The sequence below is a fragment of the Baekduia sp. genome, assembly GCF_035685985.1.
In the GTDB taxonomy this organism is placed as follows: Bacteria; Actinomycetota; Thermoleophilia; order Solirubrobacterales; family Solirubrobacteraceae; genus Baekduia.
On sequence record NZ_DASRZV010000028.1, the window covers coordinates 1 to 326,329 of the forward strand.

Sequence of the window (326,329 nt, forward strand, 5' to 3'; positions counted from 1 at the left end):
GCACACGACCCGCGCCGACGCGACGCCTCGGGCGCCTCGGGCGACGCTAGGCGGCCCGGCGGCCGGTGCGTGCCAGGTAGGCGGCCGGCATCGCCAGCTCGCCGCTGGAGGGCGCGAGGTCCTCGGCCGACCACACGTCGCGCAGGCCCTCCACGCCCCGCGCCGCCACGACGGCGTCGCAGAACACGCGGCCCTGCTGGTACTGCTTGAGCTTGAGGTCGAAGCCGAGCAGCCGGTCGAGGATGCGCAGCAGCGGCGCGCGGTCCTCGCGGCGGCGGTCCATCGCGGCGCGCAGCGCGTCGACGTCCTCGAGCACCTCGCCGCCGGCCTGGTCCATCGCCCACTCCGCGTGGCCCTCGACGAGCCCCATCGTGCCCTGCACGCGATCGAGGATCGCCTTGCGCTCGGCGCCCATCACCGCGCCGAGCAGGCCGCCCTCGCGGACCGAGTCGGCCAGCGCCTTGACGTCGTCCATGCGGAGGTCCAGCAGCTTGCGGGGATCCATCTTGACGTCCAAGGCCCCCAGCAACTGCCGCAGCGCGCCGCCCAGCCGCGGCCGCAGCCACTCCACCGAGCCGAACTGCACCGCGTGCGTGACCTCGTGCAGCGTCACCCACGTCACCAGCTCCTCGCGGTCGGCGCCCAGCTCGCCCGCCGCGCGGTCGAGGTTCGGGCCGACCAGCAGCAGCCGCGGCGGCGCGTCGGGGTCGACCAGCGACAGCTCGTACTGGCCCAGCACGCGCCGCGCGAACAGCCCCAGCAGCGCGCCGACCTCCGCCGCGACGACCGCGCCGCCGGCGTTCTGCAGCGAGCCCAGCGGGCCGGTGGACGGCACGCTCGTCGTCGCGTCCTCGAGCACCGGCCCGAGCGTCGCGCGCATCGTCGCGAGGTTCGCGTCGATCCACGCGCCGCGCGAGACCCACTCGGCGGCGGGCAGCGTGTCGCGCGGCGTCAGCAGCGTCGCGGCGACCACCTGCTCGCGCGCGGCGGCCGCGGTCTCGTCCAGCCCGTCGGGCCGCGCGCTCGGCGGATCCTCCTTCGCCGCGCTGCGCGCGATCCGCCCCGCCAGCTCCCAGTCGACCTGCATGGCTCAGCAGACCGCCGGCAGCTGCTGGAGGTCGGCCAGCGACTCGGGCGTGCGCGCCGCGACGACCGGATGGTGGGGCTGCAGGTCCAGCGGCGCGCTCAGCGGCCCGTCCGGCGCGCCGAGGAACGCGACCTCCCCGCCGGACTCGCGGACGATCAGCTGCGCGGCCGCGGCGTCCACCGCGCGCGTGCGCGCCAGCGAGGCCATCGCGTCCACGCGCGTGGCCGCGACCTGGCACATCGACACCGCGATCGATCCCATCGCGCGGATCCGGCGCGTCGCCGCGACGAGGTCGTCGGACGCCTTGGCCAGCCAGCGCGGGTCGGCGGACTCGACGGCGATCAGCTCCAGGCGGCCGTCGGGCGTGCGGCGCTCGGGCGGCGGGGCGTCGATGCGGCGGTCGTTCAGATAGGCGCCCTCGCCGATCGCCGCGCGCCACTCCTCGCCCGGGCCGAGGTCGTAGACGAAGCCGAAGACGACGTCGGCCATCGTCGCGCCGGTGGCGACGGCGACGCTCAGCGCGTGGTGCGGCAGCCCGCGCTTGGCGTTCAGCGAGCCGTCGATCGGGTCGACGACGACGAGGATCTCCGGCGAGCCGAGGTCGACGATCCCGCGCTCCTCGGAGATGACCGTGAAGCGCGCGCCGGCGTCGTGCAGCCGCTGCAGCTCGTCGAAGACGCGGTCCTCGGCCTCGGCGTCGATGACGAGCGTCTTGTCGCCCCCACCGCCGGTCTCGCCGGTCTCGACCACGCGCTCGATGCTCGTCGGATGCGCGCGCAGGACGGCCTGCAGCCCCTCGGCCGCCGCCCGACATGCGCCGAGCCAGTCGTGGTCGAGGGCGGGATGCGCGGTCATCAGGGCCATATCCTAGGGTCGTGCCCGCTTCCCCCGGCGCCATCACACGCGCTTCGCCTTCGCCGGAGGCAGCGGTCGCCGCCCATCGCGGCGGGCCGCTGCTCGTCCTGGGCGGCGCGGGCAGCGGGCGGACGCGGACGCTGGTCGCGCGGTTCGCCGCGCTGGTGGCCGCGGGCGCCGCGCCCGAGGAGATCCTGCTGCTGACCCGCGGAGCCGCCGCCGCGGAGGCCCTGCGCGCGCGGGTCGAGGACGCGCTGGGCGACCGGCCGTTCGAGGAGCTGGCGGTCCTGCCGATCCACGCCATGTGCGCGCGGCTGCTGCGCGACGAGGCGCTGGAGGCGGGCGTCGACCCGTTCGCGGTGACCGCCACGCCGGCCGACCGGCTGGCGCTGCTGCTCGACCGCGTCGACGAGCTGACGCTGCGCCACCACGACCTGCGGGGCCGCCCCGCCGCCGTGCTCGGCGCGGTGATCGCGCGGATCGACCGGCTCAAGGACGCGGGCATCCGGCCGGCGCGCTTCAGCGAGTGGGCGGGCGCGCTGCCGGCCGAGGACGTCAGCGACCGCGCCGAGCGCGAGCGCGAGTTCGCGCGGCTGTTCGAGGCCCACGACCGGCTGCTGCTGGAGCAGGGGCTGCTGGACTTCGGCGAGCTGGTGCTGCGCGTCTGCGAGCTGCTGGAGCAGCGCCCGCACGTGCGGGCGCGGGTCGGCGGGCGCTGGCGCCACGTGCTTGTCGATGACGTCGAGGATCTGACGCCGGCGCAGCTGCGGGTGGTCGACCTGCTGGCCGCCGAGCACGGCAGCGTCGTCTGCGCCGCCGACGACGACCAGGCCGTCGAGGAGCCGCGCGGCGCCGCGGCGCGGCTGGAGGCGCTGCTGGCCGACGGCCTCGGCGGGCGCCCGGTCGACGTCGTCCGCCTCGAACGCTCCTGGCGCTGCCCGGATCGCGTGGTGACGGCGGCCGAGGCGGTCGTCGCGCCGATCGCCGAGCGGCTGGCCGAGGCGCCGGAGCGGGTCGGGTCGGGCGTTGTTGGCGATGTTCGCTTCTGGCGCTGCGCGGGCGAGCGCGCGCAGGCCCAGGGCGTCGCGACGGCGATCGAGCGGCTGGTGCGCGAGGGCGTCGCGCCCGGGCGGATCGGCGTGCTCGTGCGGTCGGTGCGCTCCGAGGGCCAGGAGCTGGCGGTCGCCATGGAGGAGCGCGCGCTGCCGTATCGCCTGGCGGGCGCGGCGGCGTTCTTCGGCCAGGCCGAGGTGCGCGACGTGCTCGCGTGGCTGCGGCTGCTGGTCAACCCCAACGACGCGGGCGCCGTCGTGCGGGCGCTGGCCCGGCCGCCGATCGAGCTGCACTCGGTGGACTTGGCGCGCTGCATCCAGATCGCCAAGCGCCGCAAGCTGGACATGGTGAGCGGGCTCGTCGCGGCGACCGAGTCGCCGCAGCTGCCTCCGGAGGCCCGCGAGCGCGTGCTGGCGTTCCTGAAGCTGCACCGGCAGGCGGCGTCGGCGCTGGACACCACGCGCCCGGACCTGTTCGTCCATCGGTTGATCGAGCGCCTCGGGCTGCGGCGCTCGCAGGTCTTCGCGGCGCAGGCCGACGTCGTCGAGCGGTTGGTGTCCCTGGCCCATGTAGGGGAACTTGCCGCGTCCTACGTCCGGCGCGCGCCGCAGGCCACGCCGCGCGAGTTCGCGCGCTGGCTGGCGGCGGTGGCCGAGGCGGGCGGCGGCGTCGGCGACCCGGAGGACTCCGCCGACGACGACGGCGCGCCCCCGCGCGGCGACGCGGTCGCGGTGCTGCCGATGCACGCGGCCAAGGGCCTGGAGTTCGACCACGTGTTCGTCTGCGGGCTGCAGTCGTCGCGGATGCCGGGCGCGCGCCGCGTGCTGGTCGAGCCGATCCCGAGCGAGCTGTCGGTGGTGGCGCCGGACACGCGCGCGTCGCACGTCGCCGAGATGCGGCGCGTGCTGCACGTCGCGATGACGCGGGCGCGCGAGGGACTCGTGCTGGCCTACGCGGGCTCGTCGGAGCGCGGCGCGCCGCAGCATCCGTCGCCGTTCGCCGAGGAGGCGCGCGAGGCGCTGGGCGAGGAGTGGGAGGACGTCGACGAGCAGCTCTTCGGGCCCGACGAGGCGCTGCACGCGGCGATCGGGCAGCTGCGCGACGAGCTGCTGAGCGACGTCCAGCAGATCGGCGCGCGGATCGGCGAGCTGCGGCTGGACACCGACCTCGACGTCGCCCACGGCGTGACGCGCTACCTGGAGCTGCTGAAGCTCGCGGCGCTGCACGCGCGACCGGCCGGGCAGGAGGTGGCCGACGCGCTGCCGGGGATCAACGCCGCGATCCTGCACGCGGCGACCGCGCAGCAGCGGGAGATCCTCCAGACCTCGACGCTGGACGACGTGCTGCTGGAGGGCGAGCGCGACGCGCGCGTGCGGGCCAAGGCGACCGCGGCGCGCCACGAGCCGTCGCTGCTGCCGTTCCTGCCGCGGCGCGGCGAGGGGCTGGCGCTGAGCGCGTCCGACATCGAGACCTACCGGACGTGCCCGTTGAAGTACAAGTTCGCGCGCGTGTTCCGCGTGCCGCAGGAGCCGACGATCAACCAACGCTTCGGCATCGTCGTCCACCAGGTGCTGGAGCGCTACCACCAGAGCGGCGGGTCGAGCGTCGACGAGCTGTTGGGGTTGTTGGAGGCGGGCTGGCGGCGGTCGGGCTTCGGGCCGACCGACGAGGAGCGCCAGCTGCACGCCAAGGCCGAGAACGCGCTGCGCAAGTACCACGAGCGCTTCCAGGCCGACGACGCCGAGCCGATGTGGTTCGAGAAGTCCTTCAACTTCAAGATCGGCGAGCACACGCTGCGCGGTCGCGTCGACCGCGTCGACCGCTTGGCCGACGGCCGCTACGAGCTGATCGACTACAAGACCGGCCGCCCGAAGGCGGCGGCGCAGCTGCGCGACGACGTGCAGCTGGCGCTGTACGCGGTCGCCGCCGGGCGCGCGTGGTCGCTGGAGTCCTCGGTGCAGTCCTACCTGTACGTGTTGGACGACCAGAAGGTCCCGCTGCCCGACGACGCCAACGACGCGGAGTGGATCGAGGAGACCGTCCGCGAGGTCGCCGACGGGATCCTCGGGCAGGGCTTCGAGCCGACGCCGTCCTACGCGGCGTGCTCGATCTGCGACTACCGGATCGCCTGCCCGGCGGCCGAGCGGTAGGGCTCCGGCCGGCGGCGCCGGTCAGCTCAGGAAGCCGAGCAGCAGGCCCAGCAGGACGACGATGAAGAGCGCGAGCGCGACGACCGCGAGGTAGGCGCCGGGGCTGCGGTGGGCCGGCGGGCGGGGCAGCGCGCCGCGTTCCAGCGGCCGCAGCGGCTCGCCGGAGGCGTCGTGCTCGTCGCGGGTGGTGAAGGGCTGGGTGTCGTCGGCCCCGGCGTGGCCGTCGCCGTCGGCCGGCACCGGGGTCAGCACGCGCGTCTCGTCCTCGCCGGCGATCGGGGTGACGACCCGCGTCTCGTCGGCCTCGGGGTCGTGCGCGTGCGTGGACCACAGGGCCCCGCGCGCCCCGGGCTCCCGGCGCTCATGGGCGCCGGCGTCGGCCTCCGCGGCGCGCCGCAGGGCCCCGACGCGCGCCTGGGCGGCCTCGAGCTGCTGCTCGAGATCGGCGACCCGGGCGGCCGCGGCCTTGTCGGGATCGTCGGCCTCGGCGGCGTGGCGCAGCGCGTCGAGCCGGTTGGCCGTGCTCGCCAGCTCCTGCTCGAGGTCGGCGATCCGCGCCTGCGACCGCTCGCGCTCCTCGGCCAGCTCGGCGCGCAGGACCGCGATGCCCTCCTCGGCGGCCAGCGCCCGCGCCTGGGCATCCGCCGCGCGTCGGCGCTCGGCGACGAGACCGGGACCAGCGCCCGCGACAGGATGCTCGGCGGTGTCGGCGGGACGATCGGTCGCGTCGGCGATCCGCGCGCGCCCGGGGATCGACGCTTCCGCCTCGCCCGCGCGCTTCTCGGCGGCCTCGGCGCGCACCTCCGCTTCCTCGATCCGCGCCAGCAACCGCTCCTCGACCGCCGCCTCCGCGCGCGCATTGGCCTCCGCCAACTCGGAGGCATGACGCTCCTCCGCCGCATCCGCGCGCACGTTGGCCTCCGCCAACTCGACGGCATGACGCTCCTCCACGGCGTCCGCGCGCGCGTTGGCCTCGGCCAGCTCGGAGGCATGACGCTCCTGCGCCGCGTCCACACGCGCGTTGGCCTCGGCCAGCTCGGCTGCGTGGCGCTCCGCGGCCTCGGCCGCCACGTGGTCGCGCTCGTCCCGCTGGTCGGCGAGCGCGGCCTCGTGAGCCGTGCGAGCCGCGGCAGCGTCGGAGGCCGCGAGGCGGTGGGCCTCCACGACCTCGCGCTCGAGGTCGGCGATGCGCTCGGCGGTCTCGGCCAGCGCCTCGTCGCGGGCGGCCGAGACGGCGGCGCCGAGCTCGCCGGCGGCGGCGCTCGCCTCGGCGCGGGCGGTCGCGACGTCAGCCTCGGCGGCCTCCAGCTCGCGACGCAGCGCGTTGGCCTCGCGGGCCAGCAGCGTGAGGCGCTCGGCGTCGGCGGGCTCGTCGGGCGCGGGCAGGTCGAGCAGCGTCCCGCGCAGCCCCAGCGCGAAGCGCGCCGCGTCGTAGGCCTCGGCGGGGATCGCGTAGGCCGCGCGCCACCGGTCGCCGTCGAGCGCCGCGCGCGACGGCGCCAGCTCCAAGCGCGGCCGGTCGACGGCGGCGTCGGCCTCCACGACGAGCACGGGCCGACGCGCGAAGCGCCCGGACGCGGCGGCGACGCGGCCCTCGATCTCCACGACGACCAACGCGCCGGGCACCGGCGTCGCGGTGAAGCGCAGCAGCTCGAAGGGCGAGCGGCCGCGGCGGGCGCCGCGCGCGGGCGTTGCGTCCGCGTCCGCCGTCACGTGCGCTCCGAGCCGTCCTCGTCGTCCGGCAGCCCGGACAACGGCTGGGTGCGTTCCAGGTCGGCCGCCTCGGGACGCCCCGGCGCGGGCGTGCCGGACGCCGGCGCGGCGGGCGTGCGGGACGCAGGCGTGCCGGAGGCCGGCGTGGCCGACGCCGGCGCGGCGGCGGGCCGAGCGGCGGTGGCCGCCGTCTCCTCCTCGGTGCCGCGCGGCCGGAAGCGCCCGGTGCGGCGCGGCGGCTCGTCGGCGGCGCCGGTCGCCCCCATCCCGACGTCGGCGTCGGTGGCCGCGCCGCTCAGGTCGGTCGCGAACAGCGAGCCCGACGGCGCGTCAGCGTCGAGGTCCTCGGCAGCCTCGGCGTCGACGTCCTCGTTGCGCCGGTCGACGGCCGCGACACGACGGCGGACGTCCCGCTCGCGGACGTGCACGGTCACCGAGATCGCCGACAGCGACAGCGCCGACCCCGCGCCCATCAGGAGCGACCCGGCCAGCGCGAGCCACGCGCCGCCGGCCGGGCTCGTGTTCGCCGCCGCCGGCGGGTCGTTGAGCAGCTGCACGACGACGATGAGCAACGCCGCCCCCGGCAGCGCGATGCCCGACCACGGCGGCAGCAGGTCCGGACGCATCGACGCGACCATCCCACCGACGGCCAGCGCGGCGAGCACCAGGTCCAAGGTCTCGAAGACCTCCCAGCCGGTCAGGCCGTTGTCGTACCACCGGAGGAACAGGGAGATCAGCAGCAGCGCGGAGCCGGCGAAGAGCACGGCGCGACCAAGGTCCATCGGACGAGGCATGGACGTGCTTTTCCCCGCGGTCCGCCGGATGACACCTGATTTCCCGTCAGAGCATCGCCCGCGCCAGTCCCCCGGCGCGGCCGATCGCGCGACGGCGCCGCCTCCCACGACGGGCCCGACGCCCATGACCAGCACGACCGGCCCCGACCCCGGCGGTTGCGTCGCCGCGCCACAACGCCCGGGCCGACGCCACGCCCAAGCCTCCGGCACTCCCACACCCCGCCACGCCAGCGCCCGCACCCGGCACCCGGCACCCGGCACCCGCCCAGCAGGTCGCATACGGGGCCATCGAGCCATCAGAACGCCACCTTATTAACTTAGTGATACTGATCATTAACGGTGCCATAGGGCAGTGCCGGCGGTGACTGGATCCGGCGGGACGACCCTTCTGACGTGCACGGGTACGAGCGGGGACTGGCACGGTCCCCTCCGGCGCGTTCAACATCGTGTCGGGCACGATGACCTACAGCCCCTGCTCGCTCTCGGGCACGGGGTATGAGATCGGTTGCACGTACTCGATGGTTCCGGCGACGACCCCGGCGATCATCTCGGGCTCGGCGAGCATGGCTTGCACGTACAGGCTCGCCACGACCGGGACGCGCTCTGCCACATTGCCGGCTCACTCTGACTGCGCCGGGAACGCTGGTCATGTCGCCCGAGACGGGCACCGGTGGAGGCTCCTGCTCGTTGTACCTCGGCACCTCCGCCTCCGCCTTCGCCCACATGTCGGAGCAGTCGCTCAACCTGAGCAGCGGCGGCCCCATCTTCTCGCGTGACGCGTGAGTTGACCGACCGCTAGAGCGAGGCGCCCGTCGCCCGGGCGCGAGCCGCACGCTTTCGGCCCGCCCGACCAGGCGGGCCGAAACGCGTTCGGAGACCGTGCCTAGGCGCCCGCGCCGATCGCTCGGCGCAGGTCCGCCACGAGATCCTCGGGCGCCTCGACGCCGCAGGACAGGCGGACGAGGTCGGCGGGCACGGCCGCGTCGGAGCCCTCGACGGATTGGTGGGTCATCGCCTGCGGGACCTCGATCAGCGATTCGACGCCGCCCAGCGACTCGGCCAGCGTGAAGAGCCGCGTGCGCTGCGCGATGCCGATCGCGTCGGGGTGGCGGAAGGAGACCATGCCCGAGAAGCCCGGCCAGCGGACGTCCTCGACGGCCGGCGCGGACTTCAGGAAGCCGACGACCGCCTCGGCCGAGGCGGCGTGCGCGGCCATCCGCAGGTGCAGGGTCCGCAGCCCGCGGTGGACGAGGAAGCAGTCGAACGGGCCGGGCACCGCGCCGACCGAGTTCTGGATGAACCGGACCTGCTCGTGGACGGCCGGGTCCTTGACGATCACCGCGCCGCCAACCGTGTCGGAGTGCCCGCCCAGGTACTTGGTCACCGAGTGCACGACGGCGTCGGCCCCCAACTCCAGCGGCCGCTGGTTGACCGGCGTGGCGAACGTGTTGTCGACCGCCACGAACGCGCGACCGCCGACGGTCGCGATCTCCTCGCGCAGGTCGACGACGTTCAACAAGGGGTTGGTCGGCGACTCGATCCACACCAGCCGCGTCTTCTCGGTCAGGGCCGCGACGATCGCGCCCGGATCCGCCTGGTCGACCAACGTGTAGGTCAAGCCGAACCGCGTCAGCACCTTGTCGACCAGCCGGTAGGTCCCGCCGTAGAGGTCGTTGGGCAACACGAGGTGGTCGCCCGCCGCGCAGACCGCGCTCAGCAGCGCGTGCGTGGCCGCCATGCCCGACGAGAACGACGACGCCAACCCACCCTCCAGCTCGCCCAGCGCAGACTCGAGCGCCGCGCGCGTCGGGTTGGCGCTGCGCGCGTAGTCGAAGTCCTCCACGAACTCGCCGACCGCGGGCTGCGCGAACGTCGACGTCTGGTGGATGGCGGGGATGACCGAGCGGAAGGTCGGATCGGGCTCCAACCCCGCGTGCACCGCACGTGTCGCGAAGTTCATCGTGCCGCACCATGAGCCGCGAGCACGTCGCGGCGGAAGCTCTCTCTCATCGTGCCAGCGATTCCAGCAGGTCCGCCCGCGACACGATGCCCACGGGACGTCCGTTCTCCATCACCAGCAGCGCCTGCCGGTCGCCGACAAGCAGCTCGACGGCCTCGCGCACCGGGTCGTCGGCCGACACCGCGTACAGCGGCGGCTCCATCACCGCGACGATCTCGGCGCCCAGCAGCGCCGGCTCGTCGATCGCGCGCGCGAGCAGCCCGCGCTCGCCGACCGACCCGACGACCACGCCGGGGTCCGTCGCGCTCACGACCGGCAGCTGCGAAACGCCGTGCTCGTGCAGCAGCGCGACGGCGTCGCGGACCTTCTGGTGCGTCTGCACCGTCACCAGCGACGGCATCCCCGCCGCGCCGTCGGCCTTGCGCCGCAGCACGTCACCGACCGCCAGGTCACCGGCGCGCTCCAGGAACCCGTACTGGGTCATCCACGCGTCGTTGAAGATCTTGGACAGGTAGGACCGTCCGCCGTCCGGCAGCACGACGACCATCAGCGCGTTGGGGTCGTCGATCGTCTTGGCCGCCTCCAGCGCCGCCCACATCGCCGTGCCGCACGAGCCGCCCGCCAGGATGCCCTCCTCCATCGCCAGCCGGCGCGTGGTGAGAAACGAGTCGCGGTCGCTCACGCGGATCCACCGATCGACGATCGTCTTGTCGAACGTCTCGGGCCAGAAGTCCTCGCCGACGCCCTCCACCAGGTAGCCCTTGACCTCGTCGTCGGTCGCCGCGCTGTAGATCGACCCCACCGGGTCGGCGCCGATGATCTGGATGTCCGGGTTGCGCTCCTTGAGGTAGCGCCCGATCCCGCTGATCGTCCCGCCCGTGCCGACGCCCGCGACCAGGTGCGTGATCTTGCCGCCGGTCTGCTCCCAGATCTCCGGGCCCGTGGACGCGTAGTGCGCCGCGGGGTTGTTCGGGTTGAAGTACTGGTTGGGCTTGAACGCCCCCGGGATCTCGGCCGCCAGCCGGTCGGAGACCGAGTAGTAGGACTCGGGCGATTCGGGCTCGACGTTGGTCGGGCAGACCACGACCTCGGCGCCGTAGGCGCGCAGGAGGTCGATCTTCTCCTTGGACATCTTGTCGGGCATGACCGCGATGACGTGGTAGCCCTTCAGCCGCGCGGCCATCGCCAGGCCGGTGCCGGTGTTGCCCGAGGTCGGCTCGACGAGCGTCCCGCCCGGGCGCAGCAGCCCGTCGCGCTCGGCGGCCTCGATCATCGCCAGCGCCGCTCGGTCCTTGATCGACCCGCCCGGGTTCAGCGCCTCGACCTTGGCCACAATCTGGGGCGTCAGCCCCGCGCCCAGACGCGAGAGCCGCACCAGCGGCGTGTCGCCGACGGTGTCGAGGATCGAGTCGCGGATGTCGACGCGCATGTCCACGGAAGCGGGTTCCATGCCGTCCAGTGAAGCACTCGTGCGACTTAACCGCTAGGACTCCGCAGGATCGTTGCAATTTTGATGCAGAATCGAAGATCCTTCGGCAACTTCTGTCACCATCGTGGCCATGCCGAACGACCTGCGCCTCGACGACACCGACCGCGCGATCCTCGAAGCGCTGTCGGCCGACGCGCGCATCTCCAACGCGCGTCTGGCCGAGCGGGTCGGGGTCGCGCCGTCGACCGCGCTGCAGCGCGTCCGCCAGCTCCGGGCCTCCGGCGTGCTGCGCGGCTTCCACGCCGAGATCGACCTGGCCGCGCTCGGCCGCCCGCTGCAGGCGATGGTCGCCGTGCGGCTGACCGTGCACAACCGCGAGCAGATCGACACGTTCACGAGCAATGTCCGGCGGCTGCCCGGCGTGCTGACGGTCTTCCACCTCGCGGGCGCCACCGACTACCTCGTCTGGCTCGCCACCGCCGACGCCCAGGACCTGCGCGAGTTCGTCGTCGAGCACCTGGCCTCCGACCCCGCGGTCGCCCACGCCGAGACGTCGCTGATCTACGAGCACCGGCGTGGGCCGGGCATCTGGGGGACGGCGGACCCCAGCTAGGCGCGCAGCGCGGCGAGCGACGCGCGCTGCGCACCCGACGCGTCGAAGTTCGCCGGGTCCAGCCACGCCTCGAATCCCGCGCGCACGCGCGACCACTCGCCGTCGACGATCGAGAACCACGCTGTGTCCCGGTTGCGCCCCTTGACGATCAGGTGTTGACGGAACGTGCCCTCGTAGGTGAAGCCGAAGCGCTCCGCCGCGGCGCGCGACCGCACGTTGGCCGCGTCGCACTTCCATTCCAGGCGCCGCACGCCCAGGACGTCGAACGCGTGACGCGCGAGCAGGTACACCGTCTCGGTCGCCGCCGGCGTGCGCTGCAGCGCGGCGCCGAACCAGATGTGGCCGATCTCGATGACGCCGTTGGCCGCGTCCCCGCGCAGGAACGAGACGACGCCGGCGGCGGCGCCATCCACGACGACGGCGTAGAACCACGGGTCCTCCGCAACGGCTTGCGCGCGAAGGTGCGCGGAAAGCGCGGAGACGTCCGCGAACGGCCCATACGGCAGGTAGGACCACAGGCGTGGATCACCAGCGGACTGAGCAGCGAAGAGGTCGTCGGCGTGCGCGACCGGGTCAAGACGACGAAGCTCGACGAGACGCCCGAGGAGCGGTGCGTCGTCGGGCAGACGAGCGCCGGCGTACGACGACAGGTCGGTCACCGCTTCGTGGCCTCGATCCCGCGCACGTCGCCGTCCTCGTCGCGCAGCACCTGCACGTCCTCGTAGCCCGCGTACTCCAGGTCGTCGGCGATCAGCGCGGCCTCGTCGCCGCCCAGCTCCAACAGCAGGGCGCCGCCCGACCGCAGCACGCGCGCCGCGCCGCTGAGCGCCCGCCGCAGGATCGCGCAGCCGTCCGGGCCGCCGTCGTAGGACAGCGGGGTCTCGAAGGTGAAGGTGTCGCGCTGCAACAACGACAACTCGCCGGTCGGGACGTAGGGGACGACGCCGACGACGACGTCCGCGACGATGCCGTCGGGCAGCGGGGCGAAGAGGTCGCCCGCGTAGGCGTCGACGCCGTTGGCCCGCGCACACGCGACCGCCTCGGGCGAGACGTCGGTCGCGTACACCCGCCCGGCGCGCTCGGCGAGCGCCATCGCCAGCGCGCCGCTGCCGGTGCAGACGTCGATCGCGACGCCGCCCTCCGGCAGCCGCTCCAGCGCACGCCGCGCCAGCAGCTCGGTCTGCCAACGCGGGACGTAGACGCCCGGGGTGACCGCGACGCGACGGCTGAGGAACGGTGCCCAGCCCGTGATCCAGGCCAGCGGCTCGCCGGTCAAGCGGCGCTCGACCAGCGCCTCCAACGCCGCGCCGTCTCCGTGTGCGGCCTCCAGCAGCTCCTCGGCCTCCTCGTCGGCGGCCACGAACCCGCCCGCGGCCAGGCGGGCGGTCAGCGCCTCAGCGTCCACCGGCGATGTCGGGGCCCTCCGGCCCGCGCTGACGGAGGAAGCGCTGGAACTCGCGCGCGATGACGTCGCCCGACGGCAGCTCGGTCGGGTCGGTCTCCTCTTCCTCCTCGGCGGCCGTGCGCTCCAGGCGCTCGACGAACGCCTGGACGTCCGGGTCGCTCTGGACCGCCAGCGACACCTGGCGCTCGTAGTCGGCCGAGGCGACCTCCAGCTCCTCGGCGTCGACGCTCACGCCGACCAAGGACTCCAACTTCCGTACCAATGCCAACGCCGCCTTCGGGTTGGGCGCAGCCGCGACGTAGTGCGGGACCGAAGCCCACAGCGACGCCGACGGGATGCCGGCGTCCGAGCAGGCCGCCTGCAGGATGCCGACGATGCCCGTCGGCCCCTCGTAGGTCGTCGGCGCCAGCTCGTGGCCCTCGATCAGCGTCGGGTCGCTCGACAGGCCGGTGATCCCGACGGGGCGCGAGTGCGGGACGTCGGCCAGCAGCGCGCCGAGCGAGACGACCATCTGGGTGCCGAGCGCCTCGGCGAGATCGACGATCAGCCGCGTGAACGTGCGCCAGCGAAACGACGGCTCCGGCCCCGAGAGCAGGACGAGGTCGCGGGGTGCGCGCGGGATGCGGGCCTCGTAGATCTCCACCGATGGCCACTGGATCTCGCGGGTCTCGCCGTCGACCATCTCGACGCGGGGCCGCGTGGCCTGGAAGTCGAAGAACTCCTCGGGGTCGATCTGCGCGAAGCGGGTGGCGCCGAGCGACGCGCCGAAGAAGCGCAGCGCCGCCGAGGCCGCGTCCCCGGCGTCGTTCCAGCCGGTGAACGCGCACACGAGCGCCGGAGCCCGGAGGCCGTCGGGCCTGCTCTCCCAGATGAGCGGCTGCATCAGCAGGACGGTAGCGTCCTCGGCGCCGCCACCGTGATGGACTCCGTCTCCGACACCCCAACCACGATCGCGACGCTGCGCGCGGGCGACGAGGTCGACGCCGTTTTCGCCTGCACCCGCAAGGAACGGCTGATGTCGCGCGCCGGCACGCCCTACCTGGCGGTGGAGCTGCGCGACCGCACCGGCGCGATCCCGGCGCGGGTGTTCCGGGACGCCGACGTCGCGACGGCGCGCTTCGAGCGCGGCGACCTGGTCAAGGTCGCGGGCCGCGTCGAGCGCTTCCGCGAGGAGCTGCAGCTGGACCTGCGCTCGATCGCCAAGGCCCCCGAGGGCGAGGCCGACCCGGCGACGTTCCTACCGGTCGCCTACCGCGACCTCGACGAGCTGGACGGCTTCCTGGAGCACCTGGCGGGCGAGGTCCATGACGCCGACTACGCGAGGCTGCTCGGCGCGTTCCTGGGCGACACGACGTTCCGCGCCGCCTTCCGCCGCGCCCCCTGCACGCGAGCCGGCCATCACGCCTATCTCGGCGGTCTGCTGGAGCACACGGTCGCGGTCGGCACGCTCGCGCTGGAGGCCTGCCAGCTGCACCCGCGGCTGAACTCCGACCTGCTGCTGACCGCCGCGATCCTGCACGACGTCGGCAAGATCCAGGAGTTCACCTACGGCGCGGAGATCGGGCTGTCGGAGCCCGGCCGACTGCTCGGCCACGTCGAGCTGGGGCTGCGGCTGATCGACGCGCGCTCCGGTGCGCTGGACGTCGAGCACCGGCTGGCGCTGAGCCACTGCGTGCTCACCCACCACGGGCCGGACGCCGCGCCGCAACGGCGCTTCGGGTCGGCGGAGGCACTCGCGCTCTACCGCCTCAACGCGCTCGACGCCACCGTCAAGGGCGCGCTCGAGCACGGCCTGGACTGACCGCACCGCACCCCGCCGTCGCGCACGCCGCGGGGACGCACGCGAGCACGGACTGGCCTGACCGCACCGCACCCCGCCGTCGCGCACGCCGAGGGAACGCGCGGGGGCGCGGGGGCGCACACAGCCCCAACCGACACGCCGCGCCGGCGCCTGCCGCTCAGAACGACGCCTCCGCCAGCGCCGCGCGCGAGCTGATCCCGAGTTTGCGGTAGACGCGGCCCAGGTGCCACTCGACGGTCTTGCGCGTCAAGAACAGCTCGGCGGCGATCTCGGGGTTGGAGCGGCCGGCGGCGGCCAGCGCCGCGACGCGGCGCTCGCCGGCGGTGAGCGTGTCGGCGTCGGGACGGGCGCGGGGGCCGCGCCGGCCGCCGGCGGCCCGCAGCTCGCCGTGGGCACGCCGGGCGAGCGGGTCCGCCCCGCGCGCCTCGGCCACCGCCAGCGCCTCGCGCAGCGGCGCCCGCGCGTCGCGCGGGCGACCCGCGCGCCGCAGCGCCGCGCCGAGGTCGGCCAGCGCGTAGGCGCGCTCCAGCTCCAGCCCGCTGCCGTCCAGCAGCGCGACCGCCTCCTCCAGCGGCGCGATCGCCTGCGTGACCGCCGCCCGCGCGCGCAGCCCGAGCGCCCAGGCCCGGCGCGCGCCTGCGGCCCGCGCGATCGCCACCGCCGCCTCGGCCAGCGCGGCCGCGCGCTCGCGGTCGCCGGCGCGCACGAGCGCCAGCGCCGCCTTGGCCTGCCACGGCACCGCGCCCGGCGCGCCGATCGCCAGCGCCTCCAGCTCGGCGCCCGCCTCCAGGTAGCGCGCCGCCGCCGCGGCCGGGTCGGACTCGGCCATCGCGAGGTCGCCGCGCGCCTCCAGGAGGAACGGGCGGTCGAGGCCGGGGTCGTCGTCGGCCAGCTCCAACGCCGCCCGCGCGCCGGCCAGGTCGCCGCGCTCGACGTGCGCGCGCCCCAGCCGCGCGGCCGACCACTGCAGCGTCATCTCCCACCCGCGCGCGCTCAGCTCCAGCGCGGGCTGCATCTCGTCGATCGCCTCCTGCGGCCGGCCCTGGCGCAGCAGCAGGTGCGCGCGCAGGTACGACGCCGCCCCCGCGGCGGTGAGCGACCCGACCCGCTGCGCGACCGGCTGGACCGCGTCGAGCATCGCCTCGGCCGCGTCCAGCTCGTCGACCCACAGCAGGGCGACGACCGCGAAGGACAACACGATCGTCGCCGACAGCAGGTCGTCGGGCAGCGTTGTCAACGCGATTGGGTCGATGAGCGAGCGGACGTCGGCGGGCGTGCGGCCGAGCACCGCCGCCTCGCAGGCCAGGATCCCGCGCTGGACGGCGCTGAACGGCGGACCGGCCTCGGCCAGCTCGCGGACGTCCGCGCGGCCCTCGGGGAAGTGCACGCGCGCCGCGAGCCGGAGGTCCTCCAGCCGCGCGCGGACGTGGGGCGCCGCGTCGGGCTCGGCCAGGCCCGCACCGATCGCGCGCAGCGCGCCGTCGATGTCGGTCCGCAGATACGCGCGGTAGGCCAGCGCCAGCTGCGCCTCGGCGCGCTGCGCGCCGCCGACCGCCGCCAGCAGCCGCTCCAGCGCCGGGTCGTCGGGCACGGTCCCGCTGGCGGTCGCCGCGAAGGCCAGCGCGATCTGCGCCGCGTCGCGGTCGGCGTCGGCCAGCGGCTCGTCCAGCGCGCGGGCCAGCAGCCGCGTCGCCGTGCCGGGGTCGCCGTGGGCGATCGCCGCGTCCGAGGCCTTCAACAACGTCCGACCCGCGCCCGGCGCGGCGCCCGGCGGCGCCTCGACCAGCTGCGCCGCCACCGCCTGGTCCGGCGCGCCGTCGGCGGCCAGCAGCGCGGCGGCGCGCGCGTGCATCCGGGCGCGCGTGTGCGCGCCGATCGTCTCCCGCAGCGCGGCGCCGACGAGCGGGTGGACCAACGCCACCGGCTCGCCGTCGGCCAGCAGGTGCGCGGCGGCCAGCGCGTCGGCGGCCGCCGCGGCGCGCGGCGCGTCCAGCGACGCCAGGCCCGCGACCGTCGTCAGCGGCGCGTCGTGGCCGATGATCGCCGCGGCGCGCGCGAGCGCCAGCTGGTCGTCCGGGAGCGACCGCACCCGCGCCGCCAGCGCGCGCAGCACGGTCGCGGGCACCAGCCCGCCGATCCGCGCCGCGGTCGCCGCGCTGGGCGCCGCGCCGTCGACGGCCAGCTCGGCCAACAGCTCGGCGAGCAGGAACGGGTTGCCGCCCGTCGCCTCCGCGCACGCGGCCACGAACGCGGCGTCGGGCTCGCCGCCGAGGCGCTCGGCCGCCAGCGCGCGGACCGCGCCACCGCCCAACGGCGCGGGCACGACCACCCGCGCGCCCGCCACCGCGCGCACGCGGTCCAGCAGCTCCTCGGGCGCGTCCGGCTCCCCGGCGCGCGCCGCGGCGATCAGCAGCGCCGGCCGCTCGATCCCCTCGGCCAGCGTCGCCAGCCAGGCCAGCGACGGCGTGTCGGCCCAGTGCAGGTCGTCGACCACCAGCACCAGCGGCGCGCCCGCCTCGGCGGCCGCCTCGGCCAGCAGCGCGCGCAGCGCGTGGGCGATCGCCAGCCGGCGGTCGTCGCCCAGCGCGACGCCGCCCGCCCAGCGCCGGTCGTCCCAACGCCGCGCCAGCGGCGCCACGAGCTGCCGCGCCACCCCGAACGTGAACGCGCGCTCCAGCTCCAGCGCCCGCGCGCGCAGCACCACGCGCCCGGCCCCGGCGTCAGCCCCCGCGTCGGCCCCGGCGGCGGCCCGCGCCGCGTGGTCCAGCAGCCGCGACTTCCCGCAGCCCGCAGGACCCTCGATCAGGACGACGCCCGGCTCGCCCGCCCCGATCGCGTCGTCCAGCAACGACGTCTCCCGCTCCCGCTCCAGCAGCGTGCCCGCACGCACGCGGGCCAGTATGGCGTCACTGCACCACGCACTGCCCCTTGCCCGGCCAGTTGATCGTCGTGCCGCCCGGGCCGAACTCGACGGTCTGGTGGGCGATCCGCGTGGTCTTCAGCGACCCCAGGATGTCGAGCGCGAACCCCAGCGGCTGCATCAGCGGCCGGCCGATCTCGGTGTCGACGCTGTTGAACATGTCGTCGGTCAGGCTCTGCCCCGGGAACGTCGGCGCCGGGCGGTCGTCGCCCAGCGGCCGCAGGATCCGGTTGGTGCCGTCGTCGGCGTTCTGCGGATAGGCCTTGGCGAAGACCCAGTTCTCGCTGACCGGCCCGGCGGTCGTGGTCACGCCGAAGCCCCCGCCGTTGGCCATTCCCGAGAACAGCGAGAACGCGGTCGACCCCTGGTTGCACGGGTACTGGCGCGGGTCGGTCGGCAGGTCCGCGCCGAGCGTCCCGGTCTGGCGGATGAGCCCGTCGAACTGGAGGGGGAAGAGCGCCTCGTAGGCCCGGATCGACACCGCCCGGTCGCTGATCGCCTGGATCGTCGCGACGGTGTCCTGGTCGCCGACGTCCCAGGCCCAGCTCAGCTGCGCCCGTCCGGCGACCGCGTCGAGCTTGCCCCAGTCGTCGAGCAGGATGTCCTCCATCGTGCCCAGGCCCTGCGCCTCGGCGCCGAGCTGGGTCTTGATCTGGTTGCCGAGCTGGTCGGCGGTGGAGGTGACCGACGCCTCGGTCTGCTTCTCGCCGTCCTCGTCGGTGAGCGTGTCGGACGCCAGCCCGATCATCGACGCGAGCAGGTCCATGCCCTTGAGCGCGCCGGCGATCGCCGCCTCCTCGGGCAGCACCTCGGGCATCGCGCCGAGCGTCAGGAACGTGTCCTCGGCGTAGTCGAGGATGTGGTCGTCGGGGACGTCGTAGCGCGGGGCGTTGACGTCGCTCTCGATGGCGTCGGTGATCGACGAGATCCGGTCGAAGACGTTCTGGCGCTCGGAGGAGATCGGGTACTCGAGGCGGTCGAACAGCGCCAGGACGAGCGGCACGTCGGTCCACTCCTTGTGCAGCTGGACCTTGGCGGCGTGGAGGTCGTCGGCGGTGAACCTCGACGGGTCGCACGCGTCGTAGGACGACACCGGGTAGTCCTGCGCGAGCGAGTCATAGTCCATGTCGGCCATCGTGGCCGAGAAGCTGCCCCACGCCAGCTTGTCGGCGCCCGAGGCGTAGTTGGCCTCGACCGGCAGCCGCTTCAGGCCGACCGCCTCGCCGACGCAGTCGATCGCCGCCGCCGGGCCGGGCTGGTTGCGCAGCGGCCACGGCGTCGCCTGCTGGTAGACGATCGCGGGCAGCTCGTCGCTGGTGACGGTGGAGGCGCCGGCGTACTTGGCGTAGTACTGCGACGCGCTGTTGCGCGCCAGCGTGCCGCGCAGCAGGCCCGGGCTGTCGCTCGCCGCGCGGCTGGCCACGCGCGCCCACGGCGCCAGCGGGCGCCCCTCCTGGTCGCCATAGCCCTCGGGCGCGACGAGCGCGTAGTTGGGCAGCAGGTCGTCGTTGACGTCCTTGGCCAGCGGGTCGTCGCCGAGCGCGTCGAACAGCAGCGCGTGCCCGCCGAGCTGCTGCTGGTCGTTGGCCGCGATGTTCCACCAGTACGGCAGGTCGCCGCGGCCCTCGTAGGCGTCCCAGCGGTTGATCTGGCCGATCGACTGCACGATGACCAGCGCGGACGGGTCGTTGGCGTAGGTCGACAGGAGCTGGTGCATCCGCACCAGGTCGGTGACGATCGTGTCGACCGAACCGCCGCGCGTGGTGAACGTGTCCTGGGCGCGCGGGTAGAGCGAGCCGGCGTCGAGGACGAGGACGAACACGCCCGCCCGCGGCGCCACCAGCGCGTTCGACGTGTAGGTCTGGCCGCCGACCGTGACGACCGCCTGGGTCGGCGTCGTGCCGGGCGCGTCGGTGTCGAAGGGCACCGCGTCGTCGTCGGCGTAGGCGTAGTTGTCGTGGACGTCCTGGCGCAGGTAGCCGTGGATCGACCCGGCGGGCAGGCCGTTGCCGGGCGCCAGCCCGGGGTTGACCGTGCCCTGGCCGACCGGCAGGCCCGGGATGCCGATCGCCGAGAAGCCCGAGCAGGCGCCCGCGAGCGTGATGTCGCAGGCGACGGTCGCCAGCGGGTCGTTCGCGAGCGGCGAGGCGCCGATCGACGCCAGCGCCGCGTCGATGTGCGACACCGCGGTCGCGTCGGCCGCGGGCGCGGTCCGGCCCAGGCCGGGCGTGGCGACGATCACGAGGTCGGCGCTGGTCAGCGCCGCGAGGTCGACCTGCAGCTGCTGGGTGGCCGCGTCGCTCGACCCGTAGCCCTTGTTGGAGCGCGGCTCGAGCGTCGCGCGATCGAGGACGACCACTTGGATCGCCGCGCCCGCCGGCGCCGGGTACACCGTGGTGCCGACGGTGACGCCCGGCGCGCTGCGCGTCGCCGCGATCGTCGTGACCGGCAGGCCGATCGCCGGCGTCGAGGGCGCGACGCGCAAGGTCATGGTGTCGGCGTCGGCGTCGGCGTCGGCGTCGGCGATCGCGTCGGCCGCGTGCGCCGCGGCGCCGCGACGCGTCTCGGTCACGCGCAGCCGGACGCGGTAGGTGCCGGGACGGTCGGGCTTGAGCCGCGGGCGCATCGCGGTGGCGGTCGCCAGCTTCGCCTTCGATCCGCGCGGCGCGCGCACGACCTCCCAGCGGTAGCGCAGCGCCGAGCCGCGGTGCGCGGCCCGAGCGCGGGCGGCGCTCAGCACTGCGGTGCCGCCGAGCGTCGCGCGGCGGTCCCGACCCGCCGCCGCGATCGGCGCCGTGCGGGCGATCGCGATCGCGCGCGTCTCGACGTCGTACTCGCCGTGGTCGGCGTCGACGGTCTCCAACCGCAGGTGGTTGACGCCGTGGCGCAGCCCGTCGTCGGCCGACAGCGTCAGCGTGCGCTCGCGGGACCCGGTCCGCACCGCGTCGACCGCGTGCCCGTTCAGGCGCGCGGTGACCGCGACCTCCGGCCGGCGCACGCGCAGGCGCACGGTCGTGGTCCCGGCGTCGCGGCGCTGGGCGGTCGCGGTCAGCAGCGAGGCGCTGCGGCGCACGACCGCGATCACGCGCGTGTCGACGTCGCGCACGCCCTTCGCCGTGCGGGTGTGGACCTTCACGCTCACGTCTCCGGGCACCAGCCCGGAGACCGGGAGCACCGCCGTCCGGGTGCGGCCGGCGGCGGTGAAGCGCTGGGTGACGTCCCGGCCGCCGAGCGTGGCCTCGAAGTGGCCGGCGTCGGCCCGCAGGCGCACGACGACGCGGACGCTGGTGCCGCGCACGACCGCGTGGTCGGCCGGCGCGACGAAGCGCGCGAGCCCGGGGTCGGGCGTCGTGGCGGCGCCGGCGGCGGCGGCCGCCGGCGCGAGGAGGAGGACGGCGAGGGCGGGGGCGGCGAGCGCCCGCGCGCGGCGCGATGACATCGGGTGGGTCTCCATCGGGGCGACGAGCCGCGGGCGTGCGTGCCCGCGGCGACGCTCCATCTTGGGGTCTTTCGACCCGTTTCTCGCCGGAGAGCACCCCGGACTTCAACGCCCGCCTCCCCGGACATCAACGCGCCGCGCCCGCCGGCCGCTTCAATGCGTCGCCGCATGCTCGGACGCCTGATCGCCGCCGTCCCGTTCGTGGGCGTCGCGGGCACCGCGGTCGCCACGCTGGTCGACGCGCTGCTGCCCGGCGGCGACCTCGGGCGCGACCTGTTGGCCAACGCGCTCCTGTGGATGGTCGGCGTCCAGGGCTGGATGACCGGCAGCGGCCATCTCTTCTTCGGCGCGCCGATCGCCGCCTCGATCGGCTGGCCGGCCGACACGCCGTGGCAGTGGGAGGTCGGGCTGGCGAGCCTGGCGACCGGCGTCCTCGGCGTGCTCGCGTCGTCGTTCGACCGCGACTTCGCCGTGGCGACGATCATCGCGTTCTCGGTGTTCTACCTCGGCGCCGCCGTCGGCCACGTCCGCGAGCTGGTCGTCGCCGGCAACCGCTCGCCGGGCAACTGGGGGCCGATGCTCGTCTTCGACGTCGCCGCGCCGCTGTTCTTGATCGCCTTGCTCGTGACGGTCGGCTGACCCGCGTCGCTCAGTCGATCGCGCGCTTCTCGAAGCCGCGCACGCCGATGAACCCGAAGACGATCGTCCACCCGACGAGGCCGAGCGCGATCCACCCGGTGCCGAGGTGCGGGGACGCCGTCAACGCCGCGCGCAGGCCCTCCGACACGTAGGTCAACGGGTTGATGAGCGTGATGATCTGAAACCAGCGCAGCGAGTCCAGCTCGGCCCACGGGTAGAACGTCGCGCCGGTGAACAGCAGCGGGGTCAGGACGACCGCGAAGACCACGTTGATCTGCCGCGCCTCGACCGCGGTGCCGAGGACCAGCCCGACCGCCGCGCCGGCCAGCGGGCCGATGAGCAGCACGGCGACGAAGCCCAGCCACGAGATGTCGGAGAACTGGACGCCGCCGGGCAGGATGATCGCCGCGAAGGGCAGGATGATGATCGCGCCGACGATCCCGCGGACGGCGGCGACGACGAGCTTCTGGACGCCGACCGCCCACGCCGGCAGCGGCGCGAGCAGGCGGTCCTCGATCTCCTTGGTGAAGGAGAACTCGATCACCAGCGGCAGCGCGGTGTTCTGCAAGGCGGTGAAGAACAGCGTGAGCGCGATGACGCCCGGCAGCAGCTGGGTGCCGTAGGACCGACCCGCGGCGCCGATCTCCGGCAGCACGCGGCCGAAGATGAACAGGTAGAAGACCGGCTGCAGCAGCGTCTGGGCCAGGAAGCCGCCGAGCTGGCGGCGGAAGGCCACCCAGAAGTCGCGCTCGCACAGCGCGAGGAACGCGCGCATCGGGGTCGCGGTCGGCGCGTTCATCGCAGGTCCCTTCCGGTCAGGTGGACGAAGACGTCCTCCAACGTGCCCTCGATGCGCGTGAAGTCGACCAGGCGGGCGCCGGCCTGCTCGGCGGCGGCGATCGCCGTGCTGGGCGCGACGTCGGAGCCGTAGATGCGCACCTTCCACTCGCCGTCGTCGCCGGCGGGCTCCGAGGTGTGCGACGTGCCCAGCCCGGACAGCGCCTCGCCCGGGTCGACGGCGGCCGCCAGCCGCAGCTCCAGGCCCTCGGCCTCGGGCAGCACGTGGCGCAGCCCGCGCGGCGTGTCGGAGGCAATCACCTTGCCATGGTCGACGATCGCGATCCGGTCGCAGAGGCGGTCGGCCTCGGCCATGTCGTGCGTGGTCAGCAGCAGCGTGACGCCGCGAGCCTTCAGGGCCTCCATCTGGTCCCAGAGGAACAGGCGCGACTGCGGGTCCAGGCCGGTCGTCGGCTCGTCGAGGAACAGCACGCGCGGGTCGTGCATCAGCGCGCGGGCGATGATGAGCCGCTGCGCCATGCCGCCGGAGTAGTTGTCCACGCGGTCGCCGCCGCGGCCCTCCAGCCCGAACTGGGCGAGCATCTCCTCCGCGCGCCGCTTGCGCTCGCGCCGCGAGTACCCGAAGTACGCGCCGTGGAAGGTGAGGTTCTCCAGCGCGCTGAGCGAGCGGTCGAGGTTCGGGCGCTGCGGGACGACCGCGATCACGCGCTTGGCGGCGACCGGGTCGGCGACGACGTCCACGCCGTCGACGACCACGCGGCCGCTGGTCGGCTTCACGCGCGTGGTCATCGACCCGATGGTGGTGGTCTTGCCGGCGCCGTTGGGGCCCAGCAGCCCGAAGACCTCGCCCTCCTCCACGGAGAAGCTGACGCCGGCGACCGCCTCGCTCTTGGCCCCGGGGTACCGCTTGCGCAGGTCGACGACGTCGATGATCGGGGGCACGACGGCCCAGCTTAATCCGCGGGCGCGCGCAACGCGTCGCGCGCCATGCGCGACGCGACGTAGAGCATCAACAACGCGAAGAGCACTTGGACGACCCGCTCGGGGATCGCGTTGACGATCGCCACGCCGCCGATCGCGCCCGGGATCGCCAGCGCGCCGAGCAGGATCGCGTCGCGCGGGCGGAAGTTGCCGTAGCGGTTCTGGTTCCAGGCGCCGACCAAGGCCACCGGGATGATCGCCAGCAGCGACGTCGCCTCCGCGTCGACCTGCGCGAGGTTCAGGAACAGCACGAGTCCGGGCACGAACAGGATGCCGCCGCCGACGCCGAGCATCCCGGCGACGATGCCCGCGGCGAAGCCCACGGCGATGGCCCCCGCGCTCATGCCGGCCACCCCCGGTCGGGGGTGCGCGCGAAGGTTGGGCGGCCGAGCGCCGAGCTCATGGGATCAGCAGCGTGATCGCGACCACCACCATCAACGCCGCGAACAGCAGCGAGACCCAGCGCGGGTCGACGCGCTGCTGCAGCCACGTCCCGGCCAGCACGCCGCCGACCGCGGGGATCCCGACCAGCAGCCCGTCGTCGACGTGCAGGTTCCCGTAGGCGCCCTGGGTCAGCATCGCGGCGGCCGCGATCAGGACGATCGCGCCCAGCGACGTGCCGGTCGCCTCGCGGGTCCCGTAGCCCAGCCACAGGACCAGCAGCGGCACGATCACCGTCCCGCCCCCGACCCCGAAGAGGCCGCTGAACAGGCCGGCTCCGGTGCCGATCACGGCGAGGCGCAAGGTCCGTTGCGCCCCGCCGGCCAGCTGGGCGTCAGGGCGCGGCATGCTGCGATCATAGGTGTCGTGCCCCCCGCCGCGACCCTCGACGACGTCCTCGCGCCGCTGCTCGCCGACCCCGCACGCGCCGCCGTCCTGCTCGACATCGACGGCACGCTCGCGCCGATCGTCCGCCACGCCGACGACGCCCACGTGCCGGAGCCCACGCGCGCGCCGCTGATCCAGATCGCCAAGCGCTACGGGTTGGTCGCCTGCGTCAGCGGACGCCAGGCGACGACCGCGCGACGGATCGTGTCGTTGGGGTCGATCACCTACGTCGGCAACCACGGCGCGGAGATCCTGCGCGGCGGCTCCACGACGCCGGAGATCGCGCCCGAGATCGCCGACTGGGCGCGCAAGGTCCGGGGCTTCGCCGACGGCGAGCTGCGCGGCGAGGAGCTGCACCGCCTGCGCGTGCGCGGCGAGGACAAGGACGTGATCTTCGGCTTCCACTGGCGCGGCGCGCCCGACGAGGAGGCGGCCGAGGAGGCCGTGCGGGCGCTGGCGCAGCGCGCCGAGGCCGCGGGCTTCGTCACGCACTGGGGCCGCAAGATCCTGGAGGTCCGCCCGCCGCTGGAGCTGAACAAGGGCATCGGGATCAAGACGCTGCTGGACGAGACGCCGTCGATCGAGGTCGCGATGTACGTCGGCGACGACCGCACGGACCTCGACGCGTTCGCCGCGCTGCGCGACGCGGTCGCCGAGGGCACGCTGCGCGAGGCGGTCTGCCTCGGCGTGTCGTCCGGCGACGAGACGCCGCGCGAGCTGGAGGAGGCCGCCGACCTGCTCGTCGACGGGCCGCTCGGCGTCCGGTCGGTCCTCGAGGTGCTCGCGAGCGGCGCGTAGGGCAGCGGGGGTGCGGTTCGTCGACTTCCTGCGCGCCACGGTCCTGCTCAGCGGGGGCGCGGCGACGACGCTGGCGGTGCTCACGCTGATCGCGGCGACGCGCGACCAGGACGACACGGTCGCGATGGCCGCCACGGTCTGGTGGGTCGTGGCGACGCTGGTCGGCGCCTGGGTCGGGCGGCGCAACGAGGTCAACCCGCCGATCGCGCGGCTGCTGGCCGACGCCCGGGCGGGCACGATGATGCCCGACATCCGGCCCGGATCGACGATGGTCAACCGGCTGTGGCCGCTGCTGGTGGCGGCGATCGCCGCCGCGGCGATGACCTGGGTCGGCCCGCAGATCCCGGGCATCGCGGCCGGGTTCACGATCATCTGGGCGCTGGCCTGGCGGCGCCAGGAGCACGCCGTGCAGGCGATCGAGGAGCGCGACGGCGTCACGTTCTTCGTCGAGCGGACGTCGCCCGTGCGCCCGATGCGGCTGCTGCGGCTGCCCGGGTTCCGGCGCGAGCGGCCGACGATGAACGGCTCCGTGTAGTTGTCCTAGAAGATCCCGATCGGGATCGCGCCGGCGCCCGACGAGCGTTCCGATCGCGGACGTGCGGGAGAATGCCGGGCCCATGACCACCCTCGACGTCCTCATCGTGGGCCTCGGCGCGACGCACGGCCTGCGCGCCGCCGAGGACGAGCTGGCCGGATCGCTGCTGCGGGCGGGCGCCGAGGCGATGCTGGTCCGCGCCGAGCGACCGCGCGAGGTCCGCACGCTCGCGCTCACCGACCTGGTGTGGGCGCGCGCGGCGCGCCGGGCCGCGGTCGAGGCCCTGAGCGAGTCCGATCCGCGCGCGATCGTCTACGCGACGACGACCGCCGCACTGATGTGGCCGCAGCCGGGCGCGATCCGCTTCGACGCCCCGGCGGCCGGCAACCGGCCGGGGCGCCACGGGGTCTGGCAGCGGCCGGTCGAGGCCCGGCGGCTGCGCCAGGCGCCGCTGCTCGTGCCCCAGGACCCGGGGGCGCTGGCCGAGGCCGGATCACCGGACACGCCGTCGGTGATCGTGCCGATCCCGGTCGAGCCGTCGGAGGCGCGGCCCGGCGAGACGCGCGACATCGCGGCCATGACCTACGCGACCAACCCCTACAAGAAGGGGCTGGACCGCGTGCTGGCCGCGTGGGAGGTCGCGCGCAACGCCGGCGAGGAGCTGGTCGTCGCGGGCCTCCGCGGGCCCGACCGCGACGGCGTGCGCTACGCCGGGACGCTGTCGACCGACGCGTACCGCGCGCTGCTGCGGCGCACGCGGGTCTACGTCACCGCGCCGCGCCGGGAGGACTACGGGCTCGCGCAGCTGGAGGCGCTGGCCGACGGGGCGCGCGTGGTCACGACGGCGGCGCCCGGGCCCTACGCCGCGCTGCCGCTCCTGCGCGAGGGCGGCCTGGGCTGGGTCGTCGAGCCGGACGCCGCGGCGCTGGGCCGGGCGATCCGGGCGGCGCTGGAGGACGAGCGCGACGACGCCGTCTACGCGGAGCACGCGCTGGTGGCGATCGCGCCGTTCCGGCGGGCGTCGGTCGACGCGGTGGTCCGCGAGCAGCTGCTGCCCCGGTTGGTGCACGGCGCTGAGCGGGAGTAGGGTCGCGCCATGAGCGCACCCGTCGTCGTGATCACCGGGGCCACGCGCGGCATCGGCGCCGCGGCCGCCGTCGAGCTGGCTCGGCGCGGGGCGGAGGTGGCGATCGTCGGCCGCGAGGCCGAGCGCGTGCGCGCGGTCGCCGAGGAGGCACGGGCCGCCGGGAGCGCGCCGGTCCACGAGCACGTGGCGGACCTGCTGCGCGTGAGCGAGGTCCGGCGCTTGGCGGCCGAGCTGCTGGAGACGCATCCGCGGATCGACGTGCTGGCCAACAACGCGGGCGCGATGTTCACCTCGCGCCAGGTGACCGAGGACGGCTTCGAGCGCACGTTCGCGCTCAACCACATGGCGCCGTTCCTGCTCACCGACCTGCTGCGGGAGCGGCTGGCCGGCGGCCGCGTGGTGACGACCGCCTCCGACGCCCACGCCTCGGGGCAGCTGGACCTCGACGACCTCCAGTTCGAGCGCCGCCCGTTCCGGGCGATGCGCGTGTACGGCACGTCGAAGTTGATGAACATCCTCTTCACGCGGGAGCTGGCCCAGCGCGCGCCGGAGCTGTCGGCGTCCTGCTTCCACCCCGGCGTCGTGCGCACCGGCTTCGGCAAGAACGACGGGTTGATGTACAAGATCGGCCTGACCGTCGCCGGCCCCTTCCTGCGCACGCCGGCCAAGGGCGCTCGTTCGCTGGTCTGGCTCGCGCTGGACGCCGACCCCGCGCAGGTCGACGGCGCCTACGTCGAGGACGAGAAGGTCGCCACGCCGTCGGCCGCCGCCCGCGACGACGTCCTCGCCGCCGGGCTGTGGGAGCGCACCACGGAGCGGCTGGGCGCCCGCGACAGCGGGCGCTAGCAGCGCGCGCTCAGCGCGCGCGGCCGTGCTTGCGCAGCTCGGAGAACTCCGCCCAGGGCAGCGTGTTGGCGACGTCGGCCTTGGTGAAGCCCGCGCGGCGCGCGGTCGCGATGCCCCAGATCGAGTTGCCCTGGGTGTTCACGCCGTGGGCGTCGGTGTTGATGACGATCGTGACGCCGAGCGCGCGGGCGGCGCGGGCGTGGACGTCGTTGAGGTCGCGGCGGTCGGGCGCGGAGTTGATCTCCAGCATCGTGCCGGTGCGCGCGGCGGCCGCGAAGACCGCGTCGACGTCCAGGTCGTAGGGCTTGCGCTTCTCGATCTTGCGCCCGGTCAGGTGGCCGATGCAGTCGACCCACGGATGCTCGATCGCGGCGATCACCCGCTTGGTCATGTCGGCGCCCGACATCCCGAAGGAGGTGTGGACGGAGCCGACCACCCAGTCCAGCTCCTCCAACAGCTCGTCGTCGTAGTCGGGTGAGCCGTCGGGCAGGATGTTGGTCTCGGTCCCGACGAGCACCTCGATGCCGTCGAGCTGCTCGTCGATGCCGCGCACCAGCTCGATCTGGCGCTTGAGCGCGTCCGGCGAGACGTCGTTGCCGAAGCCGTGCGTCGCGCTGTGGTCGGTGATCGCCACGTAGGCCAGCCCGCGCTCCAGCGCGCCGCGCGCCATCTCCAGCGCGGTGTTGCGTCCGTCGGACGCCACGGTGTGGCAGTGCAGGTCGCCCTTGAGGTCGGCCTGCTCGATCAGGTCCGGCACGACGAAGCCGGGGTCCAGCTCGCCGCGGTCCTCGCGCAGCTCCGGCGGGATCCACGGCAGCCCGAGCTTCTTGTACACCTCGGTCTCGTCCGCGCAGGCCAGCGTGTCGCCGGTCGCGTCGTCGAGGATCCCGTACTCGCTGACGTGCAGCCCCTTGCGGACCGCGCGCTCGCGGATCCTCACGTTGTGGGCCTTGGACCCCGTGAAGTGTTGCAGCAGGTTGCCGAACTGCTCGGGCCGCACCACGCGCAGGTCCAGCGACACGCCGTTGTGGGTCCGGGCGCGCGCGGCGTTCTCGCCCGACGAGGCCGCCGACTCCACGAGGTCCAGCTCCGCCAGCGCCGCCGCCAGCGCCGGCGGGTCGTCGGAGGCCGCGACGATGTCGAGGTCCTTGACGCTGTCGGCCAGCCGGCGCACGCCGCCCGCGACCTCGACGCGGACCGCGGCCGGATGGCGGCGCAGCTCGTCGACGATCGCCTCGGCCAGCTCGATCGCGCGATGCAGCAGCAGCCGCGGCGCCGCCTTCTCGGCCACGCCGGAGGCGAACGCGGCCAGGACCGACTCCTCGAACTTGGGCCCGAAGCCCTTCACGCCGCGCAGCTTCTGCTGCTCGGCCGCGGACTTCAGCGCGTCCAGCGAGTCGATGCCCAGCTCGTCGAAGAGCTTGCGCGCCCGCTTGGGCCCCAGCCCGGGCAGGCGCGTGAGGTCGATCAGCCCGGGCGGGAACTTCGCGCGCAGCTTCTCGGCGGCCGGGATCGTCCCGGTCTCCAGCAGCGCCTTGAGCTTCTCCTCCAGCGTCTTGCCGATGCCGGGCAGCCGCGTGACCGTGCCCTCGCGCGTCAGCGCGCTCACCGACGTCGACGCGTCGCGGACCGCCTTGGCGGCGTTGCGGTACGCCAGCACGCGGTGCACCACCGCGCCGTCCAGCTCGTAGAGGTCGCCGAGCTCTTCGAAGGCCTCGGCGATCGTGGCGTTGGAGGGGTCGGACATCGTGGGGAGGAGCCTATGGCCCGGGGCCACCATCTAGGCTACGCGGCCTCAGTGCGCGGTCTTCCCTGGCTCATCCTGCCCACCTTCAACGAGGCGGAGAACATCGCGCTGATCGTCGCGGCGGCGCGCGACGTGCTGGGCGAGGCCTCGCCCGACGGCTTCCGGATCCTCGTCGTCGACGACGACTCGCCCGACGGCACGGGCCGCATCGCCGACCGGCTCGCCGCCGAGCACCCCGGCGAGGTCGAGGTCCTGCACCGGTCGGTGCGCGAGGGCCTGGGCCCGGCCTACATCGCGGGCTTCCAGCACGCGCTGGCCGGCGGCGCGGGCTACGTGTTCGAGATGGACTCCGACTTCTCCCACGACCCCAAGGACCTCGCGCGGCTGCTGCACGCGGTGCGCGACGGCGACGCGGACCTCGCGCTCGGCTCGCGCTACGTCGCGGGCGGCGCGGTGCTCGACTGGGGGCTGCTGCGCCGGATCGTCTCGCGCGGCGGCTCGATGTACGCCGCGGTGATCCTCGGGCTGACCGTCCGCGACCTCACCGGCGGCTTCAAGTGCTTCCGCGCCGAGGTGCTGGAGTCGATCGACCTCCCGACGGTCCGCGCGCAGGGCTACGCGTTCCAGGTCGAGCTGACCAACCGCACGATCCGGCGCGGCTTCCGCGTGGTCGAGGTCCCGATCACGTTCCGCGACCGGCTGCGGGGCACGTCGAAGATGAGCACGAAGATCGCGATCGAGGCGATGTTCCTCGTGCCGCGCCTGCGGCGGTTCAAGAGCACGCGCTAGACGGCCGATCTTCCGGGGTGATGGCTCCGGAGCTCGTCGTCGTCCAAGGGCTGCGCGACACGCGCGGCACGCTCGCGCGCTGGAACGCGCGCCCGCTGGCGACCGTCGGCCCGTGGTTCGTCTCGGCGGCCGGGATCTGCGCGGCGCTGCTGGCCGCGGTGCTCGTCGTCGGCCACTTCTCGACGCCGGATCCCACCGGCTACGTCCAGCCGGGCGTCACGCGCGACCCGCGGCTGAGCGACGTCGGCGACATCCTGTTCCGCAACTCGCTGGTGCTGACGCTGCACGCGATGGCGTGCGTGGCGGGCTTCATCGCGGGCTCGTCGCTGCCGCTGGAGGCCGAGCGCTACGGCGGGCTCTGGCGCTGGGTCCACGACAAGGCCGGGCCGCTGGCGATCGCGTTCGTGATCGCGGCGACCGGCTTCTCGCTGCTGACCCAGGCCTACATCCTGGGCGGTGAGGCCCGGACGCTGTCGGTCCAGTACGACATGCCGCTGGGCGTGTTCGTCCTCGGCCTGCTCCCCCACGCCGTGCCGGAGCTGATCGGGCTCTTCCTGCCGCTGGCCGCGTGGACGAGCGCGAGCCGCCGCGGCGCCTGGAGCGAGCTGCTCGCCGCGACGTTCGTGACGGTCGCCTTCGCGGTCCCGATGGTCGTCGCCGCGGCGTTCGTCGAGGTGTACGTCTCGCCGCACCTGATCCTCGCGCTGCGCGGGTAGGGTTGACGGCAGACGTAACGACGCGGCCGCCCCGCGAGACTGCACTTCACTTTGTATAGTGCAGGTCCTACCCCTCTGAAGGAGCCCGAAATGGCCGGATCCCTCTCCGACGTCACCGACAGCAGCTTCCAGTCCGAGGTCCTCGAGGCCGACGGCCCCGTCCTCGTCGACTTCTGGGCGCCGTGGTGCGGCCCGTGCCGCGTCGTCGCGCCGGTGCTCGAGGAGATCGCCGCCGAGCGCTCGGACCTCAAGATCGTCAAGCTCAACGTGGACGAGAACCAGCAGACCGCCGCGCAGTTCGAGGTGCTCAGCATCCCGACGCTGATCCTCTTCAAGCACGGCCAGGTCGCCAAGAAGGTCATCGGCGCCTACCCCAAGCGCAAGCTCGAGGCCGAGCTGGAGCCGGCGCTGGCCTAGGGGCCGCCCGACCCACGCAGCAGCTTCACGAAGGCCCGGCGCATCCGCCGGGCCTTCGTCGCGAGAGGGGTGGTGACAGGGCCACCCGGACCGGACCTCCCGGGTCCTACGGTGGGAGAGGCGGCCGCGCACCACGTGCCCGACCCGTCCTCGCTTCCCGACCCCTAGGAGAGATCGATCCTCATGGAGCACCGCACCCTGGGCCGCACCGGCGTCTCGGTCAGCAAGCTCTGCCTCGGCGCGATGATGTTCGGCGCGTGGGGCAACCCCGACCACGACGACTCGATCCGCATCGTCCACGCCGCGCTGGACGCGGGCATCAACTTCATCGACACCGCCGACGTCTACTCGGCCGGCGAGTCGGAGGAGATCGTCGGCAAGGCGCTCAAGGACCGCCGCGACCAGGTCGTCCTGGCGACCAAGGCCTACATGCCGGTCGGCGAGGACGACGACCCCAACCACCGCGGGACGTCGCGCCGCTGGCTGGTCGAGGAGGTCGAGAACTCGCTGCGCCGCCTGGGCACCGACTACATCGACCTCTACCAGGTCCACCGGCCCTCGCCGGAGACCGCGATCGAGGAGACGCTGGGCGCGCTGACCGACCTCGTCCGCGCGGGCAAGATCCGCTACTTCGGCCACTCGACCTACCCGGCGTCGCTGATCGTCGAGGCGCAGTGGATCGCGCGCGACCGCCACCTCATGCGCCCGCACAGCGAGCAGCCGCCGTACAGCATGCTCACGCGCGGGATCGAGAACGAGGTGCTGCCGGTCTGCCGGCAGTACGGCCTCGGCGTGCTGTCGTGGAGCCCCTTGCAGGGCGGCTGGCTGTCGGGCCGCTACCGCAAGGACGCCGAGATCGTCGACCCGCGGTCGTCGGCCCGCCGCCGCCTGAAGGCGCGCTACGACCTGTCGCTGCCCGCCAACCAGCGCAAGCTCGACGCCGCCGACGCGCTGGCCCAGCTCGCCGACGAGGCCGGCGTGTCGCTGATCGAGCTGGCCATCGCGTTCGTCGTCAACCACCCGGGCGTGACCTCGGCGATCATCGGCCCGCGGACGATGGAGCAGCTGGAGTCCCAGCTGCCCGCCGCCGACCGCGTGCTGACCGCCGACATCCTGGACCGCGTCGACGAGATCGTCCCGCCCGGCGTCAACCTCAACCCCGCCGACGGGGGCTGGGCGAGCCCGGCGCTGGAGCCGGCGGCGCGGCGGCGGTAGCCGGGCGGCCGACGACGCCCTGGGCCGCGACCGGCGCGGCCTCGAAGGACATCCACTTGAAGACGATCGGCGGCGCGACGCTCACGCGACCGGGGCCAGGTCGGCGGGCCTGAGGCGCGCGTCGGCGTCGGCGCGATCGCCCGCGAAGGCGACGCCCTCGTCCTCCAGCAGACGGCGGATCGCCGAGGGCGGAGCCGGAGATCGTGCCGTCGGCCTTGAGGACGCGATGGGCGCCGGGGCAGGCCAGGCGCACGAGGCGCGCGTTGACGCCGAGGACCTGGCGGGGGCCGCCGTCGCCCGCGGCGACCACGTCGCCGTAGCTCATCCAGTGGCCCGGCGGGATGGCCGCGACGATCGCGGCGAGCTTCTCGCTGGTCAGGGTGATGGGGTCGTGGCTCATGCCGCCCAGGGGCGGCGGCGCCGACATTCGCCCCCGGGTGGGCGACGCTCGGTCCGATGACGGACGTGGACCAGCGGCGCGGCGCGGACGAGCTACGCCCGCGCCACCCCGACCCGCAGCTCGTGCCCGTCCACCTGCGCGGTGAAGGGCGCGTCCTCGGCGCCGTTGAACGTCACGCTCGTCGCGAGGACCTCGTCGGCCACCAGGGACTGGAACTCCTGCGCGACCGAGACCAGCTCGGGCGCGCCGCCGAGCGTCAGCGCGATGCGGTCGGAGACGTCCAGGCCGGCGTCCTTGCGGGCGTTCTGGACCGTGCGGATGACCTCGCGGGCCCAGCCCTCGCGACGCAGGTCGTCGGACAGCGTCAGGTCCAGCGCCACGGCGTGGCCGCCCTCGCGCTCGACCTGGAAGCCCTCCAGCGGCTGCAGGCCGACGAGCAGGTCCTCCTCGGCGAGCGTGTGGTCCTTGCCCTCGACGTTGATGCCGATCGTCCCGCCGTCGCGCAGCGTCCGGGCGACGTGGTCGCCGTCCAGCGCGGCCACGGCCGCGGCGACCTGCGGCATCGCCTTGCCGAAGCGCGGGCCGAGCGAGCGGTAGTTGGGCTTGAGGTCGTAGGACCCCAACTCGTCGGCCTCGTCGACGAAGCGCAGGCGCTTGACGTTCAGCTCGTCGCGGACGACGTCGGCCATCGCCTCCAGCGCCTCGCGCTCGCGGCCGGCGGCGACGACCACGGCCTCGCCCAGCGGGCGGCGCAGGCCGACCTTCGCGCCGGCGCGGGCGCGCAGGCCCAGCGCGACGGCCTCGCGCGCGGTCGCCATCGCCTCCTCCAGCGCGACGTCGCGCGGGCCGGCCTCCGGCCAGTCGGTGAGGTGCACCGAGCCCAGCGACCCGTCCAGGTTGTCGTAGATCTCGTCGGCGACGAACGGCGTGAACGGCGCCAGCAGCTGGGCGACCGTCACCAGGCACTCGCGCAGCGTCGCGAACGCGCGCGCGTCGCCGTCCCAGAAGCGGCGGCGGTTGCGGCGGACGTACCAGTTGGAGAGGTCGTCGACGAACGTGATGATCTCGCGCGCGCCGCCGGTGGCGTCGAAGGCGTCGAGGCGCTCGGTGACCGTGGACACCGTGGCGCTCAGCCGCGACAGCACCCAGCGGTCGAGGTCGGTGGGCTCGCTCAGCGGCGCGTCGTCGTCCAGCCCCGCCGCGTTCTCGTACAACACCAAGAAGCCGTAGGTGTTCCACAACGTGTTGAGGAACAGCCGGACGCCCTCGGCGATCGTCTCCTCCGAGAAGCGGTAGCCGTCCCACGGCTGCTTGGACGAGAAGAAGTACCAGCGCAGCGCGTCGGCGCCGAACCGGTCCAGGACGCTGAACGGATCGACGACGTTGCCCTTGGACTTGGACATCTTCTGCCCGTCCTCGTCGAGGATCAGCCCGAGGCAGACGACCGACTTGTAGGGCGACTCGTCGTAGAGCAGGACGCTGATCGCCAGCAGCGAGTAGAACCACCCGCGGGTCTGGTCCAGCGCCTCGCAGACGAAGTCCGCGGGCCACGACTGCTCGAAGCGCTCCTCGTTCTCGAACGGCGCGTGCCACTGGGCGAACTGCATCGCGCCCGAGTCGAACCACACGTCGATGACCTCGGGCACGCGCCGCAGCACGTTGCCGGTCTTGGGCGAGACGAAGGTGATGTCGTCGACGTAGGGGCGGTGCGGGTCGTCGACCTTGACGCCGCTCAGCTCCTCCAGCTCGGCGAACGAGCCGATGACGTGGAACTCGGTCTTGTCCTCCGAGCGCCACACCGGCAGCGGCGTGCCCCAGTAGCGCTCGCGCGAGAGCGCCCAGTCGACGTTGTTCTCCAGCCAGCGCCCGAAGCGCCCGTCCTTGACGTGCTCGGGATGCCAGTCGACGGTCGCGTTGGCGGCCAGCAGGCGCTCGCGCAGCCGCGACGTGGCGATGTACCAGGACGGCTTGGCGTAGTAGAGCAGCGCCGTGCCGCAGCGCCAGCAGTGCGGGTAGGAGTGCTCGTAGTCCTCGGCGCGGAACAGGCGGCCGCTCTTGCGGAGGTCCTCGACGAGGTCGGGGTTGGCGTCGCGGACCGACCGCCCCTCGTAGCCCTTGATGCGCTCGTCGTACTTGCCCTCGAGCGTGACCGGGTTGACCACCGTCAGCCCGTACTGGGCGCCGAGGCGGAAGTCGTCCTCGCCGAAGGCGATCGCGGTGTGCACCAGGCCGGTGCCGTCCTCGGCCGTGACGAAGTCCCCCAACAACACGGTGTGGCCGCGCTCGCCGTACTCCGAGCCCTTGATGTAGGGGAACGGCGGCTCGTAGCGCACGCCGTCCAGCGCGGCGCCGGGGAACTTGGCGAGGACCTGCGCGCCTTCGCCGAGCACGCGCTCGACCAAGGCCTCCGCCAACACCACCGGCGCCTCCAGCGCGCCGGTCTTCGCCCGCACGTAGGTCAGCTCCGGGTCGACCGCGACCGCCGCGTTGGACACCAGCGTCCAGGGCGTCGTCGTCCACACCAGCAGCTCGTCGCCGGCCTGCAGCGGGCCGCCGTCCTCGGCGACCGGGAAGCGCACGTAGACGGAGGGGTCGACGACGTCCTTGTAGCCCAGCGCCAGCTCGTGCGAGGACAGCGCGGTCCCGCAGCGCGGGCAGTAGGGCACCACCTTGTGGCCCTCGTAGAGCAGGTCCTTGTCGGCGATCTGCTTCAGCGCCCACCAGACCGACTCGACGTAGCCCGGGTCGAGCGTCCGGTAGGCATTCTCCAGGTCCACCCAGAACCCGATGCGCTCGGTCAGGCGGTCCCAGTCCTGCAGGTACTCGAAGACCGACTCGCGGCAGCGCTTGTTGAACTCCGCGATGCCGTAGGCCTCGATCTCGTGCTTGTTGTGCAGGCCGAGCTGCTGCTCGACGGCGATCTCGACCGGCAGGCCGTGCGTGTCCCAACCGCCCTTGCGCTGCACCAGGTGGCCGCGCATGGTCTTGAAGCGCGGGTAGATGTCCTTGAACGCGCGCGAGAGGACGTGGTGGACGCCCGGCTTGCCGTTGGCCGTCGGCGGGCCCTCCCAGAACACCCACCGCTCGGCGCCCTCGCGCCGGCGCAGGGACTCGGCGAAGACATCGCGCTCGCGCCACCGCGCGAGCACCTGCTCCTCGAGCTGGGGGAAGGACTGGTTGGAGTCGACGGGACGGCGGGCCATGTGAGCGGCCCAGGATAGTGGCGGCGACTATTGCAGTGACCGCGCCCGTAGCGCGGACGACCGTAGTGACCGCTTACGCCGCGGCCAGCTTGCGGCAGATGTCAGCCAGCGCCTGCTTCTCGGCCTCGTCGAGCACCGAGAACGCGTCGGTGACCCGTCGCGTGTGCTCCGGCACGAGCCGGTCGATCAGCTCGCGGCCCTGCGTCGTCAGCCGCACCGACGCCGCGCGCCGGTCGTGCGCCAGCCGGAAGCGCTGGACCATGCCGCGCGTCTCGAGCGTCGTGACGACCTCGGTCGCGTTGGCCTTGGAGGTGTTGAGCTTGGCGCGCAGCGCGCGCAGCTCCAGCTCGCCGCCGTGCGACGACAGCACCATCAGCACCGAGAACCCCGAGGACGACAGCCCCTCGCGCTCGAGGTCGGCCGCCAGCCGTCGCCGGACGCTCGACTCAGCGGCGATCAGGGACTCGAGCGCGTCGTGCGCGAGCGCTTCGGCAGGATCGATGGCGGTCATCGGGCGGCATCATGCCGTCCCGGTCGGACGGCACCGAACAAGCGGCACGCTCGTCCAGAGGGCGAGGTGCCGGGCGGCAGCTCGCCTGGCGGCTCGCTCCCGCGGCGGACGCCTGCCGCTAGTAGCCGATGGCCGTGCTCGGCCCGCGGGCGAAGCGCCCGGACGACCCGCGCGTGTCCAACCGGCCCAGCAGCGCCTCGCGGGCGGCCAGCGGCGAGTCCGGCAGCGCCTCGACGGTCGAGGACCCCGTGTTGGGGATCGCGCCGCGGTAGTCGAGGATCGCGACGTCCTCGCCGGCCACGCGGCGGGCGGTGAAGACCAGACGGCCCAGCGCGTCCAGCGACGCGCCATGGCCGGTCAGGACGACCGCGCGCGGCTCCAGCGCCGTGATCGCCGAGCCCAGCCGCGACGGGTCGGAGTCCGCGGTCAGCGTCAGCGTGCGCAGGCCCGCGCGCCGCAGCACGAGCTCCAGCGCCTGCGCCTGCAGCGCCTCGGCTTCCGGCGGCCGCGACGCGTCGAAGACCAGGACGCCCTCGGGCCGCGAGGCCGGCGGCGCGATCCGCTGCGTGGCGGCCAGCCAGCCGGTGGCGAAGCGCCACGCGAAGCCGTACTCGGGGGTCTGCGGGGCGTTGTGGGCGGCCGCCATCGCCTCGACCGACGGCAGGAGCACCTCCTCGACCGTGCGCTCGACCGAGCGCACCGTCAGCGACTCCTCCATCAACCGGTTGGCGCCGTCCTCGTCGAAGCGGCTGAACGCGGACTGCAGCCGCGCCGGGGACGCCGGGCCGGCGCCGCGCTCGCGCGCCACGCTGACCGCGGAGGAGATGTTCTGCGTCTCCTCGAAGGCGGCGCGCAGCGCCTCGATCTCCGCGAGGTCGAACTGCCGATGGCCGCCGGCGGTGCGCTTGGGCTCGGGGAACCCGAACCGGCGCTCCCAGGAGCGCAGCGTGTTCGGGCTGACGCCCAGCATCGCCGCCGCGGCATTGGTGCGAATGGATCCGCCCATGATGTCCCGATTCTTCGCCCTTTGGTGAGGTTGGGGCAACTTGCGCAAGGCCCGGTGCACGGTGGGACGTGCATTGCACCGGGAGGAGCGAGTGCGCCGATGGCGACGCCTAGACGCTCCCCAGCACGATCAAGGCGCCTTCCGGCGGCCCGCAGGCCCCGACGCGCGCCGCGTAGCGCACGCCGTACTCGCCGGTCGGCCGGACCACGATCGAGGTCGGCGCGCCGAACCCCGAGGTGGACGTCGCGACGATGTTCTGCAGCAGCTCGTCGCCGCGGCCCGCCTCCGCGTCGGCGGGCTCCAGGAAGTCCCCGACGTGGCGGTGGATCGCGTCGGGCTCGTCGGTGCCCAGCAGGCGCTCGGCCCCGCGCGACAGCGCGCAGAGCTTCATCTGCCGGTCGACGATCACGAAGGCCTCGTTCTGCTTGGGGGCCAGGTCGGCGGACGCCGAGATCACGACGCCCAGGCCGCACAGCGCGCAGACGCGCGAGCGGGCCGCCATCGGCGTCGGCGGCGCCTGGCCGCAGTGCCCGCAGAAGCTGACGACGGGAACCGGCTCCGACGGCGGATCCGGGACGAGGCGGAGAAGCGGACGGACGGAGCTCAAGCGGGACTCTCCTCAGGCCTTAGGCGGACATCCGGCGCGGTGCCGGTGCCTGGTGGGCGTGGTCGTCGTACTCCGCGGCGTCCTCTCCGCCGGAGACCTCCCGGCTGCTGCCCTCGACAAGGTCCAGCAGCTGGCTCGCGGCGAGCGTGGGCGCGGCCGCGAGATGACGAGCGCCGGTCGTGCGCGTGCGATCGCCGCGACCGGAGCGGTGGAACAGCAGCACGGGCAGCGCGCCGGCGGCGGCCCGCACGCGGTAGGCCCAGCGCGCGACGTGGTCGTCGTTCTCCTCGCCGCCCGCGATCACGACGACCCGCGGCGCGTAGGCGCCGAGGACGTCGCCGAGCCCGGCCAGGCCGGTGACCGGCAGCGTGACCGTGCGCAGCCCGACGCGCGTCGTGCACAGCTCCAGCGCGCGCAGCGCCAGGGCGTCGGGATCGAGCTGGTCGCGCGTGGCGTCGCCGAGCAGCACCGAGGGCCGTGACGACGCGGGCGGCGACAGGCGCTGGGCGCGCAGCAGCCACTCGCCCGCCCAACGGGCGGCCAGGGCCCACGGCGCGGACTCCGTGCCGTGCCGGTCGCCGATCTCCTCCAGCGACGGCAGCAGGACCTCCTCGACCGAGCGCTCCACGGAGCGCAGCGCCAGCGCGCCCTCCATGGCCGCGTCGGCCCGCTCCAGCTCGTAGGCCGCGAGCGCCCCGACGAGCACGTGCGTGTCCGCCGCGACCGACTCGCGCGCCCGCGAGATGGCCGACGAGATCGACAGCCCCTCCTGGAGCGCGTCGCGCAGCGCGGCGATCTCGCCGTGCGTGTAGAGGCGGTGCTTCCCCGGCGAGCGCTGGGGCTTGGGGTAGCCGAAACGACGCTCCCACGCGCGGAGCGTGTTGGGGCTGACGTTGAGCACGGCAGCCGCTTCGGAGGTCTTCAGCGTGCGCACGGGCGTTCAACGGGATCACGGCGTACAGCTTTAGTCCCGCCTGATGGCCAAAGTGCATCGATTTTGCGCAACTTCCCGTGCAGAGCCACAAAGTCAGCTTACGCTCGCCGCCCGTCATTCGTCCACAAACTTCATCGGGAGGCATTGCCATGAACAACCTGAAGCTCCGCGTCCTGCCCTACGCCGGCGTCCTCACCGTCATCGCGTCGCTCGCCGGGTACTACGGCGGCCGCTAGAGCCCCGGCTCCGCTCCCGCGTTCGTCCCGCGCGGGAGCGTTCTGTAGCGTCTGGCCCGTGACCGAGTCGCAAGCGGCTGGTCGTCCACAGCTGGCCGCCGCCATCGCATGGGTCGGGATCGCCGTGAGCCTCGGCTTCGCGGTGGCCGACCCGGGGAAGCTGGACGATCCGCTGTGGATCGCCCTGCTCGCCTGCGCCATCGGTTCTCGATTGGTCGCGGTCGACCTCCGGTCGACGATCTTCATCTCGGGCGCGTTTCTCTGCGGCATCCTCGCCGCAGGCTTCCTCGGCCCGGCCGGCGCGTTCGTGTTGCCGGTGGCCGCGGAACTCGTCGGATGGTCGGTCGAGCGCTACCGGCCGCTGCCGCTGCTGATCAACGTCGCGGGCACGACGCTGCCGACCGTGCTCGCCGCGGTGGCGTTCCGCGCGCTGGACCTCGACCACGAGTCGGCGGGCTTCGCGATCGCGCTGGCGGTCGCCTCGTGCGCGGTCCTGCTGGTCAACATCGTCTCGGTCGACCTCGATCGCGCGATCGCCTACGCCACGCCGCTGAGCGAGGCCTTCAAGCCGCCCGTGCACCTCTTCCCGGCCTTCGCCCTGAACATCGCGCTGGTGACCGGCATCGGCTCGCTGTACGCCCAGACCGGCTTCGCCGTGATCGCGCTCGTCCTGGTCGCGCTGGTCGCCTTCACCTACATGACGCGGCTGGTGATGGCCGCGCGGGAGCGCACGCGCGAGTACGCGAACCTGTCGTGGGGCGTGCTGAGCGGGCTGATCCGGACGCTCGACGCCCGCGACCACCGCGCGGCGCGCCACTGCGCCGCCGTCGCCCGCTTCGCGCGGGACATCGCCGCGCACGTCGGGATGTCGGAGCGCGACCAGGAGCTGGCGCACACGGCCGGGCTGCTGCACGACATCGGGCGGTTCGCGCTGAGCGACCGCGTGATGGAGCGCGGCGTGGTGCTGACCGAGGACGACTGGACGGCGATCCGCCGCCACCCCGAGCTGGGCGCGGACATGCTGCGCGACATCGGCGTCTACGGGCCGATCAGCGAGATCATCGTCGCCCACCACGAGCGGCCCGACGGCAAGGGCTATCCGCACCGCCTCACGGCGGACGAGATCCCGGAGATCGCGAAGATCATCGCGGTCGCCGAGGTGTACGACACGCTCACGGCGCCCGACACCTACCGGACGCGGCTGTCCTCGTTCGAGGCGCTGACCGAGCTGCGCCGGGTCGCGGGCAAGCAGCTGGACGCCGGCTACGTCGAGGCGCTCGCGGAGCTGCTGGCCGGCCAGGGCACGGACTACCGCCATGCCGACGCGGCGGACTACGACGAAGAGCTCGCGATCGAGCGCCGTATGAACGAGGCCGCCGGCGGGTAGGCCGCGGCCCCGGTTTTCCCCCTTGTAACTGGTGCCCTACTCGTCGGCGGTGAGCGGCAGCTCGTCCTCCGCCGGGACGTCGCGCGCGAAGCGGCCCGTGCCGCTCGTGCGCTCCTCCAGCGACGACACGAACTCGTCCAGCTCCTGGACCGGGAAGCGGCGCTGGCCGCCCGGGGTCCGATAGCCGCGCAGGTAGCCCATGTCGGACCACCGGCGGACGGTCGAGAGAGAGACACCTAGGTGTCGCGCCGCCTCGGAGGTCGTGAGACCAAGGCGACTCGTATGCGTGGACCGCGTCATGAACAGCAGTGTTGTGCCGCGAAAGGCCAACTGAACGCGGTCGCACGGCTTTGCGCAGGTTTCGGCCGTTCACGCGGTAGATACCGCACCGTCTGAGAGCATGATGGCGCGATGGGCAGGCTCGACGACCTCGATCTCACCAAGAAGCTCAAGCGCCACGAGCAGGACGAGCGGCTGATGCTCGGCGGTCGTCGCCTGGCCCAGCTGCGGCTCGCGCTGGGTGGCAGGCTCCACGAGGGCGACGCGCTCGGGCCGCCGCTGATCCTCGTCTTCGAGGGCTGGGACGCGTCGGGCAAGGGCGGCGCGATCAACCGTCTGGTCGGGCCCTTGGACGCGCGCCACGTGCGGGTCGCGGCCTACTCCGCGCCGACGCCCGACGAGAAGCGCCACCACTACCTCCGGCGCTTCTGGCCCGCGCTGCCCGGACGCGGAGGCATGACGATCTTCGACCGCTCCTGGTACGGCCGCGTGCTGGTCGAGCGCGTCGAGGGCTTCGCGCACGAGGAGGAGTGGCGGCGCGCCTACGGCGAGATCGCGGAGTTCGAGCGCCAGCTGGTCGCCGACGGCGCGATCGTCGTGAAGTTCTGGCTGCACGTCTCGCCCGACGAGCAGCTGCACCGCTTCAAGCGCCGTCAGGAGGACCCGCTGAAGCGCTGGAAGATCACCGCGGAGGACTGGCGCAACCGCGAGAAGCGCCCGCAGTACGTCGACGCGGTCGAGGAGATGCTCGACCGCACCGACCTGCCCGAGGCGCCGTGGATCCTCGTCGAGGGCGAGTCCAAGCGCTTCGCGCGCGTGAAGGTGATGGAGTCTGTGATCGAGCAGATCGAGCGCGGGTGCGCCGCGCGCGGATTCGAGCTGCCGGAACCCCTCGGACCGGAGAACTAGAGCCGTATGAGCTTCACCCACATCGAGAAGGTCCGCTTCGGCGACCTCGACGCCATGCGCCACCTCAACAACGTGGTGTTCCTGCGGTACTTCGAGACCGCGCGCATCGCGTACCTGCGCGAGCTGGTGCCGTCGCACGACCCGGCCCGCCCGGAGGGCGACGCGTTCGGGCTGATCTTCGCCGAGTGCCACATCAACTACCGCTCGCCGGTGCACTTCGACGAGGAGGTCGCGGTGAAGTGCTCGATCGGCAACGTCAAGCGCTCCTCGTTCCGGGTCGAGTTCGAGATGCGCGTCGGCACGCGCCTGGCCGCCGAGGGCTACGGCGTCCTGGTCGGCTTCGACTACGAGTCCCAGCAGGCCGCGCAGCTGCCGGACTCGCTGCGCGAGACGCTCGAGGCCGAGGCGGAGGCCAGCGTCGCCGCCGCGAGCGACCGCGGGTAGGCCCTCAGCGCGCCGCGAGCGCGGTCGCGCCGGTGACGACCCAGCGGCGGTTGCGGTAGCGCGCGCCGATCGTCGCCAGGCGCGCGACCATCAGCGCGTCGATGCCGGCCCAGACGCCGGTGACGCCCCAGTCGAAGCGCGCGGTCAGCAGCGCGATCGGGAGGAAGACGCCGATCGCGCTGAAGGCCATCGCGTAGGCGAGGTAGCGGGTGTCGCCGGCGCCGAGCAGGATGCCGTCCAGCGCGAAGACCAGCGCGCCGACGGGCAGCATGAGCGCGAACAGCGGCCAGAGGGTGGCGGCCTCGTGGAGGACCTGGTCGTCGTCGGTGAAGGCGTTGGGCAGGACGTGCGTGGTGGCCAGCAGCGCGGCGGCCATGACGAGGCCGCCCACCACCGACCACCGGCACATGCGGTTGGCGGCGTGGATCGCGCGCGGCGCGTCGCCCGCGCCGAGCAGGCGGCCGACGAGGACCTGGCCCGCGATCGCGATCGCGTCGAGGACCAGGGCCAGGAAGATGAAGACCTGGAAGGCGATCTGGTGGGCGCCGAGGGCGTCGTCGCTCTCGCGGGCCAGGACCGCCCCGGCGACCAGGAACGCGAGCAGCAGCGAGCCGGTCCGGACCACGATGTGGCCGCCCATGTGCGCCAGCGAGCGCAGCTGGGCGGCGTGGGGGCGGCGGCTCGTGGCGGGCGCTTTGAGCAACATGATGGTGAACGCCGCGCCCATCGCCGCCTGCGCGACGACGGTGCCCAGCGCGCTGCCGTCCAGGCCCCAGCGCAAGGCGTACACGAACAGCAGCTCGAGGACGATGTTGAGGGCGTTGGCCGCCACGACGACGACCAGCGGCGACCGGAGGTCCCCGACGCCGCGCAGGTAGCCCTGGCCGGCCAGCGCGATCAGCGCGGCGGGCAGCCCGAGCGCGGAGAGCCGGAGGTAGCGCGCGGCGAGGTCGGCGGTCGCGCCCGAGCCGCCGACCAGCGCCATCAGCGGGTCGGCCAGCGCGACGACCAGCGCGGTCGCCGCCACGCCGATGCCGACCGCCAGCCACAGCGACTGCGCGGCGATCTCGCCGGCGCGGCGGTCCTGCCCGGCGCCGTGCAGGCGCGCGACCTGGGCGGTCGTGCCGTAGGTGAGGAAGTTGCACAGCGTGACGACGGCGCTGAGGATCGACGCCGCGAGCGCGAGCGCCGCGAGCCGGCGCGTGCCGAGGTGGCCGACGATCGCGGTGTCGGCGAGCAGGTACAGCGGCTCGGCGGCCAGCGCGCCCAGCGCGGGGACGGCGAGCCGGAGGATCTCGCGGTCGACGCCGCGGCCTCGCGACGGTTCGCTCCCGGACGGCACCCTCGCCACTCTACGATGGGCCGATGAGGCGCACCGCCGCCCTCGCCGCCGTGAGCCTCGCGCTCTGCTCCTGGGCCTGCGGGTCGCCCGAGCCCCCGATGCCGCGCGCCTGCGTCGACACCTCCCGCGCCGACTACGAGCGCGCGCTGACGGCGGCGCCCGGCACGGTGCGGCTGCCCGGCGACGTGCCGATCTCGGCGTGCACGCGCCACGTGAAGACCGACGCGGACCTGCAGAACCTCGGCGTCCTCGTCCACACGGTCGCCGAGCGCCTGGCGACGCGGGCGCGGGCGGGCGACGCGCGCGCGGCGCTGCAGCTCGGGTACCTGTCGGGCGCGATCGGCGCGGGCGCGGATCGCTCCAACGGCGTCGCGGCCGAGCTGGCGCGGCGCGTGGAGACCACGAGCGCCGTGCTGGTGGACGGGCCGGCGACGGTGACCGCCGCGCTGGCGCGCGGCGCGGCGGCGGGACGGGCGGGCGGGTGAGGCTCCGGCTCTGGCACGCGGCCGACGGCGCGCGCATCGCCTACCGCGAGATCGGCACCGGGCCGCCGCTGGTGCTCGTGCACTCGGTCGCGCTCAGCCACCGCGAGTTCGAGCCGGCGGTCGCCGACCTCGAGCACCGCTTCCGGCTGATCCTCCCCGACCTGCCCGCGCACGGCGACTCCGAGGACCGCCCGCGCCACCCCTACACCTTCGACTGGCTGGCGGCGGTGCTGGCCGACTTCTGCACCGACGTCGCGGGACGGCGGCCGCTGGTCGGCGGCCACGGGCTGGGCGCCGACCTGCTCGTGCGCGCGATCGAGCTCGGCCGCCTGCGCCCGGGGCGCCTGGTCCTGATGCCGTGCCGACTGCACCGCCCGCCGGAGCGCGAGAAGGCGCAGGCCGCGTGGCGCGGCGCGGCGCGGGTGGCCGGGCTGCCGGGGCTCGATCGCGTGGCGGGCCACGCGGCGCGGCTGGCCTTCCGCCCCGAGCGCGGGACCGCGCTGACCGCGCGCGGCGTCCCCGAGGCCGCCGACCTCGTGCGCCACGCGATGGCCGACGTCGGCGGCAACGCGAACCTCGCGCGGTCGTGGGCGCGGCTGGCCCGCGCGCTGCCGCGCGGGGCGCGGCGCGAGGTGCTGGACCTCCTGCCGCGCCTGGACTTCCCGGTGCTGCTGCTGTGGGCCGACGACGACCACCACCATCCGCTGCGCGGCGCCGAGGAGGCGCTGGACCTGCTGCCCGACGCGATGCTGCGCGTGCTGCCGGGGACCGGGTACCTGATCGCCTACGACGATCCTGTAGGGGTCGCCCGCGAGCTCTTGGCGTTCCTGGCCTAGCCGATCGGGGATGATGGACAGCGATGCGGAAGCTGTTGTTGTTGATGGTGTTGGCGCTCGTGGCGGGGCCGGCGGCGGGCGCGCGGGCCTCCGGGCTCGAGCTCGTCTCCTCGACCGCGCTGGACGACCGGCTGACCGAGCTGACGTTCACGTCGCCGTCGCTGGCCGACCCGGTGAAGGTGCGCGTGCTGCTCCCGCGCGCGGCCGCGGCCGATCCGAGCGCGCGCTACCCCAGCCTCTACCTGCTGCACGGCAGCGACGCCGACGCCTCCAACTGGACCGACCAGCTCGACGCCGAGGAGCTGACCGAGGGCATGGGGTTGGTCGTCGTCATGCCCGACGGCGGCAGCGAGGGCTGGTACACGAACTGGCCCAAGGGCGCCAAGCCGCGTTGGGAGGACTTCCACGTCAAGGAGCTGATCCCGTGGATCGACGCCCACGAGCCGGTGCTCGCGGCGCGGTCCCAGCGCGCGATCGCGGGGCTGTCGATGGGCGGCTTCGGCGCGATGAGCTACGCGGCGCGCCACCCCGACCTGTTCGCGGCCGCGGCGTCCTTCAGCGGCGCCGACGACCTCGGCGTGCCCAAGGGCGCCGCGCCGTCGCTGGTCGGCGCCGAGCCGTGGGGCTCCTGGGACGGCCCGCAGATCGCCTGGCGCGGACACAATCCCTATGACTTGGCCGCGAACCTGCGCGGCGTCGCGCTGTCGATCTACACCGGCGAGGGCGAGGGCGGCGGTGGCGAGGACATCGAGCCGGTGATCTTCCAGGAGAGCGCGTCGCTGGCCGCGCGGCTGCGGGCGCTCGGGATCCCGCGCACCTACGTCGACTACGGCCGCGGCGGCCATGACCCCGAGCTGTGGTCGCGCGACCTCAAGCAGACGCTGCCGTGGCTGTCCGCGACGTTCGCCCATCCGGCCACCGCCCTGGCGAAGTGGTCGTTCCGGGCGACCGAGCGGACGTGGACGGTGCGCGGGTACACGGTGCGCGCCGCGCGCGACCGGCTGTCGTGGCGATCGCTGACCGACGTGACCGCGCGGTCGCTGCGGGTGAGCACCGACAGCGCGACGACGATCCGCACGTCCACGCGCTACGCGCACCGCACGCGCTACCGCGTGACGCTGCGCCTGAAGTCCGGCGCGACCCGGCGCTCGACGGTCCGCAGCGCCGGCGACGGCAGCCTGACGATCGCGGTGCCGGGCTCGGCGCGGATCGGGATCACGCGCGCGGCGCCCGCGTCAGGCAAGTCGTAGGCTGCAAGGCCATGCCTCCTGTGAAGAAGAAGACGCTGTACGGCGGCGAGACCAAGAAGGCCGTCGACAACTTCCCGATCTCCGGCGAGACCGTCCCGCTGTCGGTCATCCACTGGCTCGGGCGGATCAAGGGCACCGCCGCCCTGGTCAACGCCGACCTCGGCAACCTCGACAAGAAGCTCGCGGCCGAGATCGCCGCCGCCGGCGAGGCCATCGCCAACGGCGAGCACGACACGCAGTTCCCGATCGACGTGTTCCAGACCGGCTCCGGCACGTCGTCGAACATGAACACCAACGAGGTCATCAGCGCGCTGACCGAGGGTCGCGCGCATCCCAATGACCATGTGAACTTCGGCCAGTCCTCCAACGACGTGTTCCCGAGCGCCGTGCACCTCGCCGCGCTCGACCAGGCCACCAACACGCTGCTGCCGGCGCTGAAGCAGCTCGAGCGCTCGTTCGACCGCAAGGCCAAGAAGTTCAAGGACGTGGTGAAGTCCGGCCGCACGCACCTGATGGACGCCGTGCCGGTGACGCTCGGCGCGGAGTTCGCCGGCTACGCGGCGCAGATCCGGCTGGGGCAGGAGCGGATCGCGAGCGCGCTGGTGCACGTCGGCCAGATCCCGCTCGGCGGCACCGCCACGGGCACGGGCCTCAACACGCACCCGAAGTTCGCCGCCGAGGTCCGCAAGCGCCTGGCGCGCGAGTCGAAGTTGAAGTTGATCGCGCCGCCGGCCGATCCGTTCGAGGCGCAGGCCAACCGCGATGCCTTGGTCGAGCTGTCGGGCGCGCTGAAGGTCGTCGCCGTGTCGCTGACCAAGATCGCGCAGGACATCGCGCTGATGGGCTCGGGCCCGCGCGCGGGCATCGGCGAGATCTTCCTGCCCGAGCTGCAGAAGGGCTCGTCGATCATGCCGGGCAAGGTCAACCCGGTGCTGCCGGAGGTCGTCCTGCAGGTGTCCGCGCAGGTCATCGGCAACGACACCGCGATCACCATCGGCGGCATGCAGGGCCAGTTCGAGCTGAACGTGCGCATCCCGCTGATCGCGCGCAACCTGCTGCAGTCGATCCACCTGCTGTCGACGACGTCGGTCGCCTTCGCCGAGAAGTGCGTCGACGGGATCACGGTCAACAAGAACGGCACGAAGGCCTCCGCCGAGGCGACGCTGGCCGCCGCGACGGCGCTCAACGGCGCCATCGGCTACGACGCCGCCGCGGCCATCGTCAAGACCGCCGCCGACTCCGGCCGCCCCCTCCGCGAGGTCGCCCTGGAGGCCGGCGTCGACGCCAAGCTCTACGACGAGACCATCAACCTGCGCAAGATCGCCGCGGGCAACCAGGCGGTCTAGGGCGCGCGCCCGCCCGCCTCGCGGTCCGGGTCACTCCCGACGTCACATCGACGTTGGCAGTGACCCGGATCCGTGGATGAGGGCCCGGAGGCGCCGCGCGACCTCCGCGGGCGCCCGCATGACCTGCTGGTAGGTCACGCGGACCACGCGGTAGCCGGCGATCACGAGGCGTTGGTCGCGCTCGCGGTCGCGCTCGAAGGCGGACCGCGTGGCGTGGAAGGCGTAGCCGTCGGTCTCGACCACGAGGGCCGCGTCCGGCCAGAAGAAGTCCACCAACAAGCCTGCGACGCGGCCGTTGACCAGCGGGACGGGCAGGCCGTGGTCGTCGCAGAGCTGGAGGAAGCGCGCCTCGAGCACGCTGCGGAGGTCGGCTGCGCCGACGCCGTGGAGGTCGTCGAGGAGGCGACGGAGCTTCGGCGCTCCGGGCGTGCGCCGATGGTCGTCCAGGCAGCCGCGGACCGCGACGAGGTCGAAGTGGCCGAGGCGATCCATACGCCCGATGAGGTCTTCGAGCGCGCGCGATCGCAGGTGAGGGGCCAGGTCGAGCAGGGTTCGTGCGGTGGTCGTCACCGGGATCCCGTCCGTCACGGTGATCTCCCAGGGGCGAAGCGTGCCGACGCGGTGCAGGACCACACGCTCGGCGTTCGGGATGCGACCCGATCGCGAGGGCGTCGTCACGTGGATGCGCGAGCCGCGTGACGGCAGGAGATCCCACAGCGCCGCGGCCTGCCAGTGGCTCAGCGCGGCGCGGCGACCGCTGCCCCACACCGCCGCAAGCCATTCGGCTTCTCGCCTGAGCCGGCGGTGGCCCACGCTGTAGACCCCTCGATACAGCACGCGCAGCCTGCCCCGCCCGACGCGATCGGCGATGGCGGTGCGCGAGAGGCCGCACGCGAGCAGGTCGTGACGGGTCACGACGCCGAGTTGCCGGTCGGCGAGCACGGCAAGCCGACGGTCCGGGTCACTTTCGACGTTCATGTGACGTCGTAGGTGACCCGGATCGGAGGTGGGCCTGGACGGAGGGCTAGGGCTAGGGCCGGCGCTGGGGCTGGAGGCCGGTGCCGAGCTTGGCGAAGGCGTGGGCGACGGCGCGGGCGGCGGGCTTGGGGTGGCCGGCGTAGTCGTAGAGGCCCTTGGTGTTGAGGCCGCGGGTGATCGAGATGGTGGGGATGAGCTTCTTGATCGAGCCGCCGGCGAAGGTGGGCGCGACGCCGAAGTCGCGGAGGTTCCACACCAACATGCCGGAGAGCTGGGGGAGCGCGCGGTAGGTGGCGATGTGGCGGCGCAGCAGCCAGGACTGGTAGCCGTAGCCGCCGGGCGCGGCGGTGGGGTTCGCGGCGTTGGCCTCGGCGCCGAACTCCGAGACGAGCGTGACCTTGCGCGGGAACAGCCGGGTGAAGCCGAGAACGGTGTCGTGCAGGCGCGAGGCGATCTGCGAGCGCGTCTCGTCGGCGCCCTGGTACCACCCGATGTAGTTGGTCAACGAGACCGCGTCGACGTTCTTGTAGATCTCGCCCGGGTCCTTGGGCGGGTGCGAGCCCCAGACGTCGACGGCGACCAGGCGGCCGGGATCCTCGCGGTGCAGCTCCCGGGCCATGTCGCTGACGAACGCGACCTGCGAGGGGTCGTGGCCGTTGCCGGCGATCTCGTTGGCCAGGTTCCAGGCGATGATCGACGGGTGCAGCTGCAGCTGGTGGACCGACGCGCGCACGCGCTGGCGGGCGGCGTGGGCCAGCTCCGGCGTCGAGGACGTCCAGGCGCCGGGCGCGTCGACCGGGCCGATCTCCTGCCAGACGAGGATCCCGGCGCGGTCCAGGCGCTCCAGCAGCGCCGGGTCGAGCGCGTGCTGGGCCCGCGTCGCGTTGGCGCCGATCGCCTTCAGCTCGCCGACGATGCGGTCCATCTCGCCCGGCGTGAGGCCGTCGCCGTCGCCCTCGGCGTCCTCGTGGATCGACGCGCCGTGCAGGCGCAGGCGCTCGCCGTTGAGCAGCAGCGTGCGCCCCTCTCGCCGGATCTCCCGTAGGCCTACGTCTTGGGTCCAGCCGCCGCCGTCGGGCGTCGCGAGACGCAAGGTGTACAACGACGGCGACCCGGGCTGCCAGAGCGCGGGCGAGCCCACGACCACGCGGGTCGACACGCGGCGGGTCTCCCCCGGCCCCAGGTGCACGGGCGGGAACCGGAAGCGGATGACGCGACCGGCGCGGGTGAGGCTGCCGCGGGCCTGGAGGTCGCGTGACCCACCGCTGTCGCGGTTGCGGACGCTCGCGGAGACGTCGACGATCGCGGCCCCGCGCGAGAGGCGCGTCCGCAGGGCCGGCGTCTCGATCGCGACGGGCGCCAGCGGCCGCAGCGTCACCTCGCGGTTGAGGCCGCCGTAGTTGAACCACGTGCGGTGCCATCCGGTGCGCTTCTGGCGCGTCGGGTAGCGGTAGTCGGCGCGCACGACCAGGCGGTGCTCGATCCCGGCGCGCAGGCGCAGCGACACCTCGAAGGGCAGGTAGGCGCCGGTGTGCGTGGCGATCTGGCGCCCGTCCAGCCACACGGTCGCGATGTGGTGCACGGACTCGAAGCGCAGCGCGTAGGAGCCGGTGCGCGGCGCGGTCAGCGTCGTGCGGTACCAGGTGATCCCGCCGCGCCAGTTGGCGAAGCCCGTCGCGCCGGTGACCGTCGCGGCGTTGGCCACGCGCGGCACGGTCGTCAGCTGCCCGGGGAACCCGCCCTGCGGCCACCCGTCGCGCTCGCCGACGTCGGACGGGTCGTCGGCCATCACCCACGGCCCGGCGACCGCCAGGCGCCCGTCCGGACCGCCCTCGATCGCCGGCGGCACCAGCGCCTCGCCGGTCGGACGTTGCGCCCCGGCGCCGAGCACGACCGCCGCGCCGACCCCGCCGAGGAGCGCCGCCGCGACCGCGGCGAGCGCCACGACGAGCCTGGACTTCGTTCCCATCTAGGAGGGGATGATGCCAACCGCGCGCGCCGGGGCCGCCGATCCGCCGACGAGGCGCAGCGGGAACACCGACACGAGGAAGCCGGTCGGCGGCAGCTCGCGCAGGTTGGCCAGGCGCTCGATCTGGCAGTACTCCAGATCCGCCTGGTGCGCCGCCCAGAAGATCCCGGCCTCGCCCCGCTCCTTGGCCTCGGCGGCCTGGAGGTGCAGCGGCGCGTCCCAGCCCCAGGCGTCGATGCCCATCACGCGCACCCCCTGCTCGTGCAGCCACCGGGTCGCCTCCACGGTCACTCCCGGTCCACGCGCCATGTAGTCGAGGGCGTCGAGGAACTGGTCGCGGTCGGTGCGCACCAACACGATGTCGCCGGCCCGGAGGTCGTGGCCGGCGGCATCGATCGCGCGCTGCGCCTCCGCCACCGTCATCGCGTCGCCGTCGGCCTTGTGCGACATGTCAAGCACCACGCCCGGCGCGTAGAACCACTCCAAGGGCAGCTGGTCGATCGTCTTGGCGGGCTCGCCGCTGATCGTCGAGTTGTAGTGGTAGGGCGCGTCCACGTGCGTGGAGTTGTGCGTGCCCAGCCGCGTGAACGTCTCCACCGCCCAGCCCTCGCCGTCGCGCAGCAGCTCGGGCCCGACGCCCAGCATCGCCTCGATCGTCCTCGCGCCCTCCGCGTGGTCGCTGAACTCCACGTCGGTGCGCAGGATGTCCGGCAGCTCGGCCGGCGATGGCGTGATCGGAGCGGTGAGATCCACGAAGCGGGGCATCGGCGCCGCCCTTCGGCGCCGATGCCCACAGTCCTTCGACTACAGCTTGGTGGCGCCCACGCCGGTGTTCATGGCGACGTACTTGGTCTCCAGGTACTCGTCCAGGCCCTCGGGGCCGCCCTCGCGGCCGAAGCCGGACTGCTTGACGCCGCCGAACGGCGCGCCCGCGTTGGAGACCATGCCCTGGTTGAAGCCGATCATGCCGGTCTCCAGCCGCTCGATCACGCGGAAGGCGCGGTCGACGTCCTGGGTGAAGACGTAGGACACCAGGCCGTACTCGGTGGTGTTGGCCTTGGCGATCGCCTCGTCGTCGGACGCGAACGTCGTGATCGGCGCGACCGGGCCGAAGATCTCCTCGGCCAGCAGCTGCGCGTCGTCGGTCACGTCGGCCAGGACCGTCGGCTCGAAGAAGTAGCCCGCGCCGTCGACCCGCGCGCCGCCGGTGAGCACCCGCGCGCCCTTGCCGACCGCGTCGTCGACCAGCTCGGCGACCTTGGAGCGCTGCGCCTCGTCGATCAGCGGCCCGACCTGGACGCCGTCCTCGGTGCCGCGTCCGACCTTCAGCGCGCCGATCTTCGCGGCCAGCTTCTCGGAGAACGCGGCGGCCACGCTCTCGTGGACGTGGAAGCGGTTGGCGCTGGTGCACGCCTCGCCGCCGTTGCGCATCTTGGCCAGCAGCGCGCCCTCGACCGCGGCGTCGAGATCGGCGTCCTCGAAGACCAGGAACGGCGCGTTGCCGCCCAGCTCCATGGACACCTTCAGCACCTGCTCGGCGGACTGCCGGATGAGCGTCTTGCCGACCTCGGTCGAGCCCGTGAACGACATCTTGCGCACGCGCGGGTCCTCGATCAGCGGCTGCATGATCGACCCGCTCGACGACGCCGTCAGGACGTTCACCACGCCGCCGGGCAGCCCGGCCTCCTCGAGGATCTGCGCGAGCGCCAGCATCGACAGCGGCGTCTGCTTGGCGGGCTTGACCACGCACGTGCAGCCCGTCGCCAGCGCGGGGCCGATCTTGCGCGTGCCCATCGCCAGCGGGAAGTTCCACGGCGTGATGAACAGGCACGGGCCGATCGGCTGGCGCATCGTCAGCACGCGCCCGTTGCCGGCCTCGTTGGTCGTGAAGCGGCCGTTGATGCGCACGGCCTCCTCGGAGTACCAGCGCAGGAAGTTGTTGGCGTAGGCGATCTCGCCCTTGGACTCGGCGATCGGCTTGCCCATCTCCAGGGTCATCAACAAGGCGAGCTCGTCGGTGCGCTCGTCGATGAGGTCGTAGGCGCGCCGCAGGATGTCGGCGCGCTCGCGCGGCGCGACCCAGCGCCAGGTCTCGAACGCCTCGGTCGCCGCGGCCAGCGCCGCGTCGGCGTCGTCGTTGGTGGCGTCGGCGACCGTCGCGATCGTCTCGCCCGTCGCGGGATCCTCGACGTCGAGCGTGCCGCCGCCCGACGCGTCGCGCCACTGCCCCCCGATGTACAGCTGCGTCTTGACCCACTCGATGACGCGGGTCTCGTCCGCCGTCGCGGCCATGCTCACGATCCTTCCTGCAGTCGTCTCTGGTCCCGCCGAGGATACGACTGCCCGGGCCGCCGCAGCGGCCAAACGGGACCGCTACTCCGCGCCGCGCAGCACTGCCCCGACCGTGCGGCCGAGGATGCGCATGTCGAGGCCCAGCGACCACGAGTCGATGTACTCGTTGTCGAGCTGGGCGCGGGTCGCCATGCACGAGCCGGCGCCGCGGGCGCCCGCGACCTGGGCCAGGCCGGTGAGGCCGACGCGGACGCGGTGGCGGGCCGCGTAACCGGGGATCTCGCCGGAGAAGCGGTCGACGTGCTCGGGGCGCTCGGGGCGCGGGCCGACCAGGCACATGTCGCCGCGCACGACGTTCCACAGCTGCGGCAGCTCGTCCAGCGACGTGCGGCGGATGAAGCGGCCGACGGCCGTGCGGCGGTCGACGCCCTCGACGCCGCCCGGCGCGGCGCCGGCGACCGGCACGAAGGCGGCCGCGGCGTCGTCGACGCGCATCGAGCGGAACTTCAGCATCGCGAACGTCTCGCCGCCCTCGCCGACGCGCATCTGGCGGAACAGGACCGGGCCGCGGGAGGTGATGACGACGGCGAGCGCGATCGACATCAGCAGCGGGGTGGCGATCATCAGCGCGCTCAGCGCGACGAGGCGCCCGATCACGTACTTGGCCTCGAGGGCCAGCGTGTGGGCCGGGGCGACGGCCGCCAGCAGCGCGGCGGACATCGGGACCGCGAGGGCGAGGAAGAGGAGGAGCGAGACGATCGGGGACACGCTGTCCCGGATCGGAGATCGGTCCAGCGCGCCTCATCCCCACTTCCCGGTAGATGTCAGGCGGGAGACCGCATATCTGGCGCGACGGCGCTCGATCGGACCGCGTTTCGGGCCGCTTCGCGCCGAACACCCGTCCAGGCACGGGGATGCCACCTCAAGCGCTCGGGCACCAGCGGCCAGCCGTGGCGCAGCGGCGCGAGCAGCCCGCGCAGCGCGACCTCGTCGGCCTTCGACCACGACAGCCCGAGCTTCTCGCGCGCCGCCGCGGGCAGCGTGCCGCGCCCCACGAACGTCGGCACGCGCGCGAAGAGCGGCCGCAGCGTCATCCACGGCAGCCCCTCCAGCAGCGGGTAGGGCGCGGGCAGCCGCATCTCGCCCGTGAACGTCCCAAGCGCGACCTCGGTGGCCTCCAGGCCGTCGGCCAGCATGTCGGCCCAGTAGCGCTCGAAGGCCGCGTAGTCGGGCGGCACCGGGCGCATCGTCAACCCGTACATCTCGTACCAGCCGATCGACTCGTCGTAGAGCCGCTCCTGGTCCAGGCGCGAGAGCGGGTTGCCCAGGTGGGCCTGGACCGAGATGATGGACTCGAAGAACGTCGCGTGCGCCCAGTAGTAGGCCTCGGGGCTGAGCGCGTGGTACGGACGGCCCGACGCGTCCTTGCCCTTGATCGACCGGTGCTGGTCGCGCACCCAGCCGGCGGTCTGCTCGGCCGTGGCGGGCCCGTCGTAGACGACGCCGAGGATCGGTCCCGACGAGCGCAGCAGCCGGTTCCAGGGGTTCTCGAAGAAGTCGGAGTGCTGGCGCAGCGCCGCGTCGATCGCCGGGTGCATCGCCTGCAGGACCCCGGGGCGGATGACGAACAGCAGCCCGCGGGCGTCGCCGAAGTGGCGCCAGGTCAGCGTGTCGGGGCCGAGCATGGCGGGCATGCTGGCAGTGACAACGTGCGTTGTCAATCAGGATGCCGCGTGCCCGGACCGGATCTCGGCCGCGGCGAGGACCAGCGCGGTGGCGTGCGCGTTCAGCCGCGCCGCCGGGATCGACGGGTCGTCCTGGAGCCACGTGAGGTAGAGCGTGCGCAGCGCGCCGAGCAGCGCGACCGCGGTCAGCTGGGCGTCGACGTCGTCGGGCGGGTCGGGCAGCGCGCGGATCTGGGTCACCAGCAGCGCCGCGAACGCCGGGATCAGCTCGAGGTCGTGCTGGGCGAGGACGCTGTCGGTGAACGACTCGCTGAGCAGCACGCGGCCGCGGCGCGGGTCGGCCTCCAGGAAGGCCGTGAAGGCCGCCACCGCGGCCTGGGCGACGCGCTCCGGCGTGTGCGGCGCCGCCGACGCGACGGCCGCGACGATCGTCTCGCGGGCGGCCTCGGCCACCTGCGCGTGGACCGCGCGCAGCAGCGCGTCGCGCGAGTCGAAGGACTCGTAGAAGTAGCGCTCGGTCAGCTTCGCGCCGCGGCAGACGGCGCGCACCGTCACCCCGGCGGCGCCGACGGTCCCCAGCAGCTCGACGCCGGCCTCGATCAGCGCGGCGCGCCGGGCGGCGGCGCGGTCCTGGAGCGTCGAGGCCATGGCCTACGTGTTGGCGACCGTCTCGTCGCCCAGGGCCTGGGCGAAGGCGACGTCGTAGGAGTAGTCGATGGGCAGCACGATCAGCGACGGCAGGTCCAGCGTCAGCGCGCGCTGGAGGTGGCGGCCGAAGTCCTCGGGCGCCTCGCAGCGCCAGGCGGGCATCCCGAAGGCCTCGGCGAGCTTGACGAAGTCCGGGTTGGTGAAGTCGACGCCGAAGTGCTCGCCGAACTTCTTGTCCTGCTTCCAGACGATCGAGCCGAACTGGCGGTTCTCCCAGACCACGTTGACGAACGGCGTCTTCAGCCGCATCGCGGTCTCCAGCTCCTGGAAGTTCATCAGGATGCCGCCGTCGCCGTTGACGGTGACCACGCGCTTGTCGGGATGCACGAGCTTGGCGGCGACCGCGCAGGGCACCGCGAAGCCCATGCCTGCAAGACCGTTTGCGATCATCACCGTGTTGGGCTCATGGGCGGGGAACATCCGGCCGATCCACAGCTTGTGGAGTCCCACGTCCGAGATGAGGATGTCGTCGCGACGCAGCGCCTGGCGGATCTCGTGGAGCGCCCGCGGCGGCTGCATCGGGAAGCTCTGGTCGTCGGCGGCGCGCTCCAGCGCGCCCTCGACGAGCGTCCGCAGCCGCGGCGAGCCGCCGGAGTGCGGGACGTCCCGGCACTCCTCCGCCAGCCGGGTGAGCACGTGGTAGATGTCGCCGACCAGCTCGACCTCGGGCGTGAAGAACTCGTCGATCTCGGCGGGCTCGGAGTCCACGACGACGATCTTCTTGTCGCGCCGCGGGTTCCAGTGCTTGGGTGCGTGCTCGACGAGGTCGTAGCCGATCGCGATGACCACGTCGGCGTCCTCGAAGCCCGCCAGCGCGTAGTCGCGCGCCTGCAGCCCGACGGTGCCCAGCGCCTTGGGGTCCTCGTAGTCGAGCAGGCCCTTGCCCATGAACGTCTCGGCGACCGCGATGCCGGTCGCGCGGCAGAACTCGCGCAGCGCGGGCGCCGCGCCCGCGCGGACCGCGCCGTTGCCGGCGATCGCGACCGGGTTGATCGCGTTGCGGATCAGGTCGGCGGCCTTGAGCAGCTCGCGCGCGGCGGGCTCGGGCCGGACCGGGCGGCGACGCGGCAGCGGACGGCCCTCGACCTGGGCGGCCATGACGTCCTCGGGCAGCTCCAGGTGCGTGGCGCCGGGCTTCTCGGACTCGGCGACCTTGAAGGCCTTGCGGACGACCTCGGGGACGATGTCCGGGCTCGTGACCCGCGCGTTCCACTTGGTGATGGGCTTGAAGAGCTCGACCAGGTCGATGAACTGGTGGCTCTCCTTGTGCATCCGCTCCAGGTCGGCCTGACCGGTGAGCGCGACCAGCGGCGCGCGGTCCAGGAACGCGTCGCCGATGGCGGTGACGAGGTTCATCGCGCCCGGGCCCAGCGTGCCCAGGCAGACGCCCGCGCGTCCGGTGAGCCGCCCGTACATGTCGGCCATGTAGGCCCCGCCCTGCTCGTGTCGAACGGGGATGAAGGAGACCGACGATCGCGACAGCGACTGGTTGAGGTCCAGCGTCTCCTCGCCCGGGATGCCGAACACGTACTTGACGCCTTCGGCCTCCAGGCACTCGACGAAGAGGTCGGACGCGCGCCGCTTGGACATTCCGTTTCCCTACCCTGCCTCGATTGAACGCTTCAGACCGATGCCAGCCGAACCTAGCACCGCAACTCCCTCTGCCTGCCCGCGTTCCGTGAACGGCATGCGCCGGATCGCCACCGTCTCGCTCACCGCGCTGACCGCCGCCCTCGCCGTGGCGCCGGGCGCGCACGCCGCCGCGCGGCTGGTGGTCAAGGGCCACGGCTTCGGCCACGGCATCGGGATGAGCCAGTACGGCGCGATGGGCTACGCCCAGCACGGCGCCGGCTACCGCGACATCCTCGGCCACTACTACGAGGACACCGCCGTGGTGAAGCTGGCCGACCCGCCGGACGCGGTGCGCGTGCTGCTGCAGAGCGGGCGCAGCGTGGGGGTGACCGGCGTCGTCGCGGCGGGCCCCAAGAAGCTGAGCGCGCGGTCGTCCTACAGCGCGCGGGTCAGCGGCGGGCGCGTCGCGCTCTACGGCGCGACCGGGCGCCGGATCGGCACCTACGCCTCGCCGCTGCGGCTGGCGGCGCCCGCCGGCGGCGCGTTCACGCTGAAGGGCGGCGCCGCCAACGGGCTGGCCAATGGCCGCTACCGCGGCGCGCTGGAGGTCCGGGCCAACGGGTCCTCGGTGCAGGCGATCAACGCGGTCGGCCTGGAGGACTACGTGCGCGGCGTCGTCAGCGCCGAGTCGCCGCCGTCCTGGCCGGCCGAGGCGCTGAAGGCGCAGGCCGTCGCGGCGCGCTCCTACGCGGTGACCACCGACGCGGGCAGCGCGACCGACGGCTTCACGCAGTACGCCGACACGCGCTCGCAGATGTACAAGGGCGTGGCGGCGGAGCTCCCGTCGACCGACGCGGCGGTCGCGGCCACCGACGACGAGGTCGTCGCGCAGAACGGCAAGGCCGTCACCACCTACTTCTTCTCGACCTCCGGCGGCCACACCGAGAACGTCGAGGACTCGTTCATCGGCGCGCTGCCGCGGACGTGGCTGCGCGGCGTCGACGACCCCTACGACTCGGTCTCGCCGCGCCACGACTGGGGCCCGTTCACGTACTCGCAGTCCAAGGTGCAGGCCAAGCTGAAGGGGTTGGTCCGCGGGTCGTTCCGCGGGATCACGGTGCTGCAGCGCGGCGCGTCGCCGCGGATCGTGCGCGCCGAGGTCAACGGCACGGGCGGGGTCACGCAGGTCACCGGACCGCAGCTGCGCCAGCGCTTCGGCCTCTACGACACGTGGGCGACGTTCACCTACATCTCGTCCAACAGCAAGGTCACGTCGTCGGACGACGACGGCAGCGGCGGCAGCGGGACGAAGACCAAGAGCACGACGACCGCGCCGGCCTCCACGACCGTGCCGGCGTCCACCGGCAACGGCGGCGCGACGGCCGGCACCGGGATCGACGCCACCGGCGGCCAGGCCGCGGCGATCGCCCGCGTGCCCGCGCCGCGGCTGACCGGCACGTTCACGGTCGAGCGCGGCAAGCGGCTGAGCGTGCAGCGCCGCGACGGCCGCGGCTGGCGCACGGTCGGCCACGCCCGCGTGGGACGCGCCGGGCGCTACGCCGCGACGCTGCCGGGCCCCGGGACCTACCGCGTGACGCTCGGCGACCTCGTCGGTCCTTCGGTCAACGTCCGCTGAGCTTGCGCGTTCGGGGCTCAAGCCCCGCCGCGAGCCGTCGATGGCCGTCCTATGACCGGCCTGACCGTGGTGCTCGTCCTGCTCGTGCTCGCCGCGCTGTGGCTGACGACCGCGTGGCGCGGCCTGGCCGCCGCCCGCGGCGCCGCCGACGCGACGTGGGTCGCCATCGACCTCCATCTCCGCGAGCGCCAGGGGCTCGTGGCCCTGCTGATCGCCACCGTGCAGGCGGAGGCCGCGGCCGACGACGCGGCGCTCGCGCGCCTGGTGGCCGCCCGCGAGCACGTGCTCGCGGTGACGACGCCGTGGGAGCGCGCGGCCGCCGAGCGCCAGCTCGTCGCCGCCATCGCGCCCGTCGCCGACGCGGCCGCCCGTCACCCGCGCCTCGGCCGCTCGTCCGTCCTGGCCGACGTCGAGGCGCGCCTGACCGCCATCGAGGGCGCGCTGCAGTCCTGCCGGCGCATCTACAACGCCGACGTCCGGCTCTACCGCACGCGCCGTGGCCACCTCCCGGGCTCGCTGCTGCGCCGGTTCGGGGACTTCGCCGACCGTCCGTACTTCGAGCTGGACCACACGCAGCGCGAGCGGACCGTGCCCACGCTCGCGCCGCCGCTGGCGCGCGCCGCGTAGCCGGGCGGCGCGCCCCCGCGCCCCGCGCGTCCGTCGCTCAGCGCGGCCGCGGGTCGGCGGTCAGGAACGCCACCGTCAGCGCGACCAGCTCGTCGGACACCGGGCCGATGCCGTCGATGCCGTCGCGCAGCAGCGTGATCGAGACGATCTCGTTGACCGCGGAGATCGCCGCGGTGGCCTGCAGCGTGGTCAGCGACGGCAGGCCGAGGTCCGGCCGCGCCTGACGCGACTCCTCGCGCCACTGGACCAGCACGTTGGCCAGCGACTCGACCCAGGCCGTCCAGCGCTGGGCCAGCTGCGGGCCGCCGGCGCGCATGTGCGTCAGGAACAGGCGCGTGAACTCGGGGTGGGCGACGAGCGCCTCGAGGTAGGCGCGGGCGCCGCGGGCGATCCGCAGCACCGGGTCGGGCTCGGCCGCGACGGTGTCCACCACCGTGCCGACCATCAGCTCGGAGGCGACCTCGAAGGCCTGCAGGAAGCAGTCGTCCTTGTCGCGGAAGTGCTCGTAGAACGTGCGCTTGGCGGTGCCCGCCTCGCGGACGATGTCGCTGATCGTCACGGCCGCGACGCCGCGGTCGGCCGCGAGCTTGACGAACGCGCTCAGCAGGCGCCCGCGCTGCGAGGCCAGCACGACGTCGCGCGCCAGGCCGTGCGGCCCGCGCGGGAGGACCAGCGGCGCGCCGTCGGGCGCGAACGGTGAGGTCGGCTCCGCGCTCACCCGCCGTACACCCGGGAGACCGACTCGGCCACGCAGACCGGCTTGTCGCCGCCCTCGCGCTCGAACGTCTGGGTGACGGTCAGCTGCACGCCGCCGGGGATGTCGTCCACGGCGGTCAGCGTCGCGCGCATGCGGACCTTCGACCCGACCGGCAGCGGCGCCGGGTAGCGGACCTTGTTGTAGCCGTAGTTGAGGCCGAAGGCGACGCCGGTGACCTCGAACAGGCTGTAGGAGAACTGGGGGCCGAGGCTCAGCGTGTAGAGCCCGTGCGCGATCGTGCCGCCGAACGGCGTCTCCTTCGCGCGCTCCGGGTCGACGTGGATCCACTGGTGGTCGCCGGTCGCGTCGGCGAACGCGTCGATCGCCTCCTGCGTGACCTCCAGCCAGTCGCTGACGCCCAGCTCCTGGCCGGCCCGGCGCTTGAGGTCGTCCAGCCCGTTGATGACCGTAGCTCCCATGCGACGGATTCTATGGACGTCGCGTGCTCGCGAGCCAGTCGGCCTCGGCGCGACCCAGCTCGGTCGACGGCGGCTCGTCGGCGATGTACTCCAACGCGAGCGTCCCCCAGTCGGCGCCCGCGCGCAGCTCGCCCAGGACGCTGAACAGCAGGCCCTCCATGCGGCGCAGCAGCAGCGCCTGGGGCGGGATCGTCTGGCGGCGCATCTCCTCGAAGTACTCCGAGGCCGGCGAGCCGCCCTTCTCCATCGACTCGCGCACGTACTCGGGGTCCAGGCGCCGGAAGCCGCGGTTGAAGTACCACTCGCCAGCCGCCGCCAGCTGGCCCAGCACGCGCCGCGGATCGAACGCCGCCGGGTCGGGCAGGTAGCCCAGCTCGGAGAGGTGGCGGTGGACCGCGTCGGCGTCGCCGTCGATCACCGCCTGGGCCAGCTCGCGCTCCTGCTCGAGGTAGTCGGCGTCCATGCGGCGGACGAGGCCGAAGTCCAGGAAGCAGACGCGGCCGTCGTCGGCCAGCAGGTAGTTGCCGGGATGCGGGTCGCCGGCGGCGATCCGCTCGCGGCGCAGCAACCCGTAGAAGAACCGGAAGCAGATCTCGGCGAAGCGGTCGCGCTCGGGCTCGGGGAGCCGCTTGACCGCCTCGAAGCCGCGGCCGGAGACGAACTCGGTGATCAGCACGCGCCGCGTCGACATCGACGTCACGACGCCGGGGACGAGGATGAACGGGTGGTCCTTGAAGGCCCGGGCCACGCGCCGGTGGTGCTGGGCCTCCAGCTCGTAGTCCAGCTCCTCGCCGATGCGGTCGCGCAGCTCGTTGAGGATCGCCTTGGCGTCGAGGCCGGGCGCGAGGCGCTTGACCAGCGGGAGCAGCACCGCGGCGTTGCGCAGGTCGGTCTCGACCGCCTCGGCCACGCCCGGGTACTGGACCTTGACCGCGACGTCGCGCCCGTCGTGCAGCTGGGCGCGGTAGACCTGGCCGATCGACGCGGCGGCGATCGGCGTGGCGTCGAAGCGCGCGAAGTGCTCGTCCAGCGAGCCGCCGAGGTCGTCGACGACGACCTTGCGCATCCGCTCGAAGGGCACCTGCGGCGCGTCGTCGCGCAGCGCGGCGAGCTTGGCCTTGAAGGTCTCGCGCTCGCCCTCGGGCACCAGCTCCCAGTCGACGGTCGAGAGGACCTGGCCGAGCTTCATCGCCGCGCCCTTCATCTGGCCGAGCTGGGTGACCAGCTCGTCGGCCAGCGCGAGCGCGCGCTTGGCCTCGGCCTGCTCGGCCTCCTCGTCGGTGCGCAGGCGGTTGGCCACCCGCGTCCCGGCCCAGCGCGCGGACTGGCCGGCGACGAGGCCGCCGAACTTCGCGGTGCGGGCGAGGCGTGAGGTCGGGATCTTCGGCATCGGGGGCTCGTGTCAGAGTAGGCGGCCGCATGCCGCCGCTTCTCGTCGTCGACGCGCCGTCGCTCCTGTATCGGGCGTTCTACGGCCTGCCCAAGTCGATCACCGGCGCCGACGGACGACCGGTCAACGCGCTGCTCGGGTTCGCCAACCAGGTCCTGTGGGCCGTCGAGCGCCACGCGCCGCGCGCGGTGATCCTCTGCACGGGCGCCGAGGCCGCGTCCTACCGCGTCGCCGCGCTGCCCCGCTACCACGCCGACCGCCCGCCGGTGCCCGACGAGCTGGCGCCGCAGTGGGCCGACGCGCCGGCGTTCTTCGGCGCGTTCGGGTGGTCCTGGGAGGACGCGGGCGACCTGGAGGCCGACGACCTGCTCGGCGCCTACGCCCGCCGCGAGGTCGACGCCGGCGGCACCGTGCTGATCTTCAGCGGCGACCGCGACATGTTCCAGTGCGTGGGCGAGCGGGTCGCCGTGCTGTTCCCGCGCGGCGGCAAGGACGGGCCGGAGCTGGTGGACGTCCAGGGCGTCAAGGCGAAGTACGGGATCCGGCCCGACCAGGTCCCGGACTTCATCGCGCTGCGCGGCGACCCGTCCGACGGCATCCCGGGCGCCAAGGGCATCGGCGAGAAGACCGCCGGCGAGATCCTGCGCGTGCACGGCGACCTGGAGACCGCGATCGCCCACGCGGACGCCGAGCGCCCGAAGGTGGCCCAGACGCTCCGGAATCAGGCCGACGAGCTGCGCGAGTTCCGCAAGATCGCGACGCTCCAGCCGATCGAAGTGGCATGTCCTCCCGACGCGCCGACGGACTTCGGGACGGCCGCGCAGGCCGCGACCGCGCGCGGGATGAACCGGCTTTCGGCGCGTTTGGAAGCCTTGGCGAGGAAGGGCTAAGCGGTGCGCGGGCGAACCCCGCGCTGTTGACCACCGTCGCTCCTGCCGATGCACCAGCGATGATCCCGCGCCTGGTGCGACGTCTCGCCGCCTTCGTGGCCGTTGCCGCGCTGCTTGTCGGTGCGACGACGGCGACGCCCGTGGCGAGCGCCGCGAGCGCGCCGCCGCGCGCCGTCGACCTCGACAGCGCGGGCTGGCAGTACGCGCCCGACCACCGCACGTGGTCGGCGGTCGACCTGCCGCACGTCTTCGACGCCAAGCCCACGGCCCAGGACTTCTCCGGGCAGACCGGCTGGTACCGGATCGCGCTCCGGCAGCCCGACGGCACGCCGCCGGGCTACACGTGGGGCATCCACTTCGAGCAGGTGCGGCGCGTGGCCGACGTCCTGCTCGACGGCCGCCCGCTGGTCCGCCACACCGACCCGTACGCGCCGTTCACGGTCGCGCTCCCGCAGCTGGCCGACGGCGCGCCCCACGAGCTGACCGTCCGCGTGGACAACCACAAGGGCAAGGAGCCGCGCGAGGGCTGGTGGAACTGGGGCGGGATCACGCGCCCGGCGCGGCTCGTCCCGCTCGGGCAGGTCGTCACGCGCGACGCGGGCTTCCTGCCGCGCCGGGCCGCCGACGGCTCCTGGAGCGTGCTGGTCGACGCGACGGTCGAGAACCGCGGGAGCGCGACGGTCGCGCCGCGCCTCAGCGCGCGGCTGACGAACCCCGACGGCGACGCCGCGGGCAGCGGGAGCGCGATGTCGCGCCCGCTGGCGCCCGGCGAGCGCGCGCGGGTGCGCTTCAGCGTGCCGGTGAGCGGCCGCGCCCAGCTCTGGGGCCCGGGCCACCCGGCGCTCTACGGCGCGGCGCTGGACACGTCCGCCGACGGGACCACGTGGCAGCACGACGGCGCCCGGATCGGGCTGCGCACGGTGACCGTCGAGGACGGCCTGCTGCGGCTCAACGGCAAGCCGATCGAGCTGCGCGGCGCGTCGATCCAGGAGGACGTCGACGGCCACGGCCCGGCGCTCACCGACGCCGACGTGCACAACATCGTCGCCCAGCTCAAGGCCATCGGCGCCAACGTCACCCGCGCCCACTACGCGCTGGACCAGCGCCTGCAGGACAAGCTCGACGAGGCCGGGATCATGGTCTGGACCCAGGCCCCGATCTACCACCGCGACAAGCTGCTGCGCACCGAGGCCCAGCGCGACGCCGCGCTGGCCACCGTCCGCGCCGCGGTCCTGCAGACGCGCAACCACCCGTCCGCGCTGACCCACAGCGTCGCCAACGAGCTGTCGGTCGTCCCCGACCAGGTGCCCGGCACGGCCGCGTTCCTGCGCGATGCCCGCGCGCTGACGCTCGACCTGGACCCGACGCTGCCGACCGCGGTCGACACGCTCAGCTACCCCGGCTACCCGCGCCAGAACGCCTACGCGGCCTTCCAGCTGCTGGGCGTCAACTCCTACTTCGGCTGGTACCCGGGCAAGCCCGGCCACGCGACCGGCGACCTCCGCGCGCTCGGCCCGTACCTCGACCGCATGCGGGCCATGTACCCCAACTCGGGCCTCGTGCTGACCGAGTTCGGCGCCGAGGCCACGCTGACCGGCCCGGCGACCGACAAGCAGACCTACGCCTTCCAGGAGGTCTACACGCGCGACGTGCTCGGCGCCGTCCGCGCGGCGCCGACGCTCAGCGGCGCGATCTACTGGACGCTGCAGGAGTTCGCGGTCAAGCCCGCCTGGGACGGCGGCGCCGACATCCCGGGCGCCGACCGCGACGCGATCCACCACAAGGGCCTGATCACCTACGACGGGCGCCGCAAGCCCGCCTACGACGTGCTCAAGCGCGACATCGCCGACACGCCGCTGGTGCGCTCGGACGCCGACGTCGCCTACGCGCTGGACACGCGCGTGCCCGACGGCCACCGCGGCCGCGTCGGGCTGGCCGTCGCCGCGGCGATCCTGCTCGCCACGCTGGCGCTGCTGGCCGTCGACCTCTGGGCGTTCCTCGGCTGGCGCTCCGCGATCCTGGCCGACGACCGCGACACCCGCGCCCGCCGCCGCGCCGGGTTCCGCGCCGCGGCGATCGCGCTCAGAAGCGCGTCTGCCGCGGATCGCGACGGGTCGACCACAGCGTCTGACCTCGCGACCGTCGGATCAGGTACACGATGAGCGTCGCGACCAGGACGCTTCCGACGAAGCCGCCGGCGTCCGGGTTGCCGAGCAGCGCGTAGGCCAGCAGGCCGGCGATCAGCGACGACAGGATGCCGATGCCGACCGTCGCCCAGATCGACATCGGATCGGGACCGGGCAGCGCCAGGCGGCCCAGGCCGCCGACGATCAGGCCCGAGCAGAACAGCAGGATCAGGTAGAGGAGCAGGCCCACGGGTTCACGGTACCCCCGCGGGCCGCCGCGCGCCAGGGCTAATGCGCGGTCGTGCCCTGGCGCCCGTAGTGGTCGGACAGGCGCACGACGTCGTCCAGCTCGGGCGTGGAGACCTCGAGCACGTCGGCCGTCTCGATCGCCTCGATCGTGTGGATCTCGCCGGGACGGTTGCGCCAGGTGTGCCCCGGCTCGATGACGATCTCGGTGAGGTCGTCCTCGCCGGTGCCCTTGGTGAGCTTCAGCCGGCCCGACAGCAGGTAGTTGGTCTCGTCCTTGACCTCGTGGTACTGCAGCGACAGCCGATGGCCCGCCTCCACGTGGAGGACCTTGCCGGCGTAGCGATCCGTGAGCGCGTACCAGAGCTCATGACCCCAGGGCTTGTCGACCTGTCGCGGAAGTTCCATCGCCCTTCAGCCTAGTCAATCATCTAGGGCGTGAACTTGACGTTGATGACGTCGCCGTCGCGCATCACGTAGTCGCGGCCCTCCAGCCGCAGCGTCCCGCGCTCGCGCGCGCCCGCGAAGCCGCCGGCGTCCAGCAGCGCGTCCCAGCCGATGACCTCGGCGCGCACGAAGCCCTTCTGGATGTCGGTGTGGATCGCGCCCGCGGCGTGCCAGGCGCTCAGCCCGTCCTTCATGTGCCAGGTCTGGGCGATCGTGCCCTCGCCGGCGGTGAAGAACGTGATCTGGTCCAGCAGCTCGAACGCGCCGCGCGAGACGCGGTCCAGGCCGGACTCGCTGACGCCGAGGTCGGCGCGCATCTCGGCGGCCTCCTCCTCGTCCATCTCCGACAGCTCGGCCTCCAGCCGCGAGGAGACGGCGACGGCCTTGGCGCCGATCGCGTCGGCGTGGGCCTGGATCTCCGGCGGGACCTCGTCCGAGCCCTCGTCGACGTTGGCGACGAACAGCACGGGCTTGATCGTCAGCGGCGCGAGGTCGCGCAGCGCGTTGGGCGCGAGGTCGGGCACCGGATGCTCGACGACCGCGGCGCGGACGGACTTGCCCGCCTGCAGCTCGGCGATGATCGCCTCCAGCCACCGCTGCTCGGCGGTCAGCTCCTTGTCGCCGCCGCGCGCGCCCTTCAGGACGCGCTCGTGGCGGCGCTCGGCCTGCTCGAGGTCGGCGTAGATCAGCTCGGTCTCGATCGTCTCGACGTCGCGCGCCGGGTCGACCGAGCCCTCGGAGTGCAGGATGCCCTCGTCGTGGTGGGCGCGGACGACGTGGACGATCGCGTCGGTCTCGCGGATGTTGGCCAGGAACTTGTTGCCCAGGCCCTCGCCCTCCGACGCGCCGCGGACGAGGCCCGCGATGTCGTGGAAGGCGATCGTGTCCCAGACGACCTCCTTGGACTGGAGCAGCTCGGAGAGCTTGACCATGCGGTCGTCGTGGACGGGCACGATCGCCACGTTGGGCTCGATCGTGGTGAACGGGTAGTTCGCCGCCTCCGCCCCGGCCTTGGTCAGGGCGTTGAACAGCGAGGACTTGCCGGCGTTGGGCATGCCGACGATGCCGACCTTCATCGCGCGCGGTCTCCTACGAACGTGCCGAGGAGCGCCCCGGCGAGGATGTCAGAGGGGTAGTGGACGCCGAGATACACGCGCGAGCCCGCCATCGCCAGAGCCAGCGGGTACAGGACCCTGCCGCCGTGGCCTCCGGCCAGCAGCGGCGCGTAGGCCCGGGCGCCCGCGAACGACGACGACGCGTGCGCCGACGGGAAGCTCAGCTGCGTCGGCGTCGCCATCAGCGGCGGGAGGTCGTCGAGCGCCGGGCGGCGCCGCCGCACGACCTGCTTGATCGCCGTGTTGAGCACGTAGGCCCCGGCCACCGCGCGCACGCCGCGCTTCCAGCGGTCGCGCCGCGGGCGGTCGACGGCGATGCCGAGCCCGCCGATCGCCAGCCACAGGGCGGCGTGCTCACCGGTCCGGGAGAAGGCCCGGACGGCCCGCTCGGCCGACGGGCCGTGGCCGCGCGTGCGCGCGGCGCGGAACAGCGCGAGGTCGGCAGACAGGAGCGATCCGGCGTCCATTGGACGGGCAACGGTAGTCGTCGCCCGCCCGCGGCGCGGTCAGGCCGACCGGCGCAGCGTCTCCCCGAGCTCGACGGCGCGCAGCAGCTCGCACTCGTCGGACTCGGCGTCCGCGGCGGCGATGCCGCGGTCGTGGGTCGCGATGACCTCGAAGTTGTCGTCGAGCAGGGTCACGCGCCGCATTCGTCCTTGGACGCGCTCGACGAACACCCAGTCGGGTTCGGCCATCCCGTGGCCCTTTCCTCGTCGTGGAAGTCCCCGCACGGACCTCCTGATGTGGGACACGCTAGCTCAGCTTCATTTGCCCGCTCGGGGGATTTGGCTGCCCCAGCGGGTGAGACGTCCGAACCCTGACCGATGGACTAGACCACCCACGCGGTCCCTGAGCGTGGGTGGCTTCTCGCTCGCGCGCACGACCGGGACCTCGTCGCCGTCGAGCACGAGCGCCAGCTGGTCGGCCGTCGTGTCGGCGGTCACCGTCCAGCGCGCGATCGCGTAGGGGTCGTCGCCGGCGTGCGAGAGCGCGCCCTTGGCGGCCGCCGCGTGCTCGAAGCCGGCGGCGACGACCGCGGCGCGGCTGCGCGCGTCGTGGGCGCCGTAGGGGTAGGCGAAGCCCTCGACGGCGTGGCCGAGCAGCTCCTCGAGGTAGGCCTTGGAGCCCGCGACCTCGCGCTCCAGCGGGATGCCCGTCAATCCGTCCAGGCGCGCGTGGTCGACGCTGTGCGCGCCGACCTCGGCCGCCTCGCCGAGCGCGTCCAGCGCGCGGACGCCGGCGCGGTCCAGCCGGTCGTCCTCGCCCAGGCGCCCGGTCTGGACGTAGGTCGTCGACGCGATCCCGCGCGCGGCCAGCCGCTCGACCGCGGGGCGCGTGTCGGCCCAGCCGTCGTCGAAGGTGATCGCCATCGGCGCCTCGGGCAGCGGCGCGGCGCCCTTCAGCGCGGCGGCCAGCGCCGACATCGTCAGCGGCGTGCGGCCGGAGGCGGCGATCGCCGCGACGTGCGCGCCGAACGCCGCGGGCGTCACGGTCCACCGCTCCAGGCCGGGTACCGGCCGGTCGCGCACGCCGTGGTAGAGCAGCACCGGCACGTGCGCCAAGGACATCAACATGCGCGCGCCGCCCGGGGGCCGGCGCGCGCCTGGCGCGCGCGCCTCGCTCAGGAGCCGATGCCGAAGCCGACGCGCTGCTCGTCCTTCTCGACCCGGAGCCACAGGACGTGCTCCAGGTTGAGCCGGATCGAGCCGTCCTCGGCCTCGACGTCGTGCCAGCCCTCGCCGCCCAGCGCGTTCTGGAGCTTCGCCAGCTCGTCGTCCGAGACGCGGGTCGCCAGCGGGGGGCTGGCCTGGAAGCCGATGGAGATGCGCTGAGCCATGGGCCCGATCCTACTGGCCGTCAGTGGGCGGCCGGCTCGACGATCTCGGTCAGCACGCCGCCGCTGGCCGCGGGGTGCAGGAACGCCACGCGCGAGTTGCGGATGCCGATCCGCGGCGTCGCGTCGATCAGCCGCAGGCCCTGCTCCTTGAGCGTCGCCAGCGTCGCGTCGATGTCGGTCACCTGGTAGGCGACGTGGTGCAGGCCCGGGCCCTTCTTGGCCAGGAACTTGCCCACCGGCGTGTCGGGGCCCAACGGCGCCAGCAGCTCGACGTGGTTCTCGCCGACGTCCAGCAGGACGGCCTCGACGCCCTGCTCGGTGACGGTCTCGCGGTGGACGAGCTCCATCGCGTAGGTCTTCTCGTACAGGGCGATGGCGGCGTCGAGGTCCTCGACCGCGACGCCGACGTGGTCGATGCGCGCGAACATGGCGCGCGACCTTAGTGACTCGACGCGCTACGCGGCGCTGTCGTCGCCGGGCCCGGCGGTCCCGGGCTGGGGCAGCGGCGTGACCGCGGCGATGCGCGGGCGCTCGGGCGATTCGGCCCCGGCCGGCCCCGTCGCCGGGAGCGGGCCCGGGGCGTCGGGCCCCTGGGGGGCGTCCGGCACCGCGTAGGGCGGGCGCCGGCGGACCACCGGCGGCGTGCCGGCCATGATCGTGTCGATCTCGGCGCGCTCCAGCGTCTCCTTGGCCAGGAGCGCCTGGGCGATCTCCTCGAGCTTGTCGCGGTACCGCGTGATCAGGTCGTAGGCCGCCTTCTGGGCCTCGAAGGCCAGCTCCTGCTGCTCCTCGTCGCGGATGCGGCGGGTGAGGTCGGAGACGATGTCGGCGTCGGTCACCGCGCGCACCGAGGCGGTCGCGGTCCCCATGCCGTACTCGTGGACCATCGCGTGCGTGATCTCCGCGACGCGGTGCAGGTCGTTGGCGGCGCCGGTGGTCACCGCGCCGAAGACGATCGCCTCGGCGACGCGGCCGCCGAGCAGGACCGTCATCTGGTCGACGAGCTCCTCGCGCGTCTTCAGGTAGGAGTCCTCGTCGGGCAGGTTCATGACGAACCCGAGCGCGGAGCCGCGCGGGACGATCGAGATCTTGTGCGTGCGCTCGGTCGAGGCCAGCAGCTCGCGCGTGAGCGCGTGGCCGGCCTCGTGGTAGGCGACGACGCGGCGCTCGTGCTCGTTGAGCGTGGTGTTGGTCTGGACGCCCGCGACGACGCGCTCGAGCGCGTCGTCGAAGTCCTCGCGGCCGACGGTCTGGCCGCCGCGGCGCGCGGCGAAGATCGCGGCCTCGTTGCAGATGTTGGCCAGCTCGGCGCCGCTGAGGCCGCTGGTCTGCTGCGCGACGACGTGCAGGTCGACGTCCTGGCGCAGCGGCTTGTTCTTGGTGTGGACGCCGAGGATGCGCTTGCGGCCCTCGACGTCGGGCGGCGAGACGAACACCTGGCGGTCGAAGCGGCCGGGGCGCAGCAGGGCCGGGTCGAGCTTCTCCAACAGGTTGGACGCGGCCATGACGACGATCCGGCCCGAGGACGAGAAGCCGTCCATCTCGACCAGCAGCTGGTTGAGCGTCTGCTCGCGCTCGGAGTTGTTGTCCGAGCCGCGCTTGGCGCCGACGGCGTCCAGCTCGTCGATGAAGATGATCGCCGGCTCGTTCTTGGCCGCCTCGCGGAACAGGCGGCGGATGCGCGCGGCGCCGAGGCCGGCGAACATCTCGACGAACGACGACGCCGACTGCGCGTAGAACGTCGCGCCGGACTCCTTGGCCACGGCCTTGGCCAGCAGCGTCTTGCCGGTGCCGGGCGGTCCGTGCAGCAGCACGCCCGCGGGCACGCGCGCGCCGAGCCGCTTGAAGCGTTTGGGGTCCTTGAGGAAGTCGACGACCTCCTGCAGCTCCTTCTTGGCCTCGTCGACGCCCGCGATGTCGTCCCAGCCGACCTCGACGTTGGCGTCGGGCTTGATCTCCTGCGGCTTGGTCTTGGGCATCGTCTTGAGCATCCGCCACATGACGACGGCGAACAGGACGATGAACAGCAGCGAGGCGACGCCCTGCCAGTCGGTGCCGAACTGCTGGACCTTCTCGGCGAACGACTGCTTGGGCACGGCGATCTTCGTGGTGACGCCCTGGTTGGTGTCGCCCTCGATCTTGGTCGTGGACGTCTTGGACGCCTTGACCCCGGAGGCCGTGGTCTTCGTCGAGGTGGACGCAGGGGACGTCGAAGAGCCGGACACCCTCTCTCCATCGGCCGAAACCGTCAGCTCCTTGACGGTTGCGCGCGCGCCGTGGAAAAGCGGACCACGGTCCGCTATAGTCTCTCCACGTAAGCGGACTGCGGTCCACCTCTCACTCCCAGGAGACCACGCACACCATGAGCGCCACCACCTCCCTCCCCGCGGGCACCTACGCCCTCGACACCGTCCACTCCACGATCGGCTTCGCGGTCAAGTACAACGGGATCGCCAAGTACCGCTCGACGTTCGAGAAGTACGACGCGGCTCTTGCCGACGGCGTCCTGACCGGCTCCGCCGACGTCTCCTCGATCGCCGTGGACGAGCCCAACTTCAAGGGCCACCTCCTCACCGCCGACTTCTTCGACGCCGAGAACGCCCCGACGATCACGTTCAAGTCGACCTCCGTCACGGTCGGCGAGGACGGCGCGGGCGAGGTCACCGGCGACCTGACGATCCGCGGCGTCACCAAGACGGTCACCGCCACGGGCGACGTCGGCGTCGGCGCCGACGCGTTCGGCAACGACCGCGCCGCGTTCCAGGTCTCGACGACGGTCGACCGCCGCGAGTTCGGCATCAACTGGCAGAACCAGCTGCCCAACGGCAACGACGCGCTGGACTGGAACGTGACCATCTCGGTCGACCTCCAGTTCGTCAAGCAGGCGTAAGGCGAGCCCGATGGCTGCGATCCGCATCCTCGGCCTCTCCGGAAGCCTGCGAAGCGGGTCCCACAACACGGCCCTGCTCCGGGCGGCGGCGATGTCGCTGCCGTCCGGGGTCGAGCTGGAGGTCTACGACGGCCTCCGGGACCTGCCGGCCTACGACGCCGACCTCGACACGCCCGAGACCGAGCCCGACAGCGTCGCGCGCCTGCGCGAGGCGCTCGAGCAGGCCGACGGCGTCCTGATCTCGACCCCGGAGTTCAACGGGTCGATCCCGGGCGCGCTGAAGAACGCGCTCGACTGGGCCTCGCGCCCGTTCCCCGAGAACGCGCTGCGGGGCAAGCCGGTCGCCGTGGTCGGCGCCTCGACGGGCCTGTTCGGCGCCGTGTGGGCGCAGGCCGAGACCCGCAAGGTGCTGGGCATCATCGGCGCCGACGTGCTGGAGGGCGAGCTGCCCGTCGGCCAGGCGTCGGGAGCCTTCGGCGACGACGGCCACCTGTCCGACCCGGATCTGCGCTCCGCGCTCGACGAGCTGCTGGGCGTCCTGTCCGCGCGGGTGGGGGCCAGGGACTCCCAGGCGGTTTAACGTGCTCCATGTGGTTCCCCAGTTCGAGCTTCCGATGTCGGCCCCGGACGGCCACGCGCCGGCCGAGCGCGAGCGCGCCGACGCCCGCCGCAACCGCGAGCGGATCCTGTGCGCGGCCGCGCGGCTGATCGACGAGAAGGGCATCGACTGCATGTCGATGGACGACGTCGCCCACGCGGCGGGCGTCGGCAAGGGCACGCTGTACCGCCGCTTCGGCGACCGCGCCGCGCTGCTGCGCGCGCTGATCTCCGAGCCCGAGCAGGAGTTCCAGGACAACCTGATCCGCGGCCTGCCGCCGCTGGGCCCCGGCGCGCCCGCCGGCGAGCGCCTGCACGCCTTCGGCGAGCACCTGCTGCGCTTCCTCGACGGCCACGCGATCTACGTCAAGGCCGGCGAGCTGCTGGGCGGCGGCAAGCGCTACGCCCACCCGGTCTACGCCTTCTACCAGACCCACGTCTCGCTGCTGCTGCGCGAGGCCTGCGGCACGGACGCGATCAACCCCTACATGGTGGACGCGCTGCTGGCCCCGCTCGCGGCCGAGCCGTTCCTCTACCAGCGCGACGTGCGCGGGATGGCCCTCGACGAGATCGTCGCGGGCTGGCACTCGCTCTGCGACTGCGTGCTCAGCGGGCTGGGCGCGTCCGCGGCGGACGCGCCCGACGCGAGCGCCGCCTGACTAGCGGCAGGACTTCCGCGGCTTGGTCTCGCCCAGCGGGACGCAGAGGCGGGTGGAGCGGCCGTTGGCGACGCGCAGCGCGACGCCGTCGTAGGTGGGCGCGGTCGCGGTGATCGTGAAGGTGCGCGCGGTCGTGCGCAGCCGGATGGTCTTGGCGGACGTCGTCGAGGACTTCAGCAGCGTGCGCGAGCCGAGCGCGATCGTCGAGCCCTTCGGCAGGCCGCGCGCGTGCAGGACGCCGGCGCGGACGGTCAACGTGGTGGGGTTGGCCCTGCCCAGCTCGTGCAGGCCCCACGGCGGGTTGGCGTTGACGATGCGGCCGGGGGCGCAGGTGGCGACGAAGGACGCGAAGCGGGTCGAGGCGTGGTGGGCGGTGATCGTGTAGGTGCCGGTCGGCACGACCGGCCAGATCACGCCGCCGTCCTTGGAGGACCTGGGCTGCGAGCGGTCGGGGATGACGTCCTTGTTGAAGTACACCGGCGCGGGCAGCGCGGGCGAGGCCGTCGCGGTGGCGCCGGCGACGCCGTGCGCGCCGTAGGCGGTGAAGTCGTCGAAGGCCAGCGTGCGCACGTTGCGGGTGCTGAACGTCGAGACGATCGCGCACTGCGCCGGGTTGCCCGACGCGTCGACCGGCACCTGCAGCAGGGCGGCCAGCGCGCCGTAGATGGCGTCCGACGGCACCTGGAAGTTCACGTGGGCGAGGTCCTGCCCGTCGGTCGTGAACGTCTGCAGGTAGATCGTGTGGTGGCCGGCGGCGATGATGTAGGGGGTGATCTTGCGGCGGTCGGGCACCTTCAGGTCGTAGGACCCGTCCTGGCGCGCGGTCGCGCCGAGCGTCGGGTCCTCGGCGACGCGCACCTGCGCGCCCGCCAGGCGGACCGAGGTGTTGTTGAACTCGTAGGCGGTGCCGGTGAGGTGGACGCTCTTGGCGCCGGCGGAGGCGGGCACGGCGGCGGCGGCGATCGCGCAGGCGAGCAGGACGGACGACGGGACGGTTCGTACGCGCATGAGGCGGCGCATCATGACGGCGCGCCGCACCGCCCGTCGCGCCGCGTCAGCGGTCAAACGTCCCCGGACCCCAGCAGCTCCAGCGCGATCGACCGGTAGGCGCGTGCCGCGAAGCCGACGTCGGCCGCCGCGATCCGCTCGTCCTTGCCGTGGACCAGCGGCCACATCTCGCCCAGCGTCATCTCGCGCTGCGGGAAGAAGCCGTAGGCCACGCACTCGGGGAACGCGTCGCGGAACGCGCGCGAGTCGGTGTAGGCGGGCAGCATCATCGGGACCACGCGCGCGCCCGGATCCTCGGCCTCGACGAACCTCGCGATCGCGTCCATCAGCGGCGAGGCGGCCGGCGACCCGTTGCCCACGACCTCCTCCAGCCACGCCACGTCGTAGGCCTGGCCGCGGCCGGCGTCGCCCAACACCTCCAACAACCGCTGCTCCGCGGTCTCGCGGCCGTGGCCGGGCGGGACGCGGCAGTCGACCTTCAGCTCGGCGCGCGACGGGATCACGTTGATCTTCTCCCCCGCGCTGATGATCGTCGGCGCGAACGTCACCGACGCCATCGGCTCGAAGAACGCGGCCAGCGCCGGGTTGGCGGCGCGCAGGGCCTCGACGTCCTCGAAGCCCAAGGCGGACAACAACGTCCGCGGCGCCTCGGTGAGGTCCGGCGACGGGCGGCGCGTGGCCAAGGCCTCCAACAACGGCGCCAGCTTGGGCAGCGCGTTGTCGGCGACGTTGGGCATCGACGCGTGGCCGGCCGCGCCGTGCGTGGTCAGCGCGAGGCGGAAGACGCCCTTCTCGGCGATGCACACGCCGTAGAGCCGCTCGCTGCCGTGCGGGATGACCGTGCCCGCGCCCTCGTTGAGCAGGTAGTCGCAGCGCACGAGCGCGGGGTGGTTCTCGGTCAGCCAGATCGCTCCGTCCGCGCCGCCGGTCTCCTCGTCGACGACGACGATCACCAGCAGGTCCCCGCGCTCCGGGCGCCAGCCGGACGCCGCGAGATCGAGCGCGGCCGCGCACTCGGCCGCGGTCTGCGACTTCATGTCCTGCGCGCCGCGGCCCCAGACCTCGCCGTCGACCAGGTCGCCGCTCCACGGGTCGCGCTGCCACTCCGACGGGTCGGCGAGCACGGTGTCGACGTGCGACAGCAGGCCGAGCACCGGCCCGTCCTGGACGCCGCGCAGGCGCGCGACGAGGTTCGGGCGCTCGGGCGTGCGGCCCAGGAGCGACACCTCGAACCCGGCGGTCGTGAACGCCGCGGCCAGCTCCTCCTGCAGCGCGCGCTCGTCGCCGGGCGGGTTGACGGTCCGGTGGCGGATCAGCTGCTGCAGCAGCCCGACGGCGCGATCCTCGAGGGCCATGGAGCACAACCTAACGCTCGGCGGGCTCATCCTCGGCGCGCCGGCCGCGGTTCCGGCCGAGAGGATGGCGCCGCCGGCGTAGTCTGGCGGTCGGTGACGGACCAGCTGTTCTCGTTCGGCGGAGAAGAACCCAAGCCTCAGCCAGGCGGGGCGTCCGGGTCCGACGCGGGCCCGGGCGCCCCGTTGCCCGCGCGCATGCGGCCGCGCACGCTCGACGAGCTGGTCGGCCAGGAGCACGTGCTCGGCGAGGGTTCGTCGCTGCGCGTGGCGATCGAGCGCGGGCGCCCGTTCTCGATGATCCTGCACGGCCCGCCCGGGACCGGGAAGACGACGCTGGCGCGGATCGTCGCCACCAGCGCCGAGGCGGCGTTCGAGGAGCTGAGCGCGGTCCAGGTCGGCAAGGCCGAGGTCACGCAGGTGATCGCGCGCGCCCGCGAGCGCCGGCGCGGCGGGCGGCCGACCGTCCTGTTCCTGGACGAGATCCACCGCTTCAACAAGGCCCAGCAGGACGCGCTGCTGCCCGCGGTCGAGGACGGGACGCTGACGCTGATCGGCGCGACGACCGAGAACCCGTACTTCTCGGTCAACTCCGCGTTGCTGTCGCGGTCGCAGGTGCTGGAGCTGCGCGCGCTGACCGCCGAGCACGTCGAGACGCTGCTGCGCCGCGCGATCGACCGCGGCGAGCTGGGCGACGTCACGATCGACGACGAGGCTGTCGCGTTCCTGGGGACGCGGTCCGGGGGCGACGCGCGGTCCGCGCTCGGCGCGCTGGAGCTGGCGGCCGAGACCGCGGGGGTGGGTGGGACGGGTCACGTCGCGTTGGCCGGCGCCGAGAGCGCGCTGCAGCAGAAGGCCGTCCGCTACGACCGCGCCGGCGACCAGCACTACGACCTCATCAGCTCGTGGATCAAGTCCACGCGCGCGTCCGACGTCGACGCGTCGCTGTACTACCTGGCGGTGATGCTCGAGGGCGGCGAGGACCCGCGCTTCATCGTCCGGCGCATGGTGATCCTGGCCTCCGAGGACATCGGCAACGCCGACCCGCGCGCGCTGCAGGTCGCGACGGCGACCGCGGCGGCGATCGAGTTGGTGGGGTTGCCCGAGGGCGCCCACGCGCTGGCGCAGTGCGCGGTGTACCTGGCGCTGGCGCCGAAGTCCAACGCCGCCTACAAGGCGCTCGGCGCGGCGCGGGCCTACGTGCGCGAGCACGGCGCGGCCGCGCCGCCCGGCTACCTGCGCTCGGGTCCGCTGGCCGACGAGGGCTACGACTACCCGCACGACCGGCCCAACCACGTGTCCTCGCAGAGCGTGATGCCGCCGGGCCTGGAGGGCGTGCGCTTCTACGCGCCCGACGGCCAGGAGGCGCCGTTCGCCGAGCGCTGGGCGGCGCTGCGCAAGCTGCGCGGGCTGGACTGACGGCGACCCACGCCCGCCCGGCCGCGCCGCCGGGCGTGGGAAGATCGCGGGCGTGGCCGAGGACGAACCGCACCCGACGCTGAGCTGCGTCGCCCCGGCGACCGGCGCCCTGCTGGGCACGGTCCCCGTCGCCGGGCCGGACGAGGTGCGCGCGGCGGTCGACGAGGCCGCGGCCGTCCAGGGCCTGTGGGCGCAGCTGCGGCTGACCGACCGCGCGCGCTACATGGCGCGCGCCGCCCAGGCGGTGATCGACGAGGCCGACGAGCTGGCCGCGCTGATCGGCGCCGAGCAGGGCCGCCCGCGCGTCGAGGTCGAGCTGGGCGAGCTGCTGCCCGCCGTCGAGACGCTCCAGTGGCTGGCCGAGCACGGCCCGCGGATCCTGTCCGGCGAGCGCGTCGCGGTGCAGCGCGCGCTGCGGCCGCTGACCCGGGCGCGCTGGAGCTACGAGCCGCTCGGCGTCGTCGCCGTCCTGGGCCCGGCCGCCGAGCCGTTCGCCACGCCGCTGGGCGACGTCGCGGTCGCGCTGATGGCCGGCAACGGCGTCGTGCTCAAGCCCTCGCCGCACGCCGCGCTCAGCGGCGCGCGGATCGCCCGGGTCTTCGCGCGCGCCGGCCTGGCGCCCGGGCTGCTGCAGGTCGTCCAGGGCCATGGGGCCACCGGCGCGGCGCTGGTCGAGGCGCCGGTCGCGCAGGTGCGCTTCACCGGCTCGACGCTCGCCGGGACGAAGGTCCTGGAGGCCTGCGCGCGCGGCGTCAAGCGCGTGGTCGCCGACCTCGGCGGCGCGGACGCCGCGATCGTCTGCGCCGACGCCGACGTGCCGCGCGCCGCGGCGGGGATCGCGTGGGGCGCGTTCGCCAACGCGGGCCAGTCCGGCGGGTCGATCGAGCGCGTGTTCGTCGTCTCCGCGGTGGCCGACGAGCTGTTGGAGGCCGTGGTCGCGCGGGCCCGCGCGCTGCGCGTCGGCGACCCGTCGGACCCGGCGACCGAGGTCGGCCCGCTGGTCGGCGGCGAGCGCCTGGGGCGCGTCGTCGAGCTGCTGGAGGACGCGACCGCGCGGGGCGCGACGCGCCACTGCGGCGGGCCGGTCGAGGTCGCCGGCCTGGCGGGCGCGTTCTGCGCGCCGACCGTGCTGACCGGCGTGCCCGCCGACGCGCGGATCGCCCGCGAGGAGGTCCCCGGCCCGGTCGTCGCGGTCACGGTCGTGCCCGACGAGGCCGCCGCGATCGCCGGCGCCAACGCCTCGCCGCTCGGGCTCGGCGCGTCGGTCTGGACGGCCGATCGCTACAAGGGCGCGCGCATCGCCCGCGAGCTGCGCGTCGGCATGGTGTGGATGAACGACCACCACGTGGCGCGCTCGGCGCCGCAGCTGCCGTGGGGCGGCGTGCGCGGGTCGGGCATCGGCCGGGCCCGCGGCGCGGTCGCGCTGCGCACCTGCGCCGAGCCGAAGGTCGTCACCTGGGACCCGCGCGTCGGCGAGGCGTTCTGGTGGTTCCCCTACGACCGCGCGCTGGCGCGCACGGGCCGGGCGATCGCGCGGCTGCGCTCGACCCGCGACGCGGACCGGGAGCGCGGGCTGAGGGACGGTGCCCGGCCCGCGCTCACGGTCGCGGCACGCACGCTTCGCTCGCTGCGACGCTGACACCACCGCGCCGGAGCCGAAGGTCCGGGAATCTCGGCGCCTCCCGCCGCTCGCTCCGTGGACGAGGCGCAACCTAGGGCTGTACGGCGCACAGGGCGAGCGTTAGGTCACAAAGTGCATCGCTTTGGGCCGCGAAAGCGCAGCGCGAGCGGTCAGGTCAGGGCGCGCAGGAGCGCCGCGGTGCCGGCCGCGACGACGATCACCACGAGCACGGGCGCGCGCAGCAGGATCGCGACCAGCGCCGCGCCGAGGCCGGCGGCGCGGGGATCGAGCACGACGTGGCGGCCGGTCGCGAACGTGTTGGTGACGATCAGCGCCGCCAGCACCGCCGGGGCCAGCAGCGCCATCGCGCCCGCCACGCGCGCCGGCAGCGCGCGGCCGCCGAGCAGCGCGGGCGCCAGGCCCTTGATGACCAGCGTCCCGGCCGAGGCGCCGAGCACGACGACCCAGGTCGTCGTCATCGCGTGCGCAGCCCCGCCAGGCAGACGGCCGAGGCCGCGACGATCGGGACGCCCGGGGGCACGAGCGGGACCATCGCCAGCGCGATCGCGCCACCGGCGATCGCGGCCACCAGCAGCCGCCGGTCCCGGATCTGGCCGGCCAGGAGCGCGAGGAACAGCGCCGGGAACGCGGCGTCCAGCCCGAACGTCTCGGGGTCGCCGAGCGCCGATCCGGCCGCGACGCCCGCGACCGAGCAGACCACCCACGCCGCGTAGATCGTCAGGCCCGCGCCGACCAGCAGCCGCGGGTCGTAGCGCCCGCCGCCGCGGTGGCTGACCGCCCACGCCTCGTCGACCGCGACCTGCCCCTGCGCGGCGCGGGCGGCGGCGCGGCCCGGCAGGTAGGGCGCGACCGACAGGCCGATCGGCAGGTAGCGCGCGTTGAGCAGCAGCGCGGCGGCGATCGCGGCCACCGCGGTCCCGCCGTCGGCGACGATCGAGACCGCCGCGAGCTGCGCCGACCCGGCGAAGGTCAGGATCGAGAAGACGACGACCGAGGCCGACGAGAACCCGGCCTGGCGCGCGAGCACGCCGTAGGTCAGCCCGAAGCCGCCGACGGCCACCGCCAGCGGCCAGGCGCGCCGGGCGCCCTCCGCGTACGTCGTTCGCTCCATTAGCATGCATGTTCGCTATGCCGAACGAAATCGTCAAGGTCGTGGGCGACAACCTCAAGCGCCTGCGCGCCGAGCGCACCCTGTCCCTGTCGGATCTGGCGCGCGCGTCCGGGGTCGCCAAGGCCACGCTCAGCGCGCTGGAGGGCGGGCGCGGGAACCCGACGCTGGAGACGCTCAGCGCGCTGGCCGCCGCGCTCCAGGTCCCGATGGGCGACCTCATCACCTCCGCCGACCCCGAGCCGGTCACCGTGGTGCGCGCCGACGAGGGCACCGACATCCCGGGGACGGCGAACGACCTGCGCCTGGTCGCGCGCTTCACGCCGGGCGGGACGGTCGAGGTCTACGAGGCGGTCTGGCCGAAGCGCTCGACGCGCAACGCCGGCGGCCACGGGCCGGGCACGCGCGAGCACGTCTTCGTCACGCGCGGCGGGCTGAAGGTCGGGCCGGTCGGGCGCGAGGTCGGCCTGGCCGGCGGCGACTACGCGACGTTCGCCGCCGACGACCCGCACCTCTACGAGGCCCGCGCCGGGACGCGCGCGCTGCTGCTGATGCAATGGGCGCCGGGCGCTCAGGCCGCGGCGACGCCGGGCACGTAGCGCAACGACCCGGGCAGCAGCGGGACGAGCACGCGCTTGGCGTACTCCGCGCCGCCGCGGACGGCCAGCGCGCGGGCCGGGTCCCACGAGAAGCCGTAGCCGCGACGGATCCCGCGCGGGAGCAGGCCCACCGTGATGAAGTTCGCCAGCTCGACCAGCGGGCGGGCCCTCAGCGGCACCGGCGGGCGCAGGACGACGTCGATGCCGACCGCCCGCGCGGTCGGCGTGACGTGCAGGTCGCCGGAGCGCAGCATGTCCTTCATGTAGGTCTGGAACTCCGCGTGCGACGCGGGCATGTCGGCGTCGCGCAGGCCGAACAGGCGGCCGACCACGCGGTAGTCGGCCCAGTAGGCGTCGCGCTCACGCGCGCTCAGCGACGTGACGTAGCGCTCGTAGACCAGCAGCGCGCTGTCGACCAGGCAGGCGACGATCCACAGCAGCAGCTCCGGGTCGTCGGCCGCCCATGGCGTCCCGGCGGCGAAGCGCCCGGCGTCGCGGGGCAGGACGCCGCGGGCGCGGGCGTGCATCGTGCGCACGCGCCGGGTGGCGCGGTCGGCCTCGTCCTTGGTCCGCCAGGCGATCGCGTCCATCACCTCCGCGGTCCGGCGCAGGCGCGTGTAGGGGTCGTCCAGCGCGCCGGTGGCCATGAAGAAGCCCTCGAACGCCACCGGGTGCGCGGCCATCATCAACAGCGCGCGCGGGCCGCTCAGCGCGACCACCTTCTCGCGGTGGACGCGCCGCAGCAGCGCGTCGTCGGTGAAGTACATCGCTTGCGGCATGTGCCCTACGACACGGTACGGGCGTCTACGCTGTGTGGGATGCCTGCTGCCGCTTATGAAGGGAAGGAGTGCGTCTGCCAGTTCAAGCGCGGGGTCTGCGACCAGACCTGCGTGCGGGACATGCTGGACACGCCCTTCTACATCGCCTGCCTGAAGCTGCGCGGGCGCAGGTGCCTGGTGATCGGGGGCGGCGAGCTGGGGCTGGAGAAGACCGAGGGCCTGCTGGCCTGCGACGGCGACGTCACGGTCATCTCGCCCGACGTCGGGCCCGAGCTGGAGGAGCTGGCGCGCGAGGGCTCGATCCGCTGGGAGCGGCGCGAGTACGCCGGCGCCGAGGACCTCGAGGGCGTCTTCATGGTGATCGCGTGCACCGACAGCACCGACACCAACATCCGGATCTACGACGACGCCGAGCGCCGCGCGATGTTGGTGAACATCGTCGACGTGCCGCCGCTGTGCAACTTCATCCTCCCGGCGATCGTCCGCACCGGCCCGCTGGCCATCGCGATCTCCACCGCCGGCGCCTCGCCCGCGCTGGCCAAGCGCATGAAGCGCGAGATCTCCGCGCAGTTCGGCGAGGACTACGCCCGCCTGGCGATCATGCTCAACGACGTCCGCGGCTGGGCCAAGGGCACGCTGCCCACCTACCAGGACCGCAAGGAGTTCTTCGAGTCGATCGTCAACGGCTCGCCGGACCCGATCCAGCTGATCCGCGACGGCGACGAGGCGCAGCTGCTCGACATCATCGCCCGCGCCAAGGACCAGTTCGCGCCGGCGACGGCGTAGCGCCCTCCACGCGCCACGACATTTCCGCGGCGCTCGGAACGCCGCCGCTCGACGTGGTCACGCTCCTGGCGCGGATCGAGCACGGGCGGGGTCGTGAGGGCCTCTACCGGACGCAATCGCCGCAGGTGCTCGCGCGCCTGGCCGCGAAGACGCGGGTCGACTCGATCACGGCCTCCAGCGCGATCGAGAACGTCTTCGTCGACGACGAGCGCGCGCTGAAGATCCTGCGCGATCCGGACGGTTCCGGGGCGTATCGCGAGACGAGCAGACGGGGCAGCCGTGCGTCGGTCAGCGCCTGCTCGTAGCGCGCCGCCAGTGGCCACCCTCGTGCTCGACTTCCTCGCGATCCACCCGTTCCGGGACGGCAACGGCCGGATCGCGCGGCTCCTGACGACCAACGAGCTGCTGCGCGGCGGTTGGGGCGTCGCCCGCCACGTGAGCCTGGAGCAGCGGATCTTCGAGACCAAGAACACCTACTACCTGGCGCTCCGCACCAGCCGGCGCGCGTGGCACGACGGCACGCACGACGTGTGGCCGTGGATCCGGTACCTGCTCACGGTGATCGCCGACGCCTACGACGACTTCGAGCGGAAGGTCGCGGCCGGCACGGAGCTGATCGGCACGACGAAGCACGAGCAGGCGCGCGACCACATCCTGTCCCAGGCGCCGCACGCGTTCCGGCTGGCGCAGATCTTCGATGCCCTGCCCGACATCTCCGACGCGACGATCCGCGACGCCGCGGACGCGCTGAGGGACGAGGGCGTGCTGACCGTCGGCCGGGGCCGCGGTGCGACCTGGCGCCGCGTGGACGGCGCGAAGGGCGTCTAGTGTCCACGGTGATGACCGACCGCCTCACGCACCTCGACGAGCAGGGCGATGCGCGGATGGTCGACGTCGGCGGCAAGCCGGTCACCGAGCGGCGGGCGGTCGCGCGGGCGGTCGTGCGGATGAGCCCGGAGACGGCGAAGGTCGTGCGGGCCGGCGACGCGCCGAAGGGCGACGTGCTGGGCACGGCGCGGCTGGCGGGCGTGATGGCGGCCAAGAAGACCGGCGACCTGATCCCGCTGTGCCATCCGATCGGCCTCGATCACGTCGACGTCGAGGCGGCCATCGACGAAGACCGCGGGATCGTCACGCTGACCGCCACCGCGAGCGTCACCGCGCGCACGGGCGTCGAGATGGAGGCGATGACCGCGGCGTCGGTCGCGGCGCTCACGGTCTACGACATGGTCAAGGGCGTCGAGCGCGGCGTCGCCATCGAGGAGGTCGTCCTGCTCGAGAAGACCGGCGGCCGCGGCGGCGCCTGGCGGCGCTGACCCCTAAGCTCGAACGCGCATGCGCACCTGCGTATTGACCGTCTCGACCTCCGTCTCACGCCGTCTCAGCGAGGACGAGTCGGGCCCGCTGCTCGCCCATCTCGCCGAGGAGGCGGGCGCGGACGTCGAGGCGATGGAGGTCGTCCCCGACGACTACGGCCTCGTCGAGGACCGGCTGCACCACTACGTCGACGACGACTTCGCGCTGATCCTGACCACCGGCGGCACGGGCTTCACGCCCGACGACATCACGCCCGAGGCCACGCGCGCGGTGGTCGAGCGCGACGCGCCCGGGATCGCCGAGGCGATGCGCGCCGAGTCGCTGAAGCACACGCCGCACGGCATGCTCTCGCGCGCGGTCAGCGGCATCGCGCACCGCACGATCATCATCAACTTCCCGGGCAGTCCGAAGGCCGTCGCGCAGCTCTTCCCGGTCGTGGCACCGGTGCTCGCGCACGCCGTGCGTACGTTGCAGCGCCAGCAGGGTGACGGACCCAGCCATTGAGCTCGACGGCCTGACGCGGCGCCACGGCGAGCGCGAGGCGCTCTCCGGCGTCTCGTTCGCGCTCGACCCCGGCGCGTCGCTCGTCGTCTTCGGCCCCAACGGCGCCGGCAAGACCACGCTGCTGCGCGTCCTGGCCACGCTGCTGCGCCCCCACGGCGGCCGCGCGAAGGTCCTCGGCAAGGCGCTGCCCGACGAGGGCTGGGCGGTGCGCGGCCGCGTCGGCTTCCTCGGGCACGCCTCGCTGCTCTACCGCGACCTCACCGCGCGCGAGAACCTGCGCTTCCACGCGCGCCTGCACGGCGTCGAGCGCGACCGCGTCGAGGACGTCCTGGACCAGGTCGGCCTCAGGAGCCGCGCCGACGACCCCGTGCACACCTACTCGCGCGGGATGGTCCAGCGCGCCGCGGTCGCGCGCGCGGTCCTGCACGACCCCGAGCTGCTGCTGCTCGACGAGCCGACCGCGAACCTCGACCCGCACGCCGTCGAGGTCGTCGAGCCGCTGATCGGCGCCGCCTCCGGGCGCACGCGCGTGATCACCAGCCACGATCCGGTCGGCGGGCTGAAGGACGCCGACCTCGCGCTCGGCCTGCGCGGCGGGAAGGCCGAGCTGCTGGCGCCGACCACCGCGGTCACGGCGGCCATGATCGGGGAGCTGTACCGCTGATGTGGCCCGCCGTCTCGGCCCTGCTGCGCAAGGAGCTGCGCCTGGAGCTGCGCACGTTCCAGGTCATCCCCGCGATGGCGCTGTTCTCGATCTCGACGCTGATCGTCTTCCACTTCAGCCTCCAGCAGAACACCGTCGAGGGCCCGCTGGCCGCGGGCGTGCTGACCGTGACGCTGCTGTTCAGCGCGATCCTCGGGATCAACCGCCTGTTCGTCGCCGACCACGAGGAGGACGGCTTCGACGGCTTCCTGCTGGCGCCCGTGGACCGCACCGCGCTGCTGGTCGCCAAGGCGATCGCGCTGTTCGGCTTCCTGGTGGTGCTGGAGGTCGTCGCGGTCCCCGCGTTCGACCTGATGCTGCTGGACCCGAACCTCGCCAACGGCCCGGCGCTCGGCCAGACGGCCCTGACGCTGCTGCTCGCCGACCTCGCGCTGGCGATCGTCGGCACGCTGGTCGGCGCGCTGGCGATCCAGACCCGCGCGCGCGACCTGATCGTCCCGCTGATCGCGCTCCCGCTGCTGCTGCCGGTCGTCATCGGGACCGCCAAGCTCCTCGCGCCGACCTTCGCCGTGGCGGGCGCGCAGGCGTTACCCGGACGCTGGCTGGCGATCCTCGCGCTCTATGATCTGATCTTCGGGCTTCTCTCCTACGCCGTCTTCGACTTCCTGATCGAAGACTGAGGCCCGCCGAAAGAGATGTCCGGTACCCGCCTTCGCACGCTGTCCGTCCTCACGGTGATCACCCTGATCGGCGGGTTCGCGCTGGCGGCGTTCTACGCCCCGATGGACGCCGACCAGGGCTTCATCCAGAAGATCTTCTACCTGCACGTGCCGATGGCGATCGTCGCGCTCGTCGGGTTCGTCCTGGGCGGGATCTTCGCCATCGCGCAGCTGCGCACCGGCGACTCCAAGTGGGACCTGCGCTCCTACGTCGCGATCCACATCTCGGTCATCCTCGGCGTCGGCGTGCTGCTGACCGGGGCGATCTGGGCCAAGGCGTCGTGGGGCCACTGGTGGGTCTGGGACGAGCCGACGCTCGTCTCGTTCCTGATCGTCTTCCTGCTCTACGCGACCTACACGCCGCTGCGCTTCAGCATCGAGGACCGCGAGAAGCAGGCGCGCTACGCCTCGGTCTTCGCGATCACCGCCGGCGCGTTCGTGCCCCTGAACTTCGCCGCCGTGCGTGCCGCCACGGCGACCGTCCACCCGCGCACCTTCGACCGCGCCGGCAACCTGCCGGGCCACATGGCCACCGCGTTCCTGGTGTGCATCGTCGGCATGGCGTTCCTCTACTGGTTCCTGTTCGAGTACGAGATCGCCCACAAGACCACCGTCGCCCGCCTCCGCTCGCTCAAGCGCAAGCTGGCCGACGACGACGGCGCCCGTGCCCGCCGCTCCGCGGCCCCTGAACTGCAGGTTCCCTAGATGCTCGCCTCGACCACCCTCCCCGACAACGCCGGCTACGTCGCGGCCGCCTACCTCGTGTTCCTGGCGATCGTGCTGATCTACGTCGGGATCATGGCCTACAAGCTGATCAACATCCAGCGCGAGGTCGTCGAGATCGACGAGCTGGCCGACCGCGCGGCGGCGGCGGCGCCGGCGGCGGCGGGCCAACGGGATCGCGAGGAGACGCCGGCGTGAGCGGCAGCGGCGAGCTTCTCTGCCTCGGCATCTCGCACAAGACCGCGCCGGTCGCCGTCCGCGAGCGCCTCGCCCTGACCGTCAAGGAGCAGCAGCAGCTCTGCCGGGACCTCGTCGCCACCGAGGCGGTCCGCGAGGCCGTCGCGATCTCGACCTGCAACCGCACCGAGATCTACCTGGTCGGCGACCCGGTCGCCGCCGAGACCGAGCTGCTCGGCCGCCTGGCCCAGCGCGCCGGAACGCGCCCGACCGAGCTGGCCGACGCGCTCTACGCGCCGCGCAACTGCGACGCCGCGCGCCAGCTCTACCGCGTCGTCTCCGGCCTGGAGTCGATGATCGTCGGCGAGGCCGAGATCCAGGGCCAGGCCAAGCGCGCCTACGAGGCCGCGCTGGAGGCCGGGACGACCGGCCCGCTGACCAACCGCCTCTTCACCGCCGCGCTGCAGACCGGCAAGCGCGTGCGCAGCGAGACCGCGATCGGCGAGGGCCGCGCGAGCGTCTCGTCCGTCGCCGTCAAGCTCGCGACCGACATCATGGGCCCCGACCTGGCCCGGCGCGACGTCGTGATCATCGGCGCCGGCGAGACCTCCGAGCTGACCGCCCAGGCGCTGGCCGACGAGGGCGTGCGCACGATCTTCGTCGCCAACCGCCACGCCGACCGCGCCCGCTCGATCGCCGAGCGCTTCGGCGGCTCGGTCTCCTCGCTGCACGACCTGCCCCAGCGCCTGGTGGAGGCCGACATCGTCGTCTCCTCCACCGCCTCGCCGCACCCGATCATCGGCGTCGACGAGCTGGCGGTCGTGATGCGCGAGCGCGACGGCGCGCCGCTGCTGCTGGTCGACATCGCCGTGCCGCGCGACGTCGACCCGGCCTGCGCGGAGCTCGACGGCGTCACGCTGTACGACATCGACGACCTGCAGAACGTCGTCGACCGCACGCGCGAGGTCCGCGAGGCCGAGCGCGTCCAGGCCGAGGGCGTCGTGGAGGACGAGATCCAGCGCTTCGCCCGCTGGATGGGCCAGCTCGACGTCATGCCGACGATCGCCGCCCTGCGCGAGCACGGCGACGGGATCGTCGAGCAGGTGCTGGCCGAGAACGCCGGCCGCTGGGAGTCCGCCTCCCCGCGCGACCGCGCCCGCATCGAGGCGCTCGCCAAGTCGGTCATGCAGCGGCTGCTGCACGAGCCGACGATCCGGTTGAAGTCCGTCGAGCGCGACGGCGGCCACGGCCGCGTCCAGTTCGCGCGCGAGCTGTTCGGGCTGGCCGAGGGCGTGCCGGAGGTGCCGCGGGCCGCCGACGATGCGTCCGCGGCAGATGTGCGTCCCCTGCGCCGTCGCGGCGCGTCCTCTCGGTGAGGCTCGGGACCCGCGGCAGCGCGCTGGCGCTCGTGCAGGCGCGCGCGGTCCGCGACGCGCTGGGCGGCGAGGCCGCGGCCGAGATCGTCGAGATCACCACGTCGGGAGACCGCGGAATTCGGACCCACCCACCCGACAAGGCGCGCTGGATCGACACGATCGAGGACGCGCTGGAGCGTGGCGAGATCGACCTGGCGGTGCACTCGGCCAAGGACGTCCCGGCCGCGTCGCTGCTGCGCGACGGCATGAAGCTGGCCGCCGTGCTGGGCCGCGAGGACGCGCGCGACGCGCTGATCGGCGCGGGCTCGCTGGACGAGCTGCCCGAGGGCGCGCGCGTCGGCACGGCGTCGCTGCGCCGCCGCGCGCAGCTGCTGGCCGTCCGCGGCGATCTCGAGGTGGTGGTCTTGCGCGGCAACGTCGACACGCGCCTGCGCAAGCTGCGCGAGGGCGCGTGCGACGCCTTGATCCTGGCCGCCGCCGGGCTGCGACGCCTCGGCCGCGAGGAGGAGATCGGCGCGCTGCTGGACGCGAGCGTCTTCGTCCCCGCGCCCGGGCAGGGCGCGCTGGCCGTCGAGGGGCGCGCGATCCCGTCGGGGATCGTGGACGCCGACACCGACGCCGCGCTGCGCGCCGAGCGGTTCGTGGTCGAGGCGTTGGAGGCGACGTGCGACACGCCGGTCGGCGTCCATCACGACGGCCTCGCCCTGCACGCGTTCGTCGGGATGCCGGACGGCTCGGCCTGGCTGCGCGACAGCGTGACCGTCAGCGGACCGGGCGACGAGGCCGCGCGGCTGATCGTCGAGCGGCTGGTCTCGATGGGCGCGCGCGACCTGCTCGCCCGCGCGGCCGAGCAGGCCGGGGAGCCCTCTTCATGAGCGTGAACGCCACCACCGGCCGGGTGATCCTCGTGGGCGCGGGCCCGGGCGACCCGGGCCTGATGACCGTCCGCGCGCTGGAGGCCATCGCGGCCGCCGACGTCATCCTGTACGACAAGCTCATCCCGGCCACCGCGCTGGACGGCGCGCGCGCGGACGCGCTCAAGCTCGACGTCGGCAAGGTCGGCGGCGGCGAGCAGGTGCCCCAGGAGGAGACGCAGCGCCTGCTGACCCGCCACGCGCAGGAGGGCAAGCTGGTCGTCCGCGTCAAGGGCGGCGACCCGTTCGTCTTCGGGCGCGGCGGCGAGGAGGCCCAGGTCTGCCGCGAGCACGGCATCCCCTTCGAGGTCGTCCCCGGCGTCACCGCGGGCATCGCCGGCCCCGCCTACGCGGGCATCCCGGTCACGCAGCGCGGGATGTCGGCGGCGGTCGCGTTCGTCACCGGGCACGAGGACCCGAGCAAGCCGGACACGCAGATCGACTGGCCCGCGCTCGCGGCCTTCCCGGGCACGTTGGTGTTCTACATGGGCGTCCGCGCGCTGCCGCGGATCGCGGAGCAGCTCGTCGCCGGCGACCGCTCGCCCGACGAGCCGGTCGCGATCGTCGAGCGCGGCACGCTGCCCGACCAGCGCTCGGTCTCCGGCACGCTGGCCACGATCGCCGAGCTGGCGGCGGCCGCCGAGGTCAAGCCGCCGTCGGTGACGATCGTCGGCCCGGTCGCCGCGCTGGGCGAGGACCTCGCCTGGCTGGGCCGCGGCCCGCTGGGGAACGTCAGCGTCACCGTCACGCGCCCGCGCGCGCAGGCCTCCGGGCTGGCGCGTTCGCTGCGCGACCTCGGCGCGCGCGTCGTCGAGGCCGCCGTGATCGTCCCGCAGGCGCTGGCCTTCGCGGTCCCGGACCTCGGCGAGGTCGACCTCCTGGTCTTCTCGTCGCCCAACGGCGCGCACCGCTTCTTCGCCGAGCTGAAGGCCACCCACCGCGACGCCCGCGCGCTGCACGGGATCGCGGTCGCGGTGATCGGGCCGGGCACCGCCGACGCGGTCCGCGCCCACGGCGTCGAGCCGGACTTCATCCCCAAGAAGGCGGTCGGCGAGTCGCTGGCCGAGCTGGTCGCGGGCTTCGAGGTCGAGCACGCGCTGGTCGTCCGCGCCCGCGGCGGCCGCGACGTGATCCGCGCCACGCTGACCGACCGCGGCACCGACGTGACGGTGATCGAGCCCTACGTGACGGTCGCCGAGCAGCTCGACCCGCGCACGCGCGACCGCGCGCTGAGCGCCGACTGGGCGACGTTCACCAGCGCGTCCTCGGCCCGCTTCTTCTGCGCCGCGGCGGGCGGCGCGGCGGCCGTTCGCGAGAGCGGCATCAAGCTCGCCTCGATCGGCCCGATCACGACCGAGGCCCTGCGCGAGCAGGGCCTCGAGCCGGACGTCGAGGCCACCGAGCACACGCCCGCCGGCCTCGTGGACGCCCTCGTGGCGGCCGCGGCGGCTACGCCTCCGGCAGCGTGAACTCGCCGACCAGGCGGGTCAGCTCGCTCGCCGTGTCGGCCAGCGTGCCCGCCGAGCCCACGATCGCCTGAGCGGCGTGGGAGGTCTCGGTCGTCGAGGCCGACACCTGCTGCGTGGCGGCGGAGGTCTGCTCGGAGACCGCGGCGACCTCGCCGATCTCGGCGTCCATCCGCGCCGAGGTCTCCGACAGCTGCTCGACGGCGGTCGCGATCTCGTTGACGCGCGCGCCCATCTCCTCGACCTGGCCGTTGATGCGCTCGAACGCGTCGCGCGCCTGCTGGACCGTCCGGGTGCCCTCGTCGGTGCGGGCGCCGCCCGCCTCGACGACCTCGACGGCGCGGCCGGTCTCGGACTGGATCTGGCCGATCAGCTCGGCGATCGACGCGGCGGCCGACTGCGACTCCTCGGCCAGCTTGCGGACCTCTTCGGCCACGACGGCGAAGCCGCGACCCTGCTCGCCGGCGCGGGCCGCCTCGATGGCGGCGTTCAAGGCCAACAGGTTGGTCTGCTCGGCGATGCCGGTGATCGCGACGACGATCCCGCCGATCCGCTCGGACTTGGCGCCCAGCTCGCGGATCGCGCCCGTGGCCTGCGCGGAGGCCTCGCGGACGGCGACCATGGCGTCGGTGGCCTGGGCCACGGCGGCGGCGCCCTCGGAGGCGACCGCGCGGGCGGCGTCGGCGGCCTGCGTCGTCTGGCCGGCCGTGATCGCCGACGAGCGGGCGACCTCGACCATCTCGCCGGTCATGCGCCGGGCGCCGTCGACGGCCTGGACCTGGCGCTCGGCGCCGGAGGCGACGTCGTCGACCGCCGAGGCGATCTCCGAGACGGCGCGGCCGGCGTCCTTGGACGAGCCCGCGAGGTGCTCGGAGGCGTCGCTCAGCGTCCGGGCCGACGCCGAGACGCGGCCGATCATCCCGGTCAGCGCGGCGCGCGAGTCGTTGTAGGAGTTGACCGAGGCGACCGTGTTCTCGCGCAGGGCCTCGGCGACGCGGGCGAGGTCGCCGATCTCGTCGGTGCCGAGGTCGTGCAGCGCCGGCGTCGACGGCTGGACGTCCTGGGTCAGGTCGCCCTGGGCGAAGCGGTTGAGGCCCTCGCGCAGCTCGGTGGCGCAGCGGTCGCGCAGCATCGCGAGGCGCTCGACGACGATCCCGATGCGCTTGGCCATGCGGTTGGCGACCAGGAACGAGATCAGGACGCCGGCCAGGACCGCGATCAACAGCGTGACGAGGATGGCGGCGCGACCCGACGCGTAGGTGTCGTCGATGTGGTTCTCGGAGTCCTGGGCGAACTTGTCGGAGGCCTGCGTGAACCGCCCGGCGACCAGCTCGAGCCGGTGCGCGGCGAGCGGGATCTTGGCGATGACCTTGGCCTGCTCGGCCGGCGGCAGCTTCGTGGTCTCCTTGGACCCGGCGGCCGCCAGCGCGGCGTTGTAGTCCTTGACCGCGGCCTTGACCTGGGCGACCGTCTTGCGCTCGGAGGCGGGCGCGCCGTCGAGCAGCTTGACCGCGCCGGCCAGCGCCTTCTGGTCGGCGGCGGTGGCGGCCAGGAGCGTCTTGAACTCCTTGGTCTTGGCGGCCTCCACGGGACCGACCTCGGCGACCACGCGCCGATAGGTCATGTGCTGGAGCTGGAGGTCCTTGGCCAGCGCCATGACGTAGATCGAGTTGACCGTCGGCGTGTAGGCCTCGTCGTGCAGCGCCTTGCCCGACGTCTTGACGTCGCCGAGGTGCCCGATCGCGACGAGCGAGCCGATCGCGCACAGCGCGATGACGGTCAGCGAGCTGAGGATCAGCTTGCCGCGGATGGAGAGCTTCATGGCCCGAGAGGTCGGCCGCGCGTCCGGCGGCGCCCATCCCCCGGGCGGGGGAGTTCCGCGCGATCGGTCCGCGCGCGTCCGGGCGCACGCCGACGCGCGCATGCCGGATAGCCTCAGGGGCGCATGGCGCGACCGATCACGTTCCTGTCCGACTACGGCCTCGAAGACGACTTCGTCGGCGTCTGCCACGCGGTGATGGCGCGGATCGCGCCCGGCGCGCGCATCGTCGACCTCACCCACGGGCTGGACCGCCACGACGTGCGCACCGCCGCGATGGTGCTGCGCCGCGCGCTCCCGTTCAGCGCGCCGGGCGTGCACCTGGCGGTCGTCGACCCGGGCGTCGGGACCGCGCGGCGCGGGATCGCGCTGAAGACCACCGAGGAGGACCGGATCCTCGTCGGGCCCGACAACGGCCTGCTGTCGCTGGCCGCGCAGCGCTTCGGCGGGATCGCCGAGGTCGTCGACGTGGCGCGGTCGCCGCACCGGCTGGAGCCGGTCAGCGCGACGTTCCACGGGCGCGACATCTTCGCGCCGGTCGCCGCGCACCTGGCGGCGGGCGCCGAGCTGGCCGACGCGGGCGACCCGATCGACGCCGACGAGATCGTCCGGCTCGACATGCCGCTGGCGTTCCTGGACGAGGACGGCGAGCTGTACGCGCACGCGGTCGGCTTCGACCGCTTCGGCAACATCATGTTGGACGTCGAGCACGCGGAGCTGACCGGCTCGGGCTTCCGGCTCGGGCACGGCGTCGAGGTCAACGGGCGGCCGGGCGTCTACGCGACGACGTTCGCCGACGTGCCCGCCGGCGAGCTGATCCTCTACGAGGACGCCTACCGGACGCTGGCGCTGGCGGTCAACCGCGGGTCCGCGCGGGAGCTGCTGGGCGTCGCGCGCGACGACGAGCTGCGGATCCGGCCGCGATGATCGGCGTGCCGCGCCTGCACCTGGCGTCGGCCGGGTCGACGAGCGACGTCGCGCGCGAGCGGGCGCTGGCGGGCGCGCCGCACGGGGCGCTGGTGACCGCCGCCGAGCAGACCGCGGGGCGCGGCCGGCAGGGCCGCGTGTGGACCACGCAGCCGGGCACGGCGCTGGCCATGTCGATGGTCGTGCGCGAGGGCCTGTCGTCCGGCCTGGTGACGCTGGCCGCCGCGGTGGCCGTCGCCCGCGCGTGCGGGAGCGAGGCCATGATCAAGTGGCCCAACGACGTGGTGTTGGACGGGCGCAAGGTCGCGGGGATCCTGGCCGAGGGCCGGCCGCACGAGGGCTGGGCCGTGCTCGGCATCGGCGTCAACGTGGCCGTGGCGGTCGAGGACCTGCCGGAGGAGCTGCGCGACCGGGCCGGGACGCTGGGGCGCGGGGTGGGCGACGTCGAGCCGTTCTTGATGGCCTTGCTCGCGCACCTGGACGTCGCGCTAGGGGCGCCGGACGCGGAGGTCCTGACCGCGTGGCGGGCGCGCGACGCGCTGCTCGGCGAGCCGGTGGCGTGGGGCGAGGGCCGAGGCGCGGGCTCCGGCGTGGCGCGCGGCGTGGACGACGCGGGCCACCTCGTGGTCGAGCGGCCCGACGGGACGACGACCGCGCTGCACGCGGGCGAGGTCCACCTGGCGCGGAGGCCGTAACGCGAAGGCCCGCGGGCTCGTTCGGTGTTCATCATGGCCCGTCTCCCGCTTCTCGCCGCCACCGCCGCCGCCGCGCTCGTCCTCCCCGCCGCGGCCGCCGCCACGAGCGCTCCGCCGCCCGCCGACTGCCCGCTGTGGGCGCCGCACGCGCGCGTCGAGCACCCGATCCCGGGTACGAAGCTCGTCGCGCGCGATCCCTACGGCGGGCTGCTGGCGCGCAACCGCTTGTTCTTCTCGTTCAGCGTCCGCGGGCCGCGCGCCGACCTGGCCAACGTCGCGTCGGTCACCTGGGCGTTGGACGGCGTCGTGAAGCGCACCGACGACCGCGCGCCGTTTCAGTGGTCGGCGCAGTCGGGCTCGTCGAAGCGGATGCCGGCCGGCGACCACACGATCACCGTGAGCGTCACGCCGCGGGGCGGCGGCGCGCCGGCGACCACGAGCTTCGCGCTGACCGCCACCGACTGCCAGCCGGCGGGCTTCTTCCCCGACGTGCCGAAGGCCCGCGGGGCGTCGCTCTTCAACTTCCAGTCGGCGATCGAGCGCGGCGGCGGCCCCGACCTCACGAAGGTCGCGGTGACGAGCAGCAGCAACGTGAAGGCCTCGCTCCCACGCGCGCTGCGTGGACGGCGGATCGGCGCGTTGGTGCTGTTGGGCGACAACGGCCGGCGGATCAAGACCTACACCCTGAAGGGCTACGCCGCCGCGCTGGCCCGGGATGGCATCCGCGTCCAGCTGACGCCCGGCGCCCGCGCCTTCCTGCGCGTCACCGGCCTGCCGACCGGCGTCAAGCAGGTGCAGGTCCGCCTCGTCTCCGGCATCGCCGCGCTGCGCACGCCGCGCAAGGCCTTCCGCGTCACCGGCACCGTCTACGCGGGCCACGCCCACGCGAGCGTGACCGGCGGCGGGTCGTACGCCTGACCTCCGGCGCCGGCGCCGGGGCGTGCGCGAGGAGCGAAGGCCGAGGTCGGGTTTCCTGGAGGCTGCCCCGGTGGGAAGGCGGAGGGCCGTCCTGGGGCGTGCCCCGTAGTTGATGGGGTCGATCGTTGCGACCGTTCCGGCCATGCCGATCCTCCCCCTCGTCGACGCCACGCCCGTCGCCCACCTGACCCGTCCCGCGACCGCCGAGCTGCTGCGCAAGGCCGACTTCCCGACGCCGCGCCCGCGCCGCGGCGTGCTCGCCTACCGCCTGCGGTACGCGACCGTCACGGCGGCCGGGACGCCGACGACGGCGTCCGCGCTGCTCGTCCTCCCGCGCGACCACCGCCGCCGGCTGCGCACCCTCGCCTACGAGCACGGCACGCTCGTCCGCCGGTCCGACGCGCCGTCGAGCGGGTTGGACAACTACGCCGCCCAGGCCGCGATGCTGTTCGCCGGCGCGGGCTACGCGGTGGTCGCGCCGGACTACCTCGGGCTCGGCTCGGGCGCGGGGTCGACGACCTACCTGCACGCGGCGACCGAGGCCAGCGCGTCGCTGGACGCCGTGCGCGCCGCCCGGGTGTTCGCACGCTCCCGGGGCCGCACGCTGGACGGGCGCCTGGACGTCGTCGGGTTCTCCCAGGGCGGCCACGCGGCGCTCGCGCTGGACCGCGCGATCGAGCAGGGCGCCGACCCCGCGCTCGGCGTCCGGGCCGTCGCCTCGATCTCCGGTCCGCTGGCGCTCGAGCAGGTCGAGCTGCCGGCGATCCTCGACGGCCGTCTCGACGGGCGCATCTCCGGGCTGAACGTCGCCAACCTGCTGTTCGCGTGGGGGCGCGTGTACCCGGGCCTCCAGCCGGCGCCCGCCACCGCGTTCGCGCCGCCCTACGCGGCCCGGCTGGCGCGACTCTTCGACGGCCGCCACGCCGACGGGGCGATCCTCGGCGCGATGCCGTCGCGCGTCACCCGGCTGCTGACGCCGACGGCGCTCGCGCGGCTGCGCGCCCCGAGCGGCCCGCTGCTGACCGCGCTGCGCGACGCCGACGCGGTCTGCGATTGGGCGCCGCGCGCCCGGATGGCGCTCTTCGCGGCCCGCGCCGACTCGGCCGTCGCCTACAACGACTCGACCGCCTGCGCCGACGCCCTCGCCGCGCACGGGGCGCGCCCGCGCGTCGTCGACCTCGGCCACCTCGACCACTTCCCCTCCATGTTCGCCGGCGTGCCGCGCGCGCTGGCGTGGCTGCAGCGGACCTCGCGGTGATCGCGGCGGCCGACGGCGCCTGAGGGGATGACCCGGGGCGGGCGCGGCCGCGCCGCCAGCGCGAGACCTACAACTCGTCGAACGCCCGCCGCGCCGGCGGGCGTTCGAGGTGGCGCACGTGCACGCGGGTGCCGCGCGCCACCGTGACGGCCAGCGTCGCCAGGCCCGCGTGGCGTTGGAAGGGCGTGCGGCTGAGGGCGTGGGATTGGAGGCGGCGACGGCGGGCGATGAGGGTCACGCGGGAGCCGAGACGGCGGGTGCGCAGGACGACGCGGGGGCCGTCGACGCGGAGGCCAGCCAGGTTGTAGGCGTCGATCCCGAAGACGATGGCGATGGCGATCAGGGCCGGCGCGGCGGGCCAGGCGGAGGGGGCGAGGGCGACGAGGACGGCCGAGAGCGCGAGGGCGATCGCGACGCGGGCGGTGAGGAAGCGGCGCAGGGCGCGGCGGGGTGGGCGCTCGGTGGTCGTCAGTGGTCCGGCGAGCTCCGGCGCGACCCGCGCGAGGAACGGGCCGACCTCGTCCTGGCGCATCAGCGGGAAGAGCGTGCGGCCGACGGCCTCGCGCTCTCCCAGCGAGGTCGCCTCCAGGCGCAGGGCGACCAGGCCGAAGGGGCGACGCAGCGGGCTGGAGACGATCTGGACGCCGTCGATGCGCGCCAGCGGGACCGACACCGCGCGGCGCTCCCAGAAGCCGCGGCGGATGCGCAGGCGATCGTCGACCATGCGGACCTCGAAGCCCGAGAAGGCGATCAGCGCGCCGAGGAAGGACACCAGGAACGCGGCCGCGAGGAGGAGCGCGAGCGCGACGAGCACCTGGTGCCAGGTGTCGATGTCGCGCAGCAGGCGCACGCCCTCCGCCATGCTCGAGCTCTGCAGCAGCCCGAAGGCACCGCCGACGACCGGCAGCAGGACGCCGAGCTGCGGCGAGGTCAGCGCGGCGGCCACCAGGCGGCCGGCGGTCAGGCGGACGTGCAGGCCCGCCGTGCCCGTGTCGGGGTGCCCGAGCGCGGCGCGCAGGCGCGCGGCGGCGCGGCGCGACAGCGCGGGGAGGACGACGTCGCCGTCCTCTCCGCCGCCCGGCGTCTGCACGTGCAGGCCGCTGACGCCGAAGAGCCGCTGAACCGGGCCGGTGACCGTGTCGACGGCCTGGATGCGTTGGAGCGGGACGACGGTCTCGTCGGGCGAGAAGACCCCGGACTTGAAGTGCAGGGCACGGTCGGTGACCGCGTAGGACGTCGCCTGCCAGCGGATCGTGCCGATGACCGCGGCGCCGAGCGCGCCGGCGAGGCCGATCAGGATCGCGCTGGTGGAGCTGCCGGTGCCGCGGACGACGAGGCCGATCAGCAGCGGGACCGCGACGTCGCGCAGCGCGCCGAGCGCCTCGCCGACCGCGGCGGCGAAGTGCAGGCGCCGCGGGCCGATCGCGAGCGGCAGAGGCGACGGCGGTGGCGCGGCGTCACTCGTCATCGGGCGTGCGGATCAGCCCGGCGAGCCGGTCGCGGACCCGCGCCGCGTCGTGCTCGGTGAGCGCCGGAAGCTCGGTCTTGCCCGCCGCCGTGTGGACCACGACGGAGGCCACGCCGGCCATCTGCGCCCAGAGCGTGCGGCGGACGTCGACGTGCTGGATGCGGGCGACCGGCACGATCGTCCGGACGTCGGTGAGCAGGCCGTGGCGCAGGTCCAGCTCCTCGTCGTCCAGGCGCCAGCGCCAGCGTCGGGCCCACAGCGTGGGCACCGCGAGCGTGAGGACGACCGCGGCCGCGAGCGCCGCCCACGGGACGATCGCCCCGAGCGTGTGCCAGACGCCGTCCTGATCGCGCAGTGCCGCCCCGACGAGGAACGCGGCGACCGTGGCGGCCGCGCCCGACGCGCCGATCTCCAGGGTCCAGAACCACCGCGCCGCCGGAGCCAGGCGCTCCGCCGGCTCGGGCCTGGAGCCCTGCTCAGGCGGCGTCGTCGAGCTGATCGTCGTCGGCCTTCCGCCGCGACCGCCGCGCCTTGGGCGCTTCCGCCGCCGCCTCGTCGAGCGTCAACTGCTCCGGCGCGGCCGCCTTGACCGGCGCGCGCCGGGTCCGCTTGGGCTTCTCGGCGGCGTCGTCGGCGGCGGGAGCGTCGGCCTTCTTGGTGGTGCGGCGCCGCGTGGGCTTGGGAGCCTCGTCGGCGGCGTCCTCGGCCTTCTTGGCCGTCGTGCGACGGCGCGTCGGCTTGGGCGCCTCGTCCTCCGCAGTGGCGTCGGCGTCGGCGGCCTTCTTGGCCGTGCGGCGACGCGCGGGCTTGGGCGCCTCCTCCGCAACCGCCTCGGTGTCGGCGGCCTTCTTGGCCGTCCGGCGACGCACCGGCTTCGGCGCCTCCTCCGCAACCACCTCGGCCTCCGGCACGGCCGCCTCGGCATCAGCGGCCTTCTTGGCCGTGCGACGACGCGCCGGCTTCGGCGCCTCCTCCTCCGCGGCCGCCTCGGCATCAGCGGCCTTCTTGGCCGTCCGGCGACGCGCCGGCTTGGGCGCCTCCTCCGCAACCACCTCGGCCTCCGGCGCGACCGCCTCGGCATCGGCGGCCTTCTTGGTCGTCCGGCGACGCGCCGGCTTCGGCGCCTCCTCCGCAACCGCCTCGGCCTCCGGCGCGACCTCCTCAGCGTCGGTGGCCTTCTTGGTCGTCCGGCGACGCGCCGGCTTCGGCGCCTCCTCCGCGACAGCCTCGGCCTCCGGCGCGGCCTTCGCCGTGCGGCGACGCGCGGGCTTCTTCGGCGCCTCGTCCTCCGCGGCCGCCGGCTCCGGCGTGACGGCGGGCTCCTCGACGACCGGCGCCTTCGTCGGCGTGCGGCGACGCCGCGCGGGCTTGGGCGCCTCGTCGGCGACGGGCTCGGACGCGACGGCCTCCTCGGCGACGGCCTCGGCCTTCGCCGGCGTCCGGCGGCGGCGCGCGGGCTTGGGCGCCTCCTCCTCCGGACCGGCGTCGGCGGCCTCGCGCGGCGGCGCGACCGGCATGCCCCGCCCCGCCAGCAGCGCGGCGGCGGCTTCGATGCCGCGGGCCGCCTCCTCGTCGTCGACCGGCGGCCGACCCGCGGCCGCCGCGTCGGACGACCCGTCGCCCTCGGCGCTCGCGGCGGCCTCCACGCTCCCGGCAGCCTCGGCGTTCCCCGCGACCTCCGCGTTCCCCGCGGCCTCCGCCGCGCGCGCGGCAGCCGACTTGCGGCGCGACCGGCGGCGCTTCTTCCGCGGCTGCTGCTCGCCCGTCGACCCGTCGGCGGCCGCAGCACCGGCGGCGACGGCCGCGCCCTCCGCCTGCTCGACCGCGCCCTCGCCGTCCACCGTGGCGGCGGCGACGGCGGCCTCGACCCGCGGCGTCTCGACCTGCCCGTCGCCCTTCTTGCCGCGCCGGCGGCGCGAGCGGTTCTTGCGCTTCGGGAAGTTCCTCAACAACTCGCGCGACAGCGCGGACGGCTTGCGCGCCATCCGCGTCCGGGCGCCGCGCACCACTTCCATCGCCTCCGGCGTGTGCGCGACCGCGGCGGCCAGCAGCGCGGCGCTCAACCGCCGGTCCTGCTTGCGCGCCGCGTGGACGAGCCGCCGCGCGTTGCGCGCGTGGGCGCCGCCGGACGAGTTGACCAACAGCCCCAACAACCGCTTCGTCTCGGGCCAGCGCTGGACCGCGTACTCCTCGTGGACCTCGCGCGTCATGTCCGCGAGATCCCAGATCCAGTGCGAGGCCTGGTCGCGGCGGCCGATGCGGCGCTCGGCCAAGGCCTGCAACAACACCTTGACGCCCTCGCGGCGCTCGTCGCGCGACCACAGCCGCACGACGTCCACCGCGCGCTCGAACGCGTCGGCGTCGCGCGACTGCGCGATCTCCTGCAGCGCGCGCAGCCGCAGCTGCGAGTTCTTGTTGCGCTCGACGGCGGTGAGCAGGAACGAGCGCTTCAGCTCGCCGCTCTTGTCGAAGTGCAACATCGCCCGGGCCCGCCGCCAGCCCGACGGCGCGACCCGCGCGCCCGCCAGCGCCGCCCACTGCACCTGCTCGCCGTAGTCCAGGAACTCGACGGCGATGCGCCACAGCTCGCGCTCGAAGACCTCGATCCGCCGATCCGGATCCGCGGTGACCGGGATCACGCGCCGCTCCACGCGCACGCGGCGCCCGCGGCCGCGCCGCACCGGCCCGACGACGATCGCGCCGCCGCGGTAGACGTCACGATCGAGCAGCGAGTGCAGCGTCACGACCGGGTCGTCGTGGCGCGTCGCCGGGTGGACGAAGTCCACGACGATCCCGGACTCCTTGCCCGGGTGCCGACGCGTCACGCGGCCCACGCGCTGCTGGTAGATGCGCTTGGACGCGGTCGGCGCCAAGTGCATGCAGATGGTCGCGCGCGGCGAGTTCCAGCCCTCGGCCAGCAGCTGCGCGTTGACCAGCACGTCGATCTCGCCGCGCTCGTACTTGGCCAGGATCTCGGCCAGCTCGCGCTTCGGGGTCTCCCCCGACACGCCCATCGCCTTGATGCCGACCTCGCGGAACGCCTCCGCGACGTTCATCGCGTGGCGCACGCCCGCGGCGTAGACCACGCCCGGCACGCCGTTGAAGCGCGTCTTGTAGAGGTCGGCGATCGCCAGGTTGAACGGCAGCTGGTCCAGCAGCTCGGCCAGCATCTCCTGGTCGAACTCGACGTCGACCTCGCCCTTGCGCAACGGCACCTTGGCGATCGTGCGCACGCCCGGCCCCGGCGGGATCCGGATCGACCGCAGCGGCGCGATCACGCCGCGCCGCGCCGCCTGCGCCAGGTCGAAGCGCGAGGTCTGGGTCGGGAAGAGGTCCGTGACGTGCCGCGCGATCAGCGCGCCCGTCGCGGTCATGCCGACGAAGATCGGGCCCGTCCAGGCGCGGATCGCCGCCGACGTCTTGTCGCCCAGCGCCGTGTGCGCCTCGTCGCAGATGACGATCGTGTAGGCGTCGGAGATCCGGCCCGCGTTGCGGACGAACCACTGATAGGTCTCGACCGTCACCGGGCCGTCGGTGCGGCCCGTGCCCTCGCCGTCCAGCAGCGGCGGGCTCTCGCGCTTGCCGTAGCCGCGCGTGTGCAGCTCGCCGAGGAACTGGTCGACCAGGTTGCGCCGGTGGGTGAGGATCAGGACGCCGCCGGTGCGCGACGCCTCCACGAAGCCCATCGCGGCGACCGTCTTGCCAGCGCCGGTCGCGTGCTCGAACCAGAAGCGCTTGCCCGCGTTGGGGTCGTCGGCCGCGCCCTCCTCGATGTCCTCGTCGACGTCCTCTTCGGCCTCGTCGTCGTAGGACTCCTCCTCCGACGGCGGCTCCTCCTCGTCCTCGTCGTCGTCCTCGAGGCCCTCGATCTCGACGTCGACCGGCGTGCGGTCCTCGGGCTCGTCGTCCTCGTCGTCCTCGAGGTCCGGCTCGTCGTGGTCGGGCTCGGCCGACGCCTCGGCGGCGGGGTCGGGCTCCGGCGCGGGCGCCTCCTCGACGGCGAGCACCGGCGCGGCGGCCTCGGCCTCGGCGCCGCTCGCGTCCAGCGCGCGCTGCGTGCGGGCCAGCAGCGCGACCAGCGTGCCCGAGAGCGCGTCGACCTGGTGCGGGTTGAGGTGCGTCCCGTCGGCCAGGACCGGCTCGTCCTCCGACAGCACGCGCTCCAGGCCCAGCAGCAGCGCGTAGCGGCGCCGCCACTTCGTCGAGGGCACCTTCTCGCCCCGTTCGATCTCGGCCAGCGCCGCGTCGAACGCGCGTCGCCGCGCGCTGCCGGGGGCCAGCGCGGAGGCCGCGTCCTCGCCCTCGTGGACGAAGCGCTCACGGGTGAACGCCTCCGCCTTCGCGACGAGGGTGGGATCGGGAACGGGTGCGGCCTCGACGGCCGTCGTGGGCTCAGCCATAGATTGGCTACTCGCTCTACTGAGAAGCGTCCGCGATCAGACCAAAGCGGCGGACGTGCGCTAGGCGGTCCTCACCAGGGGACCGTGGGGAGGAAGCGAGGGAACCTCCCTGTCACCAGCAGCTGACCCTCGCCTCGTGAGGCAAGGATACCGGATCGGACGGCCGACACCCAGAAACCTGCCACCCTGTCGGGTATGGACCGACGCCGCCTCTCCTGGATCGTGGGCGCGCTGGCGGTGGTGGCGTTCGTGGCGATCGGCCTCACGCAGACGAAGGGCGACAACAAGGCGCCGAAGGCCAACCACTTCGACCTCGCGGCCGCCCAGCGCCGATTGGCCGGCGCGCCGGCGCCCCTGGCCGCCCTGCATGCCAAGGCGAGCACGCTGGTGCCCGACGCCCAGAAGACCTTCTCCGACCAGATCGACGCGCTGAAGGGCCATCCGATCGTGGTCAACAAGTGGGCGTCGTGGTGCGGCCCGTGTCGCGCGGAGTTCCCGGTGCTGCAGGAGACCTCGACCAAGCTCGGCAAGCAGGTCGCCTTCGTCGGCCTGGACGCCAGCGACGACGACGCCACCGCGCGCACGTTCCTGTCGCAGTTCCCGGTGCCCTATCCCAGCTACGTGGACCGCAACGCGCACGTGGCCCAGAAGCTGGGCATCGGCCAGAGCTTCCCGACGACGCTCTACTACGACGCCAAGGGCAAGGTCGCCTACGTCCACCAGGGGTCGTACGCGACGGCCGGCGCGTTCGAGCGCGACATCCGGCGCTACGCGATGCGCACCGCCTCGTGATCCTGCGCACCGCGACCGGCGACGAGGACCGCGCCGCGGCGATGGCGATCCGCCGCGCGGTGTTCGTGGAGGAGCAGGAGATCCCGCCGGTGGAGGAGTTCGACGCCCGCGACGCCGAGGCCGAGCACCTGCTGGTCCTCGAGGACGACGGCACGCCGGTGGCGACCTGTCGCGTGTTCGCCGACGACGGCGCGGGCGACGGGACCGCGCGCCTCGGGCGCCTCGCCGTGCTCCCGTCCGCCCGCCGCCGCGGCCTGGCGTCCCGGATGATCGCGGCCTGCGAGGAGCGCGCCCGCACGGACGGCGCGACGCGGATGGTCCTCGACGCGCAGGTCACCGCGATGCCGCTGTACGAGCGGTCCGGCTATGCCGCGGTCGGCGAGGACTTCGACGACGGCAGCGGGATCCTGCACCGCACGATGGTGAAGGCCCTTGTCTGAGGTCCGCGTCGACCCGCTCACCGGCCTGAAGACGATCATCGCCACGGGCCGCGCCGGGCGTCCCGGCGGATGGCCGATCGCGGCCGGCGACGCGGCGCCGATCGATCCCGAGAGCGACCCGTTCGCGCCGGGCCACGAGGACCGCACGCCGCCCGAGGTCTTCGCCCTGCGCGACGAGGGCGCCGGCACGAGCGCCTGGCGCGTGCGCGTCGTGCCCAACCTCTACCCCGCGCTGGACGACGCCTCGCCGGACCCCGAGCGCTCGCACGCGCCCGACCTCTTCACCGCGACCGCCGCGCGCGGCGTGCACGAGGTGGTGGTCAACGCGCCCGACGCGGTGACGTCGCTGGCCGACCTGACGCCCGCCCAGGTCGCCGAGGCGATGGAGGTCTGGCGGCAGCGCTCGCGGACCCACCACGACGACGGGGCCGCCTACGTCCACGTGATCGTCAACGAGCGCGCCGAGGGCGGCGCCTCGCTGCCCCACACCCACGCGCAGGTGTACGCCTTGGACTTCGTCCCGGCGCAGGTCGCCCGCGAGCGCGAGCGCTTCACCGCCCACGCGACGCGCACGATGGGCGGCAACCTGCTGCAGGACCTCGTCGGCGAGGAGGTGCGCCAGCGCGCGCGGATGGTCGCCATCGACGACGAGGCGATCCTCCTCAGCCCGTACGCGGCGCGCGTGCCCTACCAGCTCATGCTCGCGCCCCGGCGGCCGCGGGCGCGCTTCGACGACGACGGCCCGCTCGGCGCCGCGCTGCTGCACCGCGCGCTCAAGGCCTACAACGCGCTTCTGGGCTTCCAGCCGCCGCTGAACCTCTGGGTCCGCACCGCGCCCGCGGGCGCCGAGCGCTTCTGCTGGCGGATCGACGTCCTGCCCCGCCTGACGCACCTCGCCGGCCTGGAGCTGGGCGTCGGCGTGGGGCTGAACATCGTCTCGCCCGAGGACGCCGCCGCGCAGCTGCGCGAGCACCTGACGTGATCCTGGTCGCGCTGGCGATCCTGGCCTCCACCGTGGTCGGCGTGGCGGCCGAGCACCGCTGGCGGGCGGGCGCGGTCGCGTTCTCCAAGCGGCTGATCGAGGTGATGGTCTGGTGCCTGCTGCCGTTCATCACGCTCTTCGTCGTCGCGCGGCTGCACCTCGGCGGCGGCGTCGGGTTCGGCATCGTGCTCGGGTACGCCGAGCTGGCGATCGTCGGCGCCCTGGCCTACGTCCTGGGCACGAAGGTGCTGCGGCTGCCGCGCCCGTCGACCGGCGCGCTGATCCTCACGGTCATCCTCGCCAACACGGGGTACTTGGGGATCCCGCTGAACGCCGCGCTGCTCGGCCACGACGCGCTCGCGCCCGCGATCGCCTGGGACACGCTGGTCAGCCAGGTGATGCTCTACCTCGTGGGCTTCGCGGTCGGCGCCACGTTCGGGACCGAGGCGGGCGGGTCGCCGCGCGAGCGCTTGCGCACGTTCCTGACCCGCAACCCGGTGCTCTGGGCGTTGTTGGTGGGGTTGGCCCTGCCTGACCGCGCCGTCCCGGACGCGCTCTACGACACCGCCAAGTTCGCCGCCGCCTACGCGCTGCTGCCGCTCGGCTTCTTCATCCTCGGCGTCAACCTGATGGGCGAGCGCGAGCAGGGGACGCTGCGCTTCCCGCCGCCGCTCACGCCCGCCGTCGGGACCTCGCTCGTGCTGCGCATGGCCGCCGCGCCCGCGCTGATGGCGGGCCTCAGCGCCCTGACGACGTCCGTGCCCGACGCCTACCTCGTGCAGGCCGCGATGGCCTCCGGGATCAACTCGCTGGTCGTCGGCCACCTCTACGGCCTGGACCTCCGCCTCGCCGCCGCCGCGATCGCGTGGTCGACGACGCTCGTCGTGGTCGCGGCGCTGGCGCTGGCACCCTTCGTCTGATGCGAGCCCTCGTCCAGCGCGTGTCCCGCGCCTCGGTCACCGTCGAGAGCCGGACCATCGGCGCGATCGGCCCGGGCCTGCTCGTCCTGCTCGGCGTCACGCACGCCGACGACGAGGCGGTCGCCGACCGCCTGGCCGACAAGGTCGCCGCGCTGCGGATCTTCGAGGACGCCGAGGGCAAGATGAACGAGTCGCTGCGCGACCGCGAGATCCTGGTCGTCTCGCAGTTCACGCTCTACGGCGACGCCCGCAAGGGCAACCGCCCCGCCTTCGTCGCCGCCGCCCGCCCCGAGCGGGCCGAGCCGCTCTACGAGCGCTTCCGCGCGCGCCTGGGCGCGCAGGGCGGAGCGTTCGGGGCGCACATGGAGGTCGAGCTGGTCAACGACGGTCCGGTGACGCTGATGCTGGAGATCGAGGCGACCGCGTAACGGCATTCCGAGAGACCTTCTAAGGTCCCCGCCATGCCGCCCGAGGATCGGTTCGTCCCCCGCTTCGCCGCCGAGCCCCCGCAGGAGCTGCTGCCCTACGGCCGGTGGGCCGACCAGCTGCGCGAGGAGTTCCTGGCCGCGTGCCTGCGGATCGAGGACGAGGTCGGCGATCCCGGCGACATCGTGTGGTTCCCGGACCGGACCTGGGGCGGGCGGACGTACGTGCCCGCGACCTGCCGCACGTCCAGCGGGCTGGAGCTGTACGGCGTGGTCTCGTTCGCGCCCGCGGTCGAGGACGGCCAGGAGCCCGACCACTTCGCCGCCACCGCGGACTGGACCGAGGAGACCGCGGAGAACAACCCGGACTGGAAGATCGACGTCTGCGACGAGGTCGTCGGCGGCTGGCGCGGCGAGCAGGGCAACCTCGCGGCGATGACGCTGGTCTGGGGCACGCCGGTCGTCGACCGCGTCGCGATCGCCACCGCCGAGCTGGCGGGCCTGACCGTCGACCAGTGCGTGTTGATCGAGAACCGCTTCACCTTGCTGGCGCCCGACGACTACCGCGGCGACACGCTGGAGGTCGCGGTCTTCACCGGCGGCGGCAAGGAGCTGGCGCGCGAGTCGCTGTACGACGACGACGGCGAGGACGAGGACGACGGCGAGACGCCTGAGCCGTGATGGACGTCGAGACCGCGATCCGCACGCGTCGCACGCACAAGGCCTATGGGTCGGAGCCGGTCGACCGCGAGACGCTGGACGCGCTGCTGGACCTCGGGCGCTGGGCGCCCAACCACCACCTGACCAACCCCTGGCGCTTCTACGTCGTCGGTCCGGCCGCGCTCCAGCGCCTGAAGGACGCCGTCGGGCCGGAGGGCGCCGCCAAGCTCGACCGCGCGCCGACCCTCGTCGCGGTCGCCTACGTCGCCACGCCCGACGACCCGGTCGCCGACGAGGAGGACCTGCTGGCCGCCGGCGCGGCGGCCTACGCGATCCTGCTCGGCGCCCACGCGCGCGGCCTGGCCGCGTACTGGCGCACGCCCGCGATCCTGCGCGAGCCCGCCGGCCGGGCCGCGCTGCGGATCCCGGACGGCGAGCGCTGCATCGCGCTGCTGCACCTCGGCCCGCGGCGCCAGGAGCAGCGCGTCCCCGAGCGCGCACCGCTTTCCGATGTCCGCATCGTCCTCGACTGAGCACGCGCCCGGCGACGGGCACGACCACCGCCGCGAGGCCCTCCACGCCGGCGGCGCCGCCGCGCTGACGCTCGGCGCGCTGGGCGTCGTCTTCGGCGACATCGGCACGTCGCCGCTGTACGCGCTGCAGAGCGTCTTCTCCGCCGACCACCACGCCGTCCACCCGACCCACAACACGGTCTACGGCGTCATCAGCCTCGTCTTCTGGACGATCACGATCATCGTCTCGCTCAAGTACGTGATCTTGATCATGCGCGCCGACAACGAGGGCGAGGGCGGGATCATGGCGTTGATCGCCAAGATCCAGGCGGTCGCGATGGGCAAGGGCAAGCGCAAGCACGTGCTGATCCTGCTCGGCATCTTCGGGGCGGCGCTGTTCTACGGCGACGGCATGATCACGCCCGCGATCTCGGTCCTCTCGGCCGTCGAGGGCATGGAGATCGTCTCGCCGTCCTTCGAGGGCTGGGTCGTCCCGATCACGCTGGCGATCCTCACCGCGCTGTTCACGATCCAGCGCTTCGGCACCGGCGCGGTCGGCCGCGCGTTCGGGCCGGTGATGGCGCTGTGGTTCTCGGTGCTGGCGATCTCCGGGCTGGTCGAGACCGTCCAGCATCCCGGGATCGTCCGCGCGCTCTCGCCGACCTACGCCCTCGCGTTCCTGGGCGAGCACGGCGGCACCGCGTTCATCGCGCTGGGCAGCGTCGTGCTGACCGTCACGGGCGCCGAGGCGCTGTACGCCGACATGGGGCACTTCGGCCGCGCGCCGATCCGCCGCGCGTGGTTCGCGCTCGTCTTCCCCGCGCTGCTGCTGCAGTACATGGGCCAGGGCGCGCTGCTGCTGCGCGACCCGGGCGCGATCGAGAGCCCGTTCTTCCTGCTGATGCCCCACTGGGCGCGGATCCCGGTCGTGATCCTCGCGACGTTCGCGACGGTCATCGCCTCGCAGGCCGTGATCTCCGGCGCGTTCAGCGTCACGCGCCAGGCCGTCCGGCTCGGCTTCCTGCCGCGCGTGACGATCCGCCACACCTCTCGCGAGGAGGTCGGCCAGGTCTACGCGCCCGCGATCAACTGGGGGATCTTCGTCGCGGTCGTCGCGCTCGTGCTCGGCTTCCAGTCCTCCGAGCACCTCGCCTCCGCCTACGGGATCGCGGTGACCGGCACGCTGGCGATCGACACCGTGCTGTTCTTCGTCGTCGTCCACGTCGCGTTCGGCCGCTCGCTGCGCGTCGCGATCACGGGCGCGGTCCTGTTCCTGCTCGTCGACCTGACGTACTTCGCGGCCAACCTGCCCAAGGTCGTCCACGGCGGCTGGTTCCCGCTGCTGATCGCCGCCGGGTTCTTCATCGTGTTGAGCACCTGGCAGCGCGGGCGCCAGATCATCACCAAGAACCGCACCGAGCTGGAGGGCCCGCTGCGCGCGTTCGTCGAGGAGGTGCACGCGGCGCAGCCACCGGTCTACCGCGCGCCGCGCACCGGCGTCTTCCTGAACGCCAACCGCGAGACGACGCCGCTGGCGCTGCGCGCGAACCTCGAGCACAACCACGTCGTGCACGAGAGCGTGGTCATCGTCTCGGTCGTCGTCGAGCGCGTCCCGCACGTCCGCGAGGTCCAGCGCGCGTCGGTCGACGACCTCGGCTACGCCGACGACGGCATCGTCCACGTGACCGCGCACTACGGGTTCATGGACGACATCGACATCCCGCGGATGCTGCGCCGGACGGCCAAGGACATGGAGGGCGACGTCGACCTCCACGACGTCTCCTACTTCATCTCTCGGATCACGATCCTGCCGACCAAGGCGCCGGGCATGGCCCGCTGGCGCAAGCGCCTGTTCATGGTGCTGGCGCGCAACACGTCCAACCCGGTGGCCTACTTCGGGCTGCCCGACGACCGCACGGTCGTCATGGGCTCCCACGTCGAGGTGTAGGGCTACTCCGAGGCGCGGACCCGCACGCGCGCCGGCGTCCCGCCGGTGCGCCGCAGCAGCTCGATCGGCGACATCGGGAAGACCCGCTCCGGGCGGCCCGCGCCCGACCAGACCACGTCGTGGGTCATGAGGTCCTCGTCGACGAGCGTCTCCAGCGGCGCCGGATGGCCGTAGGGCGCGACGCCGCCGATCGGCTGCCCGGTCGCCTCGCGCACGACCTTCGCGCTCGCGCGCTCCAGGCCCAGCGCGTCGGCGTCCACCATGTTCGCGCCGCTGCAGAGCACCAGCACCGGCACGTCGCCGCGCAGGAACACCAGCGACTTGACGATCGCCCCCACCTCGACGCCGATCGCCGCCGCCGCCTCCTGCGCGGTGTGCGCGGAGTCCGGCAGCGTGACCGCGTCGGGGTAGTCGGACAACCGGTGGGCCTACGCCGCCGCGGTCGGGACGCGACGAGCGATCTCGTCGTCGGTCAGCGGGAAGTGGCAGGCCGCCAGGTTCCCGCCGTCCTTGAGCTCCAGCGGCGGGTCGTTCACGTCGCACGTGCCCTCGACGAACTTCGGGCAGCGGGTGTGGAAGCGGCACGCGCTCGGCGGGTTGGTCGGCGACGGCACGTCCCCGCCCAGCACCTGCCGGTGCTTGTCGCGCGACAGCCGCGGGTCCGGCACCGGGACCGCGCTCAGCAGCGCGCCCGTGTACGGGTGGCGCGGGTGCGCGTACAGCTCGTCGGACGTCGCCTGCTCGACGATCCGCCCGAGGTACATCACCGCGACGCGATCGCACGTGTGGCGGACCACGGAGAGGTCGTGCGCGATGAAGATGATGGTGAGCCCCAGCTCCTTCTGCAGGTCGCGCAGCAGGTTGAGGATCTGGGCCTGGATCGAGACGTCCAGCGCGGAGACCGGCTCGTCGGCGACGATCAGCTTCGGCTTGAGCGCGATCGCGCGCGCCACGCCGATGCGCTGGCGCTGGCCGCCGGAGAACTGGTGCGGCAGGCGGTTGTAGTGCTCGGGGTTGAGCCCGACCTGCTCCATCAGCTCCTGGACCATCCGCTTGCGCTTGCGCTCGTCGGTCTCGACGCCGTGGATGATGAACGGCTCGCCGATGATCGTGCCGACCGTCTTGCGCGGGTTCAGCGACGAGTACGGGTCCTGGAAGATCATCTGCATCTCGCGGCGCAGGGGCTTGAGCTCCTTGCGCGAGAGCGTCGCGATGTCCCGGCCCTCCCACGTGATCGACCCACCGGTCGGATCCAGCAGGCGGGTCACCAGGCGCGCGGTCGTCGACTTGCCGCAGCCCGACTCGCCGACCAGGCCGAGCGTCTCGCCGCGGTAGACGTCGAAGTCGACGCCGTCGACGGCCTTGACCGCCCCGACCTGGCGCTGGAGCAGCCCGGCGCGGATCGGGAAGTGCTTGTACAGGTCGCGGACCTGCAGCAGCGTGTCCTGCGAGGCGCTCACGCGCTCGTCACCTCCTCGCCCTCCTTCGGGGCGGACTCCGAGAGCGTCTCGGGGATGTTGACCGCCTCCTTGGCCTCCTCGGGCGACGCGCCGGCGCGCAGTCGGCTCCAGAGCGCGCGTCGGGTCTGCGAGGGCAGCAGGCAGGCGACGGTGTGGTCGGCGCCCTCGGCGGACGCGAGCACCGGGTCGACGCGCCGGTGCGCCTCGCGCACGTACGGGCAGCGCGGGGCGAACGAGCACCCGGGCGGGCGCGTGATCAGCGACGGCGGACGGCCCGGGATCGGCACGAGCTCCTGGTCGCGCGGCGTGTCCAGGCGCGGGATCGAGTTGAGCAGGCCCCACGTGTAGGGGTGCTCGGGCTCGGCGAAGATCGTGTCCGCGTGGCCCTTCTCGACGATCCGGCCCGCGTACATGACCGCGATCTCCTCGGCGACCTCGGCGACCACGCCGAGGTCGTGGGTGATCATGACCACCGCGGTGTCCAGCTCGTGCTGGAGCTTCTGGATCAGCTCGAGGATCTGGGCCTGGACGGTCACGTCCAGCGCCGTCGTCGGCTCGTCGGCGATCAGCAGCTTGGGGTCGTTGATGAGCGCCATGGCGGTCATCACGCGCTGGCGCATGCCGCCCGAGAACTCGTGCGGGTAGCTGTCGACGCGGCGGCGCGGGTCCGGGATGCCGACGAGGCTGAGCATCTCGATCGCGCGGTCGCGCGCCTGCGCCTTGGACTCGTCGTGGTGGACGCGACGCGCCTCGACCAGCTGGTCGCCGACCCGGTAGAAGGGATGCAGCGAGGACAGCGGGTCCTGGAAGATCATCGCGATCTGCCCGCCGCGGACCGCGCGCATCTCGTCGTCCGACGCGGCCAGGAGGTCCTTGCCGTCGAACAGGATGCGCCCGGTGATGTGGGCGTTGGACGCGCGGGTCAGGCCCATCACGGTCATGCTCGAGACGGACTTGCCCGAGCCGGACTCGCCCACGATCCCGAGCGCCTTGCCGGCGTCGACGGTGTAGGAGACGCCGTCGACGGCCTTGACGACGCCGTCCTCGGTCTCGAAGTGGACGCGAAGGTCCTCGACCTGCAGAAGCGGTTCGGCCATCTCAGCTCAGCCTAGTACCGCACACGCGGGTCGAGGAACGCGTACAGGACGTCGACCACGAGGCTCATGATCGCGACCGCCAGCGCCAGCACCAGCGTGGTGCCCTGGATGGTGGACACGTCGCCGCGCTGGATCGCGTCATAGGACAGACGGCCGATGCCGTCGATGTTGAACACGGTCTCGGTGAGGATCGCGCCGCCCATCAGGATGCCGATGTCGAGGCCGAGCACGGTGATGACCGGCGTGATCGCCGACCGCACGCCGTGGCGCAGGATCACCCGCTTCTCGCGCAGGCCCTTGGCCCGCGCGGTGCGGATGTAGTCCTCGCTCATCGTCTCCAGCAGGTTGGAGCGCAGCAGCCGCGCGTAGATCGCGGCGAACGCGGCCGACAGGACCAGCCACGGCATGACCAGCGTCCAGGCCTTGTGGAAGAACCCGTGCGCGTCCTGGTAGGCGCCGGCACCGGGGAAGACGTGCCACACGCCGATGTCGTTGGCGAACAGGTACAGCGCGACGAGGCCCAGCCAGTACACCGGCGCGGAGATCGCGACCAGCGCCCCGCCCATCAGGAAGCGGTCCCAGAAGGAGCCGCGGGCGACGGCGGAGACGATGCCGATGAAGACGCCGGCAACGAACCAGATGATGGCCGCGCCGAACACCAGGAACATGGTGTTGGGCAGGCGGTCGAACATCAGCGTCTTGACCGGCTGGTCGTTGACGTAGGAGTTGCCGAAGTCGAAGTGCAGGACCAGCTTCTTGATGTACTCCCAGTACTGGACCGGCAAGGACTTGTCCAACCCGAGCGAGTGACGGATCGCGGCGATCGTCTCAGGGCTCGGAGAGCGGCCCGCGCGCAGCTTGGCGGGGTCGCCCGAGGGCAGGACGTAGAAGATGACGAAGGTGACCGCCGTGATCACCAGCAGGAGCAGGACGGTCCAGAGAAGTCTGCGAAGGATGTACGCGGCCATGGCTCAGTGGAAGGTGACGCCCCCGGCCGCGCGTGCCGCGACCGGGGGCATCGATGGTGATGCGGTTGCTGAGACCTACTTCAGCGACGTCCAGGCGAAGTCCCAGGCCGTGTAGTAGCCGTTGGCGACGCCGTTGACGTTCTTGGAGCGGATCAGCGTGGTCTTGTCCCAGACGAACGGGATGGCGGGCGCGTCACCGGTGATCATCTTGTCGATCTCACCCCACGCCTTCAGGCGCTCGTCGCCGTCCAGCAGCGCGGCCTTCTTCATCGCGGCGTCGACCTTCGGGTCGCGCAGCTGAGCCATGTTGTTGTTCAACGCGTCCGGGTTCTTCGGGATCGTGTAGCCCGCGAAGACCGGCTCGAGCATCGACTGCGGATCGGCGAAGTCCTTGAACCAGCCGGCGCCGCCACAGACGGCCACCTTCTTGGAGCGGACCTGGCACCAGTCGTTGTAGACCGAGTCCTGCGGGACCAGGCGGAGGCGGATGTGGAAGCCGAGCTTCTCGAACTGCGCCTTGGCCACCTCGGCCTGCGCCTTGTTCGGGTCGACGTTGGCCGACACCATCAGGAACTCCTGGTTCCCGGTGAACTTGCCCGACGGGTAGCCCGCCTTCTTCATGTACTCGGCGGCCAGGGCCATGTCGCCGCTCTCGTTCTTGGTCGAGAGGAAGTCATAGCCGGGGCCGTCGTACCCGCCCGCCTCGTCGAAGCCGGGGAAGTCCGGCGGGAGGAAGTGGGTCGGGATGTCCGCCGTGAACTTGCCACCGCGCGCCAGGCGGGCCGCGTTGCGGTCGAAGGCGGCCAGGACCGCGCGACGGACGTTGATGTTGTCGAACGGCTTGATCGTGGTGTTGATCGGGAAGTAGCGGTAGCCGCCGGACGGGATCTGGACGTACTGGTCCTTGATCTGCGTCGCGACCTCCTTGATGATGTTCGCCGGCGGGTTGGCGTCGAACAGCATCGACTGGCCGTCGAGGACCTGCTTGGAGGCGACGTTCGCATCCGACGAGTTCGTGCGGATGTTGACGGCGTCCAGGTAGGCCGGGCGGTAGTCGGTCTTCGGATCCCAGTTCGGGTTGCGGACCAGGGCGATGGACTTGCCGGCCTTGTACCCGATGGCGTTGCCCTTGGCGTCGTTCTTGACCATGTACGGGCCGGTCGCGACGAGGTGGGTGTTGTACGTCGACGGGTTCTTGGCGTCGAACTTCTTGGCGTAGTCCTCGGGGACCGGCGCCGTGATCGGCATCACCAGGGCGGCGGCGACCGGAACGGCCGAGGCGTCCTTGAGGTGGAAGACGATCGTGTGGTCATCCGGCGTCTCGATGCCGGAGATCGGCTTGACGCCCTTCGTCGGCGAGGACGGCGCGCCCACGATCGACGAGAAGTACGCGCCGTACTGGCCGCCGACGTTCTCCGAGAAGAAGCGCTCGAAGGAGTACTTGACGTCCTTGGAGGTGACCTCGCGGTTGACCGGCGGCGAGAACTTCACGCCGCTGCGGAGCTTGACCGTGATCGTCTTCTTGTCGGCCGAGATCTCCGGATCGCTCTCGGCGAGGTCCGGGACCGGCTTGGCCGAGTCCTGCGGCTTGAACGAGTACAGCGTCCGCTGGGTCGGGTAGATCACCATGTAGCCCTGCGTGAAGTACGAGCGGCCCGGGTCGAGGAAGTCGACGTCGGAGCCGGCGAGCATGGTGATCGTGCCGCCCTTCTTGCCTTGGACGTTGGCGGCCTTCGTGTTGTCCGTCCCCGCGCTGCCGCCCGAGCTGGACTTCGACGACGAGGTCGACGAGCCGCCGGAGGACGAGGAGTCGTTGTCGCTGCCACCACAGGCGGCCACGACCAGGGCGAGCACACCCAGCATGCTCACCACCAAGAATCGGAGATGGCTCCGACGCATGTGCGGTCCTTTCTGATGTGTCGGCCGGTCGTCCTCAACGACCGGCTCTTGCGATGAACCGCGGCGCACGTGCACCTACTTGGACGTCCGCGGGTTGAGGGCATCCTGCAAGCCGTCGCCGACGATGTTGAAGGCGAGAACGGTGATCAGGAGGGCCAGTCCGGGGAACACCATGAACCACCACGCGTCCTGGAAGATCGACGTGGCGTCCGAGATCATCGCGCCCCAGCTGGGCTTGTCGGGATCGACCCCGACGCCCAGGAACGAGAGCGACGCCTCGTAGATGATGTTCTGCGGGATCAAGACGGTGGCGTAGACGATGATCGGCGCCACCAGGTTCGGGAGGATCTCCCGGAAGATGATGCGGCGGTCGGAGGCGCCCAGCGATCGGGCGGCCTCCACGAACTCGCGCTCGCGCAATGACAGGACCTGACCGCGCACGATGCGCGCCATGTAGGGCCATGTCGTCAGCACGATCACGAAGATCACGACCGGCAGGCCCGGCTGGATCGCGCCGCCGAGGCAGCCGTCGGCGCACGCGACGCCGAGGCCCACGGCCAGCACGAGCACCGGGAACGCGAGGAAGAGGTCCATCACGCGGCTGATGAAGGTGTCGACGCGGCCGCGGAAGTAGCCGGTGATCAGGCCGGCGGTCACGCCGATGATCACGATCAGCGCGCAGGACAGCAGCGCCGCCTCCAGCGAGACGCGGGTGCCGTAGAGCACGCGCGACAGCACGTCGCGTCCGCGCTCGTCCACGCCGAACGGGTGCGCCCACGACGGGCCCGTGGGCGAGCCGAAGTCGTCGAGCAGGTTGTCGTTCTGCGTGTTGGGGTTCGGCAGGCCGAGGACCTTCACGATCAGCGGCGCGAAGATCCCGATGAAGATCATGATGCCGACGATGGTCAGCGCCGTGAGCGCGACCTTGTCCCGCCGGAGCCGTCGCCAGAACAGCTCCAGGGGCGAGCGGGCAGCGATCTCCGCCGCCGACTCCTCGGTCAGGTCGACACCGCCGCCCTCGAGGAGCGTCTCCGAGGCACCGGTGCTCACGCTCCGGCCCCCGCCGTGATCTCGTGCTGCTTGATGGGTCCCTCTCCCAGAAAGCCGTTGAGTGCTCACCCATTCCCAGATGCGGGGTTCCTGCACCTCCTCAATGGGAGGAACCCCGGAGCGAGCCGCGCGCAGGCTACTCCTCTGAGGGGCGATATGTCAGGTGACTTGACCACACACAATCTCAGCTTCACGCAAGCTGTGGAGCCAAACGACTCCACTTTGGATAATTCGACGCCGAGACGGTGTGCCCTTCCGGCGGCGGCGTTTCGCGGTCCTATCGGCCTATACGAGTGGCCAGGTGTCCGGCGGGCGCCGCGAGGGGCGCGGAGGCCGATGTCAGCCTGCTGTCCACCGGCACATGCGCGGTTAACGTGCGACGGGCCGCCCCGGAGGGACGACCCGTCGCGTCGCGTGGTGCTGTCCCCGCGGGCTACCGGAGCGTGACCCGGTAGACCGTCGTGGCCCTGTGCTTGCCCGCGCCGCTGGTGACGCGCAGCGAGTAGCCGCCGCGGACGAGCTTGCGGGTGGTGGTCAGGTGACCGACCTTGCCCTTGGCGTAGGTGCGGCCGTTGCGGGTCAGGCTCGCCGTGCCCGCCTTGATCGCGCTGGTCGCCTTGGCCTTCGCCGAGCGGGACTTGGCCGAGGTGCCGACGTAGGTCACCGAGCAGGAGATGCCTTGGGTGGGCGAGCCCGACTTCCCGGCCGTGGTCTTGATCTTGCAGGTGATCTCGGCGTCGCGGCCGGGATCGCCCTTGGCCCCCTTGGCGCCGGTGGCCCCGACCGGGCCGACCGCGCCCGTGGCCCCGGTGGCTCCGGTGGCTCCGGTGGCCCCGGTGGCCCCGGTGGCCCCGGTGTCGCCCTTGACGCCCGCGACGCCCGCCGCGCCGTCGGCCCCGTTGGCGCCCGCGTCACCCTGCGGCCCCTGCGGGCCGACCGGGCCGATCTCGCCCTGCGGGCCGACGTCGCCCTGGTCGCCCTTCTCGCCGATCGCCGGCGAGGGGACGCTCGTGCCGGTGAGGTCGACGACGTGGGCCTTGTCGGCCGTGTCGTCGGAGATCACCAGGCGCTCGTGCGAGGTGGCCTTCTCACGCGCGGGGGCGAAGCGGACCAGGACCGCGCAGGACGCGCCCGGCGCGATCGCGCCGCTCGTGCAGGCCTCGTCGGCCAGCACGAAGTCCCCGGCCGAGGCGCCGTCGGCGTCCTCGATCTTCAGCGCCGAGACGTGCAGCGGCCGATCGCCGGTGTTCTTGACGACGATCCGCTGCGGCGCGCTGATCGTCCCCACGATCTGGTCGGGGAAGACCGGCGTGGCGACGTCGACGCGCGGGCCCGAGCCCGTGAAGGGCACGACCTGGATCGTCTTCTGCGTCGTGACCGGGGCCGTCGACGCGTCGTCGGTGTACTGGCGCATCGAGTCGTTGGTCACGACGACCGCGACCTTGCCGGCGCGCAGGCCGGTCAGCTGCTGGGTCCTCGGATCGAGGATCGCGACCTTGCCCGCCTGACGCGCGGCGTCGATCGCGGCCTGGCCGGAGCCGATCGCCAGCCCGTCGTCGCCGGACCAGTGGACCGACATCGGGTAGCGCAGCGGCACGACGCGCGTGCCGTTGGCCACGCCCTCGGGCTGGACGATCGAGCCGGAGAGCGACGCGCTCTGGCTGACCTCGACGGTGGCCGGGGCGTTCAGCGTGATCGACTGCGCGAAGGCGCGGACGTCCGCGGTCAGCCACTGGCCGTCGGCGTTCTTGGCGGGGTCGACCGCCCACCGCATCCAGCCGGTGAAGCCGCCGCGGTCCGGGGTGCCGTACGGGTCCTTGCCGCTGGAGGGCAGCACGACGTACGGGACGCCCTGGATGCGATGCACGTCGGCGATCTGCGCGTGGGAGCCGACCATCGCGGCGCCCTTGCCGCTCTTACCGCGGAAGTCCGACAGGAGCTTCTCGATCAGCGCGACCTCGTCACGCTCGCCGAGCTGCGAGGACTTCGTGTCGGCCGGGTCGTCCACCGGGTGGTGGGCGAAGACCATCACGTTGTCGATCGACGGGTCGCTCGCGGCGCCGTTCAGCGCCTCCTGCAGCATCGGCAGCTGGTTGTAGTCCGTGCCGCGCAGCGAGCCGAGCGCGCTGGCCAGCAGGACGAACCGGGTGCCCTTGTGGTCGAAGGTGCGGTAGGGCTTGCCGAACTCGTTGATGAAGTTCGTCAGGTCCGACTGCACGTTGTTGACGCCGTAGGACTCGTGGTTGCCCGGCACGTAGTAGCAGGGCAGCTTGCCGTCGGGGTCGGGCGTCGAGTCCGCCGCCGGCTCCTCGCCGGGCTTGACGACGTCGCAGCCGGCCTCCTCGAGGACCTGACGCGCGAGCGTCATGTCCTGCGGCAGGCCGCGGTCGGTCACGTCGCCGTTGAGCACCAGCAGGTCCGGGTGGGTCTTGCGGATGCGCTGGATCGCCGCGATGCCGGCCTGGGCCAGCGTCGGGTTGTCGGCGGTGAACTGGATGTCGGACAGCGTCGCGAAGTTCCAGTCCTTGCCCCCGCTGGGGAGGGTCCCGTCGGCGCTGACCAGGCGGTCGGCCTTCAGGTCGTCCTGCGCGGGCTGGTCGACCGGGCTCGGGATGTCCGCCGAGACCGACCCGACGACCATGCGGCCGTCCTTCTGCAGGGCCGCCGTGGTCTCGATCCCCTGGAACGTGTCGAACGAGATCGGGAACTTGGTCGAGGCCGGGATGTCGAAGTCGACGTCCTGCCAGCCGGTGGCCTTCAGCGGCGTGCTGTAGAGGCCGGTGTAGGTCCCACCGCCGTTGAGCACCGACAGGTAGGTCAACGACATCGCGACGTTGGAGTACACGTGGACGCGCACCTTCAGCGGCTGGCCGGGCAGCGGCACCTGGACCGTCGGGCCCGAGCCGTTGGCGGTGATGCCGACGTTGCGCGCCGCGCTGAAGTCGACCTGGAGGCCGTCGGCGGTGTCCGCGAGGACCGGGTTGGCGGTCGCGGTGCCGGTGAACTTCCAGCGCTTGTTGGCGTAGCCCGGCTCCGAGCCGAAGTCATAGGCGTCGACGGTCTGGACGCCCACGGAGATCGCGAGCCGCTCGGTCTGGCCGCCGGCCTCGAGCGTCAGCACCGTGCCGCCCGCCTTCAGCGGGACGACCTTCAGGGCCGAGCCGCTGGGCTGGATCTTGACGACGCTGTGGTCGTAGTCGAGGTCGAGGTCCTCGGACTCGATCGGGGCGGTGTAGCCCTGGTCGTCGCGGCCGGTGACCTTCAGGGTCTGGGCCAGGTCGTCGCCCGCCGCCGCGAACGACAGGCGCGCGGAGGACAGCTCGAGCCGGCTCAGCGGGCGCAGGACGCGGACCTTCGTGTCCTGCTGGGCGGTGTCGCTGGTGGCGCGGACCGTGATCGAGCCCGAGGCGTCCTTGGGCGCCGCGAGCAGGCCGTTGGCGACCGTGGCGTCGCCGGAGGCGTTCCAGCGGACGTCGCCGCGGGCGATCTTGACCGGCGTCTGGTGGTCGTCGACCGCGCTCGCGGTCAGCGTCCGGTGCAGGCCCGGGAAGACGCGCGGCCGGTCGAGGTCGGCGTCGGCGGCCTGGTCGGAGCCCTCGACGACGAGGTCGTGGACCTGGCCGTCGCCGGGGGCGACGAAGAGGCCGACGCCGTCGGGGTCGTTGCGCTCGTGGCCGTCGGACGGCGTGTTGCGGACCGTGGCGGCGAAGTCGCCGAGCGGACGCGCGACCATCGTGGTCGAGCCGCCGCCGTCGAGGTTCATCGCGGTCTCGGCGCCGAGGTCCTTGAGGATCCGCGCCCACTGGGTGAGCGTCGGGCCCGGGACCGTGCTCTGGCGGCCGTCGGCGGTGACCAACAACATGGTCTTGCCGCCGTCCTTGAAGCCGATCGCGGTCCGCGGCGCGTTGGACGCGTCGGCGTTGGTGAGCGCCTGGCCGTCCTTGACGAGCTGGACGTTGGAGCCCAGCGCGAACTTCATGTTCTTGGCGACGTCGTCCTTCAAGGCGTAGGACAAGGTGGCCTTGTCGTCGACCTGGAAGGCCTTGATGGCGTCGGCCTGGGTGCCGGTGCCCACGAGCACGAAGGCGCCCTCGGGGATCGCGCCGTCGCCGGCGCCGTTGGGGTTGACCGAGACGACCTTGCCGTCCTTGATCAGCGCCTCGGCGACCTTGGTGGCGCCGCCGGTGCCGATCTGGCGCGTGTAGGTGCCCCAGTTGGAGGTGAACGCGACCATCGAGTTGGCGGCCAGCGAGGAGTTGGCGGCGTTGATGGTGGCGACCTTGTAGGTGACGCCGTGGACCGTGGCGGTCGCGTCGAGCGTCGCGTCGATCAGGCGGCCGAGGCCGTCCTGGCCGACGCCGACCGCCGGCCAACCGGAGGCCTGCGGCGACTTGAGCAGGTTGCCGCCCTGGATCGCGACGCCCAGCGGCGCCTGCGAGTTGTCGATGTCGAAGAAGTCGCCGTTGACGGCGGCGACCGCGCCGGCCTTGTTGGCCGCCGTGCTGATCGGGCCGCCCTGGGCGACCGGGCCGGCGGTGAGGAGGTCGGACGAGACCGCCGGGTCGGAGAGGTCGGCGGTCAGCACCTGCTCGTCCAGCCAGCCGGAGGCCGACAGGGTCTTGAGGTGCTGCAGCGTGATGCCGGGGCCGATCGTCTCGGTCTTGTCGGTGAGCGAGAGCTGATCGGCCGCGTGCGCGGCGGTGGGGAGCGCCGCGAGGCCGGCCGTGGCGACCAGCGTCGCGGACAGCCGCGACCGGCGCCGCGCGCGCGGCGAGAGGGGACTGGACAACAGGGTCCTTCCGGTTCAGGGGACGGGGGACGCGACGGCGATACGTGCCGTCGCGATTCAGAGTTCTCTCAGCAGCGACCCTGTCGACCTGTTTCCGGGTGGTCACCCAAGTGTGACCAACTGGTATACGTTGGACGGGAAGATGATGTCCAACCGCGAACCGCTCGTCCTGCTGCACGGGTTCACGGACACGCCGCGGACGTGGGACTTGGTGACGGATTCGCTGCGACGCCGCTTCGACGTCGTCGCGCCCGCGCTGGCGGGGCACTTCGGCGGACCCCGGATCGACGGCCCGGTGTCGTCCGCCGCGCTGCCCGACGCGGTCGAGCGCGCGCTGGACGCGGCCGGGCTCGAGACGGCGCACCTGGTGGGTAACTCGCTCGGCGGCTACGTGGCGCTGCAGCTCGCCGCGCGCGGGCGCCGCAACGCCACGCTCCACACGATCATCGACGGCGCTGGATGAACTCGATGCCGGTGACCTTGTCGAGGTCGACGCGGCCGAGCACCATGGCCGTCGAGAAGCCCTCGGCGCCGATCTCGCCGCTGCGCGCGCCGGTGACGATCGCGCGGAGCGCCTCGAAGCGCTCCTCGTCGCCGACGGCCTTGCGGCCGGAGTCCAGGACGACCAGATGGGCGCCGGCGCGCCGGTCGGCGAGCGCGGCCAGGCCGGAGCGCAGCTCGGCGGAGAGCTCGCCGGTCTCGATCACCGTCGCCTGACCCTCGGCCTGACGCTCGGCGATGCGCTTGCCGACCAGGCGCAGGGTGACCTCGCCGACCTGCTCGGACGGCACCTTCTCGGCGACGGCGCGGGCGAGCACGTCGTAGGAGATCAGCGCGGGACGCGGGAGCAGGCGCGCGACCAGGCGGTGGATGGCCGGCGCGTCGGCGCCGGTGAAGACCACGACGCCGCCGGACGGGAAGGTCAACGTGTCCGACGCCGGGACCGGCAGGGCGCGTCCCGCCGGCCGCGGCGGGCGTCCGGACCCGGAGCTCGCGCGCCGCGGACGCTCAGAGGACCAGCCGGTCCGCTCGTCAGCGCCGATCTTGACCGATCGAACACCATCACTGGGAGCCATGCCCGCAAGGTAGTGGGCGCGGCGGCGGCCCGCGTTGCGGTCCGAGCGCCCCGAGCTGGATTCGAACCAGCGGCCTTCCCCTTAGGAGGGGGACGCTCTATCCGGCTGAGCTATCGGGGCGGGGAGGCGAAGCCTCGAAGGGGAAGTCTAAGAGGGGAGGCGAACGACGGAGACGAAGAAGTCGTCGATCTGCCTGACGATCGACACGAAACGCTCGAAGTCGACGGGCTTGGTGACGTAGGCGTTGGCGTGCAGCTGGTAGCTCTTGAGCACGTCCTCCTCGGCCTCGGAGGTCGTCAGGACGACGATCGGGATCGTGCGCAGGTCGGCGTCCTGCTTGACCTCGGCGAGGACCTCGCGGCCGTCCTTGCGGGGCAGGTTGAGGTCGAGCAGCACGAGGTCCGGGCGGGCGGCGTCGGCGTGCTCGCCCTGGCGGCGCAGGTAGTCCAGGGCCTGCTCGCCGTCGGTGACGACGTTGAGGTTGTTGTGGACCTTGTTGTACTCGAAGGCCTCGCGGATGAGCAGCACGTCGCCGGGGTCGTCCTCGACGAGGAGGACCTCGATCGGCTGGCCGGCGGGTCGGGGCGTCATGGGGTCGGGTCGCTTTCGTCGTCGTCGGGGATCGGGAGGGTGAAGCGGAAGGTGGAGCCGTGGCCGGTGGCGTCGTCGACCTCGGAGGCGGACTCGTCGCGATCCAGCCAGATCTGGCCGCCGTGGAACTCGACGATCTTCCGGCCCATGGCCAGGCCGATGCCGGTGCCGGTGAACTCCTCCTTGGGATGCAACCGCTGGAAGATCACGAAGATGCGCTCGGCGTGGCGCGGCGCGATGCCGATGCCGTTGTCGCTGACCGTGAAGACGTAGTCCTTCTCGCCGCGGACGGCGCGGACCCGGATCTCGGGCGTCATGCCGTCGGACCGGAACTTGATGGCGTTGCCGATCAGGTTCTGCAGCAGCGCGCCCAGCAGCGAGCGGTCGCCGCGCACGACCGGCAGGTCGGCGACGTCCACGTGCGCGCCGGACTCCTCGATCGCCGCCGCGAGGTTCTTCAGCGCGTCGGCGGCCGCGTCGTCCATCGACACCAGCGCGCGCTCGGCGCCGAGCCGCCCGACGCGCGAGAACGCCAGCAGGTCGTTGATCAGCACCTGCATGCGCTTGGCGCCGTCGACCGCGAACTCGATGTACTGGTCGGCGCGCTCGTCGAGCTGGCCCTGGTAGCGGTGCTGCAGCATCCCCGTGAAGCTCGCGACCTTGCGTAGCGGCTCCTGGAGGTCGTGCGAGGCGACGTAGGCGAACTGCTCCAGCTCGGCGTTGGAGCGCTGCAGGTCGCGCGTCTGCTCCTCGAGCTGCGCCCGGGCGTCGTTGACGACCTCCAGCTCGGCGAGGATCCGCCGCCGCATCGACTCCACGTCGGTGCTCAGCCCCTGGATGTCGCGCGGGCCGGTGATCGCGACCGGATGCTCGAACTCGCCGCGGGCCACGCGCCGCGCGTCGCGCGCCAGGCGCGACAGCGGGTTGGCGATCGTCCGACGCAGCACGAGCGCCGCGACGGCGGCGGCCGCCAGGATCAGCAGCGCGGTGAGGAGCCCCGACCACGTGGCCGCGGTCGCCGCGTGGCGCAGCTTGGTGCGCGCCGACGCGCGCTCGGCCACGAGGTCGGCCTGCAGCTGCCCGAACGCGCCGCGGACCTGGTCGAACAGCCCCTTGCCCTGGTCCAGGCTCGGCACGTTCTTGGAGTCCTTGCCCTCGCGCCCGACGATCAGGATCACCGGGTCGGCGTAGAGCAGGTGCCAGGTCGTGGACGCCAGCCCGACCGCCTGCAGGTTCTCGGCCAGGCGCGGGACCTTGCCGCTGGCGACGACCGCGTCCAGCCGGGCCCGCGCGGTCACCGCGTCCTTGCTTCCCTGCCGGTAGGGAGCGAGGAAGTCGTCGGTGCCGCCGCTGGCGTAGCCGCGCACGCCGGTCTCCTCGTTGACCAGCGCGGTGATGTAGACCTGCGCGGCCACGCGCGCCGGGTCGACGCGGTCGACGACCTGCACGCGCGCGTCCCCGAGCCGTTGCAGCATCAGCAGCGTGATCGCGATGCCGACCAGCGCGGCCAGCACCAGGCCGCCCGCCGTCAGCGCCAGCCACTGGCCGCTGCGCAGCCGACTCATGGCCGCGCGGTCACGGCCAGGACGGCCACGTCGTCGGTCAGGTCGCCGCCGTTGAGGCGCTCGGCCGTGCCGATCAGGCGGTCGATCAGCGCGCGCCCGGACTCCTCGTGGCCCGAGCCGGCGCCGACCAGCTCGACCAGCCGCCGGACGCCGAGGCGCTCCGGGCCCGCGCCCGTGCGGCCCTCGATCAGCCCGTCGGTGTAGAGGACCAGGCGCCAGGCGGCAGGCAGCGCGACGGCCACCGGCTCCCAGCCCAGCCCGGCGCCGATCCCCAGCGGCGGGCGCCGCGGTGGACCGGGCAGCTCGCGGGCGCCGGCCGCGTCGCCGTCGCCGTCGCCGTCGCCGGGCACCAGGATCGGCAGCGGGTGGCCCGCGACGCGCGCGATCGCGCGCTGCCGGTCGGGCGTGACGCTGACCATGCACGCGGTCGCGAAGATCTCCTCGGACACGCGCTCGTGGACGAGCACCTCCTCCAAGGTGGAGAACAACGTGTCGCCCGCCGGGCCGCCGAGCACGAGCGTCCGCCACGCGATCCGCAGGCAGACGCCGAGCGCGGCCGCGTCGGGGTCGTGGCCGCAGACGTCGCCGACGAGCATGTGCAGCGTGCCGTCGGAGGCCTCGACCACGTCGTAGAAGTCGCCGCCCAGCAGCGCGCGCTCGCGCCCCGGCCGGTAGCCGGTGGCGACCGAGACGCGCGCGTCGGAGACCAGCGGCCGCGGCAGCAGCCCGCGCTCCAGGCGCGCGTTCTCCTCCGCGGCCAGCGACGCGGCGGTCAGCTGTGCCTGGACGGACTCCGCGCGCTGGCGCTCGACCGCGTAGCGGATCGATCGCGCCAGCAGCTCGCCGTCGACGCGGCCCTTGACGAGGTAGTCCTGCGCGCCCGCGGCGACCGCCTCCAGCCCGCGCGCGGTGTCCGACAGGCCGGTGAGCACGAGCATCGGGACGCCGGGCGCGGCCTCGCGCAGGCGGTGCAGCGCCGCCAGGCCGTCGGCGTCGGGCAGGCCGAGGTCGAGCACCACGCAGGCGACGTCGCCCGGCAGCCGCGCCTCGGCCGCGGTGACCGTGCGCTCGCGCGCGACCGCGACGTCGAGGTCGGACATCGACAGCAACTCCTCGAAGAGGAACGCGTCGCCGTCGTCGTCCTCGACCAGCAGGACGCGCAGCGTCGCGGCGGAGATCACCTCCGTTCGGCCGGGTCCGGCGGGATGCACCGCGCCAACCTACACGCGTACGAACGCGCGTTCAGCTTCGATCCGGGCGATCGGGGTACACCTGGTCGATCGTGGCGCACGGGTAGAACGGCGCGCCGGCCTCCACCTCGATGCGCTCCGCGCCGCCCGCCAGCCGATCGAGCACCGCGACGACGCCGACGATCTCGTGCCCCGCCTCGCGGACGGCCTCGATCGCCTGGATCGTCGAGCCGCCCGTCGTGACGACGTCCTCGACGATCAGGCAGCGCTCGTCGGCGTCCAGCGTCGGACCTTCGATCCGCCGCTGGAGCCCGTGCTGCTTGGTCTCCTTGCGCACGAAGAACGCCTTGCCGTCGAAGCCGCCGGCCAGCGCGGCGCAGGCGACGGGGTCGGCGCCCATCGTCAGGCCGCCCGCGGCGGTGGCGCCCCACTCGGCGGCCTTGGCGGCGACGATCTCGCCGAGCGCGGCGAAGCCGGCCGGGCGCAGGATCGCGCGCTTGGCGTCGACGTAGTACTGCGCGGTCAGGCCGCTGGTCAGCACGACCTCGCCGAGGACGAGGGCGTGGGTCCGTAGTTCGTCCACCAGGCGTTGGGTCGCGTCCATGTGCCGCCGTACTCTATTGGGCGTGATCGAACGGGCTCTGCGCTTTGCCGCTGTCGCGTGCAGCCTGTTGGTCATCGCCGGATGGGGCTGGTTCGCCATCGACCAGACGAGCGCCGCGTCGGCCAACACGCAGGCCGAGATCGCCGGTCAGGCGGCGTCGCGGACCGTGAGCCCGGATCCCGACACCGAGCGGGAGCGCGAGAAGGTCAACTCCAAGCTCCACGAGACGATCGACGACGCCAACGACGTGCTGCTGCGCCCGTTCGCGTCGGTGACGGAGGACAGCGGCAGCAAGTGGATGCGGCGCTCGATCCCGGCGCTGCTCGCGCTCATCGTGTACGGCTTCGGCCTGGGGATCCTGGCGCGCGTGGCCGCCGGCCGCTGGTGAGCGGCGCCTTCGGGCGCGCCTTCGCCCTCGGGGTGGAGGAGGAGCTGCTGGTCGTCGACCCGGCGACGCGCGCGCTGCGCCACACGGCCGCCGACGTGCTCGCGGGGATGCGGGTTCCGGCGGGCGCGGGCTCCGCGCACCCGGACACGTTCGCGGCGCTGGTGGAGCTCGCCTCGCCGGTGGCCGCCACGCCCGAGGACGGCGTGCGCGCGATCGCGGCGCTGCGCGCGCGGGCGCTCGCCGTGCCCGGCACCGGCCTGATCGGCGCGGGCGTCCACCCCGACGGCGCGTTCGGCGACGTCGTCCACGTCGACGAGCCGCGCTACCACGAGATCCACGCCCAGCTGCGCGGGCTGCTGCGCCGGACGCCGACCAGCGCGCTGCACGTCCACGTCGGGATGCCGGACGCCGAGACCGCCGTCCACGTGGGCAACGGCCTGCGCGAGTGGCTGCCGCTGCTGCAGGCGCTGGCCGGCAACTCCCCGTTCTGGCACGGCGTCGACAGCGGCCTGGCGACCGCGCGCGCCCAGCTCTTCCGCGGCTATCCGCGCGGCGACATCCCGCCGGCGTTCTCGTCCTTCGACCACTTCGAGGAGACCGTCGCCGCCGTGGTCGCCGCCGGCGACGCGCCCGACTACACGTTCCTGTGGTGGGACATCCGCCCGCACCCGCGCCTGGGGACCGTCGAGGTCCGGGCGATGGACGCCCAGTCCTCGCTGCGCACGGTCCACGGGCTGGTCGCGCTCGTCGCGGGGCTGGCCCGCGCGGCGGCCGAGGCACCCGTGCCCGCCCGCGGCTGGTCCCCGCGCGAGGCACTGGAGGAGTCCTCGTTCCGCGCCGCCCGCGACGGCGTCCACGCCACGCTGCTGCACGACGGCGCCCTGCGGCCGGTCGCCGAGATCGCCGCCGACGCGCTCGCCCTCGCCGGCACCGACCCCGCCCTGGAGGAGATCACGCGCCTGCTCCACGACGGCGCGGGCGCCGACCGCCAGCGTACGGCGTTCGCGCGCGGCGGGATGAACGCGGTGCTGGAGCTGCTGGCCGCGGAGACGGCCGACCTCAACCCGTACGTGTAGGCACCGCCACGGCCGTAGGTCGCGGGCGATCCAGCGCCGGCCGGGGCGCGAGCACGGCCGCGCTCGCGCCGTGCCGGCCGCCCGCGACCTACTACAGATAGACGTCCACGGTGTCGCCGTAGGAGATCCAGTTGAAGATCGAGACGGCGTCCGGCACCGGCGTGCGTAGGCAGCCGTGGGACGCGGCGTAGACCGGGACCTCGACGTAGCCGTGGATGCCGTAGCCGCCGTGGAAGTACGACGTGAACACCATGCCCTTGGCGTTGGTGCCCGGGGTCTTGGAGTACACCTTGAACGTGCCCAGGACGGTCGGCGTCGAGGGCTTGCCCGAGGAGATCGGGTAGATGCGCTCGACCTTGGAGCCGCGGATCAAGGCCATCACCTGCAGCGACAGGTCGGCCTCGACGTGCTTGCCCTGGTTGGGGAAGCGCACCGGGTAGTGGCCGGCGCCCTTGGCCAGCTTGCGGAAGACGTCCTCGGAGGCGATCTGCGTGCGCGCCATGCCGGTGACCTTGCGGAAGGCCAGGACCGCGCGGGCGGTGCGCGCGTCATAGACGCCCTTCTGGCCGATCACGTAGCCCAAGGCCTTCAACTTGGTCTGCAGGACGCGGACGGCCAGGCCCTTGGAGCCCGGCGAGGCGCGCAGCGGCAGGACGTCGACGCCGCGGCCCTTGGCGACGAGCGTCGCGAGCTGGTCCGTCGCGCGGTGGCTGGCGCGGACCGTGATGTGCCCGGGCCGCTTGGCCGTGTAGCCCAGGACGAACGAGCCGCTGCCGCCCTTGGTCGACAGCACCGTCACCTGCTTGGAGGCGAGTTTCCTCTCGCCGCGGTAGAAGCGCACCACGACCTTCTGGCCGGGCACGTAGGGCTTGACCGTCCCGCGCACGCGGAAGCGGTCGCCGGCCAGGATCGACGCCGACCTGCCGTTGACCTTCTCCAGCGTGAGGCCGAGCGTCCCCTTCGCCGGCTGCGGCGCGGGCGGCGTCGTGGTCGGCGGGACCGTGGTGGTGGCGGGCGGCGCGGTCGTGCTCGCCGGCGCGGTCGTCGACTGCGCGACGGCGCTCCCCGCGGCGCCGAGCGCGGCCGCGGTCGTGATGGACAGGACGGCGGCGACGGCGATGCGGCGGTGCATAGGCGCGCCGAATCGTACCCGGCGCGGCTACGAGGGCACCGGATTGGCGCGCAAAGACTCGTCCCACGGCCAGGACCGCACGCCGAGCCACACCAATCCACCGATCAGCGCCAACGACGCGACGAGCGCGACCGGGATCTGCCAGCCCCAGTGCTGGTTGGAGCCGAGCGCGAACGTGTTGTTGACGCAGTGCAGCGCCATGCCCGGATACAGCGACCGCGTCTTCTCGCGGATGAAGCAGAGCCCGGCGCCGAGCACGGCCAGCGGCAGGATGAACGCGATCGGCGAGCCGAGCACGTGGACGAGCCCGAACATCAGGCCGGTCAGGATCGCCGCCGTCCAGAAGCCGTTGGAGCGCAGCGCGCCGAAGATGTAGCCGCGGAACAGGAACTCCTCGGCCAGCGGCGCGCAGACGCAGACGATGAACGTCACGCCGAGCAGCGCGAGCGTCGAGTCCGCCGCGCCGAGGTCCTCGACGATCGTGTCCTTGGTGCTGGTCTGGCCGATGATCGCCAGCCAGGCCGCGCTGACCGCGATGAACGCGACGTAGCCGCCGACCACGTACGCGAGCGCCACCTTGATCCGCGGCGGCAGCCGCAGGCCGAACTGCTCCTTGCGCGGCGGCGCGACCATGTTGGCGAACAACAGGGCGGCGGCGACGAAGCAGACGTCCTGCGCGATCGTCGAGAGGATCGAGACCGACGCGGGCGCGTCGTCCAGGCTCGCGCCGAACGGCGCGGCGACCAGCCCGATGACCAACGCGCACACCAGCGCGGCCGCGAACGCGGCCAGCAGCGCGGCGGGCGCGCTCCAAGAGGGCCACGGCGGGATGCGGTCGGTGTCCGGAACGCCGCTGGGGCGCTCCGGACGATCGGGCGGCGCGGGGTGGCCGAGGGGCGCCGGAACGGACGTCATCGCCACGAAGCGTAGGTCACCGCTCTCAAGACAGGATCAGCGCCGGCAGCCCGCGCAGATCGGGCAGGACCGGGACGCCGTCGCGCCGAGCCGGAGCGCGTTCGGCGCCGTCGCGGCCGACGAGCACGGGCGCGACGCCCGCCGCCCGCGCGCCCTCCACATCGACGGCCTCGTCGCCGACGTGGACGGCGTCGCCCGGCGTCACGCCGTCGCCCGCCAGCGCGAGCGCCCGCGCGAAGATCGCCGGGTCGGGCTTGGCGGCGCCGACCTCGGCCGAGGAGATCGCGCCGTCGACCAGGCGCGCCAGACCGGTCGCCGCCAACGCCTCGTGCAGCGACACGTCCCAGTTGGAGACGACGACCAGCCGCACGCCGCCGGCCCGCAGCGCGCGCAGCGCGTCCGGCACCTCGGGGTAGGGCGTGAAGCGCAGGCTCGCCAGCAGCGCGGCGCGCAGGTCGGGCACGGGCTCGGGGAGATGGCGCTGCAGGACGGCGGCGCAGCGGTCGCGCAGGTCGGCCAGCGCGGCCACGTCGCGCGCCTCGTGGTGATGGGCGCGGTAGTAGGCGATCTCCTCGCGCAGCGCGCCCGCCGCCACCTGCTCGGAGACCGTCACGCCCCGTCGCGCCAACGCGGCGACCAGCCGCGGCGCCGGCGGCTCGAGCGCCAGCAGCGTGCCGAGCGCGTCGAGGAAGACCGCGCGAGGCCGCCTCGTGTCGCCCGCCGCAGCGCGAGCGAGCCCCTGGGCGAGCTCGCGCCCGGACGCGAGCCCTCTGGGCGAGTCGTCGGCGCTCACGCCACCCAGTGCCACGTGGAGAACAGCGCCGCGCAGAAGGCCAGGCCCGCGCCGAAGACGCCGAGCACCAGCGCGCGCCGGACCGCGCCGCCGCGGGCCAGCCACCAGCCCAGCCAGATGAACAGCGGGTAGAGCACCGCCTCGAAGCGCGGCAGCGACATCAGCGGCTGGGGCGTCACCGGATAGGACAGCGGCAGCAGCAGCGCGCACAGCGCGTAGGCCCCGTGCGCGAGCGGCAGGCGCCGCAGCGCCCCGATCAGCGCCGGGACCGCGATCACCAGGCAGACGAACAACAGCAGGTTGTGGCGGCCGATCGCCATCGCGTCGCCGGCGGCCTTGTCGAAGTACAACGGCGGCGGCGGGCCGTGCACGAGCTGGCGCAGGCCGTCCCACGCGGCGGTCGCGCCGTCCCAGACGCCGGTCCACGGCCCCTTCAGCGCGCGGTGCCACGTGTCCTGCGCCGAGAACGGCGCGTCGGCGGGCTCGCCGGTCGCCGCCAGGTAGCCGACGTAGGCGGCCAACCCCAGCGGGACGACGCCGACCCACGCCAGCGACGGCCACCGCACCGCGGGCGTCGTGGGCGAGGGGTGGGATCGGCTCTCCCGGCGCGCGTCCCACCACAGCAGCGCCAGCGGCACCACCAGCAGCAGCCCGGCGCTGCGCGTCGCGGCGCCCAGCGCGCCGAGCACGCCGGCCAGCGCCCAATGGCGCGTGCGCGCCGCCAGCACCGCGCCGACCGACACCATCAGGAACAGCGACTCGCTGTAGGCCGCCGAGAACCACAGCGACCCCGGGAACAGCGCCAGCGCGTACACCGTCCAGCGCGCGGCGTCCGGCCCGACCTCGATGACCGCCAGCCGGTGCAGCGCGGCCATCCCCACCAGGAACGCCGCCATCGACAGCGCGATCGCGGCGATCAGCGCCGAGCCGCAGACCCATCCCAGGACCTTGACCAGCGCCGGGTAGAGCGGGAAGAACGCGGCGCGGTCCCCCGAGCCGCCGTAGCCGTCGCGCGCGATCTCCAGGAACCAGACGCTGTCCCAGCGCGCGGCGGGCGCGACGAGGTGGTCGCCCAGCGGGCCGAACGGCCGCGTCAGCCCCGCCGGGTCGAACGCGTGGGCGTGGGCCTCGTGGATCCCCCAGATCGCGATCGCGCCCAGGCCGGCGGCCCAGACCAGCAGCCGCGACGTCCAGAACGCGCGCCACGCGACCGCGAGGTCGTCCCGCCACGCGGCCCGCGACGGCGCTCGGCGCTCTTGTACGGTCACGCCCACGTGCCCCACATGCTCGCAGCCGCCGGCGATCAGTCGTTCTGGGATCGGTACAGCAACCTCTTCACCGCGATCGGCACGCTCCTCCTCGGGGCCGCGCTGATCCTGTTCGTCGACCGCTTCCTCGTCCACCGCGCGACCCGCCTGGCCAGCGCCGTCACCGGCGGCGAGGGCCTGTCCCGCGACACCGCGACGCGCCTGCGCTTCGCCCGCCGCGCGGTCGAGGCGGTGCTGGCGATCATCGTCATCGCCAGCGCGCTGTCGGAGTTCGGCTCGCTGGACCGGGTCGGCCGGACGATCCTCGCCTCGGGCGCGATCACCGCCGCGGTCGTCGGCTTCGCGGCCCGCCAGACGCTGGCCAACGCGATCGCGGGGATCATGATGGCGATCGTGCAGCCGGTCCGGATCGGCGACCTCGTGACCTTCGAGGACGAGACCGGCACCGTCGAGGACGTCGGCCTCACCTACACGTGGCTGCGCAACGGCGCCGACGCGCGGCTGGCGATCCCCAACGAGCGGCTGGCCGGCGGGATCATCCGCAACGACTCGATCCGCTCGGCGACGGTCGCGATCGAGATCTCGGTCTGGCTGGCGGCGGCCGCCGACGAGCGCCGCGCGCTGGAGGCGCTGCGGGCGCTGGACGGCGTCCGCGCCCGGATCGCCGACACCACGGCCGAGGGCCTGCGGCTGCTGGTGATGGGCGACCCCGGGCCGCCGTCCGAGCGGCTGGCGCGCGAGGCCGCGCTGCGCGAGCTGGCGCTGGGCACGTTGAGAGACGCGGGCGTCCGGTAGCGGGCGCCCGCCGGTTCGCCGGCGAAGGAAACGCGGGGCACGGCTAGAATGGTCTCCTCGCGAGGCGCGAGGGGCCCACCCCAGCCCCGGCCGGCGCCCGCTCCATGGACATGTCCCGCCGCGAACGACAGCGCCGACGGCGTCGCAACAAAGGTGGCCCCGCGCGGCCGCTGTTCCTTGCCTTCGGCGTGATCATCACGGTCGCCGCCGTCGGCGTGCTCGGCGCGGTCGGCTGGGTCGTCTCGGTCGCCAACTCCGCGCCCGACTTCGACACGATCAAGCCCCAGGACCAGGGCGCCGCGTCGGTGATCTTCGCCGCCAACGGCGACCGCCTCGGCTTCATCAGCTCCGACGTCCTGCGCACGCCGGTCACCGGCGGCCAGATCCCGCAGGTCGTCCGCAACGCGACCGTCGCGATCGAGGACCGCCGCTTCTTCGAGCACAAGGGCGTCGACTTCGAGGGCATCGTCCGCGCCGGCGTCAAGAACCTGGAGTCCAAGAAGGACATCCAGGGCGGCTCGACGCTGACGATGCAGCTGATCCGCAACCTGTACACCAAGGACACGGTGCGGACCGGCGTCGAGGGCTTCAAGCGCAAGATCCGCGAGGCCAAGCTGGCCGAGGAGCTGGAGAACAAGCACCCGGGCGTGCGCGGCAAGCGCTACATCCTGGACCAGTACCTCAACAACGTGCCCTACGGCACGGTCGGCGGCAAGACCGCGGTCGGCATCCAGGCCGCCGCGCGCATCTTCTTCGACAAGCCCGCCGACAAGCTGTCGCTCTCCCAGGCCGCGCTGCTGGCCGGCCTTCCCCAGGCGCCGTCGCTCTACAACCCGTTCCTGAGCGCCGCCCGGGCCAAGTCCCGCCGCAACGACGTCCTGCGCGCGATGGCCGACCAGGGCTACATCAGCCCCGCCCAGGCGAGCGCCGCGATCGCCAAGGGCCTCGGCGTCAAGCCCAACGGCTACTACTCCAAGCGGCGCGAGAGCTACTTCTACGACTACGTCAAGCAGCAGCTCGTCGACGAGTACGGGGCCAAGCGCGTGCAGGCCGGCGGCATGCACATCTACACGACGCTGGACCTGAAGATGCAGACCGCGGCGCGCAACGCGCTCGACAAGGCGGTCGCCGGGACCGACCGGTCCGGCGCGATCGTGTCGATCGACCCGCGCAACGGCGACATCAAGGCGATGGCGTCGACCGCGCAGTACGGCGAGCTGAACTTCAACCTGGCCACCCAGGGCGGCTACGCCGCGGGCTCGACGTTCAAGGTGATGGTGTTGATGGCCGCCCTGCGCAAGGGCGTCGACCCCAACAGCACCAGCTACACGTCGATGCCGCTGAAGTTCAACGACCCCAAGTACGGGCCGATCGACGTCCACACCTACTCCAACAGCTACATCGGGCGCGCGAACCTGGTCAAGGCGACGCTGACGTCCGACAACTCGATCTACGAGCAGCTCGACCTCGACGTCGGCCCCGACAACGTCACGCGCACCGCGCGCGACATGGGCATCAAGTCGCCGATGGAGAGCGTCCCGGCCGAGGGCCTGGGCGGCCTCAAGCACGGCGTCTCGCCGCTGGAGATGGCCAACGCCTACGCGACGATCGCCTCCAACGGCTGGCGCAACAAGGTCAGCGCCGTCACCAAGGTCTGCTTCCCCAAGAAGGCCGGCGGCTTCGACTGCAAGACCGAGAAGGCGCACCGCCACCGGGCCTTCGAGGACGGCGTCACCGCCGAGGCCACCAAGATCCTCAAGCAGAACGTCGAGGCGGGCACGGGCACCAAGGCCCAGTTCGGCTGCCCCGCCGCCGGCAAGACCGGCACGGTCGACGACTTCACCGACGCGTGGTTCGTCGGCTACACCCCGCGGCTGGCGTCGTCGGTCTGGATCGGCCACGCCAAGACGCGCACGACGCTGGGCAACGGCGCCGCGGGCGGCGAGGTCGCCGCGCCGATCTGGGGCGAGTACATGAAGACCGCCCACGGCAAGTTCTGCGGTGACTTCGCCAAGCCCAAGCACGCGTTCGTGTCCTCGCCGTTCTTCGGCAAGTACTCCAAGACCGGCGTCGAGGGCAACGACGTCGATCCGGGCAGCTACTCGACCGACCAGTCGGGCGCGACCGACCTGGAGACCGGCAAGAACAAGGGCAAGTCCACCAACGGCTCCACCTCGTACCCCAACGACCAGTACCAGGGCGCGCCGCAGACCAACCCGGCCGGCGGCACGGGGACGGGCACCGGCGGAACGGGGGCCGGGACCGGCGGCGGCACCGGCACGGGCGGCGGAACGGGCGCGGGCACCGGGACGGGCGGCGGCACCGGCGCCGGGACCGGAGCGGGCACCGGCGGGACGACCGGCGCCGGCGGCGGCACGGGCGCGCCCCCGCCGTAGCCACGGCCGCCCGGCCGGGTGGCCAGGCTTCACCAAAACCCTCCCATCGGCCCGCCCGGGTCCGGTACGGTCCGCGCGATGCCCAAGGAGGACAAGGTCGAGTTCGAGGGCGAGGTGGTGGAAGCGCTCCCGAACGCGATGTTCAAGGTGCAGCTCGACAACGGCCACGAAGTCCTCGGGCACGTCGCGGGCAAGATGCGCCGCTTCCGCATCCGGATCCTCCCCGGCGACCGCGTCCGGGTCGAGCTGAGCCCCTACGACCTCAACCGCGCGCGGATCATCTACCGCCACCGCTGAAGGGCGAAGACCCGCCGGCGGCTCCTTCCCGCCGCCTCCGGTACCGTCGCGACACGTGGGGGAACTGGACGTCATCGCCGCCTTCCAGCGGCTGCTCACCAACCGCTCTGAGCGCGTCGTGCGCTGGTCGGGCGACGACTGCGCGGTCGTGCGCGCGCGGCCGGCGCAGGCGGTGTCGATCGACGCGATGGTCGACGGCGTCCACTTCCGGCTCGACCTCGACGACGTCACCCCCGCCGACGTCGGCCGGCGGGCGCTGGCGGGCGCGCTGAGCGACCTGGCCGCGATGGGCGCCGATCCGGGCGAGGCCTACGTCGCGCTCGGGCTGCCCGACGGCTTCGGCGCCGACGCGACGCTCGCGCTGGCGACCGGGATGGAGGAGCTGGCCGCGGCGACCGGCACGACGATCGCCGGCGGCGACGTCACGCGCGCGCCCGCGCTGACGATCTCGATCACGGTCGTCGGCTGGGCCGACGACGCCGACGCGCTGGTCGGCCGCGACGGCGCGCGCCCGGGCGACGCGGTCGTCGTGACCGGTGCGCTGGGCGCCAGCGGCGCCGGGCTGGCGCTGCTGCTCGGCGACGCGCGGGTCACCGACCCCGCGACCCGCGCCGCGCTGCTGCGCGCGCACCTGCGCCCCGAGCCGCGCCTGGAGGCCGGGCGCGCGCTGGCGGCCGGCGGCGCGCACGCGCTGATCGACCTCTCCGACGGTGTGGCCACCGACGCGGCGCACGTGGCGCGGGCGAGCGGCGTCCGGCTCGACGTGGACCTCGACGCGCTGCCGGTGGCGCCCGGCGTCGCGGAGGTCGCGGCCCAGCTGGGCCGGCCGCCCGGCGTGCTGGCGGCGACGGCGGGCGAGGACTACGAGCTGCTGGCGTGCGTCGCGCCCGAGGCGGTCGACGCGCTGGCGGCGGCGCTCGCGCCGCTGCCGCTCACCGTGGTCGGCCGCGTCGTCGCGGCCGGGAGCGACGGGCCGGGCCTCAGCCTTGCGGGCGCCGGCTCGGCGCCGACGCTGCGCGGTCACGAGCACCGCGTCGGTTGACCGCCGGCGCGTCGGCGCGCCGGGCGGCCGCGTGGCGCAGCATCGCCTCCGCGACCAGGTGCGCGTCGATCACGTAGGTGTCGTGCTCGAGGCGCTCCTTGAGCTCTTTGACATACATCTTGCGTTCCGTCCCTTCGGCCCCTTGGAGGTTTTGCATCGGTTCGGGAGGGCCGCGTGGTGAAGTTCGGTGACGCCAACTCCGACGTTCGTCCTCACCGAGCGAGGCCGAGCGGGTCGACCTTGGTCAGACGACTGACAACGACGATCCGCTGGGCCGCGCTGAACAGCGGATGGCAGGCCGAGAGCACCAGCCGGTCGTAGCCGACGTCGCGCAGCACCTTGATCGCGTCGGGCGACACGATCCGCGTGCGCTGGACGCGGTAGGTGAACGTCGCGTAGGGCATCTTCACCGTGATCCGGTCGCCGGGCTTCAGGTCGTCGACGTGCCGGAACGGCGCCAGATAGGTCGTGCGGTGCCCGGCGATCGCCGACGTCCCGCCGACGCCGGGCAGCGGTGTGTCGTCGAACGTGCCCGGGCCCTTGCGCAGGTCCGCCGGGTCGGAGCCCTTGACCATCACGAAGTCGGCGCCGAGCTTGGGGATCACCAGGCGGCCGATCGCGTCGCCGGGCGCGGTGCGCCGCTGCAGCGAGCGGGCCAGGAACGCGATCCGGCGCCGCTGGTCGTCGATGCCCGACAGCACGCGCCGCTCGATCGGCGACGGGCCGGTCGCCTCCAGCTTCTTGAGGTCCTTGGCCAGGCCGTGCTGGCGGACCTTGGTCTGGAGCGCGGTCAGCGGCTCCTGCCACAGCAGCGTCGCCGCCGCGTCGGCGAGCACCAGCACGCCGACGGCGATCAACACGGTGGACAACCCGTGCAGGAGCCGACGGCGACGCTCGCCGCGGCCCGGCTTCGCCGTCACGACCGCCATCGCCTAGCGCCGGGGCGTCGTCGACGACGTCCCGCCCAGCGACCCGGGCCCGGCGTAGGTGACCGGCCCGCGGACCGTGATCCGGTCGGGGTCCTCGTCCCGCGGACGGCGCTTGCGGATCGCCACCAGCGCGGCGGCCACCACGCAGCCCCAGAACAGCGACCACAGCACCCACGCGCCGACCGGGACGTGGCCGCCGGCGACCAGCAGCGTCCAGAACCAGACCCCGTGGAGGGGGTCGAGGTCGAACGCGCGCGCGTCGACCCACCAGGTCAGCGCCAGCGGGAACAGCGCGAGGACCACCATCGCCAGCGCGGCCGGCCGCGGCCAGCGCAGGTCGGGCGTGAGCGACCACGGCCACAGGTGCACGGCGGGGACGACGAGCATCGCCGCGTAGGGGTTGTTGAACCAGATCGCCGCGGCGACGACCGTCGACAGCAGCGTGATCGCGACGGTCGCGCCCGGGCCGTCGGGCTCGCTCCGGCGCAGGCGCGCGGCGCCCGAGGCGTGCAGCAGCGCGGCGCGCGCGACCAGCCAGCCGAGCGCGAAGACCAGGACGATCGACAGCAGCGCCGCGATCGCGCCGACGCCGAGGTCGAGGTTGGCGCCGGGCACCGGCGCGCCGGGCGCGTGGATCAGCCCGGCCGTCGCCAGCACGCGCGCGAAGATGCACGCCAGCACGAACGGGATCCCGCCCGCCAGCGCCCAGACGCCCCACGGCCCCATCGGCTCGTGGCGGCGGCGCAGGCGCGCGAGCGCGTCGATGCCCATCAGCAGCGGCGGCAGCAGCAGCGTGCCGACGAGCAGGCGCACCGCCCAGCCGGGCAGGACCTTGCCGCGGATGACGAGGTCGTCGCGCGGCGGCTTGGCGTAGTCGCGGAAGTTGTCCAGCGCGTAGAGGACGCGCAGCGTCGTGCGGCCCAGGCGCGTCATCCGGCGCTCGTCCAGCGGCGCGTCGCGAGCGGCCGGCCGCTCGCCGGTCGGCGACAGCAGCACCGCGGGCTTGCCCGCGCGCAGGAACGGCCCCTGCTCGCCGATCGTCGCGGGGACCGCCATCCGCAGCCACTGCACCGCCGCGCGCGGCGCGCCGGGCTCGGCGCCGAGCTCGGTGTCCACCGCGCGCTGCACGGTCGCCTGGAGCTGCACCGGCGCCTGGCCGTGGCCGTTGGAGAACGGCACGACGAACGGGCGGCGCGTCGTGGCGGCCGCGACCGGGCCGAGCACGATGACCGCGTCGGCGGTCTCGGTCAGGCGCTTGGCCTCCTCGGAGGCGCCGGTCGCGCCGACACCGCCGCCGGAGGTCGAGATGAACGTGATCGTCCGGCGCAGGCGCCCGTCGGCGGCCACGCGCGCCAGCTCCAGCAGCGCGGCGGTGGCCGACAGCTCGGCGCGCGCCGGGTGCGCCTTGTCGCTCTGGGCCGCGTCGCGGTGCGCGACGACGACCACGCCCGGGCCCGGGACGCCGGGCCGCGTGGCGATCACGTCGACGAGGTCGCGCTTGCCGTCGACCGTCGTCGCGCGGTAGTGGTGCTCGGACACCTCGCCCGGCACGGACTGGCGCAGCTGCCGCGCGACGTAGGTCGCCAGCGCGTCGTCGCCCGGCGAGCCGGCCCGCCGCGCCGGGAACTGGTCGGCGAGCGTGTCGAGCGTCTGGCCGGCCCGGATGCCGTCGAACGCCTCGGTCGAGAGCGTCGTCCCGATCGCCCGAGGACGGTCCTGGAGGGAGAACGCGGCGACCAGCAGCGCGAGGATCACGGGCACGAACGCGACGCGATAGAGGCGCGGGTCGAGCATCCACCTACAGTGTGTCTCATCGCGATGGCCGAGCGTGCACCGAGAATCCTGCTGGCCGACGACGAGCAGTCGATCCAGACCCTGCTCTCGTTCCCACTGCGCAAGGACGGCTACGAGGTCACGACGGCCTCCGACGGCCGCGAGGCGCTGGCGCGCTTCAACGAGGGCAAGTTCGACCTCGTGGTGCTCGACGTGATGATGCCCCGCATGGACGGGCTGGAGGTCTGCCGCCGCATCCGCGCGCGCAACACGGTCCCCATCATCATGCTGACGGCCAAGGCCGAGGAGATCGACAAGGTCCTCGGGCTGGAGCTCGGCGCCGACGACTACATCACCAAGCCGTTCTCGCTGCGGGAGTTCCGCTCGCGCGTGCGCGCGGCCCTGCGCCGCGCGGGGATGCAGACGCAGGCCGAGCCCGACTCCGAGGACCAGCCGCTGGCCGTCCACGAGCTGGAGATCGACCCGGCCAAGCGCGCGGTGCGCGTGCGCGACGGGGGCGTCGACCTCACGTTCGTCGAGTTCGAGATCCTCAACGCGCTGGCGCGCAACCCGGGCCGGGTCTTCACGCGCGACATGCTGCTGACGCGGATCTGGGGCGACAGCGCCTACCGGGACCCGCGCACGATCGACGTCCACATCCGCCACCTGCGCGAGAAGCTCGAGAAGGACGCCAAGGACCCTGAGTACCTCTTCACGGTGCGCGGGGTCGGCTACCGCTTCCGTGACGAAGCCGCGCGATAGACCGCGATCGCGGGCGCGCAGCCCGCTCGCGCGGTTGTAGGAGACTTCGCCGTCGTTGAGATCGCTGCGCACCCGCCTCGCGCTGTCGCTGTTCGTGATCGTCCTCGGGGCGGTCGCGATCGTCGGGCTGACCGTGCTGCGCGGTCTGAGCGACGCGCTGCGCGACGAGGCGCTGCACAACCTCCAGAACCAGGCGATCCGCTACTCGCGCGGGATCGACGTCGCGATCGACCGCGGCGACACCGCGCGGCGGATCGACCTGCTCGTCCGCGACGCGGCCGACAACGCGACCGCGCGCGTGACGCTGCTCGGGCTCTACACCTCCCAGGGCGACCTGCGCACCTACCCCAAGTCGGACTCCACGCGGCAGGTGGAGATCCGCGACCTGTCGTTCGACGTCGCGATCGACTCGGCGCAGTCGCGCAAGCCGCGGACGGCGATCGAGGCCGGCGACGCGGGCCGCGTCGGCGAGGCCGCGATCCCGTTGATCTACAAGGACCCGCGCACGAAGAAGCGCACGGTCGGGTCGGTCGTCGTGTTCTCGCGGCCGCTGACCGACGTCGACGACGACGTGCGCGTCGTGCGCGAGCGCGTGCTGCTCGGCTCGCTCGTCGCGCTGGTCGTCGCCGCGCTGGGCGCCTGGATGATCGCGCGCGGCGTCGCGCTGCGCGTGCGGCGGCTGGAGGTCGTCGCCGACCGCGTCGCCGACGGCGACCTGACCGCGCGCTTCCCGGTCGAGTCCTCCGACGAGCTCGGGCAGCTGGCCCAGACGCTGGAGCAGATGCGCCGCCAGCTGGCCGAGCTGGACGACGCGCGCAAGCGCTTCATCGCGACCGCCTCGCACGAGCTGCGCACGCCGCTGTTCTCGCTCGGCGGGTTCCTGGAGCTGCTGGAGGAGGAGGACCTCGACGAGGAGGACCGGGCCCGGTTCGTGTCGCAGCTGCGAGGGCAGGTCCGGCGCATGCAGGACCTCGCGACCGGCCTGCTGGACCTGTCCAAGCTGGAGGCCGGGTCGCTGGAGCTGCGGCGCGAGCGCACCGACCTCGGCGAGGTCGCGCGGACGGTCGCCGACGAGTTCGCGCCGGCGCTCGTCGCCCACGAGTCGCACCTGGAGCTGCGGCTGCCGCCGGTGCCCGTGGTGGTCGGCGACGGCGACCCCGAGCGCATCGCGCAGGTGCTGCGCATCCTGATCGACAACGCGCTCACGCACACGCCTCCGGGGACCGATCTGGTGGTGTCCGCATCGCGGCGCGGGGAACGAGCGCGTCTGGGAGTGGGGGACTTCGGACCGGGTATCCACCGGACCATGCTCCCGCGGATCTTCGAGCCGTTCGTGACCTCCGACGACGCGCAGGGCTCGGGCCTCGGCCTGGCGATCGCGCGTGAGCTGGCCGAGCGCATGGACGGGCGCCTGGCGGTCGACTCCCAGCCGGGGCGCACGACGTTCACGCTGGAGCTGCGGGCATGACACGCCCGTGGCGGGGCGCGGTGACCGCGCTGGCGGCGTGCGCGGTGCTCGCGGCCGCGGGCTGCGGCGGCTCCTCGTCCAAGGACGACGGCGGCACCACGGCGACCGCGGCCCCCGGACGCACGCAGGTCGTCGCCGGCGACGGCGCCGCGGCCGCCTTCGACCCGCAGGCGGTGTACAAGAACGACTCCGAGGGCGTGGTCACGATCCTGGCGGCCGAGTCCGGCGGCCAGGGCGGCCTGGGCTCGGGCTTCGTGATCTCCGACACCGGCGAGATCGCCACCAACGCGCACGTCGTGACGACCGGCGAGGGCGCGTCGATCCACAAGGCCTCGGAGGTCTTCGTGCGCTTCGGCGACGGCAACCAGGTGTCGGGCACGATCGTCGGCTTCGACCCGTTCAGCGACGTCGCGCTGGTGCGCGTCGCCCCCCAGGGGCTGACGCTGAGGCCGCTGACGCTGGGGTCGATCGACGACGTCACGGTCGGCGAGCCGGTCGCGGCGATCGGGTCGCCGTTCGGCGAGGAGCAGTCGCTGTCGGTCGGGGTGATCAGCGCCACCGATCGGTCGATCGAGTCGCTGACCGGCTTCGCCACGGTCGGCGCGCTGCAGACCGACGCCGCGATCAACAGCGGCAACTCCGGCGGTCCGCTGCTGGACGGCCGCGGGCGCGTCCTCGGGATCAACTCGCAGATCCGCTCCTCCAGCGGCTCGGGCAGCGGCGTCGGGTTCGCGGTGCCGGTCGACGTCGTGAAGCGGTCGCTGGACCAGCTGCGCGAGACCGGGACCGTGGAGTACCCCTACCTCGGCGTCTCGACCTCCGAGGTCTATCCGCAGCTCAACGCCTACTACCACCTGGGGACCGACCACGGCGCCTGGATCCAGGTCGTCGTCCCGGGCGGTCCCGGCGACAAGGCGGGGCTGCGGGCGGGCACGACGCGCTCGACCTTCCAGGAGCAGCCCTGGCGCGAGGGCGGGGACATCATCACCAAGGTCGGCGACCAGGACGTCCGGACCGACACCGATCTGGCGCGAGCGCTGGAGGACAAGGCCCCGGGCGACGAGGTGCGGATGACGATCGTGCGCGGCGGCAAGACCGAGGTCGTGCCCGTGACGCTCGGCACACGACCGCTCCAGTCGCCGCGCGGCTGAGTAAGGTCGTCTCGTGCTCCAGCCGGTCACCCTGGGGTCCAAGACCCTCGCCGACTACACCCACATCTTCGGCCGAGATGAGATCGCGGAGATCCGCGAGCTGGCCGAGCCGCTGCGCGGCGCGCGCGTGGTCCACGTCAGCGCCACGGCGTTCGGCGGCGGCGTGGCGGAGATCCTCTACACGCTGGTGCCGCTGATGAAGGACGTCGGCATCGACGTCGAGTGGCAGATCATCTACGGGCGCGAGGAGTTCTTCAACGCGACCAAGCTGATGCACAACGCGCTGCAGGGCGCTCCGGAGGGCCTGACCGACGAGCAGTGGGACGTCTGGCGCCGGTACAACGAGATGAACGCGGCCGAGCTGCCCGGCGGCTGGGACGTCGCGATCGTCCACGACCCGCAGCCCGCCGCGCTGTTCCCGCTCGTCCCTGAGAAGGCGCGCGGCTGGGTATGGCGGTGTCACATCGACCTGTCGACGCCGCACGAGGACACGATCGCCCGGCTGCTGCCCTACATCCAGGACTACCCGCAGACGCTGTTCCACATGGAGCAGTACGTGCCCGCGGGCCTGAACGGGAAGGTGAACGTCGTCCCGCCGGCGATCGACCCGCTCGCGCCCAAGAACATGGCCTTGTCGCCCGACGACGCCGCCTACGTGTGCTCGCAGTTCGGCATCGACGTCGACCGGCCGCTGATGGTGCAGGTGTCGCGCTTCGACCCGTGGAAGGATCCGCTGGGCGTCATCGACGCCTACAGGTTGGTCAAGGAGACGGTGCCCGGCGTCCAGCTGGCGCTGGTCGGCTCGATGGCCTCGGACGACCCCGAGGGCTGGGACTTCTACAACGCGACCGTCGCGCACGCCGACGGGGATCCGGACATCTTCATTCTCAACAACTTCAACAACGTGGGCGCCATCGAGGTCAACGCCTTCCAGTCGCAGGCCGACGTCGTCGTGCAGAAGTCGATCCGCGAGGGCTTCGGGCTGACGGTGTCCGAGGCGCTGTGGAAGGGCCGCCCGTTCGTGGGCGGGGACGTCGGCGGCATCCCGCTCCAGGTCGAGCAGGGCGTCAGCGGCTACCTGGTGAGGTCGCCCGAGCAGTGCGCGGCGCGCTGCGAGGACATCCTGCTGGATCCCGCGCTGGGCAAGGCGCTGGGGCGGCGTGGCAAGGCGCACGTGCGCAAGCACTTCCTGACGCCGCGGTACCTGCGCGACTACCTGAAGATCTTCACGGAGCTGTTGGAGGCGGGCGACGGCGCCGCCGGAGCGGGCGCGGCATCGGTCTCCGACGAGGAGGACGCGGCATGAGCGGCAGCAGCGATCGCCCGCTGATCCTGGTCAGCAACCGCGGCCCGGTCACGTTCGACGAGGAGGGCGGCTTCAAGCGCGGGACCGGCGGCCTGGTGACCGCGCTGACCGGCCTGGCGTCGCACCGCGAGGTCGTCTGGATCGCCTCGGCGCTGACCGACGGCGACCAGAAGCGGGTCGAGGAGGCCGAGGGGCGGTCCTTCGAGGTCGACACGGCCGGCGAGGGGACCTTCCAGGTCCGCATGGTCGTCAGCGACGACGAGGCCTACGACCGCTTCTACAACATCTTCGCCAACCCGATGTTGTGGTTCATCCAGCACTACCTCTGGGACCTGAGCAACGCCCCGGACGTGCGCCGCCACGAGATCGAGGCCTTCGAGTTCGGCTACAACGTGGTCAACGAGGACCTGGCCAAGGCGGTCGTCGAGGAGATCGAGGGCGTCGAGGAGCCGGTCGTGATGGTCCACGACTACCACCTCTACACGCTGCCCGGGCTGATCCGGAAGGCGCGGCCCGACGCGTTCCTGCATCACTTCGTCCACATCCCGTGGACCCAGCCCGACGCCTGGCGCGTGCTGCCCCGCGGCGTGCGCCGCGAGATCTACGAGGGCCTGCTGGCCAACGACATCATCGGCTTCCACACGCGGTCCTACCGCTGGAACTTCCTGCAGTGCTGCCGCGACCTGATGGAGTTGGACGTCGACTTCGAGAACGGCGTCGTGCGCTTCGAGGACCGCGAGGTCTGGGTGCGCGCCTACCCGCTGCCGATCGACTCCCAGGCGATCCAGCGCAACGCGACCGGCAACGAGCGCGTCGCGGAGTTCGAGGCCGAGATCCTGCGCCGACGCCGCGAGCACCTGGTGCTGCGCGTCGACCGCGCCGACCTGTCCAAGAACGTCCTGCGCGGCTTCACCGCGTTCGACCTGTTCCTCGAGCAGCACCCCGAGTTCCGCGAGAACGTGACGTTCGTGGCCCAGCTGATGCCGTCGCGAACCGACGTGCCGGAGTACGCGGAGTACCTGGAGCGCATCGAGGCGATCGTCGCGGTGGTCAACCACCGCCACGGCACGCCGGACTGGATGCCGATCCAGCTCAAGCTCAAGGACGACCTCGACGACGCCATCGCCGCCTACAAGCACTACGACGTGCTGCTGGTCAACGCGATGTTCGACGGGATGAACCTCGTGGCGAAGGAGGGCCCGATGGTCAACGAGCGCCACGGGGTCTCGATCCTCAGCGAGAACACCGGCGCCCACGAGGAGCTGGGCGAGTTCGCGCTGAGCGTCAACCCCTTCGACATCCAGGAGCTGGCGGACTCCATCCACGCCGCGCTGACGATGGCCCCCGGCGAGCGCGAGCGCCGCGCCAAGGGCCTGCAGGCCATCATCACCTCGCGCGATCCGGGCGACTGGATCGACGAGCAGATCAAGGACATCCGCAAGAAGCGCGGCGTCGAGGCGTAGGGCGCCGTCCGGGCTCAGGGGCGGAACTCCGCGGCCGGCGAGGCGCGCGGGGTGGGCCGCCAGGTGGGGACGGCGCCGGCGCCGGGCGCTGCGCCGGCGGGGGCGCCGGTGGTGGTCGCGGCGGCCGTGGTCCTCGGCGCGGTGGCACGGCGCCGCCGCGCCGCGGTCCGGCGCCGCCGCTGCGCGCGCGTGGCGGTCGCGTGCCTGGCGGCGCGACGCAGCGCGGCCTTGCGCCGGGTGGTCTCGTGCCGGGCCTTGGCGGCCCTGCTCACCGTGCGCGCGGGAGCCGCGGCGGGCGCGTCGTCGTCGCCGCGCTGCCCCTCCGCCGCGCCCGGCGGGGACGGGTCCTCCTGCCGGCCGGCAGCGTCGTCCGCGTCGCCTCCGGCCACCGTCGCCGGCTCGGTCAGCGCGGGCGGCAGCGCGTCGTCGTGGGCCTTCAGGCGCGGCCAGGCCAGCGCGAGGACGGCAGCGAGCAGGAGCGCCGCGGCGCGCGCGACGTTGGCCCAGCGGATGCGGTGAACGAGGTCGGACATAGGGACGGTCAGGTCCGAGCGTCTGCAAGTTCGCCCCCCAGAGGTCCTTGGCCGAACGGTTGGCGCTATAGTCCTCCGTCGCCCCCGGGGCCTTTTTCTCATGCCTGCACAGAACCCCACCTACGACTTGATGCTGCTGCTCGACACCTCGGCCGACGAGGACCAGCGCAGCAAGGTGCTCGCCGAAGCCGAGCGCATCCTCGAGACCAACGACGCGTCCGTCGTCAGCAAGCACGACTGGGGCGTCCGTCGCACGGCGTTCGAGATCCGGCACAAGAACGACGCCGAGTACCACCTGCTCCAGTTCGAGGGTGGCCCGCAGGTCCCCGCCGCGCTGGACCGCTACCTCCGGATCGCCGACGGCGTCGTGCGCTTCCGCGTCATCAAGCTCCGCGGCGGCGCCGGCAACGTGCCGGACCTGACCGCGTCGGCCTCCGAGCCCGTCGCCTCCGAGGCGCCGGCCGAGGCCGCGCCCGCCGAGCGCCTCTAAGCGCGGACACCGCAACCTTCGTCTCGCTCTCGCAGCGTCGCCGTCCGGCGGCGCTGCTGTCGTTCTGGGGACCGGATCGCGGCACCGCCCGCGCGATCTCTCACGGTCCCGCGCACAAACGCCCCCAGCTTGCGGGAAGAACGACGTTGGCGTCGGGACCGGCCCCTAGACTCGCCGCCAGACTTCAAGTTCGCCCCCGAAAGGAGCCCGTCGTGGCCGCCTCCAACATCAACCGGGTCGTCCTGACCGGCAACCTGACCTTCGATCCCGAGCTGCGCTCGCTCCCCAGCGGCACCTCCGTCTGCCGTCTGCGCATCGCCGTCAACACGCGCCGCAAGAACGGCGCGACCGGCGAGTGGGAGGACAAGCCCAACTACTTCGACGTCACCGTCTGGGGCGCTCAGGGCGAGAACTGCGCGCGCTACCTCGCCAAGGGCCGCCCGGTCGCCATCGACGGCCGCCTGGAGTGGCGCGAGTGGCAGGACAAGGAGACCGGCAAGAACCGCTCGTCGGTCGACATCATCGCCGAGACCGTCCAGTTCCTCGGCGGCCGCGACGACAACGCGGGCGGCGGTGGCGGCGGCTTCACCCCGCGCTCCGACGTCCCCGTCGACACGTCCGACTTCGGCGCCCCCGCCGCCGCGCCGCAGCCGGTCTCGACGCCCGTCTCCGCGCCGGCCGACGACGACATCCCCTTCTAGGTCTCCTGCCGCGGGCCCGTCCCCGCACGCTTCCGCAGGATCTCCGAGCCCCCGGCACCTCGTGTGCCGGGGGCTCGTGTCGTCTCAGGGCGCCTCGGCCGCCGCGGGCTCGTCGGCCGGCGCGTAGAGCGCGATCAACACCGGCCCGGCGATGAGGACGAGCAGCCCGGGGATCGTGCTCGCGGCGAGCACCGTGGCCGCGACCTCGATCCACCGCACGTGGCTGGCGATCGCCAGCAGGGCGAAGACCTCGGCCAGCGCGGGGCCGGCGACGAGGAGCACGAACCCCGCCCGCATCACGAACTGCTCGTCGCCGGCCGAACCGCCGCCCACCGGGAAGAACCGACGCTCGAAGATCACGGCGAGCAGCAGGACCGGGATGATCTGCGCGACCTGGCCGTAGAGCTCCGGGCGCGTGGACAGGTCGGCGCCGAGCTGGCCGGCGAAGAAGATCCAGGGCACCAGCGCCATCGCGAGCATGCCCGCGATGGCGTGGACGACGGTCGGCGCGAGCGCGGGATCGGACGGATCGAGTGGAGGTTCGGCGTCGTGGACGACCATCCCGGCGATGAAGACCGTCGCGACGACGTCCAGGCCGACCTTGACGGCCGGCGGGAGGTCCTGGCCGTGGACGTACGCGACCACCACCGCGAGGCCACCGGCCATGAAGGCGACGACCAACGACCAACGGACGAGGACCGAGGCGCGCCGGACCGGCGAAAGCTGTCGCCAGGCCTCCCGCCACAGGCGATCGGTGGTCCGGCGATCCTCGGTCGTGCTCATCGGTCAGCGAGGTTCGACGCGGCGCTCCGTTCTCCCGCCTCTGGCGCGTGGCAGGATGGTCGGGATGCCCGCCCGCCGTGCGTTCGACGATCCCACCCCGCGGGCGCCGGTGGCGCCGCGTGGCGTGGAGGACCTCCGTGGTGAGGACCTGCTGCGGCTGGTGGTCGAGGACGAGACGAGGATCGAGGGGCTCGAGCTGCACGGGACGTTGCCGCCCGGGGTCGTCGCGCGGAACGTCACGATCGAGGAGACGCGGGTCCGGGGATCGCTGGCGGGCGCCAAGCTGCACGACCTCCACCTGCACGACGCCGAGCTGGTGGGCGCGGACCTCGCCAACGTGGACCTCGCCAAGGGGCACGTCGATCGCGTCGTCCTCCAGGACTGCCGGCTGACCGGCGCCCAGCTGATCGAGACGACGATCAAGGACGCGACGTTCACCGGCTGCCGGATCGACTTCGCGGTGCTCGCCGCCGCCCGGCTGGACCGCGTCCTCTTCCGCGGCTGCGACCTGCGCGAGGTCTCGCTGGAGCAGGCGCAGCTGCGCGACGTCCGGTTCGAGTCCTGCGACCTCAGCCGCGCCACGCTGGACCAGAGCCGTCACCAGCGCGTGCTGCTGGAGGGCTGCCGGCTGGAGGGCGTCCGCTCGCTGCAGGATCTGCGCGGCATCGCGATGCCGTGGCCGGACATCGTCGACCAGGCGGGCGCGCTGGCCGCGGCGCTGGGCATCGCGGTCGCGCGGGATCCCGACGAGGACGAGGAGTCGCTACCCTGAGTCGCCGACACCGGCCCCGATCCATCCGGATCGTCCGGTAGGTGCCGCGCGTCGCCCTGGGCGCGCGCGTGTCACACTGTCCGTTCGCGCGTCCAGCTAGGCGCGCGTTCGCACGTCAAGACTTCATTCGCAACACCCAAGCAGAAGGAACCCACCGTGGCCAAGCAGCGCAAGAGCGCGACGAAGCCGTCCCGTCGCCGGGACAAGAAGGGCGGCCCGGGCAGCGGGCGCCGCAAGCCCTGCCCGTACTGCAAGGACAAGATCGAGCTCGTCGACTACAAGGACGTCACGGGCCTGCGCCGCTTCGTGTCCGAGCGCGGCAAGATCCGCTCGCGCCGCATCACCGGCGCGTGCCGTCGTCACCAGAACCAGATCTCGACGGCCGTCAAGCGCGCCCGTGAGCTGGCGCTGCTGCCCTACGCCGCCGAGCCCGCGTCCGAGTCCGCCGGCGGCCGCCGCGGCGGTCGCGACCGCGATCGGGACCGGGACTAGCGCCATGCCCGAGGCCATTCTGCTCAAGGACGTCGACGGCATCGGCACCCGCGGTGCCGTCGTGGACGTCTCCAAGGGCTACCTGCGCAACTTCCTGATCCCGCGCAAGCTCGCCGCCCCGGCGACCAAGGGCCTGCTCCGCGAGGCCGAGCGCAACCAGGACGCCTACAACAAGGCTGCCGCCACCCGCCTCGCCGAGGCGCAGGAGCAGGCCGAGCAGCTGAACAAGACGGTCCTGACGATCGCCCAGCAGGCCGGCGAGGACGGCCGCCTGTTCGGCTCGGTCACCAACCAGGACATCGCCGAGGCCATCAAGGAGGCGCGCGGCATCGACGTCGACCGCCGCAAGATCCGCCTCGACGACCCCATCAAGAACGTGGGGACCTACCAGGTCGAGCTGGAGGTCGCCGACGGCGTCACCGCCTCGATCAAGGTGATGGTGTCGGAGGCCTAGCGGCCGCCCGCCCACCAACCGCACCGCTTTCGCCGAGGGGCGCCGGAGACGGCGCCCCTCGGTCGTTCCGCGCGCGACGTGCGCGGGCGCGCCGCGCACGATGTGTGCGGAAAGTGCGGAGACTTCGCGCGCGATGCCGCCGCGGGGAGCGGTACCGTCGGTCGTTCTCCGGTGACAGCGTACGACTACAACTACGACGAGGACACCGACTACGGCGGCGCGCCGTCGTCGCCGATGGGCCAGGCGGCGCTGACGCCGCCGCACTCGCTGGAGGCCGAGCAGTCGGTCCTCGGCGCCGTGCTGCTGTCGGACAAGGTCCACTACGCGTACGTCATCGAGGAGGGGCTCAAGCCGGAGGACTTCTACCGGGAGCGCCACCAGCTCATCTACGGGTCGATGCTCGCGCTCTACGAGGAGAGCGAGCCGATCGACGTCGTCACGGTCACCGAGCACCTGCGGGCGCGCGGCGAGTTGGAGCAGGCCGGCGGCCCGGCGGAGATCGACGCGCTGACGGCGGCGGTGCCCGCGGTCGGCAACCTGCGCCGCTACGGCCAGATCGTCCGCGAGATGTCGCTGCTGCGCAAGCTGCTCAGCGCGACCTACGAGATCCAGGCGTCGGTCCACAACCACGAGCTGACGCCGCGCGACGCGGTCGAGCAGGCCGAGAAGGCGATGCTCGAGGTCGGGCGCGACGATCGCCAGAAGGACTTCCGCCGCGTCGGCGAGGTCCTGGACGAGGAGCTGGACCGCTGGCACCAGCTGTCCACCGAGGGCGTCTCGATGACCGGCACGCCGTCGGGCTTCAGCGAGCTGGACGAGATGACCGGCGGCTTCCAGCCCGGCAACATGATCATCGTCGCCGCGCGTCCTTCGATGGGCAAGTCGGCGCTGGTCACGAACTTCGCCGAGAACGTCGCGCTGCACCCGGACCGCCCGCGGCCGGTCGCGCTGTTCAGCCTGGAGATGAGCGAGTCCGAGCTGGCCCAGCGCTTCATCGCGTCGCAGGCGTCGATCAAGGGCGACGACCTGCGCAAGGGCCGGCTGAAGGACGAGCGCAAGTGGAAGCGCGTCCTGGAGACCGCCGCGCGCTACGACAAGTCGCCGCTGTTCGTCGACGACTCGTCGGACATCGGCATCCTCGAGGTCCGCGCCAAGGCCCGCCGCCTGCACCAGCAGACGATGGGCGAGTACGGCGGGCTGGGCCTGATCATCGTCGACTACCTCCAGCTGCTGCGCACCGACGCGCGGACCGACAACCGCGTCCAGGCGATCGGCGAGATCTCGCGCGGGCTGAAGATCCTCGCCCGTGAGCTGGAGGTCCCGGTGATCGCGCTGTCGCAGCTGTCCCGCGGCGTCGAGTCCCGCACCGACAAGCGCCCGATGCTCTCCGACCTGCGTGAGTCCGGCCAGATCGAGCAGGACGCCGACCTCGTCATGTTCATCTACCGCGACGAGTACTACAACGAGAACACCGACCGCCCGGGCGAGGCCGACCTGATCGTCGCCAAGCATCGAAACGGCGGCCTCGGCGACGTGCCGCTCACCTTCCAGGGCGAGTACCCGCGCTTCCTGGGCCTGCAGCGCGCCGCCTAGTCAGGCGTTTGCGGCCGCGTCGCGCCGGTCGGCGCGAGCGAGTTCCCTACACTTTCAAAAGAAATGCCAGGAACCGTGATCGTCGGCGCCCAGTGGGGCGATGAGGGCAAGGGCAAGGTCATCGACCTCCTTGCCGAGCACGCAGATGTCGTTGTCCGCTTCCAGGGCGGCAACAACGCGGGCCACACGATCATCCACGCGGGTGAGACGTGGAAGTTCCACCTCATCCCGTCCGGCATCCTCTACCCGGGCCGGACGTGCGTGATCGGCAACGGCGTCGTGGTGGACCCGGCGGTCCTCACGAGCGAGATCGACGACCTGCGCGCGCGCGGCGTCGACGTCTCCGGGCTGAAGCTCAGCGCCAACGCGCACCTGATCATGCCCTACCACCTCCTGCTGGACATGGAGGGCGAGCAGAAGCTCGGCAAGAACCTGATCGGCACGACCAAGCGCGGCATCGGCCCCGCCTACGCCGACAAGGCCGCGCGCCTGGGCATCCGCGTCCAGGACATGCTCGACGAGCGGATCCTGAAGAAGAAGATCGCCGCCGCGCTGGAGCCCAAGCGCCAGCAGCTGCGCCCCTTCAGCCGCGAGATCGACCTGCAGGCGATGACCGAGGAGTACGTGACCTACGGCCACCGCCTCGAGCAGCACATCGCCGACACGTCCGCGCTGGCCTGGCGTGCGCTGGACGACGACAAGCACATCCTCTTCGAGGGCGCCCAGGGCGCGCTGCTGGACATCGACCACGGCACCTATCCGTTCGTGACGTCGTCCAACCCGGTCGCGGCCGCCGCGGCGACCGGCAGCGGCGTCGGCCCGCGCGACATCGCCGAGGTCTGGGGCGTCACCAAGGCCTACGCCACGCGCGTCGGCGCCGGCCCGTTCCCGTCCGAGCTGCACGACGACGTCGGCGAGGAGATCCGCCAGAAGGGCGGCGAGTTCGGCACCACGACCGGCCGCGCCCGCCGCACCGGCTGGCTGGACGTCGTCGCGCTGCGCTACGCCGCGCGCCTGAACTCGCTGAGCGCGCTGGCCGTCACCAAGCTCGACGTGCTCAGCGGCTTCGAGACGCTGAAGGTCTGCACGCAGTACCGCGGGACCAAGGACGAGGACTTCGTCACCGACACGTTCCCGTACCACCAGTCGGTGCTGCACCACGCCGAGGGCGTCTACACCGAGCTGCCGGGCTGGTCGGAGGACATCTCCGAGCTGCGCACCTACGACGAGCTGCCCGAGAACGCGAAGGCCTACCTCCGCTTCCTCGAGGAGGCCGTCGGCGTGCCGGTCGTGATCGTCGGCGTCGGTCCGGGCCGCGAGCAGATCATCTGGACCGCGGCCGCCAAGGACTCGGCGCTGGCCGCCGACGCGATGCGCGCGTCCTCGGCCGCGTAGGCTTCCTCGCGTGGCACCACCGCAGCCCCCGCGCGGCGCGGTCGTCGGCCTGGGGATGATGGGCCGCCACCACGCGCGCATCCTGCAGTCCAACCCGAAGATGCGCTTCGCGGGCGCCGTCGACCCCGGCGGCGACCGCTTCGGCGCCGTGCGCGACGGTGCGTTGTTGTACGCGTCGGTGGACGAGCTGCTGAGCGCCCCTGGCGGCGCGCCGGACTTCGCCGTGATCGCGGTGCCGACCGAGGAGCACGTGCCGACCGCGCGCGCCCTCGCGGAGGCGGGCGTGCACGTGCTGGTCGAGAAGCCGCTGGCCGCGACCGTCGAGGAGGCGCGCGTCGTGATCGACGCGGTGCGCGCGGCCGGCGTGCACGGCGCGGTCGGCCACGTCGAGCGCTGCAACCCGGCGCTGCGCGCGCTGCGCGAGCGCGTGCAGGACGGGCAGATCGGCGAGGTGTACCTGGTGGCCACCGAGCGCGTCGGGCCGTTCCCGGATCGCATCCGCGACGTCGGCGTCGTCAAGGACCTGGCGACGCACGACCTCGACCTCGTCCGCTGGCTCGGCGGCGCGCCGATCGAGCGCGTGGCCGCGCAGACCCAGCACCGCATGGGCCGCGAGCACGAGGACCTCGTGCTCGTCACCGGCCGGCTGGGCAACGGGCGCGCGTTCAACGCGATGGTCGACTGGCTGACGCCGACCAAGGTGCGCCGCACGCGCGTGCTCGGCGAGGGCGGCATGTTGGTGGCCGACACGCTGAACGCCGACCTGTACTTCTACGCCAACGCCCACGTCCCGACGGTGGGCTGGCCCGAGGCGGCGGCGCGCCGCGGCGTCGCCGAGGGCGACATGACGCGCTACGCGCTGGAGCGTCGCGAGCCGCTGGCCGTCGAGTTGGAGGCCTTCTGCGCGCTGATCGCCGGCGAGGACGGCGCGACCGGCGGCGTCGTCTCGTTGGACGAGGGGTTGGAGACCGTGGCGGTCGCGGAGGCCGTGCTGGAGAGCGCGCGGTCGGGTGAGACGTGCGCGTTGTAGTCGTCGCCCTCGGCAAGGTCGGCCTGCCGCTGGCCGCGCGGATCGCGCTGGCCGGGCACGAAGTCGTCGGCGCCGACATCGACCCGCGCGTGGTCGCGACGGTCAACCGCGGCGAGGCGCCGTTCCCCAACGAGGCCGGGCTGCCGGAGGCGCTGGCCGAGACGGTCGCCGACGGCCGGCTGCGCGCGGTGACCGACACCGCGGCGGCGGTCGCCGAGGGTCCCGACCTGGTGATCGCGGTGCCGCCGCTGATGGTCGACGCGAGCGCCCGGCCGGACTGGGCGATCCTCGACGCGGTCGTGGGCGACATCGGGCGCGGGCTGCGGGCCGGGACCACGGTGTCGATCGAGACGACCATGCCGGTGGGCACCACGCGCGGGCGCGTCGCGCCGGCGCTGGCCGCGGCGAGCGGCCTGGTCGAGGGTCAGGACTTCCACGTGGTCTTCTCGCCGGAGCGGATCTTCAGCGGGCGCGCGATCGAGGACCTCGACAAGTACCCCAAGCTGGTCGGCGGGCTGAGCGCCCCGGGCGAGGCGCGCGGGATCGAGCTGTACGCGTCGTTCCTGGACGCCGAGGTGCGCGGCCTGGGCAGCGCCGAGGCGGCCGAGCTGAGCAAGCTCGCCGAGACGACCTACCGCGACATCAACATCGCCTTCGCCAACGAGCTGGCGCGCTACAGCGACGAGCTGGGCATCGACGTCCTGGCCGTGATCGACGCCGCCAACTCCCAGCCCTACTCGCACGTGCACCGGCCCGGGATCGCCGTCGGCGGCCACTGCATCCCGGTGTACCCGCGGTTCCTGCTGGCGGGCGACGCGGACGCGCGCCTGCCGCTGGCCGCCCGCGAGATCAACGAGGGGATGCCCGCGTACGCGGCGGACCTGCTCGGCGACGTCGACGGCAAGCGCGTGCTGATCCTCGGGATCGCCTACCGCGGCGGCGTGAAGGAGACGGCCTTCAGCGGCGCCTTCGCGCTGCGCGACGCGCTGGAGGGGCGCGGCGCGGAGGTCGTCGCGGAGGACCCGCTGTTCTCCGCGGACGAGCTGCGCGCGCACGGCTTCGTCCCGTGGGACGGCGGCGACGTGCACGGCGTCGTCGTCCAGGCCGACCACCGCGAGTACGAGCGCCTGGAACGGGAGGACCTTCCCGGCGTGCAGGCGATCGTCGATGGTCGCGGCGTCCTCGACGCGGCGCGCTTCGCCCCGGTGCCCGTGCGGCGGATCGGCCGCCCGGCCGGCACCGGGGCCGACCCCGGCTCGGCGATCGCTCCGCGCTCTTAGGGCGCCAACTCGTCGATCGCGCCGCGCTATCGACGCCCGCCCGGCCCACGGAGACCCGACGCCAACTCGTCGATCGCACCGACGACCCGCTCCCCCGCCCGCCCATCCCCGTACAGCTCCGGGTGCACGGCGGGCGGCTCCCGCCGCAGCTCCTCCAGCGCGCGGTCCGCATCGAGGTCCACGAGCACGTTCCATCCGACCTCGACCGTCTCCACCCACTCGGTGGTGTCGCGCAGCGTCACGCACGGCACCGACGCGAAGTAGGCCTCCTTCTGCACCCCGCCGGAGTCGGTCAGCATGCGCCGCGCGTTGGTCAGCAGCGAGGTGAAGGCCATGTACCCGAGCGGCGGGGTCAGCCGGACGTGGGGCGCCGCCGCCAGCTCGTCGAGCCAGCCGGCGGCGTCCAGGCGCGCGCCGGTGCGCGGGTGCAGCGGGAACACGACCGGCTCGTCCAGCGCCAGGAGCAGGTCCACCAACTTGCGCAGCCGCTCCGGGACGTCCACGTTGCCCGCGCGGTGCGACGTGCACAACACATAGCCATCAACTTCGACGCCCGCCTCGCGCAGCGGCTTGAGGTCCGCCTTCGCGCGCGGCTGGAACATCATCGACACGTCGACCATCACGTCGCCGACGTTCACGACGCGCCCCGCGACGGCCTCGCGCGCCAGGTTCTGCTCGGCGGTCGCCGAGGGCACCAACAACAGCGAGGACAGGTGGTCGGTCAGGACGCGGTTCAGCTCCTCGGGCATCGCGCGGTCGAACGACCGCATGCCCGCCTCGACGTGCACGACCGGGACGGTGCGCTGCGCCGCCGCCAGGCCGCCGGCCAGCGTCGAGTTCGTGTCGCCGTAGACGAGCACGACGTCCGGCGCCTCCTCGTCGATCAGCGGCCCGAGCGCGGCGAGCATCCGCGCGGTCTGGTCGGTGTTCGTCCCGCCGGCGATGTGCAGCTGGCGCGCCGGGCGCGGGATCGCCAGCTCCTCGAAGAAGATCGCGCTCAGCTCGTCGTCGTGGTGCTGTCCGGTGTGGACGAGCACCTCGTCGTGGTGCTCGCGCAGCAGCCGCGAGACCGCCGCCGCCTTGACGAACTGCGGGCGGTTGCCGATGACCGTGAGGACCTTCATGCCGAGGCGATCTCGTCCCGGACGTGCGCGGAGAACGCGCGCGCCGCCGCCTCCGTCAACGGGCCGGGCGCGACCGGCAGGACGACGTCGTCGACGCGCGCGATCGCCTGGACCTCGCGCGTCGTCGACGCCAGGAACGCCTCGCGCGCGCGGCCGAGCGAGTCCGCGGTGACGACCTCCTCGCGCGCATCCGGCAACAGCGACAACAACCGGCGGCGCGTGATCGAGTCCAGGACGCGGTCGCTCAGCGGCGGCGTGACGAGCGTCTCGCCGTCGAAGGACACGAAGAACGAGGACGTCGGCGCCTCCAGCACGCGGCCGTGCGGCGTGACCAGCAGCGCCTCGTCGGCGCCGCGCTCCTTGGCGACCCGCTGCGCCAGCATGTTCCCGGCGTAGGACAGGGACTTGACGCCGTCGAGGATCCGCGGCGGCACGTACTCCACGCGCGCGAGCGCGAGCGGCGGATGGGCCGCCGGCGTCGCCTCGACCAGCCCGATCCGCCGGCCGCCGCGCGAGACCAGGAACCGCACGGCACCGCTGACCGGTCCCGCCTCCGTCAGCAGCGCGTCGACGTCGGCGCGCACGGCGTTGAGGTCGATCTCCAGGCGCAGGTTCTTCGCGGAGGTCGCCATCCGGCGCAGGTGGTCGTCGAGCGCGAACGGGCGGCCGTCGTAGATCTTGATGACCTCGAAGACGCCGTCGCCGCGCAGCAGGCCGAGATCCGTGACCCCGATCGTCGCCTCGTCGGCGGGCAGGACCGTGCCGTCGAGGACGGCGAGCGCGGAGAGCGACATGGGCCCGGATCTTAGAAGCTCGTCAAGCCGTGACGGCCTCGACCGGCACGGCCGGGAGCGTCAGCCGAGCGATCGTGCCGCCGCCGGGCGCGACCTGCAGCGCGACGCGGCCGCCGTGGGCCTCGGCGACCTGCTTGACGATCGCCAGGCCGAGGCCGGAGCCCGGACGGCCGCGGGCGTTGGCGCCGCGGTGGAAGCGATCGAACACGTGCGGGAGGTCCCGCGGGTCGATGCCGGGACCGTGGTCGCGGACGGTCAGCACGCCGTCGCGCAGGACGACCTGCACCGCCGCGCCGTCCGGCGAGTGCTTGGCGGCGTTGTCCAGGAGGTTGTTGATCGCGCGCGCGAGGCGCTCCGGCGCGCCCTCGACCACGCAGGGCTCGGCGTCGAGCCGGAAGTCCAGCCGCGGCGCGTGGCGGCGCGCGCGCTGGACGGCCTCGTAGGCCAGCGCGTCGAGGCGGACGTCCTCGACCGCCGGGTCGGGCACGTCGCCGCGCGCGAGGTCGATGAGGTCGCCGATCAGCGCGGTCAGCTCCTCGGCCTGGTCGACGACCTCGCCGGCGATCAGGCGGCGCTCGTCGTCGGGGACGTGCGAGGCGTCGCGCAGCATCTCGGCGTTCGTGCGCACCGAGGTCACCGGCGTGCGCAGCTCGTGCGAGGCGTCGGCGACGAGCTGGCGCTGGGCGGCCAGCGAGTCGGCCAGCGCGCCCTGGGAGATCGCCAGCTCCTGCTCGGTCGGCGCGGCGACGGGCCGGCTGAAGATGCGCGCCAGCAGCGCCGCGAAGCCGGTGCCGAAGACGGTCAGCAGCGCGAGGACGATCTTCAGGCGCGCGAGCGCGCGGTCCACCGAGGCCAGCGAGCGCGCCAGCTGCAGCGCGCCGCGGCCGGGCAGGCCGACGGTGAGCAGGCGGACGTGGACGTCGTCGGCGGTGGTGTCGGTCCACGCGCGGCCGCGCTGGGCGGCGGCGATCGCCCTCGTCTGCGCGGTGATCGGCAGCATCGGCTCGGTCGTCCCGGGCGGGCGCGGGCTCGTCCCGTCCGGCGAGACGAACTGGAAGTAGGCCTGCGAGGCGCCGGTGCGGCGCTGCGGCTGCGGGACCCGCTGCGGGAAGTCGCCGCCGTTGGTCGGGCCGAAGCGCGGGGCGCGGGTGACCTGCGTGGCCTGCTCGCGCAGCGAGTCGTCGATCTGGCCGCGCAGCTCGCCGCGCATGACGAGGTAGCAGACGCCCGACGCGAGCACGAGCGTGGCCCCGACCACCAGCGCGGACATCAGCGTCACGCGCCGGCGCAGCGTCATGCGGGCTCCTCGCGCAGGATGTAGCCGACGCCGCGCACGGTGTGCAGCAGGCGCGACTCGCCGCCGGCCTCGGTCTTGCGACGCAGGTAGCCCATGTAGACGCCCAGGACGTTGGAGGTCGCGCCGAAGTCGTAGCCCCAGACCTGCTCGAAGACCACGCTGCGCTCGAGGACCTGTCGCGGATGGCGCAGGAACAGCTCCAGCAGCGCGTACTCGGTGCGGCTCAGCTCCAGGCGTCGGTCGCCGCGCCAGACGTCGCGGGTGGCGGGCTCCAGGCGCAGGTCGCCGAAGCGCAGCTCGTCGGCCGGGCCGTCGACGCGGCGGAGCAGGGCTCTCAGCCGCGCCTGCAGCTCCCGCAGCGCGAACGGCTTGACGAGGTAGTCGTCGGCGCCGGCGTCCAGGCCGGCGACGCGGTCGTCGACGGCGTCGCGCGCGGTGAGCATGAGGACGGGGGTGCGGTCGCCTGCCGAGCGCAGGCGGCGGCAGGCCTCCAGGCCGTCGAGCTGCGGCATCGAGACGTCGAGCACGATCGCGTCGTAGCGGGTGGCGCTGACGCGCTCCAGGGCCTCGCGGCCGTCCTCGGCGAGGTCGACCTCGTAGCGATCGAGGTTCAGCGCACGGCTCAGGGACGTGCGAACCGCCAGCTCATCATCGACCACCAGGACGCGCATGGAGAGCAGGGTGCCGATCGTTCCTGGGAAGTCTCTGAGAAGCCGCGGGGGACGGCCGCGCCAGCTGGTTCGATCGACGTCGTACCATTGTGGGGGATGCCTGAAGCCCGTGTCCCGCTGTCCGTGTTGGATCTGGCCCCGATCCGCGAGGGGTCCGGCGCCGACGAGGCGCTGCGGCAGTCCCTGGAGCTGGCGCCGATCGTGGAGCGCCTGGGCTACTCGCGCATCTGGGTCGCCGAGCACCACAACATCCCGGGCGTGGCGTCGTCGGCGACGTCGGTGTTGATCGGCGCGCTGGCGTCGGTGACGGCGGCGATCCGGGTCGGCAGCGGCGGGATCATGCTGCCCAACCACGCGCCGCTGGTGATCGCCGAGCAGTTCGGGACGCTGGAGGCGCTGTATCCGGGGCGGATCGACCTCGGCCTGGGCCGCGCGCCGGGGACCGACCACGTGACGGGCTGGGCGCTGCGCCGCAACCCCAACGGCGGCGTGCAGTTCGACGCCGAGGTCGAGGAGCTGCGGTCGTTCCTGGCGCCGGAGACCGGTCCCACCCGCCCGCGCGTGCGCGCCGTTCCGGGCGCCGGGTCGGGCGTGCCGGTGTGGATCCTGGGGTCGTCGCTGTACGGCGCCGAGCTGGCGGCCCGGTTGGGCCTGCCGTACGCGTTCGCCTCGCACTTCGCGCCGCGGTTCCTGGACGAGGCGGCCGCGCTGTACCGGGAACGGTTCGTCCCCAGCGAGGCTCTGGACCGGCCCTACTTCATGATGGGCGTGTCGCTGCTGGCGGCCGACGACGACGCGGCCGCGAGGTGGGCGTTCAGCTCGACGCTGCAGAAGTTCGCGTGGCTGACGCGCGGCGCGCCGAAGGGCACGCTGCCGCCGCTGGACGACGCGGCGATGGAGCGGTTCTGGACCAGCGACGGCGAGCGCGCCGCGATCGAGGCGCAGATGGCGCTGGCGGTCGTGGGCGGTCCCTCGACGGTGGCGTCGAAGTTGTCGTCGTTGGTCGAGCGGGTGGGCGCCGACGAGGTGATCGTCGCGAGCGACGCCTATGACTTCGGCGCGCGCGTGCGGTCCTACGAGGTGCTCGCGGAAACCTGGGGGCTGGCTCAGCGCGACGGCTCGCGCAGCGACTCCAGCCCCGCGGCGACGGTCGTCGCCGAGAACTCCATGACGTCGTAGGCCGCGACCCCTTCGAGGGTGAAGGGGTCGGAGGCGATGACGTCGTCCAGCTCGTCGCGCGGCATGGCCCGGGCGAGGATGACGCCGCCGGTGCGCGGGACCTTCGGACCGGACGCGATGAAGCGGTCCGCCTCGTACTGCTCGGCGATCCAGGCCATGTGCGCGTCGCGGACGCGGTCGACCTCGTCGAGCGGAGCGATGTAGGACAGCTGGAGGAGGAACACGCCGCGGAGGTTACGCGTCGGCGTGCGGCGGATCGGTGGCGAGGTACGCGCGCAGGTTGTCGGGGTGGTAGCCGGGCAGCTCGCGCATGCGCCGCCAGGAGGAGTCCGAGGCCGCGCCGCCCTCGGTGCCGACGAGCTTGCGCGGGCGGGGCTTGGTGAGCCGGTAGAACGACCTGTAGGACTCGTGCTGGGGCGCGAGCGCGTCGGGCTGCGCGGACGGCTGGACGTCGAGGCCGGCCTCGTTGGCGTGATGGCTCATCCAGCGCAGCGCGAGGTCGCCGAGGCGGTGGTCGGGGTAACCGCCGCCGACGTCGGAGTGCACGCCGGAGAACCAGACCTGGTGGAGCTGCTGGGTGGGCGGCGCCTGGAGCTGGCGCTGCCAGAGCGTCGGGAGGAACGGGCCGCGGCGCTCGTCGATGGCCAGCGCCTGGACCGCGGTCGCGACGTGGGCGCCGAGCCGGACGTCGTGGAAGGACCAGCGCTTGGTCAGCGCCGCGATCCGCAGCGGGATGCCGAGCGCGCCGACCGTGTCGAAGACGCCGATGAAGCGGATCGGCGTGACGTCGGAGTAGGCGTAGGCCTTGCGGAAGGCGGTCGCGGTGACGCCGGAGGGCTTCTTGGTGGGGTCGCCGCGGTCCTGGTAGATCTTGTAGGCCTCGTCGAGGCGGTTGCGGTGCTCGGGGCGGACGATCCCGGAGTTCCCGATCAGCCCGCCGAGCGACCGGGCGGTGAACGCGCCGCGGGAGAAGCCGAAGAGGTACAGCTCGTCGCCCGGGTCGTAGTGGTCGGTCAGGAAGGCGTGGCAGGCGCGGACGTTGCGCGAGAGGCCGAAGCCGAACATGCCGCCGCTGAGGCGATCGAAGCGGCCGGTGCCGACGCCCCGCTCGTAGAACGGGAGCTGGGTGACGCCGTCGGCGGCGGTCGACGGGAGCGCGCGGTGCAGGCGGACGACGTTGGTCGGGCACGCGACGCCGTCGTGGACCTGGTCGGGCCGGTTCCACGTGCCGTCGCAGAGGATGGCGATGCGCTTCATGGGCGCCGTCGAAGGAGGCGCTTGACCCATTCGGTGACGGGGACGAAGAGCGTGCCGAGCGTCGTGGTGAAGGGACGCTTGGGCGCGTGGTCGCCCGGGTCGAGCGTGCGGCGGACGGTGACGGACGGCAGGGTCTCGCCGGCGGGGGTGCGGATGTCCATCGAGAGCCGGATGTCGTAGGTCTTGGCCGAGTCGACGGGGACGTCGGTGGCGATCGAGCCGCGCTTGGCGCCGGTCGGGACGTCGAAGGCGAACGTCTTGGGCGGCACGCCCGGCTCCTGAGTGGAGTTGACGTTGACCACGACGGTCTTCGGCGTGCCGGTCAGGCGGATCAGGTTGTAGGTGATGAGGAGGCGACCGTCGTGGCGTCCGACGCCGAAGTCCGGGCCGGCGAGCGGGTGCTTGGCGGGGCGCTCCTCCTCGTAGGCGTGGTCGAACGCGTGCGCGGGGTTGTCCCACTCCTTCTTGCGACCCGGCCCGGTCGGGCTGTCGGACTCGGTCGCGTTGCGCGGCCTGGTGTCACCCCAGCGCCCGGGCCACCGCGCCCAGGGCGTGCCGTCGTCGATGACCAGCAGTCGCGCCGGCGGGCCCTTGCGGCCGCCATCGCACACGTCGGCCCAGACCTCGGTGGGGTGGACGCCGGGTTCGAAGTACGACGCATGCGACCCGCGCGCGACGTAGACGATCGCCGTATCCGGGTTGTCGGGGTCCTTCTCCACGCGATCCCACGGCCGCCGCTGCGCCCTCTTGTGCTGGTTGTAGATCGCGTAGTCCGGCGTGCCGTCGTCGCCGAGCCGGAGCTGCACCATCTCCCAGTCGCCTTCGTGCAGGCCGACGTCGGCGGTGAGGCGGTAGTCGTTGTAGAAGTACCAGAGCCAGTACTGGAGCCAGACGACTCCGTGGTCGTCCGTCCTGGCCCTTGCGACCATCATGTTGTTGAATTCCGGATGGGCGAGGCGCAGCGCCCCGTACTGCTTCGCGTAGTCCCTGCCCTTGATCGACAGGACATCGTTCGCGAGCGCGCCACCGTCGGGCTTGAGGACGTCCAGCGTCAGCGTCCCGTCGTCCACCCGCGCCAGCACCTCGTCGCCCCGCCGCAGCTCGTTGCCCGGGTTGACGACCATCTGCCCCGGATGGTCGGCGAAGTACGCCTCCAGCGAGTCGTAGACCAGCTGAGGTCGGAACCGGCGCAGCAGGTCTACGTGCTCGGCGGCCATCGCGAGCGCCAGCCTGCCACTTCACGGCGCTCAGCGCCAGCACGAGAGGGGCCGGGAGCAGCGGAAGTGCCGTCAAGACGCGAGAGAGCGCTTCAGGACCGACGACCATCTCACCGGCTTGCGCAGCATCTGCAGCGGACCGTTCAGACGCGTTCGCGGCCGTCGGCGTGTGCAGCTACGTTGGCGCGATGCGTCCCGTGCGCTCACCCAAGCTCGTCGTCGCGCTCGTCGGCCTCTTCGCCGCGCTGCTCGTCGCCGCGGTGCTGCTGCCGGTCGTGCTGATCCACAACGACGCCGCGCTGAGCCGCGACCAGACGCTGAAGGCGCGCAACGACCTCCGTGGCTCGCTCATCCAGACGCTCGCCGCCGTGGCCGTGGTGGCCGGCGCGACGGCCACGTGGCGCGGGCTGCAGGCCACGCGCGACGGGCAGGCCCAGGACCGGCTCAGCAACGCGCTCCTGCGCCTGGAGTCCGAGAAGCCCGAGGCGCGGATGGCGGCGATCCACGACCTGACGACGCTGGCCACGCGGGAGCCGGACCGCGCGCAGGGCACGCTCGACGTGCTCGTGACCTACCTGCACCACACGCTGCCCCGGACCGACGCGCCACAGCCGCCGGGCAGCGCGGGGGAGCGCCGAGCCGCGGCGAAGGCCCTGCGCACCCTGGCCAACGCCGCGCTGTGCGCCGACCTCGACCTGAGCGTCCTCGACCTGCGCGAGATGGACCTCAGCAGCGCCGACTTCCGCGGCGCGAACTTCGCCCGCAGCGACCTCCGCGGCGCCGTCCTGCGCGGCTCGCGGCTCCAACACGCCCATCTGGCCAAGGCGCGGCTCGAGGGCGCTCGGGCCGAGCGCGCGAACTTCGAGGGCGCGAACCTGACGCTCGCACGGGTCGCCGACCTGCACCTCGCGGGCGCGCGGTTCGACCAGCGCACGAAGCTCACCGGCGCGAACATCGCGGACGCCGACGCGTCCGGCGCGTACGGGCTCGTGCCGCCCGACAGCTTCCCGTCCGGGCAGGCTTAGCCCGGCAGCCGGTCCACGAGCGCGTGGAGGCGCACGACGTCCACGACACGCGAGCCGCTCTCGTACCGATGCGGATCAGCGCCAACCAGCGCCGAGCCCTCCGCGCCGACCTGCCGTGCGCCGACCAGCAACGCCACGGCCAGCACGCGGTAGCGCGCGTCGTGCGGGCCGACCGGTCGGCCGGCGTGGGTGACGACCACGGTCAGGGGCTCCCCGACCACGTCGCTCTGCGCGTGCACCACGGCGACGGCCGCTCCGGCTTCGCCCCACGGCAGCAGCCGGTCGTGCTCGTGCGCGTGCAGGTCCGAGAGAAGATCGATGACTTCTTTGAGAAGCTCAGGATTGGTGACCAGGTACCACGGCGGGGCACCGAGCCCCAGGGCGCGCAGCTCCTTCAGCCGCGCCTCCCGCTCGGTCTGACGGTCCCGGAACGCCTCGACACCGCCCGCGACGGCGTCCTCCATCGACGCCCGGGCCGGCGGGGAAGCGTCCTCGGCGGTCCCTTCGAGCTCCGCATCGAGGTCGAAGGCGCCCTCGGCGTCGGGCCGGAACTCCTCCGGCGTCAGGCGCTCCGGGGTTGTCCATCGAGCTTCGCGAACGCGCGGGATGTCGTGTTCCAGCCACCCCGCCTCGAGCCACAGGAGGAATCGGTGGAGGGCGTCGTCCCGGTCGGCGTAGAGGAGCACCGCGAGGGCTTGCGCATCCAGCGCAAGGGGCTGCGGAGCCAAGGTCGTCGGCGCCATTGAGACACCAACATACCCATGTTCGTTCGAGGAAGCTGACCGTCTAAGCGGAAGGAGCGCTCAATGCGCGACCGGCGCCGCCGCCTCGGCCGCGGCGGCGGCCTCCTTGCGGAACTGCTTCGCCAGGTCGTAGTTCCCGCCGAGCACGCTCAGCAGCGCCAGCCGCGGAATCCGGTACTGCGCCCGTCGCTCGCCCCCCGGGAGCTTGACGTACGGGATGCGATCGCCCTTGATCCAGTTGAGGATCGTACGGCGATCCACGTTGAGCAGCTGCGCGGCCTCCTCGGTCGTGAGCAGGCGGTCCGGATCTGAGATGGGCATCGACATGGGGCTTCTTCGAACGACGTGCGATCCTTGGACGGGCCCAAGTTCGCTGTTTTCCTTGCGTCGTCCCAATGTGGCCTGGGCTGCACGTGACGGCAAACGCCTGGAGGGCCGGGTCGGCCGATGGAGGGCCATCATGGGCCTTGGAGGACAGGGGAGGCGATTGGGAGGGCCGGTTGAGGGCGAGCTTGTCGCGGCGGCGGAGGGCGGAGCCGTCGAGGTGGCCGCCGTGGTCGCCGGGGAAGACGAGGGCGTCGTCGGTGACGGCCGTCCCGAGGCGGGCGAGGGTCTCGGCGACCTGGGGTGCCATGGGGTCGGAGCGGAGCTTGCCGCTCTTCGGCGTGGTGAGGGCGCCGGCGGCGTCTTGCCCGGACTCGGCGGCGCGGACGAGGGCCATGACCTCTTCGGGCTGGACACGTCGAGGTTGACGTGTCGTGGTTCGCGCATGCGCTTCTTCTGGACCTGCCGACCGTCCGGCAGGCGGAACTTCGCGTACCAGACGGGACCGGCGGCCCGGTCCACGCGGAACACGTGCCCGCTGATCGAACGGGCTCGACGCAACTGGAAGTTCGACACCAACAACCATCCCTCTCGGGACACATCCGGGACACGTCCGCTGCTTCAGGGATGGCGCGAGAACGACAAAAGCCCGGCACACGCCGGGCTTCTCGTCCATGCCCCCACTAGGAATCGAACCTAGAACCTTCGGATTAAGAGTCCGCTGCTCTGCCAGTTGAGCTATAGGGGCGAGGCGGGAAAGGATAGCGAGGAGGCGGTGGTGGGCGCCTCCTCGTTCGGGTCAGGACGAAGGGGTCGTGGAGGAGGGTGAGGCGGTGGCGGAGGCGGCGGTGCGGGCCGCGTCGAGCTGGGCCTTGATCTGCTCCTTGTCGTCCTTGGAGGCCAGCGAGAGGGCCTTCTTGGACGAGAGCTCGGCCTTGCGGGTCTGGCCGGCCTGGTAGGCCAGCGCGGCGAGCTGGACGTAGAGCTGGGATGTCGGCTGGCGGTTGTCGACGATGATCTCCATCGCGTTGACCGCCTTGTCGGGCTGGTTGAGCCCGTACTGGCCGTAGGCCTGCACCATCAGCGACGCGACGGTGTCGTCGGGCTTGTCGGTGAGCGTCTGGTACTTCTCCCAGGCCTGGGAGGCCGCCTGCAGCTCCTCCTTGCCCTTGTCGGTGAAGACGCCGTTGACCTGGTCGAAGCCGTCGCCGACCGACGCCTGCTGGAAGCGCACGCGGGTCAGCTCGGCCCACGCCTTGGGATCCTGCGGCCGGGCCTGGACGGCCTTCTCCGCCACGTCGACACGCTTCTTGAACGTGTCCGACACGCTCTGGCTGCCGGAGTCGTTCTTGAACGCGTCCAGAAGACCGCCGCTCGTGGCGCCACCGACGCCGAACAGCACCAGGCCGCCACCCATCAGGATGGCCAGGCCGAGGTAGATCCCCTGAACGAAGCGGCGGCGTCCCCGGCCGCGGAGGTCGAACAGCATGCTGCTCAGTCTAGATCGTTCGGGACGTGCGTAACCGCACCGGACGAACGGCCTGCCGCCTCGTCATCGGTGTCGCCCCGCTCGTCGTCGGAATCCTCGTCGTCGTCATCGTCCCCGAACTCGAGGAATCCGAAGCGCGGCTCGCCCTTGGGCTCGAAGATCCGGCCCAGGATCAGCGAGATCTCGTACAGCACCACCAGCGGCGCCATGGCGATCAGCATCGTGAACGGATCCGGCGTCGGGGTCACCACGGCGGCGATCACGGCGAACAGGATCAGCGCGTAGCCGCGCCACGCCCGCAGCTGCTTGATCGTCACGATCCGCAGGCGCACGATCGCCAGCACGCCGACCGGGATCTGGAACAGGACGCCCATCCCCGCCAGCAGCAGCGTGCTGAAGCGGTAGTAGTCCTTCGCCTGGACGAGGATGTCGAAGGCGCCGTCGTTGTAGTTCTGCAGGAAGTTGACGGCCCGGGGCAGCGCCAGGAAGTAGCCGAAGACCACGCCCGCGATGAACAGGAACGGCACGAGCGCCATCAGCGGCAGCGCGACCCGCTTCTCCGCCGCCGAGAACGCGGGCAGGATGAACGCGTACAGCTGCCAGAGGATGAACGGCAGCGCCACCAGCAGCGCCGCGTAGGCGCTGACGGTGATCGTCGTCAGGAACGGCTCGGTCACGCCGAGCGTCACCGGCTGGCGACCGGTCGACGCCTTCGGCGTCAGCTTCGCGGCCTGCGCCGCCGACAGCGCCTGCGCGCGCGTCGACTTCGCCGCGGCGGCCGCCTGGGCCCGGGCCGACGCCGAGAGGCCCTTCTCCTGGGAGAGGCGGTCCAGCGTCCGGGCCGACGTCGCCAGCGACGGCACCGACTGCTTCAGGTACTTGCCGACGGCCTCGTCGAAGCATCCCGACCGCTCCAGCGCGTCGTCGGCCTTCTTGCCGCCCTGGCAGTCGACGCGATGCGCCTTGTCCAGCGGCTTGTTGACGATGTGGAGGACCCGGTCGTTCTGCCAATAGCAGACGCTGAACGCGACGACGAACGCGAGCAGCGAGAAGATGATCCGGGTGCGCAGCTCGTCGAGGTGCTCGACGAGGCTCAGCCGATCATCGTGTCCGACGGGCCGAAAGGCGGGCAAGTACTACCCGCCGGGGCGCGTGGCGGGCTCGTCCCGCTCGCCGACCGGCGCGCGCGTGGCGTCGGGCGTCGGGTCGAGCACGTCGGCCTGCTGCGCACGGGTCAGCTCGGGCTTGCGAGCGGCGGTGGCGTCGTCGTCGCCGCCGTCCTCGTCGCCTCCCTTGCCCTGGATGGAGTCCTTGAACTCCCGCATGCCGCCGCCGAGCTGTCGTCCGAGCTGAGGCAGGCGCTTGGGCCCGAAGACGAGCAGGATGATGACGAGGATGATGAGCAGTTCTGGGACGCCGAGTCCGGCCATCGAGGAGCCTCCGTGGGTGGGGGTGACAGGGTAACGCGACAAGGCCCGAACCGGCTCACCCGAGGGCGGTATCCGCACGCGGACGAATGGTCTATCGGAGGTTCAAGCCGAACCGGCCGGTGACCGATCACCGGACTGTCAGCGCCACCCCCTTTCGAGACGATGAGCCTCCACGACCCACGCCACTACGTCCGCCGCGTCGTCCTCCCCTCGGGCAAGACGATCGAGGTCGTCTACTTCGAGGACCAGAACGCCCCCACGGCCGAGGCCACCTCGGCCCTGGCCCCCGCCCCGGCGGCGGCGCCCCCGCACCACGACGAGGCGGCCACCGACCTCCACGTCTGCGGCTCCTGCGACTCCAACCTGGTCTACCCGACCGAGTGGGAGGAGGCCGGCGCGACCCATTGGGAGGTCACGCTGCGCTGCCCGAACTGCGAGTGGGCCGGAACCGGCATCTTCGAGCAGGAGCTGGTCGAGCGCTTCGACGAGGAGCTCGACCGCGGCACCGAGGCGCTCGTCCGCGACCTCAAGCGCCTGGCGCACGCCAACATGGAGGACGAGATCGAGCGGTTCACCACCGCGCTGCTCGAGGACCACATCGTCCCCGAGGACTTCTAGGGCTCTCCAGCCTGTCACGCGGTATGTCCGTGATGCAGGGCGACGGGCCGGCTGGAAAGCCGGCCCGTTGTCGTTGAGCGCGCGTTACGAGTAGCGCGCGACGACGCCGTCGGCGACGAGCGTCAGCGCCGCCCGCTCGCGCTCGGCCAGGCCGGCCGGGATGACGGCCTTGGCGGCGGCGACGTGCTCCAGCGCGATCGCGCGCGCCGCGTCCAGCGCGCCGGTCGCCGCGATCCGGTCGCAGATCGCCTCGGCCTTCGGCGGCGTGTCGATCGCGCGCGGGTCGATCGCGCCGAGCCGCGGGTCGCGCTCCCGCGCCAGGATGAACGGCAGCGTGACGGTCCCGTCGAGCAGATCGGTGCCGCGGTGCTTGCCGGTCCGCTCGGCGGGCCCGGCGACGTCGAGGACGTCGTCGAGGATCTGGAACGCCAGGCCGATGCGCCGGCCGAACTCGCGCAGGGCCTCGGCGGGGTGGGTCGGTCCGTCTCCGTCGCCGCCCTCCAGCGCGCCGAGGATGCACGCGGCCTCGAACAGCCGCGCGGTCTTCAGCTCGCAGCGGCGCAGGTAGCGCTCCAGCGGGATCGTCGCGTCCCACGCGTCGGCGCGCTGCAGCAGCTCGCCGCCCGCCAGCGCGCTGCCGGCGTCGCTGAGCGCCCGCACCTGCTCCGCGGACCCGTTGCGGGCCAGCAGCGCGAACGCGCGCGCGAACAGCAGGTCGCCGGTCTGCGTGGCGGCCTCGCGGCCGGCGCTCGCGAAGACCGTCGGGCGGCCGCGGCGCAGCGGGGCGAGATCCAGGACGTCGTCGTGGACGAGCGTCGCGGAGTGCACGAGCTCGACGGCGGCCGCCGCCCGCACCAGGCCCTCGCCGTCGCCGCTCGGATGCCCGCCGGCGGCGAGGATCACCAGCAGCGGGCGCAGGCGCTTGCCGCCCGCGGCGATCGTCGCCCCCGCGTGCTCGGTGAGCACGGGCCCATGGCCCGACGCGACCTCGCGCAGCAGGTCCTCGACCCGCCCCAGCAGCGGCAGCACGTGCGCGCCGCCGGCGTGGACGAGAGCCGTGACCGGCCCACCACCCCCCGCGGTCTCCTCGGCGGCGCTCATCGGGCGCAGGCTAGTGGGCCGCGACCGCTAGTGCGGGCGCGAGCCGTTGGACGACGTCACGACCGGCCCCGCCGGCTTGGTGCCGACGTGCAGGGCGATGATCCCGCCCGCGGTGAGGATCCAGCGGATGTCCTGGAGGCCCGCGCGCGCCATCGACGCCGCCAGGCCGGGCGGCTCCGGGAACCGCTTGACGCTGTTGGGCAGGTAGTCGTAGGCCTGCGAGTCGCCCGCGAGCTTGCCGATCACCGGCACGATCCGGTCGAACCAGAGGCGGAAGAACGTCGACAGCGGCGGCTTCTGCGGCGTGGTGATCTCCAGGATCACGACGCGCCCGCCGGGCTTGACGACGCGCGCCATCTCGGCGATGCCGCGATCCAGGTCCGAGAAGTTCCGTGCCCCGAAGCCGACCGTCGACGCCGCGAACTCGCCGTCGGCGTAGGGCAGCTCGAGCGCGTTGCCCCACTCGAAGCGCAGCGCCGGCGCCTTGCGGCGCGCCAACTGCAGCATCTCCTCGGAGAAGTCGCTGCCGACGACCTCGCCGGCGGGCGCCACGCGCTCGGCCAGCTCGATCGCCAGGTCGCCCGTGCCCGTCGCCACGTCCAGGACGCGGTCGCCCGGGCCGACGTTGGCGAGGTCGGCCGCCCGCCTGCGCCACTGGTGGTGCAGGCCGGCCGTCATGACCGTGTTGATGAGGTCGTAGACCCGCGCGATGCGATCGAACATCGCGCGGACCTCCGGCTCGGGCAGCGTGCCGCGGTCGGCCGCGGGAGCCGGCCGGGACGCCGCGCTCCCGCCTCCGCTGCCGCTCATGTCGCTAGCCCCCGGACTTCAGCCGCCCGAGGAACGCCACGAGCGCCTGGAACTTCTCGGGCTCGTCCGCCTGCAGGCTCTTGAAGGACGGCATCGGCGCCGTCGGGTTGATCAGCGTGCGCTGGATGCCCGCGGCCGGGAGCCGGTCGGCGATGTCGGTCAGGTTCGGGCCTGGACCGGCGTTGCCGTTCTCTCCGACCTTGTGGCACGCCAGGCAGCCGGACTGGGCCATCACCTGCTTGCCCTGCTCGTACTGCTTGAGCACCGCTGGGCCCTCGGCCTTCACCGACGCCGGCGTCGCCATGTCGATCTCGGTCGGCGCGCCCGTGTGGGCGCCCTCGTAGGTGAGGTAGGCCATGGCGCCGATGATCAGCACCGCCGTGATCGTCGCGACGGGACGGCGCTCGGGCCGGCGCTCCGGGCTGCGGTCGTAGAACGGCAGCAGGAACAGCAGGATCATGCAGACCGTCGGGATGCCGATCGTCGCCAGGGCGACGAACTCCGGCGGCTTGACGACGCGCAGCAGCTCGAAGAGGAAGAAGAAGTACCACTCCGGACGCGGCGTGTACGTCGTCGTCGTCGGGTCGGCCTTCGGGCCCAGCTCGGCGCCGAGGACGATCGACAGCAGGATGATGACCGCGAGGACGACGCACGCCATGGCGCCGTCCTTGGCGACCGCATAGGGGAAGAACGGCTTCCCCTGGGCCTTGAGGATGGAGTACTCGCGGAGGTACTCCTCCTTCTCGCGCCGGTTCACGCCTTCTCCTCCACCAGCTCTTCGGGGACCTTCACCTTCTGCCACGGCGGCGCGGTCGTGCCGAGCCGCGCGACGAGGTAGAGGTGGGCGCCGATCAGGGCGCCGATGATGCCGGGCACCAACATCATGTGGATCGCGTAGAACCGCGACAGCGTCGTGGCGTTGAAGTCGGCGCCGCCGTTGAGGAAGTCGCCGAGGTACGGACCCACGATCGGGCCGGACGCCGTGATGTTGTTCGCCACGATCGTGGCCCAGAAGGACCGCTGGTCGAACGGCAGCAGGTAGCCCGTCAGCGCCATCACGAACGTGAGGATCAGCAGCGCCACGCCGATGACCCAGTTCAGCTCGCGCGGGTACTTGTAGGCGCCGAAGAAGAACGTCCTGGCCATGTGCAGGAAGATCAGGATGACCATCACCGACGAGCCCCACTTGTGCATGCCGTGCACGAACTCGCCGAGGAAGACGTCGTCGTTGATGTGGCGCACCGACTCGTAGGCCCCGCCGGCCGCGTCGGGCCGGTAGTACATGGCCAGGAAGACGCCGGTGATCGCCTGCGACAGGAAGGCGAACATCGTCGCCGAGCCCAGGGTGTAGAACCAGTTGGTGCCCTTCGGCACCTTGCGGAACAGCATCCAGCGAAGGCCGCCGGACAGCGAGGTCCGCTCGTCGATCCAGTCGACCGTGTACATGCCGGCCTCGGCGGCCTTGTCCAGCGGGCCCTGCTTGGGCGCGCCCGGACGCGGCGGCGCTGGGCGCAGCGACGGCGGGATCGGAGGGGCGGGGAGCTTGAGCTTCGGCATGAGTCCTAGTCCTGCGGGAGCGAGTCGAGCTTCCGGATCGTCGGCCGCGACGGGTAGAGGAGCGGGCCGATGCCGTCGAGCGGCTCACCCGGGTTGCGCGGCGAGAAGCGCTTGAGCTCGCGGTTGACCGAGAAGCGCGGGCCGATCTCGACCTGCCCGTTGCGCACGCGGTTGTAGAAGCGGTCCAGCGGCCGGACGGGCGGGCCGCCGTCGACCTTGCCCTGGAAGTCGTAGACCCCGCCGTGGCACGGGCAGATGAAGCGCTGCGCGGCGTCGGTGTAGCGCACCGGGCAGCCGAGGTGCATGCAGCGCGTGGAGATCGCCACGAACTGCTCGCTCTCGAACCCCTTGGGGAGCTTGTCGGTGTCGAGCTCCGGGTTGCGCTTGCGGATGTAGACCGTGCTCTTGCCGGCCTGGCCGATGCCGTCGACGAGCGTGATCACCTTGGGCACGTAGGTGTCGTCCGGGAACTCGTCGGGGGACCCGACGGGCTGCCAACGCATCTTGTGCTCTTCGAAGAGCGGGCCGAGCGCGAACCCGAGCGAGGGCAGCAGGATCGCGGAGGTGGCGATGGCGCCCGTGGCGTGCGCCGTCCCGACCATGAAGCGGCGCCGGGTGACGGTCTCGCCTTCGAACGCCCCGGGGATGCCCCGGTCGGCGGTGTACTTGCTTTTGGCTTGCTTCTTGGGCACTGGTGTTGTCCTGTCCGAGGGACGCGCGATCCTGTTGGACGGCATCCGGCTCCGGAAATCTATCGCGAGGTCCCCGTCGGGGCGGTGCCCCTCGGGAGGGTGGTCAGCTCAAAGGGCGGGCGCGAGGTCGCCGGCGACCTGGCGGGCCGCCGCGACGAGGCGCTCGGCCGCGTCGTTCTCGCCTGCAACGGCGCCGTTTTTGGCGGCCTGAAGCGCGTCGCTGGGCCCCCAGCCGACCTCCGCGCAACCGGCCGCCCAGACCGCGTCGGCGAGCGCCGGGTCCCGGCTCGACTGCGCCTGCGCGGAGAGCGCGATGAGGTCCGAGAGAGCGGCCACGGCGACGAGGTCGCCGGCGGCCGCGAGGCGCTCCAGGCCCAGCGCGTAGAGCCGGTCGCCGGCCAGCAGCGCGAGGTCGTCGTCGTCCCGCGACATCAGTCGTGGCGCGCCGTAATGCAGCAGGTAGCCCTCGCGGACGGCCTCGAGGACCAGCGGCAGGTCGGCGGGGTGGCCGTCGGCGCGCGGGCCGCGCGCGACCGCGTCCCCGTAGGGCGTCCGAAGCCGGTCCCACCCGCCGTCGGCGTGCAGCGCGTCGGCGAGCAGGCCGCCGTCCTGACGGACGAGGTCCGCCAGGCGTTCGAGGACCGACACTCAGCCGACCTCGCCGAAGGCGGCGGCAGCGGCGTCCAGCGTGCGGTCCAGGTGCTCGGAGGTGTGCGCCAGCGACGGGAACCACGCCTCGTACTGCGACGGCGGCGGGTAGACGCCGCGCGCCAGCAGCGCGCGGCACCAGGCCGCGTAGGCGTCGTGGTCGCACCGCTGCGCGGTGGCATAGTCGCGCGGCGCGGTCTCCGCGAAGAAGACCGTCAGCAGCCCCGGGACCGACGTGACGCTGACCGGCACGCCCGCCGCGGCGGCCGCGTCGCGCAGGCCGGCGGCCAGCGTCTCGGTCGTCGCGCGCAGGCGCATGTAGGCGGCCTCGTCGAGCATCCGCAGCGTCGTCAGCCCGGCGGCGACCGCCAGCGGGTTCCCGCTCAGCGTGCCCGCCTGGTAGACGTCGCCGGCCGGCGCGACGCGCTCCATCAGCGCCCGCGAGCCGCCGTAGGCCGCGGCCGGCAGCCCGCCGCCGACGACCTTGCCCATGACCGTGAGGTCGGGCGTGACGCCCTCGCGCTCCTGGGCGCCGCCCGGCGCCACGCGGAAGCCCGTGATGACCTCGTCGAAGATCAGCAGCGCGCCGGTCTCGTCGGCCTTGTTGCGCAGCAGCTGGAGGAAGTTCTCCACCGGCGGGACCAGACCCATGTTGGCCGGGTAGGGCTCGGCGATGACCGCGGCCAGCTCGTGCTCGGCGAACGCGCGGGCGACGGCCTCGCCGTCGTTCCACGGGACGATCACGGTCTCGTGCGTGGCGGACTCGGGGACGCCCGGCGAGGCCGGGATGCCCTGCGTGGCCAGGCCGCTGCCCGCCTGCGCGAGCAGCCCGTCGACGTGGCCGTGGTAGGCGCCGGCGAACTTCAGCAGCGTCGTGCGGCCGGTCGCGGCGCGCGCCAGGCGCAGCGCGCTCATCGACGCCTCGGTGCCCGAGGACGTCATCCGCACCATCTCGACCGACGGGATCCGCCGCGCGATCTCCTCGGCGATCTCGACCTCGCCGGCCGTCGGCGCGCCGAACGTCGTGCCGCGCTGGGCGGCCTCGAAGACGGCGGCGAGGATCTCGGGGTGCGCGTGGCCGTGGATCAGCGGGCCCCACGAGCAGACGTAGTCGACGTAGCGGTTGCCGTCGACGTCGACGATCTCGGCGCCCTCGGCGCGGTCGATGAAGATCGGGTCGCGCCCGATCGCCCGCATCGCGCGCACCGGCGAGTTGACCCCGCCGGGCAGGCGCTGCAGCGCGCGCTGGTACAGCTCGGCGGATTTCGCGTCGGTCAGGGAGACGGACATCAGACGCCCGCGTGCTCCCGCTCCCAGTTCTTGAAGTCCTCCGTGAAGTACAGGAGGCGCACCTTCTTGAACTCGGTCGAGGAGTAGAGCGTGGCCCGCTGCTCGATGCAGCCGATCTCGGCCTCGATCGCGTCGAGGATCGCGTCGCACTCCTCCTTGGAGCGCCCGTGGGCCATCGTGAACAGCTGGTAGGGCCAGTCGGCGTAGGTCGGGCGCTCGTAGCAGTGGCTGATGCCGCGGAAGGCGGCCATCCGCGACCCGGCCTCCAGGACGCGGTCCTCGGGCACCTTCCACACGCCCATGCCGTTGGCGCTGAAGCCGGCGCGGCGGTGGAAGAGGATCGCGGCGACGCGGCGCAGCAGGCGCCGCTCGACCATGCCCTCGAGGTGCGCGACGAGCTTCTCAACCGGCATGCCCAGCTCGCGGGCGGCGTCGGCGTAGGGCTCGGAGACGATCGGCAGGTCGCCCTGCGTGGCGCGGACGACGGCCCGATCCAGCTCGTCGTAGGGCTGGCGCTCGGTCTCGGCGGGCTCCACGGCCTCGGCGGCCTTGGCCAGCGCCTCGGTGCCGCCCGCCATGTCCAGGTCCATGCGGATCTTGAACAGCTTGAGCGTCGGCAGCATGCGGACGGACTCCGCGCCGGTCTGCTCCTTGAGGACCTCCAGCGTGCCCTCCAGGCCGAGCTTGGAGTCCGGCTCGGTGGCGACCGTGAACCACATGTTGAACTCGTGGTTGCGCAGGTAGTTGTGCGACACGCCCGGGTGCGCGTTGATGATCTTGGCCGGGCGCCACGGGTGCTCGGCGTCGACCTTGGCCGCGACGAGCATCGACTCGTAGCCGAACGCGCGCGTGTCGTAGATCGGCGTGACCTGGCGGATGATGCGCTGCTGGACGAGCTCGGCGACGCGCTTGAGGACCACGTCCTCCCGCACGCCCAGCGCCGTGGCGACCTCGGCGTACGGGCGCGGCACGATCGGGAACGCGCCCTGCATCGCGTTGAGGAGCTTCTTGTCGAACTCGTCCAGCGGGACGGCGGCGCCGTCCTTGCGCGAGCGGATCTTGGGGGTCACTGCAGCCACTGAGCGGCGTCCTTCGCGTAATAGGTGATGATGACGTCGGCGCCGGCACGGCGGATCGACGTGAGCGTCTCCAGCACGGCGGTCCGCTCGTCGAGATGACCAGTGGCCGCGGCCGCCTTGAGCATGACGTACTCGCCGCCCACGTGGTATGCGACGAGCGGCATGCGCGTCGTCTCCTTGACGCGCCAGAGCACGTCCAGGTAGGGGACGGCGGGCTTGACCATGACCATGTCGGCGCCCTCCTCGACGTCCAGCGCGACCTCGCGCAGCGCCTCGTCGGCGTTGCCCGGATCCATCTGGTAGCTCTTGCGATCGCCGAAGCTCGGGGTCGAGCCCGCGGCCTCGCGGAACGGGCCGTAGAAGGCGGAGGCGTACTTGGCGCTGTAGGCGACGATCGGCGTGTCGGAGAAGCCCTCGGCGTCCAGCGCGGAGCGGATGGCCCCGACGCGGCCGTCCATCATGTCGCTGGGCGCGACGGCGTCCGCGCCCGCGCGCGCGTGGGAGATCGCGGTGCGGGCCAGCAGCTCCAGCGACGCGTCGTTGTCGACGACGCCCTCGGGCGTCAGGCGCCCGCAGTGGCCGTGGTCGGTGTACTCGCAGAGGCAGACGTCGGTGAGCACGACCATGTCGGGGTGCGCGGCCTTGATCGCGCGCGTGGCCAGCTGCACGGCGCCCTCGTCGTCCCAGGCGCCGGTGCCGTCGGCGTCCTTCTCGGCCGGAATGCCGAACAGGATCACGGCCGGGACGCCGAGCGCCAGCGCGCTTGCGGCCTCCTCGACGGCCGACGCGATCCCGTGGCGGTCGACGCCCGGCATCGAGGCGATCGGCGACCGGCCCTCCAGGCCCTCCTCCACGAAGATCGGCAGGATCAGGTCCGACGGCTGCAGCGTGGTCTCGCGCACGAGGTCGCGCAGCGCGCCGGTGCGGCGCAGGCGGCGCAGGCGCAGAGCGGGAAAGGCAGCGGGCATGTCGATCCAAAGCGTAGCCCGCGGGCGATGTCAGCTCAGGTGGCGCGGCGCCTTCCGGCCGGTCGGGCGTGGGCTCCGGCGCCTCAGCGGTCTCCGCGGGCGGCCTCCCAGTCCTCCAGCGTCATGGCGAAGATCTCGTGGTCCTCCCAGACGCCGTTGATGTTGAGGTACTTCAGCGCGCGGCCCTCGCGCCGGAAGCCGGACTTCTCGACGACGCGGATCGATCGGACGTTGCGCGGGATGACCGCGGGCTGGACGCGGTGCAGCCCGGCGTGGTCGAAGGCGAACTCGCAGATCAGCCGGACCGCCGAGGTGGCGTGCCCGCGCCCGCCGGCCGCGGCCGACACCCAGTAGCCGAGCGTCGCGTTGCGCCAGGCGCCGCGGACGACGTTGCCCAGCGCCATGCGTCCGATGATCGCGTCGCCCGCGCCGCGATCGAGCACCGCGAACGCGTAGCCGGTCCCCAGCTCCCAGGCCTCGACGTCGCGCTGCAGCGTCTCCAGCTGGCCCGCGCGCGTGTAGTGCGCCTCGGCGTGGATCGGCTCCCACGGCGACGTGTGCGGCCGGTTGGCGATCACCGCCTCGGCGAACTCCGTGGCGTCGGACGGCGTCAGCGGCCGGATCGCCGTGTGCTCGGCGTCGAGGCGGATGCGAGGGGGGACGTGGGCGAGCACCGAGGATGCGAACGTAGCACCCCGGTCAGCGTGTCAACGTGATGGTCTTGGTCTGGGTGAGCGCGGCGCCGGTCGGCGGCGTGACCGTGACCCGCACCGTCACCTTCAGCGTCCTCTGGCGCTTCTGCGCGGCGAGCCCGTGCTTCTTGTCCAACTTGATCGTGAACGACCGCTTGCCCGCCTTGACCTTCTTGATGGTCAACGTCCCGATCGCGATCGGCTTGGCCTTCTTGGCCTTCCCGGGGATCGTGAGCGTGAGCGTCAGCTTGGAGCGCGCGTGGGCGACCTTCAGCGAGCCCTTGACCGCCTTGCCCTTCTGCTTGGCCTTGATCGACAGCGCGCTGAACGCCTTCGACAGCGTGTGGGGCTGCGGCTGCGGCTGGGGCTGGGGCTGCTGCGCAGCGGGCGGCTCCTGGGAGGCCGGCGGTTGCGGGACGGGCGGCGGGGCGCAGCAGGCCGAATCCGACACGACGATCGTCGCCGTGGCCTCCGCGCCGGTGCCGCCGAAGACGCTCGATGCCCGGTAGGTGAAGCCGTCGTTGCCCGTGAAGCCGCGCTCCGGCGTGTAGGTCGCGACGCCGTCGGACGACACCCGGATCGACCCGTGGGCGGGCCCCGAGACGATCTCGTAGTCCAGCGGGCCGCCCGTCCCGTCCTCGCAGACGAGCGCGAAGGACCTCGCGACGTCGGGCGACGTCGCGGCGACGATCCCCGACGCGCACGACGGCGCCGGGACCACCTCGACCGCCCCCGCGTCGCAGCTCACGCCGACCGGGCGCGGCGCGCCGCGCTGGTCGGTGGCCGGGCAGACGCCGGAGTCGGCCGCGTCGATCGCCGGGCTGCCCGCGGCGGGCAGCAGCGTCTCGGTCGGCCCGCCGTGGTCGGCCAACGCGCCGAGCCGCGGGTCGGCGACCACCGGCCCGCAGGTGCTGTCGCCGGAGATCGCCGCGCGGGTGGCGTCGGCCACGCCGGAGCACTGCGCGCCGCCCGCGTTGTCGGCGACGATCGACCCGCGGAGGTCGGCCACGCCGACGGTCCCGCCGACCCCGCTCCCCGTCGCCACGTTCCCGGCGACGGTGACGTGGTGCAGCGCGATGCTCGCGCCGCCGCCGACCCGCGCGACGCCGGCGCCCTGGCCGCCCGCGGCGACGTGGTTGCCGGTCAGCGTCACGTTCGTCGCGGTCACGGTGCCGTCGGCGACGGCCAGCGCACCGCCATGGCCGCCGGAGCCGGAGGACCCGGCGACGGCTCCGGTGCCGCCCGCGCCGCCGGAGCCCGCGTCGTTGTCGGCGACCAGGCTGTCGGAGAGCGTCAGCGCGCCGTCGATCTGGAAGATCGCGCCGCCGCCGAGGATGACCGCGCCTCCGGCCCCGCCGGGGGCGGAGTCCGAGCCGGCGCCGCCCCGACCCCCGTTGCCGGCCGGGCCGACCGTGTTGTCGCGGATCGTCGCGCGGGCGATCGAGACCGTGTCCTGGGTCACGATCGCCCCGCCGCCGATCGCGCTGCCGCCGAACCCGCCCACGCCACCGGCACCCGCGCCGTCGCCGGCGCCGCCCAGCCCACCGGCGCCGCCCGTTCCGGTGCCGCCGTCGCCGATGGTCAGGTCGGAGACCGTCGCCCCGGCGAGCAGCAGCGCGCCCGCGTAGCCGGACGAGCCGCCCGCCCCGCCGACGCCGCCGTCCTGGCCGCTGCCGCCGGCGCCGGGCCCTCCCGCGCCGCCCGCGCCGCCGTTGCCGCCCGACGCCCGCGCGATGTGCGTGCCCGTGAGCGTGTCCGACGCCGACCCGAGCGCGAGCGCCCCGGCGAAGCCGCCCGCCCCGCCGGCCCCGCCGACGCCCCCGGGTTCGCCGGCGCCACCGGCACCGCCCGCGCCGCCGTTGCCCGCCGTGGCGTCGCCGATCGTCAGGTCGATGGCGTGCACCGAGCCCGACCCCGCGCTCCAGATCGCGCCGCCGCCACCGCCCGCACCGCCACCACCGCCGACACCACCGGGCGTGGCGCCCGCCGAGGACGCGCCGGCGGCGCCGCCGCGCCCGTTGCCCGCGTGCACGTCGGACAGCGTGACGCCGACGAGCGTGAGCCGACCGAGGTTGAAGATGCCGCCACCGTCCCCGCCGTCCCCGCCCGGCGCGGTCCCCGCGCCCGCGCGCGCGTCGGTGATCGTCACGCTCGCGAGCGTCAGCTGCCCCGCGTTGCGGATCGCGCCGCCGTCCTCGCCGTCGGGCGCCCGGCCGCCGGTGAGCTTCAGGTTCGAGAGGCCGACGCGCGCGCCGGCCACGACGTCGAGCAGGCGGTCGTCGGGGTTGGGCCCGATCGTCGTCGCGCCCTGGCCGGCACCGGTGAGCAGGACGTCGGCGTCGGCGTCCAGCACCTCGAGGTCGGTGCCGGTCAGCGCGTAGTGGCCCGCCGGCAGCGTGACCTTGACGGTCCCCGAGGCGGTCGCACCCGGGCAGTCGGGCGCGGAGGGATCGTGCGCGGCGGCGGCCGCGAGCGCCTCGCGCAGCGAGCAGTGCCCGTCAGCGCTGACGTCGTCGGCCTCGGTGGTGACCGCGACGTCCGCCTGCGCCGCGGGGACCGCAATGGCGAGGAGGACCAACATGCTCGGGAACGTGGCGCGGATTCGCATCGCGCGCCAGCCTATCGGCGCATCCCGCGCGCGAATCACGACACTAGGCGAAGCGTCGCAGGCTGACACGCGCGATCGCGCACCAGCCGACCACGAGCGCCGCGAGGTGCGCCAGCGCGGCGCCGAGCCCGCCGGCGTCGTTGAGCGCCGCGTCGACCGCGTCGAGCGCGGCGCGGTACGGGAACAGCGCCGAGACCACGCGGATCGCGTCGTAGAGGCCGTCGGCGACCGCGCCCGAGGGCACGAGCGCCAGGAACGCGATCGGCAGCGCGAGCAGGATCGCCAGCAGCGACGCGGCGCGGACCTCGCGCGCCATCGCGCCCAACGCGACGCCGAACGCCCCGAACGCGAGGCCGCCGCCCACGAGCGCGACGATCCACAGCGCCACGCGCGACCAGTCGAGCGTCACGAAGATCGACACGCCCGCGGCCATGACGAACGTGACCGCCGCGGCGCACACCGCGGCCAGCAGCACCTTCTCGGCGATCAGCCCGGTGCGCGACACGAGCCCGCGGACGAGCCGCGCGAACGCGTGCTCCTCACGCTCCAGCGCCAGCATCCCCGCCGCCAGCAGCACGCAGACCAACATCAAGGACATGGTCACCGCGACCGTCACCGCGTAGGCGTCCAGCGGCGTGCGCCGTCCCGAGACGATCTTCTGGTCGACCCGGACCGGCGCGGTCAAGGACGACAACACGGTGTCGGAGAGGTCGAGGTTGTCGATGGCCAGCTGCGCGAAGCGCGAGACGCGGCCCAGCGCCTCGTGGTCGGACGACGATTGCGGCGCGCGCGTGAGCACCGAGTCGATCAAGGCCTTGGACTTGGTCAGCCCGAGCACCTCGAACTTCGTGCCGAGGATCGAGAAGTCCCCGCCCTTGAGCAGGATGTCCAGGTAGCGCGTCGCGATCTGCGTCAGCTTCGTCGCGACCGCCTTGTTGAGGTCCCCGACGCGCGCGTCGATCGTCGACTGCACGAACTGCTGCTTGACCGGGTCCTCGGCGTTGTACATCACCTCGACCGCCGGCTTGGCCGACCGGCCGCTCAGCGAGATCGTCGACCGCAGGCGCTGGATCAGGTCCTTGGGCACGACGATCGCCGCCAGCACGTCGCCGTCGCGCACCTTCCGCTCGGCCTCGGCGCGGCTGTGGACGGTCACCGGCGTGATCGACTCGAACAACTTGCCCGCGTAGTCGTTGGGGTCGACGGTCGTGCCCGCGATCGCGACCTCGCCCGACTGCTGGGGCAGCTCGTTGAGGATCGCCACGCGCGGCTTGTCCGGCCCCTTGGACAGCGCCAGGCCGATCAACACCGCGATCACGACCGGGTAGACGACCAGCAACGTCACCAACAACGGCGAGCGCCGCAGGATGCGCAGGTCCTTGCCCAGCAGGAAGGCGACGCCGCGCACGGGCTAGTGGCCCCGCTCCCGCAGGAACGCGACGAACGCCGCCTCGAAGTCATAGGCGTTGCTGCCGACCGCCTCGTGCAGCGCGCTCGGCGTCCCCTCGAACAGCAGCTCGCCGTCGGCCAGCACGAGCACGCGGTCGGCGTAGCGCTCGGCCTCCGAGACGTTGTGCGTGGTGAATACGACGGCGGCCCCGCTCGCCGTCAGGCCGCCCACGAACGACCACAGGCGCTCGCGCTGGCGCGGGTCCAGCGACGACGACGGCTCGTCGAGCAGCAGCACGGCCGGGTCGCCGAGCAGGCCGACCGCGATGTTCACGCGCTGGCGGTTGCCGCCCGACAGCGTCCCCAGCTCGTCGCCGGCGCGCTCGCGCAATCCGGTCTGGTCGAGCATCCGGTCCACGACCGCGCGCGGGTCGGCGACGCCCTCCAGCCGCGCGAACAGCGCGAGGTTCTCCGCGACCGTCAGCTTCGCGTAGACCGCCGGCTGCTGGGGCACCCAGCCGACCGCGCGCGGGTCGCGGCTGACCGTCCCCGCCGTCGGCGCGAGCACGCCGCCGAGGATCGACAGCAGCGTGGTCTTGCCCGCGCCGTTGGGCCCGATGATCGCCAGCGTCTCGCCCGGCGCGACCGCCAGCGACACCCCGCGCAGGGCCTCTCTCGCGCCGAAGCGCCGGATCACGTCCCGGGCCTCGAGCGCCGCCACGGCGTCGGTCACCGGCGAGAGGCTACTTCCGTGGACGTCAGCGGGGCGCCGCACGCGCGGCAGAACGTGTCGCCGCGCGACGCCGCCGCCCCGCACTCCGGGCAGTGCCGCGCCGGCGGTGGTCCGGCCAGGCCGAGCACGCTGCTCGTCCCCCACGGCTCCAGCACCAGATGGCGGCGCAGGTAGACCACCGTCTCGCGCACCATCGCCGCGATCGGCAGCGACAGCAGCGCGCCGAGGAACCCGTAGGCCTCGCCGCCCAGCAGCAGCGCGAAGATCACCAACAACGGGTTGATCCGCAGCGTGTGGCCGAAGATGTAGGGGGCGACGACATGGCCCTCCAGCTGCTGCAGGGCCGTGAAGAAGATCCCGAGCCAGACCGCGGTCAGCGGGTCCTGGAAGAGCGCGATCAGCAGCGGCGGCAGCGCGCCGAGGAACGGGCCGACGAACGGCACCAGCTCCATCAGGCCGAACCACGCGCCGAACGCGAAGGCATAGGTCTTGCCGTCGGGGAAGACGCCGGCGATGCCGAACACGTACATGCCCAGCCCCGCGCCGGTGCCCATCGCCACGCTGAACAGCAGCTGGCCGCGGACGTAGCCGGCGACGGCGCGCTGGATCCGCAGCGGGAAGTCGTCGGCGGCCGTGCCGTCCCCGGGCGGCATCACCGATCGGACCATCTCGCCGATCCGCTCGCCGTAGATGAGCATGTACACCGACAGCACGACGACCAGGATCAGCCCGAGGCCGGCGGTCACGGCGGTCTTCAGGATCTGGCCGCCGAAGTCCACGATGTCGCTCGTGCCGCCGACGACCTTCTCCTGCAGGGTCTGCAGCGCGGTCTCGCCCTGGCGCTTGACCTCGATGTTGATGCCCTTGTCGTCGAAGTAGCTCTGGAGGTCGGCCAGGCGGTCGTTGGCGTCCTTGACGATCGAGGGCACGTCGTTGCCGAACTTCTGGGCCTGGTCGGCGACCGGGTTGGCCAGCAGGACGCCGACGAGCCCGAGCACGCCGATCAGCCCGAGGTAGACGATCACGATCGCGACCCCGCGCGGCAGCCGGCGCCGCTGCAGGAACGACACCATCGGGTTGAGGATCAGCGCGACGACCGCGGCGACCGTGAACGCGATGAGGACGATCCCCGCCGCCTTGGCGACGAGGTAGAGCGCGATGACGCACAGCGGCAGCGCGACGAGCTGGATCCAGCGCGGGACGACGACCTTCGGGATCGACGAGCTCCCGACGCCCGCCTCGGGGGGCGGCTGCGCATCGAGCGGGTCGTGGCCCGCCCAGTCCTCGTCCTCTGTCGATCGCTCGCCGCTCATCTCCTCCGTCCGCCAGAGTATGCGACGTGCCCGCCGCCCCGACCATCCTGTTCGCCGGAGACCTCGTCGGTGGCCTCGGCCGACGGACCCTGTTGGGTCTGCTGCCCGAGCTCCGCGAGCGCTATGCGCCGACCTTCGTCGTCGTCAACGGCGAGAACGTCGCCGGCGGGCTGGGCATCACGCCCAAGCTCGCCGACGACCTCTTCGCGGGCGGCGTGGACGCGATCACGCTCGGCAACCACACCTACCGCCGCGCGGAGATCAACGGCTACCTGGACTCCGGCAAGCCGATCGTGCGGCCCGCCAACTACCTGTCGACCCAGCCGGGCCGCGGGTGGACGGTCGTGGAGAAGGACGGCGTGCGCCTGGGCGTGGTGAACCTGTCCGGCAACGTGCACCTGCGCGCGGGGCGCGTCGCGTTCCTGGAGATCGACAACGTCCTGCGCGAGCTGGAGGGCAAGGTCGACCACGTCCTGGTCGACATGCACGCCGAGCTGACCAGCGAGAAGGTCGCGATGGGCTGGTACCTGGACGGCCGCGTGACGGCGGTCGTCGGCACCCACACCCACGTGCCGACCGCGGACGCGCGCGTGCTGCCCGGCGGGACCGCGTACATCACCGACGTCGGCATGACCGGCCCGCGCGGCGGGGTGCTCGGCGTCAAGAAGGAGCAGTCGATCCAGTCGCTGCGCACCCACATGAACGTCCGCTACGAGACCTCCGACGAGGACCCGTGGATCAACGCGGTGGTCATCCGCTGCGCGGAGTCGCCACGGCGGGCCCAGGCGATCGAGCAAGTGCTCGCGCCGTGGCGGCCAGGGCCGCCAGCAGCAGGACGTTCCTGACGCCGACGGCGGTGACCGCCCAGGCGTGCTGGTAGACGACGTCGAAGTAGCGCGCCGGGAACCACAGCTGGGTGGTCAGCGACGCGAGGGCCACCAGCGCCGGGCCGAGGCGGGCGCCGCGCCCGAAGGCGACGGCCGCCAGCGGCAGCAGCCACACCATGTACTGCGGCGACAGCACCTTGCTGAAGGCCACGAAGGCCAGCGTGATCGCCAGCGCCGCGAACACCAGCGCGTCGGCGGTCGGCCGTCGCCGGGCCAGCCACAGGACGGCCAGGCCGGCGACGACGAGCGCGAGCGAGCTGAGCGCCTGCACGAGGTCGGCCGCGCCGCCGTCCAACCCGTTGGACTTGAACGCGTCGTGGCGGATCGGGTCGCCGGTGACCGACGAGCCGCCGACGACCTCCAGCACGGTCGCCGCCGTCGACTCGATCTGCACCGGCCGGTCGAGGTGGAAGCGGACCATCGTGGACGGGAAGCCGCCGAGCGCCGCGAACGGGATCCCGGTGACGAGGACCACGACGACGAAGGCGGCCGTCGCGCGCAGCGCCAGGCGCGTCTCGCCGCGCCCGACCAGCCAGGCGACCGCCACCGCCGCGATCGCCGCCGGCCACAGCTTGGTCATCGTGCCGAGCGCGAGCAGGACCAGCCCGGCCTCGACGGCGCCGCGCCGCGGCCGCGTGACGACCAGCGCCAGGCCGCCGAGCGCGAGCGCGACCGGGAAGAGGTCGAAGTGCGTGCGCACCAGCGCGCCCGCGACCGGCGGCAGCGCCACCATCGCCCAGCCCGCCCGGGCGCCGCCGATCGCCCACGCCGCGCCCTGGGTCGCCAGCGCGCAGGCGAGCATCAGCAGCGACATCCCGATCGCGTGGCCGCCCGCGATCCACAGCGGCAGCAGCGCGCCCGGCGGGTACTCGAAGTCGAAGTCCCGGAACGGCACGAGGCCGTCCCGCAGCAGGTGCTGGTACTGCCCGTAGAGGTAGAGGTCGCTGACCTGCGCGCCGCTGAACGGCCCGTGGTCGACCGACACCAGCCAGACGGCGATCAGCGCGACCGCCGAGAGGGCTAGGCCGGGTCGGGGATCCTGTAGCGCGCGAAGAGCGCGACGGCCGCGAACGGGAAGAACCACACCAGGTAGAGGTAGAACCAGTAGTTGAGGCTCAGCTGCACGCCGATGACCACGGCGGCGGCGACGGCGGCCAGGCCGATGACGTCGCGGCGGCGCGGCAGGAACGCGGAGACGACCGCGAAGAAGACGGCCCCCAGCTCCCACAGGTGCTCGCCCACGGTCCAGCCGTGCAGGCCCCACATCGAGAACGGGGCGTCGCGATCGGCCTGGAAGGCGATCGTGCGGTCGTAGATCGTGTGCAGCGACTCACCGCGCAGGATGATCGGCAGCGAGACGATCAGCGCGGTCAGCAAGAACGCGGCCGCGAACGACATGATGGTCTTGAAGAGCTTGCCGCGCGGCGCGTCGTGGGTGGCCAACAGCGGCACGAGCGCCAGCGAGCCGAACTTCGACAGGCCCGCGAGCGCGGCGACCATCCCGCGCGCGGCGGGCTTGGCGGCGACGTAGAGCGTGGCGGCGGCCAGCGCGGCGACGAGGCCGTCGTTGCTGTTGCAGTTCAACACGTACAGGCTGAACGGCCACGCGGCCCACGAGTAGGCGAGCACGACGCCCAGGCCGGGGCCGCGGATCCGGCGCCCCGCCAAGAACAGGAACAACAGCGTCAGCAGGTCGAAGGCGATCGCGGCCGCGTGCGCGGCGGGCAGGTCGTCCCAGCGGCCGCTCCACGGGAACGCCTGCTCGAACGGGACGTAGGCCTCGTAGGCGACCGGGCCGTAGGTGTCGCCGTGCTCGTCGTCCTTGGGGAAGTTCCCGTAGATCTTGGTCCCGTCGACGAGGTGGTCGGCGCCGATGACACCCGAGTACCCCACGTCGATCACGTTGGAGGCGTTGAGGTTCAGGCCGATCCGGAAGCCGACCAGGAACACGAGCGCGACCGCCAGCCAGACCGGCGGGATCCACATCCGCAGCGGCTCGGTCGGCGGCGCGCCGTCGACGTCGGCGCGGCGCCACACGCGGCGGTAGCCGAGCGCCAGCATGCGGATCAGCAGGTACAGCAACAGCACGCTGCTGATCGGCACCGACGCGCTGATGTTGGCGTCGTTGAAGAACGCCACCGAGATCCCGAACGCCGCCAGCGCGCCGAGGTCGAACCACAGCCAGCGCGGTCGGCCGCGCAGGAACGGCGCGAGGAACAGCACGGTCAGCGGGATCCAGACCCACGGCGAGTTGACCTTGCGCCCGAACGCGCCCGGGTAGCCGCGCGCCATCGTCCACGCGACCTGCGGGCCGTTCCACGCCTCCTGGATCGTCGCCGAGCGGTCGTTGATCCGGACCTGCGCGACCTCCTTGCGGGCGTCGCCGGTGCCGGGCGTGAACCAGCTCACCTGCCAGTCGTTGGGGCCCTTGAGGAAGACCTCCGGCTTGGCCTTCGGGTACGTCTTCAGCGCCTGCTTGACCTTCTTGCTGCCCGCGGCGATCGTCAGCGCCTGCTGACCGACGAGCCGGTGGCCGGGCGGCGTGGCGGCGAGGTTGTCCACGCGCGTGAGCGCGTTGGGGTCGGCGGGCGCGGTCGGGACCGGCGGCGCGATCCCCGAGGTGGTGACGGTCGTCGTCTGCGCCACCACGGCGCCGGGCAGCGCGAGCGCGCCGGCGAGCACCACCAGCAGGAGGAGCAGGCGGTGCGTCACTCCGTGAACGTCCAGAGCTTGTTGCCGAGGAAGTTGCACGGCGTCGCGGTCGCGACCGCGATCGCCTGGGCGACGACCTCCTTCAGCCCGACGCCCGTGACCAGCAGCTCCAGCACCACGAAGTTCACGGCGAAGGCGGCGATGCTGACGACCAGGAAGCGGAACGCCTGGTGGCCGGCGTGGCCGCCGCGCGCCGACCCGAACGTCCAGTGGCGGTTCCACCAGAAGTTGTTGGTCACCGCGACCAGGAACGCGATCACGGCGGCGATCCGGAAGTCGAGGTCGAGCGCGTGCACGCACAGCGCGAACGTCACGAGGTTGACGACGTAGCCGCTGGCGCCCACCGCCGTGAAGCGAGCCAGCTGCCACCAGTTGTCGGCCTTGCGCACGCCGTGGCGAACACGGTCGCGGTGGCGCAGCGTGTCAAGCGCTTCGGGCACTGGCGGGCAAGGCTACTCACCCGTCCTTAAGGGCGAGCTACGCCGCGCCGAAGTGGGCGCGCACCATCGGGGCGACGTCGGTGATCGACCACTGCTCGTGCCCGGGATCCTCCAGGCCGCAGAAGACCAGCGCGCCGAGCGAGTCGCTGTGGTGCAGCGAGCCGTGGCTGCCGCCGCCGAGGTGGGCGGCGCCGCCCCAGTCCGGGAACTCGTACCCGGGCGCCGCGGACAGCAGGACGTCTCCGGAGGTCGCGCAGGTCAGCGCGGCCCACACGCGCCGCAGCGCGTCCGGATAGTCGGGCGCGTCGAAGCGCCCGTCGGAGGTCTGGGCGCTCAGCGCGGCGAGGTCGCCGGCGACCGTCCAGGCGTTGCCGCGCGCGTCGCGGACGGCGCCGGGGCCGCCGCCGTCGCCGCCGGTCGCGGGCGCGAAGCGCAGCGTGCCGCGGGCCGGGGACTCGATGACGCCCTGCTCGCCGTCGCGGTAGGCGAGCACGTCGACGCCGTCGATCTCACGCGCGGTGGCGAGCACGCGCGGGACGACCGCGGCGCGCCCGTGCTCGACCAAGGCGTACACCATCGCGGCACGCTGGTTGGGGCACAACGCCAGCTCGGCGTCCTCGCCCGCCACCCCGCTCTCGCCCGCGACCTCCCACTCCGCGAAGGCGCCGCGCAGGTCGATCCGCTGCTCGACCGCCGCGTGGGAGTGGTCGGCGCAGACGACCACCGCGTGGGTGTCGAGGAACGTCTGCAGCCCGCCGGCGGCCTCGGCGACGCGCATGATCTGGGCGTCGGCGGCCGCGATCGAGACCGGCTGGGCGTGCGGCCCGTTCTTGTGGGAGTGCGTGTCGTTGTCGGGCAGCGACAGCAGCAGGAAGTCGTACAGGTCGCGCGCCGCGAGCCACGCGCCGACGCAGCCCGAGTGCTGGTCGCGGATCCCCGGCAGGCCCATCTGGCCGCGGCATCCGGTCTCGCGGCTGGCGAAGATGTCGGCGTAGAACAGCTCGCGCGGGCCGAGCACCGGCTTGCGGAAGAGCTGGCCGGCCAGGCGGGTCAGCGCGGTCTCGCGCGAGACCCGGTGCTCGTGGCGGCCGCGATAGACGAGGTAGGTCGTCCCCGCCGTCCGGATCCCGGCGTCGTCCAGCGACTCGTAGATCGTCGGCGCGTCCTCCGCCAGGTGGCTGCCGTTGAGGTTGTACACCGTGTCGGTCAGCTGGCGGGCGATGCCGAGCTTGCGCGCCGCGCGAAACGACGAGCCGTACTCGACGTAGCGGCGCTCGTCGCGCTTCCACCAGTTCATCGCCGCGATCCGGTGGCGGTCCTGCAGGACGCCGGTGGCGATCGACGTCGCGCAGACCGGCGTCACGCTCGGGAACGCGGCGCACAGCGAGCTGACCTGCGTGCCGCGCTCGCGGATCGCCCGCAACGCGGGCGCGTCGCCCTGCTCGATCGCCCGATCGAGCATGGACGGCTTGCACCCGTCGATGACCGCGAGCAGCAGGCGGCGCATGCCCTGTGGTTCTAGCGCAGGATCCGCAGGCCCGCGTACTTCTGGTCGCTGCGGCGGCGCCCGGTGACGAAGAGCGCGACGAGGAAGCCGATGGCGACGATCGCCAGCGGCGGGAACAGGACGCTGGCGCCCGCGACGACCAGGCCGGCGGCCTCTCCGTACCAGGGCAGAGCCGCTGCCGCCTGGCTGTCCCCGGCGGCGGTGAAGCGCGCGCGGACGCGGTTGAAGAGGCTGCGCGAGACCGTCGAGGCCAGCAGCGCGGCGATGGCGCCGATGATCAGGCCGTACCACCACACGGCGTGGCGATCGTCGATCGAGGCGGCGCACAGCAGCGCGCCGAGGCCGATCCCGATGCCCGCCAGCGCGGCCTCGCCGGGCGGCGTTTCCAGGACTTTCCGGGCGAACAGCGTCGCGACGAGCGCGAGCGCGAGGACCAGCAGCCAGACCGGCGACTCGAGGAACGCGAACGCGGTCCCGTCGAAGTCGAGGCCGACGTTGCCGGCGGCGAGGGCGCCCGCCAGGAGCGCCGGGAGGAACGGCCGCAGGCCCACCGCTGACGCGAGGCCCAGGCCCTGGAGGATGTCGAGAACGAGCTTCATCGGTACCGTGACTCGGGACCATGACAGACCGAAGGTCCGGAGGTCCCGACGGCGAAGGACGGAGCGGCATGACGCCCCGCTCCCGACGCCCCCAGCGCGCCGCCGCCCACGAGCTGGAGCGGTACGCCGGGCTGTTCGCGTCCCGCACGCGCGGGATGAAGTCCTCGGCGATGCGCGACCTGATGGCGATCACCGAGCGCCCCGAGGTCATCTCGCTGGCCGGCGGGCTGCCGGACACGAGCACCTTCCCCGCGGAGAACTTCGCGGCGATCATGGCCAAGGTGGCGGCGACGTCGACCGCCGCGGCGCTGCAGTACGGGCCGACCGAGGGGCTGTCGATCGTCAAGGACGCGATCCGGCACGTGATGGCCGCGGAGGGCGCCGAGGTCGACCCCGAGGACATCATGGTCACCACCGGCGGCCAGCAGGTCATCGACCTCGTCTGCCGCACGCTGATCGACCCGGGCGACGTGATCGTCGCCGAGGCGCCGACCTACCCGGGCGCGATCCCGTCGTTCGCGTCGTTCCAGGCCGACGTCGTGCAGATCGAGATGGACGCCGACGGCATGCCGATCGACGTGCTCGAGGAGACGCTGGACCGGCTGGAGCGCGAGGGCCGGCGCCCGAAGTTCATCTACACGATCCCGAACTTCCAGAACCCGGGCGGCGTGACGATGTCGCTGCCGCGGCGCAAGCGCCTGGTCGAGGTCGCCGCCGAGCGCGAGCTGCTGGTGTTGGAAGACAACCCCTATGGGTTGCTGCGCTACGAGGGCGACCCGCTCCCGACGCTGCTGGAGCTGAGCGGCGGCGACTTCATCATCTACCTCGGGACGTTCTCGAAGATCCTCTCGGCCGGCCTGCGCCTCGGGTGGGCGGTCGCGCCCGCGCCGGTGCTGGCGAAGATGAACCTCGGCAAGCAGGGCGCCGACCTCTGCACGTCGTCGATGACCCAGCACTTCGTGGCGCAGTACTTCCGCGAGGGCCAGTGGGAGCCGTACCTGGAGGACCTCAAGGGCCTGTACCGCGGACGGCGCGACACGTTGTTGGGGGCCTTGGCCGAGCACTTCCCGGCGGAGGCGACCTGGACGCGGCCCGAGGGCGGCCTGTTCGTCTGGGCGACGCTGCCGACCGAGATCGACACGACCGACCTGCTGGCGCGCGCGCTGCAGCGCAACGTGGCGTTCGTGCCGGGTCGCGGCGCCTACCTCGACGGGCGCGGCGCGGCGTCGATGCGGTTGAACTTCAGCGGCGTCGGCGACGCCGACATCCGCGAGGGCGTGCGGCGCATCGGCGAGGTCGTCGGCGAGCAGCTGGAGCTGTTCGGCGCGCTGACCGGCTCGCGGCCCGCGCCGGCCGCCCCCGAGCGCGAGGCGACGGCGGCCGAGCCCGACCCGGACCTGGCCGACGTCCTGCACCTGCCGCGCAAGCAGGCGGGCGAGCGCCGCTGGCGCGGCGCGCGATGAGGCCCCTCGCCACGAATCGCGGTGGACGGACCCGCCGCCATGGGAGCGAGCGGTGAGGCCCCTCGCGACGGATCGCGGTGGGCGGATCCGCCGCCCTGGGAGCGAGCGGTGAGGCCCCTCGCGACGAATCGCGGTGGACGGACCCGCCGCCATGGGAGCGAGCGGTGAGCCGCGTCGCGGTCCTGAAGGGCGGCCGCTCGCTGGAGCGCGAGGTGTCGCTGCGCTCGGGCGCGCGCGTCGAGGACGCGCTGAAGCGGCGCGGGCACGAGGCGATCGGCATCGACGTCGACCACGACCTCGTCCGACGGCTGCGCGAGCTGGCGCCCGACGTCGTGTTCCTGGCGCTGCACGGCCGCGACGGCGAGGACGGAACGGTCCAGGAGCTGCTGGAGATCCTCGGCCTGCCGTACACCGGCTCGGGCGTGAGCGCGTGCATCCGCTGCGCCGACAAGGTGCTGGCCAAGCACCACATGATCGACGCGGGGCTGCCGACGCCGGACTTCGTCGCGTTCACCGAGACCGCGTTCAAGCAGCTGGGCGCCGCCGAGGCGCTGGGCGAGATCGCCGACCGGATCGGGTTCCCGATGGTCGTCAAGCCCGCCGACCAGGGCAGCGCGCTGGGGCTGCGGATCGCCCGCGACGCGAGCGAGGTCCCGGGGGCGCTGGTCGCGGCGCTGTCGTACTCCGGCAAGGTCCTGCTGGAACGGCACGTGGCCGGGCGAGATCTGGCCGTCTCGGTCCTTGACGGACAGCCGCTGCCGATCGTGGAGGCGGTGCCCGAGGAGGGCGCCTACGACTTCGACGCGCGCTACGAGATCGGTCGCACGGCGTTCGTGTGCCCGGCGCGGCTGCCCGACGAGATCACTGCCCGCGCCCAGGAGCTGGCGGTCGCGGTCCACGAGCTGCTGGGCTGCCGCGACGTCTCGCGCGTCGACCTACTGCTCGACGACGAGGGCGAGCTGCACGTGCTGGAGGCCAACGTGATCCCGGGCCTGACCGAGACCTCGCTGCTCCCGCAGGCCGCCGACGCCGCGGGGATCGCGTTCGACGACCTCATCGTCCGGCTGCTGGACCGCGCGCTGGCGCGGGCCGGGGCGACGGCCTGAGCCGCCGGGCCTAGCTGTCGCCCGCGAAGTCCTCCGGCGACACCTGGTCCAGGAACTCCTTGAAGCGGTCGACGACCTCCTCGGTGTCCTCGACCTCGTGCTCGAACTCGATCGCCGACTCGGCGATGACCTCCTCGGCCGCGAAGATCGGCGCGCCGGAGCGCACGGCGATCGCCAGCGCGTCGGACGGGCGGGAGTCGATCTCGAGGTCGCGTCCGTTGACGTTCAGCGTGATCGCGGCGAAGAACGTGTTGTCGCGCAGCTCGGTCACGGCCACCTGCGTGCACTTGACCTCGAGCTCGCCGAGCATGTCGCACAGCAGGTCGTGCGTCATCGGGCGCGGCGTGGTCGCGCCCTGCAGCTTCATGAGGATCGCCGCCGCCTCCGGATGCCCGATCCAGATGGGCAGGAACTTGTTGGAGTCGACCGTCTTCAGCAGCACGATCGGCTGCTTTCCGACCATGTCGAACGAGACGCCGTAGATGACCATTTCCTGCACGAGAGATGAGCTCCTCGGTGGTGTCCGGCCAGTATAGGCGCGGTCCGAGCGCGCCCCGGCGCCCAGGGTTCAAAGCGCGTTCGCGCCCGAGAACGACAAAGGCCCCGGACTCCGGGGCCTTTCGAGTGGGCGATCCAGGATTCGAACCTGGGACCTCTTCCTTATCAGAGAAGCGCTCTAACCGACTGAGCTAATCGCCCGCAGTGCGGAGCGGAAGTGTAGCGCGGGGTCAGCCCCCGGCGCGGACACGCTGGGCCAGCGCGAGGGCCTCGTCGAGGGAGCCCAGCGCGAGCTCGACCTTGTATCCGGTGCCGCGCGGCTTGACCTTGACCTCGGTGCCCAGGGCGCCGCCGAGCGCGTCGGCGATCTCCGTCGCGGCCGCGGCCTGATCGGGGTGGATCGCCTTCCCGGAGGCCCGCGACGAGCCGCCGGCGTCGTTGGCCGCGCGGGCCTGCTCCTCGGTGACGCGGACCGACCAGGCGCCGTCGGCCGCCGCGCGCGCCAGGCGCCGGCGGTCGGCGTGGCCCTCGGCCAGCAGCAGCGCCCGGCCGTGGCCCTCGGTCAGCGTGCCGTCCGCCAGCAGCGCGAGCGCGTCGTCGGGCAGGTCGAGGATCCGCAGCAAGTTGGAGATCGCGACGCGGCTGCGCCCGACGCGCTTGCCGACCTCCTCGCGCGTGAGCCCCAGCTCCTCGACGAGGCCCGCCACCGCGCGCGCCTCCTCGACCGGGTTGAGGTCCTCGCGCGCCATGTTCTCGACCAGCGCGACCTCGAGCGTCGTCGCGTCGTCGCGGTCCTGGACGATCGCGGGCACGGCGTCGAGCCCGGCCAGCTGGGCGGCGCGCCACCGGCGCTCGCCGGCGACGATCTCGTACGTCCCGCCCGCGCGCGGGCGCACGAGGACCGGCTGCAGCACGCCGCGCTCGGAGACCGAGTCGGCCAGCGCCTGCAGCGACGCCTCGTCGAACTGGCGGCGCGGCTGGTCCTTGTTGGGCCGGACGAGCGCGATCGGCAGGTCGCGCAGCTCGGTGCGCGCCGCGGTGCCGGTCGACGGATCGCCCTCGGTGCCGGGCTCGGGCTGGGAGACCGAGAGGATCGCCGCCAGCCCGCGCCCCATGCCGCGCTCAGCCACGGGCCGCGACCTCCTTGGCCAGCTCGAAGTAGGCGTCCGAGCCGACGCAGTGCGGGTCGTGGTGGATGACCGGGCGGCCGTAGGACGGCGCCTCGCCGATGCGCACGTTGCGCGGGATGACCGTGTCGAAGACCAGCTCGGGGAAGTGCTCGCGGACCTCGCGCTCGACGTCGCGCGCCAGGCGCGTGCGGCCGTCGTGCATCGTCAGCAGCATCCCGGCGATCGTCAGGCGCGGGTTCAGCTCGCGCTGGATCAGCGCGAGCGTGTCGAGCAGACCCGCCAGGCCCTCCAGCGCGAAGTACTCGGTCTGGACCGGCACGATCACGCGGTCCGCCGCGACCAGCGCGTTGACGGTCAGCGGGCCCAGCGATGGCGGGCAGTCGAGGATGATGAAGGCGAACCGCTCGCGCAGCGGGTCCAGCGCCTCGCGCAGCCGCTGCTCGGAGCCCGCCTGGCGCGGCAGCTCCACGTTCGCGCCCGCGAGGTCCGCCGACGACGGCAGGACGTGGAGCCGCTCGATCGAGGAGGGCTTCAGCGCGGCCTCGGCGGTCGCGTCCCCGGCCAGGACGTCGTAGACGTTCGGGACCGCGTCCTTGGGGAGCCCGAGGCCGACGGTGGCGTTGGCTTGCGGGTCGATGTCGACGAGGAGCGTGTCGTAGCCGGCCTCGGCGATGCACGCCGCGACGTTCACCGCGGTGGTGGTCTTGCCCACCCCGCCCTTCTGGTTCGCGATCGCGTACACGGTGCCCATTCGACGGGTCACGGTAGCGGCGAACGCGGTCGGACGGCAGCCGGTTTCGGCTGTTGCACGCGAACTATCAGCCTCTGATCGAGGCCTGAAGTGGCCGTTTGCGGGCCATTCCCTCTCGGCGAGGGAACTCGTCCGGCGTATCCCGAACCTTCAGGTAGACGTAGAGGTGTCGGGCGTCGGCCCCGTGGATGGACGTCTCCACGGGGATCGGGTCCGAGTCGGCGGGCTCGAGGCCCACGATGTCGGCGGCCGCTACTCCATCAGCCTCGGCGGACGGATCCCTGCGACCCTTCCACGCGACGAACGTCCCACCCTCAACCAGCAGCGGCGCCGCGTACTCGACGATGACGTTCAGCGGCGCGAGCGCCCGGGCCGTGACGACGTCCTGTGTGCCGAGCCCGCCCTGCCACGCCTCCGCGCGCGCGTTGACGACGTCCACGTTGCGCAGCTCCAGAGTCTCCGCGGCGCGCTGGAGGAACTTGCACTTCTTGCCGACGCTCTCGACCAGCGTGACGCGGGTCTCGGGCAGCACCGCGGCCAGCACGAGGCCGGGGAACCCGCCGCCGCTGCCGAGGTCGGCGATGCTGCAGGCCTCGCAGACCGCGGGCACCGCCAGGCCGGCCAGCGAGTCCGCGATGTGGAGGTCGACCCCGCGCTCCGGGTCGCGGACGGTCGTGATCGAGGTCGGCTCGGCCTGGACGAGATCCAACAGCGCCCGCAAGGTGGCGGGCGCTCGCGGCGGCAGCGCGTACAGCTGCGCCAGCTCTTCGAGGCGGAGGTCGACGAAGCTCATGCGGCATGCAATGTAGTGGTCGTTCCACGTGAAACGCGTCAGGGTCGTGCGGCGTTTCATGTGAAACGCTGCGGGACGTGCTCCCTCCGATCGTCGACATCGCCTGGCTGGCCGCCCACCGCGACGACGTGGTGCTCGCCGACGTCCGGTTCTACCTCGACGGCCGCTCGCCGCGCGCGGCCTACGACGCCGGCCATCTGCCCGGCGCGGTCCACGTCGACCTCGAGCGATGGCTCGCCGCGCCCGGGTCCCCCGCCGAGGGCCGCCATCCGCTCCCGTCTCCCGAGACGTTCGCCGAGGGGCTGTCGGCCCGCGGCATCGGCGACGACACGATCGTCGTGGCCTACGACGACGTCGGCGGGGTGATCGCGGCCCGTCTGGTCTGGATGCTCCGCGCGCTGGGCCACGACGCGGCGCTGTTGGACGGCGGCCTGGCCGCCTGGAACGGACCGCTGGAGACGCTGGAGGCACCGGTGGTCCCCGCGCGCTTCACCCCGAAGCCGTGGCCGGCGGATCGGCTGGCCTCCGCCGACGCCGCGGCCGCGCCCGAGAACGTCACGATCGACGCCCGCCAGCGCGACCGCTTCGACGGCGAGCCCGACGGCATCGACCCGCGCGCGGGCCACATCCCCGGCGCGCGGTCCCTGCCCTGCCGCGAGCACCTGGACGCCGACGGCCGTCTGCTGCCGGGCCCCACGCTCCGGGAGCGCCTGGCGGCCGTGGGCATCGACGGCGAGGCGCCAGTCGTCTCCTACTGCGGCTCCGGCGTCACGGCGTGCCACAACCTGCTGGTGATCGAGCACGCCGGGCTCGGCCAGGGTCGGCTCTACCCGGGCTCCTGGTCGCAGTGGGCGCACGACGCGACGCGGGCGGTCGAGACGACGCCCGACCGCTGACGGAGAGCGGTCGGTTCGCACCCCGGGCCCGGGCGCCGCGGAGGGACGGCGCCGTTGGCGCCACGGCGCGGCCTCCTCGCTCCGCTCCGGTGGTGAAGACGGAGACGTCCCCGGCGGAGGTCCCTGCCCCGAACGCCGCGCGTCCGCTGCCATCCCCGGGTCCGGCCGTGGCAGTCGCAGCGGACGCGTTCGCCGCGTTTCATGTGAAACGCCCCGATCTCCCCGACGTCGCCCGCGCGCCGTCCGTTTCATGTGAAACGCCCCCGCAACGAAGAACGCCCGCCGGATCGGCGGGCGTTTCACGTGAAAACCGGGTCTGCGGCGAGCGGAAGCGCTAGCGCCCCATCGGCGACACCACGAGGTGCCGCTCGGGCTCGTCGCCCTCGGAGTGGGTGTCCACGCCGCCGCGCTCGCGCAGGTACTCGTGGACGTGCTTGCGCTCGCTGGCGGTCATCGCGTCCAGCGCCACCGGGCGGCCGAACTTCTCGGCCTCGATCGCGGCCTGGTCGGCCTGCTTCTCCAGCGCCTCGCGCCGGCGGGCGCGATAGCCCTCGGCGTCGACGACGATCCGGCGGCGCTCGGTCTCCGGGTTGGCCAGCAGGATCCGCTGGGCCAGGTGCTGCACGGCGTCGATCGTCTGGCCGTGGCGGCCGATGAAGATCCCCAGCTCCTCGCCGTGGAGCGTGCCGATCAGCGCCTCCTCGTTGGACTCGATCTCGATCGTCGCCTCCAGCCCGAGCCCGTCGCGGACGTGCTCCAGCAGGTCGCGCAGGATCTCCTCCTGCGTCCGCTCCTCCACCGCCATGGCCTACCGCCTCCGTCCGGAACGCTTCTTCTTGCGGGATCGCGGCGGCGGTGGCGGGGCCTTGGTGACCCGCGACTCGTCCTGCCCGCCGTTGCCCGACGCCGATCCGTTGGTGGCACCGCCACCGCCCTGCGCGGCGCCCTGCAGGCGCGCGAGGAAGCCGCCCCCGCCGGCGCCCTGGGCCGCCGGTGTGGCCGTGGCGGTTCCGCCCTTCTTCCCACCGCCGCCGGTCGCCTCCGGCAACGGCGGCGGCTCCGGGGCGTTGCGACCGATCACGCGGCGCAGGAACTGCTGCTGGCCGATCGTCCAGATGTTCGTCGTGATCCAGTACAGGATCAGGCCGGCCGGGAAGCGGAAGACGAACGCCACGAAGAAGAACGGCAGCAGCAGCATGATCGTCTTCTGGTTCTTGTCGGCGGTCGCCGTCATCATCAGCAGCGACGAGACCAGCTGCGATCCCACGTACAGCACGATCAGGATCACGAGCACGGAGCCCGTGGCCTTGTCGGTGATGTCGTGGATGAACCAGAACTCCGAGTCCGGCGAGTGACCGCAGGGCTTGGGGTTGGCCACCGACTCCGGGTTGATGGCCGGGCAGATGTCGTGGCGCAGGTCCTTGCGCAACATGTAGAACAAGGACAGGAACACCGGCAGCTGGGCCACCAGCGGCAGGCACGAGGCAAACGGGTTGACCTTGTGCTCCTGGTAGAACTTCATCGTCTCCTGCTGGAGACGCTGCTTGTCGTCCTTGTACTTCTCCTGCAGGACCTTCAGATGCGGCGCGATGCGCTGCAGCGCCTGCATCGACCGGAACTGCTTGACCGCCAGCGGCAGCAGCAGCGCGCGGACGACGATCGTCAGCAGGATGATCGACAGGCCCCAGCTCGCGCCGACCGTGTCATGAAAGAACTTCAGGACGGTCTCGAAGACGTCGACGAGGGGCTGCAGGATGTTCGCGGTGATGGGGACCATGGCTCAGGCTGAGGGGGATTCGGACCCGCCCGCCCCGTGAGACGAGGGGCGCGGGGCGAAGAGGCGCTGATCCTCGACGGGGTCGAAACCGCCGTGACTCCAGGGGTTGCAGCGCAGCAACCGCCACCCGGCCAGGACCAGGCCCCGGAGTATGCCGTAGCGCGAGATCGCCTGCGCGGCGTAGGCCGAGCACGTCGGCTCGTACTTGCAGCGGCGAGGCAGCAGCGGCGAGATCAGCTTCTGGTAGGCCACGATCGGTGCGACCGCGGCGCGGCGCGCCAACCGACTGGCGGAGGTCACGGCGCCGGCGCGGTGGGCTTGTCGCCCACCGAGCGGCCGATCAGCTCGCCCAGGGCGGCGCGAACGCCGTCCAGGCCCTCGCGCTCGGCGAGGTCGCGCGCCTCGGGACGGGCGACGACGACGGCGTCGGTGTCGGGCGGCAGGCGCTGCCCTTCGACGGCGAACGCCTCGCGCAGCAGCCGCTTGACGCGGTTGCGCTCCACGGCGCCGCCGACCTTGCGGGACACCGAGAGGCCCAAGCGCGGCCCGGCGGTCAGCTCCTGGGTCCCGGAAGCGGCAACCGGCACGCCACTCGGCGCGCTGCCCCGCGGGAAGACGTAGAGGACCAGGTGCCGGTTCCCGATGGACCGGCCCTGGCGGTAGACGCGCTCGAACTCGGCACTGCGCGACAGCCGGCCCTTCTTGGGCCGTTTGGTGCTGCCGCCGGCGCGGGCGGGCGCGTCCACGATCAGACGGTGAGCCGCTTGCGACCCTTGTCGCGGCGGCGCTTCAGCGTGAGGCGGCCGGCACGGCTCGCCATGCGGTTGCGGAAGCCGTGCGCGCGGGCGCGCTTGCGTCGCTTGGGCTGGTAGGTGCGCTTCATGAAGATCGATGCTCCGAGTAGGGGCGTGCAAGGTCGCGACGCGACCGGCGGATGATTGTATCGAGCCCCGCGCCGTGCCGCTGTCCACACCGTCCACCACGACTGCTAACACGCATGCACAGGCGCGATCGCGTGGAATTGAACGGCATTTGCGGGCTCCTGCCACGGCGGTTCTCCACAGGCCCCGACGCCCGGAATCCACCTGCTACGTTTCCTCCCCCGCCGCCGCGGCGCCACCCGCCGCCGACGGCTCCTCGCCCACTTTCGCAACGTCGCTCCCAAGGAGCCGATCACCGCTGCCGTGACGCCGGACCCGCCGCACCCCACCTGGACCCGCCTGCAGGCGGAGCTGCGCCAACGGGTTCCGGAGTCGACCTTCGACGTCTGGCTGGCTCCGCTGCGCTGCGGCGGGGTCGACGGCGCGTCGGTCGTGGTCCTCGCGCCGTCGGAGGTCCACAACTGGGTGGAGCAGCGGTTCGCCTCGGTGCTGCGGGACGCCGCGCGCGCGGTGCTCGGCCCGAGCGCGACGGTCGCGCTGCGCGCGGCGGGCGACCAGACCGCCGCCGGCGATGGCGCCCACCCGGGCCCGGGCGCGACCCGCGGCGCCGCGCCCGCCGTCCCCGCCGACGACCCCCGCGCCGCACTCTTCGCCGACACCGAGGCCTCGCCGCTGAACCCGAAGTTCACCTTCGAGCAGTTCGTCATCGGCGACGCCAACCGCTTCGCCCACGCCGCCGCGCTGGCCGTCGCCGAGAACCCGGGCAACGCCTACAACCCGCTGTTCGTCGTCGGCCCGCCCGGCGTCGGCAAGACCCACCTGCTGCACTCGATCGGCAACTACGTCCGCGCCTACGGCGGCGGCCTCACCGTCCGCTACACGACGGTCGAGCGCTTCACCAACGAGTTCCTGGAGGCCTTGAAGACGCGCGACGTCGACGCCTTCAAGCACCGCTACCGCCGCAACGACGTCCTGCTCATCGACGACGTGCAGTTCCTCGAGTCCAAGGTCAAGACCGAGGAGGAGTTCTTCCACACCTTCAACGCGCTGCACGAGACCGGCAGCCAGCTCGTGCTGACCTCCGACCGCCCGCCGCGCGACATCGAGAAGCTCGACGAGCGCCTGCGCCAGCGGTTCGGCAGCGGCCTGGTCGTCGACATCCGCCAACCCGACCCGGCGACGCGCGTGACCGTCCTGCGCAAGCGGGCGCACCACGACGGGATCGACGTCGGCGACGACGGCGTCCTGGAGCTGATCGCCGAGCGCGTCACCGACAACGTCCGCGGCCTCGAGGCGGCGCTGATCCGCGTCGTGGCCTACGCGTCGCTGACCGGCCGCGCGATCGACCGCGCGCTGGCCGACGACGTCCTGACCCAGCTCTACGGGCGCGCGGCCGCCCGGGCCGCCGCCGGGCCGCCGACCGTGGAGCGCATCCAGGAGCTGGTCGCCGAGACCTTCGACGTCACCCGCGAGGAGCTGCTGGGCGCGGGCCGCACGGCGCGCGTCGCCTGGCCGCGGCAGGTCGCGATGTACCTCGCGCGCGAGCACACGCACGAGACGCTGCCGGCGATCGGGCGGCATTTCGGCGGTCGCGACCACTCGACCGTCCTCCACGCGTGCAAACGTGCCGCGGACCGGATCGGCACCGACCCCGACGCCTTCGACGCGGTGGCCTCGATCACCGCGCGGTTGACCGAGCCTGCGGTTTGACCGGCGGTGTTGACAGACTCCGTCGGCTGCTGTGCGCGAAAACCCCGCAACATCCGGTCGTCTCGGCGGCTGTCCACAAGTCAACAGCCCCTATGACTCCTGATTCTCTTCTCTTGAGGTCTTCATCGTGAAGCTTTCAGCCGCGAGCGCCGACTTGCTCGCCCAGTTGCAGTCCGTCTCCCGCGTCGCCTCGACGCGCTCCGCCGTCCAGGCGTTGTCCGGCGTGCAGCTCGCCGTGACGTCCGCCGGCGTCGAGCTGCGCGCGACCGACATGGAGATCGCCCTCCGCGTCCCGCTGACCGCCGAGGTCGAGCGCGAGGGCACGGTCGTCCTGCCCGCGCGCCTGCTGCTGGATGTCGCGCGCTCGCTGCCCAAGAACGCCGACCGCGTCTCGCTCGAGCTGCGCGCCGAGCAGCAGGACGTCGAGGTCGTGGCGGGCAGCGCGAAGTTCCACCTGCGCACGCTGCGCGCCGAGGACTTCCCGCCGCTGCCCGAGACCGGCGGCGACACCGTCGTCGACGTCCCCGCGCACGCGTTCGTGGAGACGATCGAGATGGTGTCCAAGTCGGCGTCGCGCGACGAGACGCGGCCGATCCTGACCGGCATCCTCGTCAGCGCCTCCGGCTCGGAGCTGCGGATGGTCGCCACCGACTCCTACCGCCTCAGCGTCAAGGAGACCGCGCTGGAGGTCCCGCTGGACCCTGGCTTCGAGGCCAACGTCCCGGCCCGCGCGCTGGACGAGCTGCGGTCGGTCGTCGCCAACACCGGCGCCGACGTCATCCGCATCGGCGTGCGCTCCAACCAGGTCGTCTTCGAGGTCGGCGGCGCGGTGCTGTCGTCGCGGCTGATCGACGGCCAGTTCCCCAACTACCGCCAGCTGATCCCGGACGGCTACGAGCACCAGCTGCGGATCAGCGGCGAGGAGCTGGGCGACGTCGTCAAGCGCATCTCGCTGATGGCCCAGAAGAACGCGCCGCTGCGGCTGGCGTTCACCGACGGCGAGCTGACGGTGTCCGCGCAGACGCCGGACGTCGGCGAGGCCTCCGAGCCGCTGCCGGTGCCGTTCGCCGGCGAGGCGTTCGAGATCGGGTTCAACCCGGAGTTCCTGCGCGACGGCCTCGACTCGGTCGGCTCCGACGACCTGATCCTGAAGCTCATCTCGCCGCTGCGGCCGGGGCTGATCGAGGGCGCGGACGAGTCCGGGTTCCTGTACCTGATCATGCCGATCCGGCTGAACGTCTGAGGTAGTTGTGGTCCAGGTCCGGCGGCTGCGCGTGCGGGACTTCCGCACCTACGCCGCGGCCGACGTGCCGGTCGGCGCGGGCCTGACGGTCTTGCACGGTCCCAACGGGGCCGGCAAGACCAACGTGTTGGAGGCCTTGTACTTCGGATGCACGGCGCGGTCGTGCCGGACGGCCAACGAGCGCGAGGTCGTGCGGTTCGACGCCCCGGCCGCGCGGGTCGAGGTCGACACGACCGACGGCGAGGGCGACCGGCACACGCTCGCGGTGGGCTTCGCGCCGGGCGAGCCGAAGCGGATCCGCGTGGACGGCGCGCCGGTCGAGCGGCTCACCGACTCGCCCGCGCGGCCGTTGGTGAGCGTCTTCCTCCCGGACCGGCTGGAGCTGGTCAAGGGCGCGCCGACCGGCAGGCGGGCGCACCTCGACCAGCTCGTCGCCGCGCTGTGGCCGTCGCGGGCGGCCAACCGGGCGCAGTACTCGCGGGCGATCGCCCAGCGCAACGCGCTGCTGTCGCGGGTGCGCTCCGGGCGCGCGAGCCCGGCCTCGCTCGACGCCTGGGACCTGGAGCTGGCGCGCTGGGGCATCGCGCTGCGCGACGACCGCGCGGCCGCGGTGGAGCGGGTCGGCGCGATGTTCCCGGCGATCGCGGGCGAGTTGGGGCTGAACGGGGCCGCCGAGCTGCGCTACCGGCCGCGCTCGCGCGCGGAGACGGCGGGCGAGCTGGCCGCCGAGCTGGCCGAGCGCCGCGCCGGCGATCTGGACCGCGGCTTCACCCAGCACGGCCCGCACCGCGACGACCTGCTGTTCCAGCGCGACGGGCGCGACCTGAAGGCCTTCGGCTCCCAGGGGGAGCAGCGCCTCGCGTTGTTGTCGCTGTTGCTGGCCGAGCGCGCGGTGTTGGCCCAGGAGCGCGGCGCCGCCCCGCTGATGCTGCTCGACGACGTGATGTCCGAGCTGGACGCCGACCGCCGCGCGCTCCTGATCGCCCGCCTGGACGATGGTGGCCAGGCGGTGCTCACGACGACCGACCTCGCGCACGTGCCGGGCGGCGAGGCCGCCGGCGTGGTGCGGCTGGCGGTGACGCCGGGCGTGGTCTCGGTGGAGGATGCGGCCGGGTCGTCGCCTCCGGCCGAGGCCTCCAGCGCGTCTCCCCCGGCGCCGACCGATCCCACCATGCTCTCGGCCGCCGAGGCCGCCTGATGCGCCGCCGCGCGCCGCGTCCGCTGTCGGCCGCGCTGGCCGGGCTGACCGATCAGCTGGCGCCGCGCACGACGCTCGGCGACGTGCAGCGGATCTGGCCGTCGATCGTCGGTCCGGTGGTCGCCAAGGAGGCCACGCCGACCACGGAGCGCGGTGGATCACTGACGATCGCGTGCCGGTCTTCGGTGTGGGCGCAGGAGCTGGATCTGATGGCGCCCGAGCTGGTCGAGCGCCTCAACGCGCAGCTCGGCGAAGGGCGCATAACCGCGCTCCGGTGCGTCGCCTCGCCGCCACGCTCGTGGGCGGCGTCCGACGCGCCGTAGTTTTGTGCGTATTTGCAGGAGTTTTATGACGCCCTGAACGGCGGTTCCACAGGGTGCTTGTGCTATCCTGTGGATAACTTCAAGTGCGCCCCGGACGGGCTCGACCGAGCCTGAGCAGCGGGGCGTTCCTGCGTCAGGAACGCAGTCTTCAATGGCGAACGAGAACGGCAGCGACAACCGCCAGGGCTCGGCCGCCTACGGAGCCCAGGACATCACCGTCCTCGAGGGCCTCGAGGCGGTCCGCAAGCGTCCCGGCATGTACATCGGGTCGACGGGCATCCGCGGACTCCACCACCTCGTCTACGAGGTCGTGGACAACTCCGTGGACGAGGCCCTGGCGGGCTTCGGCGGGCGGGTCGACGTCACGATCCACCCCGACAACTCCGTGACGGTCCGCGACGAGGGCCGCGGCATCCCCGTCGGCATCGTCGAGAAGGAGGGTCGCCCGGCCGTCGAGGTCGTGCTGACCGTCCTGCACGCGGGCGGCAAGTTCGGCGACGGCGGCGGCTATAAGGTGTCCGGCGGCCTGCACGGCGTCGGCGTCTCGGTCGTCAACGCGCTGTCGGAGACCGTCAAGGTCGAGGTCCGCGTCGACGGCTACCACTGGGTCCAGGAGTACGACCGCGGCAAGCCGCGCTACGACCTCAAGAAGGCCGAGCCGATGGCCAAGGGCGAGCCGACGGGTACGACGATCACCTATCTGCCCGACCACGACGTCTTCGAGACGCTGGACCACGAGTTCAGCGTCCTCGAGCAGCGCCTGCGCGAGACCGCCTACCTCACGCGCGGCCTGCGCATCACGCTCACCGACGAGCGCGCCGGCGGCAAGAAGGTGGAGTTCCACTTCGAGGGCGGCATCGAGGACTTCGTCTCGTACATGAACGAGAACAAGGAGCCGCTCGGCAAGAAGGTGATCTTCTTCGAGGGCGAGTCCGACGAGGGCTACGTCGAGATCGCCATGCAGTGGAACGGCTCCTACCAGGAGTCGGTGTTCTCCTTCGCCAACAACATCAACACGCACGAGGGCGGCTCGCACCTGTCGGGCTTCCGCTCGGCGCTCACGCGCACGTTGAACAAGTACGCGCGTGAGAAGGGCATCCTCAAGGAGAAGGACGACAACCTGAGCGGCGAGGACGTCCGCGAGGGGCTCACCGCCGTCATCTCCGCCAAGCTCTCCGACCCGCAGTTCGAGGGCCAGACGAAGACCAAGCTCGGCAACCCGGGCATGGAGGGCTTCGTCGCCTCGGTGGTCAACTCCAAGCTGGCGGAGTTCCTGGAGGAGAACCCCTCCGAGGGCAACGCGATCATCCGCAAGGCCGTCCAGGCCGCGCAGGCGCGCAGCGCCGCCCGGAAGGCGCGCGACCTCACGCGCCGCAAGAGCGCGCTGGAGAACTCGCCGCTGCCGGGCAAGCTCGCCGACTGCTCGGTCAAGGACCCGTCCTTGACCGAGATCTTCGTGGTCGAGGGCGACTCCGCGGGCGGCTCGGCCAAGCAGGGTCGCGACCGCAACACGCAGGCCGTCCTGCCGCTGCGCGGCAAGATCCTCAACGTGGAGAAGGCGCGGATCGACCGCGTCCTCAAGAACAACGAGATCCAGGCGCTGATCACCGCGCTGGGCACCGGCATCCGCGACGAGTTCGACATCGAGAAGGCGCGCTACCACAAGGTCGTGCTGATGACGGACGCCGACGTCGACGGCGCGCACATCCGCACGCTCGTGCTGACGCTGCTGTTCCGCGAGATGCCCGAGCTGATCGAGGCCGGCTACATCTACATCGCCAAGCCGCCGCTGTACAAGCTCAAGCAGGGTCGCAACGAGCGCTACATCGAGAAGGAGTCCGAGCTGGAGGAGGTCCTCCTCTCCGACAAGCTCGAGAAGATCCGCGTGCACGACCGCACCGGGCAGGAGTTCAAGCTCACCGAGGCGCGCTGGCAGCGCTACACGCGCCTGCTGAAGCAGTTCGAGGGCTGGTCGTCGGCGCTGCGCGCCGAGCACGGCCACGAGGCCGTCCGGTTCCTCGGCGAGGCGGGCTTGCTGGACGACCAGGCGGCGGACCTCGCCGCGGTGGTCGCGTCGCTGGAGAAGAAGGACGAGTCGCGCCCGCACGAGACGCACGTGGTCGAGCAGGGCGAGGACGTCCTGGTCATCAAGGCGGTCGAGCGCAAGACGGGCCTGGCGCAGACCCACCGCCTCGCGCGCTCGCTGTTCGACTCCAACGACTACAAGCAGTTCATCAAGGTCAACGCGCAGCTCGTCGAGCTGGCCGGCGCGCCGCCGTTCAGCGTCGCGCTCGCCGACAAGGCCGAGGAGGCCTACTCGTTCGAGGCGCTGCGCACCTCGGTCCTCGAGGTCTCGCGCCGTGGCATCAACGTCCAGCGCTTCAAGGGCCTGGGCGAGATGAACGCCGACCAGCTGCGTGAGACGACGATGGACCCGGCCACGCGGACGCTGCAGCAGGTCTCCGTAGAGGACGCCGCCGAGGCCGACCGCCTGTTCACCATGTTGATGGGCGACGTCGTCGAGCCGCGGCGTGAGTTCATCGAGCAGAACGCGCGCGCCGTCGTGAACCTCGACGTCTGATGGCGCCCACCCCGAAGCAGAACACCACCGAAGGAGTTGAGGCCTGATGGCGACCGACGTCATCGGCGGCGGCAACATCGAGCCGCGCGCCCTCGAAGACGAGATGCGGACGGCGTACCTGGACTACGCCATGTCCGTCATCGTCGGGCGCGCGCTGCCTGACGTCCGCGACGGCCTGAAGCCCGTCCACCGCCGCGTGTTGTTCTCCATGAACGAGAACGGCCTCGGCCCGACGCGCCCGTACGTCAAGTGCGCGCGCATCGTCGGCGACGTCATGGGCCTTTACCACCCCCACGGCGACTCGGCGATCTACGACACGCTCGTCCGCCTGGCGCAGGACTTCTCGATGCGCCACCCGCTGGTGGACGGCCAGGGCAACTTCGGCTCGGTCGACGACGACCCGGCTGCGGCCATGCGGTACACGGAGGCGCGGATGACGCGCCTCGCCATGGAGATGCTGCGCGACATCGACATGGACACGGTGGACTTCGTCCCCAACTACGACGGCTCCAAGCAGGAACCGGTCGTCCTCCCGTCGCGCTTCCCGAACCTGCTGGTCAACGGTGGCACGGGCATCGCGGTCGGCATGGCCACCAACATCCCGCCGCACAACCTCAAGGAGGTGATCGACGCGACGGTCGCCTTCATCGACGACCCGCAGATCGACCTCGACGGGTTGATGAAGCACATGAAGGGCCCGGACTTCCCGACGGGCGGGATCATCATGGGCACCGCGGGCATCCGCGACGCCTACGAGACCGGCCGCGGCCGCGTGCGCGTGCGCGCCAAGGCGCACATCGAGGAGATCCACCAGGGCAAGGAGGCGATCATCGTCACCGAGCTGCCCTACGCGGTGAAGAAGGGCGGCGACACCGGCCTCATCACCAAGATCGCCGAGCTGGTGCGCGAGAAGAAGATCCCCGAGATCTCCGACCTGCGCGACGAGACCGATCGGCGCGGCATGCGCCTGGTGATCGAGCTCAAGCGCGCGGTCAACCCCAAGGTGGTGCTGAACAAGCTCTACAAGCACACGCCGATGCAGTCGACGTTCGGGGTCAACATGGTGGCCCTGGTCGACGGTGTGCCGCGCACGCTCGCGCTGCGCGAGGTGCTGGGCGCCTACATCGCCCACCAGCGCGAGGTCGTGGTCCGCCGCGCGAAGTACGAGCTGGCGCAGAAGGAAGCCCGCGCGCACGTGTTGGAGGGCTTGCTGATCGCCCTCGACAACCTGGACGCGGTCATCGAGGTCATCCGCCGGTCGGCCAACCGCGAGGCCGCCCGCGAGGAGCTGGTCGCGCAGTTCAAGCTGTCGCAGATCCAGGCGTCGGCGATCCTCGACCTGCGCCTGTCGCAGCTGACCGCGCTCGAGAGCGACGCGATCAAGCAGGAGCACGCCGACGTCATGGAGCGCATCAGCGAGCTGCGCACGCTGCTCGGCGACGAGGCCAACGTCCTGGCGCTGATCAAGGAGGAGATGCTGGACATCTCCGAGCGCTTCCAGGACGAGCGCCGCACGACGATCGCGCCGTCGGAGGACGAGCTCGACATCGAGGACCTGATCGCCGACCAGCAGATGGTCATCACGATCACGAAGTCCGGCTACATCAAGCGCGTGCCGTTGGCGACCTACCGCCAGCAGCGTCGCGGCGGCGTCGGGATCAACGCCATGGACATGAAGGACGGTGACTACATCGAGCACCTCTTCGTCTCCTCGACGCACGACTTCCTGTTGTTCTTCACCAACCGTGGCAAGGTCTACCGGTCCAAGGTGTACGAGCTGCCGGAGGGCCAGCGGACGGCGAAGGGCCGCGCGCTGATCAACATCCTTCCGCTGCGCGAGAACGAGCGCGTGCAGTCGGTGCTCTCGACGCGCGACTTCTCCGAGTCGCCGTTCCTGGCCTTCGCGACGCGCAAGGGCGTCGTGAAGAAGACCAAGTTCCAGGCCTACAACACGCCGATCAAGGCCGACGGCATCATCGCCATCAAGATCCGCGACGACGACGAGCTGATCGCCGTGCGCCGCGTCGACGAGGGCGACGAGATCATGATGGTGTCCAAGGCGGGCCTGGCGGTCCGCTTCGAGGAGGCCGAGGCCCGCGACATGGGCCGCGACACCGGCGGCGTGCGCGGGATGAACGTGGGCGACGACGGCGAGGTCATCGCCATGGACGTCGCGCGCGACGACATGGAGCTGCTGGTCGTGACCGAGGCCGGCTACGGCAAGCGGACGAAGATCGACCAGTACCGCAAGACGTCGCGCGGAGCCAAGGGCGTGCTGACGATCAAGCTGACCGAGGCCAAGGGCGGCCTCGCCGGCGCGCTGGTCGTCCGGCCGCACCAGGAGCTGGTGTTCATCTCGCAGAACGGGCTGATCCAGCGCACGGGCGTCAAGGGCATCTCGCAGCAGGGCCGGTCGGCCACCGGCGTGCGGGTCATGAACCCGCGCGACGGCGACCAGGTGTCGGCGGTCGCGCTGATCGTCGAGTCCGAGGACGAGGAGGGCACGCCGACGCTCGACGTCGAGGGCGCCGAGGTCTCCGCGGAGGCCCAGCCCGGCGACGAGGTCGCCGCGGAGCTGACCGAGGAGGCGCTGGCCGAGGCGGAGGAGCCCGGGTCCGAGGAGGGCTCGGGCGAGTAGCTCCGAGCCGCGCGGCCGGTGCCGCGTGCTCCCTTTCAGCAGGTTTCGCGGGCCCGGCTCCCATGCCGGGCCCGCGGCGTCTCGGGGCCCGGGTGGCGGCGACGTCGTCAGCGTCGCGACGCCCCCTGCCGACAGGCATTCGAGGTCGTCGTAGACGGGTGCTACATTGCGCCGTACCAGAGAAAGGAGGTGGTCCGAATATCTAGTTCTAGTACTTGCGGGACCCTGGAGGTGGCCGGCCGCTAGATCGGTCGGGCTGGAGTAACGATCCAGCGAATCCACGCCGGGCCACCCCCTCGCGCCGATGCCGGAAGTCGTCCCTCCGGCCGCTCAGATCGTCGGTGTGAGGGCAAGTCCAGTCCAGTGGTTGCACGGAGGGCGTCGCGAAAGCGGCGTCCTTCGTCGTTTAAGGGGGCTCGGGCCGGTGCGGTGGGTTGGGGTTCGGTGCGGCGGGCGGGCGGGCGGGCGGGCGGGCGGGTTCGGGTGCGGGCCGGGAGTGGTGGGTCGGCGAGGCTGATGACACCGTCTTCCCCGGCGCCCGCTCGCGCTTGCGTGGCGGTGGCGCGGGTGGGGTGGGTTGGTATCGCTGGCGCGGGGGCGCGGGCGTTGGTGGCATCGGAGTCGCGCTTTGTCGCGGGCGCCGGAGGAAGAGGTGTCACATCCTCGCTTCGCCGGCAGAAGGCGCAGGGACGGTGGCGCGTCGGCCGTCGTGTGTCGTGCCTCGTGCCTCGTGCCTCGTGCCTCGTGCCTCGTGCGTGGAGCGTGGAGCGCCGGGCGTCGTCCGTCGGGCGTCATGCGTCGAGCGTCGAGCGTCCGTTCTCCGCGGCGTGTTCCGAGCGGTGGCGGCGGCGCCGCGGGGTGGCTAGGCGGCTTCGGGCAGCCACTGTCGCCAGGCTGCCGGGATGGTTGGCGTGGCGACGTGGATGAAGACGTGGGGCTGGGGCATCGAGGGTGTCCGACGTGGGTGCATGTTCGCCTTGTCGGGCAGGTGGTCGGCCTTGCGGCGGTTGCAGGGGGCGCAGGAGGCGACGATGTTGTCCCAGGTCGACTCGCCGCCCTTGGAGCGTGGGATGACGTGGTCGACGGTGAGGTTGGACCGGGACCCGCAGTACTGACAGGTCCAGTTGTCCCGGGCGAAGACCGCGCGGCGGGTGATCTTGCGGCGGTGAGTGTCGCGCGGGACCACGATGTAGGTCATCAGCCGGATCACGACCGGTCGCGACATCGTGGCGCGCTCGGAGCGCAGCTCCCACGTCGCGTGGTCGACGACCTCGGCCTTGGACTTCAACAGCAGGACGACAGCGCGTCGGACCGTGCAGACGTTGATCGGCTCGTAGGACGCGTTGAGCACGAGCACCCGACCACCGTCACGTCCACGTCGCCGGTGCTCGTCGGGCGACGTGGACCGCGTCATGTGTGGTGGTACGAGCTGGGAGGTCGTCATAAGCCGGGGCTCCGTGGCGGAACGGTAGCACCCGAACAGACGGAATCAGCCTGGTTCGAACCCAGCTGGCCCAGCCGAAGGGAACGAGCCGAGCACGCGGACCACCTCGCAATGGGCGTGCAGGCGCTCGATCGCCTCGGCGACGTTCGCGTCCGCGACGCTGCCCTCGAGGTCGGTGAGGAACAGGTAGTGCCCCAACTGCCGCTTGAGCGGGCGCGACTCGATCCGGTTCAGGTTGATCCCGCGGCCGGCGAACTCGTCGAGACACCGCACCAGCCAGCCCGGCGACGCGTCGCCCGCGCCGTGGAAGACGATCGACGTCTTCGCCGGGCGATCCGGGCGCGGCGCGAACGGCGCGGTGCCGCGCGCGGCGACCCAGACGAAGCGCGTCTGGTTGCCGTGCTCGTCCTCGATCCCCGCGGCGAGCACGTCGCACTCATACAGCTCGGCGGCGGTCGTCGTGCCGATTGCGGCGAGGCGCTCGTTCGACGTCGCGGCGGTCCGGACGGCCTCGGCCGTCGAGGTCGCGGCGATGATCCGCCGGCCGGGCAGGTGCTCGGCGATGAAGCGCCGGCACTGCGCCAGCGCCTGCGGATGCGAGGTGACGGCGACGACGTCGTCGAGCGTGAGCGAGCGCCGCACGGCCAGTGCGTGGGAGACCGGCAGCACCTCCTCCCCCACGATCTCGGCGTCCTCGACCTCCAGCGCCAGAGCGTCGAGCGTCGCGTTGACGCCGCCCTCGATCGAGTTCTCGATCGGCACCATCGCCGCGGCCACCTCGCCGCGCGCCGCCGCCAGGATCGTCTCGCGCTCGGTCGCGTACGGGACCGCCTCGCCGAACGCGTGGCCGGAGGCCAGCAGCGCCGCGTGCGTGAACGTCCCCGCCGGGCCGAAGTAGCCGAGCCGGACGTCGCTCATGGGAGCCTCGGCGGCTCGGGCGGCGGCTCGCCCGCGAGCGCGACGCGGACCGCCTCGATCTCCTCGGGCGACAGCGGGTACTCAGGTTCCCCGCGCACGACGTGCTTGACGTACAGCCGCGCCTGGTCGCGGTGGTGGATCGACGACAGCACCAGCCCGGACTGCTCGGCGTCCAGCAGCGCGATCGCCACCGACTGCTGGCCGGACATCTCGTTGTAGGCGTCGAACCGGACCAGCCCGCGGAACGCGATCGCCTGGTCGAGCCGGTCCTCGGCGGTGCCGACGCGGCCGTCCAGCCGCCCGGCCACCTCGCCGACGTAGGCGTGCAGCGACCGGAACTCCTGCTCGATGCGCGCGGCGTGCTCGACGAGGTCCTCGGGGTTGGCGCCGCCGAGGAGCACGCGCTGGTCGGCGCGCAGCCGGCGCAGCCGGACGAACGCGACGGACGCCACCGCCAACGCGGCCAGCGCGACGGCGCAGCCGGCGACGGCGACGATCCCCGCGGTCGAGCTATCCACGGCCCCGACGCTACTGAACGCGCCGGTCAGGCCTCGCGGCGGCGGACGCGCGGGGCCTAGTTGAACAGGATCGTGTAGCTCGACCCGTTGTTGTCGGTCTTCTGCTCGCCGCGCACCGGGGCGATGCGGACGGTCATCGTCGACGACGTGCCCTTCGGCGGCACCGACGACAGCTGGATCGGGACCGTGCCCTGCGTCCCGGCCTTGGTCTGGTTGATCGTCTTGGTCGACTCGATCGTCTTGCTGCCCGACGAGGTGACCTTGACCGTGACCTTGACGTTGCTCTCGTCGTTCTCGCCCTGGTTGGCGTAGGTCACGTTGACGGTCAGCGGCGCCTTGGCCTCGACCCGGTTGACCCCGCTCGGCTGCAGCGTCACGCCGCCGGCGGCGGTGCTCACCAGCCCGTGGCCGTGCGTGCCCGGCTTGATGTCGCCGGTCGAGTTGGGCGACGACGTGTCGGCGTTGGGGTTGAGCTTGTCGCCGACCTGGTTGGGATCCAGCCAGCCGATCGACGGCAGGAACTTGGAGGCCACGACGGTCTGGTCGCCGAGGCCGTTGTCGTCCAGCGCCTGGCGGAGCAGCGGCCGCACGCGCTGGGAGTAGACGACGTCGGAGGCCAAAAACGACTGCATCTCCCCGGCGACGCGCTGGATCGCGGTGGTCGCCGTCGGCGAGGTGCTCAGCGCCTTGGCGAGCTGGTTGCCGATCGCGGTGACGCCCGACTGGCGCAGGTTCATCACCAGCTCGAGGTTGGTCTGCGCCGACGAGACGTCGCTGGGCGCGCTCAGGCCCCGCGCGCGCTTGGCGTCGTCCTCGGCCACGACCCGCACCTGGTTGACCGCGGCGGACACGTCCTGCGTCGAGCCGCCCTTCTCCAGGATGTCGAAGAGCTGGCGCGAGACGTTGCGATCGGAGTCCTGCACGATCGACGTGACGTCGCGGTTGTAGTCCTTCAGCGCGTTCTTGTGCCGCGTGCCCGCGCAGCCGCGCGCGAGCAGGATGATGAAGATGATGATGATCGCCAGGCCCGCGAAGAGCACGAACTGACGCCGCCGCGCGACGTCGGCCGGGGGCGCGCCCGCCGTGGCGGCGGTCGAGGCGCGACGCGGGCGCGCTGGGCGGGTGACTCGGGTGGGCTCGTCGGGCTCGTCGTCGAAAAAGGACACGCCACGCTCCGGGCGGGGGCGGATGGGCCAGTATTACGTGCGCCCCGGGCAGTACACCGGGACATAACTTCGCTGCAACTTCGCCGTCGCACGCAGGGCACCTTCTTCCCGCGCGGAAGATGCAACGCGGTGGAGACCGCCGAGCATCCCACGACGACGTCCACGCGAGGCGGCGGCGGCAGCGACGTCGTCGTCCTCGACCGCTATCGCCTGGTCCGCCGGCTGGGCAGCGGCGGCTTCGGTGCGGTGTGGCTGGCGCATGACCTGAAACTGGACCGGACCGTGGCGGTCAAGCGGATCCCGGTGCCGGACGCCGACGCGGCGAAGCGGGCGCAACGGGAGGGCGTCGCCGCCGCGCGCCTGCAGCACGCGGCGATCGTCGCGCTGCACGAGGCGGGGGCCGACGAGGACCACGTCTACCTGGTGTCCGAGTACGTACGGGGCGACACCTACGCGCGGCTGCTGGAGATCGGCGCGCTCAGCGACCGCGACGTGGTCGAGATCGGCGTCGCGCTGTGCGACGCGCTCACCCACGCCCACAAGCGCGGGATCATCCACCGCGACGTCAAGCCGCTGAACGTCCTGGTCCCCGACGGCGGCGACGGCCCGCCCGCGAAGCTGACGGACTTCGGGGTGGCGCGGATCGCCGGCGACGACGCGCTCACGCGCACGGGCGACGTCGTCGGCACGCTGGCCTACATGGCGCCCGAGCAGGCCGAGGGGCGGGAGGTCGGCGAGGAGGCCGACCTGTACGCGCTCGGGCTCTGCGTCTACGAGGGCCTCAGCGGCGTCAACCCGGTCCGGGCGCGGGGCGCCGCCTCGACCGCGCGGCGCGTCGGACAGCGGCTGCCACCGCTGGGCCGCCTGCGGCGCGACCTGCCGCTGGACCTCTGCGAGGCGATCGACGTCGCGGTCTGGCCGCACGCGCAGGAACGCGGGACGATCGCCGAGCTGCGGGCGTCGCTGGCGGCCGCGCTGGCCGGCGAGGAGGTCGACGACGAGCCGGGCACGATCGCCGGCGGGCCGCTGGAGCCGCTCGCGCCGGTCGCCCCGCCGCGGCGCCACGGGCTGCCGGCACGGGCGGCGGCCGCGGCCGCCGCCGCGGCGCTCGCGGGCGCCGCGCTGCGTTGGGGGGCCGACGCGCCGCCGGTCGCGCCGCTCAGCGCGGCGCTCGGCGTGGCGATCGCGACGCTGCTGCTGCCGCGCCTGGCGTGGATCGCGACCTGCGCGGCCGTGATCGGCTGGCTGGCCGGCGAGAGCGCCGACCGCGCCTGGCTGCTGGCCGCCGCGGCGCTGCCGGTCCCGCCGCTGCTGCGCCGCGCGACGCCGGTCACCTGGTCGCTGCCCGCGGCGGCGCCCGCGCTGGGCCTGGTCACGCTCGCGGGCGGCTTCCCGGCGCTCGCGGCGCGGGCGGGACGCCTGGAGCACCGCGCCGCGCTCGGCGCGCTGGGCGCCTGGTGGCTGCTGCTCGGCGAGGCGGCGTTCGGAGAACGACTGGTCCTCGGGCCGCCGCATGACACCGGCCTGGACGCGATCGCGGCGGTCGCGACGTCGCCGGCGGTCGCGCTCGTGCCGATCTGGGCGGCGGCCGCGCTGGTCCTGCCGTACCTCGTGCGGGGGCGCCTGATCACGGTCGATCTCGTCGCCGCCGCGGTCTGGGCCGCCGCGCTGGCGGGCGGCACCCAGTACGCGCTCGGGACCGCGCCGCGCGGCCTGGTCGCCGGCGCCGTCGTGGCGGGCGCGCTGGCGCTCGCGCCCGGTCTGCGCAACCTGAGGTCCCCAGAGCGCGTTGACCTCGCGTAACCTCTGAGTCAGGCCGCTCCCCGCGGGGAACCGGCCCCTCTACACGGCATGAGCGTCCTCCGCAGCCTCGAAGAGAAGATCGCCGGCCTCGTCGAGGGGACGTTCGGCCGCGTCTTCAAGTCGGAGGTCCGGCCCGTCGAGCTGGCGCGCAAGCTCGCCAAGGAGATGGACGAGCACCGCACCGTCTCGGTCTCGCGGACCTACGTGCCCAACGAGTACGTGGTCTGGCTGAGCCCGCAGGACCGGCAGCGCTACGAGGGCGTGGAGCAGTCGGTCATCGACGAGCTCGGCGCCTACCTGCTCGAGCACGCGCGCCGCGAGCGCCTGGCGCTGGTGTCCACGCCGCAGATCGAGTTCCGCACCGACGAGCGCCTGGCGCTGGGGGAGTTCGGGATCCAGGCGCGGCTGGTCGAGCCGCACCACCCGGCCCAGCCCGAGCAGCCGGCGGCGCGCCCGGCCGACTACGGCCACACGATGGTCTACTCGACCTCCGACCGCCACCAGTCCGCGCTCAGCGAGGTCGGCGGCGGCGCGGAGAACGTCCGTCGCCGCGCGGTCGTCGTCGCCAACGGCAAGCGCCTGCGCGTCCCGCCCAACGGCGCGCTGATCGGCCGCAGCCGCGACGCCGACATCGTCCTGGACGACTCCAACGTCTCCCGCCGCCACGCCGAGATCTCGCCGTCGGGCCAGAGCTGGCTGATCCGCGACCTCGGCTCGACCAACGGCGTGCGCGTCAACGGGCGCGCCGTCGACGGCCCGCATCCGCTGGAGGACGGCGACCGGATCGAGCTGGGCACCGTCAGCGTCGGCTTCGAGGTCGAGTAGCGATGGTCGATCCCGTCTCCGTCGCGCTGAAGTTCGGCTTCCTGGCCGTCCTGTACCTGTTCCTGCTGTGGATCTCGCGCAACGCGCTGAAGGACCTGCGGCGCACGACGATCCAGACGACGTCGGCCGCCGGCTACGTCCCGCCCGCGCCCGAGGCCACCGGCATCCAGCCGCTGGCCGGCGCCGACGCCGCGCCGCCGGATCCGCGCCTGGTGGTCGAGCGCGCGCCCGGGCACGTGCCGGGCATGGAGTACGAGGTCGGCGAGGGCGCGATCCTCGGTCGCGGCGACCAGGCCGAGATCCGGCTGGAGGACCCGTTCGCCTCCTCCAGGCACGCGCGGCTGACGCGCCAGGGCGCGGTGATCGTGCTCGAGGACCTCGGCTCCACGAACGGGACCTACCTCAACGAGGAGCTCGTGGACGGTCCCCGACCGCTGCACCCCGGCGACCGCGTGCGGATCGGCGACAGCGAGTTCACCTACCTGGACCGCTGATGCTGCGCGTCGCCGACCACGCCGCCCGGACCGACACGGGCCGCGCCCGCCAAGCCAACGAGGACTCCTACTGGGTCCGCTCGCCGCTGTTCGTGCTGGCCGACGGCATGGGCGGCGCGCAGGCCGGCGAGGTCGCCTCCAAGACCGCGGTCGACGTCTTCGCCGAGCAGGGCGGGCTCCCCGACGGGCCCGGGACCTACGAGGAGCGCCTGGCCGCGCTGGTCGAGCGCGCCAACGTCCAGGTCCACGAGCGGGCGCTCTCCGACGAGCAGTTCGCCGGGATGGGCACGACGCTGACCGTCGCCTACGTCGGCGAGGACGACCTGGCGATCGCGCACGTCGGCGACTCGCGCTTCTACGTGCTGCGCGAGGGCAAGCTGTCGCAGCTGACCGACGACCACTCGCTGGTCGGCGAGCTGGTGCGCCGCGGGCAGATCTCCGCCGAGGAGGCCGAGGACCACCCGCAGCGCTCGATCATCACCCGCGCGCTGGGCATCGAGGACGAGGTCGTCGTCGACCACTTCTCCTGGCCGGTGCGCGACGGCGACGTCTTCCTGCTGTGCTCCGACGGCCTGACCGGCATGGTCCCGGACGCGCGCGTGGCCGAGATCGTCGCCGGCGCGCCCGACCTCTCCAACGCCGCCACGCGCCTGGTCGCCGCCGCCAACGAGGCGGGCGGGCGCGACAACATCACGGTGATCCTCTTCCGCGTCGAGGACGTGACGCCGGGCGACGGCGCGGTCGTCGGCGGGCCGACGTTGGCGGGCGCGACGGCGCCCAGCGCCGAGGACGTCCGCGACGCGACCGCGACGGGGCCGGCCGCCCAGCCGTCGGGAGCGCCCGCCGACCCGCGCCAGGTGGTCGGCGCGAGCGCCGGCGTCCAGCCGCGCACGCCGCGGCCGCCGCGCGCCGGAGGCCCCGGGTCCGGAGCCGCGCCGAAGCGGCGCCGCCGCTGGACCGGCCTCGCCAAGGGCTTCACGGCCCTCGCGGTCGTCCTCGTCCTGATCGCCTCCGGCGGCTGGATCGCGACGCGGTCGGTCTACTTCGTCGGCACCGACGACGACGGCTTCGTGACGCTCTACACGGGGCTGCCGTACTCGCTGCCGGGCATCAACCTGTACTCCACGGAGTTCACCAGCGGCGTTCCGGTCCAGGAGCTGTCGCCCCAGGTCCAACGCACGGTCACCGAGCACAAGCTGCGCTCGCACGACGACGCCGTCGACCTCATCCGCCAGCTCGAGCAGGGCGAGTTGGCGGGGCAGAACCCCTCCTGATGAGCGCCCGTCAAGACTTCGTCTCGATCGAGACGAACACGGCATGAGCGCCCGCAACCGCGAGCTGTTCGCGCTCATCCCGGCGGCGCTGCTGGTCTCGGCGGGCTTCGCCGCGGTCTTCCTGAGCCGCGACGACCTGCTCGGCGGGCTGAGCGGGACCAACGAGGTCTCCAACGTCAGCCTGACCTACGGCGCGATCTTCCTGGGCCTCTGCGTCGCCGCGCACCTCGTGCTGCGCTTCACGCTGCCCAACGCGGACCCGTACCTGTTCCCGCTGGCCGCGCTGCTGGCGTCGTTCGGGCTGGTGGAGATCTACCGGATCGACGACGGGCTGGCGCGCCAGCAGGCGCAGTGGTTCGTGATCGGCCTCGGGCTGTTCGCGGCGACGATCGTCCTGCTGCGCGACTACCGCAAGCTGGAGCGCTACCGCTACCTGATCGCCATCGGCGGCATCTTCCTGCTGCTGCTGCCGCGCGCGTTCACGCCGACCAACGGCGCGTACCTGTCGATCCAGCTCGGCTCGCTGTCGGTGCAGCCGGCGGAGTTCGCCAAGATCGCGATCGTCGTCTTCCTGGCGTCCTACCTGCGCGACACGCGCCAGCTGCTGGTCACCGCGGGCCGCCGCGTCGCCGGCGTCACGATCCCGCCGCTGAAGCACTTCGGCCCGATGCTGGTCATCTGGGGCACGTCGATGATGTTGTTGTTCTACATCCGCGACATCGGCTCGTCGGTGATGTTCTTCGGCGCGTTCCTGGCGATGATCTACGTGGCCACCGACCGTTTGTCGTTCGTGGTCGTCGGTCTGATCACCTTCGGTCTGGGCGCGTACTTCGTCGCGGGGCACATCGGCCACATCGCCGACCGCATCGACGCCTGGCAGGACCCGTTCAGCCCCGACCTCCTGGACCGCGTCTCGGGCGGCAGCTACCAGCTCGCCCAGGGCCTCTGGGCGCAGGCCGACGGCGGCGTGCTCGGCCGCGGCTTCGGCCAGGCGGTGCTGCGGATCCCGGGCTCGACGGATTGCTCGGCGACGATCAACTGCTCGCTGCTGCCCGCCCCGCACACCGACTTCATCTACGCGGTGATCGTCAACGAGCTGGGGCTGGTCGGCGCGGCGGGCCTGTTGTGCGTGTACCTGCTCTTCGTCCAGCGCGGGTTCAAGATCGCGATGCTCGCGCGCGACTCGTTCAGCAAGCTGCTGGCCGCGGGCCTGACGAGCGTCTTCGCGATCCAGGTCTTCGTGATCGTCGGCGGCGTCACCAAGCTGATCCCGCTGACCGGCGTCACGTTGCCGTTCGTCTCCTACGGCGGCTCGTCGGTGCTGGCGAACTTCGTCCTGCTGGCGCTGCTGCTGCTCGTGTCGGACCGCGCGCGCCGCGAGGCCGACGAGGGCGTGCGATGAACAAGCCGATCGGACGCCTCTTCGTCGTCGCGCTGCTGATGTTCGGCGCGCTGCTGGTCTCCACGTCGTGGTGGACGGTCCTGCGCGCCCAGAAGCTCGACGACAACCCGCGCAACGCGCGCGACACGATCCGCGACCAGAAGATCCGGCGCGGCACGATCTACGCCGCCGACGGCTCGGTGATCGCGCGCTCCACGCGCGACGACGAGGGCGTCTACCACCGCTCCTACCCGCAGGGCAAGCGCTTCGGCCATCCGGTCGGGTACGCCTACAGCTCGCCGCCGATCGGCCAGACCGAGCTGGAGCGCTACCGCAACGACGAGCTGACCGGCCAGAAGAACGGGATCACCACCACCTTCGACCAGCTGATCGGCAAGCAGCGCGAGGGCGACGACCTCCGCACGTCGCTGGACCCCAAGGCCCAGCAGACGGCGCTGGACGAGATCGCCCAGGTCGGCTCCTCCGGCGCGGCGGTCGCGCTGGATCCGCGCACCGGCGCGGTCAAGGTGATGGCCTCGACGCCGACCTACAACCCCAACACGATCGCCGAGAAGGGCCAGCTCAGCGCGGCCAACACCGACGAGAAGAACAAGCCGCTGGTCAACCGCGCGGTGCAGTTCGGCGGCGCGCCGGGCTCGACGTTCAAGGTCGTCACCTCGACGGCGGCGATCGACACCGGCGCGTTCTCGCCCGGCTCCACGGTCGACGGCGACAGCGGGCAGAAGTTCTCCGGCGTCCCGCTGGCCAACGACTTCAACGAGGACTTCGGCCAGATCGACCTCAAGACCGCGCTGGCGAAGTCGGTCAACACCGCGTTCGCCAACGTCGGCGAGAAGCTCGGCAAGGCCACCATGAAGAAGTACATGGAGCGCTTCGGCTTCGACGCCAAGCCGCAGCTCGACTACCCCGACGACTCCATGTCGGCCTCCGTGGTGGCCCCCAACCCGCCCGGCCGCGCCGTCCCGCCGACGTCGCGCTACGTCGACGTCGGCCGCATGTCGATCGGCCAGGGCGGGCTGCAGGCCACGCCGCTGCAGATGGCCCAGGTCGCCGCCGCCGTCGCCAACGGCGGCAAGCTGATGCGGCCGCACCTGACCACGCGCGTGATCGACCGCGACGGCCGGACCGTCGACACGATCGAGCCCAAGGTGCAGTCCACCGTCATGAAGCCGTCGACGGCGGCCGCCGTGACCGACATGATGGTGGGCGTGGTGCAGAGCGGCACCGGCACGAAGGCCCAGATCCCGGGCATCCAGGTCGCGGGCAAGACCGGCACGGCCGAGACCGAGTTCGGGACCAAGATCAACGACGTCTGGTTCATCGGCTTCGCCCCGGCGGACAACCCGCGGATCGCGGTGGCCGTGACCGTCAAGGCCGTCACCGGCTTCGGCGGGGACTTCGCCGCGCCGATCGCACGCGACATCATGGAAGAGCTGCTGAAGTGACCGACGTACCGGAAACCTCCACGATCATCGACGGCCGCTACCGGGTCCTGCACCGGGTCGGCTCCGGCGGGATGGCCGACGTCGTCTGCGCGGAGGACCTCCAGCTGGGCCGCAAGGTCGCGATCAAGCTCCTGCACCGGCGCTTCGCCCAGGACGAGGAGTTCGTCGAGCGCTTCCGGCGCGAGGCGTCGTCGGCCGCCGGCCTCCAGCACCCGCACGTCGTCGCCGTCTACGACCGCGGCGCGTGGGACGACACGTACTACATCGCGATGGAGTACCTGGAGGGGCGCACGCTCAAGAAGCTCGTCCAGGACGAGGCGCCGCTGGCGCCGGCGCGCGCGATCGACTTCACGATCCAGATCCTGCGCGCGGCGCGCTTCGCGCACAAGCGCGGGATCATCCACCGCGACCTCAAGCCGCACAACGTCATCGTCGACGGCGAGGGCCGCGCGAAGGTCACCGACTTCGGGATCGCCAAGGCGGGCGCGTCGGACATGACGCAGACCGGCTCGATCATGGGCACCGCGCAGTACCTCTCGCCGGAGCAGGCGCAGGGGCACGCGGTCAGCGCGCCGAGCGACCTGTACTCGATCGGGATCATCCTGTACGAGATGCTCACCGGCCGCGTGCCGTTCGACGGCGAGAGCGCGGTGACGATCGCGCTCAAGCAGGTCGGCGAGGCGCCGGTGCCGCCGTCGCACCTGAACCCGGCGGTTCCGCCGGCGCTGGAGGCGGTCGTGCTCAAGGCGCTGGAGAAGGACCCGGCGCGGCGCTTCGCCGACGCCGACGAGTTCATCGCCGCGCTGGAGGAGGCCGCCCGCGGGATCGTCCCGGCGTCGGCGTTCGGCGCCACCGGCGAGGCCACGCGCGTCCTGCAGGCGACCGGGCCGATGATGCCGTTGCCGCCGCCCGACGCGGCCTACGCGGCCGAGCGCGTGGACCAGCGGTACTACGGCCCGCCGCCGGCGCCCGGCGAGGACGTCGAGCATCCCGAGGACGGCGACGGCCCCGGCAAGTGGTGGATCGCGTTGTTGGTGGGGTTGGTCGTCGCCGGCGCGATCGTCGCCGGGCTGCTGCTGACCGGCAAGGACAAGGTCGGCGTCGTCAACGTGGTCGGCAAGCCGCAGGCGGAGTCCGAGCTGGTGCTCAAGCGCGCCGGGCTGCAGACGTCGGTGACGATGAAGGACTCCGACACGGCGCCCGAGGGCACGGTCACCGGGCAGGATCCGGCGGGCGGCTCGCGCGTGCCGAAGGGCTCGACGGTCACGCTGACCGTCAGCTCCGGCCCCGGCACCGCGCGCGTGCCGGACCTCACGGGCCAGGCGCGCAGCGCGGCGCGCAAGCAGCTCACCGACCTCGGCTTCAAGATCGCCGAGGAGGAGGAGGCCAGCGAGACCGTCACGGAGAACCACGTGATCGGCACGCGGCCCGACGTCGGCACCTTGCTCGACAAGGGCACGCAGGTGACGCTCGTGCTCTCCTCGGGCAAGCAGCGCGTGACGGTCCCGGACGTCGGCGGCCTCTCCGAGGACGAGGCGCGCTCGACGCTCGAGGCGCTCGGCTTCGCCGTCGCCAAGGACGAGCGGGAGACCGACGACGACCAGCAGGTCGGCCGCGTGCTCGAGCAGAGCCCGGCGGCCAAGACGTCGCTGGCCAAGGGCGGCACGGTCACGCTGACGATCGGCAAGGCGCCCGCGGAGATCGACGTCCCGAACGTGGTCGGCCAGGGCCGCCTGGCGGCGTCCGCGGCGCTGAAGAAGGCGGGCTTCAAGGTCCAGACGGTCGCGCAGCCGACGTCCGACCGCTCGCAGGACCTCCATGTGATCAGCCAGAGCCCGGCGTCGGGCAAGGCGAAGAAGGGCGACACGGTGACGATCACCTACGGGCAGTACCAGGCGAGCGGCGGCGGCGGTGGTGGTGGCGGCGGCTCGACGACCGCGCCGGGCAGCACCGCGACCCCGGGCAACACGGAGACCACCGGATGAGGGTCGCGGTCCTCGGCGGGGGGCGCTCCAGCGAGCACGAGGTCTCGCTGACGTCGGCCGCGACGGTGGCCCAGGGCCTGCGCGACGCCGGCCACGACGTGCTGGCGGTCACGCTGGAGCGCGACGGGACGTGGTGGCACGACGGCGAGCAGCTGGCGCTGCACCCGGGCCAGGGCTTCCTGGACGCCGACGTCGTCTTCCCGATCCTGCACGGGCCGTTCGGCGAGGACGGCACGGTCCAGGGGCTGTTGGAGCTGCTGGACGTGCCCTACGTCGGCAGCGGCGTCATGGCCAGCGCGGTCTGCATGGACAAGGTGGTGTTCAAGGACCTGATGGCGCAGGCCGGGATCCCGCAGGTCGCCTACGCGCTGGTCGAGAGAGCCGGCCCCGCCGACCCGCGCCCGTCGCTGGAGCACCTCGGCTACCCGCAGTGGGTCAAGCCCGCGCGGCTGGGGTCGTCGGTCGGGATCGTCCGGGTGGAGCGCCCCGAGGACCTCGACGCCGCGCTGGACGAGGCGTTCTCCCACGACGACCGCGTGATCGTCGAGGCCAACTCCACCGGCTCGGAGATCGAGTCCTCCGTGTTGGGCGACACCCACGCGCCGAAGGTCTCCCAGCCCGGCGAGATCGTCCTGCTGCGCGACGGCTGGTACGACTACGAGGCCAAGTACTCCGAGGGCGGCATGCGCCTCCAGTTCCCGGCGCGCATCTCACCGACCGCCGTCGAGACCCTGCGCGCCACCGCCGCGCGCGCGTTCACCGCCGCCGGCTGCTGCGGCCTGGCCCGCGCCGACTTCTTCGTCGAGGGCGAGACGGTGCTGCTCAACGAGCTGAACACGCTGCCCGGCCAGACGCCGACCTCGGTCTACGGCGTCCTCTGGGAGAACAGCGGGCTGCCCTACCCGGACCTCGTCGACGAGCTGTGCCGCATCGCGGTCGCGCGCTTCGAGCGCGAGCGCGCGCTGCGCCACTAGGCGCCGCGGCGCGACGACGAAGGCGGCGCGACGACGAAGGCGGCGCGACCGAGGTCGCGCGTCGCGCGTCGTCCTCGGCCTGGAGGCGACGGGCGAGGTTGAGCTTGGCGTCGGCCTCGGCGACGAGGTCGGCGTCGGAGGGGTTGTTGTCGTGCTTGCGGCGCAGGGAGGCCAGCGAGGGGAGAGCCGGGAGGGAGGCCATGCCACGGTGATCGGTTGGCCAGCGGGACCCGCGGAGCGTGGGCGTTAGGAGGACGACGCTGGGGTCCCCTCAGCGGGGGAGGGCCCCGGCCGCGCCGGCGATCTCGGCCCACGGGTCGCCGCCGAGGTCGTCCAGCCGCGCGCCGATCGTGCGCAGCGTCCAGCCGTCGGGACGCAGGCCGTCGTCGTCCAGCTCCTCCCAGCGCAGCGGCGTGGCCACCGGCGCGTGGGCGCGCGGGCGCGGCGCGTAGGGCGGGACGACGGTCTGCGCGGGGCCGTTGCGGGCGACGTCCAGGTAGATCCGGTCGTCGCGCTTGTTCTTGTAGAACTCGGTCGTCAGCGCGTCGTCGTGGCGCTCGGCCAACCGCGCCGCGAACGCCCGGGCCCACGCGTGGACGTCCTCGGTCGACCGGGTCCGCCTGATCGGCGTCACGACGTGGATCCCGCGCGACCCGGTCACCATCGCGAACGGCTCCAGGCCCGCGTCGCGCAGCGCCTCGCCGCACAGCCGCGCCGCTGTCCGCACCGCGGCGAAGTCCTCGGTCGACGGGTCGAGGTCGATGACGACCCGGTCGGGGCGGTCCAGCCTGTCGGCGCGCTCGGTGAACACGTGCGGCGTCACGCAGCCCTGCTGGGCCAGCCACTGCAGCGTGCGCCGGTCGTTGGCCAGCACGTGGCGGACGACCCCGTCGCGCTTGGGCACCTCGACCGTCCGCACCCAATCCGGCGCGCCCTTGGGCACCTGCTTCTGGAAGAACCCGCCCTCGTCCACGCTCCCGCGGAAGCGCTGCAGCGACACCGGCCGGTCGCGCACGTGCACGAGCATCACGTCGGCGATCGCGCCCATGTAGTCATACAGGTCGCGCTTGGTGATCCCGTCGTCGGGCCACAGCACCCGCTCGGGGTGCGTCAGCTTCAGCCCCGCGGCTGGAATAGGACGATCTCCGAGATGCCGACCTGCCCGGACGGCGGCAGCTTGTCGATCCAGATCAGGTAATAGCGGAACTTCTGCCCGGCGGTGTCCAGCGGGACCGCGATCGACTTCGAGGTGGCGTCGATGTTCGCGCCGATGTCCTGCCAGCCGTCCAGGTTGGTGGCGTTGGGGTCGACCGAGTTGGCGACGTAGATCTTGCCGGTCCACCCGGTGGTCGTCGTGCGGATCTCGATGCGCTTGCCGACCACGCCCGGCTTGGCGTCGATGTAGATCCCGACGCCGGGCTTGGTGCCGAAGCCGCCGCGGTAGGTCTCGGTCGTCCACGCCGTGCCGGGGTCGCCGTCGAGCACGCGCCCGACGTCGCGGGAGTGCTCGTGGTGGTCGTTGCCGTAGGGGTCGAAGTCGTGCGCGCGCGACTGGCCCAGCGACACCGACTTCACGCCCTGGGCCGGCGCGGAGTTGACCACCGGCCGCTGCTGGGTGCCGCGGTGGGTGTTGTCGGCCAGCAGCAGCACGACCGCGACGACCACCGCCGCGATCACCACCAGCGCCGCGATCAGCCGGACCGGGTGGATCACGCGGGTCGGCAGCCGGCGCTGCGCGCTGGCCGGGAGCGTGCGCAGGACCGCGGTCGCCTCGCCGGTCGACTGCCCGGACCGCTGCGTCTCGATCGCCAGGACCTCCTCGAGGGCGGCGATCAGCGCGCGGTCGTCCGGGTAGCGCTGCTCGGTCTCCTTGGCCGTCGCGCGCTCCAGCACCGCGGCCAGCGCGCTGCTGACCTCCGGCCGCCGGATCCGCACGTCGGGCAGCTGCTCGCGGACGTGCTTCATCGCCACCGCGACCTGGTTGTCGCCCTTGAACGGGACGTCGCCCGTCAGCATCTCGAACAGGACGATGCCCAAGGAGTACAGGTCGCTCTGGCCGGTGACCGGATGGCCCAGCGCCTGCTCGGGCGAGACGTAGTCGGTCGTGCCCAGGACGCGGCCGTCGGCGGTCAGGCCCTCCTGGTCGAGCGTGCGCGCGATCCCGAAGTCGGTGACCTTCGCCGAGCCCTCCTCGTCGACCAGCACGTTCTGGGGCTTGACGTCGCGGTGGACGATCCCGCGGTCGTGCGCGACGCCGAGCGCGCGGGCGATCTCGATCGCGTAGGCGATCGACTCCTGGATCGGCAGCCGCCCGTAGCGCCGGATGCGGTCCTTCAGCGTCTCGCCCTCGACGTACTCGAAGACGATGTACGGCATGTTGTCGTCCTCGCCCGCGTCGATGACCGTGACGATGTGCGGGTGGTTGAGCTGCGCGACCGCTCGCGCCTCGCGCCGGAAGCGCTCCAGCTGGTCGCTGTCGGAGGCGATCTCGCGGTGCATCAGCTTGATCGCCACCTGCCGCTCCAGGACCGTGTCGAAGGCGCGATAGACCGTCGACATCCCTCCCGTTCCGATCTGGGCGTCCAGCCGATACCGGCCGTTGAGCAGCGTGCCGACCTGCGAGCTCACAATTCCTATTGTCCCCGTTCGCCCTAAGTCCGGGATCACCTTTAACGACCCGCGGACCGCTCCCCCACGAGGGAGCGGCCCAGGGCCGGACAGTGAAACGAACGAGCCGCCGCTACTGGAGCAGCTTCAGGACGTTCTGCGGGGCCTGGTTGGCCTGCGAGAGCATCGCGGTGCCGGCCTGCTGCAGGACCTGCATCTTCGTGAGGTTGACCATCTCCTCGGCCATGTCGACGTCGCGGATGCGCGACTCGGCGGAGGTCAGGTTCTCCTGGTAGGCCGCGGAGACCGAGAGCGTGTGGTCGAGGCGGTTCTGGACGGCACCCATCTCGGCGCGGGCGTTGGAGACGGCGGTGATCGCCGTGTCGATCTCCGAGATGTCGGTGTTGTTGCCCGTCGTCAGCGTCGAGTAGGACGTGCCGATGCCGCTGGCGAGGTTCAGGAACGTGATCCCGATCTGCTCGCCATCGTTGGCGCCGACCTGGAAGGACACCGTGGCGCCACCGTTGAGCAGGTGGATGCCGTTGAACTGCGCCTGGGCGCCGATGCGGTCGATCTCGGAGGCCAGCTGGTTGACCTCGTTCTGGATCGAGGTGCGCGCGTTGTCGTCCAGCGAGCCGTTCTTGTACTGCACGGCCAGCTCGCGGATGCGCTGCAGCATGGAGTGGACCTCGTCGAGGTTGCCCTCGGCGGTCTGCACCATGGACACGCCGTCCTGGATGTTCTTCTGGGCCTGTCCGAGGCCGCGGATCTGGGCGCGCATGGACTCGGAGATGCCGAGGCCGGCGGCGTCGTCGGCCGCGCGGTTGATGCGGTAGCCGGAGCTCAAGCGTTCCATCGACTGCGAGATCTTGGCCGTGTTGGCCTGCAGATTCCGCGTGGCGTTCATCGCCTCGATGTTGTGGGTGATGCGAAGGGACATCCTTTGTCGTCCTTTCCTGTCCTTGGAGGGAGTGGTGCGTTGGAGGGAGTTGCGTCTTAGCCGGCGGCTATGACTTCTTGGAGGGCGCCGGGACGTCGTCGGGAAGCTCCGCGACGTCAGACGCTGCGGCGGCACGGTTCTCCGCCTGAACGGCCGCCCAGATCTCCTCCCGGTAGACCGGGATGGACTTCGGGGCGGCGATGCCGATGCGAACGCTCGAACCGGACACCTCGATCACCTCGACCACGACGTCGTCGCCGACCATGATCTTCTCGCCGGGACGGCGGGTGATGATGAGCATCTTTCAGATTCCTCCTTGGATTCCGAGGCTGGGGGTTCGAGCGTAGAGCGGGCTACGCGGCCTTCGTCGAAGGCTCCTCCTGGAGCCCGGCGAAGAGGGGGGCACGGACCGGGGCGTCCGGCACCTGGTTGATCACCTGGTGGCCGGTGTTGCCCACGACGAGGATCGGCGCGCGGAGGTTGGCGCAGAAGTCCTCGAGTGCGGCGGCGGACCGGACGGTCACGTAGACCATCGCGTCCTCGGGGCCGCTGACCCCGAGCCGCTCGGCCTCGTCGTCGGACAGCTCGAGCTCGTAGTCCTCGAAGAACCGCCAGGGGTTCGTCACGGGGACCGCCAGCTCGGGGTCGTCCATCGAGTGCAGCCAGACGAACGCGGACTCCTCGCTGCGGGCGAGGAGGGCGAAGCGCCGGCCGCCGAGGCCGATGAGCCCATTGGGAAATTCGAGCACTGCCTCGGCGGGGATCTGAAGCTCCCCGAAGCGGCTCGACTGGAGCGTTACTGCCATGTGGGAGTCGCCTCCGTGGTTGGGGGTGTTCAGTCCGCCGCTCATGACAGGAATTGCAGGAGGGACGGCTGGATGATCTGCGCGCCGACCTTCAAGGAGGCCTCGTAGGCGGCAGATTGCGTCGTGTAGTTCGAGATGGCCTGGGCGAGATCGAGGCCGGTGAGGTCGTCGATCTTCTGCTTGGTCCCGCTCTCGAGGTCGTCGAGGCGGGACGCGGCCGCCGTGGCCCGGTTGCTCATCGCCCCGATCGCCGAGACGGCGGAGGAGATGGCGGTCTGGTTGGCCTGGATCGCCTTCAGGTCGGTCGTGCCGATCGCCTGGAGGTCCGCGGCCGTGCCCCCGCGCAGATGCGCGGAGAGCTGGGTCAGCGCGTCGAGGATCTTGCCGTCCCCCGTGGCGCTGCCGCTGCCCAAGAGCGCTCCCGCGGTCAAGGGCGTGCTGGTCCCGTCCGTTCCGATGAACGACGGGTTGGTGGAAAGCTGGGTGCCGGCGCCGCCGTCGCGGACGGTCGCGTTGGCGTCGCCCTGGTAGGCGTCGCCGGTCGCGGTCGTGTACGGCGCCTTGTCGGTCGCCGTGCCGGAGAAGACGTAGTCGCCGTCGACCTTCGCGTTGACCGAGTCCTTGACGGACTTGATCAGCTGGTCGATCTCGTCGGCCATCGCGTTGCGGTCGGTCTGGCTGTAGGAGCCGTTGGCGCCGGTCAGCGCGAGCTCGTTGGCGCGCGACAGGACCGAGCGGATCGACTCCAGCGAGGACTCCATCGACGTCAGCCGCGTCTGCACGGCGGCGACGCTGGTCTTGCTCGACTGGATGCCCGACAGCTCCGACTGGCGCAGGCGCTCCTGCGCCGCGGCGACCGGGTTGTCGGACGGCGCGTTGACCGAGCGGCCGGTGGAGATCTGGGTCTGGCTGTCGGCCAGCGACTGGTACCGGGTCTGCAGGTCGTACAGGACCCGGTTGCTGACCATGTTGTTGGTGACGCGCATGGACATGGCCTACATCCCCACCCGTCCGGTCGAGTTGATCAGCGTGTTGAGGATGTCGTCCATCGTCGTCAGCGCTCGCGCCGCGGCCTGGTAGCCGCGCTGGAACTTGATGAGGTTGGACATCTCCTCGTCCATCGAGACGCCGGACACCGACTGGCGCTGCGCGTCGATCGAGGCCAGGACGCTCGTCGCCGTGGCGTTGGCGTTGGTGGCGTTCTTGACGTCGGAGCCGACCGAGCGGACCAGGCCCGCGTAGGCCTGGTCGACCGCGCCGCCGCGCAGGGCGGCGATCGCCGCGGCGACCGAGTTGTCGCCCGCCGCGCCGCCCGCCGTGGTGGCGGTGACCGTCGCGCCGGTGGCGACCGTCGTCATGTCGCTCGCGCCGGTGCCGGAGAAGATCGGGTTGGTGGCCAGCGAGTTGACGCTCGTGATCAGCGACGAGGCCATCGACGACAGCGTCGTGCGGTAGCCGTCGATCTTGCTGACGACGTCCTGCAGGCCGCCGAGCTGGCCGCCGGGCGAGGCGCCCAGCGTCGCCGTCGTCGGCATCGAGACCGTCGACTGCGAGACCAGCGGGGTCGTCGCGCCCGCGAACGACACCTGGATCATGCCCGGGTAGGCCTTGTTGCCGGCGGCGTCGAGCGTCGGGTCGGCGGTGACCGAGACCTGGCCGTACTGCGACAGCTGGTCGAGCAGCTGGTCGCGGCGGTCGAGCAGGTCGTTGGGCTCGGTGCCGGACTGGACGGCGCGGTTGATCTGGTCGTTGAGCTTGGCCAGCTCGGTGGCGATCGGCTTGATCGGGCCGTCGTCCGACAGCATGTCGGAGATCGCCTCGGTGGCCTGCTGGCCGGAGGTCGCCAGGTCGCTGTCGAGCTGCTTGAAGCGCGCGCTCAGCTGGCCCGCCGCGTTGGCGACGGCGTCCTTGTTGACCTGCGAGCTGGGGTTGGCGGCCAGCCCGTCCCACGCGGTCCAGAAGTTGTCGAGCAGCTTGCCGAGGTCGTTGGCCGTGTTGGTGCCGAGCAGGTTCTGCACCGTGGTCAGCCGCTGGGCGGTGACCTGCGACTGCGACGCGGCCATGTTCTGCGCGCGGTACTGGAGATCCAGGAAGCTCTCGCGGATGCGGCGGTAGCTGAGGACGTCGACGCCCTGGCCCAGCTGCGCGCCGGTCCCGTCCTGCTTGGCTCCGGCGTCGATCAGCAGCGACGCCGAGGCGCCGAAGATGACCTGCTGGCGCGTGTAGCCGGCGGTGTTGACGTTGGAGATGTTGTGGGACGTGACGTCGAGCGCGGCCTGGTGGGCCTGGACGCCGCGCAGCGCCGTGTTGAGTCCGCTGAAGGCCGGGATCGTCATGGCCTAGGCCTCGAGGTCCAGGGCGCGGCGGATCCGCACCGGCTGGGCCGCCGGGTCGAGGGTGGCGCGCATCGTGGCGCCCGGCTCGCTGGGCGGCCGGTAGCCGACGTCCTCGCCGTCCACGCCGAGCTGGCGGGTCAGGTGCGACAGGAACGCGAGCTCCTGGCGCATGAGGGCGCGGTTGACGAGGTGCTCGCGCTGGATCTCGGCGAGGAGGCCGCGGAGCTCGGCGCTGCGGCCCTTGGCCGCGAGCGCCTCGTTGGCGTGCAAGAGCTGGGCGAGCGCCTCGAGCGTCACCTGGTGGGCCGGGATGCCGAGGCCGCCGCCGGCCTGCGTGAGCAGGCGGACGCGGTCGCGCTCCAGGCCCGAGCGGCGCTCCATCTCGGCCTGCATCTCGCCGAGGCGGGCGAGGACGGCGTCGACGTCGCGGTTGCGGATCGCGGCGCCCTGGCGCAGGACGGCGTCCAGCAGCCGGCGGGCGGAGGCGATCTGCGTGTCGAGGTGGCGCAGGACGTCGGTGCCGAACGCGGTCGGCGCCTGCGGGGCGAGGGTCGTGGCGCTCACGAGGTCTGCCCCTTGAGGTTCTGGGCGATGGTGCGCGCGAGGCCGAGGCCGCCGGCGCCCATCACCGCGTCGGCCATGACGCCGGGCAGCATCTGCTTGTAGGAGTCGGTGGTCGCGTCCGAGGACTGGTCGTCGTCGCTGCCGCCCGCCGTGGCCGCCTTGGTGGTGTCGGCCATCGTCTGGGTGAGCTGCTCGACGAGCTGGCGCTCGAACTGCAGGCCCGCCTTGTAGTTGTCCTGATCGGTCTTGCTGCCGTTGCGCACGTCGGCGGGCAGCATCGAGTCGTCGATCGGGGAGAGGCCGGAGAGGGTGGACATCACTTCTTCACCTGGTTGGCGATTTCCTGGACCTGGTCCTGGGTGGTGATGGCCTTGGAGGCGAGCTGGAACGCGCGCTGGGCCTCGATCATGTCGGTCATGGCCTGCGCCTCGTCCACGTTGGAGGCCTCCAACGTGCGCTGCGTCAACGTGGTGGACGTGCTCGCCGCGCGGATCGCGCCCGAGCCCTTCGTCGCCACGAAGGTGTTGTCCGGGCCGCCCTTGAGGGCCGCCGGAGCGGGGACATCCACGATCTTGATCTGGCCGAGCGCCTTGCCGGCGAGCGAGACCGTCCCGTCGGTGCGAATGTCGATCGCATCCGTGTTGGCGCCCTGCGGGACCTTGATGGCCGGCTCGAGCAGCTGGCCGCTGTGCAGGGCGAGGCGTCCGTCGGCGGTGACCTGGAGGTTGCCATCGCGCGTCAGCGCCTTCGTGCCGTCGCTCAACTTGACCTGGATGAAGCCCTGGCCGTTGAGCGCGACGTCCAAGGAGCGCCCGGTGCTCTTCATCGCGCCCTGCGCGGAGGAGCGTCCGATGGAGGTCGCGGCCGACCCCGCACCGATCTCGACGCTCTTGTCGGCGCCGAAGCCCTGCGCGCTGTCGTACACGAGGTCGCGGAACGCGACACGGGCCGACTTGTAGCCGGTGGTGTCGACGTTGGCGAGATCCGCCGAGACGGCGTCGAGCCGCGTCTGCTGGGCCGCCATGCCGGCGGCCGCCGTGTACATGCCTTCGAGCACTGTTTACCGGGTCTCCTGGGAAGGAGGGAAATCAGGATCTCCGGCTTCCACCAACGGGTGGTCCAGCCATTCGGTGATCCTCTGTCTCCCCGGTGATCGGCAAGGGCCGAACCGACTTGAGAAGTGGTGGAACATCCGTCCGCTGGAGGACGTCCCGGCCGCCGTCAAACCGCGGCGAGTGCAGGCGTTAGCCCGGGAGGTTGCCGACCTGGCCCGACGCCAGCTGCAGCGTCGAGTCGATCGTCTGGATGGCCTTCTGGCCCGCCTCGTAGGCGCGCAGGGAAGCCATCATGTCGACCATCGTGCGTCCGGCGTCGACGCCGGAGCCCTCGAGGTAGCCCGACTGGACCTCGCCCTTGCCGGCGCCGGCGGTGGCGCCCGTGAAGTACGAGTCACCGGCCTTCTTGACGCCGGTCAGCGCGAAGTTGCCGACCTTGGCGGTGTCGACGGTGCCGTCGGCCTTGACCTGGACCGGGCGGCGATCGGTGCCGAGCACCTTGTTGCCGAGCTGGTCGGTCAGCGTGCCGTCCGCGCCGGCCTTGAACGAGCCGTTGCGGGTGTAGCGGACGCCCTGGGCGGTCTGCACCGCGAAGTAGCCGGGCCCGGCGATGGCCAGGTCCAGCGGCTCGCCGGTGGACTTCAGGGCCTCGGGCGTGAGGTCGGTGACCGTCTTGGTGATGAGCGGGCCGGCGCCCAAGGTGCCGACGACCTCGCCGGTCTTGGTGTTCTCCAACAGCATGTCCTTGAAGGAGTGCTGCTGGGCCTGGTCGGACTTGTAGCCGGGGGTGGCGGCGTTGGCGAGATCGTTGGAGATCTGATCCTGCCGCACCATCTCGGCGACCATGCCGGCGGCGGCGATGTAAAGCCCGCGTTCCATGCCTCCTGGGATGTCGGCGGCGAGACGGCCGACTTGAGGCGCCCGCGCACGTGCGAACCTGTCGGTGGACATGGAAGCGATCCCGATCAGCGCGGTCCTGCTGCGCGGGCTGCTGCCCGACGTCAAGCTCACGCCGGGGACGTTCGTCACGGGGCGCGTGCTGGACCCCAAGACGCTGAACCTGGCGGGCGTCAAGCTCGCCGCGCGGCTGCCCGACGGCGTCGTCCCCGGCCAGGTGCTGCGGATGCAGGTCCAGGAGGCGACCAGCGAGCGCATCCACCTCAAGGTGCTCGAGCCGGGCTCGTCCCTGGCGCGGGCCGCGCAGGCGGCGGAGGCCCCGCAGGTCCCCGCCGACGCCTACCAGGTGGCGCTCCCGGGCGGGATCCTCGCCCAGATCCACGTGCAGGAGCGCGAGCGGGCCGCCGGCCGGAAGGGCGGAGCGCCGGCGACGTCGGTCGTCGTGCGCTACGACTCGCCGACGCTGGGCCGGCTCGACGTCCGCCTGGACGACCGGTCCGCCGCGGTCCACGTCGCGGCCGGCGAGCCGGCGGCGACGGTCGCCGACGCGGCCGCGGCGCTGAGCGACGCCCTGGCGCGCGCGACCGGCAACCCGACGCGGGTCACCGTCCATCCCCGGGGCTTCGACCGCCGTGCCTGAGCCGCCGCGACGATCGGGCCAGCGGCCCAAGCGCGCGACCGCGCTGCGCTACGAGCGCGACCAGGCGGCCGCGCCGCGGGTGATCGCGACGGGGTCGGGCCTGATCGCGGAGCGGATCGTGGAGATCGCGCGCGAGCAGGGCCTGCCGGTGCGCGAGGACCCGGCGCTCGCCGAGGCCCTGGCGCGCCTGGAGCTGGAGCAGGAGATCCCGCCCGAGCTGTTCGTCGCGGTGGCCGAGGTCCTCGTGTGGGCCTACGGCCTGGAGCGCCGCGGGCGCTAGGCCCGCGGCGCGCAGCGCGTCAGCAGCGTCTCGAGCGCGCCCGCGTCCAGCGGGTGGCCGACGTGGTAGCCCTGGCCGTACTCGCAGCCCAGGTCGGTCAGCGCCCGGCGCTGCTCGGGGGTCTCGATCCCCTCGCCGACGACGCGCAGGCCGAGGTTGTGCGCCAGCCCGACGATCGCGCGCACGATCGTGAGGCTCTCGGGCCGGTCGAGCATCGTGGCCACGAACGAGCGGTCGATCTTCAGCGTGTCGCCCGGGAAGTCGTGCAGGACGGTCAGCGACGAGTAGCCGGTGCCGAAGTCGTCGAGCTGGAGGCCGACGCCGAGCGCGAGCAGCTCGGCCAGCACGGCGCGGACCCGCTCGGGGTTCTCGATCAGCGTGCTCTCGGTGATCTCCAGCACGAGGCCGCTCGGCTCCAGGCCCGCCTCGGCGAGCGCCTCGCGGACGACGGTGGCGAAGCCCGCGTCGTCGGTCTGGCGGATCGACACGTTGACGCTGACCGTCACGTCGTCGTCGACGACCCCGCGCGCCCGCCAGTCGGCCAGCGTGTGGCACGCGCGGCGCAGGACCAGCTCGCCGAGCGGCCCGATCAGGCCGGACTCCTCGGCGACAGGGATGAAGTCGCGCGGCGGCACCGGGTCCTCGCCCTCCGGCCAGCGCGCGAGCACCTCCAGGCCGCGCAGGCGCCCGTCGGCGAGGTCCACGATCGGCTGGAACGCCGTGCCGACGCTGCCCGCGTCGATCGCCCGGCGCAGCTTGGCCTCCAGCGACACGCGCTCGACCACGCGCCGGTGCATGCTCGCGTCGAAGACGCGGAAGCGGTCGCCGCCCTCGCCCTTGGCCGCGTACATCGCGATGTCGGCGTTGCGCACCAGCTCCTCGGGCTCGACGGCGTCGGCGAGGTCGTGGGCGATGCCGATGCTCGCCGTGACCGACAGGTCCCGGCGCTCGAGGCGGACCGGGCGGCCGATCGCGGCGGCCACGCGGCGGGCGACGCCCTTGGGCTCCGCCGGGCTGCCGACGCCGTCGAGCAGGACGCAGAACTCGTCGCCGCCGAGGCGCGCGAGCGTGTCGCCCGGGCGGAGCACCGCGTCCACGCGCCGCGCCAGCTCGACCAGCAGGCGGTCGCCGGCGGAGTGGCTGAGGCTGTCGTTGACGAGCTTGAAGCGGTCGAGGTCGAAGTACAGCAGCGCGCAGCCGTAGCCCGGATGGCGGTCGCGGTGGCGCACGCACTGCGCGAGGCGGTCCATGAAGAGCGCGCGGTTGGGCAGCCCGGTCAGGCTGTCGTGCAGCGCGTCGTGGACCAGCCGCTGCTCGGCGACGCGGCGGTCGGTGACGTCCGACAGCGAGCCGGTCATCCGGCGCGCGCCGCCGTCGGGCCCGCGCGTCGTGAGCCCGCGGGCCAGGACCCAGCGCCAGTCGCCGTCGGCGTGGCGGACGCGGTGCTCGTGCTCGAAGTGCGCGTCGTCGCCGGCGAGGTGGTGCCGCAGCTCGCGCTGCAGCTGCCCGGCGTCGTCGGGGTGGACGAGGTCGAACCACGCGGCCGGCCGGCGCGTCGCGAACGTCTCGGCGCCGTAGCCGAGCAGGGTCGTCCAGCGCTCGGAGAAGTGCAGGAGGTCGTCGTCGAGATCCCAGTCCCAGATCGCGTCGTTGGTCGCCCGCACCGCGACGGCGTAGCGCTCCTCGCTGAGACGCAGGTCCTCCATGACGCGGTGGTGGCGGATCGCGTAGCGGATCGTCCGCTCCAGGCTGGGGCCGTCGAGCGTCCCCTTGACGAGGTAGTCGGTGACGCCCAGCTCGGTGGCGCGGAGGTCGACCTCGTAGTCGTCCTGGCCGGTGAGGATGATCACCGGCGCCGACGGCTCGCGCATCCAGGCGTCGCGGACGAGGTCCAGGCCGGTCCGCTCGCCGAGGCGGTAGTCGACGAGGTAGAGGTCGTGCCGGCCGCGGCGGATCGTGTCCAGCGCGGGGCGGTAGTCGCGCTCCCAGTCGAGCTGGAAGGGGAGCTGGCCCGGCTGCTCGAGCAGCGCGCGCGTCAGGACGAAGTCGTCCTCGTCGTCCTCGACCAGGAGGATCCGCAGCGGGTCACTCGGCATCGTCACCGTCCTCGGGCAGCTCGACCAGCTCGAACCAGTAGCGGGCGAGCGTCGTCATCACCTTCGCCAGCTCCTCGAAGGTCACCGGCTTGCTCACGAACGAGTTCACGCCGAGGTCGTAGGTGCGGAAGATGTCCTCCTCGGCCTTGGACGTCGTCAGCACGACCACGGGGATGCGGCGCAGGTCGGGATCGCCCTTGATCTCGGCCAGCGCCTCGCGCCCGTCCTTCTTGGGCATGTTGAGGTCGAGCAGGATCAGGCCGGGGCGCGGCGCCTCCACGCCGCCGGGCGCGTAGACGCCCTCGCCGCGCAGGTACTGCATGAGGTCGTCGCCGTCGACGACGAACCGCATGTCGTTGACGAGCCGCGACCGCCGCAGCGCGTCGGCGGTGAGGACGCGGTCGTCCTCGTCGTCGTCGGCCATGAGGATCGTGATCGACTGCCGCTCGGCGGCCGGATCAGGCGAGGGCATGCGGGACCTCCGGGTGGTCGTCGTTGGGGAAGAGCTGGGTCGGGGCGGGGGCGCCGTCGTCCGGTTGGCGGACCGGGAGTCGGACCGTGAACGTCGCGCCCTCGTTCTCGGCGCCGTCGGCGGTGATCGTGCCGTGGTGGCGCTCGACGATCTTGCGGCAGAGCGCCAGGCCGATCCCGGTGCCGGGGTAGGAGCCGGCGCCGTGCAGGCGCTCGAAGGCGCGGAAGATGCGCGTCGCGAAGCGCGGGTCGAAGCCGAGGCCGTTGTCGGCGACCGTCAGCTCGGCGATGCCGTCGGCCACGTGCGCGTCCACGCGCACGACGGGCGTCACGCCCTCGCGCCGGAACTTCAGCGCGTTGCCGATCAGGTTCAGCAGCAGCTGGCGCATCTGGACCGCGTCGGCCTCGACCTCGGGCAGCGCGCCGACCGTGACCCGCGCGTCGCTCTCGGCGATCGCGATCTCGAGGTCCGACAGCGCCTGGGCGGCGACGTCGTCGAGCGCCACCGGCGCGAACGGGCGGCCCTTGGTCGAGACGCGCGAGAACGCGAGCAGGTCGTCGATCAGCGCGCGCATGCGCCCGGCCGCGTCGCTCATGCGCCGCAGGAAGTCCTGGCCCTGCTCGCTGAGCCGGTCGGCCTCGGTGGCGTTGATCTGCGCGGCGAACGTCTGGACCTTGCGCAGCGGCTCCTGCAGGTCGTGCGAGGCGATCGACGCGAACTGCTCCAGCTCGGCGTTGGAGCGCGCCAACTCGGCCGCGTGGCGCAGCAGCGCGTTGGCGCTCTCCAGCTGCGCGTTGCTCTCCGCGAGCCGGTCGTTGGCCGCCCGCAGCTGCGCGGCCGCACGCATCGCGCGGCGCAGCACCGCGACGAAGCCCAGGGCGGTCAGCCCGAGCGCCGCGAGGATCAGCCACGGCAGCCACTTGCGCCAGCCGGTCACCGAGCTGAACAGCGCCGTGTCGCTGGTGGTCAGCACGACGCGCCACGTGGTGCCGGGCACCGGCGCGGCGACGTAGTGGCGGCCGCCGGCGTAGCCGCCGTCGCGCGCGCCGCCGGCGGCGGCGGCCAGGCCGCGCCCGGGGACGGTCCGTCCCATCGCGGTCGCCGGGTCGCGCGCGCCGACCACGCGGCCGTGCGCGTCGAGCACGTAGGCCGTGCCCGACCGCGTCGGGATGCGCGCCAGGTAGGCGTTCAGGAACGTGGAGAGCGCGCTGATCGGCGCGACCTCGACCAGCACGCGGCGGCCGTGGGGCGTGGCGAAGCCGGCCGCGAGGTCGACCAGCGGCGCGGCGGCCGGGCCGTCGGCGACGTCGCCGAAGGCCACCGGCGCGCCGCCCAGCGCCGCGCGGACCGCGGACGAGCCGCGCAGCCGCGCGCGGTCGGCGTCCGTCAGCCCCGATGACGCGGCCAGCACGGCGCCGTGCGCGTCCAGCAGCGCGGCGGCGGCCACGTGGCCGCGGGCGGCGGTGCGGTCCAGCGTGGCGTCGTCGACGCGCGCGCCGCCGTACTGGCGCGCGTTCTCCGCGGGGGCGCCCGCCGAGGCGACGACCGCCTGCATCAGGGCCGAGACGATCTCGGCGCGCTCCTGGAAGCGCGCGACCGACCGCGACCGCGAGTTGGTCTGCGTCGCGTGCAACTGCATGGCGAACAGGACCAGGATCGCGACGACCGCGATGCCTGCCCCGGTGCTGATGACGTCGATGCGACGGCCGTCCAGGCCGGACCGCCGCTCTGATGCTGCTTTCCCAGACATTTCTGCCCCCCTTGTTGGGCAAAGCCGATCTGCTCGGCGTTCCCAATCGGCAGAAAAGGCGGCCACCTTGAGCAGGTTGACCGCCTTTTGCAGGAATAGGGAGCTTCAGGGGGGCGTCCCACCCCCTGATCGGACGGCCCCCCGCAGAGCCGGCGATCGGGTGGCGGCGCGTGCGCCGCGGGGCTAGGCGACGGCCTGGAAGAGCGGCGCGTCGTCGTCCAGCACGGAGCGCAGCGTCTTCTTGAGCTGGCCGTGGATCTGGCAGACGCGGGACTCGCTGACGCCGAGGATCTCGCCGATCTCGGCCAGCGTCATGTTCTTGACGTAGAGCAGGACCGCGACCTCGCGCTCACGCTGCGGCAGGCGGGAGAAGGCCTCGCGGAACTTGTCCTTGGCCTGCTCCTTGGCGGCGGCGTGCAGCGGGTCGGCCGACACGTCGGTCGAGGCGATCGTGTCGATGCGCTCGATCGTCGTCTCGTCGTCGGAGAGCACCAGCGTGTTCAGCGACGTGAGGTCCGACTGCGTGATCTCGTCGCGGCGCTTGCGCAGCTCGGCGACCGTGGTGCCCATCGACTCCGCCAGCTCGGGCTGGGTCGGGCGACGGCCGTGCAGCGTGGTGAACTCGTCGGCGGCGCGCTCGATGTCGCGCTCCCAACGGCGGACGGAGCGCGGGGCCCAGTCCTGGCGGCGCAGCTCGTCGAGCACGGCGCCGTGGATGCGCGTCCAGGCGTACTGCTCCAGCGTGGCGCCCTTGGCCGGGTCGTAGCGCTCGATCGACTGGATCAGCGCCTCCAGGCCGCAGGAGATGAAGTCCTCGACCTCGCAGCGGGCCGGCATCTCGCGGACCTTCTTGTAGACGATGTACTTGACCAGGGGGGCGAAGGTCAGCACGAGACGATCGCGGACGGCGCGATCGTTGGTCCGGCGGTACTCCTTCCACAGCGCGAGCGTGTCCTCGGAGGAGAGGCGGCGCTTGGAGGTTTGTGCGGTGGCGAGGCTCATGACGACGGGGCTCCTTGGTGCGGGGGGACGCTGGAGTTATCGGGACGGCCCCGAACGTTCCGTATCCCCACTGTCTGGTATCGGGCCGGTGGACATGCGGCCAGACACGACCTCCCCAGAACTGGGTAGGCGGCCGGTCGAACCTGCATCGAGCGCGTTCAAACCTGTGCATGGGTGACGATCGGGCTTGACACGCGCCCGCACGTACGCGTGAGGGCCGACCGCCGGCGGACACGGCGCGCTCGCGGCCGGACGTCGCCCTCAACTCGAATCGTCGGTGGCCGAACGTACGGAGTGGCGACTCCCTCCCGTCGCCCTCCGCCCCCTCCAAGGAGCCCTCAGCACCCATGGCGCTTCGCCTTGTCGCGCCGGTCGACGGACCGGCACCCCAGTCTTCCGCTCCGAGCACGGGCGCGGCCGCCGTCGCGCAGGTCACCAACCGCGCGGCGTCGCTGCTGGCCGCCCACGACCTCGCGGGCTGGCGCGCGCTGACCACGGCCGCCGCGCGGCTGAGCGAGCACAACGACCGCTACCTGGCGCGGCGCCTGCTGATCGAGTCGATCCTGCGCCACCGCGCGGCCTCCGACACCAAGAACGCCGAGCAGCTGGCCGCCGGCGCGCTGGCCGGCGTCGAGATGCTCGAGGACGAGCCCCGCGAGCCGGTGCTGCTGAACCTGACCGGCGTCCTGCTCTACGAGCTCGGCGCGCTCGTCGGCGCCGAGGCGCTCTTCCGCGCCGCCCAGCGCCTGGACGGCGAGCTGCCCGACGTCCACAACAACCTCAAGGCGTGCAAGGCCCGGCGCAAGGCCGGCCTGACCACGCCGCAGGGCCTGCCGCCGCAGGTGCTGCGCCTGCTGCGCACGCTCGGCCCGCGCGCCCAGAAGGCCGCGCAGAAGGCCGTGCCCGCCACCGACCAGACGGTGTCGCTGTGCATGATCGTCAAGGACGAGGAGGCGATGCTCCCGCGCTGCCTGGCGGCCGTCGCCGAGCACGTCGACGAGCTGATCGTCGTGGACACCGGCTCGACCGATCGCACGGTCGCGATCGCCGAGTCCTTCGGCGCGACGATCCTCCACCACGAGTGGGACGGCGACTTCAGCGCCGCGCGCAACGTCGGCCTCGACGCCGCGACCTGCGACTGGCTGATGTACCTGGACGCCGACGAGGTGCTGGTCGAGGGCGAGGGCCCGCGCCTGCGCGAGCTGCTCGGCCACACCTGGCGCGAGGGCATCTTCCTCACCGAGTCCAACCACGTCGGCGAGCTGCAGGACGGCGTGGCCGTCCAGCACGCCGCGCTGCGCCTCTTCAAGAACCGCCCCGACTACCGCTTCGAGGGCCGCGTCCACGAGCAGTTCGCGCACCGGCTGCCCGCGCTGGCCGAGCGCGTCGAGTACACGCAGGTCCGCGTCGAGCACTTCGGCTACCTGGGCGCCGTCCGCGACGCCAAGGAGAAGTCGCGCCGCAACCTCGAGCTGCTCGAGCGCCAGATCGCCGAGGGCGTCGACACGCCGTTCCTGCACTTCAACCTCGGCTCCGAGCGCGCCGCCGCCGGCGACGTCGCCGGCTCGCTGACCCACCTCCAGCGCGCCTGGGACAAGGTCGCCGACGACCCCGAGCGCCTGGAGCTCGGCTACTTCCCGTCGCTGTGCTCGCGCCTGGTCAAGGCGCTGAACGCCAACGGCCGCCACGACGAGGCGGTCGCCAAGGCCGACGAGGTCCTGGGCCTGCTGCCCGGCTTCACCGACGTCGTCCTGGAGCAGGCGCTGGCCGCCCGCGCGACCGGCGACCGCGAGACCGCGCTGGCCCGCTTCGAGCGGTGCGTCGAGATGGGCGACGCTCCCGCGCGCTACAGCGCGACGGTCGGCGCCGGCACCTACCACGCCCGCAACCTGATGGCCGAGACGCTGATCGCCGCCGGCCGCCTGGACGAGGCCGAGGCGCAGCTGCGCCACGTCCTGGAGCACCACCCGGCGTTCGTCGGCGCGGTCGAGCCCTACGCCCGCGTCCTGCTGCGCGGCGGCACGCCCGCGGCGGACGTCGCCGTGCGCGTCGCCGAGCTGGTGCCCGAGCCGACGCCGGCGCAGCGCTTCCTGCTCGCCGTCCCGTTCTACGAGGCCGCCGCGCTGGACGAGGCCGAGGCGCAGCTGCGCCTCGTGCTCGACGCCCAGCCCGGCGCGCACGCCGCGCGCGTCGCGCTCGCCGAGGCCCGCCTCTCGCGCGGCGACTTCGCGGGCGCCGTCGAGCAGGCCGCCGCGGTGCCCGTCGACGCGCCGCACGCGCCGTCCGCCGCCCAGACGCTGACCTTCGCCCGCCTGGCCGGCGGTGCCGCCGACGCCGACCTCGACGCCGCCTTCGCCTACGCGAGCCAGGCCGGCCTCGGCCCGGCCCAGCTCGCCGCGCTGAGCGCGTGGCGTGGGGGTCCGACGGCTCCGGCCGTCGTGCCCGCCGGCGCCGCGCCGCTGGTCGCCGTCATGCTCGAGGCGCTCGCCCGCCTGGAGCGCTTCGACGAGTTCGAGGCGCTGGCCGGCGTGGTCGAGCGGCTCGACCTGCCGTGGCGCGAGCAGCGCGAGCTGCTGGCCGGCGTCTACCACCGCCGCGGCTTCCTGGAGTCCGCCGCCCGCGAGTGGATCGGCGTCGCCGAGCGCCTCGGCGCGCCGGACGAGCGCGCGCTGCGCGGCCTCGCCGACCTCGCCGACGCCCAGGGCCTGCACGACGACGCGCGGCTGATGCGCGCCGAGGCCGAGAACCTCGCCGCCCTGGCCGCGGCCTGACCCGACGCGTCCGATGGGCTGTCCCGCCACACGTCCGCTCGACGATCCGACGATCGGCCGAACGTCCATGCCGCACCTCAAGGCCCTTTCCGGCACACCGATGACCGGAGGGACGAGAGCAGGCGGCTCAGGGACGAGCCGGCCGGACAGCGAAAGGACGCACATGGACATCGACGCGACACGACGGATCGGCATCTCCGCCGTTCCCCAGCCGAGCACGGCCCAGGAGGCCGCGCCGGCTGGCGAGTTCGCGCGGGTGTTCGACCTCGCGGAGGCCCGGCGCCGTCGCATGACCGGGCCCGAGCGCATCCCGGACGAGGTCTGGGACGACATCACGCGCGCCGCGCAGCTCGCCGACGACCTGTCGGACCGCGGCCAGAGCGTGCGCTTCGACACGCATCGCCTCACCAACCGTGTGGTGGCCTCGCTCGTCGACGACGACGGCCGCGTGCTGCGGCCCGTCTCGCTCGGCGAGCTCCTGGGCACCGAACCCGACCCGGCGCCAGCCGCGTAGGAGGGGACGCATGGCCGGAATCCAGATGAGCGGGCTCGTCTCGGGCATCGACACCGCCTCGATCATCGATCAGCTGATGACGATCGAGAAGATCCCGCGGACGAAGATCACCAACGACCAGGCCGCGACGACCAAGAAGCAGAGCCTGCTTCAGGACATCTCGACCAAGCTGACGTCGCTGCGCTTCGCCAACGACGACCTCAAGTCGGCGCTGACGTGGCTCGACACCCAGTCGGTCGAGTCCGCGGACACCTCGAAGTTCACGGTCACCCGCACCGGCGGCGCCGCGCCCGGCGGCTACGACGTGTCGGTCAACCAGCTGGCCACGGCCGAGCGCCAGACCTACGGCTTCGTCTCGCCGACCGCCGACGGCACGCTGGACATCGCCAACGCCGACGGCACCGCGCGCGTCAGCGTCAACGTCAAGGCGGGCGCCGACCTCGACACGGTCGTCGGGGCGATCAACTCCAACTCGAAGTCCGGCCTCTACGCGGTCAACGTCAACGGCAGCCTGGTCCTCAGCTCCAAGACCACCGGCGACAGCAGCGGCTTCGCGGTCAGCGGTGCCGGCGTGGGCGACCAGACCGAGCGCGTCGCGGGCCTGAACGCCAAGGTCACGATCAACGGCAAGACCTACGAGCGCCAGACCAACACGATCACCGACGCCATGCCCGGCGTCACGATCACGCTGAAGGGCAAGACCAGCGGCACCGACACCGTCGGCCTGACCGTCGGCTCGCCCGGTCCCGACAAGGACGCGATCGTCAGCAAGGTCAAGGCGTTCATCACCGCCTACAACGACGTCGTCACCGCGACGCGCGCCGACCTCACCGACGCGCGGGTCGTCAACGCCTCGACGTCCGACGACGTCCAGAAGGGCACGCTGTTCGGCGACTCGGGCCTGTCGACGATGCTGTCGCAGTTCCGCACGACGCTGTCGACCGCGCTCGACGGGCTGGCGAAGCCGTACCAGTCGATGACCGACATCGGCGTCACCACCGGCGCGGCGTCGGCGACGCTCAACCAGGACTCGCTGGACGGCAAGCTCACGCTCGACGAGGACAAGCTGCGCGCGGCGCTGGACGCCGACCCGCAGTCGGTCCGGACGCTGCTGGGCGGCACGTCGGGCACCAACGGCTTCTCGCAGGCCTTCGCCTCGATCCTCTCCAACTACCAGGGGTCGAACGGCCTGATCCAGGCCCGGATCGCCTCGGCGACGACCGACCTCACCGACCTGAAGACCAAGCTCACGAACTTCGACGCGCGGATGGACGCCAAGCAGGCGCTCCTGCAGAAGCAGTTCACCGCGATGGAGACGGCGCTGCAGTCGTCGAACTCCGCGGGGTCGAGCCTGGCGTCGTACCTCAACTCCTCTTCGTCCTAGCCGCACGTCCCTCCTCGAGACCTGGAAGTCCCCCACCATGAACCCCTACGCCAGCCCTCAGGCCTACCGTGACGCCGCGGTGCTCACCGCGTCGCCCGAGCAGCTCGTCGTGATGCTGTACGACGGCGCCGTGCGCTTCCTCCGCCAGGCGGAGCTCGCCATGAAGGAGGGCGCATTCCTGCACAGCTTCGAGAAGCTCGGCCGCGGCGAGGCGATCATCGACGAGCTGCTGGCCACGCTGAACATGGACGTCGGGGAGATGTCCGAGCGGCTGCAGGCGATCTACGTCTTCTGCAAGAAGACGCTCATCGAGGGCCGCATCCAGCGCAACCCCGAGAAGATCGGCCAGGTCGTGGCGCTGCTGACCTCGCTGCGCGAGGCGTGGGCCAAGCTCGCCGAGCAGGCCGCCGCCGCGCCCGCCTCGGCATGAGCGTCTTCGCGGCCCTCGTGGCTCTCTTCCGCGAGGAGCTGGCGCTCGTCACCGACGGCCGCTGGGAGGACCTCGCCGAGCTCGACGCGCGCCGCGCGCGCCTGCTCGCCGCGTTGCCGCCCACCGCGCCGCCCGAGGCGCGGGACGAGATCCGCGAGGCCCTGCGCCTGCAGGCGCTGTCGGCCACCGCGCTGCGCGAGGGCCTGGCCGAGACGGCCGCCCAGCTCGGCCGCCTCGGCACCGGCCGCACCGCGGCCGCCGGCTACGCGGCCGGCACCGGGATGGCCATGAGCCGTCCCGCGTTCAACGGCCTGGGCTGACCGCGCCGACGCCGTGGGCGTCGGCCGCTGGACGCTTGGAGGACGACGGCCTCAAGCGGGCGACCGTTCGGCCGAGAACCGTGGAGAGCCGCCATGGTGGGCGGCTGACCCAGAGCCCATGGACGGGCCATCGACTCCGCACGTCCATGGAACTGTTCGACACCACCCAGATCGGCCTCGAGCGCGCGCTCTCCGGGAGCTCCCTGCGACAGCAGGCGATCGCGCAGAACATCGCCAACGTCAACACGCCGGGCTACCGGCGCCAGGACGTGGACTTCGCCTCCGCGCTGCACCAGGCCTGGAACGAGGGCGAGCGCGGCGTCGAGGCCGTCCAGCCGCAGACCATCACCGACACCTCGACGGTGATGCGCGCCGACGGCAGCTCGGTCGACATCGACACCGAGGCCGCCGAGCAGGCCAAGAACGGCCTGACCTACGAGGCGGTCTCGCAGATCATGAAGACGCGCACCGCCATCATCAAGTCCGCGATCGGGACCGTCTGATGGGCCTCTTCGACGCGATCGGCTCCTCGGCCTCCGGCATGCAGGCGGAGCGCGTCCGGATGGACGTCGTCTCCGAGAACCTCGCCAACGCCGAGACGACCAAGGCGGCCAACGGCCAGCCGTACCGCCGCAAGGAAGTGGTCTTCCAGGAGGCCGGCGACCAGGGCACGACGTTCGCGTCGATCCTCGCCGGCGTCTCCGGCAGCGCGCCGACGCACGGCGTGAAGGTCGCGGGCATCGTCGAGGACTCCTCGCCGCTGAAGCGCATCTACGACCCGGGCCATCCCGACGCCGACAAGAACGGCTACGTGACGATGCCCAACGTCAACACGGTCACGGAGATGACCGACCTCATCTCCTCCTCGCGCTCCTACGAGGCCAACGTCACGGCGATGCAGACCGCCAAGACGATGTTCACCAAGACCTTGGACCTGCTGCGCTGATGCCGATCGATCCCTCCATGGCGATCAAGGCCATCGCGCCCACCCCCGGCGAGTGGAACGTCGGCGGGGTCGGCTCGCTCGACGGCACGCCGACCACCGGCGCGGGCGCCGCCTCCGGCACCTCGGGCAACTTCGGGCAGCTGCTCACCGACCAGCTCGGGTCGCTCGAGAAGTCCCAGACCGACGCCGCGTCGGCCTCGCGTGCGATGGCCGACGGTACGGCGACGGACCCGACCGCCGCGATCGTCGCGGTCGAGCGCGCCCAGCTGTCGATGCAGTTGGCGGCGCAGCTGCGCACCAAGGGCGTCGAGGCCCTCCAAGAAATCTTCCGCACGCAGGTCTAGCCACACACCCTCCAACTGGAGCCCCTCCCTCCAATGGCTCTCTTCAACTCCATGTCCTTGCGCGGCAAGCTCACGCTTGCCGGTTGCGTGCTCGCCTTCCTGGCGGCGTCCCTGTTCATCGTCAAGATGGCGGGCAAGCCGTCGTACACGACGGTGATGACCGGCGTCGACCCGGCCAAGACGTCGCAGATCACCGCGGCGCTGACGTCCGCGGGCGTCGGCTACGAGCTGCAGAACGGCGGCACCGCCGTCGCGGTCAAGAAGGGCCAGGAGACCCAGGCCAACGTCGCGCTGGCCACCAAGGGCCTGAACACGACGTCGACCCAGCCCGGCTTCGAGATCCTCGACAAGCAGAAGCTCGGCGCCTCCAGCCAGCAGCAGCAGGTCGCCTACCAGCGCGGCCTGGAGGGCGAGATCGCCAGCACGATCGGCCAGATCCAGGGCGCCGAGGGCGCGCGCGTGAACCTGACGCTGGGCCAGGACAACCTCTTCGCCGACGAGAGCCAGCCCGCCACCGCCGCGGTGCTGCTGCCCAGCGACGCCTCGGGCATGGACCCCGCGTCGGTCAAGGGCATCGCCAACCTCGTCGCCTCCGCCGTGCCCAACCTGAAGGCCGCCAACGTGACGATCACCGACGGCAGCGGCACGATGCTGTGGCCGATGGGCGACGGCGCCGGCGGCGACGGCTCGGGCGGCACGCTGCCGTCCAAGACCGCGGCCGAGGCTCGCTTCAACGCGGTCAAGACCGCGAGCCTGCAGGCGCTGCTGGACCGCACGCTGGGCCCGAACAAGGCGCAGGTCGTCGTCAACTCCGACCTCAACGTCGACCAGACCGACCTGCAGTCGGTCACCTACGGCAACAAGAAGAACGTCGTCCCGCTGGCCGAGAAGACGCAGACCGAGACGCTCAAGGGCACGGGCGCCGTCAGCGGCGGCACGACCGGCGCGTCGTCCAACCTGCCCAACCAGGTCGCGGCCGGCGGCGGCACCAGCGGCGGCAAGAACGACTACAAGAACAAGTCGACCGAGGTCACCAACGGCGTCGACAAGACGATCACCAAGACGCAGAAGGCGCCCGGCGCGGTCAACCGCATGGACGTCGCGATCATGACCGACAAGTCGCTGACGCTGTCGGCCACGCAGCTGAGCCAGCTCAAGAACACGATCTCCTCGGCGGCCGGCCTGCAGACCTCGCGCGGCGACACGCTGAACATCACGCAGGGCCTGAGCTTCGCGCCGACGCCCAAGGCGACGAGCTCCAGCCCGATCCCGGCCGCCTTCTCCGGCATCCTCAAGGGCGCGGGCATCGGCCTCGGCGCGCTGCTGTTCCTGTTCTTCGTCACCCGCCACCTGCGGCGCCGCGAGCGCGGCGAGCTGATCGACGAGCCGGCCTGGCTGAAGTCGCTGGAGGCCGCCCAGCCCCAGCCCGAGCTGATGCCGATGCCGACGTTCGACCCGGCGGCCGCGGCCAGCGAGGTCTCGATCGCCACGGCCGACCCGCGCCGTCAGCAGTTGGACAACATCATCCACGACGAGCCCGAGCGCGTCGCCGCGCACCTCCGCCAGTGGGTCACGGAGGACAACAAGTGAGCGTCGTGACGCGCAGCGGCGCGTCGGCCCTGACCGGCCGCCAGAAGGCCGCCGTCTTCCTGATCACGATCGGCACCACGCGCGCCGCCGAGATCCTGAAGTTCCTCTCCGAGCGCGAGATCGAGGCGATCTCGGCCGAGATGGCGTCGCTGTGGCGCGTCAAGGCCGAGACCGCGGACGCGGTCGTCCAGGAGCTGGCCGAGCGCTTCGAGGCCCAGGACGAGTTCGCGATGGGCGGCCCGCAGTTCGCCCGCGAGGTCCTGGTCCACCTGCTCGGCGAGACCCGCGCGGAGGAGATCCTCGGCCAGATCACCGCCCAGGCGGAGCTGCGCCCGTTCGACTTCCTGCGCCGCACGCCGCCGGAGCAGATCGCGACGTTCCTCGCCGACGAGGCGCCGCAGACGATCGCGCTGGTGGTGGCGTCGCTGCACACGACGCTGGGCGCCAAGGTGCTCGGCTGCCTGACGCCCGAGATCCAGGCCAACGTCGCGATGCGCATCGCGACGATGGAGGACACCAACCCGGGCGTGATCGAGGACGTCGAGCGCGGTCTGCGCCTCAAGCTGTCCAACGTGCTCACCCAGGAGTTCTCCCAGGCGGGCGGCGTCGACTCGCTGGCCGAGCTGCTCAACCGCGCCGGCCGCTCCACAGAGCGCACGGTGCTGGAGGCGATCGCCGAGACCGACGGCGAGCTGGCCGACGAGATCCGCCAGAAGCTCTTCACCTTCGACGACATCGTCGTCCTCAACGACCGCGACATCCAGCTGCTGCTGCGCGAGGTCGACCAGAAGGACCTCGGGCTGGCGCTGCGCGGCGTCAACGACGAGGTCAAGGACACCATCTTCCGCAACATGTCCACGCGCGGCGCCGAGATGCTCCAGGAGGACCTGGACACCGGCAAGCCGCAGCGGCGCTCCGTGGTCGAGGAGGCGCAGTCGCGCATCGTCGGCGCGATCCGCCGCCTGGAGGACGCGGGCGCGATCACGATCGGTCGTGGCGGCGAGGACGGCGAGGCGTCCGAGGACGACATCATCTGATGCAGGACTTCGCGTTCCCCACGTTGGAGGCGCTGCCCGAGGCGCCGACGTTCGTCGCCCCGGAGGCCGTCGCGCCGGAGCCCGAGATCGACCTGGCCGCCGAGGCCGAGGCCGCGCGCGCGGCCGGGCACGAGGCCGGCTTCCAGGCCGGGCTGATCGAGGCCCAGGCGCAGATGGCGTCGGGCGTCGCCGCCCTGCAGGCCGCCGTCGCGGCGGTCGCCGCCGAGCGCGAGCGCGTCGTCGCCGCGGTCGAGCCCGCCGCCGTCGACCTCGCGCTGCGGATCGCCGAGCAGGCGATCGGCGCCGCGGTCGCCGCCCAGCCGGAGGTCGTCGTCGACGTCGTGCGCGGCGCGCTGCGGCGCCTGGCCGAGCGCGACCGCGTGACGATCCTCGTCAACCCCGAGGACCTCGAGCTGGTGCGCACCGCGTCCGAGACGCTGGTCGCCGAGCTGGGCGGCATCGAGCACTGCGACGTGCAGGCCGAGCGCCGCGTCGGGCGCGGCGGCGCGGTCGTGCGCACGACCGAGGGCGAGGTCGACGCGACGCTCGCCACCAAGCTGGCCTCCGCGCGCAAGGTCCTCGAGGACGAGCTGCGTGTCGGCTGAAGCCCTGATCGTCGACCGCCTGGAGGAGCTGGGGCGCGCGATCTCGCGCGCGGATCTGCACCGCCGCCACGGGCGCGTCATGGACCTGATCGGCCTGACGATCGAGGCGACCGGCCTGGAAGCCGAGATCGGAGAAGTCTGCGACGTGCGCACCGGTCGCGACGCGCAGACCGGCGCCTACACCACGATCCCCGCGGAGGTCGTCGGCTTCCGCTCGGGACGGACCTTGTTGATGCCCTTGGGTGAGATGCACGGCATCGGCCCGGGCGACGTCGTCACCGCCACCGGCCGTCAGGTCTCGGTGCCGATCGGCGACCACCTGCTCGGCCGCGTGCTCGACGGCCTCGGCAACCCGATGGACGACCGCGGCTCGCTGGACGACCTCCCGCAGCGCCCGATCTCCGGGGCGCCGCCGTCGCCGCTGTCGCGCCCGCGGATCACCGAGCGCGTGACGCTCGGCGTGCGCGCGCTCGACGCGCTCGTGCCCTGCGGCCGCGGCCAGCGCCTGGGCATCTTCGCCGGCTCCGGCGTGGGCAAGTCCTCGTTGTTGGGGATGATCGCCCGCTCGACGTCGGCCGACATCAACGTCATCTGCCTGGTCGGCGAGCGCGGCCGCGAGGTCGTGGAGTTCATCGAGCGCGACCTGGGCCCGGCGATCGAGCGCTCGGTCGTGATCGTCGCGACCTCCGACCAGCCCGCGCTCGTGCGCATCAAGGCGGCGCTGACGGCGACGGCCGTCGCGGAGCACTTCCGCGACCAGGGCCACGACGTCATGTTGATGATGGACTCGGTCACGCGCTTCGCGATGGCCCAGCGCGAGGTCGGCCTGGCGATCGGCGAGCCGCCCGCCACGCGCGGCTACACGCCGTCGGTCTTCGCGCTGCTGCCCAAGCTGCTGGAGCGCTCCGGCACGAGCCCGCACGGGTCGATCACCGCATTGTACACCGTGTTGGTCGACGGCGACGACATGAACGAGCCGATCGCCGACGCGGTCCGCTCGATCCTCGACGGCCACATCGTCCTGACGCGCCAGCTCGCGCACGCCGGCCACTACCCGGCGATCGACGTGCTGCAGTCGGTGTCCCGGCTGGAGGGCGAGATCATGACGCCCGACGTCCGCGAGGGCGCGACGCGCCTGCGCTCGCTGCTGGCCGCCTACCGCGACAAGAAGGACCTGATCGCGATCGGCGCCTACGAGCGCGGCAGCGACCCGGTCACCGACATGGCGATCGACCTGAAGGACTCGATCGACGGCTTCCTCAAGCAGCGTCCCGACGAGGCCGTCCCCGGCCCCGACGCCGACGACCTGCTGCTGCGCACGGTCGGCATCACCGAGGTGTCGGTCGGCGACCTGGCGGCGTCCATGCAGGAGCCCTCGGCGGTCGCGCAGCCCGCGGCCGCGGCCACCGGCCCGTCCGCCATCCCCCCGCTGAACCTGGCCGTCTAGATGCGCTGGTCCCTCAGCAGTCGCGAGTTTCGCCGCCAGGCGAAATCTCGCAAGGGAGCACGAGCCGTCAGGCGAGTGCTCCCCGCTGTCCGACAGTCGTCCAACGCCCTTCATCAAGCCCCGAACCGACCGACCACCCAGAACGAGATGTCCGCTCCCTTCCGATTCGGCCTTCAGCGTGTGCGCGAGATCCGCGCGCACGACGAGGACCAGGCGAAGGAGCGCTTCGCGGCCAGCCTCAGCGCGAGGGTGCGCGGCGAGGCGGTCCTGCGCGCCGCGGAGTCGCGGCTGCGCGACGCCCAGTCGGGCGTGCTCTCGCCGGGTCTCGGCCCGCTGACCGGCGCGTCGCTCGTCGCCCGCCAGGCGTGGGTCGAGCGGCTCGAGCACGATCGCGTCGACGCCCAGCTGCGGATGCGCAACTACGAGACCGAGCTGCAGACCCGCCGCTCCGAGCTGGCCAAGGCCAGCCAGGCCCGCGAGGTCCTCGACAAGCTCGAGGAGCGCCAGCGCGAGGAGCATCGCCTGGAGTCCGAGCGCGTCGAGTCCGAGCGCCTGGACGAGATGGCGCTGCAGATGCACGCCCGGAGGATGGCGGCGTGAGCATCGAGCTGATCGGCCAGCGCATGGCCGCCATCCAGGCGCAGATCGCGTCGCTGGAAGGCTCCGGGTCGACCGACGCCGCGGCGTCCGCGTCCACGTCGTCGACGAGCTTCGCCGACCAGCTGGCCGCCGCGCAGGGCACCACCGCGTCCACCGCCACGGCGGCGACGAGCGCCACGCCCACGGCGCTGGGCGGCGGCACGCCGACGCAGTACGACGGCCAGATCACCGCCGCGGCGACCAAGTACGGCATCGACCCCGCGTTGTTGAAGGGGTTGATCCGCCAGGAGTCCAACTTCAACCCGAGCGCGCGCTCGCCGGTCGGGGCCCAGGGCCTCACGCAGCTGATGCCGGGCACCGCCGCGTCGCTGGGCGTCACCGACCCGACCGATCCCGCGCAGGCGATCGAGGGCGGCGCCAAGTACCTCAAGCAGCAGCTGGATCGCTTCGGCGGCGACGCCTCCAAGGCGCTGGCGGCCTACAACGCCGGCCCGGGCGCGGTCGCCAAGTTCGGCGGGATCCCGCCCTACGCCGAGACCCAGAACTACGTCAAGAACATCCTCGGCTACGCCGCCGAGTATCGCGGCACCGGCGCGACGACGGCCGCGACCGCCGGCGCGGTGCCCCCGACGACGACCCCGCTCTCGGCCGCCGGCCTGCTCAGCGCCACCGGCACCGGCGGCGACACCTCCTCTTCCACGTCCGGCTCCCTCGACTACAGCACGATCTAGATGTCCTCCCTCCCCATCTCGCCGCCGACGGCGAGGGCAGGCACGGCGCTTCCCAAGAGCGTCGGCGCCTCCCCACCGACCGGCGCGGGCGGCGACTTCGCCGCTCTCCTCACCCAGAGCACGGCCCGGACCGCACATGCGGAAGGCCCCAAGACCCGGCCCCAGGACACGCGCCGCGACACGGCGTCGCGTCCGGACCGCGACGACGACCAGGTCAAGGACGCGACGGCGTCCAAGCCCGAGGCCGACGACGCCGCGCCGACCAAGACGTCGTCGCCCGATGAGCGGCAGCCCGCGGCCGACGCGCGGGACCAGGCGTCGGCGACGCCGACGGCCGATCCCAACGCGGCCGCCCAGGCCCAGCAGCCGCTCGCGCCCACGACGCCCACGACGCCGGCCACCGGCGGCGGCGCCGGGGCGACCGCGGGGCCGTCCGGGCTCGGCCCCGACGGCCTGCCGCTGGATCCGCAGGCCGTCCTGGCCCAGCAGGCGCCGGGCGCCGACGGGCCGGGCGCCGCGGGCGCCGCCGACGGCAAGCTCCAGCTCCCGCCCGAGCTGCTCGACGCCAAGGGCCAGGCCCACGCGGGCGGCCACCCCGGCAAGGACTCCAACCAGCACGGCGGCGCCCAGCAGGGCCTGCCGCCCGCCCCGACGCTGCCGCCGACCGCCGACGCGGCGGCGGCCGCCTCGTCGAACGCGCCGGCCGGCGCCGACGCGCCGACCGCCGCCGCGCCCCCGGCGCAGCCCGCGCCGACCGTCGCCCAGGCCCAGCCCGCCGCCACCGCGCTCACGCAGGTGCCGACGGCGTCCGGCGCCCAGCAGCTGACCAGGGCCTCGGTCGTGCAGACCGCCGAGCGCGTCCAGGAGCTGGTCCGCATCGCGGCCACCCGCTCCGGCCAGGCGCGCGCCACGCTGCAGCTCAAGCCCGAGGCGCTGGGCCAGGTCGACGTGCACCTGCGCACCACGCGCGACGGCCTCGTCGCGACGATCGCCGCCCACGACCAGGCCGGCCTCGACGCCCTCCAGCAGGCGGGCAACGAGCTGCGCCGCCTGCTCGAGGACCGCGGCGTGCAGCTGCAGAGCCTCGACCTCCAGCTCGGCGCCGGCCAGGACGGCGGCTTCGCCAACCAGGGCGACGCCGGCCAGGCGCGGAGCGGCTCCTCCGGGGCCGCGTCTTCCTACGGGCTCTCCGACGACGACGACGAGGTCGTCGCGCAGGACGAGCTGACCATCACCGACGCCCCGCTGACCGCGACGAGCACGCTCGTCGACGTCACGGCGTAGACCTCCACGGCGAGAGGACGGACCCTCATGAGCAGCGCAAGCGCCATCGGCAACATGTACACCAACCCGGCGTACAACCAGTCCCAGACCGGGCCCAGCGACACGCTGGACAAGAACGGGTTCCTGAAGATGCTCACCGCGCAGCTGAGCAACCAGGACCCCAACTCCGGCCAGGACCCCAACCAGTACTTCCAGACCATCTCGATGATGACCCAGGTCGAGCAGATCACCAACATGGTCATCGCGCAGTCCAAGTCCAACGCCACGCAGATGATCGGCAAGGACGTGACGTTCGTCGAGGGCAACACCGCCTACTCGGGCACGGTCGACAGCGTGCAGATGTCCGGCTCCACCGTCCGGCTGACGGTCGGCGGCATGACCGGCGTCGACCCCGACACGGTCGTCTCGGTCCGGCCGCACAGCGACACCACCGGCACCGGCACGGGCACCGACCCGACCACCGGCGGCACGGGCGACACCGGCACCGGCACGGACGCCTCGGGCACCGACGCGTCGGGCACGACGACCCCGTAGCGCGCCATGTCCGGCACCCCCTTCAACCCGGCGCTCGTCCCGCCCGGCATCTCGGCCGGTCCGGATGGGGCCGGGGCCGTGCGCGCCCGGACCCAGCCGGTCCGGCCATCCGTCCAGACGCCTCAAGGTCCGGCGTTCGCGGACGTTCTCAGGGACACGGCGGGCACGAAGCCCGTCACGTTCAGCAAGCACGCCGTCCAGCGCCTGGAGCGCCGCCAGCTCACCGTCGACCCGTCGACGATGCAGCGGCTCCAGGACGGGGTCGATCGTGCCGCGGGCAAGGGCGCCCGCGACGCGGTGGTCCTCGTGGACGACAAGGCCTTCGTGGTCTCGGTCACCAACCGCACGGTCGTCACGGCCGTCGGCAAGGACCAGATGAAGGACCACGTGTTCACGAACATCGACAGCGCCGTCATCGCCTAGGGCGAAGCGGCAAGGACGCCAACCCCCACCACCCCGGCTGGACCCCTCCCTAGGGGAAGCCGGAGGACTCGAAAGAGGAACCTCCCCCAATGATCCGCGGCATGTACTCGGCCATCTCCGGCCTGCAGACCCACCAGACGATGCTGGACGTGGTCTCCAACAACCTCGCGAACGTCAACACGGTCGGCTACAAGTCGTCGCGCGTGACGTTCAAGGACCAGCTGCAGCAGACGCTCTACGGCGGCTCCGCCGAGGGCCCCAACACCGGCGGCACGAACTCGGCGCAGGTCGGCCTCGGCGTGCAGCTGGGCTCGATCGACTCGGTCATGAGCGACGGCTCGATGCAGAACACGGGCAAGCCGCTGGACGTCGCGATCCAGGGCGACGGGTTCTTCCGCGTCGGCCTCGGCGACCCGTCGACGACGCCGGCCACGATGCCGAACGAGCTGAACTACACGCGCGCCGGCAACTTCATCACCAACGACCAGGGCTACCTGACCACGCCCGAGGGCTACTACGTGATGGGCCGCGACACGACCACGACGCCGGCCTCCGACACCTTCATCCAGATCCCGCAGGGCGCCACCTCGATCGCGGTCGGCACCAACGGCGAGGTCACCTACATCCCCGACGGCGGCGGCACCCGCACGACCGCGGGCGTCCTCTCGCTGGCCAAGTTCCCCAACGACGAGGGCCTGATGCGCCTGTCCGGCAACCGCTGGGCCGCGGCCCCCGCGGCGGGCACGGAGCTGGTCGGCACGCCGGACGGCAAGACGTTCGGGCAGACGATCGGCGGCACGCTGGAGATGTCCAACGTGGACCTCGCCAGCGAGTTCACGAACCTGATCGTCGCCCAGCGCGGCTTCCAGGCCAACTCGAAGGTCATCACGACGGCCGACGAGATGCTGGAGCAGCTGGTCAACCTCAAGCGCTAGCGCGCCTGAAGCTCACGAGACCGCGGCGTGGCCGCCCGTGCGGATGCGGAGGGCATCCGCGCGGGCGGGCGCGCCGCGGTCTCGATACGTCGTTGACGACCCTCACCATCTCTTCCATGATCGAGCTGCACAAGCTGTCCACCTCCCGCGAGCCGTTCCAGCTCAACGTCGACCTGATCGAGCGCATCGACGCCTCGCCGGACTGCCACGTCACGCTCACGACCGGTCAGCGGATCGCCGTGACCGAGTCGGTCGACGAGGTCGTCCGCAAGATCCGCGACTGGCGCGTCGACGTGATGGCGCGCGCGCTCCGCCTCGCGCGCTGACAGGAGCCTCCCCCCGCCGGGGGATGTGTCCGCGAGGCGTCTCAAGCGCCCTCCGGGACGGTCGATCACCGGGCAGACAGACCTTCCCACTTGGAGCTTTCATGCCTGAAGAGACCCTCTCACGCCAGCTCGTGGTCTTCTCGCTCGGCGAGGAGGAGTACGCGCTTCCCATCACGCAGGTCCACGAGATCATCCGCTTCACCGAGCCGCGCTCGGTGGCCTCCTCGGACCCCAGCGTCCGTGGCGTGATCTCGCTGCGCGGCAAGATCCTGCCGGTCTACGACCTGGCCACGCGCCTGGGCGTCGAGCACGCCGACGTCAGCGAGGCCAAGATCGTGATCGTCGAGACCGCCGAGGACATGGCGGGCGTCGTCGTCGACGACGTCGAGGAGGTCATCACGATCGACGGCGAGCAGCTCGACGAGGCCCCCACGGCCGGCGGCCGCGGCATCGACGGCATCGCCAAGATCGGCGACCGCCTGGTGGTCCTGCTCGATCCCGAGGGGATCGTCGGAGCGGCCACCGACGCGCTGAACGTCGAGGCCGCCGAGGTCGTCGACGACGTGCGCGTCGCCGCCTAGCCGAGAGCCGGTCCAGTCGTGCTCGCCGCCGCCCGCACCGCCAAGCCGTCCCGGATCCTCGTCGCCGACGACTCCACGTTCATGCGGCGCCTGCTCACGCAGGCGCTGCGCGACGCGGGGTTCGAGGTCGTCGGGGAGGCCGCCGACGGCGACGAGGCGCTCTCGCTCTACCGCGAGCTGCGCCCCGACGCCATGACCCTCGATCTCGCCATGCCCGGCATGGACGGGATCGGCGTTCTGCGCGCGCTGCGCGGCGAGCGCTCCTCGCTGCCGGTCGTCGTGGTCTCGGCCTTCTCGCCCGCCCACGGCGCCCGTGCCGTCGACGCGCTCGCCGAGGGCGCGTTCGACCTCGTCGCCAAGCCCGCCTTCGGCGAGCCGCTGGAGTCCTTCGTCAGCGCGCTGCGCGAGAAGGTCACCGCGGCGGCGTCCTCCGCGGCCCCCAAGGCCGTCCTGGCCGCCGCCCCGGCCCGCGCGCCGCGCCCCCGCCGCGCGTCGGCCCGGACCAAGAAGGTGGTCCTGATCGCCACCTCGACCGGCGGCCCGCGCGCGCTGGCCGAGCTGATCCCGGACCTGCCGTCGCCCCTGGGCGCCGGCGGCATGATCGTCCAGCACATGCCCGCGGGCTTCACCGCCTCGCTGGCCCAGCGGCTGGACCGCGGCGGCAAGCTGTCGGTGGTCGAGGCCGCCGGCGGCGAGGCGCTGCGGCCCGACACGCTGATCCTCGCCCCGGGCGGCTCGCACCTGCGCCTCGGCGACGACGGCGTCGCCCGCCTCTCCGACGAGGCGGCGATCGGCGGCCTGCGCCCGCGCGCGGACCTGACGATCGCCGACGCCGCGCGGATCTACGGCGAGCGCCTGGTGCTGGTCGTCATGACCGGCATGGGCAAGGACGGCCTCGAGGGCGCCCGCGAGGTGCGGGCCCGCGGCGGCCGGATCATCGCCGAGGCCGAGTCCTCCTGCACCGTCTACGGCATGCCGCGCGCGATCGTCGAGGCGCGGCTGGCCGACGTCGTCGTGCCGCTGGGGCAGCTGGCGGCCGCGATCGCCGACGAGGTTGCCGCATGACTCGCCCAGCGGCTCGCAAGCGGGGGGCCTGATGTCCCTGGCCACCACCACCCCGGCCGCCCGCGCCGGCGCCCAGGACGAGTACGAGCAGTTCTGCCTGGCCTTCCGCCGCGTCTGCGGGATCGACCTGCTGCAGTACAAGCGCGGCCAGATGGAGCGGCGCATCCGCTCGTTCGTCTCCACGCGCCACGGCGACACCACGCTGCCCGCCTACGCGGAGCTGCTGAAGGCCGACAAGGACGAGCTGAGCCGCTTCCTGGACCGCGTGACGATCAACGTCTCGCAGCTCTGGCGCAACCCGGAGCAGTGGGAGGTCCTGGAGGACAAGATCCTCCCCGACCTCGCCGCGAGCGGCTCCAACCGCGTCCGCGCCTGGAGCGCCGGCAGCTCCTACGGCGCCGAGGCCTACACCCTGGCGGCCATCGCCCGCCGCGCGATCCCGCGCGCGCAGGTGACGATCCTGGGCACCGACATCGACGGCCGCATGGTCGAGCGCGCCCGCACCGGCGTGTTCACCACCGAGGACGCGCGCGACGCGCCCACGGCGACGCTGGCCTCGCACTTCGCGATGGAGGACGGCCGGTGGCACGCGTCGGCCGAGCTGAAGCGGATGGTCCGCTTCGAGCAGGGCGACCTGCTGCGGGTCCAGCCCGCCAAGGAGTCCTTCGACCTCGTGCTGTGCCGCAACACCGTCATCTACTTCAACGAGGACGTGCGCGACGCGCTCCACGGCCGGCTCGCCGAGAGCCTGCGCGCGGGCGGCCGCCTCGTCGTCGGCGCGACCGAGCGCGTCTCGGAGCCCGCCAAGCACGCCCTCGAGCCCGAGTCCCCCTTCGTCTACCGGAAGATCTGATGGACACCTCCGAGTACCTCCCCATGTTCCTGGCCGAGTGCCGGGAGAACCTCCAGGAGCTGAACCTGGCCGTGGTGCGCCTCGAGGAGGCGCCCGACGACCGCGAGACGGTCGACGCCATCTTCCGCATCGCCCACTCCCTGAAGGGGATGGCGGCGACGATGGGCTTCGAGGGCATGGCGACCCTGACGCACAAGATGGAGGACGTGCTCGAGCTGCTGCGCCAGCGCGGCGGCAAGCTGTCCCGCGAGGTCGTCGACGTCCTGCTGGCCTGCCTGGACGCGCTGTCGGGCGCGGTCGACGCCATCGACACCGACGGCGCCGAGAACCTCGACCCGGCCGAGCTGGTCGAGCGCCTGCAGTCGCTCGTCCGCGAGAAGGACGACCCCGAGCACGTCGAGGAGGTCGCGGAGGAGGCTCCGGCGGGTGGGCGGGGGCCGGTTCTCGCTCCGATCACCGAGGGCCAGACGGTCCTGGAGGTCGCCGCGGTGCTCGCCGAGGACGCCCAGATGCCGGCCGTCCGCGCCTTCCAGGTGCTGGCCGCCGCCGGCGAGCACGGCGAGGTCCTGCGCTCGCGGCCCGCCGAGGGCGAGGTCGACGGCTTCGACGGCCGCCTCGTCGAGCTGCTGCTGGCCACCGAGAACGAGGTCGACGACATCGCCGCCGCGATCCGCGCGGTGCCGGACGTCGGCGACGTGCGCGTCGCCGAGCACACGCCCGAGCCGGTCGCCGAGGCCGCCCCGCTGGCCGCCGTCGACGAGTCCGGCGCGCCGGAGGCCGCCGCTCCCACCGCTTCGACGCCGGCCGCGCACAAGAAGGGCGGCCACCAGACCGTCCGCGTCGACGCCGACCGCCTCGACCAGCTCATGCACCTGATGGGCGAGCTGGTCGTCCAGCGCACGCACGTCGAGGCGCTGAGCGCCGAGGCCGACGTCCCGGGCCTGTCGCAGGCGATGCAGGAGCTGACCCGCTCCTCGCACGCCCTGCAGGCGATGGTCATGCAGATCCGCATGATCCCGATCGAGGCCGTCTTCATGCGCTTCCCGCGCCTCGTGCGCGACGTCGCCTCCAAGCTCGACAAGCAGGTCGAGCTCGACCTCGTCGGCAAGGAGACCGAGCTGGACCGCACGGTCGTCGACGCGATCGGCGACCCGCTCGTCCACCTGATTCGCAACTCGCTGGACCACGGCCTGGAGTCCCCCGAGGACCGCGTCGCGGCCGGCAAGGCGCCGACCGGCAAGCTCACGATCGCCGCGCGCCACGCGGGCGGCAGCATCATCATCACGGTCAAGGACGACGGCCACGGGATCAACCCGGCCAAGGTCGCCGCCGTCGCCGTGGACCGCGGGCTGATCACCCGCGAGCAGGCGCAGCTGATCGACATGCGCGGCGCGATCGAGCTGCTGTTCGCGCCGGGCTTCAGCACCGCCGCCGAGGTCGGGGCCCTCTCGGGCCGCGGCGTCGGGATGGACGCGGTGCGCGAGAAGATCCGCGAGCTGGGCGGGGAGGTGACGGTCACCTCGGTTCAGGGCGAGGGCACCGTCAACGAGATCCGCCTCCCGCTGACGCTCGCGATCATGTCCGCGCTGCTCGTGGAGGCCGGCGACAAGCCGTTCGGCATCCCGCTGCAGCGCGTCGAGCGCACGATGCGCCTCGACGACAACCCCGTCCGCTCGGTCGCCGGCCGCAAGATGCTCGTCCTCAAGGACGAGGCCTTGCCGCTGCGCCGCGCGGTCGACGTGTTCGGCGGTGCCGCGGCGGGGGCCGCGGACCTGCAGGACACGCATGTGGTGATCGTTCGCGGCCAGGAGGGCTCGATCGCCCTCTCGGTCTCGAAGCTGATCGGCCAGCGCGAGCTGGTGACGCGGCCGCTGCCGCAGAACGTCGCTCAGGAGGCGGCGGTCTCGGGCGCGGCGGTCCTGTCCAACGGCGACATCGTGCTGTTGGCGGACTGCGACGCCCTGACCCTGAACACCCACCCGGCGCTGTCCGCGTCCGACCGCCCCGTTGCGGTTCCGGCCGCCGTCTGACGATTGCAGTAGGAGCCATGACCACGTTCTCTGACATGCAGCTCGACGCCTTGCGCGAGCTGGCCAACATCGGATCCGGCAACGCCGGCACCGCGCTGGGCTCGATGCTCGGCAAGTCCGTCGACATCTCGGTGCCGACGGCCGCCGCGCTGCCGCTCGCCGAGGCCGTCGCGATCGCGGGCGAGCCCGACGAGCTGCGCTACGGCGTCGTCGTGCCGATCGTCGGCGACTTCGAGGCGATCGTCGTGCTCCTCTTCCCCGAGGCCGACGCGCAGAAGCTGTGCGGGATCTACGGCATCGAGCCGTCGACGCCCGACGGCTGCTCGATGCTCGGCGAGGTCGGCAACATCCTCGGCACCAACTACATCAACGTGCTGGCCCAGATGGTCGGCATGGAGCTGGAGCCCGAGCCGCCGCAGGTCGTCGAGGACATGCTCGGCTCGATCCTCTCCTCGGTCCTGATCGGCCGCGGCGACGACGTCGAGGAGGCGCTCATCCTGGACTCCGACCTCCTGGTCGAGGACGAGAACTGCTCGCTGTCGTTCCTCCTGCTGCCCAACCACGGCGGGATCAAGGAGCTGCTGGGGCGGCTCGGCCTCTAAGCCATGGAGACCGTCGTCCGCATGGGCGAGGCGTCCGCCTCTCGCACGGCCGGGGACACCCTGGCGTGCATCGGCCTGGGGTCGTGCATCGGCCTGGCCCTCGTCGACCGCGCCAAGGGCGTGGCCGCGCTGGCCCATGTGATGCTGCCCGAGACCACCCAGCCCGACCCTCCGCAGCCGCACAAGTTCGCGGACCTCGCGGTGCCGTCGCTGATCGCCATGGCCGTCGCCCAGGGCGCCTCGCGCGTCCGGCTGGAGGCCTGCCTGGTCGGCGGGGCCGCGATGTTCTCGTTCGGCGGCAGCGGCCAGGACATCGGGCAGCGCAACGACCACGCGGTCACCAAGCTCCTCGACGAGCACCGCATCCCCGTGCGCGCGACCGCGACCGGCGGCTCCAAGGGCCGCACGATCCGCGTGTCGGTCGGCGCCGACATCACCATCACCGTCCGTGAGGCCGGCGGGATCGAGGAGCACCTCCTCGGCGCCGTGGCGGCCGGAAAGGCAGCGCTGGTCTGAGTGAGCGGCTTCCTGGACGCCAACGAGATCGAGAAGCTCTTCGCTCGGGCGAGCGAGGGCAACATGCCGATGGAGTCGGAGGAGCGCCAAGGCCGTCGCGCCCGCTGGCTGCGCACCGTCGACTTCACCCGCCCGACGAAGTTCACGACCGATCAGGAGCGGCGGATCCGCCGCGCCATGGACACCTTCACCGAGCGCGCGGCGACGCGCCTGGCCGCCGAGCACCGGACGCCGATCGAGATGGAGGTCATCGACGTCGGGCAGTTCACGTGGGCCAACGCGTTCGCGCAGATCCCCGACCACAGCGCCTACATCCAGATCGACACCGCGCCGCACGAGGGCCGCATGCTGATGTGCGCCGAGCTGCCGGTCGTGCTGATCGCGCTGGAGCGCATGCTGGGCGGCCGTCCCGAGACCGCGTCGCGCGACCGCGACCTGACCGACATCGACCTGATGGTCGTGCAGCGCCTGTTCGGCACGATCGTCGAGGCGCTCTCGTCGGTCTGGTTCGACGTGTCGGAGATGACGCTCGACATCGCGATGGTCGACACGCAGCCGGAGACCGTACAGGTCGCCGCCGGCTCGGAGCCGACGCTGGCGCTGACGCTCGAGGCGCGCCTGGACGGCCTCTCCTCGACGATGGCGCTGATGATCCCCTACGCGGCGATCGCGCCCGTCGCCTCGGCGTTCTCGCGCCACGACGAGGAGGTCAAGGTCCGCGACGAGCACATCGCCGCCGCGGTCAACCAGGGCCTCAGCCACGTCGAGGTCTCGATGCGCGCCGAGGTCGCCGACACGCAGCTCACGCTCGACGAGATCCTGCGCCTGAAGCCCGGCGACGTGATCAAGCTCGACGCCAAGGCCGACACCGAGATCACGCTCTTCGCCGACCGCACGCCGGTCCACCGCGCCCGCGGCGGCCGCAGCGGCAAGCACCGTGCCGTGCAGATCCTCGGACCCGTGGAGAACGAGGCGTGATGAACGCGGAACAGGCATTGCTGCGCCTCGGCGCCTCCACCTCGGAGGCCGTGCAGGGCGTGCTCCAGATGTTCAGCCCCGACGGCGTCGTCCCCGGCGCGGTCCGGGTCGTCCCGCCCGAGCAGTCGCCGTTCGCCGACGCGACGTTCCCCGCGATCGCGGCCGACGTCTCCTACGTCGACGGCGTGACCGGCGGCAACGTCATGGTCATCGGCCTGGAGGGCGCGCGGCGCCTGGCCGCGGCGATGATGGGCATGGACCCCATGTCGGTCGAGGCCGGCGGCGAGCTCTCCGAGCTGGAGTTCTCCGCGGTCGGCGAGGCGATGAACCAGATGATGTCGGCCGCCGCGATGGCGACGTCCAAGGTGCTCGACGAAGAGGTCGAGATCGCGCCGCCGGACGTCCGCCAGCTGGCCGACGCCAACGAGGGCGGCGACCGCTGGGAGCACCCCGGCCACGCCACCGCCGTCACGTTCAGCTTCTGCGGGGCCCCGTGCCTGCTGGTGCAGCTGGTCCCCAACGCGTTCATCGTGCGCATGACGCGCGCGCTGGACGAGATGACCGAGAGCCACGACGACGCGCCGCTCGGCGACGCCCTGCGCGACATCTCGGTCCGCGTCTGGGCCGAGCTCGGGCGCACGCGGATGCCGTCGGGCCGGATCGTCGCGCTGCCCACCGGCGCCGTGGTCGAGCTCGACCGCGCCGTCGAGGCGCCGATCGACCTCTACGCCGACGGCATGCGCTTCGCCACCGGCCGGCTGGTGATCGCCGACGACGGCGGCCTGGCCGTGCGCGTCGAGACGATCCTCGGCGCCTCATCCCCTGCTTCCACCCACTCCCCCGAACCCACCCCTACGGAGGTTTCAGTCTGATGGCTCGCGTTCTCGTCGTCGATGACGCCGCGTTCATGCGCAAGATGGTCACCGACGCCCTGAGCGGCGGCGGTCACGAGATCGTTGGCGAGGCCGCCAACGGCGCCGAGGCGGTGCAGCGCTTCCAGGAGCTGCGGCCCGACGTGATGACCCTGGACATCACGATGCCCGAGAAGGACGGCCTGGCCGCCCTCAAGGAGATCATCGCCGTCGATCCCGGCGCGAAGGTCGTGATGTGCTCGGCCCTGGGCCAGGAGTCCAAGGTCCTGGAGTCGATCAAGCTCGGCGCCAAGGACTTCGTCGTCAAGCCGTTCCAGGCCGACCGCGTCCTGTCCGCGATCGAGAAGGCGCTGGGCTAAGTCCCCGCGCCAACAGTCCGAACTGAAGTCCGCCCGGTCGCGGTCGACCAACTAGAGAAGACCCATGAAGGCCGCCAGCGCAATCGGAATCGGAATCGCCGTCGTCTGCATCATCATGGCGGGCATCATGGAGGGCGTCGCGCCCCCCATGTTGTTGAACATCAACGCCTTGATCATCGTGCTCGGCGGCACGGCGGGCGCGATCCTCGGCGGCGTCGGGATGAAGCGCTTCATGCTCATCCCCAAGCTGTACATGAAGGCGATCCTGTCCGATCACCCGGACCTGGGCGCGCGCGTCAAGACGTTGGTGTCCTTCGCCGAGCGGGCCCGCAAGGACGGCCTGCTCGCGCTGGAGGAGGAGATCGAGGCCATCGAGGAGCCGTTCATGCGCAAGGGCATGCAGCTCATCGTCGACGGCACCGACCCCGACCTCCTGCGCGAGATCCTCGACTCCGAGATCGACGCGATGGCCGCGCGCCACAAGCAGGGCTCCTCGGTCTTCGAGAAGGCCGGCGGCCTGGCGCCGACGATCGGCGTGCTCGGCACCGTCATCTCGCTGGTGCACGTGCTCTCCAACCTGAGCGCCCCCGAGACGCTCGGGCCGGCCATCTCCGCCGCGTTCATCGCGACGCTGTACGGCGTGGGCTCGGCCAACGTCGTGTACCTGCCCATCTGCTACACGCTGCAGATGCTGAGCCAGAAGGAGGTCGAGGAGCGCTCGCTCGTGCTCGAAGGCATCCTGGCGATCCAGGCGGGCGACAACCCGCGCATGGTCCAGCAGAAGCTGCTCAGCTACCTCGCCCCGGCCGACCGCGTGGCGGTCGAGAGCGGCGACGGCAAGGCCGACCTCAAGGCCGTCGACGCGCAGGCCGCGTAGGCCTGCGGCCCACCAGGCACCATGTCCGGGCACGGCGGAAAGAAGAAGCGCGGGGACGACCACGGCGAGCACGTCGACGAGCGTTGGCTCATCACGTACGCCGACCTGATGACGCTGCTCGTGGCGTTGTTCATGGTGTTGTTCTCGATCTCCTCGGTCAACAAGTCCAAGCTGGAGTCGCTGCAGCACTCGCTGCAGGACGCCTTCTCCGGCAAGGTGCTGCCCGGCGGGCAGTCGATCAAGGAGTCGGGCGGCGTCCAGAACATCAAGACGCCCGCGGCTTCGCCCAAGGAGTCCTCGCTGCAGCCCTACGTCGGCTCGCCCAAGAACGACGACTCGGTCTCCCAGGACAAGAGCGGGGCCCAGGGCAACGCCGAGGAGCAGGCCTTCGAGAAGCTCAAGAAGCAGCTCGACAAGGTCGCCGCCCAGCAGGGGCTGTCGGGCAAGATCAAGGTGTCGGTCACCGACGACGGCCTGCTGATCCGGCTGCTCACCGACAAGCTGCTGTTCGACAGCGGCTCGGCGGTCCCGCGGCAGCAGGCGCTGCCGCTGCTCAACGACGTGGCGGGCCTGCTGTCGACGACGCAGAAGACCCACCAGCTGATCATCTCGGGCAACACCGACGACCAGCCGATCCACTCGGCGCAGTTCCACGACAACATGGAGCTGTCGACCGAGCGCGCGCTGGCGATCTTCCGCACCTTCGACGGCGACGGCATCTCGCCGCTGCGCATGACGGCGGCCGGTCGCGGCGCCTATGCGCCGATCGCCTCCAACAAGTCTTACGCCGGGCGCTCGTTGAACCGGCGCGTCGAGATCCTCGTGCCGCGCATCAGCAAGGTCACCGCCGCCAACGCCTCGACCGCCTCGGCCACCGAGGGCACGGGCGACCCGTCCACCACGGCCAAGATCCCGTCGATCAAGCCCACCTTCGCCAACTCCAAGTAACCCCCCTGGTCATGAAGAACCCAAAGGTCCTGATCCCCGTCCTGCTGCTGATCGTCGGCGGCGTCTACAAGTTCATGCTCGCGCCCAAGACGCCGGCGCCCAAGCCCAAGATCGCGGGCTCGGTCTACGTCATGCCCAAGGACTTCCTGATCAACCTGGCGGGCGGCAAGTTCGCCAAGCTCAACGCCGCGCTGGTCCTCAAGGAGGGCTACCTCGAGGAGGCCATCAAGGCCGCCGGCGGCGGCGAGGCCACCACGCCGCCCGACGGCTACGGGACGCTGCCCCAGGAGGCCGCGGTGCGCGCGATCATCACCGACAGCCTCACCGGCATCAACGCCAACCGCCTGATCAAGGAGAAGTCGCGGCTGAGGCTGCAGGCCTCCGTGCTCAAGCGGATCAAGAAGGAGACCGACGTCGAGGCCGAGGACATCATGTTCACGGACCTCGCGGTCCAGTAAGGAGCCTTGCGATGACCGACGTGGAGTTCACCCCGCTGGACGACGGCACCCCCGGCGGCCTGCCCCTGGGCGAGGCCGACCTGTCGCGCCTGACCGACGTCACCGTCGAGCTGACCGTCGAGGTCGGCCGCACGCACATGTCGCTGGGCGAGACGATGTCGCTGGGCCAGGGCTCGGTCGTCACGCTCGACCGCCTCGCCGACAAGCCCGTCGACCTGCTGGTCAACGGCCGGCCGATCGCCCGCGGCGAGGTCGTGGTCATCGACGAGCAGTTCGGCCTGCGCATCACCGAGGTCAACGGCGCCGAGCGCAAGCCGGCCGCCGAGCCCGCCGCGTTCGAGCCCGCGACGGCCGAGCTGCCGCCGGGCGACGGCCTGCCGCCGGGCCTCCCCGAAGCCGCGTAGGCGGGTCGTGAGGGGCGGCCACGCACATCGCGCGGTACGCCCTCGAACGATCGTCCAATCGCGTCTCTCAAGTTCGTTGCGCACAGGCCGATCCATGGACTGGCTGGTCGTCCCTCCCGACCTACCGAGTCCCTCCAGTGAAGCCATTCCGTGCCCTCACGGCCGCCTGCGCGGCCGCACTCCTCTGCGTCCTCCTGGCGGCGCCGGCCCTCGCCCTCGCGGCGGGCACGGCGACGACGGGCAAGGACCCCTACGGCGAGAACACCGCGCTGAACCTGCCCTCCGACGGCGGCTCGGCCGCCCACGCGGACGTGGGTGGCAGCGGCGGTGGCCTGGCCCGCACGTTCATCGGCCTGGCGGTCGTCGTGGCCGTCATCTACGGCCTGACGTGGGTGCTGCGCCAGATGAAGAAGTCGTCCTCGACGTCCGACGCCTCCGGCGCCGGCCTGTCGACCGAGGCGACGCTGCCGCTGGGCCCCAACCGCTCGGTGCACCTGATCCGCGCCGGCCGCGAGCTGGTGCTGGTCGGCTCGGCCGAGCACGGCATCGTCCCGATCCGGACCTACACCGAGGAGGAGGCGCTCGACCTCGGCCTCATCGAGCACCCGCAGCTGCGTGTCGGCGACGTCGTCGACGGTGAGGCGACGGTGCTGGGTGGGCGGGGATCGGATGCGGGCGCCAAGGCCAAGCTGTTGATGGCGGGCACGCTGGACAAGCTCCGCGAGCGCACGGCGCGATGACCGCCGCGATCCTCGCCCAGACCGCCGTCGCGGCGAAGTCGACCACCGAGGACGGCTCCAACGCCGTCCAGCTGCTGATCCTCGTCGGCGCGATCTCGCTGATCCCGGCGCTGCTGTTCTGCGTCACGGGCTTCACGCGGATCCTGATCGTCCTCGGCTTCATCCGCACCGGCCTGGGCACGCCGACCGCGCCGCCCAACCAGGTGCTCACCGGCATCGCGCTGTTCCTGACGATCTTCGTGATGATGCCGACGCTCTCGGCGGTCAAGAAGGACGCGATCGACCCGCTGACGGCGCACAAGATCTCCCAGAAGGAAGCGCTGGACCGCGGGCAGAAGCCGCTGCGCGAGTTCATGTTCAAGCAGACGCGCACGAAGGACCTCGCGCTGTTCGTGAACCTCGCCCACGAGAAGCGCCCCAAGACGCGCGCCGACGTCCCGACCTACGTCCTGATCCCCGCGTTCATCATCTCGGAGCTCAAGACGGCGTTCCAGATCGGCTTCCTCATCTTCCTGCCGTTCCTGGTGATCGACCTGGTGGTCAGCTCCACCCTCATGTCCATGGGCATGATGATGCTGCCGCCCGCGTTCATCAGCCTGCCCTTCAAGATCCTGCTCTTCGTCCTGGTGGACGGGTGGGACTTGGTCATCCGCTCGCTCGTGGAGTCGTTCCACTGATGGACACCGACGTCGTCATCTCGCTCGCGACCCAGGCGATGAGCCTGGCGCTGAAGATCTCGATCCCGCTGCTGGGCGTCGGCCTGGTCATCGGCGTGCTGATCTCGGTGATCCAGGCGGTCACCTCGATCCAGGAGCAGACGCTCTCGTTCATCCCGAAGGTCCTGGCGATGGCCATCGTGCTCGTCGTCGGCGGCCCGTGGATGCTCAACCAGCTGCTCTCCTACACGACCGAGCTGTGGTCGTCGATCCCGAACATGGTCGGGTAGGTGGGCGGGCGGGTGGGCTCTCAGCTCCAACAGTCCGCGCAGACGCTGGTCACCGAGTTCGGTGAGCAGCGGGTCCTGGCGTTCTTCCTGGTCCTGGCGCGCATCTCGCCGCTGTTCCTGCTCGCGCCGCTGTTCTCGTCCAAGATGGTGCAGCCGCGTGTGAAGTCCGTGCTGGCGGTGGGCCTGGCGGTCGGCATCTCGCCGATCGTCGCGGCCGACACGCGCCTGCCGACCGACGTCCTGGCCATCGCGGGCCTGCTCGGCAAGGAGCTGCTGGTCGGCTCGGCGTTCGCCTACACCCTGGCCGCGACCTTCGCGGCGATCTCGGTCGCCGGGTCGTTCCTGGACACGACGATCGGCTTCTCCTACGGGTCGCTCGTGGACCCGGTCAACGGCAACCAGGCCGCGGTCCTCAGCACCGCCTACTCGATGATCGGCCTGCTCGTGTTCATCGCGATCGGCGGCGACGCGTGGGTCATCAAGGGCCTGGCCAAGACCTACGACGTGGTCGGGCTGGTCCAGTACCCGTCGCTCAACCACGTCGTCACGGGCGCGACCGCGGCGTTCACCGGCATCTTCACCGCCGCCCTGCAGGTCGCGGGCCCCGTCCTGCTCGCCCTGATCCTGACCGACGCCGCCTTCGGCATGGTCACCCGCGTCGTCCCGACGCTCAACGCCTTCCAGGTCGCCGTCCCGGCGAAGGTCGTGCTCGGCCTGCTGCTCGTCGGCGCGTCGATGCCGTTCGTCGCCAACTGGCTCGGCGCCTCGCTGCAGGAGGACGTCCGCTCCGCCCTCGAGACCCTCCGCATCGGCTAGGGAGGTGATGGCGCGTGGCCGATCCTGACAAGACAGAGAAGGCGACACCCAAGCGCCGCGAGGAGGCGCGCAAGCAGGGCAACGTCGCCAAGTCCTCGGACCTCAGCGGGTCGGTCGTCATGCTCGCCGGCCTGCTCGCGCTGGGCCTCGCCGGGCCGTCGATGGTCCAGCGGATGGCCGGCGGGATCCGCGACACGCTCGCGCTCGGCGGCTCCACCGACCCGGTCACGAAGTCGTCGATCGGCGAGCTGCTGATGCGCAGCGGGATGAACGTCGCGATCTGCCTGGCGCCGATCGTCGGCGTCTGCGCGCTGGCCGCGATCGTCGTCAACGTGGCCCAGGTCGGCCTGCGCCCCAAGACCAAGGCCCTGAAGCCCAGCTTCCAGCGGTTGAACCCCAAGAACGGGATCAAGCGCATCGTCGGCAAGCAGGGCCTGGTCGAGCTGGCCAAGAACATCGTCAAGCTCGCGGTCGTCTGCTGGATCGTGCTCGGCTCGTTCCTGCCGCACATGACCGACTACGCCGCGATGGTCGGCGTCTCCCCCTGGCAGCTCGGCTCCGCGATCGCCGCCAAGGTCAAGGGCATCGCCTTCCGCGCCGCCTTCGCGTACCTCCTCATCGGCGTCGTCGACTACTTCTGGCAGCGCCGCACGCGCGAAGAGGGCCTGAAGATGAAGAAGGAGGAGGTCAAGGAGGAGGGCAAGGGCCAGGACCTCCCCGCCGAGGTCAAGGGCGCGATCCGCCGCCGCCAGCGCGAGACCGCCCGCGCCCGCATGATGGCCGACGTCCCGACCGCCGACGTCGTCGTCACCAACCCCACCCACTTCTCCGTCGCCCTCAAGTACGACGGCAAGTCGGCCGCGCCGATCGTGGTCGCCAAGGGCCAGGACCTCCTGGCGCTGCGCATCCGCGAGATCGCCGCCGAGGCCGGCGTCGCGATCGTCCCCGACCCGCCGCTGGCCCGCTCGCTGCACGGCAGCGTCGAGGTCGGCCACCAGATCCCCGAAGAGCTGTTCCAGGCCGTGGCCCAGATCCTGGCCTACGTCTACCGCGTCGCCGGCCGCCGCCGGCTCGGCACCGCCTAGAGGAAGCACCGAGAGCCATGACCAACATGTTGAACAAGGTGGGCAAGTACACCGACCTGATCGGCGCCGGCGTCGTCGTCCTGGTCGTCGTGATGCTCATCATCCCGCTGCCGCCGATGCTGCTGGACCTGATGATCACGCTGAACATCAGCTGCGCGCTGGCGATCGTGGTCACGACGCTCTACGTCAAGCGGGCGATCGAGTTCTCCGTCTTCCCGTCGCTGCTGCTGATCACGACGCTCTTCCGCCTGGCCATCAACATCTCGGTCACGCGCCTGGTGCTGCTGCACGGGGACGCCGGCCACGTCGTCGAGGCGTTCGGCCGCTTCGTCATCGGCGGCAACATCGTCGTCGGCCTCGTGATCTTCCTGATCCTGGTCATCATCCAGTTCATGGTCGTCACCGCCGGTGCCGGCCGTGTCGCCGAGGTCGGCGCCCGCTTCACGTTGGACGCCATGCCGGGCAAGCAGATGGCGATCGACGCCGACCTCAACGCCGGGCAGATCACCGAGGAGGAGGCGCGCAAGCGCCGCAAGGAGATCGCCGAGGAGGCGGACTTCTACGGCGCGATGGACGGCGCCTCGAAGTTCGTCAAGGGCGACGCGATGGCCGGCGTGGTCATCACGCTCATCAACCTGCTCGGCGGCATCGTCATCGGCGTGATGATGCAGCACCGCCCGTTCGGCGACGCCATCCAGCACTTCTCGCTGCTGAGCGTCGGCGACGGCCTCTGCGCCCAGATCCCGGCGCTGCTGATCTCGGTCGCCACCGGCATCATCGTCACGCGCTCCGGCGACGACAAGGACCTCGGCAACCAGGTCGTCGGCCAGGTCTCCAAGCAGCAGCGCGCCCCGCTGGTCGCGGGCGTCGTCATCTGCTTCTTCGCGCTGATCCCGGGCCTGCCGAAGCTCCCGTTCGTCATCATCGGCGGCCTCTTCATCTTCGCCGGGCGCCGGCTGGCCAAGAGCGCCGCGCAGGAGCAGGTCGCCGCCGCGGCCGCCGCGCAGGAGGCGGCGGCGCTGCCGCCCGCGCCGACCTCGCCGCGCGACCAGGTCGCCGAGGCGCTCAACCTCGACCCGCTGGAGCTGTGCATCGGCTTCGGGCTGGTGCCGCTGGTCGACGGCTCGGCGGGCGGCTCGCTGCTGCAGCGCGTCAGCGCCGTGCGCCGGCAGATCGCGGCCGAGGTCGGGACGATCATCCCGTCGGTCCGCATCCACGACGAGCTGTCGCTGCAGAGCCACGAGTACGCGGTCAAGGTGCGCGGCACCGAGGTCGCGCGCGGGCAGATCATGGCCGGCCACCAGCTGGCGCTGGACCCGGGCGACGCGTTCGGCAACCTCGACGGCATCCCGACGACCGACCCGGCCTACGGCATGGCCGCCGTCTGGATCACGGACGGCCAGCGCGCGGAGGCCGAGGCGCTCGGGTACACCGTGGTCGACGCCGAGAGCGTCGTCGTCACCCACCTGACCGAGACGATCCGCCGCCACACGGCGGACCTGCTCACCCGTCAGGACGTGCGCACGTTGGTCGACAGCCTCAAGGAGCACAACGCCGCCGTCGTCGAGGAGGTCATCCCGGACCTGCTGTCGGTCGGCGAGCTGCAGCGCGTCCTGCAAGCGCTCTTGCGCGAGGGCGTCTCGATCCGCGACCTCGGCGCGATCGTCGAGGCCGCCGGCGACCGCGCCCGCGTCACGCGCGATCCGGAGCTGCTGGCCGAGTACGCCCGCCAGGCGCTGGGCCGCACGATCGTCTCGCCCTACCTCGACGCGGAGCGCACGCTGCGCGCGATCACGCTGGACCCGGGCCTCGAGCAGGAGGTGTCGGACTCGATCGCCCAGACGCCCGACGGGGAGTACCTGGCGATGGATCCGTCGCGCGCGCAGGCTTTGGTGCACCAGTTGTCGAACCATGTCGAGCAGGCCGTCTCGCGCGGTCGCCGTCCGGTGCTGATCTGCTCGTCGCGTTGCCGACGGCACCTGCGGCGGCTGGTCGAGCAGGCCCTGCCGCAGCTCTCGGTGTGCGCCTATAACGAGATCGCACCCGGGATCGGCGTCGAGACCATCGGAGTCGTGAGCGCCTGATGACACCTGAGGACCAGCAGCAGACCTACACCTATCGCGGACGCTCGCTGGAGGAGCTCGTCCCGCGCATCCGCCAGGAGCTCGGCGACGACGCGGTCATCGTCGCGCGTCGCGAGACGACCAGCGGCGGCGTCGGCGGCTTCTTCGCCAAGCGCGAGATCGAGGTCGAGGTGCGCCCGGGCCCGAATGCGATCACGCCCGCCCCGGAGGTCGCCGCGCGGTTCGCGAGCCAGCTCGCCGAGGCGCAGGAGCGCCAGCAGAAGGCCGGAGGGGCCGACCTGCTGGACGCGCCCGGCGTGCGGCCGGCCACCGCGCCGGAGATCGACGCGCTGCCCGGCTCGACGAACGTGACGGTGGACGACCTGTTCCCCGCCGCGCCGCCGCCGCAGGCCCAGAACCTGGCGGCGATGTTCAACGCCGGGCTGCCGCCGGTGGAGGAGCCGCCGGTGGCCGCCGAGCCGCCCGTGGCGGCCGAGCCGCCGGCGCCCGCGCCCGAGCCGGTCGTGGAGCGCTCGCACGCCGAGGTGCTCGACGACGACGAGTGGGAGGAGGTCTACGGCGGCGAGGAGGACGAGCCCGCCCCGGTGGCCGAGGCGCCCACGCCGGATCCCGACGAGGAGACCGGCATGTTCGACTACCTCGGCACGGCCGCGGCGCTGCCGACGCCGGGCGTCGCCGCGCCGCCGCCCGCCGACGGCGCGCCCGCCATGGAGCCCTTCGCGCCCGCGGTCGAGCCGATCGACGAGCTGCTCGCGACCCCCGCGGTCGAGGAGCCGGCGCCGCTGGTCGAGCCCGTGGGCGACGCGCCGCCGCCGGTGTCCGAGTCGGCCTGGTCGCCGCCGGTCGCCGAGCCGCCCGCCGCGGCGGAGCCGGTCGCGGCCCCGGAGCCCGTCGTCGTGCCCGAGCCCGAGCCGGTCGCCGTCCCCGCGCCCGCCGTCGCCCCGGCGGCGCTGCCGCCCGCCGCGCTGGTCGCCGCCGAGCGGCTGGTCGCCCGCGGCCTGCGCCCGGGCCTGGCCGACGCGATCGCCGAGGAGGCGATCGGCGGCCTGGCGCCGCTGCTGCCCGAGGCCGACCCCAAGGACCTGGTCGTCGACGCGCTCGCGCGTCGCATCCCGACCGCGCCGCTGCGGCGCGGGGCGGGCGTGGTCGGCTTCGTCGGGCCCGGCGGCGCGGGCAAGACCCGCTGCGTCGCGCGGCTGGCCGCCGCGCAGGCGCGCCACGGGCTCGTCCCGGTCGCGGTGCTCGCGCTGCGCTCGCCCGACGGCGGCGCCGAGCTGCGCCGCCTGCTCGCGCCCTACGGCGTCGAGCTGCTGGCGGTCGAGAGCGGCGCGGAGGGCGCCGGTCGGATCGCCGCGCTGCGCGCCGACCACCTCGTGATCATCGACACGCCCGGCGTCTCGCCGCGGTCGACCGGCGAGCTGCACGCGCTGGGCACCGAGCTGGACGCGCTCGCGCCCGACGAGCTGCACCTGGCCGTCCCCGCGACGATCGGCCCGGCCGCCGCGCAGGAGCTGGTCGGCGGCGTGCGCGAGCTGGGCGTCGGCGCGCTCGTGCTCACGCACACCGACGAGACCGAGATGCTCGGCACCGGCATCGGCCTGGCGATCGACTCCGGGCTGCCGCTGTCCTACCTGGCCCGCGGCCAGGCCGTCGAGGCCGGCCTGAAGCCCGCCTCGTCCTCCGAGCTGGCCCACGACCTGGTCCCATGAGCCGGCTGCTGCCCGACGTCGGCGACGAGCTCCTGCTCTCGGTCCCCCAGGCCGAGCAGGTCCTCGTGCGCGTGACCGACGCCGGGCCTGGCTTCTTCGACCTGCGCCTGCTGGAGCAGCCCACGACGCCCGCGCCGCGCCTGGAGCGCTCCGCGCTGATGATCGAGTTCATCAACGACGACGGCATCGCGCGCATGCACGGCCGCCTCGACGTCCCCGCCTACCGCGGCGGCACGCGCCACGACACCGTGCGCTTCGCCCACCGCGGCTCGCCGCAGCTGCTCAAGCGCCGCGAGTTCGTGCGTGCGACGGTGGACCTGCCGCTCACGCTCACCGGCCCGCGCGCCGATGACGAGCCTGTGAGCACCCAGGCGCACGCGATCGACCTCTCCGGCGGCGGCATGCTCGTCGACGGCCTCGACGTCAGCCCGCGCCGCGACGACGTCCTGACCTTCGCGCTGGACCTCGGCGAGGCAGCGGGCGGGTCCGTGTCCGGCCGCGGCCGCGTCGTGCGCCTGGAGACCGCCAGCCGCGCCGGGCTCCAGTTCACCGAGCTGGACCAGGCCGACCGCATCCGCCTGATGCACCTCGCCTTCGAGATGTCGCGCGAGCAGCGCAGGAGGTTCGCCTGATGGCCGCCGAGGCCACCGACGCCCCGACCGAGGTCCTGCCGCAGGCCGGCGCGTCGCCGCGGCCCGACGGCCACGGCATCCGCCTGTCCGAGCACCCGCGCGCCCGGCGCCACATCGGGATCGCCAAGGGCTGGGGCGGCATGATCGCCTTCCTGCTGGTCCTCAAGCTCTCGCGCGGCGCCGGCCTGCCGTGGTCGGACGCGCTGGAGCGCGCGCTGGTCGGCGGCATCGTCGGCTACCTGGTGCTGTGGATGATCGCCCAGACGGTCTGGCGCCACATCGCGCTGGCCGAGCTGGAGGACCTGCGCAAGCGCCTGGTCGCCAAGGCCGAGGAGCAGCAGGCCCAGCGCGAACGCGAGGTCGCCGAGGCCGAGGCCGCCGCCCAGGCCGCCAAGGCCGAGGCCGAAGCCGCCCATCAGGCCGCGATCGCGGCCTCCGCCCAGACGTAGGGAAGGAGCTGAGCCGTGCCGCTGGATCCCATCAACCCGATCGGTCCGCGGCCCGCCGCCCGTCCCGGTCAGATCCCCGGCGTCCGCCGGGTCGATCCCGCGACCGACCGCCGCGAGGGCGACGGCCCGCCGTCGCGGCAGCGCAAGCGCAAGCCGCCGACGCCGCAGCTCCCGCCGCCGCCCGACGACGGGCGCCCGCACATCGACGTCCGCGTGTAGACCGACAGGCGTCCATCGGACACTGGACGCTCCTCAAGACGGTCTGACGGGCCGCCGACTACCGGCCTAGAAGCAAGCAGCGACAAGGAGTCGCTGTGGGACCCCAAACAACGTCATCAAGGAGATCGACGCATGTCCCTTCGCATCACCCACAACGTCGAGGCCATGAACAGCTACAACGCGCTGTCCAAGACCTCGTCGGCCATCTCGAAGTCGATGCAGCGCCTGTCCTCGGGCTACCGCATCAACAGCGCCTCCGACGACGCGGCGGGCCTGGGCATCTCCGAGTCGATGCGCTCGCAGATCCGCGGCCTGGCGCAGGCGCAGAAGAACATCCAGGACGGCTCCTCCATGATCCAGACGGCGGAGGGCAACCTGGACGAGGTCCACTCGATGTTGCAGCGTGTCCGTGAGCTGGCCGTGCAGTACAAGAACGGCTCGCTCGACGACAACGCCCGCACGTCGATCCAGAACGAGGTCAACCAGCTGGCGTCCGAGATCAGCCGCATCGGCGACTCGGCGTCCTTCAACGGCATCAACCTGCTGAACACCACGAACACGGTGTCCTTCCAGGTCGGCGCCAACGACGGCCAGACGATCGCCGTCAGCCTCGTGAACCTCGCCACCGAGGTCGGCACGTCGTACTCGTCGCTGTCGACGAGCGGCACCTCCGACATCTCGGAGATCGACACGGCGATCCAGAACGTGTCGACCGCCCGTGCGACGTTCGGTGCCGTGCAGAACCGCCTCGACCACTCGCTGTCGGTCGCTTCGTCCTACGCGGAGAACCTGACGGCGGCCGAGTCCCGGATCCGCGACGTGGACATGGCGGACGAGATGGTGGCCCTGACCAAGAACCAGATCCTCTCGCAGGCCGGCACCGCGATGTTGTCGCAGGCCAACCAGGCCCCGCAGAGCGTTCTGCGCCTTCTGGGCTAACGCACCTAGCTCCGCGAAGAACATTCGTTGGGTCCCTTGATCTGACGCACGAACGGAGGGGCGGTCCACACGGGCCGCCCCTTCGTCGTTCGTCTCGTCAGGCTCCCGACGGGCCGCGTTGAAGGAAACGCGAAGCCCGCCGATCACGGTGGGGAATGAGCGTCGAGAACGTCATGGCGAGGATCGCCGAGCTGCACCAGGGTCTGGTGCCGCCGTCGACGCTCGCCCCGACGACCACCGGCGGCACGCAGTTCGCCTCGCTGCTCAGCGACCAGACCGCGTCGGCGACCGCCACGCTGGATCCGTCGGCGACCGCGGCCACGGCGACGACCGCCGCCACCGGCGCCACCGCCGCGACCGGCACGGCGCAGACCGCCGGGCAGCGCGCGCTCGCGTTCGCCGAGCAGGAGGTCGGGCAGGCCGAGCAGCCGCCGGGCTCCAACGACTCGCCGCGCATCGCCGAGTACCGGACCGCCACCGCCGGCTCGGGCATCGGGCCGTGGTGCGCGTACTTCGTCTCGTGGGCGGCCAAGCAGGCCGGCGCGCCGCTGGGCGAGGCCGGCCAGGGCTTCGGCTCGGTGTCGGCCGTCGCGTCCTGGGCGCAGCGCACCGGCCGCTGGAACCCCGCCGCCTCCGGGCAGCCGCCGCAGGCCGGCGACCTCATCGTCTGGGGCGGTCAGCACATCGGGATCGTCGAGTCCGTCGACGCCGACGGCAAGATCCACACCGTGGAGGGCAACTCCTCCAACATGGTGACCCGCCGCACGCACGACGCCTCCGGCGATGGCGCGACCGGCTACGTCCGCCTGGGCTAGCCGACCTCAAGTCGCTACGACATCCGTCGATCCAACGGGATGGAATGTCTCCCTCCCCCCGCGTGACGCTGGGTGTCGCGACGTACGCGCGCGACACGTACCTCCACGAGGCCGTCGCCTCCTGCCTGGCCCAGGACTACGAGGACCTCGAGGTCCTGGTCGTCGTCGACGGGTCGGTCAACCCCCGGATCGACGAGGTCCTGGCGACGTTCGACGACCCGCGCCTGCGCGTCGTGCGCCACGAGGTCAACCGCGGCATCGCCGAGGCCTACAACACGATCGTGCGCGAGGGGCGCGGCGAGCTGATCGCCATGCTCGGCGACGACGACGTCTGCTGCCCGGACCGCATCTCGCGCTCGGTGGCGGTCTTCGACGCGCACCCCGACACGGGCGTCGTGCACGGCGGGGCGACGATCATCGACGGCGACGGCCGCGAGCACGGGCAGCTCGGCGCGCCCGCCCTCTCCGGCAGCGCGCTGTTCTCGATGCTGTGGCGCGATCACAACTACCTGCTCGACCCCACGCGCATGGTCCATCGCCGCGTCTACGACGCGTGCGGCGGCTACCACCGCGACTGGACGCTCGCGCAGGACTTCCACTTCTGGGTGCGCGCGGCCGCGCGCTTCCCGTTCCGCGCCGTCGAGGGCGCGCCGCTGATCCGGCTGCGCCGCCACGAGGAGAACTTCTCCCACGCCGACAACCATCACCTGGAGGTCGACCAGGTCGAGGGCGCGCTGTGGGAGTCGCTGGAGCGCGAGCCGCTGGCGGCGATCGTCCCCGAGGTCGACTGGGACCTGCTGCATCCGCTGGAGGCCGAGCGCCAGGCGCTGGAGCTGCTGGCGGGGATCCTGGAGCGCCGCACGCTGCCGCTGCCGGGGATGGCCGCGCGCGTCCGCGCCCGCGCCGCCGCGCTGGCGCCCGCGCCGGAGCCCGCGCGGACCAAGGGCAAGCTCCTGATGACGGCCTTCGGCTGGAACGACTCCGGCGGCGGCACGATGCTCCCGCGCTTCGCGGCGCGCGAGCTGGTCAACCGCGGCTGGGACGTCACGGTCTTCTACGCGGCGGTCGAGCCCGACCCGTCCGGCGTGCCGTACGCGATCAGCGAGCGCGACGACGCGGGCGTCCGGCTGATCGGCGTCCACAACCGCCCGCACGGCCTGCTCGACCACGGCCACCCCGAGCGCGAGCTGGACGACGCGCCGATCACCGCGGCGTTCGCCGACGTGATGGACCGGGTCCGGCCCGACGTCGTGCACTTCCACAACCTGCACAACCTCGGCGCGGCGCTGCTGGACGTGGCGGCCGCGCGGGGCGTGCCGTCGTACTTCACCACCCACAACTACTGGTTGGTCTGCCCGCGCGCCTACCTGCTGCGCGGCGACAACTCGCTGTGCGGCGGCCCCGGCGACGCCGGGGCGGACTGCGCGACGTGCCTCGGCGGCGCGGCCGCGGGGCAGGGCGACGCCTACGCCGCGCGGCTGGCGTCGATCCGCGACAGCTTCTCGCGCTCGATCACCGCCTGCCTGGCGGTGAGCCACGGCGTGCGCCGCACGCTCGTCGACCAGGGCTACCCGGCCGACGCGCTCGACGTCGTCCGCCAGTCGGTGCCCGCCGAGGAGCGCGCGTGGGAGCTGGTCGGCCGCGACCGCGTTCCGGGTCGTGTGCGTTCCGACGCGCTGACCGTCGGCTTCTTCGGGTCGGTCTACGCGCACAAGGGCGCCCAGCTGCTGGTCGCCGCCGCGCAGCGGGCCGACGCGCCGGTGCGGATCCAGATCCACGGCGAGGTGTCGCCCGCGATGGCGCGCAACCTCCGCGCGCTGGACCGGCGCGGCGTGGTGGAGGTCGTCGGGAGGTTCGCGCCCTCCGAGCTGCCGGACCGCCTGGCGCGGGTCGACGTGGCCGCGCTGCCGTCGCTGTGGTGGGACTGCGCGCCGCTGATGGCCGCCGAGTGCCTGGCGGGCCGCGTCCCGCTGCTGGCTCCGCGGATGGGCGGGCTGGCCGAGGCGATCCGCGAGGGCGTCGACGGCCTCGGGTTCGACGGCGGCGACGCCGACGGCCTGGCACGGGCGATCGAGCGGCTGGCCCACGAGGACGGGTTGTTGGAGTCCCTGCAGGCGGGGATCGAGGCGCCGCGCGGCTTCGGGTCCTACGTCGACGAGCTGGAGCGGTACTACGGCGGCGAGCGCCCGTCGCGCGTCGGCGAGGAGCCCGCGGCCGCGGTCGCCTGGGTCGGCGAGCACGACGCGCCGACGTCGCTGGCGCGGATCAACCGCCGCGTGGTCGGGGAGCTGGCCGCCGACGCGTCGGTCGTCGCGCACGCCGTCGCCACCGACCGCCCGGACCGCGCGCCGGTGCCGCTGCCGCACGCCGCCGACGTCGAGGTGCGCCACCAGTGGCCGCCGGACTTCACGCCGCCGCGCTCGGGCCACCTCGCGCTGATCCAGCCGTGGGAGTTCGGGTCGGTGCCCACCGCCTGGGTGGACCCGCTGAACACCGTGGTCGACGAGCTGTGGGTGCCCTCGGCGTTCGTGCGCGACATGTACGTGTCGAACGGCGTGGACGCCGACCGCGTGCACGTCGTGCCCAACGGCGTCGACCTGGAGGCCTACGCGCCCGCGGGGCCGACGCTCGCCGACCTGCCCGCGGCGCGCGGCACGCGCTTCCTGTTCGTCGGCGGCGCGATCGGCCGCAAGGGCATCGACGTGCTGCTGTCGGCCTGGCGCGAGGCGTTCCCGGCGGGCCGCGAGGACGTCGAGCTGGTCGTCAAGGACTTCGGCGCCGACGGCGTCTACCGCGGTGGCGACCGCTCCGAGCTGGAGCGCCTGGCCGCCGAGGACGGGCGCGTCACGCACCTCACGCGCACGCTGACCGATGACGAGGTCGCGGCGCTCTACCGCGCCGCGGACGTGCTCGTGCACCCCTACCGCGGCGAGGGCTTCGCGATGCCGGTGCTGGAGGCGATGGCCTGCGGCCGGCCGGCGATCGTCACCGCGGGCGGGCCGACCGACGAGTTCTGCCCCGAGGAGGCGGGCTGGCGGATCCCGTCGCGCCGGGCCCTGATCCCGGGGCGCGAGATCAGCGGGATGCCGCTGGCGGGCGACGGCTGGATGCTCGAGCCCGACCGCGACGCGCTGGTCGCCCTGCTGCGCGCGGCCGCCGACGCGGGCCCGGACGAGCGCGCCCGGCGCGGCGCGGCCGCCCGCGCGGCCGCCGAGCGCCACGGGTGGGACGCGGTCGCCGCGGCCTACGCGCGCCGGATCGCGGCCGTGCGGGAGCGCGCGCCGCGGATCGCCCGGACGCCGGCGGTCGACGTCGGCCTCGGCGAGCGCGTGACCGGCAAGCGCCTGCTGGCGATCCCGGCCTACCGCGGCAGCGACCGCCTCGCCGACCTGCTCGCCGCCTGGGCGACCGCCGCGCCGAGCGGCACGCCCGGGACGCTCGTGCTCGTCGCCGACCCCGCCCGCGACGGCGCGCCCGAGGACGTCGAGGGCCACATCGTCGCCGCGGCCGCCGCGGCGGGCGTCGACCTCGACGCCTGCGCCGACATCGAGGTCCGCTTCCTGCACGCCACGCCGGGCCGCGACGCCGCGCTGCACGCCGCCGTCGACGGCTTCGCGACGCTCCACGGCGCCTCGGCCGGCCACGCCCGCCGCGCCCGCGCCGCGGGCAAGCCGGTCGTCGAGCCCGACGCGGCGTCGGTCGCCGCGTTCCTGTCGGCGACCGACCGCTCCCACGCGCTCGCGACCGCCTAGGCCTCAGGGACCTTTTCTGTCCTTCGAGTCGCGCTGCAGGGCGGCCAGGCGCTGGGCGATCGCGGCCCAGCCCGGCGACCGCGCGGCGACCGCTCCGGTGTCGTAGTCGATCGTCACCAGCCCGGCGGCGTCGAGCACGTGCAGGTGCTCCATCAGCTCCGGCTCGGCGACGCCCAGCGCGGCGGCGAGGTCGGCGGGCTCGCGCTTGCCGGCCTCCAGCGCGACCAGCGCGGCGAGGCGCAGCGGATGCGCGAGAGCGTGCAGGACCTCGGCGGAGAGCGGCTCGTCCACGAGAGGCGACTGTAAAGGATCTGCTGAACAGTTACGACAGATCTTTCGCGTTCGAGCGCCGGAGGCCGTATGGTCGGACCTCCTGCGCATGCTCGAAGAGACCTTCCTTCTCGCCGCCGTCGGCCATCCCGTCCGCCTCCAGGCGCTCGTCCTGTTCGAGCGCACGCCGTCCTCGGCGCGCGAGCTCGGAGAGCTCGTCGGGCTGTCGCCGAGCGCCGCGCTCTACCACGTCCGCAAGCTCGCCGACGCCGGTCTGGTCGAGCCGCACGAGATCCGCCGCCGGCGCGCGTTCGAGGAACGCGTGTGGCGGACGACCACGAACGGATGGGGGAAGCTGGAGCGCCTGCTGCGCGCCGCCGTGCCACCCGGACAGCGGGTCTGAATCGGCCGATATCCCGCCGATTCGGCGCAGAGGTGACCAGGGCGGCGATCCTGTCGGCCTCCGGCCGATTCTGTCCTCTCTACGGTCGCGTGCTCGGTGCTCGAGCAGGCGGAGATCCGGCGGCGCATCCGGGCGGCGATGGCCCTCGCGGACATCAGCTCATGGGACGAGCTGGCGCGCCGCGTGCCGCTCAGCCGCTCCACGGTCAAGGACCTCGGAACGTCCCGCGGCCGCGCCGAGGAGACCCACCTGCGCGTGATCGCCGCGGCCTGCGACGTGCCCTACGCGTGGTTCACCGTGCCCGACCTGCGCGCCGCCGTCGCGCGCGAGGACGACGAGCCGTCGCTGGCCGAGCGCGTCGAGGCCCTGGAGGGGCGCGTCGACGCGATGACCAAGCAGCTCAGCGCACAGGGAAGCTGAGGCCCAGGCTCGGGACCGTCGCGGTCCCGGTGTCGGTCGTCGTGCCGATCCGCCGCGCGCCCGGGTGGCGGGCGGCGAGGATCGCGGTCGCGGCGTCCGCGTCGGCCTCGGGCACGACGGCGACGAAGCCGCAGCCCATGTTGAAGACCTCCCACATCTCGGCCACGGAGACCTCGCCGAGCTTCTGGATCAGCCCGAAGACCGGCGGAACCGGCAGCGGGTCGGAGATCTCGAAGCCGGCGCCCAGGCGCAGGAGGTTGTTCAGGCCGCCGCCGGTGACGTGCGCCAGGCCGCGGACGTCGACCTCGGAGCGCAGCAGGTCGAGCACCGCGCGGACGTAGATGACCGTCGGCTCCAGGAGCGCGTCGGCGACCGAGGCGCCCTGAAGCTCGGCGGGCTTGGCGTCCAGGCCCAGCGGCTCCAGCACGCGGCGGGCCAGCGTGTAGCCGTTGGAGTGCAGGCCCGAGGACGGCACGCCGATGACCGCGTCGCCGGGCGCGATACGGTCGCCGAGGACGAGGTCCTTGATCGCGACCGTGCCGATCGCGGTCGCGCAGAGGTCGAAGCCGTGCGGCGACGGGTGGCCCTTGATGAGCTCGGGCAGCACGGCCAGCTCGCCGCCGGGGACCTCGCAGCCCGAGGCCTCGGCGCCGACCTTCAGCCCGACGGCGATGCGCGCCAGGCGCCCGGCGTCGACCTCCTCGACCGCGAGGTAGTCGACCAGCGCGATCGGCTCGGCGCCGACGCAGATCAGGTCGTTGACGTTCATCGCCACGCAGTCGATGCCGACGGTCTCCAGCCGGTCGGCCCGCTCGGCGACGACGAGCTTGGAGCCGACGCCGTCGGTGGCGATCGCGATCCCGAGGTCGTCGGTGACGCGCAGCACCGACGCGTAGTGGCCGCTGGGCACGACCGACCGCGACGGGCTGCCGGTCTCGATCGTCCTCAGGACCGAGACCAGCGCGCCGACGCCCTCGTCGGCCTGGTCGGTGTCCACGCCCGCGGCGGCGTATGCGTCACTCATCGCGCTGATCGTCGCACAGCCAGACCGGCCAGCACGATCCGCTCGGCCGCCCACGGCGCCAGCGCCGTGACGCGGCGCAGCGGCGCGGCGGCGAGCGTGGAGGCGAACGCCGCGGCGACGCCGGCGGCGAACGGCGCGCGCAGCGCGGGCGGGGGAGGGGACTGGGCGAGGCGGACGCCCTTGAGCAGCGTCGCTCCGGCGACGACCGGCAGGCCGGCGGTGCGCGCGAGCGCGAAGGACGCGTCGCGCGAGAAGCCGCGCGTGCGGGCGGCCGCGAGCGTCAGGCCGAGGCGGGAGACGCCGGGCCACAGCGCGCACGCCTGCGCGACGCCGAGCGCCAGCGCGTCGCGCGTCGTGGCGGACTCGGCCGGCCGCGACCCGCGGTCGCGCCGGTCGGCGACGAGCATCGCCAACGAGCCGGCGACCAGCCCGGCCGCCGTCGCGCGGGTCCCGCCGAGCCGCCGCTCGATCGGCCGCTCCAGCGTCAGCCCGACCACGGCGCCGGGCAGAGTCGTCGCGAGCGCGAAGCGCGGCGACGGCCACGGCACGATCAGCGCCAGCCCGCCCAGCGTGCCCGCGTGCAGCATCACCTCGAAGGCCTTCTCCAGCTCGGGCGGCAGCGTCCGCCATCCGAGCAGCCGGGGGACGAGCGCGACGTGCGCCGACGAGGACACCGGCAGCAGCTCGGCCGGCCCGTGCAGGGCCCCGAGCGCCACCGCCTGGACGAGGCTCAGCTCACGCGACATCGGTCGCGGCGACCCGCCGCGCCCGGCGGCGCTGCCACCACTTGGCGCCGAAGTAGCCGATCGCCAGGACGATGATCGCCGCCACGCCGTAGTCGACGTAGTGCAGGCGGTCCTTCCACTCGGTCCAGTTGTCGCGCGCGGCCTTGCCGACGAGCGTCAGCATCAGGATCCACGGCACGCAGCCGGCGAACGTCGCGGCGCTGAAGCGCCAGAACGGCATCCGCGCCGCGCCCGCGGGCAGCGAGATGAACGTGCGCACGATCGGCAGCATGCGGCTGAAGAACACGGCCCAGATGCCCCAGCGCTCGAACCAGCGCTCGGTCAGCGCCAGCTGCTCGGGCTTGACGTGGAAGATCTTGTGGCGCTCCAGCAGCTCGGTGCGCCCGTAGTAGCCGATCGCGTAGGCGATCCAGGACCCGATCAGGTTGGCCACCGAGCCGACCAGGACCGCCGCCACGAGCGAGTACTTGCCCTCGCTGACGTTGAAGCCCGCGAACAGCATCGTGGCCTCGGACGGGATCGGGATGCAGGCGCTCTCGGGCACCATCAGCAGGAAGATCCCGGGCAGGCCGAGGTCGCCGACGACGTTCGTGGCGAACTCGGCGAGCTTGTCGGTGACCGAGGCCAGGATCAGGGCGGCGATGAGCATGCGACGGCAGAGGCTAGAGGACCGGCCTTACGATGACCTGAACGCTCAAGCCGCCCGTCACAGGGCCGATCACGAGGGCGTGGACGCTCCCTCTCCGGCCCTCGCGGCCGCGCGTCGGCTCGCCCGTCGCGCGGCGTGCCCCATCGTGCCCGTGGACGACGCGCTGCCCGCCGGGCACGACGGCGCCGTCCTGCTCGTCGACGCCGAGCCGTCCGACGACCTCCTGGCCGCGCTGGCCGACGCGCTCCCGCGCGTCGAGGCGCTCGTGCTCTGGGTCCCCGGCTGGGACGTGGCGACCGCCGCCGACGCGCTCGCCCGCCACGGCTTCGAGCACGGCTCGGTCAGCGGCGTCGACATGCCCACGCCCGGCGTCCTGTCGGTCCTGACGACCGCCGAGGCGCGGGCGGAGGCCCACGCCGCGGCGCTGGCCGAGCGCGAGCGCGACTTCCGCGCGCTGGCGATCATGCCCGCCTACAACGAGGGCGACGTGATCGGCGCCGCGATCGGCGCGCTGGTCGCCGAGGGCGTCGACGTCTACCTCCTGGACCATCGCTCCACCGACGACACGGTCGCGGCCGCCCGGCCGTGGCTGGGCCGCGGCCTGGTCCGCGTCGAGCGCTTCCCCGACGAGTCGGGCCCCGGCTTCGACGAGCGCAACGCCCACGAGATGGTCTGGCGCGACATCCTGCGCCGCGTCGAGCAGGTCAGCGGCGAGGTCGAGGCCGACTGGTACCTGTTCGTCAACGCCGACGAGTTCCGCGAGGCCCCGTGGCCCGGCGTCACGCTCGGCGACGGGCTGCGCGAGGTCGACGAGCTCGGCTACAGCGCGGTGAACTTTGAGCTGGTCAACTTCCGCCCGACGGCCGAGGATCGCTTCGTGCCCGGCACCGACGTGCGCGACGCGCTGCGCTTCTACGAGGAGCCCGGCGCCTACGACCTGCTGCAGGTCAAGGCCTGGAAGCGCCATCCCGGCGGCCCGGTCAACCTCGCCCACCACGGCGGCCACGACGTCCTCTTCGAGGGCAAGCGCGTCTTCCCGGTGCCGTTCCTCCTGCGCCACTACCCGATCCGCTCCGCCGAGCACGGCCGCCGCAAGGTCATCGCCGAGCGCCTCGGGCGCTTTGCCGCCGAGGAGCGCGCCGGCGGCTGGCACGTCCAGTACGACCACTACGGCGACGACAGCGACTACCTGCACGACCGCGCGGACCTGACCGAGTGGAACGGCGACGCCTTCCGCGCCGCGGTCCTCGCGCGCACCACCCGCCAGCTGACCCTCCTGGCGACCGCCGCCGGTCGCGACCTGGGCGCCGACGAGGCGACCGTCGAGGGCCTGGGCGGCTGGCTGGAGCGCCGCGGCCACGGCCCGACCGGCGGGCCGGAGATCGCGCGCCTGCAGCAGCACATGCTCTCCCGCGTCCCGGGCGGCCCCGACCTGGAGGCCGCCGCGAGCGACCTCGGCCGGGTCGTCGAGGCCCAGGCCCGCGTGCGCGGCCAGATGGAGGCCGTCCGCACGCTCGGCGAGGCCTCCGACGCGCGCCGCGCCGCCGCCTAGGGACCACGTCCGATGCCGACCGCGACCGACCTCGCCGCCGAGCTGGACGCCGTCGAGGCGGCGTTCGGCGCCGAGCCGCTGCCGGAGACCGCGCGGCGCCTCCAGGCGCTCGCGCCGCGCATGGAGGACGCCGACGGCCCGATGCGGGCGCGGTGGCTGGTGGACCTGGGCGTGGTGGCGCACGGCAGCGGGGAGCCCGCCTCGGCGTTGAGCCACATGGAGGCGGCGCTCGTCGCCGATCCGACCTGCCTGGACGCGATCGAGAACCTCGCGGAGATCGCGGGCGCCCACGGCGACCCGCGCCAGGCGCTCGGGGCGCGCCTCCGGGCCGCGGGCCTGCGGCGCGACGACGCCGACCGCTGGCTCGCCGTGGCCGTCGCCGCCAACGCGTGCGGCGAGTGGCCGCTGGCGCGCCGGGCCGCCGACCGCGTGCGCGCCGTCGACCCGGAGCGCGCCGGCCTGGCGGTGCTGGACGTCGAGCTGGCGATGCGGCCGAGCGAGCGGCCCGTCCCGCGGCGTCGCGGTCGGCTGATGATCGCCGTCGAGCACTTCTTCCCGTCCAGCGGCGGCTCCGAGCGCCTGGCCGAGGACGCGGGCGTCGCGCTGCGCGAGCTCGGCTGGGAGGTGGCCGTCGTGACCGGGCGCCATCCCGACCGCGTGTCCTGCCGGCACCGCGGCCTCGCGATCCTCGAGGTCGGCCACAAGCGCGAGGCGACGGACTTCGCGGCGCTCGTCGAGCAGCACGCGCCGGACGCGATCCTCTCGTTCGCCGGCCCGCTGGCCTGGCCGATCATGGCGCCGCTGGTGCTCCCGCACCCGCGGCCGCGCGCGGTCGTCGTCCCGTGCGTCAACCGCGACTGGGACGCGACGCTGCGGCGGACGCCGATGCTCCTGCGCCGCTACCACGCGCTGCTCGCCGGCGCCGGCGCGGTCGGGCACTCCTCGCTGCACAGCTACGACGCCCGCATGGCGGCCGAGCTGGACCTGCCGCCCACCTACGTGCCCAACGCGGTCATCGCCGCCGACCCCGACCCGTCGGTCCTGGGCCGCGTCGGCCTCGCGCCGGGCGATCCGTTCCTGCTCGTCGTCGGCAACATGTGGCCCGAGAAGAACCACGTCGGCCTGCTCGAGCACCTCGCGCGCCACGACGACGACGTCCCGCTCGTCCACGTCGGCACGCCGTCGCTGCTGCACCCGGGGCTGGCGGAGGAGATCTCCGCCGCCGCCGGGCGCGACCCGCGCGTGCGCCTCTTCGGCGCCGGCTCGCGGGAGGAGGTCGCCGGCCTGATGCGCGGCGCGAGCGCGCTGCTGCTGCCCTCGCTGGCCGAGGCGACGCCGCTGGTCGTGCTGGAGGCCATGAGCCATGGCCTGCCGTGGATCGCGACCCCGCACTGCGGCGCCGTGCACGAGCACGCCGGCGGTCGCATCGTCGACCTCGACGCCTTCCTGCCGACCGTCCGCGAGCTGCTGGCCGACGAGCCGGCGCGCCGCGCGCTCGGCGAGGCCGGCCGCGCGCACTGGTCGGCCTGCTACACGTGGGACGCGATCGCGCCGCGCTACGACGCGCTGCTGCGCGGCGAGTCCGAGCTGCCGCCGCTGGTCGCGCCCGAGCCGGCGACGCCGGCCGTCGCCGCCGCCTGAGCCGTCAGGCCGCCGCGCGCAGCAGCGGCCGGGCGCCCGCCCGGAAGCGCGTCAGCTCGTCGGCGACGTGCTCCAGGTGCGCCTCGCCGAGGCCCGGGTAGCAGCCGACCCAGAACGTGTTCGCCGCGACCAGGTCGGTGCGGTCCAGCGTCCCGACGACGCGGTGCTCGACGTCGGCGTAGGCCGGCTGGCGCAGCAGGTTGCCGGCGAACAGCAGGCGCGTGGCGATGCCCGCGGCCTCGAGGTGGTCGACCAGCGCCCGGCGGCCGAAGCCCGCGTCGGGCCGGACGGTGACCGCGAAGCCGAACCAGGACGGATCCGAGCCGGGCGTCGGCTCGGGCAGGATCAGGACGTCCTCGAGGTCGGCCAGCGCGTCGCGCAGGTACGCGTGGTTGGCGCGACGGGCGGCGACGAACTCGTCCAGGCGCGCCAGCTGCGCGTGGCCCACGGCCGCCTGCATGTCGGTGGCCTTGAGGTTGTAGCCCAGGTGCGAGTAGACGTACTTGTGGTCGTAGCCCTCGGGCAGCGAGCCGAAGCGCTGCGAGAAGCGCTTGCCGCACGTGTTGTCGCAGCCCGGGTCGCACCAGCAGTCGCGGCCCCAGTCGCGGACGATCTCGACGATCCGCTTCATGATCCCGCGGTTGGCGAGCACCGCGCCGCCCTCGCCCGTGGTGATGTGGTGGGCGGGGTAGAACGACAGCGTCGCCAGCTCGCCGAACGTCCCGACCGGCCGGCCGTCGTAGGTCGCTCCGAGCGCGTCGCAGCAGTCCTCGATGAGCATCAGGCCGTGCCGGCGGCAGAGGTCGGTGACCGCGCCGAGGTCGAACGGGTTGCCGAGCGTGTGGGCGATGACGACCGCGCGGGTCCTGTCGGAGACCGCGGCCTCCAGCAGCGCCGGGTCGATGTTGTAGGTCGGCAGCTCCACGTCGACGAAGACCGGGACCAGCCCGTTCTGGACCAGCGGGTTGACGGTCGTCGGGAAGCCCGCGGCGACCGTGATGACCTCGTCGCCCGGCTGCAGCGCGCGCTCGCCGAGCATCGGCGAGGTCAGCGCGGTCACCGCCGCGAGGTTGGCCGACGAGCCGGAGTTGACCATCAGCGCGTGGCGCAGCCCGGCCTTGCGGGCCAGCTCGCGCTCGAAGCGCTTGGTCTCCGGACCGGACGTCAGCCAGAAGTCGAGGCTCGTGCGGACCAGCTCGACGACCTCCTCGGGCCCGAAGACCTTGCCGGAGACCGGGACCGACGGGTTCGCGGGGTCGAACGCCGGTCGCTGGTGGCGCTCGGCGGCGTACTCGGCCACGAGCGCGAGGATCTGATCGGCGGAGGGAGCCATACCCACGCAATCGGTCCCGCGCGTGAGGGACTTGAGGCGCGGGCGGCGGCCTGACACGGGGTAAAGGCCGGTGGACGATCGTCCGATCACCGGAGCGATGACCCCTTCACGCGGCCCCAAGGTCGTGCTGCTGTGCGGCGGCCTGGGCACACGCATGCGCGAGGAGACCGAGTACCGCCCCAAGCCGATGGTCGAGGTGGGCGGTCGGCCCCTGCTGTGGCACATCATGAAGCTCTACGGGGCCCACGGGCTGACCGACTTCGTCTGCTGCCTGGGCTACCGCGGCTCGACGATCAAGCAGTACTTCCTCGACTACCACGCGATGCGCAGCGACCTCACGGTCTCGCTGGCCTCCGGCGAGGTCGAGTACGCCACGCGCGAGGTGGAGGACTGGAACGTCTCGCTGGTCGACACCGGCGAGCAGGCGATGACCGGCGCTCGCGTCAAGCGCGTCGCCCACCACCTCCAGGACGACGACGTGTTCCTCTGCACCTACGGCGACGGCCTCGCCGACGTCGACCTCCAGGCGCTGCTGGCCTTCCACCGCTCGCACGGCCGCCTGGCGACGGTCACCGGGGTGCAGCCGCCGTCGCGCTTCGGCGAGCTGGCGCTCGACGGCACGTCGGTCTCCCGCTTCGCCGAGAAGCCGACGGGCCAGGGCCTGATCTCCGGCGGCTTCTTCGTCTTCGACCGCGCCGTGCTCGACCGCCTGTCGGCCGACGACGGCTGCGTCCTGGAGCGCGACCCCCTGGAGTCGCTGGCCGCCGACGGCGAGCTGCAGGTCTACCGCCACGACGGCTTCTGGCAGTGCGCCGACACGGTCCGCGACGTCGAGGGCCTGCGCGCCCTCTGGGACGCCGGTGACGCGCCGTGGCGCGTCTGGGAGGACCGCGCCGACGACGTCGCGCCCGCGCCGGCACCGCGGCGCCGCGCCGGCGACGCCGTCGACGCGCTGCTGCGGTCCGCGGCGCGATGACGCCCGCGTCCGCCCCCGCCCGGGTCTGCGTGGCGCTGCCGGTCCGCGACGGCCGCGCCTACTTCGCCCAGGCGATCGAGAGCGTGCTGGCGCAGGCCGACGTCGACGTCGAGGTGCGGGTGCTCGACAACGGCTCGACCGACGGCTCGCTGGAGCTCGCGCGCGAGTACGCGGCCCGCGACCCGCGGGTGATCGCCGCCGCCAACCCCTTCGACCTGACCTACTACGGCAGCCTGAACCGCGCCCTGGCCGAGACCGGGTGCGAGTTCTTCGTGCCGTTCGCGTCCGACGACGTCATGTACCCGGGCAACCTGGCCTGCAAGGTGCACGCGCTGCGGGCGACCGGCGCCGCCCTGGCCAGCTCGACCGCCGACCAGATCGCCCCGGACGGCACGCCGCTGGGCACGGTCTGCCCCGACCACTCCACGACCGCGCGCCTGACGCTGGCGCCGGGCTTCTTCCGCCGGCTGATCCCCGCGAACTTCATCTCCTGCCAGTCGGTCGTCGTCCGCACCGACGCGCTGCGCGCCGTCGGCGGCTTCGACGTCCGCTCCTACTACGCCGCCGACTGGCTGGCGTGGCTGCGCCTGTCGCTGCGCCACGCCTTCGCCACGCTGCCCGAGCCGCTGATCGCCAACCGCATGCACGCGGCGACGATCACCCACTCGGGGTCGATGGCCGGGCTCAACGGGCGCGACGTGCCCGCGACGCTGGAGCACGCCTTCGGCGACGAGCGCCTCCCCGACGCGTGGCGCCCGCTGCGCGACACGATGGTGTCGATCTCCTACCAGATCGTCGCCACGTCGCTGCACGAGGCGGGCATCCGCCGCGTCGCCGACGGCTGGGCCTCCTACACCGCGCTGCTGCGCGCGCTGGCCCGCACGCCGGGGGACCACGGCCTGCGCGAACGCCTGCAGGCCCTCATGGCCGAGTCCGGCCTGGCGCCGGCGAGCGTCCCGCTGGAGGTCGTGGGCGACGCGCCGCGCGACGCCGGCGAGGCCGCGGCGCTGGCCGCGGCGCTGGCGGAGCTGCGCCCGCTGACCGGCCGCGTGCTGCTGGCCGTGGACGACGACGACGCGCGGGAGGCCGCGAACCTCCTGGAGCCGTGGCGCGGCGACGCGCTGCCCGAGGTCGTCCTGGCGACCGGCGAGACCACCGCGGCGCTGCTGCGCCCGGGCCGACTGGCGCTGGCGCGCTGGGGCGACGAGCTGGTCGCGCGCGCCGAGGACGCGGGCGTGCCGGTCTTCCCCTACGCGATGCCCGATCCCTTCGCCGCGGCGCCCGACCCGGCGCGCTTCGAGACGCTGGACCCGGCCGCCGCCCTGGCCGCCTAGCGCGCAGGAGGTCGGCGGCGCGCCGCCGAAGAGCACGCCGTGGCCGACGAGAGACGGGTCCTGCTGATCACCGGCGCCGGGAGCGGCATCGGCGCGGCGACGGCGCGTCGCGCGGTCGCCGACGGGCTGCGCGTGGTCCTGGCGGGGCGCACGGCGAGCACGCTGGAGGCGCTGGCCGACGAGCTGGGCGGTCCCGAGCGCGCGGCGACGGTCGTCGCCGACGTGCGCGAGTGGGAGGGCAACGTCGCGGCGGTCGACGCGGCGGTGAGCCGCTTCGGACGGCTGGACGTCGCGTTCGCCAACGCGGGCGTGCACGGCGCGCCGGGCTGGACGGCCGACACGCCCGAGCATTGGCGCGACATGGTCCTCACCAACGTGCTCGGCCCGGCGCTGACGCTGCGCGCGGCGCTGCCCGCGCTGATCGAGGCGCGCGGTCACGCGGTCGTCATGTCCTCGGCGGCCGGGCGCCGCGTCCTGCCGAGCCTCTACTCGGTCACGCGCTGGGCGACCGCGGCGATGGGGGAGGCCGTGCGCCAGGACGTCGGCGGCAGCGGCGTGCGGGTGACGGTCGTCGAGCCCGGCGGCGTCAACACGCCGCTGTGGGACGAGGTCAACCCGGGACGCCTGGAGGCCGACGACGTCGCGCGGGCCGTGATGTACGCGATCTCCCAGCCGCCGCACGTCGACGTCAACGAGGTGCTGATCCGCCCGGCGGGCGCGCCGTAGCGCTCAGAGCGACGCGCGCCGCGCCGCGAGGCACGCGGTGGCGTCCGCGGCGGCGACCGCGTCCCGGGTGGCGTCGCCGCAGAGCGTGATCCACAGCTCCGACGGCTCGCCCTGGGCCTCCTCGCGGCTCTTGGCCAGCAGGACCGGCGGCTCCGCGTCGGGCGCGACCGCGCGCAGCAGCGCGGCGATGAAGCCGCCGACCGCCTGCTCGTAGCCGGGATCGGTGGCGAAGACCAGCTCGGCCGGGTCGTCCGGGCCGAACAGGCGGCAGAACGTGGCCAGCACGGGGAGGATGGCGCCGTGCGTCGCGGCATCGGACCAGTCGCCGTCGAGCACCGCGCGGTAGACGGCGGGCGCGGCCACGGGCGACGGGTGCGGCGAGGACACCATGACCCTTGAGTCGGCGCCGGGCGGGCGGCCTTGAGCGGGCTAGGCTCTGGCCCGATGCCGGTTCCCCTCTTCGACCCCGTCTCGCCCCGGGCGCCGCTGCGCGCCGACCTCCGCGCCGCGGTCCACCGCGTGCTCGACGGCGGGGCGTTCGTGCTGGGGCCGGAGGTCGAGGCCTTCGAGACCGAGTTCGCCGCCTACCTGGGCGCCGGGCACGCGGTCGGCGTCGCCAACGGGACCGAGGCGATCACGATCGCGCTGCGCGCGCTGGGCGTCGGTCCGGGCGACGAGGTCGTCGTGCCGTCGTTCACGTTCTGGGCCTCGGCCGAGGCGATCCCGCCGACCGGCGCGACGCCGGTCTTCTGCGACGTCGACCCGGACACGATGTGCGTCACCGCCGAGACCGTGCAGGCCGCGCTGACGCCGAAGACCAAGGCGGTCGTCGTCGTCCACCTGTTCGGCAACGTCGCGCCGGTGAAGGAGATCGAGGCGCTCGGCGTGCCGGTGCTGGAGGACGCCGCGCAGGCGGCGGGCTCGGTCGGCGCCGACGGCCGCCCCGGCGCGGTGGGCACGATCGCGACGTTCAGCTTCTACCCCTCCAAGAACCTCGGCGCGTTCGGCGACGGCGGCGCGATCACCACCGGCGACGCCGCGCTGGCCGAGCGCGTCCGCACGCTGCGCTTCCACGGCTCGGCCGACAAGGTCGACTACGTCGACATCGGCTACAACAGCCGGCTCGACGAGCTGCAGGCCGCGATCCTGCGCGTGCAGCTCCCGCGCCTCGACGCCTGGGCCGCCGCCCGCGCCGCCGCCGGCGACCGCTACGCCGCCGCGCTGGACGGCGTCGTCGACCTGCCGCGCGCCACGCCCGGCACCCGCGCCGCCTGGCACCTCTACGTGATCCGTCACGCCGCCGCCGACCGCCTGCACACGGCGCTGGAGGCGGCCGGCATCGGCGCGCGCCCCTACTACCGCACGCCGGTCCACGAGCAGCCGCCGATGCGCCAGTGGGCCCCCTCGCGCCCGCTGCCCGGGACCGCCGAGGCCGCCCGCACGCACCTCGCGATCCCGATCGGCGCGGCGCTGACCGCGGCGCAGACCGACGAGGTCTCGACCGCGATCCAGCGCGCGCTGGTCGCGGCCTAGTGTCGTGATTCATTCATTCGGTCGCAGCATTCCGGGATGCTCGGCCCCGTCAGCCGAACGCGGCGATCTGCGACCGCGTCAGCGCGAGCACGTCGTCGCCCGCGCGGTGCGCGCGGTACCAGTCGGCGGTCGCGCGCAGGCCCTCGGCGAGGCCCCAGGCGGGCGACCAGCCCAGCGTCGTGCGCGCCAGCGACGAGTCGAGCTTCAGCCAGTGCGCCTCGTGGGGGTGGGGGCCGTCGTCGATCTCGCTGTGGACGGCGAGCTGCTCCACCAGCCACCCGACCGGGCGGACGTCGTCGTCGGCCGGACCGAAGTTGTAGGCCTTGGCCAGCGCGCGGTCGGCCCAGATGCGCTCGGCGAGGACCAGGTACCCCGACAACGGGTTGAGCACGTGCTGCCAGGGGCGGATCGCGTGCGGGTTGCGGATGCGGACCGCCTCGCCCGCGGCGACCGCGCGGTAGATGTCGGGCACCAGGCGGTCCTCGCCCCAGTCGCCGCCGCCGATCACGTTGCCCGCGCGGGCGCTGGCGATCGCCGCCGTGCCGTCCGCGGAGAAGAACGACGAGCGGTAGGCCGCGGTGGCCAGCTCCGCCGCGCCCTTGGACGACGAGTACGGGTCGTGGCCGCCCAGCGGCTCGTCCTCGCGGTAGCCCCACGGCCACTCGCGGTTGTCATACACCTTGTCGGTCGTGACGACCACGCCCGCGCGCACCGACCCGGCGCGGCGGATCGCGTCCAGCACGTGGACCGTCCCCATCACGTTGGTCGCGTAGGTCTCGGCCGGCTCCAGGTACGAGCGCCGCACCATCGGCTGCGCGGCGAGGTGGAAGACGACCTCGGGCTCCGCGGCCTCCACGACCTCGGCCACCCGCGCCGCGTCGCGCACGTCGCCCCCGTGGTGCTCGATCAGCGCGCCCACCCCGGCGGCCTCCCACAGCGACGGCTCGGTCGGCACGCCGTTCGCCAAGCCGCTCACCCGCGCGCCCAGCTCCACCAGCCACAGCGCCAGCCACGCGCCCTTGAAGCCGGTGTCGCCGGTCACCAGCACGCGCCGGCCGGACCAGAAGGCGGGATCGGGAAGAGCGCTCATCAGCGCGCGACGCTAGCGTCCCCGGCCGGTGCGCGCCTGGTTCGACCTCACCAACTCCCCGCACGTCCTCGTGCTGCGCCCGCTGATCGAGGCGCTGCGGGCCGACGGCCACGAGGTGGCGGTCACCGCGCGCGACTTCGCGCAGACCGTCGCGCTCGCGCGGCGCCATGGCCTCGACGCCGAGGTCATCGGCCGCCACCGCGGCGCCAAGCTCGGCGCCAAGGCGATCGGCCTGGCCGACCGCAGCGCGGCGCTGGTCAAGTACGCGCGCGGGCGGAGGTTCGACGTCGCCATCGGCCACGGCTCCAACGACGTCACGGTCGCCGCCGCGCTGCTGCGGATCCCGCGCAGCACGATGTTCGACTACGAGTTCGCGACCGTCCAGCACACGGTCAACTGCCGGCTGGGCAACGCGGTCGTCGTCCCCGACGCGATCCCGCCGGAGCGCCTCTACCGCTACGGCGCCAAGGGCAAGATCCAGGCCTACGCGGGGCTCAAGGAGGAGTACTACCTCTCCGACTTCGCGCCCGATCCCGAGGTCCTCGACGAGCTCGGGCTCGACCCCGCCCAGCCGATCGCGGTCGTCCGCACGCCGCCGAGCGTCAGCCTCTACCACCGCTTCGAGAACGACCTCTTCGGCGCGGTCCTGCTGCGCCTGCGCGAGCAGGCCCAGACCGTCGTCCTGCCGCGCGTGGCCGACCAGCGCGCCGAGCTTCAGCGCGCGGGCGGCTTCATCGTCCCCGAGCGCGCGATCGACGCGCAGTCGCTGATCGCCCACGCCGACCTCGTGGTCTCCGCCGGCGGCACGATGAACCGCGAGGCCGTCGCGCTCGGCACGCCGGTCCACACGACCTTCGAGGGCCGCCTCGGCGCCGTCGACGAGCGCCTCATCCGCGAGGGCCGCCTGCACAAGCTGACCTCCGCCGACGAGGTCGTCGTCACCAAGCGCACGAGCGCCGACGGCACGGTCGCCGACGACCGGATCCGACGCGACCCGCGCGACCTGCTCGCGCTGGCGCTGTCGCCGCTGGGCGCCCCGCGCTAGGCGGCCTGCGGCCCGCGCCGCATCGCCGGGCGCTGCGCGATCAGCTCGACGCGCTTGGCGATCGCCAGCGCCGCCTCCTGGACGGCGATGGCCTGGCCGATGCCGACCTCGGGCGCGGTCCGGCGCTCGGCGTAGCGCAGGAACGCGGCGGCCTGGGCGACCGCGGCGTCGACGTAGGGCAGCTCGATGCGCTGGACGACCGCCTCGTGGCGGCCGGTCGTCGAGGTCGTGCGCTGCGCCTCGATCGTGCGCGTGCCCAGGTCGGCGGTGATCTCGGCCTGGGTGGTCGTCACCCACAGGCGCCGGACGTGCCCGCCGCCGGCGCGCGAGGCGACCAGCGAGGCGACGAGGTCGTCCTCCATCACCAGCAGCGCCTGCGCGTGGTCGATCGGCCCGCCGCGGCGCATGCGGCGCCCGGCGGCCTGGGTGGCGGCGATCGGCTCGCCGCTCAGCGCCAGGACGAACTGCAGGTCCTGGGCCATCAGCGCGTGGACGACGTCCAGCTCCGGCGCCGGCCCGCCGCTGACCGCGGGGTCCAGCCGGTCGGCGTGGACGCTGACCAGCGCCTGGTCGGCGACCAGCGCGCGCAGCTCGCGGATCGTCGGGTCGAAGTGCTCGTCGAAGGCGACCATCGCGACCGGGCGCCGCGGGGCGCGGACGATCGCGCTCAGCAGCCCGTGCGCCAGCTCGACCGTGGCGGCCAGCGGCGGCTCGATCAGCACGTCCAGGCCCGCCTCCAGCGCGGCGCGGGCCAGGCGCGGGCGGTACTCGACCGCGCCGGCGACGATCGCGACGTGCGCCTCCTGGAACGCCGGCTCCAGCGCCTCCTGCCACGGGATCCCCAGCGTCATCGCCAGCTGCTTGGCGGCGTCGGGGTCGGGGTCGTAGACGCCCGCGAGCAGGCAGCGATCGGCCAACGCGCGGAATGCCCGCGCGTGACGCTCGCCGGCCGGGCCGGCACCGAGCACGATCGCTCTCACCATCTCCCCTCGGTGATCGGAACGAGTTCCTGCGGCTTGAGGCCGGGATGGCGCCTACAATGCCCCGGATGCGCCGGCGCCTTCGCTCGGCTGCGCTTCCGCTGCACCGCCATTCTCTGCCTCAGCTCGGCATCGACGCGGTGCTGGCTGCGCTGGCCTACCTCCTCGCCTACCGTCTCCGCTTCGACGCCGGGATCCCGACGGACTACGGCGACCTGCTGTCGGCCACGCTGCCCTACGTCGTCGCGGCGAGCCTGCTGGTCTTCACGCTCTTCGGGCTCTACGACAAGTTCTGGCGCTACGCCGGTCAGCGCGACTACGTCTCGATCGTCCAGGCCGTCATCGTCGCGACGCTGTTCGTCCCGGCGTTCAACGCGCTCTTTCACCCGGTCTCCGTCCCGTCCGGCCGCGGCGAGACGACGCTCAGCGTCCCGACCGGCGTGCTCGTCACGTTCTTCCTGCTCACGCTGGTCTTCGTGGGTGGCTCGCGCTTCATCGCCCGCACGGTCTACGAGCGCCCGCTGAGCGGCTTCAAGCCGCGCCCGGGCGCCCGCCGCGTGCTGATCGTCGGCGCCGGCGACGGCGGCCGCCTCGTGCTGCGCGAGATCGTCCGCAACCCGGACCTCGGCCTCAGCCCGGTCGGCTTCGTCGACGACGACCCGACCAAGCACCGCATGCGGATCGACGGCGTCCGCGTCCTGGGCCGGACCGACGAGCTGACGCGGATCCTCGACGAGGCCGAGCCCGACGAGGTCACGATCGCGATCCCCTCGGCGCCGGGCTCGCTGCGCGGCCGCGTCGTCTCGGCCTGCCGCGCGCGCGGGATCGCGGTCCGCACGCTGCCGACGGTCTTCGAGCTGCTGCAGACCGGCGGCGCGGTCGGCAGCTTCGTGCGCCAGGCGCGCCCGGTGGAGATCGAGGACATCCTCGGCCGCGAGCCGGTCCGGATGGAGCTGGACCGCGTCGGGCGCTACCTCGAGGGCGAGGTCGTCCTGGTGACCGGCGCCGGCGGGTCGATCGGCTCCGAGCTCTGCCGCCAGATCTCACGCGTCGCGCCGCGCAAGCTGATCCTGCTCGACCACGCCGAGGACAACCTCTTCCGCATCCAGCGCGAGCTGGAGGACGAGCGCCACGTGCACCCGTCCGCGATGGCCGTCGTGCTCGCCGACTGCAAGGAGGGCGAGCGGATGCGCGAGGTGTTCGCCGAGCACCGCCCGACGGTCGTCTTCCACGCCGCCGCCTACAAGCACGTGGGCCTGATGGAGCTGAACCCGGTCGAGGCTGTGCGCAACAACGCGATCGCGACGCGGCTGATGGCGCGCGTGGCGGGCGAGCACGGCGTCGCGCGCTTCGTGCTGGTCTCCACCGACAAGGCCGTGACGCCCGCGACCGTGATGGGCGCGTCCAAGGCGCTGGCCGAGTACGCCGTCGAGGCCGCGCAGGACCGCTGGCCCAAGACGCGCTTCGCGATCGTCCGCTTCGGCAACGTCCTGGGCTCCAGCGGCTCGGTCGTCCCGATCTTCCGCCGGCAGATCGCGCTCGGCGGCCCGCTGACCGTCACCGACCGGCGCATGACGCGCTACTTCATGACGATCCCGGAGGCCGTCCAGCTCGTCATCCGCGCGGGCTCGCTGGGCACCGGCGGCGAGATCTTCGTGCTGGAGATGGGCGAGCCGGTCTCGATCTGGAACCTGGCCGAGACGATGATCGAGCTGTCGGGCCTGCGTCCCGGCGAGGACATCGTCATCGAGGAGGTCGGGCGCCGCCCGGGCGAGAAGCTCGACGAGGAGCTGTTCAACCCCTACGAGCTCACGCAGCCCACGCCCGCCGAGAAGATCCTGCGCGCCGAGCGCGATCGCCTGGATCCCCGAACGGTCGAGACCATGTTCGACGAGGTCGCGCTGCTCGTGCTGGAGGGCGACGCGGCGGCGCTCGCGGCCAAGGTGTCCGCGCTGTCCGAGCTGCGGGGAATCGACTCCCACCCACCCAGCGGCGGATCGGGCCAGGTCGTTCTCTAGCATGGCGCCCTGCATGTCGTCGATCCTGGCCTTCTCGGTCTCCGACAAGATCGAGCAGTACGGGGCGTACGCCGGCTTCGCGTCGGTGCTCGGCCTCGCTGTTCTCTCCCTCCTCTACTTCGCCCAGGCACGCGAGGTCAAGCGCCTGCGCGAGTGGGCGGGACGGTCGCCCGAGCGCGCGGCCGAGCAGCAGGAGCGCGCGGTCGCGGCCGCGCAGCAGCAGCGCGTGGTCGCCCAGCCGCAGCGCCCGGGCCAGCCCGTGCCGGGCCAGCCGGGCCAGCCGGTGCGCCCCGCCGCCGCGACGCCCGCCGGCCAGGCCGCCGCCGCTCCTGCCGCCGCCGCTGCCGCCACCGCCGCGGGCGCGGCCGGCGCCGCCGCGGCCGCCGGGGCGACCGCCACGCAGCCGCCGCCCGCCGCCGGCGGCCAGCCGACGACCGCGATGCCCGCCGCCAACGGCGCCGCGGCCGCCGCGACGCCGCCCGCCGCGCGTCCCGGCCAGCCGCTGCGCGTCCCGGCGGGAGGCCCCGGGGGCGGCGCGCCCGGCTCCGGCGCCGCGCGCCTGCAGGAGCCCGAGGACGACGAGCCGCGCTCGCGCACGGGCCTGTTCGCCGCCGTCGGCGCGATCCTCGTCGTGCTGGTCGTCGGCGTCGTGCTGGTCACCGGCGTGCTCGGCGGCAGCGACGACAAGGGCACGCAGCCGACGACCACGGTCGGCGAGAACGGCGCGGCCTCCGGCGGCGCGTCCAAGTCGTCCACCAACAAGAAGAAGACGACGCCCGCGCCGTCGGCGCCCAAGCCCGGCACCTACGAGGTCGCCGTGCTCAACGGCACCACCGTCCCCGGCCTGGCCCGCGGCGTCGCCAACCGCCTGCAGAACAACAAGTACAAGATCGGCAACGTCACCAACGCGGCCACGCAGGACCGCTCGGCGACGCTCGTCGAGTTCGCTCCCGGCCATCGCGCCGACGCCGACCAGGTCGCCAAGGCGATCGACGTCGGCGCGGACGCGATCCAGCCGCTGTCGGCCGGCTCCAAGACGATCGCCGGCGACACCGCGACCGTGGTCGTGACCGTGGGGTCCGACCAGAACGTCTCGCCGCAGAGCAACGGCACGGCGACCGGCACGACCGGCACCACCGGCTGAGGCCGTCGCACCCCTTCGACGTGGCCGGGTTCCTCGACCTTCCCGAGCGCAGCCCCAAGCCCCGCGAGCGCGGGCTGACGCACGTCCTGGACAAGGGCCTGTCGTGCGCCGAGGTCGACGGGCTGATGGAGGTCGCCGGCGACGCCGTCGACATCGTCAAGCTCGGCTGGGGCACCGCGCTGGTCACCGCCAACCTCGAGGCCAAGCTCGCGCGCTACGCGGCGCACGACGTGCCGGTCGTCCTCGGCGGCACGCTGACCGAGCTCGCGATCCGCGACGCCCGCCTCGACGGGCTGATCGCCTGGTGCAAGGACCTCGGCATCTCGCACGTCGAGGTCTCCGACGGCACGATCGCCCTGGAGGCCGAGCGCAAGCGCGAGATCGTGGCGCGACTCGCGCGGGAGTTCACGGTCTTCTCCGAGGTGGGCTCCAAGGACGACGAGAAGATCATGGCCCCGTACCGCTGGGTCGAGGAGATCGAGGCCGAGCTGGCCGCGGGCGCCTGGAAGGTGATCGCCGAGGCGCGCGAGTCCGGGAACGTCGGGATCTTCCGCGGCGACGGCGAGGTCCGCATGGGGCTGATCGACGAGATCGTCCACGCGATCGACCCGGCGCACCTGATCTTCGAGGCGCCGCGCAAGGAGCAGCAGGTGTGGTTCCTCAAGCGCTTCGGGCGCGAGGTCAACCTCGGCAACATCGCGCCGACCGACGTCCTGTCGCTGGAGACGCTGCGCCTCGGCCTGCGCTCCGACACCGTGCAAGCCACCCAACCCCCGACGCCATGACCTTCGTCTCGCTCGCCCGCCACGGCCAGACCGAGTACAACGCCGTCCGCCGCTTCCAGGGCCACCTGGCGGTCCCGCTGGACGACGTCGGGCGCGAGCAGGCGCGCGAGCTGGCGCGGGCCGCCGCCGAGCGCCAGTGGTCGGCGCTGCTGTGCTCGCCGCTGCGCCGCGCGCGCGAGACCGCCGAGATCGTCGGCGCCGCGATCGGCCACTACCCGGTCTCCGACGCGCGCTTCGCCGAGACCGACTGCGGCGACTGGACCGACCGGACGTTCGACGAGGTCCAGGCCGCCGAGCCCGAGCTGTTCCAGGCCTACGTCGAGGCCGACCCGTTCTTCGCGTTCCCCGGCGGCGAGTCGTTCGCCCAGCAGCAGCTGCGCGTGCTGGAAGGCATCGACGCGGCGCGCACCGGCCCGCTGCCGGTGCTGATCGTCTGCCACCGCGGCTCGATCCGGCTCGCGCTGGCCGCGATCCACGGCGACGACGCCTACCGGTCGGCCGACATCCCCAACGCGTCCTTGATCGACCTGCCTTGAGACGCGCGCCGGTCGTCATCTTCGCGGTGCTGGTCGCCGCGACCTTCGCGGCGTTCTTCGTGGCCCAGCGCCTGAAGAACTCGCCGTCGGTCGTGCAGCGGCTGATGGTCAACTACACGTTCTCGCCCAACGGGGACGGGCGCCTGGACGCCTCGCACATCACGTTCCGGATCAAGCAGTCCGACGACGTGACCGTCGAGATCCTCGACGCCGAGGGCGACCCCGTCCGGACGTTGATGGACGACAAGCACCTCGACGCCTACAAGCCGATCCAGCCGTCGCTGAAGTGGGACGGCCGCGACGACCACGGCCAGCTCGTGCCCGACGGGCGCTACCGGATCCGGATCACGCTGCGCCACCTCGGGCGGTCCGTGATCCCGCAGCGCTCGATCGTCAAGGACACGACGCCGCCGCGGCCGAAGGTGCGCTCGATCGGGCCCGAGAAGGCCTACGGCCCCGAGCTGCTGCCCGAGCTCGACGGCCGGCCCGCGAAGATCCACTTCTCGCCGGTCGGCTTCCGCGGCAAGCTGATGATCTTCAAGACCGCGCCGGGCACGCCCCGCCAGGTCTACGAGCACCCCCTGCCCAAGGGCTCGACGACGTTCTCGTGGAACGGGACCGACGACGCCGGCAAGCGCGTGTCGGCCGGGACCTACCTCGTCGTCCTGCAGTGGCGCGACTTCGCGGGCAACATCGGCAACTCGGTCCCGCTGGACCGCGCGACCGGCCTGCCGATCCTCGACCGCGGCAAGCTGCCGGGCCACGGCGGCATCACGGTGCGCTACCTCGCCGCGCAGACGCCGGTGACCGCGGTCAAGGCGCGCGACACCGTCGACATCAAGGTCGACGCGCGCGGCCGGCGCTACCGGTGGGACGTGCGGGCGCTGGGGACCTCGGCGGTGCGCGCGCGCTCCACCAACCCCAAGACGACGCCCAACGTGCGCTTCGCGGCGCCCGGCGGCAAGTCCCGGATGTACGTCTTCACCGCGCACACCGCGTCGCGCTCGACGCGGGTCGTCTTCCCGGTCCAGGCGCGCGCGTCGGTCGCGGGCACCGCGGCCAAGCCGCACGGCGTGCTGGTGGTGCTGCCCTACACGACCTGGCAGGGCCGCAACCCGGTCGACGACGACGGCGACGGCGCGCCCAACACGCTCGACCTCGGCGTGCCGGCGCGCGCGGTGCGCTTCTGGGCGGGCGACGGGCTGCCACAGGGCTTCGGCGACCAGGAGGCCGAGGTGTTCCGCTGGCTGGACCGCCAGGGCAAGCGCTATGACCTCACGACCGACCTGGCGCTGCTGGGCGGCACCGGGCCCCAGCTCGCCGGCCACGCCGGCGTGCTGATCCCCGGCGACGCGCGCTGGCTGCCGTCCAAGGTGCGCGCGGCGCTGCGCGCGTTCGCCAAGGCGGGCGGGACGGTCGTCTCGCTGGGCACCGACTCGCTGCGGCGCACGGTGGGCTTCGACCCGAAGACCGGGCGCTTCGTCCAGCCCTCGCCGCGCAAGGCCACCGACCTGTTCGGGATGCGGATCGGCAACCTGGTCACCAAGACCACCAACCTGACGAACTTCACCAACGACCCCAAGCTTGACCTCTTCAAGGGCGCCGACGGCGTCTTCCACGACGTGGAGTCGTGGGAGCCGACCGAGCGCGCCGGCGACGAGGCGCAGTTGCTCTCCAACACGGTCACCGATGACTCCGCCGACCCCAAGACCGTGGTGATCGCGGCGCGCTTCGGGAAGGGCCTGGTCATCCGGCCCGGCTTCCCGTCGTTCGCGCGCCGCGCCGCCGACGACACCGACCCGGCGTCCAGCGCGCTGATGGTGAGGATGTGGACGCTCCTCTCCCGCTGATCGTCACGGCCCTGTTGGCCGCCGGCGCCGTGCTGCTGCCCGGCGCGCGCGCCCGAGCGTGGTCGACGCTCGGGGCGCTCGTGCTCGCCCCGGTGCTCCTGGTCGCCGACATCTGGGACACCGAGCAGATCCGCCCGCTGCGCGACCACCCGGCGCTGGCGCTCGTGGCCGTCCTCGTCGGGCTGGCCGCGCTCGGCGCGCTGGCCGTGCTCTTCGACCGCCGGCCGTGGGCGTTCCCGCTGGCGGCGGCGTTCGCGATCCCGTTCCGGGTGCCGATCGCGTCCGGCGGGTCGACCTCGAACCTGCTCGTGCCGCTGTACGTCGTGGTCGGCGCGGGCGCGCTGGCCTACGTCGTCCCGCGCATCTGGGGCGAGAAGGGCGACGAGCGCGAGCGCAAGGCCACCATGTTGGAGTGGCTGCTGGCGCTGACCGTCGTGGTGTACGCCATCCAGGCGTCCTACTCCGACGACTTCGACAAGGCCCTGGAGAACGTCGTCTTCTTCTACGTGCCGTTCGCGCTGCTGTTCGCGCTGCTGGCGCGGATCGAGTGGTCGCGCGAGCTGGCCGTGCGCGTGCTCGCGGTGCTCGTCGGGCTGGCGATCGTCTTCGCGTGCATCGGCTTCGTCGAGTACGAGACGCGGCACCTGCTCCTCAACCCCAAGGTCATCGCCTCCAACCAGTTCGAGGACTACTTCCGCGTCAACTCGTTGTTCTTCGACCCCAACATCTACGGGCGCTTCCTGGCGATCGTGATGCTCGGGGTGGCGACCGTGCTGATCTGGTCGCGCACGCCGCGCAACGTGTACGGGTCGGCCGCCGTCCTGGTCGTGCTCTGGGCGGGCCTGGTGCTGACGCTGTCGCAGTCGTCGTTCGCGGCGCTGCTGCTCGGCCTGCTGGTCCTCGCCGGCGCGCGCTGGTCGCCGCGCTGGGCGCTGGGCGTCGGCGCGGCCGCGCTGGTGATCGGCGCGCTGTTCGTCGTCGTCGCGCCGTCGTCGGTGCGGCTGGACCTCAACTCCTCCAAGTCGGCCGACACCGCGACGTCGGGCCGCTACGACCTGGTCAAGGGCGGCCTGGACCTGTTCGCCGACAAGCCGCTGGCCGGCTACGGGTCGGGCGGGTTCTCGCGCGCCTACCGGCGCCAGGAGAAGGGCTCGGCCGAGAAGGCCGTCTCGGCGTCGCACACGATCCCGGTCACCGTCGCCGCCGAGCAGGGGATCATCGGCCTGTCGCTCTACCTGATGCTGTTGGTCGTCGCGTTCACCGCGCTGTTCCGCGGCGTGCGCGAGGACCCGGTGCGCGCGGGGCTCGCCGCGGCGTTCGCGGCGCTGGTGCTGCACACGTGGAGCTACGCGTCGTTCCTCGAGGACCCGCTGACGTGGGCGCTGCTGGGCGCGGGCCTGGCCTTCTCGCTGATCCCGCGCCACCGCAAGCGCCCGGACGTCGCCGCCGTCGCGTCATGACCCGGCGCACCGAGCTGCTGGTCGTCGGCGCCGTCGCGCTGGGCGCGATCCTCTTCTGGGCGCTCGTCCCGACCTATCCGAACTACGACGCCTACTACCACCTGGTCTGGGGCCGCGAGATCGCCGCCGGCCACCTGCCGACGTTCGAGGCCTACCAGGCGCCGACCGAGCACCCGCTGTACATCGCGATCTGCTGGTTCATGCAGCTCTTCGGGGCGCACGGCGACCGGCTGCTGGTGCTGTTCACCTGCCTCTGCCACGTCGCGTTCACCTACGCGGTCTACCGGCTGGGCACCGCGATCTGGGACCGCAGGGCCGGGCTCATGGCCGCGCTGCTGGCGGGCTCGTCGTTCGCGCTGCTGCTGTACGCGGCGCGCGCCTACGTCGACGAGCCGTTCCTGGCGCTCGTGCTGTGGGCGGCGGCGCTGGAGGCCGAGCGCTCCGCCCCGCGCGGCCGTCGCGCGGTCTGGATCCTGCTCGTCCTCGCCGGACTGCTGCGGCCCGAGGCGTGGCTGCTGGGCGGCGCCTACTGGCTGTGGCTGTCCTACCGCGCGCGCACGCCGCTGTGGTCGCTGCTGGCGATCCCGTTCGTCGCGCCGGCGATCTGGTGCGGGGTGGACGCGGTCGTCACCGGCGACCCGCTGTTCTCGCTGCACTCGACGTCCGACCTCGCCGACGAGCTCAACCGCAGCCGCTCGTTCTCGGAGGTCCCCGGCGACTTCGTGTCGTTCCTGGTCGACACGGCGCGGCTGCCGGTCGCGCTGGCCGCCCTGGCGGGCGCGATCTGGTCGTGGCGGCGGCGCGACGCGCGCGCGGCGTACGTCCCGCTGGCGCTGTTCCTCGCCGGGTCGTTCACGTTCTTCGCCACGTCGGCGGCGGGGCTCAGCGTGCTCCCGCGCTACCTCACGGTCCCGGCCGTCGCGCTGTGCCTGCCCGCGGGGTACCTCGTCACGCGGACGCGCGCGCTGTTCGCCGTGGCGGTCGTCGCCGGCCTCGCGTTCGTGGTCGTGCGCGCCGACGCGTTCGACAAGCTCGCCACCGAGCTGCGCTTCATCCGCTCCACGCACACCGACCTCGTCGCGGTGCTGCACACGCCGACGGTCGTCCAGGGCCGCGCGTGCGGGCCGGTGACGCTGCCCAACTACCGGCTGGTGCCCGACACGCGCTGGATCCTCGACGCGTCGCAGAAGCAGGTCGGCTCCCGCAGCGCCGTGCAGCGCAAGCACGGCGTCGCGCTGCTGCTGCTCGGCGAGAAGCTCCTGCGCCGCTACGGCTTCGCCGACGGGGCGTCGCCGCGGACCAACGCGCCGCCGGACGGGTTCCTCCGCGGCGACCGCGCCGGGAGCTTCAGGGCGTACCTCGGGTGTCCCGAAGGACCGTGAACGTCGGGACCAGGCCCTCGCGCTCGTAGAAGCGCAGGGCGTCCCGGTTGGCGGAGACGACGGTCAGCGTGAGGCGGTCGTAGCCGCGCCGGGCGACCTCCTCGCGCAGCACGGCCAGCAGCCGCGCGCCGACGCCCGCGCCGCGCGCCTCCGGCGCGACGACGAGCGTCTCGACGTCGAGCACGACCCGCTCGCCGTCCCACGTCGGCGAGCTGGAGTCGGCGACGCGGGCGAACGCGTAGCCGATCGCGCGCCCGCCGCCCCCGCGGCGGGCGACCAGCACGAAGTTGCGCGGGTCGTTCGTCAGCCACTCCTCGTACTGCGCGCGCCGCAGGCGCCACGTCTCCTCGTCGCCGCGGACGGGGCCGAGGTCCGGCGCGACCTGGTGATGGTGCGTGCGCAGCGCCAGCCACAGCGGGCGCAGGTCGTCGAGGCCGTCGACCGCACCGCGGACGATCTCGACGGCATCGCCCATCAGGCGATCCCCAGCTCCCGCAGCCGTCGCCACAGCGGTGCGTTCTGCCGGTCGGCGGTCTGGTCCAGCGCCCACGCGCGCAGCTCGAGGTGCGGCCGCAGGCGCGTTCCGGCCTGCTCGACCAGCGCGGCCGCGAACGCCTCGGCGTCGGGCGCCGTCGTCACCGCGTCGGCCCACGTCCTGACGCCCGCCAGCTCCGGCGTGACCGTGCGGCGGCCGAGGCGGGCGTACTTGAGGATCCGGTAGGGGAGGCCGGCGTCGTTGAACGGCTCGACCTTGAACGGGACGATCCCGACGTCGGCGCACAGGATCAGGCGCGCGGCCTCCGCGTCGGAGCGCGGGCCGAGCCAGACGAAGCCGGGGTGCGCGCGGCACCACGCGTAGTCGTCGTCGCCCTTGGACTCGTCGTCGTGCCAGGCGCCGATCAGCAGCAGCGTCAGGTTCGGCAGGCGCTCGCCGACCGCGCGCAGCAGCGCCCAGTCGGTCCGCCAGCCCAGGTGGCCGAGCGAGACCGCGATCACCGTGTCGGTGGGGTCGGGCGCGGGGAAGCCGTCGGCGCTGAGCGGGACGAGCACGGCGTCGCGGTCGGCCTCGTGCTCCAGGCGCGCCAGCTCGTCGGAGGCGACGAACGTCAGCGACGACAGCTGCGCGGCGGCCTCGTGCATCTCGGCCAGGCGCTCGCGCAGGTGCGGGCCCGCGTCGTAGGCGTGCTCGTAGCGGTCCCAGCGGCCGTACCAGAGCTCGCAGTCCGGGACCCGCTCCAGGATCGCGCGGGCCAGCAGCACCTGCACGGGATGGAAGATCACGATGGCCTTCGGCCGGTCCCCGTTGCGGCGCAGCGCCTTGACGAGGCGGCGCGCGACGCCCTGGGCCAGGACGTCGCCGACGCGGCCGGGCAGGCGCGCCAGCGCGCCGTAGGGGACGCGCGGCGGGTCCACCGCGACGACGCCCTCGGCCCGCAACAGGTCCTCCGCCTGGTCGCGCAGGATGAAGCCCTCCAACGGGCGCGGGAGGAGCAGCAGGCAGAGGGGGCGCAGCTCGGGCACGAGCGCTGGAGCGTAGCCGAGCGATAGCGTGGCCCCCGCTCCATGGCCGCCCTGTTTCGCCGGTTGTTGGCCGGCACGTTCGCCTACCAGGCGCCCAGCGTCCTCTCGGCGCTGCTGGCGCTCGTCACCCTGCGTCTGTACACGGGGCACCTGAGCACGGCCGACTACGGCTACGCCGAGAACCTGCTGACGGCGATCATCTTCACGTCGATCCTGCTGCGCTTCGGGATCGGCGAGGCGTTCGTGCGCTACTGGTTCGACGACGAGGACCACCTGCGCCGCCTGCACCTCGCCCGCACCGCGACGGCGTGGACGCTCTACGCGTCGACGGTCGTCACGCTCGTCGGGCTCGCGTTCGCCGGGCCGCTCTCGCGGCTGATCCTCGCCCACGAGGACGCGACGCTGATGTCGACCGGGCTGTTCGGGCTCTGGGTGTTCACGAACCTCGAGATGGCCAACGCGCTGCTGCGCGTCGAGGAGCGCTTCAAGCTGTACGTGACGGCCTCGATGGCCAACATCCTGCTCACGGTCGCGCTGACCGTGTCGCTGGTGGTCATCGCCGACGGCGGCGCGCGCGGGTACGTGCTGGGCAACTACGGCGCGTCGGCGATCGTGCTCGTCGCGCTCTGGGCGCTGCACCGCGACCGCGTGTCGTTCCGCCCGCCGCGCGGCACGCGCGTGCTGCTGCGCTTCGGCGGCCCGACCGTGCCCGCCGACGCGGCCGCGTTCGCGCTGAACGTCGTCGACCGGACCTACCTCCTGCACGCCCAGTCGGCCGACGCGGCCGGGCGCTACGGCTTCGCGGCGAAGCTGAGCACGGTCGTGATCGTCGCCGTCCGCGGCTTCCAGGCCGCGTGGCCGCCGCTGGCCTACAGCGTGACCGACGAGGAGCAGGCGGCCCGGCTGTACGCCCGCGTGACGACCGCCTACGTGGCGGTGACCGGGACCGTCGTCTGCGGCGTGCTGCTCGTCGGCCGCTGGGCCGTGCACGGGCTCGCCGACAACCCCTCGTACTACGGGGCGTCGGAGGCGCTGCCGTGGGTCGCGCTCGGATGGGCGCTCTACGGGCTCGTGCTCGTGCTGATCACGGTCGCGGGCCGCGCGAAGGTGACGACCCGCAACTTCCCCGCGACCGCCGCCGGCCTCGTGGTCAACGTGGTGCTGTTGGTCACGCTCGTCGACCCGCTCGGGATCGCCGGCGCCGGCATCGCGCTCTGCGGCGCCTACGTCGTGATCCTGATCGTCCTCCACACGCTGACGCGCCAGCTCTTCGTCGTGCCGTTCGAATGGGGCCGGCTGACCCGCGCGGTCCTCGTCCTGACCGTCGTCGGCGTCGGCGGCGAGCTGCTCTTGCCGACCCACGGCGCCATCGGCCTGCTGACGCGCTTCGCGCTGCTCTGCGCGGTCCCGTTCGCGCTGCTGGCCGCGAACGTCGTGCGCCTGAAGGACCTGAAAGCGGTGCTCCCCGCAAACCGCTGACAGCGGATTCCGATTCCCCCTTTTTCGGTTCGGCCCCGGACAAATGTCCGATCGAAAGCCCGCGCCGACCGGGCGTATCGTCGCCCACGACGCCGCGGATGGGGATCGGCACGCACGCTGGGTCTCTTGGGGATGACGGATCCCGCGGCGCCGCCGCTGGACCCCTGACCCGTGGCGTTTCGTGGCCGAGACGCCACGGGCCTGGGCCGGCCCGTCATTTGCGCGGCGTCTCGACGCCGCTCACGGCACGCGCTGGTCCTTGACGTGCTGGCGCACGCCTACGGACAGCCCGCACCGTGAGCGACGACGATCCGCGCCGCAAATGACGGGCCGAGAGGTACCGGTACTTCGGGTTCGCCGCCTGCCGCGTCGCCGTCCCCTCGCGCCACCGCTTCACCGCGCCGTCGCCCGCCGCGCCCCCGGCTCCATCGCGCCCCCGTTCGCCTCGCTTGCCGTCGCCGCGCGCTGGTGGCAACATACGTGCATGCATGTACGTAACTCACACCATGGCGACCGCGAGCGGCCGGGGGGTCGGCTGCCTGATGAGGCCTATGCCGGCGTTCCGTGGCGGGTTCGGGAGGTCGTGGGGGAGTTCGAGTTGGAGGATGTGTGGGAGTTGCCGGGGGAGGGGACGAGGGGGGAGTTTGGGAAGTTGGTGGAGTTGATTTGCGCGATGGATCCGGGGGAGCGGGGGTCGGTGGTGTCGCGGGCGTTGTGGGCGGTGCGGTGGAAGGTGGGGGAGTTGTTGGGATGGGATGAGGAGGAGGGTGGGTTGGGCGCGCGGGTCGAGAGCGTCGGGCGGCGGTTGCCCGAGGACCTGCGGGATACCGATCCGCCGGCGTTCGCGCGGCTGCCGTTCGTGTCGCTGTACATCACCGAGGACGAGTTCGCGGCGGAGGCCGCCAACGAGACGATGCACGGGGTGATGCACCTGGGCGCGGTGCCGAGCCCGACGGACCCGGAGCGGATCCGCGTGCGGATGGCGGTCCTGGTCAAGCCGAATGGGTTGAAGGGCAAGGCCTACATGCTGGCGATCCGGCCGTTTCGCCACCTCATCGTCTACCCGGCGATGATGCGCCAGGGCCGGCGGATGTGGGAGCGTGTCGCCGCGTGACCGCCTCGCCGACCCGTCGCACCCAGGCCGACCGGCGCGCCCGCTCGCGCGCGGCGCTGCTGGAGGCCACCGCGCGCGGGATCTCGCGGGTCGGCTACGGGCACCTCGTGCTCAGCGAGGTCGCCGCGGAGGCCGGGTACACGCGCGGCGCGCTCTACCACCAGTTCGCCGACAAGGACGCGCTGGTCCTGGCGACGCTCGAATGGGTGCGGGAGACGTGGTACGCCGAGGTCGGCACGGTCTTCGACGAGGACCTCGCGCCCGCGGACGCGATCGCCGAGCTGGCCCGCCGCCACGCGATCTACTGCCGGCGCGACATCGCCGGGGTGATGACCGCGATCCGCGTCGAGCTCGGCGCGCGCGACCATCCGATCCGCGACGCCCTGCACGCCCAGCAGCGCGAGCTCGTCGCCCGCGTCCGCGCGCTGGTCCTCGCGGGCCGGCGCGACGGGACGATCCCGCCCGGTCCGCCCGCCGCCGCGCTGGCCGCCGCGACGCTCGCCGCGATCGAGGCCGCCGTCATCACGCTCTCAGGCCGGGCCGACGTCGACGTGGACGTCGCGCAGCGCATCGCGCGCGGCCTGATCGCCGGTCCTACAGCGTCGGCCCGCCGCGGTTGAACTCGTGCGCGGCCTCGCGCAGGCCCTCGCCGCGCGACGGCTGCAGCGTCGCGGTCACGTGCTTCCAGTAGCGCTTGGGGTCGTGCCCCGGCGCGGCCACCGCGACCATCGCCCGCACCGCGTAGGTCCACGCGGTCAGCACGCGCACCACGAACGCCGCGCCGGACGAGTGGTGCTTGCGCATGTAGCGGTCGCGGTTGCGCGACAGCTCGACGATCCGCCGCTCCGGGACCGACCCGGTGGACAACTGCTCGTGGTGGATCGCCTCGGCCGCCGGCACCCACAGCGTCGGGTGGCCGGCGTCGGCCAGCCGACGGCAGAAGTCGACCTCGTCGGAGTACACGAAGAACTGCGGGTCGAACCACCCGATCTCGCGCGCGTGCTCGCGGCGCACCAGCAGCGCCGCCGACTGCGCCCAGTCGACCCGCCGCGCCTTGCGCCCGCGCGACTGCACGGTGAAGCGCTTGTGCAGGAACACCGCGCCGACCAGCGCGGTCGCCGGCGTCGGGAAGCGCCACGCGGACGGCTGCACGCGCCCGTCGGGGCGCAGGAGCTTCGCGCCCGCGGCGCCCGCCTCGGGCCGCGCGGTCAGCGCCGCGTGCAGCGCGGCGGTCGCGCCCGGCCGCAGCTCGGAGTCCTCGTTGAGCAGCAGCCCGAACGTCCCGCGGGCCCGCTGCAACAGCGCGCTGTCGTTCTCGCCCTTGCCGCGCCGCTGGTCCAGCGCGACGACCTCGGTGACCGTCGGATGCCTGCGCGCCGCGCCCGCCGAGCCGTCGTTCGACGCGTTGTCGAGGACCAGCACCTCGGTCTCGAACGGCAGCGCCTCGCGCTCGGCCGCGATCGCGTCGAGGCAGCGCACGAGCAGCTCGCGCTGGTTGGTGTTGACGACGCAGAAGGAGACCTCGACGCCCAAGGCAGCGTCAGGCTGCCACATCCGACGCGCTGACCGATCGCTCACCGATGAGGTTGAGCGCCGTGACCCGCGCGCCGCTCGGGTCGCCCTCCACCCGCACCCGCCGCTCGACGCCCGGCAGCAGCACGAACGCGTCGTCGTCGGCGACCAGGCCGTCGCCCTCGACCCGCACGCCCCACGCCAGGCGGTCGGCGCGCAGGACCACCGCGTCGCCGTCGACCGCGACGTCCAGCGCGAACGCCGCGCGCTCCACCGGCGGCCCGACCGGGAAGTGCGCGGCGACCAGATCGCCGATCCGCGCGACGACCGCGTCGTGCGCCGGCGGCCCGAAGCGATACGCGTAGGCCGCGTCCGCGAAGCGCCCCAACAGGCTCTCGACGTTGCGCACCAGCGACCCGCGCGCCGGCACGACCAGCTCCTCGCGCGCCTGCGCGATCGCGTGCGTCCCGTCGGCCAGCAGCAGGACCTCCAGCTCGACCGCCCAGGCCTCGGGCCGGTCGTTGGCGACGTGGACGTCGACGCCGCCCAGGCCCTCGTCGACCAGCCACAGCGCGCGCGGCGCCCACGCCCGGCGCAGGTGCGCCAGCGCGACCTTCGGACGACCACCCACGTCGAGCAGCCCCCAGCCCGAGCCGGCCTGGAGGTCGCGCGCCCAGAGCACGATCCCGCCCGCGCACGGCGACGCCGCCCGGCGCCACTCGCCGAACACGCGCGCCATGACCTCGCCGCTGACCTGCCGCGCGAGCGCGGCCGAGCCCGACGCCGCCGCCGCGTCGCCGTACAGCTCGCGCGCGTAGTGCGCGCGGACGTCCGCGAAGTCCCAGTCGGCGCCGACGTCGCACGGGACGAAGCCCGCGTCGGGCTCCGCGCCGTCGGGCACGTTGGCGATCGCCAGGCACTCGGACGCGAACTTGACCTCCGCGGCCCGCGCGTCGCCCAGCGGGCGCCGGTAGCCGCCGACGCCGAAGTAGTTGGCCACGCCGTGGGCCGGATGGAACGGCAGCGCGCCGCCGCTCGGCGCGCTCGGCACGTACGGGACGTCGGCGCCGACGTCGCGCGCCAGCGCCGGCAGCACCTCGCCGAAGAACGCCCCGCGCCCCAGCGCCGGATCGACCCCGAACATCGCGGCCTGCTGCTCGACCTCGCTGTTGCCGCACAGGACCGCCAACGACGCGCGCCCAGAGATCGACGACAACAACGCGCGCGCCTCGTCCTCGGCGGCGGCGCGGAAGCCCTCGTCCGCGAACGGGTAGTCCATGTTGGCGTACAGGAAGTCCTGCCACACCATCAACCCCAACTCGTCGCACGCGTCCCAGAACTCCGGCGTCTCGGGCACGCCGATGCCCGGGATTCGCACGAGGTTGGCGCCCGCGTCGCGCAGCGCGACCAGCGTCGCGCGCACCTCGTCCTCGGCCACCGGCGTCCACACCGCGCCGCGCGTGAAGACCGGCACGCCGTTGACCACCAGCCCGAAGGCGTCCGGATCGGGCGACGCGACCGCGCGGAAGCCCACGTGTCCCACCCCGACCGTCGCGCCGTCGACGATCAACGACAGCTCGTACAGCCGCGGCGTCCCGTGCGTGTGCGGCCACCACGGCTCGACCGCGCCCACGCGCGCCACGCCGTCGACCACCGCGAAGCGCGTGTCGTCCAGGACCACCGCCTCGGCCTCGGCGTCGTCGATGACGACCACGCCCTGGACGCCCTCCAGCCGCGGCAGGACCAGCCGCGTCACCGGCGTGCCGCGCACCAGCCACGCCGGCCGCCACGCGCCCTCGAACGCCGGCGCCGGCGCGAAGCCCGGCGCGCGCCCGATCACCGCCGTCCGGAACCACCGCAGCGTCCCGGCGTCCTCGACGACCTTCGTGCGCCAGCGCTGGCGCGGCCGGCGCGGCACCTCCGGCCAGCCGACGGCGCGGATCTCCACCACGTTGCCCTGGGCGCGCAGCCGCCCGCGCACGTCGACCGCGTGCGACGCGAACATCGACGTGCCGCGCAGCACCACGTCGCCGTTGACGACGACCTCGTACGCGCCGCCGCCGATCCCGTCGAAGACCAGCGCGTCCCAGTCGTCGCCGTCGAAGGACGCGCGCCGCCCGCTCGCGTCGAACGCGAGCCGCTCGCGGCGCAGGTCGCGCTGCTCAGGCCAGCGCGGCATCCAACCCGCCCGTCGCACGCTCCCACGCGCGGGCGAGGTCGGCGATCCGCGGCGCGGTCTCGAAGGCCCGGCGGCGCGCGAGCTTCAAGGACAACAGCTTGCAGCCGCCGACGATCTCGCGCATCGCCGCGACCGCCTCGCCGGCCGGCCCCGCGGGCGCGTCGCCGTCGCCGTCGCCGCCGCCGCCGAACAGCCACTCGACCTCCGAGGCCAGCAGCTCGAAGCCCGAGCCCGCCATCCGGACGGTCGCGAAGGCATAGGCGTGATAGGTCGCCGGATCGCCCTCGAGCAGCGCGGGCAGGTCGCGCTCCAGCCCGAACCCGAAGCGCTCGAACGGGTTCGTCCGCGGCCGTCGCGCCAGGTGCCAGGCCAGGCGCTCGCGCGCGGCGTCGCGCAGCGCGTCGCCCTCCAGCCGCGGCCCCGCGTCGAACCGGATCAGCTCGCAGTAGGGCGGCAGCGCGCCCGGCGCGAAGACCTCGCGGTAGTCCTCGCCCGACAGCTCGTGCAGCCCCGCGTTGTGGAAGTAGCGGAAGACCTCGCCGGCGCGGTCGATGCCCTCGGCGATCACCGTCGTCTTGACGTGCTCGCGCCGGTAGGACGTCGCCGCCGTGTCCGGCAGCCACCACGCGTCCAACTCCATCGACATGGTCCGTCCGGTCGCCAGCTGCGCCTCGACCTGCTCGGGCAGCGGCCGGTAGGGCTGCATCTCGTGGACGTCGACCCCGTACAGCAGCTCCAGGTCGTGGGGGTCGGGCTTGAAGAACGACCACTGGTCGCCCTCGAAGTCCAGCCGCACGTTGGAGCCGACCGCGCCCAGCGCCTCGTCGCCGCGCGCGTGCAGCAGCTCGACGACGACGTCGGTGTAGCAGTTGGTCTCGACGTAGGTCCGGTCGGCGGCCCGGTGCACCGGGTGCGGCACGTACGACGCCGGGTCGGCGTCCAGCAGCGCCGTCAGACCCACAGGTGCGAGCGCACGTCCGCCGGCCACGAGGCCACGTCCAGTCCGTGGGTCTTCAGCAGCGCCAGCACGATCCGCTCGTGGCCGAAGCCCAGGCACGCGGTGTGGGCGCGGCCGCCGTCGGCGGTGTCGATCCCGTAGATCGCCGTGAAGTGGTCCTGGTGGTAGTTGAAGGACGCGATCGCGGTCGGCTCGTCGCCGGCGATCTGCACGAGGATCTCGAACTTCAGCGACTGCTCGCGCTGCGAGGCGGCCATCATCCGGCCCGAGCGCCCGAAGAACGGGTCGTTGGCGACGTCGAAGTCGGCGTCGAGGCCGAGGTGGCGCAGCAGCTGCAGCGCGCGGTCGCGCCACTGGTCGCGCCAGGACTGCACGACCTCGGGCTCGGCGATCCGCACCAGCTCGCGCATGTGGAACATCTGCAGGCGCGCCGGGTCGCCCGACGGCTCGTGGCGGAACGCGTAGGACCCGCCCGGGTCGATCGTCACGCCGCCCGCGGGCAGCGTGCCGCGCCGGGCGATCGCCGGGTAGACCGGGTAGCAGACGGCGGGCGTCAGGCAGAGGTCGGTCTGGTGCAGATGGCCGCTCCAGTCGCCGTGCGCGCCGGCCGTCTCGGCCATCGCGCGGGCGTCGAGCTCCTTGCCCTCGAAGGCGAAGACCGAGCCCGCCAGGTGCGGGAAGTTCTCCAGGTAGCCGAGGTCCTCGATCTGCTGGCGCGGCAGGACCGGCGGGAAGCGCAGGACCTCGGGGCGCTCGCCGGCCTCGGCCGCCACGCGCGTGACGTAGGCGTCGAAGCGATGGCGGACGTCCTCGTAGTCGTGCCCGCGCCCGTAGACGCCGGGAACGCCGGACGGGACCAGGTGGCCCGCCTCGATCAGCGCTTCGAGCAGCGCGTCCTGGTCCGGGGTGCCCGGACGGAAGTCGGCCACGGTGCCTCAGACCTCCTTGGCGATCAGCAGCAGGCCGGCGTTGGTCTGGTGGATCCGGTCGTTGGCCACCATCAACGCCGCCGACATCGAGTCGCGCAGGTGGCGCCCGACGCTGAACGGGGTGTCGTTCTTGAAGCCGACGATGCCCGAGACGGCCATGGCCGACTGGCAGACGCGCGGCGCCTGCTCGGAGGCCGCCAGCTTGAGGTTGTTGAACTGGAGCGCGATGGCCATCGTCGACAGGCACTCGGGGTCCTCGTCGGCGGCCAGGAACGCGTCCAGCGCGCTGTGCACGGTCGCGCGCAGCAGCGACAGCTCGGTCAGCGTGTGGCTGAGCTTGACCGCCTGCGGGACCGGCGCGCCGGGCGCGCGGCGCGCGGCGGCGCGCACGAACGCGCGGGCGCGGTCGAACGCGTCGGTGGCGATCCCGAGCCAGACGTGCGCCCACAGCAGGTGGGAGATCGGCACCATCGTCTCGGTGGCGATCGTCGAGAACGGCGTCGGCAGCGCCTGCTCGGCGTCGACCTCGGCGCGCACGACGAAGCCGGGCGAGCACGTGCCGCGCATGCCCAGCGGGTCCCACGTGCCGGTCGGCTCGAGCGTCGTCTCGGCGGCGGCGTGCAGCACCGCGACCTGCTCGCCGGGCTGGGCGTCGGGGTGGGCGCGCAGCGTGGTCAGCAGGTCGTCGGCGTGGCCGCCGTAGGAGACGGTCGGGCCCTGCTTCTCGAACGAGCGGCGGTCCGGCGCGCCGTCGACCGGCGTCAGCGCGGCGACCGACTTGGACATGTCGCCGCCGGTGCCGACCTCGGAGGTCGCGGAGGCGATCAGGCGCTGCTCGGAGACCAGGCGGCGCAGGTAGTCCTCGAAGTGGTCGGAGTCCCCGAGGTGGCGGACGATCGTCGCCACCTGGATCTGGTGCATGGCGAAGACCATGGCGGTCGCGCCGCAGCGGCGGCCGAGCGTGAAGCACGCCTCGGCGATCGCGCGCAGCGAGACGCCGGCGCCGCCGAGCGACTCGGGGACGAAGGCGGAGAGCGCCTGCCGCTCGCGCAGGGCGTCGACGGCCTCGACGGGGAAGCGGGCCTGGCGGTCGACGTCGTCGGCGTGGACGGCGGCGATCGCGTCCGCGACCTCGCCGATGCCGGCGAGGAACGCGGCGTCGCGGTCGGCCGCGACGGTCATGCGGCCTGGGCCTCCAGCCGCGCGAGCGCCTCGGTGATCGAGGCGACCGACTCGAAGACGCTGCGCTTGAGCATCTCGTCGGGGAACTCGACGTCGAAGGCGTCCTCCAGCGCGAGCATGACGTTGACGCTGGCGTGCGACGTCATCCCGGCCTCGTAGAGGCTGTCGCCGTCGTTCAGCGACCCGACGTCGGCCGACAGACGACCGTGTTCGGCAACGATCTCTCGAACAGTGGAAGAAGACACAACCCTGATTATCGGTGCTCCGTGCCGAGATCTTGACGATTGGACGCGCTATGTCCCCACGACGACCGCCGCGGCGTACTCCTCCTCGTGGGTGAAGCTCAGCGCGAGGTCGGTCAGGCCGGCCGCGCGCGCCAGCTCGGCGGCCGGGCCGTGCAGGCGCAGCGTCGGCGGGCCGGGGGCGTTGCGCACGACCTCGATCGACGGCCACGGCACGGCCGTGTCCGGCGCCGGCCGAAGGACCTTCATCGCCGCCTCCTTGGCGGCGAAGCGCGCGGCGAGCCGCAGCGGGTCGGCCCGGCAGTCGGCGACCTCCTGGGGCGTGTACACGCGCCGCAGGTACGCGTCGCCGTGCTCGGCGATGGACGCGGCGACGGTGGCCGCGCGGACGAGGTCGATCCCGACGCGCAGGGGCATCGGCAGCGATCCTCGCAGACTAGAGTCCGTCGCCTGTCGCGCTCCGTCGCCCTCACCCCGTGGTCGCTCGACGACCACGACCTGCTCCACGCGCTCAACAGCGACCCGGTCCAGATGGCGCACGTCGGCGGAACCGAGACCGACGCGAAGATCGCCGACCGCAACGCCAGGTACGCCCAGGACCCGCACCAGCTGCGGATCGCCGTCGACGGGCAGCCCGCCGGCTGGGTCGGCTTCTGGGAGCGCGAGTGGGACGGCGAGCGGGTCTACGAGTTCGGCTGGTCGGTGCTGCGCGCCTTCCAGGGGCGCGGCGTGGCGCGGCAGGCGACGCTGCTGGCGCTCGACGTCGCCCGCCAGGCCGACGGCCCGCGCCGCGTCCACGCGTTCCCCGACACCGACAACGCGCCCTCCAACGCGCTCTGCGCGCGCGTCGGCTTCCGCCTCGTCGGCGAGGCCCGCTTCGAGTACCCGCCGGGCACGTTCATCACGGTCAACGACTGGCGGATCGACCTGTAGGCCATGAGGATCGACCTCGTCGACCCCTCGGCGTTCACGCCGCCCTACGACCACGCGCTCGCGTCGGCGCTGGCCCGCGCCGGCGAGGACGTCAGGTTGGTCACCAGCCGCTTCGCCTACGGCGACGTCCCGCCGGCGGCCGGGTACGCGGTCGACGAGCGCTTCTACCGGCTCGCCGTCGGCGCGCCGGGCTCGCGGGCCCGGCGGGCCGCCAAGCTCGCCGAGCACGTCCCCGAGATGGTGGCCTACGCCCGCGCCGCGCCCCGCCGCGCCGACGTCGTGCACTTCCAGTGGCTGACCGTCCAGCCGCTGGACGTCCACCTCCTGCCGCGCGGCGTGCCGACCGTGCTGACCGCCCACGACGTCCTGCCGCGCGAGCCCCGGCCGGGCCAGCTGAAGGCGCAGCGGCGGCTGTACGAGCGCGTCGACCACGTGGTCGTCCACAGCGCGCACGGCGCCGCGCGGCTGGCCGCCTTCGGCCTGGACCCGGCGAAGGTCACGGTGATCCCGCACGGCGCGTTCACCCACCTGGAGCCGGGCGCGCTGCCGCCCGAGCTGGGGGAGACCGACCCCGCGACGCCCGTCGTCGCGCTCCCCGGCCTGCTGCGCCCCTACAAGGGCCTCGACGTCCTGCTGGACGCCTGGCACGACCTGCCCGGAGAGCTGTGGATCGTCGGCATGCCGCGGATGCCGCTGCCGACGACGCTGCCGCCCGGCGTCAGGCTCGTCCCCCGCTTCGTCAGCGACGGCGAGCTGGCCGCGGTCCTGGCGCGCGCCGACCTCGTCACGCTGCCCTACCGCGAGATCGACCAGTCCGGCGTCCTCTACGCCGCGCTCGGCCTCGGCCGCCCGCTGCTGCTGTCCGCCGTCGGCGGCTTCCCCGAGGTCGCCGCGACCGGCGCGGCCGAGCTGGTCGCGCCCGGCGACCCCGCCGCGCTGCACGACGCGCTGGCGCGCCTGCTCGCCGACCCCGCCCGCCGCGCGGCGATGGCCGCGGCGGCGGTGGGGGCCGCCCGCGAGACCTACTCCTGGGACGCCGTCGCCGCCGCCCATCGGGCCGTGTACGCGCGGCTGCTCGGCCGCGCCTGACCGCGTCGCCCGCCCGGCCGAGCTGGCCGCCGCCCCGCGGCGCGTCGCGTAGGTTGTGCTACCGATGGATTCGCAACGCCCACGGCCGCGCCGCGCGTGAAGCGCCTCGTCTTCTGGACGAGCGCGGCGCTGCTGGCCTGGGCGCAGGCGGGCTACGGCCTCGCGCTCGCGGCCCTGCGCCCGCGCGTGCGCCAGGCCTTCGCGTCCCCGGACGCCGCCGACGCCGACGCCGCGCTGCCCACGGTCTCGCTGATCGTCGCCGCGCACGCCGAGCGCGACGTCATCGCCGCCAAGGTCGCCAACGCGCTGGCGCTCGACTACCCGCGCGAGAAGCTCGAGGTCGTCGTGGCCTGCGACGGCTCGCCCGACGGCACGCCCGAGCTGGCGCGCGCGGCGGGCGCCGACGTCGTCCTCGACCTCCCGCGCGGCGGCAAGGTCCGCGCCCAGGACACCGCGGTCCGCCGCGCGACCGCCGCGATCGTCGCCTTCTCCGACGCCAACGCGCTCTGGGAGCCCGACGCGCTGCGCGCGCTCGTCGCGCCGTTCGCGACCGACCCGAGGATCGGCTACGTCTGCGGCGAGGTCTCGTTCGTCAACCCGGACGGCGGCACCAACCAGGAGGGCGTCTACTGGCGCTACGAGATGTTCCTGCGCGCCCGCGAGTCCGACCTCGCCTCGGTCACCGCCGGCAACGGCGCGATCTACGCCACGCGCCGTGACGCCTACGTCGAGGTCGACCCGGTGATGGGCCACGACCTCAAGTTCCCCTTCACCTTGGTCCGCCACGGCTGGCGCTGCGTCTTCCAGCCGACCGCGCGCGCGACCGAGCGGATGGTCCCCGACGTCGAGGGCGAGGCGGCCCGCAAGCGCCGCATGATGTCCCACGCGTGGGCGATCGTCCTGCGCGGCGGCCTGCTGGACCCGCGCGGCTGGCCCACCACGTACACCATGATGATCGTCAGCCACCGCTGGCTGCGCTACTTCGGGCCGTTCCTGCACCTCGTCGCGCTGGCCACCGCGCCGAGGTGGCTGCGCCGCGCGCAGCTCGTGGGCCTCGCCGCCGCGCTGGCGCCGATCGGCGCGGGCGGCCGCGCGCGCCTCCTCGCCAAGTACTACATCCTGACCCAGGGCTCGATCGCCCTCGGCCTGGCCGACCACCTGCGCCACGGCACCGAGGCCGGCTGGGACCCGCCGGAGGGCACCCGCTAGACCATGCGCGAACCGCTGCGCCGCATCTTCGACCTCCTCGTCAGCGGGACCGTCCTGCTGCTCAGCACCCCGGTCCTGCTCGGGGCGATGTTGGCGATCCGGCTGGAGTCGCGCGGCGGCGCGATCTACCGCCAGCGCCGCGTCGGCCAGGACGGCGCGCCGTTCGACGTGCTCAAGTTGAGGACGATGGTCTCCGGTGCCGAGAAGATGGGCGCGGGCCTGGCCGTCGACGACGGCGACACGCGGATCACGAACGTCGGCGCGTTCCTGCGCCGCACGTCGATCGACGAGCTGCCCAACCTCGTCAACGTGCTCAAGGGCGAGATGTCGATCATCGGCCCGCGCCCGACGGTCCCGATCCAGGTCGAGCAGTACACCGACCGCCAGCGCGGGCGCCTGGCGCTCAAGCCCGGCATCACCGGCTGGGCCCAGGTCAACGGCCGCGCGTCGCTGCCGTGGCCCGAGCGCATCGAGCTGGACCTCTGGTACGCCGAGCACAAGTCCTTCAGGTTGGACGTCCGGATCCTCTGGCTGACCGCCCGCATGCTGGTCACGGGCCACGGCCTCTACAAAGGCGAGACCGGCGGATGGGTCGACCCGTCATGATCGCCGGCGTGTCCTCGACGATCCTGCGACGGGAAGACCGGGTCGACTCGCAGTGACCGCACGCAAGGCCGTCATGTTGACCGGCACCGGCAAGCGCTATGACATCGTCAGCGCCTTCGCCCAGCACACGCGCGTGATCGCGTGCGACCCCAACCCGCTGTCGCCCGCCCAGTACGCCGCGACCGTCCGCACGAGCGTGCCGATGATCAAGGACCCCGACTATGTCCCCGCGCTGCGGCGGCTGGTCGAGGAGCACGACGTCGGCGCGATCGTGCCGCTGACCGACCTCGACATCGACGTCCTCGCGCACGCCCGCGCCGACGGCCGCCTGCCGCAGGCGCTCGTGCCCGACCCGGTGATCGCCGAGTCCACCTACGACAAGCACGCCTGCCACCTGCTGCTGGAGGAGCACGGGCTGCCGTCGCCGCCGACCGTTCGCAGCGACCGGCTCGACGACGTCGCGTCCTATCCGGTGATGGTCAAGCCGATCCACGGCTCCGGCGCGCGCAACATCTTCCCGGCGCAGACCCGCGCGCAGGCCGAGTTCTTCATCGACTACATCGACGAGCCGGTCATGTTGCAGCGGTTGATGGACGGCCCGGAGTTCTCGATCGACTGCCTCAGCGACCGCGACGGCCGCTGCCTGAACGCGATCCCGCGCACGATGCTCGAGTCGCGCGGCGGCGAGTCGATCAAGGGCACGGTGATCGCCGACCAGGAGCTGATCGACCTCGGCCGCCGCGTCGTGGAGGCCTTCGGCGTCCGCGGGCCCGCGACCGTCCAGGTCTTCCGCGACGCCGAGATCGGCTACGGCATCACCGACGTCAACACGCGCTTCGGCGGCGCGTTCCCGGCGCCGGTCTACGCCGCGCGCGCCGGGCAGACGTACCCGGAGCTGATCGCCAGGATGGCCGACGGCGAGGCGGTCGAGCCGCACGTCGGGGACTTCCTCGCCGGGCGCACGTTCACGCGCTACTTCTGGCAGGTCGAGCTGGACGAGGACCTGCGGCCGACCGGGCGGGACATCGTCTCGCCGCCCGGTCCGCCGGCGCCGCGCTGAGGGCGGCGCCGCCGTCTACGGGAGCAGCTCGGGGCCCTTGTCGAGGAAGCGGTCGCGGAAGGCGCGCAGCGCGTCCCACGTCTTGTCGTTGACCGTCTTGCAGCCGAGCAGCTGCGTCCAGGCGGTCGCCGCGACCTCGTAGGGCATGTTCGTGTTGTTCTGGAACAACAGCATGTGGTAGGCCTTGCCGCCGCGGTTCTCTTCGTTGAAGAGGGTGTTCATCTGGTCCTTGACCTGCTGCGACGCGGTGGGCGCGTACTGAAGCTCGATGCGGCCGTGCTCCAGCGTGTGGACGTAGTTCTCCTTGTCCGGCGTGTTGGCCGGCGCGTAGACCCCGTCGTCGGCCGGCGTCGGGCGGTGGTTGCCCGAGGTCGGCGGGTTGGTCTTGTACTTGTCGAAAGTGACCGTGTCGGACGGCAGGTGCGTCCGGCCCTCGCTCGGGTAGTTCTTGTAGAAGCACCCGGCGGCCTTGACGGCCGCGTCGAAGTTCGTGGTCTTGCGGGCGGGGATCGCGGCCGAGCCGTAGGCCTTCTCGCTGGCGGCCGAGTCGTGGCTGCCGCCGGACGAGACGAGCGCGGCGATCACCGCGGCGATGGCGACGATGCCGAGCACACCGCCGCCCACGAGCTGCAGCCGGCGCGTGTTCGCGGCCTTGCTGGCCTCGGCCTTTTGACGTTCCTCGCGCTCCTGGCGGAGGCGCTCCTTCTCTTCCTTGCGGCTCGCCACGCGCGGCACTGTACCGGTGTGCGCATGAACGTGGCGTAAACCACCTGCCGAAACGGCGGGACGCGTTTCTGAAGCCGTCAGGCGGCGCGGGCGGCGGGACGCGGCGCCCAGCAGGCGTCGAGGAAGCCCGCGATCTCGCCGGTCAGCCGGGCGGGCGTCATGCGCAGCTCCAGCAGCGAGTCGGCGCGGATCAGGCGCGCGTCGGGCAGCTCGTGCACCAGCGCGTCGGAGTCGCTGAACGGGTGCACCGGGTCGCGGTCATGGCCGATGACCAGCGCGGGCACGTCGATCGTCCGGCGCACGTCGCGGTGCGGCGCGACGCGCCCGAAGAACAGGCCCTGGAGGACCGCGGCGGACGGCCCGGGCTGCTGGCGGACGGTGTCCAGCAGGATGTCGGCGCCCCAGAGCCGGCCGGTCGGGACCTTGCGCGTGACCCACGAGACGCCCTTCATCACCGGCTCGCCGAACGTCAGCGCGCACATCAGCGGCGTGAACGCGATCGCGCAGCCCAGCAGCGCGTTGTCGAGCACCGGCATCTCCAGGACCATCCCGCGCACGCGCTCGGGGTGGACGGCGGCGGCCTCCAGCGACGTGTTGGCGCCCAGCGACGTGCCGGCCAGCACGGCCTCGTCGACCTCGAGGTGGTCCAGCAGCGCGACGACCTGCTCGCCGAAGAACGGCATCGAGTAGGCGGTCATGTCGCGCGGTCGATCCGACCGCCCGTGCCCCAGCAGGTCCATCGTCACCACGCGATGCCCCGCGGCGGCCAGCGCCTTGGCCAGCGGCCGGTGCATCTTCTGGGACAGCAGCAGGCCGTGCAGCAGGACGGTCGTGCGCGGGCCCTCGCCGAAGACCGTGTAGGCGAGCCGACGACCGTCGTGCTCGAAGGACGTGGACATGGCCGAACGCTAACGGCCGTGGCGGCGTTCAGGCCCCCGACGACCGGTCAGGCCGTGCCGGGCGGCAGCACCACGCGTGGCTACGCCGCGTCCTCGCCGCGCTCGGCGACGCCGTCGAGTCGCGCCAGGGCCCAGTCGGCCCACTCCGCGCGCGCCTGCGCCCAGCGCAGGCCGGCCTCCAGCGCGATCCGCTGGGAGCGCTCGGCGGCCGTCGCGGGGCGGCGGGCGGCGGCGGTGGCGCGCAGCGAGCGCAGCGTGTCGTTGGCGGCGTCGCGCTCGCGCGCGACGTGCGCGCGCGCCGCGTCGGGCTCCATCAACCACAGGAAGTAGGTCCGCAGCGCGGCCTCGTCGCGCACCGTGCGGTCCGGGTCGGTCTCCGACAGCCACGCGCGCACGGCGGCGACGCCGGCGTCGGTGATGGCATAGGTCTTGCGCCCGCGCGGGCCGGGCTCGCCGGCCTCGATCAGCCCCTCGTCGGCCAGGCGGTTGAGCTCGGGGTAGATCTGCGAGTGGCCGGCCGTCCACGTCGAGCCGACCGAGGCCTCGAAGCGCTGGTCCAGCTCGTAGCCGCTCATCGGGCGTTCGGCCAGCAGGCCGAGCAGGGCGTGGCGCAGCACCTGGCGCTTGGGCGGCGAGGCCGGAATGTCTGGAGGATGACATGTCCAGGCCGACCGGTCATGAAGGTCACGTAAAGATCGACGGCCTGCGTCACGCCGCTGACGCCGTCGTCACGACGCCGCGGCGATCGCCTCCGCGGTCCGGTGCGCCAGCGCCATCGTCGTCAGCATCGGGTTGGTCCCCGACGCCGTCGGGAACGCCGACGCGTCGCCGATCCAGACGCCGGGCGTGTCGTGCAGCTCGCCCCACGGGTCGGCGACCGACGTCTTGGGGTCGTTGCCCATCCGCGCCGAGCCCATGTGGTGCAGCGAGAACGTCGCGTGCTCGAAGGGCGACAGCGGCGCGTCGTGCACGCGCTGGGCGTAGGCCTCCAGCGCCTCGTCGCCGTCGCGGACCCAGCGCGTGCGCTTGCGGTGCAGGGTGATGATCTCGCGCGCGCCGGCCGCCTCGTGCAGGCGCGCCATCGTCTTCAGCCCGTGGCGGAAGTGCGCGAGGTCCAGCGCGTCGGCGAAGGGGTAGGTGTGGACCGGCCGGCCGGCGGCGTCGGTCGTCACGCGCCCGTGGCCGCGGTCGCGGATCAGGAACACGAGCGCGCTGGAGACCGGCCCGCGCGCCATGTCGGCCTTGTGCTGCTCGCCGGTCTCCCACGGCACCGACGTGCCGGTCACGCCCGGCGAGGCGTGCGAGGTCTCCACGAGGTAGCCGTAGCCGTCGGTGAGGTCGTTGTACTCCATGCTCAGCGCGGTCTGGGGCGCGCCCCACCACGCCTTCTGAGCCTCGTCGTAGATGCCGATCACCGCGGTCGCCGGGTGCAGGCGCAGGTAGTCGCCGACCGCCGGGCCGCCGATGCCCGACCGCGACAGCAACGCGGGCGTGTCCAGCGCGCCGGCGGCCACGACGACCCGCGGCGTGCGCACGACGACGCGCGCGACGGCGCCCGTCGCCGGGTCCACGTAGGTCGCCTCGACGCCCGCGGCGCGGCCGCCCTCCACGAGCACGCGATCGGCCCGGCAGTCGACGACGAACCGCGCGCCCGCGTCGGCGGCGTCCTGCAGGTAGGTCTTCAGCGTGCCGAGCTTGGCGCCGGTCACGTCGCCGAAGCCCATCAGGCCCGCCAGGTCCGCGTCGTACTTCGCGGGGTCCGCGTTGCGGGTGATGACCCGGCCGTCGATGCCGAGCGCGGCGGCGCCGTCGAGCAGCCGCTGGTTGGGGCCGTTGGGGTCGCTGCAGGCGTCGGTCACGCCGATGCGCGCGCTGACGGCGTCGAGGTGGCGGTCGTACTCGGCGCCCGCCAGGCCCTCCAGGCCGTGGTCGCGCTCCCACTCCTCGCGGACCCAGTCGTAGGTGCGGAGGCAGTTGGTCCAGTTGACCGTCGAGCCGCCGCCGAGGTTGGCGCCGGTCATCAGCGCGACCTGCCCGTCGGCGGTCTGCGCGAGGCCGCCCGCGCGGTAGAGGTTCTGGTAGGCCCACAGCTCCAGCTGGTTGAAGTCGGCCTCGTTGTAGTAGCCGCCGGCCTCCAGCACGACGACGTCCTGGCCCGCGCCGGCCAGCTTCCCCGCGATCACGCCGCCGCCGCTGCCGGAGCCGACGACCACCACGTCCGCGGTCAGCTGGAGCGTGTCGGTGGAGGGCCGCGTGATCGCGATCGTCTTGGGCGCCTCCGCGGCGCTCGGCGGCGCCGCGCGCGGCCCCGGGTAGCCGATCGCCTCCCAGTTGGGGTTGCGGCCATTGGCGGGATCCGGGATGGCGTAGAACAACAGGAACGTCAGCGCGCGCAGGCCGCTCAGGCCCGCCAGCGCGCCCGGGTCGCTGTCCATGAACCCGTGCACGATCGCCTCGCGCGCGGGCTGCGGCGCCTCGTCGAAGCCCTGCGCGCGCAGGGCGTCCAGCAGCTGTCGGATGCCCTCGACCTGGTCCTCGGGCACGGCGCCGGAGGAGAGCTGCTGCGCGATCGCGACGTCGACGCCGAGATCCGAGCCGCGCCGCGCCCAGAAGCCGGTCCCGTCGTCGTCGCGCTCCACCTCCGGGACGAACGTGTCGACGAGCTGCTTCAGCGTCGCCTGCTGGACTTCGGACAGGAGCACCGCGACCGGGGTTGACACCGTGTCAGCCTACCTCGCGCGGTCAAGCGCGGTCTGTTACGGTGACGCCTCCGTCATCTTTGTCTGGAGGCTCTGTCCCAATGGCCAAGCAGCACCGCATCCTCACCGGTCAGGTCGCCGCGATCACCGGCGCCGCGCGCGGCATCGGCCGCGCCACCGCCCAGGCGTTCCTGCGCGAGGGGATGAAGGTGGCGATCGGCGACCTCGACCACGCGACCGCGCAGGAGACCGCCAAGGAGCTGGGCCACGGGACCGTCGCCTTCGAGCTGGACGTCACGCGGCGCGAGTCGGTCAAGGCCTTCCTCGACGGCGTCGAGGAGCAGCTGGGCCCGATCGACATCCTGGTCAACAACGCCGGGATCATGCAGGTCGGCCACGTGATCTGGGAGGAGGACGACGCCACCACCCAGCGCATGATCGACATCAACGTCAACGGCGTCATGCACGGCGTCAAGGAGGTCGTCCCGCGCTTCCTGGCGCGCGGCCGCGGCCACGTCGTCAACGTCGCGTCGACCGCCGGCAAGGGCGGGTTCCCCGGCGGCGGCACCTACTGCGGGACCAAGCACTACGTGGTGGGGTTGAGCGAGGCGCTGCGCGCCGAGCTGCGCGGCACCGGCGTCGAGGTCTCCTGCGTCATGCCGGTCGTGGTCAACACCGAGCTGGCGTCGGGCCTGACCGAGACGCGCGGCGTCAAGACCGTGCAGCCCGAGGACGTCGCCGCCGAGATCGTCAGCGCCCTGCAGGAGGCGCGCTTCGACGTCTTCGTGCCGCGCTCGGTCGCCGGCATCACCAAGGTGATGAACCTGCTCCCGCGCGGCGGCCGCGAGGGCCTCAGCCGCGCGCTGAAGGCCGATCAGGTGCTGATGCAGATCGACGAGGGCAAGCGCGCCGCCTACGAGCTGCGGGCGTCGCAGTCGGACCCCGCGCTGGAGGCGGGCGACCCGACCAGGCAGTTGACGCCGTGACCAGGCGGTCGATGACCCCGTAGTCCGGCTTCCGGCGGGGTAGGTTGTGGTGCATGGAAGCCGCCACCACCTCAACCTCGGTCGACCAGCTCGGCGTCGACACCATCCGGACGCTGTCGATGGACGCCGTCCAGAAGGCCAACAGCGGCCACCCCGGACTTCCGATGGGCATGGCTCCTGCCGCGTACGTCCTGTACGCGAAGGTCATGCGGCACAACCCGAAGGACCCGGACTGGCCCGATCGCGACCGCTTCGTGCTGTCCGCCGGGCACGGCTCGATGCTGCTCTACAGCGTCCTGCACCTCTCGGGCTACGACCTGCCGCTGGACGAGCTGAAGAAGTTCCGCCAGTGGGGCTCGCTCACCCCGGGCCACCCGGAGCGCGACCGCGTGCACGTCACCCCGGGCGTCGAGGTCACCACGGGCCCGCTGGGCCAGGGCTTCGCCAACGGCGTCGGCATGGCGCTGGCCGAGCGCTTCCTGCGCGAGAAGTACGGGTCCGACGTCATGGACCACTTCATCTACGCGATCGTCTCCGACGGCGACCTGATGGAGGGCGTCGCCGCCGAGGCCGCGTCGCTGGCCGGCCAGTACGGCCTGGGCAAGCTCGTCTACCTGTACGACGACAACTCGATCTCGCTGGACGGCCCGACGTCGCTGTCCTTCGACGTCGAGGACGTCACCAAGCGCTTCGAGGCCTACGGCTGGCACGTGCTGGAGGTCCACGACGCGCAGGACCTGGTCGCGATCCAGTCCGCGATCGAGGAGGGCCGGCGGCACACCGACAAGCCGTCGCTCATCCACATCAAGTCGATCATCGGCTACCCGTCGCCCAACAAGCAGGGCACGTCCAAGGCGCACGGCTCCGCGCTGGGCGAGGACGAGGTCCGCGCGACGAAGGAGGTCATGGGATGGGATCCCGACCAGCACTTCGTCGTGCCCGACGACGTCTACGCCGAGTTCGCCAAGAACGCCGAGCGCGGCGCGGCGGCGCAGGCCGAGTGGCAGGCGCGCGTGGACGCGTGGAAGTCCTCCAACCCGGACGCCGCCGAGGCGTGGGACCTGGCGTGGGAGGGCGGCTCCTACGGCGGGCGCCCGCTGCCCGGCCTGAAGGACGCGCTGCGCTCCGTCGACTGGGGCGGCAAGGAGAAGATCGCGACGCGCTCGGCGGGCCAGAAGGCGATGGCCGTGATGGCGCCGTTCGTCCCGACGCTCGTCGGCGGCGCGGCGGACCTGAGCGAGTCCACCAAGACGGAGTTCCCGCCGCTGGACGAGGAGCGCTACTCGCGCGCCCACGTCGGGCGCAACGTCTACTTCGGCGTGCGCGAGCACGGCATGGGCGGCGCGGTCAACGGCATGGCCGCCCACGGCGGCATCCTGCGGCCCTACGGCTCGACGTTCCTGCAGTTCGCCGACTACATGCGCGGCTCGATCCGGTTGAGCGCGCTCACCGGCCTGCGCACCGCGTGGGTGTTCACGCACGACTCGGTCGCGCTGGGCGAGGACGGCCCGACGCACCAGCCGGTCGAGCACCTCGCCGCGCTGCGCGCGATCCCGAACCTCACGGTGATCCGCCCCGCCGACGCCAACGAGACCGCCGAGGCGTGGCGCGTCGTGTTGGAGGACCTGGAGGGCCCGGCGGTCTTCGCGTTCTCCCGCCAGGACCTGCCGATCCTCGACATCGACTTCGACGGCGTCGGCCGCGGGGCCTACGTGTTGAAGCCGGCGGCCTCGGAGGAGCAGGTGGTCCTGGTCGGCACCGGCGCCGAGGTCCACACGGCGATCGAGGCCCAGAAGCTCCTGGCCGACCAGGGCATCGGCGCCCGCGTCGTCTCGATGCCCTCCTGGGAGCTGTTCGCCGCCCAGGACGACGCCTACCGCGACGAGGTCCTGCCGCCCACGCTGCCCAAGGTCTCCGTCGAGGCCGGCGTCTCCATGGGCTGGGAGCGCTGGGTCGACCGCACGGTCTCCATCGACCGCTTCGGCGCCTCCGCGCCGGGCCCCGAGGTCCTCGAGAAGCTCGGCATCACCGGCGACCACGTCGCCCAGGTCGCCAAGGACCTGCTCTCGGCGACCAACTCCTAGGAGTCGCCCGCCCGCGGGCCGACCGTCACGTGGATGACGTTCGGCTCGCGGACCCAGGCGATCAGGTCCAGCGCGGTGAGGCGGTCGAGCCAGAACTGCAGGGCCTGGGCCTGGGCGGGGGAGCGGTAGGCGCGGGAGAGGTCGAAGGCGTAGCCGGTCGCGTGGGTGGAGGGCTCGGCCTCGACGCCCTCGCCGACGAAGCCCTGACCGCCGGAGGTCGTGGCGGCCTTGGTCACGACGATCGGCGCGGTCTTGGCGATGGCCTGGACGCCGAGCGCCAGGCGGCGCAGCAGGATCAGGGCGGGCGCGCGCAGCGAGCGCTCGCCGACCCGGCCGCCGGCCAGCGCCTTGGACACCCGCAGCGCCGGGCCGTCGACGACCGCCAGGTCGGAGGTCCTCAGCGCGGCGGACGAGTCGAAGACCGGCGTGCTCTGCGGCGGGCGCAGGACGTGCTCGGCCGACGGCCAGTCCTGCAGCGCGTCCTGCTCGCGCAGCTGCTTGGGGTCGTCGCGGTAGAGCTTCATGATGTCCTTGGCCGCGCCGATCCGCCACAGGTAGGTGCTGGAGTCGTCGCCCAGCGAGGCGAGGATGTTCCAGGCCTTGGCGTGGCGCAGCGGCGTGGAGTCGAAGAACAGCTGGGCGTAGGGGATGTCCTCGTTCCCGTAGGCCTTGAGCGCGCGCTGGAGGTTGCCGATCCCCATGTGGTAGCTCTCGACCGCCAGGTCGGACCGGCCGTGGAGGTTGTCGCGCGCGAACTCCAGGTAGCGCGTCGTCGCCTCCAGGGCCTTGCGCGGGTCGAAGCGCTCGTCGACCTCGCGGCGCTGCGCCTTCAGCCGCGCGATGTGCTTCTCCGACCGCGAGCGCGCGATCGTGCCCGTCAGCTTCTCGGACCGCGCGACGTCGACCTTCAACCCCAACAACCCGGTGGCGGTCTGGGCGAGGATCTGCGTCAGGCCGGCCGCGCTGTTGAGGTCGTCGCTCGCGGTCACGTCCGACCGGCCGCCGCTCTCCAGGAAGACGATCGCCTCCAGCGTGCGCGGGTCCTGGTGCGCGCGCTGGGCGACGTCCTCGATCATCGGGCGCAGCCGGTCCACGCGCCGCGCGGTCGCCATCACGCCGCCCGGCGACTTGGCGTACAGGACGTGCGCCAGCCCGGCGGCGGCGCGCGCCTCGAAGTCGGCGCGGTGGTCGGCGTCGTAGGCGAACGGGTCGCGCGTGGTGTCGGTGGTGCCCGCGCCGGGCGCGAGCTGCCGCGGCCCGTCGCCCGACCCGGCGCCGTCGCCGTGCGCCAGCAGCGCGATCACCACCGCCGCGACCAGCACCACGACGAGCAGGCCCAGCTGCGCGGTCGCGCGGCGCCGGGCCTGCGCAGGTGAACGCGAGGGCGGCATCGTCCGATCACCGTGGCACATTCGCGGGCCGTGCGCGTCCTGCTCGACCCACCGACCGGCCCGCTGGCCCTCGACGACGACCTCGTCGTCCGCGGCGACAACCTGGCGGTGCTGCCGCACCTGCCCGACGGGTCGTTCGACATGATCTACATCGACCCGCCGTTCAACACCGGCAAGGCCCAGGCGCGCGCGACGCTGCGCGCGGTCGCCGACGCCGAGGGCGGCACGCGCACCGGCTTCGCCGGCCGGCGCTACCGGACCGAGAAGGTCGAGGGCCCCGCGATGGCCTACGCGGACTCCTTCGACGACCTTCCGGCCTACCTGGAGCCGCGGCTGCTGGAGGCCCGGCGCCTGCTGGCCGACCACGGGACGCTCTACGTCCACCTCGACCCACGCGAGTCGCACTACGTCAAGGTCCTGCTCGACGCGCTGTTCGGGCGCCGGTGCTTCCTCAACGAGCTGATCTGGGCCTACGACTACGGCGCCAAGCCGCGCCGCCGCTGGCCGGCCAAGCACGACACGATCCTCGTCTACGTGCGCACCCCCGGGGCTCATCATTTCGACGCCGACGCCGTGGAGCGCGAGCCGTACATGGCTCCCGGCCTCGTCACGCCCGAGAAGGCGGCCCGCGGCAAGATGCCCACGAGCGTGATCTGGCACACCATCGTCTCCCCCACCGGCCGCGAGAAGACCGGCT

The 326,329-nt window shown here is 73.1% G+C and carries 325 protein-coding genes and 3 tRNA genes; 170 read left to right on the forward strand and 158 right to left on the reverse strand.

Annotated features, from left to right (window positions below; genetic code table 11):
• Positions 1-46: 46 nt before the first annotated feature.
• Positions 47-1,087 carry a zinc-dependent metalloprotease gene (locus tag VFG42_RS17645; protein WP_324910084.1) on the reverse strand — a complete coding sequence of 347 codons (1,041 nt, stop codon included), beginning with the start codon at positions 1,085-1,087 and terminating at the stop codon, positions 47-49.
• A 3-nt stretch (positions 1,088-1,090) separates the two neighbouring features.
• The gene (locus VFG42_RS17650) at positions 1,091-1,942 is read right to left on the reverse strand and encodes an inositol monophosphatase family protein (protein ID WP_324910085.1); all 852 of its coding nucleotides are present in this window, start codon (positions 1,940-1,942) and stop codon (positions 1,091-1,093) included.
• A 20-nt stretch (positions 1,943-1,962) separates the two neighbouring features.
• Between VFG42_RS17650 and VFG42_RS17655 the strand changes: the two genes are divergently transcribed.
• Positions 1,963-5,145: an ATP-dependent DNA helicase gene (locus tag VFG42_RS17655; protein ID WP_324910086.1), complete on the forward strand. Its 3,183-nt coding sequence runs from the start codon at positions 1,963-1,965 to the stop codon at positions 5,143-5,145.
• Positions 5,146-5,166: 21 nt separating this feature from the next.
• On the opposite strand, the gene VFG42_RS17660 is transcribed toward VFG42_RS17655, so the two are convergent.
• The 3 genes from VFG42_RS17660 to VFG42_RS17670 all read right to left on the reverse strand — a co-directional run bounded on the left by VFG42_RS17660 (position 5,167) and on the right by VFG42_RS17670 (position 8,262).
• Positions 5,167-6,858, reverse strand: coding sequence for a hypothetical protein (locus VFG42_RS17660; protein ID WP_324910087.1), 1,692 nt, complete (start codon positions 6,856-6,858; stop codon positions 5,167-5,169).
• On the reverse strand, positions 6,855-7,640 hold the full coding sequence (locus VFG42_RS17665; protein WP_324910088.1) for a hypothetical protein: 786 nt from the start codon (positions 7,638-7,640) through the stop codon (positions 6,855-6,857). Before VFG42_RS17665 ends, VFG42_RS17660 begins: the two co-directional genes overlap by 4 nt.
• Positions 7,641-8,115: 475 nt before the next feature.
• Positions 8,116-8,262 (reverse strand): hypothetical protein, encoded by a 147-nt coding sequence (locus tag VFG42_RS17670; RefSeq protein WP_324910089.1) that lies wholly within the window; start codon positions 8,260-8,262, stop codon positions 8,116-8,118.
• Positions 8,263-8,300: 38 nt separating this feature from the next.
• On the opposite strand from VFG42_RS17670, the gene VFG42_RS17675 reads away from it, so the two are divergent.
• Positions 8,301-8,435, forward strand: a complete 135-nt coding sequence (locus tag VFG42_RS17675; protein WP_324910090.1) for a hypothetical protein — start codon at positions 8,301-8,303, stop codon at positions 8,433-8,435.
• 100 nt (positions 8,436-8,535) lie between these two features.
• Here VFG42_RS17675 and VFG42_RS17680 read toward each other — a convergent pair whose 3' ends face one another.
• On the reverse strand, positions 8,536-9,612 hold the full coding sequence (locus VFG42_RS17680) for a trans-sulfuration enzyme family protein (protein WP_324910091.1): 1,077 nt from the start codon (positions 9,610-9,612) through the stop codon (positions 8,536-8,538).
• A 46-nt stretch (positions 9,613-9,658) separates the two neighbouring features.
• Positions 9,659-11,062 carry a cystathionine beta-synthase gene (locus VFG42_RS17685; RefSeq protein WP_324910092.1) on the reverse strand — a complete coding sequence of 468 codons (1,404 nt, stop codon included), beginning with the start codon at positions 11,060-11,062 and terminating at the stop codon, positions 9,659-9,661.
• Positions 11,063-11,171: 109 nt separating this feature from the next.
• Here VFG42_RS17685 and VFG42_RS17690 point away from each other — a divergent pair, with 109 nt between their 5' ends.
• Complete coding sequence (locus VFG42_RS17690; RefSeq protein WP_324910093.1) at positions 11,172-11,654, forward strand: Lrp/AsnC family transcriptional regulator; 483 nt, start codon at positions 11,172-11,174, stop codon at positions 11,652-11,654.
• Here the strand turns inward: VFG42_RS17690 and VFG42_RS17695 are convergent.
• From VFG42_RS17695 to VFG42_RS17705, 3 genes are read right to left on the reverse strand one after another with little or no spacing between them, the layout of a single operon-like run.
• Positions 11,651-12,313 (reverse strand): GNAT family protein, encoded by a 663-nt coding sequence (locus VFG42_RS17695; protein ID WP_324910094.1) that lies wholly within the window; start codon positions 12,311-12,313, stop codon positions 11,651-11,653. The two genes, VFG42_RS17690 and VFG42_RS17695, sit on opposite strands and share 4 nt — an antisense overlap.
• Positions 12,310-13,059: a HemK family protein methyltransferase gene (locus VFG42_RS17700; RefSeq protein ID WP_324910095.1), complete on the reverse strand. Its 750-nt coding sequence runs from the start codon at positions 13,057-13,059 to the stop codon at positions 12,310-12,312. The genes VFG42_RS17695 and VFG42_RS17700 overlap by 4 nt, the downstream gene beginning before the upstream one ends.
• Positions 13,049-13,942, reverse strand: coding sequence for a PAC2 family protein (locus VFG42_RS17705; RefSeq protein WP_324910096.1), 894 nt, complete (start codon positions 13,940-13,942; stop codon positions 13,049-13,051). The genes VFG42_RS17700 and VFG42_RS17705 overlap by 11 nt, the downstream gene beginning before the upstream one ends.
• Positions 13,943-13,978: 36 nt before the next feature.
• Here VFG42_RS17705 and VFG42_RS17710 point away from each other — a divergent pair, with 36 nt between their 5' ends.
• On the forward strand, positions 13,979-14,860 hold the full coding sequence (locus VFG42_RS17710) for a 3'-5' exoribonuclease YhaM family protein (protein ID WP_324910097.1): 882 nt from the start codon (positions 13,979-13,981) through the stop codon (positions 14,858-14,860).
• A 157-nt stretch (positions 14,861-15,017) separates the two neighbouring features.
• On the opposite strand, the gene VFG42_RS17715 is transcribed toward VFG42_RS17710, so the two are convergent.
• On the reverse strand, positions 15,018-17,750 hold the full coding sequence (locus VFG42_RS17715) for a helix-turn-helix transcriptional regulator (RefSeq protein WP_324910098.1): 2,733 nt from the start codon (positions 17,748-17,750) through the stop codon (positions 15,018-15,020).
• 16 nt (positions 17,751-17,766) lie between these two features.
• A complete protein-coding gene (locus VFG42_RS17720) occupies positions 17,767-21,219 on the reverse strand; it encodes a hypothetical protein (RefSeq protein ID WP_324910099.1) in 3,453 nt (1,150 codons plus the stop codon).
• 156 nt (positions 21,220-21,375) lie between these two features.
• On the opposite strand from VFG42_RS17720, the gene VFG42_RS17725 reads away from it, so the two are divergent.
• Entirely contained in the window at positions 21,376-21,858 is a 483-nt protein-coding gene (locus tag VFG42_RS17725; protein ID WP_349260433.1) for a DUF6790 family protein, read from the forward strand.
• Between the two features lie 10 nt (positions 21,859-21,868).
• Here VFG42_RS17725 and VFG42_RS17730 read toward each other — a convergent pair whose 3' ends face one another.
• Genes VFG42_RS17730 through VFG42_RS17745 form a run of 4 tightly spaced genes read right to left on the reverse strand, consistent with a single transcriptional unit; the run spans position 21,869 to position 24,426 of the window.
• Positions 21,869-22,657 (reverse strand): ABC transporter permease, encoded by a 789-nt coding sequence (locus VFG42_RS17730; RefSeq protein ID WP_324910101.1) that lies wholly within the window; start codon positions 22,655-22,657, stop codon positions 21,869-21,871.
• The gene (locus VFG42_RS17735; RefSeq protein ID WP_324910102.1) at positions 22,654-23,598 is read right to left on the reverse strand and encodes an ABC transporter ATP-binding protein; all 945 of its coding nucleotides are present in this window, start codon (positions 23,596-23,598) and stop codon (positions 22,654-22,656) included. The genes VFG42_RS17730 and VFG42_RS17735 overlap by 4 nt, the downstream gene beginning before the upstream one ends.
• Positions 23,599-23,609: 11 nt before the next feature.
• On the reverse strand, positions 23,610-23,981 hold the full coding sequence (locus tag VFG42_RS17740) for a sulfite exporter TauE/SafE family protein (RefSeq protein WP_324910103.1): 372 nt from the start codon (positions 23,979-23,981) through the stop codon (positions 23,610-23,612).
• Positions 23,982-24,036: 55 nt separating this feature from the next.
• Positions 24,037-24,426, reverse strand: a complete 390-nt coding sequence (locus tag VFG42_RS17745) for a sulfite exporter TauE/SafE family protein (protein ID WP_324910104.1) — start codon at positions 24,424-24,426, stop codon at positions 24,037-24,039.
• A gap of 18 nt (positions 24,427-24,444) precedes the next feature.
• Between VFG42_RS17745 and otsB the strand changes: the two genes are divergently transcribed.
• The 4 genes from otsB to VFG42_RS17765 all read left to right on the forward strand — a co-directional run bounded on the left by otsB (position 24,445) and on the right by VFG42_RS17765 (position 27,731).
• Entirely contained in the window at positions 24,445-25,263 is an 819-nt protein-coding gene (gene otsB, locus VFG42_RS17750; protein WP_324910105.1) for a trehalose-phosphatase, read from the forward strand.
• A 10-nt stretch (positions 25,264-25,273) separates the two neighbouring features.
• A complete protein-coding gene (locus VFG42_RS17755) occupies positions 25,274-25,798 on the forward strand; it encodes a hypothetical protein (RefSeq protein WP_324910106.1) in 525 nt (174 codons plus the stop codon).
• 82 nt (positions 25,799-25,880) lie between these two features.
• Positions 25,881-26,885: a glycosyltransferase gene (locus VFG42_RS17760; RefSeq protein ID WP_324910107.1), complete on the forward strand. Its 1,005-nt coding sequence runs from the start codon at positions 25,881-25,883 to the stop codon at positions 26,883-26,885.
• A gap of 9 nt (positions 26,886-26,894) precedes the next feature.
• Positions 26,895-27,731, forward strand: coding sequence for an SDR family NAD(P)-dependent oxidoreductase (locus VFG42_RS17765; protein ID WP_324910108.1), 837 nt, complete (start codon positions 26,895-26,897; stop codon positions 27,729-27,731).
• Positions 27,732-27,741: 10 nt separating this feature from the next.
• On the opposite strand, the gene polX is transcribed toward VFG42_RS17765, so the two are convergent.
• Positions 27,742-29,478 (reverse strand): DNA polymerase/3'-5' exonuclease PolX, encoded by a 1,737-nt coding sequence (gene polX / locus VFG42_RS17770; RefSeq protein ID WP_324910109.1) that lies wholly within the window; start codon positions 29,476-29,478, stop codon positions 27,742-27,744.
• Between the two features lie 15 nt (positions 29,479-29,493).
• Here polX and VFG42_RS17775 point away from each other — a divergent pair, with 15 nt between their 5' ends.
• The 4 genes from VFG42_RS17775 to VFG42_RS17790 all read left to right on the forward strand — a co-directional run bounded on the left by VFG42_RS17775 (position 29,494) and on the right by VFG42_RS17790 (position 32,615).
• Positions 29,494-30,267, forward strand: a complete 774-nt coding sequence (locus VFG42_RS17775) for a polyprenol monophosphomannose synthase (protein WP_349260434.1) — start codon at positions 29,494-29,496, stop codon at positions 30,265-30,267.
• Positions 30,268-30,287: 20 nt separating this feature from the next.
• Complete coding sequence (locus VFG42_RS17780; protein WP_324910111.1) at positions 30,288-30,983, forward strand: stage II sporulation protein M; 696 nt, start codon at positions 30,288-30,290, stop codon at positions 30,981-30,983.
• 90 nt (positions 30,984-31,073) lie between these two features.
• Positions 31,074-31,400 (forward strand): thioredoxin, encoded by a 327-nt coding sequence (gene trxA / locus VFG42_RS17785; RefSeq protein ID WP_324910112.1) that lies wholly within the window; start codon positions 31,074-31,076, stop codon positions 31,398-31,400.
• 183 nt (positions 31,401-31,583) lie between these two features.
• The gene (locus tag VFG42_RS17790; protein ID WP_324910113.1) at positions 31,584-32,615 is read left to right on the forward strand and encodes an aldo/keto reductase; all 1,032 of its coding nucleotides are present in this window, start codon (positions 31,584-31,586) and stop codon (positions 32,613-32,615) included.
• Here the strand turns inward: VFG42_RS17790 and VFG42_RS17795 are convergent.
• The 6 genes from VFG42_RS17795 to VFG42_RS17820 all read right to left on the reverse strand — a co-directional run bounded on the left by VFG42_RS17795 (position 32,554) and on the right by VFG42_RS17820 (position 39,276).
• Positions 32,554-33,015, reverse strand: a complete 462-nt coding sequence (locus tag VFG42_RS17795; protein WP_324910114.1) for an MGMT family protein — start codon at positions 33,013-33,015, stop codon at positions 32,554-32,556. The genes VFG42_RS17790 and VFG42_RS17795 overlap by 62 nt on opposite strands.
• Before the next feature lie 92 nt (positions 33,016-33,107).
• The gene (gene ileS / locus VFG42_RS17800; protein ID WP_324910115.1) at positions 33,108-36,218 is read right to left on the reverse strand and encodes an isoleucine--tRNA ligase; all 3,111 of its coding nucleotides are present in this window, start codon (positions 36,216-36,218) and stop codon (positions 33,108-33,110) included.
• Between the two features lie 73 nt (positions 36,219-36,291).
• Positions 36,292-36,729, reverse strand: a complete 438-nt coding sequence (locus VFG42_RS17805; RefSeq protein WP_324910116.1) for a MarR family winged helix-turn-helix transcriptional regulator — start codon at positions 36,727-36,729, stop codon at positions 36,292-36,294.
• 118 nt (positions 36,730-36,847) lie between these two features.
• On the reverse strand, positions 36,848-37,735 hold the full coding sequence (locus VFG42_RS17810) for a MerR family transcriptional regulator (RefSeq protein WP_324910117.1): 888 nt from the start codon (positions 37,733-37,735) through the stop codon (positions 36,848-36,850).
• A gap of 109 nt (positions 37,736-37,844) precedes the next feature.
• Complete coding sequence (locus VFG42_RS17815) at positions 37,845-38,342, reverse strand: PAS domain-containing protein (RefSeq protein WP_324910118.1); 498 nt, start codon at positions 38,340-38,342, stop codon at positions 37,845-37,847.
• Positions 38,343-38,361: 19 nt separating this feature from the next.
• Positions 38,362-39,276, reverse strand: a complete 915-nt coding sequence (locus tag VFG42_RS17820) for a MerR family transcriptional regulator (protein WP_324910119.1) — start codon at positions 39,274-39,276, stop codon at positions 38,362-38,364.
• A gap of 294 nt (positions 39,277-39,570) precedes the next feature.
• Between VFG42_RS17820 and VFG42_RS17825 the strand changes: the two genes are divergently transcribed.
• The gene (locus tag VFG42_RS17825; RefSeq protein WP_324910120.1) at positions 39,571-40,899 is read left to right on the forward strand and encodes an HD-GYP domain-containing protein; all 1,329 of its coding nucleotides are present in this window, start codon (positions 39,571-39,573) and stop codon (positions 40,897-40,899) included.
• Between the two features lie 36 nt (positions 40,900-40,935).
• Here the strand turns inward: VFG42_RS17825 and VFG42_RS17830 are convergent, their stop codons facing one another.
• Positions 40,936-41,199, reverse strand: a complete 264-nt coding sequence (locus VFG42_RS17830) for a helix-turn-helix domain-containing protein (protein ID WP_324910121.1) — start codon at positions 41,197-41,199, stop codon at positions 40,936-40,938.
• A 111-nt stretch (positions 41,200-41,310) separates the two neighbouring features.
• Between VFG42_RS17830 and VFG42_RS17835 the strand changes: the two genes are divergently transcribed.
• Positions 41,311-42,087 carry a UDP-galactose-lipid carrier transferase gene (locus tag VFG42_RS17835; protein ID WP_324910122.1) on the forward strand — a complete coding sequence of 259 codons (777 nt, stop codon included), beginning with the start codon at positions 41,311-41,313 and terminating at the stop codon, positions 42,085-42,087.
• 6 nt (positions 42,088-42,093) lie between these two features.
• The gene (locus tag VFG42_RS17840; RefSeq protein WP_324910123.1) at positions 42,094-42,531 is read left to right on the forward strand and encodes a thioesterase family protein; all 438 of its coding nucleotides are present in this window, start codon (positions 42,094-42,096) and stop codon (positions 42,529-42,531) included.
• Positions 42,532-42,535: 4 nt separating this feature from the next.
• Here the strand turns inward: VFG42_RS17840 and VFG42_RS17845 are convergent, their stop codons facing one another.
• Positions 42,536-43,873: an MATE family efflux transporter gene (locus VFG42_RS17845; RefSeq protein ID WP_324910124.1), complete on the reverse strand. Its 1,338-nt coding sequence runs from the start codon at positions 43,871-43,873 to the stop codon at positions 42,536-42,538.
• Between the two features lie 23 nt (positions 43,874-43,896).
• On the opposite strand from VFG42_RS17845, the gene VFG42_RS17850 reads away from it, so the two are divergent.
• The 4 genes from VFG42_RS17850 to VFG42_RS17865 are packed head-to-tail and all read left to right on the forward strand — an operon-like array spanning position 43,897 to position 47,790.
• Entirely contained in the window at positions 43,897-44,358 is a 462-nt protein-coding gene (locus tag VFG42_RS17850; RefSeq protein ID WP_324910125.1) for a hypothetical protein, read from the forward strand.
• Positions 44,355-45,194, forward strand: coding sequence for an alpha/beta hydrolase (locus tag VFG42_RS17855; protein WP_324910126.1), 840 nt, complete (start codon positions 44,355-44,357; stop codon positions 45,192-45,194). Before VFG42_RS17850 ends, VFG42_RS17855 begins: the two co-directional genes overlap by 4 nt.
• A 23-nt stretch (positions 45,195-45,217) precedes the next feature.
• Positions 45,218-46,444 (forward strand): alpha/beta hydrolase family protein, encoded by a 1,227-nt coding sequence (locus VFG42_RS17860; protein ID WP_324910127.1) that lies wholly within the window; start codon positions 45,218-45,220, stop codon positions 46,442-46,444.
• A gap of 11 nt (positions 46,445-46,455) precedes the next feature.
• On the forward strand, positions 46,456-47,790 hold the full coding sequence (locus VFG42_RS17865) for a class II fumarate hydratase (protein WP_324910128.1): 1,335 nt from the start codon (positions 46,456-46,458) through the stop codon (positions 47,788-47,790).
• Positions 47,791-47,832: 42 nt separating this feature from the next.
• On the opposite strand, the gene VFG42_RS17870 is transcribed toward VFG42_RS17865, so the two are convergent.
• The 8 genes from VFG42_RS17870 to VFG42_RS17905 form a co-directional block, all read right to left on the reverse strand.
• The gene (locus VFG42_RS17870; RefSeq protein WP_324910129.1) at positions 47,833-48,768 is read right to left on the reverse strand and encodes a type IV toxin-antitoxin system AbiEi family antitoxin domain-containing protein; all 936 of its coding nucleotides are present in this window, start codon (positions 48,766-48,768) and stop codon (positions 47,833-47,835) included.
• Between the two features lie 52 nt (positions 48,769-48,820).
• A complete protein-coding gene (locus tag VFG42_RS17875) occupies positions 48,821-50,737 on the reverse strand; it encodes a glycoside hydrolase family 2 protein (RefSeq protein ID WP_324910130.1) in 1,917 nt (638 codons plus the stop codon).
• Positions 50,738-51,502 carry a cyclase family protein gene (locus VFG42_RS17880; RefSeq protein ID WP_324910132.1) on the reverse strand — a complete coding sequence of 255 codons (765 nt, stop codon included), beginning with the start codon at positions 51,500-51,502 and terminating at the stop codon, positions 50,738-50,740.
• A 39-nt stretch (positions 51,503-51,541) separates the two neighbouring features.
• Positions 51,542-53,029: an NAD-dependent succinate-semialdehyde dehydrogenase gene (locus VFG42_RS17885; RefSeq protein ID WP_324910133.1), complete on the reverse strand. Its 1,488-nt coding sequence runs from the start codon at positions 53,027-53,029 to the stop codon at positions 51,542-51,544.
• Between the two features lie 81 nt (positions 53,030-53,110).
• Complete coding sequence (locus VFG42_RS17890) at positions 53,111-53,797, reverse strand: sugar transferase (RefSeq protein WP_324910134.1); 687 nt, start codon at positions 53,795-53,797, stop codon at positions 53,111-53,113.
• A 56-nt stretch (positions 53,798-53,853) separates the two neighbouring features.
• Entirely contained in the window at positions 53,854-54,723 is an 870-nt protein-coding gene (locus VFG42_RS17895; protein WP_324910135.1) for an oxygenase MpaB family protein, read from the reverse strand.
• Between the two features lie 27 nt (positions 54,724-54,750).
• Positions 54,751-55,362, reverse strand: coding sequence for a helix-turn-helix domain-containing protein (locus tag VFG42_RS17900; RefSeq protein ID WP_324910136.1), 612 nt, complete (start codon positions 55,360-55,362; stop codon positions 54,751-54,753).
• Positions 55,363-55,365: 3 nt separating this feature from the next.
• On the reverse strand, positions 55,366-57,012 hold the full coding sequence (locus VFG42_RS17905; RefSeq protein ID WP_324910137.1) for an acetolactate synthase large subunit: 1,647 nt from the start codon (positions 57,010-57,012) through the stop codon (positions 55,366-55,368).
• A gap of 97 nt (positions 57,013-57,109) precedes the next feature.
• On the opposite strand from VFG42_RS17905, the gene VFG42_RS17910 reads away from it, so the two are divergent.
• Positions 57,110-58,630, forward strand: a complete 1,521-nt coding sequence (locus VFG42_RS17910) for a SpoIID/LytB domain-containing protein (protein ID WP_324910138.1) — start codon at positions 57,110-57,112, stop codon at positions 58,628-58,630.
• A gap of 51 nt (positions 58,631-58,681) precedes the next feature.
• A complete protein-coding gene (locus tag VFG42_RS17915; RefSeq protein ID WP_324910139.1) occupies positions 58,682-59,257 on the forward strand; it encodes a LemA family protein in 576 nt (191 codons plus the stop codon).
• Positions 59,258-59,294: 37 nt separating this feature from the next.
• Here the strand turns inward: VFG42_RS17915 and VFG42_RS17920 are convergent, their stop codons facing one another.
• Genes VFG42_RS17920 through VFG42_RS17930 form a run of 3 tightly spaced genes read right to left on the reverse strand, consistent with a single transcriptional unit; the run spans position 59,295 to position 61,823 of the window.
• Positions 59,295-59,975 (reverse strand): helix-turn-helix domain-containing protein, encoded by a 681-nt coding sequence (locus VFG42_RS17920; protein ID WP_324910140.1) that lies wholly within the window; start codon positions 59,973-59,975, stop codon positions 59,295-59,297.
• Entirely contained in the window at positions 59,972-60,433 is a 462-nt protein-coding gene (locus VFG42_RS17925; RefSeq protein WP_324910141.1) for a MaoC family dehydratase, read from the reverse strand. The genes VFG42_RS17920 and VFG42_RS17925 overlap by 4 nt, the downstream gene beginning before the upstream one ends.
• 10 nt (positions 60,434-60,443) lie before the next feature.
• On the reverse strand, positions 60,444-61,823 hold the full coding sequence (locus VFG42_RS17930; protein ID WP_324910142.1) for an AarF/ABC1/UbiB kinase family protein: 1,380 nt from the start codon (positions 61,821-61,823) through the stop codon (positions 60,444-60,446).
• Positions 61,824-61,852: 29 nt separating this feature from the next.
• Here VFG42_RS17930 and VFG42_RS17935 point away from each other — a divergent pair, with 29 nt between their 5' ends.
• Both VFG42_RS17935 and VFG42_RS17940 read left to right on the forward strand, forming a co-directional pair.
• Positions 61,853-62,713, forward strand: a complete 861-nt coding sequence (locus VFG42_RS17935; protein ID WP_324910143.1) for a 5'-3' exonuclease — start codon at positions 61,853-61,855, stop codon at positions 62,711-62,713.
• 74 nt (positions 62,714-62,787) lie between these two features.
• The gene (locus VFG42_RS17940; protein WP_324910144.1) at positions 62,788-64,875 is read left to right on the forward strand and encodes a glycoside hydrolase family 2 protein; all 2,088 of its coding nucleotides are present in this window, start codon (positions 62,788-62,790) and stop codon (positions 64,873-64,875) included.
• Here the strand turns inward: VFG42_RS17940 and VFG42_RS17945 are convergent.
• The 9 genes from VFG42_RS17945 to VFG42_RS17985 all read right to left on the reverse strand — a co-directional run bounded on the left by VFG42_RS17945 (position 64,796) and on the right by VFG42_RS17985 (position 70,709).
• The gene (locus VFG42_RS17945) at positions 64,796-65,089 is read right to left on the reverse strand and encodes a hypothetical protein (protein ID WP_324910145.1); all 294 of its coding nucleotides are present in this window, start codon (positions 65,087-65,089) and stop codon (positions 64,796-64,798) included. The two genes, VFG42_RS17940 and VFG42_RS17945, sit on opposite strands and share 80 nt — an antisense overlap.
• 38 nt (positions 65,090-65,127) lie before the next feature.
• Complete coding sequence (locus VFG42_RS17950) at positions 65,128-65,493, reverse strand: cupin (protein WP_324910146.1); 366 nt, start codon at positions 65,491-65,493, stop codon at positions 65,128-65,130.
• Positions 65,494-65,516: 23 nt separating this feature from the next.
• A complete protein-coding gene (gene ychF / locus VFG42_RS17955; protein ID WP_324910147.1) occupies positions 65,517-66,608 on the reverse strand; it encodes a redox-regulated ATPase YchF in 1,092 nt (363 codons plus the stop codon).
• Positions 66,605-67,114, reverse strand: a complete 510-nt coding sequence (locus tag VFG42_RS17960; RefSeq protein WP_324910148.1) for a phosphatase PAP2 family protein — start codon at positions 67,112-67,114, stop codon at positions 66,605-66,607. Before VFG42_RS17960 ends, ychF begins: the two co-directional genes overlap by 4 nt.
• 39 nt (positions 67,115-67,153) lie before the next feature.
• Positions 67,154-67,342: a hypothetical protein gene (locus VFG42_RS17965; RefSeq protein ID WP_324910149.1), complete on the reverse strand. Its 189-nt coding sequence runs from the start codon at positions 67,340-67,342 to the stop codon at positions 67,154-67,156.
• A 69-nt stretch (positions 67,343-67,411) separates the two neighbouring features.
• Positions 67,412-68,221, reverse strand: coding sequence for a polysaccharide deacetylase family protein (locus VFG42_RS17970; RefSeq protein ID WP_324910150.1), 810 nt, complete (start codon positions 68,219-68,221; stop codon positions 67,412-67,414).
• A gap of 47 nt (positions 68,222-68,268) precedes the next feature.
• Positions 68,269-68,484 (reverse strand): hypothetical protein, encoded by a 216-nt coding sequence (locus VFG42_RS17975; RefSeq protein WP_324910151.1) that lies wholly within the window; start codon positions 68,482-68,484, stop codon positions 68,269-68,271.
• 20 nt (positions 68,485-68,504) lie between these two features.
• Entirely contained in the window at positions 68,505-68,912 is a 408-nt protein-coding gene (mce, locus tag VFG42_RS17980) for a methylmalonyl-CoA epimerase (protein WP_324910152.1), read from the reverse strand.
• 27 nt (positions 68,913-68,939) lie between these two features.
• Positions 68,940-70,709, reverse strand: a complete 1,770-nt coding sequence (locus VFG42_RS17985; protein WP_324910153.1) for an ATP-dependent metallopeptidase FtsH/Yme1/Tma family protein — start codon at positions 70,707-70,709, stop codon at positions 68,940-68,942.
• 137 nt (positions 70,710-70,846) lie between these two features.
• On the opposite strand from VFG42_RS17985, the gene VFG42_RS17990 reads away from it, so the two are divergent.
• Genes VFG42_RS17990 through VFG42_RS18000 form a run of 3 tightly spaced genes read left to right on the forward strand, consistent with a single transcriptional unit; the run spans position 70,847 to position 72,630 of the window.
• Positions 70,847-71,374 carry a YceI family protein gene (locus VFG42_RS17990; RefSeq protein WP_324910154.1) on the forward strand — a complete coding sequence of 176 codons (528 nt, stop codon included), beginning with the start codon at positions 70,847-70,849 and terminating at the stop codon, positions 71,372-71,374.
• Positions 71,375-71,384: 10 nt separating this feature from the next.
• Positions 71,385-71,954 carry an NAD(P)H-dependent oxidoreductase gene (locus VFG42_RS17995; RefSeq protein ID WP_324910155.1) on the forward strand — a complete coding sequence of 190 codons (570 nt, stop codon included), beginning with the start codon at positions 71,385-71,387 and terminating at the stop codon, positions 71,952-71,954.
• A gap of 10 nt (positions 71,955-71,964) precedes the next feature.
• Positions 71,965-72,630, forward strand: a complete 666-nt coding sequence (locus VFG42_RS18000; RefSeq protein ID WP_324910156.1) for a helix-turn-helix domain-containing protein — start codon at positions 71,965-71,967, stop codon at positions 72,628-72,630.
• Here the strand turns inward: VFG42_RS18000 and VFG42_RS18005 are convergent, their stop codons facing one another.
• On the reverse strand, positions 72,631-73,638 hold the full coding sequence (locus tag VFG42_RS18005) for a hypothetical protein (protein WP_324910157.1): 1,008 nt from the start codon (positions 73,636-73,638) through the stop codon (positions 72,631-72,633).
• Positions 73,639-73,691: 53 nt separating this feature from the next.
• Positions 73,692-74,993 (reverse strand): M20/M25/M40 family metallo-hydrolase, encoded by a 1,302-nt coding sequence (locus VFG42_RS18010; protein ID WP_324910158.1) that lies wholly within the window; start codon positions 74,991-74,993, stop codon positions 73,692-73,694.
• A gap of 195 nt (positions 74,994-75,188) precedes the next feature.
• Here VFG42_RS18010 and VFG42_RS18015 point away from each other — a divergent pair, with 195 nt between their 5' ends.
• Positions 75,189-76,409, forward strand: a complete 1,221-nt coding sequence (locus VFG42_RS18015; RefSeq protein ID WP_324910159.1) for a replication-associated recombination protein A — start codon at positions 75,189-75,191, stop codon at positions 76,407-76,409.
• A 52-nt stretch (positions 76,410-76,461) separates the two neighbouring features.
• On the forward strand, positions 76,462-78,048 hold the full coding sequence (locus tag VFG42_RS18020; RefSeq protein ID WP_324910160.1) for an aldehyde dehydrogenase family protein: 1,587 nt from the start codon (positions 76,462-76,464) through the stop codon (positions 78,046-78,048).
• Positions 78,049-78,200: 152 nt separating this feature from the next.
• Here VFG42_RS18020 and VFG42_RS18025 read toward each other — a convergent pair whose 3' ends face one another.
• Both VFG42_RS18025 and VFG42_RS18030 read right to left on the reverse strand, forming a co-directional pair.
• Positions 78,201-78,509 (reverse strand): AzlD domain-containing protein, encoded by a 309-nt coding sequence (locus VFG42_RS18025; RefSeq protein WP_324910161.1) that lies wholly within the window; start codon positions 78,507-78,509, stop codon positions 78,201-78,203.
• On the reverse strand, positions 78,506-79,162 hold the full coding sequence (locus tag VFG42_RS18030) for an AzlC family ABC transporter permease (protein ID WP_324910162.1): 657 nt from the start codon (positions 79,160-79,162) through the stop codon (positions 78,506-78,508). The genes VFG42_RS18025 and VFG42_RS18030 overlap by 4 nt, the downstream gene beginning before the upstream one ends.
• A gap of 17 nt (positions 79,163-79,179) precedes the next feature.
• On the opposite strand from VFG42_RS18030, the gene VFG42_RS18035 reads away from it, so the two are divergent.
• Positions 79,180-79,758, forward strand: coding sequence for a helix-turn-helix domain-containing protein (locus tag VFG42_RS18035; protein WP_324910163.1), 579 nt, complete (start codon positions 79,180-79,182; stop codon positions 79,756-79,758).
• Here the strand turns inward: VFG42_RS18035 and VFG42_RS18040 are convergent.
• Positions 79,731-80,537: an oxygenase MpaB family protein gene (locus tag VFG42_RS18040; protein WP_324910164.1), complete on the reverse strand. Its 807-nt coding sequence runs from the start codon at positions 80,535-80,537 to the stop codon at positions 79,731-79,733. The genes VFG42_RS18035 and VFG42_RS18040 overlap by 28 nt on opposite strands.
• A 39-nt stretch (positions 80,538-80,576) precedes the next feature.
• Between VFG42_RS18040 and VFG42_RS18045 the strand changes: the two genes are divergently transcribed.
• The 12 genes from VFG42_RS18045 to cobA are packed head-to-tail and all read left to right on the forward strand — an operon-like array spanning position 80,577 to position 89,186.
• On the forward strand, positions 80,577-81,323 hold the full coding sequence (locus VFG42_RS18045) for a bifunctional precorrin-2 dehydrogenase/sirohydrochlorin ferrochelatase (protein ID WP_324910165.1): 747 nt from the start codon (positions 80,577-80,579) through the stop codon (positions 81,321-81,323).
• A gap of 53 nt (positions 81,324-81,376) precedes the next feature.
• Positions 81,377-81,628, forward strand: a complete 252-nt coding sequence (locus VFG42_RS18050; RefSeq protein ID WP_324910166.1) for a hypothetical protein — start codon at positions 81,377-81,379, stop codon at positions 81,626-81,628.
• A gap of 10 nt (positions 81,629-81,638) precedes the next feature.
• Entirely contained in the window at positions 81,639-82,151 is a 513-nt protein-coding gene (locus tag VFG42_RS18055; protein WP_324910167.1) for a Fic family protein, read from the forward strand.
• A gap of 11 nt (positions 82,152-82,162) precedes the next feature.
• Positions 82,163-82,639, forward strand: a complete 477-nt coding sequence (moaC, locus tag VFG42_RS18060; RefSeq protein WP_324910168.1) for a cyclic pyranopterin monophosphate synthase MoaC — start codon at positions 82,163-82,165, stop codon at positions 82,637-82,639.
• A 19-nt stretch (positions 82,640-82,658) separates the two neighbouring features.
• The gene (locus VFG42_RS18065) at positions 82,659-83,144 is read left to right on the forward strand and encodes a MogA/MoaB family molybdenum cofactor biosynthesis protein (RefSeq protein ID WP_324910169.1); all 486 of its coding nucleotides are present in this window, start codon (positions 82,659-82,661) and stop codon (positions 83,142-83,144) included.
• On the forward strand, positions 83,125-83,808 hold the full coding sequence (gene ccmA / locus VFG42_RS18070; protein ID WP_324910170.1) for a heme ABC exporter ATP-binding protein CcmA: 684 nt from the start codon (positions 83,125-83,127) through the stop codon (positions 83,806-83,808). Before VFG42_RS18065 ends, ccmA begins: the two co-directional genes overlap by 20 nt.
• The gene (locus tag VFG42_RS18075) at positions 83,808-84,488 is read left to right on the forward strand and encodes a heme exporter protein CcmB (protein ID WP_324910171.1); all 681 of its coding nucleotides are present in this window, start codon (positions 83,808-83,810) and stop codon (positions 84,486-84,488) included. The genes ccmA and VFG42_RS18075 overlap by 1 nt, the downstream gene beginning before the upstream one ends.
• 15 nt (positions 84,489-84,503) lie before the next feature.
• Positions 84,504-85,232, forward strand: coding sequence for a cytochrome c biogenesis protein (locus tag VFG42_RS18080; protein ID WP_324910172.1), 729 nt, complete (start codon positions 84,504-84,506; stop codon positions 85,230-85,232).
• The gene (locus VFG42_RS18085; protein WP_324910173.1) at positions 85,233-85,448 is read left to right on the forward strand and encodes a hypothetical protein; all 216 of its coding nucleotides are present in this window, start codon (positions 85,233-85,235) and stop codon (positions 85,446-85,448) included.
• Positions 85,445-86,803 (forward strand): glutamyl-tRNA reductase, encoded by a 1,359-nt coding sequence (gene hemA, locus VFG42_RS18090; protein ID WP_324910174.1) that lies wholly within the window; start codon positions 85,445-85,447, stop codon positions 86,801-86,803. Before VFG42_RS18085 ends, hemA begins: the two co-directional genes overlap by 4 nt.
• Complete coding sequence (hemC, locus tag VFG42_RS18095) at positions 86,800-87,678, forward strand: hydroxymethylbilane synthase (RefSeq protein WP_324910175.1); 879 nt, start codon at positions 86,800-86,802, stop codon at positions 87,676-87,678. Before hemA ends, hemC begins: the two co-directional genes overlap by 4 nt.
• Positions 87,675-89,186, forward strand: coding sequence for a uroporphyrinogen-III C-methyltransferase (gene cobA, locus VFG42_RS18100; RefSeq protein ID WP_324910176.1), 1,512 nt, complete (start codon positions 87,675-87,677; stop codon positions 89,184-89,186). Before hemC ends, cobA begins: the two co-directional genes overlap by 4 nt.
• Here the strand turns inward: cobA and VFG42_RS18105 are convergent.
• On the reverse strand, positions 89,167-91,005 hold the full coding sequence (locus tag VFG42_RS18105; RefSeq protein WP_324910177.1) for a methyl-accepting chemotaxis protein: 1,839 nt from the start codon (positions 91,003-91,005) through the stop codon (positions 89,167-89,169). The two genes, cobA and VFG42_RS18105, sit on opposite strands and share 20 nt — an antisense overlap.
• A 123-nt stretch (positions 91,006-91,128) precedes the next feature.
• On the opposite strand from VFG42_RS18105, the gene VFG42_RS18110 reads away from it, so the two are divergent.
• The 4 genes from VFG42_RS18110 (at position 91,129) to VFG42_RS18125 (ending at position 94,800) form a co-directional block, all read left to right on the forward strand.
• The gene (locus VFG42_RS18110) at positions 91,129-91,929 is read left to right on the forward strand and encodes an SAM-dependent chlorinase/fluorinase (protein WP_324910178.1); all 801 of its coding nucleotides are present in this window, start codon (positions 91,129-91,131) and stop codon (positions 91,927-91,929) included.
• Positions 91,926-92,624, forward strand: coding sequence for a biotin--[acetyl-CoA-carboxylase] ligase (locus tag VFG42_RS18115; protein WP_324910179.1), 699 nt, complete (start codon positions 91,926-91,928; stop codon positions 92,622-92,624). Before VFG42_RS18110 ends, VFG42_RS18115 begins: the two co-directional genes overlap by 4 nt.
• Before the next feature lie 33 nt (positions 92,625-92,657).
• The gene (locus VFG42_RS18120; RefSeq protein WP_324910180.1) at positions 92,658-93,542 is read left to right on the forward strand and encodes a hypothetical protein; all 885 of its coding nucleotides are present in this window, start codon (positions 92,658-92,660) and stop codon (positions 93,540-93,542) included.
• A 142-nt stretch (positions 93,543-93,684) separates the two neighbouring features.
• Positions 93,685-94,800 carry a lipase family protein gene (locus tag VFG42_RS18125; protein ID WP_324910181.1) on the forward strand — a complete coding sequence of 372 codons (1,116 nt, stop codon included), beginning with the start codon at positions 93,685-93,687 and terminating at the stop codon, positions 94,798-94,800.
• A 67-nt stretch (positions 94,801-94,867) separates the two neighbouring features.
• On the opposite strand, the gene VFG42_RS18130 is transcribed toward VFG42_RS18125, so the two are convergent.
• From VFG42_RS18130 to VFG42_RS18140, 3 genes are all read right to left on the reverse strand, one after another.
• Entirely contained in the window at positions 94,868-96,268 is a 1,401-nt protein-coding gene (locus VFG42_RS18130; protein ID WP_324910182.1) for a PH domain-containing protein, read from the reverse strand.
• Positions 96,258-96,536 carry a PH domain-containing protein gene (locus tag VFG42_RS18135; RefSeq protein ID WP_324910183.1) on the reverse strand — a complete coding sequence of 93 codons (279 nt, stop codon included), beginning with the start codon at positions 96,534-96,536 and terminating at the stop codon, positions 96,258-96,260. The genes VFG42_RS18130 and VFG42_RS18135 overlap by 11 nt, the downstream gene beginning before the upstream one ends.
• A gap of 208 nt (positions 96,537-96,744) precedes the next feature.
• The gene (locus tag VFG42_RS18140) at positions 96,745-100,668 is read right to left on the reverse strand and encodes a DEAD/DEAH box helicase family protein (protein ID WP_324910184.1); all 3,924 of its coding nucleotides are present in this window, start codon (positions 100,666-100,668) and stop codon (positions 96,745-96,747) included.
• Between the two features lie 195 nt (positions 100,669-100,863).
• On the opposite strand from VFG42_RS18140, the gene VFG42_RS18145 reads away from it, so the two are divergent.
• Genes VFG42_RS18145 through VFG42_RS18180 form a run of 8 tightly spaced genes read left to right on the forward strand, consistent with a single transcriptional unit; the run spans position 100,864 to position 107,347 of the window.
• Positions 100,864-101,460, forward strand: coding sequence for a TlpA disulfide reductase family protein (locus tag VFG42_RS18145; protein ID WP_324910185.1), 597 nt, complete (start codon positions 100,864-100,866; stop codon positions 101,458-101,460).
• Positions 101,457-101,900: a GNAT family N-acetyltransferase gene (locus VFG42_RS18150; RefSeq protein ID WP_324910186.1), complete on the forward strand. Its 444-nt coding sequence runs from the start codon at positions 101,457-101,459 to the stop codon at positions 101,898-101,900. Before VFG42_RS18145 ends, VFG42_RS18150 begins: the two co-directional genes overlap by 4 nt.
• Positions 101,893-102,882 (forward strand): galactose-1-phosphate uridylyltransferase, encoded by a 990-nt coding sequence (locus VFG42_RS18155; RefSeq protein ID WP_324910187.1) that lies wholly within the window; start codon positions 101,893-101,895, stop codon positions 102,880-102,882. Before VFG42_RS18150 ends, VFG42_RS18155 begins: the two co-directional genes overlap by 8 nt.
• Positions 102,879-103,802, forward strand: coding sequence for an AEC family transporter (locus VFG42_RS18160; RefSeq protein ID WP_324910188.1), 924 nt, complete (start codon positions 102,879-102,881; stop codon positions 103,800-103,802). The genes VFG42_RS18155 and VFG42_RS18160 overlap by 4 nt, the downstream gene beginning before the upstream one ends.
• Positions 103,802-104,230: a D-aminoacyl-tRNA deacylase gene (gene dtd, locus VFG42_RS18165; protein WP_324910189.1), complete on the forward strand. Its 429-nt coding sequence runs from the start codon at positions 103,802-103,804 to the stop codon at positions 104,228-104,230. The genes VFG42_RS18160 and dtd overlap by 1 nt, the downstream gene beginning before the upstream one ends.
• 33 nt (positions 104,231-104,263) lie before the next feature.
• Entirely contained in the window at positions 104,264-104,908 is a 645-nt protein-coding gene (locus VFG42_RS18170) for a hypothetical protein (protein ID WP_324910190.1), read from the forward strand.
• Positions 104,908-105,420, forward strand: coding sequence for a nitroreductase family protein (locus VFG42_RS18175; protein ID WP_324910191.1), 513 nt, complete (start codon positions 104,908-104,910; stop codon positions 105,418-105,420). The genes VFG42_RS18170 and VFG42_RS18175 overlap by 1 nt, the downstream gene beginning before the upstream one ends.
• Entirely contained in the window at positions 105,398-107,347 is a 1,950-nt protein-coding gene (locus tag VFG42_RS18180) for a potassium transporter Kup (protein ID WP_324910192.1), read from the forward strand. The genes VFG42_RS18175 and VFG42_RS18180 overlap by 23 nt, the downstream gene beginning before the upstream one ends.
• 2 nt (positions 107,348-107,349) lie before the next feature.
• Here the strand turns inward: VFG42_RS18180 and VFG42_RS18185 are convergent, their stop codons facing one another.
• From VFG42_RS18185 to VFG42_RS18215, 7 genes are all read right to left on the reverse strand, one after another.
• Positions 107,350-107,766: a YbaK/EbsC family protein gene (locus VFG42_RS18185; RefSeq protein WP_324910193.1), complete on the reverse strand. Its 417-nt coding sequence runs from the start codon at positions 107,764-107,766 to the stop codon at positions 107,350-107,352.
• 9 nt (positions 107,767-107,775) lie between these two features.
• Positions 107,776-108,807 carry a dipeptide ABC transporter ATP-binding protein gene (locus VFG42_RS18190; RefSeq protein ID WP_324910194.1) on the reverse strand — a complete coding sequence of 344 codons (1,032 nt, stop codon included), beginning with the start codon at positions 108,805-108,807 and terminating at the stop codon, positions 107,776-107,778.
• The gene (locus VFG42_RS18195; protein ID WP_324910195.1) at positions 108,804-109,904 is read right to left on the reverse strand and encodes an ABC transporter ATP-binding protein; all 1,101 of its coding nucleotides are present in this window, start codon (positions 109,902-109,904) and stop codon (positions 108,804-108,806) included. Before VFG42_RS18195 ends, VFG42_RS18190 begins: the two co-directional genes overlap by 4 nt.
• Before the next feature lie 11 nt (positions 109,905-109,915).
• Positions 109,916-110,872 (reverse strand): ABC transporter permease, encoded by a 957-nt coding sequence (locus tag VFG42_RS18200; protein WP_324910196.1) that lies wholly within the window; start codon positions 110,870-110,872, stop codon positions 109,916-109,918.
• A gap of 75 nt (positions 110,873-110,947) precedes the next feature.
• Positions 110,948-112,735, reverse strand: a complete 1,788-nt coding sequence (locus VFG42_RS18205) for an ABC transporter substrate-binding protein (RefSeq protein WP_324910409.1) — start codon at positions 112,733-112,735, stop codon at positions 110,948-110,950.
• A 111-nt stretch (positions 112,736-112,846) separates the two neighbouring features.
• On the reverse strand, positions 112,847-113,821 hold the full coding sequence (locus tag VFG42_RS18210; RefSeq protein WP_324910197.1) for an ABC transporter permease: 975 nt from the start codon (positions 113,819-113,821) through the stop codon (positions 112,847-112,849).
• 433 nt (positions 113,822-114,254) lie between these two features.
• Positions 114,255-118,610, reverse strand: a complete 4,356-nt coding sequence (locus VFG42_RS18215; protein WP_324910198.1) for a phosphodiester glycosidase family protein — start codon at positions 118,608-118,610, stop codon at positions 114,255-114,257.
• Positions 118,611-118,752: 142 nt separating this feature from the next.
• Between VFG42_RS18215 and VFG42_RS18220 the strand changes: the two genes are divergently transcribed.
• On the forward strand, positions 118,753-119,073 hold the full coding sequence (locus tag VFG42_RS18220; RefSeq protein WP_324910199.1) for an alpha/beta fold hydrolase: 321 nt from the start codon (positions 118,753-118,755) through the stop codon (positions 119,071-119,073).
• Here VFG42_RS18220 and VFG42_RS18225 read toward each other — a convergent pair.
• From VFG42_RS18225 to VFG42_RS18250, 6 genes are all read right to left on the reverse strand, one after another.
• Complete coding sequence (locus tag VFG42_RS18225; RefSeq protein ID WP_324910200.1) at positions 119,054-119,536, reverse strand: hypothetical protein; 483 nt, start codon at positions 119,534-119,536, stop codon at positions 119,054-119,056. The genes VFG42_RS18220 and VFG42_RS18225 overlap by 20 nt on opposite strands.
• Positions 119,537-119,732: 196 nt before the next feature.
• A tRNA-Arg gene (locus VFG42_RS18230) sits at positions 119,733-119,806 on the reverse strand.
• Between the two features lie 27 nt (positions 119,807-119,833).
• Positions 119,834-120,277, reverse strand: coding sequence for a response regulator (locus tag VFG42_RS18235; protein ID WP_324910201.1), 444 nt, complete (start codon positions 120,275-120,277; stop codon positions 119,834-119,836).
• On the reverse strand, positions 120,274-121,842 hold the full coding sequence (locus tag VFG42_RS18240) for a sensor histidine kinase (protein ID WP_324910202.1): 1,569 nt from the start codon (positions 121,840-121,842) through the stop codon (positions 120,274-120,276). Before VFG42_RS18240 ends, VFG42_RS18235 begins: the two co-directional genes overlap by 4 nt.
• A complete protein-coding gene (locus tag VFG42_RS18245; protein WP_324910203.1) occupies positions 121,839-123,053 on the reverse strand; it encodes a PP2C family protein-serine/threonine phosphatase in 1,215 nt (404 codons plus the stop codon). Before VFG42_RS18245 ends, VFG42_RS18240 begins: the two co-directional genes overlap by 4 nt.
• 31 nt (positions 123,054-123,084) lie before the next feature.
• Positions 123,085-123,636, reverse strand: coding sequence for an orotate phosphoribosyltransferase (locus tag VFG42_RS18250; RefSeq protein WP_324910204.1), 552 nt, complete (start codon positions 123,634-123,636; stop codon positions 123,085-123,087).
• A 22-nt stretch (positions 123,637-123,658) separates the two neighbouring features.
• On the opposite strand from VFG42_RS18250, the gene VFG42_RS18255 reads away from it, so the two are divergent.
• Together VFG42_RS18255 and VFG42_RS18260 are read left to right on the forward strand one after the other, a co-directional pair.
• Positions 123,659-124,024, forward strand: coding sequence for a hypothetical protein (locus tag VFG42_RS18255; RefSeq protein ID WP_324910205.1), 366 nt, complete (start codon positions 123,659-123,661; stop codon positions 124,022-124,024).
• The gene (locus VFG42_RS18260; protein WP_324910206.1) at positions 124,021-125,100 is read left to right on the forward strand and encodes a carboxylate-amine ligase; all 1,080 of its coding nucleotides are present in this window, start codon (positions 124,021-124,023) and stop codon (positions 125,098-125,100) included. The genes VFG42_RS18255 and VFG42_RS18260 overlap by 4 nt, the downstream gene beginning before the upstream one ends.
• Positions 125,101-125,191: 91 nt before the next feature.
• Here the strand turns inward: VFG42_RS18260 and VFG42_RS18265 are convergent, their stop codons facing one another.
• Genes VFG42_RS18265 through VFG42_RS18280 form a run of 4 tightly spaced genes read right to left on the reverse strand, consistent with a single transcriptional unit; the run spans position 125,192 to position 129,214 of the window.
• Complete coding sequence (locus VFG42_RS18265; protein WP_324910207.1) at positions 125,192-126,232, reverse strand: L,D-transpeptidase family protein; 1,041 nt, start codon at positions 126,230-126,232, stop codon at positions 125,192-125,194.
• 27 nt (positions 126,233-126,259) lie between these two features.
• Positions 126,260-127,147 (reverse strand): type II CAAX endopeptidase family protein, encoded by an 888-nt coding sequence (locus tag VFG42_RS18270; RefSeq protein ID WP_324910208.1) that lies wholly within the window; start codon positions 127,145-127,147, stop codon positions 126,260-126,262.
• Between the two features lie 25 nt (positions 127,148-127,172).
• Positions 127,173-127,940, reverse strand: coding sequence for an HAD-IA family hydrolase (locus VFG42_RS18275; protein WP_324910209.1), 768 nt, complete (start codon positions 127,938-127,940; stop codon positions 127,173-127,175).
• Complete coding sequence (locus VFG42_RS18280) at positions 127,937-129,214, reverse strand: mannosyltransferase family protein (protein ID WP_324910210.1); 1,278 nt, start codon at positions 129,212-129,214, stop codon at positions 127,937-127,939. Before VFG42_RS18280 ends, VFG42_RS18275 begins: the two co-directional genes overlap by 4 nt.
• Before the next feature lie 9 nt (positions 129,215-129,223).
• On the opposite strand from VFG42_RS18280, the gene VFG42_RS18285 reads away from it, so the two are divergent.
• The 4 genes from VFG42_RS18285 (at position 129,224) to thiL (ending at position 133,738) form a co-directional block, all read left to right on the forward strand.
• Positions 129,224-130,003 (forward strand): mechanosensitive ion channel family protein, encoded by a 780-nt coding sequence (locus VFG42_RS18285; protein WP_324910211.1) that lies wholly within the window; start codon positions 129,224-129,226, stop codon positions 130,001-130,003.
• 188 nt (positions 130,004-130,191) lie between these two features.
• Complete coding sequence (locus VFG42_RS18290; RefSeq protein ID WP_324910212.1) at positions 130,192-132,399, forward strand: transglycosylase domain-containing protein; 2,208 nt, start codon at positions 130,192-130,194, stop codon at positions 132,397-132,399.
• A gap of 78 nt (positions 132,400-132,477) precedes the next feature.
• A complete protein-coding gene (infA, locus tag VFG42_RS18295; protein ID WP_028074128.1) occupies positions 132,478-132,696 on the forward strand; it encodes a translation initiation factor IF-1 in 219 nt (72 codons plus the stop codon).
• 55 nt (positions 132,697-132,751) lie between these two features.
• Complete coding sequence (gene thiL, locus VFG42_RS18300) at positions 132,752-133,738, forward strand: thiamine-phosphate kinase (RefSeq protein WP_324910213.1); 987 nt, start codon at positions 132,752-132,754, stop codon at positions 133,736-133,738.
• A 212-nt stretch (positions 133,739-133,950) separates the two neighbouring features.
• On the opposite strand, the gene VFG42_RS18305 is transcribed toward thiL, so the two are convergent.
• On the reverse strand, positions 133,951-134,667 hold the full coding sequence (locus tag VFG42_RS18305; RefSeq protein ID WP_324910214.1) for a class E sortase: 717 nt from the start codon (positions 134,665-134,667) through the stop codon (positions 133,951-133,953).
• Between the two features lie 3 nt (positions 134,668-134,670).
• The gene (locus tag VFG42_RS18310; protein ID WP_324910215.1) at positions 134,671-136,461 is read right to left on the reverse strand and encodes a hypothetical protein; all 1,791 of its coding nucleotides are present in this window, start codon (positions 136,459-136,461) and stop codon (positions 134,671-134,673) included.
• Positions 136,462-136,485: 24 nt separating this feature from the next.
• On the opposite strand from VFG42_RS18310, the gene VFG42_RS18315 reads away from it, so the two are divergent.
• From VFG42_RS18315 to VFG42_RS18335, 5 genes are read left to right on the forward strand one after another with little or no spacing between them, the layout of a single operon-like run.
• Positions 136,486-137,202 (forward strand): response regulator transcription factor, encoded by a 717-nt coding sequence (locus VFG42_RS18315; protein ID WP_324910216.1) that lies wholly within the window; start codon positions 136,486-136,488, stop codon positions 137,200-137,202.
• Between the two features lie 55 nt (positions 137,203-137,257).
• Positions 137,258-138,670, forward strand: a complete 1,413-nt coding sequence (locus tag VFG42_RS18320; RefSeq protein ID WP_324910217.1) for a HAMP domain-containing sensor histidine kinase — start codon at positions 137,258-137,260, stop codon at positions 138,668-138,670.
• Positions 138,667-139,821 carry a S1C family serine protease gene (locus VFG42_RS18325; RefSeq protein ID WP_324910218.1) on the forward strand — a complete coding sequence of 385 codons (1,155 nt, stop codon included), beginning with the start codon at positions 138,667-138,669 and terminating at the stop codon, positions 139,819-139,821. The genes VFG42_RS18320 and VFG42_RS18325 overlap by 4 nt, the downstream gene beginning before the upstream one ends.
• 13 nt (positions 139,822-139,834) lie before the next feature.
• Positions 139,835-141,127: a glycosyltransferase gene (locus VFG42_RS18330; protein WP_324910219.1), complete on the forward strand. Its 1,293-nt coding sequence runs from the start codon at positions 139,835-139,837 to the stop codon at positions 141,125-141,127.
• Positions 141,124-142,590 (forward strand): trehalose-6-phosphate synthase, encoded by a 1,467-nt coding sequence (locus VFG42_RS18335; RefSeq protein ID WP_324910220.1) that lies wholly within the window; start codon positions 141,124-141,126, stop codon positions 142,588-142,590. Before VFG42_RS18330 ends, VFG42_RS18335 begins: the two co-directional genes overlap by 4 nt.
• Before the next feature lie 14 nt (positions 142,591-142,604).
• Here VFG42_RS18335 and VFG42_RS18340 read toward each other — a convergent pair whose 3' ends face one another.
• Positions 142,605-143,123: a hypothetical protein gene (locus VFG42_RS18340; protein WP_324910221.1), complete on the reverse strand. Its 519-nt coding sequence runs from the start codon at positions 143,121-143,123 to the stop codon at positions 142,605-142,607.
• A gap of 100 nt (positions 143,124-143,223) precedes the next feature.
• Here VFG42_RS18340 and rpsF point away from each other — a divergent pair, with 100 nt between their 5' ends.
• Positions 143,224-143,613 carry a 30S ribosomal protein S6 gene (gene rpsF / locus VFG42_RS18345; RefSeq protein WP_324910222.1) on the forward strand — a complete coding sequence of 130 codons (390 nt, stop codon included), beginning with the start codon at positions 143,224-143,226 and terminating at the stop codon, positions 143,611-143,613.
• A 212-nt stretch (positions 143,614-143,825) separates the two neighbouring features.
• Positions 143,826-144,314: a single-stranded DNA-binding protein gene (locus VFG42_RS18350; RefSeq protein WP_324910223.1), complete on the forward strand. Its 489-nt coding sequence runs from the start codon at positions 143,826-143,828 to the stop codon at positions 144,312-144,314.
• Between the two features lie 84 nt (positions 144,315-144,398).
• Here the strand turns inward: VFG42_RS18350 and VFG42_RS18355 are convergent, their stop codons facing one another.
• Entirely contained in the window at positions 144,399-145,097 is a 699-nt protein-coding gene (locus VFG42_RS18355) for a hypothetical protein (RefSeq protein WP_324910224.1), read from the reverse strand.
• Positions 145,098-145,161: 64 nt separating this feature from the next.
• Here VFG42_RS18355 and VFG42_RS18360 point away from each other — a divergent pair, with 64 nt between their 5' ends.
• The 7 genes from VFG42_RS18360 (at position 145,162) to VFG42_RS18390 (ending at position 152,113) form a co-directional block, all read left to right on the forward strand.
• Positions 145,162-145,869 (forward strand): pentapeptide repeat-containing protein, encoded by a 708-nt coding sequence (locus tag VFG42_RS18360; protein WP_324910225.1) that lies wholly within the window; start codon positions 145,162-145,164, stop codon positions 145,867-145,869.
• A 156-nt stretch (positions 145,870-146,025) separates the two neighbouring features.
• Complete coding sequence (gene rpsR, locus VFG42_RS18365) at positions 146,026-146,361, forward strand: 30S ribosomal protein S18 (protein ID WP_324910226.1); 336 nt, start codon at positions 146,026-146,028, stop codon at positions 146,359-146,361.
• A 4-nt stretch (positions 146,362-146,365) separates the two neighbouring features.
• Positions 146,366-146,815, forward strand: coding sequence for a 50S ribosomal protein L9 (gene rplI, locus VFG42_RS18370; protein WP_324910227.1), 450 nt, complete (start codon positions 146,366-146,368; stop codon positions 146,813-146,815).
• 171 nt (positions 146,816-146,986) lie between these two features.
• On the forward strand, positions 146,987-148,408 hold the full coding sequence (gene dnaB, locus VFG42_RS18375; protein WP_324910228.1) for a replicative DNA helicase: 1,422 nt from the start codon (positions 146,987-146,989) through the stop codon (positions 148,406-148,408).
• Positions 148,409-148,471: 63 nt separating this feature from the next.
• Positions 148,472-149,803 carry an adenylosuccinate synthase gene (locus tag VFG42_RS18380; protein ID WP_324910229.1) on the forward strand — a complete coding sequence of 444 codons (1,332 nt, stop codon included), beginning with the start codon at positions 148,472-148,474 and terminating at the stop codon, positions 149,801-149,803.
• 10 nt (positions 149,804-149,813) lie between these two features.
• The gene (locus VFG42_RS18385) at positions 149,814-150,833 is read left to right on the forward strand and encodes a Gfo/Idh/MocA family oxidoreductase (protein ID WP_324910230.1); all 1,020 of its coding nucleotides are present in this window, start codon (positions 149,814-149,816) and stop codon (positions 150,831-150,833) included.
• Positions 150,821-152,113 carry a nucleotide sugar dehydrogenase gene (locus tag VFG42_RS18390; protein ID WP_324910231.1) on the forward strand — a complete coding sequence of 431 codons (1,293 nt, stop codon included), beginning with the start codon at positions 150,821-150,823 and terminating at the stop codon, positions 152,111-152,113. Before VFG42_RS18385 ends, VFG42_RS18390 begins: the two co-directional genes overlap by 13 nt.
• Positions 152,114-152,139: 26 nt before the next feature.
• On the opposite strand, the gene wecB is transcribed toward VFG42_RS18390, so the two are convergent.
• From wecB to VFG42_RS18410, 4 genes are read right to left on the reverse strand one after another with little or no spacing between them, the layout of a single operon-like run.
• Positions 152,140-153,237 carry a non-hydrolyzing UDP-N-acetylglucosamine 2-epimerase gene (wecB, locus tag VFG42_RS18395; protein ID WP_324910232.1) on the reverse strand — a complete coding sequence of 366 codons (1,098 nt, stop codon included), beginning with the start codon at positions 153,235-153,237 and terminating at the stop codon, positions 152,140-152,142.
• Positions 153,234-154,031, reverse strand: coding sequence for an aminotransferase class IV (locus tag VFG42_RS18400; protein ID WP_324910233.1), 798 nt, complete (start codon positions 154,029-154,031; stop codon positions 153,234-153,236). The genes wecB and VFG42_RS18400 overlap by 4 nt, the downstream gene beginning before the upstream one ends.
• A gap of 22 nt (positions 154,032-154,053) precedes the next feature.
• On the reverse strand, positions 154,054-155,328 hold the full coding sequence (locus tag VFG42_RS18405) for a HAMP domain-containing sensor histidine kinase (protein ID WP_324910234.1): 1,275 nt from the start codon (positions 155,326-155,328) through the stop codon (positions 154,054-154,056).
• Positions 155,325-155,999 (reverse strand): response regulator transcription factor, encoded by a 675-nt coding sequence (locus VFG42_RS18410; protein ID WP_324910235.1) that lies wholly within the window; start codon positions 155,997-155,999, stop codon positions 155,325-155,327. The genes VFG42_RS18405 and VFG42_RS18410 overlap by 4 nt, the downstream gene beginning before the upstream one ends.
• A 96-nt stretch (positions 156,000-156,095) precedes the next feature.
• Here VFG42_RS18410 and VFG42_RS18415 point away from each other — a divergent pair, with 96 nt between their 5' ends.
• Entirely contained in the window at positions 156,096-157,178 is a 1,083-nt protein-coding gene (locus VFG42_RS18415; protein ID WP_324910236.1) for an LLM class flavin-dependent oxidoreductase, read from the forward strand.
• Here VFG42_RS18415 and VFG42_RS18420 read toward each other — a convergent pair.
• From VFG42_RS18420 to VFG42_RS18430, 3 genes are read right to left on the reverse strand one after another with little or no spacing between them, the layout of a single operon-like run.
• Positions 157,106-157,402 (reverse strand): YciI family protein, encoded by a 297-nt coding sequence (locus VFG42_RS18420; RefSeq protein WP_324910237.1) that lies wholly within the window; start codon positions 157,400-157,402, stop codon positions 157,106-157,108. The genes VFG42_RS18415 and VFG42_RS18420 overlap by 73 nt on opposite strands.
• A gap of 10 nt (positions 157,403-157,412) precedes the next feature.
• Positions 157,413-158,435: a DUF2235 domain-containing protein gene (locus tag VFG42_RS18425; protein ID WP_324910238.1), complete on the reverse strand. Its 1,023-nt coding sequence runs from the start codon at positions 158,433-158,435 to the stop codon at positions 157,413-157,415.
• Positions 158,432-159,652, reverse strand: coding sequence for a hypothetical protein (locus VFG42_RS18430; protein ID WP_324910239.1), 1,221 nt, complete (start codon positions 159,650-159,652; stop codon positions 158,432-158,434). The genes VFG42_RS18425 and VFG42_RS18430 overlap by 4 nt, the downstream gene beginning before the upstream one ends.
• Positions 159,653-159,840: 188 nt before the next feature.
• Here VFG42_RS18430 and VFG42_RS18435 point away from each other — a divergent pair, with 188 nt between their 5' ends.
• Complete coding sequence (locus VFG42_RS18435) at positions 159,841-160,677, forward strand: pentapeptide repeat-containing protein (protein WP_324910240.1); 837 nt, start codon at positions 159,841-159,843, stop codon at positions 160,675-160,677.
• Here the strand turns inward: VFG42_RS18435 and VFG42_RS18440 are convergent.
• The 6 genes from VFG42_RS18440 to tatA all read right to left on the reverse strand — a co-directional run bounded on the left by VFG42_RS18440 (position 160,674) and on the right by tatA (position 164,663).
• A complete protein-coding gene (locus VFG42_RS18440; RefSeq protein ID WP_324910241.1) occupies positions 160,674-161,420 on the reverse strand; it encodes a hypothetical protein in 747 nt (248 codons plus the stop codon). The two genes, VFG42_RS18435 and VFG42_RS18440, sit on opposite strands and share 4 nt — an antisense overlap.
• Positions 161,421-161,480: 60 nt before the next feature.
• Complete coding sequence (locus tag VFG42_RS18445; protein ID WP_324910242.1) at positions 161,481-161,741, reverse strand: helix-turn-helix domain-containing protein; 261 nt, start codon at positions 161,739-161,741, stop codon at positions 161,481-161,483.
• Positions 161,742-162,419: 678 nt separating this feature from the next.
• Positions 162,420-162,492 (reverse strand) — tRNA-Lys (locus VFG42_RS18450).
• Positions 162,493-162,543: 51 nt separating this feature from the next.
• A complete protein-coding gene (locus VFG42_RS18455) occupies positions 162,544-163,233 on the reverse strand; it encodes a hypothetical protein (protein WP_324910243.1) in 690 nt (229 codons plus the stop codon).
• Positions 163,234-163,238: 5 nt separating this feature from the next.
• Positions 163,239-164,366 (reverse strand): twin-arginine translocase subunit TatC, encoded by a 1,128-nt coding sequence (gene tatC, locus VFG42_RS18460; RefSeq protein WP_324910244.1) that lies wholly within the window; start codon positions 164,364-164,366, stop codon positions 163,239-163,241.
• A 3-nt stretch (positions 164,367-164,369) separates the two neighbouring features.
• On the reverse strand, positions 164,370-164,663 hold the full coding sequence (tatA, locus tag VFG42_RS18465) for a twin-arginine translocase TatA/TatE family subunit (RefSeq protein ID WP_324910245.1): 294 nt from the start codon (positions 164,661-164,663) through the stop codon (positions 164,370-164,372).
• Between the two features lie 162 nt (positions 164,664-164,825).
• Here tatA and VFG42_RS18470 point away from each other — a divergent pair, with 162 nt between their 5' ends.
• Positions 164,826-165,281 carry a hypothetical protein gene (locus VFG42_RS18470; RefSeq protein WP_324910246.1) on the forward strand — a complete coding sequence of 152 codons (456 nt, stop codon included), beginning with the start codon at positions 164,826-164,828 and terminating at the stop codon, positions 165,279-165,281.
• Positions 165,282-165,365: 84 nt separating this feature from the next.
• Here VFG42_RS18470 and VFG42_RS18475 read toward each other — a convergent pair whose 3' ends face one another.
• The 14 genes from VFG42_RS18475 to VFG42_RS18540 form a co-directional block, all read right to left on the reverse strand.
• The gene (locus VFG42_RS18475; RefSeq protein ID WP_324910247.1) at positions 165,366-166,382 is read right to left on the reverse strand and encodes a polyprenyl synthetase family protein; all 1,017 of its coding nucleotides are present in this window, start codon (positions 166,380-166,382) and stop codon (positions 165,366-165,368) included.
• A gap of 27 nt (positions 166,383-166,409) precedes the next feature.
• The gene (ubiE, locus tag VFG42_RS18480; RefSeq protein WP_324910248.1) at positions 166,410-167,192 is read right to left on the reverse strand and encodes a bifunctional demethylmenaquinone methyltransferase/2-methoxy-6-polyprenyl-1,4-benzoquinol methylase UbiE; all 783 of its coding nucleotides are present in this window, start codon (positions 167,190-167,192) and stop codon (positions 166,410-166,412) included.
• 4 nt (positions 167,193-167,196) lie between these two features.
• Positions 167,197-167,949, reverse strand: a complete 753-nt coding sequence (locus tag VFG42_RS18485; RefSeq protein ID WP_324910249.1) for a c-type cytochrome — start codon at positions 167,947-167,949, stop codon at positions 167,197-167,199.
• Positions 167,946-168,749: a cytochrome b gene (locus VFG42_RS18490; RefSeq protein ID WP_324910250.1), complete on the reverse strand. Its 804-nt coding sequence runs from the start codon at positions 168,747-168,749 to the stop codon at positions 167,946-167,948. Before VFG42_RS18490 ends, VFG42_RS18485 begins: the two co-directional genes overlap by 4 nt.
• A 5-nt stretch (positions 168,750-168,754) precedes the next feature.
• Positions 168,755-169,441: a ubiquinol-cytochrome c reductase iron-sulfur subunit gene (locus VFG42_RS18495; RefSeq protein WP_324910251.1), complete on the reverse strand. Its 687-nt coding sequence runs from the start codon at positions 169,439-169,441 to the stop codon at positions 168,755-168,757.
• A 108-nt stretch (positions 169,442-169,549) separates the two neighbouring features.
• Positions 169,550-170,089, reverse strand: a complete 540-nt coding sequence (locus tag VFG42_RS18500; protein ID WP_324910252.1) for a hypothetical protein — start codon at positions 170,087-170,089, stop codon at positions 169,550-169,552.
• The gene (hemL, locus tag VFG42_RS18505) at positions 170,090-171,379 is read right to left on the reverse strand and encodes a glutamate-1-semialdehyde 2,1-aminomutase (protein WP_324910253.1); all 1,290 of its coding nucleotides are present in this window, start codon (positions 171,377-171,379) and stop codon (positions 170,090-170,092) included. It abuts the gene before it with no gap.
• Positions 171,379-172,458 carry an AsnC family transcriptional regulator gene (locus VFG42_RS18510; RefSeq protein WP_324910254.1) on the reverse strand — a complete coding sequence of 360 codons (1,080 nt, stop codon included), beginning with the start codon at positions 172,456-172,458 and terminating at the stop codon, positions 171,379-171,381. Before VFG42_RS18510 ends, hemL begins: the two co-directional genes overlap by 1 nt.
• A complete protein-coding gene (gene hemB, locus VFG42_RS18515) occupies positions 172,446-173,426 on the reverse strand; it encodes a porphobilinogen synthase (protein ID WP_324910255.1) in 981 nt (326 codons plus the stop codon). Before hemB ends, VFG42_RS18510 begins: the two co-directional genes overlap by 13 nt.
• A gap of 83 nt (positions 173,427-173,509) precedes the next feature.
• Positions 173,510-174,100, reverse strand: coding sequence for a GNAT family protein (locus VFG42_RS18520; RefSeq protein WP_324910256.1), 591 nt, complete (start codon positions 174,098-174,100; stop codon positions 173,510-173,512).
• Between the two features lie 25 nt (positions 174,101-174,125).
• A complete protein-coding gene (locus VFG42_RS18525) occupies positions 174,126-176,726 on the reverse strand; it encodes a choice-of-anchor Q domain-containing protein (RefSeq protein WP_324910257.1) in 2,601 nt (866 codons plus the stop codon).
• Positions 176,727-176,769: 43 nt separating this feature from the next.
• Positions 176,770-178,134 carry an ABC transporter permease gene (locus VFG42_RS18530; RefSeq protein ID WP_324910258.1) on the reverse strand — a complete coding sequence of 455 codons (1,365 nt, stop codon included), beginning with the start codon at positions 178,132-178,134 and terminating at the stop codon, positions 176,770-176,772.
• Positions 178,135-178,137: 3 nt separating this feature from the next.
• Entirely contained in the window at positions 178,138-178,848 is a 711-nt protein-coding gene (locus VFG42_RS18535) for an ABC transporter ATP-binding protein (protein WP_324910259.1), read from the reverse strand.
• Complete coding sequence (locus VFG42_RS18540) at positions 178,845-180,161, reverse strand: AI-2E family transporter (protein WP_324910260.1); 1,317 nt, start codon at positions 180,159-180,161, stop codon at positions 178,845-178,847. Before VFG42_RS18540 ends, VFG42_RS18535 begins: the two co-directional genes overlap by 4 nt.
• A gap of 26 nt (positions 180,162-180,187) precedes the next feature.
• Between VFG42_RS18540 and VFG42_RS18545 the strand changes: the two genes are divergently transcribed.
• Positions 180,188-181,006: a TIGR00282 family metallophosphoesterase gene (locus VFG42_RS18545; RefSeq protein WP_324910261.1), complete on the forward strand. Its 819-nt coding sequence runs from the start codon at positions 180,188-180,190 to the stop codon at positions 181,004-181,006.
• Here the strand turns inward: VFG42_RS18545 and VFG42_RS18550 are convergent.
• The 5 genes from VFG42_RS18550 to VFG42_RS18570 are packed head-to-tail and all read right to left on the reverse strand — an operon-like array spanning position 180,912 to position 186,306.
• The gene (locus VFG42_RS18550; RefSeq protein WP_324910262.1) at positions 180,912-182,033 is read right to left on the reverse strand and encodes a glycosyltransferase 87 family protein; all 1,122 of its coding nucleotides are present in this window, start codon (positions 182,031-182,033) and stop codon (positions 180,912-180,914) included. The two genes, VFG42_RS18545 and VFG42_RS18550, sit on opposite strands and share 95 nt — an antisense overlap.
• 35 nt (positions 182,034-182,068) lie before the next feature.
• Positions 182,069-183,760 (reverse strand): hypothetical protein, encoded by a 1,692-nt coding sequence (locus VFG42_RS18555; RefSeq protein ID WP_324910263.1) that lies wholly within the window; start codon positions 183,758-183,760, stop codon positions 182,069-182,071.
• Positions 183,757-184,200, reverse strand: a complete 444-nt coding sequence (locus tag VFG42_RS18560; RefSeq protein ID WP_324910264.1) for a GtrA family protein — start codon at positions 184,198-184,200, stop codon at positions 183,757-183,759. The genes VFG42_RS18555 and VFG42_RS18560 overlap by 4 nt, the downstream gene beginning before the upstream one ends.
• A gap of 37 nt (positions 184,201-184,237) precedes the next feature.
• Positions 184,238-185,707, reverse strand: coding sequence for an alkaline phosphatase family protein (locus VFG42_RS18565; protein WP_324910265.1), 1,470 nt, complete (start codon positions 185,705-185,707; stop codon positions 184,238-184,240).
• Between the two features lie 11 nt (positions 185,708-185,718).
• Entirely contained in the window at positions 185,719-186,306 is a 588-nt protein-coding gene (locus VFG42_RS18570; protein ID WP_324910266.1) for a DUF4126 family protein, read from the reverse strand.
• 68 nt (positions 186,307-186,374) lie between these two features.
• Here VFG42_RS18570 and VFG42_RS18575 point away from each other — a divergent pair, with 68 nt between their 5' ends.
• Entirely contained in the window at positions 186,375-187,769 is a 1,395-nt protein-coding gene (locus tag VFG42_RS18575; RefSeq protein WP_324910267.1) for a PLP-dependent aminotransferase family protein, read from the forward strand.
• Between the two features lie 164 nt (positions 187,770-187,933).
• The gene (locus VFG42_RS18580) at positions 187,934-188,875 is read left to right on the forward strand and encodes a D-alanine--D-alanine ligase (protein ID WP_324910268.1); all 942 of its coding nucleotides are present in this window, start codon (positions 187,934-187,936) and stop codon (positions 188,873-188,875) included.
• A 10-nt stretch (positions 188,876-188,885) separates the two neighbouring features.
• Here the strand turns inward: VFG42_RS18580 and VFG42_RS18585 are convergent, their stop codons facing one another.
• The 5 genes from VFG42_RS18585 to rsmG form a co-directional block, all read right to left on the reverse strand.
• Positions 188,886-189,365: a bifunctional nuclease family protein gene (locus VFG42_RS18585; protein ID WP_324910410.1), complete on the reverse strand. Its 480-nt coding sequence runs from the start codon at positions 189,363-189,365 to the stop codon at positions 188,886-188,888.
• A 135-nt stretch (positions 189,366-189,500) separates the two neighbouring features.
• Positions 189,501-189,574 (reverse strand) — tRNA-Ile (locus VFG42_RS18590).
• Between the two features lie 29 nt (positions 189,575-189,603).
• On the reverse strand, positions 189,604-190,503 hold the full coding sequence (locus VFG42_RS18595; RefSeq protein WP_324910269.1) for a ParB/RepB/Spo0J family partition protein: 900 nt from the start codon (positions 190,501-190,503) through the stop codon (positions 189,604-189,606).
• Positions 190,496-191,254 (reverse strand): AAA family ATPase, encoded by a 759-nt coding sequence (locus VFG42_RS18600; protein ID WP_324910270.1) that lies wholly within the window; start codon positions 191,252-191,254, stop codon positions 190,496-190,498. Before VFG42_RS18600 ends, VFG42_RS18595 begins: the two co-directional genes overlap by 8 nt.
• A gap of 67 nt (positions 191,255-191,321) precedes the next feature.
• Positions 191,322-192,047, reverse strand: a complete 726-nt coding sequence (gene rsmG, locus VFG42_RS18605) for a 16S rRNA (guanine(527)-N(7))-methyltransferase RsmG (protein ID WP_324910271.1) — start codon at positions 192,045-192,047, stop codon at positions 191,322-191,324.
• Positions 192,048-192,124: 77 nt separating this feature from the next.
• Between rsmG and VFG42_RS18610 the strand changes: the two genes are divergently transcribed.
• Positions 192,125-192,943 (forward strand): sulfurtransferase, encoded by an 819-nt coding sequence (locus VFG42_RS18610; protein ID WP_324910272.1) that lies wholly within the window; start codon positions 192,125-192,127, stop codon positions 192,941-192,943.
• 334 nt (positions 192,944-193,277) lie between these two features.
• Here VFG42_RS18610 and VFG42_RS18615 read toward each other — a convergent pair whose 3' ends face one another.
• The 5 genes from VFG42_RS18615 to rpmH are packed head-to-tail and all read right to left on the reverse strand — an operon-like array spanning position 193,278 to position 195,603.
• On the reverse strand, positions 193,278-193,748 hold the full coding sequence (locus VFG42_RS18615; protein WP_324910273.1) for a protein jag: 471 nt from the start codon (positions 193,746-193,748) through the stop codon (positions 193,278-193,280).
• Between the two features lie 3 nt (positions 193,749-193,751).
• Positions 193,752-194,720 carry a YidC/Oxa1 family membrane protein insertase gene (locus tag VFG42_RS18620; protein ID WP_324910274.1) on the reverse strand — a complete coding sequence of 323 codons (969 nt, stop codon included), beginning with the start codon at positions 194,718-194,720 and terminating at the stop codon, positions 193,752-193,754.
• Between the two features lie 3 nt (positions 194,721-194,723).
• On the reverse strand, positions 194,724-195,020 hold the full coding sequence (gene yidD, locus VFG42_RS18625; RefSeq protein WP_324910275.1) for a membrane protein insertion efficiency factor YidD: 297 nt from the start codon (positions 195,018-195,020) through the stop codon (positions 194,724-194,726).
• Positions 195,017-195,466, reverse strand: coding sequence for a ribonuclease P protein component (gene rnpA, locus VFG42_RS18630; protein WP_324910276.1), 450 nt, complete (start codon positions 195,464-195,466; stop codon positions 195,017-195,019). Before rnpA ends, yidD begins: the two co-directional genes overlap by 4 nt.
• A 2-nt stretch (positions 195,467-195,468) precedes the next feature.
• A complete protein-coding gene (gene rpmH, locus VFG42_RS18635) occupies positions 195,469-195,603 on the reverse strand; it encodes a 50S ribosomal protein L34 (protein ID WP_272475221.1) in 135 nt (44 codons plus the stop codon).
• 301 nt (positions 195,604-195,904) lie between these two features.
• Between rpmH and dnaA the strand changes: the two genes are divergently transcribed.
• The 6 genes from dnaA to gyrA all read left to right on the forward strand — a co-directional run bounded on the left by dnaA (position 195,905) and on the right by gyrA (position 205,294).
• Complete coding sequence (dnaA, locus tag VFG42_RS18640; protein ID WP_324910277.1) at positions 195,905-197,311, forward strand: chromosomal replication initiator protein DnaA; 1,407 nt, start codon at positions 195,905-195,907, stop codon at positions 197,309-197,311.
• Between the two features lie 127 nt (positions 197,312-197,438).
• On the forward strand, positions 197,439-198,554 hold the full coding sequence (gene dnaN / locus VFG42_RS18645) for a DNA polymerase III subunit beta (protein ID WP_324910278.1): 1,116 nt from the start codon (positions 197,439-197,441) through the stop codon (positions 198,552-198,554).
• 7 nt (positions 198,555-198,561) lie between these two features.
• Positions 198,562-199,752, forward strand: a complete 1,191-nt coding sequence (recF, locus tag VFG42_RS18650; protein WP_324910279.1) for a DNA replication/repair protein RecF — start codon at positions 198,562-198,564, stop codon at positions 199,750-199,752.
• Entirely contained in the window at positions 199,752-200,075 is a 324-nt protein-coding gene (locus VFG42_RS18655; RefSeq protein WP_324910280.1) for a DUF721 domain-containing protein, read from the forward strand. The genes recF and VFG42_RS18655 overlap by 1 nt, the downstream gene beginning before the upstream one ends.
• A 151-nt stretch (positions 200,076-200,226) precedes the next feature.
• Entirely contained in the window at positions 200,227-202,656 is a 2,430-nt protein-coding gene (gyrB, locus tag VFG42_RS18660) for a DNA topoisomerase (ATP-hydrolyzing) subunit B (protein WP_324910281.1), read from the forward strand.
• A 46-nt stretch (positions 202,657-202,702) separates the two neighbouring features.
• Complete coding sequence (gyrA, locus tag VFG42_RS18665) at positions 202,703-205,294, forward strand: DNA gyrase subunit A (RefSeq protein ID WP_324910282.1); 2,592 nt, start codon at positions 202,703-202,705, stop codon at positions 205,292-205,294.
• An 862-nt stretch (positions 205,295-206,156) separates the two neighbouring features.
• On the opposite strand, the gene VFG42_RS18670 is transcribed toward gyrA, so the two are convergent.
• From VFG42_RS18670 to VFG42_RS18685, 4 genes are all read right to left on the reverse strand, one after another.
• The gene (locus tag VFG42_RS18670; protein ID WP_324910283.1) at positions 206,157-206,651 is read right to left on the reverse strand and encodes an HNH endonuclease; all 495 of its coding nucleotides are present in this window, start codon (positions 206,649-206,651) and stop codon (positions 206,157-206,159) included.
• A gap of 132 nt (positions 206,652-206,783) precedes the next feature.
• Complete coding sequence (gene pheA / locus VFG42_RS18675; RefSeq protein WP_324910284.1) at positions 206,784-207,656, reverse strand: prephenate dehydratase; 873 nt, start codon at positions 207,654-207,656, stop codon at positions 206,784-206,786.
• Positions 207,653-208,174, reverse strand: a complete 522-nt coding sequence (locus tag VFG42_RS18680; protein WP_324910285.1) for a DUF4446 family protein — start codon at positions 208,172-208,174, stop codon at positions 207,653-207,655. Before VFG42_RS18680 ends, pheA begins: the two co-directional genes overlap by 4 nt.
• 56 nt (positions 208,175-208,230) lie before the next feature.
• Positions 208,231-209,340 (reverse strand): hypothetical protein, encoded by a 1,110-nt coding sequence (locus tag VFG42_RS18685; protein WP_324910286.1) that lies wholly within the window; start codon positions 209,338-209,340, stop codon positions 208,231-208,233.
• A gap of 129 nt (positions 209,341-209,469) precedes the next feature.
• Here VFG42_RS18685 and VFG42_RS18690 point away from each other — a divergent pair, with 129 nt between their 5' ends.
• The 8 genes from VFG42_RS18690 to VFG42_RS18725 are packed head-to-tail and all read left to right on the forward strand — an operon-like array spanning position 209,470 to position 219,542.
• Entirely contained in the window at positions 209,470-211,143 is a 1,674-nt protein-coding gene (locus VFG42_RS18690; protein WP_324910287.1) for a serine/threonine-protein kinase, read from the forward strand.
• Between the two features lie 48 nt (positions 211,144-211,191).
• Complete coding sequence (locus VFG42_RS18695; protein WP_324910288.1) at positions 211,192-211,968, forward strand: DUF3662 and FHA domain-containing protein; 777 nt, start codon at positions 211,192-211,194, stop codon at positions 211,966-211,968.
• A 2-nt stretch (positions 211,969-211,970) separates the two neighbouring features.
• Complete coding sequence (locus VFG42_RS18700; RefSeq protein WP_324910289.1) at positions 211,971-212,462, forward strand: FHA domain-containing protein; 492 nt, start codon at positions 211,971-211,973, stop codon at positions 212,460-212,462.
• Positions 212,462-213,736 (forward strand): Stp1/IreP family PP2C-type Ser/Thr phosphatase, encoded by a 1,275-nt coding sequence (locus VFG42_RS18705; RefSeq protein WP_324910290.1) that lies wholly within the window; start codon positions 212,462-212,464, stop codon positions 213,734-213,736. Before VFG42_RS18700 ends, VFG42_RS18705 begins: the two co-directional genes overlap by 1 nt.
• A 43-nt stretch (positions 213,737-213,779) precedes the next feature.
• On the forward strand, positions 213,780-215,138 hold the full coding sequence (locus VFG42_RS18710; protein ID WP_324910291.1) for an FtsW/RodA/SpoVE family cell cycle protein: 1,359 nt from the start codon (positions 213,780-213,782) through the stop codon (positions 215,136-215,138).
• Entirely contained in the window at positions 215,135-216,583 is a 1,449-nt protein-coding gene (locus VFG42_RS18715) for a penicillin-binding protein 2 (RefSeq protein ID WP_324910292.1), read from the forward strand. The genes VFG42_RS18710 and VFG42_RS18715 overlap by 4 nt, the downstream gene beginning before the upstream one ends.
• Positions 216,580-218,568, forward strand: a complete 1,989-nt coding sequence (gene pknB / locus VFG42_RS18720) for a Stk1 family PASTA domain-containing Ser/Thr kinase (RefSeq protein WP_324910293.1) — start codon at positions 216,580-216,582, stop codon at positions 218,566-218,568. The genes VFG42_RS18715 and pknB overlap by 4 nt, the downstream gene beginning before the upstream one ends.
• Positions 218,565-219,542 carry a D-alanine--D-alanine ligase family protein gene (locus VFG42_RS18725; RefSeq protein WP_324910294.1) on the forward strand — a complete coding sequence of 326 codons (978 nt, stop codon included), beginning with the start codon at positions 218,565-218,567 and terminating at the stop codon, positions 219,540-219,542. Before pknB ends, VFG42_RS18725 begins: the two co-directional genes overlap by 4 nt.
• Positions 219,543-219,813: 271 nt before the next feature.
• Here the strand turns inward: VFG42_RS18725 and ligD are convergent, their stop codons facing one another.
• The 11 genes from ligD to VFG42_RS18780 form a co-directional block, all read right to left on the reverse strand.
• Positions 219,814-220,638: a non-homologous end-joining DNA ligase gene (gene ligD / locus VFG42_RS18730; protein ID WP_324910295.1), complete on the reverse strand. Its 825-nt coding sequence runs from the start codon at positions 220,636-220,638 to the stop codon at positions 219,814-219,816.
• 20 nt (positions 220,639-220,658) lie between these two features.
• Positions 220,659-222,170 (reverse strand): protein kinase domain-containing protein, encoded by a 1,512-nt coding sequence (locus VFG42_RS18735; protein ID WP_324910296.1) that lies wholly within the window; start codon positions 222,168-222,170, stop codon positions 220,659-220,661.
• Between the two features lie 112 nt (positions 222,171-222,282).
• Complete coding sequence (locus tag VFG42_RS18740) at positions 222,283-223,089, reverse strand: flagellin (RefSeq protein WP_324910297.1); 807 nt, start codon at positions 223,087-223,089, stop codon at positions 222,283-222,285.
• A gap of 67 nt (positions 223,090-223,156) precedes the next feature.
• Positions 223,157-223,390, reverse strand: a complete 234-nt coding sequence (gene csrA, locus VFG42_RS18745) for a carbon storage regulator CsrA (protein ID WP_324910298.1) — start codon at positions 223,388-223,390, stop codon at positions 223,157-223,159.
• Between the two features lie 52 nt (positions 223,391-223,442).
• Complete coding sequence (fliW, locus tag VFG42_RS18750) at positions 223,443-223,895, reverse strand: flagellar assembly protein FliW (RefSeq protein WP_324910299.1); 453 nt, start codon at positions 223,893-223,895, stop codon at positions 223,443-223,445.
• Between the two features lie 41 nt (positions 223,896-223,936).
• A complete protein-coding gene (flgL, locus tag VFG42_RS18755) occupies positions 223,937-224,887 on the reverse strand; it encodes a flagellar hook-associated protein FlgL (RefSeq protein ID WP_324910300.1) in 951 nt (316 codons plus the stop codon).
• A gap of 3 nt (positions 224,888-224,890) precedes the next feature.
• Positions 224,891-226,231: a flagellar hook-associated protein FlgK gene (gene flgK, locus VFG42_RS18760; protein ID WP_324910301.1), complete on the reverse strand. Its 1,341-nt coding sequence runs from the start codon at positions 226,229-226,231 to the stop codon at positions 224,891-224,893.
• A gap of 3 nt (positions 226,232-226,234) precedes the next feature.
• On the reverse strand, positions 226,235-226,795 hold the full coding sequence (flgN, locus tag VFG42_RS18765; RefSeq protein ID WP_324910302.1) for a flagellar export chaperone FlgN: 561 nt from the start codon (positions 226,793-226,795) through the stop codon (positions 226,235-226,237).
• Complete coding sequence (locus VFG42_RS18770; protein WP_324910303.1) at positions 226,792-227,112, reverse strand: hypothetical protein; 321 nt, start codon at positions 227,110-227,112, stop codon at positions 226,792-226,794. The genes flgN and VFG42_RS18770 overlap by 4 nt, the downstream gene beginning before the upstream one ends.
• On the reverse strand, positions 227,112-227,840 hold the full coding sequence (locus tag VFG42_RS18775; protein ID WP_324910304.1) for a flagellar hook-basal body protein: 729 nt from the start codon (positions 227,838-227,840) through the stop codon (positions 227,112-227,114). The genes VFG42_RS18770 and VFG42_RS18775 overlap by 1 nt, the downstream gene beginning before the upstream one ends.
• Before the next feature lie 199 nt (positions 227,841-228,039).
• Positions 228,040-228,729 carry a flagellar hook-basal body protein gene (locus VFG42_RS18780; RefSeq protein WP_324910305.1) on the reverse strand — a complete coding sequence of 230 codons (690 nt, stop codon included), beginning with the start codon at positions 228,727-228,729 and terminating at the stop codon, positions 228,040-228,042.
• A 70-nt stretch (positions 228,730-228,799) separates the two neighbouring features.
• On the opposite strand from VFG42_RS18780, the gene VFG42_RS18785 reads away from it, so the two are divergent.
• Positions 228,800-229,387 (forward strand): hypothetical protein, encoded by a 588-nt coding sequence (locus tag VFG42_RS18785; RefSeq protein ID WP_324910306.1) that lies wholly within the window; start codon positions 228,800-228,802, stop codon positions 229,385-229,387.
• On the forward strand, positions 229,380-229,667 hold the full coding sequence (locus VFG42_RS18790; RefSeq protein ID WP_324910307.1) for an EscU/YscU/HrcU family type III secretion system export apparatus switch protein: 288 nt from the start codon (positions 229,380-229,382) through the stop codon (positions 229,665-229,667). The genes VFG42_RS18785 and VFG42_RS18790 overlap by 8 nt, the downstream gene beginning before the upstream one ends.
• Here VFG42_RS18790 and VFG42_RS18795 read toward each other — a convergent pair.
• From VFG42_RS18795 to VFG42_RS18810, 4 genes are all read right to left on the reverse strand, one after another.
• Positions 229,664-231,763: a putative bifunctional diguanylate cyclase/phosphodiesterase gene (locus VFG42_RS18795; protein WP_324910308.1), complete on the reverse strand. Its 2,100-nt coding sequence runs from the start codon at positions 231,761-231,763 to the stop codon at positions 229,664-229,666. The genes VFG42_RS18790 and VFG42_RS18795 overlap by 4 nt on opposite strands.
• Positions 231,753-232,235, reverse strand: coding sequence for a response regulator (locus tag VFG42_RS18800; protein WP_324910309.1), 483 nt, complete (start codon positions 232,233-232,235; stop codon positions 231,753-231,755). Before VFG42_RS18800 ends, VFG42_RS18795 begins: the two co-directional genes overlap by 11 nt.
• The gene (locus VFG42_RS18805; RefSeq protein ID WP_324910310.1) at positions 232,222-233,985 is read right to left on the reverse strand and encodes a sensor histidine kinase; all 1,764 of its coding nucleotides are present in this window, start codon (positions 233,983-233,985) and stop codon (positions 232,222-232,224) included. Before VFG42_RS18805 ends, VFG42_RS18800 begins: the two co-directional genes overlap by 14 nt.
• 183 nt (positions 233,986-234,168) lie before the next feature.
• On the reverse strand, positions 234,169-234,987 hold the full coding sequence (locus tag VFG42_RS18810) for a FliA/WhiG family RNA polymerase sigma factor (RefSeq protein WP_324910311.1): 819 nt from the start codon (positions 234,985-234,987) through the stop codon (positions 234,169-234,171).
• 347 nt (positions 234,988-235,334) lie between these two features.
• Between VFG42_RS18810 and VFG42_RS18815 the strand changes: the two genes are divergently transcribed.
• The 45 genes from VFG42_RS18815 (at position 235,335) to VFG42_RS19035 (ending at position 275,937) form a co-directional block, all read left to right on the forward strand.
• Complete coding sequence (locus VFG42_RS18815) at positions 235,335-237,758, forward strand: tetratricopeptide repeat-containing glycosyltransferase family 2 protein (protein ID WP_324910312.1); 2,424 nt, start codon at positions 235,335-235,337, stop codon at positions 237,756-237,758.
• 67 nt (positions 237,759-237,825) lie between these two features.
• A complete protein-coding gene (locus tag VFG42_RS18820; protein ID WP_324910313.1) occupies positions 237,826-238,272 on the forward strand; it encodes a hypothetical protein in 447 nt (148 codons plus the stop codon).
• 10 nt (positions 238,273-238,282) lie between these two features.
• A complete protein-coding gene (gene fliD, locus VFG42_RS18825; protein ID WP_324910314.1) occupies positions 238,283-239,656 on the forward strand; it encodes a flagellar filament capping protein FliD in 1,374 nt (457 codons plus the stop codon).
• Positions 239,657-239,693: 37 nt separating this feature from the next.
• Positions 239,694-240,086, forward strand: a complete 393-nt coding sequence (gene fliS / locus VFG42_RS18830) for a flagellar export chaperone FliS (RefSeq protein WP_324910315.1) — start codon at positions 239,694-239,696, stop codon at positions 240,084-240,086.
• On the forward strand, positions 240,083-240,406 hold the full coding sequence (locus tag VFG42_RS18835) for a hypothetical protein (protein WP_324910316.1): 324 nt from the start codon (positions 240,083-240,085) through the stop codon (positions 240,404-240,406). The genes fliS and VFG42_RS18835 overlap by 4 nt, the downstream gene beginning before the upstream one ends.
• Positions 240,407-240,552: 146 nt before the next feature.
• Positions 240,553-240,909, forward strand: coding sequence for a flagellar basal body rod protein FlgB (gene flgB / locus VFG42_RS18840; protein ID WP_324910317.1), 357 nt, complete (start codon positions 240,553-240,555; stop codon positions 240,907-240,909).
• Positions 240,909-241,352, forward strand: a complete 444-nt coding sequence (gene flgC / locus VFG42_RS18845) for a flagellar basal body rod protein FlgC (RefSeq protein ID WP_324910318.1) — start codon at positions 240,909-240,911, stop codon at positions 241,350-241,352. Before flgB ends, flgC begins: the two co-directional genes overlap by 1 nt.
• Positions 241,352-241,696 (forward strand): flagellar hook-basal body complex protein FliE, encoded by a 345-nt coding sequence (fliE, locus tag VFG42_RS18850; protein ID WP_324910319.1) that lies wholly within the window; start codon positions 241,352-241,354, stop codon positions 241,694-241,696. The genes flgC and fliE overlap by 1 nt, the downstream gene beginning before the upstream one ends.
• 33 nt (positions 241,697-241,729) lie before the next feature.
• A complete protein-coding gene (gene fliF / locus VFG42_RS18855) occupies positions 241,730-243,286 on the forward strand; it encodes a flagellar basal-body MS-ring/collar protein FliF (RefSeq protein WP_324910320.1) in 1,557 nt (518 codons plus the stop codon).
• On the forward strand, positions 243,283-244,323 hold the full coding sequence (fliG, locus tag VFG42_RS18860; protein ID WP_324910321.1) for a flagellar motor switch protein FliG: 1,041 nt from the start codon (positions 243,283-243,285) through the stop codon (positions 244,321-244,323). Before fliF ends, fliG begins: the two co-directional genes overlap by 4 nt.
• Positions 244,323-244,928 carry a FliH/SctL family protein gene (locus VFG42_RS18865; RefSeq protein WP_324910322.1) on the forward strand — a complete coding sequence of 202 codons (606 nt, stop codon included), beginning with the start codon at positions 244,323-244,325 and terminating at the stop codon, positions 244,926-244,928. The genes fliG and VFG42_RS18865 overlap by 1 nt, the downstream gene beginning before the upstream one ends.
• Positions 244,918-246,375 (forward strand): FliI/YscN family ATPase, encoded by a 1,458-nt coding sequence (locus tag VFG42_RS18870; protein WP_324910323.1) that lies wholly within the window; start codon positions 244,918-244,920, stop codon positions 246,373-246,375. The genes VFG42_RS18865 and VFG42_RS18870 overlap by 11 nt, the downstream gene beginning before the upstream one ends.
• 147 nt (positions 246,376-246,522) lie before the next feature.
• The gene (fliJ, locus tag VFG42_RS18875) at positions 246,523-246,975 is read left to right on the forward strand and encodes a flagellar export protein FliJ (protein ID WP_324910324.1); all 453 of its coding nucleotides are present in this window, start codon (positions 246,523-246,525) and stop codon (positions 246,973-246,975) included.
• Positions 246,972-247,706: a lytic transglycosylase domain-containing protein gene (locus tag VFG42_RS18880; RefSeq protein WP_324910325.1), complete on the forward strand. Its 735-nt coding sequence runs from the start codon at positions 246,972-246,974 to the stop codon at positions 247,704-247,706. Before fliJ ends, VFG42_RS18880 begins: the two co-directional genes overlap by 4 nt.
• Positions 247,707-248,990 carry a flagellar hook-length control protein FliK gene (locus VFG42_RS18885; protein WP_324910326.1) on the forward strand — a complete coding sequence of 428 codons (1,284 nt, stop codon included), beginning with the start codon at positions 247,707-247,709 and terminating at the stop codon, positions 248,988-248,990. It begins immediately after the preceding gene.
• Between the two features lie 27 nt (positions 248,991-249,017).
• A complete protein-coding gene (locus tag VFG42_RS18890) occupies positions 249,018-249,524 on the forward strand; it encodes a flagellar hook capping FlgD N-terminal domain-containing protein (protein ID WP_324910327.1) in 507 nt (168 codons plus the stop codon).
• A 6-nt stretch (positions 249,525-249,530) separates the two neighbouring features.
• Entirely contained in the window at positions 249,531-249,947 is a 417-nt protein-coding gene (locus VFG42_RS18895) for a TIGR02530 family flagellar biosynthesis protein (RefSeq protein WP_324910328.1), read from the forward strand.
• 89 nt (positions 249,948-250,036) lie between these two features.
• Positions 250,037-250,882, forward strand: coding sequence for a flagellar hook-basal body complex protein (locus VFG42_RS18900; protein WP_349260435.1), 846 nt, complete (start codon positions 250,037-250,039; stop codon positions 250,880-250,882).
• 116 nt (positions 250,883-250,998) lie between these two features.
• A complete protein-coding gene (locus VFG42_RS18905; RefSeq protein ID WP_324910330.1) occupies positions 250,999-251,208 on the forward strand; it encodes a flagellar FlbD family protein in 210 nt (69 codons plus the stop codon).
• Between the two features lie 101 nt (positions 251,209-251,309).
• On the forward strand, positions 251,310-251,789 hold the full coding sequence (locus VFG42_RS18910) for a chemotaxis protein CheW (RefSeq protein ID WP_324910331.1): 480 nt from the start codon (positions 251,310-251,312) through the stop codon (positions 251,787-251,789).
• A gap of 18 nt (positions 251,790-251,807) precedes the next feature.
• Positions 251,808-252,854, forward strand: a complete 1,047-nt coding sequence (cheB, locus tag VFG42_RS18915; protein ID WP_324910332.1) for a chemotaxis-specific protein-glutamate methyltransferase CheB — start codon at positions 251,808-251,810, stop codon at positions 252,852-252,854.
• A 31-nt stretch (positions 252,855-252,885) separates the two neighbouring features.
• Positions 252,886-253,707 carry a protein-glutamate O-methyltransferase CheR gene (locus VFG42_RS18920; protein WP_324910333.1) on the forward strand — a complete coding sequence of 274 codons (822 nt, stop codon included), beginning with the start codon at positions 252,886-252,888 and terminating at the stop codon, positions 253,705-253,707.
• Positions 253,707-255,737, forward strand: coding sequence for a chemotaxis protein CheA (locus VFG42_RS18925; protein ID WP_324910334.1), 2,031 nt, complete (start codon positions 253,707-253,709; stop codon positions 255,735-255,737). Before VFG42_RS18920 ends, VFG42_RS18925 begins: the two co-directional genes overlap by 1 nt.
• Positions 255,738-255,754: 17 nt before the next feature.
• The gene (locus tag VFG42_RS18930; RefSeq protein ID WP_324910335.1) at positions 255,755-256,339 is read left to right on the forward strand and encodes a chemotaxis protein CheC; all 585 of its coding nucleotides are present in this window, start codon (positions 255,755-255,757) and stop codon (positions 256,337-256,339) included.
• Positions 256,340-256,342: 3 nt separating this feature from the next.
• A complete protein-coding gene (locus tag VFG42_RS18935) occupies positions 256,343-256,855 on the forward strand; it encodes a chemotaxis protein CheD (protein WP_324910336.1) in 513 nt (170 codons plus the stop codon).
• Entirely contained in the window at positions 256,856-257,833 is a 978-nt protein-coding gene (locus VFG42_RS18940) for a flagellar motor switch protein FliM (RefSeq protein WP_324910337.1), read from the forward strand.
• Positions 257,833-258,705, forward strand: a complete 873-nt coding sequence (locus tag VFG42_RS18945) for a FliM/FliN family flagellar motor switch protein (protein WP_324910338.1) — start codon at positions 257,833-257,835, stop codon at positions 258,703-258,705. The genes VFG42_RS18940 and VFG42_RS18945 overlap by 1 nt, the downstream gene beginning before the upstream one ends.
• Complete coding sequence (locus VFG42_RS18950) at positions 258,702-259,064, forward strand: response regulator (RefSeq protein ID WP_324910411.1); 363 nt, start codon at positions 258,702-258,704, stop codon at positions 259,062-259,064. The genes VFG42_RS18945 and VFG42_RS18950 overlap by 4 nt, the downstream gene beginning before the upstream one ends.
• A 64-nt stretch (positions 259,065-259,128) precedes the next feature.
• The gene (locus VFG42_RS18955) at positions 259,129-259,941 is read left to right on the forward strand and encodes a flagellar motor protein (protein WP_324910339.1); all 813 of its coding nucleotides are present in this window, start codon (positions 259,129-259,131) and stop codon (positions 259,939-259,941) included.
• Positions 259,942-259,962: 21 nt separating this feature from the next.
• The gene (locus VFG42_RS18960) at positions 259,963-260,889 is read left to right on the forward strand and encodes a flagellar motor protein MotB (RefSeq protein ID WP_324910340.1); all 927 of its coding nucleotides are present in this window, start codon (positions 259,963-259,965) and stop codon (positions 260,887-260,889) included.
• Positions 260,890-260,900: 11 nt separating this feature from the next.
• Complete coding sequence (locus VFG42_RS18965; RefSeq protein WP_324910341.1) at positions 260,901-261,347, forward strand: flagellar basal body-associated FliL family protein; 447 nt, start codon at positions 260,901-260,903, stop codon at positions 261,345-261,347.
• An 11-nt stretch (positions 261,348-261,358) separates the two neighbouring features.
• The gene (gene fliN / locus VFG42_RS18970; protein WP_324910342.1) at positions 261,359-261,751 is read left to right on the forward strand and encodes a flagellar motor switch protein FliN; all 393 of its coding nucleotides are present in this window, start codon (positions 261,359-261,361) and stop codon (positions 261,749-261,751) included.
• Positions 261,752-261,888: 137 nt separating this feature from the next.
• Positions 261,889-262,491 (forward strand): flagellar biosynthetic protein FliO, encoded by a 603-nt coding sequence (locus tag VFG42_RS18975; RefSeq protein WP_324910343.1) that lies wholly within the window; start codon positions 261,889-261,891, stop codon positions 262,489-262,491.
• A complete protein-coding gene (gene fliP / locus VFG42_RS18980) occupies positions 262,488-263,168 on the forward strand; it encodes a flagellar type III secretion system pore protein FliP (RefSeq protein ID WP_324910344.1) in 681 nt (226 codons plus the stop codon). Before VFG42_RS18975 ends, fliP begins: the two co-directional genes overlap by 4 nt.
• The gene (gene fliQ, locus VFG42_RS18985; RefSeq protein ID WP_324910345.1) at positions 263,168-263,437 is read left to right on the forward strand and encodes a flagellar biosynthesis protein FliQ; all 270 of its coding nucleotides are present in this window, start codon (positions 263,168-263,170) and stop codon (positions 263,435-263,437) included. The genes fliP and fliQ overlap by 1 nt, the downstream gene beginning before the upstream one ends.
• Before the next feature lie 12 nt (positions 263,438-263,449).
• On the forward strand, positions 263,450-264,253 hold the full coding sequence (locus tag VFG42_RS18990; protein ID WP_324910346.1) for a flagellar biosynthetic protein FliR: 804 nt from the start codon (positions 263,450-263,452) through the stop codon (positions 264,251-264,253).
• A 14-nt stretch (positions 264,254-264,267) separates the two neighbouring features.
• Positions 264,268-265,338 (forward strand): flagellar biosynthesis protein FlhB, encoded by a 1,071-nt coding sequence (gene flhB, locus VFG42_RS18995; protein ID WP_324910347.1) that lies wholly within the window; start codon positions 264,268-264,270, stop codon positions 265,336-265,338.
• A gap of 17 nt (positions 265,339-265,355) precedes the next feature.
• A complete protein-coding gene (gene flhA, locus VFG42_RS19000; RefSeq protein ID WP_324910348.1) occupies positions 265,356-267,422 on the forward strand; it encodes a flagellar biosynthesis protein FlhA in 2,067 nt (688 codons plus the stop codon).
• Positions 267,422-269,131 (forward strand): hypothetical protein, encoded by a 1,710-nt coding sequence (locus VFG42_RS19005; protein ID WP_324910349.1) that lies wholly within the window; start codon positions 267,422-267,424, stop codon positions 269,129-269,131. Before flhA ends, VFG42_RS19005 begins: the two co-directional genes overlap by 1 nt.
• The gene (locus VFG42_RS19010) at positions 269,128-269,763 is read left to right on the forward strand and encodes a PilZ domain-containing protein (RefSeq protein ID WP_324910350.1); all 636 of its coding nucleotides are present in this window, start codon (positions 269,128-269,130) and stop codon (positions 269,761-269,763) included. The genes VFG42_RS19005 and VFG42_RS19010 overlap by 4 nt, the downstream gene beginning before the upstream one ends.
• Positions 269,763-270,212, forward strand: a complete 450-nt coding sequence (locus VFG42_RS19015; RefSeq protein WP_324910351.1) for a hypothetical protein — start codon at positions 269,763-269,765, stop codon at positions 270,210-270,212. Before VFG42_RS19010 ends, VFG42_RS19015 begins: the two co-directional genes overlap by 1 nt.
• Positions 270,213-270,227: 15 nt before the next feature.
• On the forward strand, positions 270,228-270,431 hold the full coding sequence (locus VFG42_RS19020; protein ID WP_324910352.1) for a hypothetical protein: 204 nt from the start codon (positions 270,228-270,230) through the stop codon (positions 270,429-270,431).
• Positions 270,432-270,563: 132 nt separating this feature from the next.
• Positions 270,564-271,370, forward strand: a complete 807-nt coding sequence (locus VFG42_RS19025; protein WP_324910353.1) for a flagellin — start codon at positions 270,564-270,566, stop codon at positions 271,368-271,370.
• 155 nt (positions 271,371-271,525) lie between these two features.
• The gene (locus VFG42_RS19030; RefSeq protein ID WP_324910354.1) at positions 271,526-272,185 is read left to right on the forward strand and encodes a CHAP domain-containing protein; all 660 of its coding nucleotides are present in this window, start codon (positions 271,526-271,528) and stop codon (positions 272,183-272,185) included.
• A gap of 62 nt (positions 272,186-272,247) precedes the next feature.
• Positions 272,248-275,937, forward strand: coding sequence for a glycosyltransferase (locus tag VFG42_RS19035; RefSeq protein WP_324910355.1), 3,690 nt, complete (start codon positions 272,248-272,250; stop codon positions 275,935-275,937).
• 3 nt (positions 275,938-275,940) lie between these two features.
• Here the strand turns inward: VFG42_RS19035 and VFG42_RS19040 are convergent, their stop codons facing one another.
• Positions 275,941-276,228 (reverse strand): ArsR/SmtB family transcription factor, encoded by a 288-nt coding sequence (locus VFG42_RS19040; RefSeq protein ID WP_324910356.1) that lies wholly within the window; start codon positions 276,226-276,228, stop codon positions 275,941-275,943.
• Positions 276,229-276,316: 88 nt separating this feature from the next.
• Between VFG42_RS19040 and VFG42_RS19045 the strand changes: the two genes are divergently transcribed.
• Entirely contained in the window at positions 276,317-276,610 is a 294-nt protein-coding gene (locus VFG42_RS19045; RefSeq protein ID WP_324910357.1) for a winged helix-turn-helix domain-containing protein, read from the forward strand.
• A 96-nt stretch (positions 276,611-276,706) separates the two neighbouring features.
• Entirely contained in the window at positions 276,707-277,030 is a 324-nt protein-coding gene (locus VFG42_RS19050) for a hypothetical protein (RefSeq protein WP_324910358.1), read from the forward strand.
• On the opposite strand, the gene purM is transcribed toward VFG42_RS19050, so the two are convergent.
• The 3 genes from purM to VFG42_RS19065 are packed head-to-tail and all read right to left on the reverse strand — an operon-like array spanning position 277,011 to position 279,449.
• Entirely contained in the window at positions 277,011-278,054 is a 1,044-nt protein-coding gene (purM, locus tag VFG42_RS19055) for a phosphoribosylformylglycinamidine cyclo-ligase (RefSeq protein ID WP_324910359.1), read from the reverse strand. The genes VFG42_RS19050 and purM overlap by 20 nt on opposite strands.
• Positions 278,051-278,800: an undecaprenyl-diphosphate phosphatase gene (locus VFG42_RS19060; RefSeq protein ID WP_324910360.1), complete on the reverse strand. Its 750-nt coding sequence runs from the start codon at positions 278,798-278,800 to the stop codon at positions 278,051-278,053. Before VFG42_RS19060 ends, purM begins: the two co-directional genes overlap by 4 nt.
• Positions 278,790-279,449 carry a DedA family protein gene (locus tag VFG42_RS19065; RefSeq protein WP_324910361.1) on the reverse strand — a complete coding sequence of 220 codons (660 nt, stop codon included), beginning with the start codon at positions 279,447-279,449 and terminating at the stop codon, positions 278,790-278,792. The genes VFG42_RS19060 and VFG42_RS19065 overlap by 11 nt, the downstream gene beginning before the upstream one ends.
• A 145-nt stretch (positions 279,450-279,594) precedes the next feature.
• On the opposite strand from VFG42_RS19065, the gene VFG42_RS19070 reads away from it, so the two are divergent.
• Positions 279,595-281,001, forward strand: coding sequence for a hypothetical protein (locus VFG42_RS19070; RefSeq protein WP_324910362.1), 1,407 nt, complete (start codon positions 279,595-279,597; stop codon positions 280,999-281,001).
• Positions 281,002-281,013: 12 nt separating this feature from the next.
• The gene (locus VFG42_RS19075; protein ID WP_324910363.1) at positions 281,014-282,642 is read left to right on the forward strand and encodes a glycosyltransferase family 4 protein; all 1,629 of its coding nucleotides are present in this window, start codon (positions 281,014-281,016) and stop codon (positions 282,640-282,642) included.
• A gap of 4 nt (positions 282,643-282,646) precedes the next feature.
• On the opposite strand, the gene rfbH is transcribed toward VFG42_RS19075, so the two are convergent.
• The gene (gene rfbH, locus VFG42_RS19080; protein WP_324910365.1) at positions 282,647-283,975 is read right to left on the reverse strand and encodes a lipopolysaccharide biosynthesis protein RfbH; all 1,329 of its coding nucleotides are present in this window, start codon (positions 283,973-283,975) and stop codon (positions 282,647-282,649) included.
• Positions 283,976-284,072: 97 nt separating this feature from the next.
• Between rfbH and rfbF the strand changes: the two genes are divergently transcribed.
• From rfbF to VFG42_RS19095, 3 genes are read left to right on the forward strand one after another with little or no spacing between them, the layout of a single operon-like run.
• Positions 284,073-284,951, forward strand: a complete 879-nt coding sequence (gene rfbF / locus VFG42_RS19085; protein WP_324910366.1) for a glucose-1-phosphate cytidylyltransferase — start codon at positions 284,073-284,075, stop codon at positions 284,949-284,951.
• Positions 284,948-286,285, forward strand: coding sequence for a glycosyltransferase family 2 protein (locus VFG42_RS19090; RefSeq protein WP_324910367.1), 1,338 nt, complete (start codon positions 284,948-284,950; stop codon positions 286,283-286,285). The genes rfbF and VFG42_RS19090 overlap by 4 nt, the downstream gene beginning before the upstream one ends.
• Positions 286,286-286,324: 39 nt before the next feature.
• The gene (locus VFG42_RS19095) at positions 286,325-287,011 is read left to right on the forward strand and encodes an SDR family oxidoreductase (RefSeq protein WP_324910368.1); all 687 of its coding nucleotides are present in this window, start codon (positions 286,325-286,327) and stop codon (positions 287,009-287,011) included.
• A 3-nt stretch (positions 287,012-287,014) separates the two neighbouring features.
• Here the strand turns inward: VFG42_RS19095 and VFG42_RS19100 are convergent, their stop codons facing one another.
• Positions 287,015-287,401 (reverse strand): hypothetical protein, encoded by a 387-nt coding sequence (locus VFG42_RS19100; protein WP_324910369.1) that lies wholly within the window; start codon positions 287,399-287,401, stop codon positions 287,015-287,017.
• Positions 287,402-287,455: 54 nt separating this feature from the next.
• Here VFG42_RS19100 and VFG42_RS19105 point away from each other — a divergent pair, with 54 nt between their 5' ends.
• Positions 287,456-288,544 (forward strand): DegT/DnrJ/EryC1/StrS family aminotransferase, encoded by a 1,089-nt coding sequence (locus VFG42_RS19105; RefSeq protein ID WP_324910370.1) that lies wholly within the window; start codon positions 287,456-287,458, stop codon positions 288,542-288,544.
• A gap of 49 nt (positions 288,545-288,593) precedes the next feature.
• On the opposite strand, the gene rfbG is transcribed toward VFG42_RS19105, so the two are convergent.
• Positions 288,594-289,634 (reverse strand): CDP-glucose 4,6-dehydratase, encoded by a 1,041-nt coding sequence (gene rfbG / locus VFG42_RS19110; RefSeq protein ID WP_324910371.1) that lies wholly within the window; start codon positions 289,632-289,634, stop codon positions 288,594-288,596.
• Between the two features lie 28 nt (positions 289,635-289,662).
• Here rfbG and VFG42_RS19115 point away from each other — a divergent pair, with 28 nt between their 5' ends.
• On the forward strand, positions 289,663-290,679 hold the full coding sequence (locus VFG42_RS19115; protein ID WP_324910372.1) for a DUF354 domain-containing protein: 1,017 nt from the start codon (positions 289,663-289,665) through the stop codon (positions 290,677-290,679).
• Here VFG42_RS19115 and VFG42_RS19120 read toward each other — a convergent pair.
• Positions 290,676-291,662: a Gfo/Idh/MocA family oxidoreductase gene (locus tag VFG42_RS19120; protein WP_324910373.1), complete on the reverse strand. Its 987-nt coding sequence runs from the start codon at positions 291,660-291,662 to the stop codon at positions 290,676-290,678. The two genes, VFG42_RS19115 and VFG42_RS19120, sit on opposite strands and share 4 nt — an antisense overlap.
• A gap of 65 nt (positions 291,663-291,727) precedes the next feature.
• Here VFG42_RS19120 and VFG42_RS19125 point away from each other — a divergent pair, with 65 nt between their 5' ends.
• The 7 genes from VFG42_RS19125 to VFG42_RS19155 are packed head-to-tail and all read left to right on the forward strand — an operon-like array spanning position 291,728 to position 300,834.
• A complete protein-coding gene (locus VFG42_RS19125; protein WP_324910374.1) occupies positions 291,728-293,677 on the forward strand; it encodes a nucleoside-diphosphate sugar epimerase/dehydratase in 1,950 nt (649 codons plus the stop codon).
• Positions 293,678-293,690: 13 nt separating this feature from the next.
• Positions 293,691-294,821, forward strand: a complete 1,131-nt coding sequence (locus VFG42_RS19130; protein ID WP_324910375.1) for a LytR C-terminal domain-containing protein — start codon at positions 293,691-293,693, stop codon at positions 294,819-294,821.
• Positions 294,822-294,841: 20 nt separating this feature from the next.
• Positions 294,842-295,606: a phosphosulfolactate synthase gene (locus tag VFG42_RS19135; protein WP_324910376.1), complete on the forward strand. Its 765-nt coding sequence runs from the start codon at positions 294,842-294,844 to the stop codon at positions 295,604-295,606.
• Positions 295,603-296,142 carry a histidine phosphatase family protein gene (locus VFG42_RS19140; protein ID WP_324910378.1) on the forward strand — a complete coding sequence of 180 codons (540 nt, stop codon included), beginning with the start codon at positions 295,603-295,605 and terminating at the stop codon, positions 296,140-296,142. The genes VFG42_RS19135 and VFG42_RS19140 overlap by 4 nt, the downstream gene beginning before the upstream one ends.
• Positions 296,139-297,992 (forward strand): FlgD immunoglobulin-like domain containing protein, encoded by a 1,854-nt coding sequence (locus VFG42_RS19145; protein WP_324910380.1) that lies wholly within the window; start codon positions 296,139-296,141, stop codon positions 297,990-297,992. Before VFG42_RS19140 ends, VFG42_RS19145 begins: the two co-directional genes overlap by 4 nt.
• Complete coding sequence (locus tag VFG42_RS19150) at positions 297,971-299,452, forward strand: O-antigen ligase family protein (protein ID WP_324910381.1); 1,482 nt, start codon at positions 297,971-297,973, stop codon at positions 299,450-299,452. The genes VFG42_RS19145 and VFG42_RS19150 overlap by 22 nt, the downstream gene beginning before the upstream one ends.
• Positions 299,449-300,834 carry a hypothetical protein gene (locus VFG42_RS19155; protein WP_324910382.1) on the forward strand — a complete coding sequence of 462 codons (1,386 nt, stop codon included), beginning with the start codon at positions 299,449-299,451 and terminating at the stop codon, positions 300,832-300,834. The genes VFG42_RS19150 and VFG42_RS19155 overlap by 4 nt, the downstream gene beginning before the upstream one ends.
• Here VFG42_RS19155 and VFG42_RS19160 read toward each other — a convergent pair.
• Together VFG42_RS19160 and VFG42_RS19165 are read right to left on the reverse strand one after the other, a co-directional pair.
• Complete coding sequence (locus VFG42_RS19160; protein WP_324910383.1) at positions 300,800-301,309, reverse strand: GNAT family N-acetyltransferase; 510 nt, start codon at positions 301,307-301,309, stop codon at positions 300,800-300,802. The genes VFG42_RS19155 and VFG42_RS19160 overlap by 35 nt on opposite strands.
• Positions 301,309-302,355 (reverse strand): hypothetical protein, encoded by a 1,047-nt coding sequence (locus VFG42_RS19165; protein ID WP_324910384.1) that lies wholly within the window; start codon positions 302,353-302,355, stop codon positions 301,309-301,311. The genes VFG42_RS19160 and VFG42_RS19165 overlap by 1 nt, the downstream gene beginning before the upstream one ends.
• A gap of 42 nt (positions 302,356-302,397) precedes the next feature.
• Between VFG42_RS19165 and VFG42_RS19170 the strand changes: the two genes are divergently transcribed.
• The 3 genes from VFG42_RS19170 (at position 302,398) to VFG42_RS19180 (ending at position 305,568) form a co-directional block, all read left to right on the forward strand.
• The gene (locus VFG42_RS19170; protein WP_324910385.1) at positions 302,398-303,834 is read left to right on the forward strand and encodes a lipopolysaccharide biosynthesis protein; all 1,437 of its coding nucleotides are present in this window, start codon (positions 302,398-302,400) and stop codon (positions 303,832-303,834) included.
• Between the two features lie 583 nt (positions 303,835-304,417).
• Positions 304,418-304,948, forward strand: a complete 531-nt coding sequence (locus VFG42_RS19175; protein ID WP_324910386.1) for a DUF2867 domain-containing protein — start codon at positions 304,418-304,420, stop codon at positions 304,946-304,948.
• Positions 304,945-305,568: a helix-turn-helix domain-containing protein gene (locus VFG42_RS19180; RefSeq protein ID WP_324910387.1), complete on the forward strand. Its 624-nt coding sequence runs from the start codon at positions 304,945-304,947 to the stop codon at positions 305,566-305,568. The genes VFG42_RS19175 and VFG42_RS19180 overlap by 4 nt, the downstream gene beginning before the upstream one ends.
• Here the strand turns inward: VFG42_RS19180 and VFG42_RS19185 are convergent.
• The 7 genes from VFG42_RS19185 to VFG42_RS19215 are packed head-to-tail and all read right to left on the reverse strand — an operon-like array spanning position 305,543 to position 312,367.
• Positions 305,543-306,481, reverse strand: a complete 939-nt coding sequence (locus tag VFG42_RS19185) for a glycosyltransferase family 2 protein (RefSeq protein ID WP_324910388.1) — start codon at positions 306,479-306,481, stop codon at positions 305,543-305,545. The genes VFG42_RS19180 and VFG42_RS19185 overlap by 26 nt on opposite strands.
• A 7-nt stretch (positions 306,482-306,488) precedes the next feature.
• Positions 306,489-308,639, reverse strand: coding sequence for a hypothetical protein (locus tag VFG42_RS19190; protein ID WP_324910389.1), 2,151 nt, complete (start codon positions 308,637-308,639; stop codon positions 306,489-306,491).
• A complete protein-coding gene (locus tag VFG42_RS19195; protein WP_324910390.1) occupies positions 308,623-309,600 on the reverse strand; it encodes a DUF1839 family protein in 978 nt (325 codons plus the stop codon). The genes VFG42_RS19190 and VFG42_RS19195 overlap by 17 nt, the downstream gene beginning before the upstream one ends.
• Positions 309,591-310,526 carry an amino acid--[acyl-carrier-protein] ligase gene (locus VFG42_RS19200; RefSeq protein ID WP_324910391.1) on the reverse strand — a complete coding sequence of 312 codons (936 nt, stop codon included), beginning with the start codon at positions 310,524-310,526 and terminating at the stop codon, positions 309,591-309,593. Before VFG42_RS19200 ends, VFG42_RS19195 begins: the two co-directional genes overlap by 10 nt.
• Before the next feature lie 6 nt (positions 310,527-310,532).
• Positions 310,533-311,708 carry an acyl-CoA dehydrogenase family protein gene (locus tag VFG42_RS19205; protein ID WP_324910392.1) on the reverse strand — a complete coding sequence of 392 codons (1,176 nt, stop codon included), beginning with the start codon at positions 311,706-311,708 and terminating at the stop codon, positions 310,533-310,535.
• On the reverse strand, positions 311,705-311,953 hold the full coding sequence (locus VFG42_RS19210) for an acyl carrier protein (RefSeq protein WP_324910393.1): 249 nt from the start codon (positions 311,951-311,953) through the stop codon (positions 311,705-311,707). Before VFG42_RS19210 ends, VFG42_RS19205 begins: the two co-directional genes overlap by 4 nt.
• Before the next feature lie 48 nt (positions 311,954-312,001).
• Positions 312,002-312,367 carry a holo-ACP synthase gene (locus tag VFG42_RS19215; RefSeq protein WP_324910394.1) on the reverse strand — a complete coding sequence of 122 codons (366 nt, stop codon included), beginning with the start codon at positions 312,365-312,367 and terminating at the stop codon, positions 312,002-312,004.
• A gap of 33 nt (positions 312,368-312,400) precedes the next feature.
• On the opposite strand from VFG42_RS19215, the gene VFG42_RS19220 reads away from it, so the two are divergent.
• The 5 genes from VFG42_RS19220 to VFG42_RS19240 all read left to right on the forward strand — a co-directional run bounded on the left by VFG42_RS19220 (position 312,401) and on the right by VFG42_RS19240 (position 316,847).
• Positions 312,401-312,883, forward strand: a complete 483-nt coding sequence (locus VFG42_RS19220) for a GNAT family N-acetyltransferase (RefSeq protein ID WP_349260437.1) — start codon at positions 312,401-312,403, stop codon at positions 312,881-312,883.
• A gap of 3 nt (positions 312,884-312,886) precedes the next feature.
• Positions 312,887-313,972, forward strand: a complete 1,086-nt coding sequence (locus tag VFG42_RS19225) for a glycosyltransferase family 4 protein (protein ID WP_324910397.1) — start codon at positions 312,887-312,889, stop codon at positions 313,970-313,972.
• A gap of 96 nt (positions 313,973-314,068) precedes the next feature.
• On the forward strand, positions 314,069-315,181 hold the full coding sequence (locus VFG42_RS19230) for a glycosyltransferase (protein ID WP_324910398.1): 1,113 nt from the start codon (positions 314,069-314,071) through the stop codon (positions 315,179-315,181).
• 3 nt (positions 315,182-315,184) lie between these two features.
• Positions 315,185-315,787: a sugar transferase gene (locus VFG42_RS19235; protein ID WP_324910399.1), complete on the forward strand. Its 603-nt coding sequence runs from the start codon at positions 315,185-315,187 to the stop codon at positions 315,785-315,787.
• Positions 315,788-315,839: 52 nt separating this feature from the next.
• Positions 315,840-316,847: an ATP-grasp domain-containing protein gene (locus VFG42_RS19240; protein WP_324910400.1), complete on the forward strand. Its 1,008-nt coding sequence runs from the start codon at positions 315,840-315,842 to the stop codon at positions 316,845-316,847.
• A 15-nt stretch (positions 316,848-316,862) separates the two neighbouring features.
• On the opposite strand, the gene VFG42_RS19245 is transcribed toward VFG42_RS19240, so the two are convergent.
• From VFG42_RS19245 to VFG42_RS19260, 4 genes are all read right to left on the reverse strand, one after another.
• The gene (locus VFG42_RS19245; RefSeq protein ID WP_324910401.1) at positions 316,863-317,573 is read right to left on the reverse strand and encodes a DUF3105 domain-containing protein; all 711 of its coding nucleotides are present in this window, start codon (positions 317,571-317,573) and stop codon (positions 316,863-316,865) included.
• A 77-nt stretch (positions 317,574-317,650) separates the two neighbouring features.
• A complete protein-coding gene (locus tag VFG42_RS19250) occupies positions 317,651-318,472 on the reverse strand; it encodes an alpha/beta hydrolase (protein WP_324910402.1) in 822 nt (273 codons plus the stop codon).
• 80 nt (positions 318,473-318,552) lie between these two features.
• A complete protein-coding gene (locus VFG42_RS19255; RefSeq protein ID WP_324910403.1) occupies positions 318,553-319,089 on the reverse strand; it encodes a PadR family transcriptional regulator in 537 nt (178 codons plus the stop codon).
• A gap of 111 nt (positions 319,090-319,200) precedes the next feature.
• The gene (locus VFG42_RS19260) at positions 319,201-321,192 is read right to left on the reverse strand and encodes an FAD-dependent oxidoreductase (protein WP_324910404.1); all 1,992 of its coding nucleotides are present in this window, start codon (positions 321,190-321,192) and stop codon (positions 319,201-319,203) included.
• An 80-nt stretch (positions 321,193-321,272) separates the two neighbouring features.
• On the opposite strand from VFG42_RS19260, the gene VFG42_RS19265 reads away from it, so the two are divergent.
• Together VFG42_RS19265 and tkt are read left to right on the forward strand one after the other, a co-directional pair.
• A complete protein-coding gene (locus VFG42_RS19265; protein ID WP_324910405.1) occupies positions 321,273-322,157 on the forward strand; it encodes an SDR family oxidoreductase in 885 nt (294 codons plus the stop codon).
• 53 nt (positions 322,158-322,210) lie between these two features.
• Positions 322,211-324,241, forward strand: a complete 2,031-nt coding sequence (gene tkt / locus VFG42_RS19270; RefSeq protein ID WP_324910406.1) for a transketolase — start codon at positions 322,211-322,213, stop codon at positions 324,239-324,241.
• Here tkt and VFG42_RS19275 read toward each other — a convergent pair.
• Entirely contained in the window at positions 324,238-325,632 is a 1,395-nt protein-coding gene (locus VFG42_RS19275) for a transglycosylase SLT domain-containing protein (protein WP_324910407.1), read from the reverse strand. The genes tkt and VFG42_RS19275 overlap by 4 nt on opposite strands.
• 39 nt (positions 325,633-325,671) lie before the next feature.
• Here VFG42_RS19275 and VFG42_RS19280 point away from each other — a divergent pair.
• A partial coding sequence (locus VFG42_RS19280) for a DNA-methyltransferase (protein ID WP_349260438.1) occupies positions 325,672-326,329 on the forward strand: 658 nt, incomplete at its 3' end.

What these genes read in the sequence shown, in the direction of transcription:
- VFG42_RS17645 (WP_324910084.1), bottom strand. Translation starts at nt 1,087, where the DNA reads ATGCAGGTCGACTGGGAGCTGGCGGGGCGGATCGCGCGCAGCGCGGCG.
- VFG42_RS17650 (WP_324910085.1), bottom strand. Translation starts at nt 1,942, where the DNA reads ATGACCGCGCATCCCGCCCTCGACCACGACTGGCTCGGCGCATGTCGG.
- VFG42_RS17665 (WP_324910088.1), bottom strand. Translation starts at nt 7,640, where the DNA reads ATGGACCTTGGTCGCGCCGTGCTCTTCGCCGGCTCCGCGCTGCTGCTG.
- VFG42_RS17675 (WP_324910090.1), top strand. Translation starts at nt 8,301, where the DNA reads ATGTCGCCCGAGACGGGCACCGGTGGAGGCTCCTGCTCGTTGTACCTC.
- VFG42_RS17680 (WP_324910091.1), bottom strand. Translation starts at nt 9,612, where the DNA reads ATGAACTTCGCGACACGTGCGGTGCACGCGGGGTTGGAGCCCGATCCG.
- VFG42_RS17685 (WP_324910092.1), bottom strand. Translation starts at nt 11,062, where the DNA reads ATGGAACCCGCTTCCGTGGACATGCGCGTCGACATCCGCGACTCGATC.
- VFG42_RS17690 (WP_324910093.1), top strand. Translation starts at nt 11,172, where the DNA reads ATGCCGAACGACCTGCGCCTCGACGACACCGACCGCGCGATCCTCGAA.
- VFG42_RS17705 (WP_324910096.1), bottom strand. Translation starts at nt 13,942, where the DNA reads ATGCAGCCGCTCATCTGGGAGAGCAGGCCCGACGGCCTCCGGGCTCCG.
- VFG42_RS17710 (WP_324910097.1), top strand. Translation starts at nt 13,979, where the DNA reads ATGGACTCCGTCTCCGACACCCCAACCACGATCGCGACGCTGCGCGCG.
- VFG42_RS17720 (WP_324910099.1), bottom strand. Translation starts at nt 21,219, where the DNA reads ATGTCATCGCGCCGCGCGCGGGCGCTCGCCGCCCCCGCCCTCGCCGTC.
- VFG42_RS17725 (WP_349260433.1), top strand. Translation starts at nt 21,376, where the DNA reads ATGCGTCGCCGCATGCTCGGACGCCTGATCGCCGCCGTCCCGTTCGTG.
- VFG42_RS17730 (WP_324910101.1), bottom strand. Translation starts at nt 22,657, where the DNA reads ATGAACGCGCCGACCGCGACCCCGATGCGCGCGTTCCTCGCGCTGTGC.
- VFG42_RS17740 (WP_324910103.1), bottom strand. Translation starts at nt 23,981, where the DNA reads ATGAGCGCGGGGGCCATCGCCGTGGGCTTCGCCGCGGGCATCGTCGCC.
- VFG42_RS17745 (WP_324910104.1), bottom strand. Translation starts at nt 24,426, where the DNA reads ATGCCGCGCCCTGACGCCCAGCTGGCCGGCGGGGCGCAACGGACCTTG.
- VFG42_RS17760 (WP_324910107.1), top strand. Translation starts at nt 25,881, where the DNA reads ATGACCACCCTCGACGTCCTCATCGTGGGCCTCGGCGCGACGCACGGC.
- VFG42_RS17765 (WP_324910108.1), top strand. Translation starts at nt 26,895, where the DNA reads ATGAGCGCACCCGTCGTCGTGATCACCGGGGCCACGCGCGGCATCGGC.
- polX (WP_324910109.1), bottom strand. Translation starts at nt 29,478, where the DNA reads ATGTCCGACCCCTCCAACGCCACGATCGCCGAGGCCTTCGAAGAGCTC.
- VFG42_RS17775 (WP_349260434.1), top strand. Translation starts at nt 29,494, where the DNA reads ATGGCCCGGGGCCACCATCTAGGCTACGCGGCCTCAGTGCGCGGTCTT.
- VFG42_RS17780 (WP_324910111.1), top strand. Translation starts at nt 30,288, where the DNA reads ATGGCTCCGGAGCTCGTCGTCGTCCAAGGGCTGCGCGACACGCGCGGC.
- trxA (WP_324910112.1), top strand. Translation starts at nt 31,074, where the DNA reads ATGGCCGGATCCCTCTCCGACGTCACCGACAGCAGCTTCCAGTCCGAG.
- VFG42_RS17790 (WP_324910113.1), top strand. Translation starts at nt 31,584, where the DNA reads ATGGAGCACCGCACCCTGGGCCGCACCGGCGTCTCGGTCAGCAAGCTC.
- VFG42_RS17795 (WP_324910114.1), bottom strand. Translation starts at nt 33,015, where the DNA reads ATGAGCCACGACCCCATCACCCTGACCAGCGAGAAGCTCGCCGCGATC.
- ileS (WP_324910115.1), bottom strand. Translation starts at nt 36,218, where the DNA reads ATGGCCCGCCGTCCCGTCGACTCCAACCAGTCCTTCCCCCAGCTCGAG.
- VFG42_RS17805 (WP_324910116.1), bottom strand. Translation starts at nt 36,729, where the DNA reads ATGACCGCCATCGATCCTGCCGAAGCGCTCGCGCACGACGCGCTCGAG.
- VFG42_RS17810 (WP_324910117.1), bottom strand. Translation starts at nt 37,735, where the DNA reads ATGGGCGGATCCATTCGCACCAATGCCGCGGCGGCGATGCTGGGCGTC.
- VFG42_RS17830 (WP_324910121.1), bottom strand. Translation starts at nt 41,199, where the DNA reads ATGACGCGGTCCACGCATACGAGTCGCCTTGGTCTCACGACCTCCGAG.
- VFG42_RS17835 (WP_324910122.1), top strand. Translation starts at nt 41,311, where the DNA reads ATGGGCAGGCTCGACGACCTCGATCTCACCAAGAAGCTCAAGCGCCAC.
- VFG42_RS17840 (WP_324910123.1), top strand. Translation starts at nt 42,094, where the DNA reads ATGAGCTTCACCCACATCGAGAAGGTCCGCTTCGGCGACCTCGACGCC.
- VFG42_RS17850 (WP_324910125.1), top strand. Translation starts at nt 43,897, where the DNA reads ATGAGGCGCACCGCCGCCCTCGCCGCCGTGAGCCTCGCGCTCTGCTCC.
- VFG42_RS17860 (WP_324910127.1), top strand. Translation starts at nt 45,218, where the DNA reads ATGCGGAAGCTGTTGTTGTTGATGGTGTTGGCGCTCGTGGCGGGGCCG.
- VFG42_RS17865 (WP_324910128.1), top strand. Translation starts at nt 46,456, where the DNA reads ATGCCTCCTGTGAAGAAGAAGACGCTGTACGGCGGCGAGACCAAGAAG.
- VFG42_RS17870 (WP_324910129.1), bottom strand. Translation starts at nt 48,768, where the DNA reads ATGAACGTCGAAAGTGACCCGGACCGTCGGCTTGCCGTGCTCGCCGAC.
- VFG42_RS17875 (WP_324910130.1), bottom strand. Translation starts at nt 50,737, where the DNA reads ATGGGAACGAAGTCCAGGCTCGTCGTGGCGCTCGCCGCGGTCGCGGCG.
- VFG42_RS17880 (WP_324910132.1), bottom strand. Translation starts at nt 51,502, where the DNA reads ATGCCCCGCTTCGTGGATCTCACCGCTCCGATCACGCCATCGCCGGCC.
- VFG42_RS17885 (WP_324910133.1), bottom strand. Translation starts at nt 53,029, where the DNA reads ATGGCCGCGACGGCGGACGAGACCCGCGTCATCGAGTGGGTCAAGACG.
- VFG42_RS17895 (WP_324910135.1), bottom strand. Translation starts at nt 54,723, where the DNA reads ATGCCCGCCATGCTCGGCCCCGACACGCTGACCTGGCGCCACTTCGGC.
- VFG42_RS17900 (WP_324910136.1), bottom strand. Translation starts at nt 55,362, where the DNA reads ATGGCCTCGACGCTCCAGGACCGCGCCGCCGCCCGGCGCGCCGCGCTG.
- VFG42_RS17905 (WP_324910137.1), bottom strand. Translation starts at nt 57,012, where the DNA reads ATGTCCAAGCGGCGCGCGTCCGACCTCTTCGTCGAGTGCCTGGAGGCC.
- VFG42_RS17910 (WP_324910138.1), top strand. Translation starts at nt 57,110, where the DNA reads ATGCGCCGGATCGCCACCGTCTCGCTCACCGCGCTGACCGCCGCCCTC.
- VFG42_RS17915 (WP_324910139.1), top strand. Translation starts at nt 58,682, where the DNA reads ATGACCGGCCTGACCGTGGTGCTCGTCCTGCTCGTGCTCGCCGCGCTG.
- VFG42_RS17925 (WP_324910141.1), bottom strand. Translation starts at nt 60,433, where the DNA reads ATGGGAGCTACGGTCATCAACGGGCTGGACGACCTCAAGCGCCGGGCC.
- VFG42_RS17930 (WP_324910142.1), bottom strand. Translation starts at nt 61,823, where the DNA reads ATGCCGAAGATCCCGACCTCACGCCTCGCCCGCACCGCGAAGTTCGGC.
- VFG42_RS17935 (WP_324910143.1), top strand. Translation starts at nt 61,853, where the DNA reads ATGCCGCCGCTTCTCGTCGTCGACGCGCCGTCGCTCCTGTATCGGGCG.
- VFG42_RS17950 (WP_324910146.1), bottom strand. Translation starts at nt 65,493, where the DNA reads ATGGAACTTCCGCGACAGGTCGACAAGCCCTGGGGTCATGAGCTCTGG.
- ychF (WP_324910147.1), bottom strand. Translation starts at nt 66,608, where the DNA reads ATGAAGGTCGGCATCGTCGGCATGCCCAACGCCGGCAAGTCCTCGCTG.
- VFG42_RS17960 (WP_324910148.1), bottom strand. Translation starts at nt 67,114, where the DNA reads ATGGACGCCGGATCGCTCCTGTCTGCCGACCTCGCGCTGTTCCGCGCC.
- VFG42_RS17965 (WP_324910149.1), bottom strand. Translation starts at nt 67,342, where the DNA reads ATGGCCGAACCCGACTGGGTGTTCGTCGAGCGCGTCCAAGGACGAATG.
- VFG42_RS17970 (WP_324910150.1), bottom strand. Translation starts at nt 68,221, where the DNA reads ATGTTGATGTCCTTGGCGCACGTGCCGGTGCTGCTCTACCACGGCGTG.
- VFG42_RS17975 (WP_324910151.1), bottom strand. Translation starts at nt 68,484, where the DNA reads ATGGCTCAGCGCATCTCCATCGGCTTCCAGGCCAGCCCCCCGCTGGCG.
- mce (WP_324910152.1), bottom strand. Translation starts at nt 68,912, where the DNA reads ATGTTCGCGCGCATCGACCACGTCGGCGTCGCGGTCGAGGACCTCGAC.
- VFG42_RS17990 (WP_324910154.1), top strand. Translation starts at nt 70,847, where the DNA reads ATGAGCGCCACCACCTCCCTCCCCGCGGGCACCTACGCCCTCGACACC.
- VFG42_RS17995 (WP_324910155.1), top strand. Translation starts at nt 71,385, where the DNA reads ATGGCTGCGATCCGCATCCTCGGCCTCTCCGGAAGCCTGCGAAGCGGG.
- VFG42_RS18005 (WP_324910157.1), bottom strand. Translation starts at nt 73,638, where the DNA reads ATGCGCGTACGAACCGTCCCGTCGTCCGTCCTGCTCGCCTGCGCGATC.
- VFG42_RS18010 (WP_324910158.1), bottom strand. Translation starts at nt 74,993, where the DNA reads ATGGCCCTCGAGGATCGCGCCGTCGGGCTGCTGCAGCAGCTGATCCGC.
- VFG42_RS18015 (WP_324910159.1), top strand. Translation starts at nt 75,189, where the DNA reads ATGCGGCCGCGCACGCTCGACGAGCTGGTCGGCCAGGAGCACGTGCTC.
- VFG42_RS18025 (WP_324910161.1), bottom strand. Translation starts at nt 78,509, where the DNA reads ATGACGACGACCTGGGTCGTCGTGCTCGGCGCCTCGGCCGGGACGCTG.
- VFG42_RS18030 (WP_324910162.1), bottom strand. Translation starts at nt 79,162, where the DNA reads ATGGAGCGAACGACGTACGCGGAGGGCGCCCGGCGCGCCTGGCCGCTG.
- VFG42_RS18035 (WP_324910163.1), top strand. Translation starts at nt 79,180, where the DNA reads ATGCCGAACGAAATCGTCAAGGTCGTGGGCGACAACCTCAAGCGCCTG.
- VFG42_RS18040 (WP_324910164.1), bottom strand. Translation starts at nt 80,537, where the DNA reads ATGCCGCAAGCGATGTACTTCACCGACGACGCGCTGCTGCGGCGCGTC.
- VFG42_RS18045 (WP_324910165.1), top strand. Translation starts at nt 80,577, where the DNA reads ATGCCTGCTGCCGCTTATGAAGGGAAGGAGTGCGTCTGCCAGTTCAAG.
- moaC (WP_324910168.1), top strand. Translation starts at nt 82,163, where the DNA reads ATGACCGACCGCCTCACGCACCTCGACGAGCAGGGCGATGCGCGGATG.
- VFG42_RS18065 (WP_324910169.1), top strand. Translation starts at nt 82,659, where the DNA reads ATGCGCACCTGCGTATTGACCGTCTCGACCTCCGTCTCACGCCGTCTC.
- VFG42_RS18075 (WP_324910171.1), top strand. Translation starts at nt 83,808, where the DNA reads ATGTGGCCCGCCGTCTCGGCCCTGCTGCGCAAGGAGCTGCGCCTGGAG.
- VFG42_RS18080 (WP_324910172.1), top strand. Translation starts at nt 84,504, where the DNA reads ATGTCCGGTACCCGCCTTCGCACGCTGTCCGTCCTCACGGTGATCACC.
- VFG42_RS18085 (WP_324910173.1), top strand. Translation starts at nt 85,233, where the DNA reads ATGCTCGCCTCGACCACCCTCCCCGACAACGCCGGCTACGTCGCGGCC.
- cobA (WP_324910176.1), top strand. Translation starts at nt 87,675, where the DNA reads ATGAGCGTGAACGCCACCACCGGCCGGGTGATCCTCGTGGGCGCGGGC.
- VFG42_RS18105 (WP_324910177.1), bottom strand. Translation starts at nt 91,005, where the DNA reads ATGAAGCTCTCCATCCGCGGCAAGCTGATCCTCAGCTCGCTGACCGTC.
- VFG42_RS18110 (WP_324910178.1), top strand. Translation starts at nt 91,129, where the DNA reads ATGGCGCGACCGATCACGTTCCTGTCCGACTACGGCCTCGAAGACGAC.
- VFG42_RS18115 (WP_324910179.1), top strand. Translation starts at nt 91,926, where the DNA reads ATGATCGGCGTGCCGCGCCTGCACCTGGCGTCGGCCGGGTCGACGAGC.
- VFG42_RS18120 (WP_324910180.1), top strand. Translation starts at nt 92,658, where the DNA reads ATGGCCCGTCTCCCGCTTCTCGCCGCCACCGCCGCCGCCGCGCTCGTC.
- VFG42_RS18125 (WP_324910181.1), top strand. Translation starts at nt 93,685, where the DNA reads ATGCCGATCCTCCCCCTCGTCGACGCCACGCCCGTCGCCCACCTGACC.
- VFG42_RS18130 (WP_324910182.1), bottom strand. Translation starts at nt 96,268, where the DNA reads ATGACGAGTGACGCCGCGCCACCGCCGTCGCCTCTGCCGCTCGCGATC.
- VFG42_RS18140 (WP_324910184.1), bottom strand. Translation starts at nt 100,668, where the DNA reads ATGGCTGAGCCCACGACGGCCGTCGAGGCCGCACCCGTTCCCGATCCC.
- VFG42_RS18145 (WP_324910185.1), top strand. Translation starts at nt 100,864, where the DNA reads ATGGACCGACGCCGCCTCTCCTGGATCGTGGGCGCGCTGGCGGTGGTG.
- dtd (WP_324910189.1), top strand. Translation starts at nt 103,802, where the DNA reads ATGCGAGCCCTCGTCCAGCGCGTGTCCCGCGCCTCGGTCACCGTCGAG.
- VFG42_RS18170 (WP_324910190.1), top strand. Translation starts at nt 104,264, where the DNA reads ATGCCGCCCGAGGATCGGTTCGTCCCCCGCTTCGCCGCCGAGCCCCCG.
- VFG42_RS18175 (WP_324910191.1), top strand. Translation starts at nt 104,908, where the DNA reads ATGGACGTCGAGACCGCGATCCGCACGCGTCGCACGCACAAGGCCTAT.
- VFG42_RS18180 (WP_324910192.1), top strand. Translation starts at nt 105,398, where the DNA reads ATGTCCGCATCGTCCTCGACTGAGCACGCGCCCGGCGACGGGCACGAC.
- VFG42_RS18195 (WP_324910195.1), bottom strand. Translation starts at nt 109,904, where the DNA reads ATGGCCGAACCGCTTCTGCAGGTCGAGGACCTTCGCGTCCACTTCGAG.
- VFG42_RS18200 (WP_324910196.1), bottom strand. Translation starts at nt 110,872, where the DNA reads ATGGCCGCGTACATCCTTCGCAGACTTCTCTGGACCGTCCTGCTCCTG.
- VFG42_RS18205 (WP_324910409.1), bottom strand. Translation starts at nt 112,735, where the DNA reads ATGCTGGGTGTGCTCGCCCTGGTCGTGGCCGCCTGTGGTGGCAGCGAC.
- VFG42_RS18220 (WP_324910199.1), top strand. Translation starts at nt 118,753, where the DNA reads ATGATGTCCAACCGCGAACCGCTCGTCCTGCTGCACGGGTTCACGGAC.
- VFG42_RS18235 (WP_324910201.1), bottom strand. Translation starts at nt 120,277, where the DNA reads ATGACGCCCCGACCCGCCGGCCAGCCGATCGAGGTCCTCCTCGTCGAG.
- VFG42_RS18240 (WP_324910202.1), bottom strand. Translation starts at nt 121,842, where the DNA reads ATGAGTCGGCTGCGCAGCGGCCAGTGGCTGGCGCTGACGGCGGGCGGC.
- VFG42_RS18250 (WP_324910204.1), bottom strand. Translation starts at nt 123,636, where the DNA reads ATGGACGCGACCCAACGCCTGGTGGACGAACTACGGACCCACGCCCTC.
- VFG42_RS18265 (WP_324910207.1), bottom strand. Translation starts at nt 126,232, where the DNA reads ATGCACCGCCGCATCGCCGTCGCCGCCGTCCTGTCCATCACGACCGCG.
- VFG42_RS18270 (WP_324910208.1), bottom strand. Translation starts at nt 127,147, where the DNA reads ATGACGTCCGTTCCGGCGCCCCTCGGCCACCCCGCGCCGCCCGATCGT.
- VFG42_RS18285 (WP_324910211.1), top strand. Translation starts at nt 129,224, where the DNA reads ATGCTCGCAGCCGCCGGCGATCAGTCGTTCTGGGATCGGTACAGCAAC.
- infA (WP_028074128.1), top strand. Translation starts at nt 132,478, where the DNA reads ATGCCCAAGGAGGACAAGGTCGAGTTCGAGGGCGAGGTGGTGGAAGCG.
- VFG42_RS18305 (WP_324910214.1), bottom strand. Translation starts at nt 134,667, where the DNA reads ATGGCGGTCGTGACGGCGAAGCCGGGCCGCGGCGAGCGTCGCCGTCGG.
- VFG42_RS18310 (WP_324910215.1), bottom strand. Translation starts at nt 136,461, where the DNA reads ATGCTCGACCCGCGCCTCTATCGCGTCGCGTTCGTGCCCGTGATCCTC.
- VFG42_RS18315 (WP_324910216.1), top strand. Translation starts at nt 136,486, where the DNA reads ATGGCCGAGCGTGCACCGAGAATCCTGCTGGCCGACGACGAGCAGTCG.
- VFG42_RS18325 (WP_324910218.1), top strand. Translation starts at nt 138,667, where the DNA reads ATGACACGCCCGTGGCGGGGCGCGGTGACCGCGCTGGCGGCGTGCGCG.
- VFG42_RS18335 (WP_324910220.1), top strand. Translation starts at nt 141,124, where the DNA reads ATGAGCGGCAGCAGCGATCGCCCGCTGATCCTGGTCAGCAACCGCGGC.
- VFG42_RS18340 (WP_324910221.1), bottom strand. Translation starts at nt 143,123, where the DNA reads ATGTCCGACCTCGTTCACCGCATCCGCTGGGCCAACGTCGCGCGCGCC.
- rpsF (WP_324910222.1), top strand. Translation starts at nt 143,224, where the DNA reads ATGCCTGCACAGAACCCCACCTACGACTTGATGCTGCTGCTCGACACC.
- VFG42_RS18355 (WP_324910224.1), bottom strand. Translation starts at nt 145,097, where the DNA reads ATGAGCACGACCGAGGATCGCCGGACCACCGATCGCCTGTGGCGGGAG.
- VFG42_RS18360 (WP_324910225.1), top strand. Translation starts at nt 145,162, where the DNA reads ATGCCCGCCCGCCGTGCGTTCGACGATCCCACCCCGCGGGCGCCGGTG.
- rplI (WP_324910227.1), top strand. Translation starts at nt 146,366, where the DNA reads ATGCCCGAGGCCATTCTGCTCAAGGACGTCGACGGCATCGGCACCCGC.
- VFG42_RS18380 (WP_324910229.1), top strand. Translation starts at nt 148,472, where the DNA reads ATGCCAGGAACCGTGATCGTCGGCGCCCAGTGGGGCGATGAGGGCAAG.
- wecB (WP_324910232.1), bottom strand. Translation starts at nt 153,237, where the DNA reads ATGAAGGTCCTCACGGTCATCGGCAACCGCCCGCAGTTCGTCAAGGCG.
- VFG42_RS18400 (WP_324910233.1), bottom strand. Translation starts at nt 154,031, where the DNA reads ATGTCGCTCTCCGCGCTCGCCGTCCTCGACGGCACGGTCCTGCCCGCC.
- VFG42_RS18405 (WP_324910234.1), bottom strand. Translation starts at nt 155,328, where the DNA reads ATGACGCTGCGCCGGCGCGTGACGCTGATGTCCGCGCTGGTGGTCGGG.
- VFG42_RS18410 (WP_324910235.1), bottom strand. Translation starts at nt 155,999, where the DNA reads ATGCGCGTCCTGGTGGTCGATGATGAGCTGGCGGTTCGCACGTCCCTG.
- VFG42_RS18415 (WP_324910236.1), top strand. Translation starts at nt 156,096, where the DNA reads ATGCCTGAAGCCCGTGTCCCGCTGTCCGTGTTGGATCTGGCCCCGATC.
- VFG42_RS18425 (WP_324910238.1), bottom strand. Translation starts at nt 158,435, where the DNA reads ATGAAGCGCATCGCCATCCTCTGCGACGGCACGTGGAACCGGCCCGAC.
- VFG42_RS18430 (WP_324910239.1), bottom strand. Translation starts at nt 159,652, where the DNA reads ATGGCCGCCGAGCACGTAGACCTGCTGCGCCGGTTCCGACCTCAGCTG.
- VFG42_RS18435 (WP_324910240.1), top strand. Translation starts at nt 159,841, where the DNA reads ATGCGTCCCGTGCGCTCACCCAAGCTCGTCGTCGCGCTCGTCGGCCTC.
- VFG42_RS18440 (WP_324910241.1), bottom strand. Translation starts at nt 161,420, where the DNA reads ATGGCGCCGACGACCTTGGCTCCGCAGCCCCTTGCGCTGGATGCGCAA.
- VFG42_RS18445 (WP_324910242.1), bottom strand. Translation starts at nt 161,741, where the DNA reads ATGCCCATCTCAGATCCGGACCGCCTGCTCACGACCGAGGAGGCCGCG.
- VFG42_RS18455 (WP_324910243.1), bottom strand. Translation starts at nt 163,233, where the DNA reads ATGCTGTTCGACCTCCGCGGCCGGGGACGCCGCCGCTTCGTTCAGGGG.
- tatA (WP_324910245.1), bottom strand. Translation starts at nt 164,663, where the DNA reads ATGGCCGGACTCGGCGTCCCAGAACTGCTCATCATCCTCGTCATCATC.
- VFG42_RS18470 (WP_324910246.1), top strand. Translation starts at nt 164,826, where the DNA reads ATGAGCCTCCACGACCCACGCCACTACGTCCGCCGCGTCGTCCTCCCC.
- VFG42_RS18475 (WP_324910247.1), bottom strand. Translation starts at nt 166,382, where the DNA reads ATGAGCGCCGCCGAGGAGACCGCGGGGGGTGGTGGGCCGGTCACGGCT.
- ubiE (WP_324910248.1), bottom strand. Translation starts at nt 167,192, where the DNA reads ATGAGCGGCAGCGGAGGCGGGAGCGCGGCGTCCCGGCCGGCTCCCGCG.
- VFG42_RS18490 (WP_324910250.1), bottom strand. Translation starts at nt 168,749, where the DNA reads ATGCCGAAGCTCAAGCTCCCCGCCCCTCCGATCCCGCCGTCGCTGCGC.
- hemL (WP_324910253.1), bottom strand. Translation starts at nt 171,379, where the DNA reads ATGTCCGTCTCCCTGACCGACGCGAAATCCGCCGAGCTGTACCAGCGC.
- hemB (WP_324910255.1), bottom strand. Translation starts at nt 173,426, where the DNA reads ATGCCCGCTGCCTTTCCCGCTCTGCGCCTGCGCCGCCTGCGCCGCACC.
- VFG42_RS18525 (WP_324910257.1), bottom strand. Translation starts at nt 176,726, where the DNA reads ATGCGAATCCGCGCCACGTTCCCGAGCATGTTGGTCCTCCTCGCCATT.
- VFG42_RS18540 (WP_324910260.1), bottom strand. Translation starts at nt 180,161, where the DNA reads ATGAGCGGCGAGCGATCGACAGAGGACGAGGACTGGGCGGGCCACGAC.
- VFG42_RS18565 (WP_324910265.1), bottom strand. Translation starts at nt 185,707, where the DNA reads ATGCGCCGCCTGCTGCTCGCGGTCATCGACGGGTGCAAGCCGTCCATG.
- VFG42_RS18570 (WP_324910266.1), bottom strand. Translation starts at nt 186,306, where the DNA reads ATGAAGCTCGTTCTCGACATCCTCCAGGGCCTGGGCCTCGCGTCAGCG.
- VFG42_RS18575 (WP_324910267.1), top strand. Translation starts at nt 186,375, where the DNA reads ATGACGCCCCGCTCCCGACGCCCCCAGCGCGCCGCCGCCCACGAGCTG.
- VFG42_RS18585 (WP_324910410.1), bottom strand. Translation starts at nt 189,365, where the DNA reads ATGGTCATCTACGGCGTCTCGTTCGACATGGTCGGAAAGCAGCCGATC.
- VFG42_RS18600 (WP_324910270.1), bottom strand. Translation starts at nt 191,254, where the DNA reads ATGGGCACCGTGTACGCGATCGCGAACCAGAAGGGCGGGGTGGGCAAG.
- rsmG (WP_324910271.1), bottom strand. Translation starts at nt 192,047, where the DNA reads ATGAGCTTCGTCGACCTCCGCCTCGAAGAGCTGGCGCAGCTGTACGCG.
- VFG42_RS18615 (WP_324910273.1), bottom strand. Translation starts at nt 193,748, where the DNA reads ATGGCGGTGGAGGAGCGGACGCAGGAGGAGATCCTGCGCGACCTGCTG.
- VFG42_RS18620 (WP_324910274.1), bottom strand. Translation starts at nt 194,720, where the DNA reads ATGGTCCCCATCACCGCGAACATCCTGCAGCCCCTCGTCGACGTCTTC.
- rpmH (WP_272475221.1), bottom strand. Translation starts at nt 195,603, where the DNA reads ATGAAGCGCACCTACCAGCCCAAGCGACGCAAGCGCGCCCGCGCGCAC.
- VFG42_RS18655 (WP_324910280.1), top strand. Translation starts at nt 199,752, where the DNA reads ATGCGCCGCCGCGCGCCGCGTCCGCTGTCGGCCGCGCTGGCCGGGCTG.
- gyrB (WP_324910281.1), top strand. Translation starts at nt 200,227, where the DNA reads ATGGCGAACGAGAACGGCAGCGACAACCGCCAGGGCTCGGCCGCCTAC.
- gyrA (WP_324910282.1), top strand. Translation starts at nt 202,703, where the DNA reads ATGGCGACCGACGTCATCGGCGGCGGCAACATCGAGCCGCGCGCCCTC.
- pheA (WP_324910284.1), bottom strand. Translation starts at nt 207,656, where the DNA reads ATGAGCGACGTCCGGCTCGGCTACTTCGGCCCGGCGGGGACGTTCACG.
- VFG42_RS18695 (WP_324910288.1), top strand. Translation starts at nt 211,192, where the DNA reads ATGAGCGTCCTCCGCAGCCTCGAAGAGAAGATCGCCGGCCTCGTCGAG.
- VFG42_RS18700 (WP_324910289.1), top strand. Translation starts at nt 211,971, where the DNA reads ATGGTCGATCCCGTCTCCGTCGCGCTGAAGTTCGGCTTCCTGGCCGTC.
- VFG42_RS18705 (WP_324910290.1), top strand. Translation starts at nt 212,462, where the DNA reads ATGCTGCGCGTCGCCGACCACGCCGCCCGGACCGACACGGGCCGCGCC.
- VFG42_RS18710 (WP_324910291.1), top strand. Translation starts at nt 213,780, where the DNA reads ATGAGCGCCCGCAACCGCGAGCTGTTCGCGCTCATCCCGGCGGCGCTG.
- VFG42_RS18715 (WP_324910292.1), top strand. Translation starts at nt 215,135, where the DNA reads ATGAACAAGCCGATCGGACGCCTCTTCGTCGTCGCGCTGCTGATGTTC.
- VFG42_RS18725 (WP_324910294.1), top strand. Translation starts at nt 218,565, where the DNA reads ATGAGGGTCGCGGTCCTCGGCGGGGGGCGCTCCAGCGAGCACGAGGTC.
- VFG42_RS18740 (WP_324910297.1), bottom strand. Translation starts at nt 223,089, where the DNA reads ATGTCCCTTCGCATCACCCACAACATCGAGGCGATGAACGCCACGCGG.
- csrA (WP_324910298.1), bottom strand. Translation starts at nt 223,390, where the DNA reads ATGCTCATCATCACCCGCCGTCCCGGCGAGAAGATCATGGTCGGCGAC.
- fliW (WP_324910299.1), bottom strand. Translation starts at nt 223,895, where the DNA reads ATGGCAGTAACGCTCCAGTCGAGCCGCTTCGGGGAGCTTCAGATCCCC.
- flgL (WP_324910300.1), bottom strand. Translation starts at nt 224,887, where the DNA reads ATGTCCATGCGCGTCACCAACAACATGGTCAGCAACCGGGTCCTGTAC.
- flgK (WP_324910301.1), bottom strand. Translation starts at nt 226,231, where the DNA reads ATGACGATCCCGGCCTTCAGCGGACTCAACACGGCGCTGCGCGGCGTC.
- VFG42_RS18770 (WP_324910303.1), bottom strand. Translation starts at nt 227,112, where the DNA reads ATGTCCACCCTCTCCGGCCTCTCCCCGATCGACGACTCGATGCTGCCC.
- VFG42_RS18775 (WP_324910304.1), bottom strand. Translation starts at nt 227,840, where the DNA reads ATGTACACGGCGGCCGCCGGCATGGCGGCCCAGCAGACGCGGCTCGAC.
- VFG42_RS18780 (WP_324910305.1), bottom strand. Translation starts at nt 228,729, where the DNA reads ATGGAACGCGGGCTTTACATCGCCGCCGCCGGCATGGTCGCCGAGATG.
- VFG42_RS18785 (WP_324910306.1), top strand. Translation starts at nt 228,800, where the DNA reads ATGGAAGCGATCCCGATCAGCGCGGTCCTGCTGCGCGGGCTGCTGCCC.
- VFG42_RS18795 (WP_324910308.1), bottom strand. Translation starts at nt 231,763, where the DNA reads ATGCCGAGTGACCCGCTGCGGATCCTCCTGGTCGAGGACGACGAGGAC.
- VFG42_RS18800 (WP_324910309.1), bottom strand. Translation starts at nt 232,235, where the DNA reads ATGCCCTCGCCTGATCCGGCCGCCGAGCGGCAGTCGATCACGATCCTC.
- VFG42_RS18805 (WP_324910310.1), bottom strand. Translation starts at nt 233,985, where the DNA reads ATGTCTGGGAAAGCAGCATCAGAGCGGCGGTCCGGCCTGGACGGCCGT.
- VFG42_RS18810 (WP_324910311.1), bottom strand. Translation starts at nt 234,987, where the DNA reads ATGAGCCTCGCCACCGCACAAACCTCCAAGCGCCGCCTCTCCTCCGAG.
- VFG42_RS18815 (WP_324910312.1), top strand. Translation starts at nt 235,335, where the DNA reads ATGGCGCTTCGCCTTGTCGCGCCGGTCGACGGACCGGCACCCCAGTCT.
- VFG42_RS18820 (WP_324910313.1), top strand. Translation starts at nt 237,826, where the DNA reads ATGCCGCACCTCAAGGCCCTTTCCGGCACACCGATGACCGGAGGGACG.
- fliD (WP_324910314.1), top strand. Translation starts at nt 238,283, where the DNA reads ATGGCCGGAATCCAGATGAGCGGGCTCGTCTCGGGCATCGACACCGCC.
- fliS (WP_324910315.1), top strand. Translation starts at nt 239,694, where the DNA reads ATGAACCCCTACGCCAGCCCTCAGGCCTACCGTGACGCCGCGGTGCTC.
- VFG42_RS18835 (WP_324910316.1), top strand. Translation starts at nt 240,083, where the DNA reads ATGAGCGTCTTCGCGGCCCTCGTGGCTCTCTTCCGCGAGGAGCTGGCG.
- flgB (WP_324910317.1), top strand. Translation starts at nt 240,553, where the DNA reads ATGGAACTGTTCGACACCACCCAGATCGGCCTCGAGCGCGCGCTCTCC.
- flgC (WP_324910318.1), top strand. Translation starts at nt 240,909, where the DNA reads ATGGGCCTCTTCGACGCGATCGGCTCCTCGGCCTCCGGCATGCAGGCG.
- fliE (WP_324910319.1), top strand. Translation starts at nt 241,352, where the DNA reads ATGCCGATCGATCCCTCCATGGCGATCAAGGCCATCGCGCCCACCCCC.
- fliF (WP_324910320.1), top strand. Translation starts at nt 241,730, where the DNA reads ATGGCTCTCTTCAACTCCATGTCCTTGCGCGGCAAGCTCACGCTTGCC.
- VFG42_RS18865 (WP_324910322.1), top strand. Translation starts at nt 244,323, where the DNA reads ATGCAGGACTTCGCGTTCCCCACGTTGGAGGCGCTGCCCGAGGCGCCG.
- fliJ (WP_324910324.1), top strand. Translation starts at nt 246,523, where the DNA reads ATGTCCGCTCCCTTCCGATTCGGCCTTCAGCGTGTGCGCGAGATCCGC.
- VFG42_RS18885 (WP_324910326.1), top strand. Translation starts at nt 247,707, where the DNA reads ATGTCCTCCCTCCCCATCTCGCCGCCGACGGCGAGGGCAGGCACGGCG.
- VFG42_RS18890 (WP_324910327.1), top strand. Translation starts at nt 249,018, where the DNA reads ATGAGCAGCGCAAGCGCCATCGGCAACATGTACACCAACCCGGCGTAC.
- VFG42_RS18895 (WP_324910328.1), top strand. Translation starts at nt 249,531, where the DNA reads ATGTCCGGCACCCCCTTCAACCCGGCGCTCGTCCCGCCCGGCATCTCG.
- VFG42_RS18900 (WP_349260435.1), top strand. Translation starts at nt 250,037, where the DNA reads ATGATCCGCGGCATGTACTCGGCCATCTCCGGCCTGCAGACCCACCAG.
- VFG42_RS18905 (WP_324910330.1), top strand. Translation starts at nt 250,999, where the DNA reads ATGATCGAGCTGCACAAGCTGTCCACCTCCCGCGAGCCGTTCCAGCTC.
- VFG42_RS18910 (WP_324910331.1), top strand. Translation starts at nt 251,310, where the DNA reads ATGCCTGAAGAGACCCTCTCACGCCAGCTCGTGGTCTTCTCGCTCGGC.
- VFG42_RS18920 (WP_324910333.1), top strand. Translation starts at nt 252,886, where the DNA reads ATGTCCCTGGCCACCACCACCCCGGCCGCCCGCGCCGGCGCCCAGGAC.
- VFG42_RS18925 (WP_324910334.1), top strand. Translation starts at nt 253,707, where the DNA reads ATGGACACCTCCGAGTACCTCCCCATGTTCCTGGCCGAGTGCCGGGAG.
- VFG42_RS18930 (WP_324910335.1), top strand. Translation starts at nt 255,755, where the DNA reads ATGACCACGTTCTCTGACATGCAGCTCGACGCCTTGCGCGAGCTGGCC.
- VFG42_RS18935 (WP_324910336.1), top strand. Translation starts at nt 256,343, where the DNA reads ATGGAGACCGTCGTCCGCATGGGCGAGGCGTCCGCCTCTCGCACGGCC.
- VFG42_RS18945 (WP_324910338.1), top strand. Translation starts at nt 257,833, where the DNA reads ATGAACGCGGAACAGGCATTGCTGCGCCTCGGCGCCTCCACCTCGGAG.
- VFG42_RS18955 (WP_324910339.1), top strand. Translation starts at nt 259,129, where the DNA reads ATGAAGGCCGCCAGCGCAATCGGAATCGGAATCGCCGTCGTCTGCATC.
- VFG42_RS18960 (WP_324910340.1), top strand. Translation starts at nt 259,963, where the DNA reads ATGTCCGGGCACGGCGGAAAGAAGAAGCGCGGGGACGACCACGGCGAG.
- VFG42_RS18965 (WP_324910341.1), top strand. Translation starts at nt 260,901, where the DNA reads ATGAAGAACCCAAAGGTCCTGATCCCCGTCCTGCTGCTGATCGTCGGC.
- fliN (WP_324910342.1), top strand. Translation starts at nt 261,359, where the DNA reads ATGACCGACGTGGAGTTCACCCCGCTGGACGACGGCACCCCCGGCGGC.
- fliP (WP_324910344.1), top strand. Translation starts at nt 262,488, where the DNA reads ATGACCGCCGCGATCCTCGCCCAGACCGCCGTCGCGGCGAAGTCGACC.
- fliQ (WP_324910345.1), top strand. Translation starts at nt 263,168, where the DNA reads ATGGACACCGACGTCGTCATCTCGCTCGCGACCCAGGCGATGAGCCTG.
- flhA (WP_324910348.1), top strand. Translation starts at nt 265,356, where the DNA reads ATGACCAACATGTTGAACAAGGTGGGCAAGTACACCGACCTGATCGGC.
- VFG42_RS19005 (WP_324910349.1), top strand. Translation starts at nt 267,422, where the DNA reads ATGACACCTGAGGACCAGCAGCAGACCTACACCTATCGCGGACGCTCG.
- VFG42_RS19010 (WP_324910350.1), top strand. Translation starts at nt 269,128, where the DNA reads ATGAGCCGGCTGCTGCCCGACGTCGGCGACGAGCTCCTGCTCTCGGTC.
- VFG42_RS19015 (WP_324910351.1), top strand. Translation starts at nt 269,763, where the DNA reads ATGGCCGCCGAGGCCACCGACGCCCCGACCGAGGTCCTGCCGCAGGCC.
- VFG42_RS19025 (WP_324910353.1), top strand. Translation starts at nt 270,564, where the DNA reads ATGTCCCTTCGCATCACCCACAACGTCGAGGCCATGAACAGCTACAAC.
- VFG42_RS19030 (WP_324910354.1), top strand. Translation starts at nt 271,526, where the DNA reads ATGAGCGTCGAGAACGTCATGGCGAGGATCGCCGAGCTGCACCAGGGT.
- VFG42_RS19045 (WP_324910357.1), top strand. Translation starts at nt 276,317, where the DNA reads ATGCTCGAAGAGACCTTCCTTCTCGCCGCCGTCGGCCATCCCGTCCGC.
- purM (WP_324910359.1), bottom strand. Translation starts at nt 278,054, where the DNA reads ATGAGTGACGCATACGCCGCCGCGGGCGTGGACACCGACCAGGCCGAC.
- VFG42_RS19060 (WP_324910360.1), bottom strand. Translation starts at nt 278,800, where the DNA reads ATGTCGCGTGAGCTGAGCCTCGTCCAGGCGGTGGCGCTCGGGGCCCTG.
- VFG42_RS19065 (WP_324910361.1), bottom strand. Translation starts at nt 279,449, where the DNA reads ATGCTCATCGCCGCCCTGATCCTGGCCTCGGTCACCGACAAGCTCGCC.
- VFG42_RS19075 (WP_324910363.1), top strand. Translation starts at nt 281,014, where the DNA reads ATGCCGACCGCGACCGACCTCGCCGCCGAGCTGGACGCCGTCGAGGCG.
- rfbH (WP_324910365.1), bottom strand. Translation starts at nt 283,975, where the DNA reads ATGGCTCCCTCCGCCGATCAGATCCTCGCGCTCGTGGCCGAGTACGCC.
- rfbF (WP_324910366.1), top strand. Translation starts at nt 284,073, where the DNA reads ATGACCCCTTCACGCGGCCCCAAGGTCGTGCTGCTGTGCGGCGGCCTG.
- VFG42_RS19090 (WP_324910367.1), top strand. Translation starts at nt 284,948, where the DNA reads ATGACGCCCGCGTCCGCCCCCGCCCGGGTCTGCGTGGCGCTGCCGGTC.
- VFG42_RS19100 (WP_324910369.1), bottom strand. Translation starts at nt 287,401, where the DNA reads ATGGTGTCCTCGCCGCACCCGTCGCCCGTGGCCGCGCCCGCCGTCTAC.
- VFG42_RS19105 (WP_324910370.1), top strand. Translation starts at nt 287,456, where the DNA reads ATGCCGGTTCCCCTCTTCGACCCCGTCTCGCCCCGGGCGCCGCTGCGC.
- rfbG (WP_324910371.1), bottom strand. Translation starts at nt 289,634, where the DNA reads ATGAGCGCTCTTCCCGATCCCGCCTTCTGGTCCGGCCGGCGCGTGCTG.
- VFG42_RS19120 (WP_324910373.1), bottom strand. Translation starts at nt 291,662, where the DNA reads ATGGTGAGAGCGATCGTGCTCGGTGCCGGCCCGGCCGGCGAGCGTCAC.
- VFG42_RS19125 (WP_324910374.1), top strand. Translation starts at nt 291,728, where the DNA reads ATGCGCCGGCGCCTTCGCTCGGCTGCGCTTCCGCTGCACCGCCATTCT.
- VFG42_RS19130 (WP_324910375.1), top strand. Translation starts at nt 293,691, where the DNA reads ATGTCGTCGATCCTGGCCTTCTCGGTCTCCGACAAGATCGAGCAGTAC.
- VFG42_RS19140 (WP_324910378.1), top strand. Translation starts at nt 295,603, where the DNA reads ATGACCTTCGTCTCGCTCGCCCGCCACGGCCAGACCGAGTACAACGCC.
- VFG42_RS19155 (WP_324910382.1), top strand. Translation starts at nt 299,449, where the DNA reads ATGACCCGGCGCACCGAGCTGCTGGTCGTCGGCGCCGTCGCGCTGGGC.
- VFG42_RS19160 (WP_324910383.1), bottom strand. Translation starts at nt 301,309, where the DNA reads ATGGGCGATGCCGTCGAGATCGTCCGCGGTGCGGTCGACGGCCTCGAC.
- VFG42_RS19170 (WP_324910385.1), top strand. Translation starts at nt 302,398, where the DNA reads ATGGCCGCCCTGTTTCGCCGGTTGTTGGCCGGCACGTTCGCCTACCAG.
- VFG42_RS19190 (WP_324910389.1), bottom strand. Translation starts at nt 308,639, where the DNA reads ATGCCGCGCTGGCCTGAGCAGCGCGACCTGCGCCGCGAGCGGCTCGCG.
- VFG42_RS19205 (WP_324910392.1), bottom strand. Translation starts at nt 311,708, where the DNA reads ATGACCGTCGCGGCCGACCGCGACGCCGCGTTCCTCGCCGGCATCGGC.
- VFG42_RS19215 (WP_324910394.1), bottom strand. Translation starts at nt 312,367, where the DNA reads ATGCCCCTGCGCGTCGGGATCGACCTCGTCCGCGCGGCCACCGTCGCC.
- VFG42_RS19225 (WP_324910397.1), top strand. Translation starts at nt 312,887, where the DNA reads ATGAGGATCGACCTCGTCGACCCCTCGGCGTTCACGCCGCCCTACGAC.
- VFG42_RS19235 (WP_324910399.1), top strand. Translation starts at nt 315,185, where the DNA reads ATGCGCGAACCGCTGCGCCGCATCTTCGACCTCCTCGTCAGCGGGACC.
- VFG42_RS19250 (WP_324910402.1), bottom strand. Translation starts at nt 318,472, where the DNA reads ATGTCCACGTCCTTCGAGCACGACGGTCGTCGGCTCGCCTACACGGTC.
- VFG42_RS19265 (WP_324910405.1), top strand. Translation starts at nt 321,273, where the DNA reads ATGGCCAAGCAGCACCGCATCCTCACCGGTCAGGTCGCCGCGATCACC.
- tkt (WP_324910406.1), top strand. Translation starts at nt 322,211, where the DNA reads ATGGAAGCCGCCACCACCTCAACCTCGGTCGACCAGCTCGGCGTCGAC.
- VFG42_RS19275 (WP_324910407.1), bottom strand. Translation starts at nt 325,632, where the DNA reads ATGCCGCCCTCGCGTTCACCTGCGCAGGCCCGGCGCCGCGCGACCGCG.